The organism is Mesorhizobium sp. HAY1-8B (assembly GCF_056868045.1).
In genome coordinates this window covers 510,234-954,630 of record NZ_CP200321.1, presented here as the reverse complement: position 1 = coordinate 954,630, position 444,397 = coordinate 510,234, and the positions used below count along the sequence as shown (strand labels likewise).

The window sequence follows — 444,397 nt, the reverse complement described above, 5'->3', positions numbered from 1 at the left end:
GCCGCTCTTCAGGCATTCCTCGCAACCGAGCGCGCTCGGCGTGACGTCCTTGATCCCAGCCGCATGCTTGCATTCGTCCGCCATCACATTCTCCTGGCCAGTTGAGGCTCAACTATTCCTTTTGCGCTTTTCCCGGGAAAACCGTTACACACTTTTCCTGAAATTGCTCTCCGCGGCGTGGCTACCGTCCTGCGCGAGATAGGCATGAAGCGCCGCGACCACCTGGGCACCCTCGCCGACAGCCGCCGCGACGCGTTTGACCGAACCGCAACGCACGTCGCCGATGGCAAACACCCCGCTGCGGCTGGTCTCCATCTGACCACGTTCCGGTCCGAGCTCGGATCCGGTGCGGATGAAACCCTTGGCGTCCAGCGCCACCTTGCATTGCGCCAGCCAGTCGGTGTTCGGATCGGCGCCGATGAACAGGAAGAGATGGCGGATCGGGCGTGTCGTCTGCTGCCCGCTGACGCGGTTGCGCCAGCGCACCGTGGCAAGATTGCCGTCCTCGCCCTCCAGCGCCTCGATCTCGGTCTCGGTCAGCACCTCGATGTTCGGCTGCGCCTTGATGCGCTCGACCAGGTAGCGCGACATCGAGGCATCGAGGCTGCCGCCGCGCGCCAGCAGCGCCACCTTGCGCGCATGGCTGGCGAGGTAGACCGCCGCCTGCCCGGCCGAATTGCCGGCGCCGACCAGCGCCACCTCCTGGCCGGCGCAAAGCCGCCCTTCGATGGGCGAGGCCCAATAATGCACCGACGTGCCCTCGAACCGCGACAGGTTGGCGACATCGAGACGCCGGTAGCGCGCGCCGCTGGCGATCACCACCGTGCGCGTGCGCACGGTCTCGCCGTCGCCGACATCGAGCAGGTAGCGGGCGCCCGAATTATCGGCCGCGGCACTCAGCAGCTTGGCTTCGTCCGGGATCACCATTTCGACGCCGAATTTCTGCGCCTGGTTGTAGGCGCGCGCCATCAGCGCCATGCCGGTGATGCCCGTGGGGAAACCGAGATAGTTCTCGATGCGCGAGGAGGCGCCGGCCTGTCCGCCGAAAGCCCGGCAATCGAGCACGATGGTCGACAGCCCTTCCGACGCCGCATAGACGGCCGCCGCCAGCCCCGCCGGGCCCGCGCCGACAATGGCGACGTCATACAGCGTGTCGGCATCGATCGGCCTGAGCAGGCCGATGCAGCGGGCGAGGTCCTTCTCACCGGGATTCATCAGCAGCCTGCCGTTCGGGCACAGCACGACCGGCAGATGGTGAGGATCGACGTCGAAGCGCTCGACCAGGGTTTTCGCGCAGGGGTCGCTGGCGGAATCGAGCACGCGGTGCGGCTGGCCGCTACGGGCGAGGAACCCTTGCAGCCGCAAGACATCGGCATTGCCTGATGGTCCAATGATGATCGGCCCGCTGGTCGCGCTTTCCAGGAGCCCGACGCGGCGCAGGATCAGCGCCCGCATGATGCGCTCGCCGAGATTGGCTTCCTGCACCATCAGGTCGCGCACGCGCCGAGAGGGGATGACGAAGGCCTCGACCGGTTCGGCGGCCTCGGCATTGACCAGCGACGGGCGCGCCGAAAGCTGCGCCAGTTCTCCGACAAAACTGCCCGGACCATGGGTGACGATCGTTTCACGCCGGCCGAGGCCATCCTGGGTGATGTCGACCTTGCCGGACAGCACGACGATCAGGCCGGGCGCGACATCGCCGGCCTTGATGATGTGCTCGCCGGCGGCATAGAAGCTGGCCTCGCCGAACCGGCGCATGTGGTCGATATCAGCCTCGGTCAGCGTGGGAAACGCCTGGTCGCGACGGGCGCCGAAGATTGCGGTGCTGGACTGGGACATGGATGCGAGCGTAGCGAAGCCGTGGCTTGGTTTGAAGCGGTTTGTTTGGTGCCTAGCCGCGAGGGGAGGCCATTCCAAAAGAAAAAGCCCGGACGAACCGGGCTTTCTTTGTCTGCGTCTCTGAACCATCGAACGGTTCGAAACGGGAATTTGGTGCCCAGAAGAGGACTCGAACCTCCACTCCTTGCGGAACACGGACCTGAACCGTGCGCGTCTACCAATTCCGCCATCTGGGCTGGTGCGGGCTCATGTAAGCGGGCAAGCGATGGCTGTCAACGCGCTTTTTGGACCATGATCCCTAAAGGTGGATTCGGCTTCCGCAAAAGTTCACCCCCCAAGCAAAGCTTCAGCCTCCGCTTGCCGACTCATGAACCCTCAGCTCTCCAGCACTTCCTTCGACGCAACGGTCGAATCGGCATTGAGCTGGTAGATGACCGGCACGCCGGTGCCGAGTTCCAGCTTGACGATCTCCTCGCCCGACTTGCCGTCCAGCGCCATGATCAGCGCGCGCAGCGAGTTGCCGTGGGCGGCGACCAGCACGGTGCCGCCGCGCAGCACGTGCGACTGCATGTCATGCAAATAGTAGGGCCAGACGCGGGCGCCGGTGTCCTTCAGGCTTTCGCCGCCGGGCGGCGGCACGTCGTAGGAGCGGCGCCAGACATGCACCTGCTCCTCGCCCCATTTCTTGCGGGCATCATCCTTGTTGAGGCCGGAGAGATCGCCATAGTCGCGCTCGTTGAGCGCCTGGTCGCGGATGGTCTTCAGATCGCTCTGGCCGACCGCGTCGAGAATGTGCTGGCAGGTCTTTTGCGCCCGCGTCAGCGCCGAGGTGAAGGCGATGTCGAACTTCAGCCCGCGCGCCTTGAGTTTTTGCCCGGCGGCCTTGGCCTCGGCATGGCCCTGCTCGGTCAGGTCGACGTCGCGCCAGCCGGTGAACAGGTTCTTCAGATTCCATTCGCTCTGGCCATGGCGCACGAGCACGAGGGTTCTCGACATATTTGCTCCTACAATCCCTACAAGGTGGATGGTCCGCCTCAGCTCAGGCCGAGCACGTCCCGCATCGAATACAGTCCCGGCTTCTTGTCCCGTGCCCACAGCGCCGCCTTGACCGCGCCGCGGGCGAAGATGGCGCGGTCCTCGGCATGGTGGGACAGCGTGATGCGTTCGCCGGTGCCGGCCAGGATGACGCTGTGGTCGCCGACCACCGAGCCGCCGCGTAGCGTGGCGAAGCCGATCGAGCCTTCCTTTCGCACACCCGTATGGCCGTCGCGTGAACGCACGTCGTTGCCGGCCAGCGCGATGCCGCGCCCGGTGGCGGCGGCCTCGCCGAGCAGCAATGCTGTGCCCGACGGCGCGTCGACCTTGTGCTTGTGGTGCATTTCGAGGATCTCGATGTCGAAATCGCCAGCGTCGAGCGCGCGCGCCGCCTGTTCGACCAGCACCGCCAGCAGATTGACGCCGAGGCTCATATTGCCCGACTTGACGATCGTGGCATGGCGCGCCGCCGCTGCGATCCTGGCATTGTCGTCGGCCGAGCAGCCGGTCGTGCCGATGACATGGACGATGCGCGCCTGCGCCGCGTAGCCGGCGAATTCGACTGATGAGGTCGGCGTGGTGAAATCGAGCACGCCGTCGGCCTTGGCGAAGACCGGCAGCGGATCATCGCTGATCGGTACATTGATAATGCCGATGCCCGCCAGTTCGCCGGCATCCTTGCCCAGGTAGGGCGAATCCGCGCGCTCGACAGCGCCGATGACGCGAGCGCCCGGAATGGTATGGATGGCGCGGATCAGCGTCTGGCCCATGCGGCCGGCTGCGCCCACCACCACCAGGCCCATATCGCCTGCTTCGCTCATGTGCTCCTCACAGCGGTCTTCTTCGCACGCGTGGCTCGGACCGGAGTTTGGATCGGCTTGCTGTCATCGACAAGCCCCAGCCCCTTCTTGCCCTGGATGCGGTGGAAGCGGGAATAGATGCTGTCCGGGTCGGCCATCAGCGTCGCATGGGTGCCTTCCTCGACCAACCGTCCCTCTTCCAGCACGATGATGTGGTCAGCATTGACCACCGTCGACAGCCGATGCGCTATGACGATGGTCGTGCGGCCTTCCATGACATGGGTCAGCGCTTCCTGGACGCGCGCCTCCGCCTCGTTGTCGAGTGCCGATGTCGCCTCGTCGAGCAGCAGGATCGGTGCCTGGCGCACGATGGCGCGGGCGATCGAGACGCGCTGGCGCTGGCCGCCGGAAAGGGTCGAGCCGCCTTCGCCGACCGACGTATCGTAACCTTGCGGCTGCTGGCGGATGAACTCGTCGGCTGCCGCCTGTTTCGCCGCCTGCTCGATCTCGGCGTCCGTGGCCGACAGCCGGCCGTAGCGGATGTTGTCGCGGATCGTGCCCTCGAACAGATAAGGCGCCTGCGCCACATAGGCGATCGACTGCCGCAGCGAATGCTTGGTCACCTTCGAGATGTCCTGACCATCGACCTCGATGCTGCCCTGGTCGACGTCGTAGAAGCGCTGCAAGAGCGCCACCAAAGTCGACTTGCCGGAGCCCGACGCACCGACGATGGCCGTGACCTTGCCGGCCGCGGCGGTAAAGCTCAGGTCCCTCAGCACCGGCATGTCGGCGTTGTAGCCGAACGTCACATTGTCGAAGCGCACTTCGCCGGTGGTGATCCTGGCCTCGACAGCGTCGGGCGCATCGCCCTGTTTCGGCTCCAGGTCGAGCAACTCGTAGATCATGCGCGCATTGACCAGCGCCCGCTCCATCCCGACCTGCGTGCGCGCCAGGCGTCTTGCCGGGTCGTAGGCCATGATCAGAGCGGTGATAAAGGAAAACACCGCACCCGGCGGTTGCCCAAGCACCAACGCCCGGTAGCCGGAATAGGCAAGCACGGAGGTAATGGCGAGACCGCCCAGAATCTCGGAAATTGGCGACAGCCGCTCCGAGACGCGGGCAATCTTGTTGTTACGCTGCTCGGCCGTGTCGGCCATGATGCCTATGCGGCGCGCCAGCTCGGCCTCCAAGGTGAAGGCCTTGACGATGGCGATGCCTTGCGTGGCCTCCTGCACGGACCCGTTCAGCCTAGAATTGATCAACACGGATTCCCGGTTGATACGCCGCAGTCGGCGGGTGATGTAGACGACGGCCCAGATCAGCGGAGGCCCGATCAGCAGCGAGCTGAGCGACAACACCGGATCCTGGTAGATCATGACGCCGACGAGAGCGACCAGCGTGACCGCGTCGCGGCTGATGGAGGTCAGTGTCAGCGACAGCAGGTCGCGAACGCCGCCGACATTCTCGCTGACCTGTGCCGCCAGCCGACCGGAACGCGTATCGTTGAAGAAGTTGACGCCAAGCTTCATCAGATGGTCGAAGGCGCGCTTCTGGTAGCGCGCGACCAGATTGTTGCCGATCTTGGCCAACGCGACTGCCTGGCCGTAACCGGCGAAGCCGCGCAGCAGGGAGGCTCCCATGAAACCGGCGCAGATCCAGACGAGCATATCGCCGCGCCGTTCGTAGAAGATCTGGTTGATCATCGGGGCCATGATCCACGCCGTGAAGGCAGTGGTGCCGGAAACAATCAGCAAGCAGCTGACGGCAACGACATAGGTCCAACGATACTCGTTGCCGTTTTCAGCCAGGATGCGGCGGAGCACCGCCGTGACCTCGCCGGGCCGGACTTTTTGTTTGGGGGCTTGAAGTGTCAAATCAGGAGCGCTTTGTGGTTTTCCGCCTCGTAGGATCGGGCTGCGAATTCGGCACCCCTCTTAACGTCATGAGGCCGGCTTGCCTATGCCCGCGGCTGATTAACTTCGTCGCGGGGTCCGGGCGCTTCGCGCTGGCTTTCAGGCCTGCCAGCGGCGGCCCGCCGTCTGGACGCCGAACAGGGAGGGGTTTCGGGCATAGGCGGCAAGGCCCAGAAGTGCCGCCAGCGGATGGGTGATGACATAGACGGGCATGGTGCGCATCAGCGCGCTGTGCGGCGCCTTGTCCTCGAAGGCGGCGCGGAAATTGCCTTCCTTCAGCGCCGGCACGATCTTTTGCGCGATGCCGCCGGTCAAAAACACGCCGCCACGGCTCATGAACACCAAGGCAAGGTCACCCGCCGTGCGCCCGAGGCAGGTGACGAAGGTCTCCAGCGCTTCCTGCGCCACCGGATCGGTCTTGGCCAGTGCGGCACCGGTGATCTCCGCCGGCGTGGTAAAGGGCGACGGTTTGCCGTCCGCCGTGGCCACCGCCCTGTAGACGTTGACCAGGCCCCGCCCGCACAGGATCTGCTCGCCGGAAATGCGGCCCTCGAGCTTCTCTATATGCGGGAAAACCTCGAAATCGCGCGGCGTGCGCGGGCCGATGTCCATGTGGCCGCCTTCGCCGGGCACCGGTATCCAGTGGCGCAGCGCATAGACCAGCCCGGCAACGCCGAGCCCGGTTCCCGGGCCAAGCACGACGCGACCGGCATTGGGCTCCGGCGCGCCGCCGCCGATCTTCTCCATATGCTCTTCGCCCAGCGCCACGACGGCCAGCGCCTGCGCCTCGAAATCATTGAGCACGACGATGTCGCTCAGGCCAAGACTGGCGAACATCTGCCTCGGCCTGACGACCCATGGGCAGTTGGTGAGCTCGATCTCGTCGCCATCGACCGGACCAGCCACCGCCAGGACCGCCGAATTCGGGCGGACCGACGAGCGGTCGAGAACGGCCGCCTGGATCGCCTCGTCGATGGTGTTGTAGTTGGCGGTCTGCACGATGGCCGGCTCGCCGGCCTCGGAATTGGCGTCGAGCACGATCGAGAAGCGCGCATTGGTGCCGCCAATGTCGCCGATCAGGATCGGGAACCGCAACGACGTGTCGGTATCGCTTACGCTTGGCATGCTCTGGTCCGTCCCCGGCGCCTCTGACGGCGTTTCGCCGTTCTTCCGTTGACTAGCGTATGAGTTTGAAAAGGGAAACGGTTTTCGAACCCGGCAACTCGCGCAGTGCGGTTCTGAGGCCAAACGGCCACTATTTCGCGTAAAACGGGCCGCTAAACCGATTGAGCCGATCGATGGCGCAGCGGCGATCACTTCACGGGCGGCCGTGGCCGAGGAACGGGCGCGCCCATTCTGGGCGTCGCCGCGAAAGCATTTGCCGCGCTTGGCAAATCGCCACTGGCCGTGCTGGCAGGCTGCGACGGTGCTTCCGGTCCGGGCGCGGCGACCGCGACCGGCATGGCGCCGCCGTGATAGGTCGCCGCCTCGGCCGAGGCCGGACCGGGCGCGTCAAGCACGGCGCGGCATTCCTTGGGCAGGTTGGCCATCGTCATCACGTCGCGTGCCTTCGGCGCGTCCGGGTTCTTGTTGGGACGCCACGGTTCTTCCGTGAACCACCAGGCCAGCGGCTTGCCGCAGCCGTCATCGTCCGGCGTCGCGTCCTGCGCCTTGCAGTTGGGCGAGCCCGGCTGGCAGCCGATGCGCATGTGGAAATGATAGTCGTGGCCCCAGAACGGCCTGATCTTGCGCAGCCAGGTGCGGTCGCCCTTGACGGTGTCGCAAAGCTTTTTCTTGATGCCCGGATTGACCAGGATGCGCTCGACCTCGGGGTAGCTCGCGGCGCGTTTCAAAAGCGCGGTGTGCTGCGGCTTCCACAGCGCGTCCTTCACCAGATGCGTCTTCTCGTCGACCATCAAGGTGGCGCTCATCGATTCGCGCTGCGCGATCGACAGCGGCCGGCTGGGCATCGGCGTCAGCCAGATATCGGCGTCGAGACCGATCTGATGCGAGGCGTGGCCGGTCAGCATCGGACCGCCGCGCGGCTGCGAAATGTCACCTATGAGCAAGCCTGGCCAGCCGTCGGCCGCAGCGTCACGTGAAAGCTTCTCGATTACGGCGATCATCGCCGGATGGCCCCAGCGGCGGTTGCGGGACGGCCGCATCACCTCCCAGGTCGGGCCATCCATGGGAATGGCGACGCCGCCGGCAAAACAGCCCTTGGAATAGAAGCCGATCGACTGCGCCGCGGTCGCTGCCGGCAGTTTTTCCGCGCCGAACAGGTCTTTTGCCCGTTCCTCTGCCATTGCCGGCTGCACGGCGAGGCCAAGCAAACCGAGCACCGCTGCCAGCAGTGATTTCTTGCCGAGCCGCATCGCTGTCTTCATGAAACCGGATCCCCACCGCAATCCCAGGCCCGAATCATAGCACGCAACGCACGACGCTTCGATCGATAGAGCGGCTCACCGCTCTATCTCTTTGTTTTGACGCAATTCCGGACGGAAAACCGCTTCACACTTTTCCTGGAATTGCTTTAGCGCTTCATCGGGCTGCGTGCCTCGCCGTCGCGCCAGTCACCGCTTGCCCACATATGGTCGAAGGCGACGCGGTAGTCCGGAAAGCGAAAGCGATAGCCCGCCGCCTTGATCGCCGCATTGGCGACACGCTTGTTCTCGCCATAGAAGGACCGCGCCATGGGCGAAAGTTGGGCGGCGTCGAAAGGAATTTCCGGCGGCGGCTCGACGCCCATCAGCGACGCGGCATAGGAAACGACATCCTGCGGCGGCGCCGGCTCATCATCGGTGACGTTGAAAATGCCGCCTGTGTTGCCTGCGATGAGCCGCCAGAGCGCGCCGGCAATGTCGTCGCAATGAATGCGGTTGAACACCTGGCCGGGCTTGACCAGCCGCCGCGCCGTGCCGTTCTCCAGATTGACCAGCGCATTGCGGCCCGGACCATAGATGCCGGACAGGCGCAGGATCGCCACCGGCCGGCCGATATGTTCGCCGAGCTTCAGCCACGCCTGCTCAGCCTCGACCCGCATGACGGAGCGTTTCGACACCGGTCGGCACGTGGCCGTTTCATCGACCCAGGCGCCGCCATGGTCGCCATAGACACCGACCGTGGAGAGATAGCCGATCCATTGCAGCGCTGGCATCCCCGCGATTGCGTCGCGGGCGGCATTCAGCACGGGATCGCCGGCCGCTTCGGGAGCGATTGAAATCACCAGATGCGTCGATTTCTCCAGCGCCTCGCTGATTTCGCCCGTCAGCGTGCCATCGAACGGCAGCGGAGCGATGCCGGCCTGGCGTAGTGCCGCGAATTTTTCCTCGGACCGCGTCGTGCCGAAGATCATGGCAGCCCCCGCATTGGCGCGGGCAAAGGCCCTGCCCGAATAGCCGGCGCCGAAGATGAATATCCGCTTTTCACTCATGCATGCGTCCTGTCTGGCCGCGCCAGGCGCCATTCCTCGCGCACGACGCCATCGCTTTCGGTGTTCAGGCCGCTCGCGGCCCGCTCGGAATATTCGGCATCGGACACCAGCCGCGCCAGCGCCCATATTGCCGCGCCGCGCACCAGCGGCGAGGCGTCGCCGAGCAGCGCACGCACGATGCCGGCCAGGGCGGCCTCGCCGGAATTGCCAGCGGCGATCAGCACGTTGCGGATGAAACGATCGCGGCCGATGCGCTTTATCGGTGACCCCGAGAAGAAGGCGCGGAAGGCCGCGTCGTCCAGTTCGAGCAGTTCGGCAAGCGGCGGCTCGCGCAAATCGGCGCGCGCGACGAGCTTTGCTTCGGAGGCTACCTGGGCGAACTTGTTCCAGGGGCAAGCGGCCAGACAATCGTCGCAGCCATAGATGCGGTTGCCGATCTTTTCGCGGAATTCATGCGGGATCGGCCCTTTGTTCTCGATGGTGAGGTACGAGATGCAGCGCCGCGCATCGAGCCGGTAGGGCGCGGGGAAGGCATCGGTCGGGCAGGCGTCCAGGCAGGCGCGACAGGAGCCGCAATGGTCGATCTCGGCGCGGTCGGGCGCAAGTTCGGCCGTGGTGAAGATGGTGCCGAGGAACAGCCAGGAGCCGTGCTCGCGGCTGACCAGATTGGTGTGCTTGCCCTGCCAGCCAAGGCCCGCGGCTTGCGCCAGCGGCTTTTCCATCACCGGTGCGGTGTCGACGAAGACCTTCACGTCGCCGCCGGCGCGCGACACGATCTTGCCGGCGATTTCCTTCAGCCGGCCCTTCATCACATCGTGATAGTCGCGATTCTGCGCATAGACGGAGATAGCGCCCCGGTCGTGGCGGGCCTGCAGGTCGCGCGGATCATGGTTGGGGCCGTAATTCATCGCCAGCACGACGATCGAGCGCACTTCAGGCCAAAGCGTGGAAGGCTCGCTGCGCCTTTCCAGTGTCTCGGCGATCCAGTCCATCGAGCCGTGAAAGCCGTCGGCGACGAATTCGGCCAGGCGGGCCGGGGCCAGCGGGATCGCATCGGGAGTGGTGACGGCAATGTCATCGAAGCCGGCGCGATACGCCTCCGCGTCGATCAGCGCGCGCAGTTTTGCGGCGTCAGAAGTCGAGGTCCGCATAATGCGACACCGGCGACAGGCCGCGCACACGGTCGGTCAGGAGCGGCCGGAAGGAGGGCCGCGACTTAACCCTGGTGTACCATTCGCGCGCAGCGGCGTGTTCGCGCCAATCGATCTCGCCGAGATAGTCGAGCACCGACAGCGTCGCGGCGGCGGCGAGATCGGCATAGGTGACCCTGCCGCCGGCCAGCCAATGGCGGGTGCCGGCCAGCCAGTTGGTGTATTTCATATGCTGGCGGATGTTGGCGCGCGCGGCGCGGATGGCGCCAGAATCGGGCGAACCGCCGCCGGCCGTTTCCGGCATGATCGGCTTCAGCACGCGCTCGCGCACCAGATGGCGGGTGACTTCGCTTTCGGCCTTGTTCAAGTACCAGTCGATCAGCCGGCGGATTTCGGCGCGCTGCATCGGGTCCTCGGCGAACAGCCGCTTGTCGCGCTTCAAGACGCCGCGCGTCTCGTCGAGATATTCCGAGATCACGGTCGCGCCGACGATCGGCACGTCGCCTTCGGCGAGCAGGATCGGCAGCGTGCCGGCCGGGTTCAGCGCCAGGAATTCCTTGCGCCGCGTCCACGGCTTTTCCTCGATCAGCGCCAGCTCCTCGCCATACTCGCCAAAGGCGAGGCGGACGAAGCGGCAAGTTGCGAACATGGGATGGTGGAAAAGCGTCAGCATGGTTCCGCGATGATAAAGCGCACTGGCGAATCGCAGGGCGCACCGGTAAGTCTTGGCCGCCCGGTTAGCGGGCCGTCAGGGTGTTGCGACCTATAGGGGCAGTTCAACGCCATGACAAGCAAGCCGTTCTGTTAGCCGTCGCGCAAAAGCCGAGGTAGCCATGGAAAGCCAGACCTTCGTCGAAGCCCTGCTGCTCGGCCTGCTGGAAGGACTGACCGAATTCATACCGGTCTCCTCGACCGGACATATCCTGCTTGCCGGCCATTTCCTGGGCTTCCATTCGACCGGCAAGGCCTTCGAGATCCTGATCCAGCTCGGTGCGATCCTGGCGATCCTCAGCGTCTACTTCCGCCGCCTGTGGCAGATGCTGCTCGACCTGCCGCACGACCGGCTGACGAGGCATTTCGTGATCGGCATCCTGATCGCCTTCCTGCCGGCGGCGATCATCGGCGCGCTGGCGCATGACTTCATCAAGACGGTGCTGTTCGAATCGCCGAGGCTGATCTGCATCATGCTGATCATCGGCGGCGTCATCCTGCTGGTGGTGGACCGCATGAACCTGAACCCGGTCTATCGCGACGTCGAGCGGTTCCCGACCAGGCTTTACCTGCAGATCGGGCTTTTCCAGTGCCTGTCGCTGATCCCCGGCACCTCACGCTCCGGCTCGACCATCGTCGGCGCGCTGCTTCTGGGCGTCGACAAGCGGGCGGCGGCGGAATTTTCCTTCTTTCTCGCCATTCCGACCATGGTCGGCGCCTTTGCCTTCGACCTGTTCAAGAACCGCAACGTGCTGACCTCAGCCGACCTGCCGGTCATCGCCATCGGCTTCGTCGCCGCCTTCGTCACCGCGCTCTTCGTGGTGCGCTTCCTGCTCGATTACGTCTCGCGCAACGGCTACTCGCTGTTCGGCTGGTGGCGGCTGGTGGTGGGGATTGTCGGATTGCTGGCGTTGATGGTTTGGGGGTGAGGCGTGTTCCGCGAAGCGGACGAAAAGCCAATTGCTTGGCTTTCCGAGCGACGAACGGTGAAGGCCCGGTCCGCCTTCGGGCGGATCAGAAGGTCCAGTGGACTTTTTTTGAAGGAGACTGAACGCCCGAAGGGCAGGGAGCCTGCGAAGGGCGATCAACGCCCGTAGGTAAGCCCTCTCCCTAACTCCTCCCATAAAACGCGTTCTCGACATGCACCGGCCAGTGCCATGGCAGCACCGCGACCATGTCGAAGCGCATCGACAGCCTGCCATAATCCGCCTGGCGCGACAGCCAGATGTCCGCCGCCGCCTCGATGCGGCGCTCCGATTCATGGCTGATCGCCTCCATGGCTTCCATCAGCGTGCGGCGCGCCTTGACCTCGACGAACAGCACCAGGTCGCCGCGCCGCGCGATCAGGTCGATCTCGCCGAAACGGGTGCGGTGGCGCCGCGCGAGAATCCGGTAGCCCTTCAGCATCAGCGCGGCCGCCGCCAGCCATTCGCCGTGATGGCCGCGCCGATAGGCCTTCTGGCGGCTGGCGCTGGGGCGCTCAGCCACTACCCTCTCCGGAAGCGTCCTTGAGTTCCAACAGCCGCCGATAGAGGGCCTGCTTCTGGCCTCCGGTCATCTTGGCGGCTTCCGCCGCTGCCTTGGAAGCCGGCATTTCGGCGGCGAGCGACAAGAGCAGGCGGTCGATATCCGCCGGCTCGTCCGCCTTGGCCTCGGCGGGACCGATGCAGACGACGACCTCGCCCTTCGGCGTGTCGGCCGCGGCATAGTGGTCGGCCAGCACCCGCAGCGTGCCGATACGCATTTCCTCGAAGGTCTTGGTCAATTCCCTGCCGATAGCAGCCTTTCGCTCGCCGCCCAACGCCTCGACCATGGCGCCCAGGGACTCGGCCAGCCGGCGCGGCGATTCAAAGAAGATCAGCGTTGCCGGCACCGCCTTCAGCGCTTCCAACCGCGCCAGCCGCTGGCCTGATTTCACGGGCAGAAACCCGGCGAACAGGAAGGCGTCCGACGGCAGGCCGGACGCTGTCAGCGCGGCAAGCGGGGCCGACGGACCAGGGATCGGCACGACACGAATGCCGTGGTCGATCGCCTCGCCGACCAGCCGGTAGCCGGGATCGGAGACGAGCGGCGTGCCGGCATCGGAAATCAGCGCCACGCTCTGGCCGGCCTGAAGGGCCGCGATCAACTTCGGTCCGGCCTCGCCGGCATTGTGCTCGTGATAGGCCGTGGTGCGGCGTCGAATGCCGTAGCGGTCGAGCAATACGCGCGACACCCGCGTGTCCTCGCAGGCGACGATGTCGGCGGCGGCCAGCGTCTCCAGCGCGCGCAGCGTGATATCGGCGAGATTGCCGATCGGCGTCGCCACCAGATAGAGCGCCGGCTCGAGCGGACGGGCCACGATCTCGGTCTGCCCGACCACATAGCTGCGCTTGCCCGTCTCGTCTGTCACCGATGCCGTCTCCGTTCAGCCCTGTTTGGCCTGCCAAATCTTGTTTGGCATGGCTGGTGCCGGCTTGCAAAACTCACGCCGATGTAAGGTAACCGCCATTCCTTCGCCACAGTAGGGAACGAAACCGGGTTTGGCAGATTTAGCCCCTGATTCCCAAGGGAGGACAGGATGGACAGCCTGAAGATACAGGACGCTTTCGCGCCCTACTATGCCGGCCGCAAAAGTACCTCCCTGCCCAGGGACAAGCGCCTGCCTGCCGAGAACGACGCCAGCCTGACCAAGTGGGCCGCCAAGCCCTTGCCCACCAATGTCAGGCTTTCCGACAACAAACCAGACAGCACGACGGAGCACTGACCGAACGATGCCCAATCGCTTCGATATCTTCATCACCCGTCTTGAAACGAAAAGCGCCAGGGAAGGCGTGCCCCCGCATCCGATGAACGACCAGCACAGCGTTCGCCGCGAAAAGGCTGACGCCAAACCGGCCCGGAACGGAGAGGTGCATTCCGAGAAGGATCGCGGCAAGCGCCGGTTCAAGCACGACGCCTGACGCGATCGCTCACAAATTGAGGCGCATCGGGACTGAAAAGCTGGTTGGTCCGCGAATGTTGGCCCTTGCGGTCGGCCTTGTCGCCTTCACGTCCTCAGCCGATACAAGAAACAACGCGGAGGCCGGCTCTTCATCAGCCTCCCGAAGCCCACGAACGATCAAGTTCAGGGCAACGGCGGCCAGTGGCCTCTTTGGCAAGACACTTTCGCTTCGAGGCGTGCTGGTCGGCGAAACCGAGGAACGGGAATTCGCGAGAATTCGCTACCCGGCGCTCAACCAACCTATTTCCAGTCGGGACTGGATAACCGTCGAAGGTCTCTCCGCAGCCTACCTGCAACTGGACATTGATCCGCAATTCGCGATGCCGGGCATCCACCTGCATATGCGTTCAGACGATCCAGCCACATCACACTACATGTTCCATAAAGTTGGCGAACAATGGATCCAGGCGCCGCGGGCCATAAAGATCGACGTGTTTTCCTACGCAGGCTGTGGTCTCACCCAACAATCCTGGGAGGACGGCGGCGATTTTCACCATCAGGATTTCTTCTTTGAAGTCGACTCGGGTCCGGATTGCGCGGTGGCCGACGCGTCATGGTCAGGCACGCGCGGCAAGCCACTAGTCATCCCAGATATCGCGAGACCTTGGCCTCGAGAATCCGGATCAGCTCCGGATCCATGAATTCATAATCATCCGGTATGTCGAGGCAGATAACCCGAGCATGCTTCAGGCTCATCTTGAATTTCTTCTGCAGCTTGGCGCGATGCGCCTTTTCCATGACGAAGATGATGTCGGCCCAGGCGACAAGCTGATGCGTCAGCGGCGTATCCGCGTCATGGTTGGTTCCCGCCGACGCGACCTCGATATCCCGACGCTTTGAAAACACCTGCTCGGCGGTCGGACTGCGCAGGCGGTTCTGGCTGCAGACGAAGAGGATATTCTTCAAGGATCAGCGTGCCAGGTCGGCCACCACGGCGTCGAGCACGATCATGCCGGCCGGCGTGGCGCGCAGCCGCGCATTGCCGATCGGCGCCACCAGCCCCTCGCCCTGCAGCATGGACAGGCGCGCGCTCGACAGGCCGCGCCCGGAAAACGCCTCGTAGCACGAGAGGTCGATGCCTTCGGCGAGTCTCAGTCCCATCAGCAGGAATTCGTCGGCCTCTTCCGAGCGGGTCAGGATCTCGCCGCCGGTAACGCCATGGCCCTTGGCCTCGACAAGATTGGCCCAGGTTTCCGGCATCCGCTCGGCTATCGTCACCGTGCGGCGGCCATTCTCGACGAAGCGGCCATGCGCGCCGGGACCGACACCGACATATTCGCCATAGCGCCAGTAGGTCAGGTTGTGCCGGCTCTCGGCGCCCGGCCTGGCGTGGTTGGAAATCTCGTAGGCCGGCAGGCCATGCGCCGCCGTTATCTCCTGCGTCAGCGCATAGAGGTCGGCGGCGTGGTCGTTGTCGGGAATGATGAACTTCTTCGCCGCATGCAGCGCATGGAAGGGCGTGCCTTCCTCGATGGTCAGCTGGTAGAGCGACAGATGGTCGGCGGCATGGCCGATCGCCTGTTCGAGCTCGGATGCCCAGGCCTCCGGCGTCTGGCCAGGGCGGGCGTAGATCAGGTCGAAGGACAGCCTTGGGAATATTTCCCGCGCGAGGCCGATGGCGTGCAGCGCTTCGTCGACATTGTGCAGCCGGCCGAGGAAGCGCAGATCCTTGTCGTTCAGCGCCTGCACGCCGAGCGAGACGCGATTGACGCCCGCCGCCCGGTAGCCGCGAAAGCGCTCGGCCTCGACCGAGGACGGGTTGGCCTCCAGCGTCACCTCGATGCCTTCAGGCACCGTCCAGTTCCTCGCCACGGCGTCCAGGACCCTGGCCACCGTTTCCGGCTTCATCAGCGACGGCGTGCCGCCGCCGAGAAAGATGCTGGTCACCTCGCGCGCCCCGGTGCGCTGGCGCATCGTCGCCAGTTCCGCCTCGAAGGCGGCGGCAAAGCGCTCCTGGTCGACCGGCTGGTGGCGGACATGGCTGTTGAAGTCGCAATAGGGGCACTTGGCCGCGCAAAACGGCCAATGGATGTAGACGCCGAAGCCAGGCGCCCGATCGAGCGGCATGGTCATGCCGGATCCAGTCATGCCGAGCCCAATCGCGGCAAATTCAATCGCGCCTGGGCGAATTTCTGGAAAGCGCGGGCACGGTGCGACAGCGCCGTCGCCTGGCCCGGTTTCCAGCCGTGTTTTTCCTCGGCACTCATCTCGCCGAAGGTTTTCTCGAAGCCATTGGGCAAGAACACCGGATCATAGCCGAAGCCAAGCTCGCCGCGTGGCGGCCAGACCAGCGTGCCTTCGGCCTCGCCGCGGTAATATTCGGCTTCGCCGTCGGGAAAGGCGAGGCAAATGACGGCGACAAAGCGGCCCTTGCGCTGTTCCGGCAGAGCGGCGCCGACTTCCTGCAGCGCCACTTCGGTGCGCTGCATGGCCATGGCGAAGTCGCGCGATCCGTCCGGTGTTTCGGCCCAGTTGGCGGTGTAGACGCCAGGCGCGCCGTCGAGCGCGTCGACGCAGAGGCCCGAATCGTCCGACAATGCCGGCAGGCCGGTCGCTTGCGCGGCGGCCAGCGCCTTGATGTAGGCATTCTCCTCGAAAGTGGTGCCGGTCTCGTCCGGCTCCGGCAGGCCATAGTCCTTCGCCGACTTCGCTTCGAAGCCGAATGGCCCCATCAGATCGGCGAATTCGCGCAGCTTGCCGGCATTGTGGCTGGCGACGACGATCTTCTTTCCATCAAGAGAATGCATCAAAGGCCCCAGATTCTTGGCTCGGCGAACTCGATCGAATTGCCCGAGGGGTCGCGTATATAGAGCGAACGGCCGCCCTGCGGCCATTCGAATTCGCTTTCGATGGCAATTCTTTTTGCCTCCAGATGAGCTTTCCAAGCCGCGATTTCCGTAGCGCTCGCCGCGAAGCAGAGATGACCTTCGCCGACCGTGCCATGCGGCGGCACTTTCAGCCGGGCATCCGGTGCCGGAGGTATTTTGGTCGCCTCGGCATTGAAGACCAGCAGCACGCCTGGCCCGCAGCGGAAGAAAAGATGTCTGCCGTCCACCTTGCCGAGCAGGTCGAGGCCGAGCACGCCGACATAGAATTCTTCCGCCGCCACCAGATCGGTGACGTACAGGGCTGATTCAAGGATGCCGGAGGGGGTCACCAGAAAATCGATGGCTTACGCCACCGCCATCTGCTGCAGGCTGACCAGGCGCTGAATGCCTTTCTTGGCCAGGCCCATCAATTCCGCGAACTGCTCTTCCGAGAAAGGCTCGCCCTCGGCGGTGCCCTGGATCTCGACAATACCGCCCTTGCCGGTCATGACGAAATTGGCGTCGGTGCCGGCCGAGGAATCCTCGAGATAGTCAAGATCGATGACCGGCTGGCCGTCATGGATGCCGCAGGAAATCGCCGCCACATGGTCCTTCAACACCTTGGTGACGCTGGCCATCTGCCGGGCTTCCATCCAGCGCAGGCAGTCATGGAGCGCCACCCAGCCGCCAGTGATCGAGGCGGTACGGGTGCCGCCATCGGCCTGGATGACGTCGCAGTCGACGGTGATCTGCTGTTCGCCCAGCGCCTGCAAATCGACCACGGCGCGCAGCGAACGGCCGATGAGGCGCTGGATTTCCAGCGTGCGGCCGCCCTGCTTGCCGGCGGAGGCCTCGCGGCGCATGCGCTCGCCGGTCGAGCGCGGTAGCATGCCGTATTCGGCCGTCACCCAGCCCTTTCCGGAATTGCGCATCCAGCCGGGCACCTTTTCCTCGAGGCTCGCCGTGCACAGGACATGGGTGTCACCGAACTTCACCAGGCACGAGCCTTCGGCGTGTTTGGAGACGCCGCGCTCGAAGGAGATGGCGCGCATTTCGTCGAATTGGCGTTTGGAGGGGCGCATTCGGGCTTCTTTCCAGTCATTTTTCGGAATCGTGGCCGGCTTTTAGACGCATGGGGGGCAGCGCGCAAAGGAAAACGGACCGGTGATCTGACACAGACACCCGGGATGATCCGACACAGAGACCGGGTTGCGCCCGCCGTGCCGAAGTCTATATCCTGAACAAGGAGGTTTTTGGCCGAATGACCAAGGCAATCGATCCCGGTTCGCAACCGCTTGCACTGCAATCACTCGACATGCGCTCACGCGACATCTTCCGGCGCATTGTCGATTCCTATCTCAGGGATGGCGAGCCGGTGGGCTCGCGCAGCCTGTCGCGCATCCTGCCCTCCTCGTTGTCGCCGGCCACCATCCGCAATGTGATGAGCGACCTCGAGCACCTCGGACTGATCTACGCGCCGCACATCTCGGCCGGCCGGCTGCCGACGCAGGCCGGCCTGCGTTTCTTCGTCGATGCCTTCATGGAGCTTGGCGACCTTTCCGACGAGGAGCGCCGCACCATCGAGGCACAGGTACGGGCCTCCGGCTCGGGCGCGACGCTGGAGCACATGCTGACCGAGGCCAGCCAGATGCTGTCGGGCATGTCGCGCGGCGCCGGCCTGGTGCTGGCCGCCAAGAACGAGGTGGCGCTGAAGCATATCGAATTCATCCAGCTGGAACCGACCAAGGCGCTTGCCGTGCTGGTGTCGCAGAATGGCGACGTCGAGAACCGCGTTGTCGAACTGCCGGCCGGCATCACCGTCTCGCAGCTGCACGAGGCCTCGAACTTCCTCAACGCCCATATCCGCGGCCGCACGCTGGCCGAGGCGCGGACCGAGATCGCCCGCATCAAGGAAGAGACGCGAGCCGCTCTCGACACGCTGTCGCAGGACCTTGTCGAGAAGGGCCTTGCGGTGTGGGCGGGCGCCGAAAGCGGCCTGCCGGCACGGCTGATCGTACGCGGCCGCGCCAACCTGCTCGAAAACGTCACCGCCCAGGCCGACATCGAACTGCTGCGGCATCTGTTCGAGGACATGGAGACGCAGGACGGGCTGATCCAGCTGCTCGACCTCGCCGAGCAGGGATCGGGCGTGCGCATCTTCATCGGCTCGGAAAACAAGCTGTTCTCGCTGTCCGGCTCGTCGCTGGTCGTCGCGCCCTATCGCGACAAGGATGCCCGCGTCGTCGGCGCGCTCGGCGTCATCGGCCCGACGCGGCTGAATTACGCCCGCATCGTGCCGATGGTCGATTATACCGCGCAGCTGATATCGCGCATGTTAAGGTAGCGCCCCGGACAGCAAAAGACGGGCAGCAAGGAGAAAAAGAATGGCGCTCGAAGAATTCAAGGCCCGGATCAGCCTGCTGCTCGAGGAGATGGTCAACCAGCCGGAAGACCAGCACGAAATCCAGGAACAGCTGCGCGAAAAACTGCGGGAGATGCGCGCCATGGGCCTGCCCCTGCCCGCGGATCTCGTCGCGCTGGAAAAACGCCTCGACGACGATTTCTACGCTGCCGGGACATAGGCCGGAAACCGGTCTTTCGCTTCCTCAACGGATCGTATGAGGCGGAACTTCTGGACAGACCTGCCGTTGGTTTCCTTCGCGACCAGATGGAGGACAAGATGATCCGATTGGCCGGCCTGGCGCTTCCAGCGCTCCTTCTCGCGACAGCGGCATTCGCACAGCAGGCGGACCAACCGGTGCTGAAAGGCGCGGCCGCCTTCGGCGACTGGCGCGCCGACAAGCCAGGTGTGCGCCGCCTGATCAAGCCGGAAGACCTGCCGAAGCCCTATGTCACCAAATCCGCCTCGAACAGCGCCGGGCTCGCCGACATGCCGGCAGGCGCGAAGCCGCAACTGCCGCCGGGATTCTCGGCCGAGCTGATCGCGGCGGGCATCGACAATCCGCGCGTCGTGCGCGTCGCGCCGAACGGCGACCTGTTCGTCGCCGACAGCGAAGCCAACCAGATCCGCGTCTATCGCCTGTCCAAGGACAGTGCCAAGCCCGCCGAAGACGCCATCTTTGCCCGCAATCTCAACCAGCCCTATGGCATCGCCTTCTATCCGCCGGGCAATGACCCGCAATGGGTCTATGTCGCCAACAGCGACAGGATCGTGCGCTTTGCCTACCGCAATGGCGAACTGAAGGCGGCCGGAGAGCCGCAAACCATCGTCGACAAGATTCCCTCGAACCATCACTGGACGCGCGATATCGCCTTTTCGCCTGACGGCAAGACGCTCTATCTGTCGGTCGGCTCGGGTTCGAATATCGCCGAGGACATGGGCAAGGCGCCGGATGGCGGCCTCGAAGCGTGGGTGAAGTCGAAGCCGCTTGGCGCGACATGGGGCTCCGAGGACGGCCGCGCCGACGTGCTGGCCTTCGACCCGGACGGCAAGAACGGCCGCATCGTCGCCACCGGCCTGCGCAACTGTTCGGGCATGACCGTGCAGCCGGCGACCGGGGTGCTGTGGTGCGTCGTCAACGAGCGCGATGCGCTCGGCGACAATGTGCCGTTCGAGTACGCGACATCCGTCAAGGACGGCGCCTTCTATGGCTGGCCCTGGTACTATATCGGCGACAATGAGGATCCGCGCCACAAGGGAGCGCGGCCCGATCTCTCCGGCAAGGCAACCATTCCCGATGTGCTGATGCAGGCGCATTCGGCGCCGCTCAATATCGCCTTCTACGACCGCGAGGATTTTCCGGCCGGCACCGGTTTTCCCCAGGACTACAGGGGCGACGCCTTTGTGGCCCTGCACGGTTCGTGGAACCGTGGCAACAGGACCGGCTACAAGGTCGTCCGATTGCTGTTCAAGGATGGCAAGCCGACCGGCGAATACGAGGATTTCATGACCGGCTTCGTGGTCTCCAATGGCGAGGTGTGGGGTCGGCCGGTGGGCGTGGCGGTGGCGAGCGACGGTGCCCTGATCGTCACCGAGGACGGCAACGGCACGATCTGGCGCGTGACCTATGGTGGCGCCCGCTCCTGAGGGTTCTTGCTCGGCCCCCTCACAGGGCGAAGGCCGCGATGTCTGGTGCAATGGATTCCGAACCCAAGGGAATTCAACGGTGGCCCGCTCCATGCGATAAAGCTCTCCGATCCGAGACCGAAACCATGACCCTCACCGGCTTCCTCACCTACAGCGCCGCCCTTGGCATCGCCGCCGCCATCCCCGGCCCCGGCATCACCGCGCTTGTCGCGCGTGCGCTCGGCTCCGGCTTCCGCTCGTCGCTGGCTATGTTCTTCGGCCTGATGGTCGGCGACCTCACCTATCTGACCGCCGTGGTGCTTGGCCTCGCCTTTGTCGCGCAGACCTTCGGCATGGTGTTCCTAGCGATCAAATGGGCCGGCGTCGCCTATCTGGCATTTCTGGGCTGGCGCTTCTGGACCGCCGGCATCACGCCCGAAACGGTTGAGGCCAGGAAGGGCAAGGGCGGACTGGTTTCGAGCTTTATCGCCGGCCTCGCCGTCACGCTCGGCAATCCCAAGACGATGATCTTCTACCTCGCCATCACGCCGACCATCGTCGACCTGAAGACCATCACGCTGGCCGACTACGGCATTCTCGCCGCGCTGACGGTCGTCGTCCTGTTCGTCGTGCTGGTTCCTTACCTGGCGCTGGCCGCCAAGGCGCGCTGGTTCCTGAAATCGCCACGCGCCCTGAAGGTGCTGAACCGCACCGCCGCCGGCTTCATGGTCGGCGCCGCCGCAGCGATCGCCGCCCGCCAGTAGCACCCTTTCAGCCAAAACATTCCGAGGTCAGGCTTTTCCGCGAAATGCTTTTCCGGGACAAGGGCGTTTTAGACACAGGCCCCACTCGGATATTTCCGGCCGACAGCTTATGTTGCGCGGCTGAAAGCCCTATCTTGCCGGCTGCAATGCCACTTGCCTGAAATTCTCCACTTGCCTGAAATTCTGGGAGCGAAACCAATGAACAAGCCCGTCACCCCCGCCCGCGCCCCCGGCCGCGGCCGCATCTACAGTTCCATCACCGACACGATCGGCGACACGCCCCTGGTACGGCTCGACAAGTTCGCCAAGGAAAAGGGGATCGTCTCCAACCTCGTGGCCAAGCTCGAATTCTTCAACCCGATCGCCTCGGTCAAGGACCGCATCGGCGTGGCGATGATCGAGGCACTGGAGGCGGCAGGCAAGATTTCCCCCGGCAAGACGACATTGATCGAACCGACGTCGGGCAATACCGGCATCGCGCTCGCTTTCGCCGCCGCCGCCAAGGGCTACAAGCTGATCCTGACCATGCCGGAGACGATGTCGGTCGAGCGCAGAAAAATGCTGGCGCTGCTCGGTGCCGAACTGGTGCTGACCGAAGGTCCTAAAGGCATGAAGGGCGCCATCGCCAAGGCCGACGAGCTGGCCGCGACGATCCCCAACGCCGTCATTCCGCAGCAGTTCGAAAACCCCGCCAATCCGGAAATCCACCGCAAGACGACAGCGCAGGAAATCTGGAACGACACCCAGGGTGAGGTCGACATCTTCGTCGCCGGCATCGGCACCGGCGGTACCATCACCGGCGTCGGCCAGGTGTTGAAGAAGCACAAGCCATCTGTGCATGTCGTTGCCGTCGAGCCGGAAGCCTCGCCGGTGCTGTCGGGCGGCCAGCCCGGCCCGCACAAGATCCAGGGCATTGGCGCCGGCTTCGCGCCAAAGATCCTCGACACCACGATCTATGATGAGATCGTCAAGGTTTCCAACGAGGATTCGGTGGCCAATGCGCGTCTCGTCGCCCGCCTCGAAGGCGTGCCGGTCGGCATTTCGTCGGGTGCTGCCCTGCAAGCGGCAATCGTCGTCGGCTCGCGGCCCGAGAACAAGGGCAAGACCCTGGTCGTGGTCATTCCCGACTTCGCTGAACGCTACCTGTCGACGATCCTGTTCGAAGGGCTGGGGGCGTAATCCGCCCCCCTTCGACGAACCGCCGCTCCTCGCTGGACCGTTCAAAAGGCTTCCGTGGCGCCAGCGATCCGGCTTGAGCAGCACCCTGCTTCCGGTTCATATCGCCCACGGCCTGCTTTGCGCGGGCCGGGGGAGGAATTCATGTACAAGCTCTATACCCGTCCGGGCAGCGGCGGCTTCGTTGTCGAGGCCGCGCTGGCGCTGGCGAACGCGCCGTTCGAGCAGATCGACGTGCCGAAGTCCGACCGGCCCGATCCGGCATTCCTCGACATCAGCCCGCTGAACCAGGTGCCGGTGCTGACCTTGCCGGACGGGCGCTCGATGACCGAATCGGCGGCGATCTGTATCCTGCTTGCGGAACGCCATCCCGAGGCCAGCCTGGCGCCGGCGATCGACGCGCCGGCCCGCGTCGAGTTCCTGCGCTGGATGGCGTTCATGTCGTCGGTGCTCTACCCCGCGATCCTGCGGCTGTATTACGCCTATCGCTACACGGCCGATGCCGACGGCACGAAAGCCGTCAAGCAGGCGGCCGTCGCCGAGATGGACCGCGGCTTCGCCGTTCTCGATGCCGCCTTGCGCGGCCGTGGCTGGCTGGTGGGTGAGGCGATGTCGCTGGCCGACATCTATCTCGTCATGCTCGTGGCCTGGCATCCCGACATCGACAGCGCGCGGACGGCATGGCCTGATATTGAACGCTTGTGGGCGAAGCTGCGCGAGCATCCACTGCTGAAGACGCTCAACACGTCGCACGAGATGTGGCCGGGCTAGAGCAGTTCACCGTTTCATGGAAACGGCGAACTACCCTAACTCTTTGTTTTGACGCAATTCCGGACGGAAAACCGTTCACACTTTTCCTGGAATTGCTCTAAGGGTCAGTTTCGCAGCGCCGCGCGTTTGCCCTGCAGGAACCGGCGCACCGCCGGATCGCGTTCGAGGCCGATCGCCCTGTCATAGGCTTCGGTTGCCTGCGGCACCTGGCCAAGCCTGGCCAGGAGACCGGCCCGCGCCGCCCAGTAAGGCTGATACTCATTCAGCCGCTTGTCGTCACCCAGCACGTAGAGGGCCGCCAGCCCCGCCACGGCGCCCTCGGCCTCGGCGAGCGCCACCGCACGGTTGATCGCCACCACCGGCGATCCGGCGATCGAAAGCAAGGCGTCGTAAAGTTCACGGATCGCCACCCAGTCGGTGCGGCCGGTCAGCCGTCGCGCGGCGTGGGCGGACTGCACGGCGGCCTCAAGCTGGTAGCGGCCGACGACGCCGCTCGCCGCTGCATGGGACAGAAGCGCTTCCGCCTCATCGATGAGGGCGTGGTCCCACAGGTCGAAGTCCTGTTCGGCCAGCGGCACGAAGTCGCCTTCGGCGCTACGCCGGGCTGCACGGCGCGCCTCGGCAAACAGCATCAGCGCAAGCAGGCCAAGCGCTTCCGGCTCCTCCGGCATCAGCGTGGCGACCAGGCGGCCGAGCCAGATGCCTTCGGTGGCGAGGTTGCGCGCCCTAGTCTCCGTGCCGACCGGATCCGACCAGCCTTCGGCGAAAGCGGCATAGATCGCCTCCAGCACGGCATCCAGTCGTTCGCCGAGTTCGGCCCGCTCCGGCACGCGGAACGGAATGCCGGTTTCGCGGAGCCGCGTCTTGGCGCGCACCAGGCGTTGGCCCATCGTTGCCGGCGAGACCAGGAAGGCGGAAGCGATCGTCGCGGCATCGAAGCCGAGAATGGTCTGCAGGATCAGCGGCGCCCGCACGCCCGGTTCGATCGCTGGATGCGCGCAGGCAAACATCAGCCGCAGCCGTTCGTCGGGCAGATCCTCGTCGGTCATGCGCGCCTCCATCTCCTCGGCGATCAGCTTGAGATGATCGCGGGCGGCCTCCCGGGTGAGCCGCCGCCGAACCGCATCGACACGACGCCGACGCGCCACGGCCAACAGCCAGGCTTCCGGCTTTTCGGGCACGCCCGACTTCGGCCAGCGTTCGAGCGCCGCGGCAAAGGCATCGGCCAGCGCGTCCTCGGCGGCGGCCACGTCGCGCGTGCGCGCCGCGAGCCAGGCGACCAGCTTGCCATAGCTCTGCCGGGCGGCGGCCTCGGCGGCCGCCCGGGCGATCTCCGGGCGACTGTCCATCATATCGTCATTTCTGGGCACGCCGTCATTTCTTGGGCATGTAGTCGGCCATTTCCCAGATCGGCCGCAACTCGACCGCGCCGGTGCTGGCCGCCGGACAGCGTGCCGCCCATTCGATGGCGGCGTCGATATCGGCCGCCTCGATCATGTAGAAGCCGGCAAGCTGCTCCTTGGTATCGGCATAGGGACCGTCAATCACGTTGGTCTTGCCGTCGGTTATCCGCACCGAGGTGGTCGCCTGGCTCGGGCGCAGCCTTTCGCCGGCGAGCCATGCACCGGATTTCTTCAACGCTTCGGTATAAGCGGCATAGGCCGCGCTCATCTGCTGGGCCTTCTCGATCGGCGTGTTCGCCAGCGCGGCTTCGTCGCTGTTGATCAAAATCATGTATCGCATGGGTTCTTCTCCCGTGTTTCGAAGGCCGCGTCCTTGCGGGGCCAGACGTATGTCGCGCGGCGACGGTCGATTTCGACAGGACGCAGGAAAAACTTTCGGCCTTGATCGGGCACGACACAAGCCTTCCCGCCTTCGTCATGCCGGGGCGTAGCGGCCGCAAAGCGTGGCTCGCTCTCCAGCAATTGGATGATGCGTCCGCCAAAGGCGCCATAGCCGCCGACGATGAGAAGTTCCATGCACTGCTCCCCCAGAGCCACGGTTGAGGTTCATGCATGCCGTTGTTGGGCGACATGCATCAGCCAATCAGGCGACCGCGCAGTTCGGCCGACGGCACGTCACACCTGTCCCTCCTGCCGAACAGGGCGTAGCGATTTTTGGCGATGCGATCATACAGCCAGTCGCGCAGCGGTCTCGGCAGCAGCAACAGCACCTTGGCCGCCCGCCACGGCCAGCCGAGTTCCGACATCACGGCGACAAAGCTGTCCAGCCGCGTGAAGGCCGCGCCATCGACAAGGACGAGATTGGTTTCGTAAGCGTCCGTGCGCAGCCCATATTGCCGGAACAGCGCTTCGCCGAAGGGCGATTGAGCGGTGGCGAAGCGGAAGCGGTCCTGGCGATCGAGCCTGACCACCATGCGCACGAAGCCGGAGCACAGCAGGCACACGCCGTCGAAGACGATCAACGGATGGTTTGTGTCGAAGGGTTCAGAGAGACGGCTTGGGTTGGGCCGATTGGACGGGGACGGACTTGACTGGGAAAGGTCGGTCACGCTGGCCTCGGCTGCTCGTGTCCGGAGACACTAAGCCAGCCGGAGGCGGCATCAAAGACGCGGCGTTGTCGCACGCCGCTCGTCGGCGAAAGCCGGACGCTCGGCGCGATAGGTGGTGGCGCGGGAGTTGGCACCTGGCCGGCAGATCCGGCTGTTGTGGCGGCTCTCGAACGTCATGATCAGTGCGCGCCCAGCGAGGTGCCGCGACGGGCGCAAGCCGGACCCGGGCCGCGCATGTAGTAGCGCTCGGGCCGATAGGTCGGCGCGACGAATTCGCGGATGGCGGCGGCATAGCCGATGAGGTGCGTTAGGAAGTTCATTTTACCCGTCCCTGTCCCGATTTTCGGATGTCCCTTCCGAATTGCGCGAATGATAGCATCGAGGCGTGAATAGTCGGTGAACGTGATGTTAATTTCTGGTCGAAAACCCGTTGCTTCGTGGCCGGAATGCGGCTGATTCGGGGTGTTTCCATGCCTTTTGTCGCCATTCCGCCGAGTGTGACTTTTGCATCACATATGTTTCGTTTGAATGTCGCCTGCGCGCGGTTCTGTTTCAACTTCCAGCCAACGCGGGAAATTTTCGTGCGCGGAGCCCAGGGCGATGGCTTGCGCAGCAGCGTGCGGTTGGAACTGGAATGGAACTTGCTCGTTCTCGACCTGTCACCACGGGAGTTCGTCATGGCACCACGTCCAGCCTGGAAGGGCTATCTGAAGCTTTCGCTGGTCACTTGTGCCGTCGAACTGACCAATGTCGTCACCCATACGGAGCGCGTCTCGTTCCGGATTCTCAATCGCAAGACCGGCAACACGGTGAAGCGCATCTATGTCGATGCGCAAACCGGCAAGCCGCTTGCCGATGGCGACGAGATCAAAGGCTATGAATTGGACGATGGCGATTTCGTCCATATCGACGAGGACGAGATCGAGGCGGTGCAGATCGAATCCTCGCACACGATGAACCTGGACGGTTTCGTCGACAAAGCCTCGATCCAGCAGATCTATCTCGATACGCCCTATTATGTCGCGCCGGCCGACAAGGTGTCGGAGGAGGCTTTCGCCGTAATCCGCGATGCCATGGCAGGCAAGAAGATGGCCGGGCTGGCGCGCATCGTGCTCTATAGCCGGGAACGCCCCGTGGTCATCGAGCCGCTCGGCAAGGGCATGGTGCTGACGACGCTGCGCTACGACAACACGGTGCGCCAGCCGGACAGTGTGTTCGGCGAGATCAAGGCGGTGAAGACCGACCAGGAGATGACCGATCTGGCCGAACTGATCATCGACAAGAAGAAAGCGAAGTTCGATCCGTCGAAATTCGACGATAAATATGAGGACGCGCTGCTCGAACTGATCCGCGCCAAGAAGGCCGGCAAGAAAGCGCCCAAGGCCCAGGCGGCGCCTAAACCCTCGAACGTCGTCAACCTGTTCGATGCGCTGAAGAAGAGCCTTTCGTCGGATTCAGGCTCCACGAAAGCGTCGTCCGCGAAGGCCAAACCGGTGGCCAAGCGCGCCAAGCCGAAAGCGGCCGCGCCCAAGCGCAAATCGGCCTGAGGAAACAAATGGCCGGCCTCGAGCGATATAACGCCAAGCGCGATTTCAAGAAGACCTCGGAACCGGCCGGCAAGATCGCGCGGACCAGGAAAAGCGAGGGCGGCATCTTCGTCATCCACAAGCATGCGGCGACGAGGCTGCACTACGACCTTCGGCTGGAACATGACGGCGTGCTGTGGAGCTGGGCGGTGACACGTGGCCCAAGCCTGGACCCGCATGAGAAGCGGCTGGCCGTCCATGTCGAGGACCACCCGATCGACTATGCGCCGTTCGAGGGCACGATCCCCAAAGGCGAATATGGCGGCGGCTCGGTCATCGTCTGGGACGAAGGGACATGGGTGCCCGAGACCGACCCGGCCAAGGCGATGAAGAAAGGCCATATCAACTTCGAGCTCAAGGGCCACAAGCTGCATGGGCTGTGGCATCTGGTCAGGCTGAAACCGCGTCCGGGCGAAAAGCGCGACAACTGGCTGCTGATCAAATCGGACGATGCCGCGGCGCGCCCGGGCGAGGATATACTGAAGGAGGCGCCGCAATCGGTGAAGTCCGGCCTGACGATCGAGGAGATCGGCGAAGGCAAGACGGCGAAAGGCCGAAAGCCCGACGTCTGGCATTCGAACAAACCGGCGACCGGCAACGCGAAGGCGGCCGCCCGGAAACTCGACTTCATCGAACCGCAGCTGGCGACACTCGAACGGGATGCGCCGCCGGGCAAGGACTGGCTGCACGAAGTGAAATTCGACGGCTATCGCATGCAGGCGCAGATCGCCGGTACCGATGTGCGGCTCTTGACCCGCACCGGACTCGACTGGACAGAGAAATTCGGCGGCGAAATCGTCACCGAACTCGCCGGCCTGAAATGCAGCGATGCCGTCGTCGACGGCGAGATCGTCGTGCTGGCCGACAGCGGCGTCTCTTCCTTCGCCTTGCTGCAGCAGGATTTGTCGGCAAAGCGGACAAATCGCTTCATTTATTATGTGTTCGACCTGATGCGCCTCGACGGCAAGGATTTGCGCGCCGAACCGCTGGTCGAGCGCAAGCAGGCCTTGCAGGAGCTGCTCGGCACGCAGTCCGAGAACCCGGCGGTGCGTTTCTCCGACCACTTTTCCGAGCCCGGCAAGATCATGCTGGAGCATGCCTGCCGCATGGGGCTGGAAGGCGTCGTCTCGAAGCGTGCCGATGCGCCCTATCGCAGCGGGCGCGGCCCGACATGGGTGAAGTCGAAATGCACGGCGCGGCAGGAATTCGTCATTGGCGGCTATTTGCCGTCGGACAAGACCGGGCGTGGGCTGCGCTCGCTGCTGGTCGGCTACTATGAGGGCGGCAAACTACACTATGCCGGGCGTGTCGGCACCGGCTTCTCCGCCAAGGGTGCGACGGAGCTGAAGACGAAACTCGATGCGCTGAAGGCCAAGGATTCGCCTTTCGACAAGGCCGTGCCGAAGGGCAAGGGTCTGGTCTGGGTCAAGCCGGAGCTTGTCGGCGAGGTGGAGTTTCGCAGCTGGACCTCGGACCGTATAATACGCCATGCCTCGTTCCAGGGGCTGCGCGAGGACAAGCCGGCGGAGGACGTTGTGCAGGAAAAGCCCAAGGCAGCGACAGGCAAGGCCAAGTCGTCGTCAAGCGGCGCCGGCAAATCCGCCGGGGCGGTAACGACCACCGTCAAGCTCTCCCACCCCGACAAGCTGCTGTGGCCCGATGAAAAAATCTCCAAGCAAGGTCTGCTCGACCATTACGCAGAGGTCTGGCCGCGCATGGAGCAGTTCGTCGTCAACCGTCCGCTCAGCCTGGTGCGGGCGCCGGACGGCGTTGGCGGGCCACGCTTCTTCCAGAAACACGCCTCGGCCGGCATGAGCGACAAGATAGCCCGGATGAAGGATCCGACCGATGGCGAGGAAATCCTGTTCGTGCGGGATTTCGACGGGGTCGCGGCGCTCGTCCAGTACGGCGTGGTCGAGATCCACATCTGGGGATGCATGATCGACAAGCTCGAACAGCCGGACCAGATCATCTTCGATCTCGACCCCGATGAGGGCGTCGACGTGAAAGCGGTGCGCGAGGCGGCGCTCGACATCAGGGGCAAGCTCGACGAGCTGTCGCTGCCGAATTTCGTCAAGACATCGGGCGGCAAGGGTTATCACGTCCTGGTGCCGCTGAAGCCCTCGGCGGATTGGGATGCGGTAAAAACCTTCGCCCATGATTTCGCCAAGGCGCTCGAACAGGGCGCTCCTGACCGCTACACGGCGACGCTGTCGAAGAAGGCGCGCACCGGGAAGATCTTCGTCGACTATCTGCGCAACGGCCGCGGCTCGACGACTGTCGCACCCTATTCGTCGCGGGCCAAGAAGGGAGCTACCGTGTCGATGCCGGTGACCTGGGCCGAAATCGAGGCCGGGCTGGCGCCGAACGCGTTCCCGATTGGCGACAAGACGACGGTGAAACAGTTGGCGCAAGCCGATCCGTGGGCGGATTTTTTCAAGCAGGGGAAGATATTGAAGCGGGGGTGAGCCGGACCAAGGTGTGGACGAGGTAGGCCCCTCAGCTCAAAAACGCCCTCTCAAACGCCTGCTTGCCCGGCGGCGAGAAGATGACCGCGCGGCTGTCCTTTTCGCGGCGTGCCCATTTTTCCAGAAGGATCTTGTCGAGGATGGCGGCGCCCAGCGTGCCGGCGAGATGCGAGCGGCGCACGCTCCAGTCGAGGCAGGCGCGGCAGACCGGCCGGCGCGGCCTGGGATCGACATCGATGCCCATGGCGGAAAAATGCGATGCCGCCGACGGACCTAGCCTGATCTCCCTGTCGTCGCGCAGCAGGATGTCTTTCTCGACAAGGCGGTCGAGCATCGCCACCGCCTGCTCGCCGGCGAGGTGGTCATAGCAGACGCGGGCGACGCGCATCGCCGCGTCACGCGGACCCGGCCGCACGCGCTTGGGGCCAACGGCTTCCGCCACACCGGTGATGGCTTCGATCATGCCCGCGACCTGCGGACCGGCGAGGCCGTAATAGCGATGCCTGCCCTGGCTGGCCAAGGTCAGCAACCCACCCTCCATCAATTTCGACAAATGCGAGCTGGCGGTCGGCAAGGAGACGCCGGCCTCCAGCGCCAGTTCGCTCGCCGTCAGCGCCGTGCCGCCCATCAGCGCGCTGAGCATGTTGGCGCGGGCCGGATCGCCGACCAGGCTGGCGATGCGCGAGATATCAGGTCCTTCACGCATGGTTTGATCCCTGTCGAAGCATCCTTGTGAGATAACCACTAATCTGGCCTCAGCTCAAGGAGCCGGCGACGCAAGCGACGATGGCTCCTGACGCCCCAAACTGCCTAGCACATCGATGCGTATGACGTTTCGACCGCGCTCGAAGCGTCGATGCAAGACCCAGGGAGCCGACCATGACCATCACCTGCTTCATCCGCTATGAGATCGACCCGTTCGGCAAGGCCGCCTTCGAGGAATATGCCCGCAACTGGGGCCAGGCCATTCCGCGCTGCGGCGCCGATCTGATCGGCTATTACGCACCGCATGAGGGTTCGGCGACGACGGCCTACGCCGCCTACAACATTGAAAGCCTGGCCGCCTACGAGGCCTATCGCGCGCGGCTTGCCGCCGATCCCGCCGGCAAGGCAAACTATGAGTTCGCTCGCCGCGAAAGATTCATCCTCAAGGAGGACCGCATGTTCCTGAAACACGTCTCCGGGCCCCATGCGAAGCTGGTGCTGCCGTGATCGCCGTCATCTTCGAGGTCGAACCGGCGGAAGGCAAACGTGATGCCTATCTCGGGATCGCCGCCAAGCTGCGCCCCTTGCTCGAAGGCATTGACGGTTTCATCTCGATCGAGCGCTTTCAGAGTCTCGCCGACCCGAACCGCATCCTGTCGCTGTCGTTCTGGCGCGACGAGGACGCGGTGAAGGCCTGGCGCAACACCGAAGAACACCGCCAGGCGCAGCAGGCGGGCCGCGGCGGCATCTTTGCCGGCTATCGGCTGCGCATCGCGCATGTGGTGCGCGATTACGGGCTGGCCGAAAGGGACGAGGCGCCGGCGGACAGCCGGGCGGTGAATGGGTGAGTGGCTTGGCGCGACAGCGCTCAAGCATTCCCGATCAGCACCCCCGCCGCGAACACCAGCGCACCGCCCAGCACCACCTGGAAGGCGGCGCGCAGGAAAGGCGTCTGCATGTAGCGGTTCTGGACGAAGGCGATGGCCCACAATTCGAAGAACACCACCACAGCGGCAACGGCCGTCGCCGTCCAGAAATGCGGAATGAGATAGGGCAATGCGTGGCCCAGACCGCCGGCTGATGTCATGACGCCGGTGGTGATGCCGCGTTTTATCGGCGAGCCGCGACCCGAGAGCTTGCCGTCGTCGGAAGCGACTTCAGTAAAACCCATGGAGATGCCGGCGCCAATCGACGCGGCAAGCCCGACCAGGAAGGTCTGCCAGGTGTCATGCGTGGCAAAGGCAGCGGCGAAGATCGGCGCCAGCGTCGACACCGAACCGTCCATCAGGCCGGCCAGGCCGGGCTGCACATAAGTCAGGATGAACTGGCGCTGCTCGGCGGCGGCCTCTTCATCCTTCACGTCGCCGGGCACATGCTTCTGCTCCAGCCGCTGCGCCAGTGTCTCGTGACCCTGTTCGGCTATGGCGAGGTCGTCGAGAAGTTTACGCGTCGAGGCATCGGTGGTGCGCTTTGCCGCCTCGACGTAGAACAGGTAGGCCTGCTGCTCCATCGCCTCGGCCTGGCGGCGCACATGCTCGATGCCGAGCGGCCTCACCAGCCAGTCGGGCTTGCGCTCGAAATAGCCCTTCACATGTTCGCGCCGGATCAGCGGAATGCGCTCGCCGAAACGCTTGCGGAAGAGTTCGATCAGGGAGTCGCGATGGCCGTCCTCCTCCTCGGCCATCTCCTCGAACACCTTTGCCGATTGCGGGAAGCTTTCCGCCAGCCCGTCGGCATAGGCCCGATAGATGCGGCCGTCATCTTCCTCGGATGAAATGGCCAGCGCCAGGATTTCTTGTTCAGAGAGCGATTCGAAGGAGCGGCGGCCGAAGCCGAAAACACGGGAAAGCATGAGGAAATGACCCTAGTTTAGAATAATTCTAAACTAGGGTTTGCCACGCTCCGGGTCAATCGCGCCGAGGTCACGGGTTCGAGAATTGTTGAAGCGCTCCAGCGGCCCCGTTTCTTTATTATTGGCATACATTCACCTATATAGCTGAACCTAAGACAAGAATGAGGAGCACGCGCATGACGAAGCCGCACCCGCAACATTTTGACCCGAAACCCGTTCTCGATCTCATTGCCGGTATCGAGGCCGATCTGCAGCGCCTGAAGGGCCTGGTCGAGCAGCAGATCGAAAAGTTCGACCCCGCCAACCCGCACAACAAGGCCCCCGACGGCAAGCTGACCGAGGAAGGGGTCGAGTGCTGCTACCGCATGTTCGACGAAGGCAAGTCGCGCTATTCGGTCGCCCAGCAGATGAAGATCTCCTTTGCCGCCGCCACCCACCGCTTCAACAATTGGCGCAAGCTGGGCGGAACCAAAAGGCAGCGGACGTTGCTTGGGTGAAAACCCGATCCCCGGCAGGGCGGCTCCGAGAGACGCGGAACATGGCGGATGTCGGCGGGATATCACCCCCTCTGGCCTGCCGGCCAGTTGGGGGTGACTGCCGAGACGCTTGAGACAATGTCCCCGGCGATACCCGCCAACATTGTAACGGTCACATTTTTTCGATGGTGCGCCACGGCTGTTTGCGCGCATCATGAGAAGACCCTCTCTTCCACTGGACCTCGCATGACCGCCACCACCCCACCCGGCATCGCCGACATCCACGCCGCCGCGGCCCGCCTTTCCGGCCTGATCGTCGAAACCCCCTTGATCGAATCGCAGGAGCTGAACAAGCGCTTCGGCGGCCGCATCCTGTTCAAGCCGGAGACGCTGCAGCGCACCGGCTCGTTCAAGTTCCGCGGCGCCTACAACAAGCTGTCGTCGCTGAGCGAGGCGGAACGCAGCCGGGGCGTCGTCGCCTTCTCGTCGGGCAATCATGCGCAAGGGGTTGCCGCTTCGGCCGCCATGTTCGGCGTCAAGGCGGTCATCGCCATGCCGGCGGACGCGCCGGCGATGAAGATCGGCAATGTCCGCAAGATGGGGGCGGAGGTGGTGCCCTTCGACCGCTTTCGCGATGACCGCATGACCGTGGTTCGCCCCTATATCGACAAGGGCATGGTGCTGGTGCCGCCCTTCGACGATCCTGCCATCATTGCCGGGCAAGGCACGATCGGCCTTGAACTGATGCGGCAGGCCAAGGCGCTCGGCGTCAGCCTCGACGCCGTCTTGATCCCCTGCGGTGGCGGAGGCCTGTCGAGCGGCATTTCGGTCGCGGTCAAGGATGCCTCGCCCGGCACCGCGGTCTGGGCGGTCGAGCCCGAGCATTTCGACGATACGCGCCGCTCGCTCGCCGCCGACGCCCGGGTTTCCAACGAAGCGGGCCACAGCTCGATCTGCGACGCGATCCTGACGGCCGAGCCGGGGGTGATGACGTTCGAGATCAACCGCAAGAACCTCGCCGGCGCCATTGCCGTCTCCGACACAGCGACGGCACAGGCGATGCGCGATGCCATGGCCTATCTGAAGCTCGTGGTCGAGCCCGGCGGCTGCGTGGCGCTGGCGGCGCTGTCGTCGGGCGAGATGGACCTTGCCGGCAAATGCGTCGCCGTGGTGCTGTCCGGCGGCAATGTCGATTTCGGCACCTATGCCGGGATCATGGCGGCCGCCTGATCGCTCTGGCCGGCCGCAATCCAGTCGCCCGCATGTAGCGTGGCCTTTTGGCCGGCCTGCTTGCGGACGCCGGTCAGTCCAGCGTCCGCCTGAAGCGCAAGAGCGCGGTGCCCGCGAAGACCAGCACGAACACGGCCAGCCAGCCGATCTCGGTGGCAATGGCGTGGAAATCGGCGCCCTTCAGCATGACCGCGCGGGTGATGCGCAGGAAATGCGTCAGCGGGAAGATTTCGCCCAGCGCCTGGGCCCAGCCCGGCATGCCGCGATAGGGGAACATGAAGCCGGACAAGAGCAGGGACGGCAAGAAGAAAAAGAAGGTCAGCTGCATGGCCTGCATCTGCGAGCGGGCCATGGTCGAGATGGTGTAGCCGAGCAGCACCAGCGACAGCACGAAGACGAGCACCGACGACAACAGCAGCGTCAGGCTGCCGACGAACGGGATATCGAACAAGAGCTTCGCCGCCACCAGCACCACCGCGACCTGCACCGCGCCGACGACAAGGAAGGGCAGCACCTTGCCCAGCATGATCTCGGCCGGGCTGGACGGCATGGCGAGCAGGTTCTCCATCGTGCCGCGTTCGGTTTCGCGGGTCAGCGCCATGGCAGTCATCATCACCATGGTCATCTGCAAGATGACGCCGAGCAGGCCGGGCACGATGTTGTATTGCGAAATGCCTTCGGGATTGTAGCGCTGGTGTACCACCACCTGCAGCTGCTGCCTGGCATTCTCGGCGGCGGCCGCCTGCATGCCCTGGGCGCGCAGCAGCGCCTGGCTCGCCACCTTGCTCAGCGTGGAAATGGCGCCGCTCGCCGCCGAGGGATCGGTGGCGTCCGCCTCGATCAGGATCTGCGGATTGTCGCCGCGCTCGACTCGGCTAGCGAAGTCGGCCGGGATGGTGACGACGAAGGAAACGTCGCCGCGCGCCATCAGGAATTCCGCCTCCTCGGCGCTCTGGGTGACATGGTCGAAACGATAGTAACCCGTCACCTGCAGCGCCGAGACCATGGCGCGCGTGTACTGGTCGTTGCTCATCGCCACCAGCGCCGTCGGCAAGCCCTTCGGATCGTTGTTGATGGCAAAGCCGAACAGCACCAGCTGCAGCAGCGGAACGCCGAGCATCATGGCGAAGGTGATGCGGTCGCGCCGCATCTGGATGAACTCCTTGATCAGCAGCGCGCCAAGCCTGGCGAAGGAGAAGATGCTGTTCATGCCATGTTGTCCTTCGACCCCGACATGAACTGGATGAAGACGTCCTCCAGGCTGGTTTCGCCCGGCGCGACCGTTACGCCCTCGTGCTCCTTCTCGACGTCGGCAAGCGCTGCTTCGAGCTTCTTCTTGTCGGAACCGACGACATGCAGCGTCGCGCCGAAGGGCGCCACCTGGTCGACGCCGGCGCGGCCCTGCAGCTCTTCGGCCACCTTGGCCAGCCGCGGCCCCTGCACCACGAACGTCGTCAGCCCGGCATTCCTGACCACTTCGGCGACGGTGCCGGTGGCCAGCATCTTGCCGTAGGAGATGTAGCTGATACGGTGGCAGCGCTCGGCTTCGTCCATGTAGTGGGTGGAGACCAGCACGGTGAGCCCGCCGCTGGCGAGACGATGGATCTCGTCCCAGAATTCGCGCCGCGCCTTCGGGTCGACACCGGCCGTCGGCTCATCGAGCAAAAGCAGCTTCGGCTTGTGCATGATGCAGGCGGCGAGCGCCAGCCGCTGCTTCCAGCCGCCGGACAGCGTGCCGGCCAACTGGTTGCGGCGCGAGGTGAGGCCGAGTTCCTCCAGTGTCCTGGCCACATACTCCTCGACGGGTTTCAGCCGGTAGAGCCGCGCCACGAATTCGAGGTTCTCGCCGATGGTCAGATCCTCGTAGAACGAAAATTTCTGCGTCATGTAACCGACTTCGCGCTTGATCCTGAGCGACTCCGTGCGGATGTTGAAACCCAGCACCGTGCCTTCGCCTTCGTCCGGCGTCAGCAGGCCGCACATGATGCGGATGGTGGTGGTCTTGCCCGAACCGTTGGGGCCGAGAAACCCGACGATCTCGCCCTCGGCGACCGACATCGTCACGTGGTCGACGACGGTCTTGTCGCCGAAGCGCTTGACCAGGCCGTGAACGTCGATGGCGTTCATTTTGCCGTTTCCGCAAGATCGACGTCGACGATCTGGCCGGGCTGCAGCGGGCCGGCATCGCCCTCCGGGCGGGCCTCGACCAGATAGACCAGCTTCTGTCGGTTCTCGAGCGAATAGATCACCGGCGGGGTGAATTCGGGATCGGGCGAGACATAGCTGACCCGCGCCTTCACACCACCGCCGCAGCCGTCACAATGAACACTGAGCAGGCTGCCGATCCTGACCGAGGAGAAGGCGGCCTCCGGTATGTAGACGCTGAGCTTCACCGCGCCGTCAGGCAGCATCGAGATGACCGGCGCGGTCGGGCCTGCCGTGTCGCCGGGATTGCGGATGACGTCGTTGACGCGGCCGGGCGAGGGCGCCGCAAGCACCCGTTTCGACAATCGCCACTGCGCTTGCTCCAGCGTCGACTGCGCCTGCTTGACCTGGTTGTCGGCGGCCTTGATCGTCTCGGGGCGCGCCGGCAGGCCGCCGACGGCGAGATTGGCCTCGGCCTGGCCAACTTGGGCGTTGGCCGTCTCCAGCGTCGCCGAGGCGGTGTCGTAGTCGGCTTGCGTGCCAGCGCCACGCTTGAACAGATCGGCGGCGCGGTCGTATTTGCGCTTGGCGTCGGCCGCCTGGGCTCTCGCCATGTCGACCTCGGCCTTCAGCACGGCGATCTCTTCCGGCCGCTTGCCGACCTGCAGATCGGCGAGTTGCGCCTGCGCCTGCGCAAGGCCGGCTTCGGCTTGCGCCACCGCGATCCTGGCGTCGGCGCTTTCCAGCGTCACCACGGGCGTGCCCGGCGTGACGCGATCGCCGCGCTTCACGGTAACCGTATCGACCTGTGCTACCTCGATGGGCGCCAGCAGCACATAGTCGCCTTCGACATAGCCGACGGCGAGCGGCGCGGCGGGGGCACAGGCACCGAAGAGCTGGGCGGCAAGCGGCAAGGAGCAGAGAAAACTCATTCTTTTGACCCCATTTTGGGTTCTGATCCCGTTCGGGCGGCCAGTATGGCGCTGAGATTGTCTGAAACGGCGGCCACCACCTTGGCCGCCTCGGCGGCGCCGATGTCGTGCCAGCCCATACGGCGCATCACCGCCTCGCGGCCGATGCGGAAATAGATGACCTGGCCGATCAGCGTGAACACGGTGAGCCGGGTCCGCTCGCTTTCGGCCGGCTCGCCGGTCGCCTGCTCCCAGATCAGACACAGCCGGCGATGCGTCGGCTCGAACACGCCGTCATAGATGCGGTCGAGGGCTGCTGTCGGATGCGACAGTTCGCGCAGGACGAACTGCACGATCTCGCCGGCCTGCGGCTGCGCCACGATGAAGCCGACCATCCGCTCCACCGCCCCGAAGAGCAGCAAGCGCGCGGCCTCCGGATCGTTTGCCGCCGCGGCCTGGGCGCTGCCCAGCGCCTGGCCGGCAACCGTCTGAATGGTTTCGACGATATAGTCGGCGGCGGCGGCGCGAAGGCCTTCCTTGCCGCCGAAATGATAGGCGATCGACCCGATATTGGCCTGCGCCTCCGCCGCGATCTCGCGGGTCGAGGTCCCGTCGAAACCCTGCCGGCCGAACAGTTTCAGCGCCGCCCGCACGAGTGCGGTGCGCGTCAGATCCGCCGGAGAGGTCTCGCGGCGGGGACTTTTGGCGTCGGGTACTTTGATCATGACAAGACTTTAATCAATCGATTGATTAAAGTCAACTTGTGTTCGGACTTGTCTTGCCATTGCCCGCGGCAAACGCTTTAGTGCGCGGCCATGGGCAAGGAAGTCGAGCGCAAGTTCCTGGTCTCCAGCACCGCATGGCGGGAGCTGGTCGAGGCGGATATCCGCATTCTCCAGTTCTATCTTGCCGCGGCGCCTGGGCGGACCGTGCGCATTCGCATCAGCGACGGCGCGTCCGCCAAGCTGACGCTCAAATTCGGCAGCGGCGCGCGCGAGCGCGACGAGTTCGAATATCCAATCCCGCTCGCCGATGCCTTGGAGATGCTGGACTTCGCCATCGGACGTGTCATCGAGAAGACACGTCACCATGTTAGGCATCGCGGCTATCTCTATGAAGTCGACGTCTTTGGCGGTGCACTCGCGGGACTTGTGGTGGCCGAACTCGAGACGCCGGAAGACGTGCCGGACGAAATGCTGCCTGACTGGCTCGGCCGTGAAGTCACCGGCGAGCAGAAATTCTACAACGCGTCGCTCGCCCTCGGGGGGATACCGGAGATCGCCGCATGAGCTTTCGTATCGACCCGCGCCTGCCGCTGACCGGCGAGGTCAGGCGCATTCTCGCCGAGGAAATCGGCAAGGCGCTCCAGCATCTGGATGCGGCGCGCAGCCGGCCGGAACAGGGGCTGCACAAATGCCGCAAGCGGCTGAAGGGCGCGCGTGCCTTGTTGCGCTTGGTTCATTCCGGAGACGAAACATTCTGCACGACGGAGAATCAGTGCTATCGCAACGTGGCGGCGCTGCTTGCCGGCCCGCGCGAGGCGACGGCGTTGATCGAGACAATCGACCGGCTGGCGGCTGCTTTTCCCAAGGAGAGCGCCGATGGCGGTCTCAATGCCGTGCGCGACAGGCTGATCGCCCGTCAGCACGATCTGCATGAAGGCTCCGGCCTTGAAGCGGCAATCGGCGCGGCGACCGCCGCCTGCGAAGACGGCATGAAGCGGATCGAAAGCCTCGCCCTGCCCGACCAGCCGGAACAGGCGGCCGACGTGCTTGCCGAAGGCGCCCGCGTCACCTTGCGCCGTGCCAGGAAGGCGCTCGACAAGGCCGGCGCGCGCGGCGAGGCCAATGATTTCCACGATTTGCGCAAGGCGGCCAAGACGCATGGCATGCACCTCTCGCTGCTGGGCAGGCTCTGGCCGACGCCGATCAAGGCGCGGCGCAAGGCGGTCGATGAACTGGGCGAACGGCTCGGCGAATTGCATGATCTGTTCGTCATGCGCACGCTGCTTGAGGCGGACGACGAGCCGCTTGGCCCGCCCGAGGACACGAAACTTCTTGGCAAGCTCATGAAGCGCTCGGAGAAGAGCTTGAGAAAGTCATGTCTTGCCGAGGCGGGCGAGCTGTTCGGCGACAGCCCCAAGCATTCGACCAAGAAGCTGGCCCGCAACGCGCGCGACGATCTGGCCAGTCCGGCGCAGCGCGACGAAACGAGCGCTTCCGCCGGCTGACGAAGCGCCGGCACGCTGGCACTTCCCCGCCGGCGTGTGCTAGTCACGCTCCATCATGACCGAGCCCGGCGACACGCTCCTGGACCGCCTTGGCCGCTGGCTCGCCGGCCGGTTGCAGGAAGAGTCCTCCGGCTATGAACCCTACACGCCGTCGGACCCTGAAACACTGCGCCGCACGCTGGAACCCGGCGACATCCTGCTGATCGAGGGCAACCAGAAGATCTCGGCGGCGATCAAGTACCTCACCCAGTCGACATGGTCGCATGCGGCCTTCTATGTCGGCGACGCGCTGGCCGAACCGGAGGACGGAACAGAGCGGCGGCGGTTGATCGAGGTCACGCTCGGCGAAGGCTGCGTGGCGGTACCCTTGTCGCGCTACCGCACCTACAACACCCGCATCTGCCGGGCGAGCGGGCTGACGCCGGAGGACCGCGACACGGTCATCGCCTTCATGATCGGCAAGCTTGGCCTGAAATACGACCTCAAGAACATTTTCGACATGCTGCGCTATTTCCTGCCGACGCCTCCGGTGCCGGTGCGCTGGCGCCGGCGCATGCTGGCCTTCGGCTCCGGCGACCCGACCCGCGCCATCTGCTCCTCGCTCATCGCCGAGGCCTATGGCCGGATCCACTACCCGATCCTGCCCGAGATCACCCGTGCGCCGGGCCGCGCCTCGGCGCAGTCGAGCTATATGCGCAAGGAAATCCTGCACATTCGCCACCACTCGCTCTACACGCCGCGCGACTTCGACTTGTCGCCGTTCTTCCGCATCGTCAAGCCGACGCTGGAATATGGTTTCGACTACCGGCAAATGGTCTGGGACGACAAGGCTGCCAGCGCGGAGACGAAAGCCGCTGAATAATGCGTGTCGCCCCAAAAGCGACCCCGGGTTTGGGAAGACGACATGCATGGAACAAGACCTGAAGCACGTCGCATGAACCGGCTTCGACGCGACGCGCTTCAGCAGTCCTTTCAAGCTGGAAGCGGGCGTCGTCCTTTTGCGGCGGGCGGCTCAGGCATCCGCGCCCCGGCATCGCGCGGGTGCGGGCCGATCGGCATGATCGCGGGAAACGGCGTCGCCCCAAAGGCGAACGTCCATTTGTAACCGGTGAGCCCGTCCTCGGGCGTCGTATGCTGGTCGTGGTGAGCCAGCAATTTGGCGCGCTCGGCAAGGTCTTCCGCTTCGCGCCGCACCATCTCGGCCGTCTCCGGCCGCATCCGCCTGGAGAAGCTGACGAAGGTCGCCTCCTTCTCGATATGGGTGATGGCCCAGCCGATGAAGTTCTTGTTGGTCATCTCGAACAGCGGCCTGAGCGGCCCTTCGAAGTTCCACTGGATCGGCGTTTCGACCAGCAATCTTGCCGTGAGGCCCCGGCCGAGCGCGATCAGTCCCAGTTCCTCGAGATCGCGCAGATAGAGGAACATCGAGGCTTCGCTCAGGCCCTGCGAGCGCATGATGCCTTCCGGCGTGAACTTTTCCGACAGCATGACGAAGATGAACAGCAGCGCCGGTCGGCCGGCCAGCCGGCGCTCGATCTCCGGCGCAATGTGGTTGACCGGGCCCGGCCCCCGGTTCATCGAGCCGAGCACGTTTTCCAGCTCGACGCCGGCTGCGGCGCAGATCTCCACCAGCCGGTCGAGCTTGCAGTTGCGCTCGTGGAAGATGCGCTTCACCGTCGGCTCGGAAACGCCCATGCGATCGGCCAGCTCGCGATAGGTGACGCCCTTCGCCTTCAATGTCCGCTTCAGCGCCTCGAAGATCAGACCGTTCATGGGATGCATCTCTTGCCGGCAATTTCGTATCGATTTTCGATACTAGCGGCAATCAGGCTTTTCGAAAAGTATCGAAAATCCTAGCTCACCGCCTGTCACCACAGGAGAACAGCCATGAAACGCCTCATCATCTCAGCCTTGGTCGCCACCATCGGCATCGCGGCCGCACCAGCGGTCCAGGCCGGTGAACTCTGGCGCGCCACGGGCCTCGAACAACCGGAATCGGCGCTGCTCGACGCTCCCAACAATCGCATCATCGTCTCCAACATCGTCGGCAACCCGGGCGATGCCGACGGCAACGGCTATTTGTCAGTGCTGTCCCTGGACGGCAAGATCGTCGCCCAGCACTGGACCGACGGCATGGACGCACCCAAGGGCCTGGCGATATCGGGCGGCAAGCTCTATGTCGCCGACATCACCAAGGTCCGCGTCGTTGACCTCGCCAGCGGCAGGCTGGTCAACAGCATCGTGGTTCCGAATGCCGTCTTCCTCAACGACATGACCTCGGATCAAGCGGGCAGGGTCTATGTCAGCGACATGCTGGCCGATACGATCTACCGCATCGACGGCGACAGGCCGGAGCTGTTCGTCAGGGATGCGATGCTGGCTTCGCCCAACGGCGTCTTCGCCGATGGCGGCCGGCTGATCGTGGCCTCCTGGGGCAAGGGCATCAAGCCCGACTTCAGCACGGCGGAGCCGGGCGGGCTGCTCGCCATCGACCTCGCCAGCAAGGTGGTTTCGCCGCTGCCAGGCGCGCAGAGATTCGCCGACCTCGACGGCGTCGTCGCTATTGGCGGCGCAATCTACACCACCGCCTACATGACCGGCACGCTTTACCGCTACAAGGCTGGCGGCGCGCCGGAAGCGGTGGCGCATTTCAAGCCGGGCAGCGCCGACATCGGCACCGACGGCAAGTCGATCCTCTATGTGCCGCTGATGAACGATGGCGAGGTGGCGGCGCTGAAGCTCGACTGAGAAACGGCGCCTCGGGGCCGAGCCGCGACCTTCGCTAACAGCCGTCGATGGACCGTGGTAGGAAGGGTCATCGACGGCGATGGAGGTTTGCCATGGAAGACTTTGCCATGGAAGACGGGGACATCCGGACGGCCCTGGATCACCACTGGGCGGCTTCCGACGCAGGTGACTTCGAGACGGAACACCAGATCTACCGGGAGGATGCGGTGCTCGACTATCCGCAATCGGGCGAGCGCATCCGCGGACGGCGCAACATCCAGTCGTCCCGCGCCGCGCAGCCGAACCGCAAGCGCTTCACCGTGCGGCGGATCGTCGGCAAGGATGACCTCTGGATCACCGAATATGTCCTGACCTATGACGGGCAGCCATCCTATACCGTCAGCATCATGGAGTTTCTGGACGGCAAGGTGGCGCGCGAGACCCAGTATTTCGGCGATCCATTCGAGCCGGGACCCTCGCGGGCACAATGGGCCGAGCGGATATTGTGAGCCGTGGGGAAAATCATCCGCCGATCGCCCGTGCGGAACTGCCGAACGAGACCGTCGCTCTCGCCCGCTTCCTGATCGGCAAGCTGGTGATGCGAGCGTTGCCCGAAGGCATTGTCAGCGGCCGCATCGTCGAGACCGAGGCCTATGTCGTCGGCGACGCCGCCGGGCATGGTTTCAGGGGAATGACCCCGCGCAACCGCTCGCTGTTCCTCGAGCGCGGCCATGCCTACGTCTATCTCGCCTATGGCACCTCCATGATGCTGAACGTCTCGAGCGAGGGGCAGGGGATCGGCACTGGTGTCCTGATCCGGGCATTGGAACCGCTCGAAGGCATCGCCATCATGCGGCGGAACCGTGGCATCGAGCGCTTGCGTGACCTGGCGCGCGGGCCGGGAAGGCTTGCCTCGGCACTGCTGATCGATCGTTCGCTCGACGGGCTCGACCTCTGCCAGAAAGGGCCTTTATGGCTCGCAGGCGATGCCCAGGACCCCGGCGAGATCGGGCAAGGCATCAGGATCGGCATTTCGAAGGATGCCGACCGCCTGCTGCGATTCTATCTCAGGGGTAGCCCGTTCGTCAGCGGGCCGAGATCGCTCAACCGATGAGACGCCGGCCAGCCGCCCTCCTGCGTTGAAAGGAAGCTGGACGCGATGGGAACCGCTCCTCTCACTTCCCCGCCAGTTGCGCCGGCGCGTCGCGGATCGAGGCGGCTTAGGTCACCAGCGGCCGCCTGACGCCGGCGGTGCGGCGGGCTTGAGGCGCACGCCCCTGCCGCCGCGCTCGCTAGCCTGGTTCTCGCCGATCAGCTCCACCCCGGCCTCGTCGAGCGCCTGGATGACCTTCATCAGCGTATCGACCACGCCACGGACCACGCCATCGCTCGCTTCCATGCGCTGGATGGTTGGAAGCGAAACGCCTGCGCGCTCGGCGAGCGTCTTCTGGTCGATGCCGGCCAGGGCCCTTGCGGCACGCATCTGCGCGGCAGTGATCATCGGCCGGAACCCATGTCTGCGTCCGCGGAAATGACGCATGATGTTTCAAGCATCAGCATGAATCCTCGAGGCTTACGCACCGTCGCCGATTGTCCATACTTCCCGAGGATTGCAAGCTAGGATGTTGTCCATCTGAGGCAGGGGGTAACGCGGTTGAACATTTTCAAGGCTCTGGTGACATCGGCATGCTTGCTGTCAATGGTTCTGGCGCTGGCGGGCTGTGGTGGACACCTGATCAACAGATTGATCTGAGGGCAAGCCAAAAGGGCGCGGTCAGGCGCCATCAGCTATCGTCGCTCACCACCTTGCGCCGCTGCAGGAACCGCGCCACCAACCAGCATAGCATCGCCCAGGTGAAGCCCGCACACCAGCCCGCCAACACATCCGACGGCCAATGGACGCCGAGATAGATGCGGCTGACGCCGACCAGCACCGTCGTCAGCACGGCGAGGGACAGGACGTATATCTTCGTCGCGCGGCCATGCAGGAAGCGCGCCGCGAGCGAACCGAGCGTGAGATAGGTCACCGCCGACAGCATGGCGTGGCCACTCGGGAAGGAAAGCGACGTCTCGCTGACCAAATGCGAGACGAGCTCGGGCCGCGGCCGGTCGACGCCGACCTTCAGCAGGCTCGACAGAAGCTGGCCACCCGCCACCGCGACGAAGATGAGAAGCGCGATCCCAGGCCTGCGGATCAACAGCAGATAGATGATCGTTGCCGCCGTGATCAGCACCAGTACGCTGGCGCTGCCAAGGCTGGTGATGTCGCGCATCGCCCCCTCCAGCCATGGCGGGCCGATTGGAATACCGGGTTGGCCCGCCTGGCGGAAGGCAAGCAGGATTTCGGTGTCGAAGGCGTGTGGCGTGGTGGCGCGCGCCACCTCCATCAACTCCTCGAAGCCCCAAAGCCCACCGGCGATGACAAGGCCGGCCAGCAGGACCGGGAATTCGATCCGGTTGAGCAGAGTGCTTACAGTGTCTTTCATCCGATCGGTGCCGCAGCCTTCATTTGGTCATCGTCCTTGCAGATAGGGCCCGAGCGTGATCAGCGCCACGGCCGCGATCGCCAGCACGATGCCAGCGGCCTGCAGCGCGTTGACACGCTCGCCGAAGAACACCAGCGCGACGACATTGACCGAGACCAGTTGAATGACGGCCGAGAGGCTGAAGGACACCGACATGCCGAATTCACGGATCAGCCGCAGCATGATCAAATTGCCCAGCGAATAGAGAGCGAGCGTCAGCAGGATCTTGCCGAGGCTCGGCGCCAGGCCCCATTGCTTGGCGGCGGTCGCCGCCAGAAGGAAGATCACCGTTGAAAAGCCAAGCTGCAGCAGTCCCGAAAAACCCAACGTCCCGTCCCCTTCGAAGCGGCTGCCGCCGCGTGCGCCGCGGACCTTGTTTCCGAAGCGCCTCGAGACGTCAAGCGACCTCGTTCCAACTAAGGTCTTGGCAACGGCAAGACTGAGGCTCAATGTGCCAATGTCGCCCAGCTGTCGATGGGGAGGGGGCGGTCAGGGGCTTATGATTCGTATTCTACAGAATTTGGCGCGGCGCTGGAGCGAGCTTTCGCTTGCCCTGCAATTCCTCGTTGCCGGTGGCTTTGGCCTCCTGGCCGTCATGCTCGTGATCGGCGCCTGGGTAACGACGCAGATCCGGGACGGCGTCATGCGCAATTCGGCCGCCACGACGGCGCTCTACGTCGACAGCGTGATCGCGCCGCTGCTGCCGGACCTGCGCAAGAGCGAAGAGCTCAGCGAGGCCGTCAAGCAGGCGCTCGACGAGACGCTCGGCCAGGGTGCGCTCGGCAAACGGCTGCTTTCGTTCAGGCTCTGGCGCCGCGACGGCACGGTGCTTTATGCGAAGGACGCGGCCTTGATCGGCCGCCGCTTCAATCTGACCGACAATCTGCGGTCCGCCTTCCAGGGCAACGTCACCGCCCAATTCGATACATTCGACGAAGGCGAATCGAAGGAACAGGCTGTCGGCGTGCCCTTGCTGGAGATCTACAATCCCGTGCGCGAGCCCTGGTCCGGCGATGTGGTGGCCGTCACCGAGTTCTTCGAGGTCGCCAGCGATTTCAAGGCCACGCTGGCTTCCGCGCTGCTGTCGAGCTGGCTGGTCGTGGCCGGCACCACCTTGACGGCTTTTCTGCTGCTGTCGGGCATCGTCCTGCGCGCCAGCCGCACCATCGACGATCAGCGCGGGGCGCTGCGCCACCAGGTGTCGGAGCTGCAGGACCTGGTGACGCAAAACAGCGCCTTGCGGCAGCGTGTGCAGCGGGCGTCCCGCCGCGCCACCGCACTCAACGAAAGATATCTGCGCCGGATCGGCGCCGACCTTCATGACGGGCCGGCGCAACTCGTGGCGCTGGCGGCGTTGCGCATGGACAGCCCGGTATTTTCGGACGACGGCCATTGGACCGAGAGCCGTTCGACCGAGGTCGCGATGATCCGCAAGACGCTGGAGGATGCAATGCGCGAAATACGCGGTATCTGCACCGGCCTTGTGCTGCCACAGATAGAGACGGCCGCCGCCAAGGAGATATTGCGGCTGGCCGTCGACGAACATGAGCGCCGGACGGGAACCTCGGTGACGCTCACCGTGCCCAAGCATTTGCCCGAACCCGGCGCCTCCGAGAAGATCAGCATCTATCGTTTTGTGCAGGAAGGGCTGAACAATGCGTATCGCCACGGGCGGGCCAAGGATCAGGCAGTGCGTGCCGGGATGAAGAATGGCCGGCTTTTTGTTGAAGTGTCGGATAGCGGGCCGGGATTCGATCCGGCGCGGGTCGAGGGGCTGGGGCTAGCCGGCCTGCGGGAGCGGGTCGAAAGTATTGGTGGCCAGTTCCAGACCTTGACCGGAGCACAAGGCACGCGATTGGTAATCAGTCTATCGGTTGAGGAGCAAGCATGATTGGCGCCATTCGAATCGCTATTGTCGACGATCATCCGCTGTTTCGCGAAGGCGTGACGCGCAGCCTGTCGGAGATCGGAGGCTTCGAGATCGTCGGCGAAGGTGCGACGGCGCAGGATGCCGAACGCATCGCCTCGACGGTGCAGCCCGACATATTGCTGCTTGACATCTCCATGCCGGGCGGCGGCCTGGCCGCGGTTGCAAGCATCCTTGCCAACCACCCCGCCCAGAAGATCGTCATGCTGACCGTTTCGGAGGCCAATGCCGATGTCACCAAGGCCCTAAATGCCGGGGTGCAAGGCTATATCCTCAAGGGTGTCGGATCGCGCGCACTCGCCGACATCCTGCGCAACGTCACGGCCGGCGAGAGCTATCTTTCGCCGACGCTGTCGGCGCGGCTGCTGTCCGATCTCCAGTCCCCGCAGCCTGCAAATGGCGAAGCGGACCGGCTGCGGCAACTGACCGAGCGACAGACGGAAATCCTGCGGTTGGTGGCGGAGGGGCTCAGCAACAAGGAGGTTGCCTTGCGCCTGGAGTTGCAGGAGAAGACGGTCAAGCACCACATGACCGGGGTGCTGTCGAAACTCAACGTGCGAAACCGCACCGAGGCTGCCCTCATGATGCGTGAGTTGCGCGACCGAGACAGGAACCGCACGTAGGCCATCGCGGAACCGCGCGAGAGCCGGACAAGAGGAGGTCACCTCCGCCGGGGGCGGCGGAGGTGACGTGTGAAGCTGGTCGTTGCCTGTTGACCGGCCTCACAAGGCCTTGAGACGCCTGACATCGGCGGGCGTGGCCCGACGGTCGATGATCGTGCGGCCGAGCGCGTCGCGCATCCTGAAACGACCGTTCTCGATCTTTTCCGTCATGCCGTTAGGGTGCTCGACCGAGATCTTGCTGCCGTCCACGCTGACCTTGTCGCCGGTTGTGGCGTTGACATGGCTGGTGCCGGTGCTGCTTTGGCCGGCGCCCGATCCCGAGTCGCCGCCACCGTCATCACCGCCATCTGTTCCGGAATTGCCCCCGTTTCCATTTCCGTTGCCGCTATCGCCGCCGCTGTTGCCGCTATTGCCATTTCCGTTGCTGCTATTGCCGCCGCTGTTGCCGCTGCTGCCGGCGCTTCCATTTCCGTTGCCGCTGTTGCCACCGCCGTTGCTGCCACCGTTACCGTTACCGTTGCCGTTGTTGCCACCGCCATTGCCGCCCTTGGCGGCCTGTGCGGTGGCGGCATCGATTCCGGGGGCGGAGCCGTGCAGCGCGATTCGATAGGGAGCAATGGTCAACGGCAAAGCAGCCGCAGTGACGAGCGCCAGCCGGCAACAACGGGCCGTGATCGATCCGTTCATCCTGATCTCCGTCGATTGAGCCGGCGCGCCCACCCCAACGTTGCAACCAGCAACATCGCCGAAAGATGTATTGACCGGAAGCGACCTCCGACCGTTGCGTTTGTCCTCCAGGACCTTTGGAAGCGCAAGACTGGACCAAAGTCCGATGTCATGGATGACAACTGCCTCGCGCGGAGCCTCAGAGCAGGTATGATGTCACGAAAATGTGATCAGCCGGCTGTAGTGGTCGAAAGGCGACAAAAGCTCCAGCCACTCCAAAGCCAGAGGCCCCCATGACCGAACATCGTTCTCCCGACGCCCGATTCCGCACCAGCCTGCTCGAGGAAAACGAAGGACCGGCCATCAACCCGACCGGCAACCGCACCATGGGCGAGATCATCGCCGCGCGGTTCTCGCGCCGGGGGTTCCTGAAGGGATCGCTCGCCGTCTCGGCGATCGCCGCCACGGTCAGCCCGCTGGCCATGATCGCCGCGGACGATGCGCGCGCCGCGGAAGGCTCGGCCTTCAAGTTCGACGAGCTTCAGGCCGGCATCGACGACAAGCATCATGTCGCGCCGGGCTATGATGCCGACGTGCTGTTGCGCTGGGGCGATCCGCTGTTTGCCGATTCGCCGGAGTTCGACCCGACGAAGCAGTCGGCTGAGGCGCAGGCCAGGCAGTTCGGCTACAACAACGACTATGTCGGCTACATCCCGATCGACGGCTCGGCCGAGCACGGCCTGCTCGTGGTCAACCACGAATACACCAACTCGCATCTGATGTTCCCCGGCATCGTTTCGATCGTCGAGAAGGACGGGAAGAAGAAGGCCGAGGTCGCCCCGCTCTCGAAGGAGCAGGTCGATGTCGAAATGGCGGCGCATGGCGGCACCATCGTCGAGATCCGCAAGGAGGGCGGCAAATGGCAGGTGGTGCGCGACGGCAAGCTCAACCGCCGCATTACCTCCACCACCGAAATGGTGTTGTCGGGACCGGTCGCCGGCCATGACCGCGTCAAGACCAATGCCGACGCGTCCGGCACCAAGGTGTTCGGCACCATCAACAATTGCGCCGGCGGCGTCACGCCATGGGGCACCTATGTGATGGCCGAGGAGAACATCCATGGCTATTTCTCCGGCGAACTGCCCGAGGGCCACAAGGAAGCCGCCAACTACAAGCGTCTCGGCATTCCCGAAGGCGCCTATGAATGGGGCGCGCATTACGACCGCTTCAACCTCGCCAAGGAGCCCAACGAACCCAATCGCTTCGGCTGGATCGTCGAGGTCGACGTCAACGATCCGACCTCTACGCCGAGGAAGCGCACCGCCATGGGCCGCTTCAAGCATGAGGGCGCCGAATCGATCGTCGCCAAGGACGGCCGCGTCGTCTTCTATCTCGGCGACGACGAGCGCTTCGACTATGTCTACAAGTTCGTCACCAAGGGCACCTTCAACCCCAACGACCATGCCGCCAACAAGGACCTGCTCGACGAAGGCACACTGCATGTCGCCAAATTCGCCGAGGATGGCACGGTGGACTGGCTGCCGATCGTCTTTGGTCAAGGCCCGCTGACGGCCGAGAACGGCTTCGCCAGCCAGGCCGACGTGCTGATCGAGACACGGCGCGCCGCCGATCTGCTCGGCGCCACCAAGATGGACCGACCCGAGGACATCCAGCCCAATGGTGTCAACGGCAAGGTCTATGTCATGCTGACCAACAATTCCAAGCGCAAGGCCGACCAGGTCGATGCCGCCAACCCGCGCGCCGAGAATGCCTTCGGCCACATCATCGAGATCACCGAGACCGACGGCGATTTCACGGCCGCCAAGGGCAAACGGGAAGTGCTGCTGAAATGCGGCGATCCTTCCGTCGCGGATGTCGGTGCCACCTTCTCGACGGCGACGACGGCCAATGGCTGGTTCGGCATGCCCGACAATTGCGCGGTCGATTCGGCCGGACGCCTGTGGGTCGCCACCGACGGCCAGGGCCCGAAAGCCACCGGGCGCACCGACGGCCTGTGGGCGGTCGACACGGAAGGTGCCGCGCGGGCGACCTCGAAACTGTTCTTCCGCGTGCCGATCGGCGCCGAAATGTGCGGCCCGCTGTTTGCGCCCGACGACCAGACCGCCTTCGTCGCCGTCCAGCATCCGGGCGATGGCGGCGAGGATTGGGAAGGCTTTGGCCGCCCGTCCTACTACGAGGATCCGTCGACGCGCTGGCCCGACTTCAAGCCCGACATGCCGGTCCGGCCGGCGGTCGTCGCCATCACCAGGCAAGGCGGCGGCAAGATCGCGGTCTGATCCCGGCGCCGGTTGCTATCCGAGGAGGGGTTTCGGTTCACGAAAGCTCTCCTCGGCCGTAACTCATTCAAGCCTCGGGACAGATTGGCAATTTATTGGTGGCGCCCCAACGCGCGTCGAAACGGATTCGTGCGACGCGCGTTAGGTCTTTGTCTTGTGCATGTCGTTGTCCCAAAAACCGGAGTCACTTTTGGGCGGCATGCATTTGGGTCGTTCCCGGGAGACCGCTGCCATGTCGAAGTCAGTCTATGATCGTGGCCTGCTCAAGCCTGGCGAAATCGCCAGGCTGCAGCGCGTCTTTGACGAAGCCTGCCTGCGGCGCGGCGCGCAGCCCGATTCGCCGGAGGCGCGCGAAATCGCCCTCACCCTGCTTGCGCTCCACAATGCCGGCATGGTCGACGAGGAGATGTTGATGGAAGCCGTCGGTTTCCGCCGGCTCGAACCGAAATCAGCGTGAATGTCGGCGTTCGCGTCCAGCCCTATGCAGCGCGCTGAACGACAGCGACATTGATCGGGGTCCTCAAGCTGAAGCCAATGGACTCGTACAGCCTTATCGCGCCGGCGTTTGTGGCAAAGGCGTGAAGGTACGGGATTTCGCCGCGTGCGAAAATCTGGTTGGCCACAAACACGGACAGCAGCCGGCCAAGGCCGGTGCCGCGAAACTCGGGGTGCGCGCACACGCCGCTGAGTTCGGTATAGCCGGGCTGCTTCATGCGCTCGCCGGCCATCGCCACCAGCCTGCCCTCGACCTTCACGCCCCAGAAGGCGCCAAGGCTCAAGGCGCCCGATGTGAACGGGCCGGGCTTGGTGAGCGACGCCAAGGCCAGCATTTCGACAGCGTCCTCTCGCGTCAGGGGCTGGATGCGTTCATCAGACACGGTCTGCGACGGTGCCTCGGCAATCATCTGGACGGCGTCGGCGGTCGAGATGGCCGCGAGACCCGGCGGAAGGGCAATGGTGTCGGCTTGTGCCAAGATGATGCTCTCATCCGGGCCAACAAGATCGCCGAGCGCCTGCAGGCTTGCGGAATCGTCCGCGGCGGTGGCGGCAAAGAGGGCGATTGACGGCGAATAGCGCCTGGCGAGATCGCCGCCTTGCGCGAAGGCGCGATGCCGCGTCTCAAGCGCGCTCCAGACGGGCCGATCGAGAACATGTTTCATTGCACGGCACCCGTTTTGACACGGCGATCGAGCGGGGCCGCGGCCAGCCCATCCTCGATGGCAGCGAGTTGATCGAGAAGCGGCCCTGAAAGGTCCCGGCACAGATCCGCGACAGCGTTTTCGATGCGTGGCCACACATCCCGTTTCGCCACATCGACCAGCCGCTGGCCCTTGCCCGTCAGCGAGACCACCCGCCGTCGCTGGTCACCCTGTGACTGAATGGCTTCGACCAGGCCCAACTCGGCCAGAAGCGACACGCTCCGTGTCACGCCCGGCTGTGTCAGCCCGAGCGATTGCGCCAGTTCGCCGATGGCCAGGGGCCCGAGCCTGTCAAGAGCGGCCAGCAGGGGGTACTGGCTCGACTGAAGCGGAACCTCCAGGCCGTCGAGCAGCTGTTGCGCATCGGCCTGCAACTGTTCGCCAATGCGCTTCAGCCGGCTGCCGAGGCAGAGATAGCCAAGCGATCGGATAACGTCTTCCATCATCATTTCCCACGATAATTTGTAACATGTTATATAACATGGCATATAAAATGTCGAGGCGACATGCTTGTCGCCCGCCTCCGCGATCAAATCAGCGTGACACGCCCGAGGGCCGGGAGGAGCCGGCGATGCGCCTGGCGATCGCCTTGCCCAATATGGCGGCATTGGCAAAGCAGCCGCGAATGCTCGGCCGCATGCCGGTGAACCACAGGCCTGGCAGTTTCGGATCGGCTTGCCCGCCGTTGAAGAGCGGGACGCCCTTGCCGTCGAGCACGCCGAGATTGCCGACCATGCGCTCCAACCCGGTGCGGTAGCCGGTCGCGGCAATGACGATATCGGGATCGACCAGGCTGCCATTGGCCAGGACCACGCCGTCGCGGGTGAATTCCCGTATCGCCGGCACGATGACGATCTTGCCCGATTTGATGGCGTCGACGGCACCGTCGTCCGCAGCGATCGCCGTGTAGTCCGAGGCCAGGCGACTGACGCCGCCCGACGGCGCGGGCGGCATGCCGAATTTGGTCAGATCGCCGAAAACCAGGCGCTGCGTCGCGGCGATCGCCGCATCGGCGACGCGCAGCGGCAAACGCGCCATGAGCGGCGAGAGCCGGTGCACGGCAATCTTGCCTATGCGCTTGGGCAGAAGCGCGGGCCCATTGCGGGCCGAGAGCCAAAGGGCGGCGGTATCCACGCCGGCCAGATGATTGAGGGCATCGAAGCCCGAATTGCCGGCACCGACGACCAGCACCTTCTTGCCGGCATAGGCCGTGGCGTCGCCAAAATCCACGGAATGGATGATCCGGCCCGCGAAGGCCTGCATGCCCTTCCACTGCGGCGTGAAGGGCTCCCTGTCGCGGCCGGTGGCGACCACGACATGACGCGCCAGGCGCAAGCCGGCGCTGGTGCGCACGGCCCAGTGGTCGCCCCTGAAGGCGATGGCCTCGACGGCAACGCCGAACTCCACCGGCAGGCGGTTCGCCTCCCGGAAATCGTTCATATGGCGGATAACGGCGTCCCTCTGCGGAAAGGCGGGGGTATTCCCTGGATAGGCAAGGCCGGGCAACGCCGAGAGATCGCGGTGGGTATTGAGACGCAATTGCTGGTGCCGCCGGTGCCAGGGTTCGGCCAGCCGGCTCTCCTTTTCCAGGATCGCCGTCGGCACGCCGGCCTTGATCAGGGCATGCGCGACGGTCAGTCCGGCGGCGCCGGCGCCAATGACGATCGCCGGCTCCACCGCCACCAATTGCTCCACCATCGGTCTGGTTGTCGTATCAGCCATTCACTCTCTAGTCCCATTCAGCCGCCGCGCATTCCCGCAAGGCTCGCAGCAGGCTGTAACCGTTTGATCGCGCGCAGACCCATATATGGGTGTCATTGCCGAACCCTGCGCCGGGCCGCGGCCGCGCTCCAGAACGTTTCGTCGCCAAACGGTAACGACTGGATGCGGAAACGCGGCCAAAACAACAAGATGGAGCGGAATGCCCGCTTCTGTCCGAATACATCCAGCCCTATATGGCATATCGGCGGCATCGGCGATAATCAGGTCGCGGCAATGTGATTGATTCGAGCTCCGGGGGCTGGCGGATCTCGTTACCGGCGCAGGAATTCGAAACCGATTCGGCTTCCCGCGCAAAATCAGGACGCCGTGGCGCGTCTTGCGTGTCGACAGGCACGCCACGCCACAGACGGCACGCGGAATCTCGACCATGCCCTCCTTGCGGATCTATTTCGACAAAATCCTCGAGGGCGCCTCGCCCAAGGTCGAGCGCATGGCGTTGACGCATGTCGAACGCCTGGCGCTTGTCCGCCGCCATGGCGATTTCTCGCTCGCCTATTCCACTGCCGTGCAGGGCAAGCTTTCCTATTTTGGCGATGCCGACGGCTACATCGCCTTCGGCACCAAGATGAAGCATCATTTCGCGCTTGGCGACCCGGTGGCGGCGCCGGCGCGACGGGCCGACTACATCAGGCGCTTTGTCGAGACCGCCGGCGACCCGTGGTTCGTGCAGATCGGCGAGGATACCGCGCGCGTGCTGGCCGGGCTCGGCTACAAGATCAACCGGCTGGGCATCGACACAAGCCTCGTTTTGCCCGAGCATGATTTTTCCGGCAAGCGAAACGAGACCGTGCGCTATTCCGAGCGCTGGCTCTTGAAGAAGGGGTTTTCGTTCGACGAGGACAAAAGGACCGTCTTCCTCGACGAGATCACGCGACTTTCCGACAATTGGCGCGGCGACCGCATCGTCAAGCGCTGGGAAATGGGTTTTCTGAACCGCCCCTTCTACGATCAACTCGGCACCGACATGCGCCGTTTCGTGCTGCATGGTCCCGACGGCGAGCTGGTCGCCCTGCTCGATTTCGATCCGCTCTTTCGCGACGGCAAGGTCGTCGGCTACACCACCGCCTTCAAGCGCAAGCATATCGATGCCTCACCGCACGCCGAGATCGGCCTGACCAAATTCGCGGTCGACAGGTTTCGCGAGGAAGGCATATCGGTGGTCACGCTTGGCCTGTCGCCGCTCGTCGACGTGACCCCAAGCGGATTTGCCGAAAGCGACTTCTGGCGCAACGCCTTCCAGCGCGCCTACTCCTCGCCGTGGGTCAACCGCCGCAGGTTCAACCTGCAGGGCCAGGCGGCATTCAAGCGCCGTTTCCATGGTCTGGAGGAACCGGTCTACCTCGCCTTCCGCAAGGGGACCTATATCGAGATGCTGGGGCTGCTGCGGCTGGTCAAGGCGATCTAGGGACGCGTCGCGCGGCCTTGGCCATGCCTTATCATTCGTGGGGGCGTCAGTTCCGCAGCCGGTAGCCGGTCTTGAAGATCCAGGCGACGACCGCGATGCAGGCGGCCAGGAAGACCAGCGTCATGCCGAGACTGATGCCGACCGAGACGTCGGCCTTGCCGAAGAAGCTCCAGCGGAAGCCGCTGATCAGGTAGACGACCGGGTTGAACAGCGTGATCGTCTTCCAGATGCCAGGCAGCATATGGATCGAATAGAAGCTGCCGCCGAGGAAGGTCAGCGGGGTGATGATGAGCAGCGGCACCAGCTGCAGCTGCTCGAAGCTCTTCGCCCAGATGCCGATGATGAAGCCGAACAGGCTGAAGGTCACCGCCGTCAGCACCAGGAAGGCGATCATCCAGAACGGATGCTCGATCCTGAGCGGCACGAACAGGGAGGCGGTGGCCAGGATGATCAGGCCGAGGATGATCGACTTGGTGGCCGCCCCGCCGACATAGGCGATGACGATCTCCAGATAGGAGACCGGCGCCGACAGCAGCTCGTAGATGGAGCCGACGAATTTCGGGAAGTAGATGGCGAAGGAGGCGTTGGAGATCGACTGCGTCAGCAGCGACAGCATGATCAGCCCCGGCACGATGAAGGCGCCGTAGGCGATGCCGTCGATCTCGGTGATGCGCGAGCCGATGGCCGAGCCGAAGACAACGAAGTAGAGCGATGTCGAGATGACCGGCGAGATGATGCTCTGCAGCACGGTGCGGAAGGCCCGCGCCATCTCGACCCGGTAGATCGCCCAGACAGCGCGCAGGTTCATGGCTCTCTCCTCACCAGATTGACAAAGATCTCCTCGAGCGAGCTGTTTTGCGTGTCGATGTCGCGGAACTGGATGCCGCCGGCCTCGAGATCGCGGATCAGCGAGGCGACGCCCGGCCGCTCGGCCTGGTTGTCATAGGTGTAGGTCAGTTGCCCGCCATCCGGCGACAGCTCCAGCGCGTAGTGCGAAAAGGCCTCCGGGATGGCCGTCAGCGGATTGCGCAGTTCCAGCACCAGCCGCTTGCGGCCGAGCTTGCGCATCAGCTCGGCCTTGTTCTCGACCAGGATGATCTCGCCGCGGTTGATGACGCCGACACGGTCGGCCATGGCCTCGGCTTCCTCGATGTAGTGGGTGGTGAGGATGATGGTGACGCCATCCTCGCGCAGCCGGCGCACCATCTCCCACATGTCCTGACGCAGTTCGACATCGACGCCCGCCGTCGGCTCGTCGAGGAACAGGATGCGCGGCTCATGCGACAGCGCCTTGGCGATCATCAGCCTGCGCTTCATGCCGCCCGAGAGCGTGATCGCCTTGGCGTCCTTCTTGTCCCACAGCGAGAGATCGCGTAGCACCTTCTCGACGAAGGCCGGGTTGGCCGGCTTGCCGAACAGGCCGCGGCTATAATTGACCGTCGCCCAGACGCTCTCGAAGGCGTCGATGGTCAGCTCCTGCGGCACCAGGCCGATCAGGCTGCGCGCCGCGCGGTAGTCCTTGCCGATGTCGTGGCCGTCGACGGTGACGGTGCCGGTCGAGCGGTTGACGATGCCGCAGACGATCGAGATCAGCGTCGTCTTGCCGGCGCCATTTGGGCCAAGCAGCGCGAATATCTCACCGCGGTTGATGTCGAGATTGACTTCCTTGAGCGCGGTGAAGCCGGTGGCGTAGGTCTTGGAGACCCCGGAAATGGACAGAATGGAGGGCATGGGCTGAAAACGGCTGCCTGAAAGAGGTTCCCTGATATAGGCCGAATGTCGTTGTGTGCAACCGCAAGTCAATGCGTTGCTGACAATTCTGGACAGCGGTTGCGGCGGCCAGAGCTCTTGCCTTGACGCTATCCCCGCGGGAAACCGCTTCATGCTTTTCCTGGAATGCCTTAGCCCAGGGTGAACACTGTACGTCTCGTGCTGTCATCCCTGGCCCATGCCTGCTCGACATCCGCCAGGGGCACGGGCGTGGTGGCGATCTGAAGGCCGGCCGGGACCACGGCGCGCAGCAGATCGCCGGTGCAGGCGATGAAGCGGTCGAGCGGGACGCTGCCGATGCCGCTGCCCATCAAGGCAATCGCGGATGAACGGAGCACGGCACTCGGCAAGGTGATATCGGACCCGCTGACGGCGCCGATCTGGACGAAGCGGATCGGTACGGCATCGGCTCCGGCCTTGGCCGCGGCAATGAGCAGACGTTCGGCGCTCTTGCCCCAGAGATAGTCGATGACGACATCCACGCCCTCTCTGAACTGCCTGATGAAGCTTTCTTCAAGAGCCGCCCCGTCCTCGATGAGCGGGATCGTCACATCCGCCCCTAGCGCCGCGACGGAGTCTAACGCGGCTGCGTTGCGGGCAGTGGCGATGATCTTCTTCGCCCCGAGATGCCGCGCGATCTGAACGGCGAGGCGGCCGGCCGTGCCGGTGGCGCCGTTGACCAGCACGGTTTCGCCCGGCTTGAGCTTCGCCCGCTCGGTAAAGGCCGCCCATGACGACATGCCGGGATTGGCGATGGCAGCGGCGGTGACGTCGTCCAGTCCTTCGGGCAGTGCCACGCAATGCGCCTCGGGCACGACGGTCCGCTCGGCCATGCTGCCATTGGGCGCCCTGGGCAGCGCGAAATAGACCTTGCTTCCGTCCTCGATCCGGCCGACGCCGTCGATGCCGACGACAAAGGGGAACCGGCCCGAAGAGCTGTAATGCGAGCCCGAGGCACGGCTCTTCACGACATGGCTGATGGCGGCGGCGATGACCGTGACACGGTTTTCGCCCGCCGCCGGCACCGGCTCGGGGAAGTCGCCATAGACAGGCGCTTGCCCGGCGCCTGGGACAATAGCGGCTTTCATGATGGTCTGCCTTTCTGGGGTCCATTATATGTGTATAATGCACATATAGGGAGATCCATCATGCCGTCAACAAAAAACGTGCAAAATACACATATCTCGGATCGGCTGCGCCAGATTCACGAGGCCGTGCTCGATATTGTCGGCCTGATGAACCGGCCGCAACGCGACGAGTTGCTGATCAGGGCGGCCGGCATTCCGCTCGACCGGGCACTGTTCCCGCTGCTCGTCGGCATCGAGCGTTTCGGGCCGATCGGCGTCGTCGAGATGGCCGACCGTGTCGGGCGCGACTACACGACCGTCAGCCGCCAGGTCGCCAAGCTGGAGAGCCTCGACCTTGTGCGGCGCCGGCCGGGCAGCGCCGACCGGCGCGTGCGCGAAGCCGTTATCACACCGAAGGGCAAGGCGATGACCGACCTCGTCGACGCGGCGCGCGAGAAGATCGGCCGCGCCATTTTCGAGACATGGGAGGCGCGCGACATCGACGAGCTGGTGCGGCTGATGCGCAAGTTCGCGGACGCGCTTGGCGCGGTGCCGGAGGCCAGTACTTAGAGCAATTCCAGGAAAAGTGTGAAATGGTTTTCCGTCCGGAATTGCGAGCAAAGAGACACGCGGCATGGACCGGTAAAATTGTCCTGTGGCGTTCAGCCTCGCGGCAGGACGCCGCTTTGACCTGAACCTGCTTCGGGCCTATCCTTCATCAATACTTGCAGCAGCCGGAGCCCACCATGGACCCGCTCATACTGTCGCGCATCCAGTTCGGCGCGAATATTTCGTTTCATATTCTGTTTCCGACGATCACCATTGCACTTGGCTGGGTGCTGCTGTTCTTCAAGCTGCGCTACAACGCCACCAATGATTCCGCCTGGATGCGCGCCTATTTCACCTGGGTGAAAGTGTTCGCGCTGTCCTTCGCCATGGGCGTGGTCTCGGGCGTCACCATGAGCTTCCAGTTCGGCACCAACTGGCCAGGCTATATGGAAAAGGTCGGCAACATCGCCGGGCCGCTGCTGGCCTACGAAATCCTCACCGCCTTTTTCCTCGAGGCGGCCTTCCTCGGCATCATGCTGTTCGGCTTTCGCCGCGTCTCCAACCGCGTCCACACGCTGGCGACGGTGCTGGTCGCCGGCGGCACCACCCTGTCGGCCTTCTGGATCATCGCGCTCAATTCCTGGATGCAGACGCCGGCCGGTTTCGAAATCCGCGACGGCGTGGCACACGCCGTCGACTGGTGGGCTGTCGTCTTCAACCCGTCCATGCCCTACCGCCTCGTTCATATGCTGCTTGCATCGGGTCTGACCGTATCATTCCTGATATCGGGCCTGTCGGCGCTGCGTTATCTCCAGGGCGACCGCTCGGAATCGATGTGGAAGGCGCTGCGCACCGGCGTCTTCACCGCGGCGGTCCTGATCCCGATCCAGATCTTCGCCGGCGACCAGCACGGGCTGAACACGCTGGAACACCAGCCGCAGAAGATCGCCGCCATGGAAGCCAACTGGAACACCGGCCCCAACGTGCCGCTGGTGCTGTTCGCGCTGCCCGACGAGGCGGCGAGGGAGAACAGATTCGAGATCGCCATTCCCGACGGCGCCAGCCTGGTGCTGCGGCACAGCCCCAGCGGCGTGGTGCCGGGGCTGAACGATTTTCCCGGCAACCACCCGCCGGTCTTTCCGGTGTTCTGGGGCTTTCGCATCATGGTCGGCACCGGTCTGCTGATGCTCGCCGTTTCCTGGTCGGCCGCCTTCTTCCTCAAGCGCCGGCACAGCCTGCCGAAGCCGCTCGCCATGCTGATGGTCCCGATGGCGCTGTCGGGCTGGCTGGCGACGCTGGCCGGCTGGTACACGACCGAGATCGGCCGCCAGCCCTGGCTGGTGACGGGCGTGCTCAGAACCGCCGACGCCGTCGGTCCGGTGGCGGGCAGCCATGTCGCGCTGACGCTCGCCGTCTATCTCATCCTCTACGTGCTGCTGCTGATCGCCTATCTCGGCGTGCTGGTGCACCTGGCGCTGAAGGCGGCCAAGGATGGCGACACCTCGCCATTGCCGGGTGTCATGAAAGCAGCGCTTTCACAGCCGGCGGCGGGAGAGTGACATGAGCTTCGATTGGCCAACGGCCCTCCCCCTCATCTTCGCCGGCCTGATGGGCCTCGCCATCCTGATCTACGTCATTCTCGACGGCTTCGACCTCGGCATCGGCATTTTGTTCGCGGTCGCCGAGGACGCCGAGCAGGATACGATGATCGCGGCGATCGGTCCGTTCTGGGACGCCAACGAGACCTGGCTGGTGCTGGCCGTCGGCCTGCTGCTGGTCGCCTTCCCGATGGCGCATGGCGTCATCCTGACCGCGCTCTACATTCCGGTGTTCGTGCTTTTGGTCGGGCTGATCCTGCGCGGCGTCGCCTTCGATTTTCGCGCAAAGGTGCCGAGCGGCAAGAAGCATCGCTGGAACCGCATCTTCTTCCTCGGCTCCGTCATCGCCTCGCTCGCGCAAGGCTATATGCTGGGCGTCTATGTGCTCGGCCTCGATGTCGGCGTGGGCGGCATGGCATTCGGCGCGCTGGTGGCGTTCTGCCTGGCCGCGGCCTACGCGGCGATGGGCGCCGCCTGGGTGATCTACAAGACCGAAGGCGCGTTGCAGAAGAAGGCGGTGCGCTGGCTGCGCACCGCGCTGGTGCTGACCGCGCTCGGCATGGCGGCGGTGTCGCTGGCGACCCCCTTCGCCAGCCCGCGCATCTTCGACAAATGGTTCGTCTGGCCGCAGATGCTGTACCTGTCGCCGCTGCCGATCCTGTCGGCGCTGCTGTTCCTGTGGCTGTGGCGGCAGACCTTCCATCTGCCGAAACCCGACGACCGCCATTCGCTGACGCCGTTCCTGACGCTGGCCGGCATCTTCGTGCTCGGCTTTGCCGGCCTTGCCTGGTCGTTCTACCCGTTCGTGGTGCCCGATCGGCTGACCATCTGGCAGGCGGCGTCGGCTACCGAAAGCCTGGCCATCATCCTGGCAGGCACCGTGGTGGTGCTGCCGATCATCATCTTCTATTCCTTCTATGCCTACCGCGTATTCGGCGGCAAGGCGACGGATCTCACCTACGACTGATACGCCGCCTTCCCAACCGCCGAGGCATGGCGAAGGGTCAGATCAACCCGCTGTCGCGCGCGGCCGCGGTCGCCTCGCCGCGCGACACGGCGTCCAGCTTGCCCAGCACCGCAGAGACATGGTGGTCGACCGTCTTGGGCGAAATGGCGAGATGTTCGGCGATGCGCTTGTTGGACAGGCCGCGCTCGATCAGCTGCAGCACTTCCATCTGGCGCTGGGTCAGGCCGGCGCTGTTGGCGCGGGTGGTGCGGCGCGGGCCCCTGGCAATGTGAATGACGCCGCTCTGTCGCATGATGTCGCGCACATGGCTCGCGACCGGCCGGGCGCCGAGCGCCTCGAGAATCTCCAGCGCCGTGCGCTGCGCGGCCTCGTCGCCCTCGGCGAGCGCCAGCGCGCGTTCGTAAGGGGCGTCGAGTTCCGCCCAGGCAGAGGCCGCGCCCCGCCAGTCACCGGCCAGCAGCATGCGGTAGGGCGCGGCCATGCCTGACGTGTCGCCCGGATCGGTATCGGGTGCCAGAAGCTGCCGCCAGCCGGCCAGTTCCGCGAAGACCGCCCGCGTCGGCGACAGGCCTTCGGCAAGGCCGATCAGGCGCAGCGCCTCGGCCTTGTCCGCCTCGCCGAGCCAGGCCCGTTCGGCAATCACCGCCGCATAGGGCAACAGGCGCTGCAGCTCGGCTCCCCTTTCCAGAAACTGCTTCATCTCGGCCAGAAGCGGCTCGGCCGAGGGGTCGCCGCGGCGGACCCTCAGCCGCGAAAGCGCCACAAGGGCCGGATAGCGCACCAGTGCCGTCGCCCGGTCGTTGGCAATCACATCCAGAGCCTCGGCGGCCGCCTCATTCCAGCATCCCTGACGCAGCAGCAGCTGGGCCCGCACGCCACGCATGTAATCGCGCCATGTCGCGAGATCGTTCTCGATGCAATAGTCGATGCCGCGATCAAGGAAGGATTGGGCCTGGCTGTAGCCCAGCTGGTTCATCTCGCCACAAGCGCAATTGGTGAACGCGCGAGCCGCATGTTCCTGGAAATTCTCTTGCAGCGCGATCTCGAGGCTGCGGACAAGATGCAGCCGGCTTGAGTCCAGGTCCAGCCACTGCTCGGCGGCGCCGACATTGTTGAGAGCATGGCAGACGACTTCGGGCCTGTTCAGCCGTTCGGCGAGCTCGATTGCCCTGGCACCCAGCGACAAGGTCTCGTCCAGCCTTTCGGCCAGCATCGCCAGTTGCGAGAGGTTCGAATAGGCCATGGCAAGCTCGGCGCTGGCCGGTACGGTCTCCAGCAACGCGACCGCCTGGGCGCCGAACATGTCGGCGGCCTGCCGGTCGCCGACAAGATAGGAAAAGCGCGACAGCCATCTGAGGCTGTCGCCTTCCTTCAGCGTGTTGCCGAGCGCCTGCTGCAAGACACGCGCCTGTTCCTGCGCCTTGATGGCCTCTTCGATGCGCGCGATCAGATGGCATTCGAAGGCATATTGCTCGTAAAGGCCGGCGCGCTCTTCCTCGGGCAAGGTGTCGGCCTGGCGCAAGGCGACCTCGTAATAGCCGGCGGCGTCGCGATGGGCGCCGACACGCGAGGCTTCCCGCGCCGCGATCGGCGCGAACTCGCGCACCGCCTCGAGATTATGCGCTTCCACCGCATGGTGGACGAGGCGCGCGGTGGCGATATCCCTGTTCTCAAGCAGCGCCGACAGCGCACGCTGGTTGAACAGTCTCCGGGAACTCGTCGTCAGCATCATCTCGATGGCGCGGCGTGCGATCTCGTGCCGGAAGGCGTAGCCGTCGCCCAGGTCGTCAAGCAGCCCATGCGACACACATTCCGCGAGCTGACCGGCGGCGGCCACGCCGCACAGGCCCTGCAAGGCCCAGGCGTCGGCGCGTCTGGGAAACACCGACACCGCGTCGAGCATCGAACGGGCGCCGGCCGACAACCGTTCGGCGCGTGCGACAACGGCGTCGCGCACGCTGGCAGGTGGCGTCATCTCGTTGTCGGCGCATAAAAGCTCGGTGACGAAGAAGGCATTGCCGGCCGTCGCCCGGTAGATGGCGTCGCCGTCGCGGCCGGCGGCAATGGCGAGCGAGAGCACCGCCGCCTCGCTGAGCAGCGGCACTTCGATCCGCACGACATTGCCGGTGGGAATTTCGCCGAGCGCACGACGCACGCGCATCTGTCCTTCACTGCGGTCGGTGCGCGCCGTCAGGACGAGCAGGATGTGGGTGTTGGCGATGCGGCGGCCGAGAAAGCGGACGAAATCGAGCGTCGCGTCATCCGCCCAGTGCAGGTCCTCGATGATCAGGAGCGTCGGCTGCGTCCTTGCCTCGAAGACTTCGAGCGCGTCGGAAAACAGTGGCAGCCTCTGTCCCTGCCGGGCATCGATCGCCCGCGGCATCGACCATCGCGCCTCGCGGGCGAGATCGTAGAGCGGCCCGAGCGGGTCCGGTATCGAAAGATCCTCGCAGGCGCTGCGGAAAATGCGCACGCCGTCGCCAACGCCGCCGACGAAAGCCTCGACAAGGGCCGACTTGCCGGCGCCTGCCTCGCCGGACAGCGCCGCGACATGGCCGAAGCCACGCGTGGCCTCCGCGAGAAGTCCATCCAGCTGCTCCAGCTGTGCCTGCCGTTCCAGAAGCATCGTCATTCGCTCAACAGGGATGGTGTCTGGGCGTATCCCTGGACGTCCGCCACGAGCGTCCGGGACGATGACCGGAAATGTGCCCCTCCCCACATTTTCGGTGCCACCTACCACATAACGTCGCCACTATAGGGAATCTTCCAACAAAAAAATAGGGAAAGGCTCCGATGCGCGCCCTTGGCGAGCGTGATCAATGTCCTGCCGCGCTCAAATCGAGCGTGAATCAACGAAAAAGGGAAACTTGATATGCCTCGCTATGTGGTACAACGCACATTTCCTGACGGCCTCATCGTGCCGATGAACGACGCCGGCGCCGACGCGCTGGGCGGCGTCATCATGCGCAATGCGGAGAAGGGCGTGACCTGGGTGCAATCCTTCGTGTCGCCCGACAAGAAGCAGAGCTTCTGCATCTATGACGCGCCTTCGCCGGAAGCGATCCGCAGCACGGCCCAGAAGAACGCGCTGCCCGTCGACAAGATCACGGAGGTGCGGGTCCTTGACCCTTACTTTTACCGTTGATCCCTTCGATGGGCGTCAAACTGCCCTTCGCGGCGGTGGCGACATCCCTGACGAAGCGCTCGGCGAGGTGCTGGCGGCTTCGAGACCCGTCGGACGACGGCCGTTACTGGGCCGGCTTCCCTGGCGGCTTGCCTCGCTGCTGTTCGCACCATTGCGCAAGGGTCGGCGCCGGTTGCCACCGCAGGACGACTATCTGAGACGCGACATCGGCTTGCCGGAGCTCGAGGAGCTGCCGCAGTACTGGGATTTCACCCGGTCAGACCCCTGACACGTGCAGCCATCCGATTTCGCGGCGGCGGGAGCGGCTGCTCCCGCGCACCATCAACAACGAGGAGAGAAAATGAACATTCATGTGTGGACCAAGCATCTCATCAACCTGTCGATCCTGTCGATCGCGGCCACGGCGGCGAATGCCCGTGATACGGGCACGCTGGATGAGAAGGTACGGGCAGCCAATGGCCGTTTCGAGAATGTGGCGATGGCCACCGCCGAAGGCTATGCGCCGATCCCTTGCGCCAGCGGCATCAGCGGCGGCGCCATGGGCATCCACTATGTCAACGCGGCCTACCTGAAGGACGATGCCGTCGATCTCGCAAAGCCGGAGGCTGTCATGTACGAGCCGATGGCGGACGGCCGGCTTAAACTGGTGGCGGTCGAATACATAACCTCGAAAGGCCCGGCCTCGCTGGAAGGGCAGCTGTTCAACTTCAACAGCGCGCCCAATCGCTATGGCCTGGGCGCCTTTTACGAGCTGCATGTCTGGGCCTGGAAGAAGAACCCGACCGGCACCTTCGCCGACATGAACCCCGATGTGTCGTGCGACGCGATGAAGGCCATGTAACGGCTGGACAGCCGGGGCGCGTATCTACCCCCCGCGAGGGATATACGCGCCCCGTCGAACTCAGTTGCTCGCCGACAGCACCAGCACCGGCTTCTCGCTGTACAGCGCCGGGAACAGCTGCTTCAGGTTCGCCACCTTGGGCAGGTCGTTGTAGACGATGTAGGGATAGGTCGGGTTCAGCGTCAGAAAGTCCTGGTGGTAGTTCTCGGCCGGGTAGAAGGTCTTGCCGGTCTCGATCGTGGTGACGATCGGCGCCCCATACAGCTTGGCCTTGTCGAGCTGGGCGATGTAGCTCTGCGCGATCTTCTTCTGGGTATCGTTTTCGGCGAAGATCGTCGAGCGGTACTGGGTGCCGGAGTCCGGACCCTGGTAGTTGAGCTGCGTCGGGTTGTGGGCGACCGAGAAATAGACCTGCAGCAACTGGCCGTAGGTCACCTTCGAGGGATCATAAGTGATCTCGACGGATTCGGCGTGGCCGGTGCGGCCGGTGCCGACCGTCTCGTAGACGGCGTCATCCTTGGCGCCGCCGGTATAACCGGAGACAGCCTGGCTGACGCCCTTGACGTGCTGGAACACGCCCTGCACGCCCCAGAAGCAGCCGCCGGCGAAGATCGCCTTCTCGCTGCCCGAGGCCGCCTTTTCGTCCAGCGCCGGCGGCGGGATCACCACGGCGTCTTCCGCCGAGACGGCCGGCGTCAGCCAGAAGGCGGCACCGGCGGCGGCCAGGGCGAGTGCGGCGAGCGCACTCCTGGCAAAGCCGGTCGAACGGGTCTTGATGTCGGTCATGGTTGCACTCCTCATGGCTTGCCCCTTTGATCAGCAACTGGGGATCAGTCTATTGGATCAGCTACGATGGCGCGATGCGCGAGTTGCGGCCCAGCCTCACATTCGTGCGACCGGGCGCATGTCCTCGCCCTAGTTGGCCGGAGCCATGGCGTCCGCCGCCGGCTTCATCGCGTCGGCCGCGGGCTTCATCGCATCAGCGGCGGGCTTCATCGCATTGGTGGCCATCGGGTCGGCGGGCTTCATCGCGTCGGTCGCCGGCTTCATGGCATCGGCTGGCTTCATTGCATCCGTGGCCGGTTTCATGGCGTCGGTCGCCATCGCATTGGCCGGCTTCATGGCATTGGTCGTGTCATCGGCACGGGCGCCGGCGACGAAGACGGCGGCCGAAAGCGCGAAAGCGAGCGCCGGCAGGGTCAGGTACTTGGTCATGGGAGTCTCCTTGGGTTTTGGCGCGCGGAAGCGGGCCGGGTGATGCGTTGCCGTGTTCCACGGCCCCGCGCGATAAAGGATGATCAGTTGGTCGCGGCGGCCAGGATCGGCCCGCCGCCGGGCGATTGCACCAGCACGGCGGTGCTCAAGCCACTGGCCGCGGCGGGCAGCGCATAGGCGGTGGCGTCGCCGGTCCAGTTGCCGAGCTTTTCCAGTGCATGGACGACATTGGCATGCGGCAATGTGCGGCCGGTGTTTTCGCCACGGGCGACCGGCACCTGCACGACGCCCTTGGTATAGCGCACCAGCCAGACATCGGCCTTGCCGCCGGGTGCCGCGCCGGCACCGATCGCGACCTTGCCGCCCTCGAGCGACAGCGAGGGGCCGCCGGTCCTGGCCGTTGCCTTGATCAGATGCTCGATTTCGCCTTGCGCGGCGCCGACGACATCGGCATGGCCGTTGACCACCACCTGCGGGGTGAACGGGCCGTCATGGCCGAGCGACGGTTCGTAGGAGACCTGGCGCTGGGTGAATTCCTGTTTGCCGAACGTGTCCTTCCAGCCGAGATAGTCCCAGTAGGTGACGTTGAAGGACAGCGCCAGCACGCCGGGCTGGTCCTTGACCTTGATGAGGTTGGCGTTGGCCGGCGGGCAGGACGAGCAGCCCTGGCTGGTGAACAGCTCGACCACGGTAAGCGGCTGGGCGGCGGCGGCACCGAGCGAGGCCGCGAGCGCGAGCGCGCCCAGGCTGGACAGTGCGGCGAACCTCAGGGCAGGTAATCTCGGCATCGGCTTGCTCCATGGGGGCGGCGCTGGGACGCGCCGGTCATTCCCCATTTCGCTGATACCTGCCGCTTCGTTACAGCGCTCACCGGTTTGTGATGAGGCGCGATCGTCCTTCCCCCACACGGGGTGAAGGACGAGCAGGTCCTTACTGCGTCAGCGCCGTCTCGGATGGCCGCTGGTTGAAGTCGCACTTGCCGGTGACATTGTAGAAGAAGTCGGCATTGGTATAATCCGCCGGAAGGGAGTTACCGCCATCTTCCCAAGCCTGGTAGCTGGTCTCCGCGCACGGCACGACTTTAAAGATGTCGATCAGCTTGCCCGCGGCAACCTCGACCAAGGGCGTGAGTGTGGTGCCCGGTACGGTGCCCAGATAGAGGTGGTTGGAGGTATTGGTGTCGTTCGATTTGAACGTCGCCTTGTTGCCGGTCGTGACTTCCATCTGCAGGGAGAGCTGGCCCATCTGGCTGACGTCGACGGCGGCACCGGCGCCGTCGGCAGGCACGTTGGTGGTGGCGCACGTGATCTGGAAATAGATCGTCTTCTTGCTGTTGCCGTCGTATTCGGGGCTCACTATCGCGCCCACCGGCGGGTTGGTGAAATTGGATGTCGAGCCCACGGTGGTGCACGTCTGCGTCTGGACCACGGTCGGCGTCGAACCCTTGACAAGCGATATCGTGGTCGTGCCGTAGCCCTTCTGTTCCTTCATGGAATAGGATTTGGTCCCGACCTTGTATGTATAGGTGTAGGGCGCGTAGACGTAACTGGCCGTCATCAGTTTTTGCGCCGCCGACCCGCCGAAACTCGTGCCGTAAAGCGTCACCGTCTTGTTCCAGTAACCCGACACCTTGTCGACCTTGAACGTCGCCTGCACCAGGCTGGGCGCCTTGTTGACCCCCGATTTGACCGCGACCGGCACGCTGTTGATCCTGGCGATGGTCATGAAATTGGTCGGCATGGCGAAGCTGGCCGACGTCTGCGCCGCGACGGTGCCGTCGGAGGCAACGTTGAAGCTCACCAGCGTCGCGGTGCCTTGGCCGTTGTTGGCGATGAAATTGTCCTGCAGCGCCTGCTGGCGGTCAGGCAGCGTCGTGGTCGTCGGCAGCGTGGTGATCGCCAGCGTCGCGGCATCCAGCGCGGCCTGCATGCCGGAGCGGGTCTGGACGGCATCGGTATAGTCGACCGAGAAGCCGACGGCGCTGATCAACGGCACCAGGCTCAGGAAGAACAGCGGCATCATGGACCCGCTGCGGGAGCGGGCAAACCTGTCTGCAATTTTCTGCATTTCTTTACCCCCAAGGACATTAGCAGCCGTGCAAATACCACGCAGCCGGCAAATCAAGGTCTAACGGGATCGATCAAAGTTTATGCATTTGCGGTCGCTTGACCGATATTCTCGATTTTCCGGCGCCGCTCTCCGCTTCGTGGCCGCCGGGCAGCCCTTGCGCCGCAAGCCTTGCCGCCGCTGGCCGCCCCTGCTAAAGCGCGCGCATGAGCACGCCCCTCGACCACATCCGCAATTTCTCCATCGTCGCCCATATCGACCATGGCAAATCCACGCTTGCCGACCGCCTGATCCAGCTGACCGGCGGGCTGGAGCTGCGCGACATGAAGGAGCAGGTGCTGGACTCGATGGATATCGAGCGCGAGCGCGGCATCACCATCAAGGCGCAGACGGTGCGGCTGAAGTACCACGCCAACAATGGCGAGGACTATATCCTCAACCTCATCGACACGCCCGGACATGTCGACTTCGCCTATGAAGTGTCGCGTTCGCTGGCCGCCTGCGAGGGCTCGCTGCTGGTGGTCGACGCTTCGCAGGGCGTCGAGGCGCAGACGCTGGCCAATGTCTACCAGGCGATCGACAACAACCACGAGATCGTCGTGGTGCTGAACAAGGTCGACCTGCCGGCCGCCGAGCCAGAGCGCATCCGCGAGCAGGTCGAGGAAGTGATCGGCATCGACGCCTCCAACGCCGTGCTGATCTCGGCCAAGACCGGGCTTGGCATTCCCGATGTGCTGGAGGCAATCGTCCACCAATTGCCGCCGCCGCGCGAGGGCGATGCCACCGCGCCCTTGAAGGCGATGCTGGTCGACAGCTGGTACGACGCCTATCTCGGCGTCATCGTGCTGGTGCGCATCATCGACGGCGTCCTGAAGAAGGGCCAGACCATCCGCATGATGGGCACCGGCGCCAAATACCTGGTCGAGCGCACCGGCGTGTTCACGCCCGCCCGCATCAATGTCGACGAGCTTGGCCCCGGCGAATTCGGCTTCTTCACCGGCTCGATCAAGGAAGTGGCCGACACGCGCGTCGGCGACACCATCACCGAGGACAAGCGCCCTACCGCGCATGCCTTGCCCGGCTTCAAGCCGGCGCAGCCGGTGGTGTTCTGCGGCCTGTTCCCGGTCGACGCCGCCGATTTCGAGGACCTGCGCGCCGCCGTCGGCAAACTGCGCCTCAACGACGCTTCTTTCTCTTATGAGATGGAAACCTCCGCCGCGCTCGGCTTCGGCTATCGCTGCGGCTTCCTCGGCCTCTTGCACCTCGAAATCATCCAGGAGCGGCTGGAGCGCGAGTTCAACCTCGACCTGATCGCCACCGCGCCCTCGGTCGTCTACCGGCTGCTGCTCACCGACGGCTCGGTGAAGGAACTGCACAACCCGGCCGACATGCCCGACGTGGTCAAGATCTCGGCCATCGAGGAGCCGTGGATCCGCGCCACCATCCTGACGCCCGACGACTATCTCGGCGGCATATTGAAGCTCTGCCAGGATAGGCGCGGCATCCAGGCCGATCTCTCCTATGTCGGCAAACGCGCCATGCTGACCTACGACCTGCCGCTCAACGAAGTCGTCTTCGACTTCTATGACCGGCTGAAGTCGATCTCCAAGGGCTATGCCTCGTTCGACTATCACCTGACCGACTATCGCGAAGGCGACCTGGTGAAGATGTCGATCCTGGTCAATGAGGAGCCGGTCGACGCGCTCTCCATGCTGGTGCACCGCACGGCGGCCGAAAAGCGCGGCCGGCAGATGTGCGAGAAGCTGAAGGAGCTGATCCCGCATCACCTCTTCAAGATCCCGATCCAGGCCGCCATCGGCGGCAAGGTCATCGCCCGCGAAACCATCTCCGCCCTGCGCAAGGACGTGACCGCCAAGTGCTACGGCGGCGACGTCTCACGCAAACGCAAGCTGCTGGACAAGCAGAAGGAAGGCAAGAAGCGGATGCGCCAGTTTGGCAAGGTGGATATTCCGCAGGAGGCGTTTATCCAGGCGCTGAAGATGGGGGATTGAGGGGCCGGTTGGCGCGCAGAGCGCGCCAAGTCATCGATCCAGTGGATCGATGGCAGGCTTCGAATGCGGGGATTTGTCGGAGGCAGCGGGCCCCCCGCCAGCGCGGCAGGGAAGCTGCGCGGTGGGTGTTCCGCGAGAGTGCATGGTCGCGGTATATGCCAGACCTACGATTTTGGTGCCAGACCCCACCTGATGTACTTGCCTAGCAGTCGACTTAAACAGCAGTCTCACTTGCCAGTAGCTGCTCCACTAACTCAACCGATTGTACTTCTGGAGCATCTATGTGCTAGCGTGCCCCTCCAGGGGGATAGAAGCATGCCTAAGAACAAAAGAGAATCATTCATTGAGAGCGAGCGAGCCGACCAATTCGCCGCAACACTGGAAGAGGCTACACGCTCGACCGAGGAAGGCGTCAAGTACTTCATTGAGCCTGCTAAGGGGACGTTGTCTCGGGGAAAAACACGGCGACATCATTTTATTTTTGGTCGACGTGGTTCTGGCAAATCAAGCCTTCTGAATAAGTTGCGGGCGGAGCTAACTCTGGATCGGATGCCTGTAGCATATATCGATCTAGAGACCTTCAAGGGCCACAGTTATCCAGACGTTCTGATAAGCATCATCATTAAAACCTTGGATAGCTATTCTGAATGGTTTTCCACTGCAGGCGTTTACCCCGCATCGAAGCAGTCGTTCTGGAACAGGTTGTTTGGCGCGAAACCCAGAGAGAAATCGATCGATCCTCGCAAAGTAGATGCCCTGCTGAAGCGAGTGACGCAAATGCGGGCCGAATTGGCTCATCTGCTGACAGAGCCCGAAGAGATTTCCCGAGTAAGGAAGTCAAAGCAAACGAAAGAACGGAACGCAAATGGTAAGGGGTCAGTCGACCTCCCTCAGCTTCATCTCGAGGGCGGGGTGTCTCGGTCATCTGGCACAGAGCGAGAGATACAGGACAACTACAGCTCGAAAAAAATTGAGACACTTCACCGCCGAATAATAGACTTCAAGCAGCTTTTCGCAGATCTTTCCACTATTTCTGGAAAACAGAGCTACCTTTTTCTTGACGATCTGTATCATATTCGTTCCGATCACCAAGCCGAGGTTGTCGACTACTTTCATCGTATAACTAAAGGAACTAACACATGGCTCAAGATTGGAACAATCAAGCATAGAACTCAGTGGTATTTTTTTGGCCAACCGCCGATCGGTATGAAGTTGGGGGACGACGCCGACGAGATCGATTTGGATGTGACGCTTGAGAAATACGATCTCACAAAGGAATTCTTGATAAAGGTTTTGGATCAGTTTTGTCGCGAGCATGATAGCAAAGTGGCCGATATCCTCTCAGACGGGGCCAGAGATAGGCTCGTACTCGCCAGCGGTGGAGTCGCACGCGATTTTCTGAGTATTGTTAGGCGCTCAATAGATGTCACAAGGCAGCGCTTGGCGGGCAATGACCGTTTTCGCGGCGACAGAATTTCGGCGGAGGATGTCAACAAAGCAGCTGGCGAGCTGGACGGGTTTAAGCGAGAGGATTTTAATAGAGACACCTCAGACGACGACTCGCAGAAACTAAACGACTTGTTCGAGGATGTTAAGAAGTTTTGTATCGATAAGGTCAATTGTAATTGTATACTTGTTAACAAGGAGACAAAGACAGACAGTGCCAACATGATAAAAGAGTTGGTTGATCTAAAATTCTTGCATCACGTTAGATCAAGAGTCACCACCAGAGATAAGGCCGGCCAGATCTACGACGCTTACATGCTTGACATCAGCCAGTACTCAGGTGAGCGGAAGCGAAGAAACCTTGATATGATTGAATTTTGGCACAAGGACGGAGAGAACCAACTTAGAAGGAGTTCTCTAGTTTTTACCTGATGCGATGTGCCAACGGGGTCCACGCTTCCGGCCTGTAGGACTTTGTGCGAAACCGTACCAAGCATCCCGCCTCGGTTGATCGTGCTCCCATCGCCAGCTACAAAAATCGTGCGGCGGACCTTAATCAGGTCGCCAGTGGCCGGCGCGGGACTCAGGCAATTGTCTTCACCGGCATGCGCCCGGCCATCTCGCCGCCAACAATCCAGTTGACGAGGCCTATGTCGACATGCGCCGTGCGGGTGAGTTGGCGCAAGCAGGGCCTTGCAATGATCGGCCCATTGCGCCTCGGGGATGCGGTGTTCAGCAATGGATGCCTTGAACGCCCTGCGCAGCGCATGGAAAGTGAGTGGCGGCCCGGTGGGGTCTTCCATTTGCATTGCTACCGGAGGGGCGGGAGTACGCTGACACTCTCAAGCACCAGCGCCCATTGAGTGGCCAGCGACAGCGCAACCATGCGCCCTGTGGCGGCAGCGGTCCATCGATCGGGACCGCACGCTTTGCGTCGTACATGAAATGTTGGGGCTGGCGATGCCAATGCAGTAGGGCGCCTTGCCTTCTCCCCAGAGAGCACGGAAGGCGAACGTCGGCGCCGCCCCTCATTGCCCTGCCGGGCATTTCTCCCCGTAAACGGGGCGAAAGAAGCTGGCGCAACGCCGGCGCCTTTTCCACAACGCTGGCGATTGGCGAATCGGCGATGACAGCGCCCTTCGCCCGTTTACGGGGAGTTGAGGAGTGGCCCGCGCAGCTGCTTGGCTTTTCGAACGACGAAGTGGACGGCAGCCAGATGAGGGGCAGCGCCAATTTTTACAAAGATGCCCTTACCGTGCCTCAGCGGCGCCCTCGCCTGAGCCTCACGCCTCCAACCAAACCTTCTCAAAGTGCTGCTCCAGCGCCTGGTGCTGCTCGCAGCCTTCGACGCCCTTGCGATAGGTCCGGTAGACCGAGCGCCAGTAGGGCTGGATGATGATGCCGGAATCGCGCAAATTCTTCTCGATGCCGGCCATGATCTCCTTGCGGGCCTTGGCGTCGGGCATCGCCAGCGCCTTGTCGAGCAAGTCATCGAACTCCTTGCTGGCGTAGGCGCTTTCGTTCCAGGCGGCGCCCGACTTATACGCCAACGCCAGCACCTGGACGCCGAGCGGCCGGCCCAGCCATTCGGTGCAGGAGAAGGGGTATTTGCTCCAGTCGTTCCAGAAGGTGGCGGCGGGGAGCACGGTGCGCTTGATCTTGAGGCCGGCCTCGCGCATCTGCGCCGAGATGGCGTCGGCGGTGCTCTTTTGCCATTCGACGTCGACCGAGATGAGCTCATATTCATGGTCTGGCTTGCTGGAGGCGGCGAGCAATTTCCCGGCCTCCTCCACGTCGCGTCTGGCCGGGCCGATATCGGCATATTCGGGGTGCATGGGACCGACATGGTGGTTGTCGGCGGGTTTTCCCCGCCCGTCGAGGCCGAGCTTCAGCACTGCGGAATTGTCGACGGCGAGCTGGGCGGCGCGGCGCAGCTTGACGTCCTGATAGGGCGCGTTGCCGACATTGAAGCGGGCGACGATGGTGGAGCCGGTGGCGATCTCGGAATTCTTCAGCCCCATACTGTCGGTCTGCGATACGGCGTCGGAGGCGGTTTCGTGGTCGGTGTCGATCTCGCCGGATTCGAAGGCCGACAGCATGGCATTGGGGTCGGAGCCGTAGTCGATCCACTGGATGCCATCGAGCCAGAATTCGCCCTTCCACCACGGCTTGTCCTTGCGCTTCACCTCGGCGCTCGTTTCGGCGTCCCATTTCACCAGCGCGCAGGGGCCGGTGGTGATGGCGAGCGCCTTCATGGGGTCGCCATCGCCCTCATAGGAGCGGTGCATGATCAAAGCGGGATAGTCGGCCATGCCGGCGATCAGCGAAATGTCGGGCTTCGGCAGGTTGAGCTTTATCGTGTAGTCGTCGACCTTCTCGATGCCGCCGTCGACCACCTTCTTGGTGTCGGCATTGACCAGCGCGCCCATGCGCGCGGCGACCGAATTGCCGGCGACACCGGCCTCGCACCAGCGGGTGAGGTTGTGGACGACATCGTCGGCGTTGAAGGCGTCGCCGTTCGACCAGGTGATGCCCTTGCGCACATGCAGCGTCAGCGTTCTGGCGTCGTCGCTCATCTCCCATTTTTCCAGGAGCCAGGGCTCGAACGAGAAATCGGTGTTCCAGCGCACCAGATATTCGTTGCAGTGGCGGGCGACGTTGGACATTTCGACGCCGTCGAAGGTGCGCGGGTCCTTGAAACCCTTGACGTTCATGGCGACGCGGAGGATGCCGCCCTTCCTGGGCTCGGCGGCGCGGGCAGGCGTCGGGGCGAGGCCACCAAGAGCCAGAGCGCCGGCGGCACTGACGCCAAGCCCGGCCATCAACGCCAGATATTCGCGGCGGTTGATGGCGCCGGTTTTGAAATCGTCGGCGACGGGCTTGGCTTGCGGGTGCAGTTTGCGGTCGGTCAGCATGAATTTCATCGTCGTTCCCCTTGTCGTTGGTGCATGCCGCCCAGAAGCGCAGGGGAGTTCTGGGACAGCGGCATGCACGGAAACAGGCTTGTCCCGACGAATCGCCAACGCGGGGGCGGCTGCGACCGCCGGGACGCCTTTGCCTGAGGGTGCGATGATAGAAGGGGGTGGCGCTGGGGAGTGTTCTGGAATCCGCAGGAGTTGTGCGGTGCTCCGCAGGGCGCTCACGCTTCGAGGGGTGGCGCCAATAAAAAAGCCCGGCGCGAGGCCGGGCTTTTCGGAAACGAGTATGAGAAGCCTCAGCTCACCTGGACCTTCGAGGACGCGGCCTGGTCCTCGGCGATCTTCTGCTGGAACATCTGCGCGAAATCGATCGGGTCGAGCATCAGCGGCGGGAAGCCGCCATTGCGGGTCGCCTCGGCGATGATCTGGCGGGCGAAGGGGAACAGCAGGCGCGGGCATTCGATGAACAGGATCGGCAGCATGTGCTCCTGCGGGAAGCCCGAAATGGCGAAGACGCCGCCATAGACCAGCTCGACGTTGAACAGCACTTCCTGGTCGAAGGAAGCCTTGGCGTTCAGCGTCAGATTGACGTCGAACTGCTTGTCGGAGAGCGGGTTGGCGTTGACGTTGACGTTGATGGCGATGCCGGGCGCCTTGTCGCGGCCGCGCAGCGAATTCGGCGCGCCGGGGCTTTCGAAGGACAGGTCCTTCACATACTGGGCCAGGACGTTGAGCGAAGGCTGCTGCCCCGCATTGCCGTTTCCGTTGGCGCCGACCGGCGCGTCATCATTGCTGGCCATGAGCCTTTTCCTTTTGCCTGGGCAGCGTTGCTGACCGAATTGAAATCGGGCGTTCGCTACCATGGCCGGCATGACAAGACAAGGTTTGCCGCCTTGCTTGTCACCTCGTCATTCCAGGGCGAAGCAGCCGCACGGCGGCGTCGCGGAGACCCCTGGAGCGAAGCGTCGGATGGCCGACCTAATCGTCCTTGAGACGCCGCCACGGCGAATTGTGATCCGGGCCGCGCTTGAGATCGTCCTCGCGCGAATAGTCGCCGTCGTCGAGGTCGATGACCTTGTCGCGCGGCCGGCCGCGGAACCCGCCGGCCGAGAAATCGGTGGCCACCACGATGCGGCCCTTGAAGCGGCTCCAGGCGAAGTCGCGCACCGGCGGCAGGAACAGCAGCAGGCCGATAATGTCGGTGATGAAGCCGGGGATGATCAAGAGGATCGCCGCCACCACGATCATGGCGCCATGGGCCAGCTGGCGGCTGGGATCATGGCCAGCATCCATCTCGGTGCGAATGCGGGTCATGACGCCGAAACCCTGGTGCCGGAGCAAAAGCACGCCGGCGATGCTCGAGGCCAGCACCAGGCCGACCGTCGCCAGCGCGCCGATCTCACGGCCGACGACGACGAAACCTGCGATTTCCAGCAGCGGGAGCGCGAGGAGGAAGAAGGGAAGCAGCGAAATGCGCAAGTCTTTACCGACCATTCGATTGTTTTACCCGCTGGCGACCAATCGCCGCTGGCACGAAGGCTGTTAGATAGGTATGCCTGCCTTTGATTTGAATGATTGCACCTTGCGTTCTATATGCTTTGAATGTTGAACGCTATGCGACCGCGGCCTGTTGGCTGGATGGTCCGGCCTAGAGGCAGGGATTGATTGGCGGAAGATATGGGTTTCTTCGACTTCGGCACGATTTTCTTCCTGATCGCGGCGGTGGTGATCTTCTTTCAGCTGCGCAACGTGCTGGGCCGTCGGACCGGTAGCGAGCGGCCGCCCTTCGACCCCTACACGGCGGCGCGCACCGAGAAGGACGCCACCCAGAAACCCGAGAATGTCGTTTCGCTGCCGCGCAAGCGGCTGCCGGGCGAGCCGGCGCCTGCCGATGCCTACACGGCGATCGACGCTTTCGCCAAGCCCGACACCGATCTCAACAAGGGCCTGCGCGCGATCAAGGACAATGATCCGTCCTTCGATCCGAAAGGCTTCGTCGACGGCGCAAAGATGGCCTACGAGATGATCGTCATGGCCTATGCCGACGGCGACCGCAAAACGCTGAAGAACCTTCTGTCGCGCGAAGTCTATGACGGTTTCGTCGCCGCGATCGGCGAACGCGAGGCCAAGTCGGAAAAGATCCAGTCCTCCTTCGTCGGCATCGACAAGGCCGATATCGTCTCGGCCGAGATGAAGGGCGGCGAGGCGCATGTGACGCTGCGCATCATCAGCGAGCTGATTTCGGCGACGCGCGACAAGGCGGGCGCCGTCATCGACGGCGATCCGGAAACCGTGGCCGAGGTCAAGGATGTCTGGACCTTCGCCCGCGACACGCGCTCACGCGATCCGAACTGGAAGCTCGTCGCCACCGAAGAAGAAGACTGAGTCCCGATGCATGTCGCCCAAAGGTGCGAAGCGGTTTTGGGACAACGACTTGCATCAAAGCCAGGACACGACGCGCGTCGCATGACTCTCTTCGAACTCGACGCGCTTTAAGGCGACGGGGCTCCGGTGTCGCTATCGCCTCTCTTCATCGAAAAATCCTTTGACGACCTGCCCGGCTGGAGCAACGACGACCACCTGCCGGCCTTCGAGGCTTTTCGCCGTTCCGCCTTCCACGCGCCGGTAAAACCCTATCGCAGCGGCGCGCTCGGCGTCGATTTCGGCGCCTTCACGGCGGCCTATGCGGCGGCGCGCACCGCACCGCCCGTGAACCGGTTGGAGGCGCGAACTTTCTTCGAGCGCCATTTCGTGCCGATGCTGGTCCGCGCCGAGACCGGCGCCGGGCTGGTCACCGGCTTCTACGAACCGCAGGTCGAGGCGTCGCCGGTGCGCACGGAGCGGTTTGCCGTGCCGCTGCTGTCGCGCCCGGCCGATCTCGTCGATGTCGACGACGCCAACCGGCCGCAGGGGATGGATGCCTATCTCGCCTTCGCACGCCGCACGGCGGACGGACCGGCCGAGTATTTCGACCGTGGCGCGATCGAGCGCGGGGCGCTTCAGGGCCAAGGGCTGGAAATCGCCTGGCTGGCCGACAAGGTCGACGCCTTCTTCATCCATGTGCAAGGCGCCGCACGGCTGGCGATGACCGACGGCCGGCTCCGCCGCGTCACCTATGCGGCCAAGTCAGGCCAGCGTTTCACCGGGCCGGGCAAGATCCTGAGCGAGCTGGGCGAAATCCCGCTGGCGCAAGTGACGATGCAGTCGATCCGCGCCTGGTTCAAGGCTCATCCGGGGCGCATTGACGAGATCCTGTGGCAGAACCGCTCCTACATCTTCTTCCGCGAAGCCGATGTCGAGGACGCGGCCCTCGGCCCGATCGCCGCCGCCAAGGTGCCGCTGACGCCGGGCCGTTCCGTCGCCGTCGACCGGCTGCTGCATACATTCGGCACGCCCTTCCACATCGACGCGCCGACGCTGACGGCATTCGACGAAAGACCGTTCCGGCGGCTGATGATCGCGCAGGACACCGGCTCGGCCATCACCGGGCCGGCGCGGGGCGATCTCTTCGCCGGCTCCGGCGACGCGGCCGGCGAGATCGCCGGCGTGGTGCGCAACGCCGCCGATTTCTACGCGCTGGTGCCGCGCCTGCTGGCCGGGGGCGCCAGATGAGCAAGCGCCCGGACAAGCTCAGCGAGGACGACCGGGTGCTGTGGAACCTGGTGGCGCGCACGGCCAAGCCGCTGAAGGGCAGGGCGGCCGTCGACATTCCCGATATCGCCGCCGACGCCAGGCCGACATCGCCGCAGGCGGCGCAGCCCGCCACCAATGCGCCGGGCGCGGCAAAGCCGAAGGCGCAGCATGTCACGCATCGCCTCGACGAGCCGACGCTGGACAAATTGTCGAAGGGCCGGCTGCCGATCGAGGGCCGCGTCGACCTGCATGGGATGACGCAGGACGAGGCCTATTCGCTGCTGTTCTCGTTCCTGCACCGGGCGCATGCCGGCGGCATCCGCTATGTCCTGGTCATCACCGGCAAGGGGTCGTCCTCCGGCGGCGACGGCGTGCTGCGGCGCGCGGTGCCCGCCTGGCTGTCTACGCCGGCATTCCGGCCGCTGGTCTCCAGCCACGACCATGCCGCCCGCAACCATGGCGGCTCCGGCGCGCTCTACATCAGGCTGCGGCGGGTGCGTTCATGAGGGCTGAAGCCGTGGAGCCGGGCGCATGACGCCGTTCGGCGAGAGGCTGCGGGCGCTTCGCGCCGAGCGCGGCGTCACCCAGAAGGACATGGCGGCGGCGATCGGCATCAGCGCCGCCTATCTGTCGGCGCTCGAGCACGGCAGGCGCGGGGCGCCGACCTGGACGCTGATCCAGAAGATCATCGGCTATTTCAACATCATCTGGGACGACGCCGAGGAGCTGGCGCGGCTGGCCGAAGCCTCGCATCCGCGCGTGAAGCTGGACACGTCGGGTCTCAACCCGGCCGCCACAGAGCTGGCCAATCTTCTGGCCGAAAACATCGAAAAGCTCGACGAGGCGGAGCTGCGCCGCATCACCGCCTCGATCCGCGCGGCGCTGGGCCGGCTGAAGTAACCGGTCTATCCGGATTCCGCGACGGCCGGGCGGCCGCCTGGTCGCAAGACAGTGCCCGCCGGCATTGGCCAGCGGGCAGCTGTGGCGAGATCAGTTCTTGCCGGCCGTGCCGCCGTTGGGGTTGCCGCCGTTGGTGCCCGGGCGATCATGGTCGCCACGGCCACCGTTTCCACCACCCAGGCAGTCCGATGCGCCGGCAGTGCCACAACAACGGCCGGCCCAGAGGTCATTGAGGTTGGTGTGGGCGCAGCTGACCGTCTGGTCGGCCATCGCGGATCCGCCCAGGGCCGATACGGCGGCGACGGCGAGAAGGGTGTTTCGCAGAAAAGCAGTCATTTGAAGTCTCCATGATTGGGTTTTCGTCATTCACGGCTGTGTGTCGCCGGGCGAACGAAAATGGTTCATGGAGATGCGGAAATTTTTTTTCGGGATGCGCGGCGGAGCCTCCTCGCCTTCGTCATCCACGGGCGAAGCGGACGCGCAGACCCGAGAATCCATGCCGCGACTTGCGAGCGCCGCAGCGGTGAAGAATGTAGTCATGCCGACATGAAGATGGCCCGCGCCTGTTCCTGGGCCGCCGTGTTCTATGTTGGTGTCACGGCATGGATCCTAGGGTCTGCGCGCGTCGCTACGCTCCTTGCTCCGCCCTAGGATGACGAAGCACTGGTGGTGGCGCCGCCTCACAACCGGGGCAGCCCCAGCCCCTATTCCACCGACCCCACCAGGACCTGCTGGCCGCCGCGGATCGAGACCCAGCGGCCGGTGTTGTCGATCGCCTGCCGCTTGAGGAAGCGGTAGCCGGTCTGGTCCCAGGCCCTGACCTTGTCGGTCAGGTTGTCGAGCACGTAGTCGCCCTTGTCGGTGCGCACGGTCAGCACCGAATGGCCTTCGCCGTCTGGTTTGCGCACCACGGTTATCAGGAGGTCGGCGAGCGAGATGCCCGAGCGTGACAGTTGGCGCCGCTTTTCCAGCACATAGTCCTCGCAATCGCCGACGCCTTTGTCGGGATAGGCCCAGACCTCGTCCTTGCCGTAGATGTCCATGTCGCTCATCGGCTTGATGACGGCGTTGACCCTGGCGGTGACATTGATGAGCTTGCGCATCAGCCCGTCGGTCATCCTGGCCGGTGCCAGATTGCTCGCACGGATCGAGCATTCGCCGGGGTGCAGCTTGCAGAAATCATAGTGGCCGATCGGCTGCGAGGTGATGCCCCCGGTCGCCATCGCTCCGGCAGCCAAAGCCGGTGCCATCCAGCCTCCCGTGGCTGCCAGACCGGCCGCAGCCACGCACACGCGCAGCCTTCTCGCCATTGTTGAGGAATTCATTGTCCCCGCTCACCCTGTTGTTAACGAAACGTTAAGGGCGATTGACAGTCCGTGTCAATTACGACGACGGGCTGATTTGCAGCATGGTTACCCGCGGGGAGGGACAGCGGCACTTGTGCAACAGAATCGGCCCTGAAGCCGATTTTGTCCGGAATTGCCTACCGCTTGGCGGTGCGGACCAGCTTCGGCTTCACCGCGACGCGGTTCTGGCGGCCGTAGCTGGTGATGAAGTCGACGATGCGCGGCACGATCTCGGAGCGGAAGCGCGAGCCGTTGAAGACGCCGTAATGGCCGACCGCCGGCTGCATGTAATGGGCCTTCTTGTCGGCCGGAATGTTGACGCACAGATCCTGCGCCGCCTTGGTCTGGCCGAGGCCCGATATGTCGTCATTCTCGCCCTCGACCGTGAACAGGGCGACGTTGCGGATGGCTGACGGATCGATACGGGTACCGCGATGCGTCATCTCGCCCTTGGGCAGGGCATGGCGAACGAAGACGGTGTCGACGGTCTGCAGGTAGAACTCCGCCGTCAGGTCCATGACCGCCAGATATTCGTCATAGAAGTCGCGGTGCTTCTCGGCGTTGTCGCCATCATGCTTCACAAGGTGCATGAAGAAATCCTTGTGGGCGATGATGTGGCGGTCGAGGTTCATGCTCATGAAGCCGGACAGCTGCAGGAAGCCCGGATAGACCTCGCGGCCGAAGCCCGGCACCGGCCAGGGCGCGCGCATGACGACATTGTCGCGGAACCAGTCGATGCCCTTTTCCTCGGCCAGGAGATTGACCGCGGTCGGGTTGCGGCGGGTGTCGATCGGGCCGCCCATCAGCGTCATGGTCGAGGGCACGAAGGGATCGCCCTTCGCCTCCATCAGCGCCACCGCCGCCAGAACCGGCACGGAAGGCTGGCACACCGCCATCACATGGGTGTCAGGCCCCAGCGCATGGAAGATGTCGACGATGTAATCGATATAGTCGTCGAGATCGAAACTGCCGTCGGCCAGCGGCACCATGCGGGCATCGACCCAGTCGGTGATGTGGACATCGGCATAGGGCAGCATGGATTCCACCGTGCCGCGCAGCAGCGTCGCGTAATGGCCCGACATCGGCGCCACGATCAAAAGCTTCGGATCCGGCTTGCGGCCGGCGGGCACCGCGCGTTCGAAGCGGACGAGATTGCAGAACGGCTTCGACCAGACGGTCTTTTCGGTGACCTCGACGCTCTTCCAGTCGATGACGGTCTTGCCGAGGCCGAAGGCGGGCTTGCCATAGCGGCGCGTGGTACGCTCGAACAGTTCGGCGCCCGCGGCGACCGAACGGCCCCAGGGCGTGTGCGCAATCGGATTGAGCGGGTTGGAGTAGAACATCCGCACCGCGTCGGCATACAGCCGGGCCGGCTGCAGCGCCGCATGGTTCAATTCATAGAGCTGATAGAACATCGACAACCCCGCTGCTGCCTGCGACCGAAGGGACGACGAGCAGCGCCGAGCCTCAAATGTCTCGCGGCGAAGTTAACAACTAATTGCTGCGATGCAATACGTCACGTGGCGTGACCAATGGTTCTTTCGTCCAAAGGCTTGCAAACCCGCCCGGAATGGCGGAGCCGGCTCAGTGTGCGCTGCCGAAATGTGTAGGAAATATGTCTGGCCGCCGGACACCCGACCATGATCCCGAAAACTGGTTTGGGTTTTCGAAGGAGATCATGGTCCAGGGATAATCACATCAAACGCGTGCCATGCAGACCGAGGTATGGCCGGAACCGATGAAGCCGAGCTGGCCGGCGGCGCCCTTCGACAGGTCGAGCACGCGTCCGCGAATGAACGGGCCGCGATCGTTGATGCGCACGATGACGCTTTTGCCATTGTTCTGGTTGGTGACCCGCAATTTGGTGCCGAAAGGCAAGGTGCGGTGGGCGGCGGTCATCGCCGAAGGGTTCATGCGCTCGCCCGATGCGGTTTTCGAGTGCAGCGCGTACCACGAAGCGCGACCGCACTGGCCGGCGGCGGCGGTTGCCGAAGTGGCGGAAGCGCCGACCATCAGGCCAGCAGCGATCGTTACCGCGACAAGCGCGGTCTGGTTTAGGTTCTTCATCTTTAAGGGGTGTCTCCGTTTTTGACAGACCCCAGCCGTTAGGTGCCGAATAAGGCAGGAAATGCGGCAAGCATCTGTCCGTTCCGTGGCGAGATCACACGTTTGGAGTCACCAGGTAACAGTCTGTCAGGGATTTTCCGGCGCAATCTGATCCATTCTCGATGATCTCCGGGCCGATATCCGAGTTCGTTTTGACAAGATACCGGATTAATTTCCAAGTAGAATCCGACGTGATTGTGCCACTTCCTTTGGCTCTTTCATCACGGCCACGACACGGCCATCGATCGACTTGAAAAGAGAGATCCGTCAATGAGACTGACCAAAAATCTGCTGGCCTTGATTGTGCTGGCCATCGGTGCGCTGTGGTCGCTGCAAGGCATCGGCATGGTCGGCGGCAGCTTCATGAGCGGCCAGCCGCAATGGTTTTATATCGGCATCGTCACCATGCTGGTCGGCCTGGCCGGGCTGTTGTGGGCGAACCGGTAGGGGGTGAAAGGTCGACCCCCCAATCGCGCCACCGCCGCAAGACACGTACAACCCGGCCCGGCGGGCAATAAAACAGTCGCCCACGCTATCGGTCCATTCTGTTACCGATCTATCCGGTTCGGACAGAATGCCCTGCCCCCCGGGCGGCCCTAGCCGAACGGCCGGTCCAGGATCGTGCCTTCGAGGCGGGCGAGCTCCGCGGAACCGCGCCGGCACGGTCTTTCCACCGGCACGTCCAGATCGAGCGCGATCTTGCCGGCACTGATCACCACCACAGAAATTGACAAGCCGTTCCGCGTGTTCGATGGTAAGTATAGTATCCTTATCGACATGAGGGAATTGGAGGCGACGATGAGCGGAGACCCCACCACTATGATCGCTCGCGGCTTGCATCGGCCGTCAGCGTCGCGCGAGTCGACGCCCGACACAGCCGTCCCGCCGGGAGCCATCTGTCGCTTTGCGGCCGTCGATGTGCATTTCTGTGCTCTTGATGGCACAAAAGCCTGACAAGATGGCCGAAACGGCTTGAAAACAAAGCAAAATCAACAGTTCTCGGCTTGTATATCATGTCACTAGAATTTATGTGTCATGGATGCTTGGGCGCGGCGGGGAGGCACGCCAGGCGTTTCGCAACGGATGGTCTCAAGCCATCGCATGACAGAGAAACGTTCGGTTTATGCTCACCAAAAAAGGCAAGTACGGCCTCAAGGCGCTTGTACACCTCGCGCAGATGCCGGCGGGGCAGCTCGCTTTCGTCAACGACATCGCGACCGGCAACAACATCCCGAAAAAGTTTCTTGACGCCATCCTGGGCGAGCTGCGCAATGCCGGTTTCGTCCAGAGCCGCAAGGGCAAGGATGGCGGCTACCGGCTGGCGCGGCCTGCCGACGAAATCAAGGTCGGCCATGTCGTGCGTGTCCTCGACGGGCCGCTGGCCCCAATTCCCTGCGCCAGCCGCACACAATATCAGCGCTGCGAAGACTGCAACGAGGCGACATGCCAAGTCCGACATCTGATGCTGGAGGTCCGGCAGGCGATCGCCGAGGTGCTCGACCAGCGCAGCCTCGCCGAAATGCGCGATATCGGCCTCGACGACCTCACGGTCGCGAAGGAGATCGGCGATCTTCCGGTCGCGGTGAAGGTCCAGGCCTGACGCCTCGCATAATGCGGGAACGCGCATGAGCGGGCGTGCCAATTCGATCATCATTGTCGGCGGCGGCGCCTCGGGCGTCGTGCTGGCCGCTCATCTGCTGAAATCGCCCAATCCGGATCTGCGTGTCACGCTGATCGAAAAGCGCCCGCATTTCGGCCAGGGCATCGCCTATTCGACGCTGCTGTCGGCGCATGTGCTGAATGTCAGTGCCGCCGGCATGAGCGCCTATGCCGACGACCCCGGCAATTTCTGGCGCTGGCTGCAGGCGCGCGGCCTGGTAAGCCAGGAGCAGACGCCACAGACACCCTTCTACGCGCCACGCAGCATCTATGCCCGCTATCTCGGCGAGCTGCTCGACGAACTCGAAGCGCGCGAGCAGCCGACCGGGCGGCTGCGCCTGATCCACGAGGAGAGCCTGTCGATCACGCCGACCCCATCCGGCGTCGAGGTGGCGCTCGCCAACGGCACCAGCGTCGTCGCCCACCTGGCGATACTCGCCACCGGCCATGACGAACAGCCGGCGCAGGGCCATGCGATCCGCATGGGCTCGGAAGCCGACACCGCGCTCGATCCGCGCAGCCCCGTGATGGTGCTGGGCACCGGCCTCAGCATGGTGGACGCGTTCCTGGCGCTGGAACAGCGCGGCCACACCGGCAAGATCATCGCGGTTTCCCGGCGCGGCCTGCTGCCGTCGCCGCACCGCAAGGGCAATCCGATCAAGCTCGACGTCGCCGACATCCCGCTCGGCACCCAGCTTTCCTATTTCGTCGGCTGGTTCCGCGACCTGATCCGCGAGAACCAGAAGGCCGGCATCGACTGGCGCGACGTGGTCGACGGCCTGCGCCCCTTCAACCAGAAGATCTGGCAGAACTGGCCGGCTTCCGCCAAGCGCCGCTTCGTCGAGCACACCAAGGCCTGGTGGGACATCCATCGCCATCGCATGGCGCCCGAAGTCTACGCCAAGGTGACCGAGGCCGTGCAATCCGGCCGCATCCGGCTTGTCGCCGGCCGCGTCGTCGGCATCGTGCCGGGGAGGACTTTCACCGTCGACGTGCAGTCACGACACAGCCAGCTTGTCGAGACTTTCGAGGTCGCCCGCATCTATGATTGCTCGGGCATCGTGCGTGACATTTCGACCTCGTCGAACAGCGTGGTGCGCTCGCTGGTCGACCGCGGGCTCGCGCGGCCGGACCCGATGCGCATCGGCCTCGACGTGTCGCCCAATTGCGAGATCATCGCCAGCGACGGCACGGTCTCGCGAAAGATCCTCGCCGTCGGCCCGCTGACACGCGGCACTTTCTTCGAGATCGACGCCATCCCCGACATCCGCGTCCAGTGCGCGCGACTGAGCAAGCAGTTGCTGGGCTGAGTTGTCGTTGGGGTCGTCTCTACAGCACCCCCTGACCCGGGTCGCGGACTGGAATTTCATTCCCCGTCTGGCCGTCTGATTGGCACGATCTATCTTCTTTCCCGCGACAAACGGCTGGAAAAGAGGCTACGCTGCCGCTCCGCCCCCGAGCCGGCCGCTTGATCAGGGAGCTTCGATATGAGCGAGCACGGAAAAGCTGCGCCAGGCAGCACCCTCTCGGATGGTCCATTGTCCCGGCTGCGCCCTCCCTATGCGTCGGTTCTCGACCTCATCGGCCAGACGCCGGTGGTCGAGCTGACCAAGTTCGACACCGGCAAATGCCGGCTGTTCATCAAGCTCGAAAGCCAGAATCCCGGCGGCTCGATCAAGGACCGCATCGCCCTGTCGATGATCGCCGCCGCCGAAAAGCAAGGCAAGCTCAGGCCGGGCGGTACCATCGTCGAGGCGACGGCCGGCAATACCGGCCTCGGCCTTGCGCAGGTCGGCATTCCCAAGGGCTATCGCATCGTGCTGGTCGTGCCCGACAAGATGTCGCGTGAAAAGATCCAGCATCTGCGCGCGCTTGGCGCCGAGGTGCGCATGACCCGTTCCGATGTCGGCAAGGGCCATGCCGAATATTATCAGGACATGGCCGAGAAGATCGCGGCGGAAGTGCCCGGCGCCTTCTATGCCAACCAATTCGCCAATCCGGCCAATCCGCTGGCGCATGAGACGACCACCGGCCCGGAGATCTTTTCGCAGCTTGATGGCAATGTCGACGCGGTTGTCGTCGGCGTCGGCTCGGGCGGCACGCTGACCGGGCTCGGTCGCTACTTCGCGAAAGTATCGCCCAAGACCGAAATGGTGCTCGCCGACCCGGTCGGCTCGGTGCTGGCGCCGTTGATCAAGACCGGCAAGATGGAAGAGGCGGGCAGCTGGACGGTGGAAGGCATAGGCGAGGATTTCGTGCCGCCCAACGCCGATCTGTCACTGGTCAAGAAGGCCTATTCCGTCACGGACAAGCAGAGCATGCTGGCGGTGCGCGATCTCCTGTCGCGCGAAGGCATCCTGGCCGGCTCGTCGTCGGGCACGCTTTTGTCTGCCGCACTGCGCTATTGCCGCGAGCAGACGGTGCCGAAGCGCGTCGTCACCTTCGTCTGCGACAGCGGCAACAAATACCTGTCCAAGGTGTTCGACGATTTCTGGCTGGCCGAGCAGGGCCTGGCCGAGCACGAGCAGCATGGCGATCTGCGCGACCTCGTCATGCGCTCGCATCGCACCGGCGACACGGTCTATGTCGGCCCGGACGAAAGCCTGCTCAACGCCTATGGCCGCATGCGCCGATCGGATGTTTCGCAGCTGCCGGTGCTCGACAATGGCAAGCTTGTCGGCATCGTCGACGAGAGCGACATATTGGCCAAGGTCGACGGCCCCTATGACGGGCGCTGGGAGCGCTTCAACGGCCCGGTGCGCACGGCGATGACCTCCAATCTGCACACGCTGCAGGCCAGCCAGACGCTGGATGCGCTGCTGCCGGTGTTCGACCGCAACGAGGTCGCCATCATCTTCGACGGCGACGAGTTCGTCGGCCTGATTACCCGCATCGACCTGATCAACCATCTGAGGCGCGCCCGATGACCAAACACACACCGCCGGCCGGCAAGAACCGCCTGGCCTTTTCGACGCGCACCATCCATGGCGGCCAGAGCCACGATCTGCTGACCGGTGCCGTTATGGTGCCGATCTATGCCACCTCGACCTTTGCCCAACAATCGCCCGGCGTGCACAAGGGGTTCGAATATGCCCGCAGCCAGAACCCGACGCGCTTCGCCTTCGAGCGCGCCGTGGCCGATCTCGAAAGCGGCACGGCCGCCTTCGCTTTCGCTTCGGGCCTGGCGGCGATCTCGACGGTGCTGGAACTGCTCGACAGCGGCGCGCATATCGTCGCCACCGACGACATCTATGGCGGCTCGTTCCGGCTGATGGAGCGGGTACGCAAACGCTCGGCGGGTCTCCAGGTCTCCTTCGTCGACTTCACCGACCTTGCCGCGGTCGAGGCGGCGATCCGGCCGGAGACGAAACTGCTTTGGGTCGAGACCCCGACCAACCCGCTGCTGCGCATCGTCGACCTCGAAGGCGTCGCGGCTCTCGCCAAACGCAAGGGCATCCTGTCGGTCGCCGACAACACGTTTTGCAGCCCCTATATCCAGCGGCCGCTGGAACTCGGCATCGATATCGTCGTGCATTCGACGACAAAGTATCTCAACGGCCATTCCGACATGGTCGGCGGCGTGGCGGTTGTTGGCGACAACAAGGATCTCGCCGCCCAGCTGAAATTCCTGCAGAACGCCATCGGCGCCATATCGGGCCCGTTCGACAGTTTTCTCGCCCTGCGCGGCCTGAAGACGCTGGCGCTCAGGATGGAGCGCCATTCCGCCAACGGGCTGAAAATCGCGCAATGGCTGGAAGGCCGCAAGGATGTGCGCCGCGTCATCTATCCCGGCCTCGCCAGCCACCCGCAGCACGCGATCGCCGTGCAGCAGATGCATGCCTTCGGCGGCATGATATCAGCCGTGCTCGACCGCGACCTCGCCGGCACAAAACGCTTCCTCGAACGCACGCAGCTGTTCACGCTGGCCGAAAGCCTTGGCGGCGTGGAAAGCCTGATCGAGCATCCGGCGCTGATGACGCATGGGTCTATTCCGGCGGAGAAGCGGGCAGAGATCGGGATTTCGGACTCGCTGGTCAGGTTGTCGGCGGGCATCGAGGATGGCGACGATCTGATCGCCGATCTGGAGCAGGCGCTGGAAGGATGAACTTATCAGTTGCCAAGGGTGGCGCTGCCCCTCATTGCCCTGCCGGGCATTTTTCCCCGTAAACGGGGCGAAAGGGGGCTAACTCGTGTCGCCGGCGCGGACGGCCAGGTTCATGCATCAGCCCGATTGACCTCGCGCGCCATTCGCCCGAGATGTAGCGCCCATGGCGACGCGCGAACCCGAAAAACCCACCGAGCCCCTCACTTTCGCGGTGCTGGTGTTCCCCGGCTTTCCGATGATGGCGTTCAGTTCGGTCATCGAGCCGCTGCGCGCCGCCAATGTGCTGGCGAAGCGGCAGTGCTATCGCTGGATCATCGTCGGCGGCACGAAAGGGGCGGTCGAGGCCTCCAACGGGGTCGTCATCCAGCCGGGTTTTTACGCAGAGGATGCGCCGAAGGTCGACCGCATCGTCGTCTGCTCAGGTGGCGATGCCGATCACCTCGTCGCCGAGGACGCGGCGAGCTGGATCCGCCGCAGCCTGCGCAATGGCGCCCATATCGGCGCGGTGGCGGATGCCGCCTTCTTCCTCGCCCGCGCCGGCCTGCTCGACGGCCATGCCTGTACGCTGCACTGGACCAGCCAGGCCGCCTTCACCGAGGCCTTCCCCAACATCGAGCTGCGGCGCGACCTCTATGTCATCGACCGCAAGCGCTTCACCTCGGCCGGCGGCGTCGGCAGCCTCGACATGATGCTGGAAATCATCACCCGCGATTACGGCGCCGAGCTCGCCGCCGGCGTCGCCGAATGGTTCGTGCACAGCCCGCTGCGATCGAGCGTCGACCGCAAGCTGATGCCGCTGCGCCTGCGCACCGGCGTCCAGAACGAGCTGGTGCTGTCGGCCATCGCCATCATGGAGGATGCGGTCGAGGAGCGGCTCGGCATGGCCGAGCTGACGGCCCGGCTCGGCGTGTCCTCCGACAAGCTCGAACGCTCCTTTCCGAACTCGATATCTCGCCCAATGGCTATTACCGGCGGCTCAGGCTGAAGCGCGCCGCCGATCTCTTGGCGCATTCGACACTTGCCGTTCGCGACGTGGCGCTGGCCTGCGGCTTTGCCTCGATGTCGAGTTTTGCCCGCGCCTTTCGCGAGGAGCACGGGCATCCGCCGAAACTGGCGAGACGGCATTAGGCTACCACTTCGTCAACTCTGAGGAATGGTGGCGTCTCTGAGCCTAGCGTTTAGGCTGGAACAAACGCCCCGGCATGGATCCTCGGGTCTTCGCCGCGTCGCTTCGCTCCTTGCTTCGCCCGTGGATGACGAAGGCAAAGGGCTCAGCGGTATCCTGCACAACACACGCGGTTTTCCGCACAATCCTTCCACGCCTCCTGCGCCATGGTCTGACCTCGCAACCCACCCAAGGCCACACACCCATGAGCATCGTCGTATTCGACCCCGATAGCACCGAGGACGTCGACTTCAAGGACCGCATGCGCCACCCCGCCGCGGCCGATCCGGCGGGCGGCATGTGGCTGTCGGACACCGAGCCATCCTTCATCGATGCCGACGCCTTGCGCAAAGGCCGGCTGGCCAAATTGCGCGGCTGGATGCGCGACGCCGGCTATGGCGGCGTGGTGCTGTTCGACCCCTACAACCAGCGCTACGCCACCGGCTCGCGCAACATGTTCGGTTATTTCCTGCGCAACTCGACCCGCTATTTCTTCATCCCCACCGAAGGGCCGATCGTGCTGTTCGAGTATCCGCAGAGCTACCATGTCTCCATGGTGCTCGACACGATCGACGAGGCGCGGCCTTCCAAGCTGGTCTGGTCGTCTGTCTCCGGCCGCGACGACGAGACCGCCGGGCCTTTCGCAGACGAGATCGCCGAGCTTTTGAAGAAGCATGGCGGCGGCTCGATGAAGCTCGGGCTCGACCGCTGCAGCCATCTGCAGGCGCTCGCCTTGGAAAAGCGCGGCTGCGAGGTGCGGGATTGCCAGGGCGAGATCCTGGCGGTGCGCGCAGTGAAGACGCCCGAGGAGGTGAAATGCCTGCAGGTGTCGATGGCGGGCGCTGAAGCCGCCGTCTACGCGGTGCGCGAGGCGATCAAGCCCGGCGTCTCTGAAAACGACCTCTTCGCCATCATGTATGGCGAGGTGATCCGCCAAGGCGGGGAGTTCATCGAGACGCGGCTGCTGACGTCGGGCCAGCGCACCAATCCGTGGTTCAACGAGGCCAGCGGCCGCAAGATCCGGCCCGGCGAACTTTTGGCGCTCGATACCGACACGATCGGCTGCTACGGCTATTATTCCGATTTCTCGCGCACCTTCCGCTGCGGGCCGGGCAAGCCGACGCCCTACCAGAAGTCGCTCTACCGCATGGCGCACGACCAGGTGCAGCACAATATTTCGATCGTCAAACCCGGCATGGCGTTTCGCGAGATCGCCGAGAAGGCCTGGACAATCCCGGACCGCTTCGTCGACCAGCGCTACACTTCGGTCATGCACGGCGTCGGCATGCATGGCGAGACACCGTTCATCGCGCATGCCATGGATTACGAGACCTATGGCCGCGACGGCCATATCGTGCCAGGCATGGTGGTGAGCGTGGAAAGCTATATTGGCGAGAAGGGCGGCCGCGAGGGCGTCAAGCTGGAGGACGAGATCCTGATCACCGACACCGGGACGGAGCTGCTGTCGCGCTTCCCCTATGAGGATGAGTTTCTGGAGAAGCAGGTTTGATTGTCTTTGCACGACCCCTGTCAACCAGCGCAGCCTCTTACCGCTTCGTCATCCTAGGGCGAAGCAAGGAGCGCAGCGACGCGGCGCAGACCCCTGGAGCTGCTCCGCAGCCCAAGGGATCCATGCCGGGACTCCAACGCGTCGCCACGGTCCTGAATTCTGCTCCGCTGCGCCCGTCAGAAAGGTCGCGGCATGGATCCTCGGGTCTCCGCGACGGAGCTTCGCTTCTGCTTCGCCCGTGGATGACGAAGGTGGGGAGGCGCCGCCCAATCACCGCTGCCTGCGCCAGCTCACTGAAACGAACGGCGGCGGCCGCACGAAGCCAGGGCCCATCCGCATGAAAGCTCCCATCTCCATCAAGAGCGGCACCGTCGCCGCTGTCTTCATCGACCTGCAGGAAGAGCACCGGCAGGACCCGCGCTATCTGGTCGAAGGCTTCGCCGGCATCCTCGCCAACGTCCAGCGCCTGCAGGCGGCGGCACGCGAGAACAAAGTACCGCTCCAGCACTGGGCCTATATCGTCGATCTCGAAAAGCAGGACAGGCCCTTTCATCCCGTTGGCGCCGACGGCAAGTCGGCTTTCTCAGACAAGAGCGATCCGCTGACCGAAATCTGCCATGAGGTGGCGCCTGCCGATGGCGAGGCGCTGCTGATCAAGGCCGAGGCGAGCGCCTTCCGCTCGGGGCCGGCGGCCGATCGGCTCAAGGCTTCCGGGATCGAATGGCTTGTGGTCGCCGGCGTGTGGACCGAGGCCTGCATCGACGCCACCGTGAAAGACGCGGTGGCAAAGGGATTCCGCGTGCTGCTGGTCAAGGATGCCTGCGGCAGCGGCAGCGCGGCCATGCACCAGACCGGCATTCTCAACCTTGCCAACCGGCTCTATGGCGGCGCGGTCACCGACACGGACGGCGCCTGCCGGCTGCTGGCTGGTGAGACGGTCTCCGCCTGGCAGGTCGAGGGCTCGGTGCCGCTGCGCTTCAGTTTCGATAACGCAGCCGCCCTCTACGCGGATCTGTGACAGATTGAGCAGACCGACATGACCGGCCGCGGCAAATACGAAACACGGCTCGATCCGGCGCTGTGGGCCTACATCGACAGCGTCAACGGCTGGTACCCGCCCGAGATCACCGGCCTGCCGATCGACAAGCAGCGCGATGTCTATGACCGCATGTGCCGGGCCTTCCACCGGGGCCGCCCCGCCGGAGTCAATGCCAGCGACGGCCTGATCGCCTTGTCGAGCCACGACATCCCGATCCGCCACTACCAGCCCGCAGGCGGCCCAGCGCTCGCCATGGTGCTCTATTTCCATGGCGGCGGCTTCATCCTTGGCGGGCTCGACAGCCATGACGACATCTGCTCCGAACTCTGCGCCGGCACCGGCTTCGACGTGCTGTCGGTCGACTATCGGCTGGCGCCGGAGCATCTGCATCCCGCCGCCTTCGATGATGCGATGACCGCTTTCGCATGGGCAGCGGCCGCCACCGACCTGCCGCTGGTGCTGTGTGGCGAGAGCGCCGGCGGCAATCTGGCCGCGGCGGTGGCACAAGCGACGCGCCGGCATATCAGGGCTGCGATCGGCCAGGTGCTGATCTATCCCGGCCTCGGCGGCGACGAGAGCAAGGGTTCCTATGTCGAGCATGCCGAGGCGCCGCTGCTGTCCGTCGGCGACATCGCCTTCTATCGCGACGTCCGGTCAGCCAAGCGGCAAGCGCCTGACGATCCGACCTTCTCGCCGCTGCTCGATAGCGACTTTTCAGGCCTTCCGCCGACGGTGATCATATCAGCTGAATGTGACCCGCTGTCATCCGATGGCGAGACCTATCGCGATCGCATCCTCACCGCCGGCGGCAAGGCATGGTGGCATGAGGAGAAGCGCCTGGTTCACAGTTTCCTGCGCGCCCGCACCACGGTACCCGCGGCCGCCGAGGCATTCGCGCGCATCATCGCGGCGGTTGGTGCGCTGGGCCGGAGCGAATGGCCGTACTGAAGGCTAGGACGACGTCGCGGCTTTTGCTTCGGATGACGTCGCTTTCAGCCAGAGTGCCTTTTCACCGAGCGTGGCGACCATGGCGGCATGGGCGGCGCGGTCGGCCTCGGTGAGGCGCGGCGGCAATGGGGCCGGGCGTTGGGCGACGATGATCTCGATGTGCCGGATATTTTCGCCGCCTCGCGCCGGCGCGGTCGAGCTGTCGAGGATGAGGGCGGCCTGCTTGCCGCCGATCAGCTCGATATAGACCTCGGCCAGCAATTCGGAATCGAGAAGCGCGCCGTGCTTGGTGCGCTTCGTGTTGTCGATGCCGTAGCGCCGGCAGAGCGCGTCGAGCGAATTGGGGCCCATCGGGTGCTTGCGGCGCGCCAGCGCCAGCGTATCGACGACGCGGCCGGGATCGACGACGGGGTGACCGAGCCGGCCGAATTCGACATTGAGGAAGCCAATGTCGAAAGTGGCGTTGTGGGCGACCAGCTTGGCACCGTCGGTGAAAGTCAGCCATTCCTCGGCGATTTCGGCAAAGGTCGGCTTGCCCGCGAGGTCGGCCGCGCTGATGCCGTGCACCGCTTGCGCTTCCTCATGGATCGCCCGGCCTTGCGGGTTGATATAGTGGTGAAAGGTCCTGCCGGTCGGGAAACGGTTGACCAGTTCGACGCCGCCCAGCTCGATCACGCGGTCGTCGCGCGAATCAAGGCCGGTGGTTTCCGTGTCGAAGATGATCTCGCGCATCGAATCAGTCGCTCCAAAGGAGCAGAATCACGAGACCGGAACAAAATGGCAATGGGCAATGCTGACGGCCTGCCGTCAGGAACCCCTTTGTCCCCGGAGTTCAGCGATGATGGCGGCAACGGCGGCACGGGCCGCGTCCAGCCCCTGGCCCGTGTCGATGATGAAGTCCGCCAGCCTGCGCTTCTCCTCATCCGGCACCTGCTTGGCCAGGATCGCCGCCAGTTTTTCTTCCGTCATGCCCGGCCGCGCCAGCACGCGCTGGCGCTGCACTTCGGCGGGCGCGGTGACGACGACGACCTTGTCGACGCGGCCACGGCCGCCGGTTTCGAACAGCAGGGGGATGTCGAGCACGGCGATCGATTCGCCGGCGTTACGATGCTTGGCCAGGAAGGCGTCAGCATCGGCTCGGACCAGCGGATGGATGATGGCTTCCAGCTGCTTCAGCGCGGCGGCATCGCCAAGGACGCGTGCGCCAAGTTTTACGCGATCGACCACACCGCCAACCGTGGTGCCGGGAAAGGCGGCCTCGACCAAAGGCGCCGCCGCGCCCGCATAAAGGCGATGCACCGTCTCGTCGGAATCATGGACAGGCACGCCGGCCTCGGCGAACATCTTCGCCGTCGTCGACTTGCCCATGCCGATCGAACCGGTGAGGCCGAGCACGATCATGGTTTCGGCACCAGATCGGCGACGATGAGCGCGCGCAGCTCGGCCGTGACCTGCGGCCTGACGCCGAACCAGTGTTCGAAGCCGGGCACGGCCTGGTTGAGCAGCATGCCGAGGCCGTCGACCGTCTTCAGCCCCCTGGCGCGCGCGGCGGCAAGCAGCGGCGTCTCCAGCGGCACATAGACGAGATCGGTGACGACGGCATGGTCCGGCAGCAAGGCGGGATCGGCGGAGAGGCCTTCATTGCCGACCATGCCGAGCGCGGTGGTGTTGACCAGCAGGCCGGCGTCGGCCAGCAATTCGTCGGTCGCCGCCGTGCCGTGCGCCGTAATGCCGGCGCCGAAACGATCGCGCAATTCCTGCGCCCGGGCGAGTGTGCGGTTGACGATGCGGATGTCGCTGACGCCACGGTGCTTCAGCGCCTGGATGACGGCGCGCGACGCGCCGCCGGCGCCAAGCACGACCGCGGGTCCGGCGTTCGCCCAGCCCGGCGCGTAATCATCGAGGTTGGCGGCAAAGCCGTGGCCATCGGTGTTGCCGCCCCACAGGACGCCGTCCTCGAACCACAGCGTGTTGACGGCGCCGATCTCCTCAGCCGCCTGGTCGCGACGGTGGACAAGAGCAAAGGCGGCCTCCTTGTGCGGGATGGTGACATTGCCGCCGCGAAATCCGTTTGCCTGCAATGTCGCGATGAATTCGGCAAAATCCTGCGGCGCGACGTCGATGGCCTCGTAGCTGCCGTCGATGCCGTGTTTTGCCAGCCAGTGGCCATGGATCTTCGGCGAGCGCGAATGCTTGATCGGATGGCCGGTGACAAAAGCTTTTTTGGTCGCCTCAGCCATCGATGGCTCCCAGCCTGCGCAGTTCCGTCAGCAGCGGCAAAAGCGGCAGGCCGACAATGGTGAAATGGTCGCCCTCGATCTTTTCGAACAGCTGGATGGCTTCACCTTCGATCTGGTAGGCGCCGACGCTGGCCAGTGCCTTGGCGCCGACACGGGCAAGATGCCGGCCGATGAAGCCAGGGTCGAGCTTGCGCATGGTCATGCCGGCGATACCGACATGCTGCCACAGCACCTTGCCGTCACGGACCAGCACGGCGGCGCTGTTGAGCTGGTGCGTCTTGCCCGATAGCGCCAAGAGATGGAGGCGCGCACCCTCCATGTCGGCCGGCTTGTGGAACACCTCATCGCCGAGCGACAAGGTCTGGTCGCAGCCAAGCACCAGCGCGCCGGGCCGGCGCTCGCTGACCTCGGTGGCCTTGGCCTCGGCCAGCACCAAAGCGACATCCTCGGGCGAGACGCCGCTGTTTTGCAACGGCGCCTCGAGCGCGCGCTCGTCGACATCGGCGGGAACCGCCTCGATGTCGAGCCCGGCATTGACGAGCATTGCCTTGCGAAACGGGCTGCCTGAGGCGAGGATGATTTTTTCGGTCATGGTTTGTGTGCCTGATACCCGTCCAGTTGCCGTCGAGATGTTCATCCAAGTAGAAAACCGCTGCACTCGTTGGCCATTGTAACGGCCTTTCAAGCGACATGGCGGTGGGTGTTGGCGCCCCGCGGCGGCCCCAATTATCTGTTCTTCCCTCTCAGGGCAACGATTGCCGCGGCCGTTTCCTCGATCGAGCGGCGGCTGACATCGATCATCGGCCAGCCATGGCGGGTACAGATCTGTCTGGCATAGGCGAGCTCCTCGTTGATCGCCGCGCGATCGACATAGTCGGTCGGCACGTAGGAGCTGCTGTTGCCGAGGATGCGGTTCTGGCGGACATGCGAGATGCGCTCCGCGGTGGCGATCAGCCCGACGATCAGCGGTGTCCTGGCGGCAACCAGGCTTTCCGGCACCGGGACGCCAAGCACGATCGGTATGTTGGCGGTCTTGATGCCGCGATTGGCGAGATAGATGCTGGTCGGCGTCTTCGAGGTGCGCGAGATGCCGATCAGCACGACATCGGCATCGTCCATGTTGAGCGGCAGCTGGCCGTCATCATGGTCCATGGTGAAGTTGAGGGCATCGATGCGGCGGAAATATTCGGCGTCGAGGACATGCTGGGCGCCGACGCGCCGGCCGGCGGGCGTGCCGAGATAGGACTGGAAGACGGTGAGCACCGGCTCCAGCACGGAGACACAGGGCAGGCCCATGGTGGCGCAGCGCTCGTCGATGCCGCGCGCCAGCTTCTGGTCGACGACCGTATAGAGGATAATGCCCGGCTCCTCCTCTATGTCCTCGAACACCTTGGCCACCTGCTTTTCGGTGCGGATGAGCGGGTAGATATGCTCGATGGCACGCGCATCCTTGTATTGCGCGGAGGCCGCCCGCCCGGCGGCGAGCAGGGTTTCGCCGGTGGCATCGGAAATCAGATGCAGGTGAAAGAAGCTCTGGGGTTTGTTCACAGGGGATCACCTGGGGCTGTGGGCGGATGTGGATAAGGTCGAATGGAAAGACAGGGCCGTGGCGGGCGACTGTATCAGATGCCGGTTTGTCCACAATTCGGTCCTCTGTCAGCTTCGTCGGGCGGCTGGGGACAAATCTGGGGACAGGCTCTTTTGCCTTCCGGCTATCCACAGGGCCGGTTTTCTGCGGGATGTTCCAAGGCTTTGACTCCAATGACAGATTCCGGACCATCCCCAGAACCCCGCAGCCGGGAGAGAGAAGCGCGCGACAATATGCTTGCTGGCTTTTTGCCTGACGAAGCGGGACAGGTGACAACCACCACAACCAACAGACTCTTAGAATCAGAAGAATCTTAGATATAAGAGTCTTTGATTATAGGAAGGCTGGGAGAGGCGAGCGCTCAATGTCCAAAAGCCGGATCATGCTGGACGTCCTGAAGGGCGAGGCAGTGTTTCCGCCTCCGCTCTGGATGATGCGCCAGGCCGGGCGCTATCTGCCTGAGTATCGTGAAACACGCAGGCGCGCCGGTTCGTTCCTTGACCTTTGCTACGATCCCGACCTCGCCGTCGAAGTGACGCTGCAGCCTATCGAGCGCTTCGGCTTCGATGCCTCGATCCTGTTCTCGGATATCCTTGTCGTTCCGCATGCGCTCGGCCGCGACGTACGCTTTGAAGAAGGGCGGGGACCGCTTTTGACGCCGATCTCGGTTGCCGAGATCATGGCTCTGCAAAGCGATGTGTTTCACGTGAATCTCGAACCGGTCTATGAGACGGTTCGCCGGTTGCGGGCAAAACTGCCTGATGAAACCACCTTGATCGGCTTCTGCGGCGCGCCGTGGACGGTGGCGACCTACATGATTGCCGGCCATGGAACGCCTGACCAGGCGCCGGCGCGGCTGTTCGCCTATCGTGAGCCGGCGGCGTTCCAACATCTTCTGCAGGTGCTTGCCGATCATTCGGCGGCCTATCTGATCCGCCAGATCGAGGCCGGCGCCGACGTCGTGCAGATTTTCGATTCCTGGTCCGGCGTGCTCGACGATGCGTCGTTCGACCAGTTTTGCGTCTGGCCAGTGGCCGAGATCGTCAGGCAGGTCCGGGCGGTCCATCCCGATGTGCCGATCATCGGTTTTCCCAAGGGCGCCGGCGCCCGCTACCGGACCTATCGCCAGAAGACCGGCGTAACGGGCCTGGGGATCGACTGGACCGTGCCGCTGGTGGCGGCGAAGGACCTGCAGCGTTCGGGTGCCGTTCAGGGCAATCTCGATCCCTTGCGTCTCGTGGCTGGCGACAAGGCGCTGTCCGATGGCGTCGATACCATCCTGAAGGCTCTGGGTGACGGACCGCTGATCTTCAATCTCGGCCACGGCATCACGCCGGAGACACCGATCGCGCATGTCGAGGCAATGGTGAAACAGGTGAGGAGCGCGGTACGCTGATGGCCGGGATGAACAACACAAGCAGCACCTCCCAGGCGATGATGCGCATGATCATCAGCATCGGCGTCCTGATTGTGCTGACAGCGCTTCTGTTTTTCGTCGCACCCGACAGCTTTTACCCCTGGGCGAAGGCGATCCATATCCTCGCCGTCATCTCCTGGATGGCCGGCATGCTCTATCTGCCGCGGCTGTTCGTCTACCACGTCGATGCCGAGAAAGGCTCGGTGCAGTCGGAGACCTTCAAGGTGATGGAGCGGCGCCTGCTGCGCGGCATCATCAATCCGGCGATGATCGTCACCTGGGTGTTCGGGCTGTGGCTTGCCTGGAAAGTCTTTGGCTTCCAGGGCGGCTGGCTGCACGCCAAGATCGGCCTGGTGCTTCTGTTGTCCGGTGTACATGGCTATCTTTCCGGCGCGGTGCGGAAATTCGCTGAAGATCGCAATGAAAAGTCCGCGAAGCACTGGCGGATGATCAACGAGATCCCCACATTGCTGATGATCGCAATCGTGATCCTGGTTGTCGTCAAGCCATTCTGACGCAGGCCGCGCGAAGGTGGTCGCGGTTTCTGGATAACGACATGCCGCGCTCCGGGCCTTTTTCGGCCCGCAAAACGCGGCTTGCTCTTTCATCCGACCGACGATAAAAGACGGGTCTTCCTTCCCGTCATGCGCCGCCCCTCATTGTTTTCGGCCGCGCCCGGCATTTGTCGCATCCCGCCGATATTTTTTCCCAAAGCTCACCCAGAGTCCGTCTATGCAAGAAATGAAACTTACCGAATTCAAGAACAAGAAACCGCCAGAGCTGATCGCTTATGCCGAATCGCTCGAGGTCGAGAATGCCAGCGTCATGCGCAAGCAGGAGCTGATGTTCGCGATCCTGAAGAAGCTGGCCGCCCAGGACGTCGAGATCATCGGCGACGGTGTGGTCGAAGTGCTTCAGGACGGTTTTGGCTTCCTGCGCTCGGCCAACGCCAACTATCTGCCAGGTCCCGACGACATCTATATTTCGCCGTCGCAGATCCGGCGCTTTTCGCTGAAGACCGGCGATACGGTCGAAGGGCCGATCCGCAGCCCGAAAGAGGGCGAGCGCTATTTCGCGCTGCTCAAGGTCAACACCATCAATTTCGACGATCCCGAAAAGATTCGTCACAAGATCCACTTCGACAATCTGACGCCGCTCTATCCGACCTCGCGGCTGAAGATGGAAATGGAGGTTCCAACCTCCAAGGACATCTCGCCGCGCGTCATCGACCTGGTAGCGCCGCTCGGCAAGGGCCAGCGCGCCCTGATCGTGGCGCAGCCGCGCACCGGCAAGACGGTGCTCTTGCAGAATATCGCCCATTCGATCACCACCAATCACCCGGAATGCTATCTGATCGTGCTTTTGATCGATGAGCGGCCGGAAGAAGTGACCGACATGCAGCGTTCGGTGAAGGGCGAGGTCGTCTCCTCGACCTTCGACGAGCCGGCGGTGCGCCACGTCCAGGTCGCCGAAATGGTCATCGAAAAGGCCAAGCGCCTGGTCGAACATGGCCGCGACGTCGTCATCCTGCTTGATTCCATCACCCGTCTCGGCCGCGCCTACAACACCGTGGTGCCGTCATCCGGCAAGGTGCTGACCGGCGGTGTCGACGCCAACGCGCTGCAGCGCCCGAAGCGCTTCTTCGGCGCGGCGCGCAACATCGAGGAAGGCGGCTCGCTGACCATCATCGCCACGGCGCTGATCGACACCGGGAGCCGCATGGACGAAGTCATCTTCGAAGAGTTCAAGGGCACCGGCAATTCGGAAATCGTGCTCGACCGCAAGGTCGCCGACAAGCGCATCTATCCGGCCATGGATATATTGAAGTCTGGCACCCGCAAGGAAGACCTGCTGGTTCCGCGCTCCGACCTGCAGAAGATCTTCGTGCTGCGCCGCATCCTGGCGCCGATGGGAACCACCGACGCGATCGAATTCCTCATCGACAAGCTGAAGCAGACCAAGACCAACGCCGATTTCTTCGATTCGATGAACACGTAAAGCGCTTACCCTCCCCCTTGTGGGGAGGGTCGGATCCGCGCAGCGGAGCGGGCCAGCGCGGGGCTGGCGATTCATCTCCGCCGCAACAGCTGTTCCAGTTCCTCCGCATCCGTCACCGCCGGCAGACAGACCTGCCCGGTACAAAGCCAGGCGCCTGGTCTGTTGGTCGGCGGGAAGATGCCGCCGGGCAGAAGCGGTCGATTCGCCTCCGAACCAATCGTCGTAATGATGTCGACGCGGCGTGGGTCAGGGCATCGATTCGCAACCGGAACGAGCTTCGGATCTTCCGGCCTGTCCACGATGACCAGTTTCAGGGGCTCGATTGCAAGCGAACAGGCATTGATGATGCCCGCCTGGCCATAGGCCTGATGCGCGGCGCGGCCGGCCGCGTGCTCGGCGACCTGCCAGGCCTTTTCCTGCAGGTCGAGATCGCCAGTGACGGAGGCGAGCCGGACCAGCGCTTCGATGATCTGGCTGGTGGCTGACGAAATGGCCTCGTCCACATCGCCCCTGATGCGGATCGGCACGTCAGTGCTGTCCGAAGCGGTCAGATAGTAACCCGTCCCCGTGGCGTCGGCGTGCCAACGGTCGAGTTGTTCGACGAACCCGCTGGCCTGATCGACATAATTCCAATCGCCTGACGCTTCGAACAGCGAGATGGCGGCGTTGGCCATGGCGGCATAGTCGCTCGACAGAGCGGGGAAGAGTTTTCTGCGGCCGAGCATGGAATGCGGCAAGCGCTTGTCGTGGCCGGCCGCGACGATATGGGCAAAGGCTTTTGCCGCGACCTCGATCCAGTCGTGCCGGTTCAGCGAGCGGCCGGCCCCGGCGAGCGCAGCTATCATCTGGCCGTTCCAGTCGGTGAGGGTCTTTGCATCCAGGCCCGGCCTGACCCGCTCTTCCCGGACGGCGAGAAGCCGCTCCTTGAGCGGGATCAATCGTTCGCGCTCGCCCACGCCCCGGATTTGCTGAGCGCGGGTTTGATGGACAACCGGCTTGCCTTCCCAGCCATGCGGGCTGGAGAGTGTGAAGTAGTTGAAAAACAATGCAGAATCGTCACCGAGGACGGTTTCCACTTCCTCTCGGCTCCAGGTGTAGAAAAGACCTTCCTCACCATCGCTGTCGGCGTCGAGGCTGGCGGCGAAAGCACCGCCGTCGACGCGCATTTCGCGCAGAAGCCACTCAACCGTCTCTTCGATTCGTATCCGGAACAAATCATTGCCGCTCGCGGCATAGGCCCAGTTGCAGAAGCGGACGAGCTCCGCATTGTCGTAGAGCATCTTCTCGAAATGTGGCACCAGCCATTCGGCGTCGGTCGAGTATCGGCTGAGTCCGCCTCCGATATGATCGTAGATGCCGCCGCCGAGCATCTGTTCGAGGCTGATGAGCACGTCGTCGCGATGCGTGGCGTTGCCGTCGCGCAGCCAGGAGAGCCAGAGCGTGAGCATGAATGGCGCGTTGGGGAATTTCGGGGCGCCGCGCAGGCCGCCAAGGTCGCGATCGATCATGCCGTCGATGCGGCCGGCGAGGTCGCTCAGCGTACCGCAGTCAAGGCTTTCCTTGGCGTGCATGCCGGAGAGCCGCGCTTCGACATGGCTGGTCAGGCCGTCGGCGCTCTGGTTCAGGCTGGCGCGCTTTTCCCGCCAGGCCTTGTCGACCGCTTCCATCACCTGGGTGAATCCCGGGCGGCCATAGCGCGACTCGCGCGGGAAATAGGTGCCGCCCCAGAACGGCTTGCCATCCGGGGTCAGGAACATGGTCAGCGGCCAGCCGCCTTGTTCGCCCATCGAGGACAAGGCCGCCATATAGATCTGGTCGATGTCCGGGCGCTCCTCGCGATCGACCTTGATATTGACGAACAGACGGTTCATGACGGCGGCGACCGCGTCATTCTCGAAGCTTTCATGGGCCATGACATGGCACCAGTGGCAGGCGGCATAGCCGACGGAAAGCAGGATCGGCCTGTCGAGGGCCTTCGCTTCCTCGAGCGAAGCCGGCGACCAGGCCCGCCAATGGACGGGATTGCCGCTGTGCTGCTGCAGATAGGGGCTGGCCTCGTCGGCAAGCAGGTTTTGCGCGGGCAGTGTCACAATGGAACTCGGGGTAACTCGGTTCAACGTGTGGCGGAAGCTAGGGCGGTTCAGCAGAGCGGGCAAATGATTTCAGGCGATTCGATCGTAGCGCTGTCCAGCGGCCGACTTCCGGCCGGCGTTGCCGTGCTGCGTATTTCCGGTCCGCAGACTCGATTCGTTGTCGAAACGATTGCGGGCGGTATGGTTAAGGCCCGTGCGGCGGTTCTGCGCACGTTCAGGGCACCGGATGGATCCGTGCTGGACAGCGGGCTCGTCGTCTTCTTTCCGGGCCCGGCCAGCTTTACCGGAGAGGACGTGGCCGAGTTCCATGTCCATGGCGGACGCGCCGTTGTAGCCAGAATGCTCGAGACGATCGTCGCTTTTGACGGCGTCAGGCACGCGGAACCAGGCGAATTCACGCGTCGAGCCTTTCTCAATGGCAAGGTCGACCTGGTCGAAACCGAGGCACTGGCGGATCTGATCAATGCCGAGACCGAGGCGCAGCGTCGCTTTGCCATCCAGAATGCGGAGGGCGCTCAGAGCGCGCTTTATCTCGGCTGGCGCCGGCGGCTGATCCATGCGCGCGCCATGATCGAGGCCGAGATCGACTTCGCCGAGGAAGACGATGTGCCGGGTTCCGTTTCGGATACGGTCTGGTCCGACGTGAGGGCGATGATCGCGGAAATCGATCGCCACGTCGCCGGATTTCGCACCGCCGAGATCATCCGCGAGGGGTTCGAGGTGGTCATCCTCGGTGCGCCGAATGCCGGCAAGTCGAGTCTGTTCAACGCCTTGGCGCGACGCGATGCAGCTATAGTAACGGATGAACCGGGCACGACACGGGACCTGCTTGAGGTGCTGCTTGATCTCGACGGTATGCGCGTCAGGCTGACGGATACGGCCGGGTTGCGCGACGCGCCGGGCAAGGTGGAGGCGATCGGCATAGAAAAGGCGCGGGCCAAGGCGGATCGTGCCGATCTCTTGCTGCTGCTGGAGGATATTCTGTCTCCCGGTGATGTCGGCCCGTTGCCGGGTGCAGCAGCTTTGCTGCGCGTTGGCACCAAGGCCGACCTGCTGGACAGGCAGACGGCTCGGGATGCGGCCGGTCGCTATGACCTTGTTATTTCAACCGTAAAGGGGACTGGCGTGGAAGCGCTGCTTGCTGAAATCGGCCGACGCGCGAGGGAAGCTGCCGGTGACATCGGCGATGTTCTGCCATCGCGCCTGCGCCATGTCGAACTGCTTGGGGACGCCAATCGGCATCTGCTTCGCGCCACAGATGACGGTAGCGCGGGCCAGGAACTGCGGGCCGAGGAATTGCGGCTGGCGGCGGATCGCCTGGGCCGGATCGTCGGTGCCATCGATGTCGAGGATATGCTCGATGTGATTTTCGGACAGTTCTGCATTGGGAAGTGACTCACGTGAAACAAAGATTCGGCGAACGGGGCTGATTGGCGGAAACATTAACCGCTTCCTCGGGTCTCCCTCACGGATCTCCGCTTCGTGCTTTGCCCGTGGATGACGAAATCGGGGACGCTTCGGCAATTCTCAGCAATGACTCACGTGAAACATAGGTGCACTGCTGACTCACGTGAAACACTGCCGCACGTGGACCCTCACTCTGTTTCACGTGAAACTTGCCGCGAAGTTTTCTTGACAGGCTCGCCTTGCGGGGACATGTGTCCCTCAATCTTTGAGTCCGGGAAATTTGAAATGAGCGATCACTATGATGTGGTTGTGGTGGGCGGTGGCCATGCGGGTTGCGAGGCGGCCAGCGCCGCCGCGCGCGCCGGTGCCAGAACCGCACTGGTAACGCTGCGCTTCGACACGATCGGTGTCATGTCATGCAATCCGGCGATTGGCGGCCTCGGCAAGGGCCATCTGGTGCGCGAGATTGACGCCATGGACGGCCTGATGGGCCGCGTGGCGGATGCCGCCGGCATCCAGTTCCGTCTGCTGAACCGGCGCAAGGGCCCGGCGGTCCGCGGGCCCCGCACGCAGGCCGACAGGAAGCTCTATCGCCTTGCGATGCAAGAAGCGATTCGGCAGCAGAACGATCTCGATGTGGTTGAGGCCGAGGTTCTGGATTTCGAGATTGACAACGGCAAGATCGCCGCCGTTCTGCTGGCAGACGGCAGAAGGCTGGCTTGCGGCGCCGTGGTCCTGACGACCGGCACCTTCCTGCGCGGACTCATTCATATCGGCGAGAAGAAGATTGTTGCCGGCCGCATGCACGAGCAGGCGAGCCTCGGCCTGTCCGCGACCATGGACCGGGCCGGCTTCCGGCTTGGCCGGCTGAAGACCGGAACGCCGCCACGGCTGGACGGAAAGACCATTGACTGGGCTTCACTGGACCGGCAGGCGGCGGATGAAGATCCGGTGCCATTCTCACTGATGACAGACCGCATCGAGACACCGCAGATCGACTGCGGCATCACGCGCACGACGGCCGCCACGCACGAGCTGATCCGCGCCAACCTTGGCCGCTCCGCCATGTATTCCGGCTCCATCGAAGGCGTCGGCCCGCGTTATTGCCCGTCGATCGAAGACAAGATCGTCAAGTTCGGCGACCGGGACGGCCATCAGATCTTTCTCGAGCCGGAAGGGCTCGATGACAATACGGTCTATCCGAACGGGATTTCGACTTCGCTGCCCGAGGATGTGCAGCTCGATATCCTCAAAACCATTCCGGGGCTGGAGCGCGCGGTGATGCTGCAGCCCGGCTATGCCATTGAATATGATCATGTTGATCCGCGCGAGCTGCATCAGACGCTGGAAACCGGACGGGTCGCCGGACTGTTCCTGGCCGGACAGATCAACGGCACGACTGGATATGAAGAGGCCGCCGGACAAGGCTTGCTTGCGGGGCTCAACGCGGCGCGCCGGGCGGCGGGCGGGGAACAGATCGTGCTCAGCCGCACCGAGGCCTATATCGGTGTGATGGTCGATGACCTGACCAGCCGGGGCATCAGCGAACCCTACCGGATGTTTACCTCGCGTGCCGAATTCCGGCTGTCGCTGCGCGCCGACAATGCCGATGAGCGGCTGACGCCGCTGGCGGAGAGGCTGGGGATTGCCTCGGCGCAACGGAGGCAACGCTATGGCGATGTCATGCAGCGTCTCGACGCCGCGCGAGATCTAGCCAAGGCCCTGGCCATGACGCCCAATGAGGCGGCACGGCACGGGCTGGAGATCAATCGGGACGGCGTGCGCCGGTCTGCCTATGAATTGCTGGCCTATCCCGGCGTCGATGTCGCCTGGCTGGCCAGGATAGAGCCGAAATTTGCCGCGATCGATGCCAAGACCGCCGAGCGCCTCGAAACGGAGGCGAAATATTCCGTCTATCTCGATCGCCAGAAGACGGATGTTGCACAGATTCGCCATGAGGAGAGTCGGCTGATCCCAGAGACGGTCGATTTCGCAGGCGTTCCTGGGCTGTCGAACGAGTTGAAGCAGAAGATGCAGGCACGCCGGCCTCGTTCCATCGCGGATGCCCAGCGCATGGAGGGCATGACGCCGGCGGCGCTGGCGATCATTGTCGCTCATGTCCGGCATCATGAGAGCGCGCAGAAGCCCCGGAGCGAACAAAGGGACGTTGCGTGAGCTCTTTTTCCCTGGAGAGACTGGAGGCCGCCGCCGGCCCGGTTTCACGTGAAACATTCGACCGCCTGGTGGCGTTCGAACAGATGTTCCAGAAATGGAACCGCAGCATCAATCTCGTGGCGCAGTCGACCTCAGGCGATGTCTGGCAACGCCATATATTGGACAGCGCACAGCTCGCCCGCATAGAACCCGGTGCCGTGCGTTGGGCCGACATCGGTTCCGGCGGCGGATTTCCAGGCCTTGTCATGGCCTTCCTGCTCGCCGAGCGCCCTGGGGCCACTATCGATCTGGTGGAAAGCAACCGCAAAAAGGCTTCGTTCCTGCAGACTGTCGTCGGCCAGTTCAACCTGCCGGCTCGGGTCGTCGCGCGCCGCATCGAGGACAGCCATGGTGTTGTTGCGACACCGCAAATCGTTACGGCGCGGGCTCTGGCCTCGCTTTCGGTCCTTCTCGACCTGTCGGCGCCCTGGTTGACATCAGGCGCGCGCGGGCTGTTCCACAAAGGCCGGGATTATCGCGCGGAAGTGCAAGAAAGCGTTAACCGATGGTCCTTCGATCTGGTAGAACATCCCAGTGTGACGGACCCGCATGGCGTCATCCTTGAACTGTCAAATCTGCGACCTGTCTGATCTTCGACTTGTCGAGCTATCTGGCGACCCAAAATGAATTTCTGGCATAAACCCATGATGAAGAACGGCCCCCGAATCATCACCGTAGCCAACCAGAAGGGCGGTGTCGGCAAGACCACCACCGCCATCAACCTGGCCACCGCCTTGGCCGCAATCGGCGAAAAGGTGCTGATCGTCGATCTCGATCCGCAAGGCAATGCCAGCACCGGCCTCGGTATCGACCGCAAGGACCGGACCGTGTCGTCCTACGATGTGCTGACGGGCGCGCTTGAGCTGGAAGCCGCGGCCATTCCGACAGCCGTGCCTGGCCTGTCCATCGTGCCGTCGACGCTTGATCTGCTCGGCATCGAGATGGAGATCGCCTCGGCGCCGGACCGGGTGCTGCGGCTGCGCAATGCCTTGCGTGCGGCCTCGGCGCGTTCGGCGGGTTTCGGTTATGTGCTGATCGACTGCCCGCCGTCGCTCAATCTGCTAACGCTCAACTCGATGGCGGCCGCCGATTCGGTGCTGGTGCCGCTGCAATGTGAGTTCTTCGCGCTTGAAGGCCTGAGCCAGCTGCTGGAGACTGTCGAGCAGGTGCGCAGGTCTATCAATCCGGACCTCACCATCCAGGGTATCGTGCTGACCATGTATGACGGCCGCAACAATCTGGCCAACCAGGTGGTCCAGGATGTGCGCGAGCATATGGGCGATAAGGTCTACGAGACCATCATTCCGCGCAATGTGCGGGTGTCCGAGGCGCCGTCCTACGGCAAGCCGGCGATCCTCTACGATTTGAAGTGCTCGGGCAGCCAGGCCTATCTGCAACTGGCCTCGGAAGTGATCCGCCGCGAGCGTAAATTGCGCGCCGCTTGATTAGATCGGATGCATGATTAACAGCCGATTCGATACCGAAACGATCTGAAGAACCTGGAATAAAGATGAGCGAAGACCTTTCGAGGAAAAGACTGGGGCGTGGCCTGGCAGCACTGATCGGAGAAATCGATCGCCCGGCGGCACCGGAAAAGCCCGGCATGAGCGCCGATGGCAAGGTGCCTATCGAGTTCCTCAGCCCGAACCCGAAAAACCCGCGCCGGCACTTTGGCGACGCCGAACTGACCGACCTTGCCCAGTCGATCCGCGAACATGGCGTGGTGCAGCCGGTGGTGGCGCGGCCGTCGCCGACGCAGGCCGGGCGCTACGAGATCATCGCCGGCGAGCGCCGCTGGCGGGCGGCGCAGCGCGCCGGGTTGACCGAGATCCCGGTCATCATCCGCGAAGTCAACGACCGCACCGCACTTGAACTGGCGATCATCGAGAACGTCCAGCGCACCGACCTCAACGCGGTCGAGGAGGCGCTGGGCTACCAGCAATTGATCGACGAGCACGGCTACACCCAGGCCGATCTCGGCAACGTCATCGGCAAGAGCCGCAGCCATGTCGCCAACACGCTCAGGCTGCTGAAGCTGCCGGAAGTGATCCGCGACATGCTGGTCGACGGCGCGCTGTCGGCCGGCCACGCCCGCACGCTGGTGACGGCGGACGATCCGGCGGGTCTCGCCAAGCGCATCGTCGAAGAGGGCCTTTCGGTGCGCCAGGCCGAGGCGCTGGCCCAGATGCCGGCGGGTCCGACGCCTTCCAAGCCGAAGCAGGCGCAAGCCGCGCCGGAAAAGGACACCGACACGCTGGCGCTGGAAAAGCTGATGACCGACACGCTCGGCATGATCGTGGCCATCGATCACAAGGGCAAGGGCGGCGAACTTCGCGTTTCGTATCGCTCGCTGGAGCAGCTCGATGAGCTGTGCCGGAGGTTGAAGCAGGAGCGGTAATTAGCCGACGAACTTATCTTGGATTCAAGGGCTGGCTGCCAGGCCGGCCTTTCTTTTATGGCGCTGGTGATTGGGCAAAAGGCCGAAGCGCTGATCTTACCCCTTTAGGGGGAGATGGCCGGCAGGCCAGAAGAGGTCGGTACGACCTGGTGCTAGCCTCGATTCGCCGCAAGGAGGTCGCATCCAGCCGCACCGACCCTTGTGGAAAAGGCTCTCCCGTCAGGAGATGGGATCGCAAAGGTGTCGGGTGTCGCCCTGCTGCTTTATGGCGCGGCGGTGCTCGTCTTTCCACAGACGCTGCCAACCTTTCAGCCGGCGGGCGCCATGATGATGAATTGACCAATGGAAGCAGGGAAGAGCGTTCTCCTACCGCTGCCCCAGCCTCGCGCTTTCCACCGCAATCCCCAGCAGCGCCTGTCGTGCCAGTGCCACCGAAAGATCCGGCCGCCGCCGTGTCTGCAATACGGCGGTCTGCAGCCGGGTCAGCGCGCGGCTGAGCGCCTCGCTGCTCCAGCGATCGAGCGCCTTCTCCACCAGCTTGCGCCTTGAGAAGAAGACCGGCGGACGGGCGGCGGCAACGACCGAAGCGGCGTTGCGGCCGGCAGAGTCCATCTGGCCGCGCATGATTTGAATCTGCTGCAACTGCCGCATGGCCGAGGACAGCACCAGGAAGGGCGGGCCACCCGACTGGCAGTGGCGGGTGAAGGCGGTGTCGAAATCGCCGACCTTGCCTTCGAGCAGTGCGTCGACGGCGTCGTCGAAGGAAGCGCCGGACACGTCGCCCGACATCGCCCGCACCTCTTCCAGCCCGATCTCCTTCTGGCCGTGGGCATAGAGGATGAGCTTTTCGATTTCGCCGCGCGAAGCCAGCCGGTCGCCGCCGAGATTGCGGCGCAGTGCCTGCCGAGCCTCCAGCGTCATCGACATGCCGGCCTTGCGCAGCTCGTCATCGATGACCGTGTCGATATCCCTCGCCTCATCGGCGTAGCACGGTAACGCCATGGCGTTGTCCGCGCCCTCGACCATGGCGCGCAGCCCAACGCCCTTCTTGAGATCGCCGGCCTCGATCAGAATGATGGCATCGCGCGCGGGTTCCGCCGTCAGCGCCTTCACGTCCTCGGCCAGCGCCTTCTGGCCGGTGGCATTGCGCACCCAAAGCAGGCGCCGGTCGGAAAACATCGGCACGGTGCGGGCCTCGTCGAGCAGGCGGCCCTCGTCGCGGTCGACCTCAGAACCTTCGAGCCTCACCACGGAAAAGGGATCGTCGAGCGGCAGGCCGGTCTTCTCGGCAAAGGCCTTCGCGCGCTCGGAAACGAGCCCGCGATCGGGGCCATAAAGCAGGACGATCGAGATGCGCGGATCGGGCCGCGCCAGCCAGGAATCGACCTCGAAAGCTTTCTTCTGTGCCATGGAGGGTGGTTAGCACAGCGTGAGCGCCGGGTGAACGGCCTCCAGCCTGGGTTCCTCGCGAGGGTGTCGGATCGGGAGGGGAGAAACTCGGGTTCGCAGGCTTGACGCCACCTCTCCCCCAATCGGTGGGGATAGGAAAACTGTCGCCCATGCTGTCGGTCCATTCTGTTACCTATCTATCCGGTCCGGACACTCGACACCTCTCTCCCGGTCGACGGGGGAGAGGAAGGAAGCCAAGCCTGGCCAACCCTCGCTTCTCACCTTCCGTCGATCGGACGTCCTCACGAGGGAAGAGGAACCCAGCTGTTGCCGCCCAATCGCCTTATCTGGCGGAAACCCCGGGCCAATCTTGCGCCAAATTGCGCGCCGGGATGAAACATCGACAAGAAATTTCGCGGACATATCTTCATCTTGTACTCGGGAGGCTGGATCGGCCGGTTCGCTGGCCCGATGCGAAAGGCTTGCCCGACGAATTCGCTCTGGCCTGGCGGCGCGGATGTGCAAATATCGGCGCCAGGCAACATTGGAGGACAAAGGTCATGGCCGATGCTGGGATGTTGCGTTTCCACGTTCCGGAGCCGGAAGTGCGGCCGGGCGGCACGCCTGACTTTTCCAACGTGACCATCGCCAAGGCCGGCTCGGTGCCGCGCCCCGATATCGATGTCGATCCGCGCACCATCCGCGACATGGCTTTCTCGATCATCCGCGTGCTGAACCGCAATGGCGAAGCCGTCGGCCCGTGGGCAGGGCTGCTTTCCAATGATGAGCTGCTGGAAGGCCTGCGTCACATGATGACGCTGCGGACCTTCGATGCGCGCATGCAGATGGCGCAGCGCCAGGGCAAGACCTCCTTCTACATGCAGCATCTGGGCGAAGAGGCGGTGAGTTGCGCTTTCCGCAAGGCGCTCGAGCCGGGCGACATGAATTTCCCGACCTATCGCCAGGCCGGCCTGCTCATCGCCGACGGCTATCCGATGGTCACCATGATGAACCAGATCTATTCCAACGAGGCCGACCCGCTGAAGGGCCGGCAGCTGCCGGTCATGTATTCCTCGAAGGAGCACGGCTTCTTCTCGATCTCCGGCAATCTGGCAACTCAGTATATCCAGGCGGTCGGCTGGGCGATGGCTTCCGCGATCTCGAACGATTCGAAGATCGCGGCGGCCTGGATCGGCGACGGCTCGACGGCGGAATCCGATTTTCATTCGGCCCTGGTGTTCGCCTCCACCTACAAGGCGCCGGTGATACTCAACGTCGTCAACAACCAGTGGGCGATCTCGACCTTTCAAGGCATCGCACGCGGTGGCTCCGGCACGTTCGCGGCGCGCGGTCTCGGTTTCGGCATCCCGTCGCTGCGCGTCGACGGCAATGATTATCTCGCCGTGCATGCGGTGGCCAAATGGGCGGCGGAGCGCGCGCGCAAGAATCTCGGACCGACGCTGGTCGAATACGTCACCTACCGCGCCGGCGCGCATTCCAGCTCGGACGATCCTTCCGCCTACCGGCCGAAGACCGAATCCGACGCCTGGCCGCTCGGCGACCCGATCGTGCGGCTGAAGAACCATCTGATCGGGCTCGGCGTCTGGTCGGATGAGCGGCATGCGCAGGCGGAGGCCGAAATCCTCGATACGGTGATCGCGGCGCAGAAGGAGGCGGAAAGCCACGGCACGCTGCATGCCGGCGGCAAGCCGTCGACGCGCGACATGTTCGAGGGCCTCTACGCCGAGATGCCGCCGCATCTCAGACGCCAGCGACAGCAGGCGGGAGTCTGAGCCATGCCGAGACGGACCATGATCGAGGCGATCCGCGACGCCATGGATGTGTCGATGGGACGTGACGAGCGCGTTGTCGTGTTCGGTGAGGATGTCGGTTTCTTCGGCGGCGTCTTCCGCTGCACGCAGGGCCTGCAGGCGAAATACGGCAAGAGCCGCTGTTTCGACGCGCCGATCAACGAATCCGGCATTGTCGGCTCGGCCATCGGCATGGCCGCCTATGGCTTGAAGCCGTGCGTGGAGATTCAGTTTGCCGACTACATGTATCCGGCCTACGACCAGCTCACCCAGGAAGCGGCACGGCTGCGCTACCGCTCGAATGGCGATTTCACCTGCCCGATCGTCGTCCGTATGCCAACCGGCGGCGGCATCTTCGGCGGCCAGACGCATAGCCAGAGTCCTGAAGCCCTGTTCACCCATGTGTCCGGGCTGAAGACGGTGGTGCCGTCCAACCCGCATGATGCCAAGGGGCTGCTGATCGCGGCGATCGAGGATCCCGACCCGGTCATCTTCCTCGAACCGAAACGGCTCTACAACGGCCCCTTCGATGGCCACCACGACCGACCGGTGACGCCGTGGTCGAAGCACGAGCTCGGTGAGGTCGCCGACGGTCACTACACCGTGCCGCTCGGCAAGGCGGCGATCCGCAGGGCCGGCTCGGCGGTCACCGTGCTCGCCTATGGCACCATGGTCTATGTCGCGCAAGCCGCGGCCGAGGAGACCGGCATCGATGCCGAGATCATCGATCTGAGGACGCTGTTGCCGCTCGACCTCGACACCATTGTTACCTCGGTCAAGAAGACCGGGCGCTGCGTCGTGGTGCATGAGGCGACGCTGACCTCAGGCTTCGGCGCCGAGCTTTCGGCGCTCGTTCAGGAAAACTGCTTCTATCATCTGGAGGCGCCGGTGGCGCGGGTCGCCGGCTGGGACACGCCCTATCCGCACGCGCAGGAATGGGACTATTTCCCCGGTCCCGCCCGGGTCGGCCGCGCGTTGATTGAAACCATGGGAGCTTAAGATGGGCGAACACATCATCAAGCTGCCCGATGTCGGCGAGGGTGTCGCCGAGGCCGAGCTCGTCGAATGGCACGTCAAGGTCGGCGATATCGTGCGCGAGGACACGGTGCTCGCCGCCGTGATGACCGACAAGGCGACGGTCGAAATCCCTTCGCCGGTCGATGGCGAGATCCTGTGGCTGGGCGCCGAGATCGGCGACACGGTGGCGATCGGCTCGCCGATCGTGCGGCTGAAAGTGGCGGGTGAGGGCAATGTAACGCCTAAGGGTGGCGCCAAGGCCGAGGCAGCGGTGGCCGAACCTCCGGTGAAGCTTCCGACGCCGAAGCTGGAGAGCGCCGAGCCGGACGCGAAGACCAAGCCAAAGGAAAGTGACCCGGAGGCGAAACCCGCTCCGGCCATTTCGAAAAGCATCGGGCAGACGTCCATCTCCGGCGCCCCGCGGCCGGAGGGCGAAAAACCGCTGGCGTCCCCAGCCGTGCGCCTGCGCGCGAAAGAGGCAGGCATCGATCTCAGGCAGGTCGCGGGAAGCGGCCCAGCCGGCCGCATCGGCCACGAGGACATCGAGGCCTTCCTGGCGCGCGGGCCGCAGGTGGCCAAGGCATCGGGCCTCGCTCGCAACGACACGGTCGAGGACATCAAGGTGGTCGGTCTGCGGCGCAAGATCGCCGAGAAGATGACACTGTCCAAGTCGCGCATCCCGCACATCACCTATGTCGAGGAAATCGACGTCACCGCGCTGGAGGAATTGCGCGCCGCGCTCAACAAGGAAAAGCGCGTTGCCAGGGGTGGCGTGGAGAGGCCGAAGCTGACGCTGCTGCCGTTCCTTATGCGGGCGATGGTCAAGGCGATCGCGGACCAGCCCCAGCTCAATTCGCTGTTCGACGACGAGGCCGGCATCATCCACCAGCATGGCGGCATCCATATCGGCATCGCAGCACAAACACCGTCGGGGCTGGTGGTTCCTGTCGTCAAGCATGCCGAGGCGCGCGACATCTGGGATTGCGGCGCCGAGGTCGTCAGGCTGGCCGAGGCGGCAAAGTCCGGCACGGCGACGCGCGAGGAGCTTACCGGCTCCACCATCACCATCACCTCGCTCGGCGCAATGGGCGGCGTGGCGACGACCCCGGTCATCAACCATCCGGAAGTGGCGATCATCGGTGTCAACAAGATGATGGTGCGGCCGGTGTGGGACGGCACGCAGTTCATCCCGCGCAAGATGATGAACCTGTCGTCGAGCTTCGACCACCGCGTCATTGACGGCTGGAATGCGGCGGTGTTCATCCAGCGCATCAAGGCGCTGCTGGAAACGCCGGCGCTGATTTTCGTGGATTGAGGGCAATGGCTTTGGCTCGGTCGCCGCTGACAAGTTCCTGGCCGCCGAGCGGTGTCGCCTGTGATTGGCTCCAGCCCTCCACGCGTTCGTCATCCTCGGGCTTGACCCGAGGATCCATGCCGCGACCGATGTCGAAGGGGGCGGCGGAGCAGAATTCCGCACCGTTGCAACGCACGAGCGTCACGGCATGGATCCCGGGCTCTACACGCGTCGCTACGTTCCTTGCTCTGCCCCGGGATGACGAAGGCGCGAGTGCCTCGGCCAATCCTAGACGTAAGCGATACGGCACGAAGGCAAGGCGACCGATCGAGGTGATCCCATGAAAGAAATCTCCTGCAAGCTGCTCGTCATCGGCGCCGGTCCGGGCGGCTATATCTCAGCCATCCGTGCCGGCCAGCTCGGCGTCGATACGGTCATCGTCGAGGCCGGAAAACCGGGCGGCACCTGCCTCAATGTCGGCTGCATTCCGTCGAAGGCGCTGATCCATGCGGCGGAGGAATTCGAGAAAGTGTCGCACATGGCTGGCGGCAAGAGCCCGCTCGGCATTTCAGTCACCGCGCCCGCGCTCGACCTTGCCAGGACCGTCGCCTGGAAGGACGGCATTGTCAGCCGGCTCAACAGCGGCGTTGCCGGCCTGCTCAAGAGGGCTGGTGTAAAGACCGTGCAGGGCTGGGCGACGTTCCGCGACGGCAAGACCGTCGAGGTCGAGACCGAGATCGGAAGCCAGATGATCCGCGCCGAAACCATCGTCATCGCCACCGGTTCGGCGCCGGTCGAGCTGCCTTCTCTTCCCTTTGGCGGGCCTGTCATATCGTCGACGGACGCGCTGGCTCTGAGCGAGGTCCCCAGGAAACTCGCGGTGGTGGGTGGTGGATATATCGGGCTGGAGCTCGGCATGGCCTTCGCTAAAATGGGCGCCAAGGTTACGGTGGTCGAGGCCTTGCCGCGCGTGCTGGCGCAGTATGACGCCGAACTCACCCGACCTGTCGTCAAGCGGCTCGCCACACTCGGGATCGAGGTGATGACAGGCGCAAAGGCCAAGGGCCTGTCCACGAAGGGCGATGCCCTGCTGGTCGAAACAGCGGATGGCAAGAGTGCCAAGGTCGCCGCGGACAAGATCCTGGTCACGGTGGGACGCAAGCCGGTGACGGAAGGTTGGGGCCTCGAGCAGATCGACCTCGACATGGCCGGCAAATTCATCAAGATCGACGACCAGTGCCGCACCTCGATGCGCGGCATCTTCGCCATCGGCGACGTGACCGGAGAGCCGATGCTGGCGCACCGGGCGATGGCGCAAGGCGAAATGGTGGCCGAGATCGTCGCCGGCCACAAGCGCAGCTGGGACAAGCGGGCAATCCCCGCCGTCTGCTTCACCGATCCGGAGCTGGTGACGGCCGGCCTCTCGCCCGAAGAGGCCAAGGCTCAGGGCGAGGTCAAGATCGGCCTGTTCCCGTTCGCCGCCAACGGACGGGCGATGACGAAGATGGGCGAAGATGGTTTCGTCCGCGTCGTCGCGCGCGCGGACAACCATCTGGTGCTCGGCATCCAGGCGGTCGGGCAGGGCGTGTCGGAACTGTCGGCGGCTTTCGGGCTGGCGCTGGAAATGGGCGCGCGGCTGGAAGATATCGCCGGCACGATACATGCCCATCCGACGCAAGGTGAGAGCTTCCAGGAAGCGGCGCTGAAGGCGCTGGGCCACGCGCTGCATATTTGAGCGGTTACCCTCCCCTTGTGGGGAGGGTCGATCCGCGAAGCGGAGCGGGGGCCTCGCCGACCGTCGACGCTCACCCCCACCCCGTCTCGCAATTTCCGCTTCGCTCCGATTGCGTGCAGACTCTTCCCACAAGGGGGAGGGTAAAAAGCTCAGCTCGCCAGCCGGCTCACCATCTCGTGCTGCGCATACGCGCGCCCAAAGCGGTTGGCCAGAAATGCATCCAGCGGGATGTCTTCCTGCTTGACGAAACCGGTTGCCGGCAGGCTGCCGTCGGCCAGCATGTCGAGCACGGCACAGATGCCGGACGCCGTGGTGATCTGGATGGCGCTGCGCAGCTGGTTGCCGACGCGCTGCGAATAGATCTTGTTGGCGTAGGTCTCCTGCAGCAGGCGGCCGTTGCGGCGCCCGGAGACGGTGACGAAGACGATGACCACGTCCTGCAGCGTCGCCGGCAAAGCACTTTCGAAGATGTCCTTCAGCACGTCGCGGCGGTGGCGCAGGCCGAGATCGTTGAGCAGCGCCTTCATGATCGCGGCATGGCCGGGATAGCGGATGGTGCGGTAGTTCAGCGTGCGTACCTTGCCCTTCAGCGTCTCAGCCAGCGTGCCCAGCCCGCCCGACGTGTTGAACGCCTCGTAGGTGACGCCGTCGAGCGAGAATTCCTCGCGCTCCTCCAGCGGCGGCACTTCGATTAGCTCGCCCTCGACGATCGCCTCGCAGGGCTCGCAATATTCGTTGATGACGCCGTCGGTGCTCCAGGTGAGATTGTAGTTCAGCGCGTTGGACGGATATTGCGGCAAGGCGCCGACGCGCATGCGCACGCTTTCGAGCGTGTCGAAGCGGCTGGCGAGATCATTGGCGACGATCGAGATGAAGCCCGGCGCCAGCCCGCATTGCGGAATGAAGGCGCTCTTGCCAGAACGCGCCAGTTCCTTGACGCGGCGCGTCGAGACGACGTCCTCGGTGAGGTCGAGATAGTGCACGCCGGCGCTGGCCGCGGCCTCGGCGATGCGCGTGGTGAGATGGAAGGGGGCGGCGCTGAGCACCGCGAACTTGCCGGCGAGCGCCGCTTCCAGCGCGCCGACCGCCGCGATGTCGAGTTCGAGCGTCTCGACGCCGGCCGGCACTTCGGCCGCGGCGAGCTGCGCCTCGGAGCGGTCGACAAGGATAACGTGGTAGTCGCCCGTCGCGGCGAGCATCCCGGCAATGGTCGAGCCGATCTTGCCGGCGCCGACGATAACGATGTTATTCATGGTCAAATACCCCTGCCAAATTCGATTTGGCGGAATCATCGCAGCTTGCCTGTCGAAAGGAAGTGTGGAATCTGGCAGACTGAACCCTAATATTAGGCAATTTGCCGAAGGAATTCGTCGAAATGCTCAGTGAAGCCGAACAGGCCCTGCTTTCCCTGCTGCGCGCCAACGCGCGCGCATCGACGGCCGAACTGGCGCGGCAGCTCGGTGTGTCGCGCACGACGGTACAGAGCCGGATCGAGCGCCTGGAGCAGCGCGGCATCATTGCAGGCTACGGCGTCAGGCTCTCGGCGGACTACGAGCAAGGGCTTGTCAAGGCACATGTGCTGCTCACCGTCACGCCGAAGCTTGCCGACAGAGTGGTGCGGGCCCTGCAGGCGCTGCCGCCGGTCAGGACGCTGCATTCCGTCAGCGGCAATTTCGACATGATCGTCATTGTCGACGCCCCGTCGATCCGCGACCTCGACGCGCTGCTCGACCGGATCGGCGCCATGGACGGCGTCGAGCGGACCTCATCTTCGATCATTCTGTCGACGCGCATCGACCGCTGAGCGTCGTGCCCTTACCGATTTGTAAAAATCCGGCAAGACGTCCGTATTCTCCATCGGACATAGTCGCGCCATGACCCGCTGCCGCAGCCTGGATCCCCGGCCAGCAAGCCCGTCGCGTTAGGAGTTTCGTCATGCAGGGCCGCGGCCATTCCTCAGGCAACTGGATCCGTGTCGCCATGCCCGTGGCGTTGCTGGCCATGGCCTGCCTTCTGCTCGTCATGTCCGGGCACCCGACGGGCGTCGACGAGCGGTCCTACCTGGTCTGGATATGGTGATCTTGTCTGGGATACGGGAGGCTGGGCCGCGAGCGACCCGGCCGCCGCTTCCTACTTGGCGGGCTGGATGCTCGACACCAGCGATCCGCCTGATTTTGTCGAATAGGTGACGATCACCTTCTCGCCGGCCTTCAGCGTCTCGACCTCTATGGGAGCGACACGGGCGGACAACCATTCGCCGGCTAAGCAGATGCCAGCCGAAATCCCACCACCACGGCGAGGCCGGGCCGGCAATCGTCAAGGGCGATGGATGCCCCGTGCAGATCGGCGATGGCCCTGACAAGACTGAGGCCAAGGCCGCTGCCGGGGGTCGAGCGGCTGTGGTCCAACCGGTATAGCCGCTGAAACACCCTTTCGCGTTCGTCCGGAGGAATGCCGGGTCCGTTGTCGGCGACGCTGGCGAGGACACGCTCACCCTGGCGCGCCACCGACAATCTGATGGTCGTGCCGGGCGGGCAATGGCGCAGCGCATTCTCGACCAGATTGGCGAACATCTGCGTCAACAGTTCCCTGTCGCCATGGATACGGTCCCCGCTTCCGTTCAACTGCGAGAACGACAGCACCTTTCCGTCGTCCTCGGCAACGTCGGTATAGATCTCGGCCATGGTCCGCAGGATCTCGTCGAGGTCGACATCGGTAAAGCGGGCCTTGCGCGCGCCGGCTTCGATCTGGGCGATCCGCAACAGCGCATCGAAGGTCTCGTTGATCTGATAGCCTTCCGCGCGCGCATCGGCGAGATCGTCGGAGACGTCCTGATCCCGCGCGGCCTTGTCGGCGGCGCCTTCCAGGATCATTTGCAGGCGGTTGAGCGGCGTCTTCAAATCGTGCGCGATGTTGGTGCTGACCTGTTTCATGCCGTCGACCAGGCCCGACAGCCGGTCGAGCGCCGCATTGACCTGGCCGGAAACCATGTCGATGTCGTCGCCATTGCCGGTCAGCGGGATGCGGGTGTCGAGCCGGCCATGCGAGACGTCGACCATGGTGGCGGCAATGCCGTCGAGACGGCGTTGGACGCGCGAGGCGAGCAAGGCGCCACCGGTGATCGCCAGCCCGGTGATGATCAGGGTTGCCCAGCCGAAGCTCATCAGCATGATCGTCTCCAGTTCCTCCGTCTCGGACAGGCTGAAGGCGATGGTCAGATTGTTGCCGCCGACCGAGCCGGAATAGGCGCGGTATTCGGTATCGGGAGGCAGGCCGGGCATTTCGGCCCCGAACATCGAAAAGCCGTCTGGAAGCCCCGCCGCGGTGAAGTTGCCGGCCAGACGGTTGCCGGCCGCGTCGGTCAGCGAAAAAAGCTGTTCCTTCCTCGGGCTGCGCGTGGAGTGGCTTTGGACGGTCTCCACCAGCTCCTTGAGGTCATTGTCGGCATAGGTCGCGGCGACGACGGAGTAGGTTTCCTTGATGGTGTCATCGAGCTGCTCGGCAAGATCGGCGCTCATCATCTGGTAGACGATGGCGCCCGCCAGCACGAAGGCCAGCATGAACAGGAAAGCAAACGTCAAGGCGAGCCGGAACGGCGTGCTGCGCAGCAGGCGGGCCCATGTTCCGGTCATGACGCAAGCGGTGCGTGCAGGCTGTAACCGGTGTTGCGGACAGTGTGGATGAGCTGGGTTTCGAACGGCTTGTCGATCTTGGCCCGCAGCCGGCTGATATGGGTCTCCACGACACTGGTCTTGGGATCGAAATGAAAGTCCCAGACGCGCTCCAGAAGCATGGTGCGGGTGATCACGCGGCCTTCGCCGCGCATCAGAACCTCCAGCAGGCTGAACTCGCGTGGCTGCAGGTCGATCGGCTGGCCCTGCCTGACAACGCGGCGCATGATGAGGTCCATTTCGAGGTCGCCGACCCGCAGAACGGTCTTCTGCTCCAACGCCGCCGGCCGGCGGGCAAGTGCGTTTATGCGGGCGAGAAGCTCCGAAAAGGCGAAGGGCTTGACCAGATAGTCGTCGCCGCCGGCTTCCAGCCCCTCGACGCGGTCGTCAACGCCGCCGACGGAGGTGAGAAAGATGGCCGGCGTGCGCACGCCGGCGGCGCGGACCGCCTTGACCATCGACAGGCCGTCGAGACCCGGGATCATACGATCGGCTATGATCACGTCATAGGCGCCGCTGGTCGCCGCGAAAAGCGCGTCATGGCCATCGCGCACCAGGTCGCAGACATGGCCGGCCTCGGTCAGTCCCCTGACGATGTAGTCCGCCGTCCTGTGGTCGTCCTCGACAAGAAGAAGTCGCATTGGCCTATCCGGGTGATTGCCGATATCGGGGACAGGCTATCACCGGGATGGGTCCGTTCCTAGGACGGTCGAGGAATGGCAAGCCACGCAGCGCATGCCGAAGGCTCAATCCGATTCCAGGAGGATCTCGTCGGCATCGTCGGCGGTTCTCTTCAATGTCATGTAGAGAACCAGGGCGACGATGCAGCCGAGGAAGATCACGCTGGTAAAGGTGGTGCCGAAACCAAGACCGCCATATTCGGCCGGCTGCGACAGCAAGTCGCCAAAGGACGCGCCAAGCGGCCGCGTCAGGATATAGGCAAGCCAGAAGGCCAGGATAGCGTCCAGATGGAGGAGATAGTAGGCAAGTGCGATGAGTGCGATCACGCCGCCGAACAGCAGGCCCGTGGTCAGATAGCCCATGTCGAAGCTTTCCGCGACCAGGTCGCCGGCGGCGGTGCCGAGCGAGAAGGTGAAGAGGATCGCCAGCCAGTAGAATATCTCGCGCCTGGTCGTGAAGATGGTGTGGATCGAGAGCGTCCGCTCGCTGGCGTACCAGACCGCGAACGTCGCCGCGAGCACCACGCTGAAGGCAATCGTGGTGGTCTGCAGGCGCACGCCGAAATTGTCGACGAGGTTGTCGGTGATCAGCGTGCCGACGACGCTGATCAGCACCACCGCCAGCCAGTAAGCCCAGGGCACGTAGCGTTTCTGCGCGAACTGCAGGACAAGGGCAACGACCAGAACGCCGGTCATGATCAGCGATGTAGCGGTCAGCCCGAGCCCGAGGTTGACGGCCAGATAGTCGGCCGCCGTCTCGCCCATGGTCACCGCCATCAGCTTGATCAGCCAGAAATCGAGGGTGACGTCCGGGACCCTGTTCTGGCCCGGCCCGGCGGGCTGATTGTTGCTGGGGAGCATGGCTGAAGTCCTGAGGTTGATGGTCGTGGCGGGATGAAAGCGCATCGCGAGGGATTCATGCGATCCGCCCCTGTGACGCATGTCTTTCTCAATCGCCCGCAAAACCCTCGGATGATGCCAGAGGGTGCTTTGGACGGCATGGATTACTTGCCCATGACCTTCATGGCCTGGGCGAAGAAGTCGTCGGCGCGCTTGCCGTCATCCGCGTTGCAGCGTTCGATGCCCTTGGTCTCCAGTTCCGAGACCTTGTTCTTGTCCGCGTCGTTGAGCTTGGCCGCTGCCTGCGCCGCGCGCAATGCCTTCAGCGTTTCCTCGCAAGGCGCGGTGGCCGCGAAAACAAGGGAAACCGGACCGGATGCGGCGACGAGGCCCAATGCGACCGCAGGTGCAAATTCTCTCATGAAACCTTTCCCTGTCCGATGCCAATGGTCCGGCTGCCTTAGACTGAAGCCGGCCCTAAAATGGCGGGCTGGCATTCGAACGATAGGGAAGCGACTTCACTCCAGCCTGTCCGGCGGCTTACAAATTCGTAAGAATGGACATGGGCCGTGCAAAAGGTCTTTACGAACCTCGCGCGCTGCGCTGATAGAAGCCAGCGCCTTGTATCCGCCATCAACGGCGTGCCCCAGTGCCCGAACCTGAAATCCGTGCCAGGAAAACCCGAATGGCCTATGCTTCCCTCAAGCCGGTTTCGAAGGCGTTCGTCCAACGCAAACGGCTGATCTTCGTGCGGGTGGCGGCGGCGCTGGCGGTGCTGCTCCTGTTTCTCACCAAGCCGGCGCTCACCGAGGGCTCGGAAAGCCACGAAGCCCTCGAATTCTTCGGCCTCTGCCTGGTGCTGGTCTGCGTCGCCGGCCGGCTCTGGAGCATTCTCTATGTCGGCGGCAAGAAGAACGAGGAGCTGGTTTCTACCGGCCCGTTTTCCATGAGCCAGAACCCGCTCTATTTTTTTTCGACGGTCGGCGCGGTCGGCATCGGTTTGCTCTATGGCTCGCTGGTGGCGGCGGCAATCCTTGGCCTTGCCAGCTTTCTCATCTTCCGCGTCACGGCGCGCAAGGAAGCCGAATATCTCCTGGGCAAATTCGGCCCGGCCTATGCGACCTATATCAAGGCGACGCCCAGGTTCTGGCCGAACCCACTGCTCTACCGCGACATTGACGAGCTGCAGTTCTCGACGCGCGCGCTCAAGCGCACCTTCTATGACGGGCTCTATTTCCTGGCCATCTTTCCGGCCATCGAGCTGATCGAGCATTTCCGGGAGACGGGCATGCTGTTCCCGGCCTTCGTCACCCTCTACTGACCCGCCATTAACCGGCTAATCTTCCGGTCACGCGGCGCTTCGGCTGTCGAGCAACTTGTAATACTGGCTGAAGGCGAAGACGCCGACCTTGCGCAAGGCATGCAGCGCATAGCGGTCGGGTGCGGTGACCGGGAATGGCAGGTCGGCCGGCGCGGTGCCCAGAGCAAGATCGGCAAGCAGCCTGCCTGTCGTCGTGCAGGCGGCAACACCGCGTCCGTTGCAGCCAAGTGCGGTGAACAGGCCAGGCGCCAGCATGTGGATATGCGGCATCGTGTCCTTGGTGATCGCGACCTTGCCGCTCCAGACGAATTCGACCGGCGCGCCGGCCGCCTGCGGGAAGATGCGGGCGAGGGCGGCCTTCAGGGGCGCCGCATCGTCCATGGTCGGGTTGTCGTCGACCGGGGAGCGGCCCCCCATCACCAGCCGGCCTTCGTGGTCGAGGCGGAAATAGAGCAGGAGCCGCCTGGTGTCGGCGACGCCCTGGCCGCCCGGCAGGATGGTGCGGCGCAGCGCCGGCGCCAGCGGCTGCGTGGCGATCTGGAAGCTGGTCACCGGGATGACGGTCTGGCGCAGACCTGGCCACAGGTTCCCGGTGTAGGCGTTGGTGGCCAGCATGACCTGTCGCGCGCGGATCGAGGCCTGTCCGAGATCGATCACCCACTGGTCGCCATCGCGCCTGAGGCCAAGCGCCGGCGAACGCGCAAGCACCGTGGCGCCCTGCGAGATGGCGGCGGCGGCCAGGCCGCGCGCGTAGCTCAGCGGCTGCAGCACGCCGCCGCGCGGGTCGAACCAGCCGCCATGATAGGCCTCGGGCGCCGAGCCGGTGAGATCGGCCATTTGCTGGCGGTCGAGCAGGCGCGCCTCGACGCCCCTGTCGCGCCATTGCCGGAAGCGGGGCGTCACGATGTCCGAAAAAGGCTTGGGTCCATGCGCGCCCTGGATCCAGCCGCTGCGCTCGGCGTGGCAGTCGATGCGGTACTTCTCGATGAGATCGAAGACCAGATCGCCGCCGGCGCCAAAGGTCCTGGTGATGGCGCTGCCCAACTTCCGGCCGAACTTGGCTTCGAGCGTGTCAGGATCGTGCTTCAGCCCGGCGATGATCTGCCCGCCATTGCGCCCGGAAGCGCCCCAGCCAGGTTCGCTGGCCTCCACCACGATCACCTTCCTGCCGGCCTGCGACAAATGAAGGGCGGCGCTCAAGCCCGTATAGCCGGCGCCGACAATGGCGACATCGGCCACGGCATCGCCTTTCGCCCCGGCATAGAGCGGGGCGGGGGTGGCCGTCGCCGCCCACAGGCTGGCCGGCAAGGCTTGGGGTGCGTCAACAGGCATGTCTTCTCCGGCGAGGTCGCGCGATGCGCCGCTTCAACCGTGGGCGCGGTCCTTGGGCCGATGCTCCGGCGTGGCGAGTTTCGGATCAGCCACGCCGGTCGGCGCGGTTCACTGCAGCATCAGCTGGTTCCACTTTTCCTCATAGGCGACCGAATATTTGTCGGCTTCGCCCTCGTTGAGGATCAGCATGTCCTTGATGTTGTCGGGAGCCATGACGAGGATCTTCTTCGTGTCGGCATCGGCGCCCGATGTCGCGCTGCTCAGCACCGGGCCATAGGTCCTGAGCGCGAGCAGCTTCGCCTGCTGGGCTTCTGCGAGCGCGAAATCGATCGCCTCATGCGCCAGTTCGACATTGGGCGATCCCTTGGGGATGGCCCACCAGTTGGCCCAGGCGATGCCGTCCTTGTAGGTGAAGCCGACGGGCGCGCCTTCGGCCTCAGCCGCCAACATGCGGCCGCTCCAGGCCGAGGACATAGCCAATTCTCCCGACGAAAGCAGCTGCGGCGGCTGTGCGCCGCTGCCCCACCAGACCGTGACGTGGGGCTTCAGTTCCTTGATCTTCGCCATCGCCATGTCGGCCTTCTCGGTCGTGTAGGGAAACACTTCCGAGGGTTTTACGCCTGCGGCGAGCAGGGCGGCTTCGTAGTTGTAATAGAAGTAGCGGTAGAGGCCGCGCGGCCCGGGGAAGCGCTTCACGTCCCAGAAGTCGGCCCAGGATTGCGGGCCGGCATCGGGAAACGCCGTCTTCGACCAGCCGATGATCGTGGCGCCGGTCGAGGTGGCGATGCCGTTGGGGGCGACCCATCCCTTATCGAGTGCCGCGGCGTTGGGGACCTTCGAGACGTCGATCGGCTCGAGAAAACCTTCATGACCGCCTTGCCACACGGTGCGGCCGCCTAGGTCGACAAGATCCCACTCGACCGCCTTGGCCTCGACCATGGCCTTGATCTTGGCTGTTTCGGTTGGCGAGGTGTTGATCACCTCGATGCCCTTGAGCTGGCCGAAGGGATCGATGAACGCCGACTTTTCGGCATTCGACAGGGCGCCGCCCCAGGATGTGAAGGTGAAGGGCCGGCCGGCCGCCCTGGCCAGCCGGGGAAGACCCGTCGCGCCGGCCAGCAGGCCGCCCGCTGCCGTCAGAAGGAAAGTACGCCTATGCATCAGCTTTCTCCGTTTTGGTGGGTTTGGATGGGAAATGAGGAACCGCGCGGACATGGCCAGGCTTCCACGAGACATGGACCCTGGAGCCGGCCTGCAATGTCCGGTCGGTGATCTGCCGGGCGGCGAGCGTCTGGCCGCTCTCCAGCCGCAAGGTGAGCTGGGTCAATTCGCCGAGATAGATCACCTCGACGATCTCGGCGGCAACGCCTTCGCCTCCGCGGCCAAGCTCGACATGCTCGGGCCGGATCAGCAGCCGCGCCGGCTCGCCCGGCGCCGTTCCCGGCGCCGCATCGACGGCGAGGGTCTTGCGGAACGCCTCGACATCGACCGAGGCCTTGCCGTCCGATGACGAGAGCACGCGCACCGGCAGCAGGTTGGATTCGCCGATGAAGCCGGCGACGAAGGCGTTGACGGGACGGTCGTAGAGGTCGTCCACCGTGCCCAATTGCTGGATCCGGCCGCCGTCCATCACCGCGATGCGGTCGGAGAGCACCAGCGCCTCTTCCTGGTCGTGGGTGACATAGATCGTGGTGCGGCCGAGCCTCTGGTGCAGCCGGCGCAGTTCGAGCTGCACTGAGCGGCGCAGCTGCTTGTCGAGCGCGCCAAGCGGCTCGTCCATCAAAAGGACGTCGGGCTCGATGACCAGCGCGCGGGCCAGCGCCACGCGCTGCTGCTGGCCGCCCGAGAGTTGCTGGACGGGCCGGTCGGCAAAGCCGTCGAGCCGCATCAGCGCCAGTATGTCGGTGACCCGCCTGGTGATGTCGGGCTCGGGCAGCCGGCGCACACTCAGGCCATAGCCGACATTCTCGCCCACACTCATATGCGGAAACAGCGCATAGTTCTGGAACACCATGCCGATGTTGCGGTGGCGGGCGGGCATGCGGGTGACGTCGCGCTCGCCGATGTGGATCTCGCCCGCCGTCGGCTCGATATAGCCGGCGGTGAGGTTGAGCAGCGTCGTCTTGCCCGAGCCGGAGGGTCCGAGCAGCGTCAGGAATTCGCCGGATGCCACATCGAGGTCGGTCGGCTCCAGCGCCCGAAAGCTGCCATAGGTCTTCGACACGCCGGCCAGGCGCAGCGACTGTCCCGAATGGATCGCGGTCATCGGCTCGGGCTCCCGGATTTGCGGCTGAAAATTTGCGCCAGCGCGAACAGGACGATGGCCAGCGCGATCATCACCGTCGCGGCGACAGCGATGACCGGCGTGAATTCGAGCCGGATCGATTCCCAGATCTTCACCGGCAGCGTTTTCGAGGCATAGCCGGCCATGAACACGGCGATGATCACTTCGTCGAAGGAGGTGATGAAGGAGAAGATGGCGCCACCGACGATGCCTGGCGTGATGTTGGGCAATGTGACGGTTCGGAAGATCCGCCATGGGCCGGCGCCAAGGCCGGCGGCGGCACGCAGCCAGTTGTCGTCGACGGCGCGCAAGGCGATGCCGACATTGATGACGACGAAAGGCAGCGCCAGTATGGCATGGCCGAGGCTCATGCCCAGGATGGTGCCGCTCAGGCCGACATCGAGCGCGCTGCGGTAGAGCGCCACCGCCGTGACGATGACCGGCACGATCATCGGCGCCAGGAACAGGCCGGTGACGAGCGTGCGCAGGCGGCCGTCGATGCGGCGCAGGCCGATTGCCGCGAGCGTGCCGAGCACGACCGCGATGATCGTGGCCAGCGTGGCGACCTCGACGCTGTTGAGAAGCGATGTGCGCCATTCCGGATCGGCGAGGAAGCGCTCATACCAGATGCCGGACCATGCGTGCGGCGGCAGATAGATGAAACTCGCCTTGTTGAAGGAGGCCGGCACCACGGCAAGGATCGGCAGCACGAGGAAGGCGAGCACCAGGCTGGCGCCGGCGTTGGCTGATACGCGGAGCAGGAGCGGCAACCTGTTCATCGTGCGAACAGCCCCCTCTCGATCGGCAGCAGCCGGGCGGTCAACGCCATCAGCACCAGCACGATGGCGAGCAGTGCCAGCGAGCCGGCGGCGGCGAGCGACCAGGCAAGGCGGTCGTTGACAAAGCTGGCGATCAGCATCGACAGCGTGATGGCGTTCGAGCCGCCAAGCAGGGCAGGCGTAATGAAGAAGCCGAGCGACAGCAGGAAGACGAAGGTCGCGCCGCCGGCAAGGCCGGGCAAGCAGAGCGGCAGATAGATGCGCCGGAAGGTGTCGGCGAGGCTGGCGCCGAGCCCATCGCTTGCCAGCAGCAGGCGGCGGTCGATGCGGACCATGGCGCCGTAGAGCGGCAGGATCATGTAGGGCAAGAGGATGTGGATCATGCCGACCAGCACGCCGACATTGTTGAACAGCAGTGCCAGCGGCGCATCGGTGATGCCGCTCGCCATCAACAGGCGGTTGATCGGCCCGTTGCGCTCCAGAAGCAGCATCCAGGAGAAGGTGCGCACCAGGACCGAGATCCAGAAGGGAAACAGCACGCCGTAGAGCGCGATGCCGAACCAAACACCCTCCAGGCGCGACAGCACATAGGCGACCGGCCAGGCGAGCAGCACGCAAAGTGCCGTCACCATGATTGCGACGACAAAAGTGTTCCACATCACCTGGCGGTAGACCGCGCTTTCGGCCAGCACGCCGAAAGTCGCGAACGGTCCGGCCGGGTCGGTGAAGGCCAGCGAGAAAAGCCGCGCCAGCGGCACCACGAACAGCAGCGCCAGCACGATCAGCGCCGGGCCGAGCAGGCATGCGGTCTCGACATGCCGCCGTGACATCACGGTTCGCCCCTTCATCTCCGGCAGGGTGCCTGTTACCGTCACGCCCAGGCCACCTCGCTGAAGACGCCGATGCCGCGCTTGCGGATCTGGCCGGCGACGACCACGCGCTGGATCTCCGACGTGCCTTCCCAGATGCGGTCGACGCGGATGTCGCGGTAGAGCCGCTCGACCGGGTTTTCGCGCATGTAGCCGCGACCGCCCAGCACCTGCAGCGCCTTGTCGATGACGCGGCCGGCGGCTTCCGAGCAGTAGAGCTTCAGCGCGCTGGCATGGGCGTGCACGCGCTTGCGGTCGAGACCCTGGTCGATCTCCCAGGCGACGCGGTACAGCATCGACTTGGCGGCGAAGATCTCGACCGCCATGTCGGCCAGCATGAATTCCACGCCCTGGAAATCGCGGATAGGCCGGTCGAACTGGTGGCGAGAGGTGGCGTAGTCATTGGCGATCTCGGCGGCGCGGGTCGCGGCGCCCACCGCATGCGAGGCGATCTGCAGGCGCGCCTCTACGAACCAGTCCTTGGTCAGTTCGAGCCCCTGGCCGATCTTGCCGAGCATCTTGTCCTCGCCGACCGTGGTGCCCTCGAAGCGCAATTCGGCATGGTCGAAGGCGAAATTGTGCATGAATTTCGGCGAGCGCAGATGCACCATGTTGTTCACCGGCTTGTCGACCAGGAACAAGGTCGGCTTGTCGGGATCGTCGTCGACATGGGCATGCACGATGACGAAATCGGATGCGTTGTAGGAGGTGACGAACCATTTCTCGCCGGTCAGGTGCCACTGGCCATTTTTCAAAACCGCGCTGGTCTTGACCCGGCGCGGGTCGGAGCCGGCCTCCGGTTCGGTGATGGCGAAGGCGCCGCGGCGATGGCCGTGCGAGGACGGGATCAGATAATCCTGCTTCTGCGCCTCGGTGCCGAATTTCAGGCTCACCGGCGGGCGCCAGACACAGCTCCACAGGCCATTGGTGACGCGGCCGAGCTGTTCCTCGATCGCCGTCTGCTGGACCATGGTCAGGCCGAGGCCGCCATTTTCCTTCGAGTGGTTGATGCCGGCCAGTCCCCAGTCGCGCACCTGCTGCCGGACAGTCGAGCGGCGCTCCATCGGCAATTCGCCATGCTCGTCGGTGATTGCTTCCAGCGGCAGAAGCACCTGGTCGCAGAAGTCGCGCCCCTTCTTCGACAGTTCCTTTTCGCGCGGGCTGAGATCGAAATTCATGGCAGTCCTCTAAAAGCAATTCATCTTGTCGGGCGCCCGGCGTTGCGGCCGAGCAAGAGCGCGTCGACGGCCATGCAGCCATGGTCGGAAACCAAGAGCGGGTTGACGTCCATCTCGTCGATGAGGTCGCCGAGATCAGCGGCGAGCATCGAGAAACGGGCAAGGGCGGCATGGAGTGCTGCCCTGTCGGCCGCCGGCCGGCCGCGCCCGCCGTCGAGCAGCGGGCTTGTCTTCAGCCTGACGACCAGGGCTTGCGCCTGCTCGAGGCTGAGCGGCGGCAAGGCGACCGCGCGGTCCCTGAGCACTTCGATCCAGAGGCCGCCGGAGGCAATGACCAGATAGGGTCCGAACTGTTGGTCGCGGATCAGGCCGAATGCGATCTCGACGCCTTTGGGGGCCATTTCGGCAACCAGCACCTGCGGGCCGAGCCGAGCCGCCATGTCGGCATAGGCGACTGCCAGCGCCGGTTCATCGGCCAGGCCGAGGCGGACGCCGCCGACATCGGATTTGTGCAGGATGCCGGGGACGGCGGTCTTCAGGGCGATGGGAAAGCCGATCCTTCGCGCGGCGGCGACAACGTCATCCGGCGTGGCGGCGGCGATCGAGCGCGGCGTGGCGATGCCATAGTCGGCCAGCAGCGCCAGCGCTTCGCTTTCGCCGAACGGCTTCTCCTGGCCAAGGCGCCGGCGCCAGCGTTCGCGGACCTCGCTCGCCACGGCATCGGGATAGGTGTGGGTCGCGGCGCGCCGGTCGCGAAACGCCAGCAGATTGCGGATGGCCTGCAGGCCTTCATCGGTGCCGTCGATGACCGGCACGCCGGCCTCCGTGGTCGACAAGGCGAGTGCGCGGTGGTTCACCGTGGCGTAGTTGCTGACCACGGCAACCGGCTTGCCGGTCTTGGCGTGGGAACGGATCACGGCGCGGGTAAAGCCTTCGGCGACGTAGGAGCCGTCGCGTATGTCCTGGAACAGCACGCCGATGGCGGTGTCGGGGTCGGCGAGCATGGCGTCCATGCAGGCCTCGACATGCGTCTCGAAGTCGAGGCCCGAGCCCCAGACATCGAGCGGGTTCGCCGGCTGCAGGCCGCTGTCGAGATGCAGCCGCAACTCCTCCTTCGTCCGCTCCGAGATGGCGGCGAACGGCACGCCGGCCTTCGCCGCGAGGTCGGCGACCATTTCGCGTTCACCGCCGGAATCGTGCAGGCTGGCAAGGCCGCCGCTGGCGGCCGGCCGGCCGGCCGAAAACAAAGCGAGATTGGCGGCCAGCTGGTCCAGCGTGTCGACGCTGAAGGCGCCCCACCTGTCGAACAGGGCCTCGTAGGCGGCATTGTCGCCGGCAATCGCGCCGCTGTGGCTGGCGGCGAAGCCGGCGCTCAGTTCCGTGCGCCCGACCTTCAGGACAACAACCGGAATGCCGAGCCGGTCGGCCTTTTCCAGGCAGCGGGCAAAATCGTCGGGCCGGCGCGCCGTTTCGAGAAACAGGCCGATGACCGACGTTTCGGGCTGGTCGAGCGCCCAGTCGACATAGTCTGATGTCGTCGTTGTCAGTTCGCGGCCGCTGGAAACGCAGAGCTGGAATTTCAGCCGCTGGTCGTTGTAGGCGAGCGCGGAGAAGGCCGAGCCCGATTGCGTGACCAGCGCCACGCCGCCGGGCTTCATGGCGAGACGGGAGGCGAAGCCGGAGACGCGCAGGCCGATGCCGGGGTTGCAGAAGCCCATGCCGTTGCCGCCGCAAATGACGATGCCGGCCTCGCGGGCTATTTCGGTCAACCGGCCGGCGAGCGGGTCGTTGGCCGCGCCGGTCAGGTCGCAGCTGGCGAAGATGGTGACCGCCCTGGCGCCATGGCGGGCGGCCGCCAGCAGATTGTCCTCGAGATAGTCATTGGCGACGCCGAGCACGACATGGTCGACCGTCTCCGGCAGGCTTCTCAGATCGGGAAAACACGGCACGCCTTCCACGACGTCGTATTTCGGGTTGATGGCGTAGAGCCGGCCAGAATAGCCATCCATCGCCGCGGCGCGCATCATGGTGTTGCCCGGCGTGTTGGGGCGCACGGACGCGCCGACGAAGGCGATCGACGCCGGCCGCAACAGCGGATCGAGACGATGCCTTGCCTGCGTCATGCCGCCAAGGGCGGCTATGGTTCCAGCCAAATGTCTGCTCCCATGGCTTGTTCCCGAAGCCCTCGGTCCGTCGCTGTGATTTTGATTTTGCGAGCTGTCGGACCGATGGCGACTATAGAACCGGGAAACGATCGCGCACGCTCCGAATAGTCACGAGGCGATGACCTGCAGTCATGGGGGTAAGGGCAAGTGCAGACGTCGACGGTTCAGCCGGCCAGAATTTCCCGTTTCAGCACGGCCATTTCATTGAGCAGCCAGTCTCGCACCAGCACGGCCGGCTTGCGCAGCGGGCGTCGTGCCGTTGCCACCAGGTAATAGTGGTCGCCGGTACGCAACTCATGTTTGCCGCCCTTGACCAGGCCTTTCTGCAGCAGTTCGTGGGCCACGACATGCCACCAGCCGAGCGCCATGCCACGGCCCTTGATCGCCGACTGGACGACCAGCGTGTAGTCGGAGAAGGTCAGGCTGCGGCTGCCCACCGGCTGTGGATAGCCAAACTGCCCGAGGTAGTGCTGCCAGGGAATGCGCAGCGCGCCGGAGAGATGGGCGAGCGTGTGCCGGCTGAGATCGCTGCAGTCGTCGAGACTGCCGTGCTCGGCCAGGTAGGCCGGGCTGCAGACCGGCAGCACGACTTCTTCCATCAGCGCCCAGCTCTGTTGTTCGGCATTGGGCGGCTGGTTGTAGCGGATGGCGAGATCGACATCCTCGATCGGGCCGCTCGGCTCGCCGCGCACCAGCTGGAAACGCAGGTCGATGCCGGGAAAGCTGGCCTGGAAGCGGTCGAAGCGCGGCATGAACCAGTGCATGGCGAAGGCGGACGACAGCGACAGCGTCACCGTGCCGGCCTCGCCCTGGCGCGCCCTGATATCGTCGAGCGCGATCTCGATCTGCTGGAAGCCGCTGCCGACGGCGCCATAGAGCAGGCGGCCGTCGTCGGTCAGGTCGATGCCGGTCGGCGCGCGTACGAACAGCTTGACGTCGAGATGGCTCTCCAGCCGCGCGATCATGCGGCTGATCGCCGACTGGGTGACGTTGAACTCGCGCGCCGCGCTGGTGAAGTTGAGATGGCGCGCGGCTGCCTCGAACATGAAGATCGCATTGGGCGAGGGCAGCAGCTTGCGCAGGGTCATGGCCGTTGGCTCGTTTCGGTACCGAAACTTTTCGGGAAGAAGGCGCGGAGATAAGTCCGGCAGATGGCGCGGGCACGGGCCCAGTCCGCCTCGCCATGCCCGTCGCCGATCTGGCTTTCGATCCACAGTCCGTCGAAAATGGCGCTTAGCCCGCCGGCGACCAGCCGATAGTCCGCGGCTGGCGGCTCCTTTTGGGCGAGGGCCGATATCAATGGCTCGAGCCGCGCCAGATAGGCCCTGTTGAGTTCGCTGAACCGCGCCCGGTAGTCGGCGTTGCGCGAGGTTTCGGCCCAGAACGCCGTCCACACCGCGATGTGCCTGTCATCGGTGACATCGGAACCGAGGTCGAGATCGATCAGCGCCTCGAGCTTGGCAGCGGCATCGTCATGGGCGTCGCTGCGCGCATGCCAGGCAGCGCGGTATTCCTCGACCAGGGCGTCGAGCGCGGCCAGAAGCAGGCGGTCCTTGGTCTCGAAGTGGAACGAGACCAGGCCGTAGCCGCAGCCGGCCTCTCGCGCGACATCGGCCAGTGTCACGCCCGGCAGGCCTTTTCGCGCGATAACGGTGATCGCCGCCTGGGTCAGGCTTTGCCGCCGGCGCGCGACCTTTTCGGCATCGCGGCTTTTCTTGTCGGGCTTGCTCAATGGCGCCGTTCTCCCTGGAGTGGTTTCGTATCCGGTTTTCGGCCGGCTAAGCAATGCTTGGTGGATGGCCGTGCGTGCACGCGATCACTGGAGGTGGTGGGTGGTCCATCGCCCCTTTCCGAGTGTTGGCGCTGCCCCTCATGCGATGGTCCACCGGCACAATCATCATTGACTGATCAATCAGTCTACGAGATTATCGGCCGGCCGCAACCGGAAACGCAGGAATGGTTGCCAGGAAAACAGGAAGCCGTGCGATGCCGCCGCAGGACCTCGCCAACGACCAACCCAATCCCTACCGGCGCCCGGAAGGCATGTCGGCCGAGGCCTTCCTCGATCAGAAGGTGCGGGAGCTCGAAGACAGGATCGTGGAGCTTGGCCCCGAGAACGTCGCCTGCTTCATCGCCGAGCCGAGCCTGGCCTCGGGCGGCGTCGTGCCGCCCGTGGGGCATCACAGCAGCACGCTGGAGGTCTGCCGGCGCCATGACGTGCTCTACATCTCGGATGAGGTCGTCACCGGTTTCGGCCGCAACGGCGCGATCTTTGCCTCGGAACCTGTCTATGGCATCGTGCCCGACATGATCACCTGCGCCAAGGGGCTGACGTCGGGCTATGTGCCGCTGGGCGCCGTGATGGTGTCCGATCGCCTCTACCGGCGGATCGCGGAAACGACCGAAGGCAGGATCTTCGCCAACGGCTTCACCTATTCCTCGCATCCGGTCGCCTGCGCCGCCGGCCTGAAGAATCTGGAGATCATGGAGCGCGAGGAGATCTGCGCCCATGTCCGCGAGGTCGGCCCCTATTTCCAGGCCGCGCTGAAGCCGCTGATGGACTCGCCGATCGTCGGCGACGTGCGCGGCAGCCACCTGATGGCCTGCGTGGAATATGTCAGCGACAAGAGCGCCAAGACCGTGCCGCCGCAGGCCTGGCAGATCGTCCAGCGCATCATCCGCGAGACCATGCCGCGCGGGCTCATGGTGCGGCCGATGAGCTCGATGGTCATCATGTCGCCGCCGCTCATCATCACCAGGGCCGAGATCGACGAGCTGGTCGCCATCCTGCGCGAAGCGACAGAGGTGGTGACGGAACAGCTGCGACAGGAAGGCCTGCTGCCGCTAGAATCATGACGCTGCGATTTTCAAACGGAGATGACCCCATGCCAGCTTCGCTGCCGACCAGCAGGGCCGGCGTGACAGTCTTTACTGCCGAAGACGCATCCGTCTGGGCGAACCTTACGGCGGCGGTGCCGGCGGCGATCGGCGATCGTCTGGCCGGCTTGCGGGAGATTGCCGGTGTCACCGGCGTGGCGCGATACAGGGAAGGCCGCCCGGAGGCGATCATGGTCGGCCAGCGGCGGCCGTCGGCGGCGATGATGCGCATTGCCATGTCCTGGTCCGCCGCCAGCTTCATCGCGGGCGACGGCCCGTGCCTGCTGGAGGCGCTGGAGACGGAGGCGCTTGCGCAAGATGTGCTCTGCCTGCGCACCGACGAGGATGCGGCGCCGCGCATCGGCGGCCAATGGGAGCGCCGTGACGGGTTCCTGCAACGCTGGATCGGCGTCGGGCCGACGCGCCGGCCGGAGCGGATACCGCCGTCCTGGCCGCAGACGGCGGGCTTCACCTGCGGACCGTCGGCGCTCGCCATGGCCATGGCTGGACTCGACCCGGCCTTGCTGCCGGATCGTTCGCTGGAGGTCGAGCTGTGGCGCGAGGCCACCACCATCATCGGCCCGAGCGGCCCGGGCGGCTGCGACCCCTATGGCCTGGCGCTGGCGGCACACCGGCGCGGGTTGCGGGTCGAGGTGTTCATGAGCAGCGCCGAGCCGATCTTCCTCGACCGAGCCGCCTCGGAGGAGAGGCGCGGGCTGATGCGCTTCGTGCAGGCCGGTTTCAAACGCGACGTCGAAGCCGCGAAATTGCCGGTCGAGACGCGCGCCTTTGCCATCGAGGAAATCGGTCAGGCACTCGATCGCGGCTTGTTGGCGCTGGTGCTGATCGATCAGGCGCCGATGATGGGCTACACCTGCCCGCACTGGGTGCTCGTCCATGGTCGTGGCGACGGCACCTACTTCCTCAACGATCCATGGATCGAGCCTGACCGGCTCGAACAGAAGATGGACGTTGTCGACCTTCCGGTCATTGCGGCGGAGCTCGACCGGATGGCCTGGTACGGTAATCCCGCCTACCGCGCCGCTGTGCTGGTTGGGCGATAGAGTTCGGCTATCCGCCCCGGGTCTAGGCTCCCAGCGGATAAGGCATGTAACCGACAAAGCCGGCGATCTTCCAGGTCCCGCCGACCTTCCGGCAGAAGTACAGCGTCTGCCATTTCAGCCGGTCGACGGTGCCATCCGCCTTGGCAACGGAACCATCGAATTTCTTGTGCAGCACGGCGCGGTCGCCGTCGACATCGATGTCACGCAGATTGGTGACGCGAAACAGCGCCTCGCGCAGCGGCTCGGCGAATTTGGTCGCGGCCGTCTCCCTGGCCTGGCGCAGCCACTCGTCGCGATAGATTTCCAGCCTCGGGAACTGCAGCCGCCAGGCATCGGCGTTGGCAAGGAAATGGGCATGCATGCCGAAGAAGCTCTCGGCGACGAAATCATCCTCGACCATGGACCAGTCCTGACCGATGAAGGCGTCGATGTCGCGCCGCACTAGCATTTCCCACAGCGCATGGCGGTCGGCGTCGCCTGGTGGGAACGGGTTCTTGTCGAAAGTCATTCTCGGTTTCTCCGGTCTCGCATAGGCACCTTTCCGTCCCGGCGTGAAGGCCGTCCGGCAAGCGCGCACGATGCAAGCGCTCTTGTAATAAAGCAACACGGATTTCGAAGAATGTTGCTTTCCAACAAGGGCCCTATCGGGACCGGCCCGATCGCGGTAAATCTGCGCCGAAGCGGGCCTGGTGCCCTGCCCGTGTGATCAGAGGAGGTCGTCCCTTGCCCAAGCAGACTTTTGGAACATCCCATGTGCCGCTGTCGCCCGCCGTGCGTGCCGGCGACTTCGTCTATGTCTCCGGCCAGGTCCCGGTCGGCAGCGACGGCATCGTGGTCAAGGGCGGCATTACAGAGCAGACCGAGCAGGTGCTTGCCAATGTGAAGGCAGCGCTGGCATTGGCCGGCTGCACCTTGGACGACGTGGTGAAGACCACCGTGTGGCTGGAAGACGCGCGCGATTTCGGCGCCTTCAACGCGGTCTATGCCAGGCACTTCCCGAAGAATCCGCCGGCGCGCACCACGGTGGAATCGCGGCTGATGATCGACATCAAGATAGAAGTCGAGGCGGTCGCCTACCGGCCGGTCTGATAAAAGACGCCACGAAGCGGAGGGTCTCCCCATGCAATTCGACCTCTTGCTGAAGGGTGGCCGGCTGATCGATCCGGCGTCCGGGCTCGACACCCAGCGCGATCTCGCCATCGCCAATGGCCGGGTCGCCACGATCGACTCCGATATCCCGGCGGATCGCGCCGCGCAGGTCGTCGACGCGACCGGCTGCATCGTCACGCCCGGCCTCGTCGACCTGCACAGCCACGTCTATTGGGGCGGCACCTCGCTTGGTGTCGATGCCGACCGTCTGGCGGCCAAGAGCGGCACCACCACCTTCATCGATGCCGGCAGTGCGGGCGCCGGCAATTTCCTCGGCTTCCGCCGCCATGTCATGGAGCGCTCCAGGGTGCGCATCCTGGCCTATGTCAACATTTCCTTTGCCGGCATCTTCGGTTTCTCGCAGACGGTCTCGGTCGGCGAGTGCAGCGATCTCAGGCTCTGCGAACCGCGCGAGGTGGTTGCCGCCGCGCGCGAGCACGCCGACGTGGTCGTCGGCGTGAAAGTCCGCTCCGGCAAGCATGCCGGCGGCACCAGCGGCATCGCGCCTGTCGATCTCGCCCTGGAGGCCGCCGACAAGGCAGGCCTGCCCCTGATGGCGCATATAGACGAGCCGCCGCCCGGCCGCTCGGAAGTGCTGCCGCGCCTGCGGCGGGGCGATATCCTCACCCATTGCTTCCGGCCGTTCCCCAACGCGCCGGTCTTCGCCTCCGGCGCCGTGCGGCCCGACATGCGGCTGGCGCGTGAGCGCGGTGTGATCTTCGATCTCGGCCACGGCATGGGTTCGTTCGACTTCGAGGTCGCCCGCGCCATGCTCGCCGAGGGGCTGGCGCCCGATGTCATTTCGAGCGACGTGCACCTTTACTGCGTCGACGGGCCGGCCTTCGACATACTGGTCTGCATGTCGAAGCTCCTGGCGCTCGGCATGCCGCTGGTCGAGGTCTTGCGGGCCGCGACGCAAGGACCGGCGCAGGCGATCGCACGGCCGAACCTCGGCACGTTGGCGGTCGGCACCGTCGGCGACGTCACTGTCCTTCGCCAGCGGCCGGGCCGCTTCACCTTCGTCGACGCGGTCGGCGCTTCGCTGGTCGCCGATCAGAGGCTGGTCTCGGAAGGCATCGTCATCGGCGGCACCTGGTGGCCGAACGAGGCGGCGAACGATGTCAGCGAAACCGAACATTTCGAGCCGCATGCCAACCACACGCATGTCGAGGTCGCCGCCCGGCATTTCGGGCATCGGCACGAGTGAGATTGTGCGAGCCTGAGCGCCGGCGTGGCTACGCGGGCTCCACCATGCTCAGGAACCGGTCGACGTCAGTCGCCGTCAAAAGCTCCACGCGTTCGCCGATCAGATCATCGCTCCAGTTCCACCACTCCAGGGCCTGCAGGCGCTCGATGATTTCGGGCTGGAACCGGTAGCGGATGACACGGGCCGGGTTGCCGAACGCGACGGCATAGGGCGGGACGTCGCGGGTGACGATGCTGCCGGCGCCGATGATCGCGCCATTGCCGATGGCGACGCCGGCAAGAATGATCGAGCGAGCACCAATCCAGACATCGTGGCCGACCGTGATCGGCCCCTTGCCCCCTGTGCCGGGCGCATTGCGGATCTTTCCTTTGACAAACTGGATCGGAAAGGTGGTCGCGGTGTCGACGCGGTGCTCGGCCGCGCAGATAAAGAGAACATCCGGGCCAATCGAACAGAACGATCCTATTCGCACCGGCACGTTTTCGAGCGGAACGAAGAACGATCTCTTGCTGAGACCGTAGGTATGGCGACCGATCTCGACGCCGGGCAGCGGCGGCAACGGGTCCTTCTTCAATCCCAGTTTTATGCGAAGTCCTCTCAGCAGCCCCATCAGCCTCCTCCCCCGAGTTGCCAGGTATTATAGCGGAGATCCTCCGTTCTGAGTGCCTCGCAAGCGATTTCAGCCCCGGCTGGTCCAGCGGCGCCGTGGATCAGGCCGCCAGCGAGTAGCCCAGATCGCGCAACGGCAGCCGGCGTACCCGCTCGCCGGTGGCGGCGAAGATGGCGTTGCCGAGTGCTGGCGCCAGGGCCGGGAAGGCGGGTTCGCCCATGCCGGTCGGCCGATTGTCCGACTGGATGAAATACGGATCGATCGTCATCGGCGCGAAAGGCATGCGCAGGATCGGATAGGCATTGTAGTTCCGCTCCTCGATCCGGCCATTCTCGATGTTGATCTTGAGGCCCATGGCGGTCGAGAGCGCATCGGTGGACGCGCCCTGCGCCTGGGCTTCGGAGCCTGCCATGTCGATGATGGGGCCGACATCGAGCACCACCACGATGCGCGCGATCCTGATCCGCTTGCCGGAGTCGACACTCAGCTCGACCGCCTGCGCGACATGGCCGGCGTGGGAATAACACCAGGCGAGGCCCAGGCCGCCGCCTTTCGGCAGCGTCTTGCCCCAACCTGCCTTGTCGGCGCACATCTTGATGACGTCGATCGCCCGCCTGGGGCTGAAGTTGACGCTCTTGTCCTTGGCCACCAGTTCGGGCACGTCGCGGCTCACCGCATCGATCAGGAACTCGACATGGTCGCGGCCGGAAGCCAGCGACAGTTCATGCATGAAGCTCTGCGCGGCGAAGACCTGGGCATTGTCGCCCGGCGCGCGCCAGGCGCCGGTGGGGATCCTCAACGGCAACATGGTCTTGGCGCGGCGCAGATTGGGTGCCTTGATGGAATATCTCAGATTGTCGGTGAGGTTGGCGCCGGAAGCTTCTTCTTGCCGTCGGCGGTGAAGGTGATGAAATGCTCCCGCCAGGCGTCGAGACGGCCGCCATTGTCGATCGCGCCCTTGAACTGGTGGTAGCCGGCGGGCCGGTAGAAGTCGTGGGCGAAATCGTCCTCGCGGGTCCATTGCAGCTTGACCGGAGCACTGACCTTCCTGGCGATGGCCGCGGCCTCGCAGGCGTAGTCATTGACCAGCCGCCGCCCGAAACCGCCGCCGACCCGGGTCTGGTGCATCACCACTTTATCCGGCGCAATGCCCGCCACCTTTGCAATCAATGGCAGGCCGCGATCGGGCTGCTGGGTGGGCACCCACATTTCCATGATGCCGTCGTGCCAGTGCGCCGTGGTGTTCATCGGCTCCAGCGGCACATGGGCGGCGAAGGGATATTCGTAATAGGCTTCCACCGTCTTGGCGGCATTGGCGAAGGACTTGTCGACGTCACCGACATCGTCATCGGACTTTTGCGGGAAATCGGCCGCCAGCCTCCGGGCCTGGGCCGAGAATTGCGATGTGGAATCGCTCGACGCGTCGCTCAGGTCCCAATCCACCTGAAGCCTGTTCCTGGCCTGGAAGGCGCTCCAGGTATCCCTGGCGATGATGGCCACGCCCGGCATCACTTCGACCATCATGCCCGTACCGTCCACGGCGAAGGCGTCGAGCACGCCGCGCTCACCCTTGATCTCGTCGACATTGAAGGATCTGACCTTGCCGCCCGCCGCCGGACATTTGGTGTAGGTGGCGTAGACCATGCCGGGAAGCTGGACATCTATGCCGAACAGCGGCTTGCCGCTGACCACCTTGGGATCGTCGACGCCGCGATAGCGCTTGCCGATCAGGCGATAGTCCGCGCGGCTCTTCAGCTTCAAGCTCCTGGGATCGGGCACCGGCATCTTCGCCGCCGCCGCGGCAAGCGACCCATAGGTTGCGGAGCGACCGCTGGCGGCATGGGTCAAGACCGAATCCCTGGCGGTGATCTGCGAGGGATCCACCGCCCACTGCCCCGCGGCGGCCGCGACCAGCATCGCCCTGGCGCCGGCACCGGCCTGGCGCAACTGGTCCCAGGCATGCGGGATGGAGGTCGAACCGCCCGCCCCCTGGCTGCCATAGACCTTGGGATTGATGTCCGCCTGCTCCATGACGACATGGTTCCAGTCGGCGTCGAGCTCGTCGGCGATGATCACGCCGAAGGACGTCTTGATGCCCTGGCCGATCTCCGGGCATTTCGAATAGATGGTGATCGTGTTGTCGGGAGCGACGCGGATGAAGGCATTCATCGCCTGGTCGTTGCCGTCAGGCGTATCGACGTTCGCCGTTTCGGCCGCGAACGCCGCGCCGCCAAGATGGAAGCCCAGCACCAGCCCCGCGGCGCCAGCGCCTGCCAATTTGAAGAAGGTGCGCCGGCCCATGGTCATCGGCGCGCTGGCCGGTGGTGCCGAGCGGACCCCGCGTATCAGCGCCGAGAGATAGGCATCGGACTGGGCAAAGTTGGACTGGGTGTCAACCATGGGGGGCCTCACTGGATTGCTGTGCCGCCTGCTGTCGCAGAGCGCTCACATCCTTGCCTGTCAGGTTCGCGCCTTTGGCGCCGAACCGGGCGGTGACGTAATTCGCCACGGCCGCGATGTCGTCGTCGGAATAGCCCTCGCCGAAGGCCGGCATGAAGATCGTGCCGTCAGCGGTCTTGCGGTTGACGCCGTTGATGACCGTCTGCGCCACATTGGTGGCGCTGGGATCGTTCACCGCGCGCACGCCGGTCAACGTGGCAAAGCCGGTGACCGGGCTGACGCCGGTCCAGTCGTGGCAGGAGGCGCAGGCGCCGGCGAAGATCTTTTCGCCATGCGAATTGGCGACCGCGGCCACGCCCTCCTTGTACGATGCGGGCGCCGCCGTCGTGACGGTGCGCGGCAGGTCGCTCGCATGGCTGGGAATGCTGCGCAGATAGGTCACCAGGGCACGGGTGTCGTCCGGCACGAGATAGCTCAGACTGTCGTCGGCGGCTTCACCCATCGGGCCGGCGGCACCGCCATGACCATTGGCGTGACCGGTGGACAGATAAGACGTGAGATCCTCGTCGCTCCAGTCGCCGAGGCCGGAAACGTTGTCACCGGTGATGTTGTAAGCGCGCCAGCCAGCTGTGAGGGCGCCCGCGAATTTGCGGTGATTGTCGAGCCCATAGGCGAGGTTGCGCGGTGTATGGCACTCGCCGCAATGGCCCATCGCCTCGGCAAGATACGCGCCCCGGTTCCATTGCGGGCTCTGGCCGGTGTTGGGGTGGAAGCGTTCGTCGGGATTGAACATGATGTTCCAGACCGCCACCAGGCCGCGCTGGTTGAACGGCCAGGACAAGTGGTTCTGTTTCGGCGGCGCATTCACCGGCGCCAGCGTGAACAGATACGCCTTGATCGCCAGCGCGTCGGCATCCGTCATCTGGCTGTAGGAAGCGTAGGGCATGGCGGGATAGAGTTTCGCGCCGTCCGCGCGAATGCCCTTGTGCACGGCCGCCAGGAACTGGGCGTCGGTATAGTTGCCGATGCCGGTTTGCTTGTCCGGTGTGATGTTGGTCGAATAGATCGTGCCGAACGGCATATTGAAGGCGAAGCCGCCGGCGAAGGGCGCGCCGCCCGGAGCGGTATGGCAGGCCTGGCAGTCGGCCGCATGGATGAGGTATTCGCCGCGCTTGACCAGATCGGCGCTGGCAAGCGCAGCCGGAACGCCGGTGACATCGGCGCCATGGTAATCGGCCAGCGCCACTGTCGAGCCGGCGGCAAACGACATCGGATCCCGGCCAAGATAAAGCCAGCCCGTGAAACCAAGCGCGACGACGACAATGACCGCGACGAGAATGCCGATGATCTTCTTCATGGTCAGGCCGATTTTGCGGCGGCGTTCTTGATGGCGCGACGGATGCGGATATAGGTCCCGCAACGGCAGAGATTGCCTGCCATGGCCGCATCGATGTCGGCGTCGTCGGGTTGGGGATTGTCGTTGAGAAGCGCCGTGGCCGACATGATCTGGCCGGCCTGGCAATAGCCGCATTGCGGCACCGCGGCTTCGATCCAGGCTTGCTGGACCTTGGCGCCGGTGGGCGTGCCGCCAATCCCTTCGATGGTGACGACGGCGCGGGTGCCGACATCGCCAACGGTCAGTTGGCAGGACCGCACCGGCTTGCCGGCCACATGCACCGTGCAGACGCCGCATTGGGCGATACCGCAGCCATATTTGGTGCCGACCAGGTTGAGATGGTCGCGCAGAACCCACAGAAGCGGCATGTCCTCCGGCACATCGACATCGCGTGACTGCCCGTTGATCGTAAGCGTGAGCATATCTCCATCCCTGCCTGAAACCGATGAACAGAATTCGTCCATCAGATTCTAGGGGACAGGGACTCAGCGAGTAGGGCGCGGCCGTTCACATTTAAGACATCGCTGGCGGCTGCCCGAGCGATCGGCGAACTGGAAGGATTATCGCGAGCGACCGCGCGTGCCCGTGTCGCCTTACGGTCTCAACAGACTGACGTCGTCCGTCGCGCCTTGCAGCGTCGTTGCGGATCTGCCGCTCCCGTTTGGTCAGTGATCGCTCCTCCCTCAACAGGGGGAGTCGGGCAGCTTCACTGCCCGGAATTGCTCGGCTTCCCGTAAACCGGCGTCGCGATCCCCTCCATGCGCGCCTTGATCTGCAGCGCCACGTATTTGGAGTAAAAACGCGACAGCGCCAGGTTGCCGCCGTGGAACCACAGCGCTTCCTGCGCCGTCGGCTTCCACATGTTGCGCAGCTCGCCCTGCCAAGGGCCGGGGTCGCCCTTGACGCCCGAGCCAAGGCCCCAGCAGGGCCCGACCTTGTCGGCGACCTCGCGCGAGACGAGCGCGGCGACATTCTCGTTCATCGACTGGTAGCCGGTGCAGGCGATGATGGCGTCGGCCTCGAGTTCGGTGCCGTCCTCGAACAGGATGCCGTTTTTGGTCAGCGACTTGATGGCGACACCGCTGCGGATGCCGATCTTGCCGTCGATGATCAGGTCCGAGGCGCCGACATCGATGTAATAGCCCGAACCGGTGCGGTAGGCCTTCATCAACAGGCCGGTCTCGTCGTCGCCGAAATCGATGGCGAAGCCCGAGGCGCGCAAGCGGTCATAGAAGGCGGCGTCGCGCGCCCGGATGACATCGTAGAGCGCGCGCTGGCCCTTCGGCACCAGGGCAAATGGCGTCGAGGCGACGATCATGTCGGCCTTTTCGGTGGTGATGCCGCGCGCCAGCGCTTTCTCCGAAAAGATCTCGAAACCGACCTCCATCAGCGTGTCCGACTTGACCACTGTGGTCGGCGAGCGCTGGATCATCGTGACGTCGGCGCCGCTTTCCCAGAGGTCGACGCAGACGTCATGTGCCGAACTTGCCGCGCCGATGACTGCAACACGTCTGCCGCGGAATTTGTCGCCGCTGGCATACTGGCTGGAATGCAGCAGCTCGCCCTTGAACTCACTGGCGCCGGCCAGGTCGATCTTTCGTGGCGGGCCATAGGCGCCGGTGGCGAAGACGATGTGTTTCGGCTTCAGCGTGATCTGCCGGCCGACACGGTCGACGACCACGGTCCACTCCTTCTCGGCCTCGTCATAGGAAGCGCTGAGGCATTTCGTGGCGACCCAGTAATTGAGCTCCATGACGCGCGTGTACATTTCCAGCCAGTCGCCCATCTTGTCCTTGGGCGTGAAGACAGGCCAGTTTTCCGGGAACGGAATATAGGGCAGATGGTCGTACCAGACCGGATCGTGCAGCACGAGCGTGCGGTAGCGGTTGCGCCAGGAATCGCCGGGCCGAGCGTTCTTCTCGATGACGATGGTGGGCACGCCGAGCTGCCTCAACCGCGCGCCCAGCATGATGCCGCCCTGGCCGCCGCCGATGACCAGGCAATAGGGTTGCTCGGAGGCGCCGAGCTCGCGCGTCTCGCGCGCTCTCGCCTCCGACCAGGTCTCGCGCTCGGGGTCTGCCTTGTGGCGCACGCCGAGCGGCCGCTCAGCGCCCTTGCGTTCTTCGAATCCCTTGAGGTCGGTCATCGCCGTGAACAATGTCCGGCAGCGGCCGTCGCGCAGGCACATGATACCTTGGCCTGAAGCCACTGCGGTCTCGAATGTGAACCAGGCTTCGATCGTGCCTTCGTCCGAAGTCGCTTCGCCGGTGATCCGCCATGCGGTGGGTTTTGTCGTCGCCAGGGTTGCCTCGAGCATGTCGGCAATGGCCTCGCGGCCTTCCATGGTCGTGACGTTCCAGGTGAAGGTCAGAAGATCGCGCCAGTAGCAATCGTCGACGAACAGGTTGGCCGCCGTTGCCACGTCGCCGGCTGCGAGCGCCTGCGCCAGGGATTCGAGCCATGCGGCTGCCTGTTTCGTCGGTGCTATTTCGAGCATGTCTTCCCCTCTTCCTGCAATGAACTAATCCCCGAGCGGCTCCATCTCCTTGCCGGTGCGGTGGATCTGGGCGTTGTACTTGATGCGGCGCACCGTCTCGCGTGCCGACCCGTCGAGCTTGTAGGCCGAGGCCACCGCCAGCAGGTCGATCGCCGCCAGGAAGGCGAAGCGCGAGGCCGTCGGCTTCAGCGTGTCGGGATATTCGGGCACCGCCACCGTGAGCCTGACGTCGCAGGCGCGGGCCAGATCGGTGTCGGGCGCTGTCACGGCGATCGCGTTGGCGCGGTAATGCTTGGCGAGTTCGACGGCCTCAATCACCTCGCGCGTGCGCCCGGTCGCCGAAATGGCGATCACCAGGTCGCCTGGCTTCAACGTCGAGGCGGTCATCCGCATCAGATAGGGGTCGCACTGGGCGCTGACCGTGATGCCGTAGCGAAACAGCCGGTACTGGGTTTCCTGCGCCAGCGCGGAGGAACTGCCGCCAAGGCCGAAGACCGTGACCTGCCGCGCCTTGGCGATCAACTCGGCGGCCTTCTGCAACTCACCCGGGTCGAGTTGCCGTTCGGCCTCCTGCAGCGCCCGGCGCGCCTCGCCGAAGACGGCGTTCCAGAACGGCATGCCATTGTCGTTGCTGACGGTCGGAGACTTGGCCAGGTACAGCGCGCCGACGACGAGGCTCTGCGCAAGCTTCAGCTTGAAATCGCGCACGCCCTCGCAGCCGATGGCGCGGCAGAAGCGGGTCACCGTCGGTTCGCTCACTCCCGCGCGTTCGGCAATCGCCGCATTGGAAGCGTCGACGGCGTATTTGACATCGTCAAGCACGACATCGGCGACGCGGCGTTCGGCCGGGCGCAACTCGGCATAGGAATCCTTGACCAGCGAGATGATGTCGGGAATACGCCGGACAGGCTCGCGCTCCTCCGGATCGGTGCTCAAGGCGCTGTCTTCCCTGTTGTCAGCTTCGGTCATGAAGTCGGTCTTCCCTGCCCTTTTCGACCTGACCTCTTATCATGTTTGCACGCTGTCGTTCCATGCGTCCGGCCACGCTGCAACCGTTGCGTGCCGCAAGGGCATGTTCGCATCCATTTCGCCGAGTATGTAGGAAAGCAACACGCATTTCAAGGCGAAGAAAATCCTTCGAAAACAATGTACTGAACATAGGTCGGAGTTTTGGTGATACAGGTATCACCGCGAACGCTTGACAGCAAAGTAGGATAGTTACAAACTGATTTTTGGCAGTCCGATGACCACTGGATCATCGCGCAATCTCCGAGGGGCGGATGAACGCGGGCGAGACAACAACGCCGAAACTTGGCGTGCAGGCAGCGACCAAGATCTATCACACGGCATCCGGCGACCTGCTGGCGCTGGACCGCTGCAGCCTGGACGTCCGAGCCAATGAAATCGTCTCGATCGTCGGCCCGTCCGGTTGCGGCAAGACCACGCTTTTGTGGTCGATGTCGGGCCTGCACGGCCTGACCAGCGGCGAGATCCGGCTCGACGGCAAGGCGATCACCGGCCCGCATCCCGATATCGGCATCGTCTTCCAGGAGGCGAACCTGCTGCCGTGGCGCAATCTCGACGCCAACATCCGCTTCCCCTTCGAGATCAAGGGCGAGAAACCGGACCGCGCCTGGATCGCGCATCTCCTGAACCGGGTCGGCCTGGACGGCTTTGGCGGCAAGTTCCCGCGCGAGCTTTCGGGCGGGATGCAGCAGCGCGCGGCGATCGTGCGGGCACTGGCGCTGAAGCCGTCGGTGCTGTTGATGGACGAGCCGTTCGGCGCCCTCGACAGCTTTACCCGCGAGGAGATGAACCGGCTGGTCGAGGAGATCTGGCTCGACACCAAGACCACCATCGTCTTCATAACCCACAGCATCGAGGAAGCGATCTTCCTCTCCGACCGTGTGGTGGTGCTCAGCGCCCGGCCGGGCCGGGTCGCGAAGGAGTATCGCGTGCCGTTCGCGCGGCCGCGCTCGCTCGAAGATCATGGCGACCAAGGAAGTCTTCGACCTCACCAACCGAATCAAGATGGACATTGTCGGCGAGCGCGCCAAGCCGAAGGCACCGGAACAGGCGCGCGCCAGCGCCGAGATCGTGAGGATCAGGCCGTGAGCGACGCGATCCCCGAATTCTCAAAATCCAAGCCGGGCGACGGCAAGGATGTCAGCCTGACCAACCTCTCGGCCTTCGCCAGCGGGCCCGGCGTCAAGTCGGGCAAGGAAGTGGCGGCCATCATCGCCGTTGCGGTGATCATCATCGGTGGCATCGAGCTGGCGCTGCGGCTGTTCCACGTGCCGCTCTACATCATGCCGCCGCCAAGCTCGATCGCCTACGCGCTGTTCGACGAGTTCCCACTGATCGCGCCGCATCTCGGCTACACGCTGGTCGAGCTCTTGTCCGGCTTTGCGATCGGCGCCGTCGTCGGCCTGGTGCTGGCCGCCGTCATCACCCAGTTCCCTTTCGCGGAAAAGATCGTCGCGCCATATATCCTGCTGCTGGTCACCACGCCGATGCTGGCGCTGGTGCCGCTGCTCATCCTACGCTTCGGCTTCGGCTACACGCCGCGCATCATCGCGGTGGCGCTGGCCGCCGGGCCGATGGTGATGATCAACGCCGCCACGGGCTTCCGCCGCGTCGACAGCGCCAAGATCGCGCTCGCCCGCTCCTACGGCGCCAGCACCTTGCAGATTTTCTGGAAGATCCGCGCGCCGATGGCGCTGCCGATGATCCTGGTCGGGCTGATGATCGGCGCCATCTTCGGCCTACTCACCGCCGTCGGCGCCGAGATGGTCGGCGGCGGCTTCGGCCTCGGCAACCGGCTGACCACCTACTCGTCGATGATCCAGATGCCGCAGTTCTTCGCCGTGGTGCTGATCCTGTCGACGCTCGGCATCCTGATCTACGTGCTGTTCTTCCTCATCGGCAAGAAATGGGCGAGCTGGGAGGCATAGGGCAGAGGGTACTGACGGCGCCCGGGAGGCGGGCGGCAAGAAACTGACGTCAAACAAAAAGGGGAAAGCGATGACCAAAGACAATTCGATCCGCCAGGCGGGGATCTCCCGCCGCTATTTCCTGCAGGTCACCGGCGCCGGCCTGGTGACGGCAACGGCGCTCGGCGCCACCGGCCTCAAGGCCAGGGCCGAGGCCTACGGCAAGTTCACCTGGATCTCGCCGCGCGGCACGCTCGAGGTGCTCGACGACTATCCCTACTGGGCGGCGAAGAAGGCCGGCTATTTCGACGGGCTCGACACCGACATGCAGCCGGGACCGTCGGACGGTACGGCGACGGTGAAGTTCGTCGATGTCGGCCAGGCCGATATGGGCTTCCCCTCGCCCGGCGTGTTCTCCTTCGCCATCCAGAACGGCATGAAGCTGAAGTCGGTGTTCCATATGGGCGCGCGCGACACGTTCAGCATCGCCTTCCGCAAGGGCGAGGGATCGAACGACCTGAAGAAGCTCGAGGGCAAGACCATCCTGCTTGGCTCCGCCGCCTGGCAGTCGATCACCGATCCGCTGCTGGCCGCGCAAGGCGTCGACATCAAGAAGATCAAATATGTCGAGGCCGGCTGGCCGACCTGGGGTACCGCACTTGCCGGCGGCCAGGGTGACGCGGCCCTTTCATGGGAGGGGCTGCGCGCCGAATGGATCGCCAAGGGCCTCGACTTCGAATACTGGCTCGGCGTCGAGCATTCCAAGCTGCCGGCCAACACCTTCGTCGTGCGCAGCGCCGATCTCGAGGATGCCGACAAGAAGGCGTTCCTGGAAAAGTACCTGCGCGGCTGGGCGATGGGTCTCGAATTCGGCTACCAGAACCCGCGCGCGGCGGTCGAGGCGGTGTTCGAGCAGTTCCCGACGCTGGCCAAGAATCTCGGGCCGGAGCTCGGCACCACCTCGATCCTGCAGCAGATCAACGTCTTCCGTGGCGACATGGACAAGCGCGGCGGCTGGGGCTCGCACGACATGGCGAGCTGGCAGGGCTTCTTCGACGAGATCCACAAGATCGGCCAGGTCACCAACCCGGTGAAGGCCGAGGATGTCTGCACCAACGACCTGATCCCGGCGGCCAACGACTTCGACAAGGCCAAGGTCAAGGCCGATGCCGACGGCGTCAAGCTGTCGGAAGGCTTTGCCGCGCTCGATGTCGAGAAGATCAAGGCGCATCTGTTCGATTCAGCGGTCAAGTAAGGACTGCCGACAGCAGAACCGGGCGGCGACAGGGTTGCCGCCCGCACTTCATTGAAGAAAACATGGGAGGCTGATGTGGCCGACAAGGTAAAAGTGCTGGTGGTGGGCCTGGGCAATATGGGTGCGTCGCATGCCAGTGCCTATCACCGCTCCGAGGGTTTTCAGATCGTCGGCATCATGAGCCGCTCAATCAAGAGCAACACGAAGATCCCGGCGGAATTAGCCGGCTATCCGCTCTACGAGGATTTCGACCTGGCGCTGAAGGAGACAAAGCCGGACGCCGTCTCGATCAACAGCTGGCCGAACACCCACGCCGAATATGCGCTGAAGGCGATCGCGGCCAATTGCCATGTGTTCATGGAAAAGCCGCTCGCCACCAATATCGAGGATGCTGAAAAGGTCGTTGCGGCGGCACGGGCCAAGAACCGCAAGCTGGTGCTCGGCTATATCCTGCGCGTCCACCCCTCCTGGATCAAGTTCATCGAGGTCGGCAAGACGCTCGGCAAGCCGCTGGTGATGCGTCTCAACCTCAACCAGCAGAGCAGCGGCAGTGCCTGGCACTGGCACAAGAACCTGATCGATTCGCTGATCCCGATCGTCGATTGCGGCGTGCACTATGTCGACGTCATGTGCCAGCTGACGGGCGCCAAGCCCGTACGTGTGCACGGCATCGGCGCCAAGCTCTGGGCGGAGGCCGACAAGCAGAATTACGGCCATCTTCACGTCACCTTCGATGACGGCTCGGTCGGCTGGTACGAGGCCGGCTGGGGCCCGATGATGAGCGAGACGGCCTATTTCGTGAAGGATGTTGTCGGCCCCAAGGGTGCGGTGTCGATCGTCGCCGGCCAAGCCGCAAGCACGGCCTCGGACGCCGAGGTTTCCAATTCGGCCGACATCGACCGGCACACCAAGACCGATGCGCTGAAGATCCATTATGCCGCCGTCGACGGCGACAAGAACTTCAAGAAACCCGACGAGATCGTCAGCATGGAGGACGAGCCCGGCCACCAGGAGCTGTGCGACCGCGAGCAGGCCTTCTTCCTGCGCGCCATTCGCGAGGATCTCGATCTGACCGAGCAGATGGACGCGGCGGTCAACAGCCTGCGCATCGTGCTCGCCGCCGAACAGAGCATCGAACTCGGCCGGACCGTCGAGCTGGCCTGAGACAATCCGGCCGCTGGTGCTGGAGGAGGCGCCGGCGCCGCAGGAGTTTCATCCTTCTCCCCGTCCCTATTGGGGAGGAGGTACCGGCGGGCGGATGAGGGGCGGCGCTTACATTTGCAATTGGCTGGCAGGGACAGCTCGCGCATGTTCAGGCGCGGTGTCGAGACATGGAAATTGGGAGAGAGACATGGTCACCGACAGTCTGCTGGAAACCTACGCCGAGTCCGATGCGCTCGACCTGGCCAGGCTGGTGCGCGGCGGCGAGGTTTCGCCGGCCGAATTGGTCGAGGCGGCGATCACGCTGATCGAGCGGCTCAACCCGGCGTTGAACGCGGTCATCCATCGCCTCTATGACATGGCGCGCGCGCAGGCCGGGACGGTCGACAGATCGGCGCCCTTTGCCGGCGTGCCGTTCCTGCTCAAGGAGCTGGCCTCGTCCTGGACGGGTGCGCCCAACACGAATTCTTCCTTCTATCTGAAAGATGTCGTCGCCGATTTCGACACCGAAGTGGTCCGCCGGATGAAGGCGGCGGGGCTGGTGCTGGTCGGCAAGTCGAACGCACCTGAAAACGGCTGGTCGATCACGACGGAACCGAAACTCTACGGGGTGACGAAGAACCCGTGGAAGGGAGGCATCACGCCCGGCGGCTCGAGCGGCGGCGCGGCGGCGGCCATTGCGTCGCGCATGGTGCCGATCGCCGAAGCCAGCGACGGCGCCGGCTCGATCCGCATTCCGGCCTCCTGCTGCGGCATTGTCGGCCTGAAACCGTCGCGCGGCCGCGTCAGCCTCGCGCCGTTCGGCGACTATTGGTATGGCGGCGCCTATTTCCTCTGCTGCTCGCGCACGGTGCGCGACACGGCGGCCTATCTCGACGCGGTGTCCGGCGCGCTGCCGGGCGATCCCTATACGCCACCGGTGCCGGATAGCTCCTGGCTCAGCCTGTCCGCGCGGGCGCCGAAGAGGTTGCGCATCGGCTTCTCCGTTGCGCCGCCCAACGGCACCGCCATCGATCCGGAGGTGAAGGCGGCGGTGATGGCAACCGTTGCGACGCTCGAGCGGCTGGGACACGATGTCGAGGTGCATGACATGCCGCTCGACGCCAATGCCGTCTGGGCGACCTACACCAACATGACCTGCGTGCAGACGGCGGCGACCTTCGATTATCTCGAAACGGTGATCGGCAGGCCGGTGACCCCAGGCGACGTCGAAGCGGTGACCTGGGCTATCATCGAGCGCGGCCGCGCGACGAGCGGTGTCAGGCACATTTCCGATGTCGAGCAGCTCAGGCAGGTCGGCCGCGACATCGTCGGCGATCTCAACGGTTACGACCTTTTCATCACGCCGACACTGACCCAGCTGCCGCGCCCGTTCGGCTATTACGACATGTCGGAAACCGACATCGACCGCTACAATGCCAAATGGGCGGATTCCGTGTTTGCCTTCCCCTTCAACATTTCCGGCCAACCGGCGATCTCGCTGCCGCTCGGATGGTCGAAAGGCGGCGTGCCAATCGGCGTGCAGCTGATCGGCCGCTATGGCGACGAGGCGACGGTGCTGGCGGCGTCGGCGCAGTTGGAGCAGGAGATGCCGTGGAAGGATCGGCGGCCGCCGGTGAGCGGTTAGGATGCGCTGATATTCAGGTGATGCCGGCCTGCAAGCGATGGTTCCCTGCGCTTCCGGTGCTCACGTACTTTAAGTACGCTCCGCTCCGGTTCTCAGGAACCACCGCTTTCGGCGCGGCCTGACCTGAATCTCAACACATCCTATGGCGCGTTGTCCAAAAGCGCGCAGCAGCTTCGGCGGCGACATACGGAAGCAAAGATTGCTCCATTTAACCAATCCCCTCCAGCCGCCTCGGCAGGCGGTTCATCGGCTTGGGTCCGTCCGGCGTGATCAGGAACTGGTCTTCGAGATTGAAGCTGGCGAGGCCGTCTATGTAGAGCGGGATCTCGAAGGCCAGCACCATGCCGGCTTCGATGACGACATCGCTCTCGGCCGCGATGAACGGCCATTGTTCGGAAAAAACCGACTGGCCGACGCTGTGGCCGAAATGGCCGCGGCGGAAGCTGCGCAGCCCTTGCCGCGCCAGGCTTTCGGTGGTGACGCGGTGGACATGGGCGAGGAAATTGCCCGGCACAAGTGCCGCCAGGCCGTCCTCGAAAGCGCGCTCGGCGATCGCATGCAGTTCGGCCTGGTCGGTGGAAGGCGGCCCGAAGATGAAATTGCGCGACATGTCGGAGGCGTAGCCGCCGACCGTGCAAACCATGTCGCATTTCAGCGGGTCGCCGGCCACGGCCCTGGCATCGGCGTCCTTGGCCCGGGCACCCAGTGTCACATATTCGGCGGTGGCGACCGGATACGACAGCCCTGCCGACGCCTCGGCAACGCCTTTCCGGTAAAGCGCCACGAGATCGGCCTGGCGCATGCCGGCCATCGCGTCCACCTGCAGACGCTCCAGCCCGGCTTCCGACAGGATGATGCCTTGTTGCAGCAGATCCATCTCGCGCTGCGTCTTGATGGCCCGCAGCCTGTCCAGGACCGGTGAACCGTCGACAATCAGGCAGTGCGGAAGCAGCGCCTGGATGGCCGCGAAATCGGCGGCGGGAATAAAGTCGAGGTCGACGCCGAGCGTCGCACGCGCCAGCCCGAAGTCGTCCAGCAGGGCCCGCAGCTGGTGCACCGCGCCGGCGAGATCGAAGGTGGCGGGCCGCGAGAAATCCGGCGCGCGGCCAAGCGAGGCGAGACCGGCCTCGATGCGTTCTGCCAGAAGACCGTGAGTGCCCGTTTCCAGTCGCGCGGTTTCGATCCAGATCGGGTGCGAACGCACAATCGCTTCAGGCGCGGCGAGCCGCAGCTGCGCGGCGTTGAAGTCCGCGACGACGATGCCGATCGGCAGATCCTGCCGGGCAGGGATGATAACGAAGCCGCCGCCGGCGCGCCGGAACAGGCCGGCCGGCCCGATCCACGCACCGGTCGCATAGTGGAAGGCCTCGGGCGCGGAGAGCACCAGCGCCCCGATGCCGGCGCGTTCCATCAAATACGCGGCGCGCTGGCGGTCGACAAAGCCGGTCATGTCTTCTCCCGATGTCCGAAGCGGCAACGGAGCATTGCGGGCAGCGACGATCAAGGGGCAAATACCGACCGGGCGGCAATGCCGACGAAATTGTTATTTGATCGGCTCCATCTTGGCGATGGCCGCGGTGAAGCCCGCCAGCGACCCCGGGATGGTGACCGGGTGACCGATTCCATGCCAATGGACGCTGTAGTAGCTTGCTGCCGCGCCGGATTCTTGCCCGGGCAAGATCAGCGCAGCAAAAGCAGAGGCCGGTCTTCGGGGTCCAACGCGAAGAAGCCGGCTGGCATGAGAAAGGGATGGACCATGGCGGACAAGGCGGCGAACACGGAGGCTGGAAACGATGCCATGCCGCTGTTCTATTCCAGGCCCGAGGCGCTCAACCCGGCGCGGCACGGCTCGCTGGGCCTGGCCGCGCGCAGCGACTTTTCCTTCGCGCGCGCGGTGCATGCCATTCCGGTGGTGGCTTCGGAAATGCCGGCGGCGATGCGCTCCTATCCGATCGTCTTCATCGGCCCGGCCAAGGCGCCGGTGATCATCACCGGCGTGCGCCAGGGCGAGAACCTGTTCGTCGACACAGACGGCCGGTGGACCGCACCGCACTACATCCCCGCCTATGTCCGCCGCTATCCCTTCATCCTGGCCGAGGACCCGACCACGGCGGGCCGGCTGACGCTGTGCGTGGACAGGGCAAGCGAGCGGGTCGTCGACAAGGTCCTGTCGCCGCTGCGTGACGACAAGATAGCCCCCTTCTTCAACGGCGCCGAGCCGACCGAAGCGACGAGGGAGGCCCTGGCCTTCTGCAATCAGTTCCAGATCGACTTCAGGGCCACCCGCGAAATGGTCGAGAGGATCGACGCGCATCGCCTGTTCGCGCCGCGCCAGAGCAAGGTGACGCTGGAAGGCGGCGAAACCCTCAACCTCACCGACTTCCAGGTGATCGACGAGGACGCCTTCAACAAATTGAGCGACGAGGCCTTCCTCGACCTGAGGAAATCCGGCGCGCTCACCCTGCTCTACTGCCACCTCGCCTCGACCAACAGCTGGACCTCGCTGGTACACCAGGCGTCGCTGCGCAAGGTGGGGTGAGGGCGAAGAGCGGCTGAGGGTACGCAGCTAGGGCCGGCTTGTCCGAAAGGCCGCGCCGACCGGGACGACCTTCAGTGAATCCGGTTCAGACACAAAGGCGGGTTAGGCTGCCGCCCTTCTGTCGTGCCGCCCTTCGCTGATTTCCTCGGCGAGTTTGTCGCAGAAAGCGTCGAGATCGCCGGGATTGCGGCTGGTGACCAGCCCCTGGTCGGTGACGACCTTGCTGTCTTCCCAAAGGCCGCCAGCATTGACGACGTCGGTCTTGATCGACTTGTATGATGTGACTCGGCGGCCTTTGACAATCTCGGTTTCCACCAGGAGCCAAGGCGCATGACAGATCGCGCCGACGACCTTCTTGGCGGACCAGAATGCTTTGATGAAGTCCAGCGCCTTCTGCTCGACCCGCAGCAAATCAGGGTTAATAACGCCGCCGGGCAGAACGATCGCATCGTAGTCGTCTGCCCGCGCCTCATCCAAAGTCTTGTCCACCGGGACCTCGCGGCCCCAATCCTTGTGGTCCCAGCCTTTGATCTTGCCGCCTGCAAGCGACACGACATAGACCTCAGCGCCCGCTTCTCGCAATTTTTTCAGCGGGACTTCGAGTTCAGATTGTTCGAACCCGTTGGTCGCCAGGATAGCGACGCGCTTACCGGAAATATCCTGCATGGTTTCCTCCATCGTTGGGTTGATGGAAGGCTAACGAGCCCGCGCGGGAAGCGTTCCTTGCTGTAACCTTATGTGACTTCTGAGCGGGTGTGATAGGCGCTTCGGCCAAAGGCACCCAGCCTGCGCTGGCCCAAAATGCGAAAAAGCCGCGGCGGACCGCGGCTTTTCGATGCCTGATTTCCCTGGAGGAAATTGGAGCGGGTGAAGCGATTCGAACGCTCGACCCCAACCTTGGCAAGGTTGTGCTCTACCCCTGAGCTACACCCGCTCACACGGCGTCTTGGCCGCAAGCCGGGCCTATATGGCTTAAGAGCGCGGCGATTGCAACAGGGAAATCGCAGCCTTTTTACAACCTCTCGAGTGATGCCGGCAAACCGCCGCGATGCGCGGATTTCATTGTGCCATCGCGCGATGGTCTTGTGTCTGACGCCTCATTGGCCGTAAACGGCGAGGCAGAAAACGGACAAAGAAGAAACCAATGCCGAAGACCGAAGCCGAGCTTTTTGCCTTTCTTGCCGAACTGGGCATCGCCGTTTCGACGAAACGCCATCCGCCGCTCTATACGGTGGCCGATTCGCAGGCGCTGCGCGGCGAAATCGCCGGCGGGCACACCAAGAACCTGTTCCTGAAGGACAAGAAGGACAATTTCTTCCTGGTCACCGTCGGCGAGGACGCCGTCGTCGACCTGAAGCAGATCCACCAGCTGATCGGCGCCGCCAGCCGTGTCTCCTTCGGCAAACCGGAGATGCTGATGGAGCTTCTGGGCGTTTCGCCGGGCGCGGTCACCGTCTTTGGCGTCATCAACGACACGGCAAACAAGGTGAAGCTGGTGCTCGACAAGGATTTGATGGATCATGCCGTCATCAATGCGCATCCGCTGACCAATGAGGCGACGACATCGATCGCGGCGGCCGATCTCATCAGATTCGTCGAGGCAACCGGGCATGATGCTGCTATCTTGAAAGTCTCGGCATGATCGCCACATGGATGACGAAACCGACTTCCAATGAAGACATTGCGCCGACCCGCGGGCCGGCGGCGCGACCGAAAGGGTGACGAGATGAGCGACAACAATCCGTTTGGCGGGTCATTCGGCAGCAATGGCGGCCAGTATGCCACATCAGTACAATATGGCGGAACGGCACCCGCGCCAGCAAAGGTCGCCCTTGGCGACGCGCCGGGCGCAGCCCCTGTCACTGGCGACGTCATCAAGGACACGACGACCGCTGCCTTCGCCGCCGACGTCATCCAGGAATCGCGCCGCCAGCCGGTGCTGGTCGATTTCTGGGCGCCATGGTGCGGGCCTTGCAAGCAGCTGACGCCGCAGCTTGAAAAGGCGGTCAGGGCCGCCGGCGGCAAGGTCAAGCTGGTCAAGATGAACATCGACGACCACCCCTCGATCGCCGGCCAGCTCGGCATCCAGTCCATTCCGGCGGTCATCGCCTTCAAGGATGGCCAGCCGGTCGACGGCTTCATGGGCGCGATCCCGGAGAGCCAGATCGCCGAATTCATCACCAAGGTCGGCGGCAAGGGCAATGGCGCCCCGGCCGTGGCCGAGGCGCTGGCGGCAGCGACGGAAGCCCGCGACGCCGGCGACATGCAGACCGCCGCCGACATTTTTGACGCCATCCTGGCGCAGGCGCCGGAGACGGTCGAGGCGATCGCCGGGCTGGGTGACCTGCTGTTCGAGGCCGGCGACACGGAAGGCGCCGAGGCGTTGCTGGCAACAGCGCCGGACGCCAAGAAGGATGCGCCGGCGCTTGCCGCGCTGCGTGCCAAGATGGCGCTTGCCGCGCAAGCGGCGACGCTCGGCAATCCCGCCGAGTTCGAGCGGCGCCTGGCGGAAAATCCTAGGGATCATCAGGCCCGTTTCGATCTGGCCATGATCCAGAACGCCAAGGGCGAACGCACGGCGGCGGCGGACAATCTGCTCGCCATCATCAAGGCCGACCGCGCCTGGAACGAGGATGGCGCCAGGACGCAATTGCTGCAATTCTTCGAGGCCTGGGGCATGACCGACGAGGCGACGCTGGCGGCGCGGCGCAAATTGTCGGCGCTGCTGTTTTCCTGAGCCGGCGGCTGTTTCGTCGCATGGGCTTGGAGTCGGCGGTGGCCGCGCCAGATTAGGTAGCTGACTTCGGCAGGCCGATGTTCCCTGTGGCGGGAGGCCGAAGAAGTCGATCGGAGGAATGAGGTGCAAGCGGGAAACGCGCATTACCGGCTCGCCAAGGATCTGCCGTCGACGGTCCCGATCTTTCCGCTCGAGGGGGCGCTTCTGCTGCCGGGTGGCCGCATGCCGCTCAACATCTTCGAGCCGCGCTATTTGCAGATGGTGGACGAGGCGGTCGCCGGCTCGCGGCTGATCGGCGTCATCCAGCCCCGTCTCGACGGCGCGCTGCGCGACGATGGCGAGCCGGAGCTCTGCAATGTCGGCTGCGCCGGCCGCATCATCGCTTTTTCCGAAACCGGCGACGGCCGTTACCTGATTTCGCTGCAAGGCGTGTGCCGCTTCCGCATTGCCCATGAGCTGACGGTCAAGACGCCGTTTCGCCAGGCTAAACCCGCGCCGTTCCTCGCCGATCTCGATGACGATCCGGCGGCGAACGAGATCGACCGGCCGGCGCTGCTGAAGGCATTTCGCGCCTATCTGCAGGCCAATGATCTCGAAGCCGACTGGGAAAGCGTCAGCCGCGCCGAAAATGCCATGCTGGTCAACGCGCTGTCGATGATGGCGCCCTATGGTCCGGCCGAGAAGCAGGCGCTGCTCGAAGCGGCGGATTTGAAGACGCGCGCCGAAACGCTGATCGCCATCACCGAAATGGCGCTGGCGCGCGAGAATGAGGATTTTGGCTCGAGTCTACAGTAAGATGTGCCGATATTCAGGTGATGCCGGCCATTTTCGACTCGGCCTGACCTGAATCTCAACGCATGTTCCGATAGTTGGTCAGGAGGCGACACGGTGGCGGCGGATGGGCGTGACGGAAAAAATTTCAATGTCGACCCCAAGTTGCTGGAGCTCCTGGCCTGCCCGCTGACCAAGGGGCCGCTGGCCTGGGATCCGGAGCGCGGCGAGTTGGTCTCGCGGGTCGCCAAGCTCGCCTATCCAGTGCGCGACGGCATTCCGATCATGCTGCCCTCCGAGGCGCGGACGCTTTCGGCGGAGGATGTGCTGGCGCCGCCGCGGCTGGGTGGGCCTTCGTAGGAGGTGCAGAGCCGCCAGTCGCTTCGTCATCCCGGGGCGAAGCAGCCGCGCAGCGGCGTCGCGGAGACCCTGGGATCCATGCCTCGACGCATGTGACGTGCGAAAGCGGGCCAGAGCCGGGTGCCTTTCTTTCTACGATGTAGAGACGCTATTCTGGACCTTGGCGTTCTTTGATCGCTGGCATGGATCCTCGGGTCTCCGCGACGGAGCTTCGCTCCTGCTCCGCCGATGGATGACGAAAGGTGGTGAGGGCGAAGCCGGCGCCGTACGCTACTGAAAATTCCGTCCCTTGGGCATGACCCTTTCCGCTTCTTCCGACAGTGTTGCGAGGTCCTGCCTAGCTGGCGCCGTTTGGCTGGAGCGCCCCGGCCCTGCCTCGGAGGCGTGTCGCGTGGCCGGTGCTCCGGCTCCACTGACCTTCTCCAGAAGCACGGTCAGCCAGGGCGTCAGATCCTCGATCTTCTCGGCGACGATATGGACCACACCCGATTCCGACTGCAATTTGCCGGTGACCTTCACGAACCGCGCACCCATGACGATGGGGCGGAAGCGGGTAAAGGTTCGCTCCCAGAAGATGACGTTGGCGACCGCCTTGTCGTCCTCAAGCGTCAGGAAGATCGCATTGCCCTTGCCGGGGCGCTGGCGCACCAGCACGAGGCCGGCAACGGAGACGCGCCTGCCGTCGCGCTGGGAAGGCAGGTTGGCATTGGGCGTGACGCCGGCGCGGTCGAGCCGTTCGCGCAGGAAGGCGACGGGATGTGCCTTCAGCGACAGGCCGAGCGAGCGGTAGTCGTGGATGACGTGTTCGCCGAGCGGCATTTTCGGCAGCTTCGTCTCGGGCTCGAGTTCGCGCAGGCGCAGCGCCGGCTGGTCGAACAGCGGCAGCTTTTCGGCCGCACTCCTGGCACCCAGCGCGCGCACCTCCCACAGCGCGGCACGGCGGTCGAGGCCGATCGAACGGAAGGCATCGGCCTGCGCCAGCCTCTCGATCTCGTCGACATCGAGGCCGGAGCGCAGCCAGACATCCCGGACGGTTTCGTAGCCTGAGCCGCGCCGCTTTGCGAAATCCTCCATGCGTTCCTTTGAAAGACCCTTGATCTGCCGGAAGCCAAGCCGCAGCGCATGATCTGTCTCGATGACACCGCGCATCTCGGCATGACGCGGCAGAATGCGGGCAGGATCGAAAGGCGCTTTTTCCAGGGTACAGTCCCATACGGAATAGTTGACGTCGACCTCGCGGATGTCGACGCCATGGTCGCGCGCGTCGCGTACCAATTGCGCCGGCTGGTAGAATCCCATCGGCTGCGAATTCAGGATCGCGGCGCAGAACACGTCGGGATAGAAGGTCTTGAACCAGCACGAGGCATAGACGAGCAAGGCGAAGGAGGCGGCATGGCTTTCGGGAAAGCCATATTCGCCAAAGCCTTCGATCTGCTTGAAGCAGCGCTCGGCGAAGTCCTTGGTGTAGCCCTTGCCGACCATGCCATTGATCATGCGGTCGCGATAATTGCCGATGGTGCCAGTGCGCTTGAAAGTGGCCATGGCGCGGCGCAGTTCATCGGCTTCGCCCGGCTTGAAGCCGCCGGCGACGATGGCGATCTTCATCGCCTGTTCCTGAAACAGCGGCACGCCAAGCGTCCTGCCGAGGATGTCTTTCAATTCCGCCTTCTGATATTCGGCCTTCTCCTTACCTTGCCGGCGGCGCAGATAGGGATGGACCATGTCGCCCTGGATAGGGCCGGGCCGAACGATCGCCACCTCGATGACAAGGTCATAGAAATCGCGCGGCTGGAGCCTTGGCAGCATCGACATCTGCGCGCGCGACTCGATCTGGAAGACGCCGAGCGTATCGGCGCGGCAGATCATGTCGTAGACACGCCTGTCTTCCGGCGGCAAGGTGGCCAGCACATAGGGTTGGCCGTAGGGGTCCCGGGCTTTTGGATAGTGCTCCGTAAGCAGAGTGAAGGCGCGCTGCAGGCAGGTCAGCATGCCGAGCGCCAGCACATCCACTTTGAGGATCTTCACCGAGTCGAGATCGTCCTTGTCCCATTCGACCATCTTGCGCTGGTCCATCGCCGTCTTGACGATGGGCACGATCTCGTCGAGGCGGTCCCTGGTGATGACGAAGCCGCCGACATGCTGGGAGAGGTGACGGGGAAAGCCCATGATCTCGTTGGCGCGTTCCATCACATGCCGCGACGTGGGGTCGCTTCGGTCAAGGCCGCCGGCGCGAGCTTCCTTCTCGCCGAGCTCCGAGGTCGACCAGCCCCAGATCGAACCGGATAATGACGCCCTGACATCCTCCGACAGCCCCATCGCCTTGGAGACCTCGCGCAGCGCCGAGCGGCCGCGATAGCTGATGACGGCGGCCGCGAGCGCGGTGCGCTTGGAGCTGTATTTGGTATAGATGTACTGCATCACCTCTTCGCGTCGTTCATGCTCGAAGTCGACGTCGATGTCGGGCGGTTCATTCCTTTCTTCGGAAATGAAACGCTCGAACAGCGTATCGATCTTGTCCGGCCCCACCTCGGTGATGCCGATACAGAAGCAGATGATGGAATTGGCGGCAGATCCACGGCCCTGGCAGAGGATATTCTGGCTGCGGGCGAATTTGATGATGTCGTAGACGGTCAGGAAATAGCGGGCGTAATTCAGCCGCTCGATCAGAGCGAGCTCTTCCTGGATGCGTTTTATGACGCTGGTGGGGGCACCGCCCGGGAAGCGCTTGGCCGCGCCTTCTCGCGCCAGCCTTTCCAGCTCGGCCTGCGGGCCAAGGCCCGATTCCGTCGGCTCGTCGGGGTAGTTGTACTGGAGGTCGCTGAGCGAGAAGGTCAGCTCCTCCCCGAAACGCAGCGTCTCGGCCAGCGCTTGCGGGTGCCTGCGGAACAGACGCGCCATCTCCAGCGGCGGCTTCAGGTGACGCTCGGCGTTGGCGGTGAGTTCAAGGCCGACCTCGGCGACGGGCGTGTTGAGGCGGATCGCGGTCAGCACGTCCTGCAATGGGCGCCGTTCGGCCGTGTGGTAGAGGACATCGTTGGTCGCCATCAGCGGGATGCCGGCACTCTCTGCCAACGCCGCCGCCTGCTCGATCCGGAAACGGTCATTGCCGGCATAACAGGGCGAGACGCCAAGCCGCAGGGCTTGGCCGAAACGATCCTTGAGCTGGCGAAGCAGGGCAAGACCGCCTTGCGCGTCCGCCACCAGATCGGGCAGGACCGCCAGCGACATCAGGTCCCCCCATTCCAGGAGGTCGCCGCGCTGGAGAAGCGTGGCGCCCTTTTCGGTCTCGTCACGCAGATTGGCCTGGGTGAGCATGCGGCACAGATGCCCCCAGCCCGCACGGTTCCGGGGATAGGCGAGAATGTCCGGCGTGCCGTCGCCGAAAACCAGCCGGCAGCCGGGGTGATAGGAGAGTTTTTCGACCTTGGCCTGCTGCCAGGCGCGCACCACGCCGGCAACCGTGTTGCGGTCGGCAAGGCCGATCGCGGAGAATCCCAGGAGCTTGGCCGCGACCACCAGCTCCTCCGGCTTGGAGGCGCCGCGCAGGAAGGAGAAATTCGACTGGATGCCGAACTCGGCATAGGGAATGACGGTCAGCGCATTCATGCGAAGACCCCGTGCATGAACCAGCGCGGCGGCACCTGCGGGTTGCCATAAAGGCCTTGCCGGTAGAGCCAGAAGCGGCGGCCGTCGGCATCCTCGATGCGGAAATAGTCACGGGTGGATGTGGCCGGATCGCTTGACGCCTCACGCCACCATTCGGCGGCGATGCGTTCCGGACCTTCGACCCGGGTGACGCGGTAGAGCGCGCGCCGCCAGCGGAAGTGCAGCGGCGGCCCCTCCGGCATTTCGGTAGCCGGCACCTCGATGGGTTCGGGCGCGCGGAACAGCCGGATCGGCCGCTCCGGCGGGAAGATGGTTCTGGGCGCCTGCATCCTGTCCGGCTTCTTCGGCGGCGTGGTCCGGCGCGGGGCCTCGGTGAAAGGGACGATGGCGACGGCGCGTTCCGGCAGATGGCTTTCCACGGCGACCGGTTGCAGCACCGCGCCCTCGCCGAGCCGGGCGCGGATGCGGTCGGCGAACAGCGCGATATCGGCGCCGTCGTCGGCCACCTCGCCCGTCAGGTCGGCCTGCGCCATGTCGAAAGCGGCGACAGCCAGCACGGAGAGCCGCACCAGGTCGAAGCCATAGCCGGCATCGATACCTTGCTCGAGTGCCGCCAGCCTTTCATGGAACAGCTTCTGGATCAGCCGGGGATCGCGCATCGGCCGCGAGGTGCCCAGCGCAATGCGGCTGACCGCGCCGTCGACGCGGAAGAGCAGCAGCGCCAGCGTCCTGGCGCCCTCGCCCCGGCGCTCGAGATCGGTCTTCAAGGTCGTCGCCAGCAGGCCGACCAGCCGTTCGATGTCCTCGGTCAGCGTGACGGGCTCGGCGAGATGGCGCTCGACCGAAAGCGGCGCGACGGGAAGGCGCGGCGAGACCGCCTCGTCGAGGCGGCCAAGCGCCTGGTCGAGGCGCAGCAGCAAGGCGGCGCCGAAGCGGCGGGCGAGCGGTGCGCGCGGTGCGGCCATGACGGCGCCCGCCGTGCGCAGGCCGACGCTCTCCAGGCTGGCGCGGGTTTCCGGCGCTATGCGCAATGCGGCGAGCGGCAAGGGCGCCAGCAGTGCTTCCTCCTCGCCGCCGGCGACGATGCGGTCGCCGCAAAAGCGTGCCGCCGCCCAGGCCGCCCCCGGCGTCGGGGCAAGGCCGGCGCGGACATCGAACCCCTGATGGAAGAAGCGCGACAGTATGTCGTCCAGCATGGCGCGTTCGCCACCGAACAGATGAGTGCAGCCGGTGACGTCGAGGAACAGGCCGTCCGTCCCATCCAGCGCCACCAGCGGGGTGTAGCGGTCGCACCAGTCGGCAAGGCCTTCGAGCAGGCGTCGGTCGGCTTCCGGATCGGCCTCGACGATGTCGATCGAGGGATGCATGGCGCGCGCATCGGCAATGCCCATGTCGCGCTTCAGGTTCAGCGCCTCAGCCCGCTCGTCGAGGGCCGAGATGCGCTGCGCGTTCCCCTGGCGGTGGCTGATCACGAGCGGTGGGTGATCCGACGGCCGGGAACGCCAGGACCGCCCCAGACGCTGCCGCAGGATCCTTTCGGCCGCGAGGTAGGGAAACCACAGCGACAGGATCCTTTGCCCGATCTGTTCGTCTTTCTTCGCCCCATCTCTCGTCGAATACGCGTTCATCGGGGTTCCACTCCAGTGTGAATTGTCCTGGCAGGGCCGTGCGGCTCTTGCCGATGGTAATGGTGAAGGCAGGGCGGCCGATCGAACCGGCGAGCGGCCCGGCGATCGTGGCGCGCGGCACGGCCGGCGCCGACGCGACGATGAGGCGGACGGGAGCCGCCGTCGGTTCGGGCTCGGCCGCCTGCCGCAGCAGGAACACCGGCCGGCCGGCGCTTGCCGCCCTTGCATGCAGCCGGCGCGTCGCGGTCAGGTCCAGCCGCTGCGGGTTGCCGCGAATTTCCAGGATGACGGCGGCGAGTGCCGTCATCCGGGCGGCCTCCTCGGCGACCCACAGCGCATCGACGAGCCTGGGCGCCTCGGAAAACAGCAATTGCCGGGGCTCGATGCCGAATGAGGCATGCAGCCCCCTGGCATAGGGAAAGCCAGCCTCGCCAAAGATCTCCGATGTACCGATCCACAGCACCGGCAGTCCGTGTGCCTGCTTCAGGATCAGGCTGGTGACCGACAGAGCGAAGCCGGCAACGGCTCCGGCATCGCGGGTTTGCCCGCCATGGATTTCGCTCAAGGCGGCTTTCGGCAGGCCGCCGCTCAGGGCGGCATCGAGGCGCTCGACGCCGATGGGCAGGAAGGCATCCGGCAAGGCCGCGGCAAGGCCGCGTCGAACGATCGTGAGATCGGCACTGGACGTGACATCGGCGCTGGCGTCGGCATCAAGCGGCGCGGCGGCCGGCGCCTGCAGGCGCTCGGGCAGCGTTCCCTCGATTTTCGCGATCTGGCGGCGCAGGGCAAAAACAGTCTCCCGCGCCACGGCGCTCATCGCCATGACGGTCAGCTTCCACTCACAATTGTTCCTGTTATGTTCTTATAGATTCCAGAGGGCGATTGAAGAGTCAAGCAGAGTCACAAGGAATTTATTCCTCATCCCGTGCGCCTCAGCCCTGTTATTTGCCTCGACCGGTGCGAAAGCCTATATGCCGGGATCAAAGGACAAAGCATGGCCCGCATCTACAAAACCCGCACCTGGCATGGCGAACTTGCGCCCTCGATGGAGGAGCTGGAGTTCCTCGCGCTGGAGGCCTACGCCCATTTGCCGGAGGACTTTCGCAAGCTGACCGGCGAGATCGTCATCCAGATCGCCGAGTTCCCGACCGACGAAATCATGGACGACCTGTCGCTGGAAACGCCGTTCGACCTGCTCGGCCTGTTCGAGGGACGCGGCATCGCCGAGCGCTGGAACCCGCAGACCGGCGAAGGCCCGAACCGCATCACGCTCTACCGCCGCGCCATGCTCGACTACTGGGCCGAAAACGAGGAAACGCTGGGCGACATCGTCACCCATGTGCTGATCCACGAGATCGGCCACCATTTCGGCCTGTCGGATGATGATATGGAGCGGATCGAGGAAGCGGCTGAATAAGCTCGAAGAGAGGAAGCCCCTACCAATCACTAAGCTTGGTGTCCGGCCCGTATTCCTGGCCGTCGACGTCCTTCACCACGGCCTGGCCGCACCGCATGGTCTTGGCTTTCTTGTCATAGGCATAGGTCGGCGAGCCGAACAGGTGCCAGCCCTTGTTCAGCGCCGCCGTCACCTTGTGGCAGAAGCTGGCGTCGTCCGGGCCGGTCAGAAAGCGGTAGAGTTTCATTTTCTCAAGTCCTGTCGTGAATGAACTTGGCCGCGATCATGCGCCGATGGCGGCGGCCTTCGCCAGCAGTTTTTCGGCCTGCGCCAGGTGCAGCCGCTCGACCATTCTGCCATTCAGCGCGATCACGCCCTTGCCGCTGTTTTCGGCAAGGGCAAACGCATCCTTCACCAGGCGCGCCTCGGTCAGCGCCGCCGGCGACGGCGCGAAGGCGCGGTTCGCCGCGTCGATCTGGGCCGGATGGATGAGGGTCTTGCCGTCGAAGCCCATGGCCGCCGCTTCCGCGCACTCGCGGGCAAAGGCGTCGAGGTCGCGAAAATCGTTGGCTACGCCGTCGAGCATGTCGAGACCACCGGCGCGAGCGGCCAGCACCATCTGCATCAGCCACGGCACGAGGTAGCGCCGGTCCGGCGTCGCCAGCACGCCGGTGTCCTTGGCAAGGTCATTCGTTCCGGCAACGAAACAATTCAGCCGTGAGGCGGGATCGCGGCCAAGCTCGGCGATCGCGCCGATGTTGAGCATGGCCTTGGGCGTCTCGATCATCGCCCACAGCTTCACGCTGTCGGGGGCAAAATTGTCATCGAGCACGTCGCCGACCTCAAGGATATCGCGCGGTGTCGCGACCTTGGACAACAGGATGCCGTCGGGCTCGAATTTTGCCGCGGCCAGCAGGTCGTCGGCGCCCCATTCGCTGGCCAGCGCATTGACCCGCACCACCATCTCGCAGCGGCGGCCAAGGGCGACCGGGCGATTGTCGAAAATGCCAGCCAGCCTTTCGCGGGCGGCGATTTTGTCGGCCGGGGCGACGGCATCCTCGAGGTCGATGATGACGGCATCACAAGCGAGCTGCGCGATCTTGGCCAATGCCTTGTCGCTGGAGGCCGGGACATAGAGCACCGAGCGGCGCGGGCGGTAGGGTTCGGTTGTCATGCTCGATCTATGCCGTCTGTGGATGGTCGAGGCAAGCGTCCGACCGGCACCTGACACGAGCCAATCGTCGAAGTTGGCACAGGCCCTGCACGAAAACTGCACACGCCTGCGGAAAAGCTCCTCGGATCCGCCCTGCCGTCTCCCTGCCGGCCTGCGAGACAGGCGGCATGCAAAAGCGAGCAAAACCCCGTTGGTCCCTGCCCTACCGGCTGCGCAGCGAAGGCTGGTGGCTGGTCGATCCGCCGCGCGCGAATCCCGCGCCGATCCTCATTCCCTTTGTCCGCAAGAGCTTGCCGGCCATGCGGTCGGTCGCGATCAGGAAGGTCCGTTCATGACATCGTTCTTCACAGCGGCACCAAACTATTGCAGCCGCTTCGGCGTTGCCGTGCTGCTGGTCGTGCTGGCGGATTTTCTGTTTTATGGCCAGCCCGCCGGCATCACGGTTTTCCTGTTCGCCCTCCTGATCGCCGCGGCGATCGTGGCCGTGCATCCCGCTGCCTTCAGCGACGGCAGGGTCTGGCTCAAGGCCTCCGCCTTGCTTGTCGCGTTGCTGCCGCTCGCTGAAAATGTCAGCGCCCTGTCGGCCGCGATCGCGCTTGCGGCCCTGGTCGTGTTCGCGCTTTCGCTGAGCGGCCGCTTGCGATACCGCATCGCCCGCATGGCCGGCCAGATCGCACTGTTCTTGCTGGCGGCACCGTTCCGGTTCGCCAATGATTTCATCCGCTGGCGCAAGACCGCGCGCCGGTTCGGCGGGCGCCGCATCCGGCTGGCGGCGATCGCGGTCTGGGTAATGCCGCTGACGCTGGGCGCTGTCTTCCTGGCGCTGTTCGGCGCCGCCAATCCGGTCATCGACTACTGGCTGTCGCTGATCGACCTGGTGAAGCTGCTCGATCTCATCCAACTGACGCGGATTGCCTTCTGGCTGTTCGTGCTCGCCGGCGTCTGGGCTTTTCTGCGGCCACGCCTGCCGCGATTCCGGCAGCGCATCCCTCGGCCGAACCATCCCCCCGCCGATGCCCAACCGGCGGCCGTCCCGGACAGGCATGTCGTTGAGGACATCGTGTTCGGCAAGGCAGCCATCCTGCGCGCGCTTGTCGTCTTCAACATCCTGTTCGCGCTGCAGACCGGGCTCGACGCCACCTATCTGTGGGGCGGGGCCGCGCTTCCCGACGGGCTGAGCTATGCCGCCTATGCCCATCGCGGCGCCTATCCCTTGATCGTCACGGCGCTGCTTGCTGCCGGTTTTGTCCTTGCGGCGCTCAGGCCCGGAAGCGAAACCTCGGCGGATCCGCTCATCCGCCGGCTGGTCTATGCCTGGGTCGGGCAGAACATCGTGCTTGTCATCTCGTCGATCCTGCGGCTCGACCTCTATGTCGGCATCTACGCGCTGACCTACTGGCGCATCGCCGCCTTCGTCTGGATGGGGCTGGTGGCGGCGGGCCTTGCGCTGATCATCGCCCGCATCGCGCTTGGAAAATCCAATGAATGGCTCCTGTCCGCCAATCTTCTGACGTTATCGGCGGTGCTTTATGCCTGCTGCTTCATCAACTTCGCCGCCACGATCGCCAACTACAATGTCGACCATTCCCTTGAAATGACCGGCCAGGGCATTTCCCTCGACGCCTGGTATCTGCGCTCGCTCGGGCCGGGCGCGTTTCCGGCGCTCGATCGCTTCTTCGATCATCAGGACAAGACAGCCGCCGCGGGCGCTATGCGTGAGCTTGAAGGATTGCGGGCCAGCGACGAAGACTGGTACCGCGCCGTCCAGCTGAACTGGCGCGCCTGGAGCTTTCGCGACTGGCGGCTGCTTCGATATCTCGACAGCAAGGGGTCGGTCGTGCTTCCTCAGCCTTCGCAACCCTCCTTGCCGGGCCGCTGACCGATGCCGCACCACATTCTCGTCGCTGACGATGACCCGCATATCCGCGAGGTGATCTGCTTTGCGCTGGAGAAGGCCGGCATGAAGACGCTCGGCGTGGCCGACGGCGCCGCCGCCTTGCAGGAGATCGAGCGCCGGGCTCCCGATCTCATCGTGCTCGACATCGGCATGCCGGAGATGGACGGGCTGGAGGTCTGCCGGCAGCTGCGACAGCGGTCCGATGTGCCGGTGCTGTTCCTGTCGGCGCGCGACGAGGAGATCGACCGCATTCTCGGGCTGGAAATGGGCGGCGACGACTATGTGACGAAGCCGTTCAGTCCGCGCGAGCTCGTCGCCCGTGTCAACGTCATCCTGCGGCGTGCCCGCCCGGCGGCGCCCGAACCGGCCGACGACAGGCAGTTTTCGCATGGCAAGCTCACTCTGGCGCCGGCCAGCCACGCGGCCGCCTTCAACGGTGAGCCGCTTGCCCTGACGGGGATCGAGTTCTCGATCCTGAGAGGATTTCTGGCGCGGCCCACGCATGTGCTCGACCGCGATGCGGTGATGGCCAATGCCTATGCCGGCAAGGTCCATGTCGCCGACCGCACCGTCGACAGCCATATCCGCAACATCCGCGCCAAGCTGGCGGCGGTGGGTTGCCAGGAGGTCATCGAGACCGTGCACGGCGTCGGCTTCCGGCTCGGCCGATGCGGCTGACGAGCAAATGGATCGGCCGCAAATGGCGGCCACGGCTCGCCACGGTCGTCGTCGCCATCCTGATCCTGGTGATGGCGCTGCCGCTGGTCGGCCTGTTCTTCTTCCGCCTCTACGAGAACCAGCTGATCCGCCAGACCGAGGCGGAGCTGATCGCGCAAGGGGCGGCCATCGCCGCCATCTATGCGCAAGAGGTGCGTGACGCCGGCATTGCGCCGGACAAGCTTGGCGCGCCGATCCCGCAGCCGGACGGAAGTGCAAGCCGAGGCGTCAACCCCGACGGACCCTACCGGCCGATCGAGCCCCGCCTCGATCTCGCCTCCGACACCGTGCTGCCGACCCGGCCGGCGGCGACACCAGCCACCGCCGATCCCGCCTTCGCCGCGATCGGTGCGCGCCTGTCCGGCGTTCTCGACGCCACGCAGAAAACCACGCTGGCCGGCTTCCGGCTGCTTGACGCCAGGGGCATCGTCATCGCCGGGCGCGAGGAGGTCGGGCAGTCGCTGGCCGAGGTCCAGGAGGTGCGTGAAGCACTTGCCGGCCGCTATGCCAGCGCGCTCCGGCTGCGCATCCCCGACCAGCCGGCGCCGCCGCTCTATTCGGTCAGCCGCGGCACCAGGGTGCGTGTCTTCGTCGCCATGCCGGTAGCCGTCGAGGGCAAGGTGGCCGGCGTGGTTTACGTGTCGCGGACGCCCAACAACATCGTCAAACATCTCTATGGCGAGCGCGGCAAGGTGACCTTGGCGGCGATTGCCATTCTCGGCGGCACGCTGCTCATCGGCCTCGTCTTCCTGCGCACCGTCAGCCGGCCGATCTATGCGCTGATCGATCGCACCCAGCGTATCGCCGCCGGCGAGCGCGACGCGATCCGGCCGCTCGACCATCACGGCACCCACGAGATGGCCGAGCTTTCCGCCGCCTTCCTCGACATGGCAGAAAAGCTGCAGGCGCGCTCGGACTCGATCCAGACCTTCGCCACCCATGTCTCGCACGAGCTCAAATCGCCGCTGACGGCGATCCAGGGCGCGGCGGAACTGCTGCGCGATTCCGGCAGCGCGATGGACGATGCCGAGCGGCGGCGCTTCTCAGACAATATCGTCACCGATGCCGGGCGGCTCAATCTGCTGGTGCGCCGGCTCCTCGATCTGGCGAAAGCCGAAAACCTCGCACCCAGCGGCGAAAGCACCTCGATCGATGCCGCGCTGGCGCTGCTGCCCGTCGACAGCAGGCTGGCGGTTCGCGTCGAGGCCGGCGGCGATCTGGCCCTGCGCATATCGGGCGAGAACGGAGCAATCGTGCTTGCCAATCTCATCGACAATTCCGCCAGGCACGGCGCGACGCTGGTTTCGATCACGGCGGCAAGTGCCGGCGGCAAGGCAACGGTGCTGGTCGGCGACGACGGCGCCGGCATTTCGCCGAGCAACCGGGCGCGCATCTTCGAGCCGTTCTTCACCACGCGGCGCGATACTGGCGGCACTGGCATGGGCCTCGGCATCGTGCTGGCCCTCCTGAAAGCGCATGATGGCTCGATCGGGCTGGTTGACTCCGAACGCGGCACGCGCTTCGAGATCATTCTGCCGGCGGCGTAGAGAGGCCGGCGGCCGGATCGGAGAAAAAATGCGCTACGACATCATCATCATCGGCGGAGCCATCGTTGGGTCCTCCATTGCCTACTACCTGCGCGAGGAAGGGTTTTCCGGCTCGATCGCGCTGATCGAGCGCGATCCGCAATTCGCGCATGCGGCGACGACACTGTCCCTGGCCTCGATCCGCCAGCAATTCTCGATCCCGGAAAACATCCGGCTGTCGCAATTCACGCTGAAACTGTTCCGGCGGCTGAAGGAAGAATTCGGCGCGGACGCCGATATCGGATTTCGCGAGGGCGGCTACCTCATCCTCGCCGGGGAGAACGGCCTGCCGATCCTCAAGGCCAATCACGAGGCGCAGATGGCCGAGGGCGCCGACATCGTGCTCGAGGACGCCGAGCAGCTGGCGCAGCGCTTCGCGTGGCTGTCGACCGAAGGTATTTCCGCCGGCGCCTATGGCCGGACCGGCGAAGGCTGGTTCGACGCGCATGCCATGCTGATGCTGTTCCGCAAGGCGCTGCGTGACAAGAAGATCGATTTCATCAGCGCTTCGGTCACCGCTGTTGCGCGCGACGGCAACCGCGTCACCGGCGTCTCCCTCGACAATGGCCAGACGCTTGCTGCCGGCATCGTCGTCAACGCCGCCGGGCCGAACGCCGGCAAGGTCGCGGCGTTTGCCGGGCTGGCGCTGCCGGTCGAGCCGCGCAAGCGCAACGTCTTCGTCTTCGAGGCGCGCGAGAAATATGCCGACATGCCGCTGCTGGTCGATCCCTCCGGCATTTATGTGCGTCCGGAAGGTTCGGTCTACCTCACCGGCGGCGCCGAGCCGGAAGAGGGCGATGGCCCGGCCAATCCCGGCGATTTCGAGGTCGACTGGCCGCTGTTCGAAGAGGTGATCTGGCCGGTGCTGGCGACCCGCATCCCGGCCTTCGAGGCGATCAAGCCGACCCGCGCCTGGGCCGGGCATTACGACTACAACACGCTGGATCAGAACGCCGTGATCGGCCCGCATCCCGAGGTCGGCAATTTCCTCTTCGCCAACGGCTTTTCCGGCCACGGCCTGCAGCAGGCGCCGGCGGTGGGCAAGGCGCTTGCGGAGTTCCTGGTGCATGGCGGATATCGGACGATCGATTGCTCGGCGTTTGGCTACCAACGCGTGGCCGAAGGAAGGGCGTTCCGGGAACTGAATGTGATTTGAGCGAGGCGGGCATGGATTCTAGGGTCTGGCCGCGTCGCTTCGCTCCTTGCTCCGTCCTAGAATGACGAAGTTTGGGGTATCACCGCATCAACCCTGAGAGCGTTGCCGAGAGCATGTCCGGCAGCCGTATTGTCGAAAATCCCCCAGACTTCCGCCCCCGATGCGACCGTTGCTTGCACCTGCCGGCTGATGCGGTCGAGGCCTTCGGCATCGTAGTCCGAATAGTAGACGCGCGGCATGCCGTGCCAGCGGAAATAGGCGAGGCCGGCCCAACCGCCCGGCACCGCCGCGGCCGGGACCGGAGCCGGGTCGGCGGCAACACGCGCGATCCGCCTGCCGGCCAGAAGCGCTTCCGCCTTTGCTTCAAACCAGCTGGGGTGGCGCGGCTCGCATGCCAGCCTGGCTCGACTGCGCCTTCCCAGCATATCGAAGAAACCGTCGGCGACGTCCGGCTCGAAGGCCAAGCTCGGCGGCAGCTGCACCAGAAGGACGCTCAGTTTTTCATCGAGACCGTCAACCTGCTGAAGAAAGGCATCGGCAAAAGCCTCGCAGCCCACGAGGCGATTTTCATGTGTCATCGCTTTCGGCGTCTTGACGGCAAAGCGGAAATGCTCTGGCGCGGAGCCTGCCCAGCGTTCATAGGTCTCGCGGCGATGCGGCTTGTAGAAGGATGTGTCGATCTCGACGATCGGAAAGTGCCGGGCATAGCGTTCGAGATGCGACCCGGATTGCGGGAAGTCTTCCTTGTATCGCGTCGGAATGCCCCAGCCAGCCGTACCTATGAAACATCCCTGCTTTTCCATGCATGGGATGTGGACCAGATGAGGTGCGGGTCAAGGCGGGGCGACCCGCCGTCTAAGCCGCCGCCAGTCTTCCAGCCTCGACATAGGCCTGCAGCCAGGCCAGCACCCGGCCCCAGCCCTCGGCATGTTCGACCGCCGCTTCGCTCAGCCCGGCGAAACCGCCATGACAGATGGTGAGGCGCGTGCCCCTGGCGATCGGCTGCAGCAGCCAGGCAACGGTAGTTTGCCGTCGGCCAAGCGTGGGATGATCCCATGCGTAAGCTCGCGTCTGCACGATCCGGCGCGGCGCCTCGATCTCGACGAATTCACCGCTGGCCGGCAGGTCCCTGCCGTCGGCGCCACGCGCGGTGGCCGTCCAGCGGCCGCCGACGCGAAGGTCAGCCGACCAATCAATCATCCGGTAGGTATCGGCGGATCCCCACCATCGCTCGACTTCTCTCGTGACCAGCGCCGTGAAGATGCGTTCCGGCGGCGCCGCGATCTCGGCGGATGCCATGATCGTCTCGCCATTGGTCATGCTCTGTATCCTGGGAACATGCATCATGGATGCCTCCAAAGATATTTGGTTCGGTATCGAAACGATCCTTTTATCCCTTCGATGGCGGGCGCTCAAAACCCTTGCCGGTCTCGAGCAGGCTCTTGAGGCTGGCCAGTACCAGCGGCCAACCCCTGGCGACGTTACCGATCAGTTTGTGCGGCCCGTCGGCTTCATGGGTCACGGCAAGCTTCATCAGCTCGCCATCCTGCTCGATGGCGAAGGTGCAGCGCGTGTAGCCGTCTTCCCTGACCTCGGGCATCCATTCATTGCGCCATTTGATGACCAGGCGCCGCGGCGGGTCGATCTCGAGGATCTCGCCGCTGTCGGCGACACGTCCGTCAGGCAGGATCAGCTTCCAGCTGGAGCCCACTTTCCACTCGCTCTCCTGATAGGAGCAGAGGAAGAACTGCCGGTTGAACTCCGGGTCGGTCAGGGCCTCCCAGAGCTTTTCGGCCGTGGTGCGGATGTAAGTCACGTAAACGAAACTGTTGCTCATCAGTCTTTCCTTTCGAGGCGTCTTTTCAAGTCGCTGAGGGCGGTCAGTTGCCCCCGCTCGAATTTGCCAATCCAGCGCTCGGCGATCTCGTTGATCGGAACCGGGTTGAGGTAATGCTCCTTCTCGCGCCCCTTGCGGATGGTGGTGACGAGGTTTGCTTCTTCCAGGATCGCCAGATGCTTGGTCACCGCCTGGCGCGTCATGTCCATCTCCGCGCACAGCGCGTTCAGCGTCTGGCCGTTCCTGGCGTGGAGGCTGTCCAGCAATTGCCGGCGTGTCGGGTCGGCCAGCGCGCGAAAGACTGCATCCATGCTCATGGCCTTAATATGCAACCATTTGGTTGCATGTCAAGCGGCAAGATCTCGCCCCGTTGGCAACCGGATGCGGCCACGGCGGAAAAATATCAGCCCTTGCAAAACCGCAGCCACTTCCGGGCGCCATGCATCACCCCTTGCGCGGGCGTGCACGAACAGTTGGCTTTTATTTGCCCGCGGCTTTGTGTAAACGGAGCTTCAGCAAATCCCCCGCAACGAAAACACGGGCCAAAGCCATGGAAAAATTCACCAAGCTCACCGGCGTCGCCGCTCCGATGCCGATCGTCAATGTCGACACCGACATGATCATCCCGAAGGATTATCTGAAGACGATCAAGCGCACCGGGCTCGGCACCGGCCTGTTCGCCGAGATGCGTTACAAGGATGACGGTTCGGAAAACCCGGATTTCGTGCTCAACAAGCCGGCCTACCGCAAGGCGCAGATCCTGGTCGCCGGCGACAATTTCGGCTGCGGTTCGAGCCGCGAGCACGCGCCGTGGGCGCTGCTCGATTTCGGCATACGCTGCGTCATCTCGACCTCGTTCGCCGACATCTTCTACAACAACTGCTTCAAGAACGGCGTGCTGCCGATCACCGTCAGCCCCGAGGATCTCGAGAAGCTGATGGATGACGCCTCGCGCGGCTCCAACGCAACCCTGTCGATCGACCTCGAAGCCAAGGAAATCCGCGGCCCCGATGGCGGCGTCGTCACCTTCGACCTCGACGACTTCAAGCGGCACTGCATGCTCAACGGCCTCGACGATATCGGCCTGACCATGGAGAAGGCCGGCGCCATCGCCTCGTTCGAGAAGAGGAACGCCGAGCAGCGCCCCTGGGCCTGAACGGCACCACCCGATCCGGCCGCTTTCAGGCCGGGCTCGCATCGACTGAGGGGAGGGACAGTCATGGCACGTTCGCTTCTTGCCGGCGTTTGCGGGCTGGCCTTGTTGCTGCTTCCCACCATGGGCGGCTTTGCGCAGACGCAGACGCCCGCCGCGCAGCAGACGCCCGCGGCAGCCCAGAAGCCGACCGACCCGGGAGCGTCAAGCACCAGCGACGCGGCGCCCGCCGGCGATGACAGCCAGGCGCCGATACCGTTCGAGGGCGGCCAACTGACCATCACGCAGCCGGAGCAGGATGGCGAGAAGGTGCTCGCCTATGACGGCAAGCAGTTGGCCAGCAACTACGATGTCTTCTTCGACAAGATCGTGAAGATCGGCGACGTCAATGTGGCGCTGGTCGATGTCGGCGACGGCGGCAATCAATGCGGCCCGGCAAAGGTGATCGTGTGGAAGCCGCAAGGTGGCGAGATCCAGACCACGATGGTCGAACAGGACGAATGCGGCGCGCCACCGGCGGCAATCTCCGACAGCGCCATTTATTTCGTGCCCTATCTGCTGCCGGGCGATGAGAAGCCGGCCTTGCAATGGTCGCCGACATCGGGGCTGACGACATCAGGCAATCTGACCTACATGCCCGAACCCGGCACCGACTGGAAGGATATCGACCCGTCGAAATACGACAACATCATCGATGCCTTCCACAATGAGGCCGTCTACAAGGAAGCCGAAAAGCTGCTCGGCAAGGACATGCCCGACATGGCGACCAGCCTGCTGGTCGGCGGCGGCACCGAAAAGACCACTTCAGGTGCATTCTATGCCAGCGGCTGCGTGCCGCATGACTGCGGCGGCAATGACGGCTTCATGGCGGTCGACCCGGCCAAGCACAAGCTCTACTTCGCCCGTCGGGGCGACAAGCCCGAGCCGGACGCCTGGCCGCCGACGGCGGCATGGCCGGCCGATGTCAAGGAAGCACTGGACAAGGCGCTTGGGTCGCCGAATTAACGGGTCGCCAGGGGGATGTCTTCCCGTTGCCGTTTGCCGACGGAGGTCACGATGCAGAATCGGCGACAAGTAACAACAGCCGCGCTGCTTCTTGGCGGCGGCTTGCTCACGCCCGCCCTCGCCCGGGCCGCGACCGCGCCGCAATCGCTGGCGGAACGGTTCGCGGCGACATTGAGCGCGGGCGATATCGACGGCTTCTCCGAACTGTTCGCCGACACCTATGTGAATCATCAACAAAGCGCCGCCGCATCGCCGCCGGCCAATGTCAGCCCGAAACAGGCGACTGTCGCTTTCTTCAAGGCGCGGCTGGCGGCAATGCCGGATCTAAAGGTCGACATCGAAGTCGTGGTCGCCGACAAGGACCATGTCGCGGCGAGTTTCGTCTACAGCGGCACGCACAAGGGTGCCTATTTCGGCATCGCACCGACCGGTCGGGCACTGCGCTTCACCTCATGCGACATTTTCCGGGCGCAAGACGATCGCATCATCGAGCATTGGGGCATGGGCGATATCGCAGGCGTCCTGGCACAACTGCGAGCCTGACGATCTAAACAACCGAACATTTGCAAGGACGCCATGCGCAAACTCATCTCCACCGGCTCGCCCTTCGAAAAGACCGCGGGCTATTCGCGGGCCGTGGTGCAGGGCGACTGGTGTTTCGTCTCCGGGACGACCGGCTATGACTATGCCACCATGACGATGCCCGACAGTGTCGAGGCGCAGACGCGCAACTGCCTGGCGACGATCGGCAAGGCGCTGAAGGAGGGCGGCTTCGACATGGCGGATGTGGTGCGAGCGCATTACTACATCACCGACCAGGCCTTTGTGGACGCGGTCTTCCCGATCTTGGGCGAGACGTTCGGCGACATCAGGCCGGCGGCGACGATGATCGTCTGCCAGCTCAACAAGCCGGAAATGAAGATCGAGATCGAAGTCACGGCGCTGCGGCGCCCGGCTGCGGGATCTTGAGGCCGCCCATGAAGGTTCGGCGCATCGTAGCCAATATCGAGACGCGGGATGCGGCGGCGGCGAAGCGCTTCTACCATGACGTGCTGGGCCTCGACGTGCTGATGGATCAGGGCTGGATCGCCACCTACGGTTCCGAGGAACGGATGCAGGTGCAGGTCAGCTTCATGGCGCAAGGCGGCTCCGGCACGCCGGTGCCGGATCTGTCGATCGAGGTCGACGATGTCGACGAGGCGCTTGCCGCCATGAAGGAAGCCGGCTTCGCCATCGAATACGGCCCGGCCGACGAGCCCTGGGGTGTGCGGCGCTTCTATGTGCGCGATCCGCTGGGCCGGCTGGTCAACATTCTCTCGCATCGGTGAATGCGCTTCTCAAGCGCAGGCTTGCGCCGCAAGCGCTTGGCGTTTAGCAAGGCCGCGGTTCAAATCTTTCTGGGACGGTTTTCTCCATGGCAACGAAGCATCTTTTCCTGCTCCCCGGTGACGGCATCGGCCCCGAGGCCATGGCCGAGGTCAAGAAACTGATATCGGCCATGAACGAAAAGCTCGGCAGCGGCTTCGTCACCGATGAGGGCCTGGTCGGCGGATGCGCCTATGATGCGCATGGTGCGGCCATTTCCGATGCCGACATGGCCAAGGCGATGGCGGCGGATGCGGTGCTGTTCGGTGCCGTCGGCGGTCCGAAATGGGATGCGGTGCCTTACGAGGTGCGCCCCGAGGCCGGCCTGCTGCGGCTGCGCAAGGACATGGAGCTGTTCGCCAATCTGCGCCCCGCCATCTGCTATCCGGCGCTGGCGGCGTCGTCCTCGCTCAAGCAGGAGGTGGTCGAAGGCCTCGACATCCTGATCGTTCGCGAGCTGACCGGCGGTGTCTATTTCGGCGAGCCCAAGCAGATCATCGATCTCGGCAACGGCCAGAAGCGCGGCATCGACACCCAGGTCTACGACACGTTCGAGATCGAGCGCATTTCCGGTGTCGCCTTCGAGCTGGCGCGGACCCGCAAGAACCACGTCACCTCGATGGAAAAGCGCAACGTCATGAAATCGGGCGTGCTGTGGAACGAGGTCGTCACCCAGACCCACAAGGCACGCTATGCCGACGTCAAGCTCGACCACATGCTGGCCGATGCCGGCGGCATGCAACTGGTGCGCTGGCCAAAGCAGTTCGACGTCATCGTCACCGACAATCTGTTCGGCGACATGCTGTCCGACATCGCCGCCATGCTGACCGGCTCGATCGGCATGCTGCCGTCGGCCTCGCTCGGCGCGCCCGACGTCAAGACCAAGAAACGCAAGGCGCTCTACGAGCCGGTGCACGGTTCGGCCCCCGACATCGCGGGCAAGGGCATCGCCAACCCGATCGCCATGATCGCGTCCTTCGCCATGTGCCTGCGCTATTCCTTCGGCATGGTCGCGGAAGCCGACAAGCTTGAAGCCGCGATCGCCGCCGTGCTCGACGATGGCCTGCGCACCAAGGATATTTTGTCCGCAGGCATGACCGAGGTCGGAACCGTCGAGATGGGTGACGCGATCATCGCCAAGTTCCTGGGCTGATCCCATGCCGGTCGACGTCCATTGGGCGACGGCCGCGGATGCGTCCGCACTCGCTGTCATGCTGTGCGCCATGGCGGCGCACTACCGGCAGCCACCGCTCGACCATGAGCGGGCTTTGTCCGCGGCATGCAAATGGCTTGACGAGGAAAGCCCGGCCTATCCACATTTTGCGCTTGCCTTCGTTGAAGGACAGGTGAGCGGGTTGGCGTCGGTGGCGATCGCGCATCCGGGCATCGATCTCGAGCGGCTGTTGTTCCTCAAGGATCTGTTCGTGCGCGACAAGGTCCGCGGTGCCGGCGTCGGCCGGGCGCTGATCGATTTTCTCGCCGGTCATTGCCTCAGCCACGGCATCGGCCGCATCGACCTGACCACTGAGGACTGGAACGAGGGCGCGCTGCGCTTCTACGCGCGGCTCGGCGCCGAACGGCACGGCCAGAAGATTTTTCTCAGGCTTTCGAGCGATGCGCTGAAGGTGTTAAAATCTGGCGCCTGACGGCATGGTGATCTGCGGCCCGAGTTCCGGTCCGACCTCGGCGGCCGAGGGGCCAGAAATTTCCAGCCTGTCCGTCACCCGCGTGCCGCCTTCAGCGTATGCCGGAACAGCAGTTTCGTGTCGCCGAACGAGGTCTCGTCGGCGTGGGTGACGAATTTTCAGCGCGACGACTTTGTTCTTCGAGCGGGAAAGTTTCTTGTTTCTCGGGACTGGTCTTCTAGACCCTGACACCCGACGGCACCGGTCCCCACTGGTTTTCGCGTCCCTGTGTCGGGATAAGGGCGAAGACCAGGATGATCAGGCTGCCGAAGGTCGGGATCAGGATGAGTAGGCAAAGCCAGCCCGACAGGCCGAGATCGTGCAGGCGGCGCACGATCATACCGAGGCTGGGGAAGAACGTGGCCAGCAGGAAAGCGCCAAACAGCCCGATCGTCACCGCCGGCATCTCGATGCTGTCGAAATTGCCGACCTGGACATCGGTGAAAACGCCGACGCCGATGACCACCAGCAGCGCGATCGTCCAGAACAGGCAATAGCCCCAATATTCCTTGCGGCGGGCGCGGCCGGCGAAATTGAAATAGTTCTCAGTCATCGCTCGCCAGAAATAGGACCAGAGATCGGTGGGCTCGGCCGGCTCGGCCGACCGGCCGAAGGGCTGCGCCTGCGATGCGACGGCAGCCGGCGCGGGATTGGCTTGAGCCGGTGCGGCGGCGGTGGCGGCTTCGGCTGCCGGGCTTGCGGTCTGGGCGGCGATCGAGAAGACGTCACGGGCCTGGCCGCCGCCTGCCTGGAACTCGACCGCCGTTCCCTTGGGCATGGCGGTTTGCCGGCGAAGGTTCTCGCGGGTGAAAGTGTAGCGGTTGCCGTCGGCTCCGGTGATGAAGCCGAAGCCCTGGTCCTCGTCATAGTGGAGCACTTCGCCGCGCATCACCCACCCCCTTGTCGCCGCGTCCCTGCCAAGGTGTGGCACAGGGCCGAGCCCGGGGGCAAGGCCGTGCGACATGGCTACCACGGCAGCGGCAAATGAAGCATAAGGCTTCACGTGCAGCCGTTTTCAACAAAGCAGACGATGACCGCTGAGCATCCCGATGCCAGCGCCCCGACCGGGGATGGGCGGGTCGCAAGGCTTCCGAGGCCAGCCTCGTCCAGGCGGCGTGCGGAACACCAGGCACGCCGACCGCGACGGCTCGCCGCTTCAGCGCGGTCTTACGAGGGGCGCTTCGCCTTCTTGTGCTTCGGCGGGCCGGCATTGTCGAATTTCGGCTTGCCCGGCTTCCTTGCCCAGGGCTTTGCCTCATGCGCGGCTGCCGGGCGCTGGTCGGCTGCGGCCGGTGCGCGCTTCTCGAATTTGCGCTTCGGCGCGTTCGGATCGAATGGCGCCTTGCCGCGATGCGGTTTCTTGTCCGGGCTCGGCGGCTGGTAGCCGGCGCGCGACAGATCCGGCGTGCCTTCGAGCCGCTTCACCACGATGTTGCCCTGCAATTTGCGGTCGGGTCCGATGGCGGCCAGAAAACGTTCGGCCCAGTCCGCCGCGATCTGCACGAAAGTCTCCTCCGGCTGCATCTTGATGGCGCCGATCTCGCGCTTGGAGATGCTGCCGGCCCGGCACAGCATCGGGATCAGCCAGCGCGGCTCGGCATTCTGCCGGCGCCCGACCGACAGCGAGAACCAGACGCTGGCGCCGAAATCGTCGCGGCGGCTGGGCGCCTCGTCGCGGGGCGTGAATTTCTCGTCCGCCGTTCTTTCACGCGAAGGCGTGAACGGGGCGACGTCCATCAGATCCTCGGGCGCCGAGCGGCTGGCGCGGCACTGGCGCACGAAGGCGGCCGCCACCTGTTCGGCGCCATGTCGGCTGAGAAGCGCGTCGATGAAGGTGCGCTCGTCATCCTTCACCGGCTCATCGAAGGCCGGATCGGCGAGGATGCGCTCGTCGTCGCGGCGGATCACGTCGTCGGCCGAGGGCGGGCTTGCCCATGTCGCCTTGAGGCCGGCGTTCTGCAGCAGCCGTTCGGTGCGCCTGCGGGCGCTGCCCGGCACGATCAGCGCGCTGACGCCCTTGCGCCCGGCGCGCCCGGTGCGACCGCTGCGGTGCAGCAGCGTTTCGGGATTGGTGGGCAAATCAGCATGGATCACCAGTTCGAGGTTGGGCAGGTCGATGCCGCGCGCGGCGACGTCCGTTGCGATGCAGACCTTGGCGCGGCCGTCGCGCATGGCCTGCAGCGCGTGGCTGCGCTCGTTCTGGCTGAGCTCGCCCGACAGGGCCACGACCGAAAAATTGCGGTTGTTAAAGCGCGCGGTGAGATGGTTGACGGCGGCGCGCGTGTTGCAGAACACCAGCGCGTTCTTCGCTTCATAGAAACGCAGCACGTTGATGATGGCGTTCTCGCGGTCGGCCTGGGCGACGTTGAGCGCCCGGTATTCGATGTCGAGATGCTGCTTCTCCTCGCCGGCGGCGGAGATGCGCACGGCATCGCGCTGGTAGCCTTGAGCCAGCGTCGCGATCGAACGCGGCACGGTGGCCGAGAACATCAGCGTGCGGCGCTCGGCCGGGGCGGCGTCGAGGATGAATTCAAGGTCTTCGCGAAAGCCGAGGTCGAGCATCTCGTCGGCCTCGTCGAGCACCACCGCCTTGAGCGCCGACATGTCGAGCGATTGGCGTGTGATGTGATCGCGCAGCCGGCCGGGCGTGCCGACGACGATGTGGGCGCCGCGTTCCAGCGCGCGCCGTTCTGTGCGCATGTCCATGCCGCCGACGCAGGATGCCACCGTGGCGCCGGTCGGCTCGTAGAGCCATTCCAGTTCGCGCGTCACCTGCAGCGCCAGCTCCCGCGTTGGCGCCACCGCCAATGCCAGTGGTGCCGTGGCCGCGCCAAAGCGTTCCGCGCCGTCGAGCAGCGTCGGGGCCATGGCAAGGCCGAAGGCCACGGTCTTGCCCGAACCGGTCTGCGCCGACACCAATGCGTCGGCCTGCCCGAGCTCCAGCACGGCCTTCTGCACCGGCGTCAGCTCGGCATAGCCGCGTTTTTCCAGCGCCTGTGCCAGCGCCGGAACGATACCTTCGAAATTGGACATCTCTCTCTTTCGGAATTCAGGGTCCTGCGCTCACCATGGAACGCGAGCCGGGGCCGGCGCCGCGCCAGCCAGACAATCTCAGCCGTTCGTACTTCCTGCGGCCGCTCTTGTACAGGGCGCGCCATGAAGGCCATGCGCCGCGCCGCCAATTGACTCCTGTCGCAAACCGCGTAAAAGCCCGCTTCGAACGGGATTGTCTTCGATGCGCGGCCTTTTGATGGCTCTTCTTGCATTCGACGCCCCCAGCCACAATGTAAAGCATTGGGCCGGGCGCTTGGACGCGTCCGTCCGTTCCACCAAAACCCCATTCCTGGCCGAAAAAACTGGCAAAACCACCACCAAAACGGTGTGATTCCCTTGGCCTAACCACCCTCTCCCGGGTCCGGCCCGGGGGACGGAACCCGCATCGGCCGGCGGGTTTTCTCCAAAAACCAAGCGGAGAGGGACAGGAGATATCAGATGAGTTTCAAGGTTGCAGTCGTCGGCGCCACGGGCAATGTGGGCCGGGAAATGCTCAACATACTGGAAGAGCGCGGCTTTCCGGTAAGCGAGGTGGTGGCGCTGGCCTCGCGGCGCAGCCAGGGCACGGAAGTGTCGTTCGGCGACCGCACGCTGAAGGTCAGGGCGCTCGACCAGTATGATTTTTCCGACACCGACATCTGCGTCATGTCGGCTGGCGGCAATGTCTCCAAGGAATGGTCGCCGAAGATCGGCAAGCAGGGCTGCGTCGTCATCGATAATTCGTCGGCCTTCCGCTACGATCAGGACGTGCCGCTGATCGTGCCGGAAGTGAACCCGGACGCGATCTCGCTGTTCACGCGCAAGAACATCATCGCCAACCCGAACTGCTCGACGGCGCAGCTCGTCGTGGCGCTGAAGCCGCTGCACGATTTCGCCACCATCAAGCGCGTCGTCGTCGCCACCTACCAGTCGGTGTCGGGCGCCGGCAAGGAAGGCATGGACGAGCTCTTCACCCAGACCCGCGCGGTGTTTGTCGCTGACCAGGTCGACGTCAAGAAGTTCACCAAGCGCATCGCCTTCAACGTCATCCCGCATATCGACGTCTTCCTCGACGACGGCTTCACCAAGGAAGAGTGGAAGATGGTCGCCGAGACCAAGAAGATGCTCGACCCCAAGATCAAGCTGACGGCGACCTGCGTGCGCGTGCCGGTGTTCATCGGCCATTCGGAAGCGGTCAATATCGAGTTCGAGAAGCCGATCACCGCCGACGAGGCACGCGATATCCTGCGTGACGCTCCCGGCTGCCAGGTCTTGGACAAGCGCGAGGACGGCGGCTACATCACGCCGCTGGAATCGGCCGGCGAGGACGCCACCTTCATCTCGCGCATCCGCGAGGATTCGACCGTCGACAACGGCCTGTCGATGTGGGTGGTGTCGGACAATCTGCGCAAGGGCGCGGCCCTCAACGCGGTGCAGATCGCCGAGCTGCTGGTCGAGCGCGGCCTGATCCAGCCGAAGAAGAAGGCGGCCTGACGGCGGTTTCGTTTTCGCTCACGGGCCGTACCGCCGCTGCCGCGGCTGGCCCTCCGCGCGGGCGCCGGACGACCGGCGGCCCGCAGTCGCGGGCTCGGCCTTCGGCCGGGGTTCTCCCTCTCCCCGTTCACGGGGAGAAGGTACCGGCAGGGGGATGAGGGGCGGCGCCGGCCTGTGTTGAGAAACGACCATGAACGATACCGCCAAAGTCAGGCTACGCCCGGCCATCGGTTCTGACGCCGCTGCTATCGCAAAACTCATGCGGGCAGCACTTGGCTCGTTTGACTGGATGCCGGTCATCCACACGCCAGCCAAGGACCTTGCCTTCATCCGTGACATCGTGCTGCCACGGCAGAAGGTGACGGTCGCCGAAGCCGGTAGCGAGATCGTCGGCTTCATCGCCGTCAGCGGCGATTGGGTGGAACAACTCTATCTCGACCCGGCCTGGACAGGGCGAGGCATAGGCAGCCGGTTGCTGATCGACGCGACCGCTGCCTTGCCGGTCGTGAAACTCCATTGCTTCCAGGCCAACACCGGCGCCCGGCGTTTCTATGAGCGGCATGGGTTCCGTGCGGAAGCGTTCGGCGATGGCACCACCAACGAGGAAGGCCTGCCGGATATTCTGTACGTCCGCAGACGCTGACCGCTTACTGAACCCCTTCGTTCTCCGCCGCCAGTCCAAGCAACAAGACCATTGCCTCCTCCGCCCGCTCCGCCGGCACGAACAGATGATCGTGATAGAATGCCGAGACAGGATTGACGCCCATGCCTGCGGCGGCGAGCCGTGTGGCGATGGCGGCGAGGAAGCCGACCGCTTCCAGCGACGAGTGGATGTTCAGCGTGATCATCCGGCAGCGGAACGAGGCGGTCAGTCCCATCGCGCTGGCAGCGTTCTCGGTCACGATCAGCGTCGTGCCCTCGCGCTCGCGAAACATCATCATAGGTTCGAGGCCTTCTGGCTGCGGAACGCCGGGCGCCTGCGTGACAAAGACATAGGTCTCGTCAAGCAATTCCGGCGTCATCGACGCCAACAGGGTCTTCAGATCGGTTTCGCCGGCCATTCGTCTCGCCTATATCGGGCGGGCCAAGACCCGCAGGCTTCTCAATATCCGCAACCTGTACATGCCGATAGTCCACGCACCGGGCGCACGACATCGCGATGTCGCTGACGGCTGGGCTTGCGGATCTGCCGCATCGCACAATACAGAGGCTAGGGCCGATGCCGGTCCGTGAAAGGCCGCCCATGATCGTTCGCCCGCGCCCCAACTTCCTGCAGCTGTTCTTCATCATGCGCGGCTCCGTGGTGCCGCGCATCCTGCCGCAGATCTTCGGGTTCGCCATCTATTCGGCGGTCATTCTTGCCCTGGCGCGGTGGTTCAAGCTCGATCTCGGCGTCTTCAACATCGCGCCGTTCGGACTGGTGGGCGTGACGCTGTCCATCTATCTGTCGTTCCGCAACAACGCCGCCTATGACCGCTGGTGGGAAGCGCGCAAGCTCTGGGGCACGCTGGTTTTCGAAATCCGCAACCTGGCGCGCGCCACGACCAGTCTCATTCCCGATCCGGCCGAACAGCGTGCCTTGCTGATGGAGGCGCTGGCCTTCTGCCATTTCCTGCGCGGCCAGTTGCGCAAGACCGACAGCATCAAGGACGCCCGTGCCTTCATCGACGCCGAAGCGGAGACCGTTGCAGCCTTTGCCAATCCGGCGGACGAGATGGTCAGGCGCATGGGCCGGCGCGCCAATACACAGCGCCGTGCGGGCGAAGTCGATCCGATCGGCTTCCGCATCCTGGACGAGAGGCTGGCATCGATCACCGCCATCCAGGCCGGCTGCGAGCGGATCGCCGGCACGCCCTTGCCATTCGCTTATACGCTGCTTGTGCATCGCACGGCCTACATCGTCTGCCTGCTCCTGCCCATCGGGCTGATCTCGACCACGGGCTGGGCGACGCCGCTGTTCACCGCGCTGATCGCCTACACATTCTTTGGCCTCGACGCGCTTTCGGAAGAGCTCGAGGATCCTTTCGGCACCGAGGCCAACGACCTCGCCCTCGACGGCCTGTGCCGCGTTTGCGAGATCTCGGTGTTCGAGGCACTGGGCGAAACGCCGCCGAAAATGCTCCCGGCCGAAAAGTTCTATTTCTCGTAAATCCGGTCCGGCTTGCCTGCCGGCCAAAGGACGGACCGAAAAAACCCAACCCCCTGTAGGATTGCCGCCTCAGGCCGCGTCCTTGGTTCGACCCCAGCGAAAGGGGCCAGAACCAACCGGAGGGAACGTTGATGAGCATTTCCGAAACCGCGCCTGTCTCGTCCGGCGCCTTGTGGACCGGCCGTGCGCTCAGCGGCCTCATCATCCTGTTCATGATCTTTGACGGCGCCATCAAGCTGCCGCCGCTCGATGTCGTCACCCAGACGATGGTGCCGCTCGGCTGGCCGGCCCAGCCCAATGTCGCGCGCATGCTCGGCGTCATCGGCCTGATCGCGACCGCGCTTTACGCACTACCGCGCAGCTCGATACTTGGCGCCATCCTGCTCACCGCCTATATGGGCGGCGCCGTCGCCACCAATGCGCGGATCGGCAATCCGCTGTTCTCGCACACGCTGTTCGGCGTCTATCTCGGCATCATCCTGTGGGGCGGCCTCTATCTGCGCGACCCCAGGGTGCGCGCGCTGATCCCGTTCGGCCGATAAGTACATTTGGGGCAATTCCGGACGAAAAACCGCTTCACACTTTTCCTGGAATTGCTTTGGGAGAGAAAAATGTTCAGTACCATCCTCATCATCCTGCTCGTCATCATCGCGGCCGTCCTCATCCATGCCGCGACGCGGCCCAATGATTTCGTCACCACCCGCACCGCCACCATCAAGGCCCCGCCGGAAACGCTCCTCCCGCTGATCAATGATTTCAGCCGCTGGCCGACATGGTCGCCTTACGAAAAGCTCGACCCCAACATGAAGCGCACGCTCTCCGGCGCGCAAAGCGGCAAGGGTGCCGTCTATGCCTGGGAAGGCAATGGCAAGGCCGGCAAGGGGCGCATGGAGATCGTCAACTCGGTGGCGTCCTCGCTGGTGTCGCTCAAGCTCGATTTCGAGAAGCCGTTCCGGGCCAACAACAGCGTCGACTTCACCTTGACGCCTTCGGGCGATGACACCTCCGTCACCTGGGCCATGCGCGGCAGCCGCCCCTTTATCGCCAAGCTGATGGGCCTGTTCATGAATTTCGACACGCTGATCGGCCGGGATTTCGAGGTCGGTCTCGCCAATTTGAAGCGCCTCAGCGAGGCATGATCGGCGTGGGACGATGCTGCGGGGGCGAGATCGTCATTCTCCTCGGGATCAAATCAGCCGTCTGAGAGTTAAGGACTCGGCGGCGAGACGGCGATCCGCGTGTGAGAGGAACGAAAATGAAGAAAATCCTGACTATTCTGGTATTGGCGACGGCGCTCGGTGCGTGCTCGCAGACGGAGAAAGGCGCCGCGGTCGGCGGCCTTGGCGGCGCTGCGATCGGCGCAGCCGTGGCTGGAGATCCGGTCCAAGGCGCTGTCGTCGGAGGCGCGGTTGGCGCCGTTGCGGGCGCCCTGATAGGCCATGCGAGCGAAAGCGGCCAATGCCGCTATCGCGACCGTCACGGCCGTGTCTATGTAGACCGCTGCCCGCGCGGCTATTGACCGGTATTGGACTGTAACCGGCAAAACGGCGGGCACGAGCCCGCCGTTTCTACAGCAGTTCCCGGATGGCGTGCCAAGCGTCACCGCCGAGACGCGCATCGGCAAGATCATTGCCGCCATGTGCGTGCGATCCAGACCGTGGCGTCGTTTCACCCGGCAGCAGAATGCGGTGGCCCGCGTCGGGGGAGCAAACGAGGCGCGTGGCCTTTCCGGCATCCTTTCGGCGCTGGACAATCGACCGGGCAAAATCCAGCGATGGCCACAGCGCGTCATCGCCGCCCGCGACCAGCACAATCTCCGCCGAAGTGGCCTCGACGGGAATGGCAGCCCTGTCTGCGCCCTGCCTGAAGCTTGTCAGGCAGTGTCATGAGCCGCCGCAAGCAAGGATGCTTCGGCGCCTTTCGAGGTGCCGGCATAGACGATGCGGCGGCAACCCAACCCGACAAGGCAGTCTGTTGCCGCGAAAAACGTCTCGAGAGGGATTTCGCAGATGCCGGGAACCTGGCCTTCGCCGCCGAACCACTGGAGCGCGAGCGCGGACGCCCCTTCCCTGGCAAACAGTCCGGCGCGAGCGGCATCGACACGGCCGCTCGATCCGCTCAACACAACGACACCCGTCGTGGCATCAGCGCATCGCAACAGCGCTCCGGCAACGCCGCCTGAGAGGATTTCTTCTGTGACTGCCTGCTCGCCCATCCGCTCCATCAGCCTGAATGCCACGGCATTGCCGGACCATAGCAAAACGGCGGGCATAGGCCCGCCGTTTCGTCGATGCGATGACGCACTCTTTATTCGGCCGTGGCGGCTTCCGCCTCGGCGGGTGCTGCGGCAGCGGCAGCAACCGCGGCGGCGGCGTCTTCCTGCGCCTTCTTCAGAAGGGCTGCGCGTTCCTGGGCCTTCTTGCCGGGCTCGGCCTTCTTCGGGTTGGAGCGGGCGTCGCGCTTGGCAAGGCCGGCCTCGTCGAGGAAGCGCAGCACGCGATCGGTCGGCTGGGCGCCGTGCGACAGCCAGTGCTTGACGCGGTCGGCGTCAACCTTGACGCGCTCGCCGTCCTTCGGCAGGAGCGGGTTCCACGAGCCCAGCGACTCGATGAACCGGCCGTCGCGCGGCGAACGGGCGTCGGCAACGACGACGTGGTAGTAAGGACGCTTCTTCGAGCCCGCGCGGGCCAGTCTGATCTTCAGTGCCATTTCTTTTCTCCTAAAAGCTCTGATTTCGTTGATCGGTTTGTGGCTGAATTTCTTGTTTGTGCATGTCGTTGTCCCAAAACCGCTCAGCACTTTTGGGCGATATGCACCGGTCAGCCGGTTTTCGTCACGCCGTTGGCAGCGGCGATCTGTTCGTGGTGGCGGATCACTTCGCGGACGACGAAGTTGAGGAACTTCTCCGCGAAATCGGGGTCGAGATGCGCGTCCTTCGCCAGTTGACGAAGACGGGCGATCTGCTGCTGTTCGCGCGCCGGGTCGGCCGGCGGCAGGCCATGCTCGGCCTTGAGCACGCCGACCGCCTTGGTGCAGCGGAAGCGCTCGGCCAGCATGTGGATGAGGGCGGCGTCGATGTTGTCGATCGAGGCGCGGTAGCCGGCCAGGATGGTGCGGGCGTCAGCCATGTCTTTCTCTTCGTTCACAGCGTCCTCACTTCTTCTTGCCAAGCCCAGGCAGTCCGCCACCGCCGAGGCCGGGAAGCCCCGGAAGTTTCATGCCGCCGGGCAGGCCGGGCAGGCCGCCGCCGGGAAGACCCCCGGGCAAGCCTTTCATGCCGCCAAGGCCCGCGGCCTGCGCCTGCTTCTGCAAGGCTTCCAACTGCTTGGGATCCATCTTCGACAGATCGGGCATGCCGCCGCCCATCATACCCCCTGGGCCCCCCATGCCGCCGGGCATCATGCCGCCAAGGCCCATCTTGGAGGCGAGGCCGCCCATCATGCCGCGCATGAGGCCGCCGCCTTTGCCCTTGCCGCCCATCGCCTTCATCATGTCGGCCATGCCGCGATGCATCTTCAAGAGCTTGTTGATCTCGGCGGCGTCGGTACCGGAGCCGGCGGCGATGCGCTTCTTGCGCGAATGCTTCAGAATGTCGGGATTGGCGCGCTCGGCCTTGGTCATCGAGGAGATGATGGCGAGCTGGCGGCCGAACATCTTGTCGTCGAGGCCGGCGGCGGCCATCTGGTCCTTCATCTTGCCCATGCCGGGCATCATGCCCATGATGCCGCCCATGCCGCCCATCTTCGACATCTGCTGAAGCTGCTGGGCGAGGTCGTTCAGGTCGAACTTGCCCGATTGCATCTTCTTGGCCATCGCCGCCGCCTGCTCGGCGTCGATGTTCTCGGCGGCCTTTTCGACGAGCGAGACAATGTCGCCCATGCCGAGGATGCGGTCGGCGATGCGCTTGGGGTGGAATTCCTCCAGCCCGTCCATCTTTTCACCGGTGCCGATCAGCTTGATCGGCTTGCCGGTGACCGCACGCATCGAAAGGGCGGCACCACCGCGACCGTCGCCGTCCATGCGGGTCAGAACAAGGCCGGTGATGCCGACGCGTTCGTCGAAGCTTTTCGCCAGATTGACGGCGTCCTGGCCGGTCAGCGAATCCGCCACCAGCAGGATTTCGTGTGGGCTCGACACCTTCTTGATGTCGGCCATCTCGACCATCAGCGGCTCGTCGATATGGGTGCGGCCGGCAGTGTCGAGGATGACGACGTCGTGGCCGCCGAGCTTGGCCGCCTGCACGGCGCGCTTGGCGATATCGACCGGGTTCTGGCCAGCAATGATCGGCAGCGTCGCGACCTTGACCTGCTCGCCGAGCTGGCGCAGCTGCTCCTGCGCGGCGGGACGCCGCGTGTCGAGCGAGGCCATCAGAACCTTCTTGTTCTGCCGCTCGGTCAGCCGCTTGGCGATCTTGGCCGAGGTGGTCGTCTTGCCGGAGCCCTGCAGGCCGACCATCATGATGACGACAGGCGCCGGCGCATTGAGGTCGATGGCGACCCCTTCGGCGCCCAGCATGTCGACCAGCTCGTCATGGACGATCTTGACGACCATCTGGCCGGGCTTGATCGACTTCAGCACCGCGGCGCCGACGGCCTTCTCACGCACCTTGTCGGTGAAGGAGCGCACCACTTCCAGCGCCACGTCTGCCTCGAGCAGCGCACGGCGCACCTCGCGCAGCGCCGCCGAAACATCCGCCTCCGACAGCGCGCCGCGGCCGGTCAGGCCGTTCAGGATGGAGCCAAGGCGCTCTTGTAGGGACTCAAACATTGGTCAACCCGCCGCTCGAGAGCGCCTTGGAGTCATAGTAATCCCTGTCGGGCCGGTGGCCCTCCACGCCTCTTGTGCACTCCTGCAGCGATTCAAACATCGATCGTCCTTCAATCTCGGTTCGGGTTCGATCCGAGAGGTAATGCGTTCGCGCCAACTGTCCAAGCAAAAGCAAAGCCCAAAACCAAAAAGCACCCGGGGGCGCACAGCGCTGCCGGGTGTTGGCCTCCAGGATCTGTTTACAGCACTTGGCCTCAAAGAGGCTTCGGCGTCCTGGTCGGCTTGCTCGGAGGGATACTCGTCGCGGAATTCGGGGCGTGTAGACAGGAAATCGGGCGCGGAGTCAAGACAAGAGCCAGGTCGCGCCGTTCCTCGCGCCCCAATCAGCCTGCCTTCGCGACGCTCGGAAGCTCGGCCGTGACCTTCAGCGGCGAGCGGGGATGCAGCAGCAACACGATCGTCAGCAGACTGCAGGCGATGCCGACAAGGGCGATGAGAATGGCATCCGACATCATCCAGCCGGGGCCTTCGAGCGGCCTCGCGGTGAACAGGGCAAAGGAATTGTAGCTCTCCTGGTGCGAGATCAGCAGGAAGCCGGTCAAATTGTTGCCGAGATGGGCGCCCAGCGCCGCACCGAGGTTGCCCGTGACATAGACCACGAGCGTCAGAAGCAGCGCGAAAGCGGCGATCGAGACCAGCACGCAAGCGTTGATGGCGAGTGACGAAGCGCTGCTCCAATGCAGCGAGGTGAACAGCAGGCCCGGCAGCAGCGCCCAGATGAGCGGGCTCCTGAACCGGTTGGCCAGGCCACGCAGCAGGTAGCCGCGAAACAGCACCTCCTCCGACGAGGTTTGCAGCAGAGTGAGCGCGACGATCGGGATCAGAAACAGCAGCCAGGAGGACAGGCTGATCATGCCGCGCGCGATCTCCGGCTGCAGCAGGTAGAGCAGGATTTCGGACAGAGCCGAGGTGATCAGCACCGCGAGCAGTCCCTTGAGGAAGTCCGGCCACGAGACGCGCCGGCTGACGCCAAGCAGCGCCGAGAGCGGTTCGCCATGCACCCAGCGCATGGCGATCCACAGGCCGATCCAGACGCCGGCGAAGGAGGCGAGGGCGCTGAGGATGCCGATCGGCGAGGCGAGGAAATCCTGCATGCCGGATGGCGAAGCATTCGCCTGCCAGGCGAAGTAAGCATAGGTGCCGCCGAACAGCACGGCCGCGGTGGTGACGCCCCAGAGCAGGACGACGATCAGCGTTCCGAGGAAGAGACGCGGCGAGGTCGTCCTGGCGTTCGGCGCGTGGCGGTAGCGTTCGAATGCGGTGTCGTCGATCGTCACGCTGGTTCCTCTGCCCGAATCCATCCTCTGTTGGTCTAGCCGATGGCCTCGGGAATCGGAATCGCTATTCGTCGGGCATCGATGCGCAAACAAGCGCAACGCGGCACCCAGGCGTCGCGGGACCGACTGTCCCGCTAGTCGTCAGCGGCCGCCTCGGCGACCGCTGTTTTTTTCAACGCACCACGTACATGATGCGCCGCGTCTGCGGATCGATCAGCGCGGGCTGACCGTTCACATAGACGTAGCGGTAGTTGTAGTCGGGAATTTCGCGCAACTCGACCGTGTCGGGCAAGGTGGCGCCGGTCACCACCTCGCCGTCGAGGTAGACGGGGTCGAGGCGATGCGTATCGACATAGGTCCGGACTTCGGCCGGAGGCGGGGGAAAGGCATCCTCGACCGGCTCGCCGGCGACGATCGCCCCGGTATAGTCGGTCGAATAGTCGCCGATGTCTTTCGGCGGTGAGACGACAGCAACGCTGGAGCCGTGCGGACGCTGCGTCAGCACCACCCGGCTGCCGCTGAAATCGGCCGTCACATAGTCGGAATAGACCCAGCCCTGGCCGCCGGCTTCGGCAATGGTGCACCATTTGCTGTTTTCGATGCAGCCATTGAGCGTCGCCGACTGGCCGGCGGCAAGCACGCCGATGACAGGATATTGGGGGCCGGGGCCGGCGCGCACGTTGAGATCGGTGACGGCCGAGACAGCGGTGTCGGCAAACGCGGTACCCGACATCACGGTCATCATCCCGGCGATTGCGGGAAACAATACGGATTTCATGGTCTTCTCTCCGTTTTCATGGTCCCTCGGGGATGAAAACGGGGCAGCGGCACATGCGTTCCGGCTAAAACGCCCGCGCCACGTCACGATTTGTTCCCGCGTCTTTCGGCAGACTGGTCAAAAGGTCATGAACGAAGGCCAGTTTTCGCGCCGTCACGTCCGAAATGACGAAGGGGTAGAGATCGGGCAGACCCATGCAGCGGTTGATCGAATTGGAGGCTTCCGACAGCACCAGCCAGCGGACAAGAATCCTCTCGAAGGGCTCGGGCGTGTTGGCAGGCTCCGAAGGGGCGGCCTGCAGTTCGCCGCCGGTGTCGCCTCGCGGCAAATCGTTGGCTTCCACCATCTCCAGCCGGCCGAGCGGGAAGTTCAGCGCATGGACCATCTCCAGCGTGTCGGTGATGTGCAGGTGGTGAGCCCAGGTTTCGGCCCAGTCCTCCCAGGGATGCGAGGTGGCGTAGGCCGAGATGTGGTCTTGCTGCCAGTCGGGCGCAGCGCCGTTAGCGTAGTAAGTCTTCAACGCCTGTTCGTAATCGGCGCGCTCGTCACCGAACAAGGCGCGGAAAGCATCCAGCCGCCGGGGATCGTCGCGGATCAGGCGATCCCAGTAATAATGGCCGAGTTCGTGGCGGAAATGGCCGAGCAGCGTTCGATAGTTCTCCCCCATCTCGACGCGACGTTTTTCGCGCTCGGCGGAATCGGCCTCGCCGACATTGAGGGTGATCAGACCATTGTCATGGCCGGTGAGGATGCGTTCACCGCCGGGCCCGCCGCCGATCGGATCGGCGAGGAAGTCGAAGGCGAGGCCAGCCTCGTCCGCGGGCGCCTGCTTGGGCACCACCGGCAGGCCAAAGGCGAGCAGCGAATAGATGGCGCGCTTCTTCGCCGCTTCGACCCGAATCCAGCGGCGGCGGTTGCCATCGACGGAGAGGTCGGGGATCAGCTGGTTCAGCCCGCAGGCACGACAAAAAACCTGGCCCGGCTCGGCCATCCAGTTGCAGGCGCATTCATCGGCATTGGTGCACTGAAAGGTGCCGTCCGCGCCCGACAGGGCAAAACGGGCATGCTCTGGATCGTAGAGCACGAGGCTCCCGCAGTTCAGGCACTGCGCGTTCTCGAAATAGAGACGGTGGCCGCAATGCGGGCAGTCGAAGAGTTTCATGTCTGTCTCGATTCACCAGGGGAGGCACGGTGTTCATGGCGGCCCGTGCCCAAACGCGAACCGCCGGCTGGCGTTCCGCATTCCATCGAGACTATTTCGCCGCAAGCTGGGCAACGACCTGCCTGGCAACCGCCTCGCCCGACAGCCGCGCGCCGCCGCAAGTCTGTATCAGCGGGCCGGCGACATGCTCGCCGGCAAAGAAGATCTTTTCCGCGACCGGCCGCATCAGCGCCGCCCGCGCTTGCGAGCGGCCGGGGCGGGCAGCCGCATAGGCGCCGCGCACGAAGCGTTCGCCGCCCCAATTGGTCATCATGGCGCGCCCGACATGTTTGCGCGTATCGCCGCCGAAAATCCCGCAGAGCCGGTCGATGACGAAGTCGACGCCGGCAGCCTCACCCGCGGCCGACATCTCCCAGGCGAAATCGCCGCCAACGAAACCGACCATCAGGTCGAGGTCGAATGGGAAACACAGGAAATAGATGTCGTGCCTGGCCATGCGTTCGATCAAAAGGTCGTCGAAAGGCCGCAGGCCGAGCCTCGTGCCCGAGATTTCGACCGGCAGCTTGGTCAGCATGCCCATGGGCAGGTCGAAGAAGGCGCCGGAATGGGTGTCGGGCAGGGCAGGCGAAAACGCGATCTCCTCGAAGGCAAGCACCGCCGGCGAGGCGGTGACGATCACCGCCTTGGCGCGGATGGTGCCGCGGTCGGTGACGCAGGCGACGCCTGGTACGTCCCAGAGGATCTGGCGCACCGGCGTCGACAGTTCGACCGGCAAGCCGGCGCCGAACCGCGCGACCAGCGCGCCAAAACCCTCCTTGCTGAAATAATTGGGGTCGAGATCGGCGGCGGCCTGAAAGTCGCGGATCGAAATCTCGTCCTCATCGGCGCCGAAATCCATCGGCCCGGCGAACGTGGCCGCCGCGCGTGGCGCATGGCCTTTTACCAGCAATGCCGAAAGGCGATCGTCGTCGCCTTCCCCGACCTCATGTTTCGCCAGCAATTCGAACAGCTTCGCATCGGCTGCCTTCATCTCGGCTTCCTCCGCCTCGCTCGCCTTGCGCTCGCGGTAGTAGAGGTGGTCGACGTTCATGTCGTGGTGGTGCAGGGTCCAGCCGGCACTCCTAGCTTCGGGAAAATACGGATTGCGGTCGGCGGCATGCAGCCAGGCGCAGCCGATGTCGAAAGGCACGCCAAAATGCCGGTCGCTGGTCCAGGCGCGGCCGCCTATGCGGTCCATGGCCTCGAGCAGCTTGAAGGAGAGGCCCGCTGCCTGCAAGGTCCTGGCCGCCGACAGCCCCGCCGAGCCGGCGCCGATGATCACGACATCAACGTCTTCCATGGCTATTTCGACCCCGCCACAATAATCACTTGATCGTAGGCAAATTCCCCGGCATTCGCCAGCATCGCGCCACAGGACGGTGACAAAGGCGCGTTTCGCTGGCAAATTCCCGCCGGGACGTGAATCAGGCAACCAGGAGAACGACATGGCATTACTTGCCAAGGGTAGGATTTTAGCGGCCGCACTGGTGGCGGTGCTTGGGCTGGCGACGGGCGCGCAAGCGGCGGGGAGTTGCGGCAAGACCGGCGCCGGCTTCGATGCCTGGAAGCAGGATTTTGCCGCGGACGCCAAGGCCGAAGGTGTGGGCTCCAAGGGCCTGGCCGCTCTGGCCGGCGCGACCTACGCAACAAGGACGATCTCCGCTGACCGCGCCATCCACAAGGCTTTCAGCGGCTCGGTGGACGATTTCATGAAGCGCCGTGGCGGGGCGGCGATCATTTCCAAGGGCCGGTCGCTGAAGAAATCGAACGCGGCGCTGTTCAACCAGATCGAACGGAACTACGGCGTGTCGCCGGGCGTGCTGCTCGCCATCTGGGGCATGGAGACCGGCTTCGGTGCCTCCATGGGCAACCAGAATACGGTCTCCGCCATTTTGACGCTTGCCTATGATTGCCGCCGCCCGGACTACTTCCACCCACATGCCATCGCGGCCCTGAAGCTGGTTGATCGCGGCGCGTTGACCTCCTCGTCGGTCGGCGCCATGCATGGCGAGGTCGGCCACACGCAGTTCCTGCCCGGAAATGTCTTGAAATATGCGGTCGGCAACGGAAACCTGCGCGACAAGGCCACCGCGCTGGCTTCCACCGCCAACTACCTCAAGGGTCATGGCTGGCGGGCCGGCGCGAGCGCGAGCGCCAATATGGGCGCGATTGCCGGCTGGAATTCAGCAAACGTCTATCAGCAGGCCATCGCGCGCATCGCCGACGCGATCGATGCCAACTGATTGAACGCTCTGTTCGAGCAAAAGCCCGGCCACGCGCCGGGCTTTTTGTTGCGCGGGAGCGTCGCGGATGTTCGGAGTTGGCCGAGACCTCTAACTTCGTCATCCACGGGCGGAGCAGCCGCATAGCGGCGTCGCGGAGACCCGAGGATCCATTCCGTGACCTCGGCCGTGGAGTGCAGCGGAGCAGGATTCTGCACCGTGGCGAAGCGTTGAAGTCCCGGCATGGATCCTCGGGTCTGCGCCGCGTCGCTACGCTCCTTGCTCCGCCCGTGGATGACGAAGCGGTGGTGTTCCCGGCTAACCGCCAAGGTATGCGGGTTCACCAATGCGTCGGTCAAATTCCTTAGCCGGGGCGTATTTCACCTGACTCAATCGAACTCGTTGCAATGCCGGATTTCTATTTCACATCAATAACATAGGAGCAGCCGGCCAGCACTTTGCCGGGATGGCTATCGACGGTCGAGACATTGAGCGTGACGCGCGTGGAAAGGTTCACGTCGCCACTCTCGGTGCTTTCGGCAACGACCTTCTCGCCGAGGAATTTGTCCGGCGTCGAGACCGTCGCCGGGATGTCGAGCTGCCGGGCGAGGTCGGGCGCGGCGATGCCGTCAAGCACGGCCATCGGCCCTGTCGCGGTGAAGACGATTGTCGCCGTCTCACGCCCGAAGACATGGACCGGAGCGGGCAATTGATACTGGCCGAGGAATGGATTGCCTGATGCAACCTCTTTCCAGCCCAGTTGCTCAACGGTCCTGGGCTCGCCGGTCAGCCAAAGGGCAAAACCGTTATAGGTCGGCACGTCGGCCCTGCATTCGATGAGCGCGGCGAGGTCGAGAGAGGCGGGATCGAAATACCCGGCCATGGCCGGTGCCGCCAGAAGGACCAGCGGCACCAGGCCGAGACGGCGCATGCTTATTTGTTGCGGTTGCGCGCGGCCAGCGTGCGCAGCCTCAGCGCATTGAGGCGGATGAAGCCGGCGGCGTCCTTCTGGTCGTAGGCGCCGCGGTCGTCCTCGAAGGTGACCAGCGCGTCGGAATAGAGCGTCTTTTTCGACTTGCGGCCGGTGACCATGACATTGCCCTTGTAGAGCTTGAGGCGCACCGTGCCCTCGACGTCTTCCTGGCTCTTGTCGATCATCGCCTGCAACATCAGGCGCTCGGGCGAGAACCAGAAGCCGTTGTAGATGAGTTCGGCATATCGCGGCATGAACTCGTCCTTGAGGTGCGCCGCACCCCGGTCGAGCGTGATCGATTCCATGGCGCGATGGGCCACGATCAGGATGGCGCCGCCTGGGGTCTCATAGACCCCGCGCGATTTCATGCCGACGAAGCGGTTCTCGACCAGGTCGAGCCGGCCGATGCCATTGTCGCGGCCAAGATCGTTCAGCGCCGCCAGCATTGTCGCCGGCGACAGCTTCTTGCCGTTGAGCGCGATCGGGTCGCCCTTCAGGAATTCAATCTCGATCTCGGTGACCTTGTCGGGCGCATCCATCGGCGAAACGGTGCGCTGGTGGACGAATTCCGGCGGCTCGCTCCACGGATCTTCGAGAACCTTGCCCTCGGAAGACGAATGCAGAAGGTTGGCGTCGACCGAGAACGGCGCCTCGCCCCTCTTGTCCTTGGCCACCGGAATCTGGTGCTGCTCGGCGAAATTGATCAGGTCGGTACGCGACTTGAACGACCAGTCGCGCCACGGTGCGATGACCTTGATGTCTGGGTTCAGCGCATAGGCCGACAGCTCGAAGCGCACCTGGTCGTTGCCCTTGCCGGTGGCGCCATGCGCGATCGCATCGGCGCCGGTCTCCTTGGCGATCTCGACGAGATGCTTGGAGATCAGCGGCCGCGCGATCGAGGTGCCGAGCAGATAGGTGCCTTCATAGACGGTGTTGGCGCGAAACATCGGGAAGACGAAGTCGGAGACGAATTCCTCGCGCACATCGACGATGCGGATGTCCTTGATGCCCATCATCTCGGCCTTCTTGCGTGCCGGCTCCAGCTCGCCGCCCTGGCCGAGATCGGCGGTGAAGGTGACGACCTCGGCACCGAGTTCGGTCTGCAGCCATTTCAGGATGATGGATGTGTCGAGGCCGCCGGAATAGGCGAGCACGACTTTCTTGACGTCTTTGGTCTTGGACATTTCGGCTCCGTCGATGGCGGACGCTTGAAGCACGGGCGTCACGCATTGTCGGAGCGCCTTTTAGCAGGAACGGCAAAGCGAGCAAGCACGCGCGGCGCCAGACTGATGATCCAGCGCTGCTCTCCGTCCTGCCGGAGGGTGCGCCAGCCTCGCATCTGGCGCCGGCGCGACGCATCTTGTATAGGCTGTGCATTCCCAGGGGCCTTCCATGTCCTTCATTCCCGACACCACCACGCTGATCCAGTTCGCCGTCGCCACCGTGATCCTGGCGATCACCCCCGGCCCCGACATGACGCTGTTCGTCTCGCGCACGCTGAGCCAGGGGCGCGTCACCGGCTTTGCCTCGATGGCCGGCGCGCTATGCGGCACGCTGATCCACACCACGCTGGTGGTGGTCGGCGTCTCGGCGCTGATCGTCGCCTCGCCGATGGCCTTCTTCGTGCTGAAGATCTTCGGCGCCGGTTATCTCGTCTTCCTGGCCTGGCAGGCGATCGCCAAGGGCTCGGCCTTTTCGCCGGAAAAGAAGACGGGCCCGCGGATCTCGCTGTTGCGCAGCTGGGCGTCAGGGCTCGGCGTCAATCTGCTCAACCCGAAGATCATCCTGTTCTTCATGACCTTCCTGCCGCAATTCGTTTCCGCGCATGATCCCAACGCGCCCGGAAAGCTGTTCTTCCTCGGCGTCATGTTCATCGTGCTGTCGATCCCGGTGACTGTGCCGATGGTGCTGGCGGCGGAAAGGTTTTCGGCGGCGATGAAGGCCAGCCCGCGCGTCACGCGGGTGGTCGACTATCTCTTCTCCGGCGTGTTCTCGGCCTTCGCGCTCAGGATCCTGACCGCCCAGGCGAAGTAGGGGCGTCCCTGTCCTTCCACCAGCTTCCGGCCCAGCGCCCGGCGCTGAGCCAGTAGAAGATGCCGCCGACCATGCCGCCGCCGATGACGGCCATGATGGCGCTGGTGTCGGTCACGGCGAAGATGGACTCCTGGGCGTGATCGACCAGGCCAAGGAAGGCGGCCGCCACCACCGCACCGGCCAGCGCATAATACAACCAGTCGCGCCGGCCGAGGATTTCGGCAACCAGGATGACGATCGCCGCTGGCATGAAGGCGAAATAGGCGACGAACAGGGCGACGAAGGGAATCGAGAAATACAGCGAGGCGGTTGCGACCGGCTGCGCATGCTGCGGCGCATAGCCGAGCGAGGCCAGGAACAGGATGTTGAGGAAGGCGCTCGCCGCCAGCGACGCGACGGCATAGCCGAACAGGATGATGGCAAGGCGCACGATATAGGCGACGAGACGGTTCATCCCGCATCTCGCTGTATGGGACGGCCAGACTTGCGCCCCGCCAGAAGCCAGTAGACCGACCCGGCGGCGGTGCCGGCGGTGGCCAGGAACCCGAGAAAGCCCGGATTGAAAACAAAGCCTCCAGCCGAGCCGGGAACAAAAACGCCAAATGCGATGGAGGTGATCGCACCCGTGACCGCGAAATAGAACCATCCTCGCAGCGACAGCCGTTCAGCAAGCAAGATCGCGGGGCCGACGATCAGCAGCGCGCAGATCGCCACGGTCAACACGGCGAGCGGGAACGAACCCAGCCAGTCGAATGTGAAGACCAGGGACCAGTTGCCGTATTCGATCCCTTCCAGAAGGGTGATCAGCAGCACAGGCACCAGGATTGATGTCAGCACAGCAGCGACATAACCGACTGCTATGATGACGAAGCGCTTGAGCCCGGCAAGGGGACGGTTCATCGGGCCGTCCTGATGCGCGTGTCGCTCGGAAGCAGTCCCATGGCCAGTCGGTAGACGGCGCCGCCCAGGCTACCCGCAACGATCAGGGCAATCAGCAAATCGAGCGCGGGCCGCGTCCGCGCCATCGGATAGATCTGCATGATCGCGAACATAACGGTTCCCACAAGGGCGCCGCCGAGGATCGAAAGTCTCCACCCCCGGCGCCCCGTCAGTTCCGATACCACAATCAACGGTACCGCGGGGAGCGCGCCATAAATGGCGGCTATTATCGTGCCAGCGACCAAGGCCACCACCTGGTCTTTCAGATCGAAGAAAAGCCGGCCGCTGCGCCAAAAGATGGAAGCGTCTTCGTACAAAAGAAACACAAGGGGCATGACGAGCGAGGCTGATGCATAGGAAATGGCGACAGCCGCCAGTCGCCAAGAAAAGCTCACGCTTCGCCGTGCCCCGCGATCATCATGGCTTCCAGCGCCAGCCGGTCGACCTTGCGCATGCGCTCCGATTCCGACTTGAGCTGACCGCAGGCGGCGAGGATGTCGCGGCCGCGCGGGGTGCGGATCGGCGAGGCATAGCCGGCATTGTTGATGTAGTCGGCGAATTTCTCGATCGTCTCCCAGTCCGAGCACTGGTAGTTGGTGCCCGGCCATGGGTTGAACGGGATCAGGTTGATCTTGGCCGGAATGCCCTTGAGCAGCTTGATCAAGCCCTTGGCGTCCTCGATGGAATCGTTGACGTCCTTCAGCATCACATATTCGAAGGTGATGCGCTTGGCGTTCGACAGGCCAGGATAGGCGCGGCAGGCGGCGATCAGTTCCTTCAGCGGATACTTCTTGTTGATCGGCACCAGCAGGTCGCGCAGATCGTCATTGGTGGCATGCAGCGAGATCGCCAGCATGACGCCGATCTCCTCGCCGGTGCGGAAGATTTCCGGCACGACGCCGGAGGTAGACAGCGTGATTCGCCGCTTGGACAAGGAAAGCCCGTCGCCGTCGGAGGCGATCAGCAGCGCCTTCTTCACCGCCTCGAAATTGTAGAGCGGCTCACCCATGCCCATCATGACGATGTTGGACACCTTGCGGCCCTCGGCCGGCACGATGGCGCCGTCCGGCGTGTCGCGGTCGGGGAAATCGCCCAGCCGGTCGCGCGCTGTGAGCAACTGGGCGAGGATTTCCTCAGTGGTGAGATTGCGCACCAGCTTCTGCGTGCCGGTGTGGCAGAAGGAGCAGGTCAGCGTGCAGCCGACCTGCGAGGAGATGCAGAGCGTGCCGCGGCCCTCTTCGGGAATATAGACGGTCTCGATCTCGACCGGCCGGCCGGCGCCGCGCGGCGGAAAGCGGAACAGCCATTTGCGGGTGCCGTCGGAAGAAATCTGCTCCTCGACAATTTCGGGCCGCGCGACGGTGAAATGCTTGTCGAGCTCGGCGCGCAGATCCTTGGAGATGTTGAACATGCCGGCAAAGTCGGAAACGCCGCGCACATACATCCAGTGCCAGAGCTGCTGGGCGCGCATCTTTGCCTGGCGCTCGGGCACGATGCCGGACGCGACGAGCGCCTCGCCAAGCTCCGCGCGCGTCAGGCCGATCAGCGATGGCTTCTCGGGCGCGGCGCGGGCGCGCAACGCGTCACGGGCACCCTCAGTGGTGAGGTCGAAGGAAAGGGTCATGGTCGCACTGATATAAGCGGTTTGCGGCCGATTTCATCCATCGCGCCGGGAACTGAAGCGCGGCGCATAGCACAGGTTGAGGGCAGAGTCATGCGGGGAGCGCTCGCGTGCCGGGCTGGCCGTATGCGTCGGCGCCGTGTTAGGGCTCGATCCTCCCCCTCCCGAGGACAGACATGGCCGGCACATCACGAAAATATCCCATGCTGCGGCGCTCGCGCGCGATGTGGGGCTCGCGGCGCGTGTGGCAGCCGCGCCTGGTGTTCTGGGCGGGAGCGGTCTCGATCGGCGTCATCAGCGTGCTGTTCGCGGTGCTGGCCGACAAGGCGCAGGCGCTGTTCCATGTCATGATCGGTGATGGCGGCGGCTGGCGCTTCTATCTGCCGCTCATGGTCACGCCGCTTGGCTTCGTGCTGTGCGCCTGGCTGGCCCAGGCTTTCTTTCCGGGCTCGCAAGGCAGCGGCATTCCGCAGGCGATCGCCGCGCGCCATTTGCGTGACGACGACGATCGCAACCACCTGCTCTCATTGCGGCTGGCGGCCGGCAAGATCGCGCTCACCATAGTCGGCCTGTTCTGCGGCGCTTCCATCGGTCGCGAAGGCCCGACCGTGCAGGTCGGCGCCTCGCTAATGCTGCAGGCGGCGCGCTGGGGCGGCATGGCGCAGGCGCGGGGCCTGATCCTGGCCGGGTCGGCCGCCGGCATCGCGGCCGCCTTCAACACCCCACTGGCCGGCATCGTCTTCGCCATCGAGGAAATGGGTCGCACCTATGAAGCGCGCACCAACGGGCTGGTGCTGACGGCGGTAATCCTGGCCGGCCTCGCATCGCTCGGCCTGCTCGGCAACTACACCTATTTCGGCATCTCCAGAGACACGATCTCGTTCGCCGCCGAGTGGCCGCTGGTGCTTGCCTGCGGCGTCATCGGGGGTGGCTTCGGCGCGCTGTTCTCGCTGCTGGCGCTGAAGATCACGCGGCGGATCCGGCGCTGGCACACGCAGCAGCCCCTGGCTCGCGCGCTGCTGGTGGCCGCATTCTGCGGGCTCGGCGTGGCGGTGATCGGCATTGCGTCGGGCGGGCTGACCTTCGGCACCGGCTACGCGCAGGCGCGCGGCGCGGTGGAGGGTATGCCGCTGCCGTGGCTCTTCTTCGTGGAAAAATTCCTGGCCGGGCTGCTATCCATGGTTTCGGGCATTCCGGGCGGCATTTTCGCGCCCTCGCTGGCGGTCGGCGCCGGTATCGGCAGTTCGCTCGGCCTTTTGTTCGGCGCCAGCGCGGGAGCCGCCGCGCTGCTCGGCATGGCCGGCTATTTCGCCGGTGTGGTGCAGGCGCCGATGACGGCTTTCGTCATCATCCTGGAGATGACCGGCAATCACGATAATGTCATAGCGCTGATGCTGGCCTCGATGCTGGGCTACGGCACGGCGCGGATGATCTCGCACGAACCGCTCTATCACGCGCTGTCGCGTGTCTTCATCGCCGAGGCGATCCGGCGTCGGCGGGCGGAGGCAGCGCCGGAATCCGGCCATGCCTGAAAAGCAGAAGGCCGGGCTTTACGGCCCGGCCTTTGCGTCAAAGCGAAGCTCTGCCTACTCGCACCCTACTTGCATTTGGCGATCGACGACAGCGCAGCCGAAATGCCCTTCAGCGAGAAGACATAGGAGGTGGGATTGCCGCGGCCGGATTTCGCCGTCACCTTCATGTCCGAACCGGTCTTCATGGCGGCGATCAGCACGGGTTCCTCGGCGGCGTTCTCGACCCAGGCCGACTTGCCGCGCGTGAACATCGAGAACGACTTCTTGTCGATGGTGACGGTTGCCTTGGAACCTTCCTGGAAATTGTAGCCGGCAATGAACTGCGGCTCATAGGACACCTGCTGGCCGGGCCGCTGGCTGACGAAGAAGAACATATCGCCATGGTCGAGCGTCGGCGGCTGCTTGTCGGTCGGCACGGTCAGCACGTAGCAGACCTTGCCGCCCTGCGCCTGATAGCTGTAGGTGCCCCAGGCATTGTGCTGGCCGATCTTGGTCGCCTGCTGCGCCAGTGCCGGCGCTGCTGAGGCCGCCAGGACCAGGCTCGAAACTAGTGCTATCAATCCGCGCATCGTCTTTCCCGTATTCCAAATGGTGCGGAGGCGGGCCGCCTGGCGTCCTGCCGTCGCTTCATTTTGATTTAATCTGGGTTACCAAACGGTGAATTTCCCTCAACAAAAGGACGCTCACCCCAGGAAACCGCCGCCATTCCCGCGCCGCCGCCCTTGTCAGCAGCCGGCGCGACGTCCCTTCGGCGACTTGGAGGGCACGAAAGCGGCAAGAGTTTGACTTTTCAAGCGGGCCCGCGAACGCCTCCATCCACAAGATGCGCGCCACGTGAAGACGATCAGCCCTTGTCGGCGATGGCGTCCTTGGCGGCCTGGCGATGCGCCGGCGTGATGTGGGCGCTGACGGCGGTGATCGCGGCGGTCAGCACGGCGATGTCGTCGGTGAAACCGAGGCCGAAGATGAAGTCGGGAATGAGGTCCACCGGCAGGACGAAATAGCCGAGCGCCGCCACCAATATGCCCTTGGCGCGCAATGGCGTGTTCTTGTCCATGGCGCAGTAATACGCGGCGACGACGTCTTCCATGAAGGGGATCTGCCGCGCGGCCTTCTTGGCCGTGCGCCAGAATTTCTCGCGCACTTCGCCCTCGCCGCCCAGCCTGTCGCCAAAGCCGAAGAAATCAAAACCGGGTTGTTGCGCCATCAATCACTCCTAGCGGGTCTCACGCGCGTCCTGGCGCATGCCTCGCGAGGGAAAATGTGGTGAAAGGTGAACCCCGGTGCAAGATGCCGGTACCGATTTGGGATTCTCCGCTGCCTTGGCGACCGTGCGATACCAGGCATCAACCACCGGCAAAGCGGTTCATTTTCTTCGCCAGTTCAATGTCGAGCGCGGTTACACCACCGGCGTCATGGGTGTTCAGCGTCACGTCCACGGTCTTGTAGACGTTCGACCAGTCGGGATGATGGTCCATCTTTTCGGCTGCCAGCGCGACGCGGGTCATGAAGGCGAAGGCTTCGGAAAAATTGTTAAAGACGAAGCCGCGCCTGATCGAGGCGCCGTCCGTGGCCAGCGACCAGCCGCCGAGTTCGGCAAGGGCAGCGGTGATGGCGTCCTTGCTGAGTTTTTCTCTCGTCATGATGATTTCCCGTGCTATTTCGAATTTCGACCCTCACCATACTGCAAGTCGCCCAAAAGTGTTTTGCGGTTTTGGGGTTCCGAATGCACAAACGGCGCATATCGAATGAGCGTAACGCCCATAAATTCCATCCTTTTCGTCTGCCTCGGCAATATCTGCCGGTCGCCGCTGGCAGAGGGCGTTTTTCGCGCCGTTTGGGCCGAGCGCGGCTGGGGCCGCGATATCCGGCTCGATTCGGCGGCGACCAGCGGCTGGGAGGTCGGCTCGCCCCCCGATCCACGATCGATCGCGGTTGCGATGCGTCATGGCGTCGATATTTCCGGACAGAGGGCGCGCAAGATCACGCCGCAGGATTTCTCCCGTTTCGACCTGGTCCTTGGCATGGACCGCTCGAATGTCGCCGACCTGAAGGCGCTGGCGCCGGCCGCGCGGGACCGGGTGCAGCTCTTCCTGGAGTTCGCGCACGGACAGGCGCGCGACGTGCCCGATCCCTATTATGACGGGCCGGAGGCCTTTGCCGAGGTCTATCGCATGATCCGCGAGGCGTCGGAGGCGCTGGCGACACGGCTGGCCGCGCGGGCGTCGATGCCCGACAGCGGCCAGGCCTCCTCGACGATATAGGGGCCGCCGCCGACCGAATCGCGCGACGACATCAGGACGAAGCGGCCGATACGAAAAGGCAGCGTGGAGAAGTTGCCACGAGCCGAAAGATACTGGGCGACATCCAGCGGGCTCGAATTGCGCAGCCGCGCCAGCGTCACATGCGGCATGAACTTGCGGGGATCGGCGGGAATGCCCAGCCGCTGGCAGATGCGGTCGATCTCGCCCTGAAGCCCGGCCAGATCGGGCGAGGCGGAAGCGCCGGCCCACACCGCATGCGGCTTCTTCTGGCCAAAGGCGCCGACACCGGACAGGGTCAGCGAGAAAGAGGGCCGGTGGACGCGGTCCAGCGCATTGGCGATCTCGTCGGCGACATGGCCCTCGACATCGCCGATGAAGCGCAGCGTCAGATGGTAGTTTTCGACATCGATCCAGCGCGCCCCGGGCAGGCCGCCCCGGAGCAGGGACAGCGAAAGAGCGGCGTCACGCGGAATTTCGAGGGCGGTGAAAAGACGCGGCATGAAGAGCCTCCCTTCCTCGAATCGAACTGTCATCCATAGCGAATCATCGATAGTCGAATGGAGCAAGAGGTTTATTGGCCACAGGCTTTGCCAAAAGTTTCCGCAAGGGAAAGCAGTTTATCCAGCCTCATGAGCCGCCTGGCACCGCCGCGATGGTCTTCTCGACCGTCGGCAGGATGCGCTCGACCATCCGGTCGACACCGCTTGCGTTCGGATGCATGCCGTCCTCGAGCTGCAGGCCGGACTGTCCGGCGACGCCGTCGAGGAAGAACGGATAGAGCGCGACATCGTATTTCCCCGACAGGTCCGGAAAGATGGCGTCGAAGGCGTTCTGGTAGTCGGCGCCGAGATTGGGCGCGGCGCGCATGCCGGCGAGCAACACAGCGATCTTGCGCTGTTTTAGCTTGCCGAGCATCTCGTCGAGGTTCTTCCTGGTGATGTCGGGCGAGATGCCGCGCAGCATATCGTTGGCGCCGAGTTCGAGGATGACCAGCTGCGTGCCGTCCGGCACCGACCAATCGAGCCGCGCCAGCCCGCCGCTCGTGGTGTCGCCGGAAACGCCGGCATTGGCGACGGTCACGTCATGGCCCTTGGCACGCAGCGCTGCCTGCAATTTGTCGGTAAAGCCTTGATCGGGCCCAAGCCCGAAGCCCGCCATCAAGCTGTCACCGAAGCCGACGATCTTGAAGGGCTCGGCACGCGCCGACGAAATGGCGCCGCAAATGGCGAGGAAAAGGACCAAGCCTGCGGCTATCTGGCGTTTGAAAGACATGCGGCAGGCCCCATATGACCAAGGAATTCTTCCGGCGACGGCCTCCGGCGAGCAGAGCCATCATCCCTGATATAGGACGCTTTCATTTTGACAGAAGCCGTCATCGCGCTGAAAGACGTATCCCTGACGCTCGGCGAAGGCGCGTCGTCAGTCCATGTGCTGAAGGGCGTCAGCCTCGAGGTGGCGCGCGGCGAGGCGACCGGCATCGTCGGTCCGTCGGGGTCCGGCAAGTCGACCTTGCTGATGGTGCTGGCGGGGTTGGAACGGATCGATTCGGGTACGGTACGAATCGCCGGCGAACTCCTGAATGGCAAAAGCGAGGATCAGATCGCTTCGTTTCGTGGCCGAAACATTGGCATCGTCTTTCAGTCCTTCCACCTCATCCCCAACATGACCGCGCTTGAAAATGTCGCGGTGCCGCTGGAGCTGGCCGGTCATGCCGATCCGTTTTCGGTGGCGGCGCGCGAGCTGGCGGCGGTGGGCCTCAGCGACCGCGTCACCCATTACCCCGGCGAACTATCCGGGGGCGAACAGCAGCGCGTGGCGATCGCCCGGGCGCTGGCACCCTCGCCGCGCATTCTCATCGCCGACGAGCCGACCGGCAATCTCGACCAGGCGACGGGGCGGCAGGTCGCCGACCTCCTGTTCGCCAAGGCGGCCGAGCGCGGCATGACGCTGGTGCTGGTTACACATGATCCCGCACTCGCGGCGCGCTGCGCGCGCCAAGTGTCGATGCGCTCCGGCCGTATCGAGGCGCCGACCCCATTGAAGGTCACCGCCTGATGCCGCTGGCACGGACGCTGAAGCTCGCCGTCCGCTTTTCGTTGCGTGAGATGCGCGGCGGCTTGTCCGGCTTCCTGATCTTTCTCGCCTGCATCGCGCTCGGCGTCGCGGCGATCGGCGGTGTCAATTCGGTTGCCCGTTCGATCAGTGCCGGCGTCGCCAACCAGGGCCAGACGCTGCTTGGCGGCGATCTTCGCTTCCAGATCAACCAGCGCGATGCCAGCCAGGCTGAACATGGCTTCCTCGACAGGCTGGGCGTTGTCTCACGCACCGTCAGCATGCGCTCGATGGCGCGTCTGGCAGACGGCTCCGACCAGGCGTTGGTCGAGGCCAAGGCGGTCGACGATGCCTATCCACTCTATGGCGCGCTGGAGACGGAGCCGGCGCTGACAAAGCAGGAATTGTTCGGCGAAGAATTCGGCGTCTTTGGCGCGGTGGCGCCCGATCTTCTGTTCGAACGGCTGCATCTCCACCTCGGCGACCGGCTGAAGCTCGGCACCGCCACCTTTGAACTGCGCGCCAGGCTGGTCACCGAGCCGGATGCCGTGTCCGACGGTTTCGGCTTCGCGCCAAGGCTGATGATCTCGACCGAGGGCCTGGCCGCGACCGGGCTGGTGCAGCCGGGCAGCCTGGTCGAAAACGCCTACAAGATCCGGCTGCCCGCCGACGCCGACGAGGCACGGCTCAAGGCCATACAGGATCAAGCGGCCAGGGATTTTCCGGAAGCTGGCTGGTCGATCCGCACGCGCGGCAACGCCGCCCCCGCTCTGTCGTCCAACATCGAGCGCTTCTCGCAGTTCCTGACGCTGGTCGGGCTGACGGCGCTGGTGGTCGGCGGTGTCGGCGTCGCCAATGCGGTGCGCGCCTATCTCGACGGCAAGCGCGGCGTCATCGCCACCTTCAAGAGTCTCGGTGCTTCCGGCGGCTTTGTCTTTACCGTCTATCTCGTGCAAATCCTGATCATAGCGGCACTCGGTATCGCTGCTGGTCTGGTGCTCGGCGCGCTGATGCCTTTTGCCGCAAGTGCGGCGCTTCAATCCGTCATTCCGGTGCCGGCGCAAGGCGGCTTCTATCCCGGCGCGCTCGGCATGGCGGCGCTGTTCGGGCTGCTGGTGACGCTGGCCTTCGCGCTGCTGCCGCTCGGACGCGCCCGCGACGTGCCGGCGACGGCGCTGTTTCGGGAGATGGGCCTGGAAGGCCGCGGCTTTCCGCGCCTTGTCTATTCTGCCTCCGCTGTCGGCATCGCGTTGCTGCTGGCGGTTCTGGCCATCCTCTTCTCCGGCGACCAGCGCATCGCCTCGATCTTCGTCGGCGCCACCATCTTTTCCTTCCTGGTGCTGCGTCTGGTCGGAGCGTTGGTGCAATGGGTGGCAAGGAAGAGCCCGCGCGTGCGCTCCGTGGCGCTCCGCCTCGCCATCGGCAACATCCATCGACCAGGCGCCTTGACGCCATCGGTGGTGCTGTCGCTAGGGCTCGGGCTGACGCTGCTGGTGACGTTGGCGCTGATCGACGGCAATCTGCGGCAGCAGATCTCGGGCAGCCTGCCGGAGCGGGCGCCGAATTTCTTCTTCGTCGACATCCAGAGCAGCGATGTCGATGCGTTCTCGGCCCTGGTCGGCAAGGAGGCGCCGCAAGGGACATTGGTCAAGGTGCCGATGCTGCGCGGCCGGGTGATGGCGCTCAACGGCGTCGCCGTCGACAAGGTCAAGGTGCCGGCCGACGGCGCCTGGGTGCTGAAAGGCGATCGCGGCCTGACCTATGACGCCAGGCGGCCGGAAAACGCGACGCTGACCGAGGGCGAATGGTGGCCGGACAATTATGCCGGCGAGCCGCTGGTCTCCTTCTCGGCGCAGGAAGGCAAGGAGATCGGGCTGAAGCTCGGCGACACCGTCACAGTCAATGTGCTTGGCCGCAACGTGACGGCCAGGATCGCGAACTTCCGCCAGGTCGAGTGGGAGACGATGGGCATCAATTTCGTCATGGTGTTCTCGCCCAACACATTCGCGGGCGCGCCGCATGGCTGGATGGCGACGCTGACTGAAAAGAGGGCCTCGACGGCCGACGATGCCCGTATCCTGAATGCGGTTACCCGCGCCTTCCCGGCGGTGACGACGGTGCGCGTCAAGGACGCGCTCGATGTCGTCAACCGGCTTGTCGGCCAGCTCGGCACAGCGATCCGGGCCGCGGCCGGGGTGGCGCTGATCGCTTCGGTGCTGGTGCTGGCAGGCGCGCTTGCCGCCGGCAACCGGGCGCGCATCCACGACGCCGTGGTGCTGAAGACGCTCGGCGCGACCAGGAGGACGCTGATAACGGCATTTTCCCTGGAGTACATGCTGATCGGATTGGCCACGGCGATCTTCGCGCTGGCCGCCGGCGGCATCGCGGCCTGGTACATTGTCGCGCGCATCATGACGCTGCCATCGCATTTCATGCCGGAGGTGGCCGTGGCAACCATCGTCTTTGCGCTGGTCATCACGGTCGGCATCGGTCTTGCCGGTACCTGGCGGGTGCTCGGCCACAAGGCGGCGCCGGTGCTGCGTGACCTGTAATCCCTGGCCGGACTCTCTAATCCCTGGGGGGCGGAGCGGGCCCTCTGCAATTAAATCTTGGTAAGGATCCCGGCCCGGAAGGCCGGAGAATCGGCATTTCGGCCTCTCACGAACCGTTACATCCGGTTACGGTCTTGTTCTTGACGCGAATAACCATCATATTTCGCCACAGGCATGCTGGAGTCCCGCCAGCGGCGCCTGGGTCCGCAAGAGGCCCGACACCGGACGGGGCAGAAGCAATAGAGGATTCCAATGGCTGATCCCATTCGCAATTATCAGGCGTCGGCGGTGCCCGGCGTCCGCGCCGACATCGATCAGGGCCTGCGCGCCTATATGATCAAGGTCTACAATCTGATGGGGCTTGGCCTCCTCATCACCGGCCTTGCCGCCGTCGGCACGATCATGCTGGCCACCACCACCGATCCGGCCTCGGCTGTCGCAACGCTGCCGAGCGGCGAGATGCTGACGTCCTTCGGCTATGCGATCTTCGGGTCGCCGCTGCGCTGGGTGGTGATGCTGGCGCCGCTGGCCGCCGTGTTCTTCCTGTCGTTCAGGATTCAGTCGATGAGCGTCGCGGCCGCGCAGACCACGTTCTGGGTCTATGCCGGTCTCGTCGGCCTGTCGCTGTCGTCGATCTTCCTGGTCTATACCACGGCCAGCATTTCGCAGACCTTCTTCGCCACGGCCGCTGCTTTCGGTGCGCTGTCGCTGTTCGGCTACACGACCAAGCGCGACCTGTCGGCGATGGGCTCGTTCCTGATCATGGGCGTGTTCGGCATCATCATCGCGTCGGTGATCAACATCTTCCTACAGTCGTCGGCGCTGTCCTTCGCCGTGTCGGCGATCGGCGTCCTGGTCTTCGCCGGCCTGACCGCCTACGACACGCAGAAGATCAAGGAGATGTATTTCGAGGGCGATGTTTCCGATGTCGCCGGCCGCAAGGCCATCATGGGCGCGCTGAGGCTCTATCTCGATTTCATCAACCTGTTCATGTTCCTGCTCCAGTTCATGGGCGACCGCCGCTAAGGTACGGTCCGCTTCATGGTCTGACTGGACCATCGGGTTTGGAAAGGGCGGCCCAAGGGCCGCCCTTTTCTTTTGTGCCGGCGTTTGCTGTTATCGGAAGCAGACAGAAGGCTTGCATCAAGAATGTGCACTATCGTGATACGGCCGGCGACTTCGGCCGACCTCGACACAATCACCGAAATCTATGCCGACGCGGTGACCCATGGCACGGCGAGCTATGAGTTGGAGCCGCCAGGCCGCGCCGAGATGGGCACGCGATTCGCCACGCTCACGGCCGGCGGCTTCCCGTATCTGGTGGCGGAAAAGGACGGCGCTGTGCTTGGCTATGCCTATGCCGGTGCCTTCCGGCCGCGCCCGGCCTACCGCTTCATCGTCGAGGATTCAGTCTATGTCGCGCCCGAGGCCAAGGGCCAGGGCGTCGGCCTCATGCTGATGCGCAGCCTGATCGCGGCGGCCGAGGCGGCAGGCTTCCGCCAGATCGTCGCGGTGATCGGCGACGGCCATCCAGGCAGCGCCTCGGTCAAGCTGCATGAAAAGCTCGGCTTCCGCCACTCAGGCCGGCTCGAAGGTTCCGGCTACAAGCACGGGCGCTGGCTGGACACGGTGTTCATGCAGCTGTCAATGAATGGCGGCGCGTCGTTGCCGCCTGATCCGGCCTCGCTGCCTGAGCGGAAGTTCCGCGGGGCCTGAGAGGAACTGAAGAACTGAGGAACTGAGGAGTTGAAGAAGAAGGCGGGTTCTTCAGGCGTCGAGCCTTTTCTTAAATTCGTCAGTTCCCCAGTTCCCCAGTTCCTTAGTTCCTCAATTCCAATTGTCCGCTCAAGCTCCCACAACCCTGAGCTTGCTGTCAAAGACGCCGAGCACGCGGCCGAGTTCTTGCCCGCGCTTGAGGATGCGGCCGCCGGCGGCGATAACGGCGAAGGCGCCCTGCTTGCGCGCCAGTTTCGGATCCTTGACGATCTGGAACAGCGGCACTTCGCTGGCGCGGCGGAAGACGGAAAACACCGCCCTGTCGGTGAGATGATCGATGGCGTAGTCGCGCCATTCATTGGCGGCGACCATGCGTCCGTAGAGTCTGAGGATCTGGTCCAGTTCACGCCGGTCGAACCGCACCGGCTCGAGGCGCTCGCGTCGCGCCTCGTGCAGCGGGATCAATATTGCGGATGCGTCACCATCCCCCGTCCCGCCGCCGTCATCGCTCATGCCTCGATCCTTCAAAATGAATCTTTGCCAACCAAAATTGGCCCCTTCGCGCCGCAATTGCAAGAGCGGCGAAGCGACTGCAGGGGCGCGCCATTTCTGCCACGTCCAGTCACTTTTGTAACGCCGTCTGTTGGAATTGGTGATGCTTCGCCACATTTCTGCCTTTTTTTATCCGCGCTCATGCCCCAATGTCCGACGAATTTACCGGCGTTGCCTGAGACGGTTCGGTCCGGCACCGGCTCGTAAACCCCAAGCCCCCCGCCCACGGGTCTGCGTCGGATCGAACCAACCTCGGTTTTTCCTCGGAAGAATCGGGTGCGACGATCCCAAAACCTAAATGACCGGCGTCAGAAGCAAGCTGACGTCGGTTTTTTCATGCGCCGGTCGAAGGTGATGCCGCCCAAGCCGTCGTCATTCCAGGGGCGGAACGACGCGAAGTGGCCGAGGAACTAGGCCTGGGGTCGCCGCGACGGAACTTCGTCCGGAGATAACGAAGGCAGGGTCATTTCGGCTATTTTCGTTAAGGCTTGTGGATGAAAGCAGCGCCGAGGATGGGGCCCGGCATGCCGTCCTTGCCGACCGATTGCAGCAGGACGGCGCAGCCGCCCTTCTTTGTGATCTCGCTCAACGGCAGTTCATAGCGCTGCGCCTTGCCGTGCCACATGCCGGCGGTCTGGATGCTGGTGACGGCGTTCCAATAGGTCATCTTGCGGCCGGAGTTCTCGCCCTGGGCGATCTTGACCGTCTGGGGCGGCTCGAAATAGACGATCACGACATGGGCATCGTTGGGGCCGGTGCCGGCATCGCCAGCATCGATGATCACGCGGTCGCTGGTACGGCTGATCTTGACGGGCACATGCATGCCTTCGCCGGATTTCGCCATGCGGGCGAGCGCGCCGTTGACCTCGCCACGATTGGCGCCGTTGACATGCACACGGCCATTGAGGACGGCCTGCGGCGTATAGACGGAGCGGCTGCCGAAGGCGCGCATATAGTCATTCTGCCGCTCGGTGTTTTCCTTGCGGCTCAGCGTGTCCTTCCAGCCGAGATAGTCCCAATAATCGACGTGGTAGGAGAGCGCGACAATGTCTTCCCTGGTGGCAAGTTCGGCGAAAAACGCGTCGGCCGGCGGACAGGAACTGCAGCCCTGGCTGGTGAACAGTTCGACCACGCCGAGCGGCTTGTCGGGCTGGGCTTTTTCGGCCTGGACTCTTTCGGACTCGCCGGCATGGCCGGCATCGGCAAAAGCCGAGAAGGCCAGCGCAAAGGCTGCCAGCCACAGTGATCTTCGCCAGGCCATGACCATTCCAATTCCCGCCGGTGGCGCCGGCTTTGTTCTGATTAGCTGAAATATGTGGCAGAAGCGGAAGTCAACGGGAAGTCACGTTGCGGTGAAATTTTTGCCATTGCAACCGAAGGTAAGGGCGCAATAGGAGAGACACTGCATTTCATGACGTGGTTCGATTCGGGGATGGCATCATCACCATGTGGCAAACTCTCCTGACCCCTGTCGATCTCTATTGTGAGCGGACCGGACCTGGACTTTGGGCCGAGCCGACGAATGCTTTGACTAACCTTGCTTTCATTGTCGCGGGACTATGGGGTGTACGGGAAGTACGCCGACTGAAAACCGGGACCTTCGCCGAAGTGCTGGCCTGGTGGGTCGTGGCGATCGGCATCGGCTCGACGATCTTCCATACCTTCGCCACCAAGGGCACGGTCTGGATTGACGTGCTGCCGATCGCCGGCTTCACACTGGCTTACACGCTGTTCAACCTGCGCCGCTTCCTGGGGATGGAATGGGGCAAGGCGATTGCGGTCTTCGTCGTCTTCTATGCGGTGGCCGGGGCGGTAAGTTTCGCCGTGCCGGATTGGCTGCGTCAGGCGTCAAACGGCACGACGGGCTACCTGCCGCCGTTTCTGGCGCTTGCCTTCTTCGGTGTCTGGGTGACGGTGAGCGGCAACCGGGCCGGCTGGTACAATCTTACCGGGTCGGCGATCTTCGTGGTGTCCGTCATCTTGCGCATGATCGACCCGATGGTCTGCACCGGCTTTCCGCTCGGCACGCACTTCCTGTGGCACATCTTCAACGGGCTGATGCTGGGCGTGCTGCTGGCCGCCGCGGCGCGCTATGGCGCGCCGAAGGGCAGTAGGGCAGTAGGGCAGTAGGGCAGTAGGGCAGTAGGGAGATGACTTCCTTGCCCTGCTCCATTACTGCCCTGCTGCCTTATTCCCTTGCGACTATGCCGCCAAGTCGCGCAGCACGTACTGCAAAATGCCGCCGTTCTTGAAGTAGTCGAGTTCATCCAGCGTATCGATGCGACAGATGATCGGCACGTTCTTCACCGAGCCGTCGCCATAGGTGATCTTGGCGGTCATCGTCTGGCGCGGCTTGATGGCACTCAGGCCGTCGATCTCGACCAGTTCGTCGCCCTTGAGGTTGAGCGAAGCCCACGAGGTGCCTTCCTCGAAGACGAAGGGGATGACGCCCATGCCGACCAGGTTCGAGCGGTGGATACGCTCGAAGGACTGGGCGATGACGGCGCGGACACCGAGCAGGTTGGTGCCCTTGGCCGCCCAGTCGCGCGACGAGCCGTTGCCGTATTCGACGCCGGCGAAGATGACCAGCGGCACGCCTTCTTTCTTGTATTCCATCGCCGCGTCGTAGATCGATTCCTCTTCCTTCGACGGGTAGTGGATGGTGTAGCCGCCCTCACGACCGTTCTCGCCCAGCATGTGGTTGCGGATGCGGATGTTGGCGAAGGTGCCGCGCATCATCACCTCATGGTTGCCGCGCCGCGTGCCGTACTGGTTGAAGTCGGCGACGCCGACGCCATGGTCGGTGAGGTACTTGCCGGCCGGCGAGGCGGCCTTGATCGAACCCGCCGGCGAGATGTGGTCGGTGGTGATCTTGTCGCCGAACAGGCCGAGCACGCGGGCGCCCTTGATGTCGCCGATCTTGCCGAAACCGGCGGTCATGCCGGCGAAATAGGGCGGGTTCTGCACATAGGTCGAGTTGTCGTCCCAGGCGTAGGTCTGGCCTTCTGGCGCCTGCACCTTCTGCCAATGCTCGTCGCCCTTGAAGACGTCGGCATATTTGCGCGCGAACAGCTCGCGGGTGACGTTCTTCTCGATGAACTCCTGGATCTCGGCCGAGCTAGGCCAGATGTCCTTGAGGTAGACCGGATTGCCGTTCTTGTCCTCGCCGAGCGGCTCGGTGGTGAGGTCCTTAGTCACGGTTCCAGCCAGCGCGTGCGCCACGACCAGTGGCGGCGAGGCGAGGTAGTTTGCCTGCACGTCCGGCGAGACGCGGCCTTCGAAGTTGCGGTTGCCGGAGAGCACCGCAGCGGCAATCAAACCCTTATCGTTGATGGTCTTGGAGATCGGCGCCGGCAGCGGGCCGGAATTGCCGATGCAGGTGGTGCAGCCGAAGCCGACCAGGTTGAAGCCGATCTGGTCGAGTTCCTTCTGCAGGCCGGACTTCTCCAGATATTCGGCGACCACCTGGCTGCCGGGGGCCAGCGAGGTCTTCACCCATGGCTTCTGCTTGAGGCCGAGCCGGTTGGCGTTGCGGGCGAGCAAGCCCGCGCCGATCAGCACGCTCGGATTCGAGGTGTTGGTGCAGGAGGTGATGGCTGCAATAACGACGTCGCCATGGCCGAGGTCATGGTCCGTGCCTTCGACGGCGTAGCGCTTGGAGATTTCCGCCGCCTTCTTGTACTCGGTCTCCATCGCCTTGGCGAAGCCGTCCGGGATGCCTTCCAGCGCGACACGGCCTTCGGGACGCTTGGGGCCGGCCATTGACGGCACGACGCTGCTCAGCTCGAGTTCGAGCAGGTCGGTGAAGACCGGGTCGGCGGAGCCCGCCTCGCGCCACATGCCTTGCGCCTTGGCATAGGCTTCGACCAGCGCGATGCGGCTTTCCTCGCGGCCCGACATTGTCAGGTAGCGGATGGTTTCCGAATCGACCGGGAAGAAGCCGCAGGTGGCGCCATATTCCGGCGCCATGTTGCCGATGGTGGCGCGATCGGCCAGCGTCATGTTGGACAGGCCCGGGCCGAAGAATTCGACGAACTTGCCGACGACGCCCTTCTTGCGCAGCATCTGGGTGACGGTGAGCACGAGGTCGGTGGCGGTGACGCCTTCCTTGAGCTTGCCGGTGAGGCGGAAGCCGATGACCTCGGGCAAGAGCATGGAGACAGGCTGGCCGAGCATGGCCGCCTCGGCTTCGATGCCGCCAACACCCCAGCCGAGCACGCCAAGGCCGTTGATCATCGTGGTGTGCGAATCGGTGCCGACGCAGGTGTCAGGATAGGCCGTGGTTTCGCCGTCCTCGGTGTTGGTCCACACGACCTGGCCGAGATATTCGAGGTTGACCTGGTGGCAGATGCCGGTGCCGGGCGGCACGACGCGGAAGTTGCGGAATGCCTGCTGGCCCCATTTCAGGAACTTGTAGCGTTCCTCGTTGCGCTCGTATTCGAGCTCGACGTTGCGGGCGAAGGCCATTGGCGTGCCGAACTCGTCGACGATGACGGAGTGGTCGATGACGAGGTCGACCGGGACCAGCGGGTTGATCTTCTGCGGATCGCCGCCAAGCGAAGCCATGGCGTCGCGCATCGCGGCAAGGTCGACCACGGCCGGAACGCCGGTGAAATCCTGCATCAGCACGCGGGCCGGGCGATAGGCGATCTCGACGCCGGCGGTGCCCTTGTCGGTCAGCCAGCCGGCGACCGCCTGGATCGATTCCTTGGTGACGGAGCGGCCGTCCTCGTTGCGAAGCAGGTTTTCCAGCAGCACTTTCATCGAATAGGGCAGCTGGGCAATGCCGGTGAGGCCGTTCTTCTCGGCCTCGACAAGGTCGAAATAGACATATTCGGTGCCGCCCGCGGTCAGTGTGCGGCGGCAATTGAAACTATCGAGGGATTTTGACACGTGCGATCCGTCCTTGTCTGTTCAGCCTGAAAGGGAACGGACGCCGATGGCATGCAATCACGCGCAAAGGTGCGGGTACGGCCATTTCCGCTGTCCGCTCCCAAGCAACCCGAGCCGTTCAAGGCGGCGCGTGCGCTGGTTCGGCGCAAATTCTGTTCCCGAGCCGACCGCTGGCACGGATGCACCGCATATAGAGAATTTTCTGGAATAGTTCTAGACAGTTGGAGAGCAAATTTGTGCGATGCGGCAGCGCTCGCGAAACATTGTTTTCAGGGCAGGCGAGGAATGCGGCTTATCGCCGAAAATCTGGGCGGCGAACGCGGCGGCGAGGCGGTATTTTCCGGCATTGGCTTCGCCCTCGGCGATGGTCAGGCGCTGGTCGTCACCGGACCGAATGGATCTGGCAAATCAACCTTGCTCAGGATCATCGCCGGGCTGCTGCCGAAGGCGGAAGGTCGATTGCTGATCGAAGACGGCGGCGATGACTTTCCGTCGATTGCTTCGGCCTGTCATTATCTCGGTCACCAGAATGCGATGAAGACCGCGCTGAGCGTCACGGAAAACTTGCGCTTCTGGCACGACTTCAACGGCAATGGAGATGCTGGGGTCGAAGAGGCGCTGGAAACGGTCGGGCTTAATGGCATCGGGCATCTGCCGTTCGGCTATCTGTCGACCGGGCAAAGGCGCCGCGCGGCGATCGCGAAACTCCTGGTCAGTCACCGGCCAGTGTGGCTGCTCGATGAACCGACGGCGGGGCTGGACAAGGCTTCGGAGGAGCGATTCGCGGGGTTGATGACAAGGCATTGCCGGTCTGGTGGGATGATTGTAGCGGCGACGCATCTGCCGCTGGGGATCGAGGGGGCGAAGGAATTGGTGATGGGGCATTCACCCTCCCCCTTGTGGGAAGGGTCGATCCGCGAAGCGGAGCGGGGTGGGGATCTCTTGTGATGGCCGCCGCTCCCCCACCCCGGCGCTGCGCGCCGACCCTCCCACAAGGGGGAGGGTGAAGTGCTAGCCCTCTTCCTGCGCGACATCCGCCTCAACATCCGCGCCGGCGGCGGCGCGCTGACCGGCGTCATCTTTTTCCTTGCCGTCATCGCCACCATCCCCTTCGGTGTCGGGCCGGACCTGAAGCTGCTTGCCCGTATCGGCCCGGCGATCCTGTGGATCGGGGCTTTGCTCGCCTGCCTGCTCGGGCTCGACCGGCTGTTCCAGGCCGATCGCGAGGACGGCTCGCTCGATCTCCTGGTGCTCGGCAACGACCGGCACATGCTGGCGCTGACGGTGCTGGTGAAGTGCCTCGCGCATTGGGCGGGCAGCGTGCTGCCGCTGGTCATCGCCGCGCCCCTGCTCGGCCTGTTCATGAACATGGAGCCGCTCGCCATCGGCGCCACGGCGCTCACGCTTCTGGTCGGCACGCCGGCCATCACCTTCATTGGCGCGGCAGGTGCGGCGGTGGCGGTGGCGCTGCCGCGCGGTGGACTTCTGATCTCCGTGCTGGTGCTGCCGCTGACCATCCCGGTGCTGATCTTCGGCGTTTCGGCGAGCTATGGCGCGACCGCAAGTCCCGATCCGTTCCTGCAGCCCTTCCTCATTCTTGCCGCGCTGACCTTGTTTCTTGCCGTGCTGGGGCCGGTCTCGGCGGCGCTGGCACTGCGGCATGGAACCGATTGAGCGAGGTTGGCCATGGTTTGCGCGACATCAAGGGCCGCGGCACGGTGGCCACGTATGTTTGAAACCACGGTGCGTTGCACAGCCGTAGGCGGGCCGTTAAGGGGAAGAATGATCGAACGAGGCGGAAGGTTGGAAAGAGGCGCGCCGATGGAGCGGCAGGCATGAGTGCGCATGCACTCTATGTCACGGCCGCCTATGGCATCACGGCGGTCGTTCTGGCCGGGCTGATCGGCTGGATCCTGCTCGACCAAAGGGGGCGCAAGCGGGATCTTGCCGAACTGGAAGCAGCAGGCGTGCGGCGACGTTCCGACAAGGCGGAGGCTGAGAAGCCGTGAGCAGCGAAACCGAAACCCCGACGCGCGGGCGCCGCCTGTTCGTGCTGTTGCCGCTCCTGGTCTTTCTCGGCCTTGCCGGCCTGTTCCTGTCGCAGCTTTTGTCGGGACGCGATGTCTCGGAAGTGCCTTCGGCGCTGATCGGGATGCCGGCGCCGCAGACCAATCTGCCGGCGTTGGGGGGATCAAACCTGCCGGGACTCGATTCCAGGGCGTTCGCCGGCAAGGTCACGCTGGTCAATGTGTTTGCGTCATGGTGCGCGCCGTGCCGGGAAGAGCACCCGGTGCTTTTGGCGCTGTCGCAGGACAAGCGCTTCGTGATGACAGCGCTGAACTACAAGGACCAGCCGGAAAACGCCCGCCGGTTCCTCGGCGACCTAGGCAATCCGTTCCAGGCGATCGGCGTCGACGAAGCCGGCCGTACGGCGATCGACTGGGGCGTCTATGGCGTGCCGGAAACCTTCGTTATCGGCAAGGACGGCAAGATCGCCTACAAGCATGTCGGCCCGCTGACGGCGGAGTCGGCGCAGACGCTGCTGTTGCCGCAGATCGAGAAGGCATTAGCCGTGCCGAACTGACGGCGCGCTCTCGTCTTCGTCATCCTAGAGCGAAGCGACGCAGCGCAGACCCTAGGATCCGTGCCGAGACGTTCGCCGGGAAATGCGGCGGTACGAAACGCGCGCCTGTTAGCACGAAATCACAGACCATCCCGAAACCAGATTCGGCACCGCCGTGGTGCTCGAAAATCACGGCATGCATCCTTGGTCTGCGCGCCGCTACGCGTCGCTACGCCCAAGGATGACGAACATGATGGGCCGACCGGCTACTCAGCCGTAGATCTGCTTGTGGATCTGGTAGAGCATTTCCGAGCGGTCGGCGCGCATGTCGGCCAGATCGCGGCTGGAAAAGCTATCAATTTCAGCGACGAGGCGGTTGTAGTGCTTGCGCTTGGCGATGCTGCTGCGAGCGCGGTTCATGAGATCGAAGATCATAGCAAGGGTTCCTTCTATGCCGCATTCTGGCGGCCGGTTCTTCCTCCCTTGGTCAATACGGAACATGACATAGTAATGGTGCATTGCAAAAAGCAGATGTTGCAATGCACCATTGCACGCAGCGCATAGCCGGTTAATCGAGTCCTAAGGCGCGTCTTGGCCGCACGGTCGCGGGGCAGCGGAGCCGCATGGCAGCTTCCTCTCCGTTTTGTCATACAAATTGCGAAGGCGCCGTCTTGCCAGATCGATCGCGGGCTGGCTTGATCTGCCGTCACGTGATGCCGGGAGGAAATGCATGGCGGCCGCAGACTATTATGAAGTTCTCGATCCGCGCTTCGCGCGCCTGTTCAATGGCAGCGCGCAGGTGGAGAAGCTGTTCACCGGATGCCGCTGGGCGGAAGGGCCGGCCTGGTTCGCCGCCGGCCGCTATGTCGTCTGGTCCGACATTCCGAACAACCGCATGCTACGTTACGACGAGACGGACGGCAGCGTCAGCGTCTTCCGCCAGCCCTCGGGCAATTCCAATGGCAACACCGTCGACCGGCAGGGCCGGCTGGTCACCTGCGAGCATTCGGGCCGCCGCGTCAGCCGCACCGAGTATGACGGCTCGGTCACCACCATCGCGGCCAAGTGGAAGGGCAAGCGGCTGAATTCGCCCAACGACGCGGTGGTGAAATCCGACGGCTCGATCTGGTTCACCGACCCGACCTACGGCATCGACACCGACTATGAAGGCGACAAGGCCGAGAGCGAGATCGGCGCCTGCCACGTCTACCGGGTCGATCCCGATAGCGGGGACGTCGAGGCCGTCATCACCGACATGGTCAGGCCCAACGGGCTTGCCTTCTCGCTCGACGAGAGCCTGCTCTATGTCGTCGACACCGGCCGCACGCATGGCGCCGAGAATCCGGCGCATATGCGGGTGTTCAACGTCGGCAAGCACGGCAAGAAGGTTTCGGGCGGCAAGGTCTTCGCCGACTGCACGGCCGGCCTGTTCGACGGCTTCCGGCTCGACGCCGACGGACGCATCTGGACCAGCGCCTTTGACGGCATCCATTGCTACGATCCGGACGGCACGCTGATCGGCAAGGTCAAGGTGCCCGAGGTGACCGCCAACTGCGTGTTCGGCGGCGCCAAGCTGAACTGTCTCTACATCGCGGGCACCACCTCGCTCTATTCGGTGCGGCTGATGGTGAACGGGGCCAAGACCTATTGAGGCTGGACACTCTTCTTTGGCGGGTTTTGATGGCGCTCCTGCGCATAAAAGGGGCGCCCGCCGCGCCGAAGTTGCCGAAGCGGCCTCCATTCAGTCCGTCGGAGAGGCTTTCAAAGCAGCTTCTTGCCGGAAAGCAGAAAAACCCAAGGGGAGAGCGTCATGCCATTCGTCAACATCCGCATCGTCAAGGAAGTGATCGCCGCCGATCCGGCAGGCAAGAAGGCTGATATCGCCAAGAAAGTCACGACGGCCATCATGGATGCCACCGGGCTCGGCAATGACGATGTCTGGGTGGTTTTCGAAGAGGTCAACGCCCGCGATTGGTATGTCGGCAAGACCGATGTCGAGACCCTGCGGAAGGGTTAGGGCGGAGAGAGTGGCAACCCTCAACGTTAGAGATTGGTCGAAGCTCTCAACTTCGTCATCCTAGGGCGAAGCAGTCGCGAAGCGACGTCGCGGAAACCCTAGGATGACGACCCTATGTTTGCCTGCGAATAAAGTCCGCGAAGGCCTGCACGGCGTCGCGCATCGCCAGCACATTCGCCTCGTCAGCCAAAATAGCCGCCACCTCCGGCGGCTTCTTCCCCAACAACGCGATCTCCAACCCGTCCTCATACATCGCGAACGACATGGTCCGCATGATCTCGGCCAAGGCGGCACGCGCAAATAGCGAGCGGGGCGAGGCGTGCACTGGCATGGCCGGCTTGGCGACGGCGGCGTCGCGCGAGACCAGCCAGTCGAGCGCGTTCTTCAGCCCGCCCGGCACACCATGGGCATATTCGGGACAGGAGACGATGAGGCCGTCGGCGCCAGTGACGGCGTCGATCAACCTGGAGGCTTCGGACGGCGTGCGCTCGCCCTCATCGTCCGGATTGAAGATCGGCAAGCGGCCGAGCCCATCATGGACAGTGACACGGCAGCCAGGCGGCGCGTTGCGCGCCAATGCCGCGAGCAAGGCCGAATTGGTGGAGGCCGCCCGCAGGCTGCCGGAGATGGCAAGGATGTTCAGCACAGTCGGCGAGGCCAGTTCGGACGAATCGCTGGGAAACCTACCACATGGTCTGCTTGTAATCGTCGTCGAGCCAGCGGTCGGTCGCCTCGGCCGAATCGGCGAGCGCCAGCTGATCGCGCAGGATCTGGCCGAGTGTCGGCAGAGTGGCACGGTCGTACCAGCTCTCCGGCTTCCACAGATCGGAGCGCATGAAGGCCTTGGCGCAATGCATGTAGGCAGCCTTGACGGCGACGACGATGACGCTTTGCGGCTCCTTGCCGTCGACGGCCAGGCGCTCGCGCAGATTTGCATCGACGGTGATGCGGGCATCGCCGTTGACGCGCAGCGTCTCGTTCATGCCGGGGATGAGGAAGAGCAGTCCGACCGAGGGATTGCGCAGGATGTTCTCCAGCGTATCCAGCCGGTTGTTGCCTGGCCGGTCGGGAATGGCGATGGTGCGGTCGTCGAGAATGGCGGCGAAGCCTGGCTTGTCGCCCTTCGGCGTCACGTCGGCATTGCCGGCGCCGTCGGACGAACCGATCAGCACGAAGGGGCTCTTGCCGATGAAGGAACGGCAATGGCCGTCGAGCGCCTTCAGTTCCTTGCGGATCGAGCCGTCGGTCGGGCGCGGCGTCTTGTAGATCGTCCGAAGCTCTTCACGCGTGGTGACGAATTCCATGGCTCTCCCCCTTTTTGTTTTGACGCAATTCCCTAGGGAGAGCGCTACGCGCCTTTCCTGGAATTGCTCTACTTGCAGGTCCTACTTGCCTGCCTTCTCTTCCCCGCTCGCCTTGTCGTCCAGGGAATGGCGCAGGATCAGCGGCATCTGGCTGAAGGTGAACAAAAGCGTGATCGGCATGATGCCCCAGACCTTGAAGGTAACCCAGGCATCGGTGGAGAAATTGCGCCACACCACTTCGTTGACGACGGCCAGGAACAGGAAGAACAGGCCCCAGCGGAACGTGAGTTTTTTCCAGCCTTCGGCATCCAGCTTGAAGGCTGAATCGAAGACATAGCCGAGCAGCGACCTGCCGAAGAACAGGCCTCCGAGCAGCACGCCGCCGAACAGCGTGTTGACGATGGTCGGCTTCATCTTGATGAAGATGTCGTCCTGCAGATAGAGCGTCAGCGCGCCGAAGATGAAGACGACGACGCCCGAAACCATCGGCATGATCGGCAAGGTGCGCGTCAGCAGCCATGAGGCGATCAGCGCGATGGCCGTGGCGGCCATGAACAGGCCGGTGGCGACGAAGATCGGGCCGCCGAATTCGCCCAGGACCGGGAATTTCTGCACCAGCCATTCGCCGCGCGCATTGGCGAAGAAGAAGACCAGCAGCGGCCCAAGCTCCAGCACCAGCTTGAGCAGGGGATTGACGCCTTCCTTCTTCTCTTTCTGCGGGTCGGACGGATCGCGTTCGAGAATGGGTGGGTTCATGATCTTCCTTCTTACGCACGATCCCGTTCAAAGGGATCATGCCGTTACGCCACTCCAGCGATCGCCCTGGCGAATTCGCTTGCCGAGAAAGGCTCGAGGTCGTCGACCTGTTCGCCGACGCCGATGAAATAGACAGGCAATTTGTGCTTTGCCGCGATCGCCACCAGAATACCGCCGCGCGCCGTGCCGTCCAGCTTGGTCATCACCAGGCCGTTGACGCCGGCGATGTTGCGGAAGATCTCGACCTGGTTGAGCGCGTTCTGGCCGGTGGTGGCGTCGACCGTCTGCAGCACCGTGTGCGGCGCTTCCGGATCGAGCTTGCCGAGCACGCGGACGATCTTTTCCAGTTCCGCCATCAGCTCGGTCTTGTTCTGCAGCCGGCCGGCGGTGTCGATGATCAGCACGTCGGAGCCCGCCTCTTTCGCCTTTTCGAAAGCGTCATAGGCGAGGCCGGCGGCATCGGCGCCGATCTTGGAGGCGATGACAGGCGACTTCGTGCGCTCGCCCCAGATCTTCAATTGTTCGATCGCGGCGGCGCGAAAGGTGTCGCCGGCGGCGAGCATCACCGAGAGGCCGCCATCCGTCAGTTTTGCCGCCAGCTTGCCGATGGTGGTGGTCTTGCCAGTGCCGTTGACGCCGACCACCAGGATGACATGCGGCCTGTGCGAGAGGTCGAGTTCCAGCGGCCGGGCGACGGGGGTCAGCACCTTCTCCACCTCGGCCGCCATGACGGTGCGCACGTCCGTATCGGAGACGTCCTTGCCATAGCGGCTGGCGGCCAGCGCGTCGGTGATGCGAAGCGCGGTCTCCATGCCAAGGTCGGCGCGGATCAGCACATCCTCCAGGTCCTGCAGCGTTTCCTCGTCCAGCTTGCGCTTGGTGAAGACGCCGGCAATGTTGCCGGTGAGTTCGCGCGACGAACGGGCCAGCCCGTCCCGCATGCGCTGGAACCAGGAGCGCCGCAGCGCCGGCTCCGGCGCCTTCACCGGCTCGGCCTTCTGCTCGACCTTTTTGGCGACGGTCACCTTGCCGGGGGCGGGTTTCGGCTCCGGCAAGGGTGGGGCCGGTGGCGGGATGGGCTGCGGCTCGGGCGCGATCTCGGCAATAACGGGCTGCGGCGCGACCGGCGCGGGTGCAGCTTCGGGCGGCGTGCGTCGACCCTCCCCATCGAGGGGAGGGTGAGAAGCTTCTTCCTTCTCCCCGTCACTATACGGGGAGAAGGTGCCGGCAGGCGGATGAGGGGCGGCGCTGACCTCGGAAGTCGGCTGCGTAGAAGGCACGGCCGGTGGCGGCACTTCGACCGGCGCGGGTTGTTCGGCTGGAACCTCGGCGGGTGGGGCCGGCACTTCGATCGGTGCTGGTTCCGGCTGCCGTTCCGGACGCGGCGGCGCAATCTCCGGCTCAGCGGGAGCAGGGACTTCTTGCGGCTGCGGTTCGGGGGCGGGCTCCGGAGCAGGCGGGGGAAGCGGAATTTCCTCGGGTGGCGGCGGCTCGACAGGCTTTTCAGGCGCGGGTTCTTCTTCCGGCGCGGGCTCCTGCCGCGGTTCCGGTTCCGATGGAACAGTCGGCTCAGGCACCGGTGGGATGGTCGGAACCGGTTCGACAGGCGCCGGTTCCGGCTGCAGTGCTACAACAGGCTCGACCGCTGGTGCCGGCACCACCTCCGCCTCGGGCTGCGGCTCGTCGCGCTTCAAGAACTCCGGAACGACCTGTTCGGCTGCCGGTTTCAGCGCATCGAGCTGGTCCCATTTGATCGGGGGCAGCGGGGCGGTCTCGTCGATCCGCTCCTCGACAACCTCTTTCTTGCCGAACGAAAATATCTTCTTGAAAAAACCAGCCATGCTTTTTGCGTTTCTCAGGCGGCGCGGGCGGCAAGCGGGGCTGCGATCAGCCGGATACCATCGTGGCCAGTAATTGTCGCTTCGACGATCTCGCCCGGCGCGCCGGTGCCGAGTGCGGCAAGCGTGAAGCCTTCGGTGCGGCCAAGGCCGTCACGCTCGATCAGGATCGATTGCCGGGTTCCCGCAAGCGATGACAAATGGCGCCGGTAGGCAGCTTCGCCGGTGGCGCGCAGCCGGGCGGCGCGCTGCTTGACCACCTCGCGGCGCAGTTGCGGCATGCGCGCGGCGGGCGTGCCTTCGCGCGGGCTGAACGGGAAGACGTGAAGGTGGGTCAGACCGCATTCCTCGACGATTTTTATCGAGTTCTCGAACATGGCGTCGGTCTCGGTCGGGAATCCGGCGATGATGTCGGCGCCGAAGACGATCGCAGGGCGCAATTTGCGCACATCCTCGCAGAAACGGATCGAATGGTCGCGCAGATGCCTGCGTTTCATGCGCTTCAGGATCATGTCGTCGCCCGACTGCAGCGACAGATGCAGATGCGGCATCAGCCTGGATTCGGTGGCGATGGCTTCGAGCAATTCCTCGTCGGCCTCGATCGAATCGATCGAGGATAGCCGCAGGCGCTTCACGTCGGGCACCTGCCTGAGAATGGTCTTCACCAGTCTGCCAAGCTTGGGCGAGCCCGGCAGGTCAGCGCCGAAGCTGGTCATGTCGACACCGGTCAGCACGATCTCGGCATAGCCGTTGCCGGCGAGCCGCTTGACCTGTTCGACCACGGCGCCCATCGGCACCGAGCGCGAATTGCCGCGACCGTAAGGAATGATGCAGAAGGTGCAACGGTGGTCGCAGCCATTCTGCACCTGGACGAAGGCGCGGGCGCGGCCCTCGATGGCGTCGACCATATGGCCGGCGGTCTCGCGCACAGAGAATATGTCGTTGACGCGGGCCTTCTCGGTGTCGTTGACGCCGAAATCGGGCAGCGCGCGGTAGGAATGCGCCTTGAGCTTCTCTTCATTGCCAAGCACGAGATCGACCTCGTCCATGGCGGCGAATTTTTCCGGCTCGGTCTGCGCGGCGCAGCCGGTGACGATGATGCGTGCCCCAGGGTTGTCGCGGCGCGCCTTGCGGATCGCCTGTTTGGCCTGGCGCACCGCCTCGCCGGTGACGGCGCACGTGTTGAAGATGACAGCGCCGCCATCCAGCGCGCCGAGACCGGCGCTCTCGGCCTCGCGCCGCATCACTTCGGATTCATAGGTGTTCAGCCGGCAGCCGAAGGTCACCACATCAATGCGGCTGGGGGCCTCGGAAAGGGAGCCGTGGACGTCAGGGCTCCTGGACAGAGCAACCGACATCAGGCCGCGCTTTCGGTGTCACGGGCCCAGGTGCCGGTCGAGGGATCGAAGCTGCCGGAAAATTCCCATTCGGCCGCACCCGTCAGGATGACGTGGTCATCGTCGCGCCATTCGACATGCAGCGTGCCGCCACCGGGGGTCAACAGGCTGACGCTGCGTCCAGTCCGCTTGGTGCGCGCTGCTGCCACCGCCGCGGCGCAGGCCGCCGAGCCGCAGGCCTTGGTCAGGCCGGCGCCGCGCTCCCAGGTGCGGATGGTCATGCTCTCGGGAGACGTGACCTGGGCAATGGTGATGTTGGCGCGCTCGGGGAAGATCGGGTGGTTCTCGAGCAGCGGGCCAAAGCGGTCAAGCTCATAGGACCAGACGTCGCGGTCGACCCAGAAGATGGCGTGCGGATTGCCCATCGAGACGGCCGAAGGCGAATGCAGCACGGGCGCGTCGATCGGGCCGATCTGCAATTCGATCATGCGGGTGTCGCGGAACTCCTCGGCGAGCGGAATCTCCTGCCAGCCGAAGCGCGGCGTGCCCATGTCGACCGAGATCGTGCCGTCGGCATGTTCCCTGGCGTTGAGGATGCCGGCACGGGTCTCGAAGGTAAATGTCTTCTGGCCGGTCTCGGCGGCAAGCGCCCGGACGACGCAGCGCATGCCGTTGCCGCAGGCCTGCGCACTGGTGCCGTCCGAATTCAGGATGTCGACATAGTAGGCCGTGCCCGGTGTCTTGGCGTCATGGATGGCCATGATCTGGTCGAAGCGGGTCGCGGCATCGGCGTTCAGCGCAAGGGCGGCCGTCGCCGTCACCTGATCGGCACGGCCGCGCATATCGGCAACGATGATCTCGTTGCCGATGCCGTTCATCTTGGCGAAGGGGGCGGTGCCTGCCATTCTTCCGGTCATTCCGTGTCCATTTGGCGCTATATGGCGGAAACGGGCGGGAATTACCAGTGCGCAGGCGTGTTCAGTCACGGCGAAGACGCCGGGATTAGGTCACGGCAAAGATGCCAAGCACGACCAGCAGGAAGATGACGAGAACGATGCCGATGAGGATGCGCGCGCCTGTGGCGGCGGCTCCGGCCAGCGCCGGCATGCCGAGCAGGCTCGCCGCCGCGGCGATGATCAGGAGAATGATGATCCATTTGATCATGGGAATGCCTCGCGAACCGACACATTTCGAAACCGCATGAAGAACGCGGCTGTCGTGCCTAGGTTCCCGCGAGCCGCGAAGCCGGCTCCCGGTTCAGGGCGCGACGGTCTTGGGCACGTCCCAGACCTCGCCCGGCCGCAAGGCGCGAAAGTGTTCCTGCGGCAGGCCCTCGGCGTCAAGCGCCTCGGCAAGTTTGCGGACCGGCTCGTCCATCGGTTCGTCGGTGAGCTGGAAGGTGCCCCAGTGGCAGCCGGCGGCGAAGGCGGCATCGCACAGCTTCATGCCTTGCACCGCTTCCTCCGGGTTCTGGTGCTGCGGCGCCATGAACCAGCGCGGCGCGTAGGCGCCGATCGGCAGGATGGCGAAGCGGAAGCCGCCATGTTTCGCCGCCATCAGCCGGTAGTTGATGCCGTCGTGGAAGCCGGTGTCGCCGGCGAAATAGATCTTGCCGCCCGGCGTCTCGATGACGAAGCCGGCCCACAGTGCCATGCGCCGGTCACGCGCGCCGCGTGCCGACCAGTGATGCGCCGGCTCGATGTGGACGAAAACGCCGTCACCGAGATCGATCCTGCCGCCCCAGTCATATGCCGAAAGACGCATGCCGGGAACCGCCTCGCCGATGAGGACATCGTTGCCGAGCGGGGTGACCACCATCGGATCGTGGCCGGCCTTGAGCTGCTTCAGCGTGGCGAGGTCGAGATGGTCGTAGTGATTGTGGCTGACCAGGACGAGGTCGATCGGCGGCAAGTCGGCGAAGGCGATGCCCGGCGGATTGACGCGTCTTGGCCCGGCGAAGGAAAACGGCGAGGCGCGTTGCGACCAGACCGGATCGGTGAGTATGTTCAGCCCGGCGGTCTGGATCAGCAGTGTGGAGTGACCGACCATGGTCACCGTGAGCTCGGCACCCTCGACCTTCCCGGCTGGCCTAGCCTGCGGAAAGGGGTTCGCACTGGTCGCGGGCCATTTCGCGCGCTGGCCATTGAACTGCCATTTCAGCAGATCCACGAAGCGGCCGGGCATCCGGCCGCCCGGGTTGAAGAACAGGGTGCCATCGAAATGGTCGCTGGGCGGACCGCTGTAATAGCGGTTGGCGGCTTTCTTTCTCGCGGCCAAGGTGTGCTCCCGCGTTTCGGTCCCTAGACATAGGTCCTGCGTCGGTCGGCGCAAGCGCCGAATGGCGAAGGCGCAAGCCTTGCAGGCTGGGATTGCGGAGGCCGGGCAGCAAGCCGGCCAGTCCATCCTGATTGCGATAAATTTGCAACAAATCTTGCTACAAACCCTATTTTAACCATATCGGGTTGAAATTTCGCCACCTTCTCCATCTTGGTGGAGGTGAGAGATTGCGCGGACGGCGTCCCCCCAGCCGGATCCGACGGAGGTTGGAATGAATTTTTCGAAAAGCGGCCTGGCGGCCGTATCGCTGGCGGCGCTCGTTGCGAGTGGCTGCTCAACCTCACGGTTCTCGTCGATGGACGACCAGCAGCCGGCGCCACTGCAGCCAGCGCCGGCTGGCCAGGTGACCTCCAACCAGCTGCCGCCGCCAGCCTCGCCCGGCACCACCGACCCGTCGCAGTTCCCGACCGCTCCGGCGAACACGCAGGTCGCGTCCTTGCCGCCGGACGGCTCGGCACCCGCCGGTGCCTCGGATCTCAGCGCGGCAAGCGTCGCCGGCGTCTGGAACGCCAGCGTTTCCGGCCAGAGCTGCAAGATCGCGACGCCGCAGACCAAGTTCGGCGCCGGCTTCCGCGCCGGGCCGCTGCACTGCCCGGCGCCGATCGATGGCATCAAGTCGTGGAATGTCGCCGGCAAGCAGCTGACGCTTTATGATGAGAATGGCGGTTCGCTGGCGCGGCTCTATTCCTCGGGCGGCTCGAAATTCGACGGCCAGACTTCCAACGGGCAGCCGATTTCGCTTACAAGGTAAGCTGGATATGCCGATATTCAGGCGATGCCGGCCTGCGGACGGCGGCTTCTCGAAAGCCGACATTCTCGGCTCGGCCTGACCTGAATCTCAACACACCTAGTCCTCCCCGGACTGAACAACGACGTGACCGATGCATCTGCGTGACGGCCTCCAGACCCATGCGACCGTCAGGCAGCGCTACGACCATCTGGTGGAAACCGGCGCGATCGAGCGCGATCCGGCGCAAGAGCGCATCGCCGCCGCGCTCGACCGGCTGACATCGGAAATCTCGGCAAAACGGCTGGCGCACAAATCCAGTGCGCTGGGCTGGCTGTTTGCCCGCAAGCGCGAGACGCGTGAGATCGTCAAGGGCCTCTACATCCATGGTGGTGTCGGCCGCGGCAAGACCATGCTGATGGACATGTTCTTCGAGCTGCTGCCGGTCCGGCGCAAGCGTCGCGTCCACTTCAACGACTTCATGGCCGACGTGCAGGACCGCATCCAGAAGCACCGGCAGGCGCGCAAGAATGGCGACGTCAAGGAAGACGATCCGATCCCACCCGTGGCAAAAGCCCTGGCCGAGCAGGCCTGGGTGCTGTGCTTCGACGAGTTTTCCGTCACCGACATCGCCGACGCGATGATCCTGTCCAGGCTGTTTTCGGCGCTGTTTGCCAATGGCGTGGTGCTGATCGCCACCTCGAACGTGGCGCCGGAGGATCTTTACCGCGACGGGCTCAACCGCCAGCTGTTCCTGCCGTTCATCGGCATTCTGGAACGGCACGCGCAGGTGCTGTCGCTCGACAGCGACAAGGATTACCGGCTGGAAAAGCTCGCCCGGACGCCGGTCTATGTCACGCCGGCCGACGCGGAAGCCGACCGCGCGCTCGACGAGGCCTGGCAGGCGATGACGCGCGGCGCGCCGACAGCCGCGACGTCGCTGACGCTGAAGGGCCGGCAAGTCGTGGTGCCGGCTGCCGCCGGCGACGCGGCGCGGTTTGCCTTCGCCGACCTCTGCGAAAAACCCCTCGGCGCGCGCGATTTCCTGGCCATCGCCGGACGCTTCTCGACGGTCTTCATCGATCACGTTCCGGTTCTGGGCGAGGGCAAGCGCAACGAGGCCAAGCGCTTCATCCTGTTGATCGACACGCTCTACGACCATCATGTGCGCCTGGTGGCGAGCGCCGAGGCGCCGCCGCAAGAGCTCTATGTGGCCAAGCGCGGCGTCGAGGTGTTCGAGTTCGAGCGCACCGCGTCACGCCTGATCGAGATGCAGAGTCGCGACTGGCTGGAAGACTGGGCGGAGCGGCGGAAAGAGAAGGCGGCCCCGGAAGCGTCGCGCGCGCAGGCGTAAGGAGACGGTTTCCAGAAGGCCGCGATCCTTCGCGCCCCTCTGTCCCGCCGAGGTTCACATCCTCGGCGGCCCGCATCACAAGGGCGTCATCGCCTCTTCAAGCCTTCTGATTGTCATCCTAATTGTGTAATCTCAGGCAAGTCGGCTTACAAACTTTGACGCTTACGTAAATCCCAAACCATCTAACCGATTGAAAACGCTCACTCCAAAATAATCGATTGAATTTATCTTGTACCGGGGCTATTGGGTGCGGCGAAATCTCGCGGGTTTCCGCAGCATTCCGGCCTCTTCCTCGGCACCGTCATCAAGTCGTCAAAGATTTCGGCGCAGTCACAGACAAAGGGAAAACATCCTCACATGGCACGCAACAAGATAGCGCTTATCGGCTCGGGTATGATCGGCGGCACGCTCGCCCACATGATCGGCCTCAAGGACCTCGGAGACGTAGTGCTGTTCGATATTGCCGAGGGCATTCCGCAAGGCAAGGGTCTCGATATCGCGCAGTCGTCGCCGGTCGATGGTTTTGACTCCCGGCTGACCGGCGTGAACGACTATGCCGGCATCGAGGGCGCGGATGTCTGCATCGTCACCGCGGGCGTGCCGCGCAAGCCGGGCATGAGCCGCGACGACCTGCTGGGCATCAATCTCAAGGTCATGGAACAGGTCGGCGCAGGTCTCAAGAAGTACGCGCCGAAGGCCTTCGTCATCTGCATCACCAACCCGCTCGATGCCATGGTGTGGGCCCTGCAGAAGTTCTCGGGCCTGCCCAAGACCCATGTCGTGGGCATGGCCGGCGTGCTCGACAGCGCGCGCTTCCGCTATTTCCTGGCCGAGGAGTTCAAGGTTTCAGTCGAGGACGTCACCGCCTTCGTGCTCGGCGGCCACGGCGATTCCATGGTGCCGATGATCCGCTATTCGACGGTCTCGGGCATTCCGCTGCCCGACCTCGTCAAGATGGGCTGGACCTCGAAGGAAAAGCTCGACCAGATCGTGCAGCGCACCCGCGACGGCGGCGCCGAGATCGTCGGCCTGCTCAAGACCGGCTCGGCCTATTACGCGCCGGCCGCTTCGGCGATCCAGATGGCCGAAGCCTATCTCAAGGACAAGAAGCGCGTGCTGCCTTGCGCGGCGCACCTCTCCGGCCAGTATGGCGTCAAGGGTACCTATGTCGGCGTGCCCGTGGTGATCGGTGCCGGCGGCGTCGAGCGCATCATCGAGATCGACCTCAACAAGGCCGAGCAGAAGATGTTCGAAAGCTCGGTGGCGACGGTGCAGGGCCTGACCGAGGCCTGCGTCAAGATCGCGCCGCAACTCGCTTCGAAGTGAACCCCGCCAAAAACAACCCCGGCAAAGACCTGGAGATAGTTCCCGATGAACATCCATGAATATCAGGGCAAGGCGCTGCTGAAGAGCTTTGGCGCGCCGGTGGCCGAAGGCGTGCCGGTGTTCAAGGCAAGCGAGGCCGAAGCCGCCGCCAAGGCGCTGCCCGGTCCGCTCTATGTGGTGAAGAGCCAGATCCATGCCGGCGGCCGCGGCAAGGGCAAATTCAAAGAGCTCGGCCCGGATGCCAAGGGGGGCGTGCGGTTGGCAAAATCGGTCGCCGAAGTCGTCGCCAACGCCAACGAGATGCTCGGCCACACGCTGGTGACCAAGCAGACCGGCCCGGCCGGCAAGCAGGTCAACCGCCTCTATATCGAGGACGGCGCCGACATCGAGCGCGAGCTTTATCTTTCGATCCTGGTCGACCGTTCGGTCGGCCGCATCGCCTTCGTCGTCTCGACCGAAGGCGGCATGGACATCGAGGCGGTCGCCCATGACACGCCGGAAAAGATCATCACCGTCGCCATCGACCCTGAAAAGGGCGTCACGGCCGATGATGTGAAGAAACTCAACGCGGCCCTCAAGCTCGACGGCGACGCGGCCAAGGACGGCGGCACGCTGTTCCCGATCCTCTACAAGGCCTTTGTCGAGAAGGACATGAGCCTGCTCGAGGTCAACCCGCTGATCGTCATGAAGAATGGCCGGCTGCGCGTGCTCGACGCCAAGGTGTCGTTCGACAACAACGCGCTGTTCCGCCACCCGGACGTGCTCGAATTGCGCGACACGACCGAAGAGGACGAGAAGGAAATCGAGGCGTCGAAATACGACCTCGCCTATGTCGCGCTCGACGGCAATATCGGCTGCATGGTCAACGGCGCCGGCCTTGCCATGGCGACGATGGACATCATCAAGCTCTATGGCGCCGAACCCGCCAACTTCCTCGACGTCGGCGGCGGCGCGTCCAAGGAGAAGGTGACGGCGGCGTTCAAGATCATCACCAAGGATCCGGCGGTCAAGGGTATCCTGATCAACATCTTCGGCGGCATCATGAAGTGCGACATCATTGCCGAGGGCGTCATCGCCGCGGTCAAGGAAGTCGGCCTCGAGGTTCCGCTGGTGGTGCGCCTGGAAGGCACCAATGCCGAGCTCGGCAAGAAGATCATCAACGACAGCGGCCTGAACGTGGTGTCGGCCGACGATCTCGATGACGCAGCCAAGAAGATCGTGGCGGCGGTGAAGGGCTGAGCGGATGCCTCCGCGCAAGATAAACCTGGTCGAGGCGGCGGACGCGAAGATCACCGCGGTGTTCGATCCGCATATCGCCGGCGACGTGAATGACAGCCAGGCGAAGGTCGCCAAGTTCGGCGAGGTTTTCGACTGGCACGCGCATGAGCATGAGGACGAAGCCTTCCTCGTGCTGCGCGGGCGCATTGCCATCGATTTCCGCGACGGTCCGGTCGAGCTTGGCGAGGGCGATTTCATCGTCGTGCCGCGTGGCGTCGAGCACCGGCCGCGTTCGCTGACCCAGGAGCCCGTGGTGCTGATGTTCGAGCCGGCGACGACGCTCAACACCGGCAATGCCAAGAGCGACCTTACCGTCACCGACCTGAAGCGGCTCTGACCGATGAACGCGGCTTCCTTCTCCTCGCTCTCGGCCGATCACCAGCGCCTGCAGGCGCTGGTCGGCGCGTGGCGTGGCGAGGAAGAGGTGGCGGACACACAATGGGCCGATGGCGGCCCGGCGACGTCGGAAGTGCTGGCGGAGGCACAGTTCGGCGGCCTGTTCGTGGTGCAGCGCTATCGCCAGCGCCGCGACGGCACGATTTCCTTCGGTTCGCACAACGTCTTCGGCTTCGACCAGCAGAACAGCGTCGTCACCATGCATCAGTTCGATTCTATGGGCTTCGTGCCGGCCTCGCCGGCCACGGGCACATGGAACGGTGGCGAGCTCAATCTGGAGCGGTCATCACCGCGTGGTTCGGCGCGCGTGACGTATATTCTTGACGATGCCGACACCTACCGCATGCGATTGCATTTCAAACCCGCCGGCAGCGATGCATGGCAAGACATGGTGAGCGGCGTCTACAAGCGCGTCTCGCCTTCCTCGATCAACGGTTTTTAGAAAAGGGCTCCGATGTCCATTCTCGTCGACAAGAACACCAAGGTGCTGGTGCAGGGCCTGACCGGCAAGACCGGCACGTTCCATACCGAACAGGCGCTGGCCTATCACGGCACCAAGATGGTGGGGGGCATCCATCCCAAGAAGGGCGGCGAGACCTGGACCGGGTCGAAGGGCGAAAGCCTGCCGATCTTCGCCACCGTCGCCGAAGGCAAGGAAAAGACCGGCGCCAACGCTTCGGTCATCTATGTGCCGCCGGCGGGCGCCGGCGCAGCGATCCTGGAGGCGATCGAGGCGGAAATCCCGCTGATCATCTGCATCACCGAGGGCATTCCGGTGATGGACATGGTCAAGGTCAAGGCGCGGCTCGACCGCTCGACCTCGAGGCTGATCGGACCGAACTGCCCGGGCGTGCTTACCCCTGACGAATGCAAGATCGGCATCATGCCCGGAAACATCTTCCGCAAGGGTTCGGTCGGCGTTGTTTCGCGCTCGGGAACACTTACCTATGAGGCCGTGTTCCAGACCACCAATGTCGGCCTCGGCCAGACCACCGCCGTCGGCATTGGCGGCGATCCCGTCAAGGGCACCGAGTTCATCGACGTGCTCGAGATGTTCCTCGCCGACGACGAGACCAAGTCGATCATCATGATCGGCGAGATCGGCGGTTCGGCCGAGGAAGACGCCGCGCAGTTCCTCAAGGACGAAGCCAAGCGTGGCCGCAAGAAGCCGATGGCCGGCTTCATCGCCGGGCGCACGGCGCCGGCAGGCCGCACCATGGGCCATGCGGGCGCGGTCATCTCCGGCGGCAAAGGCGGCGCCGAGGACAAGATCGCGGCAATGGAATCGGCCGGTATCAAGGTCTCGCCGTCACCGGCGCGGCTTGGCACGACGCTGGTTGAAGCCATCAAGGGCTGAATCTGGCGCCGGTTGTGGAATGAGGGCCAACGACGGTTCGTTGGCTTTTGAGGGGACAAGAAGGGCGGGTGAACCGCCCACTATCGCGGCCCTGCCGCAAACGCAAGGAGACGGAGCGCTGCTCCGCTGAAACGACATGGCAAGACAAGATCAGGCCAACGACCAATTTTCGCTCACCTCATTCCTTTATGGCGGCAACGCCGATTACATCGACGCGCTCTATGCCGCCTACGAGGACGATCCCGCCTCGGTCAATCCCGAATGGCAGGAGTTCTTCGCTGGCCTGAAGGACGATGCCGGCGATGTACGCAAGAACGCCAAGGGCGCCTCCTGGGCCAAGCCCTCCTGGCCGCTGCAGGCCAATGGCGAGCTGGTGTCGGCGCTCGACGGCAATTGGGGCATTGTCGAGAAGCATCTGGAAAAGAAGGTCAAGGACAAGGCGGTCACCAACGGCGCCGTTCTTTCCGACGCCGACGTGCACCAGGCGACGCGCGATTCGGTGCGCGCCATCATGATGATCCGCGCCTACCGCATGCGCGGCCATCTGCACGCCAATCTCGATCCGCTCGGCATCGCCAAGCCGCTCGAGGACTACAATGAATTGTCGCCCGAGAATTACGGCTTCGTCGAAGCCGACTACGACCGGCCGATCTTCCTCGACAATGTGCTGGGGCTCGAATTCGGCACCATCCGGCAGATGCTGGAGATCCTGACCCGCACCTATTGCTCGACGCTGGGCGTCGAATTCATGCACATCTCGGACCCCGAGGAGAAGGCCTGGATCCAGGCACGCATCGAGGGCGCCGACAAGGAAATCTCCTTCACCACCACCGGCAAGAAGGCGATCCTGCAGAAGCTCGTCGAGGCGGAAGGCTTCGAGCAGTTCATCGACGTCAAGTACAAGGGCACCAAGCGCTTCGGCCTGGACGGCGGCGAAGCGCTGATCCCGGCGCTGGAGCAGATCGTCAAGCGCGGCGGCCAGCTCGGCATGAAGGAGATCGTGCTCGGCATGGCCCATCGCGGCCGCCTGAACGTGCTCTCCCAGGTGATGGCGAAGCCTCACCGCGCTATCTTCCATGAGTTCAAGGGCGGCTCGGCCGCACCCGACGAGGTGGAAGGCTCGGGCGACGTGAAGTACCATCTCGGCGCCTCGTCGGACCGTGAGTTCGACGGCAACAAGGTCCACCTGTCGCTGACGGCCAACCCGTCCCATCTGGAAATCGTCGACCCGGTGGTGATGGGCAAGGCGCGCGCCAAGCAGGATTACCTGTTCGGCCGCGGCCGCGAGGAGATCGTGCCGCTGGAGGAGCGCGCCAAGGTGCTGCCGCTGCTCCTGCATGGCGACGCCGCCTTCGCCGGCCAGGGCGTGATCGCCGAAATCCTCGGCCTGTCGGGCCTGCGCGGCCACCGCGTCGCCGGCACGCTGCATTTCATCATCAACAACCAGATCGGCTTCACCACCAATCCGCGCTTCTCGCGCTCGTCGCCCTATCCGTCCGACGTCGCCAAGATGATCGAGGCGCCGATCTTCCACGTCAATGGCGACGACCCCGAAGCCGTGGTCCACGCCACCAAGGTGGCGATTGAATTCCGCATGAAGTTCCACAAGCCGGTGGTCGTGGACATGTTCTGCTACCGCCGCTTTGGCCACAATGAGGGCGACGAACCGGCCTTCACCCAGCCGATCATGTACCGCAACATCCGCACCCACAAGACGACGGTGCAGATCTATGGCGACCGGCTGATCGCCGAGGGCCACCTCACCCAGGCCGAGCTCGACCAGATGAAGGCCGACTGGCGCGCGCATCTGGAATCCGAGTGGGAAGTCGGCCAGCACTACAAGCCCAACAAGGCCGACTGGCTGGATGGCGCCTGGTCCGGCCTGCGCACGGCCGACAACCAGGACGAACAAAGGCGCGGCAAGACCGCCGTGCCGGTCAAGACGCTGAAGGAAATCGGCAAGAAGCTGACCGAGGTGCCGAAGGGCTTCGAGGCGCACAAGACCATCATCCGCTTCCTCGAAAACCGCCGCGAGGCGATCGAGTCCGGCGAAGGCATCGACTGGTCGACGGCCGAGGCGCTGGCTTTCGGCGCCATCCTGCTCGACGGCAATCCGATCCGCTTGTCGGGGCAGGATTCCGAGCGCGGCACCTTCTCGCAGCGCCATTCCGTGCTCTACGACCAGCGCGACGAGACCCGCTACATCCCGCTCAACAATCTGTCGGCGGCGCAGGCCGGCTACGAAGTCATCAACTCGATGCTGTCGGAAGAGGCGGTGCTGGGCTTCGAATATGGCTACAGCCTGGCCGAGCCGAAGGCGCTGACCTTGTGGGAAGCGCAGTTCGGCGACTTCGCCAACGGCGCCCAGGTGGTGTTCGACCAGTTCATCTCGTCGGGCGAGCGCAAGTGGCTCAGAATGTCGGGCCTCGTCTGCCTGCTGCCGCATGGCTATGAAGGCCAGGGCCCGGAACATTCGTCCGCCAGGCTGGAACGCTTCCTGCAGCTTTGCGCCGAAGACAACATGCAAGTGGCCAACTGCACGACGCCGGCCAACTACTTCCACATCCTGCGCCGTCAGCTGAAGCGCGACTTCCGCAAGCCGCTGATCCTGATGACGCCGAAGTCGCTGCTGCGCCACAAGCGGGCGGTGTCGACGCTGCCGGAAATCTCGGGCGAAAGCTCGTTCCACCGGCTGTTGTGGGACGACGCGCAGCTGTTGCCCAACCAGGCGATCAAGCTCACAAAGGATTCCAAGATCCGCCGTGTCGTGCTGTGCTCGGGCAAGGTCTATTACGACCTCTACGAGGAGCGCGAGAAGCGCGGCATCAACGACATCTATTTGCTGCGCGTCGAACAGCTCTATCCGTTCCCGGCCAAGGCGCTGATCACCGAATTGTCGCGTTTCCGCAACGCCGAGATGGTATGGTGCCAGGAGGAGCCCAAGAACATGGGCGCCTGGTCGTTCATCGACCCGTACCTGGAATGGGTGCTGGCGCATATCGACGCCAAGCATCAGCGGGTTCGCTACACCGGCCGCCCGGCAGCCGCGTCGCCGGCGACCGGCTTGATGTCCAAGCACCTAGCCCAGCTCGCCGCCTTGCTCGAAGACGCGCTCGGCGAATAGAGCAGAATTGGGCAAATAAAGAACAGAACCGACAAGAACGGACAGGCACAATGGCTACCGAAATCCGCGTTCCCACTCTCGGCGAATCCGTCACCGAGGCGACCATCGGCAAATGGTTCAAGAAGGTCGGCGATGCCATTGCCGTCGACGAACCGCTGGTCGAGCTCGAAACCGACAAGGTGACGGTGGAGGTTCCGGCCGCGGCCGCGGGCATCCTTTCGGAGATCGCGGTCAAGGAAGGTGAAACGGTTGGCGTCGGCGCGCTTCTGGGGTCGATCTCGGCCGGCGGTGCCGCCGCCGCACCCGCGACCAAGTCGCAGGCGGTGTCTCAGGCCTCGTCGCCGGATGCGGCGTCGACCACCAAGCAGGCCGCGGCCGAGACCGCCAAGATCGCCGGCGATGCCGGCGCGGTCGAGCCGCGCTCGATGCCGCCGGCGCCGGCCGCCGCAAAACTGATCGCCGAGAACAATCTGTCGGTCGACCAGCTTGCCGGCTCGGGCAAGCGCGGCCAGGTGCTGAAGGGCGATGTGCTCGACGCCATCTCAAAGGGCGCGCCGTCACAGCCGGCCGAGACGCCAAAGGCGGCGCCGGCGCCGATCGCGGTGCGTGCGCCATCCTCGGGCGACGATGCCTCGCGCGAAGAGCGCGTGCGCATGACCAAATTGCGCCAGACCATCGCGCGGCGGCTCAAGGAAGCGCAGTCGACCGCCGCCATGCTCACCACCTTCAACGAGGTCGACATGTCGGCGGTGATGGCGCTGCGGACCAAGTACAAGGACGTGTTCGAGAAGAAGCACGGCGTGAAGCTCGGCTTCATGGGCTTCTTCACCAAGGCCGTCACCCACGCGCTGAAGGAAATCCCGGCGGTCAATGCCGAGATCGACGGCACCGACATCATCTACAAGAATTTTGCCCATGTCGGCGTCGCTGTCGGTACCGAGAAGGGCCTCGTCGTGCCGGTCGTGCGCGATGCCGACCAGATGTCCATCGCCGAAATCGAGAAGGAAATCGGCCGGCTGGGTATCGCCGCGCGCGACGGCAAGCTGTCGGTCGCCGACATGCAGGGCGGCACCTTCACCATCTCCAATGGCGGCGTCTATGGCTCGCTGATGTCGACGCCGATCCTCAATGCGCCGCAGTCGGGCATTCTGGGCATGCACAAGATCCAGGACCGGCCTGTCGTGGTCGGCGGCCAGATCGTCATCCGGCCGATGATGTATCTGGCGCTGAGCTACGATCACCGCATCGTCGACGGCAAGGAAGCCGTGACCTTCCTGGTGCGCGTCAAGGAAAGCCTCGAAGATCCGGAACGGCTGGTGCTCGATCTCTAGGATTGGTGCTGATCCGGAGTTTGCACTGCAAGCCGGAGGAAGGGATCTGCGCAGCAGGATGACGACTCCAAGGAGCGTTTTGATCTCGACCATCGTGGGCGGCATGGCGCTGGCGGCGGCCAACGCGCATGCTGCCTGCCCCATCGAACTCGCCGTCTACGGCGACCCTCAAAGCGGTAGCGAAATAGACTTCACGCCAACCGGCACCTCGGCCACCGTCACCAATACATTCCGCATGATCCTCGACAACAATGTGGTGCTGAACGGCATCGTCATGTGGAACGAAGGTGTTTCCAGGCCGAACGGCGCGCTGATGTACAAATGCCCGGAAGGCGACACCACCGGCGATGAACTCGCCGCCTGTACCCCCTGGCACGGCGTCATCTATACGTCGGACGACAAGGGCAGCATCGGGCTCTTGCCGGCGGAAGGCGTCGAGGCACCGAAGACGCTGATCCTGCCGGATCTCGGTCCGATGCTGCATCAGTCCACCGCCTATGGCGGCAGCGGATTTTCGAAAGTGCCGTCGGATATGTTCACGCTGAAGGGGTGCCAGGAATGAACGAGGCGCAAAAGGTGCTGCTGGTCACCGGCGGCAGTCGCGGCATCGGCGCCGCCGTCTGCCGGCTCGGGGCGGAGGCCGGTTATCGCCTGGCGGTCAACTATGCCTCGAACCAGGCTGCCGCCGATGCGCTGGTCGGCGACATCAAGGCCGCCGGCGGCGACGCTTTTTCGGTCAAGGGCGATGTCGGCAGCGAGGCCGATATCCTGGCCATCTTCGACGCGGTGGACCGCACCTGGGGCAGGCTCGATGCTTTCGTCAACAATGCGGGCATCGTCGACGCCAAGGCGCGCGTCGACGAAATGAGCGCGGCACGGCTTGAACGCATGATGCGCATCAATGTCGTTGGTTCCATCCTGTGCGCCCGCGAGGCGGTCAAGCGCCTGTCGACCCGCCATGGCGGCAAGGGCGGAGCGATCGTCAATATCTCGTCGGCCGCGGCGGTGCTGGGCGCGCCGGACAATTATGTCGACTATGCCGCCTCCAAGGGCGCCATCGACACGTTCACCGTCGGGCTCGCCCGCGAGGTGGCGCTGGAAGGCATCCGCGTCAACGCGGTGCGGCCGGGCATCATCGACACCGACATCCACGCCTCCGGCGGACAGCCGGACCGGGTGGCGCTGATCCAGGACTCGCTGCCGATGAAAAGAGCCGGCACCGCCGATGAAGTCGCCGCTGCTGTTCTCTATCTTCTATCCGACGCCGCATCCTATACGACAGGCGCGATCCTGAATGTCAGCGGCGGCCGCTGAGCGCCAAGCAAAGGGAAACAAACATGGCTTATGACGTCGTTATCATCGGATCGGGACCCGGCGGCTATGTCTGCGCCATCAAGGCGGCGCAGCTTGGGCTGAAGGTCGCGGTGGTCGAGAAGAACGCCACCTTCGGCGGCACCTGCCTCAACATCGGCTGCATCCCGTCCAAGGCGCTGCTTTATGCCTCCGAAATGTTCGCCGAGGCCGGCCATTCCTTCGATACGCTCGGTGTCGAGATCGCGGCACCCAAGCTCAACCTCAAGAAGATGATGGCGCACAAGGATGCGACTGTGTCGTCCAACGTCAACGGCGTCGCCTTCCTGTTCAAGAAGAACAAGATCGACAGCTTTCGAGGCACCGGCAAGGTGGTCGCGGCCGGCAAGGTGTCGGTGACTGGCGAGGACGGCAAGGTCGAGGACATCGAGACCGGGAACATCGTCATCGCCACCGGTTCGGACGTCGCCGGCATTCCCGGCGTCAAGGTCGATTTCGACGAGAAGGTGATCGTGTCGTCGACGGGCGCGCTGTCGCTGGACAAGGTTCCCGGCCATCTGGTGGTGGTCGGCGGCGGCGTCATCGGGCTCGAGCTCGGCTCGGTGTGGGCGCGGCTCGGCGCCAAGGTTACCGTGGTCGAGTTCCTCGACACGATCCTCGGCGGCATGGACGGCGAGGTGTCCAAGCAGTTCCAGCGGCTGCTCTCCAAGCAAGGCTTCGAGTTCAAGCTCGGCGCCAAGGTCACCGGCGTCGCCAAGGCCAAGAAAGGTGCGACCGTCACCTTCGAGCCGGTGAAGGGTGGCGCCACCGAGACCATCGCTGCCGACGTTGTGCTGATCGCCACCGGCCGCCGCGCCTTTTCGGACAGTCTCGGGCTGAAGGAAGCGGGCGTCGAGGTCGACGAGCGTGGCCGCGTCAAGACCGACGGGCATCTCAAGACCAACGTGCCTGGTATCTATGCCATCGGCGATGTCATCGCCGGGCCGATGCTGGCGCACAAGGCCGAGGACGAGGGCGTGGCGGTGGCCGAAACCATTGCCGGCCAGGCTGGCCATGTGAACTATGAGGTCATTCCGAGCGTCGTCTACACCAGCCCTGAAATCGCCTCGGTCGGCAAGACCGAGGAAGAACTGAAGAAGGCCGGCATCGACTACAAGGTCGGCAAATTCCCGTTCAGCGCCAATGGCCGGGCACGCGCCATGCTGCACACCGACGGCTTCGTGAAGATCCTCGCCGACAAGGCCAGCGACCGCGTGCTCGGCGTGCATATCGTCGGCTTCGGTGCCGGCGAGATGATCCACGAGGCGGCGGTGCTGATGGAGTTCGGCGGCTCATCGGAGGATCTTGCCCGCACCTGCCATGCGCATCCGACGATGTCGGAAGCGGTGAAGGAAGCGGCGTTGGCCACCTTCTTCAAGCCGATCCATATCTAGGGGGCACCCAATGCTTCGTCATCCTGTGGCGGAGCAAGGAACGGAGCGACGCGGCGTAGACCATAGGATCCATGCCGTGACTTCAGAGCCCCCAACGGCCATGAATTCTGCTCCGCGGCGACCTGGTCGAGGTCGCGGCATGGATCCTCGGGTCAAGCCCGAGGATGACGACCGGGCGAAACGACGGTCATCGCTCAAAACAAAACGGCCCGCTTTTCAGCGGGCCGTTCGTATCTGGTATCGAGCCGATCAGTTGGCCGGAGCAGGCGCCGGGGCGGGTGCAGGCGCTGGTGCCGGAGCAGGCGCGGGTGCAGGAGCCGGAGCGGGTGCAGGAGCGGGCGCAGGTTCGGCTGGCTTCATCGGTTCAGCCGGCGCGGGTGCCGGAGCCGGTGTGCTCGCCGCCGGCGGCTCGGCGGGTGCCGGATGCTCGCCGCTTCTGCCGAAAACGTAATACGCGACAATCGCCAGGATAACGACGACCAGCGCAATCAGCCAGGGGCTGCCGCCCCCGCCGCTTGGCCTGGGAGTGTCGTTCGATGGATTCGCCATAAAAGTGTCCTCCGTGGATGAAAATGATCAATCAACAGCCATCAACGCGCAACCGTTGAATGGGTTTCACGCTAGGGAAGGAAAGCGCCGAAAACGCGGCGTTAGGACCCCCCGCTGCCGTCCGACTCAATTGACGGCGGTGACAGTATAGCCGGCTTTGCGGAAATCCTCGACCAGTCCCTGCGGACCAGGAAGGTGCAGCGCGCCGACCGCCATGAAGGCGTTGCCCTTGGCCAGGATCGGCTCGGCGTGATCGATCATCACCTTGTTGCGGCTGGTGATCATGGTTTCCTCGAAGGCCGCATAGCCGGCCGCGTCGTTCTGCTCTTCGGGCATGGCGGCGCGGAACAGCGGCCAGAACATGCCGGTTTCGCCGCGCTGGTAGAGCAGGATCATGGTCTCGTTGATGTCGTTGACCTTGTCGCCGAGCTTCAGCGTGTCGACGAGGCCCTTCATGTGAAAGGCGAGCGGCAGCGAGGCCATGGCGCGCAGCTGGCTCTCGGCCGTTTCCAACCCTTCCACCGGCTTGCCGGCGGCCTTGGCGCCCTCGGCCAGCTTGACGTCGAGCACCGGGGCGCCGCCGGACTGGCGGGCGAGTTCGCAGGCCGGAAGCGCCATCATGGCCGAAAGCATCCACGGCTTCATCTTGGCGACCGTTGCCGGCGGAATGCCGCGCGCATCGAGCGCGGCATTCATGGCCGCCGCTTCGTCCGGCGACAGCAAGGACGACAGCGTCGTGGAGTCGGTGAACATCATCAGGTCCGGCTCCTTGAGCATCGCCGTCATCATCTTCTGCTTGTCGAGCACGTCGGTGGTTTCGATGATGAGGGTGCCGGCGGCGTCAAAGGCTTTCTGCGCGTTCGGCGGCAGCGTGGTGACGCGCGGGTCGGTCATGTGCATGGTGCCGAACAGGTAGGATGGCTGTTCGCCTGGTTTTTCCAGCTTCCACAACAGGCCCTTGCCATTGAGCGTCGCGGCGGCTTCCGCCTCGATCTTGCTGTAGGTGGCAGGGCTGCTCTTCTGCAGGGCCGAGACCATGTCGGCGCCGGTGCAGGTCGGGATTTCCGCATGCGCCCTGCCGGCCGCGAACAACAGCACGGCAAGGAAGGACAGGAAAAACAGCACGTTGAGCGCGACAAGCAGCTTCAGCGACATGGAAGCTGCACGGTCAGCGATGGCAATGATACGTCTCATGCCCTTCTTCTAAGGATGAAAAGCGGCAAAACGGTTAATTGGCAGGTCGAAATTGAAGAGGTCACGCCCTTGGATGCGCCGATTCGTAGATTTCGAGCAGCCTCGCCGTGTCGACGCCGGTGTAGATCTGCGTCGTCGACAGGCTGGCATGGCCGAGCAGTTCCTGGATGGTGCGCAAATCGCCGCCCCTGCCAAGCAGATGCGTGGCGAAGGAGTGGCGCAGCGCGTGCGGCGTCGCGGTGTCGGGCAGGTTGAGCGCCGAGCGCAGTTTCGCCATGTCGCGCTGGATGATGGCCGGGTTGAGCGGGCCGCCGCGCGCGCCGCGAAACAACAGGCCTTTCGGGTCGAGATGATGGGGGCAGAGCCGGCGGTATTCGGCGATTGCCCGGAGCGCCACCGGCAGCACCGGCACCAGCCGCGTCTTGCCGCCCTTGCCGGTGACGCGCAGCACGGTGTCAGCCTCCGAGGCCAGATCGGCACCGGCGAGGCCGAGCGCTTCCGAGATGCGCAAGCCCGAGCCGTAGAGCAACGTCAGCACGGCTGCATTGCGGGCAGCGATCCATGGCTCTTCCGCCAGTTGACCTTCAATGGACACAACCTGTTTGGCGTCGCTTGCGGTCAGCGGTTTGGGCAGCGACTTGGGCTGGCGAGGCGCGCGTAGCGCGGCGGCACCCGCCGCATTGGCGAGACCGCGCCGTTCCAGGAACCGCAGCAGCGAACGGATGCCGGCCAGACCCCGGCCGAGCGTGCGGGCGCCGGCGCCATCGTTGCGCCGGGCGGCGAGGAAGCCACGCAGATCGGCCGGACGCAGATTGGCGATATCGGAAATGCCGGGCGAGCCGCCGCAATGGCCAGTAAGGAAATTCAGGAACTGGCGCGTGTCGCGCTCATAGGCTTCCACTGTCTCGGGTGACAGACGACGTTCACGCGCGAGCATCTTCAGCCAGCTTTCACGCGCTGCCTGGAGATCGGGTTTGGCCGGGATAAGGAATTCCTGCATGGCGGCATTTTCGAGTATTCGGGTTAGGAAGCGGTGAAGAGCCGGTCATTGAAATGACAGCAGGCGATCATTGAAATGACGCCGGGCTGGGGCTAGAGCAGGCCAAAGGATATTTCGCGATGAGCAAGCCGCAAAACCCCGTCCAGATGGCCGTTATCGGCGCCGCCCACGGCATCAAGGGCGAGCTTAGGGTGAAAACCTTCACCGGCGAGCCGATGGCGCTGGCCGATTATGGCCCGCTCTATGCCAGGGATGGCCGTGCCTTCCAGATAACAGACATAAGGCCGGCCAACACCGTCGTCGTGGTGCGCTTCAAGGGCATCAGCGACCGCAACGCGGCCGAGGCGCTCGCCGGCACGGAGCTGTTCGTCGACCGCTCGATGTTGCCCGACGATGGCGAGGAGGACGAGTTCTATCATGCCGACCTGATCGGGCTGGAAGTCCGGGACGATACGGGTGCCGCGCTCGGCAAGGTGATCGCGGTGCACAATTTCGGGGGCGGCGACATTCTCGACGTGACGCTTTCCGGCCGCAAGGGCGTGCTGATCCCGTTCACGCAGGCCGCCGTGCCGCAGGTGTCGATCGCCGATGGCTTCGTCCGCGTCGATCCGGCAGCAGCCGGGCTGGTCGAGGACGAGGATGGCGAAGCGCCGCGCGAGGAAGACTTCGACCCCAAGGGCAGGCCGCGCGGACCGCGCGACGCCGGGGGCAACCGGTGACATTCAAGGCTTCGGTGCTGACGCTCTATCCCGAGATGTTTCCGGGTGCGCTCGGCCTGTCGCTGGCGGGCCGCGCGCTCGAGGCGGACACATGGTCGCTGGAAGCCATACAGATCCGCGACTTCGCCACCGACAAGCACCGCACCGTCGACGACACGCCGGCCGGCGGCGGTGCCGGCATGGTGATGCGCGCCGATGTCTTGGCCAGGGCGATCGACCACGCCTCGCCGGGAGGCGATTTGCGTCCGCGCCTGCTGATGAGCCCGCGCGGCAAGCCGCTGACGCAGTTGCGCGTACGCGAGCTCGCCGCCGGGCCGGGCGCCGTCATCCTGTGCGGCCGCTTCGAGGGCGTCGACCAGCGGCTGATAGAAGCGCGAGGATTAGAGGAAGTTTCGATCGGCGATTTCATCCTCTCCGGCGGCGAGCCGGCAGCGCTCGTTCTGCTCGACGCTGTGGTGCGACTGTTGCCCGGCGTGATGGGCAATGCGGTGTCGGGCGAGGAAGAAAGTTTCGAGAACGGCCTGCTCGAACATCCGCACTACACAAGGCCGCAGGAATTCGAGGGACGGGAGATTCCCGAAGTGCTGATCTCCGGCAATCACAAGAAGATCGCGGCATGGCGGCGTGAGCAGTCGGAAGCGCTGACGAAAGAACGGCGGCCGGATTTGCTCGGCGATCAGCCCTTGCCGAAATAATAAAAAGCCAGAAACAGGCCGACGGCGATGACGAAGCCGCGCACCACGTTCTGCGGCACGCGCTTGGCGATCAAGACGCCGGCATAGCCGCCCAGCGCACCGCCGGGGATCATGACGATTGCCTGCGGCCAGGCGACGACGCCACCCGAGACGAAGACGACGATGGCGACAGCCGCGATGATCACCGCCAGCATGTTCTTCAGCGCATTCAGCCGGTGGTAGTCGCCGGCCTGCGTCAGGCCGAGCGTTGCCAGCATCATCACGCCCATGCCGGCGCCGAAGAAGCCGCCATAGATGGCGGTGGTGAATTGCGCCAGCGAGCCGGCGAGCGAGCCCACCGATGCCTCATGGCCGGGTTTTGGCGCCGGCCTCAGCCATGGCCCGGCGGCAAACAGCGCCGTTGCGCCCAGCAGCAGCCATGGCACCAGGACGCGAAACGAGGGGTTGTCGAGCGCCAGCAGGATCAGTGCGCCCGCCAGCGCGCCAATCGCCGAGATGAGGCAGAGCAGCAGGGCGCCGCGCCAGAAATGCCTGATGTCGTCCCGATAGGCGAGCGTCGAGGTGATGTAGCCTGGAAATTGCGTAACCGACGAGGTGGCGTTGGCGACGATCGGCGGCACGCCGACCAATGTCATGGCGCCGAAGGTGATGAAGGTGCCGCCGCCGGCGACCGCGTTGGCAGCGCCGGACAGGAAGCCCGCCAGGAAAAGCAGAATGGCGTCGAAGACAGACATGGAATGCCGCCGCGGAGACTGTGATATTCCAGGCTTAGGAAGCTTGGCAGGCGGGTGCAACCCGGCACGGCCGGTATTACAATGGTGCCATGCAGGCAAAAAAGACTCCTGTCGGGCGTGACAAAGCGCCGAAATAGCTGTATGTGCGCGCCGAACCGGAAGAAAAATCTGCCGGGCCCGTCAACAATGACGGTGTAGTCGCCCCTGTCCGATGTCTTAGAGACAAAAATGTCTCAGAGACAAAGGACATAGCCGAGCGGTCAATGGAACTGCAAGGCGAGCGCAGGGCGCTCTGACTGTCGGAAGAACAAGAAGTGGACTATTGAGATGGATATTCTCCGTCAGCTCGAGGCCGAGCAGGCCGCCAAGATCGAAGCCAAGCGCAAGCTCCCCGAATTCCAGCCCGGCGACACCGTGCGCGTCCAGGTCCGCGTGACCGAAGGCACCCGCACCCGCGTCCAGGCCTACGAGGGCGTCGTCATCGCCCGCGCTGGTTCCGGCTTCCAGGAAAATTTCACCGTCCGCAAGATTTCCTACGGCGAAGGCGTCGAGCGCGTGTTCCCGGTCTATTCGCCGATGGTCGAAGGTGTCGAGATCGTGCGTCGCGGCAAGGTGCGGCGCGCCAAGCTCTATTACCTGCGCGATCGTCGCGGCAAGTCGGCCCGTATTTCGGAAAACACCGGCGTGCGCGCCCGCAAGCTCAACGATGAGGAGCGCGATGCGCTGAACGCCGAGAAGGCCCGCATCGAGGCCGAGAAGGTCGCCGCTGCCCAGGCGCTGGCCGCCGAGACGGCCGCCAAGGAAGCCGCCGAGAAGAAGGCCGCCGCCGAGGCTGAAGCCGCCAAGGCCGCTGAAGCGACCCCGGCCGAATAAGATTTTCGGCAATCCCATTCAAAAAGGCGGCTTCGGCCGCCTTTTTCGTTTCACCGGACTGTGAACGCCTTCGGCCCCGGAAATCGAATTCGGGTGTTGACGGCATATTATCTTGTGTACTAAATAATCGTGCACAAGATAATTGGAGACATGATATGGCACTTTATACCGCACAGGCTCACGTCACCGGTGGCCGCGCCGGCCATGGCGAGACCAGCGATGGTCTGCTCAAGGTCGATCTGGCGATGCCCAAGGAGCTTGGTGGGCCGGGTGGCGCCACCAATCCCGAGCAGCTTTTCGCCATCGGCTACGCTGCCTGCTTCGAAAGCGCCATCCGCTTCGTCGCGCGCAAACAGAAGCTGCCGCTCGAGGATGCCGCGATAACCGCCACCGTCAACCTGCTGCCCAATGGCGAGGGCTTCAAGCTGGGTGTCGCGCTCGCGGCGGAGACGAAAGGCCTTGATCAGGCGGCCGCGGAGGCGCTTGTATCGGAGGCACACAAGATCTGCCCCTATTCGAACGCCATCAGGGGCAATGTCGACGTAGCGCTTTCGGTAAAGGCGGCATGACGACAAAAGTCGAAAAGAGAGCCAAGGATGTCCCGGCGGAGGCCGCTGGGACATTTCACGTGCCGCGCCTCGATCAACAGCTGTGCTTCGCGCTCTATTCGGCGAGCGGGCTGATGACCAAGGTTTATCGGCCACTGCTTGAGCCGCTCGGTCTGACCTATCCGCAATATCTGGTGATGCTGGCGCTGTGGGAGCACGCGCCGAGCACCATTGGCGCGCTTGGCGAAGCGCTGGGCCTGGATTCGGCGACGCTGACGCCGCTGCTCAAGCGGATGGAGGCGGGTGGGCTCGTCACCCGCCGGCGCGATGCCGCCGACGAGCGCCGGGTGTTCGTCGAACCGACGGCCAAGGGCCAGGCGCTGCGTGCTCACATGAAGGATGTGTCCGCCGCCCTCGCCTGCAGCGTGCCGCTGGAGCCTGGCGAAGTGAAAGCCCTGCACGCAACACTCACCCATCTTGTCGCCGGTCTGCGCAACGCCGCGAGATAAGCAGATCATCCCGAAATCCCTGAATCGAGGGCATTGGAATCCCCTTTCACGCGCGCTGACGCAGCGGACCGTCTTGCATGGCGTTTGCGGAAAGCTAAAGTCGGCGCCGGATTTCCTGTAAGCCCATCCGGGCGCTTTGAATTTCGGGAGTGTGTCATGACCAAGTCGAAACTGCTGCTGGCCGGCCTGCTTGCCCTCGTCCTGGCGCCTGTCGCCGCTTTCGCCCAGGCGCTGCCCGATCTCGGCGGCAGGAAGGTGGTGGTGGTGACCGAAAACGCCTATCCGCCGCTGCAGTTCATCGACGCCAAGACCGGCAAACAGATCGGCTGGGAGTATGACGCGATGAACGAGATCGCCAAGCGGCTCAACTTCAAGGTCGAGTACCAGAACACCTCCTGGGACGCGATGATCCAGGCCGTTTCCGACAACCAGTACAACGTCGGCATGACCGGCATCACCATCAAGGACGACCGCAAGGAGAAGGTCGATTTCTCCGATCCCTATATGCGCTCGGAGCAGTTCATGCTGGTGCGCGGCGACGAGAGTCGATTCACCGACGCCAAGACGTTCGGTGCCTTCAAGGACGGGCTGATCGGCGCGCAGGCCGGCACCACGCCCTTCTACACCGCGGTCTACAGCGTGCTCGACGGCAATGAGCAGAACCCGCGCATCAAGCTTTTCGAGACCTTTGGCGCCACCGTGCAGGCGCTGAAGTCCGGCGACGTCGATGTCGTGCTGACCGACGGCACCGCCGGCAAGGGTTATGTCGATGCGTCGGAGGGCAAGCTGAAGCTCATCGGCGGGCCGCTCGGCACCGAGGATTTCGGCTTCATCTTCCCGAAGGGATCCGATCTGGTGAAGCCGGTCAACGCCGCGATCGCGGCGCTCAAGGCGGACGGGACGTTCGACGCTCTGAACAAGAAGTGGTTCCTTGACTACAAGATGGGGCAGTGAACTCGTCTTGGCGCATTCGTGGGGTGATGCACAACTCGCGCTAGGTCCGCGCCCGGCCGGCTTGGCACCCTGCCTTCGCGATGCCCGCCTCGGCGGCCACGCCTGATGGCGCCTTCGTCCTCCTCCAACAAAGCCGAATTCCCCTGGTGGCTTGCCGTTGCCGCCGCCCTTGCCCTGGCGGCGGCTTTGTTCATCGCGGCCAGCGATCTCTACGCCCAGGTCTTCGCCACCGTCGCCAAGGGCATCGGCATCACTGTCTTCGTCACCGTGGTCGCTTTCGCCCTGGCGTCGATCATCGGCCTCGGCATCGCGCTGATGGGCCTGTCCGCGTCGCCCTGGCTGCGCCAGATCGCCCGCTTCTATGTCGAGATCATCCGTGGCGTGCCGATCCTGGTGCTGCTGTTCTGGATCGCCTTTGCCGGCGCGCCGGGCTTCGTCGCGGCCTGGAACGCGCTGACCGCGCCGCTGCAAAGCGCCGGCTATCTCGGCGAGCTTCTTGTGCGCGACGTCTCGCTGCTGTGGCGCGCCATCATGGCGTTGACCATCGGCTATTCGGCCTTCATCTCCGAGGTTTTCCGGGCCGGCATCCAGTCGGTCGAGAAAGGCCAGATCGAAGCGGCCAAGGCGCTCGGCCTGAGCCGCGCGCAGCGCTTCCGGCTGATCGTGTTTCCGCAGGCGATCCGCACCATATTGCCGCCGCTCGGCAATGATTTCGTCGCCCTGGTCAAGGATTCCTCGCTGGTCTCGGTGCTCGGCGTCGCCGACATCACCCAGATGGGCAAGGTCTATGCCGCCGGCTCGTTCCGCTTCTTCGAGACCTATTCGATAACAGCCTATATCTATCTCATCCTGACTGTCGGCCTGTCGCTGGCGCTGAGGGCGCTGGAGCGGCGCTTGCGCCGCCAGCACGAGGAATAGTCTTTGGACGCAGACAGGGTTACGATCCTGTCGGCATACTGGTTTGGGGAGGTCTCATGATCGTCGACAAAGCCAATGCGGCGCTGGATTCCGTCTATGGCGCCGACACGCCGGAATCGCTGGCGCAAGCTTATGCCGCATGGGCCGCGACCTATGACAGCGAGACCGCCTCGCTCGGTTATCTGCTCCCCTTCCTGATCATTGCCTGGGTGGCGCGCTATGTCCCGCCCGATGAAGGGCCGCTGCTCGATGCCGGCTGCGGCACCGGCCTGTCTGGGCCGTCGCTGAAGGCGCTTGGCTATCGTGACATTGCCGGGCTCGACCTGTCGGATGACATGCTCAGGATCGCCGGCAGCCGCAACGCCTATGGCGAGCTGAAACAGGCGATGCTGGGTGGACCGCTGCCATGGCCGGACGGTCATTTCCGGGCCTTCTTCTCGACGGGTGTGTTCACCATCAGCCACGCTCCGGCGTCCGGCCTGCACGATCTGGTGCGCATCACCAAAAAGGGTGGCCACGCCATCTTCACTGTACGCGACCAGGTCTTTGAAAGCGGCGGCTTCCAGGCGGTGTTCGACGAACTGGAGCGGGCGGGTAAATGGCGCCTGGCAGAGCAAAGCCCGTGGTTCCGCTGCTACGCCATCGCCGAGCCGGATGCACTGGTGAAGACGTTTGTGTTCGAGGTCTTGTGAGCTGCGAGTTCGCCCGACGTTGGTGCCCTTTCTCCCTGAAAGTGCGGAAGTGAGGGTGAGGAACCCAATTCCTGCCCCGCCACGCCGCAATTGCCGAAAAGCCAAAACATTGGTATGAGCCACGCCATGGAAGAGCTTTTTGGCGATCCGGCTTACAAGGGGTTCGTGCTGCAGGACAGAAAACGCCTGCCGTCGCGCTTCTCCGCGCGCGTGTCCGGCGCGCTGACCAGCCGACTTACCTAGGCCAACCTGTTCAGGTCGTCGCGCCGGGAACTGCCCGGCGTCTGCTCTTTCCCATTCTCATATCGACGGATTTACGCACATGAGCGCACCGCGCACCCTCTACGACAAGATTTTCGACGACCACGTCGTCGACCGCCAGGACGACGGCACCTGCCTGCTCTACATCGACCGCCACCTCGTCCATGAAGTGACCAGCCCGCAGGCCTTCGAAGGCCTGCGCCTGAGCGGCCGCAAGGTCCGGCATCCGGAAAAGACGCTGGCCGTGGTCGATCACAATGTCTCGACCTCGCCCGAGCGCAAGTTCGGCATCAAGAACGAGGAAAGCCGCATCCAGGTCGAGGCGCTGGCCAAGAACGCCAAGGATTTCGGCGTCGAATATTATTCCGAGAACGATATTCGCCAGGGCATCGTCCACATCATCGGCCCGGAGCAGGGCTTTACCTTGCCCGGCATGACCATCGTCTGCGGCGACAGCCACACCTCGACGCATGGAGCGTTCGGTGCGCTGGCGCACGGCATCGGCACGTCGGAAGTCGAGCATGTGCTGGCGACGCAGACGTTGATCCAACGCAAGGCCAAGAACATGCTGGTGCGTGTCGACGGCCAGTTGCCGGAAGGCGTCACCGCCAAGGACATCATCCTGGCCATCATCGGCGAGATCGGCACCGCCGGCGGCACCGGCTATGTCATCGAATATGCCGGCGAGGCGATCCGCTCGCTGTCGATGGAAGGCCGCATGACGATCTGCAACATGTCGATCGAGGGCGGCGCGCGCGCCGGCCTGATCGCGGCTGACGAGACGACCTTCGCCTATGTCAAGGACAAGCCGCGCGCGCCGAAGGGCGCGGCCTGGGATGCGGCACTCGCCTATTGGAAGACACTGCAGTCCGACGAAGGCGCGCATTTCGACAAGGTGATCGTGCTCGACGCAGCGAAACTGCCGCCGATCGTCTCCTGGGGCTCTTCGCCCGAGGATGTCGTCTCCGTGCAAGGCATCGTGCCGAACCCGGACGATATCACCGACGAAAACAAGCGCACCTCCAAGCAGCGCGCGCTCGACTATATGGGCCTGACGCCGGGGACAAAGATCACCGACATCGCGCTTGACCGAGTCTTCATCGGCTCCTGCACCAATGGCCGTATCGAGGATCTGCGCGCCGCCGCCAAGGTGATCGAGGGCAAGACCGTCAATCCGCGCGTCAACGCCATGATCGTGCCAGGCTCGGGCCTGGTCAAGGAACAGGCGGAAGCCGAGGGCCTCGACAAGATTTTCCTGGCCGCCGGTTTCGACTGGCGCGAACCGGGCTGCTCGATGTGTCTGGCCATGAATGACGACCGGCTGAAGCCGCATGAACGCTGCGCCTCGACCTCGAACCGCAATTTCGAGGGCCGGCAAGGCTTCAAGGGCCGCACCCATCTGGTCTCGCCGGCGATGGCGGCGGCGGCGGCGATCGCTGGCCACTTCGTCGACATCCGCGACTGGAAATAACAGCCGGCCCACACGTTCCCACGTATGACAGACCCCGGACCGCATCGCGGCTCCGGGGTCTTTTTCATTCGAGCGGCCCGCATATTCGCCTAGAGCCGGATGATTTCAGGTCGAATCGACCTGAAATCTGAATCCGCCTCTAGATCAAAGAGATAGAGCATGATGTCGTCCGAAAACCGCTTCATACTTTTCGGCATCATGCTCTAGGCTTAACCGCTTGTTTGGGCTTGCCCTCTACTCTCTTACGTGACGTCAAACGAGGGGAAGTCACGGTCCTTTGGACACCGGCCTGTTCATAGCGCTGCTCAATCCAACGATCGCGCTGGCCCTCGGCGCGGCCTTCCTCGTGCTATGGACCCATCAGCGCCACCGCCCCCATCTGGCCGTGCTGGCGCTCAGTTACTCACTGGCGGCGGCCGGCTTCCTGTTTCAGCATTTCACGCTGCCGGTCGGCCTGGCACCGTCCAAGCTGCTTTCCAACCTGTGCTTCTGCCTGGCCGCGTCCTGTCTCGCCGGCGCGATCGTGGCGCGCTATGGCCGGCGCGTGCCTTATTTCGGCATCGGCGCGCTGGCGGGCAGCGGTATGGCTGCCTTCTGCTGGTTTCTGTTCGTCGAGCCGGATCTCACTTGGCGGATCCTGGTGGTCAATTTCGCAATAGGCGGCATCAGCCTGATCGCCGCCGCCGAATTGCGCACCGTGCGCGGTAACGGCCCGACGGAAAAAATCCTGCTCGCCCTGTCGCTGCTCGCCGGGCTCAATTTCTTCGTGCGGACGCTGGCTGTCATCATCGCGCACGGACCCTTCGAGAGTTACGACGAACTCCATGCTTCGTCCTATTGGACGACGGCTTTGCTGTCGCACGTGCTGTTATCCCTGCTGATCGCGCTTGCCCTGTTCACGGCCGCCGCACTCGACGTGATGAAGGCGCTCAAGGCCGAGACGCATACCGACCCGCTGTCAGGCCTGCTCAATCGGCGCGGCTTCGAGGAGCGCGCCGAGTTCCTGCTGCAGCGTTGCGCGGCGGCGAAGTTTCCGGTCGCGCTGGTGTTGGCCGACCTCGATCATTTCAAGGCGCTCAACGATGTGCACGGTCATGCCGCCGGCGACCGCGTGATCGCCGATTTCGCCGCCAAGCTCCGGTCCGCGACCGGCGCACGGGGTGCCGCCGGGCGCATCGGCGGCGAGGAATTCGCCGTGCTCTTGCCCCTGAGCGATCTCGCCGCCGCGCGGCTGTTCGCCGAGGCCGTGCGCACGCTCTATTCGGCGGGCGGCATCGACGGGCTCCCCGCCGGCACCAAGGTCACCGCCAGCTTCGGCGTGGCGGCCCGCAGCGGCGAGGAAGCGCTGGAACCGTTGATGCGCCGTGCCGACGAAGCGCTCTACAAGGCCAAGAGAAATGGCCGCGACAGTGTGCGCCTTTCCTACGAACGGCCGGAAGCGATGTTCGTGCCGGAGCCGTCCAGAGCCGGATGACTTCAGGTCGAATCGACCTGAAGTCATCCGGCCCCAATCAAAAGAGATAGACCATGATGCCGTCCGAAAACCGCTTCACACTTTTCGGGGGGTGCGAAAAGAGATGAGCGGCGCCAACTTCATCCTGTTGATCAATCTGTCGGTTGCCGGCCTTCTGGCGGCATCCTTCATGGCGGTCGCGTTCCATGATGCCGGCCGCGCGCCGGCACGATGGTTTGCATCAGGCTATGTCCTGGGCATGGCCTATTCGGCCATCGAATTCAGCATTCCCGCCTTCACCGATGCCCGGCTTCCGGTGGTGACCGCCTTCGCGGTTTTCCTTGGCGCAACAATAGCCTTCAATGCCGGACTGGCGCGCAAATACGGTATCGTGCCGCCATGGCCGGCGATGCTGTTCTTCCTCGTCGCCGCCACCATCGCCGTCTATCTTGTCCAGGACCTGCCGCGCCAGTCACTGGCCCGCATGACGGCCTACCAGCTTCCCTATGCCGTCATGCAATTCGTCGGGCTGGCCATTGTCTGGTCGTCGAGGCAAAGGCATGGCCGGCTCGATCGCATCCTGATGGCCGTGCTGGCCGCCAGCGGGCTGCTGTTCGCCTCAAAGCCGTTCATCGCGCATGCGCTCGGCGGCTGGGGGGCCAATCCGCAAGCCTATCTGCAAAGCAACTACGCGCTGGTCTCACAATCGCTCGGCACTGTCTTTGCCCTGGCGCTGGCGCTGCTGATGTTGGCCATCCTGGTTCGTGAGGCGCTTGCCGAAGTGACGTCCAAGTCGGAAACCGATACGCTCTCGGGATTGCTCAATCGTGGTGCCTTCACGCGCCAGGCCGAGCTCGCGGTGCTTGGCGCCATGCGGCAAGGCGTGCCGGTCGCCCTGGTCATCGCCGACCTCGATCATTTCAAGAGCATCAACGACAGTTTCGGCCATGCCTCCGGCGACCGCGTGATCGAGACCTTTGCCGGTTTCCTGCGCGAAGCCGCCGCCGGCCATCATGTCGCGGGCCGCCTTGGCGGCGAGGAATTCGCAATCATCCTGCCCGGGACCAACCTCGCCGCCGCCCGGTTGTTCGCCGAAGGCACGCGCAGCGCTTTCGGCGCGCAGCCCATCGACGGGCTGCCCGCGGACAATCGCTGCACGGCGAGTTTCGGGGTCGCCGAACTTCATCCGGGCGAAGAGATTGCCGATCTCATGCGGCGCGCGGACGAGGCGCTCTATCAGGCGAAGAATGCCGGGCGCGACTGCGTACGCATTTCCGCCGGGCCGGCGGATGCCCGGGTGTCAGCCGGGTCGGAAGCCAACGCTAGCGGCAGGGGCTGAGTTCGGGCATTTCGCCGTCGGACAGTCCGTACATGTAGCTGCGGCCTTTGACGAAGACCGGCGGCCGGTAGCAATCGCTGTAGCCTGATATCTCGTCGGATTCGTTCTGGTAGATCACCTTGGGCTGGCCGGCACTGGTGTAGTCGGACAACTGCTTGGCCAGTCTGCCCTCACCGACGAGGATGCGCTTGTAGCCGGCGGCGCTGTCGATGACGAGATTGCCGAAGGAATCGGCGTAGACGCGGTCCTGATGACGGGTCCCGGCGAGCGCCGGTACAGCCAGGCCGGCAACCGAAGCCGCCATGATGATCGCCGCAAGGCGCGATCTGCCAGAGTTCGAACGCATGGCGTCCTCCGTGTTCGAGGTTGATGGGATGCATGTCGTTGCCCAAACCGCTGACGCACCTTGGAGCGACATGCACAGCCTCCTCGAATCAGAAATTAACCTTTTCTTAACCTTTGTTAAGAGGCCGGCGCGTTTGGCGGCGATGTCTCGATAAACATGGTTAATATCCGTCTGGACAAAAATCCGGCGGCCATCATTCGGCCATGCTTGACCGCACCATCGCGGCCGGCATCGAATGGATCTGAGGGTAACGCCGAGGCAACCTTGATCTTGGGGTGGCATCGTGGCTAGTCTGCCGCGCGGGAGGACAGCATATGGCGTTACGCCGAACGGTTTGGATGTCCGTTTTCCCGTTGCTCCTTATCGTTGCTGCCTGCGTGCCGCAGGATGACGCGCCGAAGGCGGCCAACTCCGTCCCGCCCCCGCCGGCTCAGCAGTCCATCGCAGCCACGCCGCCTCCGGCACCTGCGACCAAGATCACCACCGACCTGACCGCGCCGCGATCCGGCATCGGCACGGCCACCTACAGATGCGGCAACAACGGCATGATCACCATCCAGAATCTCGGCTCGTCGTTGCATGTGGTCGGGCCTGACGGCGCGACCGAGGAGTTTGCGGCCTCGCCCGCCAACCAGTCCAGCCGCTACCAGGAGGCCGCGACGCATGACGCAATCGTGATCGACGGGCGTGAGGCGCTGGTGATGAAGAGGGGCTCGACGCCACAGACCTGCAAGCGATAGGGCCCGCGTAAACCGCCGCGGCCTATCGCACTGCAGCGAACGCTGTGCCGGCTTCTAATCGATTGAGGCGGAAGGCCGCCGGTTTGTCAGACTAAATGACGTTTCCAAAACGATTTTCTGGCTTTGACGCGGTGCAAAAAGAGCATTAGAAACCGGCTGTCCGAAGTCGCAACCGAAAGCGGTAATGCCGCATTTCCACCTGGGGCTCCAGAGACGCCGAACTGGGGGAGCCATGAGCAAATCACCAGCCACCCGCGAATTCGCCCGGCGTGAACGGCCACTTTCGCCGCACCTGAGCGTGTACCGGCCGCCGATCACCATGACGATGTCGATCATCCATCGCATCACCGGTGGCGCGCTTTATTTCGGTACGCTGCTGGTCGCGGCCTGGCTGATGGCGGCGGCAAGCTCGCAACCGGTTTTCGATTGGGTCAACTGGGCTTTCGGCACCTGGCTCGGCCGGCTCATCCTGTTCGGCTACACCTGGGCGCTGATGCATCACATGCTGGGCGGTGTGCGCCACCTGGTCTGGGATACCGGCGCCGGCCTCGAAAAGCACACGGCCTCCAAGATCGCCTGGGCAACGCTCGCGGGTTCGATCCTGCTCACATTGCTGATCTGGGTCGCCGGCTACATGGCGCGAGGAGCCTGACCATGAGTACTGGCAAGACCGACATGCGCACGCCGCTGGCGAAAGTCCGCGGCCTTGGCTCCGCCCGTGAGGGCACCGGCCATTTCTGGCGCCAGCGCCTCACGGCTATCGCCAACATTCCGCTGACATTGTTCTTCGTCGGGTTTCTCATCGCGCTCAACGGCGCCGGCTATGCGGAGGCGCGCGCGGCGCTTGCCAATCCGTTCGTCGCCCTGGTGCTGGCCCTGGTGCTGGTCTCCGGCCTTGTCCATATGCGGCTCGGCATGCAGGTGATCATCGAGGACTACGTGCATGGCGAAGGCATGAAGCTGGCGCTCATCGCGCTCAATACATTTTTCACTGTAGCGGTTGGCGTCGCCTCGATCTTCGCCCTGCTCAAGCTGGCATTCGGAGGCTGAGTTGGCCAAGGACGCGAAATCAGCCAACATGGCAGGCTATACTTTTGTCGACCACAAGTTCGACGTGGTGGTGGTCGGGGCCGGCGGTGCCGGCCTGCGCGCCACGCTGGGCATGGCCGAGCAGGGCCTGCGCACCGCTTGCATCACCAAGGTGTTCCCAACCCGCTCGCACACGGTGGCGGCGCAAGGCGGCATTGCCGCCTCGCTGTCCAATATGGGTCCGGATTCCTGGCAATGGCACATGTACGACACCGTCAAGGGGTCGGACTGGCTCGGCGATGTCGACGCCATGGAATATCTGGTGCGCGAAGCACCGGCGGCGGTCTACGAACTCGAGCACTATGGCGTGCCGTTCTCGCGCACCGAAGAGGGCAAGATCTACCAGCGGCCGTTCGGCGGCCACATGATGAACTACGGCGAAGGTCCGCCGGTGCAGCGCACTTGTGCCGCCGCCGACCGCACCGGCCACGCCATCCTGCACACGCTTTACGGCCAGTCGCTGAAGAACAACGCGCAGTTCTTCATCGAGTATTTCGCGCTCGACCTGATCATGGAGCCGGACGGCACCTGCACCGGCGTCGTCGCCTGGAATCTCGATGACGGCACCATCCACCGCTTCTCGGCCAAGATGGTGGTGCTGGCGACCGGCGGCTACGGCCGCGCCTATTTCTCGGCGACTTCGGCGCATACCTGCACCGGCGACGGCGGCGGCATGGCAGCCAGAGCCGGCTTCCCGCTGCAGGACATGGAGTTCGTGCAGTTCCACCCGACCGGCATCTATGGTGCCGGCTGCCTGATCACCGAAGGCGCGCGCGGAGAGGGCGGCTATCTCGTCAATTCCGAAGGCGAGCGCTTCATGGAGCGCTACGCACCGTCGGCCAAGGACCTTGCCTCGCGTGACGTCGTCTCGCGCTGCATGACGCTGGAGATCCGCGAGGGCCGTGGCGTCGGCAAGAAGAAGGATCATATATTCCTGCATCTCGACCATCTTGATCCAGCCGTGCTGCATGAGCGGCTGCCCGGCATCTCGGAATCGGCAAAGATCTTCGCCGGCGTCGACCTGACCAAGGAGCCGATCCCGGTGCTGCCGACGGTGCACTACAATATGGGCGGCGTGCCGACCAATTACTGGGGCGAGGTGCTGAGGCCGACGGCAGAGAACCCGGACAAGGTGTCGCCCGGACTGATGGCGGTCGGCGAGGCCGGCTGCGCCTCGGTGCATGGCGCCAACCGGCTTGGTTCGAATTCGCTGATCGACCTGGTGGTGTTCGGCCGCGCCGCGGCGATCCGCGCCGGCCAGGTCATCGACCGCAAGGCGGCGATCCCTTCGCCCAACGAAGCCTCGGTCGAGAGGATCATGGATCGCTTCGACGGACTGCGCCACGCCAATGGCTCGACGCCGACGGCGGTGCTGCGCGAGAAGATGCAGAAGGCGATGCAGGAAGACGCTGCCGTGTTCCGCACGCAGGAATCGCTGGAGAACGGCTGCAAGCGCATTTCGGAAATCTGGGGCGAGCTCAAGGACGTCAAGGTGTTCGACCGTTCGATGATCTGGAATTCCGACCTGGTCGAGACACTGGAACTTGAGAACCTGATGGCCAATGCCATCACCACGGTCTACAGCGCCGAGGCGCGTAAGGAGAGCCGTGGCGCGCATGCGCGGGAAGACTTTTCCGCGCGCGACGACGCCACCTGGCGCAAGCACACGCTGGCGAGGGTGAGTGAGGACGGCAAGGTGACGCTCAGCTACCGGCCGGTGCACACCGAGCCGCTGCTGGCCGAGAAGGACGGTGGCATCAGCCTCGCCAAGATCGCGCCCAAGGCCAGGGTGTACTGACAATGGCGCTGGCGGCGACGGGATATTCCGGCACGCCTCTTCCGGCCAAGCTCGGCCTGAAGGACGGCATGACCGCGGCCTTTATCGCGCTGCCGCCGGAACTCGACGACCTGACGGACGCCGTCGCCTTCGCCGAAGTCGATCGGCTGGCCGATTGGTCCGGCATTTCAGGCGTTGCTCTCAAATACGACGCTGTCCACGCCTTCACCAGGCAGCGCGCCGAGATCGAGAATCGCTTGGGCGATGTCGAGGCGGCGATCAAGCGCGACGGCATGGTCTGGGTGTCCTGGCCGAAGAAGGCATCGAAAGTGCCGACCGATGTCACCGAGGGTGTCGTGCGCACTGAAGCGCTGAAGCGCGACCTTGTCGACGTCAAGGTCGCCGCAGTGAATGAAATCTGGTCCGGGCTGAAGCTCGTCATCCGAAAGGACCTGAGGTAATGGTCGAACTCACGCTTCCCAAGAACTCGAAGATCCAGCAGGGCAAGACCTGGCCGAAGCCGGAGGGCGCCACCAATCTGCGGGAATACCGCATCTACCGCTGGTCGCCGGACGATGACGAGAATCCGCGCATCGACACCTATTTCGTCGACATGGACGATTGCGGGCCGATGGTGCTCGACGCGCTGCTCTGGATCAAGAACAAGATCGACCCGACGCTGACCTTGCGCCGCTCCTGCCGCGAAGGCATTTGCGGCTCCTGCGCCATGAACATCGACGGCTCCAACACGCTCGCTTGCACCAAGGGCTGCGACGACATTTCCGGCGCCGTGAAAGTCTACCCGCTGCCGCATATGCAGGTGGTCAAGGACCTGGTGCCGGACCTCACCAATTTCTATGCCCAGCACGCCTCGATCGAGCCGTGGCTGAAGACGGTGTCGCCGCAGCCGGCCAAGGAATGGCTGCAGAGCCATGAGGACCGCGAGAAGCTCGACGGGCTCTACGAGTGCATATTGTGCGCCTGCTGCTCGACCTCGTGCCCGAGCTACTGGTGGAACGGCGATCGCTATCTCGGCCCGGCGACGCTGCTGCAGGCCTATCGCTGGCTGATCGACAGCCGCGACGAGGCCAAGGGTGAGCGGCTCGACAATCTCGAAGACCCGTTCCGGCTCTACCGCTGCCACACCATCATGAACTGCGCGCAGACCTGCCCCAAGGGCCTCAACCCGGCCAAGGCGATCGCCGAGATCAAGAAGATGATGGTCGAACGGCGCGTCTGACGCCGACTATCTTGCCCGCCCTTGGGGCGGGCTGTCGTGTCGGCAAGGTCGGATCGTCCGGTCGCCGGCAGTGCTCCCATCGCCAGCCAATTTGTCGAGGCCTTGCATTCGCCTACCGTGACATACAATATCCATACATCTGGATCGCGAGGCGAAGGCAATGGACGACAATCAGGCTTCATGGACGCCGGTCATCCGCAAGGGCGCCGGGCCGGTCTACCTCGCCATTGCCGATGCCCTGTCGGCCGATATCGCTTCGGGCCGGCTGGCCGGCGGTTTCAGACTGCCGCCGCAACGCGCGCTGGCGGACGCGCTGGGCATCGATTTCACCACGGTCAGCCGCGCCTATGCCGAGGCGCGCAAGCGGGGTCTGATCGACGGGCGGGTCGGGCAGGGCACCTATGTCCGGGCTCGGCGACCGACCGAGGGACGAGGTGTCTCGACCGGCCTTGTCGACATGAGCATGAACCTGCCACCCCGGTTCGAGGATGCCGGGCTGGTCGCGCGGATGTGGGATGGAATTGCCGATCTGCGGGCGGATGACGGGCTGGGCCTGCTTCTGCGCTACCAGGAGGCCGGCGGAACCGGTCGCGACCGCGCCGCTGGCGCGCGCTGGCTTTCACCGAGGCTCGGCGCCATTCCCGCGGAGCGGCTTCTGGTTTGCCCGGGAGCACAGGGCGCGCTGCTGGCGCTGGCCGGCGTGCTCGCCGGACCCGGCGAGACGATCTGTGTCGAGGCCCTGACCTATCCCGGCTTCCGGTCGCTGGCCGCGCATCTCAGGATCAATCTCGTCGGCGTGCCGATCGACGAGCATGGGCTCGTTCCCGAAGCATTCGAGGCCGTGTGCGCGGAGCATCGGCCAAAAGCCCTCTATTGCACGCCGACCTTGCACAATCCGACGACCGCGACCTTACCTCTCCGCCGTCGCGAGGCCTTGATCGAGATTGCCCGCCGCCATCAGATGCCCATTATAGAGGACGATGCCTATGGCGCCTTGCCGGCCGACCCCATGCCGCCGCTGGCCGCGCTTGCGCCGGATCTCGTCTATCATGTCGCGGGCCTGGCGAAATGCCTGTCCCCAGCGTTGCGGATTGCCTATCTCGTGCTGCCGGACGGCCGCGCTGCCGCCAGGGTGGCGGGCGCCATAAGGGCGACCGCCTCCATGGCCTCCCCCCTGACGGCCGCGATCGCGACCCGCTGGGTCGAGGAGGGAACCGCCGACGCGGTCCTTGCCGCGATCCGCGAGGAGTCGCGTCGCCGGCAGGCGATCGCCGCCGCCATTCTGCCGCCCGGCTTCGGACAGGCCGACCCGCGGGGCTTCCACGCATGGCTGCGGCTGACCGGTCCCTGGACGCGGGGCGAATTCACCGCGCGGCTGCGCTCGGCCGGCATCGGCGTGGTGGCGAGCGATGCCTTCGCCATCGCGTCGCCGCCCGAGGCTGTCCGCCTGGGACTTGGCGCGGCCGCGAACGAAGACGATCTGCGTGACAGCCTGCGGATCGTTGCGGACCTTCTGTCGCAGTCGCCGGCCATATCGTCGATGGTGGTTTGATCTTGTAGGGACTGCTCTTGACAATGTATGCATACATACCACATACATTGTGCAATCAATGACGCCGTGGAGACCAGCAAGTTCCTGCCGTCGCACGCGGGCGAGTGACCGCGAAAGGGCAGGGGTCTCTATGCAGGCGCCGCAGGCAAGGGCAAAACAAATGGTTCAGGATCGCGAATGGCCTCCCCTCTCACCGATTGAGACGGGCATAAGGGGACGGTGTCCGCGCTGTGGCGAGGGACATCTGTTCGAGGGCTTCCTGAAGCTGCGCAAGGGCTGCGAGGTCTGCGGGCTCGACTATTCGTTCGCCGACCCAGCCGATGGCCCGGCGTTCTTCGTGATCTGCTTCGCATGCGTGCCGAGCGTGGTGCTCGCGCTCTGGATCGAGGTGCGCTTTGAAGCGCCCTACTGGGTCCATCTCTTCACCACCTTGCCGTTCATGCTTCTGACCTGCATCCCGCCGCTGCGGCCGCTGAAGGGATGGCTGGTGGCCAGCCAGTATTTCTACAAAGCGGAGGAGGGCCGGATGGTAACACCGCTGATCCCGCCGGCATCCGCCGTGGTGACCGGCTCGACCGCGACCTTGCCTGGCGACGACAGGCTGTGACGACAGCAATGGCGAAAATGACGGTTGAACGGCGCGTGCGGTGGCGGCTATAGGCATTGGATGGAGTGCTCGAGGAAATCAACCTGGCCGGCATGGCCAGGGATGACGCCCGTCAAGCCCGCAAACGAACGCTTGCAACCGATCTCTACCGCCGGGAGGCTGAACTTTCATGAGCGAAGACCTTCCCATCCTCAATCCCGTCGAAGCGCGCGTGCTCGGCTGCCTGATCGAGAAGAAGGAGCTGACGCCTGATGTCTACCCGCTGACGCTCAACAGCGCACTTGCCGCCGCCAACCAGAAGACGGCGCGCGAGCCGGTGATGGCGCTGGAGCAGACAGAGGTGCACCGGGCACTGAAGCTGCTCGAGCAGAAGGGGCTTGTGCGGCAGATGTTCGGCTCGCGCGTCGAGCGCTATGAGCATCAGATGGCGCAGCGCTTCTCGCTGACCACGCCGCAGAGCGCGTTGCTCGGCCTGCTCTTGCTGCGCGGACCACAGACGGCGCACGAGCTCCTGGCGCGAGCCGAGCGCATGGCGCGATTTTCCTCGATCGAAGACCTGCGCGGTGAACTCGACATGCTGATCGGCCGTCGGCCGCCGCTGATCCAGGAAATACCGCGCGGGCCGGGCCAGCGTGAGGACCGTTATGTGCATCTTCTCGCCGGCCCGCTGGACGTCGCGGTGCTATCGGCGCAGCGCAGTGCCCCGGCCTTGCCTCACTCCGACCTGGAAGCGAGGCTGGAGGCTCTGGAGCAGGAAGTCGCGGCACTTCGCGCCCGGCTTGACGCGCTGGGCGCTTAGGGCCGCCAGCACTCATTCGAGACGTTGACGCAGGGTGCCGTTGCCCCCAATGAAAACGCCGGCTCTTGGGTCGGCGTTTGTCACTTCAGGGCATCCTGCTCTAGCCAAGCCTGGCGTCGAGCGACACTTTTATGGCGCCAAGAGCCTTGGAGACCGGGCATTCGGCCTTGGCCTTCTCGGCCAATTCCTTGAATTTCGCCGCATCGATGCCGGGCACCTTGCCGACGAGCGTGATCGCGCTGCCGGTGATGCCGGTGCCCGGGACCAGCGTCACCACGGCCTTGGCGTCGAGTTCGGCGGCGGGCGTGCCGTTCTCGGCCAGGAAATGCGAAAGCTGCATGGCGTAGCAGCCGGCATGGGCAGCCGCGATCAGCTCTTCCGGATTGGTGCCGGATTTGCCGCTTTCATCCTCGAAGCGCGCCTTGAACGAATAGGGCGTGCCTTTCAAGGTTCCGCTCTGGCTGTCGAGCGTGCCCTTGCCTTCTTTCAGATTGCCTTTCCAGACGGCGGTTGCGGTGCGGTCCATGAAGTCCTCCTTGGCCTCGATTGCGCCGGCCCGGCGCCGGCGTTCCAGCCAACTATAGCGCGGGCGCGGGGGAAGGCCACCGCGCGATCGCAGCGGAAACCGCGACATTGGTGTCGGGCCGAAATTTTTCCTGAAAAAAGCGCGTGCGAAAATGTCGACTTCCATCCGGCCCGGCCGTCCTGGGGGCGGCCATCGGATTTGTGGCCGGATGGAGGTATCACATGGACAATCTGTTTTTCGCATTGTGGAAGAGGCCAGGCCATAAGGCCGGGCGACAGGAAGATCTCTGGCTAGACCCGCCGGTGGGCGGCTTCGGCAGGCTGCTGGCGGCTGTTGCCATCATCGGCGCCGCGGCATGCCTTCTCGACCACGCGGCCGCGGTCGACGGCAAGGCTGACACGCTCGTCGCCGCATCCTATGATTCATCGCAGCACGGGAGCGCGCAATGAAATATGTCTGTCTGGTCTATGGTGAGGAAAAAGACCTCCATGCATTGACCGTGGAGCGCGGGGCCAAGCTCGACGCCGATTCGCTGGCCTATGACAGGTCCTTGGATCAACAGGGCAAGCTGATCATCGCGCAGGCGCTGCAGTCGGTGAAGACCTCGAAGTCGGTGCGACGGCGCAAGGGCAAGCGCCTTGTCACCGACGGCCCTTTCGCCGAAACCAAGGAGCAGTTGCTTGGCTTCGTCATGATCGAGGCGGACACTCTCGAGGAAGCGCTGGACATCGCCGCCGACATTCCGCTGGCCGAACTCGGCACGATCGAGGTGCGGGCGATCTATGACATACCCGGGTCATAGGCGGCGCGTGGCTTTGGCGGTTGGGCCTGCAATCGGCTTGTTCAGTCGCTCAAGCTCCACCAGCCGCAAATTGAATTTTCTTCGCCAGAGGCAACTCTTGCGTGTTGAAGCAACGTGGCAGGTCTCTTATCGTCCGTCGGATTCCTGGGGGATTTCGACATGCCTTTCCTGATTGCTGTCCTTGGCGTGCTCGGGGCGGCGGCGTTCTGGTGGTACCGGATGAAGGCCATGAACGACGCCGCGCGCGAGGTCGCCGATGTCGTCGGGCGCGTGCAAGGCAACATCAGGCGCAAGAAGCTGTGCAATCAGGCGGCCCTGTCGCCGCTGACGGCGATCGACGATCCGGTGGTGGCCGCCGCGACGCTGATTACATCGATCGTCTCCGAGAACGGCCCTGTCCTGCCGCGGCGAGAAGCCGTCATTCGCGCGGTGATCTCCGAGATCGCCGACAAGAAGAAGACCGACGAGGCGATCAACTACGCCAAGTGGGCGGCCTCACAGATCGACGACACCACTGTCGTCATCGACAAGCTGGCGCCGTTCCTGCGCGAGCGCCTCGACGTATCGGAACGAAACGACCTGCTGCAGATGGTGAACCGTGCGGCCCAAGGCGGCGAGGAGCGTCTTGAGATCGCCGACCAGCGCATGCTGAGGCTGCGGCAGAGGCTGGGCTTTGAAGTGAACTAGGTGTGCTGATGTTCAGGTGAAGCCGGCCTGCGAACGACGGCTTCCTGCGCTTCCGGCCTTCGCCGGCCGAAGCACTCATGAGTGGCGTTGCAGTTAAGGCTACCGGCCGGCGTAGGCCAATGCTCACGTATTTGAGTACGCCCCGCTCCGTTCTCAAAAACTACCGTTCTCGACATGGTGTCGGAATTGGGCGCCAGTTCAGCGCATTTCACGCCGACTTCCTCATTACGACGGGTATAAATTATCGGTCAGGTCGGTTGGCTCAAGGAGACTTTGCATGCGCGGTCATTGCTTATGCGGCGTTATTGCTTTTGAAGTCGATGGCCCGGCACAAGCCTGCGTGAGCTGTCATTGTGAAAGTTGTCGGCGGCAATGTTCTGCGCCGATGACCACCTACATTGGCGTCTTGGACAGCCAATGGCGATGGCTGGGCAAGCCGCCGAAGGTATTCAACTCTTCTCCCGGTGTGGAAAGAACATTTTGCGATCACTGTGGCTCGCCGCTGTCCTTCCGCTCAAAGAACATGTCCGGTGTCATGCATTTTTTTGCCGCAGCGATGGAGGAGCCGGAAAAATTTGCACCAACGCTGCATGTCGCTTTCGAGGAGAAGCTCCCTTGGTTGAAACTCGCCGACGGCCTGCCGACACGTGTCGGGCCTGACTATACGAAAGACTAGATCGCCTCGCCCTTCAAAAGCCTCGGCGTACCGGCCGAAAGTCCCGATGCCTGCCGGATGAAAAACTCCTTCAAGCGCGGCATGCGCTCGACGAGGCCGAGGCCGATGTCGCGGACGGCGCGCAGTGGAGTGATGTCGTTGGAAAACAGCCGATTCAGCACATCCGTGGTGACGCCCATCTGCACCGTGTCGAAACGGCGCCATTGCTGGTAGCGCTCGAGCACGTCGAGCGCACCGATGTCCTGCCCGAGCCGGTCCGCCTCGACGATCACCTCGGCAAGTGCCGCCACATCCTTGAAGCCGAGATTGAGGCCCTGTCCGGCGATCGGATGGATGCCGTGGGCGGCGTCGCCGGCAAGGGCGACGCGCGGCGCGACGAAGGCCCGTGCAATGGTGAGGCCGAGCGGCCAGGCGCGCGGCTTGTCGGCGACACGGATCTCTCCGAGCTTCAGGCCAAAGCGTTGTTCGAGCTCATGCTCGAAGACGAGATCGTCGCCCTCCACGAGCGCCTTGGCATCTTCCGTGCGTTCGACCCAGACGATCGACGAGCGGTTGGTGCCGTCCTCGTCGGGTTTCAGCGGCAGCGTGGCAAAGGGCCCGGCGGGCAGGAAATGTTCTTCGGCGCGGCCGTTGTGAGGCCGCTCATGCGCCACCGTGCAGACGATGCCGGACTGGCCGTATTCCCATTTCACCGTCTTGATGCCGGCCATGTCGCGCAGCTTCGAATTGACGCCGTCGGCGGCGACCAGCAACCGCGCCGTCAGCGCGGCGCCATCGGCCAGATGCACCGATATACCGGCACCGCCGGTCTCAAAACCCTGCACCGCGACGCCTTCGATGATATCGATGCCGAGCTTCTCGGCCCTGGCGCGCAAGGCGCCGTTCAACGCCTTGTTGGCGATCATGTGCGCGAAGGGCTCGCCCGGCGCCACTTCGCCGCCGAAGGTCAGGAAGACGGGGCGCACCGGATCGGAGCTGCGTGAATCGGTGATGATCATTTCGGTGATGGCCTGCGCCTGCGGGGCGATCTCGGCCCAGACGCCGAGCTGTTCGAGCATGCGGCAGGCGGCAGCGGCAATGGCCGAGGCACGGCCATCGCGTTGCCAAGCGCCGGCCGGCGCGGCATCGACCAACGCCACGGCAAGACCCGGCCGCGCCTGCTTCAGCGAGACGGCGGCGGCCAGTCCGACATAGCCGGCGCCGGCAACGAGGATATCGAGCCCGGATCTGGTCTTGGCGTCCGCCTTGCGTTCCATTGTCTTGGCTCCTTGCGCACCGACCGGGCTTGCGCCCTTGACGGCTCGTCCTTCCTGTCGGAAACCGCCATAGCAATTTTGCGGCGAGGTCACAAAACATGACGGCGGCCATGGACGAGCTTCTGCGCATTCTCGACCTCGAGAGGCTCGAACACAATCTGTATCGTGGTCGCAGCCCCCAGGTGGAGTGGCAGCGCGTGTTCGGCGGCCAGACCATCGCCCAGGCGCTGGTGGCGGCGCAGCGCACGGTCGAGCCGGATCGCTTCGTGCATTCGCTGCACGGCTATTTCATGCGGCCAGGCGATATCAAGGTACCGATCGTCTACGAGGTCGACCGCATCCGCGACGGCGGCTCCTTTACCACACGACGCGTGCTGGCGATCCAGCACGGACAGGCGATCTTTTCGCTGGAAGCCTCGTTCCAGGTCGATGAAAAGGGGCTCGAGCATCAATTCGCGCTGCCCGACGACGTGCCGCCGCCGGAGGGCCTGCAGACCCAGCGGCAGCTGCTCGAGAAGGCCGAACGCGTGCCGGAAGCGGTGCGACGTTTCTGGGCGCGTGAGCGGCCGCTGGAGCTCAGGCCGGTCAATCTCCAGCACTATGAGAGCCGCGACAAGCTGCCGCCCCGGCAGAATGTCTGGATCCGGCTTGCCGGGCCGGTTCCCGACGACCGCGCGCTGCAATCGGTGCTGCTCGCCTATCTCTCCGACATGACGTTGCTCGACACCTCGACCTTCGCGCATGGGCGCGGCCTGTTCGATCCCGATATCCAGGCGGCAAGTCTCGACCATTCCATGTGGTTTCACCGACCGCATTCGCTCGACGGCTGGCTGCTCTATGCGCAGGACAGCCCTTCGAGTTCGGGATCGCGCGGCTTCAGCCGCGGCACGCTCTATGCCCGCGACGGCACGCTGATCGCCTCGGTGGCCCAGGAAGGCCTGATCCGGCTCAAGCGTTGAGCATTGCGAGTCTTGTTTGAGCAGGATGACTGGACAAACGAAAATCGTTTGTCCGAGAAAACCGAGCTCCCGCCTTTCGCGCCAGGCTCAAAGCCGGCAAAATAGGCAAAATGGAAAAATTGCACAAATTTTGAGCATATGGCGCGCCGCAGCGACCGGCGCCTGCTGACCTCGGTCACTCCATTCCCTTTGTTTACAACAGGTTAACACGCTGCTTCGGCACTTGGCACGGAGCTTGAATCCTTGGGGGCACTCTCCGGCTCCTTGGGATCGGTGAAGTCGTGCAAACGCGGGGGACCGCAACAGCAAAGGGTGAAACCTTATGAAAATCGTGATGGCAATCATCAAGCCGTTCAAGCTGGACGAGGTACGCGAAGCGCTTACCGCCGTCGGCATCCAGGGCCTGACCGTCACCGAAGTCAAAGGCTACGGGCGTCAGAAGGGGCATACGGAAATCTATCGCGGGGCGGAATACGCGGTCAGTTTCCTGCCGAAGATCAAGATCGAGGTCGCGGTCAGTGCCGACACGGTCGACAAGGCCGTCGAAGCCATCACCGCCGCGGCCAAGACCGGCCAGATCGGCGACGGCAAGATCTTCGTTTTCGGCATCGACCAGGCGGTGCGGATCCGCACCGGCGAAACAGACACCGACGCGCTCTAAGCGGCGAACACGTATTCCAATGGAGAGTTCAATGAATATTTCTTCCACCTTGAAGACGACGGGACGGGCGGCCCTTCTGGGCTCGCTTGCTCTCGCAGCATTGGGCAGCGTCGCCGCCTTCGCGCAGGAAGCAGCTCCGGCCGCTGCCGCCGCCGCACCGGCTGCCGCCCCCGCGCCGGTGCTCGATACCGGCAATACCGCCTGGATGCTGACCTCGACGGCGTTGGTGCTGATGATGACCATCCCGGGCCTGGCGCTGTTCTACGGCGGCATGGTGCGCAAGAAGAACGTGCTCGCCACCATCATGCAGAGCTTTGCCATCACCTGCCTGGTGACGATCCTGTGGTTCATGTTCGGCTATTCGCTCGCCTTCTCCGACGGCGGCGGCATGAATGCCTATCTCGGCGGCTTCTCGAAATTCTTCCATCACGGCATCACCACCTCGACGCTGTGGGCGCCCGGGGTCGCGAACATTCCTGAATTCGTCTTCTCGATGTTCCAGATGACCTTCGCCATCATCACGCCTGCCCTCATCGCCGGCGCCTTCGCCGAGCGCATGAAGTTCTCGGCGCTGCTGATCTTCATGGCGCTGTGGCTGCTGGTCGTCTATGCGCCGATCGCGCATTGGGTCTGGGGCGGCGGCTTCCTTGGCGCGGCCGGCGTGCTCGACTTCGCCGGCGGCACGGTCGTCCACATCAATGCCGGTGTCGCCGGTCTCGTCTGCGCCCTGGTTCTGGGCAAGCGCGAGGGCTATGGCACCACCAACATGGCACCGCATAACCTGGTCTACTCGGTGATCGGCGCTTCGCTGCTGTGGGTCGGCTGGTTCGGCTTCAACGCCGGTTCGGAACTGGCGGCCGACGGCCTTGCCGGCGCCGCCATGCTCAACACCCAGGTCGCTACCGCCGCGGCGGCCCTTGCCTGGATGTTCGCCGAATGGATCGTCGCCAAGAAGCCTTCGGTGCTCGGCATCATCTCGGGTGCCGTCGCCGGCCTGGTCGCGGTGACGCCGGCTTCCGGCTTCGTCAACCCGACCGGCGCCTTCATCGTCGGCATCGTCGCCGGCGTGGTCTGCTACATCTCGGCGGTCAAGGTGAAGCACATGTTCGGCTATGACGACTCGCTCGATGCCTTCGGCGTCCATGGCGTCGGCGGCGTGGTTGGTGCGTTGCTGACCGGCCTGCTCGCCGATCCGGCGATCAACAGCCTGTCGTCGGGTGCCTCCGTCGGCAAGCAGCTCTACGGCATCGTCTTCACCATCCTGTGGACGGCGATCGCCACCTTCGTGATCCTCTACATCGTCAAGGCGCTGGTCGGCCTGCGTCCGACGACCCAGGAAGAGGTCGAAGGCCTCGACATCTCCCAGCATGGCGAAGTGGTGCCGTAAGGCCAGCCTCGCCAAGGGGCCGGCGGATCCTCCTCCCGCCGGCCTCATATTTTCACGCAACTTACACCTGAAGGCCACGGTTCGGTTTTCACCGGAGTTGCTCCAGAGATCCCGTCGTGACGTTCTCGAAAGAGGCTCACGCATTGAGGCCCGAAGCAATTCGGGCCTCTTTTTTGGAAAATCGTACGCTTCGAAAAGGCGAAGGAGGAATCGTTTTTCGGAATGATCACGTTCGCGTGATCGGCCAAAGGGAAGAAACATAGGGCTTCCCGGCTCCGTACTGGGGTTAGCGAGCGCCGTTCCGACGCTCGCTACCAACAGGGAAGGAACCAACTGATGAACATTAAGAACATCTTCCTGGGAGCGCTGGCTCTGTCGATGCTCAGCGGTGTTGCACTTGCTGGCGCGCTCGACGAGCCTGACAACATGGCGCCGTTCTTCACCGATTCCGGCATGAAGACCATGAAGCCGGAAGCGGACTTCAAGGCAGCCTGGGCCTCGACGGCCAAGGACAAGCAGGACACGATGATGAAGGAGTGCCAGGACGCGGCGATGAGCAAGCCTCATGCCGAATTCTGCGCCAACCTGATGATGTACGCCGGTCACAAATGATCGCGCGGGATCGGGTCCGGAAGGCCCCGATCGCTTCGTCGTTTCAAGACAAGAATGGCGGGCTTCGCGGCCCGCCATTCCTGTCCGCGGGGCGGCATCGGTAAAAAGCCATGGTTAATGCGGCCTTAACCTTCCCACAGCTAGTCTGACCTCCGAATCTGCCGGAGTGCGTCATGCGCTCCGGCCAGGCAATCTGACGGGGAAGAGCATGCGTTCAGGGGCTTCAGCACCGCTCGCGCTGGCCGATACGGGGCACGGCATCCAGGCTTTCGCGCGGCGCCAGGTCGGCCGTCTGGTCGGTGCCGGCATGTTCCTGGCGGTGGCCTTCGGGGTTGCCAGCCTCGCCACCTGGAATGTTGCCGATCCAAGCTTCTCGCACGCCACCAACAACACCGTCACCAACGCCATGGGCTATGCCGGCGCTGTGTTCTCCGATCTTGCCATGCAGTTCTTCGGCCTTGCCGCGGTTGCTGCGCTGGTCCCGGCCGTGGTCTGGGGGTACCTGCTGTTTTCGGCGCGCGGCGTCGACAGGCTGCCCAAGCGCGGGCTGTTCTGGTTCGGTTTCGCGCTGCTCGCCGCCGCCATCGCCGGCTGCATCGTTCCACCCAAGACCTGGCCGCTGCCCACCGGCCTTGGCGGCGTGTTCGGTGACATGGTGCTCAAGATTCCCGGCGTCCTCATCGGCGGCTATCCGACCGGACTGATCGCCAGCGTGCTCGCAGTTCTGCTGGCTGCACCCGCGCTCTGGCTGTTCGCCTATGGCTCGGCGCTGATCGGGCGCAAGAACGGCTTCGCCGTGATGGAGGAACCGGCCGCGGACCCGCGCGAGGACGATCTTCTGTTCGACAATGACGAGGATGAGGGTGACGAGGGCATATTGGCGCTCGGCGCCATCACCCATTGGTGGCTGTCGCTGCGCGCGTGGATGCATCGGCGCGCGGTACGCCGCAGGCAGGAGCGGGACGAATACGAGCCGGAGCTGGAGCCGCGCGCCAGCGCCTGGCGCCGCGCCGCCGAACGGGTCGAATCGGCCGAGTTCGCCGAGCAGCGCATGAGCCAGGATGGCCGCGCCCGCGTCGAGCCGGAATTCTTCGCCGCCATGGTCAATGACCGCAGCGTTTCCGTCGATCCGGATGATGACGATATCTTCGACCGCGACGACGAGGACATGGATCTAGACGAGAAGCCCATCGTCCAGCGTCGCGCGGGCTCCGCCGCCAAGGTGCAGCAGTTCCGCTCCGACGCCGCCACCCGCGTCGAGGCGCCGGCACCACGCCCGGCGCCCGGCGCGCGCGTCCAGCGTGAGGCGCAGACCTCGCTGATCGGCTCGGACAAGTTCGAGATGCCGTCGCTGCATTTCCTGTCCGAACCGAAGAACGTGGCGAAGGACCCGAGCCTGTCGAAGGACGCGCTGGAGCAGAACGCGCGCCTGCTCGAAGGGGTGCTGGAAGATTTCGGCGTCAAGGGCGAGATCATTGCCGTACGCCCCGGTCCCGTGGTCACCCTCTATGAGCTGGAACCGGCGCCCGGCATCAAATCGTCCCGTGTCATCGGCCTCTCCGACGACATCGCCCGCTCGATGAGCGCGATCGCCTGCCGCGTCGCCGTGGTGCCCGGCCGCAACGCCATCGGCATCGAATTGCCGAATGCCAAGCGCGAGACGGTGTATCTGCGCGAGATCATGGCCAGCCGCGACTTCGAGACGACCAAGGCCAAGCTGGCGCTGGCGCTGGGCAAGACCATCAATGGCGAGGCCGTCATCGTCGACATCGCCAAGATGCCGCACGTGCTGGTCGCCGGCACCACAGGCTCGGGCAAGTCGGTCGCCATCAACACCATGATCCTGTCGCTGCTCTACCGGCTGACGCCGCAGGAATGCCGGCTGATCATGATCGACCCTAAGATGCTCGAACTTTCCGTCTATGACGGCATCCCGCATCTGCTGACGCCCGTCGTCACCGACCCGAAAAAGGCGGTGGTGGCGCTGAAATGGACCGTGCGGGAGATGGAGGACCGCTACCGCAAGATGTCCAAGGTCGGCGTGCGCAACATCGACGGTTTCAACGCCCGGGTTCAGCAGGCCGAGAAAAAAGGCGAGAAGATATCGCGTACGGTGCAGACCGGCTTCGATCGCCAGACCGGCGAGGCGATCTACGAGACCGAGAATCTCGACCTCGAGCCGATGCCCTACATCGTCGTCATCATCGACGAAATGGCAGACCTGATGATGGTCGCCGGCAAGGACATCGAAGGTGCCGTGCAGCGCCTGGCGCAGATGGCGCGTGCCGCCGGCATCCATGTCATCATGGCGACGCAACGTCCCTCCGTCGACGTCATCACCGGCACCATCAAGGCCAACTTCCCGACCCGCATCTCCTTCCAGGTGACGTCGAAGATCGACAGCCGCACCATTCTGGGCGAGCAGGGCGCCGAGCAGCTGCTCGGCATGGGCGACATGCTCTACATGGCCGGTGGCGGCCGCATCCAGCGCGTGCACGGTCCTTTCGTCTCCGACGACGAGGTGGAGAAGATCGTCGGGCACCTGAAGCTGCAGGGCGTACCCGAATATCTCGACGCCATCACCGAGGATGACGACGAGGACGACGACGAACCGTCCGGCAAGGGCGGTTCCGGCGGTGGTGGTGGCGGCAATTTCGAGGATTCCGACGACCCCTACGACCAGGCGGTCGCCGTGGTGCTGCGCGACGGCAAGGCATCGACCAGCTACATCCAGCGCCGTCTCGGCATCGGCTACAACCGCGCCGCCTCGATCATCGAGAAGATGGAAAAGGAAGGCATTGTCGGCCCGGCCAACCACGCGGGAAAACGCGAAATCCTGGTGCCGACCGAAGAGGACAAGTTCTGATGGGAAGCCGGCCGCAACCTTGAACCTCGCGGCGCGTTGAAGCGAGGGGTGCGCCGCCAAACTTCAGCCCAACTGGGGGTTCAGGACAGCGACAGATACAGGAATCATCAAGCGAGTGACCGACATGAAGAACGATCTTTCCGCACTCAGCGATTTTGCTCCGACCCGTCGTCAGCTGCTCGGCCTCGGCCTTGCCTTTGCGGGTGCCGCCGCCATCAATGTGGTGCCCGGGTTCCAGTTGCTGGCCTCGGCGCAGGCGGCCGTGCCCACGGCCGCACAGAAAATCGCCGACCATTTTTCCGCGGTCAAATCGATGAGCGGCGAATTCGTCCAGTTCGGCCCCAAGGGCGAGCAGACCGGCGGCAAGTTCTTCCTGGAACGGCCGGGCAAGATCCGCTTCAACTATGACGGAGCGTCGAATTTCCGGGTGATTTCGGACGGCAAGTCGGTGGTCATCCTCAACAAGAAGCTGAACACGTCGGATCTCTATCCGCTGTCGAAGACGCCGCTGAAGCTCCTGCTCGACGATCGCATCGACCTCTCCGGCGATCGCGTCAAGAGCGTCAAGGAAGAGGACGACCTCACCACCATCAAGCTCGCCGACAAGTCGGTGTTCGGCAATGCGATGATCACCATGATGTTCGATCCGAAAACCTATGATCTGCGGCAGTGGACGATCACCGACGCGCAAGGCAAGGACACCACGGTGATGATCTTCAACACCAAGGAAGGCGTCAGCTTCGCCGCCGACACCTTTGCCATCGACTATACGGCCAACCGCGAGCTGAACACCAAGACGCGCTGAGGTACACTAATATTAGGGTGAGGCCGGCCTGCGAATGGCGGCCTCCTGCGCTTCTCCGTTCTACTGCGTCGCAGTAGAAAGAATTCACGCACCAAACGTACGCTCCGCATCTCGGAATCCATCGTTCTCGACTCGGCCTGACCTGAATCTCAGCGCATCTTGGGCCGCGCTTGAGCGGGTTCCGAACATGGCCCGGCTTGTCTTTGTGGCGCCCGGCTGGCAGTTTCCGGACTGACTCCCTCAAAAAGGCGTCTTCTCCGCCAGGATTCATCGGTCCTGGCTGGAAGTACGCTGTCCGGATTGCCAATGCCCTTTTCGATAGCCACCTGGAACATCAACTCCGTGCGCCTGCGCATGCCGATCGTCGAACGCCTGCTCGATGAGTACGCCCCCGATGTGCTGTGCCTGCAAGAGACCAAGGTTCCGGACGAATTGTTCCCGGAAAAGGCATTCCGCAAGCTCGGCTACGGGCACATCGCCTTTCATGGCCAGAAGGGCTATCACGGCGTCGCCACCGTGGCGCGGCGGCCGATCGAGGTGGTCGAAAAGCGCCGTTTCTGCGAGATCGAGGACAGCCGGCATTTGTCGGTGACGGTGCGCGCCGGCGGCAAGACGATCCTGCTGCACAATTTCTACGTTCCGGCGGGCGGCGACGAACCGGATCCCGAAATCAACAAGAAATTCAAGCACAAGCTCGATTTCGTCGCCGAGATGAACGCCATCCGCGCCGAGCACAACGAGGTGTCCGCTTCGGTGCTGGTCGGCGACCTCAACATCGCGCCGCTCGAGCACGACGTCTGGTCGCACAAGCAATTGCTCAATGTGGTCAGCCACACGCCGGTCGAGACCGAAAACTTCGAGGCGATGCGGCTCGCCGGCAACTGGGTCGACCTGATGCGGCTCAACGTGCCATCAGACCAGAAGCTCTACACTTGGTGGAGTTATCGCGCGCAGGACTGGGAAGCGTCGAACCGGGGCCGGCGGCTCGACCATGTCTGGTCGTCGCCCAACCTGGTGCCCGATTTCGCCGGTTACGAAATCCTGAGGGCGGCACGCGGCTGGGACCGCCCCTCGGACCATGTGCCTGTCATTGCGCGGTTCGATCTGGACTAGCCCTTGTTCGACGCCGTTCCCACTCCGGCCGCAGTTGCGACATGACCAGTTCGTCACGATGCACGCCATTGAAGAATGCGCTGCCTCGCGCAATACCCTCCGCCGTGAAACCGGCAGCCTCATAGGCGCGCCGCGCGCGATGATTGTCGGGGAAAAGGCCAATGCAGAGCCGATAGGCACCCGTTTCGACAAAAACCTGTTCCACCGTTGCCGTCAGCAGCATTCTGCCCTGGCCTTGCCCAGGCGCGACGACGGCAATGCGTTTGACCAGCGTCACGCGTTCGGCAGAAGCCCAACCGCGCAGGATCACGAAGCCGATCTGTGCGGAACCGTCCATCCCAACAAAATAGGCGTGATTGCCGTCGACAAAGGCTTCGTGATGGCGCGCCTCATCCCAACGTCCGACAAAGGCGTCGTAGCCTTCGCGCCGTTCGGTCGCCATGATGAAGGGCAGGTCATTTTCGGTGGCGCGAACAAGCCGGAAGTCCATCCGCGGCTCTCACCTATCCTGAAAACCGCGACGCCAGTTCCTCGATACGGCGGATCATGGCCTGGAATTCCTCGGAGATGCGCTGGTGCAGTTTCATCGCGACTTCCGGATATTCCTCCAGGATGCGGCGGAACATCTTGCGGCTGAGGCGGATCACTTCCGAGTCGATTTCGGCCGACGCGCTCGTCAGCCGGTTGGTGTCGGCGATCAATGCCAGTTCGCTGAGCATCGTGCCGGGGCCGGCCTCGCCGATCGGGATGCGTTGGCCATTCTGCTCGCGGTAGAGCACGATGCGCCCACTGACCACGATATAGGCCGAATCGGCCTCGTCATCCTCGCGGTAGAGCTTGTGGTCGGCCCGCACCACGGTGGTCTCGGCGCCGAAGGCGAGCAGGCGCAGTTGTTCCTGCGTGAAACCCTCGAAGAGCCTCACGGCGGACAGGATGCGGATGTCGTCATCCAACGCCATCTCTAGCTGCGTCCCCGAACGGTCAGTCCAATCCCTCCTTCACGAGTCGATCCCGTATACCCTCCAACAGGATCGCACCCGAAAGCGGTCCCGCCCAGACCGCTCTATCCCTTTAGTTTTCGCAATTCCGGACGGAAAACCGCCCACACTTTTCCTGGAATTGCTCATTGGATAATGAAATGTTTAAGGAACCAGCTTGTAGCCGCCGCTTTCTGTCACAAGAATTTCCGCATTGGAAGGATCGCGCTCGATCTTCTGGCGCAGACGATAGACATGGGTTTCCAGCGTGTGCGTGGTGACGCCGGAATTGTAGCCCCAGACCTCCTCGAGCAGCACGTCGCGCGTCACCACCTTCTGGTCGGCGCGATAGAGATATTTGATGATCGAGGCTTCCTTCTCCGTCAGCCGCACCTTGCCGCCACGCGGGTCGATGAGCAGCTTCTGGCTGGGCTTGAAGGTGTAGGGGCCGACCGAGAAGGTGGCGTCCTCGCTCTGCTCATGCTGGCGCAACTGGGCGCGGATGCGCGCAAGCAGCACCGCGAAGCGGAAAGGCTTGGTCACATAGTCGTTGGCGCCGGCCTCGAGACCCAGAATCGTGTCCGAATCGGTGTCGTGGCCGGTCAGCATGATGATGGGCGCCTTGTAGCCGCCCTTGCGCAGGATCTTGACGGCCTCGCGGCCATCCATGTCGGGCAGGCCGACATCCATGATAAGCAGGTCGATGAGGCCGCCGCGTGCCGCCGTGACGCCTTTTGCCGCAGTCGCTTCCTGCAGCACGTCGAATTCCTCGTAGAGGGCGAGTTGCTCGACCAGCGTGCCGCGCAGGTCGTCATCGTCGTCGACGATCAGGATGGTGCGTGAAGTCATGGATCAATCCGTTGTTTTGAAAATGAAATTCAGTTGACCGCTGCGTATTTATGCGGAAGCTGGCCGACACAATAGCCGATCACAGTGATTTGTTCCGTGGCACGATCATACAAGAAAAAACGCGATCGCAATGCAGCCGGCGCAATTTTGGTAAAACGGCTGCGCGTACTGACCGTGCGGGCAAGGCCCGGCCACCCCAGCCAGGGCCTGCTGCAGGCCGGCAATGCGGTGTTTGCCTGTGCGCTGGGGCATGGCGGCATCTCGGCCGACAAGCGCGAGGGCGACGGCGCCACGCCGCTGGGCTCGATGCGGATCCTGTCGGGTTATTTCCGGGGAGATCAGTTCGCCGCCGGCCGCCGGACGCGTCTGGCGATGACGCCGATCGGGCCCGATCTCGGCTGGTGCGAAGTGCCTGACGACCGCAACTACAACCGTCCGGTCAGGCTTCCCTACCGCGCCAGCCACGAACGCATGCGGCGCGACGACGATCTCTATGACGCCTGCCTGGTGCTCGACTGGAACATCGCGCCACGCCGCAGGGGGCGCGGCAGCGCCATCTTCTTCCACCTGGCGCGTCCCGGATACACGCCGACGCTAGGCTGCGTCGCGGTGAGTGCACGCACGATGGCGCGCCTGCTGCCGCTGCTGTCGGCCCGGACGGTGGTGAGGGTGGTGAGGTAGGAAAGGGCAGTAGGGCAGTAGGGCAGTAGGGCAGTAGGGCAGTAGGGCAGTAGGGCGTGTCTTCCGGTGCTGCCTTGCATTTCCCCTACTGCCTTACTCCCCTATTCCCTTCCTGCGGGGCTGCTGCCAGCCGATGTCGAGCAGGCCCAGCCGGCCGATCTCCCGATCCATGGCGCGGGCGATGTCCTTGCGTCCGGCGCCGATGTCGCGCAACTGGCGATCGGACAGGTCCTCGACGTTTTGGTGCGGAAGATTGATCGCGACCCTGGCCTGACGCAGCCAGTCGCGGATCGCCGACAGCCGTGCCGACCTGGCGCTATAGGCGGGGTGAAGAGCGATGTGAGACATGGTGTGATCCGTCCTTCCGGACTTCAAATCCGGTTTGATGGTGTTTCAGTGCCCGCATCATGCCGGATTGAAATCTTGGAAGGAAACGAGTAGTTTTTTCTCAATCATCAAGTTTTATTTGAGGATTGAGATGTTATGGGACGCTTTCCCCGGGTCACGCGCTGATGGCAACCCTGCTGCCGGGAACGCGGGCGCTGAGGACGCTGGAGGCGGCGGCGCGTCACCTCAATTTCACCCGCGCCGCCGACGAGCTTGGGCTGACGCCGGCCGCGGTCAGCCACCAGATCAAGGAAATCGAGGATCAGCTCGGCATCGTGCTTTTCACGCGCACCAGCCGCACCATCCGTCTGACGGAGGCGGGCACGGTGCTGTTCGAGGCCGCGACCGACACGCTCGACCTGCTTGGCCGGGCCGTCATGCGGGCGCGCAAGATGGCACGCGGGACGGAGTTTCTGAAGGTCACGCTGGATGCCCAGTTCGCGGCGAAATGGCTGATGCGGCGCGTCGAGGATTTCCGTAAGCAAAGGCCGGGGATCGAGCTCAGGTTCGACATCGCCTACGGGCTGCGTGATTTCGACCTGGATGATGTCGATGTCGGCATCCGCTTCGGGGCTGGCAAGTATCCGGGGCTTTGCGCGCACCGCCTGTTCGACAACATCATCATTCCGGTGTGCAGCCCAGGCCTGCTGGCATCGGGGCCACCGTTGCGCGAACCGCGCGACCTCTTCCTCCACACGCTCGCCCATATCGAATGGGCGCGGCAGGGCGTGACATGGCCGAACTGGCGCATGTGGATGGCGGCGGCCGGTGTCGACGATTTCGACGACAGCCGCACCGTTGTCTTCGGCACCTCCACGGATGCGGTCCAGGCGGCGCTTGACGGCAACGCCGTCGCACTCGCCGATTTCGCCATGGTGGCGAACGACCTTTCCGAAGGCCGGCTGGTGCAGCCCTTCGCGCTCAGCATCAAGGTCGCGCCCGAATACGCCTACTTCCTGGTCTATCCCCAGGCGATGGTTGACGACCCTCGCATCGTCGCTTTCCGTGAATGGATCCTGGAGGAAGTGGCCAGGACGCGAACGATGGACAAGGCATAGATCATCACGGCCAAATTCAGCTCACGACCTGGCGTTGTGGCCGAAGATCATGCGGGTGTATTTCTTCCACTTCCATTTCAGGCTTTTGTACAAACGCGGGTACCTTTTCGCGGAAATGGACGTTTGAAACGCTCCGTTCTCGCTCCCCTGTTCGACGATCGGCCGTTCGAACCAAAGCATTTCAATGCCAAGCTTCTCGTCCATCTGTTCGACCTGGTGGTCGATCGACGTGTATATCTTGTTCTGGGCGATCCAGGCGCAACGGGCCTCTGCGACCGGACGGGTGATGAGGTAGGAATCGGTGCATCTGGCATGCAGTGCCGGGTAGAGCCTTCGACCCTTCCGTAGTTCCCAGCTCGGCGTGTAGTAGTTGCTGCCATTGCCGAGATAGATGACGGCCTTGCGCATGGGGCTGCCGAGCTCCGCCAGTCCCTGGCGGAACTTGGCGACGAAGTCGCGGGCGAGGAACACGTCGTCCTCGAACACCAGGCAATAAGGCTGGTCGGTCTCGAGGAAATCGCGCCAGATGCCGACATGCTTCAGTGCCAGCGAGACGGCCGGTGGGTGGGTAAAGGTGGGCGCGATCAATTCGTCGCGGATCTCCGGCGTGATGTCGGCCTGATCCCAGTCGGTATAGAAATAGACCGGCACGCCGCGCCGCTCGAATTCGCGGACAATGTGGCGGCGCCGGTCGTCATAGCCCTGTTTGACGTGGCAGACCCGGGTGAACACCAGGTCGCGCGGGAAACCGGAGTCGTCTGCCATCGTCAACCCACTCTCAGCTTGCCGCGGCGCCGAACCAGCCGGTCACCGCGCCGATGATCAACAGCACACCCAGCCAGTGGCCGCCATCGATGAGGGTCAGGTCCCAGCCGAAATTCTCGTAGCGATGGTTGACCGACAGCGTTGTCGCGACGAAACCCAGCCAGAGCACGAAGCCGAAGACAAGCCCGGCAAGCAGTGTCGGCTCACCGCCGGTCATCGCGCCGACGACCAGGGCCATGATGTAGGCCATGACCAGTTCGGCGATGAAGCTGATGACGAAAGGCAGCGGCGATTTCTTCATTGTCGCCGGATCGAGCCTGGCCGCCTTCAGCCAAGGCTTGCTCAGGGCCATGTACCAGGCGGCGCCGAACAGCCAGGCCAAGACGGCGGCGGCGATCACCGCCAGCCAGTTCACTGCCGAAAAATCCATGAGCTTCCCCCTCGATGCTGGTTTTATGGAAACGCCTGTTCGGCGGTGGCGTCAAGCAAAGCGCCAGACGGTGGTGCGCTTGACCAGCGAATCCTCCAGTGCCCGCGTGACGGCGACCTCATAGACCGCAAGCGGTTCCAGCCCTGACCTTGGCAGATACGACCGGCCGGGATCGCCGACGAGGATCTCGCCACCACGCGCCTTGAGCGTTGCGAACCACGGCATCAGGCGGTCGGCGAAGGATTTGTCGTAGAAAACGTCACCGGCGAGGATCACGTCCCAGCCCGCGTCGGTGCCGATGCAGTCCGTGCCGAGGAAATCGATGCCGACGCCATTGGCCTCGCCGTTGAGGCGTATGGCGGTGGCGCAGAACGGATCGATGTCGGCGGCGGTCACTCCGGCAGCACCCACCCTGGCGGCGGCGATCCCGACAAGGCCGGAACCCGAGGCGAAGTCGAGCACGCGCTTGCCCCGCACCGTGTCGGGATTGTCCAGGATATAGCGGGCGAGGCCCTGGCCGCCGGCCCAGGCAAAGGCCCAGAAAGGCGGCGGCAGGCCGATCTCGACCAGTTCGTCCTCGGTCCGCTGCCAAAGATCGTGCGCTTCATCGGCCAGATGAAGCAGAATCTCGGGCACATGCGGCGGCGCCATCAGCGCCGTGTTGTCGAGGATGAACTGCCTGGCGCTGTGCGGGGTGAGTGCCGTCACGGAGCAGGTGTCAGGCCGCCCATGCGGCAGACTTCCTTCCATTCGGCCGGGGTGACCGGCTGCACGGAAAGCCGTCCGAGCCGCACCAGCGCCATCTCGGCAAGCTTTGGGTTGGCCTTGATCTCCGCCAGCGTCGGCGGGTTGGGCACATCCTTGAAAGCGCGGACATCGACGCACTCCCAGCGCGGATCATCCGACGTGGTATCGGGATGGGCGAGCGCGCAGACCTCGGCGATGCCGACCACGTTCAGCCCCTCGTTGGAATGGTAGAAGAAGCCGAGATCGCCGATCTGCATGGCCTTCATGTTGTTGCGGGCCGCGTAATTGCGTACGCCATCCCACTGCGTGCCGGCCTTGCCCTTGGCCTTCAGCATCTCGAAGGAGAACTTGAACGGCTCCGATTTGAACAGCCAGTAGTTCATTTCTTCTCCTCCTTGCGGCCCTGCTGCGAGCGACCGAGATTAACTAGCCGCCGGCTTGTTGAACGTCCAGTTCCACGGGTGGATTTCGACGCTTTCGAACAGTCCGGCCTTGGCATAGGGGTCGGCGGCCGACAGGGCTTGCGCTCCTGCCAGATCCGGCGCCTCGACGACCACGAGGCTGCCATTGGGCTTGCCGTCGGCATCGAGGAACGGACCGGCAAATGCCAGCTTCTTGTCGCCATTCAGCCCTTCGAGAAAGGCGACATGCTCGGGCCGCGTGTCGAGGCGCACCTGCAGGCTCCCCGGCTTGTCCTTGCAAATCAAAGCAAACAGCATGGTTTTTCTCCTGGTCTTGAGATCGAGTTTTGGGGGATCGAGATTGAGGGATCAAAGTCGTGGGGATCAATCGTTGGTCTCGGTCTTCAGCGGCCGGGTCATCAAGGCCGTTACAGCCTGGCGGATGGTGATGGTGCCGTCCAGTATGGCAGCGACGGCGGAGATGATCGGGGCGTCGATACCGCGTTCGGCGGCGATGCGAGCGGCGATCGCCGCCGTCGGCACACCTTCGGCCAGCGGCAGTCCGGAAAGCGCCTTGCCTTGCCCGAGCGCCAGCCCGTAGGCGAAATTGCGCGATTGCGCCGACGAGCAGGTCAGCAGCAGGTCGCCAAGGCCGGAAAGCCCCATCAGGGTCTCTGGCCGGGCGCCGAAGGCGGCGCCGATGCGGCGCAGTTCGACGAAGCCGCGCGTCACCATCGCGGCCTGGGCGCTGGCGCCGAGCCCGGCGCCGGTGACCGCACCCGCGGCGATGGCAAAGACATTCTTCAGGGCGCCACCGATCTCGACGCCGATCAGGTCGTCGCTCGAATAGCAGCGCAGATTCTCCGCGGAAAAGCGGGCAGCAAGGTCGGCCGCCAGGGCCTCGTCGCCGGCGGCCACCACCACCGCTGTCGGCAGGCCTCGGGCGACATCGGTGGCGAAGCTCGGACCTGACAAGGCGGCGACAGGATTTCGCGGCAGGATCTCGGTGACAATCGCCGACAACAGGTCGCCGGTGTCGCGCTCGATGCCCTTGGCGCAGAGAACGATCGGGATACCATCCGGAATATGGTCCTTCGCGGCCGTCAGAGCAGCCCGCAAGGACTGCGCCGGGGTCACCGCCAACACGCAATCGGCACCGGCGAGCGCTGTCCCGATGTCCGATGTCGCCTCGATGCCGGGCGCAATCGCGATGCCGGGCAGGTAGCGCGGGTTCTGGCCCTGGCCGATCGCGGCCACGGTTTCCGGATCGCGCGCGAAGAGCCGCACCGCATGTCCGGCGCGCAGCATGGCCAGCGCCAGTGCCGTGCCCCAGGCGCCGCCGCCGAGCACGGCGACACGCCAGCCGCTTTTGCCTGGATTGTTCTTGGCTTCACCCGTCATGCCTTGGCTCCGCGCCGGCCGGAGCCGACCATCGGCGCCGAGATGCTGTCCAGCGGCCAGCGCGAGCGCGGCACGAAATCGAAGCCGTTCTCCTGCGCCATGCCTTCGCGCAGGCGTTCGATGCCGGCCCAGGCGATCATCGCCGCATTGTCGGTGCAAAGCTTCAACGGCGGCGCGACGAAGGTGAAACCGGCCTGGGCGCAGAGCCGCTCCAGCGTCGCCTTGATGGTGCGGTTGGCGGCGACGCCGCCGGCGACGACCAGCGCCGGGTTCCTGGTGCCGGGAAATGTTTCGCTGAACCGTGCCAACGCGCGAGACACGCGGTCGGCAAGCGCATCGGCGACCGCCGCCTGGAACGAGGCGCAGATGTCGGCGACGTCCTGATCGCTCAGCGGCTCGATCGCCGTCGCGGCCTGGCGTACGGCGGTCTTCAGGCCGGAGAAGGAGAAATCGGGCTGCGCCGATCCTTTCATCGGCCTGGGAAAGGCAAAGCGCGTGGCGTCGCCGCTCTGTGCCGCCTTCTCGACATTCGGGCCGCCGGGATAGGGCAATCCGAGCATCTTGGCGGTCTTGTCGAAGGCTTCGCCGAGCGCGTCATCAATGGTGGTGGCCCAGCGCTGATAGTCGCCGACACCGCGCACGGCCAGGATCTGCGTGTGGCCGCCGGAGACGAGCAGCAGCAAATAGGGAAACTCAAGCCCGTCGGTCAGCCGCGCCGTCAAGGCATGACCTTCCAGGTGGTTGATGGCAATCAGCGGCTTGCCCGTCGCCGCGGCGATCGCCTTGGCCGTCATCAGCCCGACGATCAGGCCACCGACGAGGCCGGGGCCGGCGGTGGCGGCGATGGCATCGATGTCGCCAAGGGCCGTGCCCGAATCGGCAAGGGCCGCCTCGACGATACCGTCCAGCGCCTCGACATGGGCGCGCGCGGCAATCTCGGGCACGACGCCGCCGAAGGCGGCATGCTCCTCGATCTGGGAAAGCACGACATTGGACAGGATTTTCGGCACGGCGTCGCCTTCGAGCGCCACGACACTGGCGGCTGTCTCGTCGCAACTCGTCTCAATGCCCAGAACACGGATCAATTCGTCGCTATCCCAAGAGATTGTTTATCTGGCCTTTCCCCGTTAGGAGAAAGCCCGAAAAGGCCTCGGTTATTCCAGCCGCATTTCCGCGACGCCAGGTGGCTCCACTTGGCTGCAAAATGCTCTGGCCGGGGGTTATCACGGACCGCGCGCCATGCAAACAGCCTTGAAAATCGGAACACGCGGCAGCCCGCTGGCGCTCGCCCAGGCGCATGAAACGCAGGCGCGTCTGATGGCCGCGCATAAAATGCCGGCGGACGCCTTCGAGGTCGTCGTCATTTCGACGAGCGGCGACCGCATCCAGGACCGTCCGCTGTCGGAGGCTGGCGGCAAGGGCCTGTTCACCAAGGAGATCGAGGAAGCGCTGCTCGCCGGTGCGATCGACATAGCCGTCCATTCGTCGAAGGACATGCCGACGCAATTGCCCGACGGCCTGGAGCTCTCCGCCTTCCTGCCGCGCGAGGACGCACGCGACGCCTTTGTCGGCAAGGCGGTGAGGACGATCGCCGAACTGCCGCGCGGGGCCAAAGTGGGCTCTTCATCGCTCAGGCGGCAGGCGCTGATCCGCCGCATGCGGCCGGATCTCGACGTGGTGATGTTTCGCGGCAATGTGCAGACGCGGCTGCGCAAGCTGGACGAAGGCGTCGCGGCCGGAACCATCCTCGCTTACGCGGGGCTGAAGCGGCTGGGGCTCGAACATGTCGCCACCGATTTGATGCCGCTCGAGATCTTCCCGCCGGCGCCCGGCCAAGGCGCGATCGGCATCGAGACCCGGATCGGCGATCGCGCTGCCGAGAGGATGCTGATGGCGATCCACGATGTGCCGACCGGACAGGCACTCACCTGCGAGCGCGCCTTCCTGGCGGCACTCGACGGTTCCTGCCGCACGCCGATCGCCGGCTATGCGGCGATCGAGGCCGGGAAACTCACCTTCGCCGGCCTGATCATCTCGCCCGACGGCACGCAATCGCACACGGTCGAACTGCAAGGGGCAGCACAGGATGCCGCCCGCATCGGCGATGAGGCCGCGCGGACGGTGCGGGCCAAGGCCGGCGAAAAGTTCTTCGATGGCTGGGTCTGAACATGCTTCGCGTCCTGGTGACCAGACCGGAACCGGGCGCTTCGCGCACGGCCCGGCGGCTTCAGGACACAGGCTTTCAGCCGGTTCTCCTGCCCCTGACTGAAACGGTGACTTTGCCTGTCGATGCCGGGCTGATTCCAGACGACGCTGTCGCCGTTGCCGTCACCAGCGCCAATGGCTTGCGTCATGCCCCGAAGGAAGTGATCGCGGCGCTTGCTACCCTGCCCTGCCACGCCGTGGGGGGAAGGACCGCCGAAGCGGCTCGCAAGATGGGGTTCTCGTCGGTCGTTGAAGGCGCCGGTGATGCCGAGGCGCTGGCCGATAGCCTTGCGAAAGCGTTTCCCGGCAAGGCAATCGTTTATCCCTGCGGACGCGTGCGGTTTCCGATGTTCGAGCAGAGGCTGGAAGCGGCTGGAGTCCTGGTCCACGCCCTGGAGACATATGACACGCTTCCGGTGCGGCATTCGGATGACTCCATCCTTGCGCTTTTGTCCGGCCGACCGGTCGATGCGGTACTGCTCTATTCGGCCAAGGCGGCCGCCGCGATGCGGGATCTGGCCAAACAGCCTGCCTTGCAAGGGGCCTTTGAAAAGACATGTTTTTTCGCTCTTTCCGCGCGTATTGCCGCTGCCTTCGACGACAGTGGCGGCAAGGCAATCCGCATTGCCGAAGAGCCCGATGAGGAAGCCCTGCTGGCGCTTTTGCCACCGCCCCGCTGACCCGCGTCATCACACCGCCCCTTTTCACCGCTTGGTGATGTGCTAGACCCTTTGTGAACCATCACGCGCCCCCAGGCGTTGAGATGAAGCGAATTTTGCGGAGCCAGGCATGGTCAAGACGCCGAAGATGCGACACTCGAAAAGCCGCCGCGAGCCGGTGACCATCGATCTCGAACCCGGCGCCGTCTCCCGTATTGTCGACGAGGATGCCGCGAAGTCGCCAGCAACAAGCGAAGAAGCCGAGGCCGCGGAAGGTTCTCAAGCAGAGATTCCCGAAGAGCCGGTGCATGCCGACCAGACCGACCTTGAGCCCTGGGAACATGCCGATGCCGCGGGGCAGGCCGTGACAGAGCCGCCCGCGGAGGCCAAAGCCGCTGGGCCGGAGCTGCCCTATCCCGGTTCGGATGCACCGTCCAACCGCGCCAAGGCCTCAGACTACAATTTCGAGGACGCGTCGGCGAAGCGCGCCGACGACAGCAAGGCAAGAACCGAGACACGGGGCGAAAAAATGGCGCCTACTCCTCCTCCAGCAAGGCGTGGCGGCGTAAACGGCATTGCCGCCGGCCTTATCGGCGGCGTCATCGCACTGGTCGGCGCCGGCGGCCTGCAGTTTGCAGGCCTGCTCGGCGCGCCCGGTTCCGGCGCCGGCGTCTCACTGGACGGCGTCAATGGCGAGATCGCCTCGCTGAAGAGCGAAATCGCCGGTCTGAAGGAAACCGGCGGCAACAATGACGCGGCGGCCAAGATGGTCGGGCTTTCCTCGGGTCTGGAGCAGGTAAAGGCCGATGTCGCGGCACTGAAATCGGCGGTCGAGCAGGGTGGCGCCGGCGACAGTGCCGGGCTTGCCGCGCTCGGCGACAAGGTCAAGCAGATCGAAACCGCGCTCGCCGCTCTCGGCAAGGCCGGCAGCGCCGCCCCGGTCGATCTCGGCCCGCTCAACGAAAAACTGGCCGGTCTCGACGCGCTGGTGAAATCAACAAGCGAGGCGGCGAAGGCGCAGGATGGCCGGCTGACGGCGCTGGAACAGTCGGTGTCGCAGCTTTCCAGCAAGGTCGAGGCGGCGGCGGGACAGCCGAAGATCGCGCTCGCCATTGCCGCGTCGGCTTTGAAGTCGGCGCTCGAACGCGGCGCGCCGTTCTCGGCGGAACTGGATACGCTGGCCGCGATCTCTCCCAATGCGCCTGAGCTCGCGACCTTGCGGCCCTATGCCGAGAAGGGCGTTCCGACCCGCACCGAGATCGCCTCGCAGATGGATGCCGCCGCCAATGCCATGGTCGCCGCCGCCACGCCGGTCGACCAGAATGCTGGCTTCCTGCAGAACCTGATGTCGAGCGCCGAATCGCTGGTCAAGGTCCGGCCGATCGGTGCTGTCGAGGGTGTGGGTGCACCCGAAACCGTGGCGCGCATGGAAGTGGCGGTCACCCAGGGCGACTATGCCAAGGCGCTCAGCGAGTATAATTCGTTGCCTGAGGCCGCGAAGGCCGCGGGCGCCGACTTTGCCGGCAAACTGAAGGCGCGCATCGAGGTCGAAACCCAGGTCGACGCCCTGATCTCCAGCGCGATGAAGGCATGAGGGCAACACGATGATCCGCCTGCTCGCCTTCCTCATCGTCGTCTTCGCGCTCGGTCTGGGCTTTGCGTGGCTGGCCGACCGGCCGGGCGACATGGTCGTCACCTTCAACGGCTACCAGTACCAGGTCAGCCTGATGGTGGCGGCGGTGGCCATCGTCGCCGTCGTCGCCGCGGTGATGATCTTGTGGTGGTTGGTCAGGTCGCTGTGGAACAGCCCCTACACCATCTCGCGCTATTTCCGCGTGCGCCGCCGCGACCGCGGCTACCAGGCACTGTCGACCGGCATGATCGCCGCCGGCGCCGGTGATGGCGCGCTGGCCCGCAAGAAGACCAAGGAAGCGGCCAAACTGATCCGTTCCGACCAGGAGCCGCTGATCCATCTGCTCGAGGCGCAGGCGTCGCTGCTCGAAGGCGACCATGAAGGCGCGCGGCAGAAATTCGAGAGCATGCTCGACGATCCCGAAATGCGGCTGCTCGGCCTGCGCGGGCTTTATCTCGAAGCCGAACGGCTGGGCGACCGCAATGCCGCTCGCCACTATGCAGGCCGTGCCGCCGCCGTTGCGCCGCAACTGGCCTGGGCGGCCGAATCGACGCTCGAGGAGTTGACGGCGCGCGGTGACTGGGACGGAGCCTTGAAACTGGTCGACGCGCAGAAGTCGACGCGGCAGATCGAACGCGACGCCGCCAGCCGCCGCCGCGCCGTGCTGTTGACCGCCAAGGCGCAATCGCTCGCCGACAGTGATCCCACGGCCGCCAGGACAGCGGCGCTGGAGGCGAACAAGCTCAGGCCGGATTTCGCTCCGGCCGCCGTTGCCGCCGCGGCAGCGCTCTTCAAGCAGAACGATGTGCGAAAAGGCTCCAAGATCCTGGAGACGGCGTGGAGGGCCGAGCCGCATCCCGAGATCGCCGAGCTCTACACCCATGCTCGTCCGGGCGACGCCGTGCTCGACCGCCTCAACAGGGCGAAGAAGCTGCAGGAAATGAAGAAGAACCATGCCGAATCGTCGATGACGGTGGCGCGTGCGGCGCTCGACGCGCAGGATTTTTCGACCGCCCGCAGCGAAGCCGAGGCCGCGATCCGGATGGACCGCCGCGAGGGTGCCTATCTGCTTCTGGCCGATATCGAGGAGGCCGAGACCGGTGACCAGGGCAAGGTGCGGCAATTGCTTTCAAAGGCTTTGAGGGCACCGCGGGACCCGGCCTGGGTGGCCGACGGCGTCGTGTCGGAACGCTGGGCGCCGGTGTCGCCGATCACCGGACGGCTTGATGCCTTCGAGTGGCGCGCGCCGATGGAGCGGCTTGGCCAGTTGATCGACAGCCGCGACGATGCGCCGGACGCCGCCGTGCCGGTCATCGAAGCGCTGGCGAAGCCGGCCAGCGAAAAGCCGATCGACGTGATCGATCATGCCGCCCCGGCCGACGAGGCGAGGGGCAAGGACGTCGAGAGCCGCGAGGACCATGTTACCCCGGTCACGGCGGCGGCGTTCGCGGCGGTGCCGGCCGATGCCGAGGCCGTGGAGCCGGCGGAGGAACTGGCGCGCCTGCCGGACGATCCCGGCGTCGATCCGGACGATGAGGCGGAGAAGTCGCCACGCCGGTTCCGGCTGTTTTGATTTTGGCCTTCGGGTGATTGACTTGGCCATTGGGCCGGTTGGGAATGGATTGATGTTCGAACGCGTTCTATCGTTTCTCAGGGACCTGCCGGCCGGCGCCGGCGCGCATGCCAGCACGGACGATCCTCGTGTTGCCGCCTCGGCGCTGCTCTACCATGTGATGAATGCCGACGGCGTGCGCCAAGATGTCGAATGGGAGCGGTTCATGGCGGTGCTCTCCGAGAGCTATTCGATCAGCGGCGCCGAACTCGAGGCGCTCGCCGCCGCCGGCGAACGGGCCGACAACGAGGCGATCGACCTCTATGCCTTCACCAGCGTACTCAAGCGCCATCTCGACGCCGAGGGGCGCAAGGCGTTCATCGGTCTGATGTGGGAGATCGTCTATGCCGACGGCGAGTTGCATGAACTCGAGGACAATACGGTCTGGCGTGTCGCCGAGCTGATCGGCGTCGAGCGCCATGACCGGGTCGAGGCGCGCCGCAAGGCGGCGGCGCATGCGCCGGGCGCGCGTGGAACATCCAGCGACGAATAGACGGGATCTCGCCGACAGATGCCGCACAGGATGCGTTCGAAGCCAAAAATCCTGATCGTCCTGCATCAGGAGAATTCGAGCCCCGGACGCGTCGGCCACATGCTCATCGAAGAGGGTTTCGAGCTCGACATCCGCCGGCCGCCGCTGGGCGACGCCTTGCCGGAAACGCTGGATGGCCATGCCGGCACGGTGGTGTTCGGCGGGCCGATGAGCGCCAATGACGAGGACGAGTTCGTCCGCCGCGAGACCAACTGGCTGGAGATTCCGCTCAAGGAGAACCGGCCATGTCTCGGTATCTGCCTCGGCGCGCAGATGCTGGTCAACCATCTCGGCGGCAAGGTCGAGGGGCACGGCGAAGGGCTGGTCGAGATCGGCTGGTATCCGCTCAAGGCGACCGAGGCCGGCAAAAAACTGATGCACTGGCCCGACATGGTCTACCAGTTCCACCGCGAGGGCTTCTCGCTGCCCAGGGACGCGACGCTGCTGGCGACGGCCGATACCTACCCCAATCAGGCCTTCCGCTACGGCGACAATGCCTGGGGCATCCAGTTCCATGGCGAACTGACCCGGGTGATGATGCAGCGCTGGGTGGTGCGCGGCGCGCATCGCTTCGAATTGCCGGGCGCGCAGCCCGGCCGCGACCATCTCGGCGGCCGGCTGATCTGGGATATGCATCTGAAACGCTGGCTGGACGAGTTTTTGCGGATGGTGTTCGGCAGGCCGGCGATGAGGCAGAGCAAAATCCAATTGCGTTGAACCGCCGGGCTTGGCCCAAGAGCAGCCGAGAGCGGACGTCATCCACTGGAAGCCGTTGCGGCCACATCGTGTGCTTTGATCGAGTTGTGCTCGACGAGAGCGGTTTCACGCACCGTTACCTGCGTTCTCGTCGGATCCACCCCCACGCTTGCGCTCCCGCTGTCGCGAGCAGCAGCCTGAACCATCTCAGGCCCCAGATCGGGGACGTGCGAACTGCGGCGCGCCACCAGCGACGGTAGTCGGGTATGTCCACAAGGCCATGCCATGGTTTGCTGGGGCCTGAGAAATGCAACAGCCAGGGGTCGCGGCGCTGTAGTACCGTGGCAGCCATATCGGCATGGCCGCGGCGTGGCTCGCGCTCGAGGAACCACACCATGCTGTTCCAGCGCGGGTCCAGCAGAACGACGCGACCTCGGAGCAGCAGGTTTATCGCATCCTGATCACGCCAGCGGAACCTATGGGGATGGTCCAGTACAAGTTGCCCCGCCCGCTCGCCGAACCGTTCGCGACGAAGGGCGGCAAGGTCAAGCAGCAGCATGCCGGAGTTGACATAGGCGAAGTTGTCAGGGTCCCAACCGAGCGCGTCGCGGACATGGAGGATATAGTCGAGTCGGCCGGTAACCTTCTCCTCGGCTATGGCCGCGTGCAGGCCCAAATCCTGTACGGCACCCACCACGGCATCGCCAAGATCGGCGGCGAGCAGCGGCCGGATGTCTGCTACGGCAAGGACGTCCGCATCGAGATATAGAACGCGATCCAGGTCGGGGAGGAACTCGCCGAGTTGCAGCCGCAGCAACGCCGCTGGGGTAACGTGGTCGAAGATCCCTATATTCCGAAACCGGTTCTCGACATAGTGCACGAAAAGGCGGTGTGGGGCCACACGCAGCGTTTCCAGGCGCCGGGAGCGGCGACTGGGTGGCTCGCCATAAAATACATGAAACGCCAGTGGTGGCCCAGGCGACAGATGGGCCAGCACCGAAGCGATCGTCACCGCCGCCTGGTCGACATTTCCACCGTCGACACAAAGGGCGACGCTGAGACAGGTGGTCATCTTCATCCGCCCCAAGCGAGGGCTCCATCCGATCGCCAGAGTCGGCACGAGCGGCGTACCCGATTCGGGTTTCTCCTGGAAGCGCCGGAAGAGACGCCGGCAACGGAACGTCGACCGCAAGGAAAGTGGACGTGCCGGACAATGTCGATTTCCCGCGCACTCAAGCCGACCTTCCACGTATAGCCGACATGCTTGCCGGATTGGCCCTATCTCAGCCATTGCCGGCGCAAGCCGATTGCTCGGGGCAGCGGCTCACATAGGGGGCTGAATCAGTTGCGCCCGTTCAAATGCCGCACCTTGCGCAATTGCGGGAAAAGATACGCCCACAAGCCGGCAACCGCGATGGCGCCGACGCCGCCAATGACCACCGCCGGCACGGTGCCGATCAGCGCCGCCATGGTGCCGGCGCGGAATTCGCCGACCTCGTTGGAGGCGCCGACGAAAACCTGGTTCACGGCATTCACGCGGCCACGGACCGCGTCCGGCGTCCACAACTGGATGAGTGTTTCCCTGATGTAGACGCTGAACATGTCGGTGGCGCCGAGGAGGGCCAATGCGACGATCGACAGCCAGGTGACGGTCGACAGGCCGAACAATACGGTGCAGGCACCGAATGCCGCGACGAAGCCGAGCATGATCTTGCCGGCATTGTCGCGAAGCGGGTGCCCGGCGAGCCACACCGCAACGCAGATGGCGCCGATGCCGGGCGCCGAGCGCAGCAGGCCGAGGCCCCAGGGGCCGAGTTCAAGAATATCGCGCGCATAGACCGGCAGCAGCGCCGAGGCACCGGAGAGGAGCACGGCGAAGAGGTCGAGCGAGATGGCGCCGAGCACGATCTTCTCGCTCCAGATGTAGCGGAAGCCGGCAAACAGCGTCTCCATGGTCGGCTTGTCGGTGGCGGTCTGCTGGGCAGGCTTGGGAATGGTGAAGATCAGCAGACCAGCCACCAGCATCAGCACGGAGGCGACGGCGTATGCAGCCTCCGGCGAAACGCCGTAGAGCAGGCCGCCGGCGACCGGCCCAACGATGGTCGCCGTCTGCCAGGCGGATGAGTTCCAGGCAATCGCATTGCCGAAATCCTCCGGCGGCACCAGATTGGCGAACAGCGACGACGAGGCCGGTCCGTAAAAGGCACGCGCCATGCCGAACAGCGCCAGAACGACGAAGATCGGCAGCGGACTGACGAGGCCGCGCAGCGTGAAATACAGGAGAACGAGCGCGCAGCTTGCCTCGACCACCGTTGCCAGCGCCATGATCAGGCGGCGGCCGAAGCGGTCGGCGACGACGCCGGTGACCAGCACCAACAGCAGCGATGGCAGGAACTGGACGATGCCGACAATGCCAAGGTCGAAGGGATCGCGCGTCAGATCATAGATCTGCCAGCCGACCGCGACGGAGACGATCATGGTAGCGAAGGTGGTGAGGAAGCGCGCCGTCCAGTAGCTGAGGAAGGCTTTGTGCCGGAAGGCGGCGTAACGCTGCTCCGGTGAAGTTTGTACTGGTGTCATGGAGAGAGGCCCCGTTGCAATGTCATTGATCGGCGGGGCACTTCCCGGATGGGCGCTGGTCCGACCAATGGAACGTCTAACAAAGTTCGTGGCGGGATGTGCGTCAAAATCAGGCCTGGATCAAGGGATTTTCAGCCGGTTCCTTCGATCGCACGATGAAGTTACTGTCTCAGTGTCGCGGAAATGGCGTCGAGGCCGCCCCGCAACTCGGCTTCCGTCGGCCAGCCAAAACCGACGCGGAAGAAGCGTTTTTCCATTTCGAACCAGTGGCCGGGTCCGACATAGGTGCCGTGGTTCTCCAGCAGGTTCGCGTAGAAGCGGTCGAGGTCGAAGCCGGGTTCGACATTGAGGCGCGGGAAGCCGACGACACCGCCTTCGGGCCTGATCCAGTCGACCAGCGGCTCGCGGTCGATCCAGGCCTGGACGATATCGCGGCGCTTGGCCATCTCGGGCAGCAGTGCCGCCAGGAACGTATCCCGGCGCTCCAGCATGCCGCGCGCAATGCCTTCGTCGATGACGCTGCCGCAGATGCCGATCTGCTCCTTGGCGGCGAGGAATGTCTCCTGCAGGGCGGCATCCCTGGTGATCAGCCAGCCGATGCGGATGCCGGGAATGCCGAAGGCCTTGGACAGCGACGAGACGCTGATTGCCTTCTTGCTCAGCGAGGCCGCCGACGGCAGGCGCCTGCCATAGGAAAGATCGCGATAGGTTTCGTCGACCAGCAGGCGGCAGTTGTTGACCTCGGCCAGCGCCACCAGAGCGTCGAGATCGGCACGTGACATCATCGTGCCGGTCGGGTTGTGCGGGCATGTGACGCTGATCAGTTTCGTGTTCGGCCGGATCGCCGCCTTGATGGCCTCGACATCGATGGCAAATCCGTTCTCGAAGGCGAGGTCGACAAAGCTGATGGCGCAGCCGATCGCCCTCGGGGTTTCGATGTTGGTGGCGTAGTTGGGCCTGATGACGACGAGATGGTCGCTCGCCGACAAGAGCGAGGTCGAGATGATGAACAGCGCGCCGGCGGCACCGGCGGTGACCAGCACATCATCGGCCGAGATGCCGGCATCCTGCGCCGCGACCAGAGCGCGCAAGTCCTTGTCGCCGCGATGCTCGCCATAGAACAGCGTCAGGTCCGGCAGCGACAGGCCGATGTCGGAAAGCTTCTGATCGGCGATCGAGCTTTCGGAGAGATTGTAGCGGATACGGTCGTAGCCGTATTCCTCCGGTGCTTCCTTCTCGATCACCATCCTGGTGTAGTTCATGGCTTCGCTTCCCCCAAAAACCTGTCCGGTTCATCCAAGCCACAAAAACGTGAAGCCTGCCAAGGCGAATTCGCCGGCAGGCTTCTGTTCCAGTCGTCCTAGCGATTGGTTCAGGACTGATCTTCTCAGGCCGAGACCTTGGCCTTCCGGCCCTTGGTGGCCTTGGCGGGCACCACTTCGACAGCCTTGCGGCCCAGGCCGATCGACTTCGCCAGTTCCGAGCGCGAGGCCGCATAGTTGGGCGCAACCATCGGATAGTCCGCCGGCAAGCCCCATTTGGCGCGATAGGCGTCCGGCGTCAGGCCGAAATGCACGCCGAGATGGCGCTTCAGCGATTTGAACTTCTTGCCGTCCTCGAGGCAGATGATGAAATCCGGCGTCACCGACTTCTTCGGGTTGACAGCGGGAACCAGGGGGGCTGCCACCGGCACGGCCGGCTTGCCGAGCCCGCCGATCGAGGTGGCGACGCTGGCGATGAGGTCGGCAAGGCCGGAGACGGGCAGGCGATTCTTCTCGACGTAAGCGGACACGATATGGGCGGTCAGCTCGAGAAGGTCGATGTCTTTGCGAGCGTCGTTGCTATCGTCGGTCAATGTTTCCTCCGTCTGTGGCACACGGCCTCGAAAATCAGAATCGCTTTCGACAGGACGAGGCACAAAATCAAAAATGCTGAAGCGTCTTAAGCGTATCCACTGGAGCACGCCGGGCAGTGCGGCGAAATTCCTAGTCGGCAAATCTGCATAACGCAATGATTTAGCGCGCCGTCACACGTTATTTTGAACAACTATACTAAACTGTAATAATATCAGACGATCAAGGCCTTGTCTCGCCACAGACGAAATCCACCTTCGAAGGCGCGTGTGTTGTCACCGCGCCTGGACTCGGCCGGCAACTCGTCGAGCTTGTCGACATTGCCGCCGCCAATGATGACATAGTCTGGTTGCAGGGCGGCGCGCAGCCGGATGACGACGTCGAAGACGTATTTGCGCCACTTCTTCTTGCCGTGCTTTTCCAGGCCGCGCTCGCCGACATAGTCCTCGAAGCTCCGGCCTTTCCTGTAGGGAAGATGGGCGAGCTCCATCGGCTGGCCGACATTGTCGAAGACCATCGCCGCACCGAGGCCGGTACCGAGGCCCAGGAACAGCATGCGCCCGCCTTCATAGCTGCCGATGGCCTGCATCAGCGCATCATTGACCACCTTGACCGGCTTGCCGAACTGCGCGGCGAAATCGAAGTCGGCCCAACCCTTGCCGAGATTCATCGGGTCGAGCACCGGCTTGTTGTGACGCACCGGGCCCGGATAGCCCATCGAGATGACGTCATAGGACAGGCCCTCGGCGAGCTTCTTCACCTTGTCAATCATCTGCTGCGGCGTCAGGTCCGGGCCGGAATCGTCCCGGCGCTCCGTGTCGCCGGCGCTGGTCAGGATCTTGACGTGCGAGCCGCCAATGTCGATCGCCAGCACGATCTGCTCGGGGCCGGTTGCTGCTTGCTTCACCGCCTTGGCCATCGGGTCCCCTCCGCTCATGCCACCGGGTCGATCCAGCCATTGGGCGGGCCGAACCCGGCCATGGCGTCCGCCGGCCCCCATGTCTTCGGCTCGTAAAGATGCGGCGGCGTGGTGTCGCCAAGCACTGGCCCGACGATGCGCCAGGCCAGTTCTGCCGCGTCCTGGCGGGTGAAGAGCTGGCCATTGCCGTTCATGGCGTCGCCGATCAGGCGCTCGTAAGGTGGCATGTCGGCCTTCCTGTCGTCGAGCGCCGTCAGTTCCACCTGCTCGCCGACCATGTCGTCGCCAGGCGCCTTGCGCTGCGCGCCGATGGCGATCACCACCTGTGGGTCGATGCGGAAGCGCACGTAGTTCTGGTCGGCGGGCTTGATCGGGTCGAAGACGTCGAGCGGCGGGCGCTTGAGCCGCACCACCACCTCGGTGACATGCACCGGCATGTTCTTGCCGGCGCGGATGAAGAACGGCACATCCTGCCAGCGCCATGTGTCGACGAAGAAGCGCACCGCGGCAAAGGTCTCGACCGGCGAGTTCGGCTTGACGCCGGGCTCGGCCAGGTAGCCGGTGAACTGGCCGCGCACGACATCGTCCCTGGTCAGCGTGCGGATCGCGCGCAGCACCTGAACCTTCTCGTCGATCAAATCGTCGGCGGAGCGGCCGACCGGCGGTTCCATGGCCAGCAGCAGGAGGATGTTGAGCAGATGGTTCTCGATGACGTCCCGGATGCAGCCGACATCGTCATAGAACTTACCGCGCCCTTCGACGCCGAAATCCTCGGCCATGGTGATCTGCACGCTCTCGACGAAATTGCGGCTCCAGATCGGCTCGAGCAAGGAATTGGCGAAGCGGAAATAGAGCAGGTTCTGGATCGCTTCCTTGCCGAGATAGTGGTCGATGCGGAAAATCGACTGTTCGTCGAACACCAGATGCAGCACCCGGTTCAGCCAGCGCGCCGACTGCAGATCGTGGCCGAAGGGCTTTTCCACCATCAACCGCGCGCCATGCGCGGTGCCCGACTGCTCCAACCCTTGCACGACAGTCTCGAACATGATCGGCGGCACCGCCATGTAGTGCAGCGGCCGCTGGGCACTGCCAAGCGCGGTCTTCAGCTTCTCGAAGGTGGCCCCATCGCGGTAGTCGCCGCTGACATAGCGCAGCAGCGACGCGAATTTGGCGAACACCTTCTCGTCGATCTTGCCCAGCGCATTGACGATGCCGTCGCGAGCGCGGTCCTGCAGCTGCTTGATGTCCCAGGCGTCGAAAGCGACGCCGATCACCGGTTCGGTGAGCGTGCCCTTGGCGACCATCTGGTACAGCGCTGGAAATATCTTCTTGTGGGCGAGGTCGCCGGTGGCTCCGAAGAGCACCAGCGTGTCGGACCGTTCCTGGCTCATGCGTGCGTCTCCCGCTGTGGCGTCACTTGCCGGCCTTCGGCTTTTCGACATGGCCGCCGAAGGCATAGCGCATGGCGGACAACAGCTTGTCGGCGAATTCGGATTCGCCTTGCGAGGAGAAGCGGTCGAACAGCGCCGAGGATAGCACTGGCGCCGGCACGCCCGTGTCGATCGCCGCCTTCAGCGTCCAGCGGCCCTCGCCCGAATCCGAAACACGGCCGCCGAACTGCGCCAGGCCCGGATCGCTCTTCAGCGCACCGGCGGTGAGATCGAGCAGCCAGGAGCCGATGACGCTGCCATGGCGCCAGACCTCGGCTACTTGGGGCAGGTCAATGTCGAATTGATAGTATTGAGGATTTTCCAGCGGGCTGGTCTCGGCGTCCGCCGTGCGTTGCCGCTTGCCGGCATTGGCCGACTTCAGGATGTTCATGCCTTCGGCATAGGCGGCCATGACTCCATACTCGATGCCGTTGTGCACCATCTTGACGAAGTGGCCGGCGCCGCTCGGTCCGCAATGCAGATAGCCGAAGGGCGCCGTCCCGGCGGCCTTGTCCGGGGTCGGCGCGCCCGCATCGGCGCCCGGCGCCAACGTAGCGAAGACCGAATCGAGGTGCTGCACCGCCACGTCGGGGCCGCCGATCATCAGGCAGTAGCCGCGCTCCAGGCCCCAGACACCGCCGCTGGTGCCGACATCGACAAGATGGATACCCCTGGTGGCCAGTTTCGCGGCCTGGTCGACGGCGTCGTGATAATAGGAATTGCCGCCGTCTATGACGATGTCGCCGGGCTCCATCAGGGCCGCGACCTGATCGATGATCTTGCCGGTGATGGCAGCCGGCAGCATCAGCCAGACACAGCGCGGCTTGGCGAGCTTGCCGACGAATTCCGTCAGGGATGCCGCCCCGAGCGCACCGTCGCTCACCAAGGCCGCGACGCTGGCGGGGTTGATGTCATAGACGACGCACTCATGGCCGTCGCGCATCAGGCGGCGCACCATGTTGGCGCCCATCCGGCCCAGTCCCATCATTCCGATCTGCATGGTTTCGTCCCGATTGTTTGAGGAAAGAACAAATCTATCGGCCCCGCTGCTTTCATCATGATGCGTCAATGCCGACGCTGAAGTCGACATTCTCCCAACGCATCGCATCGGGCCAGAAAAAAGTGAAGACGAGGCCGTCTCCCGGCTCCAGTCCGGCGACCGGGAGGTCGACCAGATGAACGCCGAAAGCGTTCTCGCTGGTTTTGTGGTCCTGGATCGTCAGCCATTTGTCGCTGCTCCAATGGACAACGCCCGGCGCCGAAAGCTCGACGCGCAAAACCTTGCCGGCCGGGATGGAGCGGATCTTGTTGTTGAAGCGCCATGTCCTGAGCGGCGAGCTTGTCTTGCCCTTGATGTAGCGCTCGACGCCTTGCGGCGGCATGTCGAAGACCGCGCCGTCGCGCAACGAGCGCAACAGCTTGATGTGCTCGGCATGTGCCCAGACCAGCGGCATGGCGCTGCCCGACGGTTTGCCCAGCCACAGCTCGCGGTCCGGCACATCCGGGCTGTCCCAAACCTGTTCCGGCAGCAGCCCGCCTATACCCGCCGAACGCTCGAAGGTCTCGAGAAGCTGCGCGGCTTTCTCCTTGCGGCCGGCGGCAAGCTCGTAATGCGCCCGCTCGCCGGTAAGCAGGGGCCAGGCGCGTCCCTGGCCGGTGCCGTCAAAAGGCGCACCATCCTCGTGCTCGCCATAGCCGTCACTGGTGTAGCGGTACCAGACCGGGCCTTGCGGGAGATCGCAACGCAAAAGGGCATCGACGGCCTTGACGGTATCGACGATGCGCGGATCGTCGGCCGCCCGGAGGCCAAAGCGAACCAGGGCCAGGGCGTCGGGACTGACTATGGCTTCCGCCGGTTTGTCGGTGTCGGCCGGTGGACGGTTCTTGATCGGCACGAAGCCGTCCTTCGGCGTAGCGGCGCCCGCATCGTCCGGCGGCGCGATACGGACATAATAGCCTGTGACGCCTGCGTCGATGGAGAGCTGAGTGCCCGTGACGTAGGTCCAGCGTTCGACCTGATCGTTCCAGCAATCAGCGGTTTCGCGCAGGTAGTTTGCCGGCTCAGTCTTTCCGACGACATCCAGCATATCGGCGGCGGCAAGCAGCGCGGCGATCTCGACGGCCAGCGTGAACGGGCTGTATCCGGCGTCTTCCTCCCAGCGGTCCTCGCCGGTGACGGGGCCGTTGCGCACGACATACGAGGCGGCGTTTTCGATCATGGCCATGAAATCGGCGAGCTTGGCACGCGGCAGATAGCCCGCGCGGCGCAAGGCGTCGGACAGAAGCAGCGGAAAGGCGCATTCATCCATCTGGATGCCGGGCCAGTAGGCGGTGCCGTCCGACCAGACATTCTGCGGCCAGTGACCGTCCGGCTGCTGGATCGAGCGCAGATAGGCCAGGATCTGCAGCGCCTGCTTGCCGTCGCCGGCGGCAAGGAAACCGCCAGCGGTCTCGACCAGGTCGCGGGGCCAGACCAGATGGTAGCCGCCGAGATCGTCGTCGCCCTTGTTGAAGCCCCATGGGATCGAAAGGCTGGCAACGGCGGCGCCGGGTCTCGCGACCGAGAGATGCGTGGCCAGAACCGCTGTGCTCACACGATAGGTGTTCAGCCCGGAGGCGGTGTGGCGGTCGAGCTTCTCAAGCCTGGCCTGGAATGTCCGCCAGTTCCCGACATAGGTTTGCGTGGCGGCGTCGAAACCCTGCTTGAGACTGGCCAGCGCCAGGTCCGCGGCCGCTTCCGGCGAAGCGCCGAAGCCAAGCGCCAGCAAGGCCGTGGTCTTGCCAGCGCAAAAGCCGATCTCGCCGGTCAGGGCGACATTGCCGTCTTCCGCTCGCTGGCAGGAGGGATCGAGCGCACCGCCGTTCTGCAATTGCTGCCATCCGTCGGAGAAACCGACATAGCCGGCCGAACAGCCATGCCAGGGCAGTGAGGAGACCAGCGCCAGGGATACGCCGCGCCCCGTGGCGAAAAGCATGCGCTGGCCCTTGTGTTCGCCAACCCAGGCGGTATTGCCCATGCCGGCATTGACGAGGTGCGGCGCAAGCAGCGCGTAGACATGGTAGTCGGCCGCCGAACCTTTCAGCGGTACGAATGCAATCTCCTGCAGCAGGACAGGCCGTTTCGGATCCGTAATGATGCGCTTTTCGATACGGTAGGCGCCGTCTGTCGCGGTGTTGGCCAGCCTGTAGCCAGGCACGCCGTCCTCGAACGGCGCGATGGCGTGCGTGGCGTCGCGCTTTTCTTCCGAGAAATAGCCACCGGGGCCGGTGACGATCAGCTCCATGTCGCGCGTGCAGGCGCTGTCGAGACGCGGATAGTAGATCTCGTTCAAGATGCCGTGACTGATGGTGAACCAGAGCGGGCTCTTGGCTGAAAACGCGGTGCCGACGCCACTCTTGGCGCTTGATGTCCAGCGCGCCGGTATTCCGGGCGCGCCTTTGGCAACGGTCGGCGTCACTGCCATCAAATGGCCTCCTGTCGTGCTCCTAGACCATGTGCCGGCGGCTTTTTCAATCATCGCACCGCAAGTTGATCGAAGGCACGCCAAGCTTTGCAGTTGACAGCTTGCGGTTCGTCTGCATTTGTCTGACAATAGATAAAAAACAGGGACTGCGCGTAACGATCATCAGGCAAAACTAGCAACTTTGGGAGGAAATCATATGAAGAAACTGTTCGTTCTGGGTGCGCTGGCAGCTATGTTGGCCTCGGGCACCGCACTTGCCGACACCAGCGGCAAGAAGATCGCATTCTCCAACAATTACGCCGGCAATTCGTGGCGGCAGGCCATGCTCGACAGCTACGGCATCGTCACCAAGAAGGCGGTCGACGACAAGGTCGTCGGCGCGGCCGACATCTTCACCACCGCCGACAAGGAAGTGCCGACGCAGGCAGCCCAGGTGCAGAACCTGATCCTGCAGGGCTATGACGCCATCGTCATCAACGCCGCCTCGCCGGATGCGCTCAACGGCGCCATCAAGCAGGCCTGCGACGCCGGCATTGTCGTCGTCTCCTTCGACGGCATCGTCACCGAGCCCTGCGCCTATCGCGTCGTCGTCGACTTCAAGGACATGGGCAAGCAGGAAATCGAGCAGATGGCCAAGTTCCAGCCGAAGGGCGGGAACCTGCTGGAAATCCGCGGTCTTGCCGGCACGTCCATCGACGATGCCATCCATGCCGGTATCCTCGAAGGCGTCGCCGCCCATCCCGAATTCAAGATCGTCGGTTCGGTGACCGGCGACTGGGACCAGACGACGGCGCAGAAAGCGGTCGCGACCATCCTGCCTTCGCTGCCCGATGTCGTCGGCATCGTCGATCAGGGCGGCGACGGCTATGGCGCCGCCCAGGCTTTCGCCGCCGCCAACAAGCCGCGCCCGACCATCATCATGGGCAACCGCCAGGACGAGCTGAAGTGGTGGAAGGAACAGAAGGACAAGGACGGCTACCAGACCTGGTCGGCCTCGATCGCGCCCGGAGTGTCCTCGCTTGCCTTCTGGGTGGCGCAACAGGTGCTCGACGGCCGCAAGGACATACCGCACGATCTCCTGGTGCCATATCTGGCCTTCACCCAGGACGATTTCGAGGCAGCCCTGCCGAAGATCAAGGAAGGCGGCGTCGCCACTCACGAATACAGCCAGGAAGATGCAATGGCGGCCATCAAAGCCAACATCAAGTGAGCATCGCGGCAGCGTTGCCGTCCGTATCGCCGAGCGGGTACCGTTGAGCATGCCTGAAGGGAACGCTGACATCATCAGACTGAACGGCGCCGAAAAACATTTCGGCGCCGTTCGCGCGCTGGGCGGGGTGGATTTTCATGTCGGGCCTGGCGAGTGCGTCGGCCTGGTCGGCCACAATGGCGCCGGCAAATCGACGCTGATGCACATGGTGGCGGGCACGATGGCGCCCGACAGCGGCAAGATCGGCGTGCATGGCGGCATCGAGGAGAACTACTCGGTGTCGCGTGCGCAGAAACTCGGCATACGCTGCGTGTTCCAGGAACTGTCACTGTGCCCCAATCTCAGCGTCGCCGAGAACACGCGCATCAACCATGCCTCGCTCTCCGGCGTCGGCTGGCGGCGCAAGGCGGCCGCGCTGATCACCGCCAAGCTGGACGAAATCTTTCCGGACCATGGCATCTCGGCCTGGGACATTGTCGGCGACCTGTCGATCGGCCGGCGCCAGATGGTCGAGGTGGCGCGCGCCTTCACGGTCACCCAGGACCGGCTTGACCTCGTAATCCTCGACGAGCCGACTTCGTCGCTCGACGCGCATACGGCCGGCCAGCTGCTGGCCTTCGTGCGCCGCTTCGTCGCCGGCGGCAAGAGCTGCATCCTGATTTCGCATGTGCTGGGCGAGGTGCTGAAGAACGCCGACCGCATTGTGGTGATGCGCGATGGCAAGGTGGTGGCGTCGGATGCGGCCGATGCCTTCGACCGCGACCGGCTGGTGACGGTGATGGGCGGAGCGGAAGCACGCCGCAAGATCGCGGCGCAAGCCGCTGCGAAACCCGGGGCCGGTCCGCTGCGGGTGCGTGCAAGGCCCGCCGCGCAGAAGGATGGCGCCGACCTCGAGGCGCGGGCCGGCGAGATCATCGGTCTTGCCGGATTGGCCGGTCATGGCCAGACCGACCTGCTGCTGGCGATCTTCAGCGGAGCCTCGCGTGCCAGGACAGGGATCGAGGTGACCGCCCCAGTGGCGCTTGTCGCGGGCGACCGTCAGTCGGACGGCATCTTCCCGCAATGGTCGATCGCGCAAAACATCGGCATCCGCTCGCTGGCGCGCCTGCGCAAGGGGTTGTTGATCTCGCCACAGCGCGAGGCCGAACTTGCCGAGGCCTGGCAGAAGAGGATCGGCATCCGCACGCCCGACATGAACAACAACATCTTCTCGCTGTCGGGAGGCAACCAGCAGAAGGCATTGTTTGCCCGCGCGCTCGGCTCCGATGCCCAGATCGTGCTGATGGACGACCCGATGCGCGGCGTCGACATCGGCACCAAGCTCGAAGTGTACGACCTCGTGCGCGAGGAGGCTGGCCGCGGCCGCACCTTCCTCTGGTACACGACCGAAACCGAAGAGCTCGACAATTGCGACCATGTCTATGTCTTCAAGAACGGCCGCATCGTCGCCAACCTCACGCGCGACGAACTGACGGAGGAAAAGATCATCCAGTCCTCGTTCGGCGATGCGGCCTGAGATGACGGCAGCATCCATCGACAATGGCTTCAAAGGGGCGGCGGCACGCAATGCGGCGGCGCGCGCCCGCCTGCTGCGTGGCTTGCTGCCGGCGCTGTCACTGGCGCTGGTGCTGCTCGCCATTGCCTGGCTCAACCCACGCGCAATCAGCTATTTCGGCTTCAGCCTGATGCTGAACCTGGCGATCCCGATCGCGCTGGCGACGATCGCGCAGATGTTCGTCATATCAGGAAATGAGCTCGACCTGTCGATCGGCACCTTCGTCGGTTTCGTCGGCTGCGTCACCGCGACCTGGCTGAAGGACGCGCCGCTCATCGGCGTCGCCATCCTGCTCGGCTCGATCGGCGTCTATGCGCTGCTCGGCGCGCTGATCCATCTGCGCAATCTGCCGTCGATCGTGGTGACGCTCGGCATGAGTTTCGTCTGGCAGGGGTTGGCCATTCTCGTCCTGCCCAAGCCCGGCGGCAAGGCGCCGGACTGGTTGCTGGCGATCATGTCGTTCAAGCCGCCTTTCATTCCCTTCCCGATCATCGCGGCGCTGCTGATCGGTCTCATTGTCCACTTTGGCCTGATGCGCACCTCCTATGGCGTGATCCTGCGCGGTTCCGGCGGCAATCCGGCAGCGCTTCGACGTGCCGGCTGGTCGTTGCTCAAAACCAAGGTCGTGCTGTTCGCGCTGGCCGGCCTGTTCGGCGTGCTGTCCGGCATGGCGCTGATCGGCATCACCACATCGGCGGACGCCAATATCGGCAATGGCTACACGCTGCTGGCGATCGCCGGCGTCATCCTCGGCGGCGGCGAATTCGTCGGCGGCCGGGTGTCGCCGATCGGCGCGGTGATCGGCGCGCTGACGCTGGCGCTGGCGGCCTCGCCGCTGCTCACCTTCATGCGCATTCCACCCGACTGGCAGGTGGCCGCCAACGGCGCCATCCTGATCATCGTGCTGGCGGCGCGGGTGCTGATCAGCCGCAGGGAGAGGTGAGCGATGGCATTGGTGAAATCGCTGGCCGCCAAACCCTGGATATGGTCGTTCGTCGGCGCGCTTGTCGTGTGGCTGGCGACGATCGCCTTCACCGGCGGCTATGGCGCCGGCGGCATGGTCACGGCCGCACTCTCGCTCGCCGTGTTCACCGTCATCGTCGGCGTCGGCCAGATGTTCGTCATCACGCTCGGGCCCGGCAATGTCGACCTGTCGCTGCCGGCCAATATCGGGCTCGCCAGTGCCGTTGCCATGAAGGTGATGGCCGGCAGCGATTCCATGATCCTGGTCGGGCTGCTTGCCGCGCTCGCCTGCGGCGCTGCGATCGGCGCGGTCAACTACCTGTTGATCTGGGCGCTGCGCATTCCGCCGATCATCGCCACCTTGTCGGCGAGCTTCATCATCCAGTCGATCGACATCAGCTATGGACGCGGGCTGCAGATCAAGCCGCCGCCCGGCTTCGCCGATTTCACCAATTGGCAGATCCTGGGCATTCCCGTGCTGGCGATCCTGACCGTGCTGTTCACCATCGGGGCGGCCATCGCCTTGCAGCGCATGATCTATGGCCGCTCGGTGCTGGCGATCGGCCAGAACATCCGCGCCGCGTGGCTCGCTGGGGTCAATGTCGGCCGCATCCGCTTCCTCACCTATACGCTGTCGGGGGCGCTCGGCGGCATCGACGGTGCGCTGCTCGCCGGTTATTTCCGTGGCGCCAATGTCGATATCGGCAACGAATATCTGCTGGCCTCGATCGCCGTGGTGGTCATCGGCGGCACGTCGGTCGCGGGCGGCAAGGCCAATGTGCCTGGCGTGTGGGGCGCGGCGCTGTTCTTGGTGTTGCTGCTCACCATGCTCAACACGTTCGGCGTCAGCGCCGGCGTGCGTCTGCTGCTGACGGGGCTCATCATCGTCGGGGTGATTACGGCTGCTGGTGGGGAGAAGGCAGTGCGCTGAGTCGCCTCGTTACGCGGTGCCCTCGAGGTGCCGGGCCAGCATCAGCCTTAATTCCTCCAGCACGCCGTCGCGCAGCCGTTTTTCGCCCACCAGCGCCAGCGGGATGCGCATCAGCTGCGGCACGATGACGGCGAGCCGCTCGGCTTGGCCGGCTGGAAGCGGCGGCTCTGCCTGCGCGAACAGCGCGGCGATCTGGTCGCGCCGGCGGGCCCGCATCTTGCGGCGCCAGCCATCGTCACCGGGCAGGTCGAGCAACGCGGAATAGACCGGGTGCGTGGCGACGAAACGGCCCAGCACCGCGAACAGCGCGTCGGCGATCGCTGCCGGCGCCAAGCCCTTGGCCTGTTCCTGCAGAGCGTCAAGCTGAGTGGACAGGGTTTCCGCGTTCTCGGCCAGAATGGCCTGCGCCAACGCTTCCTTGGTGGGGAAGAAAAGGTAGAGCGTGCCGATGGCGGCCCCGGCGCGGGCGGCGATCTCGGTCATCGTGGTGGCGTCGAAACCCTTCTCGACGAACAGCGCTGCCGCGCTCGCCGTGAGTGCCGCGACCCGTTCGCGCCCTCTTTTTTGCTGCGGTGCACGCGGATTCGCCACCGATGCTCTTGCCTTTTCCGAGGCCATCCTCATATTTCCAAACCTGAGACTATCCTCATATATAGCGCCGGCGGCAACCGCGCCAGCACCCTTGGACCTTGCCACCATGAATACCGCCGCAGACAGCCGCCCGCAGAGTCACAAATGGATGGTTCTGAGCAACACCACGCTCGGCATGCTGGCCGCCGCCATCAATGGCTCGATCCTGCTGATCAGCCTGCCGGCGGTGTTCCGCGGCATCGGCCTCAAGGCGCTCGATCCCGGCAATATCAATTATCTGCTCTGGGCGATCATCGGCTACATGATCGCCACGGCGGTGCTGGTCGTCGCCTTCGGCCGGCTCGGCGACCAGTTCGGCCGGGCGAGAATGTACAATCTCGGCTTTGCCGTCTTCACCGCCGCCTCGATCGCGCTCAGCCTGCTGCCGGGACAAGGCGGTTTCGCGGCGATGTATCTGATATCCGTGCGCATCATCCAGGGCATTGGCGGCGCGCTGATCATGGCCAACTCCACGGCGCTGCTCACCGATGCCTTTCCGGAAAACGAGCGCGGCTTCGCGCTCGGCATCAATGTCGTGGCGGCGATTGGCGGCCAGTTCGTCGGCCTTCTGATCGGCGGCCTGCTTGCCGACACCGACTGGCGTCTGGTGTTCTGGATCAACGTGCCGTTCGGCCTTGTCGGCACGGTCTGGGCGTATCTCAAGCTGCATGATGCGCCGAACCGTTCCACCCACACGATCGACTGGCTCGGCAATATCAGTTTCGGCCTCGGCCTCGTGCTCATCCTCACCGCCATTACCTATGGCCTGCAGCCTTATGGCGACCAGGTGATGGCGTGGACCAGCCCGAAAGTGCTCGTTCTGTTTGCCATAGGCTTCGTCTCGCTGATCGCCTTCGTCTTTATAGAGCAGCGCGTCGCCAAGCCGATGCTGGACCTGAAGCTGTTCCGCATCCCCGGCTTCGCCTACGGTAACATCGCCAATCTCGCCTCGGGCATAGCGCGCGGCGGGTTGCAATTCATGCTCATCGTCTGGCTGCAAGGCATCTGGCTGCCGCTGCACGGCTATTCCTTCGAGGAGACACCGCTGTGGTCGGCGATCTTCATGCTGCCGCTGACGGTCGGCTTCCTCATCGCAGGTCCTGTATCGGGCTATTTCTCCGACCGGGTCGGCGGCGTGCCGTTCGCGGTCGGCGGCATGGTCGTGGGTGCCGCAAGCTTCGTGGCGCTGATGGCGCTGCCGGCCGATTTCTCCTACACGGCCTTTGCCGCGCTGCTGTTCCTCAACGGCCTCGGCTCCGGCCTGTTCGTGGCGCCGAACTCGACGCAGATCATGAATTCGGTGCCGGCGCGCGAACGCGGCCAGGCTTCAGGCATGCGCGCCACCACCACCAATGCCGGCCAGGTTCTGTCGATCGGCCTGTTCTTCAGCCTGATGATCGTCGGCCTCGCCGCCAGCCTGCCGCAGAGCATGGAGGCCGGCCTGCTGGCGCAGCACGTGCCTGAGGCGGTCGCTCACCAGATCGCCAACATGCCGCCGGTCGCCAGCCTGTTCGCAGCCTTCCTCGGCTACAATCCGATGGGCGAACTGATCCCGGCCAATGTGCTGCACGCGCTGCCGCAGCAGAGCATCGACACGCTGACCGGCCACGTCTTCTTCCCTGAGTTGATGTCGGGGCCGTTCAAGCATGGGCTGGTCTTCGCCTTCACCTTCTCGGCCATTCTCTACCTTGTCGCGGCTTTCGCCTCCTGGCGCGGCGGACGCACCGCCAATACCGCGATGCCGGAGATGCTGGCGGCGGAGAGTGCCGGCCGGCGCTGATCCAAACGGTAAACATTGTGCCAGGCAGGCATCTGGTTCCCATCCGTGCCGCAGCCCTGTAAATCCTGATCGCGGCCAGGCCGCTAACCGTTGCTGGGAGGTTTGTGTGTCCGATTTCGTGAAGGTCAGCCGGGACGGCGACGTTGCCATCGTCATCATCGACAATCCACCGGTCAACGCGCTGAGTTTTCATGTCCGCGAACCGCTGATGCACGCGCTGGTTTCCTTGCGCGATGATGCTTCGGCCGCGGCCATCGTGATTGCCTGCGCCGGACGGACCTTCGTTGCCGGCGCCGACATCACGGAATTCGGCAAGCCGGTGCAACAGCCCGATCTGCGCGCTCTGATCGTCACGCTTGAGACCATCGCCAAACCGACGGTTGCCGCCATCCACGGCACCGCGCTCGGCGGCGGCCTGGAACTGGCGCTTGGCTGCCATTTCCGCGTCGCCGATGCCGGCGCCAAGCTCGGCCTTCCCGAGGTGAAGCTTGGGCTATTGCCGGGCGGCGGCGGCACCGTGCGGCTGCCGCGCCTCATCGGTGCGGTGAAGGCACTGAAGATGATCGTTTCCGGCACGCCGATCGGTGCGGCCGAGGCGCATGCCGCCGGTCTCGTAGACGCCGTTTTCGAAGGCGATTTGACCACGCATGCCGTGAACTTCGCCCGGGAAATCGCCCGCAAGGGTGGCCCCTTCACGCCGGTGCGTGATCGCGATGACGGGCTCAAGGAAACCGACCTCAGGGCTTTCGATGCCGAGGCCGCCGACCTCGCCAGGAAAGCGCGCGGGCTGGAAGCGCCGATCGCTTGTGCGCAAGCGGTGCGCAATGCCGTCACGCTGCCCTTCGACGAGGCGCTGGCGGCGGAGCGCGCGCTATTCGTGACGCTTGTCGGCAGCGACCAGTCGCGCGCCCAGCGTCATCTGTTCTTCGCCGAACGCGAGGCGGCAAAGCTTCCCGGCAAGGACACGCCCAAGCGCAGCATTGCCCGGGTCGGCGTCATCGGCGCCGGCACGATGGGCGGCGGCATTGCCATGGCCTTCGCCAATGGCGGCTATCCCGTGACCTTGCTGGAAACCAGCGGGGAGGCGTTGCAACGCGGGCTGGGCACGATCGAGAAGAACTATGCGGTCTCCGTTTCGCGCGGTTCCCTGACCGAAGATGCCAAGCGTCGGCGGCTCGCCCAGTTCAAGGGTTCGACCGATTATGCCGATCTCGCCGAGTGCGACCTGATCATCGAGGCGGTGTTCGAGGACATGGCGGTGAAGAAGGAGGTTTTCGGCAAGCTGGATGCCGTCGCCAAGGCGGGCGCCATCCTTGCCACCAACACCTCCTATCTCGACATCAATGAAATCGCCGGCTCGATCTCGCGGCCGCAGGATGTTCTCGGCCTGCATTTCTTTTCGCCGGCCAATGTCATGAAGCTGCTGGAGATCGTTCGCGCCGAAAAGACCGCGCCGGATGCGCTGGCGACGGTGGTCGACCTCGCGCGGCGGATCGGCAAGGTGGCGGTCGTCGTCGGGGTCTGCCATGGCTTCGTCGGCAACCGCATGCTGGCCGCGCGCGGCTCGGAATCGGAAGCGCTGCTGCTGGAGGGCGCGACACCCAGCCAGATCGACAAGGCCTTCACCGATTTTGGCTGGCCGATGGGGCCGTTCCAGATGGGCGATCTCGCCGGTCTCGACATAGGCTGGCGCAACCGCAAGGCGCGCGGCCTGACGGCCGTGATCGCCGACACGCTGTGCGAGCAGGGGCGCTTCGGCCAGAAGACAGGCCGCGGCTTCTATCTCTACGAGGCCGGTGCACGGGCAGGTGTTCCCGATCCCGAGGTGGAGGCGCTGATCCGCGCCAAGGCGGCCGAGCGGGGCATCGAAGCGCGCGCCATCGGCGCCGAGGAGATCATCGAGCGCACGCTCTATCCCATGATCAATGAGGGGGCGAAGATCCTCGAAGAAAAGATCGCGGCCCGCGCCTCGGACATCGACGTCGTCTGGGTCAATGGCTACGGCTTTCCCATCGGCAAGGGTGGCCCGATGTTCTGGGCCGGCCTCGAAGGCGGAGCCAGGATTGTCGAACGGCTCGAGCATTGGTTCCGGCGGACCGGCAAGGATGTGTTCAAGCCGGCCACGCTGCTGAAGCGGATGGCCGAGACCGGCTCCTGGGAGGCCGACGCGACAGCCTGACCAGATGACGCTGAGGGCTGTGGCGGTTATCGAATCCGTGCGTCGATGATTTCGACGAAGCGGGCGAACAGGCCGGCCTGCGACTTGATCTTGAGCTTGCGGTAGATGTTGCGGCGGTGGACCTTCACGGTTCCCGGCACGATGCGCATGGCTCTCGCGATCGATTCCGTCGAATGGCCCTGCAGCACCAGGTCGACCACATGCTTTTCGCGCGGCGTCAGCGACAGGCTCTTCCAGATATGGGCACGGTCGAACTCGTTGACCGCGGCGATCGTCTCATCTTGCCTGGCTTCAGCCGGCTCGTCGACGGGAAGGGCAGGCCAGCGCAACCTGATGAAGCTGATCACGGCCGGCGCCATGTCGCGCAGCAGCCTGGCGTCCGCGGTGCCGAACGGGCCTGAAGCGCGCAGCCGCATCAGCGACAGCACAAGCGCGTCCTTGCCCGGCAGCGGCACGAAGAAGCCAACCTCCTCGGCCAGCCTGGTCTGGCTGTAATAGGAGCGAAAATACTCGCTGGCGTAGAAGCGGTCCGGCGCCAGTTCGCGCATGCGCCAGAACCCTTCCTTGCGCTCGACCGCAGCGTGGTGGAACGGATCGAGCAGATAGGGCCCTTCCTGGTAGAGCGCGACGAAGACATGGCTTTCGGCCGGCGAGAAGGTTTCGAACAGCAATGGCGGGCGCGAGGCGCCGCGATAGCCGAAGACCACGCAGTGATCGAAGCTGACATGCTGGCGCAGCCAATCGACCATCGCCTTGCCGAACAGGTCGCCGCTCGTCTCCCGTGTCGCCGCGACGAGGGCGGCGAGCCGGCTATATTCGTCGCTGCGGGACGCACTCAATACCTACCCCCTTAAACGCGAAAATAGATCAGATATACCACCTGCGAGGTATATACTAGCGGCCATTGGCTCTGGTAGCGTTCGGAAATAGCCCTGTCGCTGGAGCCCGCAGCCTTTGACCGCAGTGCCCGACATCGAGTTTCGCGGCGTCACGAAGCGCTATGGCGCGGTGACCGCGGTCAGCGGCATTGATCTCTCTGTCCCGCCCTCCGCCTTTGTCGCCCTGCTCGGGCCGTCCGGCTGCGGCAAGACAACGTGCCTGCGCATGATCGGCGGGTTCGAACAGCCGAGCGAAGGCCGGGTGTTCATCCGTGGCCACGACATGGCCGGCACGCCGCCCTATCGGCGGCCGGTCAACATGGTGTTCCAGCAATATGCGCTGTTTCCGCATCTGGATGTCGAGGACAACGTTGCCTACGGGCTGCGCCAGGCACGGCCGCGCCTGTCGTCACGCGAGATCGGCCAGCGGTCCGGCGAAGCGCTCGAAATGGTGCGGCTTGCCGGCTATGGCGGCCGCAAGATCCACGAACTGTCCGGCGGCCAGCAACAGCGCGTCGCGCTGGCGCGCGCACTGGTCAACAAGCCGGCCGTGCTGTTGCTCGACGAGCCGCTGGCCGCACTCGACAAGAAGCTGCGCACCGACATGCAGATCGAGTTGCAAAACCTGCAGCGCGAGATCGGCATCACCTTCGTGCTGGTCACCCACGACCAGGAGGAAGCGCTGTCGATGAGCGATTTCGTCTGCGTCATGAATGGCGGGCGCATCGTCCAGCTCGGACAGCCGAGCGAGATCTACGACGAGCCGGCCGATCTATTCGTCGCCGATTTCGTCGGCAAGACCAATCTGTTGAGCGGCAAGGTCGCCGGGCATTCAGGCGATCTGGTTGATGTGGCGCTGGCCGACGGCACCGTCATTGCGGCGCGCAAGCGGACCGCTTTGCGGCAAGGCGAGACCGTTTCGGTCAGCCTGCGCCCGGAATCACTCAGCCTCGGCGCTCCGCAAAGCGGTCCGCTCAAGGGTATCGTGCGCAACCGCATCTTCCTGGGCTCGACCGCGGAATACGCGATCGAGGTCCAGGGCATCGGAACGCTGCTGGCCAAGGCCGATCATCTGATCGGCCAAGGCAATCTCTTCAAGCCGGGCGAACCCGTCGCCATCGGCTATGCCGCCGGAACGCCGTTGGCGTTTCCGGAAACCAAGAACAACGGGACCAACCAGAGGGTAAACCAAAATGTCGAAATCATATCGTGACGGACTGCCGATAAGCCCTGAAAACTTCGTCGACCAACTGATGCGCCTCAAGCGCGGCTCGATCGGCCGCCGCGACTTCCTAGGCCTTACCGGCCTCGGTATTGCGACGGCGGTGATGGCGCGTGAGATCGGCATCATGCCGACGCCGGCTTTTGCCGCCGAAAACCTGGGCGACCGTATGTCGATCGCCACCTGGCCCAACTACCATGATCCGCAGACCTTCGAGAACTTCAAGAAGGACACCGGCGTCGCCGTCGAGGTCAACGTGTTCGGCTCCAATGAGGAGATGCTGGCCAAGCTGCAGGCCGGCGCCTCTGGCTGGAGCCTGTTCGTGCCGACCAATTACACGATCTCGACCTACAAGAAGCTCGGCATCATCGAGCCGCTCGACATGGCGAAACTGCCGAATTTCGACGGTACGCAGGAAGACCCGCGCTTCACCTCGGAGGGCACGATCGACAAGGTGATCTACGCCGTGCCGAAGAACTGGGGCACGACAGGTTTCGCCGTCAACACCAAGAAGCTGACCAAGCCGATGACGAGCTGGAAGGAGTTCTGGGACACGGCGATGGCCGAGGGCGACAGCCGCACCATGGTGCACGACTACCAGCTGACCACGATCGGCAATGCGCTGAAATATTACGGCTATTCGTTCAACTCGCTCAAGCAGGACGAGCTTGCCAAGGCCGAGGAGCTGCTGCTGAAGGTCAAGCCGCATCTGTTCGCGGTCTCCTCCGACTATCAGCCGGGCATGCGCGCGGGCGACGCCTGGATGACGATGTGCTGGACCAATGACGGCGCGCAGTTGCATCGCGACATTCCCGAGATCGCCTATGTGCTGGGCAAGGAGGGCGGCGAGATCTGGACCGACTTCTACGCCATCCCGAAGGACGCGCCGAACAAGCCGGCCGGCTATGCACTGCTCAACTACCTGATGAACCCGCAGGTCGCGGTGAAGGAGCACCTTGCCAACGGCGCGCCCTCGACCGATGCTCGCGTCAACAAGCTGCTGCCCAAGGAAGTGCTCGACAATCCGATCCTCTATCCGGCGGCCGACCTGTTGACGCCGCTGGAGTTCGGCGCCGCGGCAACGCTGACCGATCCGGGCCGCGCCGAACTGATGGCGCGCTTCAAGTCGGCCTGAGGGTCGGCCTGACGGGGACAATTGACCGGCGGGCACATGCCTGCCGGTATCGGGGCGGTTCCAGATGTACGGCAACAGATTTCGTCATAATTTCCTGACCGCCTTGCTGCTTGCCCCGGCAACGGCGTGGCTGGTGGTGTTCCTGGTGCTGCCGTTCATCGCCATTGCCGTTTTCAGCGTCGGCGAGCGGGCACCGGAAGGCGGCTATCAGGCGGCCTTCACCTTCGCGCAATATGCCAACCTTCCGGCGCGGGCGACGGCCTTCTGGAACACGATGGTGCTGGCCCCGGTGGGCGCGCTGGCCTGTCTGCTCGTCGCCTATCCGGTCGCCTATTATCTCGCCCTGCAGGCGCCGCAGCGCTGGCGGCTGATCCTGCTGGCGCTGGTCGTCATTCCGTTCTGGACCAGCCTTTTGATGCGGACCTATGCCTGGATGTACATTCTGGGCGGACGCGGTATCCCGGCGCTGCTCGCCTTTGTCGGCATCGAGGATGTCAGGCTGATCAACACGCCGGGCGCCGTCCTGCTCGGCATCGTCTACGGCTATCTGCCGCTGATGATCCTGCCGATCTACGTCAGCCTCGAGCGGCTCGACCGAAGGCTCCTGGAAGCTTCCGCCGATCTCGGCGCGACGCCGCTGTCGACCTTCCTCGGCGTGACTCTGAAACTCTCGCTGCCGGGCGTGATGACCGGCTTCTCGCTGGTGATGATCCTGCTGCTCGGCGAGTATCTGATTCCGACGCTGCTTGGCGGCGGCAAGGTGTTCTTCATCGGCAATGCGCTGGTCGACCTGTTCCTACAGTCGCGCAACTGGCCGTTCGGATCGGCCATCGCCATCACGCTGGTTCTGGTTTCGGTGGTGGTGCTGATCGTGGCCAACCGCATCTCGACCCGCGTCTCGGGCGCCCGCCGGGTGGACCTGATCTAATGCGCGCCTTCGTCATTGCCGTTTTCGGTTTCCTCTATCTGCCGATCGCGCTGGTCGTGCTGTTCTCCTTCAATGCCGGCCGCCATGCCAGCGAGTTCACCGGTTTTTCGGTGCAGTGGTACGGCACGGCGCTGTCGAACCCGTTCCTGGTCGAAGCGCTGAAGAACAGCCTGTTCATCGCCACCACCAGTGCCCTGCTGGCGGCTGTGTTCGGCACCGCGGCGGCGCTGGGCCTCGCGCGTGTCGGAATCAGAACCCGGGCTGTCTTCGACGCGCTGCTGGGTGCCGCGATCGTGGTTCCCGGCGTCGTCATCGGCATCTCGACGCTGGTCGCGCTCGTCCAGCTGTTCGCCGTTGTCAATCCGTTCCTCGCCTCGATCTGGCCTGACGATCAGCCGCCGCGCCTGTCGCTCGGCTATGGTTCGATCATCGCCGCGCATGGCCTGTTCTCGATGGCGCTGGTGACGATGATCGTCGGCACGCGGCTCGGCAGTCTCGACCGCAACCTGGTCGAGGCCTCCAGCGATCTCTACGCGACGCCGCTGACGACGTTCCGCTCGATCGTGCTGCCGCAGATCATGCCGGCGGTGGTCGCCGGCTTCCTGCTCGCCTTCACCTTTTCCTTCGACGATTTCATCATCGCCTTCTTCGTCGCCGGCGCGCAGACGACGCTGCCGATCTATGTGTTCGCCTCGATCCGGCGCGGCGTGACGCCGGAAATCAACGCCATCGCGACGATCGTGCTCGTCGCCTCCGTGCTGCTCGTGGTGCTTGCCCAATGGCAGTTGCGCCAGCGCAAGCCGTCCAACTGAAAGCCGCATCATGATCCTCAAAGACCGCATCGCCGTGGTGACAGGCGCGGGTTCCGGCATCGGCCGCGCCGGCGCCATGATCATGGCCAGGGAAGGCGCGACGGTCGTCATCGCCGACAGGGACCAGGCCGGCGGCGAGGCGACAGCCTCGGATATCCGCGCGGCGGGCGGCAGTGCCGAGGCAATTGCCGCCGACGTTTCGGATGACGCGGATGTCGAGCAGCTCCTTGCCGGCACGCTCCAAAGGCATGGTCGCATCGACATCCTGCATAATCACGCCGGCATCCAGGTCGGCGGTACGCTGACCGAGGTCGGAACCGACGGCATGGATGCCTCGTGGAGGGTCAATGTGCGGGCGCAATTCCTGGCGGCGAGGATCGTCATGCCGTCGATGATCGCGCAAGGCGGCGGCGTCATCCTCAACACTGCCTCGAATTCGGGTGTCTTCTACGACCGCGAGATGATCGCCTACGCTACGTCGAAACATGCGGTGGTGGCGATGACGCGGCAAATGTCGCTCGACTATGCCCGGCACAATGTGCGCGTCAACGCGCTCTGCCCGGGCTGGGTCGACACGCCGTTCAACGAGCCGTTCATCGCCCAGATGGGCGGACGCGAGGCGATCGAAACCTATGTCCGCACCAAGATCCCGATGGGCCGCTGGGCGAATGCGGAAGAGATAGCGGAGGCGATCCTGTTCCTCGTCTCCGACCGGTCATCCTTCATGACCGGCCAGGCGCTGGTGATCGACGGCGGCGAGAGCATCGGCTGATCGCAGTGTTTGCGTCGTTAGCCAGTCCGCGAAGGTCGTCATCGCCTGCGAGTTCTGCCGCCTGCGTCTTGCCGACAGCCAGTAGCGGCCGACATCGACCGTGCTGCCGAAGGGCTGTACCAGCTGGCCGCAACCAAACTCGCGGCTGAACATCGAGACCGGCAGCAGCGCCACGCCGGCGCCCTGGACGGCCGCGTTGGCCATGGTGACGGAGGAATCGAAGACGATGCCCTTGATCGGTGGGCAATGGCGCCCCGCCGCCTCGAACCAGCGCAGCCACTCGTCCTCCCGGTAGGAGCAGAGCAGCGTTTCGCGGGCGAGATCGGAGGGATCGCGCAGGCGCGCGGCTATGTCGGGCGCGCAAGCAGGCGAGAACGAGCCTGACATCAGCGGCGTGTTGTCCGTCCCTTGCCAGGAGCCGTCGCCGAAGCGGATGGCGAAGTCGAGGCCGTCGGCGGCGAGGTTGACCCGGTTGTTGTTGGTCGAGATGCGCAGTTCGATGTCCGGATAGGCTTGGTGGAACAGCGCTAATCGTGGGATCAGCCAGCCCGAGGCGAAGGTGCCGACGACGCCGACAGTGACGATGTCGTGGAAGCGGCCGCCCTCGAAACGGTCGAGCGTGATGCTGATCCTGTTGAAGGCGTCGCTCAGCACCGGCAGCAAGGCTTCGCCTTCATCGCTTAAGGTCAGCCCGTGCGGCAGCCGGCGGAAGAGCCGGACGCCAAGCACCTCTTCAAGGCCCTTGACCTGATGGCTGATGGCGGCCTGGGTGACGCGCAGTTCGAGGCCGGCGCCGGTGAAGCTGAGATGCCGTGCGGCGGCCTCGAAGGCGCGCAAGCCGTTCAGCGGAAGATGCGATCGCTTCATCGGGTGCAGCCCTAATTTTTCTTATGGCGGAGGCGACGTTTACTCGTTTGCGATGGCGTCGGATCCGGTCCAGTTCTGCGGCGCGGGGCAACAGAGAGTGTGGACATGACGAGCAGACGCAGTTTCATTGGTGGTCTCGCAGTGGTTTTGACGGCGCCCATCACGCTTGGCGCGGTGGCGAAGGCGGCAACAAGCCCGACAAAATTTGATGGGGTCTTGCCGAAAATAAGGCGGATCGAAGCGAAAAGCGGCGGCCGGCTTGGTGTGGCCTGCCGGATCGCAGGAACGGCGGTTCAGTTCGGTTATCGCGAGAACGAGCTGTTTCCGATGTGCAGCACCTTCAAGACGCTGGCCGCGGCGCTCATCCTGCATCGCGTCGACGGCGGCGTCGAGCAGCTCGACCGCAGCATAGAGGTGCCGCATGACGCCGTTGTCGCGAACTCGCCAACGACCAAGAACCATGCCGGCGGCGCAATGACGGTGGCGCAGCTTTGCGAGGCCGCGGTGACGGTCAGTGACAATGGTGCGGCCAATCTGCTGCTGGCCTCCTTTGGCGGACCGCCGCAACTGACCGCTTATCTGCGCTCGATCGGCGACACGGTGACCAGGCTCGACCGGATCGAGCCGGAGCTGAACGAATCCGTGCCGGGCGACCCCCGCGATACGACCTCGCCGCTAGCCATGATCGAGGATTACGAGCGCCTCGCTCTCGGCGACAGCCTGTCGCAAAAGAGCCGGGTGCAGCTTGTCGACTGGCTGGCGGCCAACAAGACCGGCGACGACCGCATCAGGGCAGGACTGCCGAAAGGCTGGAAATGCGGCGACAAGACTGGCACCGGTGAGCATGGCAGCACCAATGACGCGGCGGTCATCTGGCCGATGTCAGGCAATCCGGTTCTGATGTCGGTCTACCTGACCGGCACCAAGCAGAGCCTGGCCAAGCGCAATGCGACGATTGCCTCGGTCTCGCGCGCCTTGGTGGAAGCAATCGAGGCATGAGCCGTCGGAGCAGCGCGGCTGTGCCGTGCTGCATTTCTCACACATGCTTGCGGCCGCCTGTCTCGCGGAACCAGCTGTCCGGGTAGGGATACCACCAGCCCTGGATTTCGGGCTTGTGGTCGATGATGACCATCTTGGAACGGCGGAAGGCATCGAGCCCCTGGCGTCCAAGCTCGCGGCCAAGGCCTGATGCCTTCCAGCCACCGAAGGGCAAGGCGTCATTGTCGATCAGCGGGTTGTTGACCCAGACCATGCCGGCTTCGAGCCGCTCGGCCGCCTCATGCGCCTCGGCGAGGTCTGTCGTGAACACCGAGGCGCCGAGCCCGAACGGGCTGTCATTGGCAAGCCGGATCGCCTCGTCGAAATCCTTCACCCGGCAGATGGCGGCGACCGGCCCGAAACATTCCTCGCGCACGATCGCCATGTCAGGGGTGACGCCGGTCAGGATCGTCGGTTCGTAGAACCAGCCCGTGTTGTGCGCTGGCGGGATGCGCCCGCCGGTGACGGCCTTCGCGCCGTGCGCAATGGCGTCATCGACCAGCCGCATCACCTTGGCCCGCGCACTCTCGCTGACCAGCGGACCGATCTCGGTCTTGTCCATGCCGTTACCGATGCGCAGCGCGCGTGTCCTCTCGGCGAACAATTCGACAAAGCGGTCGTGCACGGCGTCGACGACGAAGAAACGCTCGGCCGAGGTGCAGACCTGGCCGGTGAGGTGGAAGGCGGCGGTAACGCTGCCGGCGGCCGCGACCTCGAGCGGGGCGTGTTCGCTGATGATCAGCGGATCGCTGCCGCCTGCCTCGATGACGCAAGGTTTCATGCGCTCGGCGCAGGCCACCGCGACCGCCTTGCCGGCGGCGACCGAGCCGGTGAAGGCTACCGCATGGGTGCGGTCCGAAGTGATCAGTGCCTGCGCGGTGACCGCGCCGCCCGGCAGGCAGGAGACAAGGCCTTCCGGCAGCGAGCGGAACACGGCCATATAGTCCAGCGTCGACAGCGTCGTCGCCTCGGCCGGCTTGATGATGCAGGCATTCCCCGCGGCAAGCGAGGCGGCCACCGTCCAGCACATCAGCAGGATCGGAAAATTGTAGGGCATGATGTGGACGGAGACGCCATAGGGCTCGTAGCGCGCATATTGGAAGGAGCCGGCCTGCGTCGTGCCGGCGACCTTGCCGGCGTCGTCGCGCGCCATCTCGGCATAGTAGCGGAAGATCGGCGCGCAATTGGCGATCTCGCCGATGGCTTCGGGATAGGGCTTGCCCATCTCTCGCACCATCAGTTCGGCGCAGCGGGTGAAGTCCGCCGCCTCGATGGCATTGGCGACAGCATGCAGATGCCTGGCTCGGCTCTTGGCGTCGAGTTTTTTCCAGCTAACCTGCGCCGTGGTTGCGGCAGTGAGCACGGCGTCGATTTCGTCGTCGCTGGCCGCGGTGATGGCGCCAACCGTTTCAAGCGTGGCCGGGTCGATCACCGGTTTGCTTGCGCCAGCCATCGGCCGGTAGTCCGGATTGACGAAGAAAGTCGGCTGGTCAGGGGAGAAATGCATTCTTATCCTTCTCCACGCGTGGAGCCTTTTTTGAGGATTCGCGCTGCGGAGCTCAGCGGATCATATAGACCTTCTTGATGGTCTCATGGACGGTGCAGACGCCCTTCCAGTCCTGCGGAAAGAAGGCCGCCGTGTCCGGCTCGATCTCGATCACCTCGCCGGATTCATGCACGTAGGTGCAGCGGCCTTCGAGGAAGTGGCAGAACTCGTCGCGGGTAACGTGGCAGTGCCATTTGCCAGGGGTGCAGACCCACAGGCCGCACTCGGAGCGGCCCTCGGGCCCTTTGTGCAGCAATTTACCCGAGGTGTGGGATTGCCCCTCGATCATGGTCGGGATGATGCCCCAGTCGACGAGGTCGGCGATGGCCAAGGGGGATTGCATGATGGGTGTGGTCATATCGATTTCCTTGAAATGGGCTCACCGGCACATGAAGGCCTTGGTCAGCGTTTGCGTGATGATGGAGATGCCGGTCCAGCCGGCGGGGAAGAACACGAGCGTGCCGGCCTCGACCGGAATTTGCTCCCCATTCTCATGGACATAGCTGCCGTGACCCGACAGGAAGTGGCAGAACTCGTCGGCGGCGAAGGTGACCTTGCGGGTGCCCGGCGTGCATGACCACAGGCCGCATTCGCTCGATCCGTCCGGGTTCTGCGACAGGATCTTGCCGGAGGCGCGCGGCGCGCCGGCAAGCGTATTGCTGCCCGCGCCCCAGTCGTCCAGTTCTACGGTTGAGGCCTTTGGCCAGTGCGGTGTCGGCATGTCAGCTCCTCGGTCAGGCCAGCATGTAGACGTTGCGCATGGTCTCATGCACGGTGCATTCGCCTGTCCAGCCGGCGGGAAACATGACCACGGTCCCGGTCGACACTTCTATCACTTCACCGACATCCGATCGGTAGGTCGCGCGGCCGGCGACGAAATGGCACAATTCATCGCGCGGGATCGAGAGCCGCCAGCGGCCCGGCGTGCACACCCAGATGCCGGATTCCGGCTGGTTGTTCGGACCCTTGTGCACCAGCCTGCCGGTGGAATGCGAGGCGCCTTCCAGTGCATCGGGCTGGGTGCCCCAGTCGACGAGGTCGGTGCGGGTGGAGGCGTGGTGGAGGTGTGGGGCGGAAGAGGTCACAGCAGCGCCTCCAGCAACCCAGCCGCCTTTTCCGGCCCGTTCTGCGCGTGCATCTGTGCCGACGTCTTCGCCAGCCTCGCCTTCATCCTGGGATCGGTCAGGCAGGTCTCGATCTTCGCGATCAGCTCGGCATCGCTCCAGTCGTAGCGCGGCATGCCGAAGCCGTGGCCGGTTTCCTCGACCCGGGTGGCGTTGTCGTGGCCGTCCCAGACATAGGGCATGATGATTGCCGGCTTGCCGAAATAGAGGCATTCGGTGAACGAGTTGTTGCCGCCGTGATGGATGACGGCGTCAACCTGCGGGATGACCGAAGGCTGCGGGAACCAGCTCTCGACGATGACGTTGCCGGGCACGTCTGTGTACTGGTCCTTGTAGCCGCCGACATTGATCAGCGCGCGGTAGCGCGTCTTGCCTAGCGTTGCGATGATGCGCTTCAGCAAATCGACATCGCCGGCCCCGAGGCTGCCGAAAGAGACATAGAGCAGCGGGCCATCATTGTTCTTCGCGAAGGTCGGTACCGCATAGGGCTTCTCTTGCCGTACGCAGCCTTCGAGATACTGGAATTGCGCCGGGTCGAGCGGATGGCGGCGCTTGAATTTCGCGGCCTCGGGATAGAGCAGCAGGTTCAGATAGGGCGACGCCTCGAAGAACTGGCCGACCGGATAGGGCGCTTCGTTGTTGGCTGTGAGAAAGGCATTGAAGTCGTCATGGATCGGCTTGATCACCGCGTTGAAGTGATCGCGGTAGCGCTGGTGCCCGGCGTGGTCATTCTCACCGCAGCCGGAGAGATGCGGCGGGATGTCCTCGTCCTCGATCTCGTTTTCCGAGCAGGAGATGACGCGTACCCATGGTTTGCCGAACTGCTTTATCGCCGGGAACAGGATGACGTTGTCGACGCAGATCACGTCGGGCTTGATGGCGGCAAGCACGCCCGGCAGATCCTTCTGGGCCCATTTGGCGCTGTCGACGATCGCGCTCCAGCAATCCTTCACATAGTTGTCGACCTGGTCGTAGGGCGACTTGCGGAAGTTCGGGATGTGGCCGTTGATGAAATCCTCCCAGAACTTGGCCATCTGCTCGGGCGGCATCGGTTCGGAGAGGTTCACCGGATGCGCCTCGAAACCGTAGCCCCTGTAGACCTCGACAAAGCCGGGGTCCGACAGGAACACAGCCTTGTGGCCGCGCGCCTCGACGGCTTGCGCGATGCCGACGGAATTGAGCGCCGGGCCGTAGGCGGCTTCGGGAAAAAACGCGATCGTCTTCTGCGCCATCAGGCTTCTCCTCTATTCCTCAAAAATTCTGACGTCGGCGGCGTCCCAGCCGAGTTCGAGCTGGTCGCCTGATGCGACAGGCCTGCGGTCGGCGGCATCCGCGGTGACGCGCACCAGGAACGGCCTTGGCGACAAAGGCGTGCGGACATGCAGCTGCAGGTCGAGTCCGTGATAGGCCAGCGCCTCGACCGTGCCGGTCGTGCGGTTGGCGGTCTCGGCTGACGGGAACAATCGGATGCGTTCGGGCCGCACCGAGGCAACCGCCGATGCGCCAGGTGAAAGTGTGGCGGGGACCTTGCCCGTGATGCGCGCGCCGTTTGCAGCGACCACGCCATCGGCGGCGGCCTTGCCGGGCACGAAATTCATCACGCCGATGAAGTCAGCGACGAAGCGGTCCGCGGGATGTTCATAGATCGCGTGCGGCGTGTCGCATTGCAGCAGCCTGCCGTCTTTCAGCACCGCCATGCGGTCGGCCATGACAAGCGATTCTTCCTGGTCGTGGGTGACGATGACGAAGGTGATGCCGACCTCGTGCTGCAGGCGCTTCAGCTCCAGCTGCATGGCTCCGCGTAGTTTCTTGTCGAGCGCGCCGAGCGGCTCGTCGAGCAGCAGCAGCCGGGGGCGCTTGACCAGGGCACGGGCGAGCGCGACGCGCTGCTTCTGGCCGCCGGACAATTGCTCAGGCTTGCGGTCGGCGAACGGGACGAGTTCGGTGGTCGCCAGGATGGCGTCGACGCGTGAGCGGATTTCTTTAGCCGGCAAGCGCTCCATCTCCAGCCCGTAGGAGACATTGGCACGCACGCTCATATGCGGGAACAGCGCGTAGGACTGGAACATCAGATTGACCGGCCGCTTGTTGGGCGGCGTCCTGGCGATGTCTTTGCCGTCGAGCAGGATGCGTCCGTCGGTCGGCGTCTCGAAGCCGGCCAGCATGCGCAGAAGCGTGGTCTTGCCGCAGCCGGAGGGCCCAAGCAGCGCGAAGAACTCGTTCTCCCGGATATCGAGCGAGATGCCGTCGACGGCGGTGACGCGGCCGAATTTCTTCGACACATGGTCGATGGCCAGCAGCGTGCGCGGTTCGCTCATTGGCCGATAATCCCTCGATTGAGCCGCTGCGACAGGGTCAACGCGGTGATGGAGACAGCCATGACGATGGTTGCCAGCGCATTGATCTCCGGCGTGATGCCGAAGCGGATCATGGCGTAGATCTGCATCGGCAGCGTGGTCGAGGCACGGCCGGCGCCGGATGTGAAGAAGGCAATGATGAACTCGTCGACCGAAAGCGTGAAAGCAAGCAGCGCGCCGGCGATCACCGCCGGCAGGATGACCGGCAAGGTCACGCGCCGGAACGTGGTTACGGCGGAGGCGCCGAGGTCGGCGGAGGCCTCGACGATCGACCAGTCGAAACTCTTCAGCCGGGCACGCACCACCGAGCAGACAAAGGCGAGGTTGAAGACGACATGGGCGAGGATGATGGTATGCAGCCCCATGGTCAGGTTGAGCATGGAAAAGAACGACAGCAGCGCGATCGCCAGCACGATGTCGGGAATGATCATCGGCGCGAAGATCAGCGCTTCCAGGCCCTTGCCGTATTGCCGGCGCATCTCGACGCCGATCGCCAGCAGCGTGCCGAGCAATGTGGCGATGGCGGTGGAGACCAGCGCCACGATCAGCGTGTTGAGCGCGGCGGAAAGGATCGCGGAGTTGTTGGCCAGCGAGACATACCATTTCAGCGAAAAGCCCGACCATGCCGTCGGCAGCCCGCCTTCGTTGAAGGACAGTGCCACCAGCACGCCGATCGGGATGTAGAGGAAGGCAAAGACGAGGCCGAGCACGAGCCAGAGCGTGCGCCGCGTGGCTGGGGAACGCTCAGCCATCGGCATTACCGTTGGCCTCGGCCGCCCGCCCCGAGGCGCGGTCGGCGGCCAGCGCTTGCGCCATCAGCACCAGCAGCATGATGGCGATCAGCGCCATGGCGAGTGCCGCGCCGAAGGGCCAGTCATTGGCGGTCAGGAACTGGTCGTAGACGAGATTGCCGATCATCTGGAAGCGGCCGCCGCCGAGCAGCGCCGGGGTGACGAAATTGCCGATCGACAGCACGAAGACGAAGACCGCGCCGGCGGCGATGCCGGGCACGGTCAGCGGCAGGACGACACGGCGAAAGGTGGTGGCGGCCGAGGCGCCGAGATCACGTGAGGCTTCGGCAAGCTCCGGGTTGAGCCGGGACAAAGGCGCGTAGCAGGCGAGGATGACGAAGGGCAAATAGTTGTAGACCAAGCCGGCGATGACGGCGCCTTCGGTATAGAGCATCGACGGCGGCTCGCCGGTGTAGCCCAACCACCGCAGCAGTTGCGTGATCAGGCCTTCGCGGTTGAGCAGCACGATCCAGGCATAGGTGCGGATCAGGTAGTTGGACCAGAACGGCAGCACGGCGAAGAACAGGAACACCGGCTGCCACCGGCGCGGTGCCGCGGCAATGGCATAGGCGGCGGCATAGCCGATCACCACGGCGATCAGGGTGGCGCTGCCGGCGATGCGCGCCGATTTGAGGAAGATGCCGGCATAGAGCGGGTCAAAGACCAGCCCGAAATTCTCCAGCGTGAAGGTGTAGTCGATGCCGCCATAGATGCCGCGCCGGAAGAAGGCGAGCGCCAGCACCAGCGCGCACGGGACCACCATCAGCGCGGTCAGCCAGACCAGCGCCGGGGCCATCAGCAGGGAGGAGCGAAGTCGGGTCTGGGACAATTTAAGGTACCGCTCAGGGCCGGCAGCCGAAGCGCTGCCGGCCGTGATATCCGTGCCGCCTACTGGGCGGCCTTGATCTCGCTGACGATCTTGGAATAGTCGCGCTGGGCTTCGCCGACATCGCGCAGCTGTTCGAACTTGACGAGGTCGGCCACCGGCATCGCCATGTTGGGGAATTTGGCCAGGAAGTCGGCCGGCAGGCTTTCCATCGCCGGCTTGTTCGGCACCTTGTAGTCGATGTTCTGCGCCGCCCAGGCGTGGTTCTTGGCGTCGAGCATGAAGTTGATGAACTTGAAGGCGTCGTCCTTGTGCTCGGATGCCTTCATCACCACCATCGTGTCGACCCAGAGGTCGGAACCTTCCTTCGGGATGACGTATTTGATCTCCGGCTTTTCGGCGATGCCGTAATTGCACCAGCCGTCCCAGGCCTGCACCATCAGCGCTTCGCCCGAAACCAGCTTGGAATAGAAGGTGGTGTCGTCATAGGCGAGCAGGGTCTTCTTGGCCGAGATCAGCAGGTCCTTGACTTCGGCCATCTTGGCCGGATCGGTCTCGTTGACGGAAAAGCCCTTGTCGAGCTGGCCGGCGGCCAGCAGCCAGCGATCGGTCGCCAGCATGGTGGTCTTGCCCTTCAGCTCGTCGGAAGGGGCGAGCAGGTCGCTCCAACTCGTTGGCGCCGCCTTGACGAGGTCGGAGCGGTAGCAGAGGCCGGTCGTGCCCCAGGTGTACGGCACCGAGAAAGTGTTGCCGACATCGTGCGGCAGTTTCGTTGCTTCGGGATAGAGGTTGGCGAGGTTGGGGACCTTGGCGTGGTCCATCGGCTCGGTCAGGCCAAGCTTGTTCAGCACTTCGGCGAAGGGCGAGGACACGAAGACCACGTCATAGCCCTTGCCGCCGGCGGCGATGAGCTTGCCCATGATCTCTTCATTGGTGGCGTGCACCACGACCTCGCCGGAGACGCCGGTCGTGGTCTTGAAGGCGGCCATGGCATCGGGCGCCATGTAGCCGTCCCAGTTGGAGATGACGAGGCCGGCGGCCATTGCCGGTGCGGACAGCGCCAGGGCAAGGCCGACAGCGATTGAAGAAACCTTGAGCGCACGGCGCCGCGGGCTGGTAGCGGTCATGGCAGACTCCCATTCCGGTTGATCGTCGAATTCTGTGCTGGACCGGTCGCGACCCATGCCGCTGCCCTCGATCCTGTTCCCTCGGTCTTTTTATCGCCGATTGCGCTGACAGTACTATTGCAGAAAAAAGTACGTCAATCCATAATTTGCCAACCGACCGAGGAATCTGGCCGATTGCGCTTGTCCCGGCGATCGGCCAAACCAGTGAGATCCCATCCGTCCGCCGAGACCAGTCATGCAAGCCGCAGCCCGACGACCTCGCACCAACCATCTCGATCTGGCGCAGCGCATCCTGGACGTGGCGCGGCAGCGCGGCTTCGAACCCGGCGCGCGCCTGCCCGAGCAGCAGATCGCTTCGCTGTGCAATGTCTCGCGCACGCCGGTGCGGGCGGCACTCAGCCTGCTGGCGGAGCGGGGCGTCGTGCGCTGGGAGGCCGATACTGGTTACCACCTGGCGGTCGACCTCGCCGCGCAGCCGGCCATTGCCACCGAGCTTCCCAGCGCGGAGGAGGACGAGCTGGCCGAGGCTATCCTGCGCGACCGCTCGGCGCGCAGGCTGGACCAGACGGTGACCGCCGCGGCGTTGATGCGACGCTACAGCGCCGAGAGGAAGACGGTACTAAAAGCGCTTAATAAACTGACAGAAGAGAATCTTCTGGACCGTGCGCCCGGCCAGTCATGGCTGTTCCGCCGCACGCCCGACGATCCGGAGGCGCAAGGCGAAAGCTACGAATTCCGCCTGGTGCTGGAGCCCGTGGCGATCCTGACGCCGGGCTTCCGGCTGGACGGCGCGCGGGCTGCGGCCTTGCGCCAAGGCATGGACGCGCTATCGGCGCTGCCGGATGCCGCGTTCGACACGCGCGAGTTCCAGCGGCTGGATATAGATTTTCACAGCATGATCGCCGAGGGCTGCGCCAATCGCTTCGTCGCCGACGCGCTGGCCGATCACCTCAGGCTGCGCCGGCTGCCGGGCCTCTATGGCGGCGTCAACGTCTTCCGGCTCCGGCAATCCTTGCTGGAACACCTGAACATACTCGACCATCTCGAAAGCCGGCAGTATGAGGTGGCTGCAGATCTGCTTCGCATCCACCTGCGGCTCTCCCGCAACCAGCGACCGCAGGCGGCCAGCCGCGGCGCCCCCGCGCTGTTCGGCATGATCAGCCGGCCGGAATGAAGAGGATTAATTGACGCGTAAAGCCAGCCCGACCATCGCGCTGTTTCCCGAAGCCAGTTTCGGGGCGGCGCTGAATTGCGTCGGCATCGCGCAGGCGTTGCGGGCCAAGGGCGCCCGGCCGGTCTTCATCTGCCATGCGGGCTTCGCCGGTGTCTTTGCCGACTATGGTTTCCAGGAATACCAGCTGCCGACCGACGAGCCGCTGAGTGACAGCGAGCGCCAGAGCTACTGGCAGGCCTTCGTGCGCCGGCACCTGCCGCATTTCAGGCTCAGCCCGATCGACCAGCTCGAAACCTATGTCGCGCCGACCTGGCAAGCGATCGTCGATACGGCGGTCAATGCAGAGGGGCCGCTGCGCCAATTGCTGGCGCGGCTGAAGCCCGACGCGGTGGTGCTCGACAATGTCATCATGTTCCCGGCGATCGCCGCCGCCGGCTGTCCCTGGGTGCGTGTCGTCTCCTGCGCCGAGACGGAGCTGCCCGACGCCCGGGTGCCACCTTACCTATCCGGCCTCGGAGCCGATGACCCGCAACGCGCGGCGTTCGAGGCCCGCTATCTCTCGGCCTCCGCGGCCGCGCATGACCGCTTCAATCGCTTTCGCGTGGACGCCGGCCTGGCGCCGTTGCCGAAGGGCCTGTTCCTGGAAAGCTCGCCCCACCTCAATCTGCTGCTGACGCCGACGATCGTGCGCCGCGAGCGTGCCGAGCCGCTCGATCCGGCCCGCTTCGTCTATCTCGAAGGCTGTGTGCGATCGGAAGGACCGTTCGAGGTGCCGGTCTTCCCGCGCAATGGCGGACCGCTGGTCTATGTCAGCTTCGGCAGCCTCGGCGCCATGGATGTCGGGCTGATCGAGCGCATGCTCGCCGTCTTCGACAGGCTGCCGGCGCGTTTCATCGTCAATGCCGGCGGCCTGCGCGACGCCTATCGCGCGGTGCCGGACAATGTCTATCTCGACGCCTGGTTTCCGCAGCCTTCGGTGGTGGCGAAGTCCGACCTGTTCATCCACCATGGCGGCAACAACAGCTTTTGCGAGGCGCTGCGCTTCGGCGTGCCGTCGCTGATCATGCCCTATTGCTGGGACGGACACGACAATGCGCGCCGCGCCGAAGAGACCGGTACCGGCGACCATATCGGCCGTGACGGCTGGACCGAAGGAGTATTGGAGAGAGCCATTCTCGGCCTGCTGGCCGATGCCGCCATGCGCGCCCGCCTGAGGGACAATGCAGTCCAGATGGCGCTGAAACCCGGAACGGACGTGGCCGCGCAAGCCATACTCTCCCTGATACGGACGTGAACGAAATGCTCGACAAGAACACGAATACCGCGATCAACGACCCCAAGGCCTGGCTGGCCCAGCACGGCATCAACGAGGTCGAATGCCTGGTGCCCGACATGAACGGCGTGCTGCGCGGCAAGGCGCTGCCGACGGCAAAATTCCTCAAGGCGCTGGAAGACCGCGCGCTCTATCTGCCAAGCAGCGCCTTCCTGGTCAGCATCGACGGCCGCTATTCCGGCTCGATCGACGAGGGTTTTGCCTATTCGGACCCGGACATGCGCATGGTGCCTGACGTTTCCACGCTCTGCTTGGCGCCCGGCGCTGGGGCGGGGAAGGCCTATGTCTTCGCCGACGCCTTCCATATGGACGGCAGGCCATGGATGGCCTCGCCGCGCCATGTGCTGCGCGCCGTGCTCGATCTCTACCGCCAGCGTGGCTGGCGGGCCGTGGTGGCGCCGGAGGTCGAGTTCTATCTGACCGCGTACAATCCCGATCCGGACAGGCCCCTGACCGCGCCGGTCGGCGCCAATGGCCGCACTGAGACCGTGCAGCATCCCTATGACATGGCGGCGCTCGAGGAGTTCGAGCCGGTGATCCGGCGCGTCTATGAGTATGCCGCGGCCGCCGGGCTGCCGCTCGACACGTTGATCCATGAATCGGGCACGGCGCAGCTGGAGATCAATCTCCTGCATGGCGACGCGCTGCCACTGGCCGACCAGGTGCTTTTGTTCAAGCGATTGACGCGCCAGGCCGCGCAGCAATGCGGCATGCATGCGACCTTCATGGCCAAGCCGATCGCCGCGCAGGCCGGCAGCTCGATGCATCTGCACATGTCCGTCGTTGACGAGGCGGGCAACGCGCTGTTTGCCGGCGCGGATGATGCCGACACCAAGATGTTCGGCCATTTCGTCGGCGGCTTGCAGAAATATATCCCTGAAATCATGCCGCTGTTCGCGCCCAATGTGAACTCGTTCCGCCGCATAAGACCCAACCACAGCGCGCCGGCCAACATCGAATGGTCGCACGACAACCGGTCCTGCGGCCTGCGCGTGCCGGCCGGAGGGCGCGCGGCGCGACGGGTGGAGAACCGCTTGCCGGGCGCCGATTCCAATCCCTATCTGGCGATCGCCGGTTCGCTGCTCGCCGGCTATCTCGGCGTCGAGCAGAAGCTGGCGCGCTCGGCCGAGGCGTCGGGCAATGCCTACAAGATCAAGAGCACGCTGCCGAAGACCATGGAGGAGGCGCTCGATCGTTTCGAGGCTTGCGATCCGGTCCGCAAACTGCTCGGCGAGGATTTCTTCCAGACCTATCTGCGCGTCAAGAGCGTCGAGCTCGACCTGTTCCAGAGCGTGGTGACGAGCTGGGAACGCGACCATCTGCTGTTGAAGGTGTGATCATGGCATCTTCAACAGGCTTCAATTCCGGTCTCGATATCGGCAAATCCTACTATGTCGCCACCGCCAATCCGGCGCCGGACCATCCGGCGCTCGCCGGCGATGTCGAAGCCGACCTGGTCGTCGTCGGCGGCGGCTGCACCGGGCTGTCCGCCGCGCTTCACGCCGCCGAGCGCGGCCTGAAGGTGGTGCTGCTCGAAGGCGGCAAGATCGGCTGGGGGGCCTCGGGGCGCAATGGCGGCCAGATGATCCCCGGCCTGCGCAAGGGCGCCAAGGGCCTGGTCAAGCTCTACGGTCCCGAGCGGGCGAAGGTGCTGTTCGACCTCGCCTTCGAGGCGCGCGGCCTGGTGCTCGACATCATCAAGCGCCATGCCATCGATTGCGATCTGAGACTGACCGGCCATCTGGTCGGCGCGGTCAACGGTTCCGACCTCAAGGATCTGGAAGAAGAGGCCAAATGCCTCGAGAGCGTGATGAAATTTCGCGACGTCGAGATCCTGTCGGCGACGGCCGCACGCGCCAAGGTCGACACGCCCTATCACGGTGCCATGTACGAGCCGCTTGGCGGCCATATGCACCCGCTGAACTACACGCTCGGCCTTGCCAGCGCGGCCGTGGCCGCCGGCGTCGTCATCCATGAGAACTCGGTGGCGGTGAAGCTGGAGCGTGAGCCTTCCATCCGCGTCTCGACGTCAAAGGGTTCGGTCCGGGCCAAACATGTCGTGCTGGCGGGTGATGCGCTGCTGCACGGGCTGGAGCCGCGCGTCAACAGCCGCATCATGCCGGTCGGCAACTACATCGTCGCCACCGAGCCGCTGGAGGGCAAGCGCAATGTCATCCCGGCCAATGTCGCGGTGTCCGATACACGCTTCGTCGTCAATTACTACCGCATGTCGGCGGATGGCCGCCTGCTTTTCGGCGGCGGCGAGCGCTACACGCCGTCGCCGCCGGCCGACATTGCCGGCTTCGTGCGGCCGCATATGGAAGGCACGTTTCCGCAGCTTAGGGGCTGCCGCATCGATCATGCCTGGGGCGGCCTGGTTTCGGTGACGACGTCGCGGCTGCCGCATGTCGGGCACTATGGCGAGGTCTATTTCGCGCATGGCTATTCCGGCAAGGGCGTCATCCTGTCGACACTGTCGGGCAAGCTGCTCGCCGAAGCGATCACCGGCGATGCCTCACGGCTGGATTTGTTCTCGACGCTCACGCCCATGCCGTTCCCCGGCGGCACGGCGCTGCGTGGGCCACTCTATGTACTGGGCATGCTATGGTACGCGATGCGGGACCGGATCAAGCATTGAGGTCGCCAGACGCGATCTAGACGACAAAGAAATCCTCGATGCGCTCACTGGCTCCAAGCAGCGCCGGCAGGATTTCCCGTTCCATCTCGGCGACGGTGAACCGCGCCGACTGGGTCGAGACATTGATCGCCGCGACCGTGCGTTTCGCCCGGTCGCGGATCGGCACGGCAATGGAGCGCAGGCCGAGCTCCAGCTCCTCGTCGACGATGGCGAAGCCGTCCGCCTTCGCCTTGCCAATGGCGCCGGCCAGCGCACGCTTATCGGTGATGGTCTTTGGCGTTCGCCTCTCGATGGTTGCCTGGCCGAGAAATGTTTCCAATTCCCCTGATGCCAGGCCGGCAAGCAGGATCCGCCCCATCGACGTGCAATAGGCCGGCAGCCTCGTGCCAACATCGAGCGAGACGCTGAGGATACGGCGGCCGGGAATGCGGGCGACATAGACGACATCCTCGCCCGACAGGATCGCGGCCGAGCAAGCCTCGTTCAGTTGTGCCGCCACGGCCCGCATGATGGGGACGGCAAAGCTCCACAGGGAGGCGCCGCCGAGCCAGGTGCGGGCGACCGTCAGCAGACGGGGCGACAGCGAAAACACGCGGCCGGCCTGTGTGGCATAGCCTGTGGCAACCAAGGTCAGCAGGAAGCGGCGGGCGCCAGCGCGGGTCAGGTCCGCCTCCTCGGCCATTTCGGTCAGCGTCATGCCGGCCGGATGCCGGGCCAGGATTTCCATGACGGCAAGGCCGCGTTCGAGCGAGCCGACATGATCGCGGGAAGGGGGCTCTTCGTTCATCTCGCCTCCGCGCAAGGGTGCTGTCGCCAGGATTGACTCCGTGCCCTTAATCGGACTAGAAGTATCGCATATAAAACATATGTTCGCAATACGAACTTTTTAGATTGGAGCCCTGGCGATGGTCAAGTTCCTGCCGCTCAAGCAGGCCGTTGCGGAGAATTTGAACAATGGCGATACCGTCGCCTTCGAGGGCTTCACCCATCTGATCCCGACAGCCGCCGCGCATGAGGCGATCCGCCAGGGATTTCGCGACCTGACCCTGATCCGCATGACGCCAGACCTGATCTACGACCAGATGATCGGCATGGGCATGGCGAAGAAGATCGTCTTCTCCTATGTCGGCAATCCCGGCGTTGGCCTTCTGCGGCGGGCGCGTGACGCCATCGAGAACGGTTTCCCCCGTTCGATCGAGGTCGAGGAGCACAGCCATGCCGGCATGGCCAATGCCTATGAGGCGGGAGCGGCCGGCCTGCCCTGCGCGGTGTTCCGTGGCTATCGCGGCGCAGGCCTCGCGGCGGTCAACCCGAACATAAAGTCGGTCACTTGTCCGTTCACCGGCGAGGTTCTGGCGGCGGTGCCTTCGATCCGTCCCGACGTCACCTTCATCCATGCGCAGAAGGCCGACAAGAAAGGCAATGTGCTGGTCGAGGGCATTATCGGCATCCAGAAGGAAGCGGTGCTGGCGGCCAAACGCGCCGTGGTGACCGTGGAGGAAGTGGTCGACAATTTCGACGATCTCCATCCCAATTTGACGGTGCTGCCGCGCTGGACGATCGCGGCGATCTCCGTCGTGCCCGGCGGATCGCACCCGTCCTACGCGCATGGCTATTACGCGCGCGACAACGCCGCCTATCTGGAGTGGGACGAGATCGCCGCCGACCGTGAGAAATTCCAGGCCTGGATGCAGGCAAACGTCATCGAGAAGAGCGCCGGCGACTTCGCCGGACGTGTCGAGCATCTGAGGAAAGCGGCATGAGCGGGACAGGCTTCACCCCCAACGAGATGATGACCATTGCCGCCAGCCGCGCGTTGAAGAACGACGATGTCTGCTTCGTCGGCATCGGTGCGCCGTCCGCCGCCTGCAATGTGGCGCGACTGACGCATGCGCCCGACATCACGCTGATCTATGAGAGCGGCACGATCGGCACCGCGCCTGATGTGCTGCCGTTGTCGATTGGCGATGGCGAATTGTGCGAAACAGCTGTCACCACCGTCGCGGTGCCGGAAATGTTCCGCTATTGGCTGCAGGGCGGCCGCATCTCGATCGGTTTCCTCGGTGCGGCGCAGCTCGACAAGTTCGGCAACATCAACACCACGGTCATCGGCGATTATTTCCATCCCAAGACCAGGCTGCCCGGCGGTGGCGGCGCGCCGGAGATCGCGACCTCATCGAAGGAAATCTACATCACCATGGCGCAGACCAAGCGCGGCATGGTCGAAAAGATCGACTTCTTCACGTCCTTCGGCCATGGCGAGGGCGGCGACCATCGCAAGCGGCTGGGCATCGACACATCAGGCCCGACCTTGCTGATCACCGATCTCGCCATCTGGAAGCCGGACCCGGTGACCAAGGAATTCACCGTCGTGTCGCTACACCCCGGCGTCACCCGCCAGCAGGTGCAGGAAAGCTGTGGCTGGGTCGTTAAGTTCGCCGAGGCGCTTGACGAAACACCGGCGCCAAGCGAACTCGAACTCAATACATTGCGCGACCTGCAGGCCCGCACCAGGGCGGCGCATGAGGGAACCGGAAAAGCAAAGGCTGCATGACATGGCCGAGGCCTATATCTGCGACTACATCCGCACGCCGATCGGCCGCTTCGGCGGGTCGCTGTCTTCCGTGCGTGCTGACGACCTCGGCGCCGTCCCGCTGAAGGCGCTGGTCGAGCGCCATTCCGGCATCGACTGGCAGGCGGTCGACGACATTGTCTATGGCTGCGCCAACCAGGCCGGCGAGGACAACCGCAACGTCGCGCGCATGGCGCTGCTGCTGGCAGGCCTGCCGAAGGAGATCCCGGGTTCGACCGTCAACCGGCTGTGCGGGTCGGGCATGGACGCGCTGACCATCGCCGCCCGCGCCATCAAGGCCGGGGAGGCCGAACTGATGATCGCCGGCGGCGTGGAATCGATGAGCCGGGCGCCCTTCGTCATGCCCAAGGCCGACACGGCCTTTTCGCGCAATGCCGAGATTTACGACACCACCATCGGCTGGCGCTTCGTCAATCCGCTGATGAAAAAGCAGTACGGGGTCGATTCGATGCCCGAAACCGGCGAGAACGTCGCCGAGGATTTTGCCGTTTCGCGCGCGGACCAGGACGCCTTTGCCGTGCGCAGCCAGGACAAGGCCGTCGCCGCGCAGGCCAATGGAAGGCTGGCCAAGGAGATCACGCCGGTGACGATCCCGCAGCGCAAGGGCGATGCCGTCGTCGTCTCGAAGGACGAGCATCCCCGTGCCGGCACCACGGTCGAGACATTGGCCAAGTTGCCGACGCCGTTCCGTCAGGGCGGCACGGTGACGGCTGGCAATGCCTCCGGAGTCAATGATGGGGCGGCCGCACTGATCGTTGCCTCGGAAGCAGCAGCGCACAAATACGGCCTGACGCCGATCGCCCGCATCCTCGGCGGGGCCGCGGCCGGCGTTGCGCCGCGTATCATGGGCATCGGCCCGGCACCGGCGACGCAGAAACTGTGCGCGCGGCTCGGCCTGACGCCGCAACAATTCGATGTCATCGAGCTCAACGAAGCCTTTGCCTCGCAAGGCATCGCCGTGCTGCGCCAGCTCGGCATTGCCGAGGATGCCGACCACGTCAACCCGAATGGCGGCGCCATCGCGCTTGGCCATCCCTTGGGCATGTCGGGCGCGCGCATTTCCGGCACGGCGGCGCTGGAGCTGCGCGAACGCGGCGGTCGCTATGCGCTGGCCACCATGTGCATCGGTGTCGGCCAGGGCATCGCCATCGCGCTCGAAAGGGTCTGATCGCGCGATCCCTTGGCTTGCCGAAATCATGGTCCGATTCGGCGCGTCGCCAAATTTGACCATGTGGACAAAAGCCCAGGCTCGTTCCATAGTTCCCCGCGCATGACCCCGAAAATCGAAATCGATTTTCGGAAAGGATCATGCGCAGAACTAAGAGCTACAGCGTCCTCTGCACGTCCGAGGGACGCGCGGCGCTGTAGGCTGATTTTTAGAACAGCCGGCTCGACACGGCTGTCGAACAGAGGGGACTGCAATGGAAAACCGGAAGACCAAATTCCAATCGACACGCGAAGGGATTTCGCGACGCAACGTGCTGGAGCTCGGCGCGCTTGGCCTGGCAGCGGCGATGCTGCCGGGCGCCGCTTTCGCCAAGGACAAGAAGCTGAAAGTGGCGGCGATCTTCGCCACGCCGATCGAGGAGCCGTGGGACAACCAGATCCATGTCGCTCTGCAGAAGGCCGAGAAGGAACTCGGCATCGAATACAAATGGTCGGAAAAGGTGCAGACCGCCGATTTCAGCCGCGTCATGCGCGAATATGCGCAAGGCGGTTACCAGCTGGTGCTGGGCGATGCCTTCGCCGCCGAGCGCGAGTCGCGCCGCACGGCCAAGCAGTTCCCCGAGACGGCCTGGCTGTTCGGCTCGGGTGCCGGTCCGGCGGAGCCCAATTTCGGCGTCTTCGACAACTGGATCCATGAGCCGGCCTATCTCTCGGGCATGATCGCCGGCAAGATGTCGAAGTCGGGCACCGTCGGCGCCGTGGCGGCGATGGGCATTCCGGAAGTGAACCGGCTGGTCAACGCCTTCTTCGCCGGCGCCAAGGAGGTCAACCCGAACGTCAAGAAGAAGGTCGCCTTCATCGGCTCCTTCTTCGATCCGCCAAAGGCCAAGGAAGCCGCGGTGGCGCAGATCGATGCCGGCGTCGACGTCATCTATGCCGAGCGCTTCGGTGTCATCGAGGCGGCGGTCGAGAAGAAAATCCTCGCCATCTCCAACATGTCGGACCAGTCGAGCCTCGGCCCCGACACGGTCATCACCGGGCCGGTCTGGGATATGTACCCCACGGTCGAGCAGGCGATCAAACTGGTCAAGGCCGGCGTCTACACCGCGCAGGACTATGGCGATTTCTCGCGCATGGCCAAGGGCGGCTCCTATCTCGCCCCGTACCATAAGTTCGACAAGACGCTGCCTGCTGATGTCAAGGACCTGGTCGAGAAGAAGAAGGCCGAGATTCTTGAGGGCAACTTCCGGGTGGATGTCGACGAGAACACGCCGGTTTCGGATTGATCTTCCACCCTCCCCCTTTTGGAGGTGAGCAGCCGGTTCGCCGCAGGCGAATTCATCGTGCCGGTGGCACGATGAAAGGCTGCGTAGCAGCGGGGACCCGGCAAGTTGTCGCCGAACCCTTCGCTGGCTCAGGGCGTTCGAACTCGAAAAGCCAAGCAATTGGCTTTTCGTCCACTGCGCGGACCGCTTCTCACCCCCACAAGGGGGAGGGTGAAGCAGAGCCATTTCTCCTCAGGAGTCCCCTTGCCCGCCCCACTCATCGAAATGCGCGGCATTACCAAGAGCTTCGGCGCCGTCAAGGCGAACGAAGCCGTCGACCTCAGTGTCGCGCCGGGTGAGATCCTCGGCCTGCTGGGCGAGAACGGCGCCGGCAAGACGACGCTGATGAACGTGCTGTTCGGCGCTTACGCGCCGGACGCCGGCGAAATCCTGATCCAGGGCCAGCCAGTGAGGATCACCAGTTCGGCTGACGCACTGGCCGCCGGCATCGGCATGGTGCACCAGCATTTTCATCTGGCGCCACGGCTGACGGTCCTGGAAAATCTGCTCATCGGTATCCCGGGCAAATCGGGGCGGATCGATCGCGCCGGCGGGCTGGCGCGGTTGGCCGAAATCAGCCGCCAGCACGGGCTGACGCTTGATCCCGATCTGCCGGTTTCGGCGCTCTCGGTCGGCGAACAGCAGCGGCTGGAGATCGTCAAGGCGCTGTTTCGCGGCGCCAAGCTCTTGATCCTCGACGAGCCGACGGCGGTGCTCGCGCCAAGCGAGGTCGACGGATTGTTTTCAGCGCTGCGCTCGATGGCGGCACAGGGCCTCGGCATCATCTTCATCTCGCACAAGCTCAACGAGGTGCGGGCGCTCACCCATCGTTGCACTGTGCTGCGGCATGGCCGTGTCGCGGGCCGCGTCGACGATCCGGCCAACACCACGTCGGCGGCGATGGCACAACTGATGTGCGGCCACGAAATCGTGCCGCCAGCAAGGGGCGCGTCGACGCCCGGTGCCGATGTGTTGACGCTCGACGGCATTTCCACCTCGCGTCATTCCGGCACCGTGCTGCGCGATGTGTCGCTTGCCGTTCGCGCCGGTGAAATCCTCGGTATCGCCGGCGTGTCGGGCAATGGCCAGCGGGCACTGGCAGAGGTGATCTCCGGCGTGCGCGCACCCGATGCCGGCCGGATGACGATTGCCGGCCAGAAGGTCACCCGGTTCTCGCCGCGCGAGGTGCAGGCGCTTGGCCTCGGCCGCATCCCGGAAGACCGCATGACGACCGGCCTGGTCACCAATCTGCCGCTCGCCGATTCCATGGTGCTGCCGCGCATCGGCACCGCCGCGTTTTCAGCCAAGGGCCTGCTCAAGCCGGACGCGATCCGCGCCTTCGCCGAAGCGCAGATCAAGGCCTATGATATCAGATGCCCCGGGCCGATGACCCGGGCCGGGGCGCTGTCCGGCGGCAATCTGCAAAAGGCGCTCTTGGCGCGCGAGCTCGCCTTCGATCCGAAGGTGCTGATCGTTTCCCAGCCGACGCGCGGCCTCGACATCGGCGCCGCCCGCTTCATCCACGAAAAATTCCTCGACATGCGGACCAAGGGCTGCGGCATCATCGTCATCGGCGAGGATCTCGAAGAGCTGCTCGTGCTCTGCGACCGCATCGCGGTGATGTATGAAGGCCGCATCGTCGGCACGCTCGACAGCGCCGATGCGACGATCGCGCGGCTCGGCCTGATGATGACCGGGGCGGAGGGCCACGGCTGATGTTTCGCCTGGAAGTCCGCACCTCCACGCCCGCCTGGTTCAATCTGGCGCTACCGCTGCTGGCGATCGGCGCCACGCTTGTCCTGTGCAGCGGCCTCATCGCGCTGGCCGGCGCCGGCGTGCTCGAATCCTACGGCGTGATGTTCACGGCTTCGCTCGGCGACAGCTATGCGATCACCGAAACGCTGGTGCGCGCCGCACCGATGATCTTCACCGGGCTGGCGGTCGCCGTCGCCTTCCGCGCCAAATTCTGGAACATCGGTGCTGAAGGGCAATTGCTGGCCGGCGCGGTCGCCAGCTGCTTCGTCGGCGCGATCCCGATGCCGGGGCCGCTCGCCATGCTGCTGATGGCCATCGCCGGAGCCGCAGCCGGAGCAGCCGTCGCCCTTGTTCCCGCCACGCTGCGGGTCAAGTTCAAGGTTGACGATGTGGTCAGCTCGCTGCTGCTCAATTCGGTCATCTACTATGCCCTGATGGCGCTGATCGAAGGGCCGTGGAAGGATAGCTTCAGCGGCTATCCGATCTCGCCGCCGATCGAGGATTCGGCCAACTTTCCGGTGCTGATCGAAGGCACACGCCTGCATCTCGGCGTCGTGGCGGCGCTGATCGCCGCACCTTTGATCTGGTTCCTTATCGCGCGCACGACGCTTGGTTTCAGGATCAGGGTCACCGGCGAAAATCCGGAAGCCGCACGCTATGGCGGCATCCACGTCGAACGCGTGCTGCTGTCGACCGCGCTGCTGTCCGGTGCGCTGGCGGGGCTTGCCGGCGTCGGCGAAGTCGGCGGCGTGCATTTCCAGGTGATGAGCGACATCTCGCCGGGCTACGGCTATTCCGGCATCGTCGTCGCCATGCTGGCGCGGCTCAACCCGCTGGGCGTGGTGCCGGCGGCAGTCTTCCTGGCCGCCGTGATGACCGGCGCCGAGGCGATGTCGCGGGCAACCGGCGTGCCGGCCTTCCTCAGCGACGTCATCCAGGGGACAGCGCTGCTCGCCATGCTGGTGGCGCTGCTGTTCACCGCCTATCGCATCCGCCGCGTGGGAACAGCCTCATGAGCGCGGTGTTCGAACAGATCTTCCAGGTCGGCTTCCTGGCCGCCATCATCCGCATCGCCACGCCGCTGGCCTTTGCCACGCTGGGCGAGATGTTTTCCGAGCGGGCCGGCGTGCTCAATCTCGGCATCGAAGGCATCATGCTGCTCTGCGCGATGACCGGCTTCACCGCCACCAGCCTGAGCGGCAGCCTGTGGCTGGGCGTGCTTGCGGCGGTGCTGACCGGCATGCTGATGGGCGCGCTGCATGCGCTGTTCACGGTGGCGCTTGGCCTCAGCCAGCATGTCTGCGGCATTGGCGTGACGCTGTTCTCATCGGGCCTCGCCTATTTCCTCTACCGGCTGATCTTCGGCCAGCAATCGGTGCCGCCAAGCATCAAGGGTTTCCAGACATTGCCGATCCCTGTTCTCTCCGACATTCCGGTGCTCGGACCGGCGGTGTTCAACCAGTTCGCGCTGGTCTACATGGCGATCATTGCCATACCGCTTGCCGCCTTCGTGCTCTATCGCACGCCCTGGGGCCTGTCGGTGCGCATGGTCGGCGAGAACCCGCGCGCGGCCGATTCGGCCGGCGTCAGCGTCATTGCGACGCGTTTCCAGGCCGTCATCATCGGCGGTGCGCTGATGGGACTGGCGGGCGCCTTCCTGTCGATGGCGCAGTTCAACGCCTTCACCTTCGGCGTCGTCTCCGGGCGTGGCTGGGTGGCGATCGCGCTGGTCGTGTTCGGCCGCTGGGACCCGTGGCGCTCGGCGGGTGCCGCGCTGCTGTTCGCCTTCGTCGATGCGCTGCAGCTGCGCATGCAGGCGAGCGGACTCGGGCACATACCCTACGAGGCGTTCCTGATGCTGCCGTTTATCTTCACCATTGTCGCGATGGCCTTCATGTCGCGCAACGCGGTGGCGCCGTCGGCGCTGCTCAAGCCGTTTCGAAGGGAAGAGCGGTAGAGGGCTTGCAGCTCATCCGGCGAGACCTTCAGCGTTCCCGCTGCCCCTCATTGCCCTGCCGGGCATTTCTCCCCGCATAGTGACGGGGAGAAAGGTCGCGGTCGTCGACGGTTTCGCCAATTTTCAGCATTGCGGATTGGGCGCCGGCGTTGCGGCCAGCCCCCTTCTCCCCGTTCACGGGGAGAAGATGCCGGCAGGCAGATGAGGGGCAGCGCCAACCTCAGCGGAAAGCCTCACATTGCCGTAAAGCCATTATCGACGAACAGATGCGCGCCGTTGACGAAGCTGGCCTCGTCACTGGCGAGATACAGCGCTGCCTTCGCCACTTCCTCAGGTTCGCCGATGCGGCCCTGCTGCGCGGCGAGTGCCGCATCGGAAACGTCGACGCCAAGCTTGCCGAGGTCGGCGACCTCGCGCAGGCCGTGCGGCGTCCTGATGAAGCCAGGGCAGACGGCGTTGCAGCGGATGTTGCGGTCACGGAACTCGACGGCAATGGCGCGGGCGAACATGTGGCAGGCGCCCTTGGTGGTGTCGTAGAGCACCTCCATCGGCGTCGCCGCCACCGCCGAGATCGACGAGGTGCAGACGATCGAACCGCCGCCGGCGGCGATCATGCCGGGCAGCACGGCGCGTGTCATCAGGAACATGGAGCGGACATTGACGGCATGCAGCCAGTCCCATTCCTGCACGGTCGTCTCCAGGAACGGCTTTATCACGATGGTGCCGGCATGGTTGAACAGCACCGTGACCGGCCCGAGTTTCTCCGTCGCGCCCTTCACCGCCGCTTCGACCTGGGCTTCGTCGGATACGTCGGCGACAAAATGCTCGGCTATGTGTCCGCGAGCACGAATCGTCGCCGCCGTTGCCGCGGCCGCCTCGCCATTGCGGTCGATGATCGCCACCTTGGCGCCTTCCGCCGCGAACAGCTCCGAGGCCGCCCCACCCATTCCCGTCGCGCCGCCCGAGATAATGGCGACCTTGCCGGCCAGTCTTGTGCCCATTGTCTACTCCCCTGTTCGACCCATTTTGCGCTTGCCTGTTGAGTGATGCTACCGCGCCCCGCATCGGGCGGCCAATGGACGAAGTGGGTGCAGCGGAAACAAGGACATAGGTCCATTCGAGCGTGCCTGGGAACAATTCCAATGGCCGCCATCGACCGCATGACAGGTTGATCCCAGAAATTCATAACCAACCTACGGCCTGAAATGAGAAAATTATTCTGCCTATGGCTCAAAAATAGCAATCGACAAAGTCTACAAGTTTTATAGATTAACGGGCGAGACGGAGGTCGATATGTCCTATATCCAGAACGCTCAGACTGACAGCAGCGGCCAGAGGCTGGCCAATGCCCAGACCTTTCGCCCGGCCTATGCCGGAGCTTTCGCCTATCTCGTCTTTGCCCTTGCGTTCGTGTTCACCGGGGCCGTCGTTCTGGGCCTCATTCCCTAAGGCGTCGGACCGACAGGGGTTAGTTTCCCCACTGTCTTCAGGCAATCGGAGTTGAATGAACCGGATCCCGGTGCGTTTGCGCGCGGCCGTGGTTCGCATTTCACAGCATCCATGATTCCAGCGATGGAGGAGATGACAATGCCGATCGAATTCACCCATGTCCCCGGCAAGCCCGCTGACGCCGCCGTTCCCTTCTTCTACGATTTCGCCGAGACCGCGACCAAGCTCGGGCTGATCGAGGATAGCGGTTTCCAGAAGATCGTCGTCGATGATCCGGCCGGACTGCTGACCAATATGGATCTTGGTGCCCAGGTGCTCAATCGCACCGCGTCGCTGGAAGTGGTGCTGACCCATTGGGCCGGCGTGATCGAACCGACGGTGGCGGCCCGCCAACTGGCATCGATCGACAGGGAGAGCGGCGGACGGCTGGCGCTTCGGATGATCAGCGAGCCGTTGAACGACGATGACGCCGAGACGCGGCCGGTCGGACATGGCGTGATCTGGCAGCGCATCGACGAATATCTGGTGCTTTTGAAGCGGCTGTGGTCGAACGACCGGCCCTTCGACCATGAAGGCGCCTTCTACAGCATCAAGAGCGGCTATATCGAGCGCAAGGGGCCGCATGGCGCCCACCCTGTCATCCGCATGGGCGGGCAATCGGGAACGGCACTGAAGGTGGCCGGACGACATGCCGATGTCTTCGAACTGGCGCCGGGCTCGATTGATGAGGTCCGGCAGTTGATGGAGCGGGTGCGCGGTGCCGCCGCCGAACACGGCCGGGCCGGCAAGCTGCGCTTCGCGCTTCCGGTCAGGATCCACCAAGGCGCTTTCACCGCCGGCTACAAGGCGGTCGACCTGTCCAGCCCGCCTGCTCAAGCCGCCCTGTCGCTGCTTGCCTATGCCGGGCTCGGGATCGACGAATTCATGATCGTTGGCGTCGACACGCCGCGTGAGATCGCGACGGTTGGCAGGGAGACCATCGCCTTGCTGCGCAATTCCCTGGCACGCCGCGAAGAACATGATGCTTTCCAGCCGGGGGCCTATGCGCCACGCGCAGGGCTGGAGACACGGGCTGCCGGCTGAAGCCGATCAATCGTTTGTTGCGCCCCGCCTGTCGCCAAGCCGCGACAGGCCCTCGATGACGGCGGCTGAATCGGCCAACACCCCGAAGACGCCGTCCTCGACCGTCACCATGTGAAGCGCTGCCTCATGGGCTTGCCTGTCGCCGCTGGCGCAGGCGTCCGAGATCGTCAGGCACTGAAAATTGCGGTCGCAGGCTTCGCGCAGCGTGGTGTGGACGCAGACGTCGGTCGTGCATCCGGAAAACATCAGATGCGTGATGCCTTGCGCGCGCAGCACAAGCTCGAAATCCGTATAGGTGAAGGCGCTGTTGCAGGTCTTGTCGACGATGATGTCATCAGGCGCGACATCGATCTCCGGAACGATCTGGAATCCCGCGCCCGAGCGCAGCAGGATGTCGGTTCCGTCGAGACCGGAGCGCTTGCGGCGCCATTTCTCGTAGGGCGTCATGTCGGCCATATCAGCCCGATAACCCTGCCTGGTGTGGATGACCTTGACGCCGGCTTTGCGCGCGGCCGATATCAGCCGATTCACGGCCGGCAGGATCGCCCGCAGCGGCGAGGGGTCATATCCCTGCTTGGCGAAATAGCCCGTCGTCGACAGGAAATCCTGCTGCAGGTCGATGACGACAAGCGCTGTGTTTTCGGCCACCAGCCTGCCGTCATAAGGGAAGTCGAAGGGCGTTGCCTTGATCATCCGAAGGTGCCTCCTTACCGATCGTGAGAGCCATCCTGACTGGCGAAGTTCAAGTCGTCCACTCAGCTCGCCGCTCTGACGCGAAGTGGCAGGATGTTGGGGCGGTCATGCTGCCGCTGGGTATGTATCGCTGCCACGACCTGTTGCAGTCATCTTAAATGTTGACTAGTAAGGTCATGTTTCATAGTCAACCGGACGTTGGACTGCCGAGGCCAGAAATTGGAAATGCGGGTGGCCGCACTGGAGACACCATGACCGTGGCTGGAGCTGAGACCGCCTTTCATATCGACGCGGTGCGGTTTGCCGTCGGCGAGCGGACGCTGCTTGGCGCTGGCTCGCTCGAACTGCAACGCTCGCGCGTCCACGGGCTGATCGGTCACAACGGTTCGGGCAAGTCGACGCTGATCAAGCTGCTGACGCGCGGCACGCCAGGCGAAATCATGCGGGGCGATGTGCTGAGAGGCATTTTCGGCGTGGAGACGGGCGTGTTCGCGCACCCGGGCACCGGACAACCCGCCGGCTATGTGCAGTGACGAGATTTGATGCGGTGGCGCAATAGGAAGCGGCTGGTCGCTGCGAGAACAAGGAAGAAGCTGTTGTCTAGAACGCGTTTGTTGGCGGCGTTGGTCGCATCGGTGATCCTGGCAGGCGGCGGCGCCGTGGCCCAGGAGCAACCGGCCGGTACTGCTCCCGCGGCCGAGGCCCCTGCCTCTCCCGCCGCACCGGCCACAATGGCGCCCGCGCAGCAAGTTGGCCAGCCGGCTACGTCGGCGCCTGCCGGGGCCGCGCCGACGGGGGCCATGGAGCTGAACCTGCCGCACGATTTGTCGCCATGGGGCATGTTCATGGCCGCCGACATCATCGTGAAGGCGGTGATGATCGGGCTGGCCTTTGCCTCGCTCGTCACCTGGACGATATGGCTGGCCAAATCGCTGGAGATTTTCGGTGGCAAGCTTCGTATCCGCCGTGCGGTGCGCGCGATCGGCGATGCCGCGACGCTGAAGCAAGCCAGCCGCGCGCTCGACCGCAGCGGCGGTCCCGGGGCGCTTCTGGTCAAGGCGGCGGAAGAAGAGACCGCGCTTTCGGCCGGCGCGCTCGACCATGTCGGCGGCGACGGATTGAAGGAACGCGTCACCTCGCGCCTGTCGCGCATCGAGGCGGCGGCGTCGCGGCGCATGTCGCGCGGCACCGGCGTGTTGGCGACGATCGGTTCCACCGCGCCGTTCGTCGGCCTGTTCGGCACCGTCTGGGGCATCATGAATGCCTTCATCGGCATCTCGCAGGCGCAGACCACCGATCTCGCCGTGGTCGCGCCGGGCATCGCCGAAGCGCTGCTCGCCACCGCGATGGGTCTTGTCGCGGCAATTCCGGCGGTGGTGATCTACAACGTCTTCGCCCGCTCGATAGCCGGCTACCGGCAGATCCTCGCCGACGCCTCGGCGGGCGTCGAACGGCTGGTCAGCCGCGACCTGGATTTCCGTGCCGTCTCGCCGGCGACAGCCCTGGCGGCGGCGTAGCGGGCGACGCCATGGGAAGCAGAATCCGACAGACCATGGACGACGATCTCGAGGAGAGCCACGAGATCAACGTCACACCCTTCATCGATGTCATCCTGGTGCTGCTGATCATCTTCATGGTCGCCGCGCCGCTCGCGACGGTGGACGTCAATGTCGACCTGCCGGGGTCGACGGCGACGCCCGCGCCCCGGCCCGAAACGCCGCTGTTCCTGACCTTGAAGGACGATCTCACGCTGGCGATCGGCAATGACACCGTGCCGCGCCCGGCCTTCGCGGCCACGCTGGACAGCAGGACCAAGGGCGACAAGCAGACGCGCATCTTCCTGCGCGCCGACAAGGCGGTCGCCTATGGCGACCTGATGGAGGCCATGAACCTGCTGCGTGGCGCCGGCTATCTGAAGATCGCGCTGGTCGGCCTGGAGACGGCGACCGCTGCTGCACCGGCACCCGCGGGAGCTCCCGCGCCATGACGCAGTCCGCCACCTTGCCCACGGTGCAACTGTCGCGCTTCGGCTGGCGCGATCTTGGTCTTTGGGCGGGGGCGGCGACGCTTATCCTTGGGGCCCATGTCGCGGTCGCCTATGCCGTGCAGACCTTCAGCATGGTCAATGAAACGGATGGCGGTCCACCACCGGCCCCGGTGATCGAGATGGCACCGATGACGGTGATGCCGGCCGTGGAGGAAGACGTCGCGGCACTGGACGCAGTGATGCCTGACCAGAGCGAGCCAACGCCAACACCGACGACGGAGCCAACGCCTGAACAGGTCGAGAAGGCGGAACCGGTTACCGAACAGCCGGAAGCGGTCGCGCCCGACGAGACCGAGCCCACCCAGACCGAAAAGACGGAGCAGGTCGATCAGCCACCACTGGACGAGGCGATCCCGGACATTGTCGAGGCTGTCGCCCCGGATGTAGTCATTCCGTTGCCGCAGGCGAAGCCAGCCGAAACGCCGAAGCAAAAGAAACCGGTCGAGGCCAAGGCCAAAAAGCCTGTCGACAAGCCCAAACCGAAGAAGGAAAAGACGGCACCGCCCAAGACGGTGACCGCCGCCAGCGCCGATGCCAAGCCAGCGGCCAAGACAGCCGCGCCGAAGTCGGCGGAAGCGACAGGGCGATCCGGCGACTCCAGCAAATGGGATTCAAAACTGCGCTCATGGATCAATCGGCACACGCGCTATCCGAGTGCGGCGAGAGCCCTACGCGCAGAAGGCAGTGCCTACGTCACGTTCACAGTCGACTCATCCGGCCGGGTTCTGTCCGCCAGGCTGACCCGCTCCTCAGGCAATGCCGACCTGGATCGGGCGGCAATTTCCGTGCTCCAGGGTGCTACCGTGCCGGCACCTCCGCCTGAGCTTGGCGGGCGCCAAAGCCGCACGGCGCCGTTCGTCTTCAACCTGCGCAATTAGCGCGCGTCCTGGGGCGAAACGGTGGTGCGATGGACCCTCGCGCGACAGCGACCGATCAGCAGCTCATCGACTGGCAGAGCGCTTCGACCTGCTCCAGGTAGAAGCGGCATTTCGTGCGCAGGAGCCGGAGGTTCGGATCGTCGGCGCCGTTGATCTCGATGGTTTGCATCATGAAATCGAAATGGATGTGAAAGGCGTCCGCCGCGCCCCAGAGGCTGTCGGCCTGCCAGGTGTCGGCCATCGCCATGGAGATCAGTTGCCGGGCCTCGACGCGCGCGGCATCCGGTGATGCCGGTCGACTGGCGATCAGGACATGGAGCCGGCCGAAGACGCTTTCCCTGGCGTCGGCGCTCCTGATGGGTGCGATCATGTTCATTGGCGGGCGCCCCTCGATTCTCTAGGCATGAATGTCAATTCTGCGGGCCGCGGGCGATCAAGGCGGGGATCGCGGCGGTATCGGACGGCCGACCCCTGATGATCTTGGCAAGCTCTGCGTCGGCCTGCTCGAACCAGTAGACCATGTCGGGACGCTCAAGGCCGCCAGCTGCCTTCTTCAGGAGCGGCAGCAGGGTTTGCAGCGCACACAGTGTCTCCCACCGGTTCGGCTGAGAGCCCACCGGCGAGCACAGGGTTGACGGTTGCATCCCCTACGCTCTCCGTGGCTGAGCGTGTTCCTTTACATTCGGCCTGGAATGCATCGGGTTGCCGCTGAGCTGCGCATGCCTTGCCGGCCGCGCGCCGCGCAGGACGTCGAAGGCTTCGGCATAGGCCATGCCCAGCAGATAGGAGATCATGGGAAAACGGCTTGCTTCGGCCATCTGCACCAGCTCGTTGGTCATCGACGCGATATATTGAAGGCTATCGATCTCTGACTGCCGTAGGGAATGATTTGCCACGTGTTGCTCCTGTTATCGCATAAGAACTCGGGGAACGCATACTGGTTAAATATAATAAGTCGGCTAATTAATAGACTGGCCCGCCGGATACGGGCTTGGTTCCGGGATCGAGAGGGTCAACGCATAAACAGGTGCGTCCGTGAGGCGGTCGAGGCCAAGGAGACGCTTGATCGCCGAATGGCTCAGCGCTGCCGTAGGGCAGGCCGACAAGCCATGTCTGGTTGCCGCCAACATCATGTTCTGGCCGATATGGCCGGCCTCGATCAGCACGACACGATAGGCGTTGGGATCCTCATATTTCCACATGGTGCGGTCGAGCCTGGCGCAGAGCAGGATCAGGCATGGCATGGTATCAGCCCATTCCTGCCTGCCGACCAGTTCGGAGATCTTCGGCAGATGGTTGGCAGGGATCCTGCCGAGATCGTGATCGGCGGCGGAATAATGATAGACGCCGGGTTGCAGACCCTCGACACCAAGTGCGACCACATAGGCCTCATAAGGATTCCGCGCGCCGCCAGAAGGTGTCATGCCCAGCGGCAGGGCGCCAACGCAGTTGCTGGTCTCGCCGGTAATGCCCATGCCCGCGAACAGGCAATCGGAGAGCTGCCGCGCGGTGATGGTGGGCGCGGCCGCGGTGCGGTTGGTGCGGCGCCGCGCCATCAGGCTCAGCAGTTCATTGTCTTCGAGTGCGTTCGGCAGCCGGATGGCGCCGACGGCGTTCTTGAGCATGAGGTCGGGCTGCGCGACATGACCGGCGCGTTCGATCTGGCGGGCCTCGGCCTGTTCGATGGTCATGAATTCTGAGTCCTGGACGCAGAAATGCATCAGCGCGGTCGGAATGCCCCAGCTCCACTGTCCGGAGAACTGTGTTTCCTGTTCGGCCAGTGGCGAGCCGGCGGTGACCAGGGCGGAAAAATCAAGCAATTGCGGCACGACGGCATTGAGGTCGGATTTCGACCATCCGTGGGCGCGTGCAATCTCCGCCGTGGAGGCCCATTCGTCCCAGGACGCAAGAAGACCGATCACCTCGGGGCTGCATTCGAAGACGCTTCTGGTCAGGAAATTGCAGGCCGTGACCTTGTTGGTCCCGGGATAGAAAACAAGCGTTTTTGAAGAGCGCATTTTCATGATGCTGAATGCCGTTTTGTGAATGTGACGCGCCGACGGGCGAACATCCCGTCGGCGCCGAACGACTTCAGCGCTTGTTGTAGTGCATGCCCTGCGAGAAGAAGACGGTCTGCGTGCCCGCGGCAACCGTCAGCTTCGGGGCATTGCTCACTTTCTTGGCCATTTTTCGTCCCTTTCCCGACCCCCAAATGGGATCTGTTGAAAGATCCCCACCGTGGGATCCGCGAGAAGAAAGGTAAGGTCGAAAGAGTTAATGGTTTGTTAAAACCGTAGTAAAAGGCGCGCGATCTAAAATATCTTTCTTCGTGTTAAAGTTTAAAAAATCGATTTTTCTCGGATAAAGAGTAGGGCTACGCCAGCATACGCTCTTTCGAGGTATTCTTATTCTTATTTAGCGTAAATTGGGTGCGCGAGATCAGCCCTGCCCGTCCCGGGTGAGGCTGACGACCAACGGATCGATGCCCGGATCGTCAAGCTTGACGACATGCGCCATGCGGATCGCATGCCGTGGCCGGATGCCGGACATGTCCTGCCGCATGATGACCGATACGAATGCCGGCCCGGCCTCGGTCAGGAGCATGGCCTTGCCGATCAGAACCGGTTCGGAGATCGGCGCCCATTGCACGGAGATCAGTGAGGGCTCGCCGGTCTGGCGACGGTTGATGCCGCTGAAATAGATCCAGTTCAGGCGAGAGATCGCCACGCCATAGTGATTGCCGCGCGCCCGCGCCCATATCGAGCCACGGCGCTCCGACCACCCGGTGACCCGGCGGAATGTGACCAGTTCGGCCTCGCGACGCACGAAGGTTACCGACCGCACCAACAGGTCGGAACGGGTCGGGATCGAAAAATAGGTGAAATAGGTGCCTCCCGCGATCGATGGGGCGGGCGGGCGGATCATCTGCTTGAACAGGCTTTCCGAAATCGGCGGCAGGCCGGTGGCCATGGGCTCGGGAATGCCCGGGTCGCGATACAGTTCGGCTTCATCGATGCGGAAGTAGTCGCAGATCAGTTTGGCAGTGGCCTTGTTCGGAACGGTCTGCCCTTGCAGGTAACGTTCGAACTGCGTGCGGTTGATACCCAACTCGCGGCAAACCGCGCTTACGGAGGCATGGTCCTTGCAGAGCCGTCTGAGATTTGCAGCGAGATTCTCGCGAATGGACACGTCTTTGCTTTCGCGGGCGAATTCTTCATTCCGACTCGGAATCCATATAGCGCCTTCGGTCGCCCCCGCCGAAACGCCTTGTCGCAACTCACAGAAAAAACTGATTTGAGAACAGCAGTCTAATGGGGAGGCTTTCAAAAAAAATAGCGCAATCCGACAACGGTCATCGCCATAAGTCCAATTGACAATCTGTCTTGCCTCGAACCCAGCCAAATCGCCTATGGCTTTTTTCGGGGGCTTTGGCGCGCGGAACGTCGCATCGCCTTGCATCGCATGGGCTTGCGCCCTGGCGGCGCGCCAAAAACCGGAGAAGCGATTATTCCGATGGTGGAGCTGAGGAGGATCGAACTCCTGACCTCGTCATTGCGAACGACGCGCTCTCCCAGCTGAGCTACAGCCCCGTCCAACGGATGGCGCATTTATCGGGCGCGGCGGATTTCTGTCAAGGCGGCGTTTTGCCGAATCCTCGTTGGCCGGCGCGGCGGCTGCCGGCCCTTGCCGGTTTCGCGTGCAATGGCTACATGTCGGCAACAATTGGAGACCGGCATGCTCGCCCTCATTCAAACCATCGTCATGGCGCTCGACCTCTACTGGTGGATCATCATCGCCTCGGCGATCTTTTCCTGGCTCTATGCCTTCAACGTCGTCAATTCGCGCAACCAGTTCGTCGGCAGCATCGGCAACATGCTCTATCGGCTGACCGAGCCGGCCCTGCGGCCGATCCGCCGCTTCATGCCCGACCTTGGCGGCATCGACATCTCGCCGATCATCCTGCTGTTGATCCTGTTCTTCGTCAGGCAGTTCATTCTCACCACGGTAGCCCCGCTGGTGCTGTGATCCCGACAATCGCATGAGCGCGCCCCTGCGCATCCGCGAGAACGGCATCGAACTGTTCGTCCGGCTGACGCCAAAATCTTCCATGGACAGGTTGGAAGGCGTCGAAACATCGGCGGACGGGCGAAGCCATTTGAAGGCGCGGGTCCGCGCCGTGCCGGAAAACGGCGCCGCCAATCAGGCGCTGGAAAAGCTGGTCGCCAAGACGCTGGGAGTGCCGACATCGGCCGTTTCGGTCGTCGCCGGCGGCACGGCACGGCTCAAGACGCTGCGCATAGCGGGTGATCCAGGGGCGCTGGCGCAGCGTGTCGAAGCGCTCGGCTGATCCGCAATCCAGTGCTGTGGCACTTCCGAACTGACTGTCGGCGGGACAGCGCCCCCCTTCGTCCTGCCGGACATCTCCCCCGCAAGGGAGGAGATTGGCCGCTTCGGCGCCTGCCCTCAATCGCCAAGCGGCAGCCTTGGGTCGTCGACCTTCAGCGTGTTCACGCTTTGCTTGATGCGGCGCAAATTCTCCAGCACCCTGGGGCCGCGCGCCTCCGCGACCGATGTCACGATCATGTCCACGATCGCCAGCAGCGCGTAGCGCGACGATGTGGGCTTGTAGATGTTGCCATCCTCGAGCGGCTGCAGGTGGATGACCGTATCGGCCGCCTTGGCCAGCGTCGAATCGGGCGCGGTGACGGCCACCGTGGTGGCACCATATTGCTGCGCGACCTGCACCGCCTCGATGACCGAGCGCGCATAGCCGGACACTGAAAAGGCGACCAGCGTGGTTTCCGGCGTGGCAACGGCGGCGTACATGCGCTGCAACTGGCCGTCGATCTGGGCCAGCACCGGCAGGCCGAGCCGGAACAGCCGGTTCTGCATTTCGGTCGCCATCATCGAGGAGATGCCGCCGGAGCCGATGCACAGCACATTGCCTGACGTCGCAAGCCGCTCGGCGACAGCGACCAGCGTCGTCATGTCGAGGTTCTCGCTGGCGCGCTGGATGGCCGATATCGCGGCCTCGGTGATGGCGGAGGCGATGCGCTGCTCGCGGGCGTCGCGGCTCAGCGGCTCGGGCGACAGATACTGGCCGCCGATGGCGATGGCCTGCGCCAGGTAGAATTTGAAGTCGCGCAGCCCCTCGCAGCCGAGATTGCGGCAGAAGCGGGTTACCGTAGGCTCGCTGACGCCGACGCGCGCGGCAATCTCGGAGATCGCGGCCTTGGAGGCGAAATCGAGATCGGACAGCACGAGGCCAGCCAGCCGGCGATCCGACTTGGTGCCGTCCTGCGACATCAGCTGCAGCCGCGTGATGATGTCGGCCGGCGTCTTCATGCCCGTGTTTTCGTCTTCATGTTGGTACTTCTCGTTTCACAGCGGCAGGCCTGTCGCCTTGTTGAACAGATGGATGTTGCCAGGATCAACCGAGACCGGCAGCAGGTCGCCCGGCCTGACCGGCACCCTGTCGCGGAACACGGCACGCACCGTATCGGCGCCGATGACGCCATAGACGTGGGTTTCAGAGCCGGTCGGCTCGACGACATCCACCTTGAGCGCCATGGCGTCGGCGGTTTCACCGATGATGAAATGCTCGGGTCGGATGCCGGCCTCCACGGCGCTGCCCGCCGGCACCGCCTTGCCGGCAAGCGCCAGCCGGCCGCCGCCGGCCGATTCGAACCATGTCTTCTCAGGCGTCGCCTTCAGAGCCCCCGACACAAAGCTCATCGACGGCGAGCCGAGGAAGCCGGCGACGAACTTGTTGGCCGGCCTGTCATAGAGCTCGAGCGGCGCTCCGACCTGCTGGATCCGGCCACGGTCCATCACCACGATGCGGTCGGCCATGGTCATGGCCTCGATCTGGTCATGCGTGACGTAGACGATCGTCGACTTCAGCCGCTGGTGCAGCGCCTTGATCTCGGTGCGCATCTGCACGCGCAATTGGGCGTCGAGGTTGGACAGGGGTTCGTCGAACAGGAACACCGACGGTTCGCGCACGATGGCGCGACCCATGGCGACGCGCTGGCGCTGGCCGCCCGACAATTGCCGGGGATAGCGATCGAGATAGGAGAACAGGTTGAGGACGCCCGAGGCCTTCTTGACCTTCTGGTCGATGGCCGCGCGGGTCTCGCCGCGGATCTTCGGGCCGAAGCCGATATTGTCCGAGGCTTTCAGATGCGGGAACAGCGCATAGGACTGAAACACCATGGCGATGTTGCGCTGCTGTGGCGGCAGGTCGTTGGCGCGCACGCCGCCGATCAGGAGATCGCCTGACGTGATCGTCTCCAGCCCGGCCAGCATGCGCAGCAAGGTCGACTTGCCGCAGCCGGACGGGCCGACCAGCACCACGAATTCGCCGCTCTTGATGTCGAGGCCGATGTCCTCGAGGATCCTGTGCTGGCCGAAGGATTTCGACAGGTTGCGAAACAGGACGTCGGTCATGGTCACGCTCCCAATATGTCGTCGATGAACGGCAGGCAGCCGGCGGTCAGCCCCGCATCCACGGGCATCACCACGCCTGTTACGCCCGAGGCGCGGTCCGACGCAAGGAAAGCCACGGCTTCGGCCACTTCCGAGGCATTGACGATGCGGCCGAGCGGGTAAAGCCGCTGCAACTTGCCCAGGATTTCCGGATCCTTGGCCAGGCGATGATCCCAGGCGGCGGTGCGGATCGATCCCGGGCAGACGACATTGGCGCGCACGCCGCTGCGGCCAAGCTCGACCGCGATCGATTTGGCATAGGCGTTGATGCCGGCCTTTGCGGCCGCATAGGCCGGATTGCCGAAATGCGCGATGGCGTTGACGGAAGAGATGAAGACGACGCTGCCTGAGCCGCGCGCGGCCATCGCCTTGGCAATAGGATCGGCGAAGGTCATGACCCCGGTCAGATTGAGGTCGAGTTCATGCTCGATGTTGTCGGCGTTGAGCGCGGAGATCGTCTCGGCACGCGTCCAGCCGGCATTGTTGATCAGGATGTCGGGCACGCCGTCTTTGTCCAGCACAGCGGCGATCCCCGCCTCGATCGAAGCCCGGTCGAGAAGGTTGAAGACATGGCGCGAGGCAAGCCGCGGGCTTGCCAGCGCCTCCTCGGACTGGTCACAGCCGACCACCCGCGCGCCCCTCCCGGCCAGCAGTGCGACGATGGCCGAGCCAAGGCCGCCGCCGGCACCGGTGACGACAACAGTGCGGCCTGCGAATTCGGCTTTCGAAACCACGGCGCTTGTTCCTCCCGCAGGTCAGGCAGATGCCGGCAGGCTAAAGAAAGGAATGTAATTAAGCAACATGATAATCCGCTTGCATGGCGCGAATTCATCGATAATGTAGGAAAGTCACATAAATCTTGTGCCAGCTATCGGCATAGGGAGCGCAAATGCGCGAAACAAATGGGAGAGATCGGATGAGCCTAGCCAAATGGACTGCCGGCCTGACGGCCGGAATGAGCATGCTGGCCTTCGCGGCGCAGGCGACCGCGGGTGAGGTGCGCGTCACCGTCGCCGAATACAGTGCCAAGACCGGCCCCTATTTCGAGGAAGTGAAGAAGGAGTTCGAGGCAAAGAACCCCGGCATCACCGTCAAGTTCGAAGTCGTGCCGTGGGATGTGCTCCTGCAGAAGCTGACCACCGACATCACCGCCGGCACCAATGCGGATCTGTCCATCATCGGCACGCGCTGGCTGATCGACTTCGTCCAGCAGGATGTCGCCGAGCCGCTCGACGGCTACATCACGCCCGAATTCAAGGGCCGTTTCATCGATACCTTCCTGTCGCCCTCGATCATGAACGGCAAGACCTACGGCCTGCCGATCGCGGCGTCTGCCCGCGCCATGTATTACAACAAGGAGCTGTTCGAGAAGGCCGGCATCGCCAAGCCGCCGGCAACCTGGACCGAGTTGCAGGACGATGCCCGCAAGATCAAGGCGCTGGGGTCCGGTACTTTCGGGTTCGGCCTGCAGGGCAAGGAGATCGAGACCGACGTCTATTACTACTACGCCATGTGGTCGCAGGGCACCGAGATCCTCAACAAGGACGGCACGTCGGGCCTCGGCACGCCGGGCGCGCTCGAAGCCGCCAAGCTCTACAAGTCGATGATCGACGAAGGCCTGACCGAGCCCGGCGTCACCTCCAACAACCGCGAGGATGTGCAGAACCTGTTCAAGCAGGGCAAGGTCGGCATGATGATCACCGCGCCATTCCTGTCCAACCAGATCAAGGACGAGGCACCGACTCTGAAATATGGCGTCGCCGCCATTCCGGCCGGCCCGACCGGGGCGCGCGGCACTTATGGCGTCACCGATTCCATGATCATGTTCAAGAACTCCAAGAACAAGGATGAGGCCTGGAAGCTGATGGACTTCCTGTTCACCACGGAGCAGCGCGCCAAGTTCACGCAAGGCGAAGGCTTCCTGCCGGTGAACAAGGAAGAGGCCAAGATGGATTACTACGTCAACAATGCCGACCTCGCCGCCTTCACAGCGCTTTTGCCCGACGCCCGCTTCGCGCCGGTCATCCCGGGCTGGGAAGAGGTTGCCCAGATCACGTCCGATGCCATGCAGAAGATCTATCTCGGTGGCGACCCCGAGGCAGGCCTGAAGGACGCGGCGGCCAAGGCCAATGCAGTGTTGAAGAAATAGCGGCCGTGCTCAAGAAATAGGGCGTATCTCCCTGCGCCCGTGGCGCGCCTCAGATTCAGGCGGGGCGCGCCACTCCCCTTGGTTTCCCGATCCGAAATTCGCATAAGCAGAACCTTCTGATCCTGTGCGCCGAGGTTGCAGGCCAACCGATGCAAAATCGTTTCTTACCCTATCTTCTGACCTTGCCCAGCCTGTTCCTGGCGGCGGTCGTCATCTTCTGGCCGGTCTGGGACCTGATCCAGATCTCGACGCATGACGTCAACCGCTTCGGCCAGTTGCGCGAATTCAGCGGCCTTGCCAATTTCGCGGCGCTTGCCGCCGATCCCGACTTCGTCGCGGCACTCTGGCGCACCGGTCTATGGACCGTGCTGGTGGTCGGCGGCGCACTGCTGCTGTCGGTGCCGGTGGCGATGATCCTCAACACCGATTTTTATGGCCGCGGTCTTGCCCGTGTCATCATCATGCTGCCCTGGGCGGTGTCGCTTACCATGACGGCGGTGGTCTGGCGCTGGGCGCTGAGCGGTGAAAGCGGCATGCTGAACTCGGCGCTGCTCGGGCTTGGCCTGATCGACCATAACATCCAGTGGCTGGCCAGCGCCGAGACGGCGTTTCCGATGCAGGTGCTGATCGGCATATTGGTGACGGTGCCGTTCACCACGACGATCTTCCTCGGCGGCCTGTCGTCGATCCCGGACGATCTCTACGAGGCGGCCGCCCTTGAGGGTGCCACGCCGCTGCAGCAGTTCCGCGAGATCACCTTTCCGTTGTTGAAACCGTTCATCAACATCGCCATCGTGCTCAACACCATCTATGTCTTCAATTCGTTCCCGATCATCTGGGTGATGACGCAGGGCGGGCCGGCCAACTCGACCGACATCCTGGTCACCCACCTTTACAAGCTGGCTTTCCGCATCGGCAAACTGGGTGAGGCCTCGGCGGTGTCGCTGGTGATGTTCGCCATATTGCTGGTCTTCACCATGATCTATGTGCGCCTCGCCATGCGGGAGCAACGCGCATGACGCCCAAGCTCAAACGCACCATCATCGCCTGGCTGCTTTTGGCGCCTTTGATCGTGGTGACGATCTTTCCCTTCGCGGTGATGTTCCTGACCGCGGTCAAGCCACGGCAGGAAGTGCTGTCACCGACATGGTGGCCGAGCGAGTTCCGCTGGTCGAACTTCTCCGACATGTGGGTGGCGACCGGTTTCGGCCAGGCGCTGGCCAACTCGCTCTATGTGTCGGTCATCGCCACGGTCGGCGCCATCCTGATCTCCGTACCCGCCGCCTATGCGATGTCGCGCTTTCGCTTTGCCGGCTATGGGGCCTTTCGCCAGTTCCTGCTGATCTCGCAGATGATCTCGCCGATCGTGCTGGTGCTCGGCCTGTTCCGGCTGATGGCCGCCTGGGGGCTGGTCGAATCGACGACGGCGCTGGGCTTCATCTACATGGCCTTCAACGTCGCCTTCACCGTGTGGATGCTGCAGAGCTATTTCGACACCATTCCGCGCGATCTCGAGGAAGCCGCCTGGATGGAAGGCGCCGGCCGCTGGCTGACCCTGCGCAAAGTGTTCCTGCCGCTCTGCCTGCCGGCGATCGCGGTCACGGCGATCTTCACCTTCATCAACGCCTGGAACGAATTCGTCGTGGCGCTGACCATGCTGCGCAGCCAGGAGAGCTACACGCTGCCGATTCAGGTCTTTTCTCTCGTCGCCGGCCGCTACACGATCGAGTGGCATCACGTCATGGCCGCGACTTTGCTGGCGACGCTGCCGGTGGCGATCTTGTTCATCTGGCTGCAGCGCTATCTCGTGCGCGGACTGGCGCTCGGGGCGGTCAAATAGCAATTCCAGGAAAAAGTGTGCAGCGGTTTCCCACCGGAATTGCAAGAAACAGATAGTGCCACCACGGAGTCTTCATGCGTATCTTCACCGCCTCGCTGGCGACGGAAACCAACACCTTCTCGCCGGTGCCGACCGACCGGGCCTCGTTCGAGATGGCGTTCTATGCCGGGCCGGGCAAGCATCCTGAGACGCCGACATTGTGTTCCTCGCCGATCGTGGCCTTGCGCCGGCGCGCAGCCGCCGAAGGACTGACCGTGATCGAAGGCACCGCCACATGGGCCGAGCCCGGCGGCCTGGTGCAGCGGCAGACCTTCGAGGCGCTGCGCGACGAGATTCTCGGGCAGCTCGAGGCGGCACTGCCGGTCGACGCGGTCATCCTCGGCCTGCATGGCGCCATGGTGGCGCAAGGCTATGACGATTGCGAAGGCGACCTGCTTGAGCGCGTGCGGGCAATTGTCGGACCCAAGGTGGTGATCGCCTCCGAGTTCGATCCGCACAGCCATTTGACGCCGAAGCGCGTGGCCGCCTCCGATATCATGGCCTATTTCCTCGAATTCCCGCATACCGACTTCTATGAGCGCGGCGAACATGTCGTCGAGCTTGGCCTGGCTGCCGCGCGCGGCGAGATCAAGCCGGTCATTTCGACCTTCGACTGCCGCATGATCCAGGTGCTGCCGACCAGCCGCGAGCCGATGCGCTCCTTCGTCGACCGTATCAAGGCGATGCACGGCAAGGACGGTGTGCTGTCGGTATCGGTCATCCACGGCTTCATGGCCGCCGACGTGCCGGAAATGGGCACGCGCATCCTCGTCGTCACCGACAATGACAAGGCCAGGGGCGATGCGCTGGCGCAACAGCTCGGACGCGAACTCTATGCCATGCGTGAAAATACGGCGATGACGATGCTTGATACCGCCGGCGGCATCGACCGGGCGCTGGCCGTACGTGCCGGGAATCCCGGCAAGCCGGTGGTCATCGCCGACATCTGGGACAATCCCGGCGGCGGCGTTCCCGGCGACGGCACCTTCGTGTTGCGCCAGATGCTGGCGCGCGGCCTAGACAAGTTCGGCGTGGCGACGATCTGGGATCCGATTGCCGTGACCTTCTGCCTGGCGGCCGGCGAGGGCGCCGTCATCGACCTGCGTTTCGGCGGCAAGGCCGGACCTCAGGCGGGCGAGCCGATCGATGCGCGCGTCAAGGTGCTGAAGGCCGTTAACGAGGGGTGGCAGAGTTTCGGGCCAAGCCGGGTGACACTTGGGCCGGCCGCTTTGGTCCGCATCGAGGGTACCGAGGTCGACATCATCCTCAACACCAACCGCACGCAGACTTTCGAGCCGGACATTTTCTCCAACATCGGCGTCGATCCGCTGGCCAAGGACATGCTGCTGATCAAGTCGACCAACCATTTCTATGCCGGATTCGAACCGATAGCCGCCGAGATCATCTATGTCTCTGCACCGAGTTCCTATCCGAGCAATCCTGCGGTGACGGATTACAAGAAGCTGACACGGCCGGTGTGGCCGAGGGTGAAGGATCCGTGGAAGGCGTGACGTTGCTGATCTCCCTCTCGAGGGGGATTGGCTGGCGTTACACCAGCCCCCGCTTCACCATCATCGCCTCGGGCGAAGGCATCTTGCCGCGGAAGGCCGTGTAAAGCTCTTCCGGATCCTTGGAACCGCCGGCGGCGTAGATGTTCTTCCTCAGCCGCTCGGCCAGCGCCGGGTTGAAGGGATCGCCGGTCTCCTCGAAGGCGGCGAAGGCATCGGCGTCCAGCACTTCCGACCACATGTAGGAATAGTAGCCGGCCGAATAGCCGTCGCCCGAGAAGACATGGCCGAAATGCGGGGTGCGGTGGCGCATGGCAATGGTGTCGGGCATGTCGAGCCTGGCGAGCGTTTCGGCTTCGAAACGAAGCGGCTCCGCCGGGGCATCGGGCCGGGCGTGATAGGCCATGTCCATCAAGGCGGAAGACGTGAATTCGACCGTGGCGAAGCCGGCCCCGAACGTGCGCGTGGCCAGCATCTTGTCGAGCAGTGCCTTCGGCATCGGCTTGCCTGTCTTGACATGCAGGGCGTGCTTTTCCAGCACCGCCGGCACCGTCAGCCAATGCTCGTAGAGCTGCGAAGGCAGCTCTACGAAATCGCGGCTGACCGAAGTGCCCGCGACCGACGGCCAGGTGACGTCGGTCAGCATGCCATGCAGCGCATGGCCGAATTCATGGAACAGCGTCTTCGCCTCGTCGACCGACAGCAGTGCCGGTTCGCCGGCCGGCGGCTTTGCGAAGTTCATGATGTTGTAGATCACCGGCTTCGAGCCTTGGCCAAGCTTGTAGCCGGACTTCAGCGCGCTCATCCAGGCGCCGGACCGCTTCGAGGGCCGCGCGAAATAGTCGGCAAGGAACAGGGCACGCTCGCTGCCATCGGCATTCTTCACCACGAAGACGCGTGCATCGGGATGCCAGGCGGCAATGCCTTTCTTCTCCTCGAAGCTGATGCCGAACAGTTTGGTCGCCACGTCGAAGCAGGCGTCGATGACGCGGTCGAGCTGGAGGTAGGGCTTCAGTTCCGCCTCGTCGAAAGCGAATTTTTCCGCGCGCAGCTTCTCCTGGTAGAAACGCCAGTCCCAGGCGGCGAATTTTTCATTGCTACCGGCTTCCGCCGCCAGCCGTTCCAGTTCCTTCTGGTCGGCGGCGGCCTTTTCCAGCGCCTTTTCCCATACCGGATCGAGCAGCGCGTGCACCGCCTTCGGCGTCTTGGCCATGGTGTCGTCTAGCTTCAGTGCGGCGAAGGAGGCGTAGCCGAGCAGTTTCGCCTTTTCGGCGCGCAGCTTCAGCATGTCGCGCACCACGGATGTGTTGTCGCTGGCGCCACCATTCTGGCCGCGCATGGTGAAGGCGCGGAAGGCGATCTCGCGCAGGTCGCGGCGTTCCGAGAAGGTCGTGAACGGCTCGTAGATCGAGCGCGACAAAGTGACGGCGTAGCGGCCTTTCTGGCCGCGCGTCTCGGCGGCCTCGGCCATCGAACTCTTCAGGAAATCCGGCAGGCCGGCAAGATCGGCCTCGTCGAGGAACAGCGCCCAGTCGCGCTCGTCTGCCAGCACGTTCTGGCCGAAAGTCGTGCCGAGGGACGACAGTTCTTCATTGATCCTGGCCAGCCGCTTCTTGCCCTCGGCATCGAGCTTGGCGCCGGAGCGGACAAAACCCTTCCAGGTCTTCTCCAGCACCCGCAAGGTCTCGGCGTCGAGCCCGAGGCTCTCGCGGCGCTGGTAGAGGTCGTCGATGCGGGCGAAAAGCTTCTCGTTCATCGAGATCGCCGAGAAATGCCTGGACATTTTTGGCGAGATGTCGCGCTCCAGCGCCTGGATCGTATCGTTGGTGTAGGCGCCGGCCCGGCACCAGAAGATCGACGAGACGTGATCGAGCGCCTCGCCGCCCAGCTCCAGCGCTTCAAGCGTGTTCTCGATGGTCGGTGCATCCTTGTTGGCGGCGATCGCGTCGATCTCGGCCTCATGCGCCTTCAGCGCCGCGTCGAAGACGGGGAAAAATCACCGTCGCCGATATGGGCGAAGTCCGGCAGACCGAGCGGGCCCTGCCACGCGGTCAGCGGATGGGCGGCGAGGTCGACGGCTTTCGTGGAGGACATGGAGGTCTTTCGCTGGCATCAGGGAGGAGGGTGTCACCGATGTAGGGCGCGGCCCGCGGGGCCGCAATATGGCAGTTGGCCGATCCGCCTCAATAGCCTTCGCAGTTTTCGGCGATTGCCGCTTGCGAACTGGCGGAGATGCGGTTGTCTGTCACCGCGAAGGTCTCCTGCATCAGCATGTCGTTGTTGGGGAAGTCGTAGCAGGCGATCACCGTGGTGACACCGCCCTCGCTCTTCTCGATCCGGTGGCGGATCGCGGCACCCGCTACCGCGCCTTTCCATTCGTCGAGCGAGGCGATGAACTCCTCCTTGCTTTGAACGATGCCGAGGTCATCGAGCTTGATGCGGACATCGTCGGCAAGCAGGTCGGCGAGTTCGGTACGGTCGGCGACCAGCAGCGCCGCATACCAGCGGCTGATGATGGCGCCGTCATCGGCGCGGGCGGCGATAATTGCCACCAGCAGTGCGGCCGCCGTGAAAACGACCGACCGGACGTTCATCGCCTGGCGCACCACCCCGTTCATTCCAGCACCGGCCGCTCGAAATCGCCGGTGTCCTTGTTCATCACCCAGAGCTCACCGGTCGAAATGTCGAACCAGGCCCCGTGCAGCGACAGCCGGCCCTTGCCCTCGAGGATCGAGACGCAAGGAAAGGTCCTGAGGTTGGCGATGGAATAGCGGATCGAGATGCGCTCGAGCGCGGTCTGGCGCTCCGTCGCCGTCATGAAGGTGCTGGAGGAAACGGTCTCGGCGGCCGGCGCGATCAGGCTCATCCACTTGCCGATGAAGTCGCCGGGGGACAGCGGCGCGGAATTGGGGTCGAGCGCGGCGCGGATGCCGCCGCAGCGGCCGTGGCCCATGACGACGATGTTCTTGACCTTGAGGCTCTGCACCGCGAATTCGAGCGCGGCCGAGGTCGAGTGGAACTCGCCATCCGGCTCGTAGGGCGGCACCAGATTGCCGACATTGCGCAGCACGAAGAGTTCGCCCGGCCCGGCGTCGAAGATCGCTTCGGGGGCCGAGCGGGAATCGCAGCAGGCGACGATCATCGTCTCGGGGGCCTGCCCCTCTCGGGCGAGCTCGCGATAGCGGCCGCTCTCGGTGAGGTAGCGGCCATTCATGAAATTGCGGTAGCCGGCTAGGAGGTGGTCGGGAAGGTGAGGCATGGGCGGCTAAGGCCTTTCCGGGGTTGGAGGCGGCAGCTCGTTGCGGTCGAGAAAGCCTCTAACGGCAAAAGCCTGTTGCGAGCAATGCAGAATTGTAGGGGCTGGGCATAAATGCCATGCGCCAAGGCGGGGAGTGTGTCGACATTCATGCCCAGATGGCGACCGGTATGCCAAAACCGTCAGCGAGCGGGGGGTTCGGAAATGGCTTCGCGCTGCCGCTGGCGATGCGGCCGGCGATCAGCATCATGACAGCCGCGTCGAGGAAATCGTCCGCGGCCGCCCCGCGCGGCGGCGGCTGGTCGAGAAAGCCCATCTCATAACCGTGCCGGCACAGCAGCGCCTTGCGCTCCGCCATGCCGGCCGGATTGACGCTGCCCTTGATCTTCTTCGGCAATTGCATGGCCTGATCGCCATTCAAGCGGCAGAAGGCGACTTCGGGATGCGATTCGAAGACGCGGCCGCGCAGATCCGGCCGCGCGATCAGCAAAGTATCGATCTCGCGGATTTTCGAGAAAATGCCGAAGGCCTGGATGGAAACGCCGCGCGGCGGGTCGGATGTGGCCCTGGCCACCTCGCTTGCCTTGCGATGCGCGGCATACCAGGCTTCGACGGTGATGAAATCGCTCGTGTCGGCGTAGAGCGCGGCGCGGGACGGGATCGAAAAGACGCTGGACTGGCGTGCCCCGAGCAGTGGCCTGACCAGCGCTTCCGGTCCGCGCCCGCCTTTGCTGGAAAATTCGGGCAGGCCGATCGGCATGTCGACGGCGACAATCGCATTGTCCGGGCTTGCCTTGAGCAATGCGGCGAAGCTGGCGAACACCTCGACTTGGGGCGCCGAACCGGGGTTACGAGGTGTCGAACCGTGCTCGCGCCGCACGGCGATCCAGCCCGCCTTGCAGCCATCGGCGCCGACGAGCACGACCCCGGTCGAAGTCACGCCCGGCGGTCCCGCCCCGGATGCGTGAGGTGGCGCAGCTGCACCATGGCCATCGGGTGCGACAGGCTCTGGGCGTCGGTCTCGAGCTGCAGCTCGTCGCCGCCCCGTTTGGCGGTGCGCGCCAGGATCTCGTAGACCGCCGCCGTGGTCGACTGCAGCGCCTTGATCGGCGGCTGGCCGGAAAGGATGCGGGCGAGGTAGACGGCCGCCGTCAGGTCGCCCAGGCCGTTCGGCGGCTTGTCGATCAGGCGGTGCTCGGCAAGCAGGGCCTGGGTGCCGTCGAGCAGCAGATTGCCGGTACCGCCTGACATCATCGACTGTGCCGAGGTGACCAGCATGGTCGACGGTCCGGCATGGAGTGCCGCCGAAATCACCGATTTCAGATCGGGCAAGGGAACGCCGGCCATCCATTCGAGCTCATAGCGATTGGGCGTGGCGATGTTGGCGATCGGCATCAGCCGGTCGCGCATGGCGGCAGCGGTGGACTCGGGCACATAGAGGCCGCCGGAATCGCCCATCACCGGATCGCAGATATAGACGGCGTCCGGCGTCCTGGCCTTGACCGCGGCAACCAGCGAGGCGACGGCCTCGGCCTGGCCGGCCTCGCCCAGATAGCCCGACAGCACGGCGCCGACCTCTCCCAGCCATGGCGCGCGCTCGAGATCGGCCATCAGTGCCTTGAACTGGTCGAGTGGCGGCACGATGCGCGTCGCCCGCCCGTGGCCGGGATGCCATGGCAGGATGACCGTCGGCACCGCCCAGACCGGAAAGCCCAGCGTCTCCAGTGCGAAGACGGCGGCACGGTTGCCGACCGAACCGCGCGCGACATGGCTGGAAATGACGATGACCGCGCGCGGCGCGTCGGGTTTTTCGGCGCTCATTGTTTTGTGATTCCTAGCTGCCCCGGGTGAGGAAAAGCACGAGCCAGACCATCAGGCCCAGCGCCAGAAGCAGGCCGAGTATCCTGCCAATGCGTGTGCCCCAGACTTCGATCGGGTCCGCGCGGTCGGCGTCGGCGGCGGCGACGTGGTCGCGCATGCCTTTCGTCGTCCGCGCCACGAAGGAGGCGCCGGCCGGGTCGGTTTCTTGCGCAACGCGCTCTAGGATACGGCGCGATTCCCTGTCGCTGTCCGGACGTTCCGCCATGATGATGTCCCGTTTTGCCCGGACCTTATCGCGTTCGCGCGGCCAATCACAGGGCCTTGCGAGAGGACGACGCATGCCGGCTTATTCGTGAGGTCGAGGCCGTTTTCTTGCGCGCCGATTGTGGTAATGCTTCGCATGCAACTTCTACCGAGGGACCCCATCATGCTTGCCCAGCGCCTTGCCCGACCATCGACATTCCGCACGCTGCCCGCCTTCCTGATGATGGCAATCGTGCTGCCGCTGCTTGCCGGCTGCGGCTACAACACGATCCCGACGGCGGAGGAAAACGCCAAGGCGGCATGGAGCGAGGTGCTGAACCAGTACCAGCGCCGCGCCGATCTCATCCCCAATCTGGTCGAGACGGTCAAAGGCTATGCCTCGCATGAGAAGGACACGCTCGACGCTGTCGTCGAGGCCCGCGCCAAGGCGACGCAGATCACGGTGACGCCGGATACGCTGAAGGATCCCGAAGCCCTCAAGAAATTCCAGGATGCCCAGGCCGGGCTGACCAGCGCGCTGTCGCGGCTGATCGCGGTGTCGGAGGCCTACCCCGACCTCAAGGCCAACCAGAATTTCCTGGCGCTGCAGGCACAGCTCGAAGGTACGGAGAATCGCATCGCGGTGGCGCGGCGCGACTACATCCAGGCGGTCAGGGACTATAATCTGACGCTGAAGACCTTCCCGTCCGTGCTCTGGGCCACCTTCTGGTTCCGCGGCAACGAGCCCTTCGCCAATTTCACCGTCGACGAAGACAAGATGCAGCCGCCGAAGGTCGATTTCGGCACGAAGCAGGGCGGGTGATAGCCGGGGCCAAACGTGGTGATCTTGCAGGCCGATGAGGGACGACGCCTGGCTCGCCTTGTCGCAGCCATGCTCTTCATCCTGGTGCTTCCGTTCGCGGCCTTCGCGGCGGACCTGCCGGCGCTCACGGGCCGCGTTGTCGACAATGCGGGCATCATCGATGCCTCGACCAAGGCGGCGCTGACGCAAAAACTCGCCGACTTCGAGACAAAGGGTTCCGACCAGATCGTCGTCGCCACCGTTCCCAGCCTGGACGGCGAGGAGATCGAACCCTACGCCAACCGGCTGTTCCGCTTCTGGAAGCTCGGCCAGGCCAAGGAGAACAACGGCGTCCTGCTGCTGGTCGCGCCGAACGATCGCAAGATGCGCATCGAGGTCGGCTACGGGCTGGAAGGCACGCTGACCGACCTGCACACCAAGCTGATCATCGAAAACGACATGGTGCCGGCGTTCCGTGCCGGCGACTTCTCGGGTGGCATCTCCAAGGCCGTCGACGACATGGTCATGGTGCTGGAAGGCAATCCTGAGGAGCTCGAAGCACGCGGCAAGCGCAACCAGGAGGCGCCGTTCAATTCCGACGACCTGTTCTTCGCTATCTTCATCAGCATCTGGGCGATCATCTTCTTCGGCAGTATCGCCGCCTCCATCCTGCCGCCGATCTTTGGCCAGAAGCTCGGGCCAGGACGCTATCGCTGGCTTGGCATGACCTTCGAACCCGGACGGCGCTCCTCATCCCGGGGCGGCTGGTCCTCGGGAAGTTCCGGCGGCGGCTGGTCTTCGGGTGGCGGTGGCTTTTCCGGCGGCGGCGGTTCGTCCGGCGGTGGTGGCTCCTCGGGAAGCTGGTGAGCGCATGACGACACGCACCATCGGCACGCCGAGGCCTGGTTTCCTTAGCCCGGCGATCCACGCTGTCCTGACGGCTCTGGCGTTGCTGCTGTCCTGCTTGGCGGCCTTCGCGGCGGACCTGCCGGCGCTCACGGGCCGCGTTGTCGACAATGCGGGCATCATCGATGCCTCGACCAAGGCGGCGCTGACGCAAAAACTCGCCGACTTCGAGACAAAGGGTTCCGACCAGATCGTCGTCGCCACCATTCCCAGCCTGGACGGCGAGGAGATCGAACCCTACGCCAACCGGCTGTTCCGCTTCTGGAAGCTCGGCCAGGCCAAGGAGAACAACGGCGTCCTGCTGCTGGTCGCGCCGAACGATCGCAAGATGCGCATCGAGGTCGGCTACGGGCTGGAAGGCACGCTGACCGACCTGCACACCAAGCTGATCATCGAAAACGACATGGTGCCGGCGTTCCGTGCCGGCGACTTCTCGGGTGGCATCTCCAAGGCCGTCGACGACATGGTCATGGTGCTGGAAGGCAATCCTGAGGAGCTCGAAGCACGCGGCAAGCGCAATCCCGCCGACAGCAGTGCCCCCATCGATCCCATCGTCGCGGTGTTCCTGATCCTGTGGGCGACGCTGTTCTTCGGCGGCCTGGCCATGGCATTCCTGCCGCCGATGTTCGGCACGAAACTGTCGCCGGGCGTGTATAGATGGCTGGGCATGACGTTTCGTTACGGCCGGGGGCCAAGCGGATCATCCTCGGGCTCCAGGGGCTGGACAACGGGTTCGTCAGGCGGCGGCTGGTCGTCGGGAAGCTCCAGCAGTGGCTGGTCGTCCGGGTCGAGCAGCGGCGGCGGGTTTTCGGGCGGCGGTGGCTCGTCCGGTGGTGGCGGTTCTTCAGGAAGCTGGTGAGACAATGGCAACACGACCGATCAGCCCGCAGGATCATGAGCGCATTGCCGATGCGATCCGCGCCGCCGAGGCCAGAACCGATGGCGAGATCTACTGCGTCATCGCGCGCGCCAGCGACGGCTATTTCGCCCCCGCCGCCCTGATGGCGACGCTTGGCATGCTGGTCGTCAGCCTTGCTGTCGCCTATGGCCTCGAGGCATGGTGGCTGACCATCCGCCTGCCGCATTTCGTCATCGCCGAGCTTTTGGCGCTTGTCTGCGTGCTGGCCCTGCTGTGGGCATTGCCCGGCCTGCGCATCCATATGGTGCCGCGGCGGCTGCGCTATCGCGCGGCGCACGCCAATGCGATCAAGCAGTTCCTCGCCCGCAACGTCCACCGCACCACGGCGCGCACCGGCGTGCTGATCTTCGTCTCGATCGCCGAACGTTATGCCGAGGTGGTCGCCGATTCGGGCATCGACGCCAAGGTCGGCCAGCATGTCTGGGATGGTGTGGTGCGCGATCTCACGGCGCACGCCGGCGACGACCGGCTTGCCGACGGTTTTGTCAAGTCGATAGAACAGGTGGGCGCGGTGCTGGCCGAGCATTTCCCGGTCACTTCGCTCGATACCAATGAGCTGGACGACCATCTGGTCGAAATCTGAGAGCCTGCCGGCAGCCGCTCCTCACCGATCGGGGCTGTTTCAGGGCGGGTTTTGCCCAATGTCAGCAGTGTCAGCGGCGGTTGTGAGAAAGCGGCCGGCGAGCCGCCCGGACTCTTTGCAATCGGGCCATGCGGGTTTATGGTTAACAAATCATGAATACGCTGACGATCGACATCCGCAAAGCCGAACCGCGCGACGCTGGCGCCATCGCCGAGGTGCATCTGGAAGCCTGGCGCGGCGCCTATTCCGGCATTATTCCACACCGCACGCTGACATCGATGATCAACCGCCGCGGCGCCGACTGGTGGGCGAATGCGATTCGCCGCGCCGCCACCGTTCTGGTGGTCGAAATCGGCGGCACGATCGCCGGCTATGCGACGATCGGCAAGAACCGCGCCCGGGAGCTCAAGCAGCAAGGCGAGATCTATGAATTGTACCTGCGCCCGGAATATCAGGGCATCGGTCTCGGCCGTCGCCTGTTCGCGGCAGCCAGGGCGCGTCTTGCCGACCATGGCCTGAAAGGCATGGTGGTATGGGCGCTGGAAGATAACCAGAACGCGTTGGCCTTCTATGCCGGCGCTGGCGGCCGCGATATCGCCGAGGGTGTCGAAATCTTCGAGCAGAAGGCGCTGAAGAAGGTCGCCTTCGTCTGGGAGTGACCGCCCAGGGATGATTGCGGCAAGCCAAGCCGGTGCATGGTTCGTATCCCATGCCAAATCACGGCGCTGAAACATCTTGTGCCGATGATTGAACGTGCCGGATGCCGGCGCGTCTCGCCCGACCTTGGTGAGCACCATTCGCCGCATTGCACCATTCCGCGCCGCCCGCTATCTCCTCCCAATCGAGAGAGGGACAAAGCCATGCGCATTGAAGCCATAGCCATCGGAAAGAATCCGCCTGAGGATATCAACGTCATCATAGAAGTGCCGATCGGCGGCGAGCCGATCAAGTATGAGATGGACAAGGAGGCCGGCACGTTGTTCGTCGACCGCTTCCTGCACACCTCGATGCGCTACCCCGGCAATTACGGCTTCGTACCACACACGCTATCGGGTGACGGCGATCCGATCGACGTACTGGTCTGCAACACGCGCGCGCTGGTGCCGGGCTGCGTCATCAATGTCAGGCCGATCGGCGTGCTGGTGATGGAAGACAATGCCGGTCAGGACGAAAAGGTCATCGCCGTACCGTCGCCGAAGCTGACGCTGCGCTACGAGAACGTCACCGAGTACACGCATCTGCCCGACATCACGCGCCAGCAGGTGCAGCACTTCTTCGAACACTACAAGGATCTCGAGCCCGGCAAATGGGTCAAGATCGAAGGCTGGCACGATTCCAAATATGCCAAGAAGATGATCGTCGAGGCGATCGAACGGGCGAAGAAGAGCAAGTAGGCGACTCGGCTTCGTCATACCAGGGTGGAGTAGCCGCGAAGCGGCGTCGCGGAGACCCTGGTGTCCATGCCGTGACACCGGGTGAAGTGCGGGGCGGAACAGAATTCCGCACCGTTGCGGCGGTGTTGATGTCGCGGCATGGATCCTCGGGTCTGCGCCGCGTCGCTCCGCTCCTTGCTTCGCCCGTGGATGTCGAAGTGACGGGCGCTGCAGCCAATCTCCAACGTGCCTAATTATCCACCCTCCCGAAGGGCGGCACATTGCCGATGGCGGTGTGCCGGTCCTTGCCGCAGGCAAATGTGCGCGCCTTCTCGTCGGCGAGTTTTCGCGCCTGATCGTTGGCTTGCGGGTTACCGCTGGCCAGGACAAGACCGACCGTGCAGCTTTCTCGCGCATCCATCTGGCCGACCTTGGCGACGAGCAGCACCTCGATCGACTTGTCCTCGTCCTCGCCATTGCTGATTGTGCGGCGGTGGATGACCGCGAAGGGCACGGCCTTGTCGCCATTGGTTTCGATGCGCCATTCGATCTTGGCTCCAGATGAATTGAAGCCAGAAAAACTCTCCCAGGCGGACGTCATGTCGCCGCCCGGCGGAAAACCGTAAAACAGCGATTCGCGGGCGTCGTCATAGGCGATCAGCACGGGATAGCCGCGGTAGCCGGAGCAGGCGAGATCGGCCCAGTCGCCATCGCCTTCTCCAGCCTGCGCGTAAGTCACGCAGTCCTTCTTCCAGTCGAGGTCGGTGTAGGCGCTGGAAATGTCGCCGGCATGGGCTGCCTGGCAGAGACCGGCGAGGGCAAGCGGGATCAGAACGGCACGCATGACGGACACCTCCGGTTCGAACCGGAGCAGCGTACCGCCAATCGCTATTTCTTCAAGCTCGCTTCGATCAGCAGATCGGCGTTGCGGGCAACCGACTGTGCGGGACCGCCGAGCCCGAACAGCTGGCCGCTGATATAGGCGCCCTCGATCAACAGCAGCAGGCCGTCACCCAGCGTGTCGGCATCTTCCGCCCCCATCGCGGCGGCCATGGCACGCAGCCGGCGACGCAGTTCCTGCTTGTTGGCCTCGCTGACGACGCGGGCCGGATGGCTGTGTTCGGGATATTCGACCGCAGCATTGGTCATGCCGCAGCCGCGATAGTCGGCCACTTGCGTGCGCTTGCCGATGCGGGTCAGGAACGCCTTGATCTGCGCACGCGGATCACCGGGATGGGCATTCACCGCCTCGTCCCAGCGCTCCCAGTATTCAAGATCGTATTGCCGGAGGTAGGAAGCGGCCAATTCGTCCTTGGAAGGAAAGCTGCGATAGAGGCTGGGCTTGGTGACGCCGGCGCGCTTGACGATCTCGTCGACGCCGATCGCGCGGATGCCGCGCCGGTAGAACAGGTCATAGGCGACGTCGAGGATCTTCTTGGCGGCCTTGGGTGGCGCCGATGCATGACCTTCGCTGATGGTCAGTTCAATATTTTTGTCGGTTGGCATCATGTGACTCGATTGACGTGTTACCGATCGGTACGTATACATGCTCCCGTCCTGCAACGTACCGGTCAGTAACATGGTAGCTCAATCCCGTCCCTTTGGCCAGCGCTACGCTTTCGTCGTGGTCGGCGTCATCTTCCTCTGCCTGCTGGTCGCCGCAGGGCTTCGTTCTGCACCGTCGGTCATGATGCTGCCGCTCGAGAACAGCTTCGGCTGGCGGCGCGACGTCATCTCGCTGGCCGCCGGTGTCGGCATCCTGCTCTATGGTCTGACCGGTCCGTTCGCCGCCGCGCTCATGGAAAGGATCGGGTTGCGCCGCACGCTGCTTGCCTCGCTGGTGATCATGTCGGGCTCGACGGCACTCAGCCTGCTGATGACCAAGCCCTGGCATCTCTTCATCACGTGGGGCGTCTTCTCCGGCATTGGCTCCGGCGCCGTCGCCAGCGTGCTTGGCGCCACCATCGTCAATCGCTGGTTTAAGACCAATCGCGGTCTCGTCATGGGGTTGATGTCGGCCTCCAGCGCGTCGGGCATGCTGGTGTTCCTGCCGCTGATCGCTGCGTTAGCGCAATCGGGCGGCTGGCAGCCGGTTGCCATTGCGGTCGCGATCGCCACGGCGGCCATGATACCGCTGGTCTGGCTGCTGGTGCCGGAGCGGCCAGCCTCGATCGGCATGGTGCGTTATGGCGCCGAGGCCGATGACGTGCCGCCGACATCGCTGGCATCGCAAGGCAATTTCCTGGCGCATACGCTGAACACGCTGCGCCGCGCCGCTGGCACAAGGGTGTTCTGGTATCTGTTCGCCACCTTTTTCGTCTGCGGCTTCACCACCAACGGCCTAGTCGGCACGCATCTGATCGCCTTCTGTGGCGACATGGGCATCGGCGAGGTGCAGGCGGCCGGTCTGTTGTCGATGATGGGCATTTTCGACCTGATCGGTACGACGCTGTCGGGCTGGCTCACCGACCGTTTCGATCCGCGCAAGCTGCTCGGCGTCTACTATGCCATTCGCGGCCTGTCGCTGATCTATCTGCCCTATTCCGGCTTCTCGGCGACCAGCCTGATCATCTTCGCGGTGCTCTACGGCCTCGACTGGATCGCCACCGTGCCGCCGACGCTTAGGCTCGCCAACGAGGCGTTCGGCGACCGCAGCGGGCCGATCGTGTTCGGCTGGATCGTTGCCGGCCACCAGGTGGGTGCGGCCACGGCGGCTGCTTTCGGTGGCACCATGCGCGAGCTTCAGGGCAATTACGAACTGGCCTTCCTGATCGCCGGCATGACGGCAATAGCCGCCGCCTGTATCTCGCTGCTGATCAACACCAGCCGACCGGCGTTCGATCCGGAACCGCAGGCCGCTTGAGGCAGGCTAGATGAAATTACGATCGAAGGCGATCTAACGGGAGTCAGGTCGCCTTTCCGTGTGAGGAAGCATCAACGATTGCTGCCGTTAAACGGCAAACGGGCCGAAGAGAATCAGTCCGGGTAGCAGACCATCGGAATATTCGGCCACACGGCACTGTCGCAGTTGGCGCTGGCTTGTCTCTGCTTGAAGGCGGTGCTGACCGGTCCCGTCACCACCGGGTCAACGCCATCAGGCGCATCGGCAAAAATCTGCTCGGCCGTCTGGGTGTCAGACTGTGTAACAGCGCGCGCACCCTTCTGCGTCGCGGCCGACTGCGCGGCATTGGCCGCCAGCAGCATGGCAAAGGCCGCGGATGCGATGAGTGGCCAAAAACGATTGAGTTTATCGGTCATGATGGTCGAACTGTCCGGGCCTGAAAAGGTTCCCGCCTTGGTTAACAAAATCATCTCACACGCAGATGCTTAAGATTTGATGAGTATTTGGTGTCGCGCGTCCTCTTTCGCAAATGCGAAAAACCCTGTATGAGCCGCGCAACCGAAAGAGGCGGCGCCTTTGGCCTGCTGCCTGCAACGCTCCCGAGACCAGAACATGAAACTCCGTAATATCGCGATCATCGCGCACGTCGACCATGGAAAGACAACCCTTGTCGACCAGCTTTTGAAGCAGTCCGGCTCCTTCCGCGACAATCAGCGCGTCGCCGAGCGCGCCATGGATTCCAACGACCTCGAAAAGGAACGCGGCATCACCATCCTGGCCAAGGCGACCTCGGTCGACTGGAAGGACACTCGCATCAACATCGTCGACACCCCCGGCCACGCCGATTTCGGCGGCGAGGTCGAGCGCATCCTGTCGATGGTGGATTCGGCCATCGTGCTGGTCGATGCCGCCGAGGGTCCGATGCCGCAGACCAAGTTCGTCGTCGGCAAGGCGCTGAAGGTCGGGCTGAAGCCGATCGTCGTCATCAACAAGATCGACCGCCCGGACGCTCGTCATGTCGAGGTGGTCAACGAGGTGTTCGACCTGTTCGCCGCGCTCGACGCCACCGATGAGCAGCTCGATTTCCCGATCCTCTATGGTTCTGGCCGTGACGGCTGGGTTTCGGAAAATCCGGAGGGCCCGAAGGACCAGCAGCTGGCGCCGCTGTTCGACCTCATCGTCAAGCATGTGCCGGCGCCGACCGTTCATCCCGGCCCGTTCCGCATGATCGGCACCATCCTGGAAGCCAACCCCTTCCTCGGCCGCATCATCACCGGCCGTATCGAATCCGGCACGCTGAAGGCCAACCAGGCGGTCAAGGTGCTCCACCATGACGGCACCCAGATCGAAACCGGCCGTATCTCGAAGATCCTGGCTTTCCGCGGCCTCGAGCGCCAGCCGATCGAGGAGGCCCAGGCGGGCGACATCGTCGCCATCGCCGGCCTGTCGAAGGGCACCGTCGCCGACACGTTCTGCGACCTGGCGGTGACCGAGGCGCTGCATGCGCAGCCGATCGATCCGCCGACCGTGACCATGTCGTTCCTGGTCAATGACAGCCCGCTCGCGGGCACCGAAGGCGACAAGGTGACCAGCCGCGTCATCCGCGACCGCCTGCTGCGCGAGGCGGAAGGCAATGTCGCGCTCAAGATCGAGGAATCGCCCGACAAGGATTCGTTCTTCGTCTCCGGCCGTGGCGAATTGCAGCTCGCCGTGCTGATCGAGACCATGCGCCGCGAAGGTTTCGAGATCGCCGTGTCGCGTCCGCGCGTCGTCATGCAGAAGGGCGAGAACGGCGAATTGCTGGAGCCGGTCGAGGAAGTCGTCATCGACGTCGACGAGGAGCATGCCGGCGTCGTCGTGCAGAAGATGTCGGAGCGCAAGGCCGAGATGGTCGAGTTGCGCCCGTCGGGCGGCAACCGCCAGCGCATCGTGTTCCACGCGCCGACGCGCGGCCTGATCGGCTACCAGTCGGAACTGTTGACCGATACGCGCGGCACCGCCGTGATGAACCGGCTGTTCCATGCCTACGAGCCCTACAAGGGCGAACTGCCGGGCCGTACCAACGGCGTGCTGATTTCCAACGAGCAGGGCGAATCGGTCGCCTACGCGATGTGGAACCTGGAAGACCGCGGCCCGATGGTCATCGACCCGGGCGTCAAGGTCTATCAGGGCATGATCATCGGCATCCATTCCCGCGACAACGATCTCGAAGTGAATGTGCTGAAGGGCAAGAAGCTGACCAACATCCGCGCCGCCGGCAAGGATGAGGCGGTCAAGCTCACCCCGCCGATCCGCATGACGCTGGAACGCGCGCTGGCCTGGATCCAGGACGACGAACTGGTCGAGGTGACGCCGAAAACCATTCGCCTGCGCAAGCTCTATCTCGATCCGAACGAACGCAAGCGTTTCGAGAAATCGGCCAAGGCGGTCGGCGCTGCGTAATTTTTTCTTCTGACGATTTCTGAGAGGGGCGGAGCATCAAGTGCTCCGCCCCTCTCTCGTTCATCCGCCGGCCGCGCTGATGATCGCTTCGTGATCCGGCTCGCCGGCCAGGTCGACGCGGATCGTCATTCCCTGGCGGGCCGGCTTGTGCAAGGCTTTGGCTCCGTCCGGCTCAACGACCAGCAGGCGCCGCTCCACCAGCGCCTGAAGCCGCGAGCGCGAGATTCCGAGTTCATTGGCAAGCAGACGATCGAGCCGGAGCGATGTCGGCATTTCCAACCCGAGCCGCAGTTCCAGGGTCGCCGCGCTTTCCCTGGTACCGCCGAGCAACCGCTTGCGCACCGAAACATCGGCAAACTCCTCGACACGTCCCACCTGGTTGCGCAGGGCGACGATGTCGAAGGCATGGCGCCGTGCCAGCCCCTGGTCGTTGCTTTCGAGCGCCCGCAGCAGCGCCGGCTCGATGTCGCGGCGGTTGCAGCGTTCGAAAATGCCGAAATTCCAGGAATTGTCGCAATCGGCGCAGCGGTAGATCAGCCACACGTCGATGCGCTTGCCGTTGGCGTTGACGCGGAATTTGCCGCTGCAGCGATAGGCCCTTATGCCGCCACAACGATTGCAGTTGATCAGGGGTTGAGGTGCGATTTCGGGCGTGATCGCCCAGTGGATGCGTAGAGTCGAAAACATGCCGATAAGCCCTTCCCGTCGGGAAGTTCATCAGGTCGGCAATGTCGAGATGCCCTTGCGGGCGCGGCGTGGCGGTAGGCTGCGGAGATGGTGAAGTCAGGTGTCGCCGGCGGAAAGCGCGCGACAGCGGTTCAGCAGTGCCAAACCGGTCTCGAACCGCCGCCCAGAAGAACACGTGAACATGAAACAGGCACCGCGGATGCAGTGCCGTGCGAGTGTGTCGGGGGAGTTGACGAGACCGGCGGTTACTGAGGCAAAGTGAAGCTCGAAATTGTTTCGCGGCGGGTCTTCTAGCGGCGTGACGCCGCGCCGACAAGCGTCTTTTTTTGTCGGCGCTACCGCAGGTCGACCGCTTGCGCTAGTGTCAAGCTTCGGAGTCTGTCAGACAGAGATATCGGCCATGCATCTTACCTCGCTGCTGATTTTTGCCGCCGCCTTGTTCGTCGCCGCCGGTTCGCCTGGCCCGTCGATCGCCGCACTCGTCGCGCGCGTCATCTCGAAGGGCTTTCGCGACGTGTTTCCGTTCCTGCTCGCCATGTGGATCGGCGAGGGCATCTGGCTGTCGCTGGCGGTGTTCGGGCTGGCCGTGGTGGCACAGACCTTCCACTTCGCCTTTGTCGTGGTGAAGTGGGTCGGTGTCGCCTATCTCGCTTACCTCGCCTGGAAGATGTGGACGGCGCCTGTCGACGCGAAAGAGGGCGAGATGCCGCGCGAGGATTCGCCGGCGAAGCTGTTTTTCGCGGGCATGGCGGTGACGCTCGGCAACCCCAAGATCATGATGTTCTACCTGGCGCTGCTGCCGACCATCATCGACCTGGCGTCGGTCAGCATTGTCGGCTGGGTCGAGCTGACGGCGACCATGGCTGTGGTGCTGATCGCCATCGATCTCGCCTGGGTGCTTGCCGCCTCGCAGGCGCGCAAGCTCTTGAAGAGCAAGCGCGCCATGAAGATCGCCAACCGCGTCAGCGCCACCACGATGGCCGGTGCCGCGGCGGCCATTGCGTCACGATCCTGAGGCGAAGCGTCAGCCCATCATATTGATGATGGGTGCGATCTCGACGTTGCAGTTCGGCATGGCCAGCATGGGGCAACCCTTGGCCTTCTCGGCGGCATCGTCGATATCCCTGGCCTCGATGATCGAGTAGCCGCCGGTCGGGTTGCTGCCGCCGTTGTTCTCTATCTTGCCACCGGGCATGACGGTCTTCGACATGCCGACCGGATTGCCCGGGTCGACGACAGCCGAACCAAGCTTTCCAAACCAGCCTGTCCAGGCGTCGGTCATCGCCTTTCGCTCGGCTTCGCTCGTCGGCATCTTGCCGGAACCGTGATAGACATAGAGAAACTTCGCCATGTTCTCCTCCCTTGATGAGCGGCATCGAACCGGCATGCGGTCATGCCGCCTGCCGATCATCGGACCAAACCGGCAAACAAGCAACGAGAATGAGGAATGCCTAATGTAAGGCGAGGTTGGAGCCTCACCGTGCCATGGCGTGGTATTCGTCGTTCGGCCGCATGTCGATCGCAGCAGCCACGCGGTTTGACATGTTGAAGAAGGCTGAAGTCGAGGCGATGTCCCAGATGTCGCGGTCGCTGAAGCCGGCCTGGCGCAATGCCGCCCGATCGGCCTCGACGATTTTTGCCGGCTCCTCGGTCAGTTTGACCGCGAATTCGAGCATGGCGGCTTGCTTCGGCGAGAGATCGGCGGCGCGGAAGTTCATCACCATCATTTCGCCGAGCGCCGGGTTCCCCGACAACTGGCGCACCGCCGCGCCATGCGCGGTCAGACAGTAATAGCAATGGTTGATCGAGGAGACCGCGACCGCGATCATCTCGCGCTCCAGCTTCGACAGGCCCGAATCACCCAACATCAGATCGTTGTACATGTCGGTGAAGGCGCGCAGCTTCTTGTCGTCGAAGGCGTAGGCCTTGAGCACGTTCGGAACCAGGCCGAGCTTCTCCTCGCATTTGGCGAAATAGGCCTTTGTCGGTTCGCTCAGTTCCCTTGAATCGAGGTCAAGCGCGGTGATTTTGCCGGTCATGGTCATTTCTCCTCTTCGGGCGCCGCCTTGCCGCCGAATTCGGATAATTCTTGGCAAGCCGTCAAACCTTTGTCGCCAAACAGCGGTCATCTGCTACGATAGTCGTAAAAGCATTCGACGGGAGGGAATAGCGTCATGGCCCGCGTGAAATCCGCAGCGAAGCCGAAGAAAAAACCCACATCAGCGACAAAGACCGAGGAAAGGCCAGCCCGGCTCGCTGATTACCTGCTCGCTCGCGCCCCGGCCGAAGACATCGCCGCCTATGACGTGGCCGATCTCGAACGCGCCGCCGACCTCGCCGGCCAGGCGGTAGCCAGGCACAAGAAGGGCGCGTGCGTCGTTGCCGTCGAGACCGATTCGGGCGTCGTTCGCGAAGGCCGCCCGGTGACGGTCATCACCGTCGTCAACGACAACATGCCGTTCCTTTTCGATTCCATCCTCGGCGAGGTTACCGAGACATCAGGTGAACCGACATTGGTCACCCACCCGGTCATCACCGTGCGGCACGGCAAACGCGGTGTCGAGGAGATCCTGGGCGACGGCAATTTCGCCAAGGACGACGGCAATCACGACCGGCTGAGCGTCATCCACGTCCATATCCCGCGGCTGACGGCGGACGCGGCAAACGCCTTGACCGAGCGGCTGCGCAAGATGCTTGGGCAGGTTCACGCCGCCGTCAACGACTGGAAGCCGATGCTGGCCCGGCTCGACCAGGCGATCTCCGAGTTCCGCTATTCGCCGGTGCCGCTCGACAAGAAGAGCGTGGCCGAGGCGATCGCCTTCCTGGAATGGCTGCGCGACGACAATTTCACCTTCCTCGGCATGCGTGAGTTCAAATACACCGGCGGCGAGGAAAGCGGCAATCTGGAGCGCGCCGACAAGCCCGGCCTCGGCATCCTCAGCGATCCCGACGTACTGGTGCTGAGGCGCGGCACCGAGGCGGTGACGACAACGCCCGAGATTCGCGCCTTCCTGCATGGGCCGGAGCCGCTGATCGTCACCAAGGCCAATGCCAAGTCTTCCGTGCACCGGCGCATCTATCTCGATTACATCGGCGTCAAGACCTACACAGCCAAGGGCGTATTGTCGGGTGAACTGCGCATCGTCGGCCTGTTCACCTCGACCGCCTACACACGGTCGGTGATGAAGATCCCGTATCTCAGGTCAAAGGCCGAGACCATCATCGCCAAGTCCGGTTTCGACCGGCACGACCACTCGGGCAAGGCGCTGATCAACGTGCTGGAAAGCTATCCGCGCGACGAACTGTTCCAGGTGCCGGTGCCGATCTTGCGCAAGCACGCCGCGGCCATTCTGGGGTTGATCGAGCGGCCGCGCGTTCGGGCGCTGGTGCGCGCCGACCAGTTCGACCGCTTCGTCTCGATCCTCGTCTTCGTACCGCGCGACCGCTACGATAGCGTCGTGCGCGAGAAGATCGGCGCCTATCTCAAGACCGTGTTCGAGGGCCGACTGTCGGCCTATTACCCGGCCTTCCCCGAAGGCGGGCTGGCGCGCGTGCACTTCATCATCGGCCGCTCCGGCGGCAAGACGCCGAAAGTCGAGCAGGCGACGATCGAGGCGGCGATCCGCGACATCGTGCGCACCTGGGAGGATGCCCTTTCCGACGCGGCGGAAGCCGATGGCGGCGACCAGGCGTTGAAGGCCATCGCCGCAAGACTGCCGGAAAGTTATCGCGACTCCTTCAGCGCGGCGGTGGCGCTGGTCGATGCCGGGCGCATCGCCAGGATCAGCGCCGATAATCCGATCGCCATCGACTACTACCGCCATGCCGAGCAGAAGCCGCATCAGGCGGCGCTGAAGATCTATCACCACGGCAGCCCGGTGGCGCTGTCGCGGCGCGTGCCGGTGCTGGAAAACATCGGCTTCCGCGTCATCAGCGAGCGCACCTTCGAGGTCGGTGGCGTGCAATCCGGGCTGGTCTTCATCCACGACATGGAACTGGAGAACAGCTACGGCAAGCCGATCGACCTTACCGACGGCGGCGCGCTGTTCGAGGACGCGTTCCTGTCGGTGTGGCGCGGCGATGTCGACAATGACGGCTATAACGGCTTGGCCCAGACAGCCGGCCTGTGGTCCGGTGAAATCACCATCCTGCGCGCCTATGGCCGCTATCTGCAGCAGGTCGGCATTCCGCAAAGCCAGGATTTCATCGCGGCGGCTCTCAACCGCTATCCCGAGATCGCGCGCGGCCTGCACGCGCTGTTCATTGCCCGGCTTGGCCCCACGGCCGAGGGCGATGGGGTGGTGGCGGCAAAGCATCTCAAGGCCAAGATCAAGGATGCGCTGGAGGATGTGCCCAACATCGATGACGACACCATCATCCGCCGCTACCTCAACCTGATCGAAGCCTCGCTACGCACCAATCATTTCGTTGCCGATACGAAGCAGAAAGGCCAGTCCCTGGCGATCAAGCTTGAGTCGCAGGCGGTCGAAGGGCTACCGGCGCCACGGCCGTGGCGCGAGATCTTCGTCTACGGTTCCGAGGTCGAGGGCCTGCATCTGCGCTTCGGCCCGGTGGCGCGTGGTGGCCTGCGCTGGTCGGACCGTGCCCAGGACTACCGCACCGAGGTGCTCGGCCTGGTCAAGGCGCAACAGGTCAAGAATGCCGTGATCGTGCCGGTCGGCGCCAAGGGGGGTTCTTCCCCAAGCGCCTGCCGGTCGGCGGCAGCCGCGACGCGATCTTCGAGGCGGGCACCTCTGCCTACAAGAATTTCGTCTCGAGCCTGCTGTCGATCACCGACAATATCGGACTGGACGGTGTCATTCCGCCAGCGGGTGTCGTGCGCCGCGACCAGGACGATCCCTATTTCGTCGTCGCCGCCGACAAGGGCACGGCGACCTTCTCCGACACCGCCAACGCCATCTCCGAGAAGCATGGCTTCTGGCTCGACGATGCCTTCGCCAGCGGTGGCTCGGCCGGCTATGACCACAAGAAGATGGGCATCACCGCCAAAGGCGCATGGGAAGCGGTCAAGCGGCATTTCCGCGAGATGAACGGCGACATCCAGACATCGCCTTTCACCGCCGTCGGTGTCGGCGACATGTCGGGCGACGTGTTCGGCAACGGCATGCTTCTGTCGCCGAAAACCAGGCTGATCGCCGCCTTCGATCATCGCGATATCTTCATCGATCCCGATCCGGACATGGCGGCCTCGATGGCTGAGCGCGAGCGCATGTTCGCGCTGCCGCGTTCGAGCTGGCAGGACTATGACAAGAGCAAGCTGTCGGAAGGCGGCATCATCGTCTCGCGCAATCAGAAGTCGATCACCTTGCCGGCCGCGGCCGCGGCCGCAATCGGCCTCGGCAAGACGACCGCCACGCCGGTCGAGATCATGACCGCCATCCTCAAGGCGCCGGTCGATCTTCTGTGGTTCGGCGGTATCGGCACTTACTTGAGGGCATCCGCCGAAACCAACGCCGAGGTCGGCGACCGCGCCAACGACGCCATCCGCATCACGGCGCTCGACGTGCGTGCCAAGGTGATCGGCGAGGGCGCCAATCTCGGTGTCACGCAGCGGGCGCGCATCGAGTTCGGCATGAATGGCGGCCGCTGCAATTCCGACGCCATCGACAATTCGGGCGGCGTCAATTGCTCCGACGTCGAGGTCAACATCAAGATCGCGCTGGCGTCGGCCATGCGCAAGGGATCCCTGACGCGCCCCGCACGCAACAAGCTGCTGGCCGAGATGACCGACGAGGTCGGCGGGCTGGTGCTGTCAAACAACTATCAGCAGACGCTGGCGCTTTCGATCGCCCGCAAGCGCGGCCTCGCCGACATCGCGCATCAGGCCCGGTTCATGTCGGCCCTCGAAGCGCGCGGCCTGCTCGACCGTGCCGTGGAAACATTGCCGTCACCGGCGGCCCTTGCCGAGCGTGAGGCACGTGGCGAGCCGCTGACCAGGGCCGAGCTCGGCGTGCTGCTCGCCTATGCCAAGATCGTGCTGTTTTCCGACATCGTCGCCAGTGACGTGCCTGATGACGCGCATTTCGACCGCGATCTGATGGGCTATTTCCCGGACCGGATGGCGAAGAAATACGCCGCCGAAATCCATGGCCACCGACTGCGCCGCGAAATCATCGCCCGCGTCATCGCCAACGACCTCGTCAATCGCGGCGGCCCTTCCTTCGTCAACCGGCTCCAGGAGGCCACGGGGCGTACCGCCGCCGACGTGGTGCGCACCTTCGCCGTGGTGCGTGACGGCTTCGCGCTGCCGGCGCTCTATCGCGAGATCGACGCGCTCGACAACCAGATCGACGGTCAGGTGCAGCTCGATCTCTATCAGATGGTCAGCCGGCTGATCTACGTGACCAGCGGCTGGTATCTCAAGAACGATACCGGCATGGCGCCGCTCGGCCAGCGCATCGCGGAACTGCAGGAGGCGCGCAAGGCGCTGGAGCCGAAGCTCGTTTCGCTGCTGCCGGCCTTCTCGCGCGAGCGGATCGAGGAGAAGCGGCACGGGCTGTTCAAGGCCGGCGCACCGGAAAAACTGGCCGAGCAGCTGGCGCTGAGCGAGGTGGCGGAACTCATCCCCGACATCGCGCTGACCGCACGGATGGCAAATGCCGACATCGTCGCCGCTGCCAAGGCGTTCTTCGCGGTCAGCGATGCCTTCCGCATCCCGCGCGTCGAGGACGCGGCGCGCTCGATCACGCCGTCGGACTACTATGATCAGCTCGCTCTTTCGCGCGCCACCGACACGATTGGTGCGTCGCGTCGCGGCATTGCGGTCGCGGCACTCACCGGCCATGCCAAGGCCGCCGATCCGGTCGCGGCCTGGCTGGAAGCCGGCGGCGAGCGCGTGTCGCGCATCCGCGAGCGACTGCAGGCGCTGACCGAAGGCGGCGACATCACCGTGTCGCGGCTGTCGGTCGCGTCAGGACTGATGAGCGACCTGACGGGGATGTGAGGAACTCTTGCAGAGGTTGGCGCCGCCCTCATCCGGCTGCCGCCACCTTCTCCCCGTATAGTGACGGAGAGAAGGGAACTGGCCGCAAGGCCGGCGCCCATTCTGCGACGTCGACAAGTGACGAGAATCTCCACGAGAGCGTCTTTCTCCCCGTCACAATACGGGGGAAATGTCCGGCAGGACAATGAGGGGCGGCGCGACGCTTGTCATTTGCATGAGCATCGGAAACATGCAGACATGGCGCCCGACGCGGGCGGGGCCAAAGGAATCATCATGGCGGTAGAAACAGTGCAGCGTGCGTCGGGGCGCGGCATCTGGGGATGGATGTTATTCGACTGGGCGGCGCAGCCGTTCTTCACGGTCGTCACCACCTTCATCTTCGGCCCCTATTTCGTTTCGCGCATGGCGGGCGATCCAACCACCGGCCAGGCTGTCTGGGGCTACGGCATCGCCGCCGCCGGGCTGGTCATCGCCGTGCTGTCGCCGATCCTCGGCTCGATCGCCGACCAGACCGGGCCGCGCAAGCCGTGGATCGGGTTTTTCGCGGCGATCAAGATCATCAGTCTCATCTTGCTCTGGTTCGCCGCCCCGGGCTCGAACCTGTTCCTGATCGTGGCGCTGTTCTCGCTGGCATCGGTGGCGGCGGAATTCTCCACCGTGTTCAACGATTCGATGATGCCGCGGCTGGTGCCGAAGAGCGAGATCGGCCGCATCTCCAACACGGCCTGGGGCCTCGGCTATCTCGGCGGCATGATCGCGCTGATTTTCGTCGTCACCTGTCTGGCGGGCTCGCCGGAGACCGGCAAGACGATCATCGGCATCAACCCGCTGTTCGGGCTCGACCCGAAGCTTGGCGAGGATGCGCGCGCCACCGGGCCGCTTTCTGCCGGCTGGTACTTCCTGTTCATCCTGCCAATGTTCTTCTTCACGCCGGATGCCATCAAGGGCATTCCGATCGGGCCGGCGGTGCGTGAAGGCCTGTCGGAGCTGAAATCGACGCTGGCCGAGGTACGCAGGCGCGGCGGCATCTTCCGCTTCCTCGTCGCCCGCATGATCTACCAGGACGGCGTCAACGCGCTGCTGGCACTTGGCGGTACCTTCGCGGCGGGCATGTTCCACTGGTCGATCACCGAGATCGGCATGTTCGGCATCATCCTCAATGTCGTCGCCATCTTCGGCTGCTGGATCGCGGCCCGGCTCGACACCGCGCTCGGCTCCAAGGCGGTGGTGATGATTTCGCTGGTCATGCTGTCCGTCGCCACCATCGGCGTCGTCTCGACCGGTCCCGGCTTCACCTTGCTCGGCCTGATCCAACTCCCGACCACCGACTCAGGTGGCCTGTTCGGCACGGCCGCCGAAAAGGCCTACATCATGTATGGCCTGCTGATCGGGCTGGCCTTCGGTCCGGTGCAGGCGTCGTCGCGTTCCTACATGGCGCGCAGCGTCACGGCGGCGGAATCCGGGCGCTATTTCGGCATCTACGCGCTGGCCGGCCGGGCGACCAGTTTCCTGGCGCCGTTCATGGTTGCCACCATCACCGCGCTGAGCGATTCGGCACGGCTTGGCATGGCCGTGATCATCCTGTTCCTCGGCATCGGCATGGCGATACTGGTTCGCACGCCATATCCGGCGGACCGGCCGGCGGAGTGAGCTTACCCTCCTTGTCGAAGGGTCGATCCGCGAAGCGGGGGCGGCGCTGCCCCCACTCAGTCTCACGAACTTTGCTTCGCAAAGATCGTTCGCCGACCCTCCCCACAAGGGGGGAGGGTGAACGCGCTCAGTGCCTGAAATGCCTGACCCCGGTGAACACCATGGCGATGCCATGTTCATCGGCCGCGGCGATGACGTCGTCATCGCGCATCGAGCCGCCTGGCTGGATCACCGCCGTAGCGCCGGCTTCGATCGCCGAGAGCAGGCCGTCGGCGAAGGGGAAGAACGCGTCGGAGGCGACCACCGAGCCCTTGGTCAGCGGTTCGGCCGAGCCCGCGGCCTCGGCCGCGTCGAGCGCCTTGCGGGCGGCGATGCGGGAGGAATCGACCCGACTCATCTGGCCCGCGCCGATGCCGACGGTGGCTCCGTCCTTGGCATAGACGATGGCGTTCGACTTGACGTGCTTGGCGACGCGGAAGGCGAATTTGAGATCGGCCATTTCGGCCGGCGTCGGCGCCCGCTTCGTCACCACCTTCAGCTCGAGGTCGTCGACCACGGCATTGTCCCGACCCTGAACGAGCAGGCCGCCGGAGACGGACTTGACCGTCGTGCCAGGCGAGCGCGGGTCGGGCAGGCCGCCGGTGACCAGCAGGCGCAGGTTCTTCTTCGCCGCGACGATTGCCGCCGCTTCTTCGGTGGCGTCGGGCGCGATGATCACTTCGGTGAAGGTTTTCACGATTTCCTCCGCCGCCTCGGCGTCGAGGATGCGGTTCACGGCGACGATGCCGCCGAAGGCAGAGACCGGATCGCAGGCAAGCGCCTTGGCGTAGGCCGCCTTCAGCGAGGCGCCCTCGGCGACGCCGCAAGGGTTGGCGTGCTTGATGATGGCCACAGCGGCGGAGCGGGCAGGATCGAACTCGCTGGCGAGTTCGAAGGCGGCGTCGGTGTCGTTGATGTTGTTGTAGGACAGCTGCTTGCCCTGCAGCTGTCGTGCCGTGGCGACGCCCGGACGCTTGTCGCCATTGACATAGAAGCCGGCGCCCTGGTGCGGGTTTTCGCCGTAGCGCATCACCTCGGCCAGCCTGCCGCCGAAGGCGCGCCAGGTCGGATGCTCGATCTCCAGCGCCTCGGCGAACCAGCCGGAAATCGCCGCGTCATAGCTGGCGGTGCGGGCAAAGGCCTTGGCCGCCAGCTTCTTGCGAAAATCCAGCGACAGCGAGCCGATGTTCATCTCCAGCGCGTTCAGCACCGAAGCGTAATCGCCGGGATCGGTGACGATGGCGACATAGGCATGGTTCTTGGCCGAGGCGCGGATCATTGCCGGGCCGCCAATGTCGATGTTCTCGACGATCGCGGCATAGTCGGCGCCGGAGCGGCGGACTTCCTCGAAGGGATAGAGATTGGAGACGACGAGGTCGATCGGTTCGATGCCGTATTTGCGCATCGCCATGGCATGCTCGGGGTCGTCGCGCACGCCAAGCAGCGCGCCATGCACCGACGGGTGCAAGGTCTTGACGCGGCCGTCCATGATCTCGGGAAACCCCGTGAGCTCGGAGACGTCGCGCACCGCCATGCCGGCTTCGGCGATCGCCTTGGCCGTGCCGCCGGTCGAGACCAGCTCGACACCGGCCGCGGCCAATGCCCTGGCGAAGTCGATGAGGCCGGTCTTGTCGAAAACCGAAAGCAGGGCGCGGCGCACGGGGACGAGATCCGGGGCGGGAATGTTCTTGGCGGCGACGGCCATGGGCTGGCGGCCTTTCACGGCTGGAGGGGCAAGCCCGCGCCGTAGCACATGACATCAGGAAATCAAGCGGCAACCCAGCGCTGCACACTTTTCGGCATCATGCTCCAGCGGTGGCCGGCACCATCAATTGTTTTCCGGATAGCCGGCGATGCTGGTGCGCGTCAGCTGCCAGTGGACTTCGGCCACCTCGGAGGCCTTGAAGGCAAGCACGATCTGGCGGCTGCGGCGCGGACCGCCAAGACCGGCGAAATAGATCGATTCCTCGACCTCCGGCACCACTTCGCTTGACGTGAACACCCAGCTGTCGGCCTGGTCGGCGGTCAGCACGAGGCGATCGTGCTCGTCCTGCAGCAGGTTGATGTCGGGATGGACATGGAAGCGCACGGTGATGAAATCACGGCCATTGTTGCGGATCGAGGCATTGCCGGGCCTCTGGAACCGGTCCCTGCCGGCCAGCACATTGCCGTTCGTCGACAGCTTCAGCTCGCGCTCATGCAGGAAGCCGAACCGCTGGACATAGCCGTCATGGCGGGCGATGAAGCCCTGGACGCCCTTCTGGTCGATGCGCTTGCACGGCACATGCTGCGGGCCGCCGATCAGCGGCGAACCGAGCAGGTCGTTGACGCGCAACGAATGGCTGAAGCGAGCCGACGAGGTGTCATTGATGGTGGCGGTCGAGTGCGCGGCCGTGGCGCGCGCCAGCGGCCGGAATTCAGCGGCGCCATAGGTGTCGATGCCAGCATTGACGATATAGTGCTGGCGGCCGGACGACAGTTCGAAGGCGAGGCAGCCTGCGTGCGCGGCGTTGGAGACGTCGACCGGCGGCGGCAGGCCAGTGTCGGCAATGACCGTGACGCCGCCCATCGACAGCCGCTCATAGCCCGAATGCGGCGCGTGCAGCAGCGGTGCGCCGGCGGTGTCGTCATGGCGCAGGATGGTGGCGATGCGGTCATGGATGGTGGCGCCCATGCCGTTGAAGCGGGCGAGGCTGCCATCTTGGTGGCGGAAGAAGCGCAGCGCCGGCAGCATGCGGTCGATGGCGCCGATCAGTGCCTGCGGCGGGGTTTCGGCCTGGTTGGCGTAGGTCTGGCGCAACGGCAAAAGGTCGGCGAGAATTTCCAGCACCGCCATCGGATTGCGCGAGATATGGCCGCCATCGGCGAGGATCTGGCGATTAAGCTCCTCGGCGAGGTTGCGGGTTGCGCCGCGCAACGCCGAAGCCGGCGCCGGCAGCGAAAGAGCGGCGAAGGCGAGCGCGATGCGGGCACGCAGCCGGTCCTTGCCGTCGGGCATTTCGCGCGCCATCGACCTGAGATAGCGGATCTGGACGGCCAGCGATTTCAGGAAAGCGCGGTAGAAGGGAAATTCGGCTCCCTGCAACACGACGGAGGAATGCTGCAGCCAGGCGATGATGCGCTTGGCCGTGGTGCCGGGCTCCCAGGCGACACCGGCAATGTTGTTGCCGTGCATGGCGATCCAGTCGGACACCAGGGCACGCGCATTGGCGGCGGCAAGCTCGGTACCGGCGGCGCGCATGTGGCGCAGCCAGCGAAACCCATGCAGCGTCTTTTGCCAGCCGCGGTTGGGCACGTTGATCTGGAACGGCGATTTGCCGCCGGTCTCGACCAGATGCCCCGACAAGGGATAACGGCCGTAATAGATCTCGAGCGCGATCTGCGGGTCGGCGAGGCGCAGATCCGGTGGCGCGATCAGGACGCGTTCGGGCGTGCGGCCGGAATAGCGCCAGCGATAAATCGGCCCGGCACGCAGGCGCCGGCGCGTTTTGCGCCAGAACTCCTTCGCGACCAGCGTCCACAGACGCGTCGTGTTGCCGGCAGCAAGTGCCAAAAGCCCTCCTGGTCGTCCTCTACCCCGGCACCAAGTTTACATGATTGAACGACTCGTGCGAAGGCGAATTCCTGGGATCGGGTCCGTTTCACCGGGTTTTGTCCCATCCCCTCCCTAAAAAAGTCAGCAAATCCGGATGCTTACATATTCAGCCGGCGCGCCGCATGCGGGCGGCGAAGAAGCCGTCCAGGCCGGAGCGCTCCGGGGCGCCGAGATCGAGATCGGCTGGCGTGGTGCGCAGCGTGCCTTGTTTCGTCAGGAACGAATCGATGCCGGCGATCTCGCCCCGATGCAGCGGATCGTCGACGACATCAGGCGATTGCTTGAGGAAAGCGCGATAAAGATCCTCGCCTTCAAGCGGGTCGAGCGAACAGTTGGAAAAGACGATCCTGCCACCGGGCTTGACCAGGGTGACGGCGCGGGTGAGTAGCCTGCGTTGCAGGTCGGCGAGCTTTTCGACGTCGGCCATGGTCTTGGTCCACGGCACGTCGGGATGGCGGCGCACCGTGCCGGTCGACGAGCAGGGCGCGTCGAGGAGCACGGCGTCGAACAGCTCCGCCGGCTCGTATTCGAGCAGGTCGGCCTGGACGATGTCGGCCGAGAGGCCGAGGCGGTCGAGATTCTGCGCCAGCCGCGCCAGCCGGCTCTTCGAGGTGTCGACGGCGGTGACCCTGGCGCCGGCCAGGATCAGCTGGGCGGTCTTGCCGCCGGGCGCGGCGCAGAGATCGGCCACACGCAATCCCCTGGCATCGCCGAACAGTTTTGCCGGTAGACTGGCCGCCGCATCCTGTACCCACCAGGCGCCTTCGGCGAAGCCCGGCAGGTCGGTGACCGCGCCGACAAGATTTTCCACGCGCACCGTGCCGGTCGGCAGCACGGTCCCACCAAGCCTTTCGGCCCACAGTTCGGGATCGGCCTTGACCGAGAAATCGACGGGCGCCTCATGGCGATGCGCCGCCAGGATCTGTCGGGTCTTGTCCACGCCATAGGCGGCCTTCAGCCGGTCGGAAAACCATTTCGGCGCTTCGTCGGTGGCGGCAAGGGCGGCCGGCAGTTCGGTTTCCTTGGCTCGAGCCAGCGTGCGCAGCACGCCATTGACCAGGCCGGAAAAACGCTGTGTGCGCGGATCGGACTTGGCGTGGGTAACCGCGAGGTCGACGGCGGCGCTGTCGGGAATGTCGAGGAACAGGATCTGCGCCGCCGCCACATGCAGTATGTGCGACAAAGCGGTGGCATTGGGCGGCAGCGGCTTTTCCAGGCGCTTTGCCAGCAGCCCGGTAATGGTCATGCGATAGCGCAGCGCGGTGACCAGGATGGCGCGCACCAAGCCACGGTCACGCAGGTCGAGCGCCCTGTATTGCGGGTGGCCGTTTTCGTGGTCGGTCAAGCCGTCGAGCGGCGTCCTTGCGTCGATGACGGCGGCAAGCAGCCGCGCCGCCGCCTTGCGGGCAGCGAGACCGGCGACGAATTCGCCGCCGTCCTTGTGGTCCTGATCGCCTGAGCCTGTGCGCCGAGGTGTTCTGCCTACCACGCTCACGACCACCGGCCTTTGGGCCCGGTCGGGTTGCGACCCCACGGATTGGGTTTCGGCTTGGCCGGTTCGGTCGGCGGTTCGGCAGCGGCCGGCTTGCCCCAGGGGCCGGCCGACTGCTGTTCGTCGGCCTGCAATGGAACCGGCGCCTGGCGTTGGGTGGTGCGTGCCGCACCGTCACTCATCCCGCGCGCCATCTCCCGCAACGCGGCGATGCGGTTCTCGGTGCTCGGGTGGGTGGAGAACAGACTGTCCATGCGCTCGCCATGCAGGGGATTGATGATGAAGAGATGCGCCATCGCCGGATTGCGCTCCGCATCGGGGTTTGGAATGCGTTCGGCGCCGCGGGCGATCTTGTCAAGCGCGGATGCCAGCCAGAGCGGGTGTCCACAGATTTCGGCGCCGCGCCGGTCGGCCTCGTATTCGCGTGTGCGGCTGACCGCCATCTGCACGATCATGGCGGCGAAGGGCGCCACGATCATGGCCGCCAGCACACCGACAAAGCCGAGCGGGTTGTTGTTGTCGCGATTGCCGCCGAGGAAAAACGCGAAATTGCCCAGCATCGAGATGGCGCCGGCAAAGGTGGCGACGATGGTCATGGTCAGCGTGTCGCGGTGCTGGACATGGGCGAGTTCGTGCGCCATGACCGCCGCGACCTCCTCATGGCTCAACCGCTGCAACAGGCCGGTGGAAGCGGCGACCGCCGCGTTCTGCGGGTTGCGGCCGGTGGCGAAGGCATTCGGCTGCGGATTGTCGATCAGATAGGTTTTCGGCATCGGCAGCCCGGCCTGCTTGGCCAGCGCCTGGACGATGGCGTAGTATTCCGGCGCGTTCTTCTCGTCGACCTCGACGGCACGGTTCATCGACAGCACCATCTTGTCGGCGTTCCAATAACTGAACAGATTGGTGCCGGCGGCGATCAGCAGCGCGATCATCATGCCGCCCGAACCGCCGATCAGGAAGCCGACGCCCATGAACAGCGCGGTCATCGCGGCAAGAAGCATGGCGGTGCGGATGGTGTTCATCGTCTGCTCCGGTCGTGGTGGTGGCAAAAAGAGGTCGATCGTCTTGGTTTCATGGCTATATGATGGGAAAGACCTGCCGCTGTTTCAATCCGCGGGGAATATCGCATGACCGACGAAACCAGTAAAACGCCCGCCGAAACCGATGGCGATGCCTTGCCGAAGGAACTGACGCCGGCCGCACGGCGGGCGCTGGCCGAAGCCGAGGCCCGGCGCACAGAATATCGCGAGAAGGAAGCCGCCCTGCCGAAGGAGATCGGCGGTCGTGGCGGCAAGGAACCCGGCCGCTATGGCGACTGGGAGGTCAAGGGCCTGACCAGCGACTTCTAGGGTGCGTTGATATTCAGGTCAGGCCGACCTGCAAACGGCGGCTTCCTGCGCTTCCGGTGCTCACGTACCCAAAAGTACGCTCCGCTCCGGTTCTCGGAAGCCACCATTTTCGGCTCGGCCTGACCTGAATCCCAACACACCCTGGCCAGTGCTGCTTAGGCAGCGTTGCGCTGCCGCTCAAGCGCCAGCCAACCGCGTTCGTCGATGGTGATGCCGACATCGTCGTAGCCAGCGATGGCTGCATGGTGCGTCGGCAACGGATGCGCGTGTGTGGCGCTGATCACCATGACCGCGGCTTCCGCGGCCTCGGCCGCCGAGATGCCGGCCGGAGCATCCTCGAACACAAGGCAGTCGCGCGCATCGACGCCGAGCCGTTCCGCTCCAAGCCGGAAGCAGTCGGGCGCCGGCTTGCCGCGGGAAACGTCTTCCGCGGCGACGAGGACGGCGGGAACCGGAATGCCGGCGGCCTTCATGCGCGCAAGCGCCAAGGAGCGTGGCGCCGAAGTCACGATCGCCCAGCTTTCGCTTGGCAACGCGTTGAGAAACGCCGCGGCGCCGGGGATCTGGACAATGCCGTCCAGATCGTCGGCCTCGGCCTTCAGCAGCAGGTCGGCCTCATGCGCCGGATCGACGCCTGGAAGGGCAAGGTTCGTGATGGTCTCGATCGCCCTCACGCCATGGATCGTCGGCAGGAAGGCGGCGACGTCAAGACCATGGCGGCCTGCCCAATCGCTCCACACCCGCTCCGCCGAGGCGATGGAATTGATGAGGGTGCCGTCCATGTCGAAGAGGAAGGCGGCGAATTTTCTGCCAGAAAACATGATTTTCCTTGAAGTCCGGGGGGCGTGTCGAGGGAAGCCCAACCGTAACGTCAAGGCACCGACATGGAAAGGCACGAGGCGTATTTTGGGGCGGTGCAGGGAACCACCGCCACATTGCGACGTTTCAACGACGCTGCTTTCCATGACGATCGAAGGGGACGTGCGATGCTGATCCGGCTCGGCTACGAAATCGCTATTGAATGCACTGAAGCCACTCCTGTGATTTCGCTATTGGAGATCCACAAGGACAGGCAAGCCGATATCAAGCGGCAGACGCGGGTACTGACCTCGCCTGCGGTGCCGACCAAGCTCTATCACGACCTGCATGGCAATGGCTGCCGCCGCTTCACCGCGCCTGCCGGTACGTTCCGCATCCTCTATGACGCGGTCGTCGAGGACAGCGGCGAGCCGGACGAAGTCAACATGCTGGCCAGGGAAGTGCCGGTGGCCGAGTTGCCCGACGAGGTGCTGGGTTATCTCCTTGGCAGCCGCTACTGCGAGACAGATCACCTCAGCAACCTCGCCTGGCAACTGTTCGGTCATCTTCCGTCCGGCTGGGCGCGGGTGCAGGCGATCGTCGACTATGTCCACAACCGGCTGTCGTTCGGCTATGGCTACGCGCGTTCGACCCGCACGGCGGCGCAGGCGCATGAGGAACGGGTCGGGGTCTGCCGTGACTTTGCCCATCTGGCGATCACGCTTTGCCGCTGCATGAACATTCCGGCGCGTTATGTGAACGGCTATCTTGGTGACATCGGCGTGCCGGCCGATCCGGCGCCGATGGATTTCTCGGCCTGGATGGAGGTGTTCCTCGACGGCAAGTGGTACACGTTCGATCCACGCCATAACCGGCCCAGGACCGGCCGCGTCGTCATCGCGCGCGGCCGCGACGCCACTGATGTGCCCTTGCTGCACAGCTTCGGCCCGCACCGGCTCACCCTGTTCAAGGTGTGGACCTACGAACAGGAAGGCAAGCTGTTCAATCCGCCCTATCACGGCATCGACAGAACGGTCAGCGCACAGATGCTGGCTTGAGGCGCATTGATGTTCAGGTGATGCCGGCCTGCAAACGGCTGATACCTGCTCAACGCGCCTTGGTTCTTTACCACATCATTTCTGTCCCGCAATTCGGGACAGTGATCCGCTTCGATACAGAAGGCTGTGCCGCAACAGGACGGCGTCGAGCGCTGCGCGATTGCTTCGATCCGGCCATGGTAAGCGGTCCGTAAACACCACCGAAGTCGCGCGTTACTGTTTACCGATCGTTCACCTTTGCGAAGATCGAAACCCAACAAAAACAACATGTTGAGATCGGCGACTCGGTTCCGGAGCATAACGGGCGCCGTCCGGCTGGAATCCTGCATTGCCCTCATCGCGGCGACGAGGCCGAGGCATGCGGAGGTTGTTGGATGCGAAATTACGGGGGTCTTGTCCACGCGGTCGGCGGGTTCGCCAGACATAGGGGTGGAAATTTCACGGTCCTGTTCGGCTTTGCTGCCTCGGTCCTGGCGCTGGCCGCCGGCTTCTCGGTCAATGTCGCGCAGCTCTACAATGCCAGATCGAGCCTGCAGGGCGTGGTCGACGCCGCGGTGACGTCAACGGCGCGCGACCTGACGACTGGCGCCATCAAGGAAGCCGATGCCGACAAGGCAGTGCAAGCCTTTCTCGACGCCAACAGCATGGCCGGCATCCTGACGCCTGACCAGGTCGTGCTGGACAGGCTCACCGTCAACCCGACCGCCAGAACCGTGCAGGCGGATGTGCATGTCGATGTCAGCCTTTATTTTCCGCTGTTCGGCATCAGTGACATGCGGCGCGTCGGCGCTTCCACCACGGCACTCTATTCCGACAAGCAGGTCGAGGTCGCCATGATGCTCGACATCACGGGATCGATGGCGAAACGAGGCAACGTCGACAAGATCGGCGATCTGAAAGCAGCTGCGAAAAACGCCGTCCAGACGATGCTCCAGAATCAGGATCCGAAGAACCCCCGCATCCGCGTCGCGATAGTGCCTTACGCATCCGGCGTGAACGTCGGCAAGCTGGCGGAAAACGTCTACGCCGAGAAGCAGGCGAGCTCTGATCTGCCGCCGGTCGCCGGCAGTTCGCTTCTCGTCGCAAAGACGGGCAAGACGACGTTGCCGTCCTTCAGCGACTACAAATCCATTGTTGGCGCGGCAATGCCAAAGACCGACAATTGCGCGACGGAGAGGAAGGACAAGAACGGCAATGCGGATTTGAGTGCCGACGGCCCGGACACGGTTCGCACCGACAAGAACGGCAAGAACTACTATGCCCTGGTCAACCGGGATGATCATCTGGGTGGCGGGAGCATGAACAGATGCCCTGACGCGGAAGTGATCCCGCTAACGGCCGATTCCGGCGCATTGCTTGATTCGATCGGTGCCTTCCGGGCCGATGGTTATACGGCCGGCGCGATCGCCATCCAGTGGACCTATTATATGCTGTCTCCGCAATGGCGGGCTGCGATCAAGAATGCCGGTCTCGGCAACGGCGCCTCGGATACCAATGCGAAGAAGATCGCCAAGGTCGCGATCCTGATGACCGATGGCCAGTTCAATACCGCCTTCGCGGGAGTCGGGGGGAACTACAATGGCCAGGGCAACCTTGCGCGTGGCAACGCCGAAGCCCTGTGCGCCAACATGAAAAATGATGGCATCGAGATTTTCACCATCGGCTTCGATCTGAACGACAAGGACATGTCGCCAACCGAGCGAGACCAGGCAAAGGCGGTGCTGAAGGGCTGTTCTTCGAAAGACGCCTCCGCCGCGGCGAGGCATTATTTCGAGGTGTCCACCGGGGTGGAATTGGATGCCGCCTTCCAGGAAATCATCCGCAATACAGAAAAGGTCGCACTGACCCAGTAATCCGCAAAAAGGAAAAGGCCGCCGCTTCTTTCGAAGCCGGCGGCCTTCCGTGTTTCCGTCCATGGCGCGGCCTTTGGCGGCAACCCCTTCGGGCTACCTGCCGCGCATCTCGCGCCTTAACGGGAAGACTGCTTCCCGAAAGTGCAATCCGCTGAGGCCACGTTCTGGAAAACGAAATCACTCGACATCGGATCACCTCCTTTCGATTTGTTGAACACATGCTCATGATGGGGTGCGTTGCAGCAAATGACAAGGTGCCATGTTGAAAAAGGCGCCTGCCGGAAAACCCCGCCCAAGCCTGACCCGTGCTTCGGCTTGCGATCCACGTCCCAAACGGACAAGATTGCGCAATCGGGCCGTGGGGGGAACGAGCATGGACGCCACCGAAAGAGCCGCGCGCATCGTTCGAACGGTAATCGAGGCCCTGAAGCCGGGCTTTGCCGTCCGCCTGTGGACCGGGGAACGGATCGGTCCCGCCGGGGGACCGGTGCTTGCCATCAACGATCAGGACATTGTCTGGCAGTTGGCCCGCCGGCCAAATTTCTCGACGCTGCTGGAGATGTGGATTTCCCGGTCGATCGACGTCGAGGACGGGTCGCTGTTCGATCTCTACGCCTTGCCGTCACAAGGAAAGCTGAGGTTGAAGGCACTGCCGAAGCTGGCGATCCTGCGCGACCTGCCCGCGGTCCTGTTCTCGCGACGGCAAATGACGAAACGGGCCGATCTGGCCGGCCGCAATCCCTTCGTCAGCGGTTCCAACAAGCAGGCGATCGAGCATCACTACGATATTTCGAACGCCTTCTACCGGCTCTTCCTCGACGAGCGCATGGTCTACACCTGCGCCTATTTCACCGATTTCGCCAATGGGATCGACCAGGCACAGAAGGACAAGCTCGACCATATCTGCCGCAAGCTCAGGCTGAAGCCGGGCGACCGTCTGCTCGACATCGGATGCGGCTGGGGCGCGATGCTGATCCATGCCGCGAAGCACTATGGCGCCATCGGCCATGGTGTCTCCCTGTCCGAGGAACAGACCCGGCTGGCGCGAGAACGTATCCGCGCCGAAGGGCTGGAGGACAAGATCACCATCGACATCAAGTCCTATACCGAACTCGACGGCAGCTATGACAAGATCTCGTCGATCGGCATGTTCGAGGCCGTCGGTCTCGCCAACCACGCCACTTATTTCTCGACCGTCCACCGGCTGCTGAAGCCGGGCGGCATCTACCTGCACCACGCCATCACACGTCGTGGCAAGGGCGGCACGAGGAAGACGCTGCGCAAGGGCGCGGAATACAAGGCGCTGATCAAATACATCTTCCCCGGCGGGGAGGTCGACACGATCGGCATGACGCTCGGCAATCTCGAGGCGCACGGCTTTCTCGTCGCCGATGTCGAGAATTTGCGCGAGCACTATGCCCGCACCTGCAGGCTGTGGGCGGAGCGCCTGCATGCCCGTTTCGACGAAGCGATCGCGGAGGTCGGCGAGCCCAAGGCGCGGCTATGGCTGCTTTACCTGACCGGCTGTTCGATCACTTTCGATCGCGGCTCGGCGCAAATCTTCCAGACTGTCGTCACCAAGCGCGCGCGGGGGCCGAGCGGCCTGCCGCCGACGCGAGCCGATCTGTATCGGTAGTTACAGGAAACGCATCGCGTCGCCGACCTTGATGCCGGCCGGCCGATCCACCGTGCAGTAGACGCCGAGATTGTGGGCGTTGTGGCGGACCAGGTTGCGCAGGATACCGGGATCGTGGCCGAAGCCGTCCTGGGCGATGATGGTGAAGCCGCAGCGGCGGCATGGTTCGGAAATCGTCAGGAGCAGGTCGCCGATCGCGAGCTTGCGGCCGATCCATTCCGTTTCGGGAAACGAGCCTTCCATCGCCGCCATGTCGACGACGATGTTGGGGCGGAAGCGGCGCGCGTCGGCCGCCCCATCAGGATGCAGCGCCTTCAACCGCGCAAGCGAAGCCGTGGTCAAGAGGTGGATCGGCGCCTTGGTATAACGCGCCTGCGTGACCGGACCGGCATAGGCGGGTGATGCATTCTCCCGGCCGAACGGCCGGATCGAGGCGGCAAAGCCGAGATAGGCCGATACGGCGCGGTCGCATTCGGCGCTTGGCGCGGCCAGCCAGTCGCCGTCAGGAACGGCGATCTCCAGGTCGCGATCATTGGCCAGCCGGGTGCGGATGCGCGGCACCTTGTGCCATTTCGCCTCGCGGTCGGGCCGGGCAATCTCGTTGTCCGAGGTATCCACGAGGCCGAACATGCGGTCGCCCGCCATGCCCGCCGGTCCGACCAGGATGGCGTCCCGACGCTCGCCAGCGAGCGAACTGGCCGGATAGCGCCAGAGCTGGCTGACAGAGCCCAATGCCGCGTCTTCGCGCATCAGCCCTTCTTGTTCTGCCGGTTGGCAACGAGGTCGTCGACGACCGCCGGGTCGGCCAGCGTCGAGGTGTCGCCGAGCGCGGCAAAATCGTCCTCGGCGATCTTGCGCAGGATGCGGCGCATGATCTTGCCGGATCGGGTCTTGGGCAGGCCCGGGGCGAACTGGATCTTGTCGGGCGAAGCGATGGCGCCGATCTCCTTGCGGACATGGGCGATAAGTTCCTTGCGCAGGTCCTCGGTCGGCTCTTCTCCCTTCATCAAGGTAACGTAGCTGTAGATGCCCTGGCCCTTGATGTCGTGCGGGTAGCCGACGACGGCGGCCTCGGAGACCTTCTCATGGCTGACCAGCGCCGATTCGACTTCGGCCGTGCCCATGCGGTGGCCGGATACGTTGATGACGTCGTCGACGCGGCCGGTGATCCAGTAGTAGCCGTCGGCGTCGCGACGGCAGCCATCGCCGGTGAAGTACTTACCCTTGTAGGTCGAGAAATAGGTCTGCACGAAGCGGTCGTGATCGCCATAGACGGTACGCATCTGGCCCGGCCAGGAATCGGTGATGCAGAGATTACCGTCCGCGGCTCCTTCCAGCACCTTGCCTTCGCCGTCGACCAGCTGCGGCTTGACGCCGAAGAAGGGCCTTGTCGCCGAGCCTGGCTTGAGGTCGGTGGCGCCGGGCAGCGGGGTGATCAGGATGCCGCCGGTCTCGGTCTGCCACCAGGTGTCGACGATCGGCACCTTGCCGTTGCCGACGACGTTGAAATACCACTCCCAGGCTTCCGGATTGATCGGCTCGCCGACCGAACCGAGGACGCGCAGCGACTTGCGCGAGGTCTTCTTCACCGGATCGTTGCCGGCCCCCATCAGCGCGCGCAGCGCCGTCGGCGCGGTGTAGAAGATGTTGACCTTGTGCTTGTCGATGACTTCCCAGAAGCGCGACTGCGACGGGTAGTTGGGCACGCCTTCGAACATCAGCGTGGTGGCGCCGTTGGCGAGCGGGCCATAGACGATGTAGCTGTGGCCGGTGACCCAGCCGACATCGGCGGTGCACCAGTAGATGTCACCATCATGGTAGTCGAAGACATATTGGTGCGTCATCGACACGTAGACGAGATAGCCGGCGGTGGTGTGCAGCACGCCCTTCGGCTTTCCGGTCGAGCCGGACGTGTAGAGGATAAACAGCGGATCCTCCGCCTTCATCTTCTCGGGTTTGCACTCGGCCTTCACCGATGCGACTTCGTCGTGGTACCAGACATCTCGGCCAGGCGCCCAACCGATCTTGCCGCCGGTGCGGCGCACGACGACAACGTTCTTCACCATCACATGGTGCCTGGCGGCAATGTCGATCGCCTTGTCGGTGTTCTCCTTCAGCGGGATCGGCTTGCCGCCGCGCAAGCCCTCGTCGGCGGTGATGACGAAGGTCGATTCGCAGTCGACGATGCGGCCGGCCAGCGCATCCGGCGAGAAGCCGCCGAAGACGATCGAATGGATGGCGCCGATGCGCGTGCAGGCCAGCATCGCATAGGCGGCTTCCGGGATCATCGGCATGTAGATGGTGACGCGGTCGCCTTTCTTGACGCCGTGCTTCTTCATCACATTGGCGAGCCGGCAGACATGTTCGTAAAGCTCGTTGTAGGTGATCTTCTTGTCGTCGTAGGGGTTGTCGCCTTCCCAGATGATGGCGGTCTGGTCGCCGCGCTTCTTCAGGTGGCGGTCGATGCAATTGTACGAGACGTTGGTCAGCCCGTCCTCGAACCACTTGATCGAGACCTTGCCGTCGAAGGAGGTGTTCTTGACCTTGCTGAAGGGCTTGAACCAGTCGATGCGCTTGCCGTGCTTGCCCCAGAATTTGTCCGGGTTCTTGATGCTGTCGGCGTACCATTTCAGGTAGGTGTCATTGTCGATCAGCGCATTCTTCTTCCACGCCGGCTGGACGCGATGGACATGAACCTCGGACATTCCTGACTTTCCTCCCGAACCAATCCGCCGGCTTGAAACGTCGGCGGGATCGCGGCGACGCAGCCACGAATTCGGCGGCATTATTACCAGTTCCGCCGTAACGGCAATATTAGACGTTGGATTCGCGCGGCGGGATGCCGCAGGGAGCCTCGTACGCGCTGTCAGCACTCGAGCCGGTTCGCTGCTAACTGTATGTTTTCCAATCGAAAAGCCTGTTTCGATCAGGAAAAATCAATAGACAGTTAAGCAACGGCGCGCACAATCTGACGTTGGGAGGAAGGAGACTCAACCTTGGGGACCGCCATGCGCGACCATTCCGAAATGGACCTGATGCTCAAAGGCTATGGCCTGACCACGGCCAAGATTCTTTATCACTTTCCCGACCATCCCCATCTCCTGCAGAGCTTCATCTGGCAGGACTACGACCTGGCGCCGAAGTTTCCGGCGCTGATCAAGTTCATCGAATTCTGGAAGGCCAAGCTCGACGGGCCACTGCATTCGGTCGTCTACACGCACCAGAAGCTGATCGCGCCGAATGAATGGCGCAAGGTGGATGGGGAGTTCGTGCTGCACTGAGGCGTGCCGATATTCAGGTGAGGCCGGCCTGCGAATGGCGGCTTCCTGCGCTTCCGGTGCTCACGTACGAAAAGTACGCTCCGCTCCGGTTCTCGGAAGCCACCATTCTCGACTCGGCCTGACCTGAATCTCGACACGCCTTAACTTTGGCGCGGTGGTCACACCGCCGGCGGGTTCAGCCGCGCAAAACCTTCCTGGCGGCGGTACGGAAAATACGGGTAGGGCGCGGTCACTTCGCTGGCCGCATCCAGTTTTTTCATCTGATCCGGCGTCAGCGACCAGCCGACGGCGCCAAGGTTCTGCCTCAGCTGTTCTTCGTTGCGGGCGCCGATGATGACCGAGGAAACGGTCGGGCGTTGCAGTAGCCAGTTGATGGCGATCTGCGGCACGGTCTTGCCGGTTTCCTGCGCCAGCGCATCCAGCGCATCCATGACCCGGTAGAGATGTTCGTCCTCGACCGGCGGGCCAAAGCTTGCCGTGTCATGCAGCCGGCTCTTTTCCGGCAGAGGCTGGCCACGGCGGATCTTGCCGGTCAAGCGGCCCCAACCCAGTGGGCTCCACACCAGCGCGCCGACGCCCTGGTCGAGGCCGAGCGGCATCAGTTCCCACTCATAGTCGCGGCCGACCAGTGAGTAGTAGACCTGGTGTGCGGCGTAGCGGGGATAGCCATGCTTGTCGGCCTCCGCCAGCGACTTCATCACTTGCCAGCCGGAGAAGTTGGAGACGCCGACATAGCGCAGCTTGCCGGCACGCACGAGTTCGTCCAGCGTCGACAGCACCTCCTCGATCGGCGTACCTGCATCGAAGGCATGCAGTTGCAACAGGTCGATATAGTCGGTGTCGAGGCGCTTCAGCGCGGCGTCCGTGGCCTTGATCAGCCGCGAACGCGACGAGCCGTAGTCGGCCGGCCCGTCACCCATTGGCAGTGAGGTCTTGGTGGAGATCAGCACGGCGTCGCGACGGCCCTTGATCGCTTCACCCAGCACCTGTTCCGAGGCGCCGTTCGAATAGACGTCCGCCGTGTCGAACAGATTGACGCCGGCTTCCAGGCAGATGTCGACCAGCCGCCGCGCTTCCCTGGCGTCGCTGTTGCCCCAGGCGCCGAACAGCGGGCCGGAGCCGCCGAAGGTTCCCGCGCCGAATGAGAGTGCGGGCACTTTCAGGCCCGATGTGCCGAGACGTCGATAATCCATTTTCTGCTCCTGGTGGTTTGGAAAGAGGAAAGGCAATCCGGCTCGCCGACGAGCGTCAGGACCGGACGGAGACAGGCCCGCCGAGCGCGTTGGTGCGATCGAGGCGCAGGGCCAGCCCGGCCACGGCGAGTGCCGCGACCGGCAGCAGGGCGGCGACCCAGGTGAGCGAACCCAGCCCCATGCCATGGGCGATGACCGCGCCGCCAAGCCAGGCGCCGGCGGCGTTGCCGAGATTGAAGGCGGCGATGTTGAAGGACGAGGCGAGGCTCTGGCCGGCGCCTTGCGCCTTTTCCAGCACCCACATCTGCAACGGCGCCACCGTGGCGAAGGCGGCTGCACCAAGCAGGCCGACATAGATGACGGCCATGACCTGGCTGTGGATGGCGAAGCTCATGGTTGCCAGCACCAGGGCCAGCACGACCAGACTGCCCAGCACCGCCGGCACCAGCCAGCGGTCGGCGACCTTGCCGCCGACGAGGTTGCCCGCGATGAGGCCGCCGCCGAAGACGAGCAGGATCGGCGACACGGCGGCTTCCTCGAAGCCGCTGATCTGCGTCAACAGCGGCGCGATGTAGGTGAACACGGCGAAGACGCCGGCATAACCGAGCACGGTGGTGGCAAGCCCGAGCAGGACCGGCGTGCGGCGCAGCACGGCGAGATCGGCGCGCAGGTCGCTCCTCTCGGGCGCGGCCTGGCTGCGCGGCACCAGGGCCAGGATGACGGCGAAGGCCGCCAGGCCGACCGCGGTGACCGCCCAGAAGGTCGCACGCCAGCCGAAGGCCTGGCCAAGCCAGGTGCCGAAAGGCACGCCGAGGATGTTGGCGATGGTGAGCCCGGTGAACATCAACGCGATCGCCGAGGCCTTCCTGTTGGGCGCGACCAGGCCGGTGGCGACCACCGAGCCGACGCCGAAGAAGGTGCCGTGGGCAAAGGCGGTGATGATGCGGGCGCCCATCAGGGTCCAGTAGTCGGGCGCCAGCGCACAGGCGAGATTGCCCAGCGTGAAGATCGCCATCAGCGCCAGAAGCACGGTCTTGCGCGGCCAATTGCCGGTGGCGATGGTGAGCAGCGGCGCGCCGATGACGACGCCGAGCGCATAGCCCGAAATGAGCTGCCCGGCGGCGGAGATCGAGACGCCGAGATCCTTGCTGACGTCGAGCAGCAGGCCCATGATGACGAATTCGGTGACACCGATGCCGAAGGCACCGGCGGCTAGGGCGTAGAGAGCAAGAGGCATGGCGGTTTCCACTTTGAAAGACGGCCGTCAAGGCGATGAGCGCCTTTGTCCAATCCGCGCCCCCGACCGGGAAGATCGTGTTGCCTGGTGCTGTGAACCAGACTTGATCAGGGCATATTTTCTGTGAAATAGATTCACAGATGGCCAGACCCGACATAAACCGTTCCGGCGAGATCGAAGTCTTCGTGCGCGTCGTGGAGACGGGCAGCTTTTCCGCCGCGGCGCGCGCGTTGCGCATGACGCCGTCGGCCGTCAGCAAGCTGATCGCTCGGCTGGAGGCCCGGCTCGGCGCGCGGCTGGTCAGCCGCTCGACGCGCAAGCTGCTGCTGACGCCGGAAGGGGCGGCATTCTATGAAAGCGGGCTACGCATCCTCGCCGACATGGCAGCAGCCGAGCGCGAGGCGGCCGCGGGCGCCGCGCCGCGCGGGCGGCTGCGCGTCAACACCTACGTGCCGTTCGGGGTGCACCGGCTGATCCCGCTGCTGCCGCGCTTCCTCGAACGCTATCCCGAAATCTCGGTCGATCTGGTGCTGACCGACAGTGTCATCGACCTGATGGCTGAACGTGCCGATGTAGCGATCCGGGCCGGGCCGCTTGGCGAGTCACGGCTGGTGGCGCGCAAGCTCGGACAGAGCCCGGTGGTCGTCGTTGCGGCCCCTTCCTACCTCGAGCCGCACGGCACGCCGCTGACGCCGGCCGATCTCGACACACACAACCGGATGGGCTTCGGCTTCGTCAGGCACATTGACGGCTGGCCGTTCCTCGACGCGCAGGGCAATGCCGTCATCATCCCGATCACCGGCAACACCCAGGTCAGCGACGGCGAGGCAATGCGGCTGATGACGCTGGCCGGGGTAGGCATTTCCCGGCTGGCGCGCTGGCATGTGGCGGCCGATATCGCCGCCGGGCGGCTGGTGCCGCTGCTGGAGGATTTCAACCCGGGCGACGAGGAGGCGACGCACGCTGTCTATGTCGGCCAGGGCCGGCATCTGCCGGCACGGGTAAGGGCGTTTCTCGATTTTCTGGGCGAGAGCGTGCGGCTGGGCTGAACGGTTTTCAGGAGCCCGCCGGCTCCCGAAAAGTCTGTGCCGGCTGCTTATGCTTTGGGCACGAACGGCGCCGGGCGCCGGCCGGCGCCTTGCCGCTCCAGCATCCAGCCGGGATATTCGGACGGCAGCGCGCTGACTTCATCGAGCTTGGCGAGGTCGTCCGCGTCGAGTTTCACTTCAGCCGCGGCAAGGTTCTGTTCGAGCTGGTCCATACGGCTGGCGCCGATGATGACGCTCATCACGAAAGGCTTGGCCAGGACATAGCCGAGCGCCACCGTGGCAACGCTGACATCGTGTTTCTTGGCGATCTCGCGCATGACGCCGACGGCTGCCCAGGCACGATCCTCGTTGACCGGCGGGAAGTTGAAGGACGCACGGCGGCCCTCGCCATTGCCGGGCGCACCGGGGCCGTATTTGCCCGACAGCAGGCCGCCGGCCATAGGCGACCACACCATCAAGCCGAGCTTCTCCTCATTGATGAGCGGCACGATCTCGCGCTCGAGGTCGCGACCGGCGATGGAATAATAGGACTGTATGGTTTCGAAACGAGCAAAACCCTTGCGGTCGGCGATGCCGAGCGCCTTGGCGATGCGCCAGGCCTGCCAGTTGGAAACGCCGACATACCGGACCTTGCCGCTGGCAACGAGATCGTCGAGCGCCCGCAGCGTTTCGTCGATCGGCGTCACCGCGTCGGTACCGTGCAGCTGATAGAGATCGATATGGTCGAGCTGCAACCGTTCGAGGCTGGCATCGACCGAATCCATGATGTGACCCCGCGAGGAGCCGCGATCGTTCGGTCCGTTGCCCATGGTGCCATGGACCTTGGTGGCGATCACCACGCTCGACCGGGCAATGCCGAGGTCCCGCAGGGACTGGCCAAGCAGGCGCTCGGATTCCCCGAAGGAATAGACGTCGGCCGTGTCGAAGAAGTTGACGCCGGCGGCGATCGAGCGGCCGACGATCTCGTTGACGCCCTTCTGGTCGAGGCTGGCGATCAGGCCCCATTGGGCATTCTGGCCGGGGGCGCCGAAGGTCATGGTGCCGAGACAGAGTTCGGAGACGAACATCCCCGTATTCCCAAGCTGGTTGTAACGCATGGCGAAGGCTCCAAAAAATGTGATGACGAAAAACAAATAGGAACGGTACGTTTCGTTTCCAGTGTTGGCGTAATGATGGGGCAGGCGCTGGCTCAAACCGTCGTCGACCCAAGCGCGCGGGCTCACCGGCGTTGCGATCGGATCAGGCTTCCCAGGGATTGAGCATTGTGACGCCGGTATCGTCGAGGTCGCCGACGTTGCGCGTCACAAGGATAGGATCGCGGAAGAGCGCCGTCGCGACTATAATCCATCCGCGTCACGACGAGCAGCAAGGAAATGCCATTGTTCGACCGGTAGATCGTCGGAGACTACCGGCTGCCGAAGATCGCCGAACCGACGCGGACGCTGGTGGCGCCGAAGGCGATCGCCGTCTCATAATCGCCGGACATGCCCATCGACAGTTTGGCGACGCCGGCCTCACGTCCAAGCTTTTCCAGCAACGCAAAGTGGGGGCCTGGGTTCTCGTCGGCCGGCGGGATGCACATCAGGCCTTCGATGGCGAGGCCGTGGACATCGCGGCAGCGGGTTACGAAGGCCACGGTATCGCGCGGTTCGATGCCGGCCTTCTGCGGCTCGGAGCCGGTGTTGACCTGGACATAGAGTTTCGGCGCGCGGCCTTGCCGGGCCATCTCCTTGGCGAGTTCGGCGGCGATCTTCTCGCGGTCGACCGTCTCGATGACGTCGAACAGCGCCACCGCTTCTTTCGCCTTGTTCGATTGCAGCGGACCGATCAGGTGCAGTTCGATGTCCGGGAATGCCAGCTTCAGATCCGGCCATTTGCCTTGCGCTTCCTGGACGCGATTCTCGCCGAAGACGCGCTGGCCGGCCTCGATCACCGGCTGGATGTCGGCGGCGTCAAACGTCTTGGAAACCGCGACGAGCGTCACGGCACCGGCCTGGCGAGCGGCCTCCCGCTCGGCGGCGGCGATCTTCGCCTTGACCGCGAAAAACTGCTGAACGGTGTCACCCATATGCAAATCCCGCTGTTTTGACCCGCGTTTTTAGTCGCCGCGATGCCCATATGGTTGACGGGTTTGCCAAACCATGGTGAACACCCGGACCACATTCCCTGAACCGCCGAGCCAGTGGCCCGCGGTTCGCGCCTGCTTTTAAGTGAAAAACGTCCCATGGCAACCGAACGATACAATCCGCGCGCGTCAGAGCCCAAATGGCAGAAGGCCTGGGCCACCAAGAAGCTTTTCGAAGCGCATAATGATGACCCGAAGCCCAAATACTACGTGCTGGAAATGTTCCCCTATCCGTCGGGGCGCATCCATATCGGCCACACCCGCAACTACACGATGGGTGACGTGGTGGCGCGCTACAAGCGGGCCAAGGGGTTCAACGTGCTGCATCCGATGGGCTGGGACGCCTTCGGCATGCCGGCCGAGAACGCGGCGATGCAGAACAAGGTCCATCCCAAGGAATGGACCTACCAGAACATCGCCACAATGCGCGAGCAGCTCAAGGTCATGGGCCTGTCGCTGGACTGGGCACGCGAATTCGCCACCTGCGACGTCGACTACTATCACCGCCAGCAGATGCTGTTCCTGGATTTCGTCGAGAAAGGACTGGTGACGCGCAAATCCTCCAAGGTCAATTGGGACCCGGAGGACATGACCGTGCTCGCCAACGAGCAGGTCATCGACGGACGCGGCTGGCGCTCCGGCGCGCTGGTCGAACAGCGCGAGCTGACGCAGTGGTTCTTCAAGATCACCGATTTCGCGCAGGACCTGCTGGATTCGCTCGACGGGCTCGACGAATGGCCCGAAAAAGTGAAGCTGATGCAGCAGAACTGGATCGGTCGTTCGGAAGGCTTGCTGATCCGCTGGCCGCTCGCCTCGGACATCGCCGGCGAGCATGAGCTGGAAGTCTACACGACGCGGCCCGACACTATTTTCGGCGCCTCCTTCATGGCCATCGCCGCCGATCACCCGCTGGCCAAGAAAGCCGCCGAGACCAATCCGGCACTGGCGAAGTTCATCGAGGAGGTCCGCCATATGGGCACTTCGGTGGCGGCGCTGGAGACGGCGGAGAAGAAGGGGTTCGACACCGGCATCCGCGTCGTCCATCCCTTCGACGACAGCTGGACACTGCCCGTCTACGTGGCCAATTTCGTTTTGATGGAATACGGCACCGGCGCCATCTTCGGCTGCCCGGCGCATGATCAGCGCGATCTCGATTTCGCCAACAAATACGGCCTGACGGTGGTGCCGGTAGTGATGCCGGAAGGCGAGAATCAGGCGACCTTCCAGATCATCGACGTGGCCTATGGCGACGACGGCGCGATGATCAATTCGCGCTTCCTCGACGGGATGAAGCCGACCCAGGCTTTTGACGAAGTGGCCAAGCTCCTGGAACAGAAGACGATCGGCAACCGGCCGATGGCCGAGCGCAAGGTCAATTTCCGCCTGCGCGACTGGGGCATTTCGCGCCAGCGCTACTGGGGCTGCCCGATCCCGATGATCCATTGCGAGGATTGCGGCGTGGTGCAGGTTCCCAAGGCCGACCTGCCGGTCAAGCTGCCCGACGACGTCGATTTCGACCGGCCAGGCAATCCGCTCGACCGGCATCCAACCTGGCGGCACGTGAAGTGCCCGCAATGCGGCAAGGACGCGCGGCGCGAGACCGACACGATGGATACGTTCGTCGATTCGTCCTGGTATTTCGCCCGGTTCACCGCGCCCTGGGCGCATGAGCCGACCGATCCCAAGGCGGCGAATGAATGGCTGCCGGTCGACCAGTATATTGGCGGCATCGAGCACGCGATCCTGCACCTGCTCTATTCGCGCTTCTTCACCCGCGCCATGCGCGAGACCGGCCATGTCGATCTGGCCGAGCCGTTCAAGGGCCTGTTCACGCAAGGCATGGTGGTGCACGAGACCTACCGAGTCGGTTCGGCATCGAATGGCCGCTGGCTGGCACCGACCGAGGTGCGGCTGGAGGAAGTCGACGGCAAGCGCCGCGCCATCGACATCGCCACCGGCGAGGCTGCCACCATTGGCCCGCTGGAGAAGATGTCGAAGTCGAAGAAGAACACGGTCAGCCCGGAAGACATCACTGACGGCTACGGCGCCGACACGGCGCGCTGGTTCATGCTGTCGGATTCCCCGCCCGAGCGCGACGTCGAATGGACCGACGATGGCGCCGCGGGCGCGCATCGCTTCATGCAGCGCATCTGGCGCCTGGTGTCGACAGCGGCCGAGACGCTGGCGGGCGTCAAGCCTGCCGCGGCTGGCGCCGGTGAGGCGGGAACGGTCTCTAAAGCCACGCACAAGATCCTCAAGGCAGTCGGCGAGGACATCGAGAAACTCGCCTTCAACCGCGCCATCGCCCGCATCTATGAACTGGCCAATGTGCTGGCCACACCACTCAACGAGGTGGCCGAAGGCAAGGCCGATCCGGCGCTGCAAGGCGCCTGCCGCCAGGCCGTGGAGATCCTGGTGCATCTGATCGCGCCGGTGATGCCGCATCTGGCCGAAGAGTGCTGGGAGACGCTCGGCGGCACCGAACTGGTCGCCGAACGGCCGTGGCCGGTCTTCGATCCGGCGCGGGTCGTCGACAACGAAGTCACCTATCCGGTGCAGGTCAACGGCAAGAAGCGGGGGGATTTGACAATTGCCCGCGACGCGGACCAAGGTGCGGTCGAAAAAGCGGTATTGGCTCTCGACTTCGTGCAGAAAGCACTTGAAGGTAAGGCTCCGCGCAAGGTGATCATCGTGCCGCAGAGGATCGTCAATGTCGTTGCCTGATCGGGAAAAGACAGAGCTGAGTCGTTTGCTGCGCCGTGTGGCGTTTGCCGGCCTTGTCGGCTCGCTCGCGCTGGTTTCGGCTTGCACGGTGCGGCCGCTCTATTCCAGCGCGCCGTTGACCACCGGCTCGAGCGCCAATGCCGAACTGGCATCGATCGCCATCAAGCCGGTCAAAACGCGTTATGCCCAGCAGGTGCGCAACAACCTGATCTTCGGCTTTGGGCGCGGTGCCGGCGAACCGGCATCGCCGCTTTATTCGCTTGATCTCAGCGTGACCGAAGCCGTTGAATCCTCCGCCCTCGTGCAGGTCGGAACCGATGAAGACGAGCCGACCGCCGGTTCGGTGACGCTTACCGCCAGCTATACGCTGACCGATGCGAAAACCGGCGTCGTCATCACGGTCGGCAAGCGCGCGATCACCTCCTCCTTCGACAGGCCGCGTCAGGAATTCGCCTCGTATCGGGCGCAGATCGACGCCGAAAATCGCGCCGCGCGCGAACTGGCCGAGGCCCTGCAACTTTCCATCGTCCAGGATCTGGCGCGGCACGGCAAGGCGGCTAGCTGACGCTGTTCTTCGTTTTCTCGAAGACGCCATCTCCATCTTGGTGTCGGGCCGCCGGGCAGCAGCCGGGGGCCTTTTTTAGCACGCTTTTCTAGCCCGACGCAGGGATGAGCGAGTGATCGCCGAATGACGATCACCCGGTCGAATCCCGATCACTCCATATCGTCGCGAAAGATACGTTTCAGTCGCTTTAGCGGCGCTGACGGGAAGCAACTGTTAACCACTCGCTCCCTATTGCTCAGCAGACGTTTCAGAGTGAGTCTTGAGAATGGAATCCAAGCGTTTTCCCCGGGTCAATTCATTGAAGGCAACCTCGCCCGATGACCCCGGGGTAGAGCGTTTCAGCGGCAGGAGCGACAGGGCGGATAGCCAGCGGCCCGACGCAGCCAAGGCCGGCAATTCGCCGCCGCCCGTTCATCTTGGTGGCAACGAAAGCCCCGCCTGGCAGGACTATTTCTTCCTGGCGCCCAATGTGCGGTTCACGCGCACGCCGGACTATGACGCCAGCACAAACAATACGCGGCGCGAGCAGGTTGCTGTCGAGGAAAGTGAACCACTGACGCAGCCAACCCAGCAGGCAATCGCCCATCCGGCCGCGGCACTCCAAGCCGGCTCGTCCTCGCCATCGCCACTGAGAAACCCCGCCCTGGAAGCCGCTCGGCCTCTTGCAGGCAACAGGGCGGTGGCGCATGAAAGGCAGCCTGCCCCTGCCCCGGTATCCGCCCAGCCAAGGCATGCCGGCGACAAGGCGCGGACTGTTGCGCCGGCGGGCTCCAGGACGGCGGCAACGGCACGTGCATCCACGCCGGCAGCGTCTGCTGGCGAGGTTGCGTCACCGGTCAGAACACAAGGCCGCGGAAATGCACGCTGGCCCTATCTGTCGGATCACGTCTTCTTCGAGCTCATGGCGCCCTACATGATCGAGAGCCCGTTGCCGGCGCCACGGGCGGTCTCGGCTCCGCGGCCGGCCGCACCGGTCGTGCCACCACGGGTAGATATCCGTGCCACGCCCACGGCCGACCCGACAGCGTTGTTTCGGGTCATCGAGTGCCTTCCAGTCCTGCAAGCCCCATCCGCCCTGCCGGATGTCCGTCCGGCCAACTCGAACGACGCCGCGAGCAACGCGCCGCAGGATGCCCGGACAGCGGTCGCGGTTCCCGTCGCCGCGACGAGCAACGCCGTTCAGGTCCAGGTCGCGCAAAGCGCGGATGAGACAGTGCAGGCTCCGGCCATGCGCGCATCCGCGCCGCTGCCCAGGGTCGGCAAGATCGTGCCGGCCACGACAGGCGAGGCATACGAACTTCCCTCCGAAGAGCTGCTGCAGCAGCCGCCGGAAGGGCAGGGCTTCTACATGTCGCAGGAGCGGCTTGAGCAGAATGCCGATCTCCTGGAAAGCGTGCTTGAGGATTTCGGCGTCAAGGGCGAGATCATCCACGTTCGCCCGGGTCCGGTCGTGACGCTCTATGAGTTCGAGCCGGCGCCGGGCGTCAAATCGTCCCGCGTCATCGGTCTTGCCGACGACATTGCCCGCTCCATGTCGGCGATTTCGGCGCGCGTCGCCGTCGTGCCCGGCCGCAACGTCATCGGCATCGAGTTGCCGAACGAGACGCGCGAGACGGTCTATTTCCGCGAGCTGATCGAATCGCAGGGTTTCCGCAAGACCAGCTGCAAGCTGGCGCTTTGCCTCGGCAAGACAATCGGCGGCGAGCCCGTCATCGCCGAACTGGCGAAGATGCCGCATCTGCTCGTTGCCGGCACCACCGGCTCGGGCAAGTCGGTCGCCATCAACACCATGATCCTGTCGCTGCTCTACCGGCTGAAGCCGGAAGAATGCAGGCTGATCATGGTCGATCCCAAGATGCTCGAACTTTCCGTCTATGACGGCATCCCGCATCTGCTGACGCCCGTCGTCACCGATCCCAAGAAGGCGGTCACCGCGCTCAAATGGGCGGTGCGCGAGATGGAGGACCGCTATCGCAAGATGGCGCGGCTCGGCGTGCGCAACATCGACGGCTACAATGAGCGCGCCGCCCAGGCCCGCGATAAGGGCGAGGCGGTCGTCATGACGGTGCAGGCCGGCTTCGAAAAGGGCACCGGCGCGCCGCTCTTCGAGCAGCAGGAAATCGACCTTGCGCCGATGCCCTACATCGTCGTCATCGTCGACGAGATGGCCGACCTGATGATGGTCGCCGGCAAGGAGATCGAAGGCGCCATCCAGCGCCTGGCGCAGATGGCGCGCGCGGCCGGCATCCACCTGATCATGGCGACGCAACGCCCGTCTGTCGATGTCATCACCGGCACGATCAAGGCCAATTTCCCGACCCGTATCTCCTTCCAGGTCACGTCAAAGATCGACAGCCGCACCATCCTGGGCGAGCAGGGCGCCGAACAGCTGCTTGGCCAGGGCGACATGCTGCACATGATGGGTGGCGGACGCATCGCCCGTGTGCACGGTCCCTTTGTGTCCGACGCGGAGGTGGAGCATGTCGTGGCGCACCTGAAGGCCCAGGGCCGCCCGGAATATCTGGAAACCGTGACCGCCGACGAGGACGAGGAAGAGGTCGAAGACGACCAGGGCGCGGTCTTCGACAAGGGATCGGTCGCCGCCGAGGACGGCGATTCCAGCTATGACGAAGCGGTCAAGGTGGTGTTGCGCGACAAGAAGTGTTCGACGTCCTACATCCAGCGCCGGCTCGGCATCGGTTACAACCGCGCCGCTTCACTGGTCGAACGCATGGAGAAAGAAGGATTGGTCGGCGCGCCGAACCACGTCGGCAAGCGCGAGATCACCATGGGGCGGCGCACGCCGGTGGCCGCGCCTGACGACGACGGCACGGATTGATCGGCGGCCTTCGGCGATGCTCTTCTCCCGAAAATAAGAAAGGCCGGTTGCCCGGCCTTTCTCATGGAAGCAGTGCGATCTCAGCCGATCTTCTGGCCGGTCTTGGCCCAGTCGGCGAGGAAGGTAGCGAGGCCCTTGTCGGTCAGCGGATGGTTGACCAGCGCCTTCAGCGTCGCCGGCGGCGCGGTGACAACGTCTGCGCCGATCAGGGCCGCCTGCTTGACGTGGTTTACCGTGCGCACCGATGCGGTCAGGATCTCGGTCTGGAAATCGTAATTGTCATAGATCTGCCGGATCTCCTGGATCAGCTCCATGCCGTCCGAGCCGGTGTCGTCGATGCGGCCGACGAAGGGCGAGATGAACGAGGCGCCGGCCTTGGCGGCGAGCAGCGCCTGGTTGGCCGAGAAGCACAGCGTGACGTTGACCATGCGGTTCATCTGAGTGCGGATCGTCTTGCAGGCCTTCAGGCCGTCCAGCGTCAGCGGCACCTTGATGCAGACATTGGGCGCGATCTTGGCCAGGACCTCGGCCTCCGCCATCATGTCCTTGTATTCGGTCGCCACCACTTCGGCAGAAACCGGACCCTCGACGATGTCGCAGATCTGCTTGGTGACGTCGGCGATCTTGCCGCCGGATTTGAGAATGAGCGACGGGTTGGTGGTGACGCCGTCGAGCAGCCCCAGATCGTTCAGCTCACGGATATCCTTGATGTCGGCGGTGTCGACGAAAAATTTCATGGCGGTCTCCTGGCGATTTCGTCGTGCTTGGGAAGGCACGTTCAGCGTTGCTCTTTGATCTAGACCAAAGTCGGGGCAAGGTCACGCCTCATGATCGAAGATTCGCCCTTTGTCGCAGCCGCACCGGTGCTGGTGCCGATGCCTGCCGAACGCCCTTACACCTATGCCGTGCCGGCCGGCATGCGCGTGGTGCCGGGGTCGATCGTGCGCGTGCCGCTCGGACCGCGCCAGGTTGCCGGCATCGTCTGGGACGGCGTGGTCGAGAACATCGACGCGAAAAAACTGCGCCCGATCGAACAGGTTTTCGACTGCCCGCCGATCGACCGCGCCATGCGCCGTTTCGTCGACTGGGTGGCGCAATACACGCTGTCGGCGCCGGGCATGGTGGCGCGCATGTTGCTTCGCGCGCCGGAGGCCTTTGACCCCGAACCCTGGATCGAGGGACTGCAGCGAACGCTCCTCGTTCCCGACCGGATGACGGATGCGCGGGCGCGCGTGCTGGAGACGGCCGAAGGCGGGCTCGCCTGGACGCGATCCGGCCTGGCACATGCGGCCGGCGTGTCGTCGACGGTGATCGAGGGGCTGAAGGCGCAAGGCGTGTTCGAGACGGTGATGATCCCGCCGCGCCCCGTGGTGGCCGCTCCCGACCCAAGCTATGCCGTGCCGGAGCTGATGCCGGACCAGAGCGACGCAGCATCGATGCTGCGCGCCAATGTCGCGGCCGGCGCCTTCAATGTCGCGCTGCTCGACGGCGTCACCGGTTCGGGCAAGACGGAGGTTTATTTCGAGGCGGTGGCGGCAGCGCTCGACCAGGGCAAGCAGGTGCTGATCCTTTTGCCGGAAATCGCGCTGACCCACGCTTTTCTTGAACGTTTCCAGCAGCGCTTTGGCGCCAAGCCGGGCGAATGGCATTCGGACCTGCCGCCAAGAATGCGCGAAAAGGTCTGGCGGCAGGTGGCTGAGGGCACGGTGCGCGTCGTTGCCGGCGCGCGGTCGGCTTTGTTCCTGCCGTTCAAGGAACTAGGCCTGATCGTCGTCGACGAGGAGCATGACCCGGCCTACAAGCAGGAAGACCGCGTCTTCTACAACGCCCGCGACATGGCCGTGGTGCGAGGCCATATTGGCGGCTTTCCGGTCGTGCTGGCGTCGGCGACGCCATCGGTCGAGAGCCGGGTCAATGCGAGCCAGGGCAAATACAACAGGGCCGTCCTCTCCGCCCGCTTCGCCGAAGCGGCGCTGCCGCAGCTGAAGTCGATCGACATGCGGCGCGCGCCACCGGCGCGCGGCGGCTTTCTGTCACCGGTGCTGATCGACCATATGCGCCGGACGCTGGAAAGGAAGGAGCAGTCGCTCTTGTTCCTCAACCGGCGCGGCTATGCGCCGCTGACACTGTGCCGGGTGTGCGGCCACCGCTTCGGCTGCCCGGTTTGCTCGGCGTGGCTGGTCGAGCATCGTTTTCGCGGCCAACTGGTCTGCCATCATTGCGGGCACAATGAGCGCCGCCCCGAGGCCTGCCCGGAATGCGGCACGCTTGACCATCTGGTCGCCTGCGGACCGGGCGTCGAGCGCATCGCCGAGGAGGTCGTCACGCATTTTCCCGACGCGCGGACAATCGTCTTGTCATCGGACCTGATGGGCGGCGTGCGGCGGTTGCGGCTGGAGCTTGAGGCGATCGCCGATGGCGAGGCCGACATCGTCATCGGCACGCAGCTCGTTGCCAAGGGCCACAACTTTCCCAACATGACGCTGGTCGGCGTCGTCGACGCCGATCTCGGTCTCGCCAATGGCGATCCGCGCGCCGCCGAGCGCACCTTCCAGCTGCTCAGCCAGGTGACGGGTCGCGCCGGACGCACCGGCAAGAAAAGCCTCGGTCTGCTGCAGACCTTCCAGCCGGACCATCCGGTGATGCGGGCGATCGTCTCTGGCGACGCCGAGGCTTTTTACGAGCGCGAGATCGCCGAGCGCGAGCGGGCGGCCTTGCCGCCCTTCGGCCGGCTGGCCGGCGTCATCGTCAGCGCGGTGACGCGTGCGGAAGCCGAGGGCCATGCACGCGGGCTGCGCCGCGCCGCGCCCGAGGCGTCGGACCTGTTCGTGCTCGGCCCTGCCGAGGCGCCACTGTCCTTGCTCGGCGGCCGTCACCGCTTCCGCCTGCTGATCCAGGGCGAACGGCGCGCCGACATGCAAGGGTTTATCCGCGCCATGCTGGCCAATGGGCCGAAACAGCGCGGTTCGGTCCGGGTGCAGGTCGACATCGATCCGCAGAGCTTTTTGTGAGTGACGCTTCCAGCGATAGGCTGAGTCCAGCGAGAAACGGAAAATCACATGAAAACCCTTGGCCTTCTGGGCGGCATGAGCTGGGAATCGACCGCCATCTACTATCGGCTGCTCAACGAGATCGTGCGCGAGCGGCTTGGCGGGCTGCATTCGGCGAAACTGCTGCTCTGGTCGTTCGACTTCGCCGAGATCGCCGAGCGGCAGCATCATGGCGATTGGGATGGCGCCGGCATGCTTCTGGTCGAAGCCGCGCGCAAGCTCGAGGCGGGCGGCGCGGAAGGCCTGCTTTTGTGTACCAACACCATGCACAAGCTGGCTGACCAGGTGCAGGCGTCCGTATCCATTCCGCTGATCCACATCGCCGATGCCACCGCGGCGGCGATCAAGCGCGCAGGCATGAAGCGCCCGGCATTGTTGGCGACGCGGTTCACCATGGAGCAGGATTTCTACAAGGGCAGGCTCGCCGACAAATACGGCCTGTCACCCGTGGTGCCCGATGCCGCGGGGCGCGACATGGTGCATCGCGTCATCTATGACGAGCTCTGCCAGGGCATTGTCAGCGACGCTTCGAAGACTGCATACATAGAAGAAGCCGAGCGTCTGCGCCGTGAAGAGGCCGCCGACAGCCTGATCATGGGCTGCACCGAGATCACCATGCTGATCGGCCAGCGCGATTTCGACATTCCGGTCTTCGACACGACGCGCATCCATGCCGAGGCGGCCGTGGAATTCGCTCTCGGTTGATACGCTTGTCCTAAAGTGCCCGGAGCCATCTGGCGCGGCGGTTTTCCTCCGGTAGAATGCCCGCAATTTCAAAACAGGCATTTCGAGGGGACAAAATGGATTTTGCGCTTCCATGGCCGACGAGCCAGGGCGAATGGCTGGCCTGGTCGAGTGCCGTCTTCACCGTGCTGCTCGGCCTTCTGTTTTCCTGGCCCCTAGCCTGGCCTTTCGCATCCTGCGCCTGCAGGCCAAGCCCGAAAAGGCTGCGGCGATCGCCGAGGGACGCGGCAGGATGTCGGGCTTTTATCTTGGCGTCGGCCTGTGCTGTATCCTCCTGGCGCAGCCGCTGATTTACATGGCGCTCGGCTTCTCCTGGCTGTTCACCGCTTTCGGCCGGCTGCTGTCGATGATGTCCGACGGCGCCAACACACCTTTCAATTGGGTTTCCATTGTGGTGGAATTGGTCCTGGCGGCGTTGCCGCTTGCCTTTGCCTTCGGCTTTGTGCCCTGAATCCAAGGGTATTCCGGCGCGCGAGACCCGAGTCTTTCGCCGGATGCGACAATAGTGCCTGAAAAGCATGCGGAACGACGCATTGCGGTCTTAAAATGCCTGTGCTAGACGGCAATCGACTTTCGGCCGGGGATAGCGGAAGCCGCGCCTCCGTGCTCGAAAAAATGCAGTAAGGTCAAAGATTTAGCCAGAGTTTTTGCTCGCGCCAACAATCTGCGGCCTGTCAGACAAGAGAAAAGACGGTCCGTGGCTCAATCGTCATCGCCAATCTCAGGTGTCGCAGAACGCTACGCGGGTTCGCTGTTCGAACTCGCCCTGCAGGCAAATTCCGTGGCCAAGGTCGAGGCCGACCTCAGCAGTTTCGAGGCGCTGCTCGCGGGGAGCGCCGACCTGACCCGGTTGATCAACAGCCCGGTGTTCTCCAGCGAGGATCAGGCCAAGGCCATCGCGGCGATCGCCGACAAGGCCAAGATCACCGGTCTCACCGGCAATTTCCTGCGCGTCGTCGCACGGAACCGCCGCTTGTTCGCCGTGCCCGGCATGATCAAGGCGTTCCGCCAGATAGCGGCCGAACACCGTGGCGAAACCGCTGCTGAAGTGACGTCGGCTCATGAGTTGACCGCCGCCCAGCAGACAGAACTCAAGGCGGCGCTGAAGAGCGTTGCCGGCAAGGACGTGGCCATCTCCGTCACCGTCGATCCGTCGCTGCTTGGCGGGCTGGTGGTCAAGATGGGCTCGCGCCAGATCGATACGTCGCTCAAAACCAAACTCAATTCGCTCAAGCTTGCACTGAAAGAGGTCGGCTGATGGACATCCGCGCCGCGGAAATTTCCGCAATTCTGAAAGACCAGATCAAGAATTTCGGCAAGGAGGCTGAAGTCTCCGAAGTCGGACAGGTGCTGTCCGTCGGTGACGGTATCGCCCGCGTCTACGGCCTCGACAACGTCCAGGCCGGCGAAATGGTCGAATTCCCCGGCGGTATCCGCGGCATGGCGCTCAACCTCGAAGCCGACAATGTCGGCGTCGTCATCTTCGGCGCCGACCGTGACATCAAGGAAGGCGACACCGTCAAGCGCACCGGCGCCATCGTCGACGTTCCGGTCGGTCCGGGCCTGCTCGGCCGCGTCGTCGACGCGCTCGGCAACCCGATCGACGGCAAGGGCCCGATCAAGGCGACCGAACGCAAGCGCGTCGACGTCAAGGCGCCCGGCATCATTCCGCGCAAGTCGGTGCATGAGCCTATGTCGACCGGCCTCAAGGCCATCGATGCGCTGATCCCGGTCGGTCGCGGCCAGCGCGAGCTGGTCATCGGTGACCGTCAGACCGGCAAGACCGCCATCATCCTCGACACGATGCTCAACCAGAAGTCGGTGCACGACAACGGCCCCGAGAAAGAAAAGCTGTACTGCGTCTACGTCGCCGTCGGCCAGAAGCGCTCGACCGTCGCGCAGTTCGTCAAGGTGCTGGAAGAGCGCGGCGCGCTCGAATATTCGATCATCGTCGCCGCCACCGCTTCCGATCCGGCGCCGATGCAGTTCCTGGCGCCGTTCGCCGGCTGCACCATGGGCGAATATTTCCGCGACAACGGCATGCACGCGCTGATCAGCTACGACGATCTGTCGAAGCAGGCCGTCGCCTATCGCCAGATGTCGCTGCTCTTGCGCCGCCCGCCGGGCCGCGAAGCCTATCCGGGCGACGTCTTCTACCTGCACTCGCGCCTGCTCGAGCGCGCCGCCAAGCTCAATGACGATCTGGGCAATGGTTCGCTGACGGCCCTGCCGGTCATCGAAACGCAGGCCAACGACGTGTCGGCCTATATCCCGACCAACGTGATCTCGATCACCGACGGCCAGATCTTCCTCGAAACCAACCTGTTCTTCCAGGGCATCCGTCCGGCGGTCAACGTCGGCCTGTCGGTGTCGCGCGTCGGATCCTCGGCGCAGATCAAGGCGATGAAGCAGGTTGCGGGCTCGATCAAGGGCGAGCTGGCGCAGTACCGCGAAATGGCGGCCTTCGCGCAGTTCGGCTCGGATCTCGACGCCGCCACGCAGCGCCTGCTCAACCGCGGATCGCGCCTGACCGAACTCCTGAAGCAGCCGCAGTTCTCGCCGCTGAAGACGGAAGAGCAGGTCGCGGTGATCTTCGCCGGTGTCAACGGCTATCTCGACAAGCTGCCGGTCAACCAGGTCGGCAAGTTCGAGCATGGCCTGCTCAGCCACATGCGTGCGGCGGGCAAGGACGTTCTCGACGCCATCCGCAAGGAAAAGGCGCTGTCGGACGATCTGCGCGCCAAGCTGAAGGCAGAGATCGACGCTTTCGCCAAGACCTTCGCCTGAGCGAAGCGACAAGACGGGATCAGGTTTGAAGCATGCCTTCATTAAAAGACCTTCGTAACCGTATCGCCTCGGTCAAGGCGACGCAGAAGATCACCAAGGCGATGCAGATGGTCGCCGCGGCGAAGCTGCGCCGTGCGCAAGAGGCCGCGGAAGCGGCGCGCCCCTATTCGGAGCGCATGGGTTCCGTACTGGCCAACATCACCCAGGCGATCGGCGGCGGTGGCGATGCCCCGGCGCTGATGACCGGCACCGGCAAGGACGACGTGCACCTGCTGGTCGTCTGCACGGCCGAGCGCGGCCTGTGCGGCGGCTTCAACTCGCAGATCGCGCGTCTGGCCCGCGACCACATCCGCCGGCTTCTGGCCGACGGCAAGCAGGTCAAGATCATCTGCGTCGGCAAGAAGGGCTTCGACATCCTGCGCCGCGACTATGCATCGATGATCCTCGACCGCGTCGATCTGCGCGAAGTCAAGACGCTCGGCTTCGTCAATGCCGACGCGATCGCCAAGAAGGTCATCCACCTCTTCAACGAGGGTGGCTTCGACATCTGCACGCTGTTTTATTCGCAGTTCAAGTCGGTGATCAGCCAGGTCCCGACCGCGCAGCAGATCATTCCGGCCGGCGTCGCTTCGGCACCCGCCGAGGCGGTGGATGGCGGCAGCGCCGTCTATGAGTATGAGCCGGAGCCGGGCGAAATCCTGTCCGACCTCATCCCGCGCAACATCTCCGTGCAGATTTTCCGCGCGCTGCTTGAAAACGCGGCCGGCGAAATGGGTGCCAAGATGAGCGCCATGGACAATGCGACGCGCAACGCCGGCGAGATGATCAACAAGCTGTCGATCACCTACAACCGCCAGCGGCAGGCGCAGATCACCAAGGAACTGATCGAAATCATTTCGGGCGCCGAGGCGCTCTAGGCGCGGTCCGTGGGCCATCTGGCCCGCCACCGGACCGCGTGAGAAACAAAGGACGAAAAAGGGTAAAGACGATGGCGAAAGCAGCGACCCCCAAGACGGCAGCCCCCAAGGCCGCCGCCGCGAAGACCGCAGCCCCCGCGAAGGCGGCCAAGGCTCCGGCAGCCACCGCGAAGGCAGCTCCGGCAAAGACGGCGGCAGCGCCGGCCAAGGCCGCCGCGGCCAAGACATCGGCAGCGGTTGCCAAGGCAACCGGTGTTGTCGGCAAGGTCCGCCAGGTCATCGGCGCCGTCGTCGACGTGCAGTTCGGCGATCACCTGCCGGCGATCCTGAACGCGCTTGAGACGACCAATGTCGGCAATCGTCTGGTGCTCGAAGTTGCCCAGCATCTGGGTGAAAACACCGTGCGCTGCATCGCCATGGACTCCACCGAGGGTCTGGTGCGCGGCCAGGAAGTGCGTGACACCGGCGCGCCAATCACCGTGCCGGTCGGTCCGGGCATGCTCGGCCGCATCATCAACGTCATCGGCGAGCCGGTCGACGAAGAGGGCCCGGTCGACGCAATCGAAATGCGCTCCATCCATCAGCCGGCTCCGACCTATGTCGAGCAGTCGACGGAAGCGCAGATCCTGATCACCGGCATCAAGGTGCTCGACCTCCTCGCGCCCTACGCCAAGGGCGGCAAGATCGGCCTGTTCGGCGGCGCCGGCGTCGGCAAGACCGTGCTGATCCAGGAACTGATCAACAACATCGCCAAGGCCCATGGCGGCTATTCGGTGTTCGCCGGCGTCGGCGAGCGCACCCGCGAGGGCAACGATCTCTATCACGAGTTCATCGAATCCGGCGTCAACAAGAAGGGCGGCGGCGAAGGCTCCAAGGCGGCCCTGGTGTACGGCCAGATGAACGAGCCGCCGGGCGCGCGCGCCCGCGTCGGCCTGACCGGCCTGACGGTCGCCGAATATTTCCGCGACCAGGGTCAGGACGTGCTGTTCTTCGTCGACAACATCTTCCGCTTCACGCAGGCGGGTTCGGAAGTGTCGGCTCTGCTCGGCCGTATCCCGTCGGCCGTGGGCTATCAGCCGACGCTCGCCACCGACATGGGTGCGCTGCAGGAACGCATCACCACCACCACCAAGGGCTCGATCACCTCGGTGCAGGCCATCTACGTGCCCGCCGACGACTTGACCGACCCGGCGCCGGCGACCTCGTTCGCCCACCTTGACGCGACGACGACGCTGAACCGCGCCATCGCCGAAAAGGGTATCTATCCGGCGGTCGATCCGCTGGATTCGACCTCGCGCATGCTCGACCCGATGGTCGTCGGCGAAGAGCACTATGCCGTCGCCCGCCAGGTGCAGTCGATCCTCCAGCGCTACAAGTCGCTGCAGGACATCATCGCCATCCTGGGCATGGATGAGCTGTCGGAAGAGGACAAGCAGACGGTGGCCCGCGCCCGCAAGATCGAGCGTTTCCTGTCGCAGCCGTTCTTCGTCGCCGAAGTGTTCACCGGCGCGCCAGGCAAGCTGGTCGACCTCGCGGACACCATCAAGGGCTTCAAGGGCCTCTGCAACGGCGACTACGATCACCTGCCGGAAGCAGCCTTCTACATGGTTGGCGGCATCGAGGAAGCGGTCGAGAAGGCACAGCGCCTGGCGGCTGAAGCAGCGTAAAAAGCGAATAGGGAGTAGCGAATAGGGCAAGGTGAGCCGAGCGAGTTTCTTCCCTACTCGCTACTCACTATTCCCTGCTCGCTAAAATGATCATGGCTGAAGCTTTCAAATTCGAACTGGTCTCGCCGGAGCGCCTGCTGGTTTCCGCCGAGGTCGAATCCGTCGTTATTCCGGGCGCCGAAGGCGAGATGACCGTGATGGCGCATCACGCGCCGGTCATGACCACGATCAAGCCGGGTGTCGTCACGGTGAAGACCGCTTCGGGCGGCGAAGAGCGCTATGTCGTGTTTGGCGGTTTCGCTGACATTGTTCCGGCCGGCTGCACGCTGCTGGCGGAATCGGCGGTCGCGGTGAAGGATGTCGACCGGGCCGATCTCGCCCGCCGCATCCAGGAGGCCAAGGAAGATGCCACCGACGCCAAGGACGATCAGGCGCGCAGCAAGGCGGAGCAGTTCCTCAGCCAGCTCACCACGCTGGAAGGCGCGCTTATCCCGGCCTGAAATTCGGCCTTCGAGCGTTTCACCGTTTCATGGAAACGGCGAACCGCCCTAACTCTTTGCTTCGACGCAATTCCTGACGGAAAACCGCTCACACTTTTCCTGGAATTGCTCTGGATGACTTGATGAAAAGCGGGGCCTTGCCTCGCTTTTTTGTTTAAATGCCCAAGGCAGCGAAGGCCAGTGTCGGGCCATCCCTTCGCAGATGCACGAGATGCACGGCAACGAGCTCGATCAGCGTCTGGCGCTCGGCGTGATCCCCGGCAAAGCCGGCCAGGTCGAACACCGCTGTCACGGTTTCGTTCGCCGGCAGCTGCTGGTTCAAAAGCGCCGTAAGTGCCGCGTCGAGCGGATCGGTGAAATGGTTTTCGGGCAAGGTCTTTCCGCGCGCGGCACAGGCCGCAATCCAGGCCGCCACCACCAGCGTGAGATGCACGAACTCGGTACCGGCTTCGAGGCACTCGATGGCGGAGGCGATGATGCGTTGTGGCAGTTTCTGGCTGCCGTCATTGGCGATCTGAGCCGTGCGGTGGGCGAGCGCGGTGTTGGAAAAACGCTCGGCAAGCTCGGCTGTGTAGGTTGATGTATCGAGCCCGGCATCCTCCGGCAATGTCGGGATGGCTTCGGCCCAGAGCCCGTCGACAAATTGCCGGATCGCCGGATCGGCAAAGGCCCGGTCGACCGTGGCGTGGCCGCTGAGCAGGCCGAGATAGGCGATGCCTGAATGCGCGCCGTTGAGGAGCCTGAGCTTCATGTCCTCAAAGGGGCCGACATCGCCGACCATGGTGACGCCAAATTTTTCCCAGGCCGGCCGGCCCGTCGGAAAATTGTCCTCGATCACCCATTGGCGGAAAGGCTCGGTCATCACGGGCCAGGCATCGTCGACACCGAGTTCGCCAGCGACGCGTGCCCGGTCGGCGTCGGTTGTTGCCGGCACGATCCGGTCGACCATGCTCGACGGAAAAGCGACCTGGTTTGCGATATGGTCCAAGAGACCGGTATCGTCCGCTGCGGCAAGCTTGGCATCGCGCAGCGCGGCGAATTCGGTCAGCAGCCGATGCAAGGTAGCGCCATTGGCAGGCAGGTTGTCGCAGCAGAGCACGGTGAAGGGCAGCAAGCCGGCTGCCAGTCGTTGAGCAAGCGCCTCGGCGAGGAAACCGTGGGCCGTCTTCGGCGTTCGCGGATTTGCCAGATCGTGGGCGATGTCGGGGTGAGCGGCGTCCAGCCCGCCGCCCGCGGCCCTGAGATAGGCCTTTTCGGTGATGGTGAGCGTGACGATGCGGGTGCGCGGATCGATCAGCGCGGCCAGCACCGCGGCCGGATCTTCGGGCGCCACAAGCATCGACTGAAGCGAGCCGATGACGCGCAGCTCCTCCTCGCCGCTGCTGCGGATCGCCAGCGTGTAGAGCCCGTCCTGCGGCGCCAGTGCGTCGCGCGTGTCGGCGCTGCGCAAGGAGACGCCGATGATGCCCCAGTCTGTCTCGCCCGCCGCCAGGCAGTCGTCGACATAGGCGGCCTGATGGGCTCGGTGGAAGGCACCAACGCCGAGATGCACGATGCCGGGAGCAACGCGGCTGCGGTCATAGGCGGGGATTTCGGCGGCCGCGGGCAGCCGTTGCAGCGTTGCGTTGGACAGGTGGCTTCTGGTCATCACGATACCGGGGCTGAGGGCTTTGGGGACGCGGCGGATGACAGGCGGCGTAACACCTACGTCCGCCTGCCGCAAGGATGCCGCTTTGGCGGGGCACATTGACATCGCGTTGGCCCGAACGTACCGATACCCAACTGGAAGGAGCTGCTTTCCCATGGTCGCGCTGATCGATCCGGATCTGCTTTTTCCGCCTGAAGCGCATTCGCGCTCGCTTGCCCGCGACCTTTATGCCGGCGTCAAGAACCTGCCCATCGTCAGCCCTCACGGCCACACCGATCCGCGCTGGTATGCGCTGAACGAGCCGTTCCCGGATCCGGCACAATTGCTCATCGTGCCCGACCACTACATCTTCCGCATGCTGTTCAGCCAGGGCGTGCGGCTGGAGGATCTGGGCGTGGCGACCCTGGACGGCGCCCCGGTCGAGACCGACGGCAGGACGATCTGGCGGCGCTTTGCCGAGCACTATTACCTGTTCCGGGGCACGCCGACCCGGCTGTGGTTCGACCATGTGCTGGCGCATCTGTTCGGCATCGAAGAGCCGCTGAGCGCCGAGACCGCCGACCGCCACTACGACACGATCGCGACGGTGTTGCAGTGGGAGAATTTCCGTCCGCGCGCTCTGTTCGAGCGCTTCAACATCGAGGTGATCGCCACGACGGAAGGCGCGCTCGACGACCTCAAATGGCACCAGATGATCCGCGACAGCGGCTGGGAGGGCCGTGTCGTCACCACCTACCGGCCGGACGCGGTTGTCGATCCCGACTTCGAAGGGTTTGCGGCCAATCTCGACCGGCTGGGCGAGATCACCGGCTGCGACACCGGCAGTTGGGCCGGATATCTCGACGCGCATCGCCAGCGGCGCGCCTTCTTCAAAGGCTTCGGCGCGACCTCGTCCGACCACGGCCATCCGACAGCCGAGACCGCCAACCTATCCGATGCGGCGGCCGAGGAGCTGTTCAACCGCATTCGCCGCGGCTCGGATGACGAGCGTGAGCGAAAGCTGTTTCGCGCCCAGATGCTGACCGAGATGGCCAAGATGAGCAGGGAGGACGGGCTGGTGTTGCAGATCCATCCTGGCTCCCAGCGCAACCATTCGGCTTCCGTTTTCCAGAGATTCGGCCGCGACAAGGGCTTCGACATCCCGACACGGACGGACTACGTGACGGCGCTGAAGCCGCTTCTCGACTGCGTCGGGCTGGAGCGCGACCTGACCGTCATTCTCTTCACGCTCGACGAAAGCAGCTATGCGCGCGAGCTGGCGCCGCTCGCTGGCGTCTACCCGGCGCTTAGGCTCGGTCCGGCCTGGTGGTTCCATGACAGTCCGGAAGGCATGCGCAGGTTTCGCGAGATGACCACGGAGACGGCGGGCTTCTACAACACTGTCGGCTTCAACGATGACACCCGCGCCTTCCCCTCGATCCCGGCCCGTCACGATGTGGCGCGACGGGTCGACTGCGCATTCCTGGCGCGCCTCGTCGCCGAGCACCGGCTGCGTGAGGACGAGGCGCATGAACTGGCCGGGGAATTGGCCTATACGCTTGCCAAGAAAGCCTATCGGCTCTGATGTTGGCCGGCCATTCGCGGCAAGGAGATGACGATGACGAAGATATTCGCCCCTGCCGGTGAGGCCCCCTGGACGCCGACGCCCGACGGCAACAGGCGGCGCGTTCTCCTCTCCACCGATGAATTGATGCTGGTGGAGTTCGGCTTCGACAAGGGGGGTATCGGTGCGCTGCATTCGCATCCGCATGTCCAGTCAAGCTATGTCGCCGAGGGCCGCTTCGAGGTGACTGTCGACGGGCTGACGGAGATCCTTGAGGCCGGTGGCAGCTTCATCGTGCCGTCCGGCCTGGTGCATGGCGTCAAGGCGCTTGAAGCGGGGCGGCTGGTCGACAGTTTTGCGCCGTGCAGGGCTGATTTCCTCGCCTGAGGGCGCTAACCGGGAAGGATCACGGTTCGGCTTCCAGCTGCGGCACGCCGGCAAGGTCCAGCCTGATATGCCCACGTTCGGGCCGCAGCAGCCGGATCGGCGCGCTTTTCTCGTCAAGGCGCCGACGCAGAAGGATGAGCCTGGTTTCAAGATTGTCCTTGATATCAGGCAGCCGCAGCGTTGCGTCCCGCCTGATCTCGCGATTGGAGAAATCGCGGCGTCCCGTGGCGAGGAAGGTGCGGACAAGGTGGATCAGGAGCCGCCCGGGGACGCCTTTGATCAGATAGTCGTCGTCGATAAATACACTGTCGTCGAAAGCGAAGTATCTTATCTTGAACGAGGGTGCTCCGACTTGATCCGGGGCATGTCCGCCTTGTGCCGACTTCGCGAAGGCATTGGCCTGGTGGCCACCTTCCAGTTCGGCAAGCCGCAAGCCTGCGGCCAATTGGCTCGCAACCAGCATCAGGGCGTCCTGATCCTGATGGCCGAACGCGAAACTGGCCTCGGACTCGACAAACAGCACGCCTCGCAATCTTCCCTGGGCAAGCATTGGCACCGCCATCTGGCTGCGCGGACCGGCTAGTCCGGGAAGCGGGATATGGCGTGTGCGGTCAGACGCCGAAAGTATGGCTGAGGCATATCGTTGGGAACGCCGCAGGTCACAGATACGAACCGGCTGGCGCGTAGCGGCCGCGATACCGATCACGCCTTCACCAAACGCGATCTCCGCGCCGACACCAAGGCTGCTATATCCGCGACTCGCCAGAGTGCTTAGCCGCTGAGCGGTCTCGTCAGGCACCAGAACCATCGCATGCCGATAGTCGAAGCTGCACTCAAGTCCGGCCAGGGCCTTGTCCAGCATCACATCGGCATCGGCTTCCGAGCCGATGGCGGCGGCAAGAACCGCAGCCTTGGGCAGGTGGTTCGTTGTCACGGAGGCGGAATTGCGATGTTCAAGCGGGACGGCGCCGACCACCGCGCGGCAATCGCGCACGAAATACAGGTCGGCGCTGCGCAGTTTCATGATCTCCGCCATTCCCTGTTGCGCACTCATCACTGAAAGATGCGATTTTATGCGTTCGAACAGCTCGCCATGATCGAGCGCATGCAGGAATTCCAGATCGAGTATGTGATGGACGCCGCTTCGTCCATCGACAACCATCAGCGTGGCGACGCCGCTGGCGCGGACATTGGCGGCCGTCTTGGAAAAGAACTGGTTCGAAAGCGCTACATGGCTCTCATCGACGTAATAGACGTGAGACAGATACGAGATGTTGGGTATGCCATTGCCATCGCTGGTCGCGATCACCGACGGGATCACACCTTCAAAACTGTCGCGGATGTCGCTGAGGGAGATCATGGCGGGTTTGTCCGTAGCCTCTCGCCCGCTCCGGGTCCGGGTGACTGCGAAAAGACATCGGTAGGCTGAAAACGGATGCGAAGCAGATCACCGTCGACGAGGGTATGAGAGAGTTGATGCCGGGTCACGCCAAGCGCATCCATCACCACCAGCATCTCGGAAATGTAGTTTTGCGCTCTCGCCCTGTCGGCATCGTCGGCCGGTGACACCGCCAGGATGCTGCCCTTGATCTGGAAGGCGCGATAGTCGTGCGGGCGTACCATCGTGACTGCCACCGGTGCACCCAAGTCCGCGTTCTCGACAACTTCGGGCCATTGCGCCCGCGATACGAGCACGTCGATACATCCGAGGCTCGCGACATGCACAGCGCCGGTGCCGCGGCCGATGGCTGGACGAAACGCGGCATTGCGTGTGGATACGAGAATCATCACCGGACCTGCGAGCAGGTCGTCTATTTCCTTGCTGATCAAGGCCGCCCCATTGCCTACGTGCAAACAGTCTAATCGGATAGGAAAGTTTTAGGAACAGGAATGCTCGCTTAGGAAGCATTTAGGAAGCATGTTCTTCCGCCCTTGAATAGAAGGCCTCGCGAAGCCGGCGCGATCAGTCATCTTGACAATCGGGACGCCGTACAGACGGGAGACCTTCAATGACACATGCAAGAATACCAGATCTCAATGGCCGCTATGATCTTTATGGCCTGATTCACAAGGGTCTTCGCAAGGCCCAATGCGAATTGCTTGCGCGCCTGGGCGGCGCGGATTTCGACGATGCCGCGGCGACTGCTCCATTGCTGGCCGACCTTCGTACGATCCTCATGCTTGGGGCCAGCCATCTTGCCCATGAGGACAGGTATATCCACCTGCCACTCGAAGCGCGCGTGCAGGCTTCGACCGATCGCCTCGAGCACCAGCACGACGATCACCGGCTGGCATTTGCCGAACTCGAGGACATGATCCGGGCGATCGAGGAGGCACCCCTTGATGCCCGAGCCAGCCTTGGTCGCCGGCTCTACATCGCTTTCACGGTCTTTGTCGGACACGATCTCGAACACATGCATGAGGAGGAGACGGTAACCGCGCCGCAACTTTGGGCGAACTTCACGGATGCCGAACTGCAAGGCATCGAAATGGCGATCATCGGGTCGCTCACGCCGGAAAAGAACCTCGCCTTCATGCGCCTGATGATTCCCGCCATGAGCCGCGGCGAGCGTGCCGCGCTTCTGGGAGGCATGAAGGTCTCGGCGCCTGCCGACGCGTTCGCCGCCGTCATCGAATTCGCGGCGCGGCCACATCTGTCGCCTGAGGATTTTTGCGACCTCTCCAGCAGACTTGGGCTCGCTGCCTGAAATTCGCACCAGAGACACTCTCGGAGGCAGTTCGCGTTCGAGCGTAACGAATTCGACAGGGAATCAGAACCATGCACAACCGCCATGCGGCAGCCTTGGGCTGCACGATTTCAACTGGCCGGGCTGCTGCCCGCCGTGAAGGGTGCGGCGCATGCGCCGCGCATTGTCCGGCAAAGCTTGGCCGTGCCCAGGCAGCCGGTCGGCCGTCGGCGGATATCAGGTGTTTTGCTGCCGGAGGAGGATCTCTGATCCACGCGCGGCCCGACAGCCGATGATGGAAGGTTATATTGGTGGGCGGCAGCCTGGCGTGGCCGGCCAACCGGCTCCTCGACAGGGAGCCCGCGCCTTAGACAAGGCGCGGGTTTGTTGCCTGGGCGCCAGTGGCGCCGCGGTACTCAAGACATCACCGCAGGATTGGAAACCTGCCGGATCATAGTGAATATAAACTTAATGCGCCGGCGCCGGGTGGTCGCGACGGCTGGTGGCGAGCAAGCGATGCGTGGATAGCCTCGATCGGCGTGTCGGAGATATTGACCAGGCGAGTCCGTCAGGTGTGATTTCGGGAGGAGGGGAGAAGTTTCGGAAACGACTTTGCAGAAAGACAGCAAAATCCCGGCTGAATCCAGAGGGAATATGCGTCAAACGTAATACCAGGGGCCGTATTGGCTGGTATCGCCGCCTTTCGCCCCGCCATCCGGCATTGAGGCGGCGACCTGGTCAGGTGATATGCCTGAGCAGGCCGAAAAGCCGCTCGAACGTCTTGCCATAGGGCGGGCGCAGCAGGGCGCCGGCGCTCAGGCGCGACTGCAGGAAGACCGGTTTCTCCTTGCTGAAGGTGCGGAATCCCCATTCGCCGTGATAGGCGCCCATGCCGCTGGCGCCGACGCCGCCGAAGGGCTGGTTCTCCTGCACCAGATGCAGCATGCAGTCGTTGACGGTGACGCCGCCTGCGACGGTCTCGCGCAGGATGCGCTGGCGGTTGGCACTGTCGTTGCCGAACCAGTAGAGCGCCAGCGGCCGATCGGCCTGGTTCACATGGCTGATCGCCTCGTCGACGGTGGCGTATTCGATGATCGGCAGCACCGGGCCGAAAATCTCCTCGCGCATCAGCCGCAGATCCGGGCCTGCATTGCGGACCAGGGTCGGCAGCAGCTTCCGGCTCGTGGCGCCAAGGTCTTCGCCGGCGGGGTTGATTTCGACGATCTCGGCGCCCGCATCGCGGGCTTCCGCGATCATGGCGCGCAGGCGCTGAAAATGGCGGTCGCTGATGATGGCGGTGTAGTCGGGGTTGTCGCGCAGCGTGGGGTAGAGCCGCGCTACCGCGGCTGCGAGCTTGGCCGTGACCGTGTCTGCCTGCCCCCTGGGCACCAGCAGGTAATCCGGCGCGATGCAGGTCTGACCGGCATTGAGCAGCTTGCCGTAGGCAATGCTGGCCGTCGCCGCATCGAGATCGCAGGAGGGATCGAAGATCGCCGGCGACTTGCCACCGAGCTCGAGCGTCACCGGGGTCAGGTTGGCGGCAGCGGCGATCGCGACCTGGCGGCCGACCGCGGTCGAGCCGGTGAACAGCAGATGATCGAACGGCATCGACACGAAGGCCTTGCCCATCTCGGCATCGCCGGTGATGACGCTCAACTCGTCGGGCGAAAAATGCGCGGCGGCTAGTCCGGCCAGCAACTCCGAGAAAGCCGGCGTCAGTTCGGACGGCTTGACCAGCACGCGATTGCCGGCGGCAAGCGCTGCCGTGACCGGCGCGACGGCGAGCTGGAAGGGATAGTTCCATGGCGAGACGATGCCGACGACACCGAGCGGCTGCGGCACGAGGCGGTTTTTGCCCGGCAGGAACGGCAAGGTGGTGGCCACGCGACGCTCCCGCATCCAGCCTTTCAAGTGAGACAGCGCGTGACGGATGCCGGCGCGCACGACGAACAATTCGGCGAGGCGGGTCTCGTGAGTCGAGCGGCTGCCGAAATCAGCGTTGATCGCGGCGCAAATGTCGGCTTCGTGCCGCTCGGTCAGCGCCAGCAGACGCTTCAGGCGGTCTTTTCGCACGCTCAGGTCCGGAAAGGGCTGTTTCTCGAAGGCGGCGCGCTGCAAGCGGAACCGCTCGCCGAGAACGTCCTGTCTCACCTGCAGCATCGCGCGCGCTCCTTGCTCCTGCCCAGCTTACATCAGGGCCAGCCTGAATCCAGCCAGGAGCATGCCGCGAGGACAGGCGAGGCTCACATGGCTGTTTGACCTTCCGTTTGCATCCATGCCGTTGTATCGAATGCGGCAAGCTGAAATCTCCGACAAGGGCGCGTGGCGCATGATTCCGCAAATTCGTGTCACCGCCATGCGACACGGACCCGTCATTACGCCGGACATGCTGCCCGGCGATGACGGGGCCAACATCAACGGGCCGTCGCTGGTCAGCATGCCTGACTGGGTGCCCGGTCGGCTTGGTGCCTACTATCTCTACTTCGCCGACCACACGGGGACCTATATCCGCCTCGCCTACTCCGCTTCGCTGCACGGGCCCTGGCGCATCCACCCCGGCGGTGTGCTGTCTCTCGATCAATGTCCATTCATCGTCGGGCATATCGCCTCGCCCGACGTTCACATCGACCAGAAGCTTCGCCATTTCGTGATGTATTTTCACGGCCCGGCAAAATCCGGTGAAGGCCAGATCACCTTCGCCGCGACATCCGTCGACGGGCTTCGTTTCACTCCGCTTTCCGAGCCGCTCGGGCCGTTCTACGCGCGCATGTTCCGCCACGATGGCTGGTGGTACGGTTTGCTTGGAACGGGAGCGATCACCGCCTACCGATCGAGAGACGGCATTTCGGATTTCCAACGCGGTCCGGTCGTGCTGCCTGCCATGCGGCACGACCTCGCCCCACGGCATGTCGCGCTCCAGAAATCCGGCCGCTGGCTGCGGGTCTATTACACGCGTCGGGGCGACGCGCCGGAACGGATCCTTTACGGCACAATCGATCTCGCCGAGGATTGGCGGGACTGGACCGTGCGAGGCGACAGCGAAGTGTTGCGGCCGTTGACGGAGTTCGAAGGGGCCGACTTGCCGATCCGCCCCAGTCGGATCGGTCTGGCCCAAGGCAGGGAAAACGCGCTACGCGATCCGGCCATTTTTGAGCAGGATAATCAGACCTGGCTGTTCTATGCGGTCGCCGGAGAAAGCGGAATCGCCCTGGCCGAGCTTGGCTTTTCCGAGGAGCCAGCCGCGGCGCCCCGCAAGCCGATAGCGGCGTTACGCCGCCGCGCAAGGCGGTTTTTCTGGCGCCTTCGACAGAAGGCTCCAATGCTGCCTTCGGCAATGAGATCCCGAAATAGAATTTTCATCGCCGGATGCGCGCGCAGCGGCACCACGCTCAGCCTCAATCTGATGGGCTGTTTCGAGGATATCTATGTCCATACCAGCGAAGCGCCGTACCAGACACTGATCGAACTGGATCGCTATCAAGCCAACCTGGTCGTAAAACGCACTTTCGTGAGCTATAGGGATCTCGAGAATTTGCCCGCTTCGGTCGGCCTGATCTATTGCGTGCGGCATCCTTTCGACGTGCTGACCAGCTCTCATCCGGAGACCGTCGATCTGCGGCCTTTTCATGTGACCATGGAGCGTTGGGAGGCGGAGTATGATGGTTTGATACGGCTGCGACAGGCCCAGCCGGAGAGAGTCATCTCCTATTTGCGCTATGAGGACCTGATCGCCGAACCGGACATCGTGCAGGCGAGGATTGGCCGATCCTTCGGCCTGGCGCCGGCCACGCTCTTCAGCCGCGATGCAAACAATCCCATCAGGTCCACCTCGCTGAGAAAATGGGAGCGCAATAAAGCGTTCAGGACCTATCTGGGCGGTCTGCCGCCGTCGTTTCTCGAGCGCGTGGACAGCTTCTGCCGGGAGTTCGGCTATGACAATTCGGCCGGCATATTGACGACGGAATTGGCTGAATGACCCAGGCAACCGGCATCCTGGCCGAGGATCGCAAGCGGCGCGTGCTGAAGGACGTGTTCGGCTTCGACGATTTCCGCCCCGGCCAGGCCGATGTCATGGACGCGCTGCTCGGCGGGCGCCATGTGCTGGCCGTCATGCCGACAGGTGCCGGCAAGTCGCTTTGCTACCAGGTACCGGCGCTGGTCATGGGTGGGCTCACCCTCGTCATTTCGCCGCTGGTGGCGCTGATGCAGGATCAGGTCGCCGCGTTGCGGCTGGCGGGCGTTGGCGCCGATACGATCAATTCCTCGCTCGACCGCGAGGCCAATGTCGCGGCCTGGCGCCGCGTGGCGTCCGGCCAGACGCGGCTGCTCTATCTGGCGCCGGAGCGGCTGATGACCGAGCGCATGCTCGAGGCGCTCTCGAGGCTCGACGTCAGCCTGATCGCCATCGACGAGGCGCATTGCATCTCGCAATGGGGACCGGCGTTCCGGCCCGAGTATGAGGACCTGTCGCGGCTGCGGCACATCTTCCCCAACGTGCCGATCATCGCGGTGACGGCGACGGCGGACGAGAGCACGCGCAGCGACATCGAGGCGCGGCTGTTCGCCGAGCGGGTCGAAACGCTGGTGCTGGGTTTCGACCGGCCCAACATCAAGCTGGCGATCGAATCCAAGCAGGACAGCAAGCGGCAATTGCTGCGTTTCATCGAGCGTCACGCCGGCAAGAGCGGCATCGTCTACTGCCTGTCGCGCAAGAAGACGGAGGAGATGGCAGCCTTCCTCGAGAAGAATGGCGTCACCGCGCTCGCCTATCATGCCGGCATGAGCAAGGAGGCGCGCGAGGCCAATCAGAACGCTTTCATGACGCTGTCCGGCGTCGTCATGGTGGCGACCATCGCCTTCGGCATGGGCATCGACAAGCCGGATGTCGCCTATGTCTTCCACACCGACATGCCGGGCAGCCTGGAAGCGTATTACCAGGAGATCGGCCGCGCCGGCCGTGATGGGCGCAAGGCCGAGGCGCATATGCTTTACGGCCTTGGCGACATCCGCATGCGACGGCTGTTCATCGACGACGAGGATGCTTCGGTCGAGCACAAGATGCGCGCGCATCGCCGGCTCGATACGCTGATCGGCTATTGCGAGACGGCGCAGTGCCGGCGCCAGGTGCTGCTTGGCTATTTCGGCGAGGAAGCCGAGCCTTGCGGCAATTGCGACAACTGCCTCGACCAGGTGCCGCGCGCCGATGGCGCTGCAGAGGCGCGCATCATCCTGGCGGCCGTTGCCCAGAGCGGCGAGCGCTTCGGCGCCGCCCATGTCATCGACATCCTGCTCGGCCATGAGACCGAAAAGGTGCTGGCCAGGGGCCATGAGAGGCTGGCCGGCTTCGGTGGCGGCGTGGCGCACAAGAAGGATTTCTGGCAGTCACTGATCCGGCAACTCGTCGCCGGCGGCTTCCTGGAGCCGGATCCGAGCGGCCATGGCGGCCTCGCCATCGCCGAGAAAGGTCGCGCGCTCGGCCGTGGCGAGATCCCGTTCCACTATCGCGTCGAGGTGCGCGGCCGCGCCTTGCGCAAGATGCGAGCGGCTGACGGTTCGGCCATCAATGCCGAAGGCATCGATGCTTCGCTGCTGGCCATGCTCAAATCCCTGCGGCTGCGGCTGGCCAAGGAGCGCCAGGTGCCGGCCTATGTGGTGTTCTCCGATCGCACGCTGATCGACATGGCGGAGCGCTGCCCGCGCGACCTCGACGCTTTCGCCGAAGTGAACGGTGTGGGAGGGGCGAAGCTCAAGGAATTCGGCGAGATATTCCTGAACGCAATCGCGGCGCATCTGTCAGGGGCGTGAGGCTTCCGGCGGCACGCCGGCCGGCAGCTTACATTCCTGGAGCAGATTTCATTCGCCGGAACCTGGAAGACGATCGGCCTGGCGGCGAGTGCACGCAGCCGGAAGGTGCCGGCATGGCATTGACACCGGTGCCGGCAAGGCCGGCGTTTGCAATTCAGCTCCCGAGCTTGGTGGAGAGTTCTGCCTGGATTTGCCGCAGCACCGCCGAGGCGGTCTCAAGCTCGTCGTCGCCAATGAGAGAGACCAGTTCGTGGCGGAGCTCGGCCAGCACCGTGTTGATCGAACTCATCCGCGCCTCACCGTCCTTGGTCAAGGACAGTATCTTGGCCCTTCGGTCGCTGGGATCCTCACGCCTTGTGACCAGGCCTTCGGCCACCAGGAGATCGACGAGACGCACCAGCGAAGGCCCTTCGAGGCCGGCCTGTTCCGCGACCGCTCCCTGGCGAGCCTCGCCGCCCAGTTGCCACAATGCCAGCAGCGGCATGGCCACGGCATGCGAAAGTCCATAACGATCCAATCGCTCGTTGGCGGTGCGACGCCAAAGGCGCGCAACATTGGTTATCACCTGGCCGATCGTTTCGCGGCTTCTGGATCGTTCATTTTCCATTGCCAATCGTTCGCATACAATCTATTTGAATGCAATTGATACCAGCGAGGCGACGAAGTCGATCCTTCCATCTGTCCGCCAGGTGTCCGTTCTCAGTGTGAGGAATCGGCGTTCGCCGACCCTTTTAGGTGTTTTCGTATGTCCGTTGCTTTTAGCGCAGTGCCCTCAGCTTCCACTCCCGCAAATCCGCGTTCGCGCGTCATCCTGGCGAGCCTGATAGGCACCACGATCGAATTCTACGACTTCTATGTCTACGCCACGGCTGCCGTGCTGGTGTTTCCTCACCTGTTCTTCCCGGCCGGCAATGAGACGACGGCGCTTCTCGCTTCCTTTGCCGTGTTCGGCGCGGCGATGATTGCGCGCCCGCTCGGCGCGATCTTCTTCGGCCATCTGGGCGACCGGCGCGGCCGCAAGATCACGCTGGTTGGCGCGCTGCTCACCATGGGGCTGGCGACATTCCTGATCGGCCTGCTCCCAACCTACTCGAGCGCCGGATGGCTGGCGCCTGCCCTGCTGGTGGTGTTGCGCCTCGCTCAGGGTTTTGCTCTCGGCGGAGAGTGGAGCGGCGCCGCACTGGTGGCGACGGAGAACGCGCCGAAGGGAAAGCGCGCGGTGTACGGCACTTTCCCCCAACTCGGCGCGCCGATCGGCTTCATCATCGCCAACGGCCTGTTCCTGATCATTGCCGCCGCGATGCCCTCGGACGATCCTTCGCGGCCGTCGATGGCGTTCCTTTCGTGGGGATGGCGCATCCCGTTCCTGTTTTCGGTGGTCATGGTGGCCATCGGTCTGTGGGTCCGGCTCAACCTGGTCGAGAGCGCGGCATTCGACAATACGGTGCGCACTGGCCAGGTCAGAAAGCTCCCGCTGGCTTCGGCGGTCAAGACGCATTGGAGAGAGCTCATACTCGGCACTTTCTACATGCTCGCCACCTATGTGCTGTTCTACCTGATGACGACGTTTTCGTTGAGCTACGGCCGCGCGGCGCCCTCGGCGGCGGTGCCGGGCCTCGGCTACAGCTACACGACCTTCGTGCTGATGATGATCATCGGCGTTGTCTTCTTCGGCGTCTTCACCATGGTTTCCGGCCCGTGGGCCGACCGCTGGGGCCGCCGCCGTACGCTGATCTGGATCACCCTGGCGATCGCGGCTTTCGGCCTGCTGTGGGTGCCGATGCTTCATGCCGGTACCGTCGGCGTCATGGCGTGGCTCATCGTCGGCTTCAGCCTGATGGGCATGACCTTCGGCCCGATGGGAGCGCTGCTGCCCGAGCTGTTTCCAGCCAATGTTCGCTACACCGGCTCGGGTATCTCCTACAATGTATCCTCGATCCTCGGCGCGGCCGTGGCGCCATTCATCGCGGTAGCCCTCTGGAGCGCCGGAGGCGGACCTTTCTGGGTCGGCGTTTATCTGTCGGCCATGGCGGTGCTCACCCTGATCTCCTTGTTGATCGGGAATGAGACGAAGGATGTCGACATCAACAATTAGGTTCAAGGAGCTTTCCGGGTCCGCCTGGGAGGAGCGGGCCAAAGAGCTGAAGCACAATGACGCTCCCTTCCTGGCAAGACTGGCTGTTTTCGATCAAGGCGTTCACCGCGTCGATGCTGGCGCTCTATATCGCGCTATCGTTCGACCTGCCGCGCCCTTACTGGGCCATGGCCGCCGTCTACGTCGTGGCCAATCCGCTCGCCGGCGCGACCTCTTCCAAGGGACTCTATCGCGCGCTCGGTACACTGATCGGTGCGTCGGCGTCCGTCCTCTTCCTGCCGATGTTCGTCAATTCGCCGCTGCTGATGAGCATGGTCGTGGCGTTGTGGACTGGGGGGTTGCTTTATCTTTCGATGCTGGACCGGACGCCGCGCAGCTATGTCTTCATGCTGGCCGGCTATTCGCTTCCGCTGATCGCGCTGCCGGCGGTCGATGCGCCCCAGACGATCTTCGATATCGCCTCGGCCCGCAGCCAGGAGATCATCCTTGGCATCGTTTGCGCCAGCGTGGTCGCGCAATTGCTGTTCCCGATCGGGCTGTCTTCGCTCTTGTCCTCGCGCATTTCCAACTGGCTTGGCGATGCCGCGGCATGGGCGGGCGAGATCCTGCGCGGCGAGGGCGCGCTTGCGGTAACCTTGCAGGCCCGGCAGAAGCTGGCATCGGACATTTCAGGGCTCGACATCCTCATCAGCCAGCTCGGATACGATGCCCATACGCGCGGCGTCACGCGACAGGCGCGACAGTTGCGCGGGCGGCTGATGTTGCTGCTTCCACTGCTGTCGTCGCTCGATGACCGCATCCATGGCCTGAAGTCGCAGGATCGGGCGATCCACGAGGAGTTCTTCATCCTTCTCGGTGATGTCGGAACCTGGCTCCAGGCGGTGGACGGTCCGGACCGCGCCGTTCTATTCCGCTCCCGTATCGCTGATTTGCGGCCGCCCGCGCACGCGGTCGATTGGGACAGCCTCATCCTCGACAGCGCCTTGGCCAGGCTGAGAGAGATCGTCGACGCCTGGCACGACTGCCTGGTGCTGAAAAAGCAGATCGCGACGGGCGATTCCCGGGGCGAAAGGCTCGCCTTCCGCCGTCGCCGCACCTTCTCGCGCACCCGCCATCACGACTACGGCATGTTGTTCTTCTATGCCGGTTCCGTGATCCTCGCCGTGCTGGCGGCCAGTGCTCTGTGGATTTATTCCGGCTGGGCGGAAGGCGCCGGATTCGTGCTGATGGTGGCGGTCGGCAGTTCATTCTTCGCTGCCGCCGATCGGCCGGCGCCGCTTCTCCTGTCGATGTTCGTCTGGTGCACGGTCAGCCTGGCGGTCACCGCCCTCTACCAGTTCGCCATCCTGCCGATGGTTCAAAGCTTCCCCTTGCTGGTTCTCGTGCTGGCGCCGCCTTTCCTCGTGCTCGGCACGCTCATTCCCAGGCCTCAGCTCAGCATGCTGGCGATGCTGCTCACCGTGAACACCGCATCCTTCATCGCCCTCAGCGACCGGTTTTCCGCCGATTTCGTCTCGTTCGCAGGCGGCGGCCTCGCCGCCCTGGCGGGTGTGGGTTTCGCACTGGTGTGGACGCTGATGGTGCGGCCATTCGGCGGAGAGATCGCGGCCCGGCGACTGGTGCATGCCGGCTGGTCGGACCTTGCCCAACTCGCCGCCGGCGACCGCGTCGAGGACCAGCGCCGGCTCGCCGGCCGCATGCTCGATCGTCTCGGCCAGCTCGTGCCCAGGCTCGCGGGGACGGAGAACAAGGCGCTGTCGACGATCGATGGCTATGCGGAAATCAGGCTCGGCCTGAACATCGTGGAACTGCAGCGAATGCGCAACCGTCTCACACCCGACGAGAGGCGCGAGGTCGGCACCGTCCTGTCGGCCGTCGCCGAGCTGTTCAAGGAGCGCCTGCGCCTTGGCGCAGCCGTCACCGCGCCGCCGCGGCTGCTGGCGCGCATCGATCGCGCCCTCGCCACGGTCGCGGGCCGTCAGGCCACGCCGGCGCGGCGGTCGGCGGACGCGTTGGTCGGGGTGCGACGGGCGCTGTACCGGAACGCCGCGCCACCGATCTATTCGACAATGCCGGAGCCCATGCTGCTGGTGGCGGAGTAGATCGATCATGCAAAGCGATATCAGCATAGCCGGCGTCTATCTGCCGGGTCTCCTTGTCCTGATGCTGGCGGCCTTCGTCGTGGCGCGGATCGTCTGGCAAGTGCTGTCGTGGACAGGCCTCTATTCCTTCGTCTGGCACAGGGCGCTCTTCAATCTCGCGCTCTACATCCTCATCCTCGGGGCATTGTCCTCGCTTTCAAATCGGCTGTTGTCATGAAGTACCGCTTTCTGCGCCTTACCGGCAGGATCCTCGTCACCGCTATCGTCGTTGTCGTCGCTTGCGTCGCCGCCTGGAAGCTGTGGGACGACAACATGAATGCTCCATGGACGCGTGATGCGCATGTCCGCGCCGACGTCGTCGGCGTCACGCCTGACGTGTCGGGCCTAGTGGCCGAGGTCATGGTCAAGGACAACCAGGCGGTGAAGAAGGGCGATGCTCTTTTCCAGGTCGACCGCCAGCGCTTCGCCGTGGCGCTCGCACAGGCGCAGGCCGTGGTGGAGGGGAAGCAGGCAACGCTCGACCAGGCCAAGCGAAACCTCGACCGGCTTCAGCGCCTGACCGCTTCGGCGGTCAGCGTCCAGCAGATCGAGGAAGCGCGGTCGACGGTGGCCGAGGCGGAATCGGAAAGCCTGCAGGCCAGCACGGCGCGCGACCTGGCGCAGCTCAATCTGGACCGTTCCGAAGTCCGGGCGCCGGTGAATGGCATCATCACCAATCTCAGCCTTCGCCCGGGAGACTATGTCGCCCCCGGCACGGCCACCATGGCGCTCGTCGACACCGACACGATGCGCATCGAGGGCTATTTCGAGGAGACGAAACTTCCGCGCATAGGGATCGGCGCCAGGGCATCCATCAGGCTGATGGGATGGCCAAACTCCTTGTCCGGCCATGTCGCAAGCATCGCCGCGGGAATCGCGGACCGCGAACGCAGCTCGGGCACGCTGCTGGCGGACATCAATCCGACCTTCACCTGGGTGCGGCTCGCGCAGCGCGTTCCCGTGCATATCGTGATCGACAGCGACGCGGCCACGAAGGCAAGGCTGGTTGCCGGGACTTCCGCAACGGTGACCATCGATCGCGCTACGGCGCAATGAGGCGTCCGCCTCGCGCGGTGCGTCCACTACGTAGCCGTGATCACGGCAAGACGCGCCACCAAGCCCAAGCAGGCTCGCGCGCCGCGGCGCGGTGCTTGAACGGCGGCTCCTTAGGGGCGGTGGCCCGAAGCGGGATCCGACGGATCGTCGGTTGCGATGCCGTCACCACCACCGGAGCCGCCCCCCATGCCACCACCGCCCATGCCTCCGCCGCCACCTTTCCACCGCCGCCGGACGTATCATTGCCACGCTCGTTCTTGCCGCGCGCGGTCGAGGCCGACGGCCTTGCCGGACCTTGTTGCGGGATCATGAGGTCGGCCGGGATCGGGGCAAGGTCGAGGGCCTCGCGAATGAAGTTCGCAGCGAAACCACGAGGTCGTGCCTGTGCACGGGACGCCCGGCGACCATCTCCCGGACGGCGTGCTCGGCCAGCCGGATGGTGAACATGATCAGCAAGCGAATGCCGATGCTGATCAGCGTGAACAGCGCCAGGCCGATAAGGGTGGCAAGCAGGCTCTGCCAGGAACTGAAATCGATGTCCCGCGAAGTGCTGCTTCCGCAGTTGTTCCGCCTGCCGCGTTTTTTGTCGCATTCCGCCGGCATTGGCCAGGGAATAGCGGTCACGGCTCACGGCGCGGAGACGACTCCGGTTTTGACATGCTTTGCCAAAATACGTCATGCTGGCTTTGAAAGGGGGCTGATATGAAGATCACGGATATGTCCTCCCTCGCCGAATCGAATTGCCATGGTCGTGAGATCGTTTGCCGGCGGGCGGCAGTGCTGACCGGCTTCGCTCGCTGCCGAAAAATTGTGCCAGGACCCATCTGTGAGAATAGTTCTAGGAACCTATCAGTTCGATGATGTTGGCGGCAGCGAGACCTATGCAATAACGATTGCCGAACAGTTCCTGAAGCTTGGCCACGAGATCACGATCTATGTGAAGGCACCTGGGAAGATGGCTCAGGTGGCCAGGGAGCGTGCGATCAGGATTGCCACGGATCTCGAGCTGCCAACGCCCGATGTCGTGCTCAGCCAGGACGGCGTTGTCGCCTATGAGATGTCGGCCAGATGGCCTGAGGTTCCTCACGCTTTTATCTGCCACAGTCCGCTTTTCGAATTGCAGACGCCTCCGGCTGTTCCTGGCGTGGTCGGCGCGGTTGTTGTCATGAGCGAGCGATTTGAAGATCGACTTCGTGCCCTGGCCACGAAGCACCGGATTGTTCGCTTTCGCCAACCGATCGATGTCGACAGGCTGGCGCCCCGCGGCGCAGCCCGCAAACAGCCGAAGAAAGCGCTTCTGCTGGGGAATTATCTGCAAGGCGAAGCAAAGCGCTTTCTGGTCGACGCGTGGAGTGGCGCCGGGGTCGAGTTCATGCAGGTCGGCAGCCCCGCCGGCACCAATTCCGCCGACATTGTCCAAGCCATCGCGGAGGCGGATATCGTCGTGGGGAAGGCCCGGGCGATCCTGGATGCCATGTCCTGCGGTCGGCCTGCCTATGTGTACGACGTCTTTGGGATGGATGGCTGGGTAACTCCACAGGTCTACGAGGCGATGGAGGCCGATGCGTTCGCGGGGCTCGCTCTATCGCGCCCCTTTGATCCCGTACAACTGGTGACCGATCTAGCTGCCTATGATCCCCTCATGGGAATGGCGAATCGGAAACTGGTGATGATGCATCACCACGCTCGAATCCATGCCCAGCAGATGATCGATCTGTGTTCGGATCTGGCAAGGCCGACGGCAAGCCGGACCACGCCGAAGCTTGAGCTCTCGAGATTGGTGGCGTCGAACTGGAGGTCGGAATCCAAGTTGCTGTCTGCCCGGATAGCATTTGGGCCGGTGGCCGAGCGCGCCAAAAGGGCCGAGGATGAAGTCAGCCGACTTCGCGGCGAGAACGAACAATACCGCCGCACGCTCGAGCAACTGACGAGGGAGCTCAGCATCCCGACAGCAGGGGAAGAGCGAAACGAACTCCGGCTTCGGATGGCAGCGAAAATCGACCGGGACCTCGAGGTTGATCAGGGCAAGCTGTCCGAAGACACCACGGATGAACCGGGCGTGAAAATCCACATGTCCCAAATCAATCGCCGCGTCGTCATTGCGAAGATAAAGCGCCTGATACGCAAGCACTATCGAAGGCTGACAGAATGAACGAGTTGAAGAAGTCCGATCGCGCCCCTTATCTCATGTGCGCGGACGATGTTCAAATCGCGGACGACGTCTCCATAGGCGCCTATGTCGTACTCTATCCCGGAACACGATTGGGCCGCGGGGCCCGTATCGAGCATGGCGCCATAATAGGCAGGCCAAGCCAATCGAATCCTGGTTCGGTTGCCCAGCCAGCAGTTCAGCAGCCGACCGATATAGGCGAGAGAACAATCGTTGGCGCCTACGCCATCGTCTGCTCCGGTGCGATAACCGGCCCCGACGCCTATATCGGTGACCATGCCCTGATCCGCGAAGGCGCGCGTCTTGGGGACAGAAGCAGCGTTGGTTTCTCCTGTACGGTGGGAAGCAAGTGCGTCATCGGAGAAAACACGAGAATCCAAGGGTTTTGCGGATTTCCGGCTGGGACCATTATCGAAAGCGACTGCGCCATCGGGCCCTACGTTGTCGCGCTCGCCACCACGTTCAGTCCCAAGGGAAGGACAGCTGCCGGTCCCGTTGTCGTTCGGCAGGGTGCCCGTATCGGCAGCGCCGTCCAATTGATGCCCGGTGTGGAAATTGGTGCCGGCGCAACGGTCGGCGCCGCCTCGGTGGTCACCCGCAGCGTCCAGCCCGGCGTGACCGTGCGCGGAACCCCGGCATCCGCAGTGTGACAAGAGACGGATGAAAGTGGCGGAGAGAGCGAGAGCTATGTGCCCTTCAACCCGTAGGGTGGCGCAACTGCTGCTCCTCCCCGCTGCTCAGCAGGGACCGGATCGCTCTGAACACCAGCGCTATGGCTTCGTCGCGCCCGACATCGTCGGCGGCTGCCTTGCGTAGCCAAAGTCCATCGATCAGGGCAGCGATGACAAAACTCGCCTCGCGAAGGCGTGTCGCATCGAACATCCCTGCAAACACCGAAGCCAGGTTTGAGCGCAATCGGCGGTAAAACAGCCGCTGGAGCCGGGCATATTGCGGATTTACGCCCGCCTCGGCGCAGACTGACAGCCACGCATTGGCGATGGGGCGGGTGAACGCCAAGGCGGGAAAGTTTCCTTCAACGATCGCTTCCAACCGTGCCCAACCGGTCTGCGCCGCCCCCAGGCGCGCTATGACGTCTTCCATCAGCAGGCGATTGTTGTAGCGCACCATGCCGAACAGAACCTCGTCCTTACCCTTGAAATAATAGGCAAGGATGCCCGGCGACATGCCGGCTTCGCGGCATATGCGGGCCGAGGTCATGCCTTGCAACCCATGCTCGAGGAATACGCGGCGGGCGGCGGCAATCAGCTCGACGCGCCGTATGTCCTCGATTTTCGTTCGCTTGCCCTGAGTCGCCATTGCTCTTTCTAGCAAAGAAGATTTTTGTATGCTCATACAAGATTCTATATTGACATATAATGCAGAGGTCATAGCGTTGGCGGGCAATTCGTCACACCAAGAAAAATGGGGAGCCACAATGCGCACGACACTCGTTCTGGCCTTGCTTTCAGCACTCGTCGCCTCGCCGGTCATGGCCGCCGACGCATCACAATGTCGGAAGGTCCGCATGGCGGATCTGGGCTGGACCGACATCGCCCTGACCAACACCACCGCCGAGGTCATCCTCGACGCCTTGGGATATGACGCCTCTCAAACCTTGCTCGGCCTGGGTGTCGCCTATTCGGCTTTGAAGGAGAACGACATGGATGTCTTCCTGGGCAATTGGAGGCCGGTGCAGGATGAGGAATACAAATCCTACTTCGACGAGGGGGCGGTCGAAGTGCTGGGCGTGAACCTGGAGGGCGCCAAATACACGCTGGCCGTACCGCAATATGTCGCGGACCAGGGGATCAAAAGCTTCGACGATCTTGCTTCCCATGCTGACCAGTTCGGCCACAAGATCTACGGAATCGAGGCAGGCTCGAACAAGCCGCTGCTCGACATGGTGGCCGCCAACCGGCACGGGCTGGGCGATTGGCAGATTATCGAATCCAGCGAGGCGGCAATGCTGACGCAGGTCGCGAATTCCGTGGCGGATAAGGGCTGGGTCGTCTTCCTTGGCTGGGAACCGCATCCGATGAATCTCGACTACAAGATCACCTATTTGTCGGGAGGGGACGTCGAGTTTGGACCGAATTTCGGCGGCGCCACGGTGCGCACCATCGCCCGCAAGGGATTTTCGGCCGAATGCCCCAACGCGGCCAGGCTGTTCGCCAATCTGGCATTCGATCTCGACTACGAGAACCATGGCATGCGGATGATCCTGGGGGAGGGCAAATCCGCAGACGAAGCCGCTCGCGAGATGATCAAGCGCAATCCCGACAAGCTGGCGAAATGGCTGGACGGCGTCTCGACCCTTGCCGGCCAGCCAGCCTTGCCGGCCGTGAAAAGCGCTCTCGGCCTTTAGATGACGCAAAGCATGCTTGCAGCCGTGCTGGAACGCGCCGGCCAGCCGTTGCGCATCATGAGCGTGCCGCGGCCGGAACCGGGTCCCGGAGAAATACTGGTCCGTCTGGAGGCCAGCGGCATATGCCATACCGACGTGCATGTGTGGCAAGGGCATCTGCGGCCGGCTTCGGGGCAAGCGGCGGCGATTCTTGGCCATGAGGGCGTGGGCAGGGTGGTGCGGACGGGCGCCGGCGTCACGGGCTGGCGGGTTGGCGAGCGGGCGGGCGTCGCCTGGCTGCATGACACCTGTGGCTGCTGCGATGAATGCCACGCCGACATGGAATCCTTCTGCCAGCACCAGCGCGCCCATGGCTTCGATGTCGCGGGCACTTTTGCCGAATATGTCGTGGCCGATGCGCGTTTCGCCGCGCGCGTGCCGGACCAAGGCGATGCGGCCATACTGGCGCCGTTGATGTGCGCGGGCCTGACCGCCTTCGGGGCGCTGAAGCGGGCAGGGATCGTTGCCGGCGAGGTCTGTGCCGTATTCGGCTGCGGCGGCCTGGGCCTGTACGCGATCCAGATCGCCCGGCGGCTCGGCGCGGTGGTCATCGCCGTCGATACGGATGAGGCCAAGCTCCGCCTTGCGGCTTCACTTGGCGCCGAACACACGCTTCTTGCCTCGCCTCGTCTGGCCGGTGATTGGCCGGCGAAGCTGCGTGCCCATGTCTGCGTCAATTTTGCGCCGACACCGGCGAGCTGGGATGTGATGACCGTGGCCATCCGTCCGCGTGGCAGGATCATCGCCGCGGCCATGGTCTCGCAACCGGTACCTCTCAGCCAGGAATGGCTCACCGCCACCGGTGTCTGGATAACCGGCACCAGCGTGGGCACGCGCGCGCAGATGCGTGAACTGATGCAATTGCACGAGGCGCAGCCGCTAGAGGCTCAGGTCGAGCGCGTCACGCTCGCGGACGTGACTAGCGCGCTGGGCCGGTTGAAAGCGGGCACCGCCGAAGGGCGGCAGGCGATTGTCTTTGGTGCCGGTGTCTGACGATGCCGTCGGCCGAGCCGTATCGGCGGGATACGCATTGTCCAGAAACGCCACCGGATGGGCCGGCGCAAGCCAGCGGTCGGCGACCGGCTTACGCAGCAATCGATCTGCTTGGCCTCAACCGTGCAACCGCCCCTGACCCGGCTAATGCCAGAGGCACACCTTGACGTCCTTGCCGAAATAGCATGCGCCTTCGCGGCGAAGCTCACCCCAATCGAATTTGTCTGCGTGCGTTTTGTCAATCTCCGAGTTCGAATAGCCTGTCCAAGCCTCTCCGTCCTTGTAGACAGCCGCCCAGTAATCCCGGGACATTTCACCAGCCCCACTGTGCGTGTCGGGATAGTCGATGCCTGCAAAAACCTGCCGGGGTCCCTGGATATTGAAATCGCCGCCCTTCTCGATTTGATAGGAGCGTCTTCCGGATATGCGGGTCTGACCGTGAACGGTAAGCAGGCAGCGGCCCCCTTTATAACCGCTTGGCAAACGATGCTGTGGTCCCGCATGCGCAGGCGAGAGGGAAACCGCAATTGCAAAGGCAGTCGCTATGGTTCGCCCGATCATCTTATCACCCGTTGTGAAACAGCCGATCCAAAGAGTGGCCGGACACTTGTTGGATTGCGCGCGGAGCACATGTCGAAACGAATCCGCCGCAGGATGGCCCCTTAGAGATCCTATCACTTATCGGATGTAGCAGATTTTTGTCACGCGACATGTGCGCTGCTGGCGGTAGCTGGCACTCCGTTCACCGAGTGAGGCGAATTGGTCCCGCTGCTGGAGGACTACTGCCCGCGCTTTATTGGATTTTATCCCTACTATCCAAGCCGACGGAACGCTGCGCTGAAATTGCGCGCTTATCGAGCATCTGAGGTGCAACGAATGGCGACTTTGATGGTCGAAATCGTAGATCACTTCCTAAGTGCGGCGTCACCAGGATGCTCTGCAATGAGCCGTTATCTCTTGGTTGCCTCATCGCGTAAGGTTTATCCCAACATTGATAGGATTTTGTGCTAATCTATCCAACCGCACCAATGAGTTCGGCCTCGTTCATGGCATCGACAACCATGATGTTATTGGATTTAAATTGCCCTATCGCTTCTTCAAACGCTTTCTTTTGTGGTTGATTTCCGATCGGGCCCTCTACCGCGAAAACAACTTCTCGAGGGAGCAGGGCTTTGAGGCGGTTTACAGTGAATATCCACTTATTACTATGATCGAGTATACGGGTTGGGTCATCTTGCCCCAAATAAATTGGTTTGATGATCCGGATGTTTTTTCCATCTATAACCTCGACGAATGGAAAATTCGCGGAATAGATGCCATCAGAGAAGGTTTTTCTTTTATAGTTCTGACTAATGTCTCTCAGGCGCAGTGTGTCGCGCACGTGCCTTTCAAGAAGGCCTTCCTTATAGACAGCATTCGCGAAATTTCGCCTAACATAGTACTCAAAAAGCTCGTCCAGTTTTTTGCGCGGGTTATCAGTCATCGCATAGCGAATATCGCTAAATCGAATAATGCCCTCACGATCCTTTGTCAGAGCCCGAAAAAGGTGCTCGGCATTGTCTGCTATCTCGAACTCAAATCGAGTTTGGCCATCGCCTTTGTGTCCAGATAAATTCTTAATTCTCCCGAGTTCTTCACGATAGTTTCTCAGAATACTTCTAGTTTTAGATTGTTCTAACGTGTCAAAGAAATTTGTAATTCTCCCAATTCGCCTTGTCTCAAGACGAAAATCAAGAAAGCTTTGCCTCGGAGCGACCAAGACGATTCCAATGTTCGCGAATTCTTCTGTCTCCACATGAGGTTGGAAACGGACTATTGCATAGCTTGTCGCGTGCTTTTTCATGGTCGTTTCCAAAATGCGTCCACTCGATACCGTTTCAATGTCCCGCTTACATCTTGAAGCGAGAAGGGACTCTCAATTGTCAGAGCATCGTCGAGATAGCGCCACCGCTCAGGGATGTCATGGATAATGGCTGGCAACTCCAGCAACGCTTGTTCGAACTTCGAATTGTAGTCAGCCTGAAGCGCAGGAGACTCACATATTTGAGCTAATGAAGCGGCAAATATATGACTATCGAGCTGTGAATTAAGGGTTACGGTTTTGTCAAACGCCAGATTGTGATCGATCACGAATGGGCGGCTCTCCGTCTCAGACCATAGGATGTTGGGGTTTCCGCCGGCTTCGGTGAGCGTCCGGTCTCCATTCATCACCCACCAATCGAAAGCAGCTATATCGCGCTTCAAACCGTCGTCGAGAGCGACAGAATTGAGAAATGACAACTCATTTACATTTGGCATCTGTCGGGAGCCGAACAGCAATCCAAAGCCGAGGTCGCCCAAGAGGCTATCCCGACCCAATTCGTATAGTTCGCGCGGCATTTCCATCACTCGAAATGGTGGTATAGGCAATCCTACCCGCAGGCCCAGGTTTCCGGCGATCCATTCCTTTGCGAGTGAATCGTAGCCCGCTCGTTTTCCTTTAACGAAATAAAGGTTGCCGTCAGAACCACGGCAGATATAGGGCTCGGTGACTCCTTGCTCGGAACGCCCAAGCACTTCCTCGATGTCGATAGCCATAGCTCCACACGCAAAAAGGGGAATTCGGCGCACTTAGAGCATACGATACATATTGCTCCAAGGGTTGGGAGCAGCCTGCCTCGCGGGTCCTGTCGCAAAAGCTGGGTGCTTTTATCCGCATGCGACATCGAACTGTCTTGTGAGTAAGGATGCACAATGGCGGAGAGGGAGGGATTCGAACCCCCGATGGGCTTGCACCCATGCCGCATTTCGAGTGCGGTGCATTCGACCACTCTGCCACCTCTCCGCGGTCATGGTCGGCCGTTGCCGGCGCGGCGCACTAGATAACGGCTGAACGGGCAGGTTACAAGGCCAAATCCACCGATATTTGGCTTGCCGGA

At 64.1% G+C, this 444,397-nt stretch carries 442 protein-coding genes, 4 tRNA genes and 7 pseudogenes (1 of these 453 running past the window's edge); 240 read left to right on the top strand and 213 right to left on the bottom strand.

Translation table 11 applies throughout. The features are described 5' to 3' along the window. The 11 genes from AC1VON_RS04820 to AC1VON_RS04770 form a co-directional block, all read right to left on the bottom strand. Positions 1-84, bottom strand: partial view of a UBP-type zinc finger domain-containing protein gene (locus AC1VON_RS04820; RefSeq protein WP_483120692.1) — the beginning only. It extends 225 nt beyond the left edge of the window; 84 of the gene's 309 nt are visible here — the first part of the coding sequence; its start codon is at positions 82-84; its stop codon lies off the left edge, out of view. Between the two features lie 60 nt (positions 85-144). Beyond that, positions 145-1,839, bottom strand: coding sequence for an FAD-dependent oxidoreductase (locus AC1VON_RS04815; protein ID WP_172347692.1), 1,695 nt, complete (start codon positions 1,837-1,839; stop codon positions 145-147). A 151-nt stretch (positions 1,840-1,990) separates the two neighbouring features. Further along, a tRNA-Leu gene (locus tag AC1VON_RS04810) sits at positions 1,991-2,075 on the bottom strand. Positions 2,076-2,214: 139 nt separating this feature from the next. Then, positions 2,215-2,835, bottom strand: a complete 621-nt coding sequence (locus tag AC1VON_RS04805) for a 2,3-bisphosphoglycerate-dependent phosphoglycerate mutase (RefSeq protein ID WP_172221636.1) — start codon at positions 2,833-2,835, stop codon at positions 2,215-2,217. A gap of 38 nt (positions 2,836-2,873) precedes the next feature. Further along, positions 2,874-3,695 carry a 4-hydroxy-tetrahydrodipicolinate reductase gene (dapB, locus tag AC1VON_RS04800; protein WP_483120689.1) on the bottom strand — a complete coding sequence of 274 codons (822 nt, stop codon included), beginning with the start codon at positions 3,693-3,695 and terminating at the stop codon, positions 2,874-2,876. Beyond that, on the bottom strand, positions 3,692-5,548 hold the full coding sequence (locus AC1VON_RS04795; protein ID WP_483120687.1) for an ABC transporter ATP-binding protein: 1,857 nt from the start codon (positions 5,546-5,548) through the stop codon (positions 3,692-3,694). The genes dapB and AC1VON_RS04795 overlap by 4 nt, the downstream gene beginning before the upstream one ends. A gap of 138 nt (positions 5,549-5,686) precedes the next feature. Beyond that, on the bottom strand, positions 5,687-6,712 hold the full coding sequence (locus AC1VON_RS04790) for a glucokinase (RefSeq protein WP_172347695.1): 1,026 nt from the start codon (positions 6,710-6,712) through the stop codon (positions 5,687-5,689). Positions 6,713-6,900: 188 nt separating this feature from the next. Continuing rightward, on the bottom strand, positions 6,901-7,974 hold the full coding sequence (gene mepA / locus AC1VON_RS04785) for a penicillin-insensitive murein endopeptidase (RefSeq protein WP_483120685.1): 1,074 nt from the start codon (positions 7,972-7,974) through the stop codon (positions 6,901-6,903). A gap of 146 nt (positions 7,975-8,120) precedes the next feature. After that, complete coding sequence (locus AC1VON_RS04780) at positions 8,121-9,020, bottom strand: SDR family oxidoreductase (protein ID WP_483120683.1); 900 nt, start codon at positions 9,018-9,020, stop codon at positions 8,121-8,123. Beyond that, entirely contained in the window at positions 9,017-10,171 is a 1,155-nt protein-coding gene (gene queG / locus AC1VON_RS04775) for a tRNA epoxyqueuosine(34) reductase QueG (protein WP_483120681.1), read from the bottom strand. The genes AC1VON_RS04780 and queG overlap by 4 nt, the downstream gene beginning before the upstream one ends. Continuing rightward, positions 10,152-10,844 (bottom strand): glutathione S-transferase family protein, encoded by a 693-nt coding sequence (locus AC1VON_RS04770; protein ID WP_010912586.1) that lies wholly within the window; start codon positions 10,842-10,844, stop codon positions 10,152-10,154. Before AC1VON_RS04770 ends, queG begins: the two co-directional genes overlap by 20 nt. Positions 10,845-11,004: 160 nt before the next feature. Between AC1VON_RS04770 and AC1VON_RS04765 the strand changes: the two genes are divergently transcribed. Then, positions 11,005-11,811, top strand: a complete 807-nt coding sequence (locus tag AC1VON_RS04765) for an undecaprenyl-diphosphate phosphatase (RefSeq protein ID WP_483120680.1) — start codon at positions 11,005-11,007, stop codon at positions 11,809-11,811. A 181-nt stretch (positions 11,812-11,992) separates the two neighbouring features. Here AC1VON_RS04765 and AC1VON_RS04760 read toward each other — a convergent pair whose 3' ends face one another. Together AC1VON_RS04760 and rsmI are read right to left on the bottom strand one after the other, a co-directional pair. Then, entirely contained in the window at positions 11,993-12,370 is a 378-nt protein-coding gene (locus AC1VON_RS04760) for a YraN family protein (RefSeq protein ID WP_483120679.1), read from the bottom strand. Then, positions 12,363-13,274, bottom strand: coding sequence for a 16S rRNA (cytidine(1402)-2'-O)-methyltransferase (gene rsmI, locus AC1VON_RS04755; protein ID WP_483120678.1), 912 nt, complete (start codon positions 13,272-13,274; stop codon positions 12,363-12,365). Before rsmI ends, AC1VON_RS04760 begins: the two co-directional genes overlap by 8 nt. Positions 13,275-13,442: 168 nt before the next feature. Between rsmI and AC1VON_RS04750 the strand changes: the two genes are divergently transcribed. From AC1VON_RS04750 to AC1VON_RS04740, 3 genes are read left to right on the top strand one after another with little or no spacing between them, the layout of a single operon-like run. Next, positions 13,443-13,628, top strand: coding sequence for a hypothetical protein (locus AC1VON_RS04750; protein WP_483120677.1), 186 nt, complete (start codon positions 13,443-13,445; stop codon positions 13,626-13,628). A gap of 7 nt (positions 13,629-13,635) precedes the next feature. Then, complete coding sequence (locus tag AC1VON_RS04745) at positions 13,636-13,824, top strand: hypothetical protein (protein WP_483120675.1); 189 nt, start codon at positions 13,636-13,638, stop codon at positions 13,822-13,824. 55 nt (positions 13,825-13,879) lie between these two features. After that, the gene (locus tag AC1VON_RS04740; RefSeq protein WP_483120674.1) at positions 13,880-14,506 is read left to right on the top strand and encodes a hypothetical protein; all 627 of its coding nucleotides are present in this window, start codon (positions 13,880-13,882) and stop codon (positions 14,504-14,506) included. Here AC1VON_RS04740 and AC1VON_RS04735 read toward each other — a convergent pair. Genes AC1VON_RS04735 through rph form a run of 5 tightly spaced genes read right to left on the bottom strand, consistent with a single transcriptional unit; the run spans position 14,448 to position 17,754 of the window. Continuing rightward, positions 14,448-14,771, bottom strand: coding sequence for a low molecular weight protein tyrosine phosphatase family protein (locus tag AC1VON_RS04735; RefSeq protein ID WP_483120673.1), 324 nt, complete (start codon positions 14,769-14,771; stop codon positions 14,448-14,450). The two genes, AC1VON_RS04740 and AC1VON_RS04735, sit on opposite strands and share 59 nt — an antisense overlap. 3 nt (positions 14,772-14,774) lie before the next feature. Beyond that, entirely contained in the window at positions 14,775-15,938 is a 1,164-nt protein-coding gene (hemW, locus tag AC1VON_RS04730) for a radical SAM family heme chaperone HemW (RefSeq protein ID WP_483120671.1), read from the bottom strand. 11 nt (positions 15,939-15,949) lie between these two features. Beyond that, complete coding sequence (gene rdgB / locus AC1VON_RS04725) at positions 15,950-16,612, bottom strand: RdgB/HAM1 family non-canonical purine NTP pyrophosphatase (RefSeq protein ID WP_483120670.1); 663 nt, start codon at positions 16,610-16,612, stop codon at positions 15,950-15,952. Further along, positions 16,612-17,022 (bottom strand): VOC family protein, encoded by a 411-nt coding sequence (locus tag AC1VON_RS04720; protein ID WP_483120668.1) that lies wholly within the window; start codon positions 17,020-17,022, stop codon positions 16,612-16,614. Before AC1VON_RS04720 ends, rdgB begins: the two co-directional genes overlap by 1 nt. A 15-nt stretch (positions 17,023-17,037) precedes the next feature. Further along, positions 17,038-17,754, bottom strand: a complete 717-nt coding sequence (gene rph, locus AC1VON_RS04715) for a ribonuclease PH (protein WP_172347709.1) — start codon at positions 17,752-17,754, stop codon at positions 17,038-17,040. 179 nt (positions 17,755-17,933) lie between these two features. On the opposite strand from rph, the gene hrcA reads away from it, so the two are divergent. The 6 genes from hrcA to AC1VON_RS04685 all read left to right on the top strand — a co-directional run bounded on the left by hrcA (position 17,934) and on the right by AC1VON_RS04685 (position 23,410). Then, the gene (gene hrcA, locus AC1VON_RS04710; protein ID WP_010912575.1) at positions 17,934-19,016 is read left to right on the top strand and encodes a heat-inducible transcriptional repressor HrcA; all 1,083 of its coding nucleotides are present in this window, start codon (positions 17,934-17,936) and stop codon (positions 19,014-19,016) included. A gap of 40 nt (positions 19,017-19,056) precedes the next feature. Further along, positions 19,057-19,254, top strand: a complete 198-nt coding sequence (locus tag AC1VON_RS04705) for a hypothetical protein (RefSeq protein WP_013892036.1) — start codon at positions 19,057-19,059, stop codon at positions 19,252-19,254. A gap of 98 nt (positions 19,255-19,352) precedes the next feature. After that, positions 19,353-20,720 (top strand): PQQ-dependent sugar dehydrogenase, encoded by a 1,368-nt coding sequence (locus AC1VON_RS04700; RefSeq protein ID WP_483120665.1) that lies wholly within the window; start codon positions 19,353-19,355, stop codon positions 20,718-20,720. Positions 20,721-20,845: 125 nt separating this feature from the next. Next, the gene (locus tag AC1VON_RS04695; protein ID WP_483120663.1) at positions 20,846-21,463 is read left to right on the top strand and encodes a LysE family translocator; all 618 of its coding nucleotides are present in this window, start codon (positions 20,846-20,848) and stop codon (positions 21,461-21,463) included. A gap of 198 nt (positions 21,464-21,661) precedes the next feature. Further along, positions 21,662-22,642 carry a cysteine synthase A gene (gene cysK, locus AC1VON_RS04690; protein ID WP_483120660.1) on the top strand — a complete coding sequence of 327 codons (981 nt, stop codon included), beginning with the start codon at positions 21,662-21,664 and terminating at the stop codon, positions 22,640-22,642. Between the two features lie 141 nt (positions 22,643-22,783). Further along, positions 22,784-23,410 (top strand): glutathione S-transferase family protein, encoded by a 627-nt coding sequence (locus tag AC1VON_RS04685; RefSeq protein WP_483120658.1) that lies wholly within the window; start codon positions 22,784-22,786, stop codon positions 23,408-23,410. Between the two features lie 104 nt (positions 23,411-23,514). Here the strand turns inward: AC1VON_RS04685 and AC1VON_RS04680 are convergent, their stop codons facing one another. The 6 genes from AC1VON_RS04680 to AC1VON_RS04655 form a co-directional block, all read right to left on the bottom strand. Next, entirely contained in the window at positions 23,515-24,759 is a 1,245-nt protein-coding gene (locus AC1VON_RS04680; protein ID WP_172352806.1) for an RNA polymerase sigma factor, read from the bottom strand. Between the two features lie 25 nt (positions 24,760-24,784). Continuing rightward, the gene (locus AC1VON_RS04675; protein WP_483120657.1) at positions 24,785-25,153 is read right to left on the bottom strand and encodes a YciI family protein; all 369 of its coding nucleotides are present in this window, start codon (positions 25,151-25,153) and stop codon (positions 24,785-24,787) included. Continuing rightward, positions 25,141-25,389, bottom strand: a complete 249-nt coding sequence (locus AC1VON_RS04670; protein WP_483120655.1) for a hypothetical protein — start codon at positions 25,387-25,389, stop codon at positions 25,141-25,143. The genes AC1VON_RS04675 and AC1VON_RS04670 overlap by 13 nt, the downstream gene beginning before the upstream one ends. Before the next feature lie 59 nt (positions 25,390-25,448). Further along, positions 25,449-25,922: a thiol-disulfide oxidoreductase DCC family protein gene (locus tag AC1VON_RS04665; protein WP_483120653.1), complete on the bottom strand. Its 474-nt coding sequence runs from the start codon at positions 25,920-25,922 to the stop codon at positions 25,449-25,451. Positions 25,923-26,101: 179 nt separating this feature from the next. Further along, entirely contained in the window at positions 26,102-26,242 is a 141-nt protein-coding gene (locus tag AC1VON_RS04660; RefSeq protein ID WP_013892047.1) for a hypothetical protein, read from the bottom strand. Then, positions 26,239-26,601: a hypothetical protein gene (locus AC1VON_RS04655; protein WP_483120650.1), complete on the bottom strand. Its 363-nt coding sequence runs from the start codon at positions 26,599-26,601 to the stop codon at positions 26,239-26,241. The genes AC1VON_RS04660 and AC1VON_RS04655 overlap by 4 nt, the downstream gene beginning before the upstream one ends. Between AC1VON_RS04655 and ku the strand changes: the two genes are divergently transcribed. Beyond that, the gene (gene ku / locus AC1VON_RS04650; RefSeq protein ID WP_172352807.1) at positions 26,600-27,469 is read left to right on the top strand and encodes a non-homologous end joining protein Ku; all 870 of its coding nucleotides are present in this window, start codon (positions 26,600-26,602) and stop codon (positions 27,467-27,469) included. The genes AC1VON_RS04655 and ku overlap by 2 nt on opposite strands. Before the next feature lie 8 nt (positions 27,470-27,477). Further along, a complete protein-coding gene (ligD, locus tag AC1VON_RS04645; RefSeq protein ID WP_483120647.1) occupies positions 27,478-29,976 on the top strand; it encodes a DNA ligase D in 2,499 nt (832 codons plus the stop codon). 31 nt (positions 29,977-30,007) lie between these two features. On the opposite strand, the gene AC1VON_RS04640 is transcribed toward ligD, so the two are convergent. Then, positions 30,008-30,682 carry an ArsR/SmtB family transcription factor gene (locus AC1VON_RS04640; RefSeq protein WP_483120645.1) on the bottom strand — a complete coding sequence of 225 codons (675 nt, stop codon included), beginning with the start codon at positions 30,680-30,682 and terminating at the stop codon, positions 30,008-30,010. 173 nt (positions 30,683-30,855) lie between these two features. Here AC1VON_RS04640 and AC1VON_RS04635 point away from each other — a divergent pair, with 173 nt between their 5' ends. Then, positions 30,856-31,188: an NIPSNAP family protein gene (locus AC1VON_RS04635; protein ID WP_140771034.1), complete on the top strand. Its 333-nt coding sequence runs from the start codon at positions 30,856-30,858 to the stop codon at positions 31,186-31,188. Further along, on the top strand, positions 31,185-31,529 hold the full coding sequence (locus AC1VON_RS04630; RefSeq protein WP_172347719.1) for an antibiotic biosynthesis monooxygenase family protein: 345 nt from the start codon (positions 31,185-31,187) through the stop codon (positions 31,527-31,529). The genes AC1VON_RS04635 and AC1VON_RS04630 overlap by 4 nt, the downstream gene beginning before the upstream one ends. A gap of 20 nt (positions 31,530-31,549) precedes the next feature. Here the strand turns inward: AC1VON_RS04630 and mbfA are convergent, their stop codons facing one another. Next, on the bottom strand, positions 31,550-32,533 hold the full coding sequence (gene mbfA / locus AC1VON_RS04625; protein WP_172347720.1) for an iron exporter MbfA: 984 nt from the start codon (positions 32,531-32,533) through the stop codon (positions 31,550-31,552). Between the two features lie 176 nt (positions 32,534-32,709). Here mbfA and AC1VON_RS04620 point away from each other — a divergent pair, with 176 nt between their 5' ends. Together AC1VON_RS04620 and AC1VON_RS04615 are read left to right on the top strand one after the other, a co-directional pair. Next, a complete protein-coding gene (locus AC1VON_RS04620) occupies positions 32,710-33,030 on the top strand; it encodes a hypothetical protein (RefSeq protein WP_056576330.1) in 321 nt (106 codons plus the stop codon). A 225-nt stretch (positions 33,031-33,255) separates the two neighbouring features. Further along, positions 33,256-34,239 carry a threonine/serine dehydratase family protein gene (locus tag AC1VON_RS04615; RefSeq protein WP_483120642.1) on the top strand — a complete coding sequence of 328 codons (984 nt, stop codon included), beginning with the start codon at positions 33,256-33,258 and terminating at the stop codon, positions 34,237-34,239. Positions 34,240-34,312: 73 nt separating this feature from the next. On the opposite strand, the gene AC1VON_RS04610 is transcribed toward AC1VON_RS04615, so the two are convergent. From AC1VON_RS04610 to AC1VON_RS04595, 4 genes are read right to left on the bottom strand one after another with little or no spacing between them, the layout of a single operon-like run. Then, positions 34,313-35,449, bottom strand: coding sequence for an ABC transporter permease (locus AC1VON_RS04610; RefSeq protein WP_483120640.1), 1,137 nt, complete (start codon positions 35,447-35,449; stop codon positions 34,313-34,315). Further along, entirely contained in the window at positions 35,446-36,366 is a 921-nt protein-coding gene (locus AC1VON_RS04605; protein ID WP_483120638.1) for an ABC transporter ATP-binding protein, read from the bottom strand. Before AC1VON_RS04605 ends, AC1VON_RS04610 begins: the two co-directional genes overlap by 4 nt. After that, complete coding sequence (locus tag AC1VON_RS04600) at positions 36,363-37,316, bottom strand: HlyD family secretion protein (RefSeq protein WP_483120636.1); 954 nt, start codon at positions 37,314-37,316, stop codon at positions 36,363-36,365. The genes AC1VON_RS04605 and AC1VON_RS04600 overlap by 4 nt, the downstream gene beginning before the upstream one ends. Further along, positions 37,313-38,020 (bottom strand): DUF1956 domain-containing protein, encoded by a 708-nt coding sequence (locus AC1VON_RS04595; protein ID WP_483120635.1) that lies wholly within the window; start codon positions 38,018-38,020, stop codon positions 37,313-37,315. Before AC1VON_RS04595 ends, AC1VON_RS04600 begins: the two co-directional genes overlap by 4 nt. Before the next feature lie 90 nt (positions 38,021-38,110). On the opposite strand from AC1VON_RS04595, the gene AC1VON_RS04590 reads away from it, so the two are divergent. The 3 genes from AC1VON_RS04590 to AC1VON_RS04580 are packed head-to-tail and all read left to right on the top strand — an operon-like array spanning position 38,111 to position 40,387. After that, positions 38,111-38,584: a CYTH domain-containing protein gene (locus AC1VON_RS04590; protein ID WP_172347726.1), complete on the top strand. Its 474-nt coding sequence runs from the start codon at positions 38,111-38,113 to the stop codon at positions 38,582-38,584. After that, positions 38,581-39,525 carry a CHAD domain-containing protein gene (locus AC1VON_RS04585; protein ID WP_483120633.1) on the top strand — a complete coding sequence of 315 codons (945 nt, stop codon included), beginning with the start codon at positions 38,581-38,583 and terminating at the stop codon, positions 39,523-39,525. Before AC1VON_RS04590 ends, AC1VON_RS04585 begins: the two co-directional genes overlap by 4 nt. Positions 39,526-39,580: 55 nt before the next feature. Beyond that, on the top strand, positions 39,581-40,387 hold the full coding sequence (locus AC1VON_RS04580) for a C40 family peptidase (protein WP_483120631.1): 807 nt from the start codon (positions 39,581-39,583) through the stop codon (positions 40,385-40,387). A gap of 110 nt (positions 40,388-40,497) precedes the next feature. Here AC1VON_RS04580 and AC1VON_RS04575 read toward each other — a convergent pair whose 3' ends face one another. Beyond that, a complete protein-coding gene (locus tag AC1VON_RS04575) occupies positions 40,498-41,298 on the bottom strand; it encodes a helix-turn-helix domain-containing protein (RefSeq protein WP_172347729.1) in 801 nt (266 codons plus the stop codon). Between the two features lie 114 nt (positions 41,299-41,412). Here AC1VON_RS04575 and AC1VON_RS04570 point away from each other — a divergent pair, with 114 nt between their 5' ends. The 3 genes from AC1VON_RS04570 (at position 41,413) to AC1VON_RS04560 (ending at position 43,366) form a co-directional block, all read left to right on the top strand. After that, entirely contained in the window at positions 41,413-42,273 is an 861-nt protein-coding gene (locus tag AC1VON_RS04570; protein WP_483120629.1) for an SMP-30/gluconolactonase/LRE family protein, read from the top strand. Positions 42,274-42,380: 107 nt separating this feature from the next. Then, positions 42,381-42,761, top strand: coding sequence for a nuclear transport factor 2 family protein (locus AC1VON_RS04565; protein ID WP_483126271.1), 381 nt, complete (start codon positions 42,381-42,383; stop codon positions 42,759-42,761). After that, entirely contained in the window at positions 42,740-43,366 is a 627-nt protein-coding gene (locus tag AC1VON_RS04560) for a DNA-3-methyladenine glycosylase (protein WP_483120627.1), read from the top strand. Before AC1VON_RS04565 ends, AC1VON_RS04560 begins: the two co-directional genes overlap by 22 nt. A 111-nt stretch (positions 43,367-43,477) precedes the next feature. Here AC1VON_RS04560 and AC1VON_RS04555 read toward each other — a convergent pair whose 3' ends face one another. From AC1VON_RS04555 to AC1VON_RS04545, 3 genes are all read right to left on the bottom strand, one after another. Next, a complete protein-coding gene (locus tag AC1VON_RS04555) occupies positions 43,478-43,753 on the bottom strand; it encodes a helix-turn-helix domain-containing protein (RefSeq protein ID WP_140771061.1) in 276 nt (91 codons plus the stop codon). 283 nt (positions 43,754-44,036) lie between these two features. Next, the gene (locus tag AC1VON_RS04550) at positions 44,037-44,738 is read right to left on the bottom strand and encodes a phosphatase PAP2 family protein (protein ID WP_483120625.1); all 702 of its coding nucleotides are present in this window, start codon (positions 44,736-44,738) and stop codon (positions 44,037-44,039) included. A gap of 27 nt (positions 44,739-44,765) precedes the next feature. Beyond that, positions 44,766-45,104, bottom strand: a complete 339-nt coding sequence (locus AC1VON_RS04545) for a hypothetical protein (protein WP_172347734.1) — start codon at positions 45,102-45,104, stop codon at positions 44,766-44,768. A 172-nt stretch (positions 45,105-45,276) separates the two neighbouring features. Here AC1VON_RS04545 and AC1VON_RS04540 point away from each other — a divergent pair, with 172 nt between their 5' ends. After that, on the top strand, positions 45,277-46,668 hold the full coding sequence (locus AC1VON_RS04540) for a sensor histidine kinase (RefSeq protein WP_172347735.1): 1,392 nt from the start codon (positions 45,277-45,279) through the stop codon (positions 46,666-46,668). Next, on the top strand, positions 46,665-47,327 hold the full coding sequence (locus AC1VON_RS04535; protein ID WP_483120623.1) for a response regulator: 663 nt from the start codon (positions 46,665-46,667) through the stop codon (positions 47,325-47,327). The genes AC1VON_RS04540 and AC1VON_RS04535 overlap by 4 nt, the downstream gene beginning before the upstream one ends. A gap of 99 nt (positions 47,328-47,426) precedes the next feature. Here AC1VON_RS04535 and AC1VON_RS04530 read toward each other — a convergent pair whose 3' ends face one another. Continuing rightward, positions 47,427-48,014, bottom strand: a complete 588-nt coding sequence (locus tag AC1VON_RS04530) for a hypothetical protein (RefSeq protein ID WP_483120622.1) — start codon at positions 48,012-48,014, stop codon at positions 47,427-47,429. Between the two features lie 272 nt (positions 48,015-48,286). On the opposite strand from AC1VON_RS04530, the gene AC1VON_RS04525 reads away from it, so the two are divergent. Next, complete coding sequence (locus AC1VON_RS04525) at positions 48,287-50,290, top strand: PhoX family protein (RefSeq protein WP_483120620.1); 2,004 nt, start codon at positions 48,287-48,289, stop codon at positions 50,288-50,290. 232 nt (positions 50,291-50,522) lie between these two features. Then, the gene (locus AC1VON_RS04520) at positions 50,523-50,747 is read left to right on the top strand and encodes a hypothetical protein (RefSeq protein ID WP_483120618.1); all 225 of its coding nucleotides are present in this window, start codon (positions 50,523-50,525) and stop codon (positions 50,745-50,747) included. Positions 50,748-50,769: 22 nt separating this feature from the next. Here the strand turns inward: AC1VON_RS04520 and AC1VON_RS04515 are convergent, their stop codons facing one another. The 3 genes from AC1VON_RS04515 to AC1VON_RS04505 form a co-directional block, all read right to left on the bottom strand. Beyond that, positions 50,770-51,450, bottom strand: a complete 681-nt coding sequence (locus tag AC1VON_RS04515) for a GNAT family N-acetyltransferase (protein WP_483120616.1) — start codon at positions 51,448-51,450, stop codon at positions 50,770-50,772. Continuing rightward, entirely contained in the window at positions 51,447-51,932 is a 486-nt protein-coding gene (locus AC1VON_RS04510; RefSeq protein WP_172347741.1) for a MarR family winged helix-turn-helix transcriptional regulator, read from the bottom strand. The genes AC1VON_RS04515 and AC1VON_RS04510 overlap by 4 nt, the downstream gene beginning before the upstream one ends. A gap of 91 nt (positions 51,933-52,023) precedes the next feature. After that, the gene (locus AC1VON_RS04505) at positions 52,024-53,211 is read right to left on the bottom strand and encodes a flavin-containing monooxygenase (RefSeq protein ID WP_172347742.1); all 1,188 of its coding nucleotides are present in this window, start codon (positions 53,209-53,211) and stop codon (positions 52,024-52,026) included. Positions 53,212-53,638: 427 nt separating this feature from the next. Between AC1VON_RS04505 and AC1VON_RS04500 the strand changes: the two genes are divergently transcribed. Continuing rightward, on the top strand, positions 53,639-54,676 hold the full coding sequence (locus AC1VON_RS04500; protein WP_172347743.1) for a phosphatidylglycerol lysyltransferase domain-containing protein: 1,038 nt from the start codon (positions 53,639-53,641) through the stop codon (positions 54,674-54,676). A gap of 46 nt (positions 54,677-54,722) precedes the next feature. Here the strand turns inward: AC1VON_RS04500 and AC1VON_RS04495 are convergent, their stop codons facing one another. The 3 genes from AC1VON_RS04495 to AC1VON_RS04485 form a co-directional block, all read right to left on the bottom strand. After that, complete coding sequence (locus tag AC1VON_RS04495) at positions 54,723-55,484, bottom strand: ABC transporter permease (RefSeq protein WP_483120613.1); 762 nt, start codon at positions 55,482-55,484, stop codon at positions 54,723-54,725. Continuing rightward, positions 55,481-56,407: an ABC transporter ATP-binding protein gene (locus AC1VON_RS04490; protein WP_483120612.1), complete on the bottom strand. Its 927-nt coding sequence runs from the start codon at positions 56,405-56,407 to the stop codon at positions 55,481-55,483. Before AC1VON_RS04490 ends, AC1VON_RS04495 begins: the two co-directional genes overlap by 4 nt. Positions 56,408-56,577: 170 nt before the next feature. After that, positions 56,578-57,534, bottom strand: coding sequence for a quinone oxidoreductase family protein (locus tag AC1VON_RS04485; protein ID WP_483120610.1), 957 nt, complete (start codon positions 57,532-57,534; stop codon positions 56,578-56,580). Positions 57,535-57,594: 60 nt separating this feature from the next. Here AC1VON_RS04485 and AC1VON_RS04480 point away from each other — a divergent pair, with 60 nt between their 5' ends. The 3 genes from AC1VON_RS04480 (at position 57,595) to AC1VON_RS04470 (ending at position 60,627) form a co-directional block, all read left to right on the top strand. After that, positions 57,595-58,083: a MarR family winged helix-turn-helix transcriptional regulator gene (locus AC1VON_RS04480; RefSeq protein WP_172347747.1), complete on the top strand. Its 489-nt coding sequence runs from the start codon at positions 57,595-57,597 to the stop codon at positions 58,081-58,083. Positions 58,084-58,259: 176 nt separating this feature from the next. Continuing rightward, positions 58,260-59,621 (top strand): cytochrome ubiquinol oxidase subunit I, encoded by a 1,362-nt coding sequence (locus AC1VON_RS04475; RefSeq protein ID WP_056574100.1) that lies wholly within the window; start codon positions 58,260-58,262, stop codon positions 59,619-59,621. A 1-nt stretch (position 59,622) separates the two neighbouring features. Further along, a complete protein-coding gene (locus tag AC1VON_RS04470) occupies positions 59,623-60,627 on the top strand; it encodes a cytochrome d ubiquinol oxidase subunit II (protein WP_483120606.1) in 1,005 nt (334 codons plus the stop codon). Positions 60,628-60,664: 37 nt separating this feature from the next. Here AC1VON_RS04470 and AC1VON_RS04465 read toward each other — a convergent pair whose 3' ends face one another. Beyond that, positions 60,665-63,253: an ATP-binding protein gene (locus AC1VON_RS04465; protein WP_483126270.1), complete on the bottom strand. Its 2,589-nt coding sequence runs from the start codon at positions 63,251-63,253 to the stop codon at positions 60,665-60,667. 246 nt (positions 63,254-63,499) lie between these two features. On the opposite strand from AC1VON_RS04465, the gene AC1VON_RS04460 reads away from it, so the two are divergent. From AC1VON_RS04460 to AC1VON_RS04450, 3 genes are all read left to right on the top strand, one after another. After that, a complete protein-coding gene (locus AC1VON_RS04460; RefSeq protein ID WP_172347750.1) occupies positions 63,500-63,772 on the top strand; it encodes a DUF4242 domain-containing protein in 273 nt (90 codons plus the stop codon). Next, positions 63,750-64,040, top strand: coding sequence for a hypothetical protein (locus tag AC1VON_RS04455; RefSeq protein ID WP_483120605.1), 291 nt, complete (start codon positions 63,750-63,752; stop codon positions 64,038-64,040). Before AC1VON_RS04460 ends, AC1VON_RS04455 begins: the two co-directional genes overlap by 23 nt. A gap of 72 nt (positions 64,041-64,112) precedes the next feature. Next, positions 64,113-64,613 (top strand): hypothetical protein, encoded by a 501-nt coding sequence (locus AC1VON_RS04450; RefSeq protein ID WP_172347752.1) that lies wholly within the window; start codon positions 64,113-64,115, stop codon positions 64,611-64,613. A gap of 60 nt (positions 64,614-64,673) precedes the next feature. Here the strand turns inward: AC1VON_RS04450 and msrA are convergent, their stop codons facing one another. From msrA to AC1VON_RS04430, 4 genes are all read right to left on the bottom strand, one after another. Continuing rightward, positions 64,674-65,399: a peptide-methionine (S)-S-oxide reductase MsrA gene (msrA, locus tag AC1VON_RS04445; RefSeq protein WP_172347753.1), complete on the bottom strand. Its 726-nt coding sequence runs from the start codon at positions 65,397-65,399 to the stop codon at positions 64,674-64,676. A gap of 129 nt (positions 65,400-65,528) precedes the next feature. Continuing rightward, positions 65,529-65,828, bottom strand: a complete 300-nt coding sequence (locus AC1VON_RS04440) for a hypothetical protein (protein WP_483120602.1) — start codon at positions 65,826-65,828, stop codon at positions 65,529-65,531. A gap of 83 nt (positions 65,829-65,911) precedes the next feature. Then, positions 65,912-66,616 carry a DUF1223 domain-containing protein gene (locus tag AC1VON_RS04435; protein WP_483120601.1) on the bottom strand — a complete coding sequence of 235 codons (705 nt, stop codon included), beginning with the start codon at positions 66,614-66,616 and terminating at the stop codon, positions 65,912-65,914. 142 nt (positions 66,617-66,758) lie between these two features. Then, positions 66,759-67,895: a TadE/TadG family type IV pilus assembly protein gene (locus AC1VON_RS04430; protein ID WP_483120599.1), complete on the bottom strand. Its 1,137-nt coding sequence runs from the start codon at positions 67,893-67,895 to the stop codon at positions 66,759-66,761. Between the two features lie 206 nt (positions 67,896-68,101). Here AC1VON_RS04430 and lepA point away from each other — a divergent pair, with 206 nt between their 5' ends. Both lepA and AC1VON_RS04420 read left to right on the top strand, forming a co-directional pair. Continuing rightward, positions 68,102-69,907, top strand: coding sequence for a translation elongation factor 4 (lepA, locus tag AC1VON_RS04425; RefSeq protein ID WP_172347757.1), 1,806 nt, complete (start codon positions 68,102-68,104; stop codon positions 69,905-69,907). A gap of 315 nt (positions 69,908-70,222) precedes the next feature. Continuing rightward, entirely contained in the window at positions 70,223-71,785 is a 1,563-nt protein-coding gene (locus tag AC1VON_RS04420) for a hypothetical protein (protein WP_483120597.1), read from the top strand. Between the two features lie 851 nt (positions 71,786-72,636). Here the strand turns inward: AC1VON_RS04420 and AC1VON_RS04415 are convergent. The 3 genes from AC1VON_RS04415 to AC1VON_RS04405 form a co-directional block, all read right to left on the bottom strand. After that, entirely contained in the window at positions 72,637-74,277 is a 1,641-nt protein-coding gene (locus tag AC1VON_RS04415; protein ID WP_483120595.1) for an ABC transporter substrate-binding protein, read from the bottom strand. 290 nt (positions 74,278-74,567) lie between these two features. Then, positions 74,568-75,071 carry a protein-export chaperone SecB gene (secB, locus tag AC1VON_RS04410; RefSeq protein ID WP_140776400.1) on the bottom strand — a complete coding sequence of 168 codons (504 nt, stop codon included), beginning with the start codon at positions 75,069-75,071 and terminating at the stop codon, positions 74,568-74,570. A 178-nt stretch (positions 75,072-75,249) separates the two neighbouring features. Beyond that, entirely contained in the window at positions 75,250-75,750 is a 501-nt protein-coding gene (locus AC1VON_RS04405) for an FxsA family protein (RefSeq protein WP_483126269.1), read from the bottom strand. Positions 75,751-75,948: 198 nt separating this feature from the next. Here AC1VON_RS04405 and AC1VON_RS04400 point away from each other — a divergent pair, with 198 nt between their 5' ends. The 4 genes from AC1VON_RS04400 to AC1VON_RS04385 all read left to right on the top strand — a co-directional run bounded on the left by AC1VON_RS04400 (position 75,949) and on the right by AC1VON_RS04385 (position 78,804). Then, a complete protein-coding gene (locus AC1VON_RS04400; RefSeq protein ID WP_483120594.1) occupies positions 75,949-76,656 on the top strand; it encodes a Tim44/TimA family putative adaptor protein in 708 nt (235 codons plus the stop codon). 126 nt (positions 76,657-76,782) lie between these two features. After that, entirely contained in the window at positions 76,783-77,883 is a 1,101-nt protein-coding gene (gene mltA / locus AC1VON_RS04395; protein ID WP_483120592.1) for a murein transglycosylase A, read from the top strand. Then, on the top strand, positions 77,880-78,410 hold the full coding sequence (locus AC1VON_RS04390) for a Smr/MutS family protein (protein ID WP_172347764.1): 531 nt from the start codon (positions 77,880-77,882) through the stop codon (positions 78,408-78,410). Before mltA ends, AC1VON_RS04390 begins: the two co-directional genes overlap by 4 nt. 25 nt (positions 78,411-78,435) lie before the next feature. Then, positions 78,436-78,804 carry a helix-turn-helix domain-containing protein gene (locus AC1VON_RS04385; protein ID WP_172347765.1) on the top strand — a complete coding sequence of 123 codons (369 nt, stop codon included), beginning with the start codon at positions 78,436-78,438 and terminating at the stop codon, positions 78,802-78,804. Positions 78,805-78,894: 90 nt separating this feature from the next. Here the strand turns inward: AC1VON_RS04385 and AC1VON_RS04380 are convergent, their stop codons facing one another. From AC1VON_RS04380 to AC1VON_RS04365, 4 genes are all read right to left on the bottom strand, one after another. Next, positions 78,895-79,140 (bottom strand): hypothetical protein, encoded by a 246-nt coding sequence (locus AC1VON_RS04380; RefSeq protein WP_483120589.1) that lies wholly within the window; start codon positions 79,138-79,140, stop codon positions 78,895-78,897. 368 nt (positions 79,141-79,508) lie between these two features. Further along, positions 79,509-80,129, bottom strand: a complete 621-nt coding sequence (locus AC1VON_RS04375; protein WP_483120588.1) for a transglutaminase-like cysteine peptidase — start codon at positions 80,127-80,129, stop codon at positions 79,509-79,511. A 158-nt stretch (positions 80,130-80,287) separates the two neighbouring features. Beyond that, entirely contained in the window at positions 80,288-81,565 is a 1,278-nt protein-coding gene (locus AC1VON_RS04370; protein ID WP_483120587.1) for a polyhydroxyalkanoate depolymerase, read from the bottom strand. 283 nt (positions 81,566-81,848) lie between these two features. Beyond that, the gene (locus AC1VON_RS04365; RefSeq protein WP_056574162.1) at positions 81,849-82,217 is read right to left on the bottom strand and encodes a septal ring lytic transglycosylase RlpA family protein; all 369 of its coding nucleotides are present in this window, start codon (positions 82,215-82,217) and stop codon (positions 81,849-81,851) included. 309 nt (positions 82,218-82,526) lie between these two features. Between AC1VON_RS04365 and AC1VON_RS04360 the strand changes: the two genes are divergently transcribed. Then, entirely contained in the window at positions 82,527-82,703 is a 177-nt protein-coding gene (locus tag AC1VON_RS04360; RefSeq protein ID WP_483120586.1) for a hypothetical protein, read from the top strand. 149 nt (positions 82,704-82,852) lie between these two features. Here AC1VON_RS04360 and AC1VON_RS04355 read toward each other — a convergent pair whose 3' ends face one another. Continuing rightward, positions 82,853-82,990: a hypothetical protein gene (locus tag AC1VON_RS04355; protein WP_483120585.1), complete on the bottom strand. Its 138-nt coding sequence runs from the start codon at positions 82,988-82,990 to the stop codon at positions 82,853-82,855. A gap of 389 nt (positions 82,991-83,379) precedes the next feature. Here AC1VON_RS04355 and AC1VON_RS04350 point away from each other — a divergent pair, with 389 nt between their 5' ends. From AC1VON_RS04350 to AC1VON_RS04315, 8 genes and pseudogenes are all read left to right on the top strand, one after another. Further along, positions 83,380-83,856, top strand: coding sequence for an RrF2 family transcriptional regulator (locus tag AC1VON_RS04350; RefSeq protein WP_172347770.1), 477 nt, complete (start codon positions 83,380-83,382; stop codon positions 83,854-83,856). Between the two features lie 25 nt (positions 83,857-83,881). Further along, a complete protein-coding gene (locus AC1VON_RS04345; RefSeq protein WP_483120583.1) occupies positions 83,882-85,225 on the top strand; it encodes an FAD/NAD(P)-binding protein in 1,344 nt (447 codons plus the stop codon). A 177-nt stretch (positions 85,226-85,402) separates the two neighbouring features. After that, entirely contained in the window at positions 85,403-86,842 is a 1,440-nt protein-coding gene (locus AC1VON_RS04340) for a pyridoxal-phosphate dependent enzyme (RefSeq protein ID WP_483120581.1), read from the top strand. Beyond that, the gene (locus AC1VON_RS04335) at positions 86,839-88,020 is read left to right on the top strand and encodes a trans-sulfuration enzyme family protein (RefSeq protein ID WP_483120580.1); all 1,182 of its coding nucleotides are present in this window, start codon (positions 86,839-86,841) and stop codon (positions 88,018-88,020) included. Before AC1VON_RS04340 ends, AC1VON_RS04335 begins: the two co-directional genes overlap by 4 nt. Before the next feature lie 163 nt (positions 88,021-88,183). After that, positions 88,184-89,148 (top strand): annotated as a pseudogene (locus AC1VON_RS04330) (GlxA family transcriptional regulator). Positions 89,149-89,390: 242 nt separating this feature from the next. Then, positions 89,391-90,695 (top strand): M24 family metallopeptidase, encoded by a 1,305-nt coding sequence (locus AC1VON_RS04325; RefSeq protein ID WP_483120578.1) that lies wholly within the window; start codon positions 89,391-89,393, stop codon positions 90,693-90,695. Between the two features lie 337 nt (positions 90,696-91,032). Continuing rightward, positions 91,033-91,713 (top strand): isochorismatase family protein, encoded by a 681-nt coding sequence (locus AC1VON_RS04320; protein WP_483120576.1) that lies wholly within the window; start codon positions 91,033-91,035, stop codon positions 91,711-91,713. Positions 91,714-91,731: 18 nt separating this feature from the next. Further along, positions 91,732-92,682 (top strand): alpha/beta hydrolase, encoded by a 951-nt coding sequence (locus AC1VON_RS04315; RefSeq protein ID WP_483120574.1) that lies wholly within the window; start codon positions 91,732-91,734, stop codon positions 92,680-92,682. A gap of 3 nt (positions 92,683-92,685) precedes the next feature. Here AC1VON_RS04315 and dnaQ read toward each other — a convergent pair whose 3' ends face one another. The 5 genes from dnaQ to AC1VON_RS04290 all read right to left on the bottom strand — a co-directional run bounded on the left by dnaQ (position 92,686) and on the right by AC1VON_RS04290 (position 96,470). After that, positions 92,686-93,414: a DNA polymerase III subunit epsilon gene (dnaQ, locus tag AC1VON_RS04310; RefSeq protein ID WP_172347780.1), complete on the bottom strand. Its 729-nt coding sequence runs from the start codon at positions 93,412-93,414 to the stop codon at positions 92,686-92,688. 75 nt (positions 93,415-93,489) lie between these two features. After that, the gene (gene coaE, locus AC1VON_RS04305; protein WP_483120572.1) at positions 93,490-94,083 is read right to left on the bottom strand and encodes a dephospho-CoA kinase; all 594 of its coding nucleotides are present in this window, start codon (positions 94,081-94,083) and stop codon (positions 93,490-93,492) included. After that, positions 94,080-94,922 (bottom strand): shikimate dehydrogenase, encoded by an 843-nt coding sequence (locus tag AC1VON_RS04300; protein ID WP_483120570.1) that lies wholly within the window; start codon positions 94,920-94,922, stop codon positions 94,080-94,082. The genes coaE and AC1VON_RS04300 overlap by 4 nt, the downstream gene beginning before the upstream one ends. Next, the gene (locus AC1VON_RS04295) at positions 94,915-95,514 is read right to left on the bottom strand and encodes a Maf-like protein (RefSeq protein WP_483120568.1); all 600 of its coding nucleotides are present in this window, start codon (positions 95,512-95,514) and stop codon (positions 94,915-94,917) included. The genes AC1VON_RS04300 and AC1VON_RS04295 overlap by 8 nt, the downstream gene beginning before the upstream one ends. A gap of 134 nt (positions 95,515-95,648) precedes the next feature. Next, a complete protein-coding gene (locus AC1VON_RS04290) occupies positions 95,649-96,470 on the bottom strand; it encodes a pyruvate, water dikinase regulatory protein (protein WP_140776340.1) in 822 nt (273 codons plus the stop codon). A gap of 404 nt (positions 96,471-96,874) precedes the next feature. On the opposite strand from AC1VON_RS04290, the gene hemE reads away from it, so the two are divergent. The 3 genes from hemE (at position 96,875) to rho (ending at position 99,925) form a co-directional block, all read left to right on the top strand. Beyond that, positions 96,875-97,906: a uroporphyrinogen decarboxylase gene (hemE, locus tag AC1VON_RS04285; RefSeq protein ID WP_483120566.1), complete on the top strand. Its 1,032-nt coding sequence runs from the start codon at positions 96,875-96,877 to the stop codon at positions 97,904-97,906. Further along, positions 97,906-98,442: a protoporphyrinogen oxidase HemJ gene (gene hemJ, locus AC1VON_RS04280; RefSeq protein WP_483120564.1), complete on the top strand. Its 537-nt coding sequence runs from the start codon at positions 97,906-97,908 to the stop codon at positions 98,440-98,442. Before hemE ends, hemJ begins: the two co-directional genes overlap by 1 nt. Positions 98,443-98,659: 217 nt before the next feature. Further along, positions 98,660-99,925, top strand: a complete 1,266-nt coding sequence (gene rho / locus AC1VON_RS04275; protein WP_081294988.1) for a transcription termination factor Rho — start codon at positions 98,660-98,662, stop codon at positions 99,923-99,925. A 71-nt stretch (positions 99,926-99,996) separates the two neighbouring features. Here the strand turns inward: rho and AC1VON_RS04270 are convergent, their stop codons facing one another. Then, complete coding sequence (locus AC1VON_RS04270; RefSeq protein ID WP_483120562.1) at positions 99,997-102,015, bottom strand: thioredoxin domain-containing protein; 2,019 nt, start codon at positions 102,013-102,015, stop codon at positions 99,997-99,999. 66 nt (positions 102,016-102,081) lie between these two features. On the opposite strand from AC1VON_RS04270, the gene mnmE reads away from it, so the two are divergent. The 5 genes from mnmE to AC1VON_RS04245 all read left to right on the top strand — a co-directional run bounded on the left by mnmE (position 102,082) and on the right by AC1VON_RS04245 (position 108,037). Next, complete coding sequence (mnmE, locus tag AC1VON_RS04265; protein WP_483126268.1) at positions 102,082-103,413, top strand: tRNA uridine-5-carboxymethylaminomethyl(34) synthesis GTPase MnmE; 1,332 nt, start codon at positions 102,082-102,084, stop codon at positions 103,411-103,413. Between the two features lie 297 nt (positions 103,414-103,710). After that, positions 103,711-105,600 carry a tRNA uridine-5-carboxymethylaminomethyl(34) synthesis enzyme MnmG gene (mnmG, locus tag AC1VON_RS04260; RefSeq protein ID WP_483120560.1) on the top strand — a complete coding sequence of 630 codons (1,890 nt, stop codon included), beginning with the start codon at positions 103,711-103,713 and terminating at the stop codon, positions 105,598-105,600. Beyond that, a complete protein-coding gene (gene rsmG / locus AC1VON_RS04255; protein ID WP_483120558.1) occupies positions 105,597-106,229 on the top strand; it encodes a 16S rRNA (guanine(527)-N(7))-methyltransferase RsmG in 633 nt (210 codons plus the stop codon). Before mnmG ends, rsmG begins: the two co-directional genes overlap by 4 nt. A 54-nt stretch (positions 106,230-106,283) precedes the next feature. Continuing rightward, positions 106,284-107,084 (top strand): ParA family protein, encoded by an 801-nt coding sequence (locus tag AC1VON_RS04250; protein WP_172352811.1) that lies wholly within the window; start codon positions 106,284-106,286, stop codon positions 107,082-107,084. A gap of 65 nt (positions 107,085-107,149) precedes the next feature. Continuing rightward, positions 107,150-108,037 carry a ParB/RepB/Spo0J family partition protein gene (locus AC1VON_RS04245; RefSeq protein WP_172347790.1) on the top strand — a complete coding sequence of 296 codons (888 nt, stop codon included), beginning with the start codon at positions 107,150-107,152 and terminating at the stop codon, positions 108,035-108,037. A 366-nt stretch (positions 108,038-108,403) separates the two neighbouring features. Here the strand turns inward: AC1VON_RS04245 and holA are convergent, their stop codons facing one another. Next, positions 108,404-109,447: a DNA polymerase III subunit delta gene (holA, locus tag AC1VON_RS04240; RefSeq protein ID WP_483120555.1), complete on the bottom strand. Its 1,044-nt coding sequence runs from the start codon at positions 109,445-109,447 to the stop codon at positions 108,404-108,406. Between the two features lie 539 nt (positions 109,448-109,986). Between holA and AC1VON_RS04235 the strand changes: the two genes are divergently transcribed. The 4 genes from AC1VON_RS04235 (at position 109,987) to lpdA (AC1VON_RS04220) (ending at position 115,283) form a co-directional block, all read left to right on the top strand. Then, complete coding sequence (locus AC1VON_RS04235) at positions 109,987-111,219, top strand: 3-methyl-2-oxobutanoate dehydrogenase (2-methylpropanoyl-transferring) subunit alpha (RefSeq protein ID WP_172347792.1); 1,233 nt, start codon at positions 109,987-109,989, stop codon at positions 111,217-111,219. 3 nt (positions 111,220-111,222) lie between these two features. Then, the gene (locus AC1VON_RS04230) at positions 111,223-112,236 is read left to right on the top strand and encodes an alpha-ketoacid dehydrogenase subunit beta (RefSeq protein ID WP_172347793.1); all 1,014 of its coding nucleotides are present in this window, start codon (positions 111,223-111,225) and stop codon (positions 112,234-112,236) included. A 1-nt stretch (position 112,237) separates the two neighbouring features. After that, complete coding sequence (locus AC1VON_RS04225) at positions 112,238-113,569, top strand: dihydrolipoamide acetyltransferase family protein (RefSeq protein ID WP_483120553.1); 1,332 nt, start codon at positions 112,238-112,240, stop codon at positions 113,567-113,569. A 319-nt stretch (positions 113,570-113,888) separates the two neighbouring features. After that, the gene (lpdA, locus tag AC1VON_RS04220) at positions 113,889-115,283 is read left to right on the top strand and encodes a dihydrolipoyl dehydrogenase (protein ID WP_483120551.1); all 1,395 of its coding nucleotides are present in this window, start codon (positions 113,889-113,891) and stop codon (positions 115,281-115,283) included. A gap of 149 nt (positions 115,284-115,432) precedes the next feature. Here the strand turns inward: lpdA (AC1VON_RS04220) and AC1VON_RS04215 are convergent, their stop codons facing one another. Then, complete coding sequence (locus tag AC1VON_RS04215; RefSeq protein WP_483120549.1) at positions 115,433-116,536, bottom strand: saccharopine dehydrogenase family protein; 1,104 nt, start codon at positions 116,534-116,536, stop codon at positions 115,433-115,435. A 122-nt stretch (positions 116,537-116,658) separates the two neighbouring features. Here AC1VON_RS04215 and AC1VON_RS04210 point away from each other — a divergent pair, with 122 nt between their 5' ends. Further along, positions 116,659-117,087: an Lrp/AsnC family transcriptional regulator gene (locus AC1VON_RS04210; protein WP_172347797.1), complete on the top strand. Its 429-nt coding sequence runs from the start codon at positions 116,659-116,661 to the stop codon at positions 117,085-117,087. 131 nt (positions 117,088-117,218) lie between these two features. Then, complete coding sequence (locus AC1VON_RS04205) at positions 117,219-117,362, top strand: hypothetical protein (protein ID WP_172347798.1); 144 nt, start codon at positions 117,219-117,221, stop codon at positions 117,360-117,362. A gap of 182 nt (positions 117,363-117,544) precedes the next feature. On the opposite strand, the gene AC1VON_RS04200 is transcribed toward AC1VON_RS04205, so the two are convergent. The 4 genes from AC1VON_RS04200 to AC1VON_RS04185 form a co-directional block, all read right to left on the bottom strand. After that, positions 117,545-118,915, bottom strand: coding sequence for a sensor histidine kinase (locus tag AC1VON_RS04200; RefSeq protein ID WP_483120546.1), 1,371 nt, complete (start codon positions 118,913-118,915; stop codon positions 117,545-117,547). After that, positions 118,912-119,595 (bottom strand): winged helix-turn-helix domain-containing protein, encoded by a 684-nt coding sequence (locus AC1VON_RS04195; protein ID WP_172347801.1) that lies wholly within the window; start codon positions 119,593-119,595, stop codon positions 118,912-118,914. The genes AC1VON_RS04200 and AC1VON_RS04195 overlap by 4 nt, the downstream gene beginning before the upstream one ends. A gap of 105 nt (positions 119,596-119,700) precedes the next feature. Further along, positions 119,701-120,495 (bottom strand): COG4705 family protein, encoded by a 795-nt coding sequence (locus tag AC1VON_RS04190; protein ID WP_483120544.1) that lies wholly within the window; start codon positions 120,493-120,495, stop codon positions 119,701-119,703. A gap of 143 nt (positions 120,496-120,638) precedes the next feature. Then, complete coding sequence (locus AC1VON_RS04185) at positions 120,639-120,896, bottom strand: hypothetical protein (protein ID WP_483120543.1); 258 nt, start codon at positions 120,894-120,896, stop codon at positions 120,639-120,641. 263 nt (positions 120,897-121,159) lie between these two features. On the opposite strand from AC1VON_RS04185, the gene AC1VON_RS04180 reads away from it, so the two are divergent. After that, positions 121,160-121,795: a methyltransferase family protein gene (locus AC1VON_RS04180; protein WP_172347804.1), complete on the top strand. Its 636-nt coding sequence runs from the start codon at positions 121,160-121,162 to the stop codon at positions 121,793-121,795. A 27-nt stretch (positions 121,796-121,822) separates the two neighbouring features. Here AC1VON_RS04180 and AC1VON_RS04175 read toward each other — a convergent pair whose 3' ends face one another. From AC1VON_RS04175 to AC1VON_RS04135, 9 genes are all read right to left on the bottom strand, one after another. Next, the gene (locus AC1VON_RS04175) at positions 121,823-123,127 is read right to left on the bottom strand and encodes an NAD(P)/FAD-dependent oxidoreductase (protein WP_483120540.1); all 1,305 of its coding nucleotides are present in this window, start codon (positions 123,125-123,127) and stop codon (positions 121,823-121,825) included. 108 nt (positions 123,128-123,235) lie between these two features. Further along, positions 123,236-124,288: an ABC transporter substrate-binding protein gene (locus AC1VON_RS04170; RefSeq protein ID WP_483120538.1), complete on the bottom strand. Its 1,053-nt coding sequence runs from the start codon at positions 124,286-124,288 to the stop codon at positions 123,236-123,238. Next, positions 124,281-125,393, bottom strand: coding sequence for an ABC transporter ATP-binding protein (locus AC1VON_RS04165; protein WP_483120536.1), 1,113 nt, complete (start codon positions 125,391-125,393; stop codon positions 124,281-124,283). The genes AC1VON_RS04170 and AC1VON_RS04165 overlap by 8 nt, the downstream gene beginning before the upstream one ends. After that, a complete protein-coding gene (locus AC1VON_RS04160; RefSeq protein ID WP_483120534.1) occupies positions 125,390-126,190 on the bottom strand; it encodes an ABC transporter permease in 801 nt (266 codons plus the stop codon). Before AC1VON_RS04160 ends, AC1VON_RS04165 begins: the two co-directional genes overlap by 4 nt. Then, positions 126,187-127,065, bottom strand: a complete 879-nt coding sequence (locus tag AC1VON_RS04155; RefSeq protein WP_483120532.1) for an ABC transporter permease — start codon at positions 127,063-127,065, stop codon at positions 126,187-126,189. The genes AC1VON_RS04160 and AC1VON_RS04155 overlap by 4 nt, the downstream gene beginning before the upstream one ends. Then, positions 127,062-128,237, bottom strand: coding sequence for an acyl-CoA dehydrogenase family protein (locus AC1VON_RS04150; protein WP_483120530.1), 1,176 nt, complete (start codon positions 128,235-128,237; stop codon positions 127,062-127,064). The genes AC1VON_RS04155 and AC1VON_RS04150 overlap by 4 nt, the downstream gene beginning before the upstream one ends. Before the next feature lie 20 nt (positions 128,238-128,257). After that, on the bottom strand, positions 128,258-130,390 hold the full coding sequence (locus AC1VON_RS04145) for an acetate--CoA ligase family protein (RefSeq protein WP_483120528.1): 2,133 nt from the start codon (positions 130,388-130,390) through the stop codon (positions 128,258-128,260). Positions 130,391-130,566: 176 nt separating this feature from the next. Beyond that, positions 130,567-131,490 carry a LysR substrate-binding domain-containing protein gene (locus AC1VON_RS04140; RefSeq protein ID WP_172347811.1) on the bottom strand — a complete coding sequence of 308 codons (924 nt, stop codon included), beginning with the start codon at positions 131,488-131,490 and terminating at the stop codon, positions 130,567-130,569. Beyond that, complete coding sequence (locus tag AC1VON_RS04135; RefSeq protein WP_172347812.1) at positions 131,487-132,134, bottom strand: TetR/AcrR family transcriptional regulator; 648 nt, start codon at positions 132,132-132,134, stop codon at positions 131,487-131,489. The genes AC1VON_RS04140 and AC1VON_RS04135 overlap by 4 nt, the downstream gene beginning before the upstream one ends. A 224-nt stretch (positions 132,135-132,358) precedes the next feature. On the opposite strand from AC1VON_RS04135, the gene AC1VON_RS04130 reads away from it, so the two are divergent. After that, on the top strand, positions 132,359-133,258 hold the full coding sequence (locus AC1VON_RS04130; protein WP_483120525.1) for an aminotransferase class III-fold pyridoxal phosphate-dependent enzyme: 900 nt from the start codon (positions 132,359-132,361) through the stop codon (positions 133,256-133,258). Between the two features lie 29 nt (positions 133,259-133,287). Beyond that, complete coding sequence (locus AC1VON_RS04125; protein WP_483120523.1) at positions 133,288-134,343, top strand: peptidase C39 family protein; 1,056 nt, start codon at positions 133,288-133,290, stop codon at positions 134,341-134,343. 22 nt (positions 134,344-134,365) lie between these two features. On the opposite strand, the gene AC1VON_RS04120 is transcribed toward AC1VON_RS04125, so the two are convergent. After that, complete coding sequence (locus tag AC1VON_RS04120) at positions 134,366-134,851, bottom strand: hypothetical protein (protein WP_172347815.1); 486 nt, start codon at positions 134,849-134,851, stop codon at positions 134,366-134,368. Between the two features lie 215 nt (positions 134,852-135,066). Here AC1VON_RS04120 and AC1VON_RS04115 point away from each other — a divergent pair, with 215 nt between their 5' ends. Together AC1VON_RS04115 and AC1VON_RS04110 are read left to right on the top strand one after the other, a co-directional pair. Continuing rightward, a complete protein-coding gene (locus tag AC1VON_RS04115; RefSeq protein ID WP_027047560.1) occupies positions 135,067-135,432 on the top strand; it encodes a RidA family protein in 366 nt (121 codons plus the stop codon). A 31-nt stretch (positions 135,433-135,463) separates the two neighbouring features. Continuing rightward, complete coding sequence (locus AC1VON_RS04110) at positions 135,464-136,699, top strand: amidohydrolase/deacetylase family metallohydrolase (RefSeq protein WP_483120520.1); 1,236 nt, start codon at positions 135,464-135,466, stop codon at positions 136,697-136,699. Between the two features lie 28 nt (positions 136,700-136,727). Here AC1VON_RS04110 and AC1VON_RS04105 read toward each other — a convergent pair whose 3' ends face one another. The 7 genes from AC1VON_RS04105 to AC1VON_RS04075 all read right to left on the bottom strand — a co-directional run bounded on the left by AC1VON_RS04105 (position 136,728) and on the right by AC1VON_RS04075 (position 144,571). Continuing rightward, the gene (locus AC1VON_RS04105) at positions 136,728-137,309 is read right to left on the bottom strand and encodes a CatB-related O-acetyltransferase (protein WP_483120519.1); all 582 of its coding nucleotides are present in this window, start codon (positions 137,307-137,309) and stop codon (positions 136,728-136,730) included. A gap of 100 nt (positions 137,310-137,409) precedes the next feature. Continuing rightward, positions 137,410-138,117, bottom strand: a complete 708-nt coding sequence (locus tag AC1VON_RS04100) for a molybdopterin cofactor-binding domain-containing protein (RefSeq protein WP_483120517.1) — start codon at positions 138,115-138,117, stop codon at positions 137,410-137,412. A 41-nt stretch (positions 138,118-138,158) separates the two neighbouring features. Beyond that, positions 138,159-139,709 carry a xanthine dehydrogenase family protein molybdopterin-binding subunit gene (locus AC1VON_RS04095; protein WP_483120515.1) on the bottom strand — a complete coding sequence of 517 codons (1,551 nt, stop codon included), beginning with the start codon at positions 139,707-139,709 and terminating at the stop codon, positions 138,159-138,161. Next, positions 139,702-141,066 (bottom strand): c-type cytochrome, encoded by a 1,365-nt coding sequence (locus AC1VON_RS04090; protein ID WP_483120513.1) that lies wholly within the window; start codon positions 141,064-141,066, stop codon positions 139,702-139,704. Before AC1VON_RS04090 ends, AC1VON_RS04095 begins: the two co-directional genes overlap by 8 nt. A 2-nt stretch (positions 141,067-141,068) precedes the next feature. Further along, on the bottom strand, positions 141,069-141,527 hold the full coding sequence (locus AC1VON_RS04085; protein WP_172347820.1) for a (2Fe-2S)-binding protein: 459 nt from the start codon (positions 141,525-141,527) through the stop codon (positions 141,069-141,071). A 284-nt stretch (positions 141,528-141,811) separates the two neighbouring features. Continuing rightward, entirely contained in the window at positions 141,812-143,602 is a 1,791-nt protein-coding gene (locus AC1VON_RS04080) for an NAD(P)-binding domain-containing protein (protein ID WP_483120510.1), read from the bottom strand. Between the two features lie 24 nt (positions 143,603-143,626). Continuing rightward, entirely contained in the window at positions 143,627-144,571 is a 945-nt protein-coding gene (locus AC1VON_RS04075; RefSeq protein WP_483120508.1) for a MurR/RpiR family transcriptional regulator, read from the bottom strand. 311 nt (positions 144,572-144,882) lie between these two features. Between AC1VON_RS04075 and AC1VON_RS04070 the strand changes: the two are divergent. The 5 genes and pseudogenes from AC1VON_RS04070 (at position 144,883) to AC1VON_RS04050 (ending at position 150,578) form a co-directional block, all read left to right on the top strand. Beyond that, positions 144,883-145,717 (top strand): annotated as a pseudogene (locus tag AC1VON_RS04070) (ABC transporter ATP-binding protein). Beyond that, the gene (locus tag AC1VON_RS04065) at positions 145,714-146,556 is read left to right on the top strand and encodes an ABC transporter permease (protein WP_483120506.1); all 843 of its coding nucleotides are present in this window, start codon (positions 145,714-145,716) and stop codon (positions 146,554-146,556) included. The pseudogene AC1VON_RS04070 and the gene AC1VON_RS04065 overlap by 4 nt, the downstream one beginning before the upstream one ends. A gap of 70 nt (positions 146,557-146,626) precedes the next feature. After that, positions 146,627-147,790 carry an ABC transporter substrate-binding protein gene (locus tag AC1VON_RS04060; RefSeq protein ID WP_483120504.1) on the top strand — a complete coding sequence of 388 codons (1,164 nt, stop codon included), beginning with the start codon at positions 146,627-146,629 and terminating at the stop codon, positions 147,788-147,790. 75 nt (positions 147,791-147,865) lie between these two features. Then, positions 147,866-148,954 carry a Gfo/Idh/MocA family protein gene (locus AC1VON_RS04055; RefSeq protein ID WP_483120502.1) on the top strand — a complete coding sequence of 363 codons (1,089 nt, stop codon included), beginning with the start codon at positions 147,866-147,868 and terminating at the stop codon, positions 148,952-148,954. 187 nt (positions 148,955-149,141) lie between these two features. Then, on the top strand, positions 149,142-150,578 hold the full coding sequence (locus tag AC1VON_RS04050; RefSeq protein WP_483120500.1) for an amidase: 1,437 nt from the start codon (positions 149,142-149,144) through the stop codon (positions 150,576-150,578). A gap of 208 nt (positions 150,579-150,786) precedes the next feature. Here AC1VON_RS04050 and AC1VON_RS04045 read toward each other — a convergent pair whose 3' ends face one another. Then, positions 150,787-152,028 (bottom strand): M24 family metallopeptidase, encoded by a 1,242-nt coding sequence (locus tag AC1VON_RS04045; protein WP_483120498.1) that lies wholly within the window; start codon positions 152,026-152,028, stop codon positions 150,787-150,789. Positions 152,029-152,316: 288 nt separating this feature from the next. Here AC1VON_RS04045 and AC1VON_RS04040 point away from each other — a divergent pair, with 288 nt between their 5' ends. Further along, the gene (locus AC1VON_RS04040; RefSeq protein WP_483120496.1) at positions 152,317-153,117 is read left to right on the top strand and encodes a SapC family protein; all 801 of its coding nucleotides are present in this window, start codon (positions 152,317-152,319) and stop codon (positions 153,115-153,117) included. 102 nt (positions 153,118-153,219) lie between these two features. Here the strand turns inward: AC1VON_RS04040 and AC1VON_RS04035 are convergent, their stop codons facing one another. Together AC1VON_RS04035 and AC1VON_RS04030 are read right to left on the bottom strand one after the other, a co-directional pair. Continuing rightward, on the bottom strand, positions 153,220-153,783 hold the full coding sequence (locus AC1VON_RS04035; RefSeq protein WP_483120494.1) for a type 1 glutamine amidotransferase domain-containing protein: 564 nt from the start codon (positions 153,781-153,783) through the stop codon (positions 153,220-153,222). Positions 153,784-153,976: 193 nt separating this feature from the next. Then, positions 153,977-154,051, bottom strand: a tRNA-Gly gene (locus AC1VON_RS04030). A 210-nt stretch (positions 154,052-154,261) separates the two neighbouring features. Between AC1VON_RS04030 and AC1VON_RS04025 the strand changes: the two genes are divergently transcribed. From AC1VON_RS04025 to AC1VON_RS04010, 4 genes are all read left to right on the top strand, one after another. Beyond that, positions 154,262-154,759 (top strand): prolyl-tRNA synthetase associated domain-containing protein, encoded by a 498-nt coding sequence (locus AC1VON_RS04025; RefSeq protein ID WP_172347829.1) that lies wholly within the window; start codon positions 154,262-154,264, stop codon positions 154,757-154,759. Positions 154,760-154,843: 84 nt separating this feature from the next. Next, complete coding sequence (gene trxA, locus AC1VON_RS04020; protein WP_172347830.1) at positions 154,844-155,854, top strand: thioredoxin; 1,011 nt, start codon at positions 154,844-154,846, stop codon at positions 155,852-155,854. A 123-nt stretch (positions 155,855-155,977) separates the two neighbouring features. After that, positions 155,978-156,649: an LON peptidase substrate-binding domain-containing protein gene (locus AC1VON_RS04015; RefSeq protein WP_483120491.1), complete on the top strand. Its 672-nt coding sequence runs from the start codon at positions 155,978-155,980 to the stop codon at positions 156,647-156,649. A gap of 93 nt (positions 156,650-156,742) precedes the next feature. Further along, positions 156,743-156,985, top strand: a complete 243-nt coding sequence (locus AC1VON_RS04010; protein ID WP_172347832.1) for a Trm112 family protein — start codon at positions 156,743-156,745, stop codon at positions 156,983-156,985. A 270-nt stretch (positions 156,986-157,255) separates the two neighbouring features. Here AC1VON_RS04010 and AC1VON_RS04005 read toward each other — a convergent pair whose 3' ends face one another. The 3 genes from AC1VON_RS04005 to AC1VON_RS03995 are packed head-to-tail and all read right to left on the bottom strand — an operon-like array spanning position 157,256 to position 163,042. Next, complete coding sequence (locus AC1VON_RS04005) at positions 157,256-160,591, bottom strand: error-prone DNA polymerase (protein WP_483120489.1); 3,336 nt, start codon at positions 160,589-160,591, stop codon at positions 157,256-157,258. Then, the gene (locus AC1VON_RS04000; protein ID WP_483120487.1) at positions 160,588-162,063 is read right to left on the bottom strand and encodes a DUF6504 family protein; all 1,476 of its coding nucleotides are present in this window, start codon (positions 162,061-162,063) and stop codon (positions 160,588-160,590) included. The genes AC1VON_RS04005 and AC1VON_RS04000 overlap by 4 nt, the downstream gene beginning before the upstream one ends. Further along, positions 162,005-163,042 carry an ImuA family protein gene (locus AC1VON_RS03995; RefSeq protein ID WP_483120485.1) on the bottom strand — a complete coding sequence of 346 codons (1,038 nt, stop codon included), beginning with the start codon at positions 163,040-163,042 and terminating at the stop codon, positions 162,005-162,007. Before AC1VON_RS03995 ends, AC1VON_RS04000 begins: the two co-directional genes overlap by 59 nt. A gap of 171 nt (positions 163,043-163,213) precedes the next feature. On the opposite strand from AC1VON_RS03995, the gene AC1VON_RS03990 reads away from it, so the two are divergent. Then, a complete protein-coding gene (locus tag AC1VON_RS03990; protein ID WP_027055474.1) occupies positions 163,214-163,636 on the top strand; it encodes a metallopeptidase family protein in 423 nt (140 codons plus the stop codon). Positions 163,637-163,655: 19 nt separating this feature from the next. Here AC1VON_RS03990 and AC1VON_RS03985 read toward each other — a convergent pair whose 3' ends face one another. Both AC1VON_RS03985 and AC1VON_RS03980 read right to left on the bottom strand, forming a co-directional pair. Beyond that, positions 163,656-163,862, bottom strand: a complete 207-nt coding sequence (locus AC1VON_RS03985; RefSeq protein WP_027047555.1) for a DUF1737 domain-containing protein — start codon at positions 163,860-163,862, stop codon at positions 163,656-163,658. Positions 163,863-163,898: 36 nt separating this feature from the next. Further along, complete coding sequence (locus AC1VON_RS03980; RefSeq protein WP_483120482.1) at positions 163,899-164,789, bottom strand: HpcH/HpaI aldolase/citrate lyase family protein; 891 nt, start codon at positions 164,787-164,789, stop codon at positions 163,899-163,901. 167 nt (positions 164,790-164,956) lie between these two features. On the opposite strand from AC1VON_RS03980, the gene AC1VON_RS03975 reads away from it, so the two are divergent. From AC1VON_RS03975 to AC1VON_RS03955, 5 genes are read left to right on the top strand one after another with little or no spacing between them, the layout of a single operon-like run. After that, positions 164,957-165,124: a hypothetical protein gene (locus AC1VON_RS03975; protein ID WP_483120480.1), complete on the top strand. Its 168-nt coding sequence runs from the start codon at positions 164,957-164,959 to the stop codon at positions 165,122-165,124. After that, positions 165,121-166,668: a DUF4153 domain-containing protein gene (locus tag AC1VON_RS03970; protein WP_483120478.1), complete on the top strand. Its 1,548-nt coding sequence runs from the start codon at positions 165,121-165,123 to the stop codon at positions 166,666-166,668. Before AC1VON_RS03975 ends, AC1VON_RS03970 begins: the two co-directional genes overlap by 4 nt. 3 nt (positions 166,669-166,671) lie before the next feature. After that, positions 166,672-167,364 carry a response regulator gene (locus AC1VON_RS03965; protein ID WP_483120477.1) on the top strand — a complete coding sequence of 231 codons (693 nt, stop codon included), beginning with the start codon at positions 166,672-166,674 and terminating at the stop codon, positions 167,362-167,364. Beyond that, a complete protein-coding gene (locus AC1VON_RS03960) occupies positions 167,355-168,950 on the top strand; it encodes an ATP-binding protein (RefSeq protein ID WP_483120475.1) in 1,596 nt (531 codons plus the stop codon). Before AC1VON_RS03965 ends, AC1VON_RS03960 begins: the two co-directional genes overlap by 10 nt. A 28-nt stretch (positions 168,951-168,978) precedes the next feature. Next, entirely contained in the window at positions 168,979-170,145 is a 1,167-nt protein-coding gene (locus tag AC1VON_RS03955; protein ID WP_483120473.1) for an NAD(P)/FAD-dependent oxidoreductase, read from the top strand. Between the two features lie 56 nt (positions 170,146-170,201). Here AC1VON_RS03955 and AC1VON_RS03950 read toward each other — a convergent pair whose 3' ends face one another. From AC1VON_RS03950 to AC1VON_RS03935, 4 genes are read right to left on the bottom strand one after another with little or no spacing between them, the layout of a single operon-like run. Continuing rightward, positions 170,202-170,948 (bottom strand): DUF72 domain-containing protein, encoded by a 747-nt coding sequence (locus AC1VON_RS03950; RefSeq protein WP_483120471.1) that lies wholly within the window; start codon positions 170,946-170,948, stop codon positions 170,202-170,204. A 52-nt stretch (positions 170,949-171,000) separates the two neighbouring features. Continuing rightward, the gene (locus AC1VON_RS03945) at positions 171,001-171,492 is read right to left on the bottom strand and encodes an SRPBCC family protein (protein WP_483120469.1); all 492 of its coding nucleotides are present in this window, start codon (positions 171,490-171,492) and stop codon (positions 171,001-171,003) included. Between the two features lie 43 nt (positions 171,493-171,535). Next, a complete protein-coding gene (locus AC1VON_RS03940) occupies positions 171,536-171,982 on the bottom strand; it encodes an SRPBCC family protein (protein ID WP_172347843.1) in 447 nt (148 codons plus the stop codon). After that, on the bottom strand, positions 171,982-172,293 hold the full coding sequence (locus AC1VON_RS03935) for an ArsR/SmtB family transcription factor (protein WP_056576380.1): 312 nt from the start codon (positions 172,291-172,293) through the stop codon (positions 171,982-171,984). The genes AC1VON_RS03940 and AC1VON_RS03935 overlap by 1 nt, the downstream gene beginning before the upstream one ends. A 239-nt stretch (positions 172,294-172,532) precedes the next feature. Here AC1VON_RS03935 and leuD point away from each other — a divergent pair, with 239 nt between their 5' ends. The 7 genes from leuD (at position 172,533) to AC1VON_RS03900 (ending at position 177,151) form a co-directional block, all read left to right on the top strand. Then, positions 172,533-173,138, top strand: a complete 606-nt coding sequence (gene leuD, locus AC1VON_RS03930) for a 3-isopropylmalate dehydratase small subunit (RefSeq protein ID WP_056574414.1) — start codon at positions 172,533-172,535, stop codon at positions 173,136-173,138. Between the two features lie 63 nt (positions 173,139-173,201). Continuing rightward, positions 173,202-174,140, top strand: a complete 939-nt coding sequence (locus AC1VON_RS03925) for a hypothetical protein (protein WP_483120466.1) — start codon at positions 173,202-173,204, stop codon at positions 174,138-174,140. 51 nt (positions 174,141-174,191) lie between these two features. After that, entirely contained in the window at positions 174,192-174,683 is a 492-nt protein-coding gene (locus tag AC1VON_RS03920) for an ester cyclase (RefSeq protein WP_483120464.1), read from the top strand. Between the two features lie 33 nt (positions 174,684-174,716). After that, positions 174,717-175,109, top strand: a complete 393-nt coding sequence (locus tag AC1VON_RS03915) for a RidA family protein (protein ID WP_483120462.1) — start codon at positions 174,717-174,719, stop codon at positions 175,107-175,109. Between the two features lie 8 nt (positions 175,110-175,117). Further along, on the top strand, positions 175,118-175,468 hold the full coding sequence (locus tag AC1VON_RS03910) for a VOC family protein (protein WP_483120460.1): 351 nt from the start codon (positions 175,118-175,120) through the stop codon (positions 175,466-175,468). Positions 175,469-175,554: 86 nt separating this feature from the next. Beyond that, on the top strand, positions 175,555-176,658 hold the full coding sequence (leuB, locus tag AC1VON_RS03905; protein WP_172347848.1) for a 3-isopropylmalate dehydrogenase: 1,104 nt from the start codon (positions 175,555-175,557) through the stop codon (positions 176,656-176,658). A gap of 4 nt (positions 176,659-176,662) precedes the next feature. Beyond that, positions 176,663-177,151 carry a GNAT family N-acetyltransferase gene (locus AC1VON_RS03900; RefSeq protein ID WP_483120458.1) on the top strand — a complete coding sequence of 163 codons (489 nt, stop codon included), beginning with the start codon at positions 176,663-176,665 and terminating at the stop codon, positions 177,149-177,151. Between the two features lie 217 nt (positions 177,152-177,368). Here the strand turns inward: AC1VON_RS03900 and AC1VON_RS03895 are convergent, their stop codons facing one another. After that, a complete protein-coding gene (locus AC1VON_RS03895; RefSeq protein WP_483120456.1) occupies positions 177,369-178,079 on the bottom strand; it encodes a DUF805 domain-containing protein in 711 nt (236 codons plus the stop codon). A 278-nt stretch (positions 178,080-178,357) separates the two neighbouring features. Then, complete coding sequence (locus AC1VON_RS03890; RefSeq protein WP_483120454.1) at positions 178,358-180,223, bottom strand: DEAD/DEAH box helicase; 1,866 nt, start codon at positions 180,221-180,223, stop codon at positions 178,358-178,360. Positions 180,224-180,682: 459 nt separating this feature from the next. On the opposite strand from AC1VON_RS03890, the gene AC1VON_RS03885 reads away from it, so the two are divergent. Further along, the gene (locus AC1VON_RS03885; protein WP_140776178.1) at positions 180,683-181,717 is read left to right on the top strand and encodes an aspartate-semialdehyde dehydrogenase; all 1,035 of its coding nucleotides are present in this window, start codon (positions 180,683-180,685) and stop codon (positions 181,715-181,717) included. 190 nt (positions 181,718-181,907) lie between these two features. Next, the gene (locus AC1VON_RS03880) at positions 181,908-182,360 is read left to right on the top strand and encodes a GNAT family N-acetyltransferase (protein ID WP_172347853.1); all 453 of its coding nucleotides are present in this window, start codon (positions 181,908-181,910) and stop codon (positions 182,358-182,360) included. A 4-nt stretch (positions 182,361-182,364) separates the two neighbouring features. Here the strand turns inward: AC1VON_RS03880 and AC1VON_RS03875 are convergent, their stop codons facing one another. Further along, positions 182,365-182,778, bottom strand: coding sequence for an ACT domain-containing protein (locus AC1VON_RS03875; RefSeq protein ID WP_483120451.1), 414 nt, complete (start codon positions 182,776-182,778; stop codon positions 182,365-182,367). 182 nt (positions 182,779-182,960) lie between these two features. Between AC1VON_RS03875 and AC1VON_RS03870 the strand changes: the two genes are divergently transcribed. The 4 genes from AC1VON_RS03870 to AC1VON_RS03855 all read left to right on the top strand — a co-directional run bounded on the left by AC1VON_RS03870 (position 182,961) and on the right by AC1VON_RS03855 (position 185,385). Next, positions 182,961-183,866: a bestrophin family protein gene (locus AC1VON_RS03870; RefSeq protein WP_172347855.1), complete on the top strand. Its 906-nt coding sequence runs from the start codon at positions 182,961-182,963 to the stop codon at positions 183,864-183,866. 131 nt (positions 183,867-183,997) lie between these two features. Beyond that, on the top strand, positions 183,998-184,408 hold the full coding sequence (locus tag AC1VON_RS03865) for a DoxX family protein (RefSeq protein WP_483120450.1): 411 nt from the start codon (positions 183,998-184,000) through the stop codon (positions 184,406-184,408). A 69-nt stretch (positions 184,409-184,477) separates the two neighbouring features. After that, positions 184,478-185,005, top strand: coding sequence for an SRPBCC family protein (locus AC1VON_RS03860; RefSeq protein WP_483120449.1), 528 nt, complete (start codon positions 184,478-184,480; stop codon positions 185,003-185,005). A 116-nt stretch (positions 185,006-185,121) separates the two neighbouring features. Beyond that, complete coding sequence (locus AC1VON_RS03855; protein ID WP_172347858.1) at positions 185,122-185,385, top strand: YMGG-like glycine zipper-containing protein; 264 nt, start codon at positions 185,122-185,124, stop codon at positions 185,383-185,385. A gap of 49 nt (positions 185,386-185,434) precedes the next feature. Here the strand turns inward: AC1VON_RS03855 and AC1VON_RS03850 are convergent. The 8 genes and pseudogenes from AC1VON_RS03850 to AC1VON_RS03815 form a co-directional block, all read right to left on the bottom strand. Then, positions 185,435-186,081: pseudogene (locus AC1VON_RS03850) on the bottom strand (acyl-CoA thioester hydrolase/BAAT C-terminal domain-containing protein). A 92-nt stretch (positions 186,082-186,173) separates the two neighbouring features. Next, positions 186,174-186,575: a 30S ribosomal protein S16 gene (gene rpsP / locus AC1VON_RS03845; protein ID WP_010912392.1), complete on the bottom strand. Its 402-nt coding sequence runs from the start codon at positions 186,573-186,575 to the stop codon at positions 186,174-186,176. Positions 186,576-186,685: 110 nt separating this feature from the next. Further along, entirely contained in the window at positions 186,686-187,012 is a 327-nt protein-coding gene (locus tag AC1VON_RS03840; protein WP_019862096.1) for a chorismate mutase, read from the bottom strand. A gap of 7 nt (positions 187,013-187,019) precedes the next feature. Beyond that, positions 187,020-188,633: a signal recognition particle protein gene (gene ffh / locus AC1VON_RS03835; RefSeq protein ID WP_483120447.1), complete on the bottom strand. Its 1,614-nt coding sequence runs from the start codon at positions 188,631-188,633 to the stop codon at positions 187,020-187,022. Between the two features lie 383 nt (positions 188,634-189,016). Beyond that, complete coding sequence (locus AC1VON_RS03830; RefSeq protein ID WP_483120446.1) at positions 189,017-189,970, bottom strand: CPBP family intramembrane glutamic endopeptidase; 954 nt, start codon at positions 189,968-189,970, stop codon at positions 189,017-189,019. A 172-nt stretch (positions 189,971-190,142) separates the two neighbouring features. Further along, the gene (locus AC1VON_RS03825; protein WP_172347861.1) at positions 190,143-190,748 is read right to left on the bottom strand and encodes a DUF1236 domain-containing protein; all 606 of its coding nucleotides are present in this window, start codon (positions 190,746-190,748) and stop codon (positions 190,143-190,145) included. A gap of 64 nt (positions 190,749-190,812) precedes the next feature. Continuing rightward, positions 190,813-191,910: a zinc-binding metallopeptidase family protein gene (locus AC1VON_RS03820; RefSeq protein ID WP_483120444.1), complete on the bottom strand. Its 1,098-nt coding sequence runs from the start codon at positions 191,908-191,910 to the stop codon at positions 190,813-190,815. A 91-nt stretch (positions 191,911-192,001) separates the two neighbouring features. After that, positions 192,002-193,249, bottom strand: a complete 1,248-nt coding sequence (locus AC1VON_RS03815) for a flavin monoamine oxidase family protein (protein WP_483120443.1) — start codon at positions 193,247-193,249, stop codon at positions 192,002-192,004. A gap of 145 nt (positions 193,250-193,394) precedes the next feature. Here AC1VON_RS03815 and AC1VON_RS03810 point away from each other — a divergent pair, with 145 nt between their 5' ends. Then, positions 193,395-194,192, top strand: a complete 798-nt coding sequence (locus AC1VON_RS03810; protein ID WP_172347864.1) for a lytic murein transglycosylase — start codon at positions 193,395-193,397, stop codon at positions 194,190-194,192. 397 nt (positions 194,193-194,589) lie between these two features. Here AC1VON_RS03810 and AC1VON_RS03805 read toward each other — a convergent pair whose 3' ends face one another. Next, entirely contained in the window at positions 194,590-195,102 is a 513-nt protein-coding gene (locus AC1VON_RS03805; protein WP_483120441.1) for a hypothetical protein, read from the bottom strand. A gap of 2 nt (positions 195,103-195,104) precedes the next feature. Continuing rightward, the gene (locus tag AC1VON_RS03800) at positions 195,105-196,328 is read right to left on the bottom strand and encodes an argininosuccinate synthase (RefSeq protein ID WP_483120439.1); all 1,224 of its coding nucleotides are present in this window, start codon (positions 196,326-196,328) and stop codon (positions 195,105-195,107) included. A gap of 208 nt (positions 196,329-196,536) precedes the next feature. On the opposite strand from AC1VON_RS03800, the gene AC1VON_RS03795 reads away from it, so the two are divergent. Next, a complete protein-coding gene (locus AC1VON_RS03795; protein ID WP_172347867.1) occupies positions 196,537-197,178 on the top strand; it encodes a LysE family translocator in 642 nt (213 codons plus the stop codon). Here the strand turns inward: AC1VON_RS03795 and AC1VON_RS03790 are convergent. Genes AC1VON_RS03790 through rlmN form a run of 4 tightly spaced genes read right to left on the bottom strand, consistent with a single transcriptional unit; the run spans position 197,150 to position 199,741 of the window. Then, positions 197,150-197,632 (bottom strand): hypothetical protein, encoded by a 483-nt coding sequence (locus tag AC1VON_RS03790; protein WP_172347868.1) that lies wholly within the window; start codon positions 197,630-197,632, stop codon positions 197,150-197,152. The genes AC1VON_RS03795 and AC1VON_RS03790 overlap by 29 nt on opposite strands. Then, positions 197,629-198,078, bottom strand: a complete 450-nt coding sequence (locus AC1VON_RS03785; RefSeq protein ID WP_172347869.1) for a hypothetical protein — start codon at positions 198,076-198,078, stop codon at positions 197,629-197,631. Before AC1VON_RS03785 ends, AC1VON_RS03790 begins: the two co-directional genes overlap by 4 nt. Beyond that, positions 198,075-198,512, bottom strand: a complete 438-nt coding sequence (locus AC1VON_RS03780) for a hypothetical protein (RefSeq protein WP_172347870.1) — start codon at positions 198,510-198,512, stop codon at positions 198,075-198,077. Before AC1VON_RS03780 ends, AC1VON_RS03785 begins: the two co-directional genes overlap by 4 nt. Next, a complete protein-coding gene (rlmN, locus tag AC1VON_RS03775) occupies positions 198,509-199,741 on the bottom strand; it encodes a dual-specificity RNA methyltransferase RlmN (protein ID WP_010912376.1) in 1,233 nt (410 codons plus the stop codon). Before rlmN ends, AC1VON_RS03780 begins: the two co-directional genes overlap by 4 nt. A 173-nt stretch (positions 199,742-199,914) precedes the next feature. On the opposite strand from rlmN, the gene AC1VON_RS03770 reads away from it, so the two are divergent. Then, on the top strand, positions 199,915-201,270 hold the full coding sequence (locus tag AC1VON_RS03770) for a chloride channel protein (protein WP_172347872.1): 1,356 nt from the start codon (positions 199,915-199,917) through the stop codon (positions 201,268-201,270). A gap of 65 nt (positions 201,271-201,335) precedes the next feature. Here AC1VON_RS03770 and AC1VON_RS03765 read toward each other — a convergent pair whose 3' ends face one another. From AC1VON_RS03765 to AC1VON_RS03755, 3 genes are all read right to left on the bottom strand, one after another. Next, positions 201,336-201,839 carry an invasion associated locus B family protein gene (locus AC1VON_RS03765; RefSeq protein ID WP_172347873.1) on the bottom strand — a complete coding sequence of 168 codons (504 nt, stop codon included), beginning with the start codon at positions 201,837-201,839 and terminating at the stop codon, positions 201,336-201,338. Positions 201,840-202,114: 275 nt separating this feature from the next. Continuing rightward, entirely contained in the window at positions 202,115-202,477 is a 363-nt protein-coding gene (locus AC1VON_RS03760; protein ID WP_127278702.1) for a YkvA family protein, read from the bottom strand. A 139-nt stretch (positions 202,478-202,616) separates the two neighbouring features. Next, a complete protein-coding gene (locus AC1VON_RS03755) occupies positions 202,617-202,913 on the bottom strand; it encodes a 4a-hydroxytetrahydrobiopterin dehydratase (RefSeq protein ID WP_081295064.1) in 297 nt (98 codons plus the stop codon). Positions 202,914-203,018: 105 nt separating this feature from the next. On the opposite strand from AC1VON_RS03755, the gene AC1VON_RS03750 reads away from it, so the two are divergent. Continuing rightward, positions 203,019-203,534: a low molecular weight protein-tyrosine-phosphatase gene (locus AC1VON_RS03750; RefSeq protein ID WP_483120436.1), complete on the top strand. Its 516-nt coding sequence runs from the start codon at positions 203,019-203,021 to the stop codon at positions 203,532-203,534. Here the strand turns inward: AC1VON_RS03750 and thpR are convergent. Both thpR and AC1VON_RS03740 read right to left on the bottom strand, forming a co-directional pair. After that, entirely contained in the window at positions 203,438-204,034 is a 597-nt protein-coding gene (gene thpR, locus AC1VON_RS03745; protein WP_483120435.1) for an RNA 2',3'-cyclic phosphodiesterase, read from the bottom strand. The two genes, AC1VON_RS03750 and thpR, sit on opposite strands and share 97 nt — an antisense overlap. Before the next feature lie 127 nt (positions 204,035-204,161). Then, positions 204,162-204,806 (bottom strand): arylesterase, encoded by a 645-nt coding sequence (locus AC1VON_RS03740; RefSeq protein ID WP_483120434.1) that lies wholly within the window; start codon positions 204,804-204,806, stop codon positions 204,162-204,164. An 87-nt stretch (positions 204,807-204,893) separates the two neighbouring features. Between AC1VON_RS03740 and AC1VON_RS03735 the strand changes: the two genes are divergently transcribed. The 4 genes from AC1VON_RS03735 to AC1VON_RS03720 all read left to right on the top strand — a co-directional run bounded on the left by AC1VON_RS03735 (position 204,894) and on the right by AC1VON_RS03720 (position 209,854). Beyond that, complete coding sequence (locus AC1VON_RS03735; protein ID WP_172347876.1) at positions 204,894-205,589, top strand: ABC transporter ATP-binding protein; 696 nt, start codon at positions 204,894-204,896, stop codon at positions 205,587-205,589. Then, positions 205,589-208,138 (top strand): ABC transporter permease, encoded by a 2,550-nt coding sequence (locus AC1VON_RS03730; protein WP_483120433.1) that lies wholly within the window; start codon positions 205,589-205,591, stop codon positions 208,136-208,138. Before AC1VON_RS03735 ends, AC1VON_RS03730 begins: the two co-directional genes overlap by 1 nt. A 252-nt stretch (positions 208,139-208,390) precedes the next feature. Continuing rightward, entirely contained in the window at positions 208,391-209,164 is a 774-nt protein-coding gene (locus tag AC1VON_RS03725; RefSeq protein ID WP_483120432.1) for a Bax inhibitor-1/YccA family protein, read from the top strand. Positions 209,165-209,251: 87 nt separating this feature from the next. Next, positions 209,252-209,854, top strand: coding sequence for a GNAT family N-acetyltransferase (locus AC1VON_RS03720; protein WP_483126267.1), 603 nt, complete (start codon positions 209,252-209,254; stop codon positions 209,852-209,854). A 129-nt stretch (positions 209,855-209,983) separates the two neighbouring features. Here the strand turns inward: AC1VON_RS03720 and AC1VON_RS03715 are convergent, their stop codons facing one another. Both AC1VON_RS03715 and AC1VON_RS03710 read right to left on the bottom strand, forming a co-directional pair. Then, positions 209,984-210,367, bottom strand: a complete 384-nt coding sequence (locus AC1VON_RS03715) for a DUF2794 domain-containing protein (protein ID WP_483120431.1) — start codon at positions 210,365-210,367, stop codon at positions 209,984-209,986. 520 nt (positions 210,368-210,887) lie between these two features. Continuing rightward, the gene (locus tag AC1VON_RS03710) at positions 210,888-211,673 is read right to left on the bottom strand and encodes a DUF1223 domain-containing protein (protein WP_172347880.1); all 786 of its coding nucleotides are present in this window, start codon (positions 211,671-211,673) and stop codon (positions 210,888-210,890) included. A 179-nt stretch (positions 211,674-211,852) separates the two neighbouring features. Between AC1VON_RS03710 and AC1VON_RS03705 the strand changes: the two genes are divergently transcribed. Next, positions 211,853-212,536 carry a ceramidase domain-containing protein gene (locus AC1VON_RS03705; protein WP_172347881.1) on the top strand — a complete coding sequence of 228 codons (684 nt, stop codon included), beginning with the start codon at positions 211,853-211,855 and terminating at the stop codon, positions 212,534-212,536. Positions 212,537-212,608: 72 nt separating this feature from the next. On the opposite strand, the gene acnA is transcribed toward AC1VON_RS03705, so the two are convergent. After that, the gene (gene acnA / locus AC1VON_RS03700; RefSeq protein WP_172347882.1) at positions 212,609-215,299 is read right to left on the bottom strand and encodes an aconitate hydratase AcnA; all 2,691 of its coding nucleotides are present in this window, start codon (positions 215,297-215,299) and stop codon (positions 212,609-212,611) included. Between the two features lie 285 nt (positions 215,300-215,584). Here acnA and ccmA point away from each other — a divergent pair, with 285 nt between their 5' ends. The 4 genes from ccmA (at position 215,585) to AC1VON_RS03680 (ending at position 217,883) form a co-directional block, all read left to right on the top strand. After that, a complete protein-coding gene (ccmA, locus tag AC1VON_RS03695) occupies positions 215,585-216,247 on the top strand; it encodes a heme ABC exporter ATP-binding protein CcmA (protein ID WP_483120430.1) in 663 nt (220 codons plus the stop codon). A 60-nt stretch (positions 216,248-216,307) separates the two neighbouring features. Next, on the top strand, positions 216,308-216,973 hold the full coding sequence (ccmB, locus tag AC1VON_RS03690; RefSeq protein ID WP_483120429.1) for a heme exporter protein CcmB: 666 nt from the start codon (positions 216,308-216,310) through the stop codon (positions 216,971-216,973). A 161-nt stretch (positions 216,974-217,134) separates the two neighbouring features. Continuing rightward, positions 217,135-217,308 (top strand): heme exporter protein CcmD, encoded by a 174-nt coding sequence (gene ccmD / locus AC1VON_RS03685; RefSeq protein WP_172347884.1) that lies wholly within the window; start codon positions 217,135-217,137, stop codon positions 217,306-217,308. Next, positions 217,305-217,883 (top strand): DsbE family thiol:disulfide interchange protein, encoded by a 579-nt coding sequence (locus tag AC1VON_RS03680; RefSeq protein ID WP_483120428.1) that lies wholly within the window; start codon positions 217,305-217,307, stop codon positions 217,881-217,883. Before ccmD ends, AC1VON_RS03680 begins: the two co-directional genes overlap by 4 nt. Positions 217,884-218,132: 249 nt before the next feature. Here the strand turns inward: AC1VON_RS03680 and AC1VON_RS03675 are convergent, their stop codons facing one another. Next, positions 218,133-218,297 carry a hypothetical protein gene (locus tag AC1VON_RS03675; protein ID WP_081850415.1) on the bottom strand — a complete coding sequence of 55 codons (165 nt, stop codon included), beginning with the start codon at positions 218,295-218,297 and terminating at the stop codon, positions 218,133-218,135. Positions 218,298-218,592: 295 nt separating this feature from the next. On the opposite strand from AC1VON_RS03675, the gene AC1VON_RS03670 reads away from it, so the two are divergent. Continuing rightward, positions 218,593-219,513 (top strand): SMP-30/gluconolactonase/LRE family protein, encoded by a 921-nt coding sequence (locus AC1VON_RS03670; RefSeq protein WP_483120427.1) that lies wholly within the window; start codon positions 218,593-218,595, stop codon positions 219,511-219,513. Positions 219,514-219,672: 159 nt separating this feature from the next. Next, entirely contained in the window at positions 219,673-219,879 is a 207-nt protein-coding gene (locus tag AC1VON_RS03665; RefSeq protein ID WP_483120426.1) for a tautomerase family protein, read from the top strand. 112 nt (positions 219,880-219,991) lie between these two features. Here the strand turns inward: AC1VON_RS03665 and AC1VON_RS03660 are convergent, their stop codons facing one another. From AC1VON_RS03660 to AC1VON_RS03625, 8 genes are all read right to left on the bottom strand, one after another. After that, on the bottom strand, positions 219,992-220,525 hold the full coding sequence (locus AC1VON_RS03660; protein ID WP_483120425.1) for an NADPH-dependent FMN reductase: 534 nt from the start codon (positions 220,523-220,525) through the stop codon (positions 219,992-219,994). Positions 220,526-220,562: 37 nt separating this feature from the next. After that, on the bottom strand, positions 220,563-221,183 hold the full coding sequence (locus tag AC1VON_RS03655; protein ID WP_172347888.1) for a pyridoxamine 5'-phosphate oxidase family protein: 621 nt from the start codon (positions 221,181-221,183) through the stop codon (positions 220,563-220,565). Positions 221,184-221,264: 81 nt separating this feature from the next. Then, the gene (locus tag AC1VON_RS03650; RefSeq protein WP_140776098.1) at positions 221,265-221,939 is read right to left on the bottom strand and encodes a septation protein A; all 675 of its coding nucleotides are present in this window, start codon (positions 221,937-221,939) and stop codon (positions 221,265-221,267) included. Between the two features lie 44 nt (positions 221,940-221,983). Next, complete coding sequence (ftsY, locus tag AC1VON_RS03645; RefSeq protein WP_483120424.1) at positions 221,984-223,780, bottom strand: signal recognition particle-docking protein FtsY; 1,797 nt, start codon at positions 223,778-223,780, stop codon at positions 221,984-221,986. A gap of 14 nt (positions 223,781-223,794) precedes the next feature. Then, the gene (gene mtaB, locus AC1VON_RS03640) at positions 223,795-225,135 is read right to left on the bottom strand and encodes a tRNA (N(6)-L-threonylcarbamoyladenosine(37)-C(2))-methylthiotransferase MtaB (RefSeq protein ID WP_483120423.1); all 1,341 of its coding nucleotides are present in this window, start codon (positions 225,133-225,135) and stop codon (positions 223,795-223,797) included. Further along, a complete protein-coding gene (gene dapF / locus AC1VON_RS03635) occupies positions 225,135-226,019 on the bottom strand; it encodes a diaminopimelate epimerase (protein WP_483126266.1) in 885 nt (294 codons plus the stop codon). The genes mtaB and dapF overlap by 1 nt, the downstream gene beginning before the upstream one ends. Positions 226,020-226,116: 97 nt before the next feature. Further along, complete coding sequence (locus AC1VON_RS03630; RefSeq protein WP_032932257.1) at positions 226,117-226,278, bottom strand: DUF1328 family protein; 162 nt, start codon at positions 226,276-226,278, stop codon at positions 226,117-226,119. Between the two features lie 93 nt (positions 226,279-226,371). Then, positions 226,372-227,391, bottom strand: coding sequence for an MBL fold metallo-hydrolase (locus tag AC1VON_RS03625; protein WP_483120422.1), 1,020 nt, complete (start codon positions 227,389-227,391; stop codon positions 226,372-226,374). Between the two features lie 271 nt (positions 227,392-227,662). Here AC1VON_RS03625 and AC1VON_RS03620 point away from each other — a divergent pair, with 271 nt between their 5' ends. From AC1VON_RS03620 to lpdA (AC1VON_RS03565), 12 genes are all read left to right on the top strand, one after another. Next, positions 227,663-228,202 (top strand): protease inhibitor Inh/omp19 family protein, encoded by a 540-nt coding sequence (locus tag AC1VON_RS03620; protein WP_172347891.1) that lies wholly within the window; start codon positions 227,663-227,665, stop codon positions 228,200-228,202. 130 nt (positions 228,203-228,332) lie between these two features. After that, complete coding sequence (gene zapE / locus AC1VON_RS03615) at positions 228,333-229,532, top strand: cell division protein ZapE (RefSeq protein WP_483120421.1); 1,200 nt, start codon at positions 228,333-228,335, stop codon at positions 229,530-229,532. Between the two features lie 357 nt (positions 229,533-229,889). Continuing rightward, complete coding sequence (mdh, locus tag AC1VON_RS03610; RefSeq protein WP_056574603.1) at positions 229,890-230,858, top strand: malate dehydrogenase; 969 nt, start codon at positions 229,890-229,892, stop codon at positions 230,856-230,858. Positions 230,859-230,903: 45 nt separating this feature from the next. After that, a complete protein-coding gene (gene sucC / locus AC1VON_RS03605) occupies positions 230,904-232,097 on the top strand; it encodes an ADP-forming succinate--CoA ligase subunit beta (RefSeq protein WP_483120420.1) in 1,194 nt (397 codons plus the stop codon). 4 nt (positions 232,098-232,101) lie between these two features. Then, positions 232,102-232,473: a cupin domain-containing protein gene (locus AC1VON_RS03600; RefSeq protein ID WP_172347894.1), complete on the top strand. Its 372-nt coding sequence runs from the start codon at positions 232,102-232,104 to the stop codon at positions 232,471-232,473. A gap of 3 nt (positions 232,474-232,476) precedes the next feature. Next, positions 232,477-232,974 (top strand): DUF1579 family protein, encoded by a 498-nt coding sequence (locus AC1VON_RS03595; protein WP_483120419.1) that lies wholly within the window; start codon positions 232,477-232,479, stop codon positions 232,972-232,974. 12 nt (positions 232,975-232,986) lie between these two features. Beyond that, on the top strand, positions 232,987-233,889 hold the full coding sequence (gene sucD / locus AC1VON_RS03590) for a succinate--CoA ligase subunit alpha (RefSeq protein WP_172347896.1): 903 nt from the start codon (positions 232,987-232,989) through the stop codon (positions 233,887-233,889). 136 nt (positions 233,890-234,025) lie between these two features. Then, on the top strand, positions 234,026-237,013 hold the full coding sequence (locus AC1VON_RS03585; protein ID WP_483120418.1) for a 2-oxoglutarate dehydrogenase E1 component: 2,988 nt from the start codon (positions 234,026-234,028) through the stop codon (positions 237,011-237,013). Positions 237,014-237,063: 50 nt separating this feature from the next. Then, positions 237,064-238,344 carry a 2-oxoglutarate dehydrogenase complex dihydrolipoyllysine-residue succinyltransferase gene (odhB, locus tag AC1VON_RS03580; protein WP_483120417.1) on the top strand — a complete coding sequence of 427 codons (1,281 nt, stop codon included), beginning with the start codon at positions 237,064-237,066 and terminating at the stop codon, positions 238,342-238,344. A 58-nt stretch (positions 238,345-238,402) separates the two neighbouring features. Beyond that, positions 238,403-238,906 (top strand): hypothetical protein, encoded by a 504-nt coding sequence (locus AC1VON_RS03575; protein WP_483120416.1) that lies wholly within the window; start codon positions 238,403-238,405, stop codon positions 238,904-238,906. Beyond that, the gene (locus AC1VON_RS03570; protein ID WP_483120415.1) at positions 238,903-239,658 is read left to right on the top strand and encodes an SDR family oxidoreductase; all 756 of its coding nucleotides are present in this window, start codon (positions 238,903-238,905) and stop codon (positions 239,656-239,658) included. Before AC1VON_RS03575 ends, AC1VON_RS03570 begins: the two co-directional genes overlap by 4 nt. 23 nt (positions 239,659-239,681) lie before the next feature. Next, positions 239,682-241,088: a dihydrolipoyl dehydrogenase gene (gene lpdA, locus AC1VON_RS03565; protein ID WP_483120414.1), complete on the top strand. Its 1,407-nt coding sequence runs from the start codon at positions 239,682-239,684 to the stop codon at positions 241,086-241,088. A gap of 675 nt (positions 241,089-241,763) precedes the next feature. Here lpdA (AC1VON_RS03565) and AC1VON_RS03560 read toward each other — a convergent pair. Together AC1VON_RS03560 and AC1VON_RS03555 are read right to left on the bottom strand one after the other, a co-directional pair. Next, positions 241,764-242,831, bottom strand: coding sequence for a TraB/GumN family protein (locus AC1VON_RS03560; RefSeq protein ID WP_483120413.1), 1,068 nt, complete (start codon positions 242,829-242,831; stop codon positions 241,764-241,766). A 61-nt stretch (positions 242,832-242,892) separates the two neighbouring features. Continuing rightward, the gene (locus AC1VON_RS03555) at positions 242,893-243,831 is read right to left on the bottom strand and encodes a tyrosine recombinase XerC (protein ID WP_483120412.1); all 939 of its coding nucleotides are present in this window, start codon (positions 243,829-243,831) and stop codon (positions 242,893-242,895) included. Between the two features lie 119 nt (positions 243,832-243,950). On the opposite strand from AC1VON_RS03555, the gene rimM reads away from it, so the two are divergent. Together rimM and trmD are read left to right on the top strand one after the other, a co-directional pair. Then, the gene (rimM, locus tag AC1VON_RS03550) at positions 243,951-244,550 is read left to right on the top strand and encodes a ribosome maturation factor RimM (RefSeq protein WP_172347904.1); all 600 of its coding nucleotides are present in this window, start codon (positions 243,951-243,953) and stop codon (positions 244,548-244,550) included. Next, entirely contained in the window at positions 244,547-245,245 is a 699-nt protein-coding gene (gene trmD, locus AC1VON_RS03545) for a tRNA (guanosine(37)-N1)-methyltransferase TrmD (RefSeq protein ID WP_483120411.1), read from the top strand. The genes rimM and trmD overlap by 4 nt, the downstream gene beginning before the upstream one ends. Here the strand turns inward: trmD and AC1VON_RS03540 are convergent. Next, complete coding sequence (locus AC1VON_RS03540; RefSeq protein WP_172347906.1) at positions 245,227-245,979, bottom strand: sulfite exporter TauE/SafE family protein; 753 nt, start codon at positions 245,977-245,979, stop codon at positions 245,227-245,229. The two genes, trmD and AC1VON_RS03540, sit on opposite strands and share 19 nt — an antisense overlap. 327 nt (positions 245,980-246,306) lie before the next feature. On the opposite strand from AC1VON_RS03540, the gene rplS reads away from it, so the two are divergent. From rplS to AC1VON_RS03495, 9 genes are all read left to right on the top strand, one after another. After that, positions 246,307-246,852: a 50S ribosomal protein L19 gene (gene rplS / locus AC1VON_RS03535; RefSeq protein WP_027042867.1), complete on the top strand. Its 546-nt coding sequence runs from the start codon at positions 246,307-246,309 to the stop codon at positions 246,850-246,852. Between the two features lie 155 nt (positions 246,853-247,007). Continuing rightward, positions 247,008-247,421: an organic hydroperoxide resistance protein gene (locus AC1VON_RS03530; RefSeq protein ID WP_056574646.1), complete on the top strand. Its 414-nt coding sequence runs from the start codon at positions 247,008-247,010 to the stop codon at positions 247,419-247,421. Then, entirely contained in the window at positions 247,418-247,909 is a 492-nt protein-coding gene (locus AC1VON_RS03525; protein WP_483120410.1) for a MarR family winged helix-turn-helix transcriptional regulator, read from the top strand. Before AC1VON_RS03530 ends, AC1VON_RS03525 begins: the two co-directional genes overlap by 4 nt. Positions 247,910-248,065: 156 nt before the next feature. Further along, positions 248,066-248,863, top strand: coding sequence for a transporter substrate-binding domain-containing protein (locus tag AC1VON_RS03520; RefSeq protein WP_483120409.1), 798 nt, complete (start codon positions 248,066-248,068; stop codon positions 248,861-248,863). 105 nt (positions 248,864-248,968) lie between these two features. Next, positions 248,969-249,781: an amino acid ABC transporter permease gene (locus AC1VON_RS03515; RefSeq protein ID WP_172347909.1), complete on the top strand. Its 813-nt coding sequence runs from the start codon at positions 248,969-248,971 to the stop codon at positions 249,779-249,781. A 56-nt stretch (positions 249,782-249,837) separates the two neighbouring features. Further along, a complete protein-coding gene (locus AC1VON_RS03510; RefSeq protein WP_172347910.1) occupies positions 249,838-250,473 on the top strand; it encodes a class I SAM-dependent DNA methyltransferase in 636 nt (211 codons plus the stop codon). 322 nt (positions 250,474-250,795) lie between these two features. Then, on the top strand, positions 250,796-252,205 hold the full coding sequence (gene leuC, locus AC1VON_RS03505) for a 3-isopropylmalate dehydratase large subunit (RefSeq protein ID WP_056574655.1): 1,410 nt from the start codon (positions 250,796-250,798) through the stop codon (positions 252,203-252,205). A 277-nt stretch (positions 252,206-252,482) separates the two neighbouring features. Continuing rightward, positions 252,483-253,679 carry a GGDEF domain-containing protein gene (locus tag AC1VON_RS03500; protein WP_172347911.1) on the top strand — a complete coding sequence of 399 codons (1,197 nt, stop codon included), beginning with the start codon at positions 252,483-252,485 and terminating at the stop codon, positions 253,677-253,679. A gap of 103 nt (positions 253,680-253,782) precedes the next feature. Then, positions 253,783-254,997 (top strand): GGDEF domain-containing protein, encoded by a 1,215-nt coding sequence (locus AC1VON_RS03495; RefSeq protein WP_483120408.1) that lies wholly within the window; start codon positions 253,783-253,785, stop codon positions 254,995-254,997. Here the strand turns inward: AC1VON_RS03495 and AC1VON_RS03490 are convergent. Next, positions 254,981-255,343: a hypothetical protein gene (locus AC1VON_RS03490; protein ID WP_172347913.1), complete on the bottom strand. Its 363-nt coding sequence runs from the start codon at positions 255,341-255,343 to the stop codon at positions 254,981-254,983. The genes AC1VON_RS03495 and AC1VON_RS03490 overlap by 17 nt on opposite strands. Positions 255,344-255,657: 314 nt before the next feature. Between AC1VON_RS03490 and AC1VON_RS03485 the strand changes: the two genes are divergently transcribed. The 9 genes from AC1VON_RS03485 to AC1VON_RS03445 all read left to right on the top strand — a co-directional run bounded on the left by AC1VON_RS03485 (position 255,658) and on the right by AC1VON_RS03445 (position 263,147). Continuing rightward, entirely contained in the window at positions 255,658-256,083 is a 426-nt protein-coding gene (locus AC1VON_RS03485; RefSeq protein WP_483120407.1) for a hypothetical protein, read from the top strand. Positions 256,084-256,315: 232 nt separating this feature from the next. Further along, a complete protein-coding gene (gene sdhC, locus AC1VON_RS03480) occupies positions 256,316-256,735 on the top strand; it encodes a succinate dehydrogenase, cytochrome b556 subunit (RefSeq protein WP_172347915.1) in 420 nt (139 codons plus the stop codon). A 2-nt stretch (positions 256,736-256,737) separates the two neighbouring features. Further along, the gene (sdhD, locus tag AC1VON_RS03475; protein ID WP_483120406.1) at positions 256,738-257,133 is read left to right on the top strand and encodes a succinate dehydrogenase, hydrophobic membrane anchor protein; all 396 of its coding nucleotides are present in this window, start codon (positions 256,738-256,740) and stop codon (positions 257,131-257,133) included. A 1-nt stretch (position 257,134) separates the two neighbouring features. Continuing rightward, positions 257,135-258,970, top strand: a complete 1,836-nt coding sequence (gene sdhA / locus AC1VON_RS03470) for a succinate dehydrogenase flavoprotein subunit (protein ID WP_483120405.1) — start codon at positions 257,135-257,137, stop codon at positions 258,968-258,970. Positions 258,971-258,972: 2 nt separating this feature from the next. Further along, positions 258,973-259,410 carry a DUF3052 domain-containing protein gene (locus tag AC1VON_RS03465; protein WP_483120404.1) on the top strand — a complete coding sequence of 146 codons (438 nt, stop codon included), beginning with the start codon at positions 258,973-258,975 and terminating at the stop codon, positions 259,408-259,410. Further along, entirely contained in the window at positions 259,410-260,189 is a 780-nt protein-coding gene (locus AC1VON_RS03460; protein WP_010912301.1) for a succinate dehydrogenase iron-sulfur subunit, read from the top strand. Before AC1VON_RS03465 ends, AC1VON_RS03460 begins: the two co-directional genes overlap by 1 nt. Before the next feature lie 160 nt (positions 260,190-260,349). Continuing rightward, entirely contained in the window at positions 260,350-261,741 is a 1,392-nt protein-coding gene (locus tag AC1VON_RS03455; RefSeq protein ID WP_483120403.1) for an aminotransferase-like domain-containing protein, read from the top strand. Between the two features lie 160 nt (positions 261,742-261,901). Beyond that, the gene (locus tag AC1VON_RS03450; RefSeq protein WP_483126265.1) at positions 261,902-262,348 is read left to right on the top strand and encodes a DUF983 domain-containing protein; all 447 of its coding nucleotides are present in this window, start codon (positions 261,902-261,904) and stop codon (positions 262,346-262,348) included. A gap of 169 nt (positions 262,349-262,517) precedes the next feature. Further along, positions 262,518-263,147 carry a YceH family protein gene (locus AC1VON_RS03445; protein WP_483120402.1) on the top strand — a complete coding sequence of 210 codons (630 nt, stop codon included), beginning with the start codon at positions 262,518-262,520 and terminating at the stop codon, positions 263,145-263,147. Between the two features lie 100 nt (positions 263,148-263,247). Here AC1VON_RS03445 and AC1VON_RS03440 read toward each other — a convergent pair whose 3' ends face one another. Continuing rightward, positions 263,248-263,673 (bottom strand): OsmC family protein, encoded by a 426-nt coding sequence (locus tag AC1VON_RS03440; protein WP_010912297.1) that lies wholly within the window; start codon positions 263,671-263,673, stop codon positions 263,248-263,250. Positions 263,674-263,894: 221 nt separating this feature from the next. Here AC1VON_RS03440 and AC1VON_RS03435 point away from each other — a divergent pair, with 221 nt between their 5' ends. The 4 genes from AC1VON_RS03435 (at position 263,895) to AC1VON_RS03420 (ending at position 265,838) form a co-directional block, all read left to right on the top strand. Next, positions 263,895-264,122, top strand: coding sequence for a hypothetical protein (locus AC1VON_RS03435; protein ID WP_172347920.1), 228 nt, complete (start codon positions 263,895-263,897; stop codon positions 264,120-264,122). Next, positions 264,119-264,475 (top strand): YciI family protein, encoded by a 357-nt coding sequence (locus tag AC1VON_RS03430; protein WP_140776054.1) that lies wholly within the window; start codon positions 264,119-264,121, stop codon positions 264,473-264,475. Before AC1VON_RS03435 ends, AC1VON_RS03430 begins: the two co-directional genes overlap by 4 nt. Before the next feature lie 159 nt (positions 264,476-264,634). Continuing rightward, positions 264,635-265,162, top strand: coding sequence for a hypothetical protein (locus AC1VON_RS03425; RefSeq protein WP_483120401.1), 528 nt, complete (start codon positions 264,635-264,637; stop codon positions 265,160-265,162). A 277-nt stretch (positions 265,163-265,439) separates the two neighbouring features. Next, positions 265,440-265,838, top strand: a complete 399-nt coding sequence (locus AC1VON_RS03420) for a GFA family protein (RefSeq protein ID WP_172347922.1) — start codon at positions 265,440-265,442, stop codon at positions 265,836-265,838. Here AC1VON_RS03420 and AC1VON_RS03415 read toward each other — a convergent pair. Beyond that, positions 265,835-267,094 (bottom strand): ubiquinone biosynthesis hydroxylase, encoded by a 1,260-nt coding sequence (locus AC1VON_RS03415; RefSeq protein ID WP_483120400.1) that lies wholly within the window; start codon positions 267,092-267,094, stop codon positions 265,835-265,837. The two genes, AC1VON_RS03420 and AC1VON_RS03415, sit on opposite strands and share 4 nt — an antisense overlap. Positions 267,095-267,192: 98 nt before the next feature. Between AC1VON_RS03415 and tesB the strand changes: the two genes are divergently transcribed. The 7 genes from tesB (at position 267,193) to AC1VON_RS03380 (ending at position 275,497) form a co-directional block, all read left to right on the top strand. Further along, positions 267,193-268,053: an acyl-CoA thioesterase II gene (gene tesB / locus AC1VON_RS03410; RefSeq protein WP_172347924.1), complete on the top strand. Its 861-nt coding sequence runs from the start codon at positions 267,193-267,195 to the stop codon at positions 268,051-268,053. A gap of 322 nt (positions 268,054-268,375) precedes the next feature. Further along, positions 268,376-268,714, top strand: a complete 339-nt coding sequence (locus AC1VON_RS03405; protein ID WP_010912291.1) for a P-II family nitrogen regulator — start codon at positions 268,376-268,378, stop codon at positions 268,712-268,714. A gap of 31 nt (positions 268,715-268,745) precedes the next feature. Next, a complete protein-coding gene (locus AC1VON_RS03400; protein ID WP_483120399.1) occupies positions 268,746-270,101 on the top strand; it encodes an ammonium transporter in 1,356 nt (451 codons plus the stop codon). Between the two features lie 336 nt (positions 270,102-270,437). Beyond that, positions 270,438-270,713 (top strand): hypothetical protein, encoded by a 276-nt coding sequence (locus AC1VON_RS03395; protein WP_483120398.1) that lies wholly within the window; start codon positions 270,438-270,440, stop codon positions 270,711-270,713. Between the two features lie 208 nt (positions 270,714-270,921). Continuing rightward, on the top strand, positions 270,922-273,579 hold the full coding sequence (locus AC1VON_RS03390) for a DNA translocase FtsK (RefSeq protein ID WP_483120397.1): 2,658 nt from the start codon (positions 270,922-270,924) through the stop codon (positions 273,577-273,579). Between the two features lie 124 nt (positions 273,580-273,703). Beyond that, positions 273,704-274,384 carry an outer-membrane lipoprotein carrier protein LolA gene (locus AC1VON_RS03385; protein ID WP_172347927.1) on the top strand — a complete coding sequence of 227 codons (681 nt, stop codon included), beginning with the start codon at positions 273,704-273,706 and terminating at the stop codon, positions 274,382-274,384. A 306-nt stretch (positions 274,385-274,690) separates the two neighbouring features. After that, on the top strand, positions 274,691-275,497 hold the full coding sequence (locus AC1VON_RS03380; protein WP_056574724.1) for an exodeoxyribonuclease III: 807 nt from the start codon (positions 274,691-274,693) through the stop codon (positions 275,495-275,497). Here the strand turns inward: AC1VON_RS03380 and AC1VON_RS03375 are convergent. The 3 genes from AC1VON_RS03375 to AC1VON_RS03365 form a co-directional block, all read right to left on the bottom strand. Then, positions 275,472-275,987, bottom strand: a complete 516-nt coding sequence (locus AC1VON_RS03375) for a GNAT family N-acetyltransferase (protein ID WP_483120396.1) — start codon at positions 275,985-275,987, stop codon at positions 275,472-275,474. The two genes, AC1VON_RS03380 and AC1VON_RS03375, sit on opposite strands and share 26 nt — an antisense overlap. Positions 275,988-276,000: 13 nt before the next feature. Then, on the bottom strand, positions 276,001-276,456 hold the full coding sequence (locus AC1VON_RS03370; RefSeq protein ID WP_172347929.1) for a Crp/Fnr family transcriptional regulator: 456 nt from the start codon (positions 276,454-276,456) through the stop codon (positions 276,001-276,003). 183 nt (positions 276,457-276,639) lie between these two features. After that, on the bottom strand, positions 276,640-277,323 hold the full coding sequence (locus tag AC1VON_RS03365; RefSeq protein ID WP_010912284.1) for a response regulator transcription factor: 684 nt from the start codon (positions 277,321-277,323) through the stop codon (positions 276,640-276,642). An 84-nt stretch (positions 277,324-277,407) separates the two neighbouring features. Between AC1VON_RS03365 and AC1VON_RS03360 the strand changes: the two genes are divergently transcribed. Next, positions 277,408-278,004, top strand: coding sequence for a L,D-transpeptidase family protein (locus AC1VON_RS03360; protein ID WP_483120395.1), 597 nt, complete (start codon positions 277,408-277,410; stop codon positions 278,002-278,004). 93 nt (positions 278,005-278,097) lie between these two features. Here the strand turns inward: AC1VON_RS03360 and AC1VON_RS03355 are convergent, their stop codons facing one another. Continuing rightward, entirely contained in the window at positions 278,098-278,352 is a 255-nt protein-coding gene (locus tag AC1VON_RS03355) for a hypothetical protein (RefSeq protein ID WP_172347930.1), read from the bottom strand. 164 nt (positions 278,353-278,516) lie between these two features. On the opposite strand from AC1VON_RS03355, the gene gcvA reads away from it, so the two are divergent. After that, positions 278,517-279,449, top strand: a complete 933-nt coding sequence (gene gcvA, locus AC1VON_RS03350; protein ID WP_140776043.1) for a transcriptional regulator GcvA — start codon at positions 278,517-278,519, stop codon at positions 279,447-279,449. Positions 279,450-279,470: 21 nt separating this feature from the next. On the opposite strand, the gene AC1VON_RS03345 is transcribed toward gcvA, so the two are convergent. The 7 genes from AC1VON_RS03345 to tsaD all read right to left on the bottom strand — a co-directional run bounded on the left by AC1VON_RS03345 (position 279,471) and on the right by tsaD (position 284,275). After that, a complete protein-coding gene (locus AC1VON_RS03345; protein WP_483120394.1) occupies positions 279,471-280,214 on the bottom strand; it encodes a glycosyltransferase family 25 protein in 744 nt (247 codons plus the stop codon). A 13-nt stretch (positions 280,215-280,227) separates the two neighbouring features. Then, complete coding sequence (locus tag AC1VON_RS03340; protein ID WP_483120393.1) at positions 280,228-280,644, bottom strand: DUF1761 domain-containing protein; 417 nt, start codon at positions 280,642-280,644, stop codon at positions 280,228-280,230. A 51-nt stretch (positions 280,645-280,695) separates the two neighbouring features. After that, positions 280,696-281,352 (bottom strand): class I SAM-dependent methyltransferase, encoded by a 657-nt coding sequence (locus tag AC1VON_RS03335; RefSeq protein ID WP_483120392.1) that lies wholly within the window; start codon positions 281,350-281,352, stop codon positions 280,696-280,698. After that, positions 281,349-281,774, bottom strand: a complete 426-nt coding sequence (locus AC1VON_RS03330) for an EVE domain-containing protein (RefSeq protein ID WP_056574751.1) — start codon at positions 281,772-281,774, stop codon at positions 281,349-281,351. The genes AC1VON_RS03335 and AC1VON_RS03330 overlap by 4 nt, the downstream gene beginning before the upstream one ends. A 39-nt stretch (positions 281,775-281,813) precedes the next feature. Then, positions 281,814-282,110, bottom strand: a complete 297-nt coding sequence (locus AC1VON_RS03325; protein ID WP_172347935.1) for a YciI-like protein — start codon at positions 282,108-282,110, stop codon at positions 281,814-281,816. Between the two features lie 66 nt (positions 282,111-282,176). Further along, positions 282,177-283,193 carry an NAD(P)H-dependent glycerol-3-phosphate dehydrogenase gene (locus AC1VON_RS03320; protein WP_172347936.1) on the bottom strand — a complete coding sequence of 339 codons (1,017 nt, stop codon included), beginning with the start codon at positions 283,191-283,193 and terminating at the stop codon, positions 282,177-282,179. Further along, entirely contained in the window at positions 283,190-284,275 is a 1,086-nt protein-coding gene (gene tsaD / locus AC1VON_RS03315; RefSeq protein ID WP_172352818.1) for a tRNA (adenosine(37)-N6)-threonylcarbamoyltransferase complex transferase subunit TsaD, read from the bottom strand. The genes AC1VON_RS03320 and tsaD overlap by 4 nt, the downstream gene beginning before the upstream one ends. Positions 284,276-284,432: 157 nt before the next feature. Between tsaD and hemC the strand changes: the two genes are divergently transcribed. The 6 genes from hemC to AC1VON_RS03285 all read left to right on the top strand — a co-directional run bounded on the left by hemC (position 284,433) and on the right by AC1VON_RS03285 (position 290,551). Beyond that, positions 284,433-285,359, top strand: a complete 927-nt coding sequence (gene hemC / locus AC1VON_RS03310; protein WP_483120391.1) for a hydroxymethylbilane synthase — start codon at positions 284,433-284,435, stop codon at positions 285,357-285,359. Positions 285,360-285,361: 2 nt separating this feature from the next. Further along, the gene (locus tag AC1VON_RS03305; protein ID WP_483120390.1) at positions 285,362-286,078 is read left to right on the top strand and encodes a uroporphyrinogen-III synthase; all 717 of its coding nucleotides are present in this window, start codon (positions 285,362-285,364) and stop codon (positions 286,076-286,078) included. 109 nt (positions 286,079-286,187) lie between these two features. Further along, positions 286,188-287,651, top strand: coding sequence for a COG4223 family protein (locus tag AC1VON_RS03300; RefSeq protein WP_483120389.1), 1,464 nt, complete (start codon positions 286,188-286,190; stop codon positions 287,649-287,651). Positions 287,652-287,661: 10 nt separating this feature from the next. Further along, positions 287,662-289,263, top strand: coding sequence for a heme biosynthesis protein HemY (locus tag AC1VON_RS03295; protein ID WP_172347940.1), 1,602 nt, complete (start codon positions 287,662-287,664; stop codon positions 289,261-289,263). A gap of 52 nt (positions 289,264-289,315) precedes the next feature. Then, the gene (locus tag AC1VON_RS03290; RefSeq protein WP_172347941.1) at positions 289,316-289,795 is read left to right on the top strand and encodes a tellurite resistance TerB family protein; all 480 of its coding nucleotides are present in this window, start codon (positions 289,316-289,318) and stop codon (positions 289,793-289,795) included. 18 nt (positions 289,796-289,813) lie between these two features. Continuing rightward, the gene (locus tag AC1VON_RS03285; protein ID WP_483120388.1) at positions 289,814-290,551 is read left to right on the top strand and encodes a glutamine amidotransferase; all 738 of its coding nucleotides are present in this window, start codon (positions 289,814-289,816) and stop codon (positions 290,549-290,551) included. Between the two features lie 115 nt (positions 290,552-290,666). Here the strand turns inward: AC1VON_RS03285 and AC1VON_RS03280 are convergent, their stop codons facing one another. The 8 genes from AC1VON_RS03280 to AC1VON_RS03245 form a co-directional block, all read right to left on the bottom strand. Continuing rightward, positions 290,667-291,608 carry a glycosyltransferase family 8 protein gene (locus AC1VON_RS03280; protein ID WP_172347943.1) on the bottom strand — a complete coding sequence of 314 codons (942 nt, stop codon included), beginning with the start codon at positions 291,606-291,608 and terminating at the stop codon, positions 290,667-290,669. 263 nt (positions 291,609-291,871) lie between these two features. Beyond that, positions 291,872-293,110, bottom strand: coding sequence for an MFS transporter (locus tag AC1VON_RS03275; protein ID WP_483120387.1), 1,239 nt, complete (start codon positions 293,108-293,110; stop codon positions 291,872-291,874). A gap of 161 nt (positions 293,111-293,271) precedes the next feature. Further along, positions 293,272-294,372, bottom strand: a complete 1,101-nt coding sequence (locus AC1VON_RS03270) for an aminotransferase class I/II-fold pyridoxal phosphate-dependent enzyme (RefSeq protein WP_483120386.1) — start codon at positions 294,370-294,372, stop codon at positions 293,272-293,274. Between the two features lie 125 nt (positions 294,373-294,497). Next, entirely contained in the window at positions 294,498-294,965 is a 468-nt protein-coding gene (locus AC1VON_RS03265) for a Ros/MucR family transcriptional regulator (RefSeq protein ID WP_483120385.1), read from the bottom strand. A 212-nt stretch (positions 294,966-295,177) separates the two neighbouring features. Then, positions 295,178-295,882 (bottom strand): ROK family protein, encoded by a 705-nt coding sequence (locus AC1VON_RS03260; protein ID WP_483126264.1) that lies wholly within the window; start codon positions 295,880-295,882, stop codon positions 295,178-295,180. A gap of 14 nt (positions 295,883-295,896) precedes the next feature. Further along, positions 295,897-297,273, bottom strand: coding sequence for a glucose-6-phosphate dehydrogenase (gene zwf / locus AC1VON_RS03255; protein WP_172347947.1), 1,377 nt, complete (start codon positions 297,271-297,273; stop codon positions 295,897-295,899). Positions 297,274-297,295: 22 nt separating this feature from the next. Then, positions 297,296-298,312, bottom strand: coding sequence for a phosphogluconate dehydrogenase (NAD(+)-dependent, decarboxylating) (gene gnd, locus AC1VON_RS03250; protein WP_483120384.1), 1,017 nt, complete (start codon positions 298,310-298,312; stop codon positions 297,296-297,298). A gap of 55 nt (positions 298,313-298,367) precedes the next feature. Next, complete coding sequence (locus tag AC1VON_RS03245; protein ID WP_483120383.1) at positions 298,368-300,776, bottom strand: glucan 1,4-alpha-glucosidase; 2,409 nt, start codon at positions 300,774-300,776, stop codon at positions 298,368-298,370. Positions 300,777-300,972: 196 nt separating this feature from the next. Between AC1VON_RS03245 and AC1VON_RS03240 the strand changes: the two genes are divergently transcribed. The 4 genes from AC1VON_RS03240 to AC1VON_RS03225 are packed head-to-tail and all read left to right on the top strand — an operon-like array spanning position 300,973 to position 305,435. Further along, complete coding sequence (locus AC1VON_RS03240) at positions 300,973-301,986, top strand: ABC transporter substrate-binding protein (protein WP_172347950.1); 1,014 nt, start codon at positions 300,973-300,975, stop codon at positions 301,984-301,986. 49 nt (positions 301,987-302,035) lie between these two features. Beyond that, positions 302,036-303,502, top strand: a complete 1,467-nt coding sequence (locus tag AC1VON_RS03235; RefSeq protein ID WP_483120382.1) for a sugar ABC transporter ATP-binding protein — start codon at positions 302,036-302,038, stop codon at positions 303,500-303,502. Position 303,503: 1 nt separating this feature from the next. After that, positions 303,504-304,484, top strand: coding sequence for an ABC transporter permease (locus tag AC1VON_RS03230; RefSeq protein ID WP_172347952.1), 981 nt, complete (start codon positions 303,504-303,506; stop codon positions 304,482-304,484). A gap of 3 nt (positions 304,485-304,487) precedes the next feature. Next, entirely contained in the window at positions 304,488-305,435 is a 948-nt protein-coding gene (locus AC1VON_RS03225) for an ABC transporter permease (RefSeq protein WP_172347953.1), read from the top strand. Between the two features lie 9 nt (positions 305,436-305,444). Here the strand turns inward: AC1VON_RS03225 and AC1VON_RS03220 are convergent, their stop codons facing one another. Next, a complete protein-coding gene (locus AC1VON_RS03220; protein ID WP_483120381.1) occupies positions 305,445-306,053 on the bottom strand; it encodes a TetR/AcrR family transcriptional regulator in 609 nt (202 codons plus the stop codon). Positions 306,054-306,132: 79 nt separating this feature from the next. Here AC1VON_RS03220 and AC1VON_RS03215 point away from each other — a divergent pair, with 79 nt between their 5' ends. Next, on the top strand, positions 306,133-307,845 hold the full coding sequence (locus tag AC1VON_RS03215) for an MFS transporter (RefSeq protein ID WP_483120380.1): 1,713 nt from the start codon (positions 306,133-306,135) through the stop codon (positions 307,843-307,845). Positions 307,846-307,951: 106 nt separating this feature from the next. Beyond that, positions 307,952-310,024 carry a 3-hydroxyacyl-CoA dehydrogenase NAD-binding domain-containing protein gene (locus AC1VON_RS03210; RefSeq protein ID WP_483120379.1) on the top strand — a complete coding sequence of 691 codons (2,073 nt, stop codon included), beginning with the start codon at positions 307,952-307,954 and terminating at the stop codon, positions 310,022-310,024. Positions 310,025-310,050: 26 nt separating this feature from the next. On the opposite strand, the gene AC1VON_RS03205 is transcribed toward AC1VON_RS03210, so the two are convergent. Continuing rightward, a complete protein-coding gene (locus AC1VON_RS03205; protein ID WP_172347957.1) occupies positions 310,051-310,863 on the bottom strand; it encodes a helix-turn-helix transcriptional regulator in 813 nt (270 codons plus the stop codon). Positions 310,864-310,978: 115 nt separating this feature from the next. On the opposite strand from AC1VON_RS03205, the gene AC1VON_RS03200 reads away from it, so the two are divergent. The 5 genes from AC1VON_RS03200 to AC1VON_RS03180 all read left to right on the top strand — a co-directional run bounded on the left by AC1VON_RS03200 (position 310,979) and on the right by AC1VON_RS03180 (position 315,771). After that, positions 310,979-312,115 carry an ABC transporter ATP-binding protein gene (locus AC1VON_RS03200; protein ID WP_483120378.1) on the top strand — a complete coding sequence of 379 codons (1,137 nt, stop codon included), beginning with the start codon at positions 310,979-310,981 and terminating at the stop codon, positions 312,113-312,115. Beyond that, entirely contained in the window at positions 312,096-313,259 is a 1,164-nt protein-coding gene (locus AC1VON_RS03195) for an ABC transporter substrate-binding protein (protein ID WP_483120377.1), read from the top strand. Before AC1VON_RS03200 ends, AC1VON_RS03195 begins: the two co-directional genes overlap by 20 nt. 64 nt (positions 313,260-313,323) lie before the next feature. Beyond that, complete coding sequence (locus tag AC1VON_RS03190; protein ID WP_172347958.1) at positions 313,324-314,187, top strand: ABC transporter permease; 864 nt, start codon at positions 313,324-313,326, stop codon at positions 314,185-314,187. Then, entirely contained in the window at positions 314,187-314,999 is an 813-nt protein-coding gene (locus tag AC1VON_RS03185; RefSeq protein ID WP_172371803.1) for an ABC transporter permease, read from the top strand. The genes AC1VON_RS03190 and AC1VON_RS03185 overlap by 1 nt, the downstream gene beginning before the upstream one ends. A gap of 10 nt (positions 315,000-315,009) precedes the next feature. Then, positions 315,010-315,771, top strand: coding sequence for an SDR family NAD(P)-dependent oxidoreductase (locus AC1VON_RS03180; RefSeq protein ID WP_483120376.1), 762 nt, complete (start codon positions 315,010-315,012; stop codon positions 315,769-315,771). Here the strand turns inward: AC1VON_RS03180 and AC1VON_RS03175 are convergent. Then, entirely contained in the window at positions 315,715-316,638 is a 924-nt protein-coding gene (locus AC1VON_RS03175) for a LysR family transcriptional regulator (RefSeq protein ID WP_483120375.1), read from the bottom strand. The two genes, AC1VON_RS03180 and AC1VON_RS03175, sit on opposite strands and share 57 nt — an antisense overlap. A 105-nt stretch (positions 316,639-316,743) precedes the next feature. Here AC1VON_RS03175 and bla point away from each other — a divergent pair, with 105 nt between their 5' ends. Then, positions 316,744-317,637 (top strand): class A beta-lactamase, encoded by an 894-nt coding sequence (gene bla, locus AC1VON_RS03170; RefSeq protein ID WP_172347962.1) that lies wholly within the window; start codon positions 316,744-316,746, stop codon positions 317,635-317,637. Between the two features lie 37 nt (positions 317,638-317,674). Here the strand turns inward: bla and AC1VON_RS03165 are convergent, their stop codons facing one another. The 9 genes from AC1VON_RS03165 to AC1VON_RS03125 form a co-directional block, all read right to left on the bottom strand. After that, positions 317,675-319,183: an aldehyde dehydrogenase family protein gene (locus AC1VON_RS03165; protein ID WP_483120374.1), complete on the bottom strand. Its 1,509-nt coding sequence runs from the start codon at positions 319,181-319,183 to the stop codon at positions 317,675-317,677. A 52-nt stretch (positions 319,184-319,235) separates the two neighbouring features. After that, complete coding sequence (locus AC1VON_RS03160) at positions 319,236-319,580, bottom strand: cupin domain-containing protein (RefSeq protein WP_172347964.1); 345 nt, start codon at positions 319,578-319,580, stop codon at positions 319,236-319,238. A 21-nt stretch (positions 319,581-319,601) separates the two neighbouring features. Further along, positions 319,602-319,943, bottom strand: coding sequence for a cupin domain-containing protein (locus tag AC1VON_RS03155; protein WP_483120373.1), 342 nt, complete (start codon positions 319,941-319,943; stop codon positions 319,602-319,604). 13 nt (positions 319,944-319,956) lie between these two features. Continuing rightward, positions 319,957-320,307 (bottom strand): cupin domain-containing protein, encoded by a 351-nt coding sequence (locus AC1VON_RS03150; RefSeq protein ID WP_172347966.1) that lies wholly within the window; start codon positions 320,305-320,307, stop codon positions 319,957-319,959. Further along, positions 320,304-321,578: a glycosyltransferase gene (locus AC1VON_RS03145; RefSeq protein ID WP_483120372.1), complete on the bottom strand. Its 1,275-nt coding sequence runs from the start codon at positions 321,576-321,578 to the stop codon at positions 320,304-320,306. Before AC1VON_RS03145 ends, AC1VON_RS03150 begins: the two co-directional genes overlap by 4 nt. Positions 321,579-321,590: 12 nt before the next feature. After that, positions 321,591-322,664 (bottom strand): ABC transporter ATP-binding protein, encoded by a 1,074-nt coding sequence (locus tag AC1VON_RS03140; RefSeq protein ID WP_483120371.1) that lies wholly within the window; start codon positions 322,662-322,664, stop codon positions 321,591-321,593. Further along, positions 322,661-323,455 (bottom strand): ABC transporter permease, encoded by a 795-nt coding sequence (locus AC1VON_RS03135; RefSeq protein ID WP_483120370.1) that lies wholly within the window; start codon positions 323,453-323,455, stop codon positions 322,661-322,663. Before AC1VON_RS03135 ends, AC1VON_RS03140 begins: the two co-directional genes overlap by 4 nt. Further along, positions 323,448-324,290: an ABC transporter permease gene (locus AC1VON_RS03130; protein ID WP_483126263.1), complete on the bottom strand. Its 843-nt coding sequence runs from the start codon at positions 324,288-324,290 to the stop codon at positions 323,448-323,450. The genes AC1VON_RS03135 and AC1VON_RS03130 overlap by 8 nt, the downstream gene beginning before the upstream one ends. Before the next feature lie 92 nt (positions 324,291-324,382). Then, positions 324,383-325,447 carry a polyamine ABC transporter substrate-binding protein gene (locus AC1VON_RS03125; RefSeq protein ID WP_483120369.1) on the bottom strand — a complete coding sequence of 355 codons (1,065 nt, stop codon included), beginning with the start codon at positions 325,445-325,447 and terminating at the stop codon, positions 324,383-324,385. A 235-nt stretch (positions 325,448-325,682) separates the two neighbouring features. On the opposite strand from AC1VON_RS03125, the gene AC1VON_RS03120 reads away from it, so the two are divergent. From AC1VON_RS03120 to AC1VON_RS03105, 4 genes are read left to right on the top strand one after another with little or no spacing between them, the layout of a single operon-like run. Next, positions 325,683-326,621 (top strand): GntR family transcriptional regulator, encoded by a 939-nt coding sequence (locus tag AC1VON_RS03120; RefSeq protein WP_172347971.1) that lies wholly within the window; start codon positions 325,683-325,685, stop codon positions 326,619-326,621. 10 nt (positions 326,622-326,631) lie between these two features. After that, entirely contained in the window at positions 326,632-327,915 is a 1,284-nt protein-coding gene (locus AC1VON_RS03115; protein ID WP_483120368.1) for a glycosyltransferase, read from the top strand. 5 nt (positions 327,916-327,920) lie between these two features. Beyond that, entirely contained in the window at positions 327,921-329,291 is a 1,371-nt protein-coding gene (locus AC1VON_RS03110) for a glutamine synthetase family protein (RefSeq protein WP_483126262.1), read from the top strand. Between the two features lie 2 nt (positions 329,292-329,293). Further along, complete coding sequence (locus AC1VON_RS03105; protein WP_483120367.1) at positions 329,294-330,592, top strand: NAD(P)/FAD-dependent oxidoreductase; 1,299 nt, start codon at positions 329,294-329,296, stop codon at positions 330,590-330,592. A 16-nt stretch (positions 330,593-330,608) separates the two neighbouring features. Here the strand turns inward: AC1VON_RS03105 and AC1VON_RS03100 are convergent, their stop codons facing one another. After that, positions 330,609-331,379 carry an IclR family transcriptional regulator domain-containing protein gene (locus tag AC1VON_RS03100; RefSeq protein WP_483120366.1) on the bottom strand — a complete coding sequence of 257 codons (771 nt, stop codon included), beginning with the start codon at positions 331,377-331,379 and terminating at the stop codon, positions 330,609-330,611. Between the two features lie 118 nt (positions 331,380-331,497). On the opposite strand from AC1VON_RS03100, the gene AC1VON_RS03095 reads away from it, so the two are divergent. The 7 genes from AC1VON_RS03095 to AC1VON_RS03065 all read left to right on the top strand — a co-directional run bounded on the left by AC1VON_RS03095 (position 331,498) and on the right by AC1VON_RS03065 (position 339,389). After that, positions 331,498-332,355: a CoA transferase subunit A gene (locus AC1VON_RS03095; RefSeq protein ID WP_483120365.1), complete on the top strand. Its 858-nt coding sequence runs from the start codon at positions 331,498-331,500 to the stop codon at positions 332,353-332,355. Beyond that, positions 332,352-333,146: a CoA-transferase subunit beta gene (locus AC1VON_RS03090; RefSeq protein WP_172347976.1), complete on the top strand. Its 795-nt coding sequence runs from the start codon at positions 332,352-332,354 to the stop codon at positions 333,144-333,146. Before AC1VON_RS03095 ends, AC1VON_RS03090 begins: the two co-directional genes overlap by 4 nt. A 1-nt stretch (position 333,147) precedes the next feature. Beyond that, a complete protein-coding gene (gene pcaF / locus AC1VON_RS03085; RefSeq protein ID WP_483126261.1) occupies positions 333,148-334,353 on the top strand; it encodes a 3-oxoadipyl-CoA thiolase in 1,206 nt (401 codons plus the stop codon). 253 nt (positions 334,354-334,606) lie between these two features. Beyond that, positions 334,607-335,638 carry a BMP family protein gene (locus AC1VON_RS03080; RefSeq protein ID WP_483120364.1) on the top strand — a complete coding sequence of 344 codons (1,032 nt, stop codon included), beginning with the start codon at positions 334,607-334,609 and terminating at the stop codon, positions 335,636-335,638. 243 nt (positions 335,639-335,881) lie between these two features. After that, positions 335,882-337,393: an ABC transporter ATP-binding protein gene (locus tag AC1VON_RS03075; protein ID WP_483120363.1), complete on the top strand. Its 1,512-nt coding sequence runs from the start codon at positions 335,882-335,884 to the stop codon at positions 337,391-337,393. Beyond that, positions 337,393-338,448 carry an ABC transporter permease gene (locus AC1VON_RS03070; RefSeq protein ID WP_483120362.1) on the top strand — a complete coding sequence of 352 codons (1,056 nt, stop codon included), beginning with the start codon at positions 337,393-337,395 and terminating at the stop codon, positions 338,446-338,448. The genes AC1VON_RS03075 and AC1VON_RS03070 overlap by 1 nt, the downstream gene beginning before the upstream one ends. Then, the gene (locus tag AC1VON_RS03065; RefSeq protein WP_172347980.1) at positions 338,445-339,389 is read left to right on the top strand and encodes an ABC transporter permease; all 945 of its coding nucleotides are present in this window, start codon (positions 338,445-338,447) and stop codon (positions 339,387-339,389) included. Before AC1VON_RS03070 ends, AC1VON_RS03065 begins: the two co-directional genes overlap by 4 nt. A gap of 233 nt (positions 339,390-339,622) precedes the next feature. Here the strand turns inward: AC1VON_RS03065 and AC1VON_RS03060 are convergent, their stop codons facing one another. Next, on the bottom strand, positions 339,623-340,390 hold the full coding sequence (locus tag AC1VON_RS03060) for an SDR family NAD(P)-dependent oxidoreductase (protein ID WP_172347981.1): 768 nt from the start codon (positions 340,388-340,390) through the stop codon (positions 339,623-339,625). Between the two features lie 292 nt (positions 340,391-340,682). Between AC1VON_RS03060 and AC1VON_RS03055 the strand changes: the two genes are divergently transcribed. Continuing rightward, a complete protein-coding gene (locus AC1VON_RS03055; protein ID WP_010912229.1) occupies positions 340,683-340,838 on the top strand; it encodes a hypothetical protein in 156 nt (51 codons plus the stop codon). Between the two features lie 138 nt (positions 340,839-340,976). Further along, positions 340,977-341,921, top strand: a complete 945-nt coding sequence (locus AC1VON_RS03050; protein ID WP_483120361.1) for an LLM class flavin-dependent oxidoreductase — start codon at positions 340,977-340,979, stop codon at positions 341,919-341,921. A 6-nt stretch (positions 341,922-341,927) separates the two neighbouring features. Here the strand turns inward: AC1VON_RS03050 and AC1VON_RS03045 are convergent, their stop codons facing one another. Beyond that, positions 341,928-342,614 carry a cysteine hydrolase family protein gene (locus tag AC1VON_RS03045; protein ID WP_483120360.1) on the bottom strand — a complete coding sequence of 229 codons (687 nt, stop codon included), beginning with the start codon at positions 342,612-342,614 and terminating at the stop codon, positions 341,928-341,930. A 251-nt stretch (positions 342,615-342,865) separates the two neighbouring features. Here AC1VON_RS03045 and AC1VON_RS03040 point away from each other — a divergent pair. The 4 genes and pseudogenes from AC1VON_RS03040 to AC1VON_RS03025 all read left to right on the top strand — a co-directional run. Beyond that, positions 342,866-343,045 (top strand): annotated as a pseudogene (locus tag AC1VON_RS03040) (ATP-binding cassette domain-containing protein); the annotation flags it as partial. 165 nt (positions 343,046-343,210) lie between these two features. Continuing rightward, positions 343,211-344,131: a tonB-system energizer ExbB gene (gene exbB, locus AC1VON_RS03035; RefSeq protein WP_483120359.1), complete on the top strand. Its 921-nt coding sequence runs from the start codon at positions 343,211-343,213 to the stop codon at positions 344,129-344,131. A gap of 11 nt (positions 344,132-344,142) precedes the next feature. Further along, complete coding sequence (gene exbD, locus AC1VON_RS03030) at positions 344,143-344,601, top strand: TonB system transport protein ExbD (RefSeq protein WP_483120358.1); 459 nt, start codon at positions 344,143-344,145, stop codon at positions 344,599-344,601. Continuing rightward, a complete protein-coding gene (locus AC1VON_RS03025; protein WP_483120357.1) occupies positions 344,598-345,539 on the top strand; it encodes a TonB family protein in 942 nt (313 codons plus the stop codon). The genes exbD and AC1VON_RS03025 overlap by 4 nt, the downstream gene beginning before the upstream one ends. Before the next feature lie 55 nt (positions 345,540-345,594). Here the strand turns inward: AC1VON_RS03025 and AC1VON_RS03020 are convergent, their stop codons facing one another. The 6 genes from AC1VON_RS03020 to AC1VON_RS02995 all read right to left on the bottom strand — a co-directional run bounded on the left by AC1VON_RS03020 (position 345,595) and on the right by AC1VON_RS02995 (position 349,129). Beyond that, complete coding sequence (locus AC1VON_RS03020) at positions 345,595-345,915, bottom strand: hypothetical protein (protein WP_483120356.1); 321 nt, start codon at positions 345,913-345,915, stop codon at positions 345,595-345,597. A gap of 34 nt (positions 345,916-345,949) precedes the next feature. Next, on the bottom strand, positions 345,950-346,183 hold the full coding sequence (locus AC1VON_RS03015) for a hypothetical protein (RefSeq protein ID WP_483120355.1): 234 nt from the start codon (positions 346,181-346,183) through the stop codon (positions 345,950-345,952). 3 nt (positions 346,184-346,186) lie between these two features. After that, complete coding sequence (locus AC1VON_RS03010; protein ID WP_172347991.1) at positions 346,187-346,435, bottom strand: hypothetical protein; 249 nt, start codon at positions 346,433-346,435, stop codon at positions 346,187-346,189. Positions 346,436-346,498: 63 nt separating this feature from the next. Then, the gene (locus AC1VON_RS03005) at positions 346,499-347,557 is read right to left on the bottom strand and encodes a SagB/ThcOx family dehydrogenase (protein WP_483120354.1); all 1,059 of its coding nucleotides are present in this window, start codon (positions 347,555-347,557) and stop codon (positions 346,499-346,501) included. A gap of 421 nt (positions 347,558-347,978) precedes the next feature. After that, positions 347,979-348,728, bottom strand: coding sequence for a helix-turn-helix domain-containing protein (locus AC1VON_RS03000; RefSeq protein ID WP_483126260.1), 750 nt, complete (start codon positions 348,726-348,728; stop codon positions 347,979-347,981). Between the two features lie 325 nt (positions 348,729-349,053). Then, positions 349,054-349,129, bottom strand: a tRNA-Ala gene (locus AC1VON_RS02995). A 145-nt stretch (positions 349,130-349,274) separates the two neighbouring features. Here AC1VON_RS02995 and AC1VON_RS02990 point away from each other — a divergent pair. Next, positions 349,275-349,565, top strand: coding sequence for a YggT family protein (locus AC1VON_RS02990; RefSeq protein ID WP_027047523.1), 291 nt, complete (start codon positions 349,275-349,277; stop codon positions 349,563-349,565). Positions 349,566-349,578: 13 nt separating this feature from the next. Next, positions 349,579-349,887: a DUF167 domain-containing protein gene (locus tag AC1VON_RS02985; protein ID WP_172347993.1), complete on the top strand. Its 309-nt coding sequence runs from the start codon at positions 349,579-349,581 to the stop codon at positions 349,885-349,887. 116 nt (positions 349,888-350,003) lie between these two features. Here AC1VON_RS02985 and AC1VON_RS02980 read toward each other — a convergent pair whose 3' ends face one another. From AC1VON_RS02980 to AC1VON_RS02970, 3 genes are read right to left on the bottom strand one after another with little or no spacing between them, the layout of a single operon-like run. Next, positions 350,004-350,885: a MurR/RpiR family transcriptional regulator gene (locus AC1VON_RS02980; RefSeq protein ID WP_483120353.1), complete on the bottom strand. Its 882-nt coding sequence runs from the start codon at positions 350,883-350,885 to the stop codon at positions 350,004-350,006. A gap of 36 nt (positions 350,886-350,921) precedes the next feature. After that, positions 350,922-351,989 (bottom strand): ABC transporter ATP-binding protein, encoded by a 1,068-nt coding sequence (locus AC1VON_RS02975; protein ID WP_483120352.1) that lies wholly within the window; start codon positions 351,987-351,989, stop codon positions 350,922-350,924. A 2-nt stretch (positions 351,990-351,991) separates the two neighbouring features. Next, positions 351,992-352,762, bottom strand: a complete 771-nt coding sequence (locus AC1VON_RS02970; protein ID WP_172347996.1) for an SDR family NAD(P)-dependent oxidoreductase — start codon at positions 352,760-352,762, stop codon at positions 351,992-351,994. A gap of 182 nt (positions 352,763-352,944) precedes the next feature. Between AC1VON_RS02970 and AC1VON_RS02965 the strand changes: the two genes are divergently transcribed. The 4 genes from AC1VON_RS02965 (at position 352,945) to AC1VON_RS02950 (ending at position 357,567) form a co-directional block, all read left to right on the top strand. Beyond that, positions 352,945-354,177 (top strand): ABC transporter substrate-binding protein, encoded by a 1,233-nt coding sequence (locus tag AC1VON_RS02965; RefSeq protein WP_483120351.1) that lies wholly within the window; start codon positions 352,945-352,947, stop codon positions 354,175-354,177. Positions 354,178-354,326: 149 nt separating this feature from the next. Next, positions 354,327-355,196 (top strand): carbohydrate ABC transporter permease, encoded by an 870-nt coding sequence (locus tag AC1VON_RS02960; protein WP_056574965.1) that lies wholly within the window; start codon positions 354,327-354,329, stop codon positions 355,194-355,196. Beyond that, positions 355,193-356,017 carry a carbohydrate ABC transporter permease gene (locus AC1VON_RS02955; RefSeq protein WP_172347998.1) on the top strand — a complete coding sequence of 275 codons (825 nt, stop codon included), beginning with the start codon at positions 355,193-355,195 and terminating at the stop codon, positions 356,015-356,017. Before AC1VON_RS02960 ends, AC1VON_RS02955 begins: the two co-directional genes overlap by 4 nt. A gap of 74 nt (positions 356,018-356,091) precedes the next feature. After that, positions 356,092-357,567 (top strand): M81 family metallopeptidase, encoded by a 1,476-nt coding sequence (locus AC1VON_RS02950; protein WP_483120350.1) that lies wholly within the window; start codon positions 356,092-356,094, stop codon positions 357,565-357,567. Between the two features lie 37 nt (positions 357,568-357,604). Here the strand turns inward: AC1VON_RS02950 and AC1VON_RS02945 are convergent. The 6 genes and pseudogenes from AC1VON_RS02945 to AC1VON_RS02920 form a co-directional block, all read right to left on the bottom strand. Next, a pseudogene (locus tag AC1VON_RS02945) lies at positions 357,605-359,658 on the bottom strand (M3 family metallopeptidase). 89 nt (positions 359,659-359,747) lie between these two features. Next, positions 359,748-360,182, bottom strand: a complete 435-nt coding sequence (locus AC1VON_RS02940) for a nuclear transport factor 2 family protein (protein WP_483120349.1) — start codon at positions 360,180-360,182, stop codon at positions 359,748-359,750. Next, positions 360,179-360,823: a carbonic anhydrase gene (locus AC1VON_RS02935; protein WP_140775970.1), complete on the bottom strand. Its 645-nt coding sequence runs from the start codon at positions 360,821-360,823 to the stop codon at positions 360,179-360,181. The genes AC1VON_RS02940 and AC1VON_RS02935 overlap by 4 nt, the downstream gene beginning before the upstream one ends. Positions 360,824-360,968: 145 nt before the next feature. After that, complete coding sequence (locus AC1VON_RS02930; protein ID WP_483120348.1) at positions 360,969-361,760, bottom strand: DUF429 domain-containing protein; 792 nt, start codon at positions 361,758-361,760, stop codon at positions 360,969-360,971. Further along, positions 361,757-362,641, bottom strand: a complete 885-nt coding sequence (gene pdxY, locus AC1VON_RS02925; protein ID WP_172348003.1) for a pyridoxal kinase PdxY — start codon at positions 362,639-362,641, stop codon at positions 361,757-361,759. Before pdxY ends, AC1VON_RS02930 begins: the two co-directional genes overlap by 4 nt. A 13-nt stretch (positions 362,642-362,654) precedes the next feature. Next, positions 362,655-362,906, bottom strand: a complete 252-nt coding sequence (locus tag AC1VON_RS02920; RefSeq protein ID WP_172348004.1) for a hypothetical protein — start codon at positions 362,904-362,906, stop codon at positions 362,655-362,657. A 162-nt stretch (positions 362,907-363,068) separates the two neighbouring features. On the opposite strand from AC1VON_RS02920, the gene AC1VON_RS02915 reads away from it, so the two are divergent. From AC1VON_RS02915 to ppa, 6 genes are all read left to right on the top strand, one after another. After that, positions 363,069-363,707 carry a LemA family protein gene (locus AC1VON_RS02915; RefSeq protein WP_172348005.1) on the top strand — a complete coding sequence of 213 codons (639 nt, stop codon included), beginning with the start codon at positions 363,069-363,071 and terminating at the stop codon, positions 363,705-363,707. A 69-nt stretch (positions 363,708-363,776) separates the two neighbouring features. Further along, entirely contained in the window at positions 363,777-364,553 is a 777-nt protein-coding gene (locus tag AC1VON_RS02910) for a TPM domain-containing protein (protein WP_483126259.1), read from the top strand. A 4-nt stretch (positions 364,554-364,557) separates the two neighbouring features. Beyond that, positions 364,558-365,451: a TPM domain-containing protein gene (locus tag AC1VON_RS02905; RefSeq protein ID WP_172348006.1), complete on the top strand. Its 894-nt coding sequence runs from the start codon at positions 364,558-364,560 to the stop codon at positions 365,449-365,451. A gap of 4 nt (positions 365,452-365,455) precedes the next feature. Next, positions 365,456-366,094, top strand: a complete 639-nt coding sequence (locus tag AC1VON_RS02900) for a TPM domain-containing protein (protein ID WP_483120347.1) — start codon at positions 365,456-365,458, stop codon at positions 366,092-366,094. A 152-nt stretch (positions 366,095-366,246) separates the two neighbouring features. After that, positions 366,247-366,753, top strand: a complete 507-nt coding sequence (locus tag AC1VON_RS02895) for a GNAT family N-acetyltransferase (RefSeq protein WP_172348008.1) — start codon at positions 366,247-366,249, stop codon at positions 366,751-366,753. Positions 366,754-366,954: 201 nt separating this feature from the next. Beyond that, positions 366,955-367,488 (top strand): inorganic diphosphatase, encoded by a 534-nt coding sequence (ppa, locus tag AC1VON_RS02890; RefSeq protein ID WP_056575002.1) that lies wholly within the window; start codon positions 366,955-366,957, stop codon positions 367,486-367,488. Between the two features lie 229 nt (positions 367,489-367,717). Here the strand turns inward: ppa and AC1VON_RS02885 are convergent, their stop codons facing one another. After that, positions 367,718-368,311 (bottom strand): hypothetical protein, encoded by a 594-nt coding sequence (locus AC1VON_RS02885; RefSeq protein ID WP_483120346.1) that lies wholly within the window; start codon positions 368,309-368,311, stop codon positions 367,718-367,720. A gap of 44 nt (positions 368,312-368,355) precedes the next feature. Further along, entirely contained in the window at positions 368,356-368,973 is a 618-nt protein-coding gene (locus tag AC1VON_RS02880; protein WP_172348010.1) for a TetR/AcrR family transcriptional regulator, read from the bottom strand. Positions 368,974-369,046: 73 nt separating this feature from the next. Between AC1VON_RS02880 and AC1VON_RS02875 the strand changes: the two genes are divergently transcribed. Continuing rightward, positions 369,047-370,330 carry an MFS transporter gene (locus AC1VON_RS02875; RefSeq protein ID WP_172348011.1) on the top strand — a complete coding sequence of 428 codons (1,284 nt, stop codon included), beginning with the start codon at positions 369,047-369,049 and terminating at the stop codon, positions 370,328-370,330. Positions 370,331-370,443: 113 nt separating this feature from the next. Here the strand turns inward: AC1VON_RS02875 and AC1VON_RS02870 are convergent, their stop codons facing one another. After that, a complete protein-coding gene (locus AC1VON_RS02870; protein ID WP_172348012.1) occupies positions 370,444-370,725 on the bottom strand; it encodes a hypothetical protein in 282 nt (93 codons plus the stop codon). Positions 370,726-370,921: 196 nt separating this feature from the next. Between AC1VON_RS02870 and typA the strand changes: the two genes are divergently transcribed. Further along, the gene (typA, locus tag AC1VON_RS02865) at positions 370,922-372,751 is read left to right on the top strand and encodes a translational GTPase TypA (protein WP_056575012.1); all 1,830 of its coding nucleotides are present in this window, start codon (positions 370,922-370,924) and stop codon (positions 372,749-372,751) included. Between the two features lie 60 nt (positions 372,752-372,811). On the opposite strand, the gene AC1VON_RS02860 is transcribed toward typA, so the two are convergent. Then, on the bottom strand, positions 372,812-373,438 hold the full coding sequence (locus tag AC1VON_RS02860; protein ID WP_483120345.1) for a DUF1062 domain-containing protein: 627 nt from the start codon (positions 373,436-373,438) through the stop codon (positions 372,812-372,814). Between the two features lie 400 nt (positions 373,439-373,838). Between AC1VON_RS02860 and AC1VON_RS02855 the strand changes: the two genes are divergently transcribed. Continuing rightward, the gene (locus AC1VON_RS02855) at positions 373,839-374,453 is read left to right on the top strand and encodes a LysE family translocator (RefSeq protein WP_172348014.1); all 615 of its coding nucleotides are present in this window, start codon (positions 373,839-373,841) and stop codon (positions 374,451-374,453) included. Between the two features lie 9 nt (positions 374,454-374,462). Here AC1VON_RS02855 and AC1VON_RS02850 read toward each other — a convergent pair whose 3' ends face one another. Both AC1VON_RS02850 and AC1VON_RS02845 read right to left on the bottom strand, forming a co-directional pair. Then, on the bottom strand, positions 374,463-374,789 hold the full coding sequence (locus AC1VON_RS02850; RefSeq protein ID WP_056575027.1) for a YciI family protein: 327 nt from the start codon (positions 374,787-374,789) through the stop codon (positions 374,463-374,465). Positions 374,790-374,913: 124 nt separating this feature from the next. Beyond that, positions 374,914-375,477 carry a peroxidase-related enzyme gene (locus AC1VON_RS02845; protein WP_172348015.1) on the bottom strand — a complete coding sequence of 188 codons (564 nt, stop codon included), beginning with the start codon at positions 375,475-375,477 and terminating at the stop codon, positions 374,914-374,916. A gap of 135 nt (positions 375,478-375,612) precedes the next feature. On the opposite strand from AC1VON_RS02845, the pseudogene AC1VON_RS02840 reads away from it, so the two are divergent. The 3 genes and pseudogenes from AC1VON_RS02840 to AC1VON_RS02830 all read left to right on the top strand — a co-directional run. Beyond that, positions 375,613-379,187, top strand: a pseudogene (locus tag AC1VON_RS02840) (NAD-glutamate dehydrogenase); the annotation flags it as partial. Then, positions 379,182-380,402 (top strand): hypothetical protein, encoded by a 1,221-nt coding sequence (locus AC1VON_RS02835; protein ID WP_483126258.1) that lies wholly within the window; start codon positions 379,182-379,184, stop codon positions 380,400-380,402. The pseudogene AC1VON_RS02840 and the gene AC1VON_RS02835, both read left to right, overlap by 6 nt. A 273-nt stretch (positions 380,403-380,675) precedes the next feature. Then, positions 380,676-382,052, top strand: coding sequence for an MFS transporter (locus tag AC1VON_RS02830; RefSeq protein ID WP_172348017.1), 1,377 nt, complete (start codon positions 380,676-380,678; stop codon positions 382,050-382,052). 127 nt (positions 382,053-382,179) lie between these two features. On the opposite strand, the gene purH is transcribed toward AC1VON_RS02830, so the two are convergent. From purH to htpX, 4 genes are all read right to left on the bottom strand, one after another. After that, complete coding sequence (gene purH / locus AC1VON_RS02825; protein ID WP_483120344.1) at positions 382,180-383,796, bottom strand: bifunctional phosphoribosylaminoimidazolecarboxamide formyltransferase/IMP cyclohydrolase; 1,617 nt, start codon at positions 383,794-383,796, stop codon at positions 382,180-382,182. Positions 383,797-383,919: 123 nt separating this feature from the next. Then, a complete protein-coding gene (locus tag AC1VON_RS02820; RefSeq protein WP_172348019.1) occupies positions 383,920-385,644 on the bottom strand; it encodes a heparinase II/III family protein in 1,725 nt (574 codons plus the stop codon). Between the two features lie 148 nt (positions 385,645-385,792). Continuing rightward, positions 385,793-387,181 carry an RsmB/NOP family class I SAM-dependent RNA methyltransferase gene (locus tag AC1VON_RS02815; RefSeq protein WP_483120343.1) on the bottom strand — a complete coding sequence of 463 codons (1,389 nt, stop codon included), beginning with the start codon at positions 387,179-387,181 and terminating at the stop codon, positions 385,793-385,795. Continuing rightward, positions 387,178-388,200, bottom strand: coding sequence for a zinc metalloprotease HtpX (gene htpX, locus AC1VON_RS02810; RefSeq protein ID WP_483120342.1), 1,023 nt, complete (start codon positions 388,198-388,200; stop codon positions 387,178-387,180). Before htpX ends, AC1VON_RS02815 begins: the two co-directional genes overlap by 4 nt. Positions 388,201-388,305: 105 nt before the next feature. Between htpX and AC1VON_RS02805 the strand changes: the two genes are divergently transcribed. Next, positions 388,306-388,527 (top strand): DUF1674 domain-containing protein, encoded by a 222-nt coding sequence (locus tag AC1VON_RS02805; protein WP_056575042.1) that lies wholly within the window; start codon positions 388,306-388,308, stop codon positions 388,525-388,527. Positions 388,528-388,682: 155 nt separating this feature from the next. Here AC1VON_RS02805 and AC1VON_RS02800 read toward each other — a convergent pair whose 3' ends face one another. Continuing rightward, positions 388,683-389,348 carry an HAD-IA family hydrolase gene (locus AC1VON_RS02800; RefSeq protein WP_483120341.1) on the bottom strand — a complete coding sequence of 222 codons (666 nt, stop codon included), beginning with the start codon at positions 389,346-389,348 and terminating at the stop codon, positions 388,683-388,685. 165 nt (positions 389,349-389,513) lie between these two features. Here AC1VON_RS02800 and AC1VON_RS02795 point away from each other — a divergent pair, with 165 nt between their 5' ends. The 3 genes from AC1VON_RS02795 to AC1VON_RS02785 all read left to right on the top strand — a co-directional run bounded on the left by AC1VON_RS02795 (position 389,514) and on the right by AC1VON_RS02785 (position 393,872). Then, positions 389,514-390,383, top strand: coding sequence for a transglutaminase-like domain-containing protein (locus AC1VON_RS02795; RefSeq protein WP_483120340.1), 870 nt, complete (start codon positions 389,514-389,516; stop codon positions 390,381-390,383). Between the two features lie 374 nt (positions 390,384-390,757). Next, positions 390,758-392,236 carry a TadE/TadG family type IV pilus assembly protein gene (locus AC1VON_RS02790; protein WP_483120339.1) on the top strand — a complete coding sequence of 493 codons (1,479 nt, stop codon included), beginning with the start codon at positions 390,758-390,760 and terminating at the stop codon, positions 392,234-392,236. Positions 392,237-392,609: 373 nt separating this feature from the next. Then, positions 392,610-393,872 carry a class I SAM-dependent methyltransferase gene (locus tag AC1VON_RS02785; protein ID WP_483120338.1) on the top strand — a complete coding sequence of 421 codons (1,263 nt, stop codon included), beginning with the start codon at positions 392,610-392,612 and terminating at the stop codon, positions 393,870-393,872. Here the strand turns inward: AC1VON_RS02785 and AC1VON_RS02780 are convergent, their stop codons facing one another. Both AC1VON_RS02780 and acs read right to left on the bottom strand, forming a co-directional pair. Further along, on the bottom strand, positions 393,873-394,622 hold the full coding sequence (locus AC1VON_RS02780) for an MOSC domain-containing protein (protein ID WP_483120337.1): 750 nt from the start codon (positions 394,620-394,622) through the stop codon (positions 393,873-393,875). Next, entirely contained in the window at positions 394,622-396,577 is a 1,956-nt protein-coding gene (gene acs, locus AC1VON_RS02775; RefSeq protein WP_483120336.1) for an acetate--CoA ligase, read from the bottom strand. Before acs ends, AC1VON_RS02780 begins: the two co-directional genes overlap by 1 nt. 303 nt (positions 396,578-396,880) lie before the next feature. Here acs and AC1VON_RS02770 point away from each other — a divergent pair, with 303 nt between their 5' ends. Further along, positions 396,881-397,153, top strand: coding sequence for an usg protein (locus AC1VON_RS02770; RefSeq protein WP_172348028.1), 273 nt, complete (start codon positions 396,881-396,883; stop codon positions 397,151-397,153). 158 nt (positions 397,154-397,311) lie between these two features. Here the strand turns inward: AC1VON_RS02770 and AC1VON_RS02765 are convergent, their stop codons facing one another. Next, positions 397,312-398,346 carry an aldo/keto reductase gene (locus tag AC1VON_RS02765; protein ID WP_483120335.1) on the bottom strand — a complete coding sequence of 345 codons (1,035 nt, stop codon included), beginning with the start codon at positions 398,344-398,346 and terminating at the stop codon, positions 397,312-397,314. A 55-nt stretch (positions 398,347-398,401) separates the two neighbouring features. Then, entirely contained in the window at positions 398,402-399,583 is a 1,182-nt protein-coding gene (locus AC1VON_RS02760; RefSeq protein WP_172348030.1) for an MFS transporter, read from the bottom strand. A 140-nt stretch (positions 399,584-399,723) separates the two neighbouring features. On the opposite strand from AC1VON_RS02760, the gene AC1VON_RS02755 reads away from it, so the two are divergent. Then, positions 399,724-400,632: a LysR family transcriptional regulator gene (locus tag AC1VON_RS02755; protein ID WP_172348031.1), complete on the top strand. Its 909-nt coding sequence runs from the start codon at positions 399,724-399,726 to the stop codon at positions 400,630-400,632. A gap of 47 nt (positions 400,633-400,679) precedes the next feature. Here the strand turns inward: AC1VON_RS02755 and AC1VON_RS02750 are convergent, their stop codons facing one another. Together AC1VON_RS02750 and AC1VON_RS02745 are read right to left on the bottom strand one after the other, a co-directional pair. Continuing rightward, on the bottom strand, positions 400,680-401,729 hold the full coding sequence (locus AC1VON_RS02750) for an aldo/keto reductase (protein WP_172348032.1): 1,050 nt from the start codon (positions 401,727-401,729) through the stop codon (positions 400,680-400,682). Positions 401,730-402,037: 308 nt separating this feature from the next. After that, positions 402,038-402,700 carry a YggS family pyridoxal phosphate-dependent enzyme gene (locus AC1VON_RS02745; RefSeq protein WP_172348033.1) on the bottom strand — a complete coding sequence of 221 codons (663 nt, stop codon included), beginning with the start codon at positions 402,698-402,700 and terminating at the stop codon, positions 402,038-402,040. A gap of 156 nt (positions 402,701-402,856) precedes the next feature. Here AC1VON_RS02745 and leuS point away from each other — a divergent pair, with 156 nt between their 5' ends. The 3 genes from leuS to AC1VON_RS02730 all read left to right on the top strand — a co-directional run bounded on the left by leuS (position 402,857) and on the right by AC1VON_RS02730 (position 408,885). After that, entirely contained in the window at positions 402,857-405,481 is a 2,625-nt protein-coding gene (gene leuS / locus AC1VON_RS02740) for a leucine--tRNA ligase (protein ID WP_483120334.1), read from the top strand. Beyond that, positions 405,468-406,046, top strand: a complete 579-nt coding sequence (lptE, locus tag AC1VON_RS02735) for an LPS assembly lipoprotein LptE (RefSeq protein WP_172348035.1) — start codon at positions 405,468-405,470, stop codon at positions 406,044-406,046. The genes leuS and lptE overlap by 14 nt, the downstream gene beginning before the upstream one ends. Positions 406,047-406,311: 265 nt before the next feature. Next, positions 406,312-408,885, top strand: a complete 2,574-nt coding sequence (locus AC1VON_RS02730; RefSeq protein WP_483120333.1) for a DNA translocase FtsK — start codon at positions 406,312-406,314, stop codon at positions 408,883-408,885. An 80-nt stretch (positions 408,886-408,965) separates the two neighbouring features. On the opposite strand, the gene fsa is transcribed toward AC1VON_RS02730, so the two are convergent. After that, positions 408,966-409,622 (bottom strand): fructose-6-phosphate aldolase, encoded by a 657-nt coding sequence (fsa, locus tag AC1VON_RS02725; RefSeq protein ID WP_172348037.1) that lies wholly within the window; start codon positions 409,620-409,622, stop codon positions 408,966-408,968. A gap of 90 nt (positions 409,623-409,712) precedes the next feature. On the opposite strand from fsa, the gene AC1VON_RS02720 reads away from it, so the two are divergent. The 8 genes and pseudogenes from AC1VON_RS02720 to AC1VON_RS02685 all read left to right on the top strand — a co-directional run bounded on the left by AC1VON_RS02720 (position 409,713) and on the right by AC1VON_RS02685 (position 418,550). Then, positions 409,713-411,896 (top strand): primosomal protein N', encoded by a 2,184-nt coding sequence (locus tag AC1VON_RS02720; RefSeq protein WP_172348038.1) that lies wholly within the window; start codon positions 409,713-409,715, stop codon positions 411,894-411,896. Positions 411,897-411,944: 48 nt separating this feature from the next. Then, entirely contained in the window at positions 411,945-412,640 is a 696-nt protein-coding gene (locus AC1VON_RS02715; protein ID WP_483120332.1) for an aspartate/glutamate racemase family protein, read from the top strand. Positions 412,641-412,735: 95 nt separating this feature from the next. Further along, positions 412,736-413,130, top strand: a pseudogene (locus tag AC1VON_RS02710) (AGROH133_08824 family phage infection protein). Positions 413,131-413,376: 246 nt separating this feature from the next. Next, entirely contained in the window at positions 413,377-413,937 is a 561-nt protein-coding gene (locus AC1VON_RS02705; RefSeq protein WP_483120331.1) for a F0F1 ATP synthase subunit delta, read from the top strand. Next, a complete protein-coding gene (atpA, locus tag AC1VON_RS02700; protein WP_019861845.1) occupies positions 413,937-415,466 on the top strand; it encodes a F0F1 ATP synthase subunit alpha in 1,530 nt (509 codons plus the stop codon). The genes AC1VON_RS02705 and atpA overlap by 1 nt, the downstream gene beginning before the upstream one ends. A 32-nt stretch (positions 415,467-415,498) precedes the next feature. Continuing rightward, positions 415,499-416,383: a F0F1 ATP synthase subunit gamma gene (locus AC1VON_RS02695; protein ID WP_172348042.1), complete on the top strand. Its 885-nt coding sequence runs from the start codon at positions 415,499-415,501 to the stop codon at positions 416,381-416,383. Between the two features lie 71 nt (positions 416,384-416,454). Then, positions 416,455-418,050 (top strand): F0F1 ATP synthase subunit beta, encoded by a 1,596-nt coding sequence (gene atpD, locus AC1VON_RS02690; protein WP_172348043.1) that lies wholly within the window; start codon positions 416,455-416,457, stop codon positions 418,048-418,050. 92 nt (positions 418,051-418,142) lie between these two features. Further along, entirely contained in the window at positions 418,143-418,550 is a 408-nt protein-coding gene (locus AC1VON_RS02685; RefSeq protein WP_483120330.1) for a F0F1 ATP synthase subunit epsilon, read from the top strand. Between the two features lie 154 nt (positions 418,551-418,704). Here AC1VON_RS02685 and AC1VON_RS02680 read toward each other — a convergent pair whose 3' ends face one another. Further along, on the bottom strand, positions 418,705-420,198 hold the full coding sequence (locus AC1VON_RS02680; protein WP_483120329.1) for a mannitol dehydrogenase family protein: 1,494 nt from the start codon (positions 420,196-420,198) through the stop codon (positions 418,705-418,707). Between the two features lie 154 nt (positions 420,199-420,352). Here AC1VON_RS02680 and uxaC point away from each other — a divergent pair, with 154 nt between their 5' ends. Both uxaC and AC1VON_RS02670 read left to right on the top strand, forming a co-directional pair. Continuing rightward, positions 420,353-421,762 (top strand): glucuronate isomerase, encoded by a 1,410-nt coding sequence (gene uxaC, locus AC1VON_RS02675; RefSeq protein WP_483120328.1) that lies wholly within the window; start codon positions 420,353-420,355, stop codon positions 421,760-421,762. A gap of 27 nt (positions 421,763-421,789) precedes the next feature. Then, positions 421,790-422,128: a cupin domain-containing protein gene (locus AC1VON_RS02670; protein ID WP_483120327.1), complete on the top strand. Its 339-nt coding sequence runs from the start codon at positions 421,790-421,792 to the stop codon at positions 422,126-422,128. 19 nt (positions 422,129-422,147) lie between these two features. Here the strand turns inward: AC1VON_RS02670 and AC1VON_RS02665 are convergent, their stop codons facing one another. Together AC1VON_RS02665 and AC1VON_RS02660 are read right to left on the bottom strand one after the other, a co-directional pair. Continuing rightward, complete coding sequence (locus tag AC1VON_RS02665) at positions 422,148-423,488, bottom strand: GAF domain-containing protein (RefSeq protein ID WP_483120326.1); 1,341 nt, start codon at positions 423,486-423,488, stop codon at positions 422,148-422,150. Beyond that, on the bottom strand, positions 423,485-423,958 hold the full coding sequence (locus AC1VON_RS02660) for a hypothetical protein (protein ID WP_483120325.1): 474 nt from the start codon (positions 423,956-423,958) through the stop codon (positions 423,485-423,487). The genes AC1VON_RS02665 and AC1VON_RS02660 overlap by 4 nt, the downstream gene beginning before the upstream one ends. Before the next feature lie 179 nt (positions 423,959-424,137). Between AC1VON_RS02660 and AC1VON_RS02655 the strand changes: the two genes are divergently transcribed. Then, complete coding sequence (locus tag AC1VON_RS02655) at positions 424,138-424,836, top strand: hemerythrin domain-containing protein (protein WP_483120324.1); 699 nt, start codon at positions 424,138-424,140, stop codon at positions 424,834-424,836. Positions 424,837-425,553: 717 nt separating this feature from the next. On the opposite strand, the gene AC1VON_RS02650 is transcribed toward AC1VON_RS02655, so the two are convergent. Further along, a complete protein-coding gene (locus AC1VON_RS02650; protein WP_483120323.1) occupies positions 425,554-426,975 on the bottom strand; it encodes a coniferyl aldehyde dehydrogenase in 1,422 nt (473 codons plus the stop codon). A 130-nt stretch (positions 426,976-427,105) separates the two neighbouring features. On the opposite strand from AC1VON_RS02650, the gene AC1VON_RS02645 reads away from it, so the two are divergent. Beyond that, positions 427,106-428,791 carry a hypothetical protein gene (locus AC1VON_RS02645; protein WP_483120322.1) on the top strand — a complete coding sequence of 562 codons (1,686 nt, stop codon included), beginning with the start codon at positions 427,106-427,108 and terminating at the stop codon, positions 428,789-428,791. Beyond that, entirely contained in the window at positions 428,788-430,620 is a 1,833-nt protein-coding gene (recQ, locus tag AC1VON_RS02640) for a DNA helicase RecQ (protein ID WP_483120321.1), read from the top strand. Before AC1VON_RS02645 ends, recQ begins: the two co-directional genes overlap by 4 nt. Before the next feature lie 154 nt (positions 430,621-430,774). On the opposite strand, the gene AC1VON_RS02635 is transcribed toward recQ, so the two are convergent. Further along, complete coding sequence (locus AC1VON_RS02635; RefSeq protein ID WP_483120320.1) at positions 430,775-431,227, bottom strand: MarR family winged helix-turn-helix transcriptional regulator; 453 nt, start codon at positions 431,225-431,227, stop codon at positions 430,775-430,777. A gap of 138 nt (positions 431,228-431,365) precedes the next feature. Here AC1VON_RS02635 and AC1VON_RS02630 point away from each other — a divergent pair, with 138 nt between their 5' ends. Genes AC1VON_RS02630 through AC1VON_RS02615 form a run of 4 tightly spaced genes read left to right on the top strand, consistent with a single transcriptional unit; the run spans position 431,366 to position 435,912 of the window. Then, positions 431,366-432,715, top strand: a complete 1,350-nt coding sequence (locus AC1VON_RS02630; RefSeq protein ID WP_172348054.1) for an MFS transporter — start codon at positions 431,366-431,368, stop codon at positions 432,713-432,715. Between the two features lie 56 nt (positions 432,716-432,771). After that, positions 432,772-434,817 carry an FUSC family protein gene (locus AC1VON_RS02625; protein WP_483120319.1) on the top strand — a complete coding sequence of 682 codons (2,046 nt, stop codon included), beginning with the start codon at positions 432,772-432,774 and terminating at the stop codon, positions 434,815-434,817. Positions 434,818-434,824: 7 nt separating this feature from the next. Beyond that, positions 434,825-435,034, top strand: a complete 210-nt coding sequence (locus AC1VON_RS02620) for a DUF1656 domain-containing protein (RefSeq protein ID WP_172348056.1) — start codon at positions 434,825-434,827, stop codon at positions 435,032-435,034. Further along, positions 435,031-435,912 carry an efflux RND transporter periplasmic adaptor subunit gene (locus AC1VON_RS02615; RefSeq protein WP_483120318.1) on the top strand — a complete coding sequence of 294 codons (882 nt, stop codon included), beginning with the start codon at positions 435,031-435,033 and terminating at the stop codon, positions 435,910-435,912. Before AC1VON_RS02620 ends, AC1VON_RS02615 begins: the two co-directional genes overlap by 4 nt. Positions 435,913-435,952: 40 nt before the next feature. Here the strand turns inward: AC1VON_RS02615 and AC1VON_RS02610 are convergent, their stop codons facing one another. Continuing rightward, a complete protein-coding gene (locus AC1VON_RS02610) occupies positions 435,953-436,222 on the bottom strand; it encodes a hypothetical protein (RefSeq protein ID WP_483120317.1) in 270 nt (89 codons plus the stop codon). A 135-nt stretch (positions 436,223-436,357) separates the two neighbouring features. Between AC1VON_RS02610 and AC1VON_RS02605 the strand changes: the two genes are divergently transcribed. The 3 genes from AC1VON_RS02605 to AC1VON_RS02595 all read left to right on the top strand — a co-directional run bounded on the left by AC1VON_RS02605 (position 436,358) and on the right by AC1VON_RS02595 (position 438,732). Continuing rightward, positions 436,358-436,618, top strand: a complete 261-nt coding sequence (locus AC1VON_RS02605) for a hypothetical protein (RefSeq protein ID WP_483120316.1) — start codon at positions 436,358-436,360, stop codon at positions 436,616-436,618. A 120-nt stretch (positions 436,619-436,738) separates the two neighbouring features. Next, positions 436,739-438,064 carry a hypothetical protein gene (locus tag AC1VON_RS02600; RefSeq protein ID WP_483120315.1) on the top strand — a complete coding sequence of 442 codons (1,326 nt, stop codon included), beginning with the start codon at positions 436,739-436,741 and terminating at the stop codon, positions 438,062-438,064. Further along, complete coding sequence (locus AC1VON_RS02595) at positions 438,061-438,732, top strand: DapH/DapD/GlmU-related protein (RefSeq protein ID WP_483120314.1); 672 nt, start codon at positions 438,061-438,063, stop codon at positions 438,730-438,732. The genes AC1VON_RS02600 and AC1VON_RS02595 overlap by 4 nt, the downstream gene beginning before the upstream one ends. Before the next feature lie 46 nt (positions 438,733-438,778). On the opposite strand, the gene betI is transcribed toward AC1VON_RS02595, so the two are convergent. Beyond that, positions 438,779-439,435, bottom strand: a complete 657-nt coding sequence (gene betI, locus AC1VON_RS02590; RefSeq protein ID WP_483120313.1) for a transcriptional regulator BetI — start codon at positions 439,433-439,435, stop codon at positions 438,779-438,781. 82 nt (positions 439,436-439,517) lie between these two features. Here betI and choX point away from each other — a divergent pair, with 82 nt between their 5' ends. Together choX and AC1VON_RS02580 are read left to right on the top strand one after the other, a co-directional pair. Beyond that, positions 439,518-440,447, top strand: coding sequence for a choline ABC transporter substrate-binding protein (gene choX, locus AC1VON_RS02585; protein ID WP_483120312.1), 930 nt, complete (start codon positions 439,518-439,520; stop codon positions 440,445-440,447). Between the two features lie 12 nt (positions 440,448-440,459). Continuing rightward, on the top strand, positions 440,460-441,479 hold the full coding sequence (locus tag AC1VON_RS02580) for an alcohol dehydrogenase catalytic domain-containing protein (RefSeq protein ID WP_483120311.1): 1,020 nt from the start codon (positions 440,460-440,462) through the stop codon (positions 441,477-441,479). Positions 441,480-441,623: 144 nt separating this feature from the next. Here AC1VON_RS02580 and AC1VON_RS02575 read toward each other — a convergent pair whose 3' ends face one another. From AC1VON_RS02575 to AC1VON_RS02560, 4 genes are all read right to left on the bottom strand, one after another. Beyond that, the gene (locus AC1VON_RS02575; RefSeq protein WP_483120310.1) at positions 441,624-442,040 is read right to left on the bottom strand and encodes a hypothetical protein; all 417 of its coding nucleotides are present in this window, start codon (positions 442,038-442,040) and stop codon (positions 441,624-441,626) included. A gap of 451 nt (positions 442,041-442,491) precedes the next feature. Continuing rightward, complete coding sequence (locus AC1VON_RS02570) at positions 442,492-443,322, bottom strand: DUF3037 domain-containing protein (RefSeq protein ID WP_483120309.1); 831 nt, start codon at positions 443,320-443,322, stop codon at positions 442,492-442,494. Beyond that, positions 443,319-444,056 carry a HipA family kinase gene (locus AC1VON_RS02565; protein WP_483120308.1) on the bottom strand — a complete coding sequence of 246 codons (738 nt, stop codon included), beginning with the start codon at positions 444,054-444,056 and terminating at the stop codon, positions 443,319-443,321. The genes AC1VON_RS02570 and AC1VON_RS02565 overlap by 4 nt, the downstream gene beginning before the upstream one ends. A gap of 157 nt (positions 444,057-444,213) precedes the next feature. Next, positions 444,214-444,303: transfer RNA gene (locus AC1VON_RS02560), tRNA-Ser, on the bottom strand. Positions 444,304-444,397: the final 94 nt, after the last annotated feature.

Bases quoted from the DNA above. Each gene is read 5' to 3' on its own strand.
- AC1VON_RS04815 (WP_172347692.1), bottom strand. From the start codon at position 1,839: ATGTCCCAGTCCAGCACCGCAATCTTCGGCGCCCGTCGCGACCAGGCG.
- AC1VON_RS04805 (WP_172221636.1), bottom strand. From the start codon at position 2,835: ATGTCGAGAACCCTCGTGCTCGTGCGCCATGGCCAGAGCGAATGGAAT.
- dapB (WP_483120689.1), bottom strand. From the start codon at position 3,695: ATGAGCGAAGCAGGCGATATGGGCCTGGTGGTGGTGGGCGCAGCCGGC.
- AC1VON_RS04790 (WP_172347695.1), bottom strand. From the start codon at position 6,712: ATGCCAAGCGTAAGCGATACCGACACGTCGTTGCGGTTCCCGATCCTG.
- mepA (WP_483120685.1), bottom strand. From the start codon at position 7,974: ATGAAGACAGCGATGCGGCTCGGCAAGAAATCACTGCTGGCAGCGGTG.
- AC1VON_RS04780 (WP_483120683.1), bottom strand. From the start codon at position 9,020: ATGAGTGAAAAGCGGATATTCATCTTCGGCGCCGGCTATTCGGGCAGG.
- queG (WP_483120681.1), bottom strand. From the start codon at position 10,171: ATGCGGACCTCGACTTCTGACGCCGCAAAACTGCGCGCGCTGATCGAC.
- AC1VON_RS04770 (WP_010912586.1), bottom strand. From the start codon at position 10,844: ATGCTGACGCTTTTCCACCATCCCATGTTCGCAACTTGCCGCTTCGTC.
- AC1VON_RS04765 (WP_483120680.1), top strand. From the start codon at position 11,005: ATGGAAAGCCAGACCTTCGTCGAAGCCCTGCTGCTCGGCCTGCTGGAA.
- AC1VON_RS04750 (WP_483120677.1), top strand. From the start codon at position 13,443: ATGGACAGCCTGAAGATACAGGACGCTTTCGCGCCCTACTATGCCGGC.
- AC1VON_RS04745 (WP_483120675.1), top strand. From the start codon at position 13,636: ATGCCCAATCGCTTCGATATCTTCATCACCCGTCTTGAAACGAAAAGC.
- AC1VON_RS04740 (WP_483120674.1), top strand. From the start codon at position 13,880: ATGTTGGCCCTTGCGGTCGGCCTTGTCGCCTTCACGTCCTCAGCCGAT.
- hemW (WP_483120671.1), bottom strand. From the start codon at position 15,938: ATGACCATGCCGCTCGATCGGGCGCCTGGCTTCGGCGTCTACATCCAT.
- rdgB (WP_483120670.1), bottom strand. From the start codon at position 16,612: ATGCATTCTCTTGATGGAAAGAAGATCGTCGTCGCCAGCCACAATGCC.
- rph (WP_172347709.1), bottom strand. From the start codon at position 17,754: ATGCGCCCCTCCAAACGCCAATTCGACGAAATGCGCGCCATCTCCTTC.
- hrcA (WP_010912575.1), top strand. From the start codon at position 17,934: ATGACCAAGGCAATCGATCCCGGTTCGCAACCGCTTGCACTGCAATCA.
- AC1VON_RS04705 (WP_013892036.1), top strand. From the start codon at position 19,057: ATGGCGCTCGAAGAATTCAAGGCCCGGATCAGCCTGCTGCTCGAGGAG.
- AC1VON_RS04700 (WP_483120665.1), top strand. From the start codon at position 19,353: ATGATCCGATTGGCCGGCCTGGCGCTTCCAGCGCTCCTTCTCGCGACA.
- AC1VON_RS04695 (WP_483120663.1), top strand. From the start codon at position 20,846: ATGACCCTCACCGGCTTCCTCACCTACAGCGCCGCCCTTGGCATCGCC.
- cysK (WP_483120660.1), top strand. From the start codon at position 21,662: ATGAACAAGCCCGTCACCCCCGCCCGCGCCCCCGGCCGCGGCCGCATC.
- AC1VON_RS04685 (WP_483120658.1), top strand. From the start codon at position 22,784: ATGTACAAGCTCTATACCCGTCCGGGCAGCGGCGGCTTCGTTGTCGAG.
- AC1VON_RS04680 (WP_172352806.1), bottom strand. From the start codon at position 24,759: ATGGACAGTCGCCCGGAGATCGCCCGGGCGGCCGCCGAGGCCGCCGCC.
- AC1VON_RS04675 (WP_483120657.1), bottom strand. From the start codon at position 25,153: ATGCGATACATGATTTTGATCAACAGCGACGAAGCCGCGCTGGCGAAC.
- AC1VON_RS04670 (WP_483120655.1), bottom strand. From the start codon at position 25,389: ATGGAACTTCTCATCGTCGGCGGCTATGGCGCCTTTGGCGGACGCATC.
- AC1VON_RS04660 (WP_013892047.1), bottom strand. From the start codon at position 26,242: ATGAACTTCCTAACGCACCTCATCGGCTATGCCGCCGCCATCCGCGAA.
- ku (WP_172352807.1), top strand. From the start codon at position 26,600: ATGGCACCACGTCCAGCCTGGAAGGGCTATCTGAAGCTTTCGCTGGTC.
- AC1VON_RS04655 (WP_483120650.1), bottom strand. From the start codon at position 26,601: ATGACGAACTCCCGTGGTGACAGGTCGAGAACGAGCAAGTTCCATTCC.
- ligD (WP_483120647.1), top strand. From the start codon at position 27,478: ATGGCCGGCCTCGAGCGATATAACGCCAAGCGCGATTTCAAGAAGACC.
- AC1VON_RS04640 (WP_483120645.1), bottom strand. From the start codon at position 30,682: ATGCGTGAAGGACCTGATATCTCGCGCATCGCCAGCCTGGTCGGCGAT.
- AC1VON_RS04635 (WP_140771034.1), top strand. From the start codon at position 30,856: ATGACCATCACCTGCTTCATCCGCTATGAGATCGACCCGTTCGGCAAG.
- mbfA (WP_172347720.1), bottom strand. From the start codon at position 32,533: ATGCTTTCCCGTGTTTTCGGCTTCGGCCGCCGCTCCTTCGAATCGCTC.
- AC1VON_RS04620 (WP_056576330.1), top strand. From the start codon at position 32,710: ATGACGAAGCCGCACCCGCAACATTTTGACCCGAAACCCGTTCTCGAT.
- AC1VON_RS04615 (WP_483120642.1), top strand. From the start codon at position 33,256: ATGACCGCCACCACCCCACCCGGCATCGCCGACATCCACGCCGCCGCG.
- AC1VON_RS04610 (WP_483120640.1), bottom strand. From the start codon at position 35,449: ATGAACAGCATCTTCTCCTTCGCCAGGCTTGGCGCGCTGCTGATCAAG.
- AC1VON_RS04605 (WP_483120638.1), bottom strand. From the start codon at position 36,366: ATGAACGCCATCGACGTTCACGGCCTGGTCAAGCGCTTCGGCGACAAG.
- AC1VON_RS04600 (WP_483120636.1), bottom strand. From the start codon at position 37,316: ATGAGTTTTCTCTGCTCCTTGCCGCTTGCCGCCCAGCTCTTCGGTGCC.
- AC1VON_RS04595 (WP_483120635.1), bottom strand. From the start codon at position 38,020: ATGATCAAAGTACCCGACGCCAAAAGTCCCCGCCGCGAGACCTCTCCG.
- AC1VON_RS04590 (WP_172347726.1), top strand. From the start codon at position 38,111: ATGGGCAAGGAAGTCGAGCGCAAGTTCCTGGTCTCCAGCACCGCATGG.
- AC1VON_RS04585 (WP_483120633.1), top strand. From the start codon at position 38,581: ATGAGCTTTCGTATCGACCCGCGCCTGCCGCTGACCGGCGAGGTCAGG.
- AC1VON_RS04580 (WP_483120631.1), top strand. From the start codon at position 39,581: ATGACCGAGCCCGGCGACACGCTCCTGGACCGCCTTGGCCGCTGGCTC.
- AC1VON_RS04575 (WP_172347729.1), bottom strand. From the start codon at position 41,298: ATGAACGGTCTGATCTTCGAGGCGCTGAAGCGGACATTGAAGGCGAAG.
- AC1VON_RS04570 (WP_483120629.1), top strand. From the start codon at position 41,413: ATGAAACGCCTCATCATCTCAGCCTTGGTCGCCACCATCGGCATCGCG.
- AC1VON_RS04565 (WP_483126271.1), top strand. From the start codon at position 42,381: ATGGAAGACGGGGACATCCGGACGGCCCTGGATCACCACTGGGCGGCT.
- AC1VON_RS04560 (WP_483120627.1), top strand. From the start codon at position 42,740: ATGGGCCGAGCGGATATTGTGAGCCGTGGGGAAAATCATCCGCCGATC.
- AC1VON_RS04555 (WP_140771061.1), bottom strand. From the start codon at position 43,753: ATGATCACTGCCGCGCAGATGCGTGCCGCAAGGGCCCTGGCCGGCATC.
- AC1VON_RS04550 (WP_483120625.1), bottom strand. From the start codon at position 44,738: ATGAAAGACACTGTAAGCACTCTGCTCAACCGGATCGAATTCCCGGTC.
- AC1VON_RS04540 (WP_172347735.1), top strand. From the start codon at position 45,277: ATGATTCGTATTCTACAGAATTTGGCGCGGCGCTGGAGCGAGCTTTCG.
- AC1VON_RS04535 (WP_483120623.1), top strand. From the start codon at position 46,665: ATGATTGGCGCCATTCGAATCGCTATTGTCGACGATCATCCGCTGTTT.
- AC1VON_RS04530 (WP_483120622.1), bottom strand. From the start codon at position 48,014: ATGAACGGATCGATCACGGCCCGTTGTTGCCGGCTGGCGCTCGTCACT.
- AC1VON_RS04525 (WP_483120620.1), top strand. From the start codon at position 48,287: ATGACCGAACATCGTTCTCCCGACGCCCGATTCCGCACCAGCCTGCTC.
- AC1VON_RS04520 (WP_483120618.1), top strand. From the start codon at position 50,523: ATGTCGAAGTCAGTCTATGATCGTGGCCTGCTCAAGCCTGGCGAAATC.
- AC1VON_RS04515 (WP_483120616.1), bottom strand. From the start codon at position 51,450: ATGAAACATGTTCTCGATCGGCCCGTCTGGAGCGCGCTTGAGACGCGG.
- AC1VON_RS04510 (WP_172347741.1), bottom strand. From the start codon at position 51,932: ATGGAAGACGTTATCCGATCGCTTGGCTATCTCTGCCTCGGCAGCCGG.
- AC1VON_RS04505 (WP_172347742.1), bottom strand. From the start codon at position 53,211: ATGGCTGATACGACAACCAGACCGATGGTGGAGCAATTGGTGGCGGTG.
- AC1VON_RS04500 (WP_172347743.1), top strand. From the start codon at position 53,639: ATGCCCTCCTTGCGGATCTATTTCGACAAAATCCTCGAGGGCGCCTCG.
- AC1VON_RS04495 (WP_483120613.1), bottom strand. From the start codon at position 55,484: ATGAACCTGCGCGCTGTCTGGGCGATCTACCGGGTCGAGATGGCGCGG.
- AC1VON_RS04490 (WP_483120612.1), bottom strand. From the start codon at position 56,407: ATGCCCTCCATTCTGTCCATTTCCGGGGTCTCCAAGACCTACGCCACC.
- AC1VON_RS04485 (WP_483120610.1), bottom strand. From the start codon at position 57,534: ATGAAAGCCGCTATTGTCCCAGGCGCCGGGCAAGCGCCTGTCTATGGC.
- AC1VON_RS04480 (WP_172347747.1), top strand. From the start codon at position 57,595: ATGCCGTCAACAAAAAACGTGCAAAATACACATATCTCGGATCGGCTG.
- AC1VON_RS04475 (WP_056574100.1), top strand. From the start codon at position 58,260: ATGGACCCGCTCATACTGTCGCGCATCCAGTTCGGCGCGAATATTTCG.
- AC1VON_RS04470 (WP_483120606.1), top strand. From the start codon at position 59,623: ATGAGCTTCGATTGGCCAACGGCCCTCCCCCTCATCTTCGCCGGCCTG.
- AC1VON_RS04465 (WP_483126270.1), bottom strand. From the start codon at position 63,253: ATGCTTCTGGAACGGCAGGCACAGCTGGAGCAGCTGGATGGACTTCTC.
- AC1VON_RS04460 (WP_172347750.1), top strand. From the start codon at position 63,500: ATGCCTCGCTATGTGGTACAACGCACATTTCCTGACGGCCTCATCGTG.
- AC1VON_RS04450 (WP_172347752.1), top strand. From the start codon at position 64,113: ATGAACATTCATGTGTGGACCAAGCATCTCATCAACCTGTCGATCCTG.
- msrA (WP_172347753.1), bottom strand. From the start codon at position 65,399: ATGACCGACATCAAGACCCGTTCGACCGGCTTTGCCAGGAGTGCGCTC.
- AC1VON_RS04440 (WP_483120602.1), bottom strand. From the start codon at position 65,828: ATGACCAAGTACCTGACCCTGCCGGCGCTCGCTTTCGCGCTTTCGGCC.
- AC1VON_RS04435 (WP_483120601.1), bottom strand. From the start codon at position 66,616: ATGCCGAGATTACCTGCCCTGAGGTTCGCCGCACTGTCCAGCCTGGGC.
- AC1VON_RS04430 (WP_483120599.1), bottom strand. From the start codon at position 67,895: ATGCAGAAAATTGCAGACAGGTTTGCCCGCTCCCGCAGCGGGTCCATG.
- lepA (WP_172347757.1), top strand. From the start codon at position 68,102: ATGAGCACGCCCCTCGACCACATCCGCAATTTCTCCATCGTCGCCCAT.
- AC1VON_RS04420 (WP_483120597.1), top strand. From the start codon at position 70,223: ATGCCTAAGAACAAAAGAGAATCATTCATTGAGAGCGAGCGAGCCGAC.
- AC1VON_RS04415 (WP_483120595.1), bottom strand. From the start codon at position 74,277: ATGAAATTCATGCTGACCGACCGCAAACTGCACCCGCAAGCCAAGCCC.
- secB (WP_140776400.1), bottom strand. From the start codon at position 75,071: ATGGCCAGCAATGATGACGCGCCGGTCGGCGCCAACGGAAACGGCAAT.
- AC1VON_RS04400 (WP_483120594.1), top strand. From the start codon at position 75,949: ATGGGTTTCTTCGACTTCGGCACGATTTTCTTCCTGATCGCGGCGGTG.
- AC1VON_RS04390 (WP_172347764.1), top strand. From the start codon at position 77,880: ATGAGCAAGCGCCCGGACAAGCTCAGCGAGGACGACCGGGTGCTGTGG.
- AC1VON_RS04385 (WP_172347765.1), top strand. From the start codon at position 78,436: ATGACGCCGTTCGGCGAGAGGCTGCGGGCGCTTCGCGCCGAGCGCGGC.
- AC1VON_RS04380 (WP_483120589.1), bottom strand. From the start codon at position 79,140: ATGACTGCTTTTCTGCGAAACACCCTTCTCGCCGTCGCCGCCGTATCG.
- AC1VON_RS04375 (WP_483120588.1), bottom strand. From the start codon at position 80,129: ATGAATTCCTCAACAATGGCGAGAAGGCTGCGCGTGTGCGTGGCTGCG.
- AC1VON_RS04370 (WP_483120587.1), bottom strand. From the start codon at position 81,565: ATGTTCTATCAGCTCTATGAATTGAACCATGCGGCGCTGCAGCCGGCC.
- AC1VON_RS04365 (WP_056574162.1), bottom strand. From the start codon at position 82,217: ATGAAGAACCTAAACCAGACCGCGCTTGTCGCGGTAACGATCGCTGCT.
- AC1VON_RS04360 (WP_483120586.1), top strand. From the start codon at position 82,527: ATGAGACTGACCAAAAATCTGCTGGCCTTGATTGTGCTGGCCATCGGT.
- AC1VON_RS04350 (WP_172347770.1), top strand. From the start codon at position 83,380: ATGCTCACCAAAAAAGGCAAGTACGGCCTCAAGGCGCTTGTACACCTC.
- AC1VON_RS04345 (WP_483120583.1), top strand. From the start codon at position 83,882: ATGAGCGGGCGTGCCAATTCGATCATCATTGTCGGCGGCGGCGCCTCG.
- AC1VON_RS04340 (WP_483120581.1), top strand. From the start codon at position 85,403: ATGAGCGAGCACGGAAAAGCTGCGCCAGGCAGCACCCTCTCGGATGGT.
- AC1VON_RS04335 (WP_483120580.1), top strand. From the start codon at position 86,839: ATGACCAAACACACACCGCCGGCCGGCAAGAACCGCCTGGCCTTTTCG.
- AC1VON_RS04325 (WP_483120578.1), top strand. From the start codon at position 89,391: ATGAGCATCGTCGTATTCGACCCCGATAGCACCGAGGACGTCGACTTC.
- AC1VON_RS04320 (WP_483120576.1), top strand. From the start codon at position 91,033: ATGAAAGCTCCCATCTCCATCAAGAGCGGCACCGTCGCCGCTGTCTTC.
- AC1VON_RS04315 (WP_483120574.1), top strand. From the start codon at position 91,732: ATGACCGGCCGCGGCAAATACGAAACACGGCTCGATCCGGCGCTGTGG.
- dnaQ (WP_172347780.1), bottom strand. From the start codon at position 93,414: ATGCGCGAGATCATCTTCGACACGGAAACCACCGGCCTTGATTCGCGC.
- coaE (WP_483120572.1), bottom strand. From the start codon at position 94,083: ATGATCGTGCTCGGCCTCACCGGTTCGATCGGCATGGGCAAGTCGACG.
- AC1VON_RS04300 (WP_483120570.1), bottom strand. From the start codon at position 94,922: ATGGCTGAGGCGACCAAAAAAGCTTTTGTCACCGGCCATCCGATCAAG.
- AC1VON_RS04295 (WP_483120568.1), bottom strand. From the start codon at position 95,514: ATGACCGAAAAAATCATCCTCGCCTCAGGCAGCCCGTTTCGCAAGGCA.
- hemE (WP_483120566.1), top strand. From the start codon at position 96,875: ATGTCCAAAAGCCGGATCATGCTGGACGTCCTGAAGGGCGAGGCAGTG.
- hemJ (WP_483120564.1), top strand. From the start codon at position 97,906: ATGGCCGGGATGAACAACACAAGCAGCACCTCCCAGGCGATGATGCGC.
- rho (WP_081294988.1), top strand. From the start codon at position 98,660: ATGCAAGAAATGAAACTTACCGAATTCAAGAACAAGAAACCGCCAGAG.
- mnmE (WP_483126268.1), top strand. From the start codon at position 102,082: ATGATTTCAGGCGATTCGATCGTAGCGCTGTCCAGCGGCCGACTTCCG.
- mnmG (WP_483120560.1), top strand. From the start codon at position 103,711: ATGAGCGATCACTATGATGTGGTTGTGGTGGGCGGTGGCCATGCGGGT.
- AC1VON_RS04250 (WP_172352811.1), top strand. From the start codon at position 106,284: ATGATGAAGAACGGCCCCCGAATCATCACCGTAGCCAACCAGAAGGGC.
- AC1VON_RS04245 (WP_172347790.1), top strand. From the start codon at position 107,150: ATGAGCGAAGACCTTTCGAGGAAAAGACTGGGGCGTGGCCTGGCAGCA.
- holA (WP_483120555.1), bottom strand. From the start codon at position 109,447: ATGGCACAGAAGAAAGCTTTCGAGGTCGATTCCTGGCTGGCGCGGCCC.
- AC1VON_RS04235 (WP_172347792.1), top strand. From the start codon at position 109,987: ATGGCCGATGCTGGGATGTTGCGTTTCCACGTTCCGGAGCCGGAAGTG.
- AC1VON_RS04230 (WP_172347793.1), top strand. From the start codon at position 111,223: ATGCCGAGACGGACCATGATCGAGGCGATCCGCGACGCCATGGATGTG.
- AC1VON_RS04225 (WP_483120553.1), top strand. From the start codon at position 112,238: ATGGGCGAACACATCATCAAGCTGCCCGATGTCGGCGAGGGTGTCGCC.
- lpdA (WP_483120551.1), top strand. From the start codon at position 113,889: ATGAAAGAAATCTCCTGCAAGCTGCTCGTCATCGGCGCCGGTCCGGGC.
- AC1VON_RS04215 (WP_483120549.1), bottom strand. From the start codon at position 116,536: ATGAATAACATCGTTATCGTCGGCGCCGGCAAGATCGGCTCGACCATT.
- AC1VON_RS04210 (WP_172347797.1), top strand. From the start codon at position 116,659: ATGCTCAGTGAAGCCGAACAGGCCCTGCTTTCCCTGCTGCGCGCCAAC.
- AC1VON_RS04205 (WP_172347798.1), top strand. From the start codon at position 117,219: ATGCAGGGCCGCGGCCATTCCTCAGGCAACTGGATCCGTGTCGCCATG.
- AC1VON_RS04200 (WP_483120546.1), bottom strand. From the start codon at position 118,915: ATGACCGGAACATGGGCCCGCCTGCTGCGCAGCACGCCGTTCCGGCTC.
- AC1VON_RS04195 (WP_172347801.1), bottom strand. From the start codon at position 119,595: ATGCGACTTCTTCTTGTCGAGGACGACCACAGGACGGCGGACTACATC.
- AC1VON_RS04190 (WP_483120544.1), bottom strand. From the start codon at position 120,495: ATGCTCCCCAGCAACAATCAGCCCGCCGGGCCGGGCCAGAACAGGGTC.
- AC1VON_RS04185 (WP_483120543.1), bottom strand. From the start codon at position 120,896: ATGAGAGAATTTGCACCTGCGGTCGCATTGGGCCTCGTCGCCGCATCC.
- AC1VON_RS04180 (WP_172347804.1), top strand. From the start codon at position 121,160: ATGGCCTATGCTTCCCTCAAGCCGGTTTCGAAGGCGTTCGTCCAACGC.
- AC1VON_RS04175 (WP_483120540.1), bottom strand. From the start codon at position 123,127: ATGCCTGTTGACGCACCCCAAGCCTTGCCGGCCAGCCTGTGGGCGGCG.
- AC1VON_RS04170 (WP_483120538.1), bottom strand. From the start codon at position 124,288: ATGCATAGGCGTACTTTCCTTCTGACGGCAGCGGGCGGCCTGCTGGCC.
- AC1VON_RS04165 (WP_483120536.1), bottom strand. From the start codon at position 125,393: ATGACCGCGATCCATTCGGGACAGTCGCTGCGCCTGGCCGGCGTGTCG.
- AC1VON_RS04160 (WP_483120534.1), bottom strand. From the start codon at position 126,190: ATGAACAGGTTGCCGCTCCTGCTCCGCGTATCAGCCAACGCCGGCGCC.
- AC1VON_RS04150 (WP_483120530.1), bottom strand. From the start codon at position 128,237: ATGAATTTCGATCTCAGCCCGCGCGAAAAGGAACTGTCGAAGAAGGGG.
- AC1VON_RS04140 (WP_172347811.1), bottom strand. From the start codon at position 131,490: ATGACCCTGCGCAAGCTGCTGCCCTCGCCCAATGCGATCTTCATGTTC.
- AC1VON_RS04130 (WP_483120525.1), top strand. From the start codon at position 132,359: ATGGTTGCCAGGAAAACAGGAAGCCGTGCGATGCCGCCGCAGGACCTC.
- AC1VON_RS04125 (WP_483120523.1), top strand. From the start codon at position 133,288: ATGCCAGCTTCGCTGCCGACCAGCAGGGCCGGCGTGACAGTCTTTACT.
- AC1VON_RS04120 (WP_172347815.1), bottom strand. From the start codon at position 134,851: ATGACTTTCGACAAGAACCCGTTCCCACCAGGCGACGCCGACCGCCAT.
- AC1VON_RS04110 (WP_483120520.1), top strand. From the start codon at position 135,464: ATGCAATTCGACCTCTTGCTGAAGGGTGGCCGGCTGATCGATCCGGCG.
- AC1VON_RS04105 (WP_483120519.1), bottom strand. From the start codon at position 137,309: ATGGGGCTGCTGAGAGGACTTCGCATAAAACTGGGATTGAAGAAGGAC.
- AC1VON_RS04100 (WP_483120517.1), bottom strand. From the start codon at position 138,117: ATGTTGCCGTTGAGGATCCCCACCGGCGCCTGGCGCGCGCCGGGCGAC.
- AC1VON_RS04095 (WP_483120515.1), bottom strand. From the start codon at position 139,709: ATGGTTGACACCCAGTCCAACTTTGCCCAGTCCGATGCCTATCTCTCG.
- AC1VON_RS04090 (WP_483120513.1), bottom strand. From the start codon at position 141,066: ATGAAGAAGATCATCGGCATTCTCGTCGCGGTCATTGTCGTCGTCGCG.
- AC1VON_RS04085 (WP_172347820.1), bottom strand. From the start codon at position 141,527: ATGCTCACGCTTACGATCAACGGGCAGTCACGCGATGTCGATGTGCCG.
- AC1VON_RS04080 (WP_483120510.1), bottom strand. From the start codon at position 143,602: ATGCTCGAAATAGCACCGACGAAACAGGCAGCCGCATGGCTCGAATCC.
- AC1VON_RS04075 (WP_483120508.1), bottom strand. From the start codon at position 144,571: ATGACCGAAGCTGACAACAGGGAAGACAGCGCCTTGAGCACCGATCCG.
- AC1VON_RS04060 (WP_483120504.1), top strand. From the start codon at position 146,627: ATGACCAAAGACAATTCGATCCGCCAGGCGGGGATCTCCCGCCGCTAT.
- AC1VON_RS04050 (WP_483120500.1), top strand. From the start codon at position 149,142: ATGGTCACCGACAGTCTGCTGGAAACCTACGCCGAGTCCGATGCGCTC.
- AC1VON_RS04045 (WP_483120498.1), bottom strand. From the start codon at position 152,028: ATGACCGGCTTTGTCGACCGCCAGCGCGCCGCGTATTTGATGGAACGC.
- AC1VON_RS04040 (WP_483120496.1), top strand. From the start codon at position 152,317: ATGAGAAAGGGATGGACCATGGCGGACAAGGCGGCGAACACGGAGGCT.
- AC1VON_RS04035 (WP_483120494.1), bottom strand. From the start codon at position 153,783: ATGCAGGATATTTCCGGTAAGCGCGTCGCTATCCTGGCGACCAACGGG.
- AC1VON_RS04025 (WP_172347829.1), top strand. From the start codon at position 154,262: ATGCCGAAGACCGAAGCCGAGCTTTTTGCCTTTCTTGCCGAACTGGGC.
- trxA (WP_172347830.1), top strand. From the start codon at position 154,844: ATGAGCGACAACAATCCGTTTGGCGGGTCATTCGGCAGCAATGGCGGC.
- AC1VON_RS04005 (WP_483120489.1), bottom strand. From the start codon at position 160,591: ATGAATGCGCTGACCGTCATTCCCTATGCCGAGTTCGGCATCCAGTCG.
- AC1VON_RS03995 (WP_483120485.1), bottom strand. From the start codon at position 163,042: ATGGCGATGAGCGCCGTGGCGCGGGAGACTGTTTTTGCCCTGCGCCGC.
- AC1VON_RS03990 (WP_027055474.1), top strand. From the start codon at position 163,214: ATGGCCCGCATCTACAAAACCCGCACCTGGCATGGCGAACTTGCGCCC.
- AC1VON_RS03985 (WP_027047555.1), bottom strand. From the start codon at position 163,862: ATGAAACTCTACCGCTTTCTGACCGGCCCGGACGACGCCAGCTTCTGC.
- AC1VON_RS03980 (WP_483120482.1), bottom strand. From the start codon at position 164,789: ATGACAACCGAACCCTACCGCCCGCGCCGCTCGGTGCTCTATGTCCCG.
- AC1VON_RS03975 (WP_483120480.1), top strand. From the start codon at position 164,957: ATGCAAAAGCGAGCAAAACCCCGTTGGTCCCTGCCCTACCGGCTGCGC.
- AC1VON_RS03970 (WP_483120478.1), top strand. From the start codon at position 165,121: ATGACATCGTTCTTCACAGCGGCACCAAACTATTGCAGCCGCTTCGGC.
- AC1VON_RS03965 (WP_483120477.1), top strand. From the start codon at position 166,672: ATGCCGCACCACATTCTCGTCGCTGACGATGACCCGCATATCCGCGAG.
- AC1VON_RS03960 (WP_483120475.1), top strand. From the start codon at position 167,355: ATGCGGCTGACGAGCAAATGGATCGGCCGCAAATGGCGGCCACGGCTC.
- AC1VON_RS03955 (WP_483120473.1), top strand. From the start codon at position 168,979: ATGCGCTACGACATCATCATCATCGGCGGAGCCATCGTTGGGTCCTCC.
- AC1VON_RS03950 (WP_483120471.1), bottom strand. From the start codon at position 170,948: ATGGAAAAGCAGGGATGTTTCATAGGTACGGCTGGCTGGGGCATTCCG.
- AC1VON_RS03945 (WP_483120469.1), bottom strand. From the start codon at position 171,492: ATGATGCATGTTCCCAGGATACAGAGCATGACCAATGGCGAGACGATC.
- AC1VON_RS03940 (WP_172347843.1), bottom strand. From the start codon at position 171,982: ATGAGCAACAGTTTCGTTTACGTGACTTACATCCGCACCACGGCCGAA.
- AC1VON_RS03935 (WP_056576380.1), bottom strand. From the start codon at position 172,293: ATGGATGCAGTCTTTCGCGCGCTGGCCGACCCGACACGCCGGCAATTG.
- leuD (WP_056574414.1), top strand. From the start codon at position 172,533: ATGGAAAAATTCACCAAGCTCACCGGCGTCGCCGCTCCGATGCCGATC.
- AC1VON_RS03925 (WP_483120466.1), top strand. From the start codon at position 173,202: ATGGCACGTTCGCTTCTTGCCGGCGTTTGCGGGCTGGCCTTGTTGCTG.
- AC1VON_RS03920 (WP_483120464.1), top strand. From the start codon at position 174,192: ATGCAGAATCGGCGACAAGTAACAACAGCCGCGCTGCTTCTTGGCGGC.
- AC1VON_RS03915 (WP_483120462.1), top strand. From the start codon at position 174,717: ATGCGCAAACTCATCTCCACCGGCTCGCCCTTCGAAAAGACCGCGGGC.
- AC1VON_RS03910 (WP_483120460.1), top strand. From the start codon at position 175,118: ATGAAGGTTCGGCGCATCGTAGCCAATATCGAGACGCGGGATGCGGCG.
- leuB (WP_172347848.1), top strand. From the start codon at position 175,555: ATGGCAACGAAGCATCTTTTCCTGCTCCCCGGTGACGGCATCGGCCCC.
- AC1VON_RS03900 (WP_483120458.1), top strand. From the start codon at position 176,663: ATGCCGGTCGACGTCCATTGGGCGACGGCCGCGGATGCGTCCGCACTC.
- AC1VON_RS03895 (WP_483120456.1), bottom strand. From the start codon at position 178,079: ATGCGCGGCGAAGTGCTCCACTATGACGAGGACCAGGGCTTCGGCTTC.
- AC1VON_RS03890 (WP_483120454.1), bottom strand. From the start codon at position 180,223: ATGTCCAATTTCGAAGGTATCGTTCCGGCGCTGGCACAGGCGCTGGAA.
- AC1VON_RS03885 (WP_140776178.1), top strand. From the start codon at position 180,683: ATGAGTTTCAAGGTTGCAGTCGTCGGCGCCACGGGCAATGTGGGCCGG.
- AC1VON_RS03880 (WP_172347853.1), top strand. From the start codon at position 181,908: ATGAACGATACCGCCAAAGTCAGGCTACGCCCGGCCATCGGTTCTGAC.
- AC1VON_RS03875 (WP_483120451.1), bottom strand. From the start codon at position 182,778: ATGGCCGGCGAAACCGATCTGAAGACCCTGTTGGCGTCGATGACGCCG.
- AC1VON_RS03870 (WP_172347855.1), top strand. From the start codon at position 182,961: ATGATCGTTCGCCCGCGCCCCAACTTCCTGCAGCTGTTCTTCATCATG.
- AC1VON_RS03865 (WP_483120450.1), top strand. From the start codon at position 183,998: ATGAGCATTTCCGAAACCGCGCCTGTCTCGTCCGGCGCCTTGTGGACC.
- AC1VON_RS03860 (WP_483120449.1), top strand. From the start codon at position 184,478: ATGTTCAGTACCATCCTCATCATCCTGCTCGTCATCATCGCGGCCGTC.
- AC1VON_RS03855 (WP_172347858.1), top strand. From the start codon at position 185,122: ATGAAGAAAATCCTGACTATTCTGGTATTGGCGACGGCGCTCGGTGCG.
- rpsP (WP_010912392.1), bottom strand. From the start codon at position 186,575: ATGGCACTGAAGATCAGACTGGCCCGCGCGGGCTCGAAGAAGCGTCCT.
- ffh (WP_483120447.1), bottom strand. From the start codon at position 188,633: ATGTTTGAGTCCCTACAAGAGCGCCTTGGCTCCATCCTGAACGGCCTG.
- AC1VON_RS03825 (WP_172347861.1), bottom strand. From the start codon at position 190,748: ATGAAATCCGTATTGTTTCCCGCAATCGCCGGGATGATGACCGTGATG.
- AC1VON_RS03820 (WP_483120444.1), bottom strand. From the start codon at position 191,910: ATGAAACTCTTCGACTGCCCGCATTGCGGCCACCGTCTCTATTTCGAG.
- AC1VON_RS03815 (WP_483120443.1), bottom strand. From the start codon at position 193,249: ATGGAAGACGTTGATGTCGTGATCATCGGCGCCGGCTCGGCGGGGCTG.
- AC1VON_RS03810 (WP_172347864.1), top strand. From the start codon at position 193,395: ATGGCATTACTTGCCAAGGGTAGGATTTTAGCGGCCGCACTGGTGGCG.
- AC1VON_RS03805 (WP_483120441.1), bottom strand. From the start codon at position 195,102: ATGCGCCGTCTCGGCCTGGTGCCGCTGGTCCTTCTGGCGGCACCGGCC.
- AC1VON_RS03800 (WP_483120439.1), bottom strand. From the start codon at position 196,328: ATGTCCAAGACCAAAGACGTCAAGAAAGTCGTGCTCGCCTATTCCGGC.
- AC1VON_RS03795 (WP_172347867.1), top strand. From the start codon at position 196,537: ATGTCCTTCATTCCCGACACCACCACGCTGATCCAGTTCGCCGTCGCC.
- AC1VON_RS03790 (WP_172347868.1), bottom strand. From the start codon at position 197,632: ATGAACCGTCTCGTCGCCTATATCGTGCGCCTTGCCATCATCCTGTTC.
- AC1VON_RS03785 (WP_172347869.1), bottom strand. From the start codon at position 198,078: ATGAACCGTCCCCTTGCCGGGCTCAAGCGCTTCGTCATCATAGCAGTC.
- rlmN (WP_010912376.1), bottom strand. From the start codon at position 199,741: ATGACCCTTTCCTTCGACCTCACCACTGAGGGTGCCCGTGACGCGTTG.
- AC1VON_RS03770 (WP_172347872.1), top strand. From the start codon at position 199,915: ATGGCCGGCACATCACGAAAATATCCCATGCTGCGGCGCTCGCGCGCG.
- AC1VON_RS03765 (WP_172347873.1), bottom strand. From the start codon at position 201,839: ATGCGCGGATTGATAGCACTAGTTTCGAGCCTGGTCCTGGCGGCCTCA.
- AC1VON_RS03760 (WP_127278702.1), bottom strand. From the start codon at position 202,477: ATGGCGCAACAACCCGGTTTTGATTTCTTCGGCTTTGGCGACAGGCTG.
- AC1VON_RS03755 (WP_081295064.1), bottom strand. From the start codon at position 202,913: ATGACGAGAGAAAAACTCAGCAAGGACGCCATCACCGCTGCCCTTGCC.
- AC1VON_RS03750 (WP_483120436.1), top strand. From the start codon at position 203,019: ATGAGCGTAACGCCCATAAATTCCATCCTTTTCGTCTGCCTCGGCAAT.
- thpR (WP_483120435.1), bottom strand. From the start codon at position 204,034: ATGCCGCGTCTTTTCACCGCCCTCGAAATTCCGCGTGACGCCGCTCTT.
- AC1VON_RS03740 (WP_483120434.1), bottom strand. From the start codon at position 204,806: ATGTCTTTCAAACGCCAGATAGCCGCAGGCTTGGTCCTTTTCCTCGCC.
- AC1VON_RS03730 (WP_483120433.1), top strand. From the start codon at position 205,589: ATGCCGCTGGCACGGACGCTGAAGCTCGCCGTCCGCTTTTCGTTGCGT.
- AC1VON_RS03725 (WP_483120432.1), top strand. From the start codon at position 208,391: ATGGCTGATCCCATTCGCAATTATCAGGCGTCGGCGGTGCCCGGCGTC.
- AC1VON_RS03715 (WP_483120431.1), bottom strand. From the start codon at position 210,367: ATGAGCGATGACGGCGGCGGGACGGGGGATGGTGACGCATCCGCAATA.
- AC1VON_RS03710 (WP_172347880.1), bottom strand. From the start codon at position 211,673: ATGGTCATGGCCTGGCGAAGATCACTGTGGCTGGCAGCCTTTGCGCTG.
- AC1VON_RS03705 (WP_172347881.1), top strand. From the start codon at position 211,853: ATGTGGCAAACTCTCCTGACCCCTGTCGATCTCTATTGTGAGCGGACC.
- ccmA (WP_483120430.1), top strand. From the start codon at position 215,585: ATGCGGCTTATCGCCGAAAATCTGGGCGGCGAACGCGGCGGCGAGGCG.
- ccmD (WP_172347884.1), top strand. From the start codon at position 217,135: ATGAGTGCGCATGCACTCTATGTCACGGCCGCCTATGGCATCACGGCG.
- AC1VON_RS03675 (WP_081850415.1), bottom strand. From the start codon at position 218,297: ATGATCTTCGATCTCATGAACCGCGCTCGCAGCAGCATCGCCAAGCGC.
- AC1VON_RS03670 (WP_483120427.1), top strand. From the start codon at position 218,593: ATGGCGGCCGCAGACTATTATGAAGTTCTCGATCCGCGCTTCGCGCGC.
- AC1VON_RS03665 (WP_483120426.1), top strand. From the start codon at position 219,673: ATGCCATTCGTCAACATCCGCATCGTCAAGGAAGTGATCGCCGCCGAT.
- AC1VON_RS03655 (WP_172347888.1), bottom strand. From the start codon at position 221,183: ATGGAATTCGTCACCACGCGTGAAGAGCTTCGGACGATCTACAAGACG.
- AC1VON_RS03650 (WP_140776098.1), bottom strand. From the start codon at position 221,939: ATGAACCCACCCATTCTCGAACGCGATCCGTCCGACCCGCAGAAAGAG.
- ftsY (WP_483120424.1), bottom strand. From the start codon at position 223,780: ATGGCTGGTTTTTTCAAGAAGATATTTTCGTTCGGCAAGAAAGAGGTT.
- mtaB (WP_483120423.1), bottom strand. From the start codon at position 225,135: ATGTCGGTTGCTCTGTCCAGGAGCCCTGACGTCCACGGCTCCCTTTCC.
- dapF (WP_483126266.1), bottom strand. From the start codon at position 226,019: ATGGCAGGCACCGCCCCCTTCGCCAAGATGAACGGCATCGGCAACGAG.
- AC1VON_RS03630 (WP_032932257.1), bottom strand. From the start codon at position 226,278: ATGATCAAATGGATCATCATTCTCCTGATCATCGCCGCGGCGGCGAGC.
- AC1VON_RS03620 (WP_172347891.1), top strand. From the start codon at position 227,663: ATGAATTTTTCGAAAAGCGGCCTGGCGGCCGTATCGCTGGCGGCGCTC.
- zapE (WP_483120421.1), top strand. From the start codon at position 228,333: ATGCATCTGCGTGACGGCCTCCAGACCCATGCGACCGTCAGGCAGCGC.
- mdh (WP_056574603.1), top strand. From the start codon at position 229,890: ATGGCACGCAACAAGATAGCGCTTATCGGCTCGGGTATGATCGGCGGC.
- sucC (WP_483120420.1), top strand. From the start codon at position 230,904: ATGAACATCCATGAATATCAGGGCAAGGCGCTGCTGAAGAGCTTTGGC.
- AC1VON_RS03600 (WP_172347894.1), top strand. From the start codon at position 232,102: ATGCCTCCGCGCAAGATAAACCTGGTCGAGGCGGCGGACGCGAAGATC.
- AC1VON_RS03595 (WP_483120419.1), top strand. From the start codon at position 232,477: ATGAACGCGGCTTCCTTCTCCTCGCTCTCGGCCGATCACCAGCGCCTG.
- sucD (WP_172347896.1), top strand. From the start codon at position 232,987: ATGTCCATTCTCGTCGACAAGAACACCAAGGTGCTGGTGCAGGGCCTG.
- AC1VON_RS03585 (WP_483120418.1), top strand. From the start codon at position 234,026: ATGGCAAGACAAGATCAGGCCAACGACCAATTTTCGCTCACCTCATTC.
- odhB (WP_483120417.1), top strand. From the start codon at position 237,064: ATGGCTACCGAAATCCGCGTTCCCACTCTCGGCGAATCCGTCACCGAG.
- AC1VON_RS03575 (WP_483120416.1), top strand. From the start codon at position 238,403: ATGACGACTCCAAGGAGCGTTTTGATCTCGACCATCGTGGGCGGCATG.
- AC1VON_RS03570 (WP_483120415.1), top strand. From the start codon at position 238,903: ATGAACGAGGCGCAAAAGGTGCTGCTGGTCACCGGCGGCAGTCGCGGC.
- lpdA (WP_483120414.1), top strand. From the start codon at position 239,682: ATGGCTTATGACGTCGTTATCATCGGATCGGGACCCGGCGGCTATGTC.
- AC1VON_RS03560 (WP_483120413.1), bottom strand. From the start codon at position 242,831: ATGAGACGTATCATTGCCATCGCTGACCGTGCAGCTTCCATGTCGCTG.
- AC1VON_RS03555 (WP_483120412.1), bottom strand. From the start codon at position 243,831: ATGCAGGAATTCCTTATCCCGGCCAAACCCGATCTCCAGGCAGCGCGT.
- rimM (WP_172347904.1), top strand. From the start codon at position 243,951: ATGAGCAAGCCGCAAAACCCCGTCCAGATGGCCGTTATCGGCGCCGCC.
- AC1VON_RS03540 (WP_172347906.1), bottom strand. From the start codon at position 245,979: ATGTCTGTCTTCGACGCCATTCTGCTTTTCCTGGCGGGCTTCCTGTCC.
- rplS (WP_027042867.1), top strand. From the start codon at position 246,307: ATGGATATTCTCCGTCAGCTCGAGGCCGAGCAGGCCGCCAAGATCGAA.
- AC1VON_RS03530 (WP_056574646.1), top strand. From the start codon at position 247,008: ATGGCACTTTATACCGCACAGGCTCACGTCACCGGTGGCCGCGCCGGC.
- AC1VON_RS03525 (WP_483120410.1), top strand. From the start codon at position 247,418: ATGACGACAAAAGTCGAAAAGAGAGCCAAGGATGTCCCGGCGGAGGCC.
- AC1VON_RS03520 (WP_483120409.1), top strand. From the start codon at position 248,066: ATGACCAAGTCGAAACTGCTGCTGGCCGGCCTGCTTGCCCTCGTCCTG.
- AC1VON_RS03515 (WP_172347909.1), top strand. From the start codon at position 248,969: ATGGCGCCTTCGTCCTCCTCCAACAAAGCCGAATTCCCCTGGTGGCTT.
- AC1VON_RS03510 (WP_172347910.1), top strand. From the start codon at position 249,838: ATGATCGTCGACAAAGCCAATGCGGCGCTGGATTCCGTCTATGGCGCC.
- leuC (WP_056574655.1), top strand. From the start codon at position 250,796: ATGAGCGCACCGCGCACCCTCTACGACAAGATTTTCGACGACCACGTC.
- AC1VON_RS03495 (WP_483120408.1), top strand. From the start codon at position 253,783: ATGAGCGGCGCCAACTTCATCCTGTTGATCAATCTGTCGGTTGCCGGC.
- AC1VON_RS03490 (WP_172347913.1), bottom strand. From the start codon at position 255,343: ATGCGTTCGAACTCTGGCAGATCGCGCCTTGCGGCGATCATCATGGCG.
- AC1VON_RS03485 (WP_483120407.1), top strand. From the start codon at position 255,658: ATGGCGTTACGCCGAACGGTTTGGATGTCCGTTTTCCCGTTGCTCCTT.
- sdhC (WP_172347915.1), top strand. From the start codon at position 256,316: ATGAGCAAATCACCAGCCACCCGCGAATTCGCCCGGCGTGAACGGCCA.
- sdhD (WP_483120406.1), top strand. From the start codon at position 256,738: ATGAGTACTGGCAAGACCGACATGCGCACGCCGCTGGCGAAAGTCCGC.
- AC1VON_RS03465 (WP_483120404.1), top strand. From the start codon at position 258,973: ATGGCGCTGGCGGCGACGGGATATTCCGGCACGCCTCTTCCGGCCAAG.
- AC1VON_RS03460 (WP_010912301.1), top strand. From the start codon at position 259,410: ATGGTCGAACTCACGCTTCCCAAGAACTCGAAGATCCAGCAGGGCAAG.
- AC1VON_RS03455 (WP_483120403.1), top strand. From the start codon at position 260,350: ATGGACGACAATCAGGCTTCATGGACGCCGGTCATCCGCAAGGGCGCC.
- AC1VON_RS03450 (WP_483126265.1), top strand. From the start codon at position 261,902: ATGGTTCAGGATCGCGAATGGCCTCCCCTCTCACCGATTGAGACGGGC.
- AC1VON_RS03445 (WP_483120402.1), top strand. From the start codon at position 262,518: ATGAGCGAAGACCTTCCCATCCTCAATCCCGTCGAAGCGCGCGTGCTC.
- AC1VON_RS03440 (WP_010912297.1), bottom strand. From the start codon at position 263,673: ATGGACCGCACCGCAACCGCCGTCTGGAAAGGCAATCTGAAAGAAGGC.
- AC1VON_RS03435 (WP_172347920.1), top strand. From the start codon at position 263,895: ATGGACAATCTGTTTTTCGCATTGTGGAAGAGGCCAGGCCATAAGGCC.
- AC1VON_RS03430 (WP_140776054.1), top strand. From the start codon at position 264,119: ATGAAATATGTCTGTCTGGTCTATGGTGAGGAAAAAGACCTCCATGCA.
- AC1VON_RS03425 (WP_483120401.1), top strand. From the start codon at position 264,635: ATGCCTTTCCTGATTGCTGTCCTTGGCGTGCTCGGGGCGGCGGCGTTC.
- AC1VON_RS03420 (WP_172347922.1), top strand. From the start codon at position 265,440: ATGCGCGGTCATTGCTTATGCGGCGTTATTGCTTTTGAAGTCGATGGC.
- AC1VON_RS03415 (WP_483120400.1), bottom strand. From the start codon at position 267,094: ATGGAACGCAAGGCGGACGCCAAGACCAGATCCGGGCTCGATATCCTC.
- tesB (WP_172347924.1), top strand. From the start codon at position 267,193: ATGACGGCGGCCATGGACGAGCTTCTGCGCATTCTCGACCTCGAGAGG.
- AC1VON_RS03405 (WP_010912291.1), top strand. From the start codon at position 268,376: ATGAAAATCGTGATGGCAATCATCAAGCCGTTCAAGCTGGACGAGGTA.
- AC1VON_RS03400 (WP_483120399.1), top strand. From the start codon at position 268,746: ATGAATATTTCTTCCACCTTGAAGACGACGGGACGGGCGGCCCTTCTG.
- AC1VON_RS03395 (WP_483120398.1), top strand. From the start codon at position 270,438: ATGAACATTAAGAACATCTTCCTGGGAGCGCTGGCTCTGTCGATGCTC.
- AC1VON_RS03390 (WP_483120397.1), top strand. From the start codon at position 270,922: ATGCGTTCAGGGGCTTCAGCACCGCTCGCGCTGGCCGATACGGGGCAC.
- AC1VON_RS03385 (WP_172347927.1), top strand. From the start codon at position 273,704: ATGAAGAACGATCTTTCCGCACTCAGCGATTTTGCTCCGACCCGTCGT.
- AC1VON_RS03380 (WP_056574724.1), top strand. From the start codon at position 274,691: ATGCCCTTTTCGATAGCCACCTGGAACATCAACTCCGTGCGCCTGCGC.
- AC1VON_RS03375 (WP_483120396.1), bottom strand. From the start codon at position 275,987: ATGGACTTCCGGCTTGTTCGCGCCACCGAAAATGACCTGCCCTTCATC.
- AC1VON_RS03370 (WP_172347929.1), bottom strand. From the start codon at position 276,456: ATGGCGTTGGATGACGACATCCGCATCCTGTCCGCCGTGAGGCTCTTC.
- AC1VON_RS03365 (WP_010912284.1), bottom strand. From the start codon at position 277,323: ATGACTTCACGCACCATCCTGATCGTCGACGACGATGACGACCTGCGC.
- AC1VON_RS03355 (WP_172347930.1), bottom strand. From the start codon at position 278,352: ATGTCTCACATCGCTCTTCACCCCGCCTATAGCGCCAGGTCGGCACGG.
- gcvA (WP_140776043.1), top strand. From the start codon at position 278,517: ATGGCAACCCTGCTGCCGGGAACGCGGGCGCTGAGGACGCTGGAGGCG.
- AC1VON_RS03345 (WP_483120394.1), bottom strand. From the start codon at position 280,214: ATGGCAGACGACTCCGGTTTCCCGCGCGACCTGGTGTTCACCCGGGTC.
- AC1VON_RS03340 (WP_483120393.1), bottom strand. From the start codon at position 280,644: ATGGATTTTTCGGCAGTGAACTGGCTGGCGGTGATCGCCGCCGCCGTC.
- AC1VON_RS03330 (WP_056574751.1), bottom strand. From the start codon at position 281,774: ATGAACTACTGGCTGTTCAAATCGGAGCCGTTCAAGTTCTCCTTCGAG.
- AC1VON_RS03325 (WP_172347935.1), bottom strand. From the start codon at position 282,110: ATGCTGTTTGCTTTGATTTGCAAGGACAAGCCGGGGAGCCTGCAGGTG.
- AC1VON_RS03320 (WP_172347936.1), bottom strand. From the start codon at position 283,193: ATGACGGGTGAAGCCAAGAACAATCCAGGCAAAAGCGGCTGGCGTGTC.
- hemC (WP_483120391.1), top strand. From the start codon at position 284,433: ATGCAAACAGCCTTGAAAATCGGAACACGCGGCAGCCCGCTGGCGCTC.
- AC1VON_RS03305 (WP_483120390.1), top strand. From the start codon at position 285,362: ATGCTTCGCGTCCTGGTGACCAGACCGGAACCGGGCGCTTCGCGCACG.
- AC1VON_RS03300 (WP_483120389.1), top strand. From the start codon at position 286,188: ATGGTCAAGACGCCGAAGATGCGACACTCGAAAAGCCGCCGCGAGCCG.
- AC1VON_RS03295 (WP_172347940.1), top strand. From the start codon at position 287,662: ATGATCCGCCTGCTCGCCTTCCTCATCGTCGTCTTCGCGCTCGGTCTG.
- AC1VON_RS03290 (WP_172347941.1), top strand. From the start codon at position 289,316: ATGTTCGAACGCGTTCTATCGTTTCTCAGGGACCTGCCGGCCGGCGCC.
- AC1VON_RS03285 (WP_483120388.1), top strand. From the start codon at position 289,814: ATGCCGCACAGGATGCGTTCGAAGCCAAAAATCCTGATCGTCCTGCAT.
- AC1VON_RS03280 (WP_172347943.1), bottom strand. From the start codon at position 291,608: ATGAAGATGACCACCTGTCTCAGCGTCGCCCTTTGTGTCGACGGTGGA.
- AC1VON_RS03275 (WP_483120387.1), bottom strand. From the start codon at position 293,110: ATGACACCAGTACAAACTTCACCGGAGCAGCGTTACGCCGCCTTCCGG.
- AC1VON_RS03270 (WP_483120386.1), bottom strand. From the start codon at position 294,372: ATGAACTACACCAGGATGGTGATCGAGAAGGAAGCACCGGAGGAATAC.
- AC1VON_RS03260 (WP_483126264.1), bottom strand. From the start codon at position 295,882: ATGGCCAAGGCGGTGAAGCAAGCAGCAACCGGCCCCGAGCAGATCGTG.
- zwf (WP_172347947.1), bottom strand. From the start codon at position 297,273: ATGAGCCAGGAACGGTCCGACACGCTGGTGCTCTTCGGAGCCACCGGC.
- gnd (WP_483120384.1), bottom strand. From the start codon at position 298,312: ATGCAGATCGGAATGATGGGACTGGGCCGGATGGGCGCCAACATGGTG.
- AC1VON_RS03245 (WP_483120383.1), bottom strand. From the start codon at position 300,776: ATGGCAGTGACGCCGACCGTTGCCAAAGGCGCGCCCGGAATACCGGCG.
- AC1VON_RS03240 (WP_172347950.1), top strand. From the start codon at position 300,973: ATGAAGAAACTGTTCGTTCTGGGTGCGCTGGCAGCTATGTTGGCCTCG.
- AC1VON_RS03235 (WP_483120382.1), top strand. From the start codon at position 302,036: ATGCCTGAAGGGAACGCTGACATCATCAGACTGAACGGCGCCGAAAAA.
- AC1VON_RS03230 (WP_172347952.1), top strand. From the start codon at position 303,504: ATGACGGCAGCATCCATCGACAATGGCTTCAAAGGGGCGGCGGCACGC.
- AC1VON_RS03225 (WP_172347953.1), top strand. From the start codon at position 304,488: ATGGCATTGGTGAAATCGCTGGCCGCCAAACCCTGGATATGGTCGTTC.
- AC1VON_RS03220 (WP_483120381.1), bottom strand. From the start codon at position 306,053: ATGGCCTCGGAAAAGGCAAGAGCATCGGTGGCGAATCCGCGTGCACCG.
- AC1VON_RS03215 (WP_483120380.1), top strand. From the start codon at position 306,133: ATGAATACCGCCGCAGACAGCCGCCCGCAGAGTCACAAATGGATGGTT.
- AC1VON_RS03195 (WP_483120377.1), top strand. From the start codon at position 312,096: ATGTCGAAATCATATCGTGACGGACTGCCGATAAGCCCTGAAAACTTC.
- AC1VON_RS03190 (WP_172347958.1), top strand. From the start codon at position 313,324: ATGTACGGCAACAGATTTCGTCATAATTTCCTGACCGCCTTGCTGCTT.
- AC1VON_RS03185 (WP_172371803.1), top strand. From the start codon at position 314,187: ATGCGCGCCTTCGTCATTGCCGTTTTCGGTTTCCTCTATCTGCCGATC.
- AC1VON_RS03180 (WP_483120376.1), top strand. From the start codon at position 315,010: ATGATCCTCAAAGACCGCATCGCCGTGGTGACAGGCGCGGGTTCCGGC.
- AC1VON_RS03175 (WP_483120375.1), bottom strand. From the start codon at position 316,638: ATGAAGCGATCGCATCTTCCGCTGAACGGCTTGCGCGCCTTCGAGGCC.
- bla (WP_172347962.1), top strand. From the start codon at position 316,744: ATGACGAGCAGACGCAGTTTCATTGGTGGTCTCGCAGTGGTTTTGACG.
- AC1VON_RS03165 (WP_483120374.1), bottom strand. From the start codon at position 319,183: ATGCATTTCTCCCCTGACCAGCCGACTTTCTTCGTCAATCCGGACTAC.
- AC1VON_RS03160 (WP_172347964.1), bottom strand. From the start codon at position 319,580: ATGACCACACCCATCATGCAATCCCCCTTGGCCATCGCCGACCTCGTC.
- AC1VON_RS03155 (WP_483120373.1), bottom strand. From the start codon at position 319,943: ATGCCGACACCGCACTGGCCAAAGGCCTCAACCGTAGAACTGGACGAC.
- AC1VON_RS03145 (WP_483120372.1), bottom strand. From the start codon at position 321,578: ATGGCGCAGAAGACGATCGCGTTTTTTCCCGAAGCCGCCTACGGCCCG.
- AC1VON_RS03140 (WP_483120371.1), bottom strand. From the start codon at position 322,664: ATGAGCGAACCGCGCACGCTGCTGGCCATCGACCATGTGTCGAAGAAA.
- AC1VON_RS03135 (WP_483120370.1), bottom strand. From the start codon at position 323,455: ATGGCTGAGCGTTCCCCAGCCACGCGGCGCACGCTCTGGCTCGTGCTC.
- AC1VON_RS03130 (WP_483126263.1), bottom strand. From the start codon at position 324,290: ATGGCCCCGGCGCTGGTCTGGCTGACCGCGCTGATGGTGGTCCCGTGC.
- AC1VON_RS03125 (WP_483120369.1), bottom strand. From the start codon at position 325,447: ATGACCGCTACCAGCCCGCGGCGCCGTGCGCTCAAGGTTTCTTCAATC.
- AC1VON_RS03120 (WP_172347971.1), top strand. From the start codon at position 325,683: ATGCAAGCCGCAGCCCGACGACCTCGCACCAACCATCTCGATCTGGCG.
- AC1VON_RS03110 (WP_483126262.1), top strand. From the start codon at position 327,921: ATGCTCGACAAGAACACGAATACCGCGATCAACGACCCCAAGGCCTGG.
- AC1VON_RS03105 (WP_483120367.1), top strand. From the start codon at position 329,294: ATGGCATCTTCAACAGGCTTCAATTCCGGTCTCGATATCGGCAAATCC.
- AC1VON_RS03100 (WP_483120366.1), bottom strand. From the start codon at position 331,379: ATGAACGAAGAGCCCCCTTCCCGCGATCATGTCGGCTCGCTCGAACGC.
- AC1VON_RS03095 (WP_483120365.1), top strand. From the start codon at position 331,498: ATGGTCAAGTTCCTGCCGCTCAAGCAGGCCGTTGCGGAGAATTTGAAC.
- AC1VON_RS03090 (WP_172347976.1), top strand. From the start codon at position 332,352: ATGAGCGGGACAGGCTTCACCCCCAACGAGATGATGACCATTGCCGCC.
- pcaF (WP_483126261.1), top strand. From the start codon at position 333,148: ATGGCCGAGGCCTATATCTGCGACTACATCCGCACGCCGATCGGCCGC.
- AC1VON_RS03080 (WP_483120364.1), top strand. From the start codon at position 334,607: ATGGAAAACCGGAAGACCAAATTCCAATCGACACGCGAAGGGATTTCG.
- AC1VON_RS03070 (WP_483120362.1), top strand. From the start codon at position 337,393: ATGTTTCGCCTGGAAGTCCGCACCTCCACGCCCGCCTGGTTCAATCTG.
- AC1VON_RS03065 (WP_172347980.1), top strand. From the start codon at position 338,445: ATGAGCGCGGTGTTCGAACAGATCTTCCAGGTCGGCTTCCTGGCCGCC.
- AC1VON_RS03060 (WP_172347981.1), bottom strand. From the start codon at position 340,390: ATGGGCACAAGACTGGCCGGCAAGGTCGCCATTATCTCGGGCGGCGCG.
- AC1VON_RS03055 (WP_010912229.1), top strand. From the start codon at position 340,683: ATGTCCTATATCCAGAACGCTCAGACTGACAGCAGCGGCCAGAGGCTG.
- AC1VON_RS03050 (WP_483120361.1), top strand. From the start codon at position 340,977: ATGCCGATCGAATTCACCCATGTCCCCGGCAAGCCCGCTGACGCCGCC.
- AC1VON_RS03045 (WP_483120360.1), bottom strand. From the start codon at position 342,614: ATGATCAAGGCAACGCCCTTCGACTTCCCTTATGACGGCAGGCTGGTG.
- exbD (WP_483120358.1), top strand. From the start codon at position 344,143: ATGGGAAGCAGAATCCGACAGACCATGGACGACGATCTCGAGGAGAGC.
- AC1VON_RS03025 (WP_483120357.1), top strand. From the start codon at position 344,598: ATGACGCAGTCCGCCACCTTGCCCACGGTGCAACTGTCGCGCTTCGGC.
- AC1VON_RS03020 (WP_483120356.1), bottom strand. From the start codon at position 345,915: ATGAACATGATCGCACCCATCAGGAGCGCCGACGCCAGGGAAAGCGTC.
- AC1VON_RS03015 (WP_483120355.1), bottom strand. From the start codon at position 346,183: ATGCAACCGTCAACCCTGTGCTCGCCGGTGGGCTCTCAGCCGAACCGG.
- AC1VON_RS03005 (WP_483120354.1), bottom strand. From the start codon at position 347,557: ATGCGCTCTTCAAAAACGCTTGTTTTCTATCCCGGGACCAACAAGGTC.
- AC1VON_RS02990 (WP_027047523.1), top strand. From the start codon at position 349,275: ATGCTCGCCCTCATTCAAACCATCGTCATGGCGCTCGACCTCTACTGG.
- AC1VON_RS02985 (WP_172347993.1), top strand. From the start codon at position 349,579: ATGAGCGCGCCCCTGCGCATCCGCGAGAACGGCATCGAACTGTTCGTC.
- AC1VON_RS02980 (WP_483120353.1), bottom strand. From the start codon at position 350,885: ATGAAGACGCCGGCCGACATCATCACGCGGCTGCAGCTGATGTCGCAG.
- AC1VON_RS02975 (WP_483120352.1), bottom strand. From the start codon at position 351,989: ATGACCGACGTCCTGTTTCGCAACCTGTCGAAATCCTTCGGCCAGCAC.
- AC1VON_RS02965 (WP_483120351.1), top strand. From the start codon at position 352,945: ATGAGCCTAGCCAAATGGACTGCCGGCCTGACGGCCGGAATGAGCATG.
- AC1VON_RS02960 (WP_056574965.1), top strand. From the start codon at position 354,327: ATGCAAAATCGTTTCTTACCCTATCTTCTGACCTTGCCCAGCCTGTTC.
- AC1VON_RS02955 (WP_172347998.1), top strand. From the start codon at position 355,193: ATGACGCCCAAGCTCAAACGCACCATCATCGCCTGGCTGCTTTTGGCG.
- AC1VON_RS02950 (WP_483120350.1), top strand. From the start codon at position 356,092: ATGCGTATCTTCACCGCCTCGCTGGCGACGGAAACCAACACCTTCTCG.
- AC1VON_RS02940 (WP_483120349.1), bottom strand. From the start codon at position 360,182: ATGAACGGGGTGGTGCGCCAGGCGATGAACGTCCGGTCGGTCGTTTTC.
- AC1VON_RS02935 (WP_140775970.1), bottom strand. From the start codon at position 360,823: ATGCCTCACCTTCCCGACCACCTCCTAGCCGGCTACCGCAATTTCATG.
- pdxY (WP_172348003.1), bottom strand. From the start codon at position 362,641: ATGAGCGCCGAAAAACCCGACGCGCCGCGCGCGGTCATCGTCATTTCC.
- AC1VON_RS02920 (WP_172348004.1), bottom strand. From the start codon at position 362,906: ATGGCGGAACGTCCGGACAGCGACAGGGAATCGCGCCGTATCCTAGAG.
- AC1VON_RS02915 (WP_172348005.1), top strand. From the start codon at position 363,069: ATGCTTGCCCAGCGCCTTGCCCGACCATCGACATTCCGCACGCTGCCC.
- AC1VON_RS02910 (WP_483126259.1), top strand. From the start codon at position 363,777: ATGCTCTTCATCCTGGTGCTTCCGTTCGCGGCCTTCGCGGCGGACCTG.
- AC1VON_RS02905 (WP_172348006.1), top strand. From the start codon at position 364,558: ATGACGACACGCACCATCGGCACGCCGAGGCCTGGTTTCCTTAGCCCG.
- AC1VON_RS02900 (WP_483120347.1), top strand. From the start codon at position 365,456: ATGGCAACACGACCGATCAGCCCGCAGGATCATGAGCGCATTGCCGAT.
- AC1VON_RS02895 (WP_172348008.1), top strand. From the start codon at position 366,247: ATGAATACGCTGACGATCGACATCCGCAAAGCCGAACCGCGCGACGCT.
- ppa (WP_056575002.1), top strand. From the start codon at position 366,955: ATGCGCATTGAAGCCATAGCCATCGGAAAGAATCCGCCTGAGGATATC.
- AC1VON_RS02885 (WP_483120346.1), bottom strand. From the start codon at position 368,311: ATGCGTGCCGTTCTGATCCCGCTTGCCCTCGCCGGTCTCTGCCAGGCA.
- AC1VON_RS02880 (WP_172348010.1), bottom strand. From the start codon at position 368,973: ATGCCAACCGACAAAAATATTGAACTGACCATCAGCGAAGGTCATGCA.
- AC1VON_RS02875 (WP_172348011.1), top strand. From the start codon at position 369,047: ATGGTAGCTCAATCCCGTCCCTTTGGCCAGCGCTACGCTTTCGTCGTG.
- AC1VON_RS02870 (WP_172348012.1), bottom strand. From the start codon at position 370,725: ATGACCGATAAACTCAATCGTTTTTGGCCACTCATCGCATCCGCGGCC.
- typA (WP_056575012.1), top strand. From the start codon at position 370,922: ATGAAACTCCGTAATATCGCGATCATCGCGCACGTCGACCATGGAAAG.
- AC1VON_RS02860 (WP_483120345.1), bottom strand. From the start codon at position 373,438: ATGTTTTCGACTCTACGCATCCACTGGGCGATCACGCCCGAAATCGCA.
- AC1VON_RS02855 (WP_172348014.1), top strand. From the start codon at position 373,839: ATGCATCTTACCTCGCTGCTGATTTTTGCCGCCGCCTTGTTCGTCGCC.
- AC1VON_RS02850 (WP_056575027.1), bottom strand. From the start codon at position 374,789: ATGGCGAAGTTTCTCTATGTCTATCACGGTTCCGGCAAGATGCCGACG.
- AC1VON_RS02845 (WP_172348015.1), bottom strand. From the start codon at position 375,477: ATGACCGGCAAAATCACCGCGCTTGACCTCGATTCAAGGGAACTGAGC.
- AC1VON_RS02835 (WP_483126258.1), top strand. From the start codon at position 379,182: ATGACCGACGAGGTCGGCGGGCTGGTGCTGTCAAACAACTATCAGCAG.
- AC1VON_RS02830 (WP_172348017.1), top strand. From the start codon at position 380,676: ATGGCGGTAGAAACAGTGCAGCGTGCGTCGGGGCGCGGCATCTGGGGA.
- purH (WP_483120344.1), bottom strand. From the start codon at position 383,796: ATGGCCGTCGCCGCCAAGAACATTCCCGCCCCGGATCTCGTCCCCGTG.
- htpX (WP_483120342.1), bottom strand. From the start codon at position 388,200: ATGAACACCATCCGCACCGCCATGCTTCTTGCCGCGATGACCGCGCTG.
- AC1VON_RS02805 (WP_056575042.1), top strand. From the start codon at position 388,306: ATGACCGACGAAACCAGTAAAACGCCCGCCGAAACCGATGGCGATGCC.
- AC1VON_RS02800 (WP_483120341.1), bottom strand. From the start codon at position 389,348: ATGTTTTCTGGCAGAAAATTCGCCGCCTTCCTCTTCGACATGGACGGC.
- AC1VON_RS02795 (WP_483120340.1), top strand. From the start codon at position 389,514: ATGCTGATCCGGCTCGGCTACGAAATCGCTATTGAATGCACTGAAGCC.
- AC1VON_RS02790 (WP_483120339.1), top strand. From the start codon at position 390,758: ATGCGAAATTACGGGGGTCTTGTCCACGCGGTCGGCGGGTTCGCCAGA.
- AC1VON_RS02785 (WP_483120338.1), top strand. From the start codon at position 392,610: ATGGACGCCACCGAAAGAGCCGCGCGCATCGTTCGAACGGTAATCGAG.
- AC1VON_RS02780 (WP_483120337.1), bottom strand. From the start codon at position 394,622: ATGCGCGAAGACGCGGCATTGGGCTCTGTCAGCCAGCTCTGGCGCTAT.
- acs (WP_483120336.1), bottom strand. From the start codon at position 396,577: ATGTCCGAGGTTCATGTCCATCGCGTCCAGCCGGCGTGGAAGAAGAAT.
- AC1VON_RS02770 (WP_172348028.1), top strand. From the start codon at position 396,881: ATGCGCGACCATTCCGAAATGGACCTGATGCTCAAAGGCTATGGCCTG.
- AC1VON_RS02765 (WP_483120335.1), bottom strand. From the start codon at position 398,346: ATGGATTATCGACGTCTCGGCACATCGGGCCTGAAAGTGCCCGCACTC.
- AC1VON_RS02760 (WP_172348030.1), bottom strand. From the start codon at position 399,583: ATGCCTCTTGCTCTCTACGCCCTAGCCGCCGGTGCCTTCGGCATCGGT.
- AC1VON_RS02755 (WP_172348031.1), top strand. From the start codon at position 399,724: ATGGCCAGACCCGACATAAACCGTTCCGGCGAGATCGAAGTCTTCGTG.
- AC1VON_RS02750 (WP_172348032.1), bottom strand. From the start codon at position 401,729: ATGCGTTACAACCAGCTTGGGAATACGGGGATGTTCGTCTCCGAACTC.
- AC1VON_RS02745 (WP_172348033.1), bottom strand. From the start codon at position 402,700: ATGGGTGACACCGTTCAGCAGTTTTTCGCGGTCAAGGCGAAGATCGCC.
- leuS (WP_483120334.1), top strand. From the start codon at position 402,857: ATGGCAACCGAACGATACAATCCGCGCGCGTCAGAGCCCAAATGGCAG.
- lptE (WP_172348035.1), top strand. From the start codon at position 405,468: ATGTCGTTGCCTGATCGGGAAAAGACAGAGCTGAGTCGTTTGCTGCGC.
- AC1VON_RS02730 (WP_483120333.1), top strand. From the start codon at position 406,312: ATGGAATCCAAGCGTTTTCCCCGGGTCAATTCATTGAAGGCAACCTCG.
- fsa (WP_172348037.1), bottom strand. From the start codon at position 409,622: ATGAAATTTTTCGTCGACACCGCCGACATCAAGGATATCCGTGAGCTG.
- AC1VON_RS02720 (WP_172348038.1), top strand. From the start codon at position 409,713: ATGATCGAAGATTCGCCCTTTGTCGCAGCCGCACCGGTGCTGGTGCCG.
- AC1VON_RS02715 (WP_483120332.1), top strand. From the start codon at position 411,945: ATGAAAACCCTTGGCCTTCTGGGCGGCATGAGCTGGGAATCGACCGCC.
- atpA (WP_019861845.1), top strand. From the start codon at position 413,937: ATGGACATCCGCGCCGCGGAAATTTCCGCAATTCTGAAAGACCAGATC.
- AC1VON_RS02695 (WP_172348042.1), top strand. From the start codon at position 415,499: ATGCCTTCATTAAAAGACCTTCGTAACCGTATCGCCTCGGTCAAGGCG.
- atpD (WP_172348043.1), top strand. From the start codon at position 416,455: ATGGCGAAAGCAGCGACCCCCAAGACGGCAGCCCCCAAGGCCGCCGCC.
- AC1VON_RS02685 (WP_483120330.1), top strand. From the start codon at position 418,143: ATGGCTGAAGCTTTCAAATTCGAACTGGTCTCGCCGGAGCGCCTGCTG.
- AC1VON_RS02680 (WP_483120329.1), bottom strand. From the start codon at position 420,198: ATGACCAGAAGCCACCTGTCCAACGCAACGCTGCAACGGCTGCCCGCG.
- uxaC (WP_483120328.1), top strand. From the start codon at position 420,353: ATGGTCGCGCTGATCGATCCGGATCTGCTTTTTCCGCCTGAAGCGCAT.
- AC1VON_RS02670 (WP_483120327.1), top strand. From the start codon at position 421,790: ATGACGATGACGAAGATATTCGCCCCTGCCGGTGAGGCCCCCTGGACG.
- AC1VON_RS02665 (WP_483120326.1), bottom strand. From the start codon at position 423,488: ATGATCTCCCTCAGCGACATCCGCGACAGTTTTGAAGGTGTGATCCCG.
- AC1VON_RS02655 (WP_483120324.1), top strand. From the start codon at position 424,138: ATGACACATGCAAGAATACCAGATCTCAATGGCCGCTATGATCTTTAT.
- AC1VON_RS02650 (WP_483120323.1), bottom strand. From the start codon at position 426,975: ATGCTGCAGGTGAGACAGGACGTTCTCGGCGAGCGGTTCCGCTTGCAG.
- AC1VON_RS02645 (WP_483120322.1), top strand. From the start codon at position 427,106: ATGCGGCAAGCTGAAATCTCCGACAAGGGCGCGTGGCGCATGATTCCG.
- recQ (WP_483120321.1), top strand. From the start codon at position 428,788: ATGACCCAGGCAACCGGCATCCTGGCCGAGGATCGCAAGCGGCGCGTG.
- AC1VON_RS02635 (WP_483120320.1), bottom strand. From the start codon at position 431,227: ATGGAAAATGAACGATCCAGAAGCCGCGAAACGATCGGCCAGGTGATA.
- AC1VON_RS02630 (WP_172348054.1), top strand. From the start codon at position 431,366: ATGTCCGTTGCTTTTAGCGCAGTGCCCTCAGCTTCCACTCCCGCAAAT.
- AC1VON_RS02625 (WP_483120319.1), top strand. From the start codon at position 432,772: ATGACGCTCCCTTCCTGGCAAGACTGGCTGTTTTCGATCAAGGCGTTC.
- AC1VON_RS02620 (WP_172348056.1), top strand. From the start codon at position 434,825: ATGCAAAGCGATATCAGCATAGCCGGCGTCTATCTGCCGGGTCTCCTT.
- AC1VON_RS02615 (WP_483120318.1), top strand. From the start codon at position 435,031: ATGAAGTACCGCTTTCTGCGCCTTACCGGCAGGATCCTCGTCACCGCT.
- AC1VON_RS02610 (WP_483120317.1), bottom strand. From the start codon at position 436,222: ATGATCCCGCAACAAGGTCCGGCAAGGCCGTCGGCCTCGACCGCGCGC.
- AC1VON_RS02605 (WP_483120316.1), top strand. From the start codon at position 436,358: ATGATCAGCAAGCGAATGCCGATGCTGATCAGCGTGAACAGCGCCAGG.
- AC1VON_RS02595 (WP_483120314.1), top strand. From the start codon at position 438,061: ATGAACGAGTTGAAGAAGTCCGATCGCGCCCCTTATCTCATGTGCGCG.
- betI (WP_483120313.1), bottom strand. From the start codon at position 439,435: ATGAGCATACAAAAATCTTCTTTGCTAGAAAGAGCAATGGCGACTCAG.
- choX (WP_483120312.1), top strand. From the start codon at position 439,518: ATGCGCACGACACTCGTTCTGGCCTTGCTTTCAGCACTCGTCGCCTCG.
- AC1VON_RS02580 (WP_483120311.1), top strand. From the start codon at position 440,460: ATGCTTGCAGCCGTGCTGGAACGCGCCGGCCAGCCGTTGCGCATCATG.
- AC1VON_RS02575 (WP_483120310.1), bottom strand. From the start codon at position 442,040: ATGATCGGGCGAACCATAGCGACTGCCTTTGCAATTGCGGTTTCCCTC.
- AC1VON_RS02570 (WP_483120309.1), bottom strand. From the start codon at position 443,322: ATGAAAAAGCACGCGACAAGCTATGCAATAGTCCGTTTCCAACCTCAT.
- AC1VON_RS02565 (WP_483120308.1), bottom strand. From the start codon at position 444,056: ATGGCTATCGACATCGAGGAAGTGCTTGGGCGTTCCGAGCAAGGAGTC.